Below are 452,825 nucleotides of genomic sequence, written 5' to 3'. Positions count from 1 at the left end.
CGTTCGTCTCCAGCCGATCACGGTAGTCCGTGTACGACGTGACCTGCGCGTCCGTCATCCGCTTGCGGATACGGCGGCCCAGCGAGGACCGCTTGTACCCGGTGAAGTCGAAGCCGCGGGCGTCCCGGAGGAAGCCGAGGAGTTCCTCCAGTTCCTCGTCGGTCTCCACGTCCGGCTGTCCGTCGCCCATCACTGTCGTCACTTCCCTGCTACTGCCTCTTGGTCTCGACCAGCCCGCGGATCACGGCGGGGATCTCCTCCAGAGGTAGCACGAAGTCCACTCTCCCCGTACCCACCGCCGCATCGGGCATTCCGCGGAATTCCGCCGTCGCCGGATCCTGCACGATCACGGTGCCGCCGCGCGACTTGACCGCGTCCACGCCCATCGCCCCGTCGCGCCCGGTCCCGGTGAGCACGCAGGCGATGGCGCGCGCCCTGTAGGCCCCCGCGACCGACTCGAACAGCAGGTCGGCGGAGGGCCGCACGAAGTGGACCAGCTCGCTGTCGGTGAGGGTGAGGATGCCGTCGGGGCCGACGAGCAGGTGCCGGTCGGGGGGCGCGATGTAGACCGTGCCGGGCAGGGTCTGCTCGCGGTCCTCGGCGAGTTTCACGTCGAGCGGCGTACGACGGTCCAGGACCTCGGCGATGACGGTGCGGTGGCGCGGGTCGAGGTGCTGGACGACCAGGACCGGCACCGGAAGACCCTCGTCCAGGGCGCTGAGCAGGGTGGCGAGGCCGTGGATGCCGCCGGCCGAGGAGGCCACGGCGACGACTTCGAAGCCGTCCGATTCGGGCGCGTAGGACTGCACGCGATCAGCGTAGGCCCGGCGTCACACTTCGGGTGCGGCTCTGACCACACCCGCGGCCACCGCGGCGCACAGGGCCGCGTGGTCGGCGACGGTCCGGCCGGCGTAGGCGAGGGCGAAGTCGGCGACCGCCTGGTCGAAGGTGTCGGCGCCGCCCAGGTAGGCGGCGATGGCGACCCGGTCCCCGGAGCGGGCGTGCGCGCGGGCCAGGGCGGTGCCGCACAGCCGGGCGTAACCGAGAAGGTCGGCCGGGCTCATGCCGGCGACGTCGGCGGAGCCCTTCATGTCGCGCAGCTGCCGCCAGTAGTAGGCCCGCCCCTGCGGTCCGGTCATCCACCCCAGGAAGATGTCGCTGGCGGCCTGCAACAGCCGCTGCCCCGCCACCACGCGATGCCCGGGATGCACGTACGGCCCGCTCGGCAGGTGCTCCTCCAGTACGGACTTCCGCGCCTCCTTGATCTGCAGGAACAGCGGGTCGTCCGCGTCCCTCCCGGCCAGCAGTACGACGAAGCAGCGCATGCCGACGCTGCCCACGCCGACGACCTTGCGGGCGGCGTCGACGAAGCGGTAGCGGTCCAGGAGGAGGCGGCGCTCCTCGGAGAGGGTGGAGCGGTAGTCGCTGAAGATCTTGCGCAGGGAGGCCATGTCGGAGGCGCCGGCGGGTTCCAGCAGGGGCGGGTCGTGGACGATACGCCGGCGCCCGTCGACGACCTCGGTGAGCTTGCCGACGGCCTGGAGGCTGGTGCGGCGCCGGGCTCGGGTCAGGCTGGCGGCGACCTGTCGGCGACGGCGCGCGGAACGAGCCAGCGGAAGCAGGCTCTCGGCGTCGATGCGCTCGTACCAGACGGCGAGTTCGCCGTGCCGGGCCAGCCGGCGCATGTTGTGCCGGTAGGCGGCGACGGCCTCGACGACCGAGCGCCGCACCTTCGCGTCCTCGTGCCCGTTCTCCTGTCCGGCGACGGCGACCGACGCGGCGAGCCGTTTGACGTCCCACTCGAAGGGGCCGGGGAAGGTCTCGTCGAAGTCGTTCAGATCGAACAACAGCGTCCGCTCCGGGGAGGCGTACAGCCCGAAGTTCAGCAGATGGGCGTCGCCGCACAGCTGGACGGTGAGGCCGGTGTGCGGCTGGGAGGCGAGGTCGGCGGCCATGACGGCGGCCGACCCGCGCAGGAACGCGAAGGGCGACGCGGCCATCCGCCCGTACCGGATCGGCAGCAGCTCGGGCAGCCGGTCCCGCCCCTGCCGCTCCAGCACGCCGACGGGATCGGGCCGGTCGACGGGCACGATCCAGCTGCCGTGCCCGGACCGGGGGACGCGCTTTCGGGCGGCCCTGCCTCGCTCGGCCCGGTCGCCCGGCGCGGTCATCCCGCCCACCACCACACCAGCCGCCTGCCCATCACGTCTCCCACCTCGGTCGCGCCGCCCGGGTCCCGTCGCCCTTGATTCGCAGTGAAGGCGGGGACGGGGGCGGGCGCATGCCGGGGGCGGCGATCAGGTGACAGGAAGTGACGATTCGGTGAACGCGGGGTGACCGTGCCGGGGTAGTCGTGGGGTCGTCCGCCGGGCGGGGCCGTTGTCAGTGGTGTCCGCGAGGATGGAGGGCGACAGTGGCGCGACGGGTGGAGGTCGGGATGGCCGACGGGGTTCGGTACGTCGACGTGGGCGAGCGGCGGGGACGGCTGGCGCTGCGGCAGCGGTTGGCTCCGGAGGCGCGGGCGGAGCGGCCGGAGGAGGTCGCGGCATCGCTCGTCGCGCTGCACGGCACCGATCCGGCGACGGTGTACCTGGCCGTCGGCGCCCGGCTGACGGACCCGGCCGGGACGGTCCCGGAGACCGGTCGCGCCCTGTACGAGGACCGCTCCCTGGTCCGGATGCACGGCATGCGGCACACCGTGTTCGTCTTCCCGACCGACCTCACCGCCGTCGTCCACGCCTCCACCGGCCGCGCCGTCGCCGCCCGCGAGCGGGCCAAGCTGGTCGGCGACATGGCCAGGGCCGGCGCCCCGGACGCGGCCTGGCTGAAGGAGGTCGAGGAGTCGACGCTGGCCGCGCTGGCGCTGCGCGGGCAGGCGACGGCGGCCGAACTCGCCGAGGACGAGCCGCGGTTGCGCGAGCAGTTCGCGTACGCGGCCGACAAGAGCTACGAGGGCGTGCACACGGTCTCGACCCGGCTGCTGAGGGTGCTGGGCGTGGAGGGCAAGGTCGTCCGGGGCCGCCCGCTGGGCTCATGGACGTCCAGCCAGTTCCGCTGGGCGGTCGCGCCCCCGCATCCCGAACTCGACGTGCCCGAGGCACAGGCGGCACTCCTCGGCCGCTGGCTCGCCGCCTGCGGGCCGGCCACGGAGGCCGACCTGAAGTGGTGGACGGGCTGGAAGGTGACGGACGTACGCCGGGCGCTCGCGGCGATCGAAGCGCAGGAGGTGTCACTGGACGAGGGCACGGGTTACGTCGTCCACGGCGACGCCGACCCGGTGGCCGGCCCCGCGGAGCCATGGGCGGCACTGCTCCCGGCCCTGGACCCGACGGCGATGGCCTGGCAGGCCCGGGACTGGTACCTGCCTCCGGAGCTACGCCCCCGACTCTTCGACTACAGCGGCAACGTGGGCCCCACGGTGTGGTGGAACGGCCGCGTGGTCGGCGCCTGGGCCCAGCGCCCCGACGGCGAGATCGCGTGGCACCTGCTGGACGAGGAGGGCATCGGCACAGCGGAGAGGACCGCGATCGAGGCGGAGGCGGCGCGGCTGCAGGGCTGGGTGGGAACAAGCCGGGTGACACCAAGATTCCGAACCCCGCTGGAGAAGGAACTGACAGCAGCAAAATCCAGCCCGTCCGGCGTTTGAGGACGAGGCCCGTTCAGGGCCGAAGCGGGGGTCTGGGGGCGGCAGCCCCCAGGAACGACAACGCCGGGCACCCCGCAAGCAGGGGGCACCCGGCACCATCGGCCTACCGCGTATAACGCATGAGCGCCCGCACCATGTGGCACGTCGTGTCCGACGGCGGGTGGACTCCGATGAGTTGCGCCGTGCTCCGTATCGTCTCGTTGCGGGCCTGGTTGGGCAGATAGACGCCCGAGTCGAGCAGGGCGATGGCGAGCCGCATCGCCTTGAGGCGGCGGTTGTGCGAGATGTACCACTCGCGGGGGCGCCCCGGCGGCAGCGGGCGCTTCTCCACGGGGTCGTACGGCAGATCGAGCAGCACGGGGTGCTGCGCGGTGGACTGGGTCGGCTTCGGCTTCAGTGCGGCAGCGGGCACAGGCATCCTCCTGTCGCGGTAAGGGCATCCACCAGGGCCTTCGGCAACCCCGGCGCCACCCTCGAACACTGCTTCTATTCTACCGCCCACCACTGACAAAAGGCCCTGGCCACAAGGGCTTTGAGCTGTCCCCAGGGGTACCGTGGGCCCCATGGAGATCTGGATCAACCCGGCCTGTTCCAAGTGCCGCAGCGCGATCAGCCTGCTCGACGCCGAGGGCGCCGACTACACCGTCCGCCGCTACCTGGAGGACGTACCGAGCGAGGCCGAGATCAAGGACGTACTCGACCGTCTGGGCCTCGAACCGTGGGACATCACCCGCACTCAGGAGGCCGAAGCCAAGGAACTCGGCCTCAAGGACTGGCCGCGGGACGAGACGGCGCGCGAGCGGTGGATCACCGCGCTCTCCGAGCATCCCAGGCTGATCCAGCGCCCGATCATCACCGCGGAGGACGGCACGGCGGTGGTCGGCCGTACGGAAGAGGCCGTACGGGACGCCCTGTCCCGGTAGTTGACGGTTTGTCGGGCGACGGGAGCCGGGAGCGCCGGCGCTGTTACCCTCCGCGGCCATGAGCTTCGATGATCAAGGAACCCGGCACGGCCGCCGGTGGGGCGCGGCGGTCGTGGTGCTCGCGGGAGCCGTCGCCGCGGGGGGCGTCGCGCTGTACGTCGGAAAGGGCGGCGACGGAACGGCGGTCCCGGTGCCGACGGCCACACCCAGGGCTGCCGCCGCCGCTCCCTCCGCCGCCCTCCCCTCCGACGTGCCTTCCGCCCTCCCCTCGCTGCTCGCGCGACCGGTGATCCGGCCCGAGCAGGCGTTCCCGGAGCAGCATGTGCGGCTGGAGGACGGTTCGCGGTTCGAGCGGGTGGACCTGGCGACCACCACGCAGTGCGCCCGCGGTATGTCGCAGGAGCTGGCGGCGGTGGTCCAACAGGGCGCGGGCTGCGTCCGGTTGACCGCCGCGCTGTTCACGGACGTCGACCGGCGCTCGCAGATCACGATCACCGTGGTGAGCTTCAAGCGCGCCGAGGACATGGGCCTGGTGTTCGGGATGGCCTCGACGGACCCGGTGACGTATCAGACGGTCTCTCTCGATCCGCCCCCGAGCGCCGGGCTGCCGACCGTGCCGCCGGGCTCGGCGGGCGTGTTCCGGCGGCTGGCGACCGTGCGGTCCGTGGTGTTCGCCAACGGGCAGTGGGGCGACGGGCGTGCTGTGCTGTGAGGCGGCTTCAGTTTCACTGTGACGCACGTTACTTCAGTGACTCCTGTAACCACTGAGTAACTTCGTTCGGTATCTCGTACGTAGCGGCGTACGCTCCCCTACCTCTTCAGGAGGCGCGCATGTCGCGTAGGAGAACTCTCGGGACCAAGAAGAAGATCGCGCTGCTGGTGAGCGCGGCGGCGGTGGCGGGAGGCGGTGCCTTCGTCATGGCGAGCACCGGGAACGCCGCGCAGAGTCCACGGACCCTGTCGGCCGCGGACTCGACGGTCTGCCAGGGACTCGCCACGGCCCTCGGCAACAACCAGAAGTTCATCGACGGGCAACGGGCCAATCCCGACGCCCAGTCCGCGGCCAGGATCGCCAACCGCGAGGCGGTCATCGCGCAGATCAAGGTCCAGCAGAAGGCGTCGGGTTGTGCGGTTGGGGAGTCGGCTCAGGGCTCCCAGGCCACGCAGCCCGCGCAGACCACACCGCCCGCGCAGCCCTCGAAGACGGCCTCGGCGCCCGCGGGAAACGCGGGCGGGAACGCCGGCGGTGCCGCGGCCTCCGGTCAGCAGGTGTGCAACGGCTCGACCGTCACGCTCTCCGGCGAGGGCGGGGCGCCTGCCGCCTCCAGCAACCAGTTCCCGGCGGGGACCACGCTGAAGGTGACCAACCTGGACAACAACAAGTCCACGACGGTGAAGGTCACTTCGGTCTCCGGCAGCTGCGTGCTGCTCAACAACGCCGCCTTCGAGCAGGTCCGTGAGCCCGGCAAGTTCCTCATCCGGCGCGCTCTGATCCAGAAGGTGGGGTGATGCTCAAGGGTTCAGGAACTCCGTGAGGCGGCGCCCGAGTTCGGCGGGTGCGGACTGCGGCAGCGAGTGGTGGGACACGTTGGGGACCACGACCGTCTCGGCACGCGGCAGCAGCGCATTCGCCTTCTCCGCCACCTCGTACGTGTCATGGGTCCTGCTGTTCTCGGCCAGGAGCAGCAGGACCGGCATGTCCAGGCCGCGCAGGGCGGTTGACGCCGGGCGCGGGCCGGTCACCGGCTTCGCGACGGAGGGGAAGCCGGCGGCCGCCATCTGGAGGCGCAGCCAGTCGGGGTCGAGCTCCGCTCCCCCGGTCTCCCACTCCAGGAAGGCGCGGGCCCTGCGGGGCGTGGGCCGCAGCATCAGAGGCAGGGCGTGCAGCAGGTACGCCGGCCGGAATCCGGCGAAGCACATCGCGGGGTCCAGGAGAAAGAGCCTGCGGACCCGCGCGGGTGCGTGCAGGGCGTAGTGCAGGGCGATCCAGCCGCCGTACGAGTGCCCGCCGAGGTCCGTCTCCCCGGCACCGAGGCCGTCGAGGACCGCGTCCAGCCAGCCGACCAGGTCGGCGACCGTACGGGGGCGACGGTCACCGTCCTCGGTGCCGCGGCCCGCACAGCCGGGGAGGTCGACGGCGAGGACGCGGTGCGTCCGGGCGAGGTCGGCGGCCTGGGCGTACCAGGTGGCGGAGGTCGCTCCCCCGCCGCCGGGCAGCAGGACGACCGTGGGGCCGTCGTGCGGGCCGCATACGTTGACGTACGTCGTCCCGAAGGGCGTGCGGACGGTCACCGCATTTCGCTCGGCCGGCCACTTCGCCATGACCTTGTCGTAAGCGGCCAGAAATCCGTCCATGTCGAACACGGCGCCCATCGGCCTCGCCTCCCGTATTATCTCGCCGAGCGAGATACTCGATGAACGAGATAATAGATCGGAGGGCTGCCGTGCGGAACCAGGGGCCCGAGATGGAGGTCGTCCATCTGCTGCGCGCGGTGACCGTCGAACTCGGCCTGCACAGCGCCAGGTTCGCGAGCCGCAACGGCATGCACCCGACGGACGTACGCGCCCTCATCGCCCTCATGGACGCCTCGCGCGCGGACCAGGAGATGACGGCCGGGCGGCTCGGGGCGGTGCTCGGGCTGAACTCGGCCGGGACGACCGCGCTCGTGGACCGGCTGGAGCGGGCCGGGCATGTGCGGCGGGTGCGGGGCAAGGCGGACCGGCGCAAGGTCGCGATCGAGGTGACCGAGAGCGCGGTCGAGCTCGGGTGGGACCATTTCGGGCCGCTGATCGGGCGGGCGGTGGAGCTGTTGCGTGTGTACGACGAGCGGGAGACGGCCGCCATCAGGGGGTTCCTGGAGGGGGTGCGGGAGGCGGCGAAGGAGTGCGACTGAGCCTCTCCCGCCGCAACACGGGCCCTCACACCGTGAATCTCACCACACCAACGCCAGGTAACACGGGGTTCACATTCGAGCAATCGACGGGAAATCGCCTGTTGACAGGCTCGCGGACATCCATCGCGGCGCCCCAGTGCCGCAGCGCCGCAGCACCCGCAAGTGCGTAGACACATCCCCGAAGGAAGTGGCCCGTGACCTTCAAGGCTGAGTACATCTGGATCGACGGCACCCAGCCGACGGCGAAGCTCCGCTCCAAGACGAAGATCATCGCAGGCGAGCCGGCCGGTCTCGACGCGCTGCCGATCTGGGGCTTCGACGGGTCCTCCACGAACCAGGCCGAGGGGCACTCCTCGGACCGTGTCCTCAAGCCCGTCTTCACCTGCCCGGACCCGATCCGCGGCGGCGACGACGTCCTCGTCCTGTGCGAGGTCCTCAACATCGACTTCACGCCGCACGAGTCCAACACCCGTGCCGCGCTGACCGAGGTCGCCGAGAAGTTCGCCGCGCAGGAGCCGATCTTCGGCATCGAGCAGGAGTACACCTTCTTCCAGGACGGCTACCCGCTGGGCTTCCCCAAGGGCGGCTTCCCGGCCCCCCAGGGCGGCTACTACTGCGGTGTCGGCGCCGACGAGATCTTCGGCCGCGAGATCGTCGAGGCCCACCTGGAGAACTGCCTCGCCGCCGGCCTCGCGATCTCCGGCATCAACGCCGAGGTCATGCCCGGCCAGTGGGAGTTCCAGGTCGGCCCGGTCTCCCCGCTGGAGGTCTCCGACCACCTGTGGGTCGCCCGCTGGCTGCTCTACCGCACCGCCGAGGACTTCGGCGTCGCCGCGACGCTGGACCCGAAGCCGGTGAAGGGCGACTGGAACGGCGCGGGCGCGCACACCAACTTCTCCACCAAGGCGATGCGCGAGGGCTACGACGCGATCATCACCGCCGCCGAGGCGCTGGGCGAGGGCTCGAAGCCGCTCGACCACGTCAAGAACTACGGCGCCGGCATCGACGACCGCCTGACGGGCCTGCACGAGACCGCGCCGTGGAACGAGTACTCCTACGGCGTCTCCAACCGCGGCGCCTCGGTCCGTATCCCGTGGCAGGTCGAGAAGGACGGCAAGGGCTACATCGAGGACCGCCGCCCGAACGCCAACGTCGACCCGTACGTCGTGACGCGTCTGCTCGTCGACACCTGCTGCTCCGCGCTGGAGAAGGCCGGCCAGATCTGAGCCGACCAGTGGCTTCCCTGAGGGGCGTCCGCCGTCTTGGCGGGCGCCCCTTGTGTGTTCACCGTCGTCCGAGGAGTGAGAGCGGGCTCCTCCACAGGCGGTTCATCTGCTTCAATGGGTCCATGGCCAGCTTCCGGAAGTACCTCGCTACGGGTCGCCATGACCTGGAGCCCTTCTGGCCTTCCCGTCAGCATCACGACTTCGACCGGGTGTGTTGCCGCGCGACGAACGCGCCGGCCCTCTAAAGCCGTACACCACCCGGCCTTCGGCCAGCGCGCACGACGTACGTCCCCAGACGAATCTCTCGCGCGAAAGAGCTGACCTCTCATGGCGACCACTCGTTCCCTGTCCTCCGTTCCCGTCACCTCCCCCGTCCGGCCGCGGCTGCGCGCCGTCGACCAGGACGAGGTCATCGACGTCGCGGAATTCCTGCCACCGGGCGCCACCTGGCTGCCCGCGCCCGCGCACACCCTGCCCACGCTGCCGGGGCAGCCGCCGATGGTCGGATACCTCGTCCTCATCCCGGCCGACCGCCCGCACATCGTCGACACCGCCGTGCCGGACGCCCCCGACGACTCGCTCGTCCGCATCGACGCCGTACAGCGCACCGCCGAGGTGAACGGGCGCGAACTCGACCTCACCTACCTGGAGTTCGAGCTGCTCGCCCACCTCGTCGCACACCCCAACCGGGTGCACACCCGCGACCAGTTGGTCACCACGGTGTGGGGCTACGGGCACGTGGGCGACGGCCGCACGGTCGACGTCCACATCGCCCGGCTGCGCCGCAAGCTGGGCGCGGAGCACCGGGGGGCGATCCAGACGGTGCGGCGGGTGGGCTACAAGTACACGCCGCCGACCCGGTGATCCGGCTTGTGGCGCTGATCCTCTGCTGATGGCAGAGCGCGGTTCCGTGTCCGCCCGGCAGCGGGCAGAGTCTCGGGCATGAGACTTCTGGTGCTGGGTGGTACGGAGTTCGCGGGGCGGGCCGTCGTGGAGGCGGCGCTGGGGCGCGGCTGGGACGTGACCGTCTTCAACAGGGGGCGGCAGGCACCCGTGGCCGGGGTGCGGTCACTCGTCGGCGACCGCACCGCGCCCGGCGGGCTCGACGCCCTCGCCGACGGGGAGTGGGACGCCGTGGTGGACACCTGGCGGCTGGCGCCGCGCGCGGTACGGGACGCGGCGCGGCTGCTGCGGGGTCGCGCCGGGCGGTACGTGTACGTGTCCAGCTGCTCGGTGTACGCCTGGGCACCGCCCGCCGGGTACACCGAGGACGCGGACGTCGTGGAGGGTGCGGACGCGGACGCGGAGCAGACCGACTACGCCCGCGACAAGCGCGGCGGCGAGCTCGCGGCGGTGGACGCGTTCGGGGAGGACCGTACGGTGCTGGTGCGGGCCGGGTTGATCCTCGGTCCGCATGAGAACGTCGGGCGGTTGCCCTGGTGGCTGGGGCGGATCGCCAAGGGTGGGCCTGTACTCGCGCCCGGGCCGCGGGAGTTGCCTTTGCAGTACGTCGATGTGCGGGACCTCGCGTCGTGGATTCTGGGGGCTGTCGAGCAGGGGCTGAGCGGGCCGTTCACTCTGGTGAGCGAGCAGGGACACGCGACGATGGGGGAGCTTCTCGACGCGTGTGTGGCGGTGACCGGGTCCGACGCGGAGCTGCGGTGGACCGAGCCGCGGGTGATTCTGGACGCCGGGATCGAGCCGTGGACGCAGTTGCCGGTGTGGGTGCCGCCGGGGACGGACATGCACGACGCGTTGCATTCGGCGGATGTGTCGCGGGCGGTCGGGGCGGGGCTTGTGTGCCGGCCGGTGGAGGAGACTGTCGCCGATACGTGGGATTGGCTGCGGGCCGTGGGGGGTGTGGCGCCGTTGCGTTCCGCTGTGGCCGTCAAGGGGCTGGATCCGGATGTGGAAGCGAAGGTTTTGGGCGGGTCGTGAGCAAAGTGGCGGCCGGTGGGGGCTTGTCGCGCAGTTCCCCGCGCCCCTAAAAGACAAAAGCCTTTGCAGAGCCCGGGGTGTATTCAGCACCACCCTCCCAGCGGGGGTCTGGCCCCGTGACCGTTGGCTCCTTCCTCCGCGAGACTGGCCGGCATGAACACCAACACGAAGAGCGGGTCCCTGTTGATGCGGGCCCGGGCCGTTGCTGTTGCGGCGGGGCGGGGGTTCGTGCTGGCTCTCGTCACGCTTCCCGGGGCTGTGCTGGGCTTCACCCTGACCCTCACCTCCATCTCGCTCATCCCGATCGGCATCGGGTTCGTCACCACGCCCTGGGTGCTCACCGGGGTGCGGGCGTTCGCGGACTGGCGGCGGGTGGTCGCGGCGGAGTGGTGCGGGGTGAGGATCCCGTCGGCGTACCGGCCGATACCCGAGGACGCCAAGCCCTGGACGCGGACCTACGCGATGCTCAGCGACTCGGCGACCTGGCGGGATCTGCGGTGGCTGCAGGTGGACATGACGGCGGGGTTCGTGACCGCGCTGCTGCCGGCGGTGCTGTTCTTTTATCCGCTGGAGGGGTTCGCCGTCGCGGCCGGGCTGTGGCGGCCGCTGTCCCACTGGGGCGGGTACTGGTACGGGTTCGTGCATGTCACCGACCAGACCTCGGCGTTCGGCGCCGGCGTGCTGGCCGCCGCGATCCTCGCCTTCGCCTTCCCGCTCGCCACGCGCGCGCTCGACGCCCACTTCCGGCTCACCCGGGCCGTACTGGGCGCCAGTCAGGGTGAACTCGCCGAGCGCGTACGGGTGCTGACCGAGACGCGGCGGGACGCCGTGGACACCTCCGCCGCCGAACTGCGGCGGATCGAGCGGGACTTGCACGACGGGGCGCAGGCCCGGCTGGTCGCCATGGGTATGGATCTCGGGACCATCGAGATGCTCATGGACAAGGATCCGGCCAAGGCCAAGGAGCTCATCGCGCAGGCCCGGAAGTCCTCCGTGGACGCCCTTGCCGAGCTGCGTGATCTGGTGCGGGGGATCCATCCGCCGGTGCTGGCCGAGCGCGGACTCGGGGACGCCGTACGGGCGTTGGCGCTGCGGCTGCCGGTCAGCACGGAGGTGAGCGTGGAACTCGTCGGGCGGGCGGAGGCGCCGGTCGAGTCCGCCGCCTACTTCGCCGTGAGCGAGGTCCTCACCAACGCGGTCAAGCACTCCGGCGCGGACCGCATCTGGGTCGACCTGCACCACAGCGAGGGCATGCTGCGGATCTCCGTCACCGACAACGGCAAGGGCGGTGCGGTGATCGGGGCCGGTTCGGGGCTCGCCGGGGTCGAGCGGCGACTGGGTACATTCGACGGCGTCCTGGCCGTCAGCTCTCCCGCGGGCGGTCCCACCATGGTCACCATGGAGATCCCTTGCGAGTTGTCCTAGCCGAAGACCTCTTCCTGCTGCGCGACGGGCTGGTCCGGCTCCTGGAGGCCCATGACTTCGAGATCGCGGCGGCCGTCGAGTCCGGCCCCGAGCTCGCCCGGGCGCTGGCCGAGCTGGAGCCGGACGTCGCCGTGGTCGACGTACGACTGCCTCCGACGCACACCGACGAGGGCCTGCAGTGTGCCCTGCGGGCCCGCCGGGACAGACCCGGGCTTCCGGTGCTGGTGCTCTCGCAGCACGTGGAGCAGCTGTACGCGCGTGAGCTGCTCGCGGACGGGAGCGGTGGGGTGGGGTATCTGCTGAAGGACCGGGTGTTCGACGCCGAGCAGTTCGTGGACGCCGTGCGGCGGGTCGCGGGGGGTGGTACGGCCATGGATCCGCAGGTCATCCAGCAGCTGCTGTCCCGGCGCGCCGGCGACGACCAGCCGCTCTCGCGGCTGACCCCGCGGGAGCGGGAGGTGCTGGAGCTGATGGCGCAGGGGCGGTCGAACGCGGCGATCGCCGGGCAGCTGGTGGTGACGGAACGGGCCATCGCCAAGCACACCTCCAACATCTTCACCAAACTGGACCTCGAGGTGTCGGACGATGACAATCGGCGCGTTCTGGCCGTCCTCGCCTATCTGGACCAGGGACGGTAAGCGGTTGCTGATTCTGCGTAACTTCCGCTGCTCAGGCTGCCGTTGGGGCGCAAAGGCCGAGTAAACCTCTGATTTGTTTGTGGGGCTGCTGAACACCCCTGGGACCTCCTGCGTATCCATGGGCGCCGCTTCACTCCTGTCGGGCGCCTCGATGCCCCGCCAAGCCCGCAAGGAAGTCAGAGGAGTTCCATGGGACGCAACAATCGAAAACGCCGTACGCCGCTGGCCACCAAGGCCATAGCCGCATCGGCGGCCCTAGCGCTCGGTGGGGGCGGGCTGATCTGGGCGAACTTCTACGCCTCGGCACACGAGTCCAACTCGGGGCAGAACCAGACCAAGGCCGCCGCCGCGTCGGTGGCCACGATCGCCTGCCCCGATGTGCAGCAGAAGCTGACGAACGTGCCGGCCAAGGCCCAGCAGGGCGTGGCGACGGAGCTGGCCAACCTCGACAAGCAGATCACCGAGGCCTACGCCCGGCTCGCCTCCACCCGTCAGGCGCAGGCGAACGACGCGAACTTCGTGCAGAACGCGATCGTCGGCCCCCTGAAGGAGAAGCGGGCCGCGACGCTCGACCGGATCCGCATCGACATCCAGCGAGTGGGCGGCCAGGTCGACGCATCCGGTCTCAGCGCGCTCGCCGCCTGTACGACGCAGACCTCCAACCAGACCACCGCCGGCGGCCAGAACAACAACGGTGGCCAGAACAACAACGGTGGTCAGCAGAACAACGGCGGTCAGCAGCAGGGCAACGGGCAGGCCTCGGCCGCGCCCAGCGCCAGCGCGAGCGCTCCGGCCAACGTGGGCGGACAGGCCGGCAACGGCCCGGTCGCGGCCGACTTCGTGGACATCACCAAGGTCCAGCCGAACGTCGCCGCGAAGCCGCAGAAGACCGGCAACGCCTCGACCGGCACCTTCACCACCAAGTGCGGTGTGAACGCCAACAAGAACCACAACACCGACAACGTCATCGTGGCGCCCGGTGTGACCAACGGCGCGCACCACCTGCACGACTACGTCGGCAACCAGAAGGTCGACGCGTTCGCGACCAACGACTCGCTGATCGCGGACCAGACCAGCTGCCAGAACCAGAGCGACCTGTCGGCCTACTACTGGCCGGTGGTGCGTATCCAGGACGGCACGCAGGACTTCGACCAGAACGCCGCCGGCGGCGGCACCGAGGGCAACGTCGGCAAGATCCTGACGCCGGTCCAGGCGCAGATCAAGTACGTCGGCAGCCCGACCAGCAAGGTCACCGCGATGCCGAACTTCCTGCGCATCATCACCGGTGACGCCAAGACCACGACCAACGGTCTGGCGAACGCCAACGCGCACTGGTCCTGCACCGGCTTCGAGAACAAGGTCCAGCTGACGACGCAGTACCCGATCTGCCCGCAGGGCAGCAACGTGGTCCGCACGTTCGCCTTCCAGTCCTGCTGGGACGGCCAGAACATCGACAGCGCCAACCACCGCACGCACGTGGCCTTCGCCGACGCCCAGGGCAACTGCCAGAACGGCTTCAAGGCGATCCCGCAGCTGACGATGCGCCTGGTGTACAAGATCACCCCGCCGGTCCTGCAGAACGGCCAGGTGAAGAACGCCTACGCGGTGGACGGCTTCCCGGAGCAGCTCCACAAGCCGGCCACCGACCACGACGACTTCATCGCGGTCTTCAAGAACAACCTGGCGAACACCATCGCCAACTGCATCAACACCGGCAAGCGGTGCCAGTGACGAAGACCCCCTAGGGGGAACGCGAAGAGCGGGCGGTGGGAGTCTCCCACCGCCCGCTCTTCGCGTGTCCCGCGGGGTTCAGCCGGTGTGGCTGCCGGTGTGCGCGGCGTGGTTGGTGCCGATCTCCTCCTCGCCGCCCAGCGTCTTCTGCAGCGCCTTGACGACCTTGTCCTCGCCGACGGCCACCCACTTGCGGCCCACGAGGTAGAAACCGCCGTAGTCCTTGGCGTCGTTGATCCACTCGCGCTGGCCGCGGTCGGTGGCGAAGGTGGCGAAGACGTACTTGCCGTCCGAGGTCTTGCAGATGGCCTGGCGGACCTCGTCGGAGTCGATCTGCATGTCCGGCTTGCACTTCGCCTTGGCGGCCAGGCTCTCCAGGCTGCCGGTCGCGGTGACCGGCACCTTGGCGGCGGCCTCGCTGTCTCCGGATCCACAGCCCGCCACCGCCAGAGCGGCCACGGCCCCGGCCACGGCGAGCATCGGTCGGGTCAACCTCATCTGTTCCTCCGGGTCGCTTTGCTGGCCCCTGGGGCCCGTCCCCTTGCATACGGCTGTGGGGCGCGGGGCGCTCAAATCCGGTGGGGGTCAAGGTACAGGTGTGCGAAGGTACGGTTTGTGAACAGTGACTGGGAAGACCGCGTGACCGCCGCCTGGGACAGCTTCGACGACTACCCCGAGGAGCGGGCGGGCGAGTTCCGCGCGGTGATCGACGCGCTCGTGGCCGAGTTGCCGGAGGGCAGTCCGCTGGGCCCGTTCGAGCGGGCCTGCGCCTGGGACTCGACGGGGCACTCGGACAAGGCCGCACCGCTGTACCGGGAGGCGCTGGCGCGCGGGCTGGGCGAGGTCAGTCAGTACAAGGGGCGGCGGGCCAAGATCCAGTTGTCGAGTTCGCTGCGGAACATCGGGCAGGCGGAGGAGGGCGTCAAGCTTCTGACTCCCGAACTGGACGCGCCCTCCGACGAGTTGGACGACGCGGTACGGGCCTGTCTGGCGCTGTGCCTGTCCAGCCTCGGGCGTGACCGCGAGGGCCTCTCCCTCGTCCTCGGCGCCCTGGCCCCCCATCTCCCGCGCTACCAGCGGTCCATGGCGAACTACGCGCGAGCCCTTGTCGATCCGGAGGCCTGAGTCACTCAGGTGGCGGTGACCATTCAACGATTCGCTCGTTCTGCTGAACGTGCAGTCACAGGATGTCGCCCCGCGCCCCGCACCCTCCTCCGCCGACCCGGTGGTCGACCTCGAGCAGGCCGAGGCCGCGCTCGTCGAGCACTACCCGCGGCTGGTCCGGCTCGCCTACCTGGTCCTGCCGCCGAGCCTCGGCCGCAACCGGCGCGTGGTGACCGCGCACGCCCTCGCCCAGCGCGCCCTGCCCAGAGGCCGCGCCTCGGCCCCCGCGATCCCGGCCCAGTCGACGGGCCGGGACGGCGACCCCGGGTACGCCTTCGTGCGCCTCCAGGTCCTGCGTACGGCACTGGAGGCGGGCCTCCCCCTCAAGCGCACGGCGTTCCCCAAGCGCTCCCAGTTGCCGCCGCTGCTCCCCCAGGTCTGGGGCCTGCGCCTCTTCCCGCGCTCCGGCGGCGCCGACGAACTCGCCCTGGACCAGCGCCTGTCCGCCCTGACCGGCCCGGCCCGCGCCGCCTACGTCCTGCGCGGCCTGGAGAAGCTCCCCGACGGTGACGTCCGGAACATCCTCACGGCGGCCGGCTGCGCCGACGTCGACGAGGCGCTGAGCGAGGCCGCCGAGGTGCCGGCGGCGCACTACCCGCTGCTCGACTCCCCCGAGTTCGACCCCTGCTCGCTGCAGGCGCGGCCCACCGACCTCATGCGGCGCCGCCAGCACACCAAGGCCGCGCTCGCCGCCGCCGCGGCCCTCGCCGTGTGCGGGGCGCTGCTCGGCCTGCCCGGCGACGGCTGGGCCCCCGACGGCGCCGCCGCCCCGGTGTACGCGCAGAACCCGGCCGCCGAGGCCGCCCTCGACCCGGCCAAGCTGACCAGGGTCGCGCCGACGGCGTGGGAGTCCTCGGCCCGCACCGACTTCTCCGTCTGGCCGGCCCGCGGCGACCTCACCGGCGACAAGGCCCTGCTGCGCCGCGCCCTCGCCGTCTGGGCCCGGCCCGGCGAGAGCGTCCAGGTCTCCGCGACCCCGGGCACCCCGTCCGGCGGCCCCGCGGGACCGCCGCAGCTGCTGTACGCGGGGACCGTGGACTCCGCGCGCGTGGTGATCCTCTACGACGGGCTGCGCATCGCCCGGTACGCCGAGCCGAAGGACGGCACCAAGGGCGCCGCCCTCGACTTCGCGCGGGTCGACGGCGCGGGGCGGGCCGGGGCGAGCGCGGTGGTGCTGGGGCGGGCCGACGGCAACGTCCGCTATCTGACGGCGCCCTGGGTCACCAAGGCCGCCGAGCGGGACCTGCTCAAGCCGAGTGCCGGGGCGATGGACCTCGACCTGTCCCACGGGATCACCGCGCCGCTGGCCAGCCCGGCCACCCAGACCGGCAACTGCACGTCCTGGAACGTGCTGCAGCTGACCGACGGCACGGGCACGCGCCTGCTGACCGACCTCGGCGAACTGGTCCCGGCCCTGCTCACCGACGGCCGCCCCGGCTCGACCGAGGACACCTCGGGCGCGGCCTCGCTGCGCACCTGGGCGCCGTACGCCTGCTCGCTCGCCTCGGTGCGCTCGGCCGGGGTGCGCACGGTGAACGCCTGGGCGTACGCCTCGCAGCCGCTGCCCGACGCGAGCGGTTCGGCGGACTGGGTGTGCACGCGGGCGGAGACCTGGCGGGGCGGCGGGACGCGGGTGCTGGCGCAGTTCCGCACGCCGGGCGGGACGTACGGGGCGGTGGCGGCGAAGTCGGAGAACTCGGCGGCGTGCGGAGCGAAGGACCCGAACGTGCTGGCCGGGGTGTTGTGGAAGTCGGGGGCGGGCGGCTGGTACCTGCTGGCCGCCGGGAGCCGGGGGACCTCGGCGGTGACGGCGACGGGCGGGATCACCGGTTCGGGCCGGGGGAATCTGCTGGCGGTGCGGGCGAAGCAGGGAGCCCAGGCCGAGCTGAAGGGGACGCTGAGCGACGGGCGAGTGATCAGCGGGCTTCAGTGACGAAGACTCCTTGTTGACGTCGATGTAAATAAGAGGACGCGCAGGGGTTCCCGTGGCCCCTACCCGTCAGTACATTGACGCCATGTCTAACACGCCGCCGCTCAAGGCCCGGAAGGTGTCCTTCTCCTGGGACGGCACGCCGTTGCACTGGGTGCCCGGGGACCCCTTCACCACGCACACCATCAATGTGCTGCACATGCTGCTGCCCGCCGGTGAGCGGTGGTTCGTGCACGTGTACAAGCAGGTGCTGCCGCTGATCCGGGACGAGCGGCTGCGCGCGGACGTGATCGGGTTCATCGGCCAGGAGGCGATGCACTCGCAGGCCCACGACGAGGTGCTGCCGCATCTGCGCGAGCAGGGCCTGGACCCGACGCCGTACACCGCGCAGGTCGACTGGTTCTTCGAGAAGCTGCTCGGCGACCGGACGCTGCCGCCGGGCAGGGCACGCCGGTGGTGGCTTCTGGAGCGGGTCGCGATCATCGCCGCCATCGAGCACTACACGGCCTTCCTCGGCAACTGGGTGCTGAACGCCGAGGAGTTGGACCGGCGGGGCGCCGATCCGACCATGCTGGACCTGCTGCGCTGGCACGGCGCCGAGGAGGTCGAGCACCGGTCCGTCGCCTTCGACCTGTTCATGCACGTCGACGGCAGCTACCGGCGCCGGGTGCGCACCTGGGCCACGGCGTTCACCGCGCTGGTGTTCCTGTGGCAGCGCGGGGCGCGCTTCTTCATGGAGAACGACCCGACGCTCACCGACGGAAAGGCCTCCTTCAAGCAGTTCTACGCCGGCGGCCGGCGGGGCACGCTGCCCGCGACCGGGGACATGCTCCGGTCCATCCCGCGGTATCTCAGCCGGGACTACCACCCCTCCCAGGAAGGCTGCACCGAGCAGGCCGTCGCCTATCTCGCCTCCTCCCCCGCCGCCATCGCCGCCGTCGCGGCCGTCGCGTCGGAGAAGGGAGCCGCGTGATGGCGAAGCTGCGCACCGTCGCCGTCCTCGCCGGGGCCGCGCTGCTCACCCGGCGTGCCCTGCGCCGCCGGATCCAGGCCTCGCCGCTGTGGCCGATGCCCGCTCTGGAGAACCCGACCTCCGGGCGGCCCCGGTCGCGGGCGCTGAGGCTGCTGGTGACCGCGCACGAGACGGTCGCCGAAGGTGTCGTACAACTGCGCCTGGAAGGCAGGGACTTGCCGCGCTGGGAGCCGGGGGCACATCTGGATCTGGTGCTGCCGTCAGGGGTGGTGCGGCAGTACTCGTTGTGCGGGGACCCGGCGGACACCTCGGCGTACACCGTCGCCACCCGGCTGGTCGAGGGCGGTCGGGGCGGTTCGCGCGAGGTGCACGAACAGGTGGCGGAGGGGATGGAGCTGGAGGTGCGGGGGCCGCGCAACCGGTTCCCGCTCGTCGCGGCCCGGTCGTACGTCTTCATCGCCGGGGGAATCGGGATCACGCCGATTCTCCCCATGCTGCGGGCACTTGGGGACGGAGTGGAATGGCGGCTGCTGTACTGCGGACGGTCGCGGGAGTCGATGCCGTTCCTGGAGGAGGTCGAGAAGCTCGGCGGTGACCGGGTCACGGTGGTCACCGGGAGGCCGGATCTCGACGCGCTGGACGTGCCCGGGGAAGCGGCCGTCTACTGCTGCGGGCCGGAAGGGCTCATGGCGGCCGTCGAGGAGCGGTACCCGCAAGTCCACCTCGAACGGTTCACGCCCCATGCCGCCCCCGGCGCCGCCTTCGAGGTCGAACTCCGGCGCAGCGGGCGGACGTTGACGGTCGGCGCCGACTCGACCGTGCTGGCCGCGGTGCGCACCGAGCTGCCGGACACGGCGTACTCCTGCGAGCAGGGATTCTGCGGGACCTGCCAACAGCGGGTGCTGGAGGGGGAGGTGGAGCACCGGGACGAGCTGCTGACGGACGCGGAGCGTGGCGACTCGATGCTGATCTGTGTTTCGCGGGCACGGAGTGAGAGACTCGTGTTGGACATGTGAACACCCGTGGCCGGACCGGTCCGTTCCGGGCCGGATCCGATCGGTAAGGTGTTCGCATGACTACCGGGGTACGTCGAAGAATGGGAGTCGAGGAGCGGCGGCAGCAGTTGATCGGCGTCGCCCTCGAACTGTTCAGCCAACGCTCGCCCGATGACGTGTCGATCGACGAGATAGCGTCCGCCGCGGGCATCTCGCGCCCGCTGGTGTACCACTACTTCCCCGGCAAACTCAGCCTGTACGAGGCCGCGTTGAGGCGGGCCGCGCAGGATCTGGCGGGCCGGTTCGCCGAGCCGCAGGAGGGTCCGCTCGGTGACCGGCTGCGGCGGGTGATGCGCCGCTTCTTCGACTTCGTCGACGAACACGGGCCCGGCTTCTCGGCGTTGATGCGCGGCGGCCCGGCCGTCGGCTCGTCCGCGACCAACGCCCTCATCGACTCCGTGCGGCAGGCGGCGTACGAACAGATCCTGGCGCATCTGGACATCGAGGATCCGCCCGCGCGACTGGAACTGGTCGTGCGCTCCTGGATCTCGCTCGCCGAGTCGACCGCGCTGATCTGGCTGGACGGCCGGCGCATCCCGCGCGCCGAGCTGGAGGCCCAGCTCGTGCACGACTTCGCCGCGCTGGCCGCCGTGAGCGCCGCCTACGACGAGGAGATGGGCGCGCTGCTGCGCCGCATGCTCAAGCACGAGCCGGCCGACGGCCCCTTCGCGGACCTCGTCGGCCGACTGATCGCGCTGGCGTCCTAGCGCTCGAACTTCCGGTACGACGGGTCGAGGTCGCGGACCTCGGCGGAGGCGTGCAGGACGAAGCCGTCGCCCTCGTCCTCGATGTGCTTGCGCAGCAGCTCCAGGACCGCCTCGGTCAGCACGACCTTGGTCTCGTCGCTGCGGCCGGCGAGCAGGCCGATGGTGACGTGCACGACGGCGTGCCCGAAGTCCAGGGGGTCCTCGTAGCCGAACGCGGTGAGCTCGGACGGGCGGAACAGCGTCTTGCACGCCTCCGGCTTGGCGCCCGCGATCGCGACGACCGCCTCGTGCAGGTCCCGCGCGAAGCCCTCCTGGTCGAACTGGATCGAGTTCGAGTGGTCGACGGTGATCTGCGGCATGAGCACTCCTGTTCTACGGCGGCGACAGGGCCACCCTAATTGCCCAGGTCCTTCAATTGGAGGGCCAACATCGCGATGTCGTCCTCGCGGTCGTGGCCGAAAGAGGCCAGCAGGGTGTCGCAGAGGGCATCCAGGCCGGGCAGGGCGCCCACGGCGGCCGCTCGGAGGTGTTCCATCGAGGCCGTGAGGTCGGTGCCGCGGGTCTCGATCAGGCCGTCGGTGACCATCAGGAGCCGGTCGGTGGGTTCCAGGAACAGCTCGACCGGCGGCGGGTGGGACAGACCGACGCCGAGCAGCGGGCCGGCCGCCTTGACGTACTCGGCGTCCCCCGTGTCGCGCAGGATCAGCGGCGGGATGTGGCCGGCGTTGGCGATCCGGGCGCGCCCGGTGGCCGGGTCGATGTGGACCAGGCACACGGTCGCGGTGGTCTCGGCGTGGTAGTGCACGAGCATCCGGTCGAGCCGCTCGGCGAGCACCGCCGGGTCGCTCTCCTCGACGCAGTAGGCGCGCAGCGCGTGCCGGATCTCGACCATGACGGTGGCCGCGTCGAGCGAGTGCCCGACGACGTCGCCGACCGCGACGAGGACCCCGTCGTGCACCCGGATCGCGGCGTAGAAGTCGCCGCCGATCTCGGTCTGCTGGGACGCGGGTACGTAGCGCACCGCGAGGTCGATGCCGGGCAGCTCCGGCAGCCGGTGCGGCTGGGGCAGGAAGCTGTGCTGCAGGGTGAGCGCGACATGCCGCTCGACCTGGTACATGAGCAGCGGTTCGGCGGCGAGCGCGGCGGCCTGGGCGAGCTGGGCCAGCAGGGCCTCGCCCTCGGGGTTGGCCCGGCGCAGCCCGCGCGTGGGCACGGCCAGGCACACCGGCGACCTGCCGTCCTGGGTGACCACCAGCGCGAGGCGGGCGTCGTGCTGCACTCCGGGCCGGAAGAACCCGGCCGGCCACAGCGGCGCGGGCACCGTGGTGAGCTGCAGGCCGACCTGCCCCCGGGTGAGCCGGCGCAGCAGACCGGCCACGGTCCGGTGCGCGCCCTCGTCCGGCGCGGGGAACACGCTCCGCTCCCGGCACAGGCCGCGGTAGAGCTTGTCGTCCTGGTCGAGGACGAAGACGGCGGCGGGACAGCCGAGCAGCCGCGCGGTCCCGTCGGCGGCGGCGGTGGCGAGTTCCCGCAGGGAGCGCGCCGCCTGGATGCCGACGATCGTCTCCGACAGCAGCTTCAGGCGCCGTACCAGTGCCTGGTCGTCGGCCCGCAGCCGCGCGGCACGGACCGCGGCCCGCACCGCCGCCTCGATCTCCTCGGGTTCGGCGGGCACCGTCAGATAAGCCTCGGCGCCCGAGTCCAGCCCGGAGCAGCGCCCTTCCGGGGCCAGGGCGGCCGCCGAGAAGTGCACCACCGGCAGACCGGCCGTGTGCGGCCGCTCCTTGAACCGGCGGCACAGCTCGAAACCGCTCATGTCCGGCAGATGCACGTCGATCAGGGCCACGTCCGGCATGATCCCCTTGCGCAGCCGTACGTCGAGCTCGGCAAGCGCCTCACCGCCACTGGCTACGGGCACGACCTTGTGGCCGGCCCGGCGCAACAGGGTCCCCATCGCGTACCGGCTGGCCTCCGCGTCGTCCACGACCAGCACGGTCGTGTCTGTCAGCTTGCCGTTGACGTCCATCTTCCAACCCCTGGACAACACCGGTGGGGCGGACCCTCTCGGACCCGCCCCACCAAAGTAATGCCGTTCTCAGGCAGTTCGGGAGAATACCGCCACAGTGCGCCCCGGAACGGCGAACGTGCCCGATTCCCGCTCATACGAAGAGGACTTGACGATAGAGTCCGCGCCCGCCGCCTGCACCGGATGCAGCCGGTAGCCGGTCCCGGCCAGCGCCGTCACCCGCTGTTTCTGCTCCGCGGGGGTCGCGTTGAAGACGACGACGAGGTCACCGAGCTCCATGGTGATCACACCGGGCGTCTCGTCCTTTCCGGACAGCGGGAAGGAGAGCTTCGACTGCACCTGTCCAGTGCTGTCGAGTGAGAAGGCGCTCTCGGTCGTACGAATCCTCAGCAGATCGCGGTACGCGGCCGAGGCTCCCTCGATCTGGTCGCACCCCACCTTCACCGTACTCAACAGGGGCTTGGCGTAAGGCCACTTGGCCTCGTTGTCGGCCGCCATCGGCAGCCCCTGCCCGAAGCCGTTGCCGTCGGAGCAGTTCCAGTGGACGGCGTTGAACCAGTCGCCGCTGTCGTAGGAGTTGCGGTCCAGGGACTTGGAGCGGAGCAGGTCGCTGCCGGCCTGGGAGAGGGACGGCCCCTGCGAGAGGGTGGCCGTGGCCATCGCCAGGACCTGCATCCGGGCCCGGTCGGCGGCGGACGTACCCGAGGGCAGCTTGTACGTCAGCGCGTCGAACAGGGACTCGTTGTCGTGCGCGTCGGCGTAGGCGACGGCGTCGCCGGGCGCGTCTGCGTATCCGGCCGGTTGGCCGTTGTAGTCGACCTCGGCGCCGGTGACCTCCTTGCCGTCGGTGTCGGTGAAGCGGTACTTGGCGAGGTTGCCGGTCAGGCCGACCTTGATGAGGTCCTGGTAGTGCAGCAGGCGGGCCTTCTGCTCGGCCGAAGTTCCGTTCGCGGTCGAGGAGTTGGGGTCGGTGTAGAGGCCGGAGGCGAAGCCCTGGACGCCGGGGTCGGAGTCGAAGGGGCTGCCGCCGCGCACGGCGTCGCGGGCCCGGTCGGAGAAGGTGGCGATGCCGGTGCCGGCCATGTTCTTCTGGGTGGCCTGCACGAAACGGGCGTCGTCGGCGACCTCGCCGAAGTTCCAGCCCTCGCCGTACATGATGATCTTCTTGCCGTCGACGCCGTCCTTCTTGAGGGTGAGCGCGTCGAGGGCCTTCCTGACCGCGAGGATGTTGGCCTTCGGCTGGTGGCCCATGAGGTCGAAGCGGAAGCCGTCGACCTTGTACTCCTTGGCCCAGGTGACGACCGAGTCGACGACCAGCTTGCCCATCATGGCGTTCTCGGTGGCCGTGTTGGCACAGCAGGTGCTGTTGGCGACCGAGCCGTCCGCGAGGAGCCGCTGGTAGTAGCCGGGGACGACTTGGTCGAGGACGCTGGTGTCCGCCTGGCCGGCGGCCGCCGTGTGGTTGTAGACGACGTCCATGACGACCCGGAGCCCGTCCTGGTTCAGGGACTTGACCATCTCGCGGAACTCGACGGTACGGCCCGTCCCGTCCGGGTCGGTCGCGTAGGAGCCCTCGGGGACCGTGTAGTGGTACGGGTCGTAGCCCCAGTTGTAGGCGTCCTTGGCGGCGATCTTCGCCACGCACTCCTGCTGCTTGTCGGAGTCGGCCGCGTAGGAGGCGAGATCGCAGTCGGTGGTCGCCTGGTCGGACTTCCTCTCCGGGACGGTGGCGATGTCGAACACGGGCAGCAGATGCACGTACGACGTACCGGACCTGGCCAGCTCACGCAGGTGCTTGGAGCCGTCGCTGTCCTTGTCGGTGAAGGCGAGGTAGGTGCCCCGGTCCCTGGCCGGCACGGTCTCGTCCGCGACGGAGAAGTCCCGGACGTGCAGCTCCTGGATCTGGGCGTCCCTCAGCGGTACGGCCTTCGGCTTGGCGAGGCTCGACCAGCCGCTCGGGGCAAGGGACTTGTCGTCCAGGTCGACGACCAGGCTCCGCTCCGAGTCCGTGGTGAGGGCGACCGAGTAGGGGTCGGTGACCTTGTTGGTGACGACCTTGCCGACGGTGGGCGCCCACACCTTCACCACGTACCGGTACTCCTTGCCCTTCCAGGACTTGGGACCGGTGACAGACCAGACGCCAGTGGTGTCGTCGCGCCGCATCGCCTTGAGGGAGCCGTCCAGCTCCAGCGACACGCTCTGCGCGGTCGGCGCCCAGACGGCAAGCGTGGGACGCCCGTCGCGGAACGTCGGCCCCAGTTCCGCCTTGGTCGCGCTCGTGTACACGTCGTCCAGTACGCCGGCGATCTGCACGCCGGTCGCGGCCAACACGGCGCCGTTCGCGGCGCGTTGGGACGCCACGATCTGTCCGTCGAGTGCCTCGCGCACCCGGCCGCGGTCGCGCGGGTCGACCGACCAGGCCGTGTAGTCCTTCAGATACGGGAACTTGGCCTGCTGGGCGTCGGTGAGCGTGGCCTTCGTCAGCCGCAGCCAACGCTCGTCGTCGCTCGTCAGCGTGCCGTCCTTCACGGCGATCGAGCCGTCGTGGGAGTAGAGCAGCTGGGTGGAGACGGCGGCCTCGGAGCCGTTCCAGGCGACCGTGTTCCGGTCGATCCAGACCGCCTTGGAGGTGGTCAGGTCGAGCGCGGCGGCGGAACCGGCTGGCAGCGGCAACAGGTACTTCTCCTGGCCGTTCAACAGCCAGACCTCATAGCCGTCGGCCTTGAGATCGAGCGACTGGTCGGCCGGGAGGTCCTTCTCGTCGCCCTTGTGGATGATGTAACTCAGGCTGGTGGCACCGTCGGTGAGCGGTACCTCGAAGACCGCGCCATAGGCGTCCGTCCTCACCGGCTTCAGCGGGCTCGACCAGTCCGTGGGGTTCGCGGCTCCGGTCCACACGTGCAGACCCCAGCCGTCGTAGTTCCCGTCGGCGCGGTGGTAGTGGACGACCGCCTTGGCCGTGTCCTGCGCCGGGTAGTCCGGCCGAGTCGTCTGAACCGCCTCCTTCCCCTGCTCGATCCACACCTCGCCGGTCTTGGTGACGTCGATCGAGCGGTCCGCGGAGACGTCCTTGTTGCCGTCCTTGTCGATGACGAGGAATCCGACGTTCGACGCCCCGGCCTTCAACTTGACGTAGGCGAAGGCGCCGTAGGCGTCCCGGCCGACGAACGGGTGGCTCGCGGGCCAGGTCGTCGACTCGCCGTCGGCGAGGTCGCCCCAGGCGTACAGGCCCCAGTTGTCGTAGTCGCCGTCGGTGCGCTTGTAGTGGACGATCGCGTAGTCTCGGGAGGAGGCGGTGGGGATCTCCGTGGCGGGCGGGGTGCCGGTGGTGGAGGCCGCGGTGGCGCTCGCCGTGTGTCCGGCCGTGTCGACGACAACTGCCTTGTAGCGCAGGGCGGTTCCGGCGGGTACGTCTTTGCCTATCGCCTGCGTGACCTTGTACGGGGCGTGGTCGGCGGAGCCGAGCGTCCGCCACTTGCCGTTGCCGATCTGGGCGGCGAAGACGACCCGGTTGAGCCGGCCACCGTCGACGTCGGCGGAGATGTCGACCGTGCCGGTGGCGCCCGCGTCGGGGGCCTTGAGGGTGATGGTCGGGGCGGTCCCGGGCTTGGCGAGCCTGCCCGCCGCCTTGAGGACGATCGCCGATCCGGCCGGCACCGTGACGGTGACCTTCTTGTCGGCACCGGAGGTCACGTCCGCCGAAGTCCCGTAGATTCCGCGGAACTTCATGTCCGCCGAGCCGGTCGCGAAGGTGGCCGACTTCGCCTCGCCCGCGTTGTTGAAGGCGACGACGTATTCCTGGCCGGTCTTGGCGTCCGTACGGCTGAAGGCGTAGACGCCCGATCCGTCGGCGGCATAACGCTCGGTCTGGACGCCGTCCGTGAGGGCGGGGTTGTTCCTGCGCAGCTCGCTGAGAGCACTGATCTGCTTGTAGAGCGGTGCACTCGTGTCGTACGAGTCGCTCGCGTGCGTGCGGTCGGTGCCGATCTCGTCGTCGTCGAGGTAGTCGGCGACCTTGGACGCGAACATCGTCTGGCGGGCGTCCTTGTCGCCGCCGGACCCGGTGAAGCCCTGCTCGTCGCCGTAGTAGACGACCGGGTTGCCGCGGCTGAGGAACATCACCTCGTTGGCGAGCTCGTCCTTCTTCAGCAGCTCCGCGTCCGTGGCCTTCGGGTTGTCCTGCTCCAGGAAGTACCCGATGCGGCCCATGTCGTGGTTGCCGAGGAAGGTGACCTGCTCGTACGCGTTCGCCTTGTCGGTCGTGTACTTGTAGTCGTCGCCGAACACCGACGAGAGCTTCTGCGCGCTGCCGCCCTGGGAGGCGTAGGTGCGGGCCGCGTCCTGGAAGGGGAAGTCGAGGGTGGCGTCGAGGCGGCCCTGGGTGACGTACGGCGAGGTGATGGACGTGTCGGCGGAGTAGACCTCGCCGAACATGAAGAAGTCCTTACGGCCGTGCCGGGCCGCGTAGCTGTCGAGCGCGGTCGCCCACTGTGTCCAGAACTCCATGTTCACGTGCTTCACGGTGTCGATCCGGAAGCCGTCGACGTCGAAGTCGCGCACCCACCGCTGGTAGATCCTCTCCATGCCGCTGACGACCTCGGGGCGCTCGGTCCACAGGTCGTCGAGGCCGGAGAAGTCGCCGTAGGTGGCGTTCTCGCCGGCGTAGGTGGAGTCGCCGCGGTTGTGGTACATCGTCGTGTCGTTGAGCCACGACGGGACCTTGACGTCCTTCTTCGCGGCGGGGACGGTCGGCGTCCGCGGGAAGGAGGCGGTGGAGACCGCCGGGAACTCCTTCTTCCCGTCCGCGTAGTCGGCGTCGTCGAAGGGCCGCCCGTCCTTGGTCAGATAGGGAAAGGCACCCTTCGACAGGTAGTCGTACGACTTCTCCTCGTAGTCGACGACGTCGGCCGTGTGGTTGGTGATGACGTCGAAGAAGACCTTCATGCCCTTGGCGTGCGCCTTGGAGATGAGGGTTTCCAGGTCCTTGTTGGTACCGAAGTGCGGGTCGACCTGGGTGAAGTCGGTGATCCAGTAGCCGTGGTAGCCGGCCGAGGCGTTGCTCCCCGTCCCCTGCACGGGCTGGTTCTTGAAGATCGGGGCCATCCAGATGGCGGTGGTGCCCAGGCCCTTGATGTAGTCGAGCTTCTTCGTCAGGCCCTTGAGGTCGCCGCCCTGGTAGAAGCCCTTGTCGGTGGGGTCGTAGCCGGTGCTCAGCCGTGAACCGGTGAGCCCGCCCTCGTCATTGGACGTGTCCCCGTTGGCGAAACGGTCCGGCATGACGAAGTAGAACTGCTCGCGCGTGTCGTCGTGCCGGGCGGGCGCGGCGGCGAGCTCGGTGTCCGAGGGCGGCCCGGGCGGGGCGTCCGCGTGGGCCGCGAGCGGCTGTATCAGCGCCGCGGCGAGGGCGGCCACGGCGACGGCCGCGACCCGTCTGACATGTATCACCGGTGTGAACTCCTAGCGATAGCGGCTCTCGTGGGTCCGACCCCGCGTGACCGTATCGCTGACGCAAGGATTACAGCAAGAGTTCTGAAACTCATAGCAAGAAGTTTCAACGACCGCCTTGACGTGCCTTCCTCAACACCCCCACGCTCACCCCTGGTCGAAACCCCCAACACCCTTCATCGGAGCCGCACATGACCAGACACCGACCCCCGGGTGTCTTCCGGCGCACGGCCAGTGCCGCGGCCGCCGGCGCGCTGGCCCTCGCGGGCGCGATAGCCCTGCCGGCCGCCGCAGCGCACGCGGACACCACGGCAAAAGGCGATGTCATCGCCAACCTCTGGGAATGGAACTGGGACTCCATCGCCTCCGAGTGCACCAACATCCTCGGCCCCGCCGGCTACGGCGCGGTCCAGGTCGCCCCGCCCTCCGAGTCCCTCGAACAGTCCTCGTACTACTGGTGGGACGTCTACCAGCCGTACTCGTACACCCTCAACAGCCGCTTCGGTACGGCATCGCAGTTCGCGTCGATGATCACCGCCTGCCACAACGCCGGCGTGAAGGTCTACACGGACGCGGTGATCAACCACACGGCCGCCCAGACCGGCACCGGCTACGACGGCACCACGATCACCAACAAGTACGACACCCCGGACTGGGACCCGGGCGACTACCACACCTCGGCCGACTGCCCCACCTCCGACCTCACCATCCAGGACTACTCCAACCTCACCCAGGTCCAGAACTGCGAACTGCTCGGCCTGCCCGACCTCAAGACCAGCTCGGACAACGTCCGTTCGGGCCTCGCCGCGTTCCTCAACAAGCAGATCGCGCTCGGCGTCGACGGCTTCCGCGTCGACTCGGCCAAGCACATCCCGGCCGCCGACTTGGCCGCGATCGTGGCCAAGCTGAACACGACGACGTCCGGGGCGGCGCCGTACGTCTTCGACGAGGTCTACCCCGGTTCGACCCCGCAGCCGTCCGACTACTACGGCTCCGGTGACGTCCTCGACTTCACGTACGCGAGCAAGATGAAGTCGGCGTTCGAAGGGAACGTGAGCGACCTGTCGTCGCTCGAAAGCAGCGGCATCCTGCCCGCCGCCAACTCGGTCTCCTTCGTGACCAATCACGACACCGAGCGCAACGGCCTGCACATGAGCTACAAGGACGGCGACGCCTACAAGCTCGCCAACCTCTTCGAGCTCGCCTACAAGTGGTCCACGCCGACGATCTACTCCAGCTGGCAGTGGACCCAGAGCGACCAGGCCCCGCCGAACTCGTCCGGCTTCGTCACCGACACGGACTGCTCGGGCAGCTGGAACTGCCTCGACCGCGACACCGCGGTGGTCGGCATGGTGGCCTGGCACAACGCGGCCGGCAGCGCCGCAGTCTCCGACTGGTCGACCAAGTCGTCCTCCGTCATCGGCTTCGGCCGCAGCGGCGCGGGCTTCTTCGCCGTCAACAACGGCTCGTCCTCGGCCACTTACACCTTCGCGACCGGCATGGCCGACGGCACGTACTCCAACGTCATCGACGGCGGCGCGAGCACGGTGACGGTCTCCGGCGGCAACGCGTCGATCACCATCCCCGCGAAGGACGCCGTCGCCTTCTACAACTCCTCCTACACCTGCACGGTCGGCTGCGACGACTCCGGCGGCGGCTCCACCTCCACGGTGACGGCCACCTTCAACGAGTACGCCTCCACCACGTCCGGCACCAACGTTTACGTCGTCGGCTCGATCGACGCCCTGGGCTCCTGGGACACCTCGAAGGCGATCCAGCTGTCGTCCTCGGGCTACCCGATCTGGTCGGGGGCGGTGAGCGTGCCGATCAACACGTCGTTCACGTACAAGTTCGTGAAGAAGGATTCATCCGGAAACGTCACCTGGGAGTCAAACGCCAACAGGTCGGCAACGACGACCACTTCAGCGATCAACCTGAACAATTCCTGGAACGTGGCGGACGCGAGCGCCACCGACGTCACCTTCAACGAGTACGCGACGACCGACTGGGGCACCAACGTCTACGTCGTCGGCTCCATCGCCTCCCTCGGCTCCTGGAACACCAGCGACGCGATCCCGCTGTCGTCGGAGTCGTACCCGACGTGGAGCAGGCTGGTGATCGCGCCGAAGAGCACGGCCTTCACGTACAAGTACATCAAGAAGGACAGCTCCGGGAACGTGACCTGGGAGTCCGGCACGAACCGCTCGTACACGACGGGGACCTCTTCCGGCTACTCCACCAGTGACACCTGGAATTGACTTGCTTCTCGCTCTGAAGGGCGAGGATTCTGGCCTTCCCTGACCGGTTGCTGTGCCGTTACGCGGCACGGTTTCCGGTCAGGGAATCCGTGGCTTCCTGTTTCTTCGCGCTGTGCCGGGATCGCTCCTGGTCTTACCGGCGCTCCGCAGGCTGTTGCCGCCAGTCCGGCGGCCGTTTTGATGTTGAGTGCGGCGTTGTGGTCCCGGTCGTGGACCGTGCCGCAGGCGCTGCAGATCCATTCCCGGATGCTGAGGGGTTTGGGGCCGTCCTTGGCGCCGCAGGTGGAACAAACCTGGCTGGTCGGCTCGAACCTGCCGATGGGGACCAGGGTGCGTCCATACCGTTGCGCTTTATACGTGAGCATGCTGATGAACTGTGCCCATCCGGCGTCGTGCACGGACTTGGCCAGGCGGGTGCGGGCCAGTCCCGCTACAGACAGGTCCTCCACGGCGATCCCTTGGTTCTCGGAGATCAGCCGGGTGGAGAGCTGGTGGTGGAACTCACGGCGCGCGTCGGCGACCTTGGCGTGGGCTCGGGCGACCTTCTCGCGGGCCTTGGCCCGGTTCTTGGATCCCTTCAGTTTGCGGGACAGCTCCTTGTGAGCCTTCTTCAGTTTCTTCTCCGCGCGGCGCAGGAAACGCGGGGAGTCGATCTTCGTGCCGTCGGACAGGACCGCGAAGTGCGTGAGGCCGAGGTCGATGCCGATGGCACGGTCGGTGTCGGGCATACGGGCCTGGTCGGCGGCGGGGTCGGTGTCGAGGACGAAGGAGGCGAAGAATCTGCCGGCCGCGTCCTTGATGACGGTGACGGAGGTGGGCGTGGCGGGCAGGGTGCGGGACCACTTCACCTTCACCGTGCCAATCTTCGGCAGGCTGAGGCGGCCACTGTCGGTGATGCTCCACCGGGCGTTGGCGGTGAACCGGATCGACTGCCTGTTGTCCTTGCGGGACTTGAAGCGGGGCGGGCCCAGTTTCGGGCCCTTGCGGGTGCCCTTGAGGGAGGCGAAGAAGTTGCGGTACGCCATCTCGGCGTCCCGCAGGGACTGCTGGAGGACGACTGCGGACACTTCACCGAGCCAGGCGCGCTCCGGCGTCTGTTTCGCCTCCGTGACCAGCTGCCGGGACAGCTGGCCGGCCGTCGGGAACGGCCGCCCGGCCTCACGGGCGTCCTCACGGGCCCGCACGGCGTCGTTGTACACGACGCGTGCGCACCCGAACGCCCTGGCCAGCGCGGCCTGCTGAGTGGCGTCGGGGTACAACCTGAAGGCGTACCGGAGCTGCATGACGATCACACTAGGCACATCGAACCTATGTCGTCACAGGGAACATGTGAACGATCCGTCACCGCCACGAGGGGGCCCGGCTCCGCCGGAACGACACCGCAACCCTCCGCGTCGCGGTCACAGGATTCGCTCACCCGGCCTGAGGGCCGGAGCCCTGTGAATGATTTCCGGTGGCTGAACGAGTGAACTCGTCGGTACGACTGTCGGAAGAAGGCGTCGGGGCGTGTCCCTGATGGTGGTCTTGCGGTCCGACCCCGTGACCGAAAGAGGCACCCCACCATGCGACGCATCCCCCACCGCCGACTCATCAGCGCGACGCTGTTCGTGGCGTCGCTGCTGGTTCCGATGGCAGCCGCTCCCGCCACGGCCGGGCAGGCCGTGAGCGGGGAGCGGCGTCCGCACGGCGATTGTCGGCCGGGGGGTCTCGGGCATGAGACGACCTCCCGGCTGGACCGGACCATCGCGGATGTCCGTCGGCAGGCCGGCATCCCCGGTGCCGTCGTCGGGTTGTGGATGCCCGGCAAGGGCTGCTACGTCCGCGCGAGCGGTGTCGCCGACAAGGTCAGCGGGCGGGCGATGAGCCCCGATGTCTTCCTGCGGATCGGGAGTGAGACCAAGACCTTCACCGTCACCGCGCTGCTCGAACTCGTCGACGAGCACCTCATCGGGCTGGACGACCCGATCTCCTGGTACGTCCGTGGCGTGCCGAACGGCCGTCACATCACCCTGCGGCACCTCGCCGAGATGCGCAGCGGCCTGTTCCCGTACACCGCCGACCCGGACTTCGTGCACGACCTGCTGAGCGACCCGCAGCGCTACTTCACGCCGCGGGAAGCACTGGCGTACGGCTTCAAGCACGACAACGCCTTCGCGCCGGGCACGCGGTTCCAGTACTCCAACACCAATCTCGTGCTGCTCGGGCTCGTCGTCGAGAAGGTCAGTGGGCAGCGGCTCGGTGACTTCCTCGACGAGCGGGTGCTCGGGCCGGCGCGGCTGCGGCACACGCTGCTGCCGCACGGGCCCGAGTTCCCCGAGCCGCATCCCCGCGGATACACCGACCAGACGCTCAGCGGCGAGGTCGCCGACTCCACCGACTGGAACCCCAGTTGGGCCTGGGCGGCCGGCGGGATGATCTCCGACCTGCACGACCTGCGCCGCTGGGCGGAGATCGTCGCCACCGGGAAGCTGCTCAGCCCCGAGGCCCAGGCCGAGCGGCTCAAGACGCTCCCGACCGGCATCCCCGGCACCGGCTACGGCCTCGGCATCTTCGAGACCGGCGGCTGGATCGGCCACAACGGCTCCATCCCCGGCTACGAGACCGTCACCGTCTACCTGCCCTCCCGGCGGGCCACCCTGGTCATCATGATCAACACGGACATCAGCAGCCAGGGCCAGGAGCCGTCCAGCATCCTGGCCCGCGCGATCACGGAGGTCGTCACGCCGGACAACGTCTACGACGGGGCGGCTACTGCTTCCTGATCGTGTACGTCACCAGGGAGCGTGCCGGGACCGTGGTGTTCAGCGTCCCCGAGCTCACCGCGGCGGCCGGCTGCCGGGCCGTGCCGTGCGTGCCGTCGGTGAGGTACGGGGTCGCCGTCCCGGTGGTGATGCCGGTGTTGCGCAGGCTGAAGGAGACGGGCGTGGCGGTCGTGGACGCGTTGAGCGCGACGACCGCCACCGTGCCGTCGGGGTTGCGGAAGGCGGAGAGCCTGAGGTTCGCGTCACCGGTGGTCGCCCCGATGCGAACGGCGCCCGGGCGGATGAAGCGGCTGTAGTTCGCCAGCGCCCAAAGGCGTTTCGATACGTGGTAGTTGTCGCCGTCCATCTGGATCAGGCCGCGGGTCGCGCCCGTGGAGGCGCCGTACCAGTAGACGTATCCGCTGACGTTCCCCTTCGTCAGGGCGTCGTTGACGGCGGTGGCGACGGTGAAGCCGTCGTAGCCGCTGCCGTCGTCCCAGTTCTCGTTCCAGGTGGTGCCGTTGGGCGACCACTCGGACATCCAGGTGCGCTTCGAGGTTGGCAAGGGGCTGTCGACCGCGCTGGCGTAGTTGTGGCCGGTGTGGGTGGTGACATAGCCGCGGGCGACCGGGTCGGCCTCGATCGCGCTGGTGTAGGCCTTCTGCTGGGTCCAGCCGAAGGAGTCGCAGCAGGCGAGCTTGTAGCCGTTCGCGGCCGCCACCGGGCCGAGCACCTTCGTGAACTCCGCCGCCTGTGCCGGGGTGAGCCGCATCGAGTCGTACGTGGCCGTCCAGTCGGGTTCGTTGGTGAAGCCGAGGTCGGTGACGCCGATGCCCTCCTGGCCGTAGAACTTCGCGTACTGGACGAGGAAGTCGGCGTACGCCCTGCGCCAGTCGCCGCTCGCGCAGCTCGCGCCCGCCAGGCCGCACAGGGTGCCGCCGTTGGCGTCCGTGCCGTTGGTCTTCATGTAGCCGGGGGCGGTCCAGGCGTCGGCGTAGAAGCGGTTGACCCCGTACGCCTTGGCCTGCTGGGCGAGCCAGACCTGGCCCTTGTCGTAGCCGTCCCAGGTGTACTTCGGGGTCGCGTTCGGGCCGCCGGGATCCGTCGGCTGGATGCCGGAGTCGATGCCGAGGCGCAGGATGCTGAGGCCGGCGCCGGTCGTGCGGTTGAAGAGGAGGTCGAGGATCTCGCGCTGGTGCTGGGCCGATAAGCCCTGCGAGCCGTTCATGATGGCGGCCCGTCCGAAGTGCTCGGAGATTCCGAAGCCGTCGATGGGCTGGTACACGGTGGCGCCGTCGACGGTGGCCGGGGTGGCCTCGGCCGAGGGCAGGGCCGCCGCGGTGGCGCCGGTGGCCGTGAGCAGGGCGGCCGAGGCGGTGAGCGCCCACTTCCTGACTCTGCGCTGCATGATGCTCCCTTCGGCGGGAGCGCCATGGATGGGAGCGCTCCCATACGACAAGACAGCAGGGAACGTAGGACGACACTCGACGAGCGTCAATCCCACGCGCCCCGCTGGTCGTTCAGCAGCTCGACTTGCCGGTGTAGATGGCGAGAGCGGTGTTGGAGCCGAGCGTCGCCGTGAACTGGCCACTGGAGTTCACCGTCACGCTCGTGTTGTTCTGCACGTTGCAGTACGTCCCCGCGGGCAGCGAGGTCTGGTACGTCCGGGTCAGCGAGCCCGACTCGTGGTTGATGGCGACATAGCCCTTGCTGCCGCGCCCGAAGCCGATCGCGTCGCCGCCGTTGTCCCACCAGTTGGTCACCGACTCGCCGCGCACGGCGTTGCGGAAGGCGACCATGCGAATGATCTCCGGCCAGGCGTGCTGGCACTTCCAGCCGTCCTGCCAACAGGCGGTCACGGAGCCGTTGTTGGGCGGGCCGGCGTCCGTGTCGGACCATTCGTAGCCGGAGTTGATGTCCGGGGCGCCGTACGGGTAGGCGAGCATGAAGACGTTGGCGAGGGTGTAGTTCGCCCCGTCCTTGTAGTTCAACGTGCTGCCGTTGCGCTCGGTGTCGTGGTTGTCGACGAAGACGCCTGCCACCGAGCTGCTCATGTAGCCCCAGCCCTCGCCGTAGTTCTTCAGGTAGGCGAGGTTCTCGTTGTTGAAGACGCGCTTGAGGTCGTAGGCGTAACGGAACTCCTGCACATCGCCGTTGCCCGTGTACTCGGTGGGCTGGACGGCCTCTCCGCTGCCGTAGATGACCTCCTGCTTCCAGTACACCGACGGGTTGCTCAGCCGGGACTTGATGTTGGCGAGGTCGGTGGCCGGGATGTGCTTGGCCGCGTCGATGCGGAAGCCGTCGACGCCGTAGCCGAGCAGGGAGTTCATGTAGCCGGCGATGGTGGCGCGGACGTACTCCTCGCCGGTGTCCAGGTCGGCGAGGCCGACGAGTTCGCAGTTCTGGACATTGGCGCGGTTGGTGTAGTCGCTGACCGTGGAGGTGCAGTCGTCCATGTCGTACGACGAGTACAGGCCCGGGTAGTTGTACTTCGTGTACGAAGAGCCGCCGGTGCCGGTGCCGCTGCCGGCCGACATGTGGTTGATGACGGTGTCGACGACGACCTTCACTCCCGCCGCGTGACAGGTGTTGATCATGCTCTGGAAGGCGGTCGCGTCACCGAGCCGGCCGGCGATCTTGTAGCTCACCGGCTGATACGAGGTCCACCACTGCGAGCCCTGTATGTGCTCGGCGGGCGGGCTGACCTGGACGTAGCCGTATCCGGCGGGGCCGAGGGTGTTGGTGCACTCCTTGGCGACGGAGGCGAAGTTCCACTCGAAGAGGACGGCGGTGACGTCCTTGGTGCCGGGCGGGGAGGCATGCGCCAGGGTCGGGTTCATGACAAGGGTGGCGGCCGTGAGGGCGGCGGTCGCGGCCAGGGTTCTGCGGGCCATGTGGGGGCTCCTTCACCGTTGAAGGCTCTTGCAGCAAGCTTTCTGCAAACTTGCGGTGACGGAGATGTTAAAGGCCCGCTGCCTGAAAAGGCAGCGGGCCGTGTGAAGTTGATGCAAGAACTTTCAGAGGCGGGTCTTTCAGGGGCGGGTGGTGAACCACACCGTCGTGTCCGCCGGTACCTTCGTCTCGCCGTCCGCCTCGGTGACCTCGCCGCTGGCGAGCAGGACACGGCCGTACGCCGGGGTCGTCACGGACTCGCCGCCGGTGTTCGCCACGCACACGAACTCCCCGCGCCGGAAGGCGAGGACGCCCTCGGGGGCGCGCAGCCACTCGACGGAGTCGCCCGCGCCGAGGTCGGGCTGCGCACGGCGGACGGCGAGGGCGGCCCGGTACAGCTCCAGGGTCGAGCCGGGGACGCCGGTCTGCGCCTCCACGCTCAACTCGCCCCAGCCGTCCGGCTGCGGCAGCCAGCTCCCGCCGTCGCCGAAGCCGTACGACGATCCCTCGCGCGTCCACGGGATCGGCACCCGGCAGCCGTCGCGGAAGCCGTCCTGGCCCGCGCCGCGGAAGTACGCCGGGTCCTGGCGCACCTCGTCCGGCAGGTCGACGACGTCCGGGAGGCCGAGTTCCTCGCCCTGGTAGACGTACGCGGATCCGGGCAGCGCGAGCATCAGCAGCGTCGCCGCCCTGGCCCTGCGCAGGCCGAGTTCGCGGTCGCCGGCCAGGCGGATCTGGGTGCCGAGGCCGGGCGGGTTGGCGAAGCGGGTGGTGTGGCGGGTGACGTCGTGGTTGGACAGGACCCAGGTGGCGGGGGCGCCGACCGGGCGCATGGCCTCCAGGGTGCGGTCGACGACCTTGCGCAGCTCGTCGGCGTCCCAATCGGTCGACAGGTACTGGAAGTTGAAGGCCTGGTGCAGCTCGTCCGGGCGGACGTAGTTGGCGGTGCGCTCGACGGTCGGGGTCCACGCCTCGGCGACGAAGATGCGCTCGCCGCTGTACTCGTCGAGGATCGTGCGCCACTGGCGGTAGATCTCGTGGACGCCGTCCTGGTCGAAGAACGGCATGACATCGTTGCCCAGCAGCTTGAGTTGGTCGTGCGAGCCGAGGTCGGGCAGACCGGCCGCCTTGACCAGCCCGTGCGCCACGTCGATACGGAAGCCGTCGACGCCCATGTCGAGCCAGAAGCGCAGGATCGAGCGGAACTCGTCGCCGACGGCCGGGTGTTCCCAGTTGAAGTCGGGCTGCTCGGGGGCGAAGAGGTGCAGGTACCACTCGCCGTCGGCGACACGTGTCCACGCCGGGCCGCCGAAGATCGACTCCCAGTCGTTGGGCGGGAGTTCGCCGTTCTCGCCCTTGCCGGGGCGGAAGTGGTAGCGGTCCCGGAGGGGGGAGCCGGGGCCTTCGCGCAGCGCGCGCTTGAACCACTCGTGCTGGTCGGAGGAGTGATTGGGCACGAGGTCGACGATGATCCTCAGACCCAGCTCGTGGGCGTCCCGGATCAGCGCGTCGGCGTCGAGCAGGTTGCCGAACATGGCGTCCACGGCGCGGTAGTCGGCGACGTCGTAGCCGGCGTCGGCCTGCGGGGAGGCGTAGAAGGGGCTGAGCCACACGGCGTCCACGCCGAGGTCGCGCAGGTACGGGAGTCGGGAACGTACGCCTTCCAGGTCGCCCATGCCGTCGCCGTTGCCGTCGGCGAAGCTGCGCGGATAGACCTGGTAGATCACCGCGTCCCGCCACCAGTCGCTGCGCTTGGCTTTGGCGGGGGTGGGGGTGGGGGCCTGGGCGATGGCGGTGTGCTGCTGGCTCATGGCGTCCTTGGGGCTCAGCGGAGTCATTGGGTCAGGTGTGTGTGGCGAGACGGCCGCGGTGTCGGCGGGGTCGGATGGACATCGCGGCCGTCTCGGGTTTTGGGTGCGGCGCCGTGGGGGCTGGTCGCGCAGTTCCCCGCGCCCCTGAAGGGGCGCTGCCGAAACCGGCGTTTTCAGCCCTTCGTTCCGCCTGCCGTCAGGCCGGTCACCAAGTTCTTCTGCACCAGGTAGAAGAACGCCGACACCGGTATCGCGATCAGCACCGCCGTCGCCGCCATCAGGTTGCGCTGGGCGTCGTGTTCGCTGACGAAGGTCTGCAGGCCCACCGCGAAGGTGTACTTCGTGTCGGACAGCATGAACGTCGACGCGAAGGCGACCTCGCCGAAGGCCGTGAGGAAGCTGTAGAAGGCCGCGACCGCCAGGCCCGGCTTGGCGAGCGGCAGGATCAGTCGCGCGAACGTGCCGAAGGGGGTCAGCCCGTCGACGCGTCCCGCCTCGTCGATCTCGAACGGGATCGTGTCGAAGTAGCCCTTCAGCAGCCAGGCGCAGTAGGGCACCGCGGTCGAGCAGTAGACGAGGACGAGTCCAAGGTAGCTGTCGATGAGCTGCAGGTCCGACAGGATCTGGTACATCGGCACCATGAGTACGGCCACCGGGAACATCTGGGTGACCAGTAGCACCCACATGAACTTCCGGTAGCCCGGGAAGCGCATGCGGGAGACCGCGTAGCCGGTGGTGGCGGCGATCAGGACGCCGATGACGGTCGTGCCCAGCGAGACGATCAGCGAGCTCTTCAGCCAGTCGAAGAACTCGGTGTGCTGGAGCACGAACGAGTAGTTGGAGAAGGACATCTTGGACCAGATGCCGCCCGGGTGGAGGTAGTCGTCCTTGTCCGGGCCGAGCGAGAGGTAGATCAGCCAGGCCACCGGGAAGAAGGCGATCAGGCTCGCGACGGTCAGGATGCCGTGGGAGGCGAGCCGCCCGGCGGGGCTCTGCTCGCCGCGGCGGCGCACCCGGCGCGGCGGGGCGGCGGCCGCGGAGTCCCGCTCGCCGGCCGCGGCGGAGGACTCGACAGTGGTCGTACTCATGGGAGCTCCTGCCTCAGATCGCGAGCTGCTGCTCATTGCGGTTCAGCCAGCGGCGGTAGAAGGAGGTGAAGACGATCAGGATGGCCAGCAGCAGGATGCCGTAGGCGGCCGACTGGGCGAAGTCGCGCGGCTGCTGTCCGAAGCCCAGGTAGTAGGCCCAGGTGACGAGGATCTGGGCGTCCGGGGCGGTGTTGCCGAACAGCAGGAAGATGACGGCGAACTGGTTGAAGGTCCAGATGATGCCGAGCAGTACGACCGTGGAGCTGACCGAGCGCAGCCCCGGCAGGGTGACGTACCGGAAGCGCTGCCAGGCGCTCGCGCCGTCCATCTCGGCGGCCTCGTACAGGGAGGCGTCGATGGACTGGAGGCCGCCGAGGAGCGAGACCATCATGAAGGGGACACCGCACCAGGTGTTGACCATGATGGCGGCGAACCGCTGCCAGAAGGTGCTCTCCAGCCAGTCGGGCTGGGGCAGGTGGAGCGCGTCGAGGGCGATGTTGATGATGCCGCCGTCGGCGAGCATGAACCGCCAGCCGAAGACGGTGACGAAGGTCGGCACGGCCCACGGCAGGATCAGGATCAGCCGGTAGAAGGTGCGCCCGCGCAGCTTCTGGTTGAGCAGGAGCGCGAGGCCGAGACCGATCGTGTAGTGGAGGGCGACGCAGAGGGCCGTCCAGACGATCGTCCAGATGAAGTGGGACCAGAAGCGGTCGTAGGACGTCGGGCCGAACAGGATGTCCTTGTAGTTGTCGAGCCCGATGAACTTGTAGGTGGCGTCGATGTGGTTGACGCCGATCGTGCGCGCGGTGTTGAGGCTGTTGGCGTCGGTGAGGGTGAGGTAGAGGCCGTACACCAACGGGTAGAGCACGAGGACGCCGAGGACGATCGCGACCGGCGCGATCATCGCGTACGCGTACCAGTGCTTCTGGTAGCTCTGCTTCAGCCGTTGGCCCAGCCCGGGCCGCGGCGCGCGGTCACCGTGGCGTTTGCCGGTGGCGCGGTCGATGGCGACTGTCATGTTCGACACCTTCTGGAAGTTCTACGGCACTGAGAAGTGGCTGGGCACAGGCCGGTGACCGCCGGATCCCCACCCCCCGTGATCAGGGGGGACCCGGCGGTCACTCGGTGCTCACTTGCTGAAGTCCGGCACCAGCTTGGCGATGGCGAGCTCAGCGTTGCTCAGGCCCTTGTCCAGGGACTCCTTGCCGCCGGCGATCTTCGGCAACTCGGTGTCCAGCGGGCCCCACAGGGAGCTGTACTCGGGCAGCGCGGGCCGCGGCTGGGCGGCGGACAGGACCGTCTGGAAGCCGGCGATGCCCGGGTCTGCCTTGACCTCGGCGGTGTAGGCGTCGTCACGCGTGGGGAGCGTGGAGTTCTTCAGGGCGATCTCCGTCTGCGACTTGGCGGAGGTCATGAAGTTGACGAACTTGAGGGCCGCCTTCTGGTGGGCGGAGTCCGAACCGGCGTACACCGACAGGTTGTGGCCGCCGGTCGGGGCGCCCGCCTTGCCGGTGGAGCCGGCCGGGACGGTGGCGATGCCGAGGTTGGACTTGTCCTTGAAGGCCGAGCCCTTGTAGAAGTTCGTGATCTCCCAGGGGCCCTGGATGATCGCGGCGACCTTGCCGTTGACGAAGGCGTCCTGGATGTGGGCGTAGGCGTCGGCGGTGACGTCCGCCTTGTGCAGGCCCTGCCCGGAGAAGAGGCTCTGCCAGGTGCCGTAGGCCTTCTTCGCGGCCGGCGAGTTCACGGTGATCTTCTTGGCGGTGGCGTCGACGGTGTCGGTGCCCTCGCCGTAGAGGAAGGTCTGCGCGTAGTAGGCCTGGGTGGAGCCCCAGTAGCCGTAGACCTTCTCCTTGGCGTCGATCTTCGCGGCGTCGGCCTTGAGCTCGTCCCAGGTCTTCGGGGCCTCGGTGATGCCGGCCTTCTTGAAGATCGCCTTGTTGTAGACGAGGGCGAGGGTGTCGGTGACCAGCGGGACGCCGTAGGTCTTGCCGTCGTACTGGGCCTGCGTGATCAGGCTCGACTGGAACTTGCTCTGGTCCTTGAGGGCCTCGGTGCCGTCCAGCGGCAGGAAGTAGCCCTTCTTGGCGAAGGCGGGCGTCCAGCCGACCTCGGAGCGCAGCACGTCCGGGGCGCCCTTGGAGCCGGCGGCGGTGTCGAACTTGTTCTGCGCCTGGTCGAAGGGGACGTTGACGTACTTGACCTTGATGTCCTTGTTGGCGGCCTCGAACTCCTTGACCAGGGCCTTGTACGTCGGCGCCTCATTGGTGGCGTTGGAGGTGTCCCACCACGTGATGGTGACCGGACCGTCCGACTTGCCGCTGCCGCTGTCGCTGCTCCCGCAGGCCGTCGCCGCGAGGGCGAGGGACGCCACCAGCGCGCTGGCCGCTATGCCACGCCGCATGAGTTCTCCTTGAGGGTGAAAGCCCGTGTGGTGCGGAGGCCGGCCCCGTCTGCCGTCTCCGCCGTGCCGACTGCGCCGTTGCGGCCGCCGGGCGACGAGAACGTAACAGCGATGTAAGCGGCACCGAAAGACCTTGCAGCAAAAAATTGCAAGAAGGCGCGAGAGTTACTCCGCCGTGACCTCCGCTCGACTCGTCCGCAACCGCGTATTGAAGCCGCTGAGCGGGCAGGCGCACTCTTGTGCAAGACTCTGCAAGCTCTTGCCGTACCTGGCGCCCAGCGAACACGAGGGACCGCGATGACGCAGCAACCCGCACGGAGTCGGGCGACCGCTCGTGCCCGGCGCCCGATTGGTGTGCAAAGTGACGGTCGGCCGGTACAGTCCACCCCTGTGACCACACGGCTAGCCGACATCGCTGCTCAGGCGGGGGTGAGCGAAGCGACCGTCAGCCGCGTCCTCAACGGGAAGCCGGGCGTCGCCGCCACCACTCGCCAGTCCGTGCTGGCCGCGCTGGACGTGCTCGGCTACGAGCGTCCGGTGCGGCTGCGACAGCGCAGCGAGGGGCTGGTCGGGCTGATCACCCCGGAGCTGGAGAACCCCATATTCCCGGCCCTCGCCCAGGTCATCGGCCAGGCGCTGACCAGGCAGGGCTACACCCCGGTGCTCGCCACCCAGACCCCGGGCGGCTCCACGGAGGACGAGCTCACCGAGATGCTGGTCGACCGCGGGGTCGCCGGCATCATCTACGTCTCCGGCCTGCACGCCGACACCACGGCCGACATGGAGCGTTACGAGCGCCTGCGCGCCCAGGGCGTCCCCTACGTCCTGGTGGACGGCTTCTCCCCGAAGGTCCAGGCCCCCTTCATCTCCCCCGACGACCGCGCGGCGATGACCCTGGCGGTGACGCACCTGGCCTCGCTGGGGCACACGCGGATCGGTCTCGCCCTCGGCCCGAAACGGTTCGTCCCGGTCCAGCGCAAGATCGAGGGCTTCGTCCGCGCGATGCAGGACCAGCTGGGCCTGAACGCGGAGACCATCGAGTCGGACCTGGTCCAGCACTCGCTGTACACCCTGGAGGGCGGCCAGGCGGCGGCCACCGCGCTCATCGGCCGCGACTGTACGGCGGTGGTGTGCGCGAGCGACATGATGGCGCTCGGCGCGATACGGGCGGCCCGGCAGCTCGGCCTCGAAGTCCCGCGGGACGTCTCGGTGGTGGGCTTCGACGACTCCCCGCTGATCGCCTTCACCGACCCGCCCCTCACCACCGTCCGCAAGCCGGTCCCGGCGATGGGGCAGGCGGCGGTACGCACGTTGCTGGAGGAGATCGGCGGGACACCGGCGCCCCACAGTGAGTTCGTGTTCATGCCGGAGCTGGTGGTGCGCGGTTCGACTGCTTCGGCGCCTGGGGACCGGAATCGTCCCTAGGGAGTAGGGACGGGGGTTCGTATGTTGTAGAACATGCGCGCTCAACCCGACCGAGGGATGATCGGTGGCGGAAGGCATTTCTGGCAGACTTTGTGCCTATGGGTGACTCGACCGTGACCAGTCTGGAAGACCGTGAGCAGGCGGCCGTTCCGGACCCCGTCACGGCCCCGGGCGGGCCCGGTTTCCTGCGCCGTCTGCGCACCCCGCGCCGCCCCCGCCTCTGGTTCGAGATCCTTCTGATCGCGGTGAGTTACTGGACGTACTCACTCATCCGCAACGCGGTTCCGGAGCAGCGCGGCGAGGCGCTGCGCAACGCCGACTGGATCTGGCGGATGGAGCACCATCTCGGCATCGCCGTCGAGGAGTCCGTCAACCACGCGGTGAACTCCGTGACTTGGCTGATCGTCGGCATGAACTACTACTACGCGACACTGCACTTCGTGGTGACGCTGGGTGTGCTGGTGTGGCTCTACCGCAGTCACCCCGGGCGTTACGCGGCGACGCGGCTGGTGCTCTTCGCGACCACGGGTGTGGCTCTCGTCGGTTACTACCTGTATCCGCTGGCGCCGCCGCGGCTCATGAACGGCAGCACCTTCGTCGACACGGTCACGGTCCATCAGACCTGGGGGTCGATGGCGTCCGGCGACCTCAAGCACATGTCCAACCAGTACGCGGCGATGCCGTCCATGCACATCGGGTGGTCGCTGTGGTGCGGGCTGACGATCTTCGCGCTGGCCAAGGTGCCGTGGGTGCGGGTGCTGGGGCTGATGTACCCCGCGGTGACGCTGATGGTGATCGTGTCGACCGCCAACCACTTCTGGCTGGACGCGGTGGGGGGCATGTTGTGCCTGGCGTTCGGGTTCGGGGTGGCTCGGGTTTGGTATGGGGCTTTGCCTTATGCGTTGCCAAGGACTCCTGTGGGAATGCCGCAGTTGGAAGTGGCGCGATAGGTCGTCTGGCGGCTGACGGTCAGTTGTGGCTGGTCGCGCAGTTCCCCGCGCCCCTTAGAAGCGCCGCCTCAAGTGGCCGCCTGTAACCGTCAAGGTCACCGGGGACTCCGCTACCTCGTCCGCCGGGGCTTCCACCGGGTCCAAGCCCAAGGCCGTCAGGTCAGCCCTGTACCCCACCGCGATACGGCCCGCTCTCTCGTCCTCCCCCGCCGCCCGCGCCGCATGGCTCGTGCAGCCTTCCAGCGCCTCCAGCCCCGTCAGGCCGCCCCTCCCCGACGCCGCGCCCCGCGGAGTCCGAGCCGTCGCCAGGACCGCCCTCACGTCGTAGTGGGCGATCGGCCAGTCCGAGCCCAGGGCCACCGTCGCGCCCGCGTCCCGCAGGTCCCGTAGGCGCCAGGCGTGGGCGGAGCGTTCGGTGCCCAGGCGGCGGGACCACTCGTCCGTGCCGTCGGCCCGGGTGTAGCCGGTGTGCGGTGGCTGCATCGACGCCGCCACGCCCAGTTCCGCGAACCGCGGCAGCAGCGGGTCCGGTGCCGTCTCGATGTGCTCGATCCGGTGTCGTCCCCGGGCGCCCGGGCCCAGTCCCGCCACCACGTCCAGGACGTGCCGTACCGCCGCGTCCCCGATGGCGTGCGTGGCCGTGGGGACCCCGGCCGCGTGCAGGTGCCGTACGGCAGCCGCGTACGCCTCCGGGTCCGGCCAGAACGCCTCGGTCCCCTGGCCGTGGCAGTCCGCGTGCTCCAGCCAGGCCGTGCCGCCCTCGACGGTCCCGTCCATGAAGAACTTGACCCCGGCGACCTCCCAGTGCCGTCCCCCTCGGCCCTGCGCCGCGACCAGCTCCTCCAGCCCGGCCTCGTCCACCCCGGGCATGCACCAGGGCGCGAACCGCAGCCGCACCGGCAGCACGGTCTCCCGCGCCACGGACTCGACCAGCTCACGGTCGCCCGCGTCCATCACGTGCGCCCCGGTCAGGCCGGTCGCGGCCATCGCCGAGAGCAGCTCCAGCAGGCGGGAGCGGCGGGTCGTATACGACTCCCGTGGCATGGCCTCCGTGACCAGAGCCATGGCGGCATGTTCGACGAGGTGGCCGGTGGGGCGTCCGGTCGCGTCGCAGACCACCTCCGAGCGCTGGGCGAAGGGCCGTGGCCCGTGCACCCCCGCGGCGGCGAGCGCGGGGCCGGTCGCCAGGGCCGAGTGGCCGTCGTAGAGGCGGAGGAAGGCGGGGGTGCCGGTGGGGAGTACGTCCTCCACGAGCGCGCGGTCCACGGCCCGCCCCTCGAAGGCGTTGTGATCGAGGCCGTACCCGATCACCCACCCGTCGATCCGCTCCGCCCCCGCGACGGCCGCCCGGAGTCCTTGCACATCCTGCACCCCCGACAGATCGACACCGGTCGCCATCTCCAGGCCCCACACGGGGTGGCTGTGCGCGTCGACCAGACCGGGCACGAGGTGCGCCCCTTGCAGGGTCACGACCTCGGTGCCCGACCCGCGCCAGTCCCGCACGTCGGCCTCCTCGCCGACGGCCGCGATCACGCCGTCGCGCACGGCGACGGCGGTGGCGTACGGCCGTCCGGGGTCGAGGGTGCGGACCTTGGCGCCGGTGAGGATCAGGTCGGGGGTGGGCATGAGTTACTGAACTCCCTTGTGTGGTAAGGCTTTACGGCTGTTCGGCCGGCTCTGCCGCGAAGTCGGCGTACACCTGGGGGCGCCTGCGGCGCAGCCACCACGCGAGCGCGACGCCGAGGACGAACACGGCGGGCGCGATGACGATCAGCGCGGTGTTGACGCTGTCGGACGCGCCCGTGAACAGGTCGATGTGGGTGATGACGAGCCCTATCGCCGTCGCGAGCAGCAGAGCCGCGGCGATCGGAGCGACGACCGTGCGCACCGTGCCCTCCTGGTGGCTGACCCGGCGGAAGTAGCAGGGCACCGCGATCGCGACGAGGAGCTGGAGGGTGAACAGGCCGATCATTCCCGGGGTGTTGACCCACAGGAGGAGCTGGCTGTAGGGGTCGGCGCCGGCCGCCCAGAAGGCCACGACCACGACCGCGCCGAGAACCGTCTGGGCGATGCCGGCGACGTACGGCGAGCGGTGCCGGGGGTGGACGCGGCCCATCGCCTTCGGCAGGACGCCCTCCTCGGCCAGCGCGAGCACGTAGCGGTTGATGGCGTTGTGGAAGGCGAGCAGTGAGGCGATGACGCTGGTGACGATGAAGACGTGCATCAGGTCGGCCGCCCAGGAGCCCACGTAGGTGGTGATGGCGGAGAAGAAGAGGCCGCCGGGGTCCTTGGCGGCGGCCGCGACGACTCCCGCGTTCCCGAAGGCCTGGATGACGATCCAGACGACGAAGGCGTAGAAGAGCCCGAGGAAGCCGATGGCGACATAGGTCGCGCGCGGCACCGTGCGCTCGGGGTCCCGGGCCTCCCGCCGGTAGATGACGGTCGACTCGAACCCGGTGAAGGCGGCGAAGGCGAAGGCCAGCACCACGGCCGTACCGGAGACGAGGACGTGGCCGGGGGCGAAGGAGGCGCCCGACAGGCCGTGGGCGCCGCCCTTCACCAGCACCCCGCCCGCCAGCAGGACCAGGATGCCGGTCTCGGCCGCGAGCAGCACGCCCAGCACCTTGGCGCCGAAGTCGATGGACCGGAAGCCGCCGTAGCCGATGACGAGGAGGCCGGCCAGGGAGATCGGCAGCCAGGGGACGTCGGCGCCGAACAGGGCGTGCAGGGTGTCCTTGGCCGCCGAGGCGAGGAGGCCGTAGACGCCGATCTCCATGCCGTTGTAGCCGATGAGGGCGAGGAGGGCGGCGCCGATGCCGACGGGGCGGCCCAGGCCGCGGGTGATGTAGGCGTAGAAGGCGCCGCCGCTCTTCACGTGGCGGCTCATGGTGGTGAAGCCGACGGCGAAGACGGCGAGGGTGATGCCGGCGATGAGGTAGCCGGCGGGGGCGCCGATGCCTCCCAGGAGGATCGCGAGCGGGGCGACCCCGGCCATGACGGTGAGCGGGGCGGCGGCGGACACCACGAAGAACGCGATGTCGGCCGTGCCGAGGGAGCCGGAGCGGAGGGTCGCCGTGGCGTTCGGCGTTCTCTCCTCGGGCGTGGTGACGGACATGGGGAAGCCCTTCGAGCGCGAGGGACGGGCCCGTAAACCTAAAGGCTTTCGGTTTCGGCAATGTAGCCTCCTCGTGGGCGTACGGGAAGACCGACGAAGACCTTGGGGAGACCGCAGGACCATGGGACGGCCGCGCACACCGCTTCTCGACCGCGAGCGCATCACCACGACCGCGCTGCAACTCGTCGACGAGCAGGGCGACTTCAGCGTGCCGCAGATCGCGAAGCGGCTCGGCGCGCAGACGGGCTCGGTGTATCACCATGTGGACGGCCGGGAGGGCATCGTGGAGCTGCTGCGCGAGCGCGTGGCCTCCGCGATCGACCCGAGGACGCTGGACGGGACGCCGTGGGACTCGGCGCTGGAGGCCTGGGCGCGCTCCTACCGGGCGGCCTTCGCGGCCCATCCGAAGGCGATCCCGCTGCTCATGACCTCACCCGTACGAGCACCCCGGGTGCTGGAGCAGTACGAGCGGGCGGTGGCCCTCCTGCTCGACGCGGGGTTCGCCGCGGCCGAGGTGATGCCGCTGCTGATCGCCCTGGAGAACCTGGTCCTGGGTTCGGCCCTGGACCTCACCGCGCCGGAGACGATGTGGGAGCTGACCGAGGAGACCCCGACACCGCGGCTGGCGGAGGCTCTGGCCGCGGTGGGCGAGGGCCGGGCGGACCGGGCGTTCGAGGTGGGACTGGCGGGCTTTCTCGCCCACGCGAGGAATCTGCTGACGCCGGGCGCATAGACGCCGGCTACGCGCCGTAGAACAGTGTCTCCACAACCGCCCGAGCCCGCCGGGCGGTCCTCCGGTACGCGTCCAGCATGTCCCCCACGTGCCCGTCCGCGTACCCCAAGTACCGCCCGACCGCGGCGAGTTCACGGCCCCCGGACGGGAACGTGTCGCCCGCCCGCCCGCGCACCAGCATCACGGCGTTGCGCACCCGTGTCGCGAGCACCCAGGCCTCGTCGAGGATCTCGGCGTCCTCGGCGGAGATGAGGCCGGCGGTGCGGGCCGCGGCGAGGGCCTCCCGGGTGCGTGTCGTGCGCAGTCCCGGCTCGGCCCACCCGTGCCGCAGTTGAATGAGCTGCACGGTCCACTCCACGTCCGACAGGCCGCCGGGCCCGAGCTTGGTGTGCAGCTTGGGGTCGGCGCCCCGGGGCAGCCGCTCGGACTCCATCCGGGCCTTCAGCCGCCGGATCTCCCGTACCGCGTCGTCGCCGAGCCCCTCCGCCGGGTACCGCAGCGGATCGACGAGTTCGATGAACCGCCGGCCCAGGTCCTCGTCGCCCGCGACCGGTTCGGCCCGCAGCAGGGCCTGCGACTCCCAGACCAGCGACCAGCGCCGGTAGTACGCCTCATAGGAGTTCAGCGTCCGTACGAGCGGCCCGGACTTGCCCTCGGGCCGCAGATCGGCGTCGACCAGGAGGGGTGGATCGGCGCTCGGGATCTGCAGCAGCCGCCGCATCTCGGCGACGACCTTGTTCGCGGCCTCGGAGGCGGACTGCTCCGGCACCCCGGGGCGCGGCTCGTGCACGAACAGAACGTCGGCGTCGGAGCCGTAGCCGAGTTCGTGTCCGCCGAAGCGCCCCATGCCGATGACGGCGAACCGGGTCGGCAGGGTGTCACCCCAGGTGTCGCGCACGACCGCGCGCAGGGTGCCCGCGATGGTCGCCGCGGTCAGGTCGGAGACGGCGCCGCCGACCCGGTCGACGAGGGCGCCCTGGTCGGCCTCGGCGGGCTGGGTCTCGGTGCCGTAGGAGCCGACGATGTCAGCGGCGGCGGTACGGAACAGCTCGCGCCGCCGTACGCCACGGGCCGCGGTGACCGCCTGCTCGGCGCTGTCCGCCCGGCTGACCGCGGCGAGGACCTCCTGCTCCAGCGCGGCCCGGCCCCGTGGTGCCAGCCCTTCGTCGGCGCCGAGCAGCGCCACCGCCTCGGGAGCGCGCATCAGCAGGTCGGGAGCGAGCCGCCCCGCGGACAGCACCCGCGCGAGGTTCTCGGCGGCCGCGCCCTCGTCCCTCAACAGCCGCAGATACCAAGGGGTCTTGCCCAGGGCGTCCGAGACCTTGCGGAAGTTGAGCAGGCCCGCGTCCGGGTCGGCGGAGTCGGCGAACCACCCCAACAGCACGGGCAGCAGGGTCCGTTGGATCGCGGCCTTCCGTGTCACCCCGGACGCCAGTGCCTCCAGGTGCCGCAGCGCTGCCGCGGGATCCCCGTACCCCAGCGCGACGAGCCGCTCCCGAGCCGCCTCCGGGCTCAACCGTGCCTCTCCGGGCGCGAGTTGGGCGACGGCGTCGAGCAGCGGCCGGTAGAAGAGCTTCTCGTGCAGCCGCCGTACGACGGCCGCGTGCCGGCGCCACTCGCGGTTCAGGTCGGCGACCGGGTCGGCGCGCAGCCCCAGCGACCGTCCGATGCGCCGCAGGTCGGCCTCGTCCTCGGGCACGAGGTGCGTGCGCCGCAGCCGGAACAACTGGATCCGGTGTTCCATGGACCGCAGGAACCGGTACGCCTCGTCGAGCTGGGCGGCGTCGGCGCGCCCTACGTAGCCGCCCGCGGCAAGGGCCTGGAGGGCGTCGAGGGTGGTGCCGCTGCGCAGCGAGGCGTCGTCGCGGCCGTGCACCAACTGCAGCAGCTGGACGGCGAACTCGACGTCCCGGAGGCCTCCGGGGCCGAGCTTCAGCTGCCGGTCCAGTTCGGCGACGGGAATGTTCTCGACGACCCGGCGGCGCATCTTCTGCACGTCGGGGACGAAGTTGTCCCGCTCGGCCGCCTTCCACACGAGCGGCTCCAGCGCGGTGACGTACTCCTCGCCGAGCTCGATGTCACCGGCCACCGGCCGCGCCTTGAGCAGCGCCTGGAACTCCCAGGTCTTGGCCCACCGCTGGTAGTAGGCGAGATGGCTGCTGAGGGTCCGCACGAGCGGGCCGTTGCGCCCCTCGGGGCGCAGATTGGCGTCCACGGGCCAGATGGACCCCTCGACGGTGGTCTCGGAGCAGACCCGCATCATGTGCGAGGCGAGCTTGGTGGCGGACCGCAGCGCCTTGCCCTCGTCGGCGCCGTCGACCGCCTCGCCGACGAAGATGACGTCCACGTCCGACACGTAGTTCAGCTCGTGTCCACCGCACTTGCCCATCGCGATGACGGCGAGCCGGCACAGCGCCGCGTCCTCGGGCGCCGCCGCGCGGGCGATGGCGAGCGCGGCGCGCAGGGTCGCGGTGGCGAGGTCGGCGAGCTCGGCGGCGGTCTCGGCGACGTCGGTCGTACCGCACACGTCACGCGCGGCGATGGACAGCAGGCAGCGCCGGTAGGCGACCCGCAGCGACACCGGATCGACCGCCTCGGCGAGCCCGCGCTCGAACTCCTCGACCCCCGGATGCAGATCCCGCGGCTCGTACGTGACCAGCGCCTGCCAGTCCCGCGGATGCCGCGCGAGATGATCGGCGAGCGCGGCGGAGGCCCCGAGCACACCGAGCAGCCGGTCACGCAGCGGCTTGGCCGCTATCAGCGTGTCGAGCAGCTCCCGCCGGGCGGTGGCGCCGGGCTGCGCTTCGAGCAGCCGTACGAGCCCGACCAGCGCGAGATCCGGGTCGGCCGTGGCCCCGAGCGCGTCCAGCAGCACCGGATCATTGCGTACGGCCGTCAGCTCGGGCCCGTCCAGCAGCCGCTCGGCGGCCGAGGGATCGGTGAAGCCGTGCCGCAGCAGCCGCGTGAAGGTACTGCTCCTGCGCCCCGGCGCCGTCATCCTCGCCCTCCCGTCGGATCAAGGTCGTACTGGCCCGAGCCTAACCGCACCCACTGACACAAGCGCCTGCACAGCCACGGCCGACTTAACCGATGAGCTCCGCGGTTGTCAGGGGTCTGCCCTGTCCCCCACGGTGGCGGTCACGCGTTCGTCTTCTCGGTGGCGCCCCGCGTCGTTTTCGGCTTCGGTAAGGGAGAGCCGTTCAGCCAGACGCGGTGGCGGTTCGGATGACGGACTCGTATGACGTACGACAAAGGAGTCGTTCTCATGGACATGAGCCTCGAAGTGATCCTGCTCCCCGTCTCCGACGTGGACCGGGCCAAGGAGTTCTACCGGGACAAGGTCGGCTTCCACGTGGATCTCGACGGCGAGGTGATGGAGGGGGTGCGGATCGTGCAGCTCACCCCGCCCGGCTCGGGCTGTTCGATCGCGCTGGTCGACGGCCTCCAGGTGCCGACGGGGACGCCGCAGCCGGGGACGTACCACGGGATGCAGCTGTGTGTGACGGACGCGAAGGCGGCGTACGACGAACTGACCGCGCGCGGCCTGGAGATCAGCGAGCCGCAGCAGTTCGCGCCGCAGGACGGTGCGACGTTCATGTACTTCAAGGACCCGGACGGCAACGGCTGGGCGATCCAGGAGTACCGCCGCCGGGCCACCGAACCGCTGCACAAGGTGCTGGCCGAACTGGCCGACCGGCAGGAGTAGTTGAGGTCGAAACGATTCGCCTGACTTTAGTTCATCCGCTCTTCACCCCGCGGGTTGGGTGACGTGGGGCGGGGGAATGTTGGCGTGTGCATGCTCTGTCCGCACCGCCGCCCCCGCCCTTCCCCCCTCCGGAGGTTGATGTGTCCGGCAGTTCTGCACATACGGCGTTCCGCCGCGGCCGCACGGCCGTGGCGTCCGCGCTCGCCTTCACCGCGGCGGCCGTCGGCCTGTGGACCGGCCTCGGCGGCTCCTCGTCCGCCGCGGCCGGCGTGCCCTCCCCGGACCACGTGGTCGTCGTGGTCTTCGAGAACCACGCGTACAGCCAGGTCATCGGCTCCTCCAGCGCCCCGTACATCAACTCGCTGAAGACCGGCGGCGCCAACCTCAGCCAGTCGTACGCCGAGACCCACCCGAGCCAGCCCAACTACTACGCGCTGTTCTCCGGCGCCACCCAGGGCGTCACGGACGACAGCTGTGTGACCCCCGGCTTCTCCTCGGCCGCCAACCTGGCCTCCGAGGTGATCGCCGCCGGCGGCACCTGGGCCAGCTACAACGAGACCCTGCCCAGCCAGGGCTCCACGACGTGCAGCAGCGGCAACTACGCGCGCAAGCACAACCCGTGGTTCGGCTTCAGCAACGTCCCGACCTCGACCGCGAAGACCTTCGCGCAGTTCCCGACCGACTACTCCACCCTCCCGGACGTCTCCTTCGTCGTCCCGAACCTGTGCAGCGACATGCACGACTGCTCGGTGTCGACCGGTGACACCTGGCTGAAGAACAACCTGGGCGCGTACGCCACCTGGGCCAAGACCCACAACAGCCTCCTCGTCGTCACCTTCGACGAGGACAACCGCCTCTCCGGCAACCGCATCCCGACGGTCCTGTACGGGCAGCCGGTCACCGCGGGCTCCAGCAGCTCCACCACGTACAACCACTACGACCTGCTGCGCACCCTGGAGGACTCGCAGGGCCTGACGACCCACGCCGGCAACGCGGCCTCCGCGTCCGACATCACGGGGATCTGGGCCTCCTGACATGTACGTAGCGGACAGCCGCGCAAGCACAAGCACTGCTGCGCAGGCGTCCGCGGAAGGTACCACCCGGCGAGTCTCCGCCGGGCGGTACCGCACCGCGGTCGCCCCCACGGTCCTCGCACTCGGCACGGTCAGCCTGATCACCGACGTGTCCTCCGAGATGGTGACCGCGGTCCTCCCCCTCTACCTGGTGGCCGGCCTCGGCCTGTCCCCCCTGGGCTTCGGGCTCCTGGACGGCATCTACAACGGCTTCTCGGCCCTGGTACGGCTGGCCGGCGGCCACCTCGCCGACCGCGGCGGCGGTCGCCACAAGTGGGTGGCGGGCCTGGGCTACGGCATCTCGGCGGCCTGCAAGCCACTTCTGCTGCTGGCCACCTCCCTCACCCCCATCGGCCTGATCCTGGCGGCCGACCGCACCGGCAAGGGCCTGCGCACGGCCCCCCGCGACGCGCTGATCTCGCTCTCCTCGACCCCCGAGACCCGCGGCCGGGCCTTCGGCGTACACCGCGCGATGGACACGGCGGGCGCACTGCTGGGCCCACTGGTCGCGTTCCTGATCCTGCGGGCGACGGTGGACGGCTACGACGCGGTGTTCACGGTGAGCTTCTGCGTGGCGGTGGTGGGGGTGCTGGTGCTGGTGCTGGTGCTGTTCGTGCCGGGGGCATCACCTTCGCCACGGGTGCCGGCGACCGACACCCCTTCCCGCCCCACCATCCGTGCCGCCCTCGGCCTCCTCCGCGGGCGCGACCTGCGCCGTATCACGATCTGCGCGCTGCTCCTCGGCCTGGCGACGGTGAGCGACTCCTTCGTCTACCTCCTCCTCCAGCGGCGCCTGGGCGTCCCCGACCGCTGGTTCGCACTGCTCCCGCTGGGCACGGCGGCGGCGTTCCTGCTGCTGGCGATGCCGCTCGGGCGGCTCGCGGACCGAGCGGGCCGCTGGCGGGTCTTCCTGGCGGGACACGCGGCGCTGCTCCTGGCGTACGCCCTGCTCCTCACCTCCTGGCACGGCCCCGCGCTCCCGTACGCGGTACTGCTCCTGCACGGCACCTTCTACGCGGCGACCGACGGCGTGCTGATGGCGGCGGCCTCGGACAGCGTGCCCGAGGAACTGCGCTCCTCGGGCCTGGCGGTCGTACAGACCGGACAGGCCATGGCCCGGTTCGCGTGCTCACTGGGCTTCGGCGCGGCATGGAGCATGTGGGGCGACCGTACGGCGCTGCTGGCGTCGACGGTGGCGCTGGCACTGTGCGCGACGGTGTCCCTGACGGCGCTGCGGCCCCGGGAGGCGACGGCATGACACTGCGCAACCGCATCCTGGTACTCGCCGCGGCGGTGCTCGCGCTCGCGGCGGTGGCCGTGGCCTCGATCCTGCACGCGTCGGCGCGCGCGGACCGCCGCGACCAGGCCCAGCCGGGCGGCCCGAGCGTGACCGAGGGAAGGGTCACTCTCACCTCCCCCGGCAGCATGGTCTTCCGCAACATGGCCTGGGGCCCACACCGCGACGAACTGACCACTGTCCCCGCCGCGAACCCTTCCGGCCCGCGCACGGCCTCCGGCGTCAAGTGCCTGCGCTTCTACGCCGCTTCGGGCACAGGGGTGTGCCTGCAGGCCGTGCACGGGGCGGTCTCGGACACGTACCGGGCGCTCATCCTGGACGCGGACCTGAGGACGAGGGCGAAGTACGACGTCCCGGGCATCCCGTCCCGCGCCCGCGTCTCCCCCACGGGCCACTACGCGGCCTGGACGGCCTTCGTGGGCGGGGACTCGTACGCGGGTACGAACTTCTCGACGCGCGCGGCGATCGTGGACGTCCGAACGGGCAGACTGACCCCGTCCCTGGAGGCGTACCGCGTCGTCAAGGACGGCCACGACTACCGTGCGGCGGACGTGAACTTCTGGGGCGTGACCTTCGCCTCCGACGACCGCACCTTCTACGCGACGCTGGCGACGAAGGGCAAGACCTACCTGGTCCGAGGCGACCTGCGAACCCGCACGGTCACGACCCTCCACACGAACGTCGAATGCCCGTCCCTGTCCCCCGACGGCACGCGCATCGCGTACAAGAAGCGGGTGCGGGGCCTCCCGAAGGACGCACCCTGGCACCTGTACGTCCTGGACCTGCGCACGATGCGCGAAACGGCCCTCGCGGAGTCCCGAAGCGTCGACGACCAGGCGGTCTGGAAGGACTCGCGCACCCTGGTGTACGCCCTGCCCGGCGACTACGGCGCGGACCTCTACACGGTCCCGGCGGACGGCACGGGAAGGCCGCGGCGCATCAGCACGGCGGCCGTGTCTCCCGCGTACGTCGGCGGCTGACCCTCAGTCGCCCTGCCGCTCCGTCCGCCTTCGCTCCCTGACCTCCACGACAGCCCCCACCACGACCGACAGCGAAACGGCCAGCCACGCCACCTGGCTCCAGGACTCGCCCAACCAGAAGTGCGAGACCAAAGCGGCGGCGCCGAAGCACAGCACCACCCAGACCAACCTCACCCAGCGGCGGGCCCGAAGGGCCCGCAGCCGGCCGGTCGTACCCCGTTCGTCCGACATACCCATCTCACTACCACGAAGCCGCCCCGGCGGTGAGATGGGTGGGGCGGGAAACCCGCCCCGACCTGCCCCTACAGCACCGGCAGGTTCTTCCGCAGCTCGAACGCCGTGACCTCCGAGCGGTACTCCTCCCACTCCTGGCGCTTGTTGCGCAGGAAGAAGTCGAAGACGTGCTCGCCCAGGGTCTCGGCGACCAGGTCGCTGCGCTCCATCAGGGTCAGGGCCTCGCCCAGGTTCTGGGGCAGGGGCTCGATGCCCATCGCCCGGCGCTCCGCGTCGGACAGGGCCCAGACGTCGTCCTCCGCGCCCGGCGGGAGCTCGTAGCCCTCCTCGATGCCCTTGAGGCCGGCGGCCAGGAGGGTCGCGTACGCCAGGTACGGGTTCGCGCCGGAGTCCAGGGAGCGGACCTCGACCCGGGCCGAGCCCGTCTTGCCGGGCTTGTACATCGGGACGCGGACGAGGGCCGAGCGGTTGTTGTGGCCCCAGCAGATGTAGGACGGGGCCTCGCCGCCGGCGCCCGCCGTGCGCTCCGAGCCGCCCCAGATGCGCTTGTAGGAGTTCACCCACTGGTTGGTGACCGCGGAGATCTCCGCCGCGTGGCGCAGCAGGCCCGCGATGAAGGAGCGGCCGACCTTGGAGAGCTGGTACTCCGAGCCGGACTCGTAGAAGGCGTTGCGGTCGCCCTCGAAGAGCGACAGGTGCGTGTGCATGCCGCTGCCCGGGTGCTCCGAGAACGGCTTGGGCATGAAGGTCGCCTGGACCCCCTGCTCCAGCGCCACCTGCTTCATGACCAGGCGGAACGTCATGATGTTGTCGGCCGTGGACAGCGCGTCCGCGTACCGGAGGTCGATCTCCTGCTGGCCCGGCGCGCCCTCGTGGTGGGAGAACTCGACCGAGATACCCATCGACTCCAGCATGGTGATCGCCTGGCGGCGGAAGTCCATGCCGATGTTCTGCGGGGTGTGGTCGAAGTAGCCGGAGTTGTCGGCGGGCGTCGGGCGCGTGCCGTCGAGGGGGCGGTCCTTCAGCAGGAAGAACTCGATCTCGGGGTGGGTGTAGAAGGTGAAGCCCAGGTCGGAGCCGCGGGTCAGGGCGCGCTTGAGGACGTAGCGCGGGTCGGCGAAGGACGGGGAGCCGTCCGGCATGAGGATGTCGCAGAACATCCGGGCCGTGCCGGGGGCCTCCGCGCGCCAGGGCAGGACCTGGAACGTCGACGGATCCGGCTTGGCGATCATGTCGGATTCGTATACGCGGGCGAAGCCCTCGATGGCCGAGCCGTCGAAGCCGATGCCCTCGTCGAAGGCCTGTTCCAGCTCGGCGGGGGCCACGGCGACGGACTTGAGGAAGCCCAGCACGTCCGTGAACCACAGGCGTACGAACCGGATGTCGCGCTCCTCCAAGGTCCGGAGCACGAACTCCTGCTGCTTGTCCATCTTCCGCTTCCCCATCCTTGCTGGTCAGGCCGCCTGTCTCCGGGTCCCGCAGGAGGCGGTCGGGCACCTGAGCATCACACCACAACAGCGTTTCATACGCGTTGCCGACCATGATCGGCCGACCGGCTCCGGGCTGAACGCCTCACCAACCGCGGGTGTACTGCTCACCGCCCATCTTGCCTGCTCGCACCGACATCCGTAATGGGCGGCCCGGCAGACGGACCCACGGCCCTCCATTCTGTGCGGCGGTCCTACTAGGATCAGCGGGCCCAGCAGTCCCTTTTCCCCCAAGAAGGACACCCGATGGCCTCCGGCAACAAGCCCAGCAACGCGGCGCGCAAGGCACGTATAGAAGAGATGCGGCGCGCCGAGCAGGCCCGTGAGCGGCGCAACCGGATCCTGGTGATCGCGGCGAGCACGGTCGTCGTCGCCGCCCTGGTGGTCGGCGGGGTCTTCGTGGTGAAGTCGCAGGGCGACGACAAGAAGTCGGACACCGCGAGCGACTCCAAGGGCGGCACCTCCGGGGACTCCGGGCACTTCACCACCGCCGACAAGAACGGCGTGCGGACCTGGACGGGCAAGCTGTCCCGCAACCACGTCCAGGGCACCGTGAGCTACCCGATGCACCCGCCGGTCGGCGGCAACCACAACCAGGTCTGGCTCAACTGCAACGGCAACGTCTACACCAAGGCCGTGCACGACGAGAACGCCGTGCACGCGCTGGAGCACGGCGCGGTCTGGGTGACGTACACCGACAAGGCGAAGAAGTCCGACGTGGACACGCTGGCGGCGAAGGTGAAGCAGACGCCGTACTCGCTGATGAGCCCGTACGCGAACCAGACCTCGCCGATCGAGCTGTCGGCGTGGGGGCACCAGCTCAGCGTGACGAGCGCCGACGACCCGAAGGTCGCGAAGTTCTTCGAGACGTATGTGCAGGGCGACCAGACGCCGGAGCCGGGTGCCTCGTGCACCGGCGGGACGATGTGACGTGAAGAGGCAGCACATCGGGTGGATCGCCGGGACCGCGGCGGCGGTGCTGGTCGCGGCCGGCGCGATCACGTACGCGGTCGCCGAGGACGGCGGCTCCGGCCCGGGGACACCGGCCGCGGACTCGGCGGACGCCGGGTTCGCCCGGGACATGGCGGTCCATCACCAGCAGGCCGTCGAGATGTCGTACATCGTCCGCGACCGCACGAAGAACGAGGAAGTACGGCGCCTCGCCTACGACATCGCGCAGACGCAGGCCAACCAGCGCGGCATGCTGCTGGGCTGGCTGGACCTGTGGGGGCTGCCGAAGGTGTCGGCCGATCCGCCGATGACCTGGATGGGCATGGGCGACATGGCCTCCGGCAAGGACGGCGCGCTGATGCCGGGCATGGCGACCAACACCGAGCTGAAGAAACTGGGGACGCTCAGCGGCAAGCAGGCCGAGGTCTTCTACCTCCAGCTCATGACGGACCATCACAAGGGCGGCATCCACATGGCCGAGGGCTGTGTGTCCAAGTGCACGGTCGGCGTGGAGAAGCGGCTGGCCCAGGGCATGGTCGATGCTCAGCAGTCGGAGATCGACCTGATGGCGGACATGCTCAAGGAGCGCGGCGCGAAAGCGCGCGACTGACGTCGGCAAGGGTTCCCCGGCGATCGCAATCATGCCGCAACACTCCGGGGGCCGTCGAAATCGCCCCAAAGGCGCCGCAATTGACGCCACTTGGGGTTTCCTTGGCCTTTTCATTCCCCTGGCATGAACGGTTCATCGAAAGAGTGACCCCCATCGCTTGATCCACTGCCCGCGCCTCCGCCGCGGAGCGGGTCGTCAACGCGGATCACTGCGACGACCAACCACACATGCGAAGAACCGCATCGCAGGGGGTTCTATGAGATCCAACCGCGCCAGACTGCGCGCCGTGAGCATGGCGGCAACACTGCCCATGGTCGCCGGTGCGCTGGCGCTCGGCATACCCGCGGCGCACGCCGCGGACAACCCGGGCCGGGACGCCCTCGCGGGCACCAGGCCCGCGTGGGCCACGGCCAAGGCGGACAAGGGCGACGCCTCGAACGGCGCCCAGGTCAGCCTCCGGGTCTACCTCGCCGGCCGGAACGCCAACGGCCTCGCCGCCTACGCGAAGGCCGTGTCCGACCCGAGCTCGCCGTTGTACGGCAAGTACCTGAGCGCCAAGAAGGCGCAGGCCGCCTTCGGTGCGACCAAGGCCCAGGTGGCGGCGGTCAAGTCGTGGCTGACGGCCTCCGGCCTGAAGGTCACCGGCGTCACGCAGCACTACGTCTCCGTCACCGGTGACGTGGCCGCCGCCGAGAAGGCGTTCGGCACCCAGCTGCACAACTACGCCAAGGGTTCGAAGACCTACCGGGCACCGGCGAAGGCCGCCTCCGCCCCGGACAGTCTGAACGGCGCCGTCCTGACCGTCACCGGCCTGGACAACGCTCCGCACAAGGCGACCCACGACGACCAGCTGCCGCCGCCGGAGACCGTGTTCCGCAACTCCGGGCCGTTCTCCTCGTACTACGGCTCGAACATCGCGAGCACGCTGCCCGAGGCCTACGGCTCGAAGATCCCGTACGCGATCCAGGGCTACACCGGCAAGCAGCTGCGCGCCGCCTACGGTGCGGGCAGCTACACCGGCAAGGGCGTCCGCGTCGCCATCACGGACGCCTACGCCTCGCCGTACATCGCGTTCGACGCGCAGACGTACGCGTCGAAGCACGGCGACGCCAAGTGGTCGACCGGGCAGCTGCACCAGGTGCTGCCCAAGAACTACACCAAGACCGACGAGTGCGGGGCGGCCGGCTGGTACGGCGAGGAGACCCTCGACGTCGAGGCCGTGCACGCGGTCGCGCCGGCCGCGGACGTCACGTACGTGGGCGCCGCGTCCTGCTACGACGACGACCTGCTGGACTCGCTGAGCAAGGTGGTCGACAACCACCTCGCCGACATCGTCTCCAACTCGTGGGGCGACATCGAGGCCAACCAGACGCCGGACCTCGCGGCCGCCTACGACCAGGTCTTCCAGTTCGGCGCGGTCGAGGGCATCGGCTTCTACTTCTCCTCCGGTGACAACGGCGACGAGGTCGCCAACACCGGTACGAAGCAGGTCGACACCCCCGCCAACTCGGCCTGGGTGACGGCGGTCGGCGGTACCTCGCTGGCGGTCGGCAAGGGCGACAAGTACCAGTGGGAGACCGGCTGGGGCACCGAGAAGGCCGTGCTGTCCGCGGACGGCAAGAGCTGGACCGACTTCCCCGGCGCGTTCACCTCGGGTGCGGGCGGCGGCACCAGCAAGACGGTCGCCGAGCCCTACTACCAGAAGGGTGTCGTCCCGAACGCGCTCGCCACGGCCAACAGCGCCGCCGGCAACCGCGTCGTGCCCGACATCTCGGCGGTCGCCGACCCGAACACCGGCTTCAAGGTGGGCCAGACCCAGACCCTCCCGGACGGGACCCTGGGCTACGACGAGTACCGCATCGGCGGCACCTCGCTCGCCGCTCCGGTGATCGCGGCCGTGCAGGCCCTGGCCCAGGAGGCGCGCGGCGGCAAGGCGATCGGTTTCGCCAACCCGCTGATCTACTCCAAGTACGGGTCGAAGGCGTACCACGACGTGACCGACAACCCGACGGGCTCCGGCCTGGCGGAGGCCCGCGTGGACTTCGCCAACGGCTACGACGCCACGGACGGTCTGATCACCTCGGTCCGCAGCCTCGGCAAGGACAGCTCGCTGTCCGCGGTCAAGGGCTACGACGACGTCACCGGCGTGGGCACGCCCGCGAACGGCTACGTCACCTCGTTCGGCCGCCGCTGAGTCACCGACTCACGGATTCACTGAGAACCGCCCGCGGTCTCCCTTCGGGGGCCGCGGGCGGTTCTTTGCGTGCGCGGAAGACGGGAAAGGCGCGGAAAACAAGAAAGGCAAGGAGGACTTCCACTCCTTGCCACTCTCAACCTATAGCGCACTGGGGGGCTTGCGGCAAGGCCCCCCTCGTGCCGCAGAATCGCAGGCCGAAACCCAGAACCTGGGGAAATGGGGGAATGGAGAAGTGTCTGTGCTTCTGTCGGCATTCGATCTGCCGGAACGTCTCTCCGCCAAAGCCGACCCGGCGCTGATCGCCGAGGACGAGCGGCACTTCGCGGCGATCGCGGAGTGCCTTGAGAAGACGATCGCCGAACTGACCGAGCGGCTCGACACCGCGCGCAGGGCGCCCGGCGGCACGGGGCAGGAGGCGATGGACCGGGACATCGAGGTGTACCGGCTCTCCGCCCGCCTGCGCACGCTGCGCCGCTTCGGTCTCGACCTGTGCCTCGGGCGCATGGTCGCCGCGGACGGCTCCGAGCCGGTGTACGTCGGCCGGCTCGGCCTCACGGACAGCGCGGGCCGCCGGCTGCTGATCGACTGGCGTTCCCCGGCGGCCGAGCCGTTCTTCGGCGCGACGCACGGCAATCCGATGGGCCTGGCGAGCCGCCGCCGGTACCGCTGGACGGGCGGCCGGATCGGCGACTACTGGGACGAGGTGTTCACACCGGACGCGTTCGAGGGGCACGCGGCGCTGGACGACCAGTCCGCCTTCATCGCGAGCCTCGGCGGCAACCGGTCGGGGCGGATGCGGGACGTGCTCGGCACCATCCAGGCCGACCAGGACGCGATCATCCGCGCGGGTTCGCGGGGCGCGCTCGTCGTCGACGGCGGTCCGGGCACGGGCAAGACGGTCGTCGCCCTGCACCGCTCGGCCTACCTGCTCTACTCCGACCCGCGCATCGGCCACCACCGGGGCCGCGTCCTGTTCGTCGGCCCGCACCGGCCCTACCTGAACTACGTCGCCGACGTCCTGCCCAGCCTCGGCGAGGAGGGCGTGCAGACCTGCGTGCTGCGGGACCTGGTCGCGGAAGGGGCCGGCGCGACGGTCGAGTCCGACCCGGAGGTCGCCCGCCTGAAGTCGTCCGCGGACCTGGTACGGGCGATCGAGACGGGCGTCCGCTTCTACGAGGAGGCGCCCACGAAGGGGATGACGGTCGAGACCCCCTGGGGCGACGTCCGGCTGACCCCCGCCGACTGGGCCGAGGCCTTCGACGCCGCGGAGCCCGGCACCCCGCACAACGAGGCACGCGACCAGGTCTGGGAGGAACTGCTCACGATCCTCGTCGACAAGCACGAGGAGTCGTACGACGACAACGACCGCGACGACAATGACCGCGACGACGAGGACGGCGAGGCCCCGGTCGAGCTGATCCGCAGGTCGCTCATGCAGAACAGGGAGTTGCGTACGGCCTTCAACCGGGCCTGGCCGCTGGTCGAAGCGGCCGACCTGGTCGCGGACCTGTGGTCGGTGCCCGCCTTCCTGCGGCTGTGCGCGCCCTGGCTGGCCGCCGAGGACGTCGAGCGGCTCCAGCGTGCGGACACGCGCGCGTGGACGGTTTCCGACCTGCCGCTCCTGGACGCCGCCCGGCAGCGGCTCGGCGACCCGGAGGCGTCCGCGCGCAGGCGGCGGCAGCAGGCCGAGGCGTCCGCGGAGCGCGAGTACCGGGCCCAGGTCACCGAGGACCTGCTCAGGACCGACGACGACTGGCAGCGGATGCTGATGACGATGCTCACCACCCAGGACCTGCAGAACACCCTGGCCGACACGGACGCCCCGGCCGGCCTCGAACCCGACCTGCTGGCGGGCCCGTTCGAGCACGTGGTCGTGGACGAGGCGCAGGAGCTGACCGACGCGGAGTGGCAGATGCTGCTGCTGCGCTGCCCGTCCCGGAGCTTCACGATCGTCGGGGACCGCGCCCAGGCCCGGCACGGGTTCACGGAGTCGTGGCGGGAGCGCCTGGAGCGGATCGGCCTCGACCGCGTCCGGCTCGCCTCCCTGAGCATCAACTACCGCACGCCGGAAGAGGTGATGACGGAGGCCGAGCCGGTGATCCGGGCGGCGCTCCCGGACGCCAACGTGCCGACGTCCGTACGCAGCAGCGGCATCCCGGTCGCCCACGGCTCCACCGCGGACCTGGACCCGGTCCTCGACACCTGGCTCGCCGGCCACCCCGAGGGCGTCGCCTGCGTCATCGGAGCCGACGCCTTCCAGGAGACACCCCGCGTCCGCTCGCTCACTCCGGAGCTGGCGAAGGGCCTGGAGTTCGACCTGGTCGTCCTCGTCGACCCGGAGGAGTTCGGCGAGGGGATCGAGGGGGCGGTGGACAGGTATGTGGCGATGACCCGGGCCACGCAACGCCTGGTCGTGCTGACGAGCTCGTAGACCCGCCGCACTTACGGCACGCATACCCATCGGGGGTATAGTGCGGGACATGGCAGGCCCGAGGAGAGATACGTACGGACGGCTGCTGCTGTTCGCCGTCCTGCTCCTCGGCGTCCTGACCATGCACACCCTGGGCCATCCCTCGGAACAGGGCTCGGGCTCCGTCTCGCCGGTCGGCGTGCACCTGAGCCACGAGGTCGCGGTGGCCCAGCCGCACGAATCGGTGGGTGCCGCGACCGCGATGCCGTCGATGAGCGGCATGGATCCCGCCTCGGTGTGCCTTGCGGTACTGGGCACCTTCACGCTGCTCCTGCTGCTGACGGCCGCGTACGGCGGCACCGGGCGGACCCGCCTCGTACCGCCCCGGCCCTCCCGCCTCCTCCAGGACCTGTGGCCCCATCCGCCCCCTCCCGGGCACCTCCTATCCCGTCTGTCGGTGCTGCGCATCTAGGCCTGCGCACCGGCTGCTTCCGCCTGCCCTCGACCGAGTGGGAACCTCCGCGCGCCGAGCGGTGTACCAGAAGCAGCAGATGCGTCCAGGCCATTCACCAGCACCACTCATGACGAGGTGTCAGCAAGACATGCGTACTCACACGCGCCGCTCTGTGCTCGGCGCATCCATCGCCGTCGCCGGGACGGGAATCCTGGCCGCCTGCTCGGGCTCGGGCCAATCCGGACACGACGGTTCCACGGCGGCCGTCCCCAAGGGTTACGTCGACCCGGCCGGCGAGCAGGTCGCCGCCGCCGAGAGGAAGCGCGCCGCCGCCGGCAGCGGCACCGTCCGCAAGGTCCGCCTCACCGCCGCCGAGACCGGGCTGGACCTCGGCGGTCGTACGGTCAGGTCCTGGGCGTACGGCGGCGAGCTCCCCGGCAAGGAGATCCGCGTCACCGCCGGCGACACGCTCGCCCTCACCCTGGCCAACCACCTCCCGGCCACCACGTCCCTGCACTGGCACGGCCTCGCCCTGCGCAACGACATGGACGGCGTCCCCGGCCTCACCCAGCGCGCCATCGGGCAGGGCGCCGAGTTCACGTACCGCTTCACGGTCCCGCACCCGGGCACGTACTGGTTCCATCCCCACTCCGGCGTCCAGCAGGACCGCGGACTGTACGCACCACTGATCGTCGAGGACCCCAAGGAACCCCTCGCCTACGACAAGGAGTGGGTGGTCGTGCTGGACGACTGGGTGGACGGCGTGGACGGTTCGACTCCGGACGCGGTGCTGGCGGAGTTGCGGGGAGGCATGGGCGGCGGCATGGGCGGCGGCATGGACATGGGCGACGGCTCCGGCGATTCCGACGGCTCCGACGGCTCCGGCCACGACATGTCCAACATGTCGATGAGCGGGCAGCAGTCCCCGTCGGCCTCCTCCCCCGCCGGCCCCTCCCGCATGCTGATGGGCGCCGAGAGCGAGCTGCTGGGCGGGGACGCGGGTGATGTGGCGTATCCGTACTACCTGGTCAACGGGCGTACGGCGAAGGCGCCTTCGGGTTTCCGGGCCCGCCCCGGGGACCGCATCCGGATCCGGTTGGTCAACGCGGGCGGGGACACCGCCTTCCGGGTCGCCCTCGGCGGCCACGAGATGACGGTGACCCACACCGACGGCTTCCCGGTCCGGCACGCGCGCACGGACGCGCTGCTCATCGGCATGGGCGAGCGCTACGACGTGCTGGTGACGGCCGGCGACGGCGTCTTCCCGCTGACCGCGCTGGCCGAGGGCAAGAAGGCGTCGACGATGGCCGTCCTGCGCACCGGCGGCGGCACGGCACCGGCCGCCTCCGTCCGCCCGAAGGAACTCGACGGCCGAGTCCTGACCGCGGACAAGCTCAAGGCCGACGAGTCCGTGGCTCTTCCCCGCAGGGAACCGGACCGGACGATCAGGCTCCAGCTGACCGGCGGGATGATGCACTACGACTGGGCGTTCGACAAAAAGCCGTACTCCGCCACGCAGCGACACGCCGTGCGGGCCGGTGAGCGGGTCCGGCTGGAGTTCGAGAACTCGACGACCATGTGGCACCCGCTCCACCTCCACGGCCACACCTTCGCACTGGCCAACGCGATGGACGGCCCCCGCAAGGACACGGCGGCGGTGCTGCCGAACGGCACGCTCACGGTGGACTTCGAGGCCGACAACCCGGGGCTGTGGATGGTCCACTGCCACAACGTCTACCACGCGGAGGCGGGAATGATGACCGTGCTGGGGTACCGGAACTGAGGGCGCGAAGGGGCGGGGCGTGGGGCGACCCACACCCCGCACCACCCCATCGCGTCGCTCTGACGATTAGACTCGGCAGTACCGGACCCCTTCTTGCGAGGAAGCACCGTTGAACTTCTGGTCGATCTATCAGCACGGCTTCGCACGCGTCGCCGCGTGCACGGGCCACACCGTCATCGCCGACCCGCACGCCAACGCCGAGGCGGTCCTGCGCCATGCGCGCCGGTGCGCCGAGGAGGGTGTCGCCGTCGCCGTCTTCCCGGAGATGGGGCTGTGCGGCTACTCGATCGAGGACCTGCTGCTCCAGGACGCGGTGCTCGACCAGGTCGAGGCGGCGCTCGGCGAGGTGGTGGCCGGGTCGGCGGAGCTGCTGCCGGTACTGGTCGTCGGCGCCCCGCTGCGGCACCGCAACCGGATCTACAACTGCGCGGTGATCGTGCACCGCGGCCGGATCCTCGGTGTCGTGCCGAAGTCGTACCCACCGAACTACCGCGAGTTCTACGAGCGCCGGCAGATCGCGGACGGTGCCGACGAGCGCGGCGGGTCGATCCGGGTCGGCGGCGAGTCGGTGCCGTTCGGCGTGGATCTGCTGTTCGAGGCGGAGGACGTGCCGGGGCTGGTGCTGTTCGCGGAGATCTGCGAGGACATGTGGGTGCCGGTGCCGCCCAGCGCGGAGGCGGCCCTCGCCGGAGCGACCGTCCTCGTGAACCTCTCGGGCAGTCCGATCACGGTCGGCCGGGCCGAGGACCGCAAGCTGCTGTGCCGTTCGGCGTCCTCGCGCTGTCTTGCCGCGTACGTCTACGCGGCGGCCGGTCTGGGCGAGTCGACGACCGACCTGTCCTGGGACGGACAGACCATGATCTACGAGAACGGCGTGCTGCTGGCCGAGACCGAGCGCTTCCCGCTCGGCGACGAGTACGCGGTGGCCGACGTGGACCTGGACCTGCTGCGGCAGGAGCGGGCGCGGATGGGCACGTTCGACGAGAACCGCCGTACGCACGCGGCGCGCACCGGTGACTTCCGTACCGTCGGCTTCGAGTTGGATCCGCCGCTCACCGACCTGGGCCTCAAGCGCCGGCTGGAGCGCTTCCCGTTCGTGCCGGCCGACGCCGACCGGCTCGCCCTGGACTGCTACGAGGCGTACAACATCCAGGTCGAGGGCCTGCAGCAGCGGCTCGCGGCGATCGGTGGCCCGAAGGTCGTCATCGGGGTGTCCGGCGGGCTGGACTCCACGCACGCGCTGATCGTCGCCGCGCGGGCGATGGACCGGGCGGGCCGGCCGCGCAGCGACATCCTGGCCTGGACGCTGCCCGGCTTCGCCACCAGCGAGCACACCAAGGAGAACGCGCACGCGCTGATGCGCTCGCTCGGCGTCACCGCGGCCGAGCTGGACATCACGCCGACCGCGCGGCTGATGCTGTCGGAGATGGGCCACCCGTTCGCGTCCGGCGAGCCGGTGTACGACGTCACCTTCGAGAACGTCCAGGCGGGCCTGCGCACCGACTACCTGTTCCGGCTCGCCAACCAGCGCGGCGGCATCGTGCTCGGCACCGGTGACCTCTCCGAGTTGGCGCTCGGCTGGTCCACGTACGGCGTGGGCGACCAGATGAGCCACTACAACGTCAACTCGGGCGTGCCGAAGACGCTGATCCAGCACCTGATCCGGTGGGTCATCAGCAGCGGGCAGTTCGACGAGGAGACCGGCAAGATCCTTGCCGCGATCCTCGACACCGAGATCAGTCCGGAGCTGGTGCCGGGTGAGGAGATGCAGTCGACGGAGTCGAAGATCGGCCCGTACGCGCTGCACGACTTCACGCTCTTCCATGTGCTGCGCTACGGCTTCCGGCCGTCGAAGATCGCCTTCCTGGCCTGGCACGCCTGGCACGACGAGGAAGCCGGCGCATGGCCTCCCGGCTTCCCGGAGACCAAGCGGATGGCGTACGAGCTGCCGGAGATCCGACGCTGGCTGGAGGTCTTCTGCCGCCGCTTCTTCGGATTCGCCCAGTTCAAGCGCTCGGCGATGCCGAACGGCCCGAAGGTGTCGGCCGGAGGTTCACTGTCGCCCAGGGGCGACTGGCGGGCGCCTTCGGACAGTTCGGCCCGGGCGTGGCTGCGGGACCTTGAGCGGATCGGCTGACGCGCGGAATCTAGCCCGTCCGGCGTTTGAGGACGAGGCCGTTCAGGCCGATGGGGGGTCTGGGGGCGCAGCCCCCAGGGTCGCGCGCACTCCCACCCAGCCGAACAGCCCCATCGGCCCGGGCGTCAGCGCCGTACCGTCTCCGCCCGTCGGGGCATGTGCGCCGCGACCAGGCGTTCGCGGCCGCTCCCGACAAGCCCCCGCCGCTGGTCCACCGCCCAGGCCACGGCGGCGACTCCCAGCCCCAGTACGGCCAGCAGCGCCCCCGCCACCGCGGGAGAGGTCGTACCGAAGCCCGCCGCCAGCGCCAGGCCGCCGATCCACGCGCCGCCCGCGTTCGCGAGGTTGAACGCGGCCTGGTTGGCGGAGGAGGCCAGGGACGGGGCCGAGGACGCCTTCTCCATCACCATCATCAGGAGCGGGGAGCTGGTCACGAACGCCGCGGTGCCGAGCAGCACCACCGCGAGCGCGCCGCTCCACTCCGTCCCCATCAGGACCGGGAACAGGGCCAGGACCACGGCGAGCGAGAGCAGGCCGCCGAACAGCGTGCCCCGCATCGAGCGGTCCGCGAGGCGCCCGCCCAGCAGGTTGCCTATCGTCGCGCCGACCCCGAACAGGGCGAGCAGCAGGGTGACGCTGCCCTCGGCGTATCCGGCCGCGTCCGTCAGCATCGGCGTGATGTAGCTGTACGCGGCGAAGAGGGCGCCGAAGCCCGCGACCGTCGTGCCGAGGGCCAGCCAGACCGGCACCGACCGCAGCGCCGCCAGTTCGCCGCGCAGGCCCGCCGCCGGGGCGGCGTGCGTGTGGTCGCGCGGGATCAGCAGCGCCAGCGACGCGATCGCCGCCAGGCCGATCACGCTGACGCCCAGGAACGTCGCCCGCCAGCCCAGGTGCTGCCCGGTGAGCGTGGCCGCCGGCACGCCCGCGATGTTGGCGACCGTCAGGCCCATGAACATCAGCGAGACCGAACGGGCCCTGCGCTCCGGCGCGACCATGTTGGTGGCGACGACCGCGCCCACGCCGAAGAACGCCCCGTGCGGCAGGCCGCTCAGGAAGCGGGCGGCGAGCAGGGAGTCGTAGCCCGGGGCGAACGCGGAGAGCGCGTTGCCCACGACGAACAGGGTCATCAGGCCGATCAGGACCGTGCGGCGGGACATCCGCGCGGTGAGGGCGGCGAGCAGCGGGGCGCCGATGACGACGCCGAGCGCGTACGCCGAGACCAGGTGGCCCGCGGTGGGGATGGAGACGTGCAGGTCGGTCGCGACGTCGGGCAGCAGGCCCATCATCACGAATTCGGTGGTGCCGATACCAAAAGCGCCGACGGCCAGGGCGAGCAGGGCCAGGGGCATGGAGGGGCCTGTTCCTTTCGGAGTGCAGAGTGCAGAGGTGCTTGTGTTGCGCAGTTTAAGTTCAGCTACGGAACAAAGCCTCTCAGGCCCAGTATTCCTGGAGGTTACGACGTGGTGTCGAGGTTCACACGGGCCGCCACCGGGAGGTGGTCGCTGCCGGTCGCGGGCAGCGTCCAGGAACTCACCGGCTCGATGCCCTGGACCATGATCTGGTCGATGCGGGCCATCGGGAACGAGGCCGGCCAGCTGAACCCGAAGCCGTCGCCCGCCGCGCCCTGGGTGGAGCGCATCTGGGAGGTGACGCCGTTCAGGGAGCGGTCGTTCATCGTGCCGTTCAGGTCGCCGAGCAGCACCTTGCGCTTCAGCGGCTCGTCGGCGATGGCCTCGCCCAGCGCGTCGGCGCTCTTGTCGCGCTGGCGGGCGGTGAAGCCGGCCTCCAGCTTGACGCGGACCGACGGGAGGTGGGCGACGTAGAAGGCGACCCGGCCCTCCGGCGTGGTCACCGTGGCGCGCATCGCGCGGGTCCAGCCGAGCTTGATGTCGACGGCCCTGACGTCGCTCATCGGGTACTTGCTCCACAGGCCGACCGTGCCCTGCACCGAGTGGTACTTGTACGTCGACGCCAGCGCCTTCTCGTACACCGGCACCGCCGTGGCGGTCAGCTCCTCCAGGGCCAGCACGTCGGCGCCGGAGGCGGCCACGTCGCGGGCGGTGCCGGACGGGTCGGTGTTGTCGGCGTTGACGTTGTGGGTGGCGACGGTCAGGTCGCCGCCGGTGCCGGTCTTGTCGGTGAGCAGCCCGCCGAAGAGGTTCAGCCACACGAACGACGGGATCAGCACGGCGATCAGCGCGGTGGCCGACCTGCGCACCAGCGCCAGGACGAGCAGCAGCGGGATCAGCAGCCCCAGCCAGGGCAGGAAGGTCTCGGTGAGGCTGCCCAGGTTGCCGACCCGGTTCGGGATCCGCGCGTGCAGCACCATCACCAGGGCCAGCAGCACGGCGACGGCGGCTACGACGATGCCGCGCCGCCAGATTCTGCGGTCACCCCGCCAGCCGGACAGAAAGCGGTTGAACAGGCGCCGGAACCGGTCTCCCCGGCGCTCGGGACCCGAGCCTCCGTTGTCCGTCTCCGTCACATACGCCTGCTGCGCCATACCGCGTCGCCTCACTGCCTGCCATGCATACCGTCCGTCCCCCGACACAGGGGGGTGGCGGACCATTCCCGTCGTCCGCCCGGAGGGCGGGCCCGGCGGCGTCTGGTGCGTGCGATCGCAAGGCGCCGGAGCGCCCTCGTGGCGGAGCCACGTGGGCGGTTCGGCAACGCCGCGAGCGTGCGTGCCAGACGCCGCCGGGCAGACGGGAATGGTCCGGCACCCCCTAGACCCTAGGGGATGATCGGCTCGGTTCCTGCCGTCCCACGACGGCCGTACGGGCAGTGGGACGTGGGAGGTGGGGTGGGGAGTTCCGGATGGCGGGTGGTAAGCGGGGTCTGTGACGAAACGTGCACATCCCTGCTACGCGGACGGCGAACTGACGGGGCGTAGTCCTTCGAGGAGTGTGTCGACGATCTGTTCGGACAGGCCCTCGGTCAGGTCGGCGTCCCGGCGCAGGGTGGTGCGCAGCAGCATCGGGCCCACGAACATGTCGTTGACCAGCGTCACGTCCAGGTCGGCCCGCAGTTCGCCGTTCGCCTGTCCGCGGCGCAGGATCTCCACGCCCAGCCTGCGCCGCGGTTCGATGACGTTCGTGTGGTACGCCGCCCAGATCTTCGGGCTGGTCTTCATCTGGGCGAAGACGTTGTGCAGCACCGCCGACGTCCGGGTCAGCACGCCGCGTTGGCGCAACTGCTCCAGCAGTGCCACCAGGTCGTCGCGCATGGAGGTGCCGGGCAGGACCGGGCCCGGCGGCTCGGCGGCGCACACGACGTCGACGAAGAGCTCCTCCTTGCCGCTCCAGCGGCGGTAGATGGTGGCCTTGCCGACGCCCGCGGTGCGGGCGATGCGCTCGATGGAGAGTTCGGCGAGCGGTACGCCGTCCTCCAGGAGCTTCATCACGCCCTCCACGATGGCGCGTTCCACCGCCTCGCTGCGGGGGCGCCCCCTGACCGGGCTGGGCTCCGCGGCGGTTCGGTCGTCGGCGAGGCTCACTTCGCTCCGTCCCTTCGCTCTGCTGCCGGAATTCTCCTACGGCGTCACTCGGCCGCGGCGACCAACTCCTGCTCCTGCTCGCCCCGCTGACCCGCCGACGGCTTCCCGGGCAGGAACAGGAAGGCCACGACCGCACCGACGATCGCGACGCCCGCCCCGCACAGGGCGGTGACGTGCATGGCGTGCAGGAAGGCGTCGTTGGCCGGGGCGACCAGCGCCCTGCCCTGCGGGCCGAGCTTGGCGGCGACGCCGAGCGTGGCCTCGATGGACTCGCCCGCGGTCTCGCGCAGCCCGGCCGGCACAAGGCCGAGCTTGCCCTCGATGCCGTTGCGGTAGGCCGTGGACAGGACCGAGCCCAGTACGGCGATGCCGAGCGCGCCGCCGACCTGGCGGAAGGTGTTGCTGAGCGCGGACGCGGAGCCGGCCTTCTCGCGCGGCAGGGCCTGCATGATGACCACGCTGGTCGGGGTCATGACGTGCGCCATGCCGGTGCCCATGAGGAAGAACACGACCTCCAGGACCCAGATCGGGGTATCCGCCTCGAAGCCCGCGAAGGCGGCCAGCATGCCCGCGAGCAGCACCAGGCCGACGCCGGTGGTGACCTTGTTGCCGAACCGGTCGACGAGCAGCCGGGCGCGCGGCGCGAAGATCATCTGCGCGGCGGCCAGCGGCAGCATCAGCAGACCGGACTGCAACGGCGAGTAGCCGCGCACGCTCTGGGTGTAGAAGACGGCGAAGAAGGTGACGCCCATCAGCGCGAAGAAGACCAGCGCGATGGCGGCCATGGCGGCCGAGAACACCTTGTTCTTGAAGTAGGTGACGTCGAGCGAGGGGTGGTCGCTGCGCTTCTCGAAGACGACGAACCCCGCGAGGACGACGAGACCGGCGCCGATCGTCGACAGCACCTGGACGTCCGTGAAGTCGGCGAGCTCGCCGCCCTTGATGATGCCGTACACCAGCAGGACCAGGCCGACGACGGACAGCACCACGCCGATCGGGTCGACGCGGCCGGGCTTCGGGTCGCGGGAGTCGGGCACCAGCCAGATCATCAGGGCGAGCGCGACCAGCACGATCGGCACGTTGATCAGGAAGACCGAGCCCCACCAGAAGTGGTCGAGGAGCACACCGCCGGTGATCGGGCCGATGGCGATGGCGAGGCCGACGCCGCCGGCCCAGATGCCGATGGCCTTGGGCTGCTCCTCGCGCTCGAAGACGTTCATGAGGACGGCGAGGGTGGCCGGCATGACAAAGGCGGCACCGAGGGCCATCAGCGCGCGGTAGGCGATGAGCTGGCCCGGCGAGCCGGACTCGGCGGCGAGCGCGGAGCCGATGCCGAACACGACGAGACCGCCCAGGAGCACCTTCTTGCGGCCCACCCGGTCGCCGATGAGCCCGGCGGTGAACAGCAGGCCGGCGAAGACGAGGGTGTAGGCGTTGATCGCCCACTCCAGCTCGCTCTGCGTGGCGCCCAGGCCGGTCGGGGCGGGGGTGGAGATCGTCTTGATGGCGACGTTCAGGATCGAGTTGTCGAGCACCACGATCAGCAGGCTCAGCATCAGCACGCCGAGGATCGCCCAGCGGCGCCGGTGCACCGCTTCCGGTATCCGGGGAGCGGAGAGGGGTGGAGTGGTCATGCGGTCCAGACTAGGCAATTCCGATACGAGACGGTGCCGTATCGTAAATGTTTTACCGAGCCCTTACGCAAGCTCTTGCGCGAGCCCTTACGTGACGCAGGTCCCCTTGGCTCCCGCTGGCACGAGGTGCCACCATGGGTGTGATCCGGGGACACCGTCAGGGTGCCTCGAGATGACTGAAGGAGCCGTTGCAATGACGCAGCTTTCGGCTGCCCAGACTGTGAACAGCAGCCCCTCCGACGGCAGCAAGGCGCTGTACGGGGGCAAGGGCACACGCCGTATCACCGTTCGCGACATCGCCCTCGCCAAGGAACGCGGCGAGAAGTGGCCCATGCTCACCGCCTACGACGCGATGACCGCGTCCGTCTTCGACGAGGCCGGCATCCCGGTGATCCTCGTCGGCGACTCGGCGGGCAACTGCCACCTCGGGTACGAGACGACCGTACCCGTCACCCTCGACGAGATGACCATGCTGTCGGCCGCGGTCGTGCGCGGCACCCAGCGCGCCCTGATCGTCGGCGACCTCCCCTTCGGCTCCTACCAGGAGGGCCCGGTGCAGGCGCTGCGCTCGGCGACCCGGCTGGTGAAGGAGGCCGGGGTCGGTGCCGTGAAGCTGGAGGGCGGCGAGCGCTCGCACGAGCAGATCCGGCTCCTGGTGGAGTCCGGCATCCCGGTCATGGCCCACATCGGGCTGACCCCGCAGTCCGTCAACGCCATGGGCTATCGCGTCCAGGGCCGCGGCGAGGAGGCGGCGCAGCAGCTGTTGCGGGACGCGAAGGCCGTGCAGGACGCGGGCGCGTTCGCGGTGGTCCTGGAGCTGGTGCCGGCGGAGCTGGCGGCCGAGGTGACGCGGGTGCTGCACATCCCGACGGTCGGGATCGGCGCGGGTCCGGAGACGGACGCGCAGGTGCTGGTGTGGACCGACATGCTCGGGCTGACCTCGGGCCGGGTGCCGAAGTTCGTCAAGAAGTACGCGAATCTCCGTGAGGTCATGGGGAACGCGGTGAAGGAGTTCGCGGAGGACGTCGTCGGCGGGAACTTCCCGCTGGACGAGCACTCCGTCCACTAGAGCCACAGCGGCACAGAGGCAGCCCGCCGATCTTCCCCCGTCGGCGGGCTGCTGCTTTGTCGGTGTGCTGTAGGCGCCGACATCTGTCTGTCGGTCATCTGTCGGTGGTTTGTCGGTGGCGGCTGGCACCGTCCTTTCCATGACGCGAATCGACAAGAACTCCAGCGGCGGCGGGAACGCCGTCACCGTACGGGGGATGGTCAAGCACTACGGCGAGACCAAGGCGCTGGACGGCGTCGACCTGGACGTGCGCGAGGGCACCGTGATGGGTGTGCTCGGGCCGAACGGGGCCGGCAAGACCACCCTCGTACGGATCCTGTCCACCCTGCTGAAGCCGGACTCCGGCGAGGCGACGGTCGCCGGTTACGACGTGCTGCACCAGCCCCGGCAGCTGCGCAAGGTCATCGGCCTGACCGGGCAGTACGCCTCGGTCGACGAGAAGCTGCCCGGCTGGGAGAACCTGTACATGATCGGGCGGCTGCTCGACCTGCCGCGCAAGGAGGCGCGGGCCCGGGCCGACGAGCTGCTCGAGCGGTTCTCGCTGACGGAGGCCGCCAAGCGGCCCGTGAGCACCTACTCCGGCGGTATGCGGCGCCGGCTCGACCTCGCCGCCTCGATGATCGGCCGCCCCGAGGTGCTCTTCCTCGACGAGCCGACCACCGGTCTCGACCCGCGCACCCGCAACGAGGTGTGGGACGAGGTCAAGGCCATGGTCGGCGACGGCGTGACCGTACTGCTGACCACCCAGTACATGGAGGAGGCCGAGCAGCTCGCCTCCGAGCTGACCGTCGTGGACCACGGCAAGGTCATCGCCCGGGGCGCCATCGACGAGCTGAAGGCCAAGGTCGGCGGACGCACCCTGCGCGTACGGCCCGCCGATCCGCTGCAGCTGCGGCCGCTGGCGAACGCCCTCGACGAACTCGGCATCACCGGGCTCGCCACGACGACCGTGGACGCCGAACGCGGTGCCGTGCTCGTCCCGATCCTCAGCGACGAGCAGCTGACCGCCGTGGTCGGCGCCGTCACCGCGCGCGGGATCACCATCAGCTCCATCACCACCGAACTGCCCAGCCTGGACGAGGTGTTCCTGTCCCTCACCGGCCACCGCGCCAGTGCCCCGCAGGACACCGTGCCCACCACCGACACCCGCGAGGAGGTCGCCGTATGAGCGCCGCCACCGCCACCGTCCCGGTAGCCGACGCCCGCATCTCGCTGCGCGGCCACCTGCGCCACACCGGCGCCCTGATCCGCCGCAACCTGCTCTGGATCCGCCAGGACCCTGAGTCGATGTTCGACGCCGTGCTGTTCCCGGTGATCTTCACCCTGCTGTTCGTGTACGTCTTCGGCGGCTCCATCGGGCAGTCGCTGGGCGGCGGCCAGCAGCAGTACGTGCAGTACGTCATTCCCGGGCTGCTGGCCATGATGGGCATGAACATGGCCCAGGGGGTGGGCACCGGCTTCAACACGGACTTCAACTCCGGTGTCATGGACCGCTTCCGGTCCCTGCCGATCGGGCGCGGCTCGGTGCTGTTCGCCAAGATCGTGGTGGAGGTGATGCGCATGCTCGTCGCCTGCGTGATCCTCATGATCGTGGCGGTGCTCGTGGGCTTCGACATCACCCACTGGACCGGACTGTTCGCCTCCGTGGGTCTGGCCGCCCTGTTCGGCTCGGCGCTGATGTGGGTGTTCCTCACCCTCGGCGTCGTCATGAAGAGCGCGCAGTCGGTGCAGGCGATGGGCTTCCTGGTGCTGATGCCACTGCAGTTCGGCTCGTCGATCTTCGCACCGACGAACTCGATGCCGGGCTGGTTGCAGAACTTCACCAAGTACAACCCGCTGTCCTCGCTCGCGGACGCGGCGCGCGGACTGATGGTCGGCGGTCCGGTCGCGCACGGGCTGTGGGTGACGCTCGCCTGGACGGTGGGGCTCACGGCGGTGATGGCACCGTACGCGATCCACAAGTTCCGTACGAAGAGCTGACGTTGGGCGGCCGAGCAGTCGGCGCGGGTCAGACCAGGGCGGTGGCCTCCTTCACGGAGAGGCCGCCGCCCTCCGCGTACGCGGCCTCGAACGCCTCGTCGCCGAGCGCGGCGCGGGCGTGCCGTTCGGCCCGCCGGTAGACCTCGTTCTCCATGGACGTGGCGACATGGCCCGCCGGCAGCTTCGCCCGTGCGGCCCCGAGGCAGCGGGCGCCGTCACGGGCCCGGGCGGCGCCGTCGGCCTCGGCGAGGCCGATCGCGGCCATGGCGAGGTAGAGGGGGCGCATGTGCGGGGCCATGGTCTCCGCCAGCGGGTCACTGCCCCGCTGAAGCGCCTGCCGGACCAGGTCCAGACCGAGCTCGTACTCGCCGTCGACCAGCTCCACCCAGGCCTCCGAGCCGAGGATGAACGCGTCGAAGATGACGAAGTGCGCGATCTCGAACTGCTCGCGCAGCAGCCGTAGTTGCTCGCGCGCCTCCGGTATCCGGTCGGACATCGTGAGCCGGGCCGCGAGGAACATCCGGGCCGCCGGGAGCGCCTCGGTGCCCGAGACGTCGCGGCTCTCCAGCACCTCGCGCAGCACCCGCTCGCCCCGCTCGGTCTCGCCCGCCTCCATCAGCGCGCTGCCCAGCCGGGCCTTCAGCACGGCCACCTGGGCGCGGGCGCCGAGGCGTTCGGCATGGCCGATGGCCGACTCGTAGTCGGCTGCGGCACTGCGGTAGTCGCCGATACGTTCGTGGGCCTCGCCGCGCGCGGACAGGGCCTCGGCGGTGCCCCACAGGTCGCCGATCCGCTGGTAGATCGCCAGTGACTCGTCGGCGTCGCGGGAGGCGTCGCCCGCCCAGTCGCTGCGGTTGGCGAGGAGGTTGGCGCGCATCTGGAGCACGGCGGCCAGCTCCCAGTCCATGCCGGGGGTGGACCGGCAGGTGTCGACGCAGGCGTCGAGGATGCCGGGCAGCCGGTCGACCATGCCGGAGAGCATCACGGCGTAGAACCAGAGCATGCCGGGGGTACGGCAGGTCTGCGGCAGGCCGGGTTCGTAGACCTCGGTGATCAGCCGCAGCTTCTCCTTCGCCGCCGGGGACTCCCAGGCCTCCAGCTCGGTGTCCATACAGGCGAGATGGGCGAGGTGGACACCGCGTCGGGCCTCTTCGAGGAGTTCGCCGGTGAGCGGGGGCGGGACGTCGGTGCAGCGCTGCCAGACCGGGTTCGCGCGGCGGACGGGGGCGGTGAACGGGTCGGGGCCCAGGGCCATGACCTCCACGCACCAGTTGCGGGCCTCTATCCGGGCGTCGCGCATCTGCCAGTACCAGGACAGGGAGAGGACCAGGCAGACGGCTTCCTGCTCGTCGCGCTCGGTGACCGCGAAGCGCAGGGCGGTGCGCAGGTTCTCGTACTCGCGCTCCAGCAGGGCGATGGCGGCGAGCTGTCCGGGGCCGCGCAGCAACGCGTCGGTGGTGCGGGCGAGTTCGCGGTAGTACGTCAGGTGGGCGCGCTGTGTCTCGGCGCGTCGGCCGGTCTCCGTGAGCCGCTCGCCGGCGTACTCGGCGACGGTCTCCAGGAGCCGGTAGCGCATGTCGCCGTTGTCCGAAGGGGCGGCCACGACAAGGGACTTGTCGACGAGGGAGCCGATCGCGTCGAGGGCGAAGGGGCCGCAGACCGCCTCGGCGGCGGCGAGGTCGCAGCCGCCCGCGAAGACCGACAGGCGGCACAGGACGTCCCGTTCCTCCGCGTCGAGCAGGTCCCAGGACCAGTCGACGACCGCGCGCAGGGTCTGCTGGCGGGGCAGGACCGTGCGGCTGCCGGAGGTGAGGAGACGGAAGCGGTCGTCGAGCCGGTCCGCGATCTGACGTGGCGTCAACATCCTTAGCCGGGCGGCCGCGAGCTCGATGGCGAGGGGCAGGCCGTCCAGGCGCCGGCAGATCTCGGCGCAGGCCTCGGGGTCGTCCTCGACGCGGAAGCCGGGCCGGGCGGCGGCCCCGCGGTCGGCGAGCAGCCGCAGGGCGACGGGCTCGGGCAGCGGCTCGACCGGGCGCAGCAACTCCCCCGGTACGCCGAGGGGTTCGCGGCTGGTCGCCAGCACGGTCAGTTCGGGGCAGCGCTCCAGGAGCTCCTCGACGAGGCGGGCGGCGGCGTCGACGACGTGCTCGCAGTTGTCGAGGACGATCAGCATCCGCCGCCGTCCGCAGTGCTCGGCGAGCCGGTCGACGGGGTCGTCGTGCCGCTCGCCGCCCGCGCGCATGGCCTCGGCGCCGGCGCCGTAGAGCACGGTCTCGCGGGCGCCGACCGCGGTCAGCACGGCCTCCGGTACGGCGTCCGGGTCGTCGACGGGCGCGAGCTCGGCGAGCCACACCCCGTCCCGGGCGGCGTACCGCACGGTCTCGGCGGCCTCCTGCGACAACCGCGTCTTCCCGGCCCCACCTGGCCCGAGCAACGTCACCAGCCGGGCCGCCCCGAGGTCACCCCGGATGGCATCGATGTCCGCTTCCCGCCCGACGAAGGAGGTGAGGCGGGCGCGGAGGTTGCCGGGGGTTTGGGGGGTGGGGGTGGGGTCGGGGGTGAGCGGGGTGGGGGTGGCGGACTCGGAGGGGGCCGGGGTAAAGCGGTCGGCTTGGGGGGCGGTTGGGGTAGAGGGGCTGGCTTCGGAGGCGGTCGGGGCAGGGCGGGCCGCTTCGGGGTCGGCCGGGGCAAAGGGGGAGGCTTCGGAGGCGGCTCGGGCGAGGGGGCCAGCTTCGGAGGCGGCCGGAGCTACAGGGCTGGCTTCGGAGGTGGCCGGGGCAAAGGAGGCGGCTTCGGAGGTAGTGCGGGTGGGTGTGGCGGTCCCCGGGGCCGGGGTGGGCGTTCCGGGGGCCGGTGCGGCCGGAGACCCCGCGCCGTGACCGGCTTCCCGGTGGGCGTCGCCGCGAGCCCTGGTTCCCGCCGAGCCGTAGGCATCGGCGGCACCGCGAGACCCAGATCCCGCCGAGCCGTAGGCATCGCCGCCCCGGGCCCCAGATCCCTCCGAGCCGTAGGCATCGGCGGCACCGCGAGCCCCGGACCCCGCCGGACCGTAAGCCTCACCGCCGCCGCCAGCCCCGGAACCCACCGGACCGTCACCCTCGGCGCCACCTCGAACCCCGGACCCCACCGGACCGTAAACCTCGCCGCTGCCTCGCCCTCCGGCCCCCACCGAGCCGTAGCCCTCGCCGCCGCCCCGACCGGACGTCGTACCTGACGCACCCCGCCCTGCCGCGCCCGCCGGACCCACCGCCGTGCCGCTGCCGGTGCCGCGCGCCTCTCGGTGCGCCCCGGCCCCGGCCCCTCGGTCCGCTCCGGCCCCTCCGTCGGCCCCGGCCCCTCGGTTCGTCCCGGTCCCGTGGCCCGTCCGTCCCTCCCACTCCTGCGGTCGTAGCAACTCCCCGTGCAGGGACCTCAGTTCAGGTCCGGGGTCCACGCCCAGCCGCTCCGCCAGCAGGTGTCGTACCTCCTCGTAGGCCGCCAGGGCCTCCGCCGGGCGGCCCGCGGCGCGGAGGGCGCGTAGGCGCAGGGCCTGGAGGGGTTCGTCGAGGGGGTGGGTGTCGCACAGGGCCGTCAGTTCGGGCAGGGACTGCTCGGCGTGGCCCAGGGACAGCGCGGCGGTGTGGCGGGCGCGCAGGGCGTCCAGGCGGCGGGCGTCCCAGCGGGCCGACTCGGCGGTGCGGTCGGGGAGGTCGGCGAGAGCGGGGCCGCGCCACAGGGCGAGCGCGTCGTCCAGGACACCGGCCGCCTTGCCGGGGTCGCCGTCGGCCAGCGCGCGGACACCCTCGCCGGTCAGCCGCTCGAAACGGTGCAGGTCGACGTCGTCCGGCGCGGCGGCGAGCCGGTAGCCGCCCTCCGCCGAGGCGATCGCGTCGGCGCCGAGGGCGCGCCGGAGCCGGCCGACGAGCGCCTGCAGGGCACCGGCCGCGTCGGCGGGCGGGTCACCGTCCCAGACCTCCTCGACCAGCACGCCCGTGGGCACGGCACGGCCGGCCCGCAGGGCGAGCACGGTGAGCAGGGCACGCAGCCGCGCTCCGCCGACCGGGACGGGGGTGCCGTCGGGGCGGAGCGCCTGGGCCGATCCGAGGATGCGATAGCGCACGGGGTCCATTGTCTCCGGCCGGGTCGGGGCCGGTCACGGGATTCGGCGGGCGGTGCGTCGGCAGAGGTAGAGCAGAAGTAGAACAGGTGAACGTAGAACATATGCCAAAGTCCCATGGGTCACCTTCCCTGGAACCCTTGCCCCACCGCGAGACGTTTTCCCCGTACGCCCGGTACGGTCGGGCAGTCCCACCGCGCGCACGTCCAGTCCAGGGGAGCCCGATGACCACCGCGACCACCCGCAGCAGCGACCGGCGGATCAGTCCCGTCTTCATCGGGATCCTGGCCGTCACGGCGGTCACGGGCTGGGCCACCTGGACCGGGTTTTCCGACCAGCCCGGCGTGGCCGTGTTCCTGTTCGTGACGGCGGCCTGGGTGGTGTCCCTGTGCCTGCACGAGTACGCGCACGCGCGCACCGCCCTGCACAGCGGCGACATCACGATCGGCAGCAAGGGCTATCTGACGCTCAATCCCCTGAAGTACACGCACGCCCTGCTGAGCATCGTGCTGCCGGTCGTGTTTGTGATCATGGGCGGCATCGGTCTGCCGGGCGGTGCGGTCTTCATCGAGCGGGGCCGTATCCAGGGGCGCTGGCGGCACAGCCTGATCTCGGCGGCGGGCCCGCTGACGAACGTGGTGTTCGCCCTCGTGTGCACGGCCCCATTCTGGCTGCACGCCGTGGACGGCGTACCGCCGTACTTCCGCTTCGCGCTCGCCTTCCTCGCGCTGCTCCAGGTCTCGGCGGCGATCCTGAACTTCCTGCCGGTCCCGGGCCTGGACGGCTGGGGTGTCATCGAGCCCTGGCTGTCGTACAAGGTGAAGCGGCAGGTGGAGCCGTTCGCGCCGTTCGGCCTGCTGTTCGTGTTCGTGCTGCTGTGGCAGTCGTCGATCAACCGCGAGTTCTTCGACCTGGTCGACGCGATCCTGCGCGGACTCGGCGTCAGCTACTCCGACACCTCGTACGGCTACGACCTCTACCGCTTCTGGACATAGGCCGTCGTCCGGCCCCGCTTGAAGTAGTACCAGCACATGTTCGACGACAGGCTCGCCAGCAGCACCCAGACGACCCCGAGCCAGCTGCCCTGCACGAAGGACACGACCGCCGCGGTCACCGAGAGGACACAGACGACGAGGGCGTAGACGGCTAGGCGGGGCATGAAGGTCGTTCTCCTGTCGGGGGACACCGGCTTCTCGCCACCAGTGTCCCCCATCCGCTCATACGTCGGTGACGCGCAGCCCGGCGTGTGCCTTGTAGCGGCGGTTGACGGAGATCAGGTTCGCGACCAGGGACTCCACCTGGTGGGCGTTGCGCAGCCGGCCCGCGAAGATGCCGCGCATGCCGGGGATGCGGCCGGCCAGGGCCTGCACGATCTCGACGTCGGCCCGCTCCTCCCCCAGCACCATCACGTCGGTGTCGATCTCCTCGATCTCCGGGTCCTGGAGCAGCACGGCCGACAGATGGTGGAAGGCGGCGGCGACCCGGGAGTCCGGCAGCAGCGCGGCGGCCTGCTCGGCGGCGCTGCCCTCCTCCGGCTTGAGCGCGTACGCGCCCTTCTTGTCGAAGCCGAGCGGGTTGACGCAGTCGACGACCAGCTTGCCGGCCAGTTCCTCGCGCAGGGATTCAAGGGTCTTGCCGTGCCCGTCCCACGGCACGGCGACGATCACGATGTCGCTGCGGCGCGCGGTCTCGGCGTTGTCGGCGCCCTCGACGCCGTGCCCGCACTCCTCGGCGGCGGCCTGCGCGCGCTCCGCCGCCCGCGAGCCGATGATCACCTTCTGGCCGGCCCTGGCCAGCCGGTAGGCCAGGCCCTTGCCCTGCGGCCCGGTCCCGCCGAGGACGCCGACGACGAGCCCGGACACGTCGGGCAGGTCCCACGGGTCCTTGGCGGGGGCCTTCGCGGGGGTCTGTGCAGCACTGTCGGTAGAGGTCATGGGCCGACTTTACGTGCGCCCCGGCGGCCTCGGCCGGTCAGGTGAGCCGCGTCACGGGCACGCGGCGCAGGACGATGCGCTCGTACGCGCCGAAGTCCCCCGTCTCGTAGAGGAGTCCGAGGGTCGACCTGTCGATGCGGACCAGGTCGGAGTAGGCGGCGGGCAGTCCGTCGACGGTGTGGACGGGGCGCCAGGTCCTGCCGCTGTCGGTGGAGGCGCGGATGGTCATCAGGGCGCGGGCGGAGGCGTGGGCGGGGCCGGAGAAGAGGAGGACGTCCGGGTCGCGGAGCTGGAGGACGCTGCCCTCGCAGACCGGGCCGTCGAGGCCGGCCTGGGGGCGGAAGGGGGTGTGGAGGGTCTTTCCGCCGTCTTCCGAGTGGGCGTCGGCGCGGTTGCCGGGAGCCGGGGAGTCGTTGCGGGTGTTGAAGTAGACGCGGCCGTCGGGGAGTTCGGCGGCGGTGGTCTCGTTGGCGTTGATGTAGCCGTCGGTGTTGTCGTCGACGTATCCGATGGACCAGGTCTCGCCGTGGTCGTCGCTGAGCAGGCAGTGGCCGGCGTTGTACTGGGGCTCGGTGCCGAGGTCCGTGCCGGTGGGCGGCAGCGAATGGTTGGCGGGGACGACGATCCGGCCGGTGCTCAGCTGGATGGCGTGGCCGGGTGCGGTGGCGTACCAGCGCCAGCCCGCCTTCTTCGTCTGCGCGGTGATCTCCTTGGGGCTCGACCAGGTGACTCCGTCGTCGTCGCTGTGCTGCACCCACACCCGGCGGCCGTCGGCGTCCTTCACCTTGCCGAGCCGGACCTCCGACTCGGAGGCGGAGGCGGCGTTGCGGACGTGGACCAGGAGGACGCGGCCGGTGTCGAGGACGACCGGGGCGGGGTTGCCGGCGAGGCCGGTGCCGTTGCTCGCGGCGACCTGGAGCTTGCCCCAGGTGTTGCCGCCGTCCGTGGAGCGCTTGAGCACGATGTCGATGTGCCCGTGGTCGCTGGCGCTGTTGACCCGGCCCTCGCAGAAGGCGAGCAGGGTGCCCTTGGCGGTGGCGACGATCGCGGGGATGCGGTAACTCGCGTATCCCTCGCGGCCCGCGCGGAAGGGGACGGTGGCTTCGGCCATGGGCGCGCTCCTCGCGTTCGCGGCGGCCCGGGCGTGCTGCCGGCCGGGGCGCCGGTGATCAACCTCGGTCCCAGTAAGGCGCTCCCTTCCCCAAGTCGGGCGAATTCGGGGTGAACTCCGGGTCACGAGTGGCCGATTGGTGCAGGATGCGGGGGCATGGACGCCGTACGTGTCGCGCTGCTGCGTGAAGTGCTCGCCGGGACCGAGTGGTTGGGGGCCACGCGGAGGTTCGCGGGGGCGCTGCGCGGGTCGGTGGTGTCGCACGGGGGCGGTCTGCTGCTGGTGGGGACGCCGGAGTACGAGCCGTGGCATCTCGCGGCCCATCTGGTGGACGAGGCGGCGTGGTCGGGGACGCCGGAACTGACTCCGACGCTGGTACGGCATGACGCACGCGCCTCGGATCCGGCGCACCTGGCGGTGGGGCTGGGGCGGCTGGCGGGCGCCCGGCGCGGCGAGACCCTGCTGGTCGTCTCCCCGGACGCCCCGGCGGTCCCCCTCCTCGAACGGGTCCACGACGCCCGGCGGGCCGGCGCGACGGTCCTGGCCCTGGGCCCGTCCGACGGCGAACTGACGTCGATGGCGCACGAGTCACTGACGGTCCCCGAGGGCTCGGAGCTGGACCTGGACACGGTCCAGCACCTGGTCAGCGCGGCGGCGGGCGAAAACTCCCTACCGACCCCACGAGGCCACCGCCGCCTACGGGACCGCCTGTCCCGCCTGGCAGACCAACTGACGGCCCCACCACCGACGGGCTGGTGACGGCGCAGGGCGGCCGGCGAGGTTGGTGACGGCGCAGGGCGGCTGACGGGGCTGGTGACGCCGCCGGGCGGCTGACGGGCGCGCGGACGGAAAAGCGGTTGCCCCCGGCAGCCACCCCGGCCGACCATGACCCACCGTGACCACCGACGCGTCCCACTCCACCCCCGAGCCCACCTCCGGGCCGCCCTCCGAAGCCACTCCCGGGACCGCGTCCGAGCCACCCCCCGACCGCGCCTCCGCAATCACCACCGGCCCCGCGTCCGAGCCGCCCCTCGACCGCGCCTCCCCGACCACCTCCGGCCCCGCACCCGAACCGCCCGCCGACAGCGCCTCCGCAACCACTTCCGAACCCGCGCCCGGGCCACCCGCCGACCGCACCTCCAGAGCCGCCCCGCCAGCCGCGCCCGGCGCCGGGCCCGAGAACGCCCCACAAGCCGCACCCGATCCGAGGCCCGAAGCTGCCCCACAAGCCGCGCCCGCCGCCAAGCCCGAAGCCGCCCCGACCGCCCCAATCACCCCAGCTGCCCCGCCCGCCCCAACCACCCCCACCCCGCCCTCCCGCCTCCGCGCCCTCCTCCCCGACCTCGCCCCCTGGAAGGCCTCCCGGGACTTTCGGCGGCTGTGGGTTTCCGGGAGCGTCTCGTACTTCGGTAGTTTCCTCAGCTTCGTCGCGCTGCCCGTCCAGCTGAAGGAGCTGACCGGGTCGGCCGCGGCGGTCGGGGCGGTTGGGGCCGTGGAGCTCGTGCCGCTGCTCGTATTCGGGTTGTACGGCGGTGCGCTCGCCGACGCGCTGGACAAGCGGAAGCTGATCGTGTGGACGGAGGCCGGGCAGGGCCTGCTCAGCGCCGTGCTCCTGCTCAACGCGCTGCTGCCCCGCCCCGCCGTCTGGCCGCTGTACGCCGTCGCCGCCCTCTCCTCCGCCCTGGTCTCCGTCCAGCGCCCGGCGATCGACTCGCTCTGGCCCCGGATCGTGGCCCACGAGCACATGACCGCGGCGACCTCCCTCAACTCCCTGCGCTGGACGGTCGGCGGCGTCGCGGGCCCGGCGGTGGCAGGCGTGGTCGTGGCGTACGCGGGACTCGGCTGGGCGTACGGCGCGGACCTGCTGACGTTCGTCGTGTCGGTCGTCCTCATCGTCCGCATCGCCGCCTCCCCCGCCGCCCACGAGGCCGCGAAGCCGTCGCTGAGGGCGATCGCCGAGGGCGCCCGGTACGCCTGGGGCCGCAAGGAGCTCCTCGGCACCTACGCCGTCGACCTCGCCGCGATGTTCCTGGCGATGCCGCTCGCCGTACTCCCGTTCCTCGCGGACGAGTTGGACGCGGACTGGGCGTTGGGGCTGATGTACGCGACGGTGCCGTTTGGGTCGATGCTGGTAGGGCTGACCGGCGGCTGGACCTCGCGGGTGCACCGGCACGGCCGGATGGTGGTGCTGTCGGCCGCGCTGTGGGGCCTGGCGATCGCGGCGGCCGGCGTCGTCGGCAACGTATGGCTGGTGCTGCTGTTCCTGACCGTGGCCGGCGGCTGCGACATGGTCAGCGGGATCTTCCGCGGGGCCATGTGGAACCAGACGATCCCGGACGAGCTGCGCGGGCGGCTCGCCGGGATCGAGCTGCTGTCGTACTCGGTCGGCCCGACCGTCGGCCAGGTCAGGTCGGGCGGCTTCGCCGCGTGGTGGGGGGTGCGGGCGTCCGTCTGGTCCGGCGGCCTGCTGTGCGCGGGTGCGGTCGGGCTGCTCGCGCTGTGCCTGCCGAAGCTGATGACGTACGACGTGCGCACGAACGAGCACGCGGTACGGCTGCGCGAGCGGCGCGCTTCGGCAGCCGTACCGGCGCGGGCCTGATCAGTCCTCGTCGGTGCCGCTGCCCGCCGGGGCGTCGTGCCACTTCGGGTCGTTCTCCCACTGGAGGTTGCGCTCGCGGGCCGTCGCCATCGCGTGCTCGGCCTCCTGCCGGGAGGCGTACGGGCCGAAGCGGTCCTTGGCGGGGCACTCGGGCCCCTCCTCGACCTTCTTGTGCTCCAGGCAGTAGTACCACTCGCCCGGCTTGCCGACCGTGCGCTTCTTGAACAAGGCCATGACCTGCTCCTCTCGCCTACGACATGTTCCCCCACCGCGGCTCGTTAGACTCGCTGGCATGTCTGGCCAGTCGCTGCTCGTCCCGGGGGAGCTGTCCCCCATCCGTTCCGTCCCCGGCAACATCCGGCGGCCCGAGTACGTCGGCAAGCCCGCGCCGACGCCGTACACCGGGCCGGAGGTGCAGACGCCCGAGACCGTCGAGGCGATGCGGACCGCCGGGCGGATCGCCGCGCGGGCGATGGAGGAGGCCGCGAAGCTCATCGCGCCGGGTGTCACCACCGACGAGCTGGACAAGGTCGCGCACGAGTACATGTGCGACCACGGCGCCTATCCCTCGACGCTCGGCTACCGCGGCTTCCCCAAGTCGCTGTGCACCTCCGTCAACGAGGTGATCTGCCACGGCATTCCGGACTCGACGCTGCTGCGGGACGGCGACATCGTCAACCTGGACGTGACGGCGTACATCGGCGGGGTGCACGGCGACAACAACGCGACGTACCTGGTCGGGGACGTCGACGAGGAGAGCCGGCTGCTGGTGGAGCGGACCCGGGAGTCCCTCACCCGCGCGATCAAGGCGGTCAAGCCGGGCCGGCAGATCAATGTCATCGGGCGGGTCATCGAGTCGTACGCGAAGCGGTTCGGGTACGGGGTGGTGCGGGACTTCACGGGGCACGGGATCAACTCGTCGTTCCACTCGGGCCTGATCATCCCGCACTACGACAGCCCTCACGCGACGACGGTGATGCAGCCCGGGATGACCTTCACGATCGAGCCGATGCTGACGCTGGGGACCCACGAGTACGACATGTGGGACGACGGTTGGACGGTGGTCACGAAGGACCGCAAACGCACGGCGCAGTTCGAGCACACGCTGGTGGTGACGGAGACCGGGGCGGACATTCTCACGCTGCCGTAACCGCGCGCCGCGACCCGCCCCCTGCTGGGGGCGGGTTTTCTCTTGTACGCTTTTACCGACAGACTGTCGGCAACTTTACCGACGAAGGGTCGGGAAGGCTGTTGACTTAGGTAAGCCTTACCTTAGAGGATGGGGCTCATGGACTCCTTCTCGACAGTCATCCGCACCGCCTCGCACGAGCAGCACACGGAGGCGGAGACCTCGACGTTCATGAGCGACCTGCTGGGCGGACGGCTGGGGGTGGCCGCGTACGCGCGCTACACCGAGCAACTGTGGTTCGTCTACGAGGCGTTGGAGACCGGCACCGAGCGGCTGGCCGCCGATCCGGTGGCCGGGCCCTTCATCCGGCCGGAGCTGTTCCGGCTGGCGGCGCTGGAGCGGGACCTGGCGCATCTGCGGGGTGCGGACTGGCGGGCGGGGCTGCGGGCGCTGCCGGAGACGGAGGAGTACGCGGCGAGGGTGAAGGAGTGTGCCGACGGCTGGCCCGCCGGCTACATCGCCCACCACTACACCCGCTACCTCGGCGACCTCTCCGGCGGGCAGATCATCCGCGGCAGGGCGGAGAAGACGTGGGGCTTCGCACGCAAGGGAGACGGGGTCCGCTTCTACGTCTTCGAGGAGATCGCCAACCCGGCCGCCTTCAAGCGGGGTTACCGGGAGCTGCTGGACGCGCTGCCGGCGGACGAACTGGAGAAGCAGCGGGTGGTGACGGAGTGCAAGCGGGCGTTCGCCCTGAACACGGCGGTGTTCCGGGCGCTGGGGGCGGAGTTCCCACTGTCGGCGTGAGGACCCGCGTCGGCGTCTTGGCCCGCGTCAGCGTCTTGGCCTGCGGCCGGCCTGGTCCTTCCAGGTGTCCTGGGCCGCCCGCAGCAGGGCGCCGACCCGCTCCCGCTCGGTGGCCGCGTGCTTCTCGGCCTTGGCGACCTCGGCACGGCCCGTCTCCTCGGTCCGCGCCAGCTCGGCCTTGAGCCGCGCGATCTCGGCATCGACCTCGGCGGCATCCGCGTGCCGCTCCCGCCAGAAGTCCGCGTCCTCCACCACCTGGTTGCAGATCTCGTCGTGCAGGAGATGGACGGCCGCCTCGTCGTACTCGGTGTACGGGTACCGCGCGCTGCGCCGCTTGCCCTTGGGCCCCATCACCTCGATATAGGCGTACGTCTGTCCGGTGCCGCGGGTGACCTTGAGCCCGGCCAGCGACCACTGCTCGACGGTCCTCTTCCGGGGCTCCCCGTCACCCCGGTCCTCCTCGTGCACGAACAGCAGGGCGTGCTCGTACAACTCCAGCTCCCCCAGCCACCGTCCGGGCGCGACCTTCTCGCCCGGCCCGGTCCGCAGCAGCGCTTCCTTCGCCGCCTTCCGCTCCCGGAGCCGCTGTTCGTACTTCCTGATCCCGTCCGACAGCCGCCGCTCGGCCTGCGCCACGTCGAGGTCGACGGCACGGCAGGTGTCCCGTTTCGCCGACCGCGCGGCCCTCAGTGCCTTCCGCGCCGCACGCTCCTCGGCTCCCAGGCCGACCGAGTACCGCCAATGCCCCGCGTCGCAGGGGTAGTTGAACAGCCACCCGCCCACGAAGCACACCACGACCACGCCCGCCACCCACCAAGCCACGGACCCGCCCCCCTGCACCCGTCGCCACGACGGCTTCAGTGTGGCGGCACTCCCGGCCTCCGGCCAGATGGCCCGCGCAGACCGCCCGCGGCCGGGGTCAGTGTTCCGGCTGGCGTTCCAGGACGACGCGGCCGCCTATCTCCACCCAGCCGTACGGCTGTGGTGCGGTGAGGATCTGGGAGCCCGTGCCCTGGGTGATGTTGAGGGCGCGGCCGAGGCGGTCCGTCAGCAGGAGGGCCGCGGCGCCCGTCGCCTCGTCCTCGTCGATGCCGTCGTCCCGGCCGGGGAAACCGCGCGCACGGACCCGCCCGGCCGGCTCGTCCTCCCAGGCCCAGGCGTAGATCCACTCCCCCTTGGGCGGCACGGGCAGGTCGTCCACCTCGGCCGGCGTCGCGTACTGCCGCAAGGTCCGCGGCGGCGCCCACTCCGCCCGCGCCTCGATCCAGCTGAACTCCCCGTCCTGCCGCGCCCCGACGGCACCGGCGGGCGTGACCAGCTCCTCCACGTCGAGCAGCCAGGCCGCGCCGACGCACGGGTGACCGGCGAAGGGCAGGCGCAGGGTCGGGGTGTAGATGTCGATGACACCGCGTTCGGGGTCGTCGACGAACACGGTCTCGCTGAACCCGAGCTTCGCGGCGAACGCCTGCCGCTCCGCCCGCTCGGGCATCACGGACCCCTCACGGACGACACCGAGTTCGTTGCCGTAACCGCCGTTGGGTGCGCAGAAGACGCGGAGCACGTCGTAGTCAGTCACGGGGGCATTCAAACATCGCGCGGGCGGCCAGGTCCTCCCAGGTGGCGGGGGTGCCGGGGAAGGGCCAGAGGTCCGTGTGCGTCTCCTCGTACGGCAGCCAGGACATGGCGTCGGCGTACCCCGCCTCCAGGGCGGCCCGTTGACGTGCGCGGCCGGGTGGCAGCCGGGCCAGCCGCTCCTCGTGGGACGCCGTCATGTCGTCGGCCGTCCGCCGCCACTCCGCCTCCTCCCGCACCCGCGCGAGCACCACGCACGGCGGCGGCGCGCCCTCCGCGAGCGCGGCCACCGCGCGGTCGTGGCCGTCGAGGATCAGCCAGCCGTCGAGAGCCGGCACCCACCACAGCAGCACGGGCGCGAGCGTGCCCTCGCGGGCGTGCTTGCGGTACGCCTTCACGCGCGGGGCCTCCGGCGGCGAGAGGCGGCGCAGGGGTACGACACCGTGCCAGCCGCCTCCGCAGAGGAGTTCGAGGCGGCCGTCCGGCCACTCGGTCACCAGGTCCTCGGTCCAGATGCCGGATGCGAAGGAGCCGCGCACGGTGAGCGACCAACGCCCGTCGTACAGCGGGCCTCGCGCGGTCTCCTCCAGCCAACGGGCGTACTGGTGCGGCCAGTTGCCGGGGCCGCGCATCGCGGCGGAGCGGACGGGCGGCAGTGGTGAGCGGTAGCCGTCGAGGCGGCGCAGACGGAGTTCGCGGCAGCAGTGGTCCTCGTCCGACAACCGGCCCAGCATCAGCGGCCGTTCGCCCTGCCGCAGCAGCCGCCGTCCGCCGTCGGCGGTCTCGAAGCGCAACGGAGGCGGACCGGGCCGGCCCGACACGGCCAGCACGAGCGGGCCGCCCGGCAGCGGTTCCCTGGTCACCCTGTTCACGGGCACCAGTCTCGGGGACGGGGCGACGGCAGCGGAACCGGATTTCGGCGGCGAGTGGCAGCGCCTCGGGATACCCGCTGTCGGTGATCCATCGGGGCTGTCGGTCCGGTGTCGGTGGATTGTCGGCGGGACGTCGGTGGGGGTTGACACCTTCGAGACACGGCGGCCGGAGATCATCCGGCGGCCCCGATCCCGAGGAGCCACCATGACGACCACCCCTGTCACGATCATCGGCGCCGGACTCGGCGGACTCACGCTCGCCCGCGTCCTGCACGTCCACGGCATCCCCGTCACCGTCCACGAGGCCGAGGCCTCCCCGGCGGCCCGCACGCAGGGCGGGATGCTCGACATCCACGACTACAACGGACAGCTCGCCGTCGAGGCGGCCGGGCTGATGGACGAGTTCCGGGCCATCGTCCTGGAGGGCCGCCAGGCGATGCGGGTCCTCGACACGGACGGGACCGTCCTGTTCGAGGAGGCCGACGACGGCAGCGGCGGCCGCCCCGAGGTGATGCGCGGCGCGCTGCGGGACATACTGCTGGACTCGCTGCCGGCCGGCACCGTCCGCTGGGGCCACAAGGTCACCGGCACCCGGTCGCTCGGCGACGGGCGCCACGAGGTGACGTTCGCCGACGGCACCAGCCTCGACACCGGCCTGCTGGTCGGCGCGGACGGCGCGTGGTCCCGGGTACGGCCGCTGCTCACCGACGCCGTACCCGAGTACACCGGCACGTCATGTGTCGACATCTACCTGTACGAGGCCGACACCCGGCACCCGGCCGCCGCGAAGGCGGTCGGCGGCGGATCGCTGATGGCGCCCTCGCCGGGCCAGGAGATCTTCGCGCACCGGGAGAGCGGCGACACCCTGCACGCCTACGTGATGCTCAGCAGGCCGCAGGAGTGGTTCGCCGACATCGACTTCACCGACGCCGACGCGGCGGGCGCGCGCATCGCGGCGGAGTTCGAGGGCTGGGCGCCGGAACTCACCGCGCTGATCACCGACGGCGACACCACGCCGGTACTGCGCCCCTACCACGCCCTGCCGCACGGGCTGCGGTGGGAGCGGGTGCCGGGCGTGACCCTGCTCGGCGACGCCGCCCACCTTCAGGCACCGAACGGCGAGGGCGCCAACCTGGCCATGCTCGACGGCGCGGAACTGGGCAAGGCCCTGGCGGCGCGCCCGGACGACGTCGAGGCGGCGCTCGCCGAGTACGAGGAGGGGATGTTCCGCCGCAGCGCCGAAACCGTGGTCTTCGAGGGCGCCGACATCCACCAGATCGACTCGGAGCACAACACGGCCCAGCGCCTGATCAGCCTGTTCACCGGACAGGACAAGGGCTGACCCCGCGGGCGGCCTACTCCGCCGCCCGTCGCCTCCGGACCGCGAACACCACGCCCGCGCCCGCCGCCACGGTGGCCGCCGCTGCCGCGCCCAGCATCGGCGCCGGGGTGTTCGAGCCGGTCGACGCGAGGGTGCCGGAGAGGCCGCCGGTCGTGGAGCCGGTGGCGCCGCCGGCCGTCGTACCGGACGCATCGGCGGTCGCGGAGCCGGCGGAGGTGCCCGACTCGCCGTCCCCGGAGGGGAGTTCGGCGTCGGCGCTCAGGGCGACGGACAGGTCGACCGGGTCGAGTTCGGTGCCCTCCTCGTAGTAGCCGCTGAAGGCCTTCGCGCCGGCGGCGGTCAGGATCGCGGAGACGTCGTCGACGGTGATGACGTCGTCCTTCGCGGCCAGGTCCGCCGAGCCCGCCTTGAGGTCGGCGAGGACCACGTCCCGCGACGTCTCGCCGAGGCTGGTGACGTCCGCGGTCAGTTCGCCGGTGCCGCCGTCGAGGGTCGCCCTGAGGTCGGAGAGGGTGAGGTCGAGGGCGTAAGTGCCGTTCGTCTCATGGCCCTTGAAGTTCACGGCGCCCTCGAAGGAGGCGGCGAGGGTGTCGGCGTCGGTGTCGTACGCGCCCGTGGCGCCGGTGAAGGTGAACGGCCCGTTGCCGGTGGCCTGGGTCGCCCCGTCGGACGCCGTGATCTTCCCGTTGGCGACGCTGCCCACGACGTACGTACGGAAGGACTCCTTCACGCCCCAGCCGAGTTCGCCGTCGACGATGTCGCCCGCGGTCGCGGACTCGGAGGCGGAGGGCGATGCGCTCGTGCTGGCGGAGGGCGACGGCGTCGTGCTCTGCGACGGGGACGGGGACGGGGACGGGGACGGGGATGTCGTGGCCGACGTGGAGTCGGACGGGGACGGCGACTCGGACGTCTTCGTCTTCTGTACGACGGTCAGCGGGTCGCCGGCCGCGCCCTCGTAGCTCGCGCTGCCGAAGACGTCCGCGGCCTCCTTGGTGAGCGTGGTCGCCATGTCCGTCATCGCCTGGGTGACGGTGACCTTGGCGAGCGGCACGTCGTCCGTCGTCGTGCCGTCCTTCGTCACGTCGGCAGTGATCTCGGCGTCCGCGCTGTCGAACCTGACGTCGGCCAGAGTGAGTTCGAAGCCGTGCAGCTTGGACTCGATCTTCAGGCTGCCCTTGAAGGCGAGGCCCAGGGTGTGCGCGGTGGAGTCGTAGGAGCCGGTGCCCTCGGTGAAGGTGAACGGCCCGTTGTCGGCGGCCTGCGTCGCGCCGTCGGCGGGCGTGAAGGTGCCCTGCGCGAAGCCGGTGACGTAGGTGCGGTACGACTGCTTGATGCCCCAGGTCAACTCGTAGCCGGTGAGCGGCACTTCGGCGGCGGAGGCCGTGGTGGCGAGCGCGGTGGCACCGAGGGCGGTGGCAGTCGCCACGGAGGCGGCGAGGGCGATGGCACTGCGTCGTCTGACGGGCATGGAGTTCTCCTTGAGGGCTTGAGGGTGAGTGGGCGTGAAGCACGCCAAGTAGCGGAAGGGGTACGGGTGTTCAGTCGCCGTCGGATGCCCCGGATGCCCCGGACGCCGCCGGCTCCACCTCGACACGCGTGCGGCGGGCCCGTACGAGCACGTACGCCGCGGCCGCCAGCAGTACCGAGCCGGCCGTGAGACCGACCGGGAGGGCCGGGAAGCCCCCGTCGTCGCCGGTGCTGCTCGCGACGGGCGCCGTCGACGCCCGCGTCGGTGTCGCGCTCGGCGTGGGCGTGCTGCCCAGGTCGGGCAGGGCGGGGAGTTCGGCGTCGGCGGTGAGGGCGACGGCGAGGGAGACCGGGTCCATCTCGGTGCCGGGCTGGTACATCCCGCCGAAGGCCTTCGCCCCGTCGGCGGTGAGCCGCGCGGGCGCCTCCGTGAGCTTCACCAGCCCGCCCGCCGCCTTGAGCCCCTTCGCGGCGAAGGTGACCAGCGGGACCTTCTTCTTCGTCAGGTCGGGGCCGCTGACGTCGGCGTACAGGGTGCCCTTGCCGTCCTCGACCACGGCCCGCACGGCGCTCAGTTCCAGATCGAGCCCGTGCGCACCGGTGAAGCGGACCGCGCCCTTGAACGACGCCGCCAACTCGCCGTCCTTGTACGTCCCTTGACCGCCCGGGAAGCGGAAGAGGGCGCCGCCGTCCTCGGCCCCCGCCGACAGCGTCCACTTGCCCTCGGCGATGTCCCCGGTGACGTACTCCCGGAAGGTCCTGCGCACACCCCAGTCGACGGCACCGTCCGTCAGCTCGTCGCCCGAAGTCGCCTTGTCGGCGGGCAACTTGGATGCCTTCGGCGTGCTGGACGCCTTCGGGGTGGCCGCCGCCCGTACGTCCGCTTCCAGGCTCACCGGGTCCAGTGCGGTCCCGGCGGTGTAGTAGCCGGCGAAGGACTTGGCGCCCTGGGCGGTGAGGGTGGCGGGCAGGTTGTTCAGGGTGACGGAGGTGCCGGCGCCCTTCATGGAGATGGAGCCGAGGGAGAGGGAGGCGAAGGGCACCTGTGTGGACGTCGTGACCGCCCCGGTGCCCTTCGCCTTGCTGACGACGTCCAGGTAGAGCGTCCCGGTGGACCCGGAGATGCTCACCGTCGGACGGCTGAGGGTGAGGTCGAGCTGGTAGTCCCCGGCGTCCGTCCGGTGGCCCACGAAGTGGACCCCGCCCGAGAAGCCGGCCCGGAAGGCGCCGCTGTCGCCGTCGTAGGTGCCGGCCGCCGAGTGGAAGCGGAAGGTGCTCGCACCCACCGTGGCGGCACCCCCGGTCAGGGAGTAACTCCCTTTCGCGATGGGCCCGGTGACGTAGCTCTGGAACGAGGACTTGATGCCCCAGTCGAGCCGGCCGCCCTGCACGGTACGGCTCGCCGCCTGGGCTGTGGCCATGGGGAGCAGGGCGCCCAGGACGACCGCGCACAACGCGGTGACCAGGGCTCTGAGGCGCGCGGGCATGGGGGGTCCTCCGGATACGACCGCCGGTAGCGAACGAAGGTAAGGCTAACCTAAGCTTTCCCGAGTCCATTCGGGAAGTCGACCGAGAGGAACGGACCGGACCGTGCCACGCTTGCGCACCCGACTGGCGGGAGCACTTCTGTCCGTGCTCGCCCTGACCCTGACCGCGACCGCCTGCGGAGGCCCCACCCAGGCCTCCCCGAAGAAGGCCACCACCACGGCCGCGAACCGGGTCGAGCCGCTGACGGACACCCCCCGGCCGAAGCTCCCCGTCACGGTCACCGGCGCCGACGGCGGGAAGGTGACCGTCCGGGAGGCGCGGCGCATCGTCCCGCTCTCCGGCAGCCTCAGCGAGATCGTCTTCACGCTGGGGCTCGGCGACCGGGTCGTCGCCCGCGACATCACCGCCACCTTCCAACAGGCGGCGAAACTCCCCGTCGTCACCCGCGGCCACGACGTCTCCGCCGAGAGCGTGCTCTCCCTCAAGCCCGACCTGGTGCTCGCCGAGACCACCACGGGCCCCGACGAGGCGATGGACCAGATCCGCGCCGCCGGCGTCCCGGTCCTGGTCGTCGACCCGGCGCAGGGCCTCGCCGACGTGGGCCCGCGCATCCGGACGGTCGCCGAGGCGCTCGGCGTACCGGCGGCGGGCAAGGAGCTGGCCGACCGCTCCGAGCAGCGGATCGCCGCCGTACGCAAGGCAGTTCCGCACAACAGCGAGAAGCCCCGGGTCGCCTTCCTCTACCTCCGCGGTTCCGCCTCCGTCTATCTCATCGGCGGCAAGGGTTCGGGCGCGACCTCCCTCATCGAGGCGGCCGGAGCGGTCGACGCGGGCGCCACCTCGGGCCTGAAGAAGGACTTCACCGCCATCACCAGCGAGGCCCTCGTGAAGGCGGCACCGGACGCGATCCTCGTCATGACCAAGGGACTCGAGTCCGTCGGCGGCATCGACGGCCTGGTGAAGATCCCCGGCGTCGCCCAGACCCCGGCCGGCCTGGACCGCAGGGTCGTGTCGATCGAGGACGGGGTGCTACTCAACTACGGGCCGCGCACCGACCAGGTACTGAAGTCCGTCGTGCGGCAGCTCTACGGCAAGGGGGCCGCCGAATGACCGTACTGGAGAAGACGGTTGACGAGACGTCACCTCCGGCCGTCGAGGGCAGACGCCGCGGCAGCGCCTGGCTGCTGACCGTCTTCCTCGCCGCCGCGCTGCCGGCCCTGGTCCCGGTGGCCGCCTCCCTGGGCGCCTACCCGGTCCCGGTCGGCGACGTCCTCGGCTCCGTGCTGCACCATCTCGGGCTCGGCGGGCGGGAGTTGGACCGGGTCGCCGAGTCCGTCCTCTGGAACGTCCGCTTCCCCAGGATCGTCCTCGCGCTCCTCGTCGGAGCCTCGCTGGGGTGCGCGGGCGCGCTGATGCAGGGCGTGTTCGGCAACCCGCTCGCCGAGCCGGGAGTCATCGGCGTCTCGTCCGGGGCGGCCGTCGGGGCGGTCGGCGCGATCGCGTTCGGCCTCGACTTCCTCGGCACCTGGACGGTCTCGGCGTTCGCCTTCGCGTCCGGGCTCGCCACGGTGCTCCTCGTCTACGCGATGTCCCGCTCGGGCGGCCGTACGGAGGTCGTCACGCTGATCCTGACCGGCATCGCGGTCAACGCCTTCGCGGGCGCGCTGATCGGCCTGTTCCTCTTCTTCGCGGACACGGCGGCCGTCAACCAGATCACCTTCTGGCAGCTCGGCTCCCTCTCCCAGGCGACCTGGCCGAAGGTCCTGGCGGTCCTGCCGTGCGCGGCGATCGGCCTGACGGTGGCGCCCCTGTACGCCCGCCGCCTGGACCTCCTCTCCCTGGGCGAGCGCCCGGCCCGTCACCTGGGCGTGGAGGTGGAACGCCTCCGCATCGCCCTGATCCTGGTCATCGCCCTGCTGACGGCGGCGGCGGTGAGCGTCTCGGGCATCATCGGCTTCGTCGGCCTGGTGGTCCCCCACCTGCTGCGCATGGCCGCGGGCCCCGGCCACCGCTTCCTGATCCCGGCGAGCGCGCTGCTGGGCGCGCTCGTCCTGCTGGCCGCGGACCTCACCGCCCGCACCATCGCGGCCCCGGCGGAACTCCCCCTGGGCGTCCTGACGGCACTCCTCGGCAGCCCGTTCTTCTTCTGGCTCCTCCGCAGAACCCGCCGCAGGCAAGGAGGCTGGGCATGAGCCCCTTCGGACTTCGGCTCGCATCGCCGCACACCTTTTTCCGCCGCAACGGCGCTCGACCACGACCTCGCGTCGCCCCGGCGGTGCCGAATCCGTCGCACCCCCTCGCCGAAGCCGAGGCCCTCCACATGAGCCTCGGCCCCCGGGAAGTCCTCCACGGCGTCGACGTCGCAGTCCGCCCCGGCGAGATCCTCGCCCTCGTCGGCCCCAACGGCGCCGGCAAGTCCACGCTCCTCGGCGCACTCGCCGCCGACCTCGCACCGACCCGAGGCACCGTACGTATCCACGGCCGCCCGGCCACGGAGTGGACCGCCCCCGAGCTGGCCCTCCGCCGGGCCGTCCTCCCCCAATCGGCCACCCTCGCCTTCCCCTTCACGGTCGAGGAGGTCGTCCGCATGGGCCGCGCACCCCACGCCTCCTCCCCCGCCGAGGACGACCTGGCCGTCGTACAGGCGATGTCCGCCACCGAAGTCACCCCTTTCGCCCGCCGCCCCTTCTCGGCCCTCAGCGGCGGCGAACGCGCCCGCGTCGCCCTCGCCCGGCTCCTCGCCCAGCAGGCGCCGCTCCTCCTGCTCGACGAGCCGACCGCAGCCCTGGACCTGAGGCACCAGGAACTCGTGCTGAGGCTGTGCCGGGAGAGGGCGCGTCAAGGGGACGGTGTCGTCGTCGTGTTGCACGATCTGGGGCTCGCCGCCGCGTACGCGCACCGCGTCGCGATGCTGTGCGCCGGCCGTGTCGAGGCCGAGGGCCCACCCACGGAGGTCTTCACCGAGGCCCGGCTCTCCGAGGTCTACGACCAGCCCGTGGAGGTCGTCCGGCACCCCCGCACGGACGCTCTCCTGATCACCCCGAAGCGGAACCTTTGAATTTCCTTTGACCTCCCCTTGGGATCTGTTTTAGGCCACCGTGATCGGTCCGTGCTCATACAGCGTCCATGAGAGCTGAATCACCGCATGGGCGGGTATCACCCAGGTAAGCCTTAGGTAAGTTAGGCGAGCCTCACCATCCTTGCGTGAGCCCCGACACGCGATTTTTCGCCAGCCCTTGAGCCGCTTGGAGCCCGAATGCGAGCCGCCAGACTCACCGTTGTCACCGCCGTCGCCACCGCGGCGGCCCTGACCGCCGTCACGGGCTGCACCGAGAAGAGCAAGGGCGACGGCGACGCCGCGATCAAGGTGACCGCCGCCGACGCCAAGTGCGAGACCTCGACCAAGTCGGTGCCGGCCGGCCAGGTCACCCTGAACATCGAGAACACGGGCTCCAAGGCGACCGAGGTCGAGATCCTCTTCCCGGACGACCGGATCGTCTCCGAGAAGGAGAACATCGGGTCCGGTACGAAGTACACGCTCACCGCCGAGGTGAAGGCCGGCGAGTACGAGATCGCCTGCCGGCCCGGCATGAAGGGCCACGGCGTCCGGCAGAAGCTGACCGTCACCGGCTCCGGCGCGGTCGCCAAGCGCAACCCGAAGCTGGACAAGGCCGTCGCCGAGTACCGCGAGTACGCGCAGGAGCAGGCCGACGCGACCATCCCGAAGGTCGAGACGTTCGTGAAGGCGATCAAGGCCGGCGACCTCAAGGCCGCCCAGGACGCCTACGCCCCCTCCCGGGTCGGCTGGGAGCGCACCGAGCCGATCGCCGAGTCCTTCGGCGACATCGACCCGAAGACCGACACCCGCGCCGACGGCCTGGAGAAGGGCCAGAAGTGGACCGGCTGGCACGCGCTGGAGAAGGCGCTGTGGCAGGACAAGAAGATCGGCGCCGACCAGAAGACGCTCGCCGACCAGTTGCTCACCGACCTGAAGGACTGGCAGAAGCGGGTCGGCAAGGCCGTGATCACGCCGACCTCGATGGCCAACGGCGCCAAGGAGCTGCTCGACGAGGTCGCCACCGGCAAGGTCACCGGCGAGGAGGACCGCTACTCGCACACCGACCTGTCCGACTTCAAGGCCAACGTCGAGGGCGCGCAGAAGGCGTACGAGCTGCTCAAGCCGGTCGCGCAGACCAACGACAAGGCGCTGACGACCGAGCTGGACAAGCAGTTCGCGGCGCTGGACACGACGCTCGACAAGTACCGCACGGACAAGACCTCCGACGGCTTCGTGTCGTACGACAAGGTCACCGAGGAGCAGCGCAAGGAGCTCTCGGACGCGGTGAACGCGCTCGCGGAGCCGCTGTCCAAGCTCGCCGCCGCCGTCGTGAAGTAGGGACGGACACACCATGACGGACACCCAGGAAGCCGCCACCCCCGAGGCCGCCGACTCCCAGGCGCCCTCCCGGCGTTCGCTGCTCGGCTGGGGCGGTGCCGGGCTCGCGCTCGGCGCCGCCGCGGCCGGTGGCGCGGTCGCGATGGCCCGTGTCGGCAACGACGTGGATCCGACCGCCGCCGAGACCGGGGCCGCGGTCGCCTTCCACGGCGCCAACCAGGCCGGCATCGCCACGCCGGTGCAGGACAGGCTGCACTTCGCCGCGTTCGACGTGCAGACCGACGACCGCGCCGAGTTCGTGCGGATGCTGAAGGACTGGACGGCCGCCGCGCGCCGGATGACGGCCGGGAAGGCGGTCGGGGAGGGCGCGTACGGCGGTCTCGCCGAGGCCCCGCCGGACGACACCGGTGAGGCGCTGGGCCTCAAGCCCTCGCGGCTGACGCTGACGATCGGCTTCGGGCCGTCGCTCTTCGAGAAGTTCGGTCTGAAGGACCAGCGGCCCGAGGCGCTCGTCGACCTCCCGCAGTTCCCCGGCGACGCGCTCGACAAGACCCGCACCGGCGGCGACCTGTGCATCCAGGCCTGCGCGGACGACCCGCAGGTCGCGGTGCACGCGATCCGCAACCTGGCCCGCATCGGCTTCGGCAAGGTCGTCATCCGCTGGTCGCAGCTCGGCTTCGGCAAGACCTCGTCGACCACTCCGGACGCGCAGACCCCGCGCAACCTGATGGGCTTCAAGGACGGCACCCGCAACATCGCGGGCACCGAGACGGACCGCCTGAAGAAGTTCGTGTGGGTCGGCGACGGCGACGGACCGGAGTGGATGACCGGTGGCTCGTATCTCGTGGCCCGGCGCATCCGGATGCACATCGAGACCTGGGACCGGACCTCGCTGCAGGAGCAGGAGGACATCTTCGGCCGGGACAAGGGCGAGGGCGCGCCGGTCGGCAAGGCCAAGGAGCACGACGCGCCGTTCCTGAAGGCGATGAAGCCGGACGCGCACGTGCGGCTCGCGCACCCCGACTCCAACAACGGGATCACGATCCTGCGCCGCGGCTACTCCTTCACCGACGGCACCGACGGCCTCGGCCGCCTGGAGGCGGGCCTGTTCTTCCTCGCCTACCAGCGCGACGTGCGCAAGGGGTTCATCCCGCTCCAGCGCAGCCTGTCGGCGAAGGACGCGCTCAACGAGTACATCCAGCACGTGGGTTCGGCCGTGTTCGCCGTGCCGCCGGGCGTCCGCGACAAGGACGACTGGTGGGGCAGCACGCTGTTCTCCAAGGAGGCGTGAGACGTGTTCTCCAACTACCTGATCGGTCTGCGCGAGGGCCTGGAAGCCAGCCTGGTCGTCTGCATCCTGATCGCCTACCTGGTCAAGACCGGCCGCAGGGACGCCATCCGGCCCATCTGGATCGGCATCTCCGTCGCCGTCCTGATCGCGATGGGCTTCGGCTGCGTCCTCGAATTCGGCTCCCAGGAGCTGACGTTCCAGGCGCAGGAGGCGCTCGGCGGTTCCCTGTCGGTCGTCGCGGTCGGCCTGGTGACGTGGATGGTCTTCTGGATGCGGCGCACCGCCCGGCACCTGAAGGCGGAGCTGCACGGCAAGCTGGACGCGGCCCTCGCGATGGGCACGGGCGCCCTGGTCGCCACCGCCTTCCTCGCGGTCGGCCGGGAAGGCCTGGAGACGGCCCTGTTCGTGTGGGCGTCCGTGCACGCGGCCAGCGACGGCACCCCGCGCCCGCTGGTCGGCGTCGCCCTGGGCCTCGCCACGGCGGTCTTCCTGGGCTGGCTGTTCTACCGCGGCGCCCTGAAGATCAACCTCGCGAAGTTCTTCACCTGGACCGGCGCCATGCTGGTCGTGGTCGCGGCGGGCGTGCTGGCGTACGGCTTCCACGACCTCCAGGAGGCCGACTGGATCCCCGGCCTGACGAAGCTGGCCTTCGACATCAGCGACACCATCCCGCCGGACAGCTGGTACGGGACGCTGCTGAAGGGCGTGTTCAACTTCCAGCCGGACCCGACGGTGCTTCAGGTCACGGTGTGGCTGCTGTACCTGATCCCGACGCTCGCGCTCTTCTTCGCCCCGGTAGGGTTCGCCTCCGGGAAGGGGAAGGTGAAGGCACCTGATGAGCAGGGATCGCGGCCCTCGAAGGCTCCGCAGGCTTGACCGAAGGGTACTGATAGCGGCCTCGGTGACCGCATTGTCGTTGACGGCGAGCGGTTGCGTGGTGGTGCACGGCGAGCGCGAGGTGCTCCCGGCCTCCACGCGCGCCGAGGCCGCGAAGGCGCTCCGGCAGTTCACGGCCGCGTACAACAAGGCCGACAAGGCGTACGACACCTCGCTGGACGCCGACCATGTCACCGGCGCCCTCGGTGACATCGACGCGGCGCGGCTGAAGGCCGGCCACGCCAACAGCCCGAGCGGCAATGCCTCGTACACACCGCTGAAGCTGACCGACGCGACGTTCACGATCCCGAAGAAGGCGGGCTGGCCCCGCTGGTTCGTGGCGGAGGCGAAGGGCAACAAGGGCGGTGCCAACGCGCGTTGGCTGCTGGTGTTCACCCGCAACCGTCTCGCGGAGCCCTGGCAGGTGGCGTATCTGACGCTGATCCCGGCCGGTTCGCTGCCGAAGGTGCACAAGGACAAGGACGGCTGGGCCGAGGCCGTACCGGCGAACTCCACCGAACTCGCCGTCCCGCCCGCGGACTTGAGCAAGGACTACACGACGTATCTGAGGACCGGCGAGGGGAAGCTCTTCGCCGCGGGCCCGTACACCGACCAGTGGCGGGCGGCGCGCGCGAAGTCCGCCAAGAAGCCGGGCCTGGTCACCCAGTACATCGACGAGCCGGTCGGCGGCGGTGACTACGCGCCGCTGGCGCTGCGCACGGAGGACGGCGGGGCGCTGGTGTTCTTCGCCAGCCGCCGCTACGCGAAGCAGACGGCCGCGGCGGGCGCCTCGATCCCCACGCAGAACGCCTTCGTGCAGGCGCTGACCAAGGGCGAGGTCAAGCAGTCGTTCACGATGGAGTTCATGTCGAACGGGGTGGCCCTGGTGCCGAAGCAGGGCCAGGTGTCGATGCTCGCCCGCCTTGAGGGCCTCACCTCGGCGACGGGCTCCTAGGAGACGCTCAGTGGCGCAGGGGCCAGGCCGCGCTCGCGTGGTCGGGCTCCTCGCCGGCGTACCGGGCGCAGGCGTCGGTGAGGGTCTCCAGCAGGCTCAGCGGGTCCGGCAGCGGGTGTTCGGGGCCGCGCACCCAGTGCACGCCCTGGTCCCCCGGCAGCCGGGCGGGCGGTACGAGGACGTACGACCCCCGGCAGTGCCAGCGCAGTCCGGGGTGCTCGTCCATGGTCTCGGGGTGGCAGTCCAGCTCGCAGGGCCACCACTCGTCCTCGTCCTCGGGCGTACCGCGGGTGAGGGTGAAGAACAGCAGCCGGCCGTCGTCGCTCTCGGCGACGGGCCCGACCTCGATCCCGGCCCCGAGCAGCCGCTCCAGCGCCTCGCGCCCCGCCTCCAGCGGCAGGTCCAGCACGTCGTGCACCATGCCGGTCGCGGTGATGAAGTTGGCCTGCGGCTGGTGGCGGGCCCAGCGCTCGATCTGGGCGCGGTCGGTGGTGGACTGCGTCTGCCAGGCGAACGAGACCGGGTGCCGGGCCGGGGTGGGACAGCCCACCCGGTCGCAGGAGCAGCGGTAGCCCGGAGCGGGGTGGGCGGCGGGCGCGAGCGGCAGCCCGGCACCCGCGGCGGCCAGCAGCAGGGCCTCACGACCGCCGTCGTCGGCGGCCTCCTTCGGCCGGCGTCCGCGCAGCCACTGGGAGAGTTTGCCCTGCAGGCCGGTCCGGCCGCCCAAATCCGCGCTCATCTACCCCTCGCCTCGCTGTCGTGCGGAACAGCATGCCCTATGGTCCCACCTTCCTCGGCCCCGGGGGGCCGGAGCGGGACAACAGGGGGCAGGTGGGACAGTGACAGCGCTCACCTCGGGGCGAGCCCGCCGAGCGCGTAGTCGACGAGGGTGTCCGTGTACTCGTACGAGATCGGCCCGGTGTGCTGCAGCCAGCGCTGGGCGAGCGGGGAGACGAAGAGTTCGAGCGCGATGCGCGGATCGAGCTCGGGGCGGACCTGGCCTGCTTCCTGGGCGGAGCGCAGCCGGTCGACGTAGAGCTGGAGCTGCGGTTCGAGCAGCTTGGCGACGGACTCCCGGCCGAGCTGCTCGTTGACGAGCCCCTCGGCGGCCAGGGCGCGGGACGGCACCTCGAACCTGGGGTCCTTCAACTGGTCGACGGTGACCCGCAGCACGGCCTTGAGGTCGGCGGCCAGGTCTCCGGTGTCCGGGATGGCGTACGGCTCCTGTCCCGCCTCCCGCGCCGCCTGTGCGCTGAGGTCGAGGAACGCCTCCAGGAGTACGTCCGCCTTGGACCCCCACCACCGGTAGATCGTCTGCTTGCCCACGCCGGCGCGGGCGGCGATCCCCTCGACGGTCGTCTTCGGATACCCGACCTCTCCGACGAGCGCGAGGGCGGCGTCGTAGATGGCACGCCGGGACCTCTCGCTGCGGCGGCTGGAGTCGGGGGCGGGCTTCTTGACCATGGTCCGACGGTACCGTTCGGCGTTCCGCGACCGCTTCGCCGCTACGGCTCCTGCGGGTACGGCGGCCAGGCGTCTCCCCAGGCCGCGTCGCGCGCGGCCTTGTAGAGATCGCCGTGGCGTTTGGTGACGGTGGTGCGGCGGAGCTGTTCGTCGGCCTCGCACAGGTCGAGGAGGACCTGCCCCTTGCGGATCTGCGGGCGCCGGACCACGCGGGCGGGGGCCGGCGTGACGGGCAGGCGGGTGGCGGCGACGTAGCTGAACTTCTCGTCCTCGTAAGGGAGCGAGCCGCCCTTGACCTGCCGGTGCAGGGAGGAGCGGCCGACCCGCACGGAGAAGTGGCACCAGTCCGTGCCGGGCACGATCGGGCAGGCGGCGCTGTGCGGGCAGGGCGCGGCGACGCGGAAGCCGGCGCGGATCAGCCGGTCGCGTGCCTCGATGACCCGTTGGTACCCGGCGGGTGTGCCGGCCTCCACGATCACCACGCTCTGTGCGGCGGCCGCGGCGGCGTCGACGAGGGCGGCGCGGTCGGGCTCGGTGAGTTCGTTGAGGACGTAGGAGACGGTGACGAGATCGGTGCTCTCGATGGTGAGCGCCGCTCCGATCCGAGAGCGCTGCCAACGGGCGCCGTCCAGTGCGGGGTTGGCGGAGGCGAGTTCCCTGCCGAGGGCGAGGGCGGGCTCGGCCCAGTCCAGCACGGTGACGCCGCGGGTGCCGGTCCAGGTGTCGGTGACGGCCCAGGTGGCGGCGCCGGTGCCGCCGCCGACGTCGGTGTGGCTGCCGGGCACCCACCCGGGCACGGCGTCGGCGAACGCCGCGAGCGCCGACCGCACGGCCTCGAAGGTCGCGGGCATGCGATAGGCGGCGTAGGCGACGACGTCGGCCCGGTCGCGCAGGATCGGGGCGTCGGTGGGGGTGGCGCCCCGGTAGCTGGCGATGAGCCGCTCGACGGCCGAGGCGGCCTGCTTGGGCGGGAGTCCGTCGAGGAGACCGGCGAGGGCGGAGCGGAGGGTCTCGGCCGGGGGTGCGGGGGCGTTCACCGTGGGATTCTCTCAGGTTCTGGTGAGGGGTCCGATACCTCTCACCGCTCTTGCCAGGTGCGTTGCCGCTGTGGCTCTCGGCGCGCTGTCGGCCCGCCGCCGCACCGGATGCACCGTGTTCGCCAGCAGGACGAGGAACGTGTCCGTCCCCGGGTCCAGCACCACGGACGTCCCCGTGAACCCCGTGTGCCCCGCCGCCCCCTTCCCCGCCAACTCCCCCATGAACCAGGCCTGATCCACGGCGAACCCCAGCCCGGGCGGGGTCAGCAGCAGCTCCACGAAGTCCGGGCCGAGGATCCGCGCGGGCCCGTACGAGCCCCCCGCCAGCAGCGTCCGGCAGAACACGGCCATGTCCCGCCCGGTCGAGAACAGCCCCGCGTGCCCGGCCACTCCCCCGAGCGCCCACGCGTTCTCGTCGTGCACGACCCCCCGCACCATCCCCCGGTCCGCCTTCGCCCAGGGACGGCGCTGGTCCTCCGTCGCCGCCGCCCCCGGACACGGCCCGAAGTCCGTCGACGTCATCCCCAGCGGCCTGGTGATCCCGTCGTGGATGAGCACGTCCAGCGTCCGCCCGGTGATCCGCTCCAGCACGAACTGGAGCAGCAGCATGTTCAGGTCCGAGTACGTGTACGTCCCCGGCACCCCCACCGGCACCTCCGCCCGCAGCCGCGCCATCCGCTCCGCGTCGTCGGCACAGTCGTACAGCGGGAGTTCGGGCCGCAGCCCCGAGGTGTGCGTGAGCAGCTGCCGCACGGTCACCCCGTGCCGCGCCGCCGCCCGGAAGTCCGGCAGATACGCCCCCACCAGCGCGTCGATCCCCAGTGTGCCCCGCTCGATCTGCTGCACCGCGGCGACGGAGGTGAACAGCTTGGTCAGGGAGGCCAGGTCGAAGGGCGTGCCGACCGTCATCGGCACCCGGGACTCCTCCGGCAGCTCCACCCCCGCGTCGGCCTCCGCGTCGTACGCGGAGTACCGCACGGCCCACCCCGCCGCCTCCTCGACGGCGATCACGGGCCCGCGTCCGGCGACCACGACGGTGCCCGCGGCCCAGGGCCGCTTCCCGGTGGTGAGGTCGTGGACCTCCTGGACGAGGTGGCGGAGTTCGCCGGGATCGAGCCCGGCCCGTTCCGCGGTGTCGCTGCGCAGTTTCGGTGCGCTCAGTTCTCTGCTCCCTCCGCACTCGCACGTGCGTTCCAAGGACGGCACATTCCCATGAAGCAGCCCAGTGCCACCAGTGCTGCCGCCAGTTGGACGACGGCCATCGGGACGGCGGAGTGCTCGCCGGCTGTCCCGACCAGGGGTGAGGCGACGGCGCCGATGAGGAACGAGGACGTGCCGAGCAGCGCGGAGGCGGAGCCGGCGGAGTGCTTGGTGCGCATGAGGGCGAGGGCCTGGGCGTTGGGAAGGGTGACGCCCATGGCCGACATCAGGACGAACAACGCGGCGGCGACGGGCACGAGCCCGGCCTCGCCGAAGGCACCGGTGGCCATCAGGAGGAGGGCGGTGGCGGCGGCGATGACGATCGCGAGCCCCACCCCCAGCACCTTCTCCAGGCGGACCCGCCCGACCAGCACCTTGCCGTTGAGCTGGCCGACGGCGACCAGTCCGACCGAGTTCAGTCCGAACAGCAGGCTGAAGGTCTGCGGGGAGGCGCCGTAGATCTCCTGGATCACGAAGGGCGAGGCCGATATGTAGGCGAACAGCGCGGCGAAGGCGAAGCCGCCCGCGAGCATGAACCCGGTGAAGGGCAGGTCGGCCAGCAGCCGCCGCATGGAGTGCAGCGCCTCGCCCACTCCCCCACCGTGCCGCTCGGCCGATGGCAGCGTCTCGGGCAGCTTCGCCCACACCACCCCGCCCAGCAGCAGCCCGACGACGGTCAGCACGGCGAACACGCCCCGCCAGTCCGTCACCCGCAGGATCTGCCCGCCGATCAGCGGCGCGACGATCGGGGCGACCCCGGAGATCAGCATCAGGGTGGAGAAGAAGCGGGCCATCGCCACCCCGTCGTACAGATCGCGTACGACGGCCCGGGCGATCACTATCCCGGCCGCGCCCGCGAGGCCCTGCGCCAGCCGGAAGGCGACCAGGAACTCGACGTTCGGCGCGAACGCGCACAGGGCGGTGGCGACGACGTACACCGCGAGGCCGGTGAGCAGCGGGCGGCGGCGTCCCCAGCGGTCGCTCATCGGGCCGACCACCAGTTGCCCGAGCGCCATGCCGAGCAGGCAGGCGGTGAGGGTGAGCTGGACGGTGGCGGCGGGGGCGTGCAGGGAGCGGGTGACCTCCGGCAGGGAGGGCAGGTACATGTCCATCGCCAGCGGTGGCGTGGCGGTGAGGCCGCCGAGGATCAGCGTGACGAGCAGACCGGTACCGCGGACGGCACGGCCGACCGCCGGTTCCGCTTCCGCCCCGGCCATCTGCGCCATGCGCGGTGTCGATGCCCCTTGCTCGGGCATGCGCCCCTCCCTTTCCGTTCGATACGCCGCCTATGCTCTCAGCTCGTACACAGAGCCGAGGGTCGCATGAGCGAGGGTGGGGCGGGGATGGCTGTGGACAACCACACGACTGTGGATACCGGGACGGCGACGGAGGCCGCCGCGGCCACGGCCAAGGTGCGCTGGGGCGTCCTCGCGACCGGCGGGATCGCCGCCGCCTTCACGGCGGACCTCGTGGACCTGCCCGACGCCGAGGTGGTGGCGGTGGCCTCGCGGACCGAGGCCTCGGCGAAGGCCTTCGCGGAACGCTTCGGGATCGAGCGCGCCTACGGCGACTGGGGCGCCCTGGCCGAGGACGCGGACATCGATGTCGTGTACGTCGCCACCCCGCACTCGGCGCACCGGGCGGCCGCCGGCCTGTGCCTGGAGGCGGGGCGGAACGTGCTGTGCGAGAAGGCGTTCACACTGAACGCGCGCGAGGCGGAGGAACTCGTCGCGCTGGCGCGGGGACGCGGGAGCTTCCTGATGGAAGCGATGTGGATGTACTGCAACCCGCTGATCCGGCGGCTCAAGGACCTCGTCGACGGCGGGGCGATCGGCGAAGTGCGCAGTGTGCAGGCCGACTTCGGGCTGGCCGGCCCCTTCCCGCCCAGCCACCGGCTGCGGGACCCGCAGCAGGGCGGCGGCTCGCTGCTGGACCTCGGCGTGTACCCGGTGTCGTTCGCGCAGCTGCTGCTCGGGGAGCCCGCGGAGATCTCGGCGAGAGCAGCGCTCTCGGAAGAGGGCGTCGATCTCCAGACGGGAGCACTGCTCTCCTGGGAGAGCGGTGCTCTCGCTTCGGTGCACTGCTCCATCGTCGGCGGTACGGCGACCTCGGCGTCCGTCACCGGCTCCGAGGGCCGCATCGACATCCCGTACGGATTCTTCTTCCCGGACCACTTCGTGCTGCACCGGGACGGCCGCGACCCCGAGGAGTTCGCCGCCGACCCGGCGGACGGGCCCCGCAACAGCCTGCGGCACGAGGCCCGCGAGGTGATGCGCGCCCTGCGGGCCGGCGAGACCGAGTCCCCGCTGGTCCCGCTCGACGGCACCCTCGCGGTGATGCGCACGCTGGACACGATCCGGGAGCAGATCGGAGTGCGCTACCCGGGCGAGGACGCCGCCCGGGTGGAGCGGGTCACACCGGCCTGAGCCCCGGCGCGCCCGCCTCCGTCACGAAGGACGCGGCCGTGGTGACCGGGGCGCCGGGCCTGGTGACGTACGGCACGGTCCGGAAGTCGGCCCGCGCCTGTGTGCGGTCCAGGGTGACCTTCACGTAGCCGCGGCGGCCGTCGTAGAGCTTCATGTGCGGGTTGGCGGCCGTATAGGTCGCCCAGTTCGAGGGCTTCTGGGTGCCGTCCTGGCCGCTGGCGATCGACGTGGCGACGATCTCGGTGCCGAGGGTGCGCGAGGCGGGGTCGTCGAAGTCGTCCTTGATGTCGAAGGCGTACGCGACGTGCACATCGCCGCTGAGCACCATCAGGTTGGCGATCCCGGCCGCCTTGGCGCCGTCCAGGACGCGGCGGCGCGAGGCGGGGTAGCCGTCCCAGGCGTCCATGGAGACCTGGGCGACGGGGTTGAGGTCCATCTTCCGCTGGGAGAAGCAGACCTGCTGGGCCATGAGGTTCCACAGCGCCGTCGAGGTGCGCCAGCCGTCGAGCAGCCAGGCCTCCTGCGCGGCTCCGGTGATGGTGCGCGCCGGGTCCTCGGACTCGGGGCCGGGGACGTGCTTGCCGTCGCCGTAGGCCTGGTCGGAGCGGTACTGGCGGGTGTCGAGCACGTCGAACCGGGCGAGCGTGCCCCACTGCAGGCGCCGGTAGAGCTGCATGTCCGCGCCGTTCGGCAGCTGGGCGGCGCGCAGGGGCTGGTTCTCCCAGTAGGCGCGGTAGGCGGCGGCGCGGCGCAGCAGGAACTGCTCGGGCGGGTCGCCGTTCTCGGAGACGGCGCCGGCGTAGTTGTTCTCGGTCTCGTGGTCGTCGAAGGCGACGACGAAGGGGTGCATGGCGTGCGCGGCCCGCAGGTCGGCGTCGGTCTTGTAGAGGGCGTAGCGCAGGCGGTAGTCCTCCAGGGTCGTCGTCTCGTGGCCGTAGAGCGCCGGGAGGGTGCGGTCGGTGTACTTGCGGGCGCCGCCCGCGGGGTCGACCGCGTACTCGTACATGTAGTCCCCGAGGTGGAGGACGAGGTCGACGTCCTCGGCGGCGAGGTGGCGGTGGGCGGTGAAGTAGCCGTCCTGGTAGGCCTGGCAGGAGACGGCGGCGAAGGAGAGCGCGGCGGCCGCGGTGCCGGCGGCGGGCGCGGTGCGAGTGCGGCCGGTCTCGCTGAGCCAGGTGCCGGTGCGGAAGCGGTAGTGGTAGACGCAGCCGGGTTCCAGGCCCTCGGCCTCGACGTGCACGGTGTGGTGGAACTCGGGGTGCGCGGTGGCGGTGCCCTTGGCGGCGAGCACGGCGAAGGTCTCGTCCAGGGCGAGTTCCCAGTCGACGTCGACGCGTTCGGCGGGCAGTCCGCCGTCGGGCTGGTAGGGGGCGGGCGCGAGCCGGGTCCACAGCACCACCGAGGTGGGCTGGGGATCGCCCGAGGCGACGCCGAGCGTGAAGGGGTCGCTGTCGATGCGGGCCGCGTCGAGTTCGGCGGCGGCCGCGGCGCCGGTGGCCGGCAGGTCGACGGCGAAGGCGAGCGCGGCGGCCGCGGCCGTGAGGCTCATGAAGCGGCGGCGGCCGACACGGCGCGCGGCGGCACGGAGCTGCGGTGCGTGCCCCTGCGGCCTGGCTGAGCTGATGATCATCCTGTCCTCCCGTCACATTTCAGGGAGGAGCGGGCGGCCGGGCCGGGGACGACACGCGCCTGGGGGCACGCAACACCCGGATGGTGGACGGGGTGTTCCGCATCGCGGAGTCTCACTTACGCTGCGGGCCCATGAACACCAAGAACGCGAAGATCGCCGTGGTGACCGGGGCCGGCTCCGGCATCGGACGCGCCGTCGCCGTGGAGCTGCTGGACGCGGGCTGGTCCGTGGCACTGGCCGGCCGGCGTCCCGAGACGCTCGCGGAGACGGCGGCACTGGGTCCCGACGGCGCCTGTCTCGCCGTACGCACCGACGTCTCGAAGCCGGAGGACGTCGCCGCGCTGTTCGCCGCCGCCGTGGAGCGGTTCGGGCGGGTGGACCTGCTGTTCAACAACGCGGGGACGTTCGGGCCCGGCGGGGTGCCCGTCGAGGAGCTGCCGTACGAGGCCTGGCGGCATGTGGTGGACACCAACCTCAACGGGGCGTTCCTGTGCGCGCAGGCGGCCTTCCGGCAGATGAAGGCGCAGGATCCGCGGGGCGGACGGATCATCAACAACGGTTCCATCTCGGCGCACACGCCCCGGCCGCTCTCCGTCGCCTACACCTCGACCAAGCACGCGCTGACCGGCCTCACCAAGTCGCTGTCGCTGGACGGGCGGGCGTACGGCATCGCGGTCGGGCAGATCGACATCGGCAACGCGGCCACCGACATGACCGCGCGGATGGAGACCGGGGCCTTGCAGGCCAACGGCGAGATCGCGCCGGAACCGGTGATGGACGTGGCCGATGTCGCGCGCACCGTGCGGCACATGGCCGAGCTGCCGCTGGAGGCGAACGTGCAGTTCGCGACGGTGATGGCCACGGCGATGCCCTACATCGGGCGCGGCTGACTCAACTTGCACAAGCGGAATTTGAGCATCCGGACCATTGCGGCCGGTCGCGGGCCTATGCTCAAATCTCCTCCACAAGAGCTTCACACTTGGAGTAGTGGAGTTCCGCAGTCCGTAGTACCCGCTGGCCAAACCGAGGGGGGAGGCGGCAGCCGTTCCACCGCACCGGGTGGGGGTGGATCTCGCGTGGGACCGCGAGGTACGCACCGGTGCACGGAACGGCTGCCGCGAGGGTCAATCCGCCTGCCCGGGCCGGTCCTTTCGCCGTCTGCGCAGCGCCCACGCCCCGCCCGCCAGCAGCGCGACCGTGCCGCCGGCGCCCTCCAGCAGCCGCCACGGCGAGGGATCGCCCGAGGACGCCGAACCCGGGGCGCCGGCCGCCGCGGTCGCCGCCTTCCCGGTCGGCGTCGCCTTCGCCCCGCCCTCGCTCAGCGGCTCGACCAGGGTGCCGACCGCCTTGGCCGAACTCCCCTTCCCGAAGCCCCAGTCGAGCAGCGCGGCGGTCTCCTCGTAGACGGCGTTGTAGCCGCTCTTGGGGTGCATGACCGTGACCAGCAGGGTGCGGCCGCCGCGGGTGGCCGCACCGGTGAAGGTGTTGCCGGCGTTGCTGGTGTAACCGTTCTTGACACCGATGAGTCCCTCGTACGTCTTCACACCCCACGCGCCGGTGAGCAGGCGGTCGGTGTTCTGGATCTGGAAGGTCTTCCTGCCGCCGGCCGGGAAGTCCGCGGTCCTGGTGTGGCAGTACTCGCGGAAGTCGGCGCTCTTGAGCCCGTGCCGGGCGAAGAGGGTGAGGTCGTAGGCGGAGGAGAGCTGGCCCTTGTGGTCGAAGCCGTCGGGGCTGACGACATGGGTGTCGAGGGCCTGGAGGTCCTCGGCCCTGGCCTGCATCTCGGCGACGGTCTTGGCGATCCCGCCGTTCATGTGGGACAGGACGTGCACGGCGTCGTTGCCGGAGCGCAGGAAGACGCCCTGCCACAGCTGCTCGACGGTGTAGGTGATCCCGGGCTTGATGCCGACCAGGCTGGAGCCGGAGGGTACGTCGGCGATCTCGGCGTCGACGACCTTGTGCCGCTCGGTCCGGTCGAACTTCTTCAGCACCGTGTCGGCGAACAGCATCTTCAGCGTGGAGGCGGGCGCGAGCCGCTTGTGCGCGTTGAAAGAGGCGAGGACCTCTCCACTGTCGCTGTCGGCCACGAGCCAGGCGGCGGCGGTGAGCTTCTTGGGCAGCCCTGTGCCCTGAATTCCGGCACGCGCGAGACGGGCACCGCCGATGACGGTGGTCGCGTGGGCGGGGGTCGCCGCGGCAAGCGGAATCGCGGCGGCGGCAAGGCCGAAAGCGGCACGCCGGGAGAGCGGAGAGGAACCGTGCATCCCGGGACCGTACTGCATCCTCCTGGGCGCCACTCAACAGGGGTTTCCTGGCAGCAGCCCCTCCGCAGGTTAGGAATTGCCTGTCTTACGAAAATTTGAAGTCATACCCCGCTTTCTCAGCTCTGACACATCCTTTACTCAGTGCGACTCAAAGGTTTCTCCATAGTTTGTGGCCGCGCCCACAGCGGGCGCCAAGAACCTTCGAGGAACGGGATGTTTGGCATCTATCTCAAGCGCGAACTGGGCCGCAGAAAGAAGGCGGCTCTGGTCATCGCACTGGGTCTGGCGCTCGGTATCGCGCTGGTCATCACCGTCAACTCGGTGTCGGCCGGCATGACTCAGGCTCAGGACAAGGTCCTCAAGTCGCTCTACGGTCTCGGCACCGACATGACCGTGACCAAGGCACAGTCGGCGCCCAAGGCCGGCAGCTCGCAGGGCCCGAACTTCAAGTTCGACGCCAAGTCGAGCAGCAAGACCACCCAGAGCTCGGACCGGGTGATGACCCAGGGTGGTCAGGCCCTGGCGTCCTCGCTGGTCACCAAGGTCGCGGCGCAGAAGGGCGTGGCCGAGGCAGTGGGCGCGATCACGCTGAACGTCACCAAGGTCGACGGCTCCTTCACCCAGGGCAAGGCGCAGAGCTCGACGAGCGGCAGCAGCCAGCAGCAGGGCGGCCCCGGCGGCGGCACCGGCAGCAGCAGCGGCGGCCAGCCGCAGGTCCAGGGCGGCGGCGCCAACTTCAGCGTCAACTCCTACTCGGTGGCCGGCATCGACGTCACCAACCAGGACCTCGGCCCGCTCGCCACCTCCAAGATCACCTCGGGCAAGACGTTCACGGCCTCGCAGACCGACGCGAAGGTCGCGGTGATCAGCAAGTCGTACGCCAAGTCGAAGAAGTACAAGGTCGGTTCGACCTTCAAGATCTCCGGCACCAAGTTCACCGTCATCGGCATCGCGACGCCCGACAGCAGCGAGTCCACCACCGACGTCTTCATCCCGCTGAAGCAGGCGCAGACGCTGGGCGACTCGAAGAACAAGGTCACCACGATCTACGTCAAGGCGACCGACTCCAAGCAGATCTCGACGGTCAAGAAGACCATCCAGAAGAACATCTCCGGTACGACGGTCACCACCTCCGCCGACCTGGCCTCCACCGTCTCCGGCTCCCTCTCCACCGCCTCCAACCTGGCGACCAGCGTCGGCAAGTGGCTGTCCATCGCGGTGCTGGCCGCGGCCTTCCTGGTGGCGGCGCTGCTGACCTCCTCGGCGGTGTCCCGCCGGGTGCGTGAGTTCGGCACCCTGAAGGCGCTCGGCTGGCCCAGCCGCAAGGTGACCCGGCAGGTCGTCGGCGAGTCCATGGTCAACGGCCTGATCGGCGGCGGCCTCGGTATCGCCCTGGGCCTGGCGGCCGCCTACGCGGTCACCGCGATCAGCCCGAAGCTGACCGCGCAGCTCGGCAACACCGGTGGCGGCGGTGGCATGGGCGGCGGGCCCGGCGGTGGCGGCCCCGGCCAGCAGTCGGCCTCCAGCACGATGGAGATCGCCCTCTCCGCCCCGGTCTCCCTCACCACCATCGCGCTCGCGGTGGGCCTGGCGGTCACCGGCGGCCTGATCGCCGGCGCGATGGGCGGCTGGCGCGCCTCCCGCATGCGCCCGGCCGACGCCCTGCGCAGCGTCTCGTAACCCCCCTTGTGCCGGGGCGCCGCCTCCGATTCCCCCCGGGACGCGGCGCCCCACCCCTCTTCTCCTTCTTCAGTTCTTCTTCAGCCACGGAGATCCCATGTACAGACTCACCGGCGTCACCAAGCGGTACACGCGGGGCAAGGAGACGGTCGAGGCGCTGCGCGGCATCGACCTCACCATCGAGGACGGCGACCAGCTCGTCATCCAGGGCCCCACGGGTGGCGGCAAGTCCACCCTGCTGCAGATGATCGGCGGCCTGGACCGTCCGACCGAGGGCAGCGTCGAGCTGGACGGCGTGGACCTCGCGCGCATCAGCGAGACCAAGCTGACCCGGGTGCGTGCCGAGAACATCGGCATCATCTTCCAGTCCTTCAACCTCATCCCGACGCTCACCGCCCAGGAGAACGTCGAGACGGCCCTGGTCCCGCTGGGCGTGAAGCCGGCGGAACGGCGGGAGCGGGCCGCGGAGGCACTGCGGTCCGTCGGCCTCGGCGAGCGCCTCGGACACGCGCCCGCCGAGCTCTCCGGCGGCCAGCAGCAGCGCGTCGCGATCGCCCGCGCGCTGGTCAAGAAGCCGAAGGTGCTGCTCGCCGACGAGCCCACCGGCAACCTCGACGAGGGCACCCGCGACGACATCATGGCGCTGCTGGAGGGGCTGTGGCGCGAGCACGGGCTGACCTTCATCATGGTCACCCACGACTCGTCCATCGCCCGGCGCGCGCCGCGGCTGGCGACGATCAAGGCGGGGCAGCTGACGGTGACCGAGCAGCAGCCTTCTTACGGCGGGCAGCAGCAGTACGCGCAGTACGGCAATCAGGGCGGCTACTAGTCGTTCGGCCGCGGGTGTGTGGGGGCTGGTCGCGCCCACGCGGCGGAGCCGCAAATCGATACAGCCCCGCGCCCCTTGGGTGGGGCCGGTCACCGTTGGAGGATTTGGTCGATCTCGGTCAACTGGTCGGCGGTGAGCGGCCCCTTTTCTATGGCACCGGCGTTCTGCTCCGCCTGCGCGACCGAGCGGAAGCCCGGGATCGGGATCGTGCGCGGGCTGCGGGCCCACAGCCAGGCCAGGGCGCCCTGGGCGGGTGTGCGGCCGTCGGAGGTGAGGATGTCGCGGAGGGCGTCGACCCTCGCGAGCCAGGCCGCGTCGGCGCCGGCGCCCTGCTTGAAGCCCGGCAGCCAGGCGGGCGGGGTGTTGCGGATGTCCCCGGCCTCCAGGGTCCGCCCCGCCGCCTGCTTGCCGGTGAGCAACCCCATCGCGAGCGGGCTGCGGTTGATGCTGGCGAGCCCCAACTCCTCGCACAGCGCGAACATTTCGGGCGCGTCCTGCAGCACGTTCGCCGCGTGCTGCACGGCCGCGCAGTGCTCACCTTGCGCGAACACGGCGGCCCGCGCGGGATCGTCGGTGCTCCAGGCGTACGCGCGGATCAGCCCCTCGCCCACCAACTCCTCGCAGACGTCCCGGAGTTCGGCGGCGCGCTCCGGGTCGGCGTCGGAGATGTGCAGCTGGTAGAGGTCGACGTGATCGGTGTCGAGGCGCTTCAGCGACGCGGCCAGCGCCCGGCGGACGTACCCCGGGGAGTCGTCCTTGCCGATGCTGGTGCGGGTCTCCTCGTCGAAGACGTTGCCCCACTTGGTGGCGATCACGACATCGGCGCGGCGCTTGCCGAGCGCCCGGCCGAGGACGCGTTCGCTGTGTCCGGTGCCGTAGGTGTCGGCCGTGTCGAAGAAGGTCACGCCGAGGTCGAGGGCGCGGCGCACCGCCCGTACGGACTCGTCGTCGTCGACCTTGCCCCAGCCGAGGGGCTGTCCGTCGGTGTTCTGCCACTCGCCGCCGATGGCCCAGCAGCCGAAGCCGAGAGCGCTGACCTCGATACCGCTGCGACCCAGGGTCCTGTTGGTCTCCATGCCGTAGACGCTAGGAGTTGGAGCGCACGCGAAGACAAGACCGAAGACAAGACCTTTGCCGCCGTTACGACGGTCAGGCCTGCCCGGTCTCGAAGCGGGAGATCCTGCCGTCGTCCGCGACCGTGAAGGCCCAGCGGGTGCGCATCTCGCCCCAGGTGTCGTTGCGGTAGTTGGCGACGAGGGCGCGGCCGCCCTGGGACTCGTTGGCCACGTCCAGGTGGCCGTTGGAGGAGAAGATCTCCCGGTCGATCCACTCGTCGAGGTCCCGGTCGGAGCCGTCGTCCGACATCGTCGCGTCGTCCGTGAGCAGCGACATGAACGCGTCGCGGTCATGGGCGTTGACGGCGGTGACGAACGCGCGCACGGCCGGGTCGCTGAGTTTGGCTGGCTGAATCGTCATGCCAGCAGATTCACACCGCTCCCCGGGCCCCGCCACCCGAACGGCGGCGCGAACCCGTCCCGGGGGTGTCGACGGTGCGACGGTGGATACGCGGAGGGGACTGTTCCTGTTCTTCTGTCTCTGTCTTTCGTGGGAGTCGTCGTGAGTGCTTACAACCGACATGACCTGGGTCTGCTGCTGCTCCGGCTGGGTACCGGCGGGGTGCTGGCCGCGCACGGCGCGCAGAAGCTGCTCGGCTGGTTCGGGGGGCACGGGATCGAGGGGACCGGCCAGTTCATGGAGTCCGTCGGGTACGCGCCCGGAAAGGCGAGCGCGACGACGGCGGGCCTCGCGGAGCTGGGCGGCGGCACGCTGCTGGCGCTGGGCCTGGCCACCCCGGCGGCGGGCGCCGCCGCGGCCGGCGCGATGGCGGGCGCGTCCGCGGTGCACGCGCCCAACGGCTTCTTCAACCAGGAGGGCGGCTTCGAGTACGCGGCCACCCTGGGCCTGGCCGCCGCCGGCCTCGCGGTCACCGGCCCCGGCCGGCTCTCCCTCGACCACGCGCTCGGCCATGTCCTCGACCGCGGCTGGATGGTCCCGGCGGCGCTCGGCGCGACGGCGGCGGTGACGGCGATGGTGGTCGGGGCGCGGAACCGGCGGCTGGACAAGCCGGAACTGGACGACGCGGCGGACCAGTTCGACTCGCAGGAGGCGCTGTTCGGGGAGTGAGTCCTTTTTGGCAGGCTGGGCCCATGACCGATCACCCCACCCCACCCGCGCCCTCCTCCCCCGACCTCTGGTCCTCCATCGACGCCCTGTGGACCTGGCTGGACGGCAACCGCCCGCTCGGCGGCAAGGAGGGCCTCCTGCTGCGCATGCTCAAGCTGTCCGAGGAGGTCGGCGAGGTCGCCGAGGCGGTGATCGGCGCGACCGGCCAGAACCCCCGCAAGGGCGTGACCCACACCTGGGACGACGTCCAGGCCGAGCTCTGCGACGTCGTGATCACGGCCCTGGTGGCGCTGCGTACGCTCACCCCCGACACCCGCGAGACGTTCACCCGGCACCTCCAGAGGGTCACCGAACGCTCCCTCGGCCCGTCAACCGACGTGATCTCCGGGTGACTTGAGGGCTCCCCCGGCGCCCGGAGCTGCTGAATACTGACGCCATGGTGACGACGTCGTACTGGCCGGGCGAGCCCGACGAGGAACTACAGGACGAGACCGTCGGATCCCTGCTGCGCCGGGCCGCCGCGCTGGCGCCCGGGACGGTCGCACTGGTCGAGGGCGTGCCGGACCCCGCCGAGCGCCGCCGGTGGACGTACGCCGAACTGCTCGACGAGGCCGAGCGCGCGGCCCGCGCCCTGCTGGGGCGGTTCGCGCCGGGCGAGCGCGTGGCGGTGTGGGCGAACAACATCCCGGAGTGGGTGATCCTCGAACTCGCCGCCGCCCTCGCGGACATCACGCTCGTCACGGTCAACCCGGCTCTGCGCGCGGCCGAGTTGCGGCACGTCCTCGGCCACTCCCGCGCGGCCGGTGTCTTCCTGCGCCGGGAGTACCGCGGCAACCCGATGGCCCGCACGCTGGAGGAGATCCGCGCGGACCTGCCCGCGCTGCGGACGAGCGTGCTGTTCGAGGACTGGGCCGACTTCTGCGCGGAGGGCACGGCGGCGGACCGCGCGCTGCCCGAGGTCGACCCCTCGGCGCCGGCCCAGATCCAGTACACCTCGGGCACGACCGGCGTCCCCAAGGGCGTGGTCCTGCACCATCGCGGGATCACCAACAACGCGCGGCTGGCGTACGTCCGTACCTTCGGACTGCGCCCCGGCGAGGCCCAGCTCAACCCCATGCCGCTGTTCCACACGGCAGGCTGCGTACTGGCCACGCTCGCGGCGATCACCGGCCTCGGCACACACGTCCTGCCCCCGCACTTCGAACCGGGCCTGATGCTGGAGCTGACCGAGTCCGAACGCTGCGTCGTGATCGGCGGCGTACCGACGATGCTCATCGCGATGCTCGAACACCCGGCGCTGCCCACGACGGACCTCTCCTCGCTCCGCTACATGCTCTCCGGCGGCGCGACCGTCCCGCCCGAGCTGGTACGCCGGGTCGAGGCGGCCTTCGGGGTGCCGATGGCCGTCATCTACGCCCAGACCGAGGCCTCCCCCGGCATCACCATCACCCGCCTCGACGACACCGCGGACGACCGCGCCCACACGGTCGGCAGGCCGCTGCCGCGGACCGAGGTGAAGATCGTGGACGCGGCGGGCGCGACCGTGCCGCCCGGGGTGACGGGCGAGCTGTGCACCCGCGGCTACCACGTCATGACCGGCTACCTGGACGCCCCCGACGACACCGCGGCCGCCGTCGACCCCGACGGCTGGCTGCACACGGGCGACCTCGCGTCGATGGACGAACGCGGGTACTGCCGTATCGAGGGCCGCCTGAAGGACATGATCATCCGGGGTGGCGAGAACATCTACCCGCGCGAGATCGAGCAGGTCCTGGCCACGCATCCCGGCGTCGCGGAGGCGGTCGTGGTCGGCGTGCCGGACCCGGTCTGGGGCGAGCGGGTGGCGGCCTTCGTGCGCCGCGCGCCGGGCACGACGGTGGCGGAGAAGGAGCTCTTCGACCACGTACGGGCCCACCTCGCCCCGCACAAGACGCCGCGCACGTGGGTGTTCGTCGAGGCCTTCCCGCTGACCGGCTCGGGCAAGATCCGCAAGAACGTTCTTCGCGAGGAGTACGTGGAGGGCCGGCTGCCCGGCTCGGCCGCTGACGTCTGACCGAGCCCCCCTCTCCCTCACCCGTCCGCGGGTCCTGCCCGGGGAAGAGCTCCGTCCGCCAATATTGGGCAACCCATTGACCGTCGTCGAAAAACTGCCCTACATTCGCAGCGTTTCTCGGCGTCGCCATCCCCGCAATCCCGCTCAAAGGGGTGCCCTCACGTGTCCACCGAAATCCGCACCGCACCTGATTCCACCGCCGGGCAGACGTCCGGCGGTCTGCCCGTCGGCACCCTGGTCGCCGGCTGCTTCGCGGTCTGCCTGGCCCAGATCGCCCTGGCCATGCCGGCCACGCTCAACGGCCTCTTCCAGGAGGACCTGCACCCCGTCGGCTCCCAGCTGACCTGGATCTCGGACGCGTTCCTGCTGCCCGTCTCGGTACTGGAACTGACCTTCGGCGTCCTCGGCGACCTCTTCGGCCGCAAGCGACTGCTGGTCGGCGGCGGCGCACTGCTCGTGCTCGGCGAGGCGCTGGCCGCCGCGAGCACCGGCATCCACATGCTCTGGTTCGGCCAGGCCATCGCCGGCCTCGGCGCGGCGGCGCTCTTCCCCACCTCGCTCGCGATGATCGCCGCGGGCACCCACTCGGCCCGCGACCGCGCCCGTACGATCACCATCTGGGCGGCGGCCCTGTCCAGCGGCGGTTTCGTCGCCCCGGTACTGGGCGGCATCACCGGCAACTACGGCTCCTGGCGCTGGGCGTTCATCGTCGTGACGGGCCTGGCGGCGATCAGCACGCTCCTCAGCCAGCTCTTCGCCCAGAACTCCAGTGCCCCGGAAGGCCGTTCACTCGACCTGGCCGGCCAGATCACCATCGGCATCGGCATGTTCGCCCTGCTCTACGCGGTGATCCAGGGCCCGGCGGACGGCTGGACGGCGACGCCGGTGGTGATCGCGTACGTGGTGGCGGCGGTCTTCATAGCCCTGTTCCTGGTCGCCGAACACCGGGCAGAGTCCCCGCTGTTGAGGCTGGACCTGTTCAAGAACCGGGCGTTCGCGGTGGCGTCGTTCGTGGCGGTGGTCGGCATGTTCAGCTACCTCGGCACGGCGTACGCGACGAGCATCCGCCTGGGCCCGATCCAGCACCAGAGCCCACTGCGCGGCTCGTTCGCCTTCATCCTCCTGAACTCCTGGACGCTGCTGCTGATGCCGCTGATCTCCAGGCTGCTGGAGAGGGTCAGCGCGAGGTGGGTCCTGGGCACGGGCCTGGGGCTGATGGCGGTGGGCGATTTCATCGCGGCGACCCTCCCGGTCGACGACCGGGCCCTGACCTCCCTGATCCTCCCGATCGGCCTGGTGGGCATCGGCTTCGCCCTCACGGTCTCGTCGATCACCGCAACAGCCGTGAACACTGTGGAAGTCCACTACGCGGGCATGGCCAGCGCCTCGACGAGCCTCCTCCGCGACTTCGGTTTCACGCTGGGCCCGGCGGTGATCGGCGCGATCGCGCTGAGCCACGCGGCGGACGAGTTCACGCGGAAGCTGGCGGCTTCCGACCTCTCGACACAGGTCAAGACGGCGGCGGGCCAGGTGGCGGCGGAGGGCGGCCCACTGGCGGCGAACTCGGTCCCGCCGACGTCCCCTCCCGGCGGCGCCCTCCCCATCGCCCTCGAAGCCCTCGGCAACGGCTATGCGATCGGTTACGTCGTCTGCGGCATCGCGGCCCTGGCGTGCTGCCTGCTGAGCGTGATCGCGCTGCGGGGGAAGGGGGACAGGGACGCGACGGTGGGACTGGACAAGGAGGAGGGAGCGAAGGGAGCGGCGGAAGCAGAGGAAGCAGCTGGGGCGTCGGCGTGACGAACTGTCACAAGTGATCCACACCTGTCACAGCTGATCCACAGGAGAAACCCCGGGTCGGTCAACCCTGTCTCCATGGGCGGGCGCCGGCGAGGACCGGCCCCGCACGATCCGAACTCGGGGGACTCTCCATGCAGTACGTGAACGGGATCCGCAAGGCCGCACTGGCGATCGCCGCGCTCTCGGCCGCCCTGACGGTGACGGCGTGCCAGTCGGGCAACTCACCGACGGCGGCGGACTCGCCGTCGAAGGCCGCGAGCAGCAGCGGGACGCCGTCGTCCGCGCCTTCGTCGCCGTCGGGCAAGCCGAGTTCGGAGGCGCCGTCGACTGCTGGCACGCCGACGGCGACGGCGTCCCCCATCTCCGGCTCCGGGGGCGGGGGCGCGGGCGGGACGTCGAAGACGTGCGCTCCGGAGGCTCTGACGGTCGCGGCCCACCAGGCGACGGACCGCCCTGACGGCACCGGAACCGGGGCGGCGATCATCGAGTTCACGAACAAGTCGGCCAAGCCGTGCACGCTCCAGGGCCACCCCACGCTGGTGGCCGGCGCCGGGAACGGCTCCCCCGATCACAACGCACCCCTGAAGGTGACCCCCACCGGCATGGTCACCCCGGTCACCCTGTCCCCCGGCGGCACGGCCCGCCTCAAGCTGACCTTCGTCCAGGTCCAGGGCGAGGCGGACGGCTACTGCAAGTCCGGCGCGAAGCCGTCGTCGTACCCCACGCTGGTGGTGGGCCTGCCGGGTGCGGGCGCGCATCAAGTCGCCCTGGACGACGGGGTGTTCGCGGAGTGCGACAACACGGTGACGGCTACGGCGGTTACGGCGACGAAGCTGACGTGACGCCGGCGAGCGTGCGGTGGGTGCGGACGATCATGAGCCGCGCCATGAAGGGGTGCACCCACCGCACGACGCCCCAATAGGCCTTGGAGCGCCACCCGTTGGTCTTCACAGCGCTACAAAGGGTCACGCGCTCGCTGTCGACGAGGATCGAAGCCCAGGCATCGAGCCCCGACGCACTCACCTTCATGAGCACCTCACCACCCTGCCGGCCGACGACAGGGAAGGCGTCACGCAGAATCCCGGTCCAAGCGGCGGGATCACGCGGCATCCCGGGCAGCAACTCCATGGCGTAGGCGTCCCGGTAGTCAGGCCGCTCCAGGGCCTCCTGGATGAGCCGCGCACCTTCGGGAAAGGGAACCGCCAAGACCTTGCCTTTGACCATGCCCAAGACCGTGACCATGCCCCACCTCCATACGCTACCGTACGGAAGACTGACCATACGGTAGCGTATGGTCATGGCGCAACCCAGGAAACCCAGACTCACGGCCCTCGACTGGGCGGACGCGGCCCTGGCGGCGATCAGAGAGGGCGGCGGCCTGAAGTCGGTGGCGATCGAGCCCCTGGCCACCCGCCTGGGCACGACAAAGGGCAGCTTCTACTGGCACTTCACGAACCGTGAGGCGTTGATCGAGGCGGCCCTGTCCCGCTGGGTGGAAACGAACACGGACGAGATCATCACAACGGTGGAGACGGAGCCGACCCCGGAGTCCCGCCTACGCAAACTCCTGACGCAGGTCACAAAGCCGTCGGGCACGGACCCCCTCGAACTCTCCCTACTGGCCAGCAAGGACCACCCCCAGGTGGCAACGGCCCTCCAACAGGTCACAACCCGCAGGATCACCTACATCGCCGACCTGTTCGAGAACTTGGGCTTCACAGAGACAGAGTCCCGCCAACGGGCACTCATGGCCTACAGCTTCTACTTGGGCCACGCCCAACTGACCCACGCCGTACCGTCGGCACTGCCGTCGGGGGAGGAGTTTCCGGGGTATCTGGAGGCGACGGTGGAGGCACTGCTGCGTCGCGGATAAGGGGATGCCCAACCGCTCTCCCCCGGGCCCGGTTCCCCAGGTACTCATCAGGAGATCACCAGGAGGGGACCTCTCGGCCATGCACTACCTCGCACGTCTCACCACCGCCCTGGCAGCCGTCGGCGCCCTCACCGTCGCCGCGCCGACGTCCGCGCACGCCACCGCGGTCGGGTCAACTCCCGTGCGGACCTTCGAGTACAGCGTCGGCGGGATGACGATGAAGGTACCGACGGGCTGCCTGTTCACGCACATCATCCGCGGCAGCGGACGGAAGATCACCTACCAGAACGCAGGCGTCGACTGCGCTTTCGTCGCAGCGCTCGGCAGCGGTTTCTGCAACTGGCGTATCGACTTCAGTTACGCCGACACGGACAACCGCACATACCGCACGTCGCGTGGCCGGACCCACAACGAATGCAAGATCGACCCGATGCGGAACAACTCTCCCCAGACATTGCCTCGTTATGGCAAGGCGTGCGCGCACCTGTACGTCAACGGCGTGCGCCGCGTCAGTCAGTGCCACCACATCACGAAGTGAGCCCCTCATGGTCGAACAGGAACAGCGAAACGAGTCGGATCCGACGTCGGAATCACGGCAACAGCGAGCCGGTATTGCCGCGTTCCTCACCGGCCTCCTCGCCACACTCGCGTTCTTCGCCTTCTTCCCGGGCCTGCCCCACGTCATCGACTGGGGAGCCATCCTCGTGGCCATCGCGGCGGGTGGACTTGCCCGCTGGTTCTGCCGGTCCTGGATGGCGAGGACGGCACGCGAGAAGGACAGTGCCTGAGGGCAGACGAGCTGAACCGCGGCCTAGGAAGAAGCTGGAAGCCGCCCTGCGCATGCTCCTGTACGCGCCTCGTTCTTCCCCCGTACGCCTTCTCCATGTTTGATATCTGGCGGTCGTGAACATGACGGGCGCGGTTCCGGACGTTCACTGCCGTCCCGCCCCGAGTGTTCACGTTCCCCGGACCGGTGGGGACGGCGTTGACAACGTTGTCCCTGGTCAGGCCGGGCATGCGTGTGTCGCGACGCTGGAGAGGTTCCGTGCACATCAGACCCCGCGCTTCCCTTCCCAGGACGATCCCTCCGAGACCTGCCCGCCGACCCCGTCGTCGGCCACTGCACGCGACCGCCGCCGCCCTGCTCGCCGGGGCGCTCGGCCTCGCCGCGCTCACAGGTGGGGGTACGGCCGCCGCAGCACCCGGCGCGACCACGTCCACCAGTCCCGCTGCCTCCGCCAACCCCACAGCCTCCACCGGATCTTCCGGATCATCCAGCGGCACCGACTACACCAAACTCGTCGACCCCTTCGTCTCCACCGGCGGCGACGACGGCAACGACCTGCCCGGTGCCGAGGCCCCCCACAGTCTCGCCAAGGTCAACCCGCTGACCACCCCCGGCCGCAATCACACCGGGTACGACTACGACGAGGACCACATCGCCGGGTTCACCGCGACGAACCTGGACGGGGTCGGCGGCTCGGGAGGCGGCGGGGATCTGCTCGTCGTACCGACGTCCGTGGAGTACAACAGCCGTCCCACCACGGCCAGTTACGCGCACACGTACAGCCACGACAACGAGACCGCGACGCCCGGCTACTACCAGGTCGGGCTCGGCGCACTCTCCGGAACCGGATCCGCGGTGACCCAGGACTCCGGCACCATCAACGCCGAGATGACCGCGACCACGCGCACCGCGCTGGAGCGCTACCGCTTCCCCGCCGGATCGGAGCCCCAACTCGTCCTCGACCTCGCCAACAACTTCACCAGCCGCACCCGCGCCACCCTGAAGGCGACGACGCTCGCGGACGGCACCACCTCGATCACCGGCCTCATCGCGGGGTCGTTCAACGGCGCCTCGTACAAGCTGTATTACGCCGCCACGACCAACGCCCCCGTGACCTCCCTCCAAAGCTGGGGCAACGACGGCAAGTTGAGCGACGCGACCGCCCAGGACGGCACCGACACCGGCGCGATCCTCGGGTTCGACAAGTCCGCCGGGGACGACATCGAACTCCGCGTCACGCTCTCCCCCATCAGCGCCGAACAGGCAACCACCGACCAGCACAACGAAGTCGGCAACCTCACCTTCGACCAGGCACGCGCGCGGACGACCGCGGAGTGGAACAGCACGCTGGGTGCCGTCGCCGTGAAGGCCTCCGCGGCCTCCGACCCCGACTCCACACTCGTCAAGCAGTTCTACACGCACCTGTACCGCATGTACGCCCTGCCGGTGAACGCCACCAGCACCACCGGGACATACCGCGGCGTCGACGGAGCGGTCCACAAGACCAACGGCTACACGTACTACGACGGTTGGTCCACCTGGGACGACTTCCGCAAGTACTCCGTCGAGGCGTACATCGACCCGGCCACCTACCGGGATCTGGTCCAGTCGCTCATCCTGCTCTTCGCCGACGCGCACACCTCGGGCAAGAGCCTCGGCAGCCTCACCCACTCGGTCCCGACCGTGCGGTGGGAGCGCTCGGCGGTCGTGGTCGCCGACGCGTTGTCGAAGGGGTACAAGGACTTCGACCGGCTCGACGAGGCGTACCCGGCGCTGAAGTCGTACACCGGTTACTACACGGGCGCGCAACTGCGGCAGGGGTACGTCTCGGGAGACCCCGGTACGACGGTCCAACGCGGTTACGACCAGTGGGCGTTGGCCGTCGTCGCCGACGTGCTCGGCAAGGACGCGGACGCGAAGAAGCTGCGCGCCCAGTCGACCATGGCGATCGACAAGCTGGTCAAGTCCGGTGCGTGGACCGCGGCCGACGGTACCCAGGTCGGCCTGCTCACCCCGCGCGCCACGGGCGGCGACTGGCAGAGCGCCGACTACGAGAAGTTCGAGGCGGCGGGCCTCTACCAGGGCACGCTCTGGCAGTACAACTGGTACGACGCCTACGACATGGCCGGCCTCATCCAGGCCATGGGCGGCACGAAGGCCGGCAAGGCCGCGGTCAACCACATGTTCGGCGAGGACTCCGACGCCGACGACGGCTCGACCATGCTGCACTCCAACGCGAACGAGATCGACCTGCAGGCGCCGTACCTCTTCAACTACGTCGGAGAGCCGAGCCTGACGCAGAAGTGGGTGCGCGCCATCTACACCGGCACGACCTGGAACCGGTACATCGCGACCGGCTCCACGAACGAAGTCCCCAGCTCCGGCGGCGAGTTCACCCCGCCGGTCAAGACGCAGGTCTACAAGCTCTCCCCGCACGGCTTCCTGCCGACCATGGACAACGACGCCGGCACCATGTCGACCATGTTCGTCGCCGCGGCCCTGGGCCTGTTCCCGGTGACGGCGGGCTCCAGCCAGTTCCAGATCGGCAGCCCGTTCTTCGACTCCACGACGATCACCTACGGCAACGGCAGCAAGTTCACCGTGAAGGCCGACGGGGTGTCGCCGAGCAACTACTACGTACAGAGCGCGACCCTCAACGGCTCCCGCTTCACGAACACTTGGCTCGACTACTCGCAGATCGTCGCAGGCGGCACCCTGAACTTCCGTATGGGCTCGAAGCCTTCCGACTGGGGCACCCGCACGAAGCCGGCGTACTCACTCAGCGCCGAGAATGACGATCCGTCAGAAGCCGCTCCCGGAAAGACAGTTGTCGTCGCCAAGCCGGCCACCGTCGCGACCACCGCCGACGGTACGGTCGACGGAGACGTGAAGTTCACCCTCTCCTCCGGCCCGGCGTCGTTCGCCGCGCGCAAGGGCACCAGCCTCACCGGGACCAAGGCCGCGACCGTGACCGGCCTCCCGGACGGCGTCACGGCGGACCTCCGCGTCACCGGCGCGCGCACGGCAACCCTCACCCTCACCGGCACCACGAAGATCGACGCCCGGTACGGCATAACCTTCCGCGACGCGGCCTTCGCCCACGGAGTGCCGGCCTCGACAGTGACCGGCACCGGCGTGTCCGCGACCGACCCGCTGCTCATCTCCGCGGCCGCGGTGCCCCGCAAGGCCCTCGCCGCACTGGTCGACCAGGCGTCCCTGGTCCGCGAGGGCAACTACTCGGACGGCTCCTACACCATGTTCCGGTCGGCGCTCGAACGTGCCCGTACCGTCCTCGCGGACACCGCTTCCGGCACGGCCACGCTCATGGCCGCGGCCGACGCCCTGCACTCCGCCATCGACGCGCTCACCATCGACGAGGGCGGCTACGCCGTCCTGCAGGCCGAGGACCCCGACCAGATGGAGGGCCCGAGCCTGAAGAAGGAGGCGTACTACTCGGACGGCGACCTCGGCGGCGTGACCGAGGGCGCGTGGGAACGCTTCGACAAGCTCGATTTCGGGGGCGTGGCCCCACACAGCATCTCGATCCGCTACGCCAACTCCCAGGCGACGACGGCGAGTCCGAGCAGCGTCGACATACACGCGGGCGCGGCAGACGGCCCCATGGTCGCCACCGCGTCACTCCCCGGAACGGGCGGCTGGCAGTACTACAGCACCGTCCAGGCGACCGTCACCGACCCGGCGGCCCTGCTGGCCGCGTCAAGCGCGACGTTCGTGTTCCACGCCCCGTCCGGCCAGCAGTGGGTGTCGAACTTCGACTGGTACCAGTTCTCCCCCGAGGACATCGCGTCGTCCCCCACGACCACCACCCTCGCCACACTCACCACGGCGAACACCACGACCACCGGCGACGGTTCACTCCCGCTCAAGCTCTCGAACGGCATCTTCGAGAACGTGACGAACGGCGCGTGGGCGGAGTGGAAGGACACGAACCTAGGCGACGGCGCTGACACCGTGACCGTCAGCTACGACAAGCCCCAGTCCCGCGCGGCATCGGACTCGCACATCGAGCTGCGCCTCGGCTCGAAGGACGGCGGCGAGGACGACACGAAAACCGTCAACATCCCGCTCGCGTACACGGGTTCGGGCTGGGGCACCATAGCCACCACGACTGCCCAACTGGACCCGAGTGTCTTCACGGGCGTCCAGGACGTGTACGCCGACTTCGTCTCCGGCACTCAAACCGACGCCCAGCCGTACGTGGCCAACGTCTACTCGCTGACCCTGACGCGTAACGCCGACGCCCCAGTGGCCTTCGACGCAACGGCGTTCACGTCGAACAGCGGCGGCGGCCTCAAGAGCGAGCCGGCCGGTTGGACGGACGCGGGTTCCGCCACGGACCTGGGCGGCACGTACAACGGAGCGTGGCTGAACTACGGGAACATCGACTTCGGCAAGTCCTCGAAAAACACGGTCACGATCACGTACGTCAACAACTCCGCGCGCTGCGGCACGGGTTCGACTGTCCAGCTCTACCTCGACGCCTTCGATCCAACGGCGCCCGGCACCCCGTACGCGACGATCCCCCTACCCGTCACGGGTTCCGCATGGTCATCGGGCGGCACGACGAGCCTGACCCTCCCGAAGGGAGTCACCGGCACGCACACGGTCCACCTGCGGCTGACGACGACCCCGGACTCCTCGCACCCGTACGTCGCGAACCTGGGCCGCATCACGTTCAGCCACGCCGACACACCGGCCGGCACGGACACAACGGCCCTCCGCAAGGCGATAACCCAGTACGAGGGCCTGTCGAACGACAAATCACGCTACGACACGGTCGACTTCGGGGTGTACCTGCGCGAACTGGCGGCAGCCCGCGCCCTGTTGACCGCCGACGGCGCGACGCAACTCGAACTAGACACCCAGACCCGAAGCCTCACCCTGGCCGCCACCCAACTGATCCCCCTGCCGAGACTGAGGCTTGAGGATCTGGTCACGAAGGCATCGACCCTCGTCAAGTCCCGTTACACGGAGACGACTTGGGCGGCATTCACCGACGCACTGGCCAAGGCGAAGACGACGCTCGCAGACGACACAGCGACGGACGAGACCCTCACCACCCGGTACGAGACCCTCGACCAAGCCCGTTCCGCACTCACCACGAAGCCGAAGACAGTACCCACCGCGCCCGCCGCCGTGTCGGCGATCGCGTCCGGCACGAGCGTGACGCTCGCCTGGTCCACCCCCACGGACGACGGCGGCTCCCCGGTCACCGGCTACAAGATCACCCTGACCGGCGGCCACCAGGTCGAGATCGACGCCCCGGACAGCCACGGCACGACGTTCACCCGCCTCCCGTCCGGCCGTTCCTACTCGGCGCGCGTCGAGGCGGTGAACGCGGTCGGCGCCTCACAGCCGAGCACAGCCACCCAGCCCGTGATCACCGGCGGCAGCACACCGCAGAAGCCGACCGTGACGGGCGTACTCACGGACGACAAGCAGGTCAGGGTGACGTGGCGGCCGGCGGGTGACGGCGGTTTCCCGATCATCGGCTACGAGGTGACCCTGGAGGACGGAACCACCGCACACGTCCCGGCCACGACGGACACGGCCCTGCTCACGACAACGAACAGGGCGAAGACTCATACGGCGACGGTGACGGCGGTGACCCTGGCGGGGACGTCGGCAGACGCGACGCCGACGGAGACGTCCGCTGCCGATACCGAGACCGACCCCTCGACGTACGTACCGACCCCCTTCCCGGACGACACCCTGAAGGCGACGTACACCTCCGACACCTGGCCCACGACCGACTACTTCCACAACCTGCTGAGCGGCATCGACGACCTCGGCTCCGCCACCCTGGCCCCCAACACGAAGATGCCCGCCGATACCCAACTCACCGCGGAGAACGACGAACTCGCAGTCAGCATCAACAACTCGGCGATACAGAAGCAGGTCGACCGCGCCGAGGTGGACGCGACGAACAGCTCCACCATCACGATGGCCGACGGCTTGGGCTCAAGGCTGGGCCAGATCTACCTGGACGCCCTGAACGCCGGCCAACTCCCCAAGACCAACGCCCTGTTCGGCCGCGTATCGCAGGGCCTCGACGGCGTAGACGCGGCAAAGAACAGCTACGGCTACCTACGCCCGTACGTACGACTCGGCTTCGTAGGCGACGGCGGCCAGGTCTACGAGTCCCAGGACGGCTCGTACACCAGCCTCACCACCAGCGGCTCCTACCCGAGCGGCCACACGTACGGCGGCTACGAGGCCGGCACGATCCTGGCCACCCTGCTCCCGGAACTGGCCCCGTCGATCCTCGCCCGCACCTCGGAGTACGCCGACAACCGCATAGTCCTCGGCTTCCACTACCCCCTCGACGTCATGGGCGGCCGCATCACCGGCCAGGCCACGGTGGCACACCGCTGGGCGGACCCCGCCTTCGCGAAACTGCTGACACAGGCCCACACCGAGATCGAGAACGTCCTGCTCGCCCAATGCGAGAAAGAGGGTTACGGCAACACACTCGCGACCTGCGCAGGCGCCCCCTACGGGGGCCTGAGCACGGCACAGGACATCGACGTGTACACACAACGCCTGACGTACGGCTTCTCCCAGGTCAACAAGCCGGGCCGCCCGCTGGCCACCCCCTCCGACGCGGCGGCCCTGCTGACCACGGCCTTCCCGAACCTCACCACCGCCCAACGCACCCAGATCCTGGAACAAACCGCCACGGACTCCGGCTACCCACTCGACCTCACCGCGGACGGCGAGGCGAGCTGGCAACGGATCAACCTGGCGGCGGCGATGGCAGCGAACGTCGTGGTCAACGCCGACGGGTCGGTCACGGTGACCAACTTCTCGGACGCGACGAAGGCGAGCGTCGCCGACGCGAGCGCGATCAAGGTGGGTGGCGTCGCGATCGACGGCTTCGACCCGAATATCACGACGTACGTGGTCGACTGGCCGACGAACGCGAGGATCCCGACGGTCTCGGCGGTGCCGACCGAGACCGGGGCACGGGTAAGGATCACGCCCGGCAGCTCTACGGTCACGTCGACGGACCCGGCCTTCACCACCCGCACGATCAAGGTGACCTCACCGAACGGTTCAGTCACCCGCACGTACACGGTCGGCTTCCATCGCACGAACGGTGCCGACCGAACGTCCACCGACGCCGAACTCTGGTCATCAGCGACGGCTTGGGCTGACACACGAGGAATCCGCCAGTCGCAATACACGCCCTGACCACCGGTTGCCGACACCGCCCGGCCGGATTTCCGGCCGGGCGGCCGGCGACAGAGCTGCATCACACGTTGTGCCGGGAGGAATGCAAGCGCATCAGTTGAGCAGCGTGACCGGCCATCGCGGCCTTCCAGGGTGCAGAGTCCTCCGCGGCGATCTCGCTCCACAGCCGGGCCACGGCGACTGCAAACGCACCCCGTGCCTTCGGATCGCACTCGCGCCAGGACGGAGCTCGCTGCGCCCACGAGACCGCCTCCTCAGCAGTCGCCCCGGCCTCCATGATTCGCAGGGCGAGCATGAAGGGATCGATCCACGCCGCACCCCACGTTGGCCACGCCCAGTCGATCAAGCGTGCGCGGTTACCGTGGATGAGGACGTTGTCCGGGGCGAAGTCCGTGTGCAGCAACGTGTCCCCCGCGAACAGCACCGCCTGTCCCTCGTCGGCGTACTTCCCCCACCGTTCCTCCGCTGTCTTCAAGCCGAGGTCCTTCGGTGCGGTCACCTGCTGCAGCTCGGCGAGCGCGGCCAGGACCAGCGTCAGGTCGTCGGCCTTGCTGTAATCGGCATGGCGGCCATCGACCGCCTCGTATCCAAGGAGCTCCCACCCTCCAGCCTCCACATGCCACAGAAGCCGCGGGCAAGCAGCGGGCAGGTAGGGGCTGATTGCGATCTCCCTCTTCTGGGAGGCGACCTGCGGGTTGTCGGCTGAGATGCCCTTGACGAAGACGGGACCGCTGTCGGTGTCGAGTAGAGCGGCAATGGCGCTGTTCATTCCGCCTCCGGCGGTGCGGGCGCTGGCGATACGGCCGGTCTGGGCGATGACCGCCTGGCGGGCGGCCGATGGCAGCTCATCGAAGGCGAGACGGGGCATGGACACGGAGCGCGGTTCCTCGGTTGAGCGGGTGGAAGGGCGAGGCCCCGGCCAGCGTAGACCGGGGCACCGCCATGCAGCGCGACGGTCTAGTACGGGTTGTCGTCACCGGCCGAGCAATTGCATCCGGCAGCCTGGGCGACGTCGCCATCGATGTCGCTGATAATGCGGAACTCGCCGTTGCCGATCGTGGGGACCTGAACGGGGACGGGCAGCATTCCACCCGCGTCGACGGGCGGGCGACGGCCGATGGTGACCATGACCGGTTTGGGCGTGCGCAGGGTCGTGCTGGGTGAAGTCATGATCCGTAGCCTCCGTGTTGGCAGTAGAGCGATCGGTTGTCCCCCGCCTCCTGGTAGAGCTTCGCCAGCGGCCGGCACGTCCTGCATGTAGCGGCCTGTGTGCAGCCAGAGCAGCCACCAGTGCGGAGCTGTAGGGACTCGGCGATGGCACCGAGCCTGGGAAGGCCGTCGAGGCCTTCCGTCATGAGGTTCACGCTCGGATCGCGCCCCACCTTGCAGATGGACGCGTTGCCGTGCGGATCGACGTGGAAGAAGGTGTGACCTGCATTGCAGCCCTTGAAGACGCTGCGCGGTCGCAGGTGGTCGGTGGCCTGAGCGGCGAGCGGGCCCGCGTCACCGTCGATCGTCGGCGACATGCCCGAATACACCTGGTACGGGAACCCCCATCGGCCCTCCGCGAGGCGCACCATGCCGTCCAGTTCATGCGCGTTGGAGTCGGACACGATCAGGTTGAGCCGTACAGGCAGGTCGGCCTCCCGCGCTGCATCCAGGCCGCGGGTGAACCGGCGCCACGCGCCACGATTGCGAGTCACGCCCTCATACGTTTCCTCGGTCGCGCCGTAGAGGCTCACCGTCAGCCGGTAGGGCCGGTGGCGGGTGAACAAGTCCCGGATGGCTACCTTGTGGAGCTGGGATCCGTTCGTCGACACCTGCACCATCAGGCCGAGCTCGTGTGAGTACTCGTACGCCGCAGGGAACTGTGGATCGATCAACGCCTCGCCGCCGGTGATCTGCAACCACAACACCCCGGCGTCACGCAGCAGTTCCAGCAGCCGCCGCTTGTTCTCCCACGACAGCCCAGCGAACCTCTTTTCGCCGAGGTAGCAGAAGCCGCAGTCGTAATCGCACCCTAGATTGATCTCCCACGATGCCTTCACGAAGCCGTACGGCGACGGCTCGCGAACGAGCACCACGGTGGACAAGGCGGCGCCTCGAGGCAGATGCATCCCCCACGCCTGCGAAGCGGCGAGGCGCAGCCAGGCCGGTGGTGCGTGCCCTTCAGGGGCGGTGCGTAGTTCGTCGTAACTCGATCGGTGAATCTGGATGCCCTGCGGGTGGCCGGGCCGCAGGATGAGGTGCTGCCCGAGGAACGGGCTGGCAAGCAAGCTGTGCATGGGATTCCTTCACGAGTGGTCAGACAGCGGGGAGTTGGGGAGGAGCACCCCGTTCTGGCTCCTCAGAGCTGAGCGCAGACCTGCTGATGGCACAGGGCGATCAGGGCCCGGCAGTTCAGGGCCAGATCTTCCAAGTGCACGGCAGCGGCGCGGTGGTCAAGGTCTGGTCCCTCGTTCAGCGTTCTGTGAGTGCGGACGAGTAGCCAGCGCGCGGTTTCGCGTTCGCTGGTGTCCGCCGACTGCGCTTCGAGTGTCGCTCCCAACTCACCGGCCAGGGCCGCTACATGGCCACGCAGACAGCCGGCCAGCCTGTCCACCTCGGCCCGATCCGGGACCTTGGCGGGCAGCCCGTTGGTCAGCTCCAAGGCTTCAGTCCAGGCACTGCGGCACGCGTCGAATTCGAGCGACCGGTCGTCACCCACCGTCGGCCTCCTTCTTCGCCGCCAGGCGGAAACGGCCCACGTTGACCATCTGCGCAACCGCGTCGGCCTGGCAATAGGCTTCCGGCCGGTCCGGTGGCACACACCATGAGGAGCGGGCCTGATAGCGGTTCGAGTCGATGGCCGGGTGTGGCACGCCGAGATAGCTGCCCGCATCAAGACAGGCGGTGCTCGGCGTGCTCCAGGCAGCGCATGCCCCAACCGGGACCAAGCAGTAGTACCGACCCGATTGCCTGTCCACGAAGACAGGACCGCCGTGCAGAGCGGCGGCCAAGTACTCGTCGACCCGGGCCGGGTCCTCACTCCGAGCAGCGGCGAACACGATGGCGGCGGCAACGCGAATGGCAGAAAAGCGATCGCCGCAGCGCAGGAGGGCGACCTCCATCGTCTGCCATTCGGCACCGGCCCGGACCGGATCGTCAGCAGCTTGGAGGAGCCACTCCGTCACGTCCAGCAGTTCATCGACGTGCGAGCGCACGAGCAACCCGGCTTCCGAGGCCGACTCCACAATCACCTGTGTCGCCACCGGAGGTGACACATTCGGGCCATGTGCGGTGGCAATGGGGTCCATGAGCAGCTGCCTCCCAATTAGGCTCGATCAGGGATGGCTAAGACGGTAGAAATCCGGCGCTCAAGCCTGAAGTGACTATGAGTACAGGTGAGTTGCGCCCTACGCCCGGGAACGGACACCTCATGCGGCCAAACGCACGACAAACCCTGACCGGTGGTACGGGAAAGCCGCCACGGCCCCGCTCAGGTCTGATCTCGGGGTATGTCCTGCGTGTCATCAGGGAGCAGTTGGGCCACACGCAGGAGGAAGCCGCGGAACACCTGGAGGTCTCACCGGACACGATTGCCGGATGGGAGACCGGCCGTCGCCCGCTGACGGCCGTACCGGTCGGTCAGATGCTCATGCACCGCCATCGGCTCATGCAGTTGGGCACGCCAACCGCGCTCCTTCAGGCTCTCGAGCGGGCCTTGGAGGCAGACGTCCTCCTCGCTACGGTCCTCGACGACGCCTCGGTCGAGGAAAGCCCCCTGGGCACAATGGTGATGCAGCGCGACCTCGGCGAAGTCCTGGCGTGGCCGCTCAACGGCGTACCACCACGGCCAATCCGAGACTTGCCCCCACCACCACGCGCCCGCCGCGGCCCTGCCCCCACCGGTCCCCAACTCAGCCGCCCGGAACGCACGGCGTTCTTCTCCACAATGCGGCATACGGCTGAACAAGCCCGGGGTGAAAGTCAGTTCTTACTCCGCCGCCAGGCCTTGTACCTCTCCGGCTATGACACCGAGCCCGACGCAGCGGACTGGCTCACCCACCAGCAACGCACCGAACGCCCACACGACTGGCTGACCTCGTGGCTGAACGCTCGCAGCGTCGCGGCCGTCGCCGCGCGACAAGGCGACCGCGATCGCATGAGCCACTTCATCGACAGGGTGCTCACGGACGACGAACCCGGCGAAGCCGCCAACCTGAACTACTGGGCGTACTGGGTTGGCGAGATGCGGCACACGGAACTGTCGGACGATTTCATCGCAGACCGCACACCCCGCCCCTGGCCCGGCGACAAGCTTCTCGCCCACCTCGTCCAGGGCCTGTCCCCGCAGCACGGCTATGTCGACCTCAACATCCACACTCTGTGGTCCCTGCTGCAGATCCGCCCTCATCTGCTGCGATCAGGCACAGCGGCCCACGCTCTGCATGACCGCCTCCCGGTGATGTTGGATAGTCGTGAGCTCCCGTCGCGCGGGCGACGGGAGTTGGAGAGCATCCGGTACGCAATTCGCCTCGCCGAGGCGTGAGAGGAGCCCACGGTGTCCGAGGACCTGACCGCGGTCGCCCGTTTCCTGTATGAGGCGGGGACGCTGAAGAACACCGCCCGCTCCGGATGGTGGATGGCCGGCGTGAAGCACCCCGAGTCGGTCGCGGAGCACTCGTGGCGCACGGCCCTGATCGCGACGATCATCGCGAAGCTGGAGGGCGCTGACCCGGCGAGGGCAGCGTTCCTGGCGGTGTGGCACGACTCCCAGGAGACGCGCACCGGGGACGTCAACCATCTCGGCAAGAAGTACAGCGGCGGAGAGGCTGATCCTCGCGACATCACCGCTGACCAAGTGGCGGGGATGCCGGAGCTTCTGGCCGAGGCTGTGCGAGATCTGGTCGCCGAGTACGAGGCCAAGGAGTCTGCGGAAGCGATCTGCGCACGGGATGCCGACAAGTTGGAGTGCATGATTCAGGGCATCGAATACCGGGATCAGGGCTACACCAATGCGCAGCGATGGATCGACAACAGCCAGGGCCGGCTCGTCACCAAGACGGGCCAGACGCTGGCTGAAGCGGTGTTGGATACGGGATCGTTGGATTGGCTGCGGGCGGCACTGGACGAACGCCTGGGCTGAGGTCAAGCGTGGTGGCAACTCGACCATGTTCCGTGAGCATTCCTATCCGGCCAACGAAGAATTGGAGTACCGCGGATTTGAACAGGGCTCTGGCACGGAAACGAGAGTATAGTCAACCAGGGAACTGTCCGTAGCCGATAATTGCAACGGAACTCCCTGTGACAGGTGCAACTACTCAAAGCTGATTACGTCCCAGGTGAGAAGGTTTTCAGGCTCATCGTCGAACCAGGCATACGACCCCGGAGCCAATTGCGGCAGGCACTTCTTAGCTTCACTGCTCGTGCGTGATGCGAACGCCGTGAGGAAGCGGCACTGTTCGGCCTTGAGATTCTGGCTCGTCGCCCATTCCAACAGGTCAGACTTTCGGGCATCTGTGATGGGTCCGTCGGTAGCCACGACCTCGATGAACCAGAACTCGTCCCGCTCTGGCGCGAGATCAGCAATCAAACAGTCCGGCAAAAGCGCGGCCTGGTCAACAGCGAGCCCCATTTCCTTAAGCGCCTTAGCGTCCAGAGGGTTAACTTTCTCGCCAGGTTGGGAGATGAACAAGACGCTCGGGTCTTGCAACTTGGGGGCGAAAAATTCTAGTACACCTTTGAGTATTGCACTACTCTCACCGGGATGCAGAATCCGCTGACCACCCTCAGGCAGTGAAACCGTCACGCTTTTAGTGCTTCGGTTCGGATCGCGCTGACGTGCGGCTCGACGCTTGCCAGTCGGGCTTAGATGAGTGTCTTGCCATGCAATAACCGCTGCATCAAATGTTTCGCCAGCGAGATGCGGATCGAGCAAAGCGGCAAATCCGGGCTCGAGACTGTAGCGACCTGTGGGCGACGTCTTGGCCAGGTCGGTTCGCTCAAGGACCGCGCCATGCTCGGCCATTTTCTTGATCGACTCGTCTCGCACCTGCTCACGACTATTACCGACATACCAGGATGTCCCCCGCAGAACCCCAGCCTGAGCGAAAAGCGCCTCAACCGCTTTCTCTCCCCGCCTTGCAGCGCGATAGTAAGCGCGCCGTTCCTCATCGCTGCGCCGCGCAACGATCTCATCACTCATCCACGTCACCATTGTGGGGCGAAAACGGGGGGAATCGCCAATAGCTCCCATATACATAGCGGCAAAGGCAATGGAGGCAGCAGCAAGATTCTCCGTCGATGTGACACCAGTTGTTGCTTGCGGAAGAATCTTCTTGAGCCGCTCCTGATACGCCTCGCGAGAATCAAGCAGTGCGGGCAAGATCCAGTCGTCATCGTGTTCCGTCACGAGTCAAGACCGTATCCGGCGTTGATCGCCTGCGGAAGTCGTTCCAGGGGAAGAGCAGCCCACTCCTGCAACAACTTGGGCCCTGGCAGAGGCAGTGCGGCCAGCTCGTAGGCAGAGACAGCGACGGAACCGGTGAGGCAGCGGTACAGCCTGTCCAGGGCATCAGAGTCCAGCAACGCGGTCAGAAGCCGCGGCGTGAGCAGGCTGTCTTCATGCTCACACGTGAGCACATTGACATGGTTTTCCACGGAAACCCTGCCCCCCCAACGGGTCAAGGTTTCGGTGTCGAGCGCCGCCGCAAGCAAGCGTCGAGGCTGTTCGGGCGCAGTGGTGCGCTGCACAAGGACGGCTGGACGATCCAGGACGAGCACACGGCGATCCTTGTCCCGCAGCTGTAGATACCGGAGCTTGTCACGGGCTGGATCTTCATGCAGCTCCCCTCCCTCCAGGTCTCCAGCCCACACAATCTTCACGGAGCTTTCTGAGGGTGAGGCTGACAGCTGAGGCTTATGACGATTCCAAACCAGCGGGCCGGTCGATACCGACCATCCATAGTCCTCAAGGCGTTTGGACATCCTCTGCGCCGCCTTGACCAACGGAACGTCGCCGCCGTGGCGTGGCAGCAACCACGGCCGATCGGCCTCTTGGGGTACCCGCTTCTTGCCAATTGCTGTGCGGAGGGTTTTGCCATTCATCGTCAATCGATCGCACGCGACTGTCTGAGGCGCTTTCCCCTTCCGGAACGTCACCAGAACCGTCTCCTGAAGAACACCCGTGGAGAACACACCGGCCCGGTCCGTCACATACGTGATGTTGGTGAGCGGGGCCGTTGACGCAAGATAGGACCTCAAACGCTGGAAGTAGGACCCGCCGAGCCATCCAGCTGGCACCAGCGCTGAAACCGCTCCACCTGAGGCCAAGTGCTCGACCGCCGATGCCATGAAGAGGCCGTAGCGGTTGGCGTGCCCGTAGACGACGTGCTGCCAGCGTTTCCGATCCTCCGGGGAGAGTCGCACCCTCCCGTAAGGCGGATTCAAAATCGTGACTTGCGGGATAGCTGACGGCGCATCCAGACCGTTTCCGACTTCCAGGAGCTCCGGCAGCGGCCTTCTGCGTGATGGAGGAACTTTGGCCCAGACTGGCAGCAGCTCTGATGCAAGCAACACATTACCAAGCCACACCGCAGCGGAATCTAGATCTCGTCCCCCTACAGCTGCCCCGACGGCGGCCAGCACAATTTCAGGGCGAGTGCTGCGTTGGCCATCAAGCCACGCGCGTAGCGCAGGCAACAGCAACATGCCAGCGCCGCAGGCGGGATCCCAGACCAGCCCAGTTGGTCTACCCCGCAACGACATAACGGCCTGCTCGTAGAGCTCGTGCGCGAGCGCAATGGGTGTGTAGTGACGACCGTTCGCTGTGCGGACGGCATCATCCAGGGCGACCACGTAAGCATCAGCGAGCTCCTCCGGTGACGCATCGAAGAGATCCTCGCGCGGAGGAACAGCTTCAAGACCCTCCCACCCAAGAGCGGAAGGAAAAGCAACTGCCGCGTCGATACCTAGAGTCTGCCCGTTATCGATCTTGGCGGCGTCAACGCGCCGCTCCCACCAATGGGGCACCGCCGCAAGCACAGAGAGCGCACTTCTCGACAACTCGGTGCCACCTTGAGTGGCCAGAACCGCGCGTCGCGCTCTGTTTGCCCTGATAGGCACCGCTGCCTCGGCCTTGGCCACCGAAGCCCCTTCCTTCTGCTCTATCGCCACACCCGGCCCGCAACGCGGCCCGTTCCAAAGGAGCATGTCACAGCAACGCTCCGTAATCGCAGCAGTCTCGATAATTGGCCTTCTGCGCCTCCCCAGGTTCGTGGGGACACATACCACCCGCCCGCCGCCACAAGCGAGGTCAGCGCCAACTGCCATTGGGCAGGTGTAGCCCCAGTTCACGTCTCAATCGTGTGTCGACTGACGGGGATGACGTATCCGATGCGTGCGCACAATCGCGCTAGTGCCCCTATATGCAAACGGCCACGACCGGTGAAACCCAAGGGCAGACGAGTCGGGCTGTACGCCGGGTTCTGTCCCCGAGGGGCCTCGCGGTCCCTCGGGTGACGGCCATCCATCTAGGGCCGACGTTGCCGCCGGCCTCGTGCGGTCTACCCGGGGACTCGGGCGGGCAGCCCTCGGACGTCCCCGCAGAGCGCTTTTTACGGCGCTCCTTTTGACCTTGCTCCAGGTGGGGTTTACCTAGCTGCTCAGGTCACCCTGAGCACTGGTGGTCTCTTACACCACCGTTTCACCCTTACCCGGCGCCGAAGCGCCGGGCGGTCTGTTTTCTGTGGCACTGTCCCGCGGGTCACCCCGGGTGGCCGTTAGCCACCACCCTGCCCTGTGGAGCCCGGACGTTCCTCGGGGAGTCCCCTCACGGGGATTCCACGCGGCCGTCCGCCCGGCTCGTCTGCCGTGTCGACCATGTTACCGGGCGGGCGGGGGCACGACGGACGGGTCCTGCCGTCGCCAGGACCGACCCCGCCAGGATCAGCGTGAACGCCGCCCCGATGCCCCAGGTCAGGTCCTCGCCCAGGAACAGGGCGCCCGCCGCGACCGCCACCGCCGGGTTGACGTACGTGAAGACCGTCGCCCGCGTTGGGCCTACCTCCTTGATCAGCTCCAAGAAGGCTACGAAGGCGAGGGCCGTGCAGATTGCACCCAGGGCCAGCAGGGATACGAGGACCGATGTCGACGGCATGGCGGACGGCCAGGTCATCGCCGCCGCCGGGGCGTACACCAGCGCCGCCAGTGTCAGGCACGGGACTATGAGCTGCAGTGTCGGTACGTCCTTCAGCCAGCGGGATGCGATCAGCGGTGCCGTCGCGTAGCCCAGGACCGTCAGGAACACCTCCCCCAGCGAGCGCGCGTCTCCGCCCGTCAGGTGCGGGACCGTCAGGACCGCCACGCCCGCCAGGCCCAGCGCCAGGCCCGTCACCCGCCGTGCGCTCAGGTGTTCCGTGTTGCCGAAGGCGCGGGACAGGACGACCCCGACGATCGGTACGCCCGCTATCAGCAGGCCCGCCGTCGAGCTGGACAGGTGCCTCTCCGCGTCCGTCAGCGTGAACCACGGGCCGATGATCTCGATGCACGCGAACGCCAGCATCGGCAGCCAGTGCGAGCGGATCGTGTGCAGCAGGCCACCGGCTCGTATCGCGAAGGGGAGCAGGAGCGCCGCGCCCAGCGCGCACCTTGTGAACACCACCATCGACGGGGACAGGGGCGCGTCCACCGCCACCTTGATCATCAGGTAGGGGATGCCCCAGACCACTCCCATCAGGGAGAACAGGAACCAGCCGCGTGCAGTCATGCACACACCTTCGGCCGGATCAGTGCCTGACGTCTTGAACGCTGTTGCGGTACGCCGCCGGGGTCACCCCCAGCACCCGGCGGAACCAGCGCGTCAGGTGCGCCTGGTCCGCGAAGCCGACCAGGGACGCCACCTCCGCCGGGCGCAGTCCCGTGTCCAGGAGGCGGCGGGCCCGGGTCACCCGGTACTGGGCCAGCCAGGCGTACGGCGGCAAGCCCATCGTCGTACGGAAGGCTCGGAGGAGCTGGTAGCGGGACAGGCCGAGGTCCCTCGCCAGGTCGGCCAGGGAGGGTGGGTCGAGGAGTTCGTCCGCCAGGCGGTCTCGTACGACCGTCGCGACCTGGTCGGCTCCGGGGACCAGGTCGGAGACGGAAGGTGTCGAAGGTGTCGTGGAGTGGCGGCGGGCCAGGGCCGTGAGCAGCCACGGGAGGCGGGATTCCGCCTCCAGGGGGTCGGGGCAGGTGCCCAGTTCCGTGTGGGTGCGGAGGATCGCCGCGGCCAGTTCCGGGTCGTCTATCAGGGGTTCGCGGAAGTGCGGGACGCCGCCCGCCGGCGTGATGCCCTCCGTAAGGAGTGACGGGTCCGCGTACAGGGCCCGGTACGCGTAGCCGTCGGTCGCGTTGCCGGGGCCTCCCGTGTGCACCTCGCCCGGCGCCAGTACGACTATCGAGCCCGGGCCGGTGCGGATGTGGCCGCCCCGGTAGTCGATCACCTCGGAGCCGCTCACGCACACGCCGACCGTGAACTCCTCGTGTGCGTGCGGGGCGTAGACGTGCTTGTCGAAGCGGGCGGTCAGGAGGTCCAGGGACGGTCCGCATCGGCCCAGCCGCGCCCTCGTCCACGACGCGTGCTCACCCATCCGACGCCCCCTTTCCCACCGGAGTTCTCTCCCACCGGAGTTCTCAAGGATGGAACGCCTTCAGGCCCCTTTTCCATGCCGCCGCCAGGTCCGCGTCGTTCGGAAAACGGCCGTGGATCTCCAGAATCACCATCCCGTGCGCGAACGCCCACACCGAACGGGCCAGGTCTATGTCGCCGCCACACACCCGCATCAGCGGCATCGCGGCCCGGTCCTCCAGGCCGGCGGGGAGGGCGGCGCGGGGCAGCGGGCGTTCCGTGGCCAGGCAGTAGAGGTGCGGGTGGTCGATGGCGTACGTGCGGTACGCCTCCGCCAGCGCCTCCACCGAACCCGGCGCCCGCGCCTCCGCCGCCTCCAGCGCCGCCGCCGACTCCTCCAGCATCTGCGCGATCAGCTCCACCTCCACGGCGTGCTTGTCGGGGAAGTGCTTGTAGAGGGAGGGCGCCTTGATGCCCAGGCGGTCGGCGAGCGCTCGGAGGGTGAGTGCGGCCGGTCCGGACTCCTCCAGGAGGGTCCGGGCGGCCGTCGCGATCTCGCGGGCGCGGGGGGTCAGGCGGTCGGGGACGGTTCCGTCAGCCACGCTTCCGACAGCCACGCCAACGTCAGCCGCGCTTCCGACAGCCACGCCCACGTCAGCCACACCCGCGTCAGCCGCCCTTCCGTCAGCCACGCTGGAACCCCTCCTTCGTACGCAGTCCGTAACCGAAGGCGCGATCGTACGAGATGTGGGCCAGCCAGCCGCACAGGGCCGCGAAGGCGGGGGCCCAGGCGAAGACGGGCTGGATCGCGTACGCCAGCAGCAGCGCCAGCGGGACCAGGGCCCGGTGCATTGCGTTGTAGTACGGCACCGCACGCGGCGGGAGTTGGCCCTTCGCCATCCGGGGCGCGTCGTCCAGGGCCACCAGGAAGGTCAGGTCCGGCAGGACGAAGAAGGCGAGCGCGAAGGTGCCGGCGAGCCAGCCGTGGTTCACGGCCTCCAGCACCGCGAAGGCGGACCAGAACAGAGCGTTCGCGAGCCACGCGGTGCGGCGGGCGAGAGAGAGGACCGGTCGGCGGGTGATGGTGGCCGTGCTCATGGCTGCCTCCCGCGAGTGAGTGGCTAACATCGTTAGCCTCATGCCTGCGAAGGTACGGCTAACAGCGTTAGCCGTCAAGGGGCAGGTGTCCCGCATCCCCCAGCCGCCGCTTGACCCTGCCGCGACGTCAGCCTCTGTACTGGTGCCATGCGGATCGGAGAACTCGCAGCCGCCGTCGGCGTCACCACGCGGACCGTGCGGCACTACCACCACCAGGGCCTGCTGCCGGAACCCGAGCGGCTGGCCAACGGCTACCGGGACTACACCCTGCGGCACGCCGTCGTGCTCGCGCGGATCCGGCGGCTGACCGAGCTGGGCCTCGGTCTCGCCGAGGTGCGAGACGTGCTCGCCGAGGACGCCGGCAAGGATCTCGCCGAGGTGCTCACCGAACTCGACGAGGACCTGGCCCGGCAGGAAGCGGCGATCCGGGAGCGCCGGGCACGGCTGCGGGCGTTGCTGGAGACGGACGGGCGCCTGACCGCCGAGGGGCCGGTCTCACCCGAACTCGCCTCGCTCTTCGGCGACTTGGCGCACTTGGCGCAAGTCGCCACCGACTCCCCCATGGCCGCCAAGGACCGCGAGATGCTCGCGCTCATCGACAGCATGGCGTCCGTGAAGGACCGCGAGCAGCTGACGGGCATGCTGCGTGACGCCCTCACCTCCCCCGAGGCCAAGGCGCGGGCGCTCAAGGCGTACGCGCTCCTCGACGCGCTCGCCGACGCCGACCCCGCCGACCCGCGCGTGGACGAGGCCGCCCGCGTTCTCGCCGAATGTGTCCCGCACGGCCTGCTCCCCCAGGAGACGGTCGACCACGACGACAGCTTCATGCGCGCCTTCTACGCCGACTTCGCGCCCGCCCAGGCGGAGGCCATCCGCCGGACGCTGCGGATCCTCGCCGGGGAGGGGCCATGAGGACGGCGTACCTCCTGCTTCGCCACGAACTGCGGCTACCGGCAAGCCTGTTGATGTGGACGGCCCGGCGCCCGCACGGGGTCGGGGGCAGGCGATGGTTCGGGTACGCGCGCGGGCAGGGCGCGGTGATGTTCGGGTTCGCGTTCGTGTGCGTGGTCGAGACGGTGACCATCCGGCGCGCGGTCCACGTCGACCTGCACATACCGTTGCATCAAATCGCCGCTGTACGAAGGGAGTTGCGCACGACGCACAACCAGACCCAGGGACAACTCGACGTTCCCGTGGGCTCGCAGACCACCATCACCCTCGTACAAGAGTTGCACGAGATACGGGCCCTCATGCCGGCGCGAAGCGCACCTTGACCCCCGCTCCCGGATCGGCCCGGGTGAGCCGTACCCGCAGGCGCTCCCCCAGCGGCAGGTGTTCGCCCTCGATGCGGCCGATGACCGCCGGGGACTCCAACTGGACGGTTCCGATGGCGGGTTGGCGGTCCTCGACGTCGACCACCACCGCGTCGAAGATCTCTCCGACCCGGTCCTTGAGGAGCGCCGCCTCCACGATGTCCACGCACGCCCGCTCCACCGCGCCCGCGCGGCGGGTGCCGTCGGACATCTCGTGCGGGAGGGTGTCCAGGGCGGCGAGGACCCAGTCGGGCGGGGAGGCGCCGGCGGCTGCCGCGAGGCAGATTTCGGAGGCGTAGCGGTCGGCCAGGCGGCGCAGGGGGGCCGTGCAGTGGGCGTAGGGAGCGGCTACCGCGGCGTGGGTGGTGATGGGCGGGAGGGCACCGTTCCGGAAGACGGTGTAGCCGGCGCCGCGCAGCAGCGTCGTGCACTCCTGGAGGAAGGCCGCGTGGTTGGGGCGGTGCGGGTCGAGGGAGCGGATCAGCTGGGCGTACGAGACGTGGTGCGGCCAGTCGACGTGCAGGGCGTGGGCGGTACGGCGGAGGCGGCCGACGGCGCCGTCGGGGGCCGCGGGGAGGGTGCGCAGTACGCCGGTGCCGTGGGCGAGCATGAGGTCGGCGGCCGCCATGCCGGTCAGGAGGGAGATCTGGGAGTTCCAGCCGTCGGCGGGGAGGGTGGCTCGGTAGCTCAGCTCGTACGTGTGGTCCCGCTCGACGATCTCCTGCTCGGGCACGTTGAGCGAGATCCCGCCCCGCTCCACCTCAAGCCGCTCCCGCGCCTCTCCGACCTCCTTCAGCAGCGCCAGCGGCTCCTCGGCGGTCTTCTCGTCGATCTGCTTCTGTACGTGCGCGTAGTCGAGCTTGGCCCGGCTGCGCACGAGCGCGCGGCGGACGTCGACGGCGAGGCTGCGGCCGTCGGCGTCCAGGTCGATGGTCCAGAGGGCGGCCGGGCGGGTCTCGCCGGGGAGCAGGCTGGCGGCGCCCTCGCTCAGCACCGGCGGGTGGAGGGGGACGCGCTCGTCGGGGAAGTAGAGAGTCGTCACCCGGGTGTGGGTCTCCACGTCCAGCGCTGACCCCGGTACGACGAAGGCGGCGACGTCGGCGATGGCGTACCGGACGCGGTAGCCGGTGCCCTGGCGGGAGATGCGCATCGCCTGGTCGAGGTCGGTGGAGGTCGGCGGGTCGATGGTGAAGAGAGGGATGTCCGTGGCGTCGTACGACGGGAGGACCGGGGCCTTCGCGGCACGCTCGGCCTCGGCGAGCGCATCGGCCGGGTAGCTCTCGGGGACGTCGAGTTCGGTGCGCAGGGCGGTGAGGGCGGCCCGGAGGGGGGCTTCGGGGGCGCCGGTCACTCGGATGTGGCGGCGGGGCATACGGCGAGCGTAGAACGCGGGTCGGACAGTGGCACGCCGTACGCTGTCGCAGAGCTCAACAGAAGGAGATCTTCCGTGCTGGTCCTGCTGCCGCCCTCCGAAGGCAAGGCCTCCTCCGGCCGTGGCGCCCCGCTCAAGCTGGAGTCGCTGTCGCTGCCGGGGCTGACCCCCGCCCGCGAGACCGTACTCGGCGAGCTGGTGGAACTGTGCGCCGGGGACGAGGAGAAGGCGCGCGAGGTGCTCGGGCTGAGCGAGGGGCTGCGGGGCGAGGTCGGCAAGAACACGGAGCTGCTGACGGCCGGGGCGCGGCCCGCCGGGGAGATCTACACGGGGGTGCTGTACGACGCCCTCGACCTCGCCTCCCTCGACACCGCCGCGAAGAGGCGTGCCGCGCGCTCGCTGCTGGTCTTCTCGGGGTTGTGGGGCGCGGTGCGGGTGACGGACAGGATTCCGTCGTACCGCTGCTCGATGGGTGTGAAGCTGCCCGGGCTCGGCGCGCTGGGTGCGCACTGGCGGGCGCCGATGGCGGAGGCGCTGCCCGAGGCCGCCGGGGACGGGCTCGTGCTGGATCTGCGGTCCTCCGCGTACGCGGCCGCGTGGAAGCCGAAGGGCGAGGTGGCCGGGCGGACCGCGAGCGTACGGGTGCTGCACGCGCCGACCCGCAAGGTGGTCAGCCACTTCAACAAGGCGACGAAGGGGCGGATCGTACGGAGCCTGCTGACGGCCGGGGTCGCGCCGAAGGGGCCGGCCGAGCTGGTGGAGGCGTTGCGGGATCTGGGGTATGTGGTGGAGGTGGAGCCGCCGAAGGGCGGGGGCGGGAAGGCGTGGATGCTGGACGTACTGGTGGACGAGATCCACTGACCAGATCCACTGACCAGATCCACCGACCAGATCCACTGACGAGATCCACTGACCAGCCCGGATGAGGGTTGTTGCAGCATGCGCAATGGGCTTTGCGCATGCTGCATGCCGACGGCACGATGAGGGCATGACCTCCCCCCTGGATCTCGCCCCGGTCGTCCCCGTGGTCGTGCTCGACGACGTCGCCGACGCCGTGCCGCTCGCCCGTGCGCTGGTCGCCGGGGGGCTGCCGGCGATCGAGGTGACCTTGCGGACGCCGGTCGCGCTGGAGGCGATACGGGCGATCGCGGAGGGCGTGCCTGACGCGGTGGTCGGGGCCGGGACCGTGATCACGCCGGAGCAGGTGAAGGAGTCGGTGGCGGCCGGGGCGCGCTTCCTGGTCAGCCCGGGGTGGACGGACGTACTGCTGCAGGCCATGCGGGGAGCCGGGGTGCCGTTCCTGCCGGGGGTGTCGACCGCGTCGGAGGTCGTGGCGCTGCTGGAGCGCGGGGTGCGGGAGATGAAGTTCTTCCCGGCGCAGGCGGCGGGCGGGACGGCGTATCTGAAGTCCCTGGCCGGGCCCTTGCCGCAGGCCCGCTTCTGCCCGACGGGCGGGATCGGCCTCGCGAATGCTCCCGAGTATCTGGGGCTGCCCAACGTCGGCTGTGTGGGCGGGACTTGGATGATTCCGGCCGATGCGGTGGCCGTCGGCGACTGGGGGCGGATCGAGGGGCTGGCGCGGGCGGCGGCGCGGCTCAGGCCAAGCGGATGACGACCTTGCCGAAGGCCGCGCCGGAGGCGTAGTGGCGGTAGGCGGCGTGGACCCCGTCGTACGAGAAGACGCGGTCGATGACGGGGCGGATGCCGTGCAGGGAGATCGCTCGGTTCATCTGCTCGAAGTGGCCGCGGCTGCCGACGAAGAGCCGCCGCATGGTCAGCAGGCTCGACGCGAGCGCGTCGGTGGTGATCTGCATCGTGGCCTGGTGCGGGCTGTTGGCGGCGACGAGGGCAATACGGCCGTACAGGGCGGTCGCGCGGACCGACTGCTCGATGGTGTCGGGGCCGCCCGTCTCGACGACGAGGTCCGCGCCGCGGCCGCCGGTCAGTTCGCGGACGGCTGCCGACCAGGTGGGGTTCTCGGTGTGGTTCAGTACGTGGTCGGCGCCCAGGGACTTGAGGCGTTCGGCCTTCTCGGGGCTGGACGTCGTGGCGACGACGCGTGCGCCGAGCGTCTTGGCGAACTGGACGGCGAACAAGGCCAGTGGGCCGGTGCCGAGGGTCAGGACCGTCTCGCCGGGGAGGACCGGCTCGGCGCCGGTCAGGGCGTTCCAGGCGGTGACGCCCGCGCAGGGCAGGCAGGCCGCTTCTTCCCAGGTCAGGTGGTCGGGGGCGGCTACGGCGGCGGTCTCGTCGAGGCGGACGTACTCGGCGAGCATGCCGGGCAGGGTGACGCCGGGCTGGTCGATGAGGGCGGGGCTGATCCGGCCGTCGAGCCAGCGCGGGAAGTAGGTGCTGGTGACGCGGTCGCCGGTGCGGAAGCGGGTGACCCGCTCTCCCACCGCGACCACCTCTCCGGCGCCGTCGCTGACGGGGGTCACGCCGGGGGCGGCCTTGAGGGGGTACGTGCCGTTCAGGATGAGCAGGTCGCGCTTGTTGAGGGATACGGCGTGGACGCGTACGACGATGTCGTGCGGGCCGGGGTCGGGTGGGCCGGGGGTGTCGCGGAGGGTTATGCCCTCGACCGTGCCCGGGGTCTCCAAGTGGTAGGTGCGCATGCGGTCATGCTGGTCGGGGTGGGGGCGGGGCTCAATTCCCGGCAGGGTATGGGGGAAGGCTCGGGGCCGTTGTCAGTGCCGTGACGTACAACTGGGCACATGGCCACCACCATGGAGCAACCGCCGCCCTTCGCCCGCGAGCTGCTGCGCTGGCGTACCGCGCGGCGGGTCAGTCAGTTGGAGCTTGCCTCGCGGGCGGGGACCACGCAGAGGTATGTGAGTTTCATCGAGCGGGGGCGGTCCGTGCCGGGGCGGGCGGTCGTGCTGCGGCTGGCCGAGTCGTTGGGGCTGACCTTGCGGGAGCGCAACGCGCTGTTGCTGGCGGCGGGTTATGCGCCCGCGTTCGCCGAGTCGTCGTTGGACGCGGTCGAACTGGCGCCGGTGCGGCAGGCGTTGGACGGGATCCTGGAAGGGCATCTGCCGTATCCGGCGGTGGTCGCCGGGCCGCGAGGTGAACTCGTCGCGGCGAACGGCGCGTTCGATGTGCTGGCGGAGGGGGCGGCGGCGGAGTTGCTGGAGCCGCCGGTCAACGTCCTCCGACTCGCGCTGCATCCGCGTGGGATGGCCTCACGGGTGGTGAATCTCGACGCGTGGGGCCGGCACATCATCGAGAACCTGCGGGCGCGGGCGCTGCGCAGTCCCGATCCGCTGCTGGACGGACTGGTGGAGGAACTGACTGGCTTTCTGCCGCCGTTGAGCGAGCCGGGGGAGGAGTATCTCGGGTTCGCCGTGCCGCTGCGGCTGCGGTGTGCGGAGGGTGAGTTGCGGCTGCTGACCACGCTCACGTCCTTCGCGACCGCCGTCGACGTCACGCTGGCCGAGCTGCATCTGGAGGCGTTCTTGCCCGCGGACGCGGAGACGGCGGAGATATTGCGAAAGCGGGATGCTCAGCGCAGGTGAGAGGTGTCGTTGAAGAGGCGGACGCTCGCGTTGCCGTCGGCGTAGTAGGCGACGGCGGAGAGGGAGGCCGCGGAGAGTTCCATGCGGAACAGGGACTCCGGCGGGGCGCCGAGAGCGAGTTGGACGAAGGTCTTGATCGGGGTGACGTGGGAGACGAGGAGGACGGTGCGGCCCGCGTAGGCCGCGGTCAGCTTGTCGCGGGCCGCGGCGATCCGGACCGCCGTCGCCGCGAAGCTCTCGCCGCCGCCGGAGGGTTCGGCGGTCGGGTCGGCCAGCCACCGGGTCAGGTCGTCGGGATAGCGCTCGCGGACCTCTCCGAAGGTCAGCCCCTCCCAGGCGCCGAAGTCCGTCTCACGGATGCCCTCGTCGACGCTCACGTCGAGGCCGAGGTGACGGGCGACGATGCCGGCGGTCTCGCGGGTACGGGCGAGAGGGGAGGCGACGAGGGCCTGGATGGTGCCGCGTCGGGCGAGCGCGGCCCCGGCCCGCTCGGCCTGCTCCCGGCCGACGTCGGAGAGGGACGGGTCGGTACCGCCGGATCCCGAGAACCGCTTCTGCGGTGTCAACGGCGTCTCCCCGTGCCGCAGCAGTACGAAGGTCGCCGGCGCCCCCATATCGGCTGGAGCCCACCCGGGGGACGCGACAACACCGGCGGCACGCACATCAGCATCGGCTTCGGCAGCTCCGCCGCCCAGGGGCTCCGCCGCTCCGCGACGGGAAGAAGGAGCAGCAGCAGAGTCCAGCTCAGCCGTCGAGTTCGCCGGCGACCACTGCTCTCCCCGGACCCCCGCGTCCATCGCCTCGTTGGCGAGCCGGTCCGCGTGCTTGTTCCGCTCCCGCGGAATCCACTCGTACGTCACCCGGTCCGCCGGAAACACCCGCGCCGCCTCCATCGCCAGCGGCTTCATGTCAGGGTGCTTGATCTTCCAGCGGCCCGACATCTGCTCGACGACCAGCTTGGAGTCCATGCGGACGTGGACGCGGGCGTCCGGGTCCAGGTCGAAGGCCGCGCGCAGGCCTGCCAGCAGCCCCCGGTACTCGGCGACGTTGTTCGTGGCGACGCCGATGTACTCCGCCGTCTCCACCAGCGTCTCCCCCGTCTCCGCGTCCAGCACGACGGAGCCGTAGCCCGCGGGTCCGGGATTGCCCCGTGACCCGCCGTCGGCCTCGACGATGAACTCCCGCACAGCCCAAGCCCCTTACCGACGCCCTACAGACCGGATTCGGCCGTGCGCACCAGGATGCGGCGGCAGTTCTCGCAGCGCACCACCGTGTCGGGCGCCGCCGCGCGGATCTCGTTGATGTCGGTGATGGCGAGCTCCTGGCGGCAGCCCTGGCAGGTCCGCTGGTAGAGCTTGGCCGCACCGATCCCGCCCTGCTGCTCGCGCAGCTTGTCGTACAGCTTGAGCAGGTCCGCGGGGATCGTGCCGGCGATGACCTCGCGCTCCTTGGTGACCGTCGCCACCTCCCCGTCGATCTCCTCGAACGCCGCGTCCCGGCGCGCGGTCGCGTCGTCGATCTTCGACTGGACGGAGCCGACCCGCTCGGTCAGCTCGCGCACGCGCTCCTGCACGGACTCGATGCGCTCCATGACCTCCAGGACGACGTCCTCGAGGTCGCCCTGCCGCTTGGCGAGGGAGGCGATCTCGCGCTGGAGGTTCTCCAGGTCCTTGGGAGAGGTCACCGCACCCGAGTCCAGGCGCTGCTGGTCGCGGGCCGCGCGCTGGCGCACCTGGTCCACGTCCTGCTCGGCCTTGGTCTGTTCGCGGGCGGTGTCGCTCTCCTCGGTCTGCGCGGCGACGAGGAGGTCGCGCAGCTGGGTGGCGTCCTTGGTCAGCGACTCGATCTCGGCGTGCTCGGGCAGCGACCGCCGCTTGTGGGCGAGCTGCTGCAGACGTACGTCGAGTGCCTGGACGTCGAGGAGTCGGATCTGGTCGGCGGGCGCGGCGTTCAGTTGGGGGCTCCCGGTGAGTTGGAGGAAGAAGGGGGGCGCGAAGCGCTCGTCAGAAGGGTGGTGGCGGGCGACGGGTGGGCGGACGCCGCGTGGGCGGTCCAGGGGTCGGTGACCGTCTTGGAGACATGCACGCGCAGGTCCCAGCCGTGACGGTCGGAGATCTCGTCGAGCTGGGTGGCGGCCAGCTCGCACCAGGGCCACTCGGTGGCCCAGTGCGCCGCGTCGAGCAGCGCGAGGGGGCTTCGCAGTACGGCCTCGGAGGCCGGGTGGTGACGCAGGTCCGAGGTGAGGAAGGCGTCCACGCCGGCCGCGCGGACCTGGTCGAAGAGGCTGTCGCCGGAGCCGCCGCTGACGGCGACCGAGCGGACGAGCGCCTCGGGGTCGCCGGCGACCCGGATGCCCTGCGCGGTGGCGGGCAGCCGCTCGGCGGCCCGCGCGGCGAGCTCGCGGACGGTCACCGGGTGGTCAAGCTCGCAGATACGGCCCAGGCCGCGGCGGCCTTCCGGGTCGGTCGGGTCCGGCACGAGGGGTCGTACGACTCGAAGGTCGAGGGCGCCGGCGAGCGCGTCGGAGACGCCCGGGTCGGCGGTGTCGGCGTTCGTGTGGGCGACGTGCAGCGCGATGTCGTTCTTGATGAGGGTGTGCACGACCCGGCCCTTGAAGGTGGAGGCCGCCACCGTCGTCGTACCGCGCAGGTAGAGCGGGTGGTGGGTGACCAGCAGGTCGGCGCCGAGCTTCACCGCCTCGTCGACGATCTCCCGCACGGGGTCGACGGCGAACAGGACCCGGGTGACCTCCTGGTCGGGGTCGCCCACGACCGTGCCGACCGCGTCCCAGGACTCGGCCCGCTCGGCCGGCCACAGGTTCTCCAGCGCGGCGATGACTTCAGACAGACGGGGCACGGACAAAAGGCTACCTGCACGATCTGTGCGGCTGAACCGAAGCCCGAAGCCGGGTGCAGCGACACAGGTGCCCGGGGGCCCGTCCGGCACCCCGCTCAGCACACCGGCCCCCGTTCCCTCAGGCGAATCGTTCCTGTGCCACCCCTTTGTGTGAAGGGTGTGCCTCGTGGTCCCACGCCTGTGCGTGCGAAAACTAGCTTCGTGGCCGGAGGTGACCAGACGATGACGGCCTGTGCGATCGAGCCCGAGGCTGCTCCCGAGGAGGAGTTTCCGCGGGCGGGCTGCACCATCACCGCGGACGGCGCCTATGCCGCCCGCCTCGCGCTGGACGGCGACTCGTGGTTCCCGGAGCGCTGGACGCTGGACGGCCCGGAGCCGTACGCGGTGCCGCTGCCCGGCAACCAGCCCGAGGAGCCCGGCACCGAGGTGCAGCCGATGGGGGACGGGCGGGTGCTGATCCGGCGTGTGTCGGAGGGGCGGCACGTCTTCTCGCTGCTGTATCCGACCGGCCCCGGCACCGGCGAGGTGCTGATCGGCGCGGTCGAGTGCCCGGACGAGGGCACCCGGCTGCGGCTGCTGCCACCGGCGCCGGGCGGCGAGAAGGCGTACGCGCTCGCCGTGGGCCGGCGCTCCAGCGCGGTGTGGCTGGTGGCGGGCGGGGCCTTCGGGCCTGAGCACGTCGCGGAGATCCCGGGGCGCTGCTCGGGCGGGGTGTGGCTGGACCGGGCGGGGCGGATGCTGGCCCTGGACCGGGAGGTCGGCGGGTGCACCAAGGCGGTCACGGTGGACCTGGAGCGGGCCGGGGAGGTTACGCCGCTGCTGCAGATCGCGGCCGGCAGCAACGACCGGCTGCTGCTCGCCGACCCCGACAGCGGCCTGCTCCTGATCGCCTCGGACGCGCCCTCGCCCGGCACCGAACGGCTCGGCTGGGGCGTCCTCGGCTCCACCCTGCCGGTGCGCTTCCCGGAGTGCCTGCGGGTGCCGGACTGCACGGTGACGCCGTTCGCGATCCAGCCGGGGCAGGTGCTGATGCCGGAGAGCTGCGGGGTGGCGCTGCGGGTGGACGGGCCGATGGGTAGCTGGGTCGGGCTGTGGCGGCCGGACCTGCGGCAGGTGCGCCATCTCCCGGCGCCGGAGGGGTGGTTGGCCGGTACGGGGCTGTGGACCAGGGACGGGGAGCTCCAACTGCCGTACGCCGACGCCGAGGTGACGTGCGGGGTGGCACGGGTGCGGATGCCCGCGGGGGAGGACGGGGAGACGGGGGCTGGGGCCGAGACCGAGGCGGGGAGTTCAGAACCGTCGACCCCACCCGACGAGCCGTCGACCCCACCCGACAAGCCGTCGACCACGCCCGACGAGCCGTCCGAAGCGGAGCCTCCGGAGCCCGCCGCCCCGCGTCCCGTGCCCCTGCGGGAGGCTCCTCTGGGGCCTCTTGTAACGAACTAGTGCCGGTTGGCTGTGCCGTCTGGATTCGGGGTGAGGTGTGCCGGTTAAACTCGCCCGGCTGTTTGAAAGATCATGTTGACGGGGTGAATCCTTCCGATGAGCGACGCAAGCACCATGCAGCCGCTGTCCACCGAGTCCCAGGACGACGCCGGGCACGGCCGTCACCGGGGCCAGGTCTCGGCCCAGGACGGTGACACGGCCCCTCGCGGCCGGCACCGCAAGCAGTCCGAGGACACGGAAGCGGCCGCCTGACGGCACGCACCACGAAGGGCCCGCACACCGGCCGGCGTGCGGGCCCTTCGGCTGTGTCCCTACGCCCGTTTCAGGCCCAGCACCTCCGCCGCCCCGAACGTCTCCCCGTCCGGCCGTTCGGCGTAGTGCGGAGTGAGTACGGCGTCCAGCTCGTCGTAGGTGAAGGCGTCCTGCTTGCTGTCGAACTTCGCGCGCACCCGGGGACGGTCGACCACCGCGACCATGCCGCCGTGCACCACGAGCAGCTGGCCGTTGACTCGGGCCGCGGCGGGCGAGGCCAAGTAGCCGACCAGCGGGGCCACATGCTCGGGGGACAGCGGGTCGAGGCCGTCGGTCGGCTGGTCGAAGCCCGCGAAGACGTCCTCCGTCATCCTCGTGCGGGCGCGCGGGCAGATGGCGTTCGCCGTGACGCCGTACTTGGCCAGCGCAAGGGCCGTCGACGTCGTCAGGCCGACGATTCCGCCTTTCGCCGCCGCGTAGTTGGGCTGGCCCGCCGAACCCGCCAGGAACGCCTCGGAGGAGGTGTTCACGATCCGGCCGTACACCTGCCCGCCCGCCGCCTTCGCCCGCTCGCGCCAGTGCGCCGCCGCGAAGTGGGTCGTGTTGAAGTGGCCCTTGAGGTGGACCCGGATCACCGAGTCCCACTCCCCCTCGCTCATGGAGAAGACCATCCGGTCGCGCAGGATGCCGGCGTTGTTGACCAGGATGTCCAGCCTGCCGAACTCGGTGATCGCCAACTCGACCAGCGAACGCGCCTGTTGGAAGTCGGCGACGTCCCCGGTGTGGGCGACCGCCCGCCCGCCCCCGGCGCGGATCTCGGTGGCGACCTCCTCGGCGGGCCCCGCGGAGGCCTCCCCCGAGCCGTCCCGGCCCGGTTGCCCGAAGTCGTTGACGACGACGGCCGCGCCGAGCCGGGCGAGTTCGAGCGCCTCGGCCCGGCCCAGTCCGCGACCGGCGCCGGTGACGATGGCCGACAGTCCTTCGAGTGGCAGCGACACGGACACTCCCGTCAGATCTCGATGCACGTACGGAGCGCGGTGCCCGTCCGCATCTGGTCCAGCGCCTCGTTGATGTCGGCCAGCGCCACCCGGTGCGTGATCAGGCCCTCCAGGTCGATGCGGCCCGCCCGCCACAGGGCGATGGTGCGCTCGTAGGAGCGCAGGACGTCGCCGCCGCCGTACATGGACGGCAGGATCCGCTTCTCGTCGAAGAACAGCTCGAACATGTTGAGCTGGAGGAAGTCGTCCATGGCGCCCGCGCCGACGATCACGAGGGAGCCGCCGCGCCGGGTGTTCTCGTACGCCGTGCGGGCGGTGACGGACTTGCCGACGACCTCGAAGACGTAGTCGAAGCCCTCGCCGCCGGTGACCCCCTGCTTGGCGGCGGCCAGTTCGTCGGGTGAAACGGCCCTGGTCGCACCGAACTTGAGCGCGGACTCGCGGCGCGAGGCGACCGGGTCGACGGCGACGATCTCCGCGGCGCCCTTGAGCCGCGCGCCCTGGATCGCCGAGATGCCGACGCCCCCGCAGCCGATGACGGCGACCGACGAACCGGCCTCCACGTCCGCGGTGTTGAGGGCCGCGCCCAGCCCGGTGGTCACCCCGCAGCCGATCAGCGCGGCGATGTCGAAGGGCACGTCGTCGGGTATCGGCACCGCGCAGCCCGCGTCGACGACGACCTCCTCGGCGAAGGTGCCGGTGCCCGCGAAGCCGAAGACGTCACCGGCGGGGCGGCGGAAGTTGGGGGTGCCGGCGTTCATGAAGCCGGCCAGGCACAGCTCGGTCTGGCCGCGCTTGCAGGCGGGACACTGGCCGCAGGCCGGCAGCCAGCACACGACGACCCGGTCGCCGGGCTTGACCCGCGTGACGCCCTCGCCCACCTCCAGGACCTCGCCCGCACCCTCGTGCCCCGGCACGAACGGACCCGGCTGCGGCAGCACGCCGCTCATCGCGGACAGGTCCGAGTGGCACAGTCCGGTCGCCCGCACCCGGATCCGCACCCTGCCGGGCCCGAAGCCCGTCGCCTCGACGTCGTCGAGGACCTCCAGCTTGTCCTGGCCGATCTCGTGCAGTACGGCTGCTCGCATTGGTGCGGCTCCCCTCGACTGCTCAACTGCCTACTGGATCAGGAGTGTTCGACGATCGTGTCGGCGAGCACGGGCGCGTCGTCCCGCTCGACCGCGCTCACCGCGACCCTGACGGACCCGGGTGTGCGCCACATGCGGATCCGCAGCGTCTCGCCCGGGAACACCACGCCCGCGAACCGGGTCGCGTACGACCGCACCCGGCCGACGTCCCCGCCGAGCAGCGTGTCGACGACCGCCTTGAGCGTCATGCCGTAGGTGCACAGCCCGTGCAGGATGGGCCGTTCGAAGCCCGCGAGCTTCGCGAACTCCGGGTCGGCGTGCAGGGGGTTCCAGTCGCCGGAGAGGCGGTAGAGGAGGGCCTGGTCCTCGCGGATCGGCCGCTCGACGGTCCGGTCGGGCTCACCGGAGGGCGCTTCGAGGCGGGTGGAGGGGCCGCGGTCGCCGCCCCAGCCGCCCTCGCCCCGTACGAAGATCTGCGCGTCGTTGGTCCACAACGGGCCCTCGGCGTCGGCGACTTCGGTGCGCATGACCAGGACCGCCGCCTTGCCCTTGTCGTACACGGCGGCGATCCGGCCGGTGGCGGTGGCGGTGCCCGCGACCGGGATGGGGCGGTGCAGCTCGATCGTCTGGCCGCCGTGCAGGACCTTGGCGAGGTCGACGTCGACGCCGGGCATGGACAGGCCGCTGATCACGCCGGGCGAGCCGTTGCCCGCGACGGTGGCGAAACTGGGCAGGACGTGCAGCCGGGACTCCAGGGTGTAGCGCAGCTCGTCGGGGTCGGTCGCGGGGATTCCGGCGCCGATGCCGAGGTGGTAGAGCTGGACGTCCTTGCGGTCCCAGGTGATCTCGCCGGACCGGGGTTCGGCGGCGAGGGCCTTCGCTGCGTCGATGGGCATACGGCTCCTGGTGGCTCACGTTGGCTCAAGACCTCGGCGCGGCCGTCCGCACCGTCGGCCGCGACCGAGGTCGTCACGGGGCCGATCTAGAACGCGTTCCAGTCCGGCGCCCCTTGTATAGCCCAGGGCACCGCACTTGTGAAGGCTCCTGACGCCGTGTCAGGTCTGTGGGGTGGTGACCTGTGGAGGCGGTGACATTTGTACTGCCCGAGTCCGTACATGCGCCTCTGCCGGGCGGGCGCCGGGATTCATACCGTCGTAGCCATGACACAGACGGAATGTGCCGCCGTGTCCTTCACGGGGGCGGTCAAGAACTTCGGTGCCGTACGGGCCGTCGACGGCGTGGACCTGGCGGTCGCGCCCGGCGAGACGGTGGCCCTGCTGGGCCGCAACGGCGCGGGCAAGTCCACGACGATCTCGCTGCTGCTCGGCCTGTACGAGCCCGACGAGGGCAGCGTGCGGCTGTTCGGCGGGCCGCCGGAGCGGGCGGTGCGTGCGGGGCGGGTCGGCGCGATGCTGCAAGAAGGGCGGGCGGTGCCCCGGGTGACCGTGCGGGAGCTGGTGACCTTCGTGGCCGGGCGGTATCCGGCGCCGATGCCGGTCGCGGAGGCCCTGCGGCTGGCCGGGATCGCCGAGCTGGCGGAGCGGCGGGTGGACCGGCTGTCCGGCGGGCAGACGCAGCGGGTGCGGTTCGCGGTCGCGCTCGCCGGGAACCCCTCGCTGATCGTGCTGGACGAGCCGACGGCCGCGCTGGACGTGGAGGCGCGGCACGCGTTCTGGGCGTCGATGCGGTCGTACGCGCGGCTCGGGCACACGGTCCTGTTCTCCACGCACCACCTTCAGGAGGCGGACGCGTACGCCGACCGCATCCTCGTGGTCGACCGCGGCCGGATCGTCGCCGACGGCACGGCCGAGCAGCTCAAGCGGTCGGTGGGCGGCGGCCTGGTCGCCTTCGACCTCGCGGGCCGCGGCACGGCGGGCCTGGAGCTGCTGCCCGGCGTACGTTCGCTGGAGGTACGCGGCGACCGCGCCCGCCTGCGCACGGACGACCCGGACGCGACGGTGATCGCCCTGGCCGGGCTGGGCGCGATCCGTGGCCTGGAGGTGGCACCGGCGTCCCTGGACGACGCGTTCCTGGCCCTCACGGCACCGCTGGCGGAGGCGGCCTGATGTTCGACTACCTACGGCTCGAAGTGCGTCGGACTCTCCGTGACGTCGGATTTGTCATCGGCGGGATCGCCATGCCCGTACTGATGTATCTGCTGTTCACCAACCTCGGTGCGGACGACGGGAGTTGGAAGACCGGGGCGATGGTCGGGATGGCCGGGTACGGGGCCGTCGGGTCGGCGTTGAACACCGGGGGCGGGGTCGCCGAGGACCGGGCGATCGGGTGGCTGCGGCAGTTGCGGGTGACGCCGATGACTCCGCGGCAGGTGGTGGTCGGGCGGGCGCTGACCGGGTCGGTGACCGTGCTGCCGGCGATCGTCGCGGTGCTCGCCGCGGGCGGGCTGGTCAACGGCGTGCGGCTGGCCGCCTGGCAGTGGGCGTCGATCGCGGTGCTGCTGTGGCTGGGCTCGGTGCCGTTCACGCTGCTGGGCCTCGGCAACGGCTACCGGCTCACCGGCCAGACCACCGGCGTGGCGAACATGGCCTGCAACCTGGGCCTGGCGGTGCTCGGCGGCCTGTGGTTCCCCGTCGCCCTGTTCCCGGACTGGCTGCGCGCGATCTCCGCCTGCACGCCCACCTACCGCTTCGCCCAGCTGGGCACCTCGGTGGCCGAGGGCCACGCCCCGGCGCTCGCGGCGATCGCGGTACTGACCCTCTGGCTGCTCGCCTTCGGTTCGTACGCTGTGCTGTCGTACCGCCATGGCGCGGGCCACAACTGACCGGGGGAACGGGACATGGACTGTGACATGACGTGGCGGCAGCGGCTGCTGGTCCAGCTGGAGGTCTGGCAGTCGACGCGGGCGCTGTGGAAGGAGGGGATGAAGGAGTACAAGGAGGCCCAGAAGGCGTCCCCCGGGACCGGCCGGGAACTCGAGCACCCCGGCCCGCCGGCCAACGGCTTCTCGCTCGTGCCCTGGCTGCTGATGGGCCTGGGCGCCCTCTCGAACCTCTTCCAGGGCAAGACCCCCAACCCGTGGATCGGCGGCCTGGGCCTGCTCGCCTTCAACTCCCTCTACATCTACGTGGCGTTCCGCTCCTTCGACAAGCAGAAGCGGCGCGAGACCTCCACCCGGGTCGCCCTGCTGGTGATGTTCCTGCTGACCACGGGCCTGGCCGCCGGTTACGGCGGCAACTGGCTGCTGTTCTTCCCGCTGCTCGGCCTCGCCACGGGCGCGACCCTGCGGGGGCCGTGGCTGGGCCGGGCGGGGCTGCTGCTGGCCGCCTTCGCGGGCGTGGTCTCCGCCTTCCACGACGCGTCGAACGCCACGACCATCGCCTACGGCACCTTCCTCTCGACGATGGTGACCGCCGCGATCCTGTCCCTGTCCGAGGCGGTACGGGAACTGCGCGCCGCCCGCGAGGAACTCGCCCGCCGTGCGGTGGAGCAGGAACGCCTGCGCTTCTCCCGCGACCTGCACGACCTGCTCGGCCACACCATGTCCGTCATCGTGGTGAAGTCGGAGGCCGCCCGGCGCCTCGCCCCGCGCGACCTGGACGCGGCGCTCGCCCAGATCACCGACATCGAGTCCGTCGGCCGGCAGGCCCTCACCGAGATCCGCGAGGCGGTGACCGGCTACCGCGAGGGCAGCCTCGGCACCGAACTCGACCGGGCCCGCTCGGCGCTGGACGCGGCCGGTGTCGAGCCGGTGGTGAAGCGCTCGGGCGTGCCGCTGGCCCCGCAGACCGAGGTGCTGCTCGGCTGGGTGGTGCGCGAGGCGGTCACCAATGTCGTACGGCACGCGGGCGCGACGCGTTGCGAGATCACTGTGCACGGCACCGCCGAGCAGGTCCGGCTCACGGTCGCCGACAACGGCACCGGCGAGCCGTCCCCGCAGTCCCCGTCGGATGTGGGCGGCACCGGCCTGAAGGGCCTGACCGAGCGCCTCGCGGCGGCCGGCGGCTCCCTGCGGGCCGGCCGGTCGCCGCGAGGCGGCTTCACGGTCACCGCCGAACTCCCCGTGGAGCCCGGCGGCGTGCTGGACCCCGTGGCGCTTACGGCACCCAGGGCGAGCTGACCACCCAGCTCACGTCGTCCGTCCAGGAGGTGGCGCTGTCGAAGTCGTTCGAGCCGCCGTCACTGGCTATGTAGAGGTTGAGGTTGTAGTGGCGCAGGAATCTGGTCGGGTAGTTGTACGAGGCGAACGAGGTGCCCGTGCCGCTCTTGCCGGTCGTCGGGCAGAAGGTCGCGTCGGACCTGAACAGGGCCGTCCCGTCCATCGGTTGGCGGTAGAGCTTGTAGTTGGAGTGGCGCAGGAAGTCCCCGGGGTAGTTGCGGGACTCGAAGGAGACGCAGGAGCTGCTCGCCAGGCCCCGGCGGACGATCCAGGTGGCGTCGCTCTTGTCGAGCGTTGAGCTGCTGGAGGTGATCGCGGAGACGACCGCCGCGTTGTTCTGGTGACGGATGTAGTCGCTGGTGCAGCACGCGGTGGTGGCGCGCAGCGAGATCTCCGAACCGGGGGTCAGTGAACCGGTGCTGCCGGTCGAGCCGCCGTATCCGACGGAGACGATGTTGGCCTGTACGGCGTCGTCGGCGGCGTCGGTCGGGATGCCCGAGGTCATGACGCCCTCGAAGAAGGAGCCGATGGAGCCGTTGCTGTTGTCGCCGCCGGTGCCGAGGACGATCGAGCCCTCCTGGTGCATGGGCGAGTATCCGCCACCGTTGACGGTCGGTTCACCGCCGGAATATGTCGTGGTGAGGCTGCCGGATTGCGCGTTGCCGTATTTCAGAGCGAAATGGTCCTGGCCGTTGTTCTTGAGCAACGCGGTCACGAACGGCATCGCGCCCGTGCCGGTGTTGGACGAGTTCGTGCTGTAGCCGAGATTCGACTGGAACAGGCCGTTCTCCAGGTCGGCCTGCACCCAGGGGCCGCCGCCGTAGCAGGGCGAGAACCAGCACTCGGTGCCGAAGTTGATCGCGTCCATGTGGCCGTTGCCGGTGTCGGTGTTGTTGGTCTCGGCGTTGCCGTAGTCGAAGCAGCAGCGGCCGTTGACATGGGTCCCGGAGGTGACCATGTACATCCCCTCGGCCCCGCCGTTGGTGGCCACCCCGGACGTCGAGTTGTCCCGGTAGCCCATGCCGGCCGAGATCTCCAGGCCGTAGACCTGGTGCCCGCCGACGGTCACCGGCAGCGCGTCCGCGGGCGCCCCGACATCGGCCGCGCCGGCGCCGCCCGCGCCCTCGACGGTGAGGTCGTTGTGGCGGGAGGACTGGTCGTAGATCTTGGTGATGATGCAGGTCGTGCCCGAACAGAAGGAGTCCTGGGCGGCCGCGTTGGCATAGCCGCCGGCGGCCAGCAGCCCGATGTTCGCGGTGGCGCTGTCGGAGGCGCGCTGCACCTGGTAGAGCGAGCCGTTGTACGAGGAGTAGAGCGCCCTGACGAGGCTGTGCGCGGCGACGCAGGGGGTGCCCGCGGCGGCGTAGACGTCACAGGGCAGCGAGCTCGCGGCCTGGGCCTGCGGGACCGCGGCGGCGAGCGCGAGGATCGTGACGAGCGCGGAGAGCGCCGCCAGCATCGCGGTTCTGAGCCTTGAGAACACGGTGGACCTCTTCCCTGTCCGATATCCCGGACATTGTTCGACCGAAATACCGAACCTATTTCCCGGATCGAAATACCGAACAATTGGAGAGGGGCAGCGGACAGTAATTGCAAAGGTGAACTCCCAATGCAGAGGAGATTGTTGAGCCGCGACCGAAGGCCGTCAAGACTCGCGGAACCGAAATATGTCGAGTCTTTGAATTGCACCGCCTCCCGGCGGGCGCCCTCTACCCTTGGCCCGTGGACGAGATGCCCCGGGACCATCGCCCGGCGAAGTGCGTGAGGGTCCTGCTCGCCGAGGACCAGGGAATGATGCGGGGCGCGCTCGCCCTGCTGCTCGGCATGGAGGCGGATCTGGAGGTGGTCGCGCAGGTCGCGGCCGGCGACAAGATCGTGGACGCCGCGCTGACCCACCGGCCCGACGTTGCCCTGCTGGACATCGAACTGCCGGGCATGAGCGGCCTGGAGGCGGCGGCCGAGCTGCGCGACCAGGTCCCGGACTGCCGGGTGCTGATCCTGACCACCTTCGGCCGGCCCGGCTATCTGCGCCGGGCCATGGAGGCGGGGGCCGCGGGCTTCCTCGTCAAGGACGGGCCCGTGGAGGAACTGGCCGCCTCGATCCGCCGCGTGCTCACCGGTGAGACCGTGATCGACCCCGCGCTGGCCGCCGCCGCGCTCAGCGCCGGGCCGAACCCGCTCACGGCCCGCGAGTGCGATGTGCTCAAGGCGTCCGTGGACGGTGCGACGGTCGCGGACATCGCCGGGAAGCTGCACCTGTCCGAGTCCACCGTCCGCAACTACCTCTCCTCGGCCATCGGCAAGACCGCCACCCGCAACCGGATGGAGGCGGTACGGGAGGCTCGCCGGCAGGGGTGGCTGTGACTCCCTATTTCGTCACCTCCGCGCTCGCATAGGACGTGCCCTCCGGGGCCCGGCACACGAACCAGTTCGCCGTCGTCGAGCCCGCCGCCGGGCGGAGGACCCCCGCGAGCTGGGGATAGATGTCGTAGCCCGCCGGGATCCATTGGGTCACCGTCGACGTGCCGTTCTTCCAGGTGCAGGTGACCTCCCGGGCCGTCTTGGCGACCATGCCGACCACCAGCCGCCCGGACTCGGACTCGGGTGAGTAGCGGGTCGCAATCGCCTCCATGTCCGTGCCCGCGAACGGCTCCAGCTCCTTGGCCGTGTTGAACATGATCTGGGTCCCGCGCTCCCCGTTGTACGACCGGATCACGAAGAACGAGGTCTTGCCGATCAGATCCGCCGCCTTGTGGACCTCCGCGGGCTCCACTCCGTACCTCGTCATGGCGTCGAGTTGCCGTGTCGCCTCGGCTTTGTCCTTCGGCGCTCCCCAGAACTGCACGACGAGGGACCACGGCTTGTTCTTGTACATCCCCTTGGCCAGGGACGTGACCTGAGGTTCGTACACGTGCCTCTGCTCCGGCGTCGTCCCGTGCGTCGCCACCACTGCGCCCCGCCCGCCTCCGTCCCCGCCCCCGTGCAGCAGCCCCGCCGCCGCCAGCGAACCCGTCGACCCGGCGATCACCATGGCCGTCACCGCGGTCACCGCCCAGCGGCGCGTCCTGCGCCGACGTCCGCCGCGCAGTACCGCCTCCACGGGGGCTATGCCGATCTCGACCTCGTCCGCGGCGTCCGCGAGGAGGAGGGCGATGTCCGTCTGGGTCATGTCGTGGTTCCTCTCCCGGTCCGCGCTCATCACTTCCGCCCGCCCTGCGTCGCCGTCTCCGCCAGTCCCGGTATGGCGCGGAGTTTCGCGATGCCCTTGGCCGCGTTGCTCTTCACCGCGCCGACCGAGCAGCCCATCGCCTCGGCCGCCTGGGTCTCCGTGAGGTCCTCCCAGTAGCGCAGGACCACCGCCTCCCGCTGCCGGGGCGGCAGTCCGGCCAGTGCCTTCAGCAGGACACCCCGGTCGTCGGCCTGGGCGATGCGGTCACCGGTGTCGGCGACCTCGCGGACCAGGCCCGAGTCGTCCTTCGGCGCCAGGAACTCCCGCAGCCTTCTGCGGTGCCTGCGCGCATGCGCGTTGATCATCACGCGCCGTACGTACGCCTCCGGGTCGTCCGCGGCGGCGACCTTGCGCCAGGCCACGTACACCTGCTCGAACGTCGACTGGACCAGGTCCTCCGCGGCGTGCTGCTCCCCCGTGAGGAGAAATGCCGTGCGCATCAGCCGCGGCCAGCGGCCGATGAAAAAGCTCTGGAACTCCGCGTCCCGAGCCTCCCTGCGATCCCCCATGGGCACCTCCTAGATACAAGAAGGAGTCCATGGACCGCCCGGACCGTTGCCTCACTTCGCGGAAATTCTCCCCGCGGCCGTCTCCCCCAGGTCCGCGGGCTTGCGCCCCGGCAGCCACACCAGCATCAGCACCGCCCCCGCGACCAGCACCCCTGTCCCCGTCCGGAACACCAGCGCGTACCCCTCGGTCAGCGCCCCCGGCGTCGCGCTGTCCCCGGTGCGCGCCGCCGCGATCGTCGACATCACCGCGAGCCCCAGCGAACCGCCCATCGTGCGCGAGGTGTTGACCAGCCCCGACACCAGCCCGGCCTCCCCCGGCGCCGCCCCCGACGTGGCGAGCGCGGCGAGCGGCGTCGCGGTGAGACCGGCGCCCAGCATCATCAGGATCCCGGGGAACATGATCTCGGTCAGGTAGTTCCCGGCCGGCGTCATCAGCGACTGCCAGCCGAAACCGGCCGCCGCGACGACCGTGCCGAGCGCGGCCAGCCTGCGCGCGCCGAACCGAGGTATGAAGCGCGGGGCCGCCTTGGAGCCGAGCAGCACCGCGAGCGAGCTGGGGACCAGCGCGAGACCGGCCTCCAGCGGGGTGTAGCCGAGCACGTTCTGGGCGTACAGCGTCATGAAGTACCACATGCAGAACATCGCGGAACCGCACAGGAACATCGCCACGTTCGCCGAGGACACCGCCCGCGACCGGAACAGCCCGAGCGGCATCAGCGGGGCCGCCGTACACGCCTCGACCAGCAGGAACACGGCGATCAGCGCGAGCCCGGCGAGCAGCGGCACCAGGGTCGCGGCCGCCGTCCACCCCTCCGCCTCGGTCTGCGAGATGCCGTACGCGAGGGTCCCGAGCCCGGCCGTCACCAGCACCGCGCCCGGCAGGTCCAGCCGCCGCCCGTCGCCGTTGCGGCTCTCCGCCAGCCACCGCGTCGAGCCGACCAGCACGACGGCCCCCACGGGCACGTTGATCAGCAGCACCCACCGCCAGGACAGCCCGTCCACCAGCGCCCCGCCGACCAGCCCGCCGGCCGCGCCGCCGCCCGCGCCCACCGCGGTCCAGGTCGCTATCGCCCGCGCCCGCGCGGCCCCCTCCGGGACGGCCGAGGTGAGGATCGTCAGCGTCGAGGGCGCGAGCACGGCCGCCCCGAGCCCCTGCACGGCCCGCGCGACCAGCAGTTGACCGCCCTCCTGCGCGAGTCCGCCGCCCAGCGAGGCCAGCGTGAACAGGGCGAGCCCGACCAGGAACATCCGCTTGCGCCCGTAGAGGTCCCCGGCCCGCCCGCCGAGCAGCATGAACCCGGCGAAGGCGATCGCGTACGCGTTCACCACCCACTGCAGGCCCTGCGCGCTCAGCCCCAGGTCGGTCCGCATCGACGGCAACGCCACGTTGACGACCGACACGTCCAGCACGACCAGGAACTGCCCGGCGCAGGCGAGCGCCACCACCAGCCAGGTGGGGGGCGCGGTGAGACGAGGGGTCCGGGTGACGTCAGCGGCTTCCAGCATGGATGTCATGCTCTCAACCCGCTGACGGTCCTTGCATCGGGATTTCGCCGGACGCGGTCCTACAGCGCAGGTCCTAGGCGGCCCGTACCAGCGTCACCACCGCGGCCCCGCCGAGCCCGATGTTGTGCGCGAGCCCGATCCGCGCCCCCGGCACCTGCCGCTCCCCCGCCGTACCCCTCAACTGCCACACCAGTTCGGCCACTTGGGCGATGCCCGTCGCCCCCAGCGGATGCCCCTTGGAGATCAGCCCGCCGGACGGGTTCACCACCCAGCGTCCGCCGTACGTCGTCGCCCCGGACTCCACCAGCTTCCCGGACTCCCCCTCCCCGCACATCCCGAGGGCCTCGTACGTCAGCAGCTCGTTGACCGAGAAGCAGTCGTGCAGTTCTACGACGTCCACGTCGTCGATGCCGAGTCCGGACCGCTCGTAGACCTGGCGGGCCGCCTCCCGCGACATCGGCTGCCCCACGACGTCGATGCACGAACCGGACGCGAAGGACTCCTCGGTGTCGGTCGTCATGGCCTGGGCGACGATCTCGACGAGTCCGCTGAGCCCGTGCCGCTCGGCGAACCGCCGCGACACCACCACCGCGGCCGCCGCGCCGTCCGAGGTCGGCGAGCATTGCAGCTTGGTCAACGGCCGGTGGACGGTGCGCGCGGCGAGGATGTCGTCGACCTCGTACACGTCCTGGAACTGCGCCTTCGGGTTGTGCGCCGAGTGCCGATGGTTCTTGGCGGCCACGGCTGCGAGCTGCGCCTCGGTCGTGCCGTACTTCTCCATGTGCTCGCGGGCCGCGTCGCCGAAGATCTGCGCGGTGGGCGGTGTCATCTCGAAGCCGTGCCGTGCGGCCATGATCCCGTAGTGCCGGGCGACGGGAGAGGCCGAGAAGTCGCCCCCGTCGGCCCCTCCGCCGAGCGCGCCCTTCTTCATCTTCTCGAAGCCCAGGGCCAGTACGCAGTCGGCGGAGCCACCCTCGACGAGCTGCCGGGCCAGCATCAGGGCGGTCGAGCCGGTCGCGCAGTTGTTGTTGACGTTGTAGACCGGGACACCGGTGAGACCCAGCTCATAGGCGGCGCGCTGGCCGGCGGTGGAGGGCTGGAAGCAGTAGCCGACGGGAACCTGTTCCACATCGGTGTACGCGACCCCCGCGTCCGCGAGCGCCGCGCTCCCCGCCTCCCGCGCCATGTCCCAGTACTGCCAGTCACGGGTCTCGGGCTTCTCGAAGCGGGTCATGCCGACCCCGGCGATGTAGGCCTTCATGGCGCGTGAGAGTAGAACACGTTCCACCAACTCACCAGAGCACTGACGGATGATCAGATCCCCATGAGTGGGTCAAGGATTGATTAGAAGCCCGAAGCAACGGAATAGTTGCCTGTGCATACGAGGTTTACCCGACACTTATTTCTTCTCGGAGGCCTCTCGCAATGACCCACACGACGAACGACCTGCCCGCCCGGAGAGCGAGCGGGATCGTGGTCCCGGTGCTCGCCTTCGCGGGCATCGTTGTCGCGGTGATGCAGACCCTGCTCGTCCCGGTGATCAAGGACCTGCCGCAACTGCTGGACACCGCACCCAGCAACGCCACCTGGGTCCTGACCTCGACGCTCCTCTCGGGCGCCGTGGCCACCCCGATCATGGGCCGCCTCGGCGACCTCTACGGCAAGCGGAAGATGCTGATCCTCAGCCTCGCCGTCATGGTGGCGGGCGCGCTGATCAGCGCCCTCACCAGCCAGCTGCTCACGATGATCGTCGGCCGTACGCTCCAGGGCTTCGCGATGGGCGCCATCCCGCTCGGCATCGGCCTGATGCGCGACATGCTGCCCCGCGAGAAGCTCGGCTCCGCGATGGCCCTGATGAGCTCCTCGATCGGCGTCGGCGGCGGACTCGCGCTGCCGCTCGCGGCGCTGGTCGCCCAGCACGCCGACTGGCACGCCCTCTTCTACGGCGCGGCGGGCCTCGGCGCGCTCTCGATCGTCCTGACGCTGCTCGTCGTACCGGAGTCCCCGATGCGGGCGAAGGGTTCCTTCGACGTCCTGGGCGCGCTCGGACTGTCCGCCGGCCTGGTGCTGTTCCTGCTGCCGATCACCAAGGGCAGCGACTGGGGCTGGACCTCGGGCGGCACGCTCGGCATGTTCGCCGCGTCGGCCGTCGTACTGGTCCTGTGGGGCCTGTTCGAGCTGCGCTCCCAGGCGCCGCTGGTGGACCTGCGGACCACGGCCCGGCCCGCCGTCCTCTTCACCAACCTGGCGTCGATCATGGTCGGTGTCTCGTTCTACGTCGTCTCGCTCGTCCTTCCCCAGCTGCTGCAGCTGCCGAAGGCCACCGGGTACGGCCTCGGCCAGTCGATGGTCACCGCGGGTCTGCTGGTCGCTCCGCTGGGGCTGACCATGATGGTCACGGCACCGGTGTACGCGCGCCTGTCGGCGAAGTACGGGCCGAAGGTCACGCTGATCCTCGGCATGCTGATCATCGCGATCGGGTACGGCGCCGGGCTGGGGCTGATGAGCGCGGCCTGGCAGAGCCTGGTCATCGCGGTGGTGCTGGGCGCGGGCATCGGGCTCGCGTACTCGTCGCTGCCCGCGCTGATCGTGGGGGCGGTGCCGGCGTCGGAGACGGGGGCGGCGAACGGGCTCAACACGTTGATGCGGTCCATCGGTACGTCGGTGTCCAGCGCCGTGATCGGGATGGTGCTCGCCAACACCGCGAACAACGTCGGTGGGGTCGCGATACCGACCATGCACGGGTTCCGGGTGTCGTTCCTCATCGCGACGGGTGCGGTGGCGATCGGGCTGGTGATGGCGCTGTTCCTGCCGAAGGCGAATCGGGCGCCTCAGCTGCGGGCGAGCAGCGAGGAGGAGGCCGGTATCGACAACGCCGAGGCCGTGCTGCGGGGGTTCCGTGGGCGTGTGCTGGATGCCGGGGGTGCGCCGGTGGCACGGGCCAAGGTGACGCTCATCGACCGGCGGGGGCGGCAGGCGGGGGCGACGGTGTCCGAGGACGACGGGAGTTATGAGCTCGCCGTGCCTGCGCAGGGGGCGTATGTGCTGGCGGCGAGGGCGTTCGGCCATGGGCCGCTTGCCTCCGCTGCTACGCATTCGGGGGAGGAGTTGGCTGTGGATCTGGATCTTTCGCTGCCTGGGGAGACTGTCAACGCCTAAGGGGCAGGGGGGTTCTGTTGAGTGGCGGCTGATGCTTCGTTGTGGCTGGTCGCGCAGTTCCCCGCGCCCCTGACGGGGTTGCTCGTACCCCCTGCTGAGAAGATCCGTGGGGGGGTACGACAGCATGGGCGTCGATCAGCTTCGTACGACCGGAAGGAACCCCATGGCAGCGCCCTCGCCCGCCGTCCTCGCCGCCTTCGAGAAGGCGAAGGGGTTCATGCCCCTGCATGAGGGGCTTGCGCTGTACGACGCCGCCGTCGAGGCAGGTGCGCTCGGGTTGCCGCTTCTCGAAGTCGGGACGTACTGCGGGCGGTCCGCCGTCCTGCTCGCGGACGCGGCCCGGCAGACCGGGGTCACCGCGCTCACGCTCGATCATCACCGTGGGAGTGAGGAGCAGCAGCCGGGGTGGGAGTACCACGATCCGGAGACCGTCGACCCCGAGCTCGGGGTGATGGACACGTTGCCGACCTTTCGGCGGACCCTGTACCAGGCCGGACTGGAGGAGCACGTGGTCGCGCTCGTCGGGCGGTCCCCCCAGGTCGCGGCCTTCTGGAATGCGCCCCTCGGGCTCGTCTTCATCGACGGCGGGCACACGGACGAGCACGCGAACGCCGACTACGAGGGGTGGGCACCCCATGTGGCCGAAGGCGGACTGCTGCTCATTCATGACGTGTTCCCGGATCCGAAGGACGAGTTCACGGGGCAGGCGCCGTACCGCGTCTACCTCCGGGCCCTGGAGTCCGGCGCCTTCACGGAGATCTCGGTGACCGACTCGCTGCGCGTCCTGCGGCGAACGGGAGCGGAGATCAAATAGGCGGCGTGGGGCGATCCAGAGCGACGCGGCCGGCGCGGATGAAGAGCTGAAGGCATCTCTGCGCGTCGTCGAAGCGGGCCGATATCTCCTCGTCCATCAGCGCCAGGTCCTCCTGGTTCAGCGCTCTCGACCTGGATCTCGCCTCGTGGTCCTCCGCGCAGTTCAGCAGGTCGCGGAGGCTCGTGAGGCAGGCGTTCGCCTGAGCAGCCACCTCCTCGGGCCCCTGCAACTCGACCGCGTAGGAAGTCATCAGAGCGTCTCGGTACGTTGTCCTGCCGCGCAGCCGGATCTCTTCCGCATTTCCTGCTTCGGGGGTGCCCGGCAGACAGGACCTGTGATGGTCGAGAGCCGCGATCCGGGCCAGCTGCGATTTCTCGGCGAATTCCTGATAGATCAGCTTCCTGTGTTCTCTTCGCCATCGATGCTGCTCCAGGCGAAGATCCAGTTCCTGCAGTCTTTCCTGTCTGCGGGACTGGCGTTCTTCCTGTTGCTCCAGGGCTCGCTGTTTCGCGCGTTCCGACCGGCTGGTGATGAAAGCCGTAAGGCTGCTGCCGATCAGGGTTCCGACCATTCCCATCAGAGAGAGGAGCAGTGAACCGGCCATGTCTAATGTTTTGCGCCGACGGGTGCCCGACTACTCCTCTCATCCCAACGGCCCGCACGAACCCTATGGACGCCATCGACGGCCGCTAGGGTGGCAGACGTGTCGTACGTAGGCCCTGACTTCGATCCTCCCCAGCCCCGCCGTCCCCGTCGCGGCCCCCTGACCGTGGCGGTCGCCGCGCTCGTGCCGGGGGCCCTGCTGGGGTGGCTCGTGTACGAGGCCGTGGGTGGGTCGGGGGGTGGGGGCGGCTCGGACCGGGCGACCGTGCGGACCTCGCCGGCGTCCTCCGCCATCGGCACTCCCGTCTCGTCCGTCGCTCCCACGTCCTCCTCGCCGGACGACGGCAAGGTGCCGACTCCGACACCCTCCTCCCCCGCCGCCTCCGGGCCCCTCAAGGGCAAGGTCGTCGTAATCGATCCGGGGCACAACCCCGGCAACTTCCAGCACACCGCCGAGATCAACCGCAAGGTGAACATCGGCACGAACTGGAAGGAGTGCGACACGACCGGGACCTCGACCAACGGGGGTTACACGGAGGCGCAGTTCACGCTCGACGTCTCGCACCGGCTGAAGGCGCTGCTGGAGAAGCTGGGCGCCACGGTGAAGTTGACCCGTGACACCGGTTCCCCCGCCTGGGGGCCCTGTGTCGATCAGCGGGCCCGGATCGGGAATCTCGCCCACGCCGACGCCGCGATCTCCATCCACGCGGACGGGGCCGCGGCCGGCGACCGCGGGTTCCACGTGATCCTTCCCGGGTCCGTGCACGCGGGCGCCGCCGACACCCGCGCCATCGTCGCCCCTTCCGCCGACCTCGGCGTGCGTATCGCGGGCAACTTCGTCCGGGTGACGGGCGAGCCCGCGTCCAACTACATCGGCGACGGCACCGGTCTCGTCACACGTAAGGACCTCGGCGGTCTCAATCTGTCAACGGTTCCCAAGGTGTTCATCGAGTGCGGCAACATGCGCGATAGCAAGGACGCGGCACTGCTCACCAGCGGGGCCTGGCGACAGAAGGCGGCCCAGGGGATCTCTGAAGGAATCGTGAGTTTCCTGCGCGCTTCGTGATCGGCGGGCGGATCCCTGCGGACACCCAGGTCGGGTGGACGATAGGGTCTACCGACGACGAGACGACTACGAAGGACCTGAAGTGAACATCCGCTCCCTCAACCGAGGCGACGGCGTGCTGATCGGGGCAGCGGTACTGCTGTTCATCGCGTCGTTCCTCAACTCGTACACCGTCTCCGGGTACGACATCGACGTGAACGCGTGGGACAGCCTCGGCGTGGGCCTGGGTCTCTACATGGCAGGCGTCATCGGTGCCGCCCTGATCGTCGTCAACCGCGCCCTTCCGCAGCCGCGCAAGGTCGCCGGCCTCGATCTCGGAGTCGTGGGCACGGCGTTCACGGTCCTCGTGGCATGGAGCCTGTTCTGGTACCTGGTGGACAGCGGCAAGGGCACCAGCCCGGCCGCCGGTCTCATCCTCGGCTTCATCGCCGCCCTCGTCCTGGCCGGTGCCGCCATCGCCACCCCGCTGGTCCCCGCGCTGCAGGCCGCGCTCATCCCGGCGCCCAAGCCGCAGGCCCCGCAGCCGTACGGCGGCCAGCCGCAGCCGGGTGGTTACGGCTACCCGGGTGCGCAGCAGCAGCCGTACGGCGGTCAGCCGCAGCCGGGGCAGCCCTACGGTGCCGCGCCGCAGGCCCAGGCGCCGCAGCCGGCCGGGGACTTCTCGCCGTTCTGGTTCGCCGTGCCGGTGCCGCGGCCGCTGTTCGCGGAGGACGGTTCGCCGACGCCGATCGCCGAACTGGCGCCCGGCACCTGGTATCTGGCCGTCGAGCAGCGCGGTCCGGGCCTGGTCGCCCAGACGCAGGACGGCCGCCGCGGTGTCCTCCAGGACACGTCCGGCATCCAGCGCGGCTGAGCTCCAGAAGTAGCAGCACCACGGCCTCTCGCCCTTTCGGGCGGGGGGCCGTTGTCGTACAGTCGCAGCTCGTAGCACCGGATTTGACGGACCGTCAGATACGGCACACAACGGCAGACACCTGGTGGAGGCGCCATGCGACTCGGTCTCGCCCTCGGCTACTGGGGCCGCGGCCCCTCCGCCGACCACGTACCGCTCGCGCAGGAGGCCGAGCGGCTCGGGTACGACTCCGTCTGGACGGCCGAGTCCTGGGGGTCGGACGTCTTCACTCCCCTCACCTGGATCGCGGCGCAGACCTCAAGGATCAGGCTGGGTACGGCGGTTGCGCAGATGGCGGCCCGGTCGCCGACCACCACCGCGATGCACGCCCTCACCCTCGACCACCTCTCCGGCGGGCGCGTGATGCTGGGGCTGGGGCTGTCGGGACCGCAGGTGGTGGAGGGGTGGTACGGGCGGCCGTTCCCGAAGTCGCCGCTGACCGCGACACGGGAGTACGTGGACGTCGTACGGCAGGTGCTGCGGAGGGAAGGGCCGGTCGCGCTGGACGGACGCTTCCACTCGCACCCCTACCGTGGCGAGGACGGGACCGGGCTCGGCAAGGCGCTCAAGCCGATCACGCATCCCCTCCGTTTCGACCTGCCGATCCTGCTCGGTGCGGAGGGGCCGAGGAACGTCGAGCAGACGACGCGGATCGCCGACGGGTGGCTGCCGCTGTACTGGTCGCCGAGCCGTCCGGACGCGTACGGAGCGGCAGTCGAGGCGCTTCCGCCGGGCTTCCTCGTCGCCCCGCTCGCCCGCGTCCAGGTCTGTGCCGACGTCGCCGAGGGGCTGCTGCCGGTCAAGACCATGCTCGGCTTCTACATCGGCGGCATGGGGCACGCGTCCCGCAACTTCCATGCCGACCTGATGGCGCGGATGGGCTACGAGGAGGAGGCGCGGCACATTCAGCGGCTGTTCCTGGAGGGGCGGAGGGAGGAGGCCGTGCTGGCCGTGCCGGATGCCTTCGCGGACGAGATCTCGCTGGTCGGCCCGCGCGAACGGATCGCGGAGCGGCTGGAGTTGTGGCGGAAGGGGCCGGTGACGGACCTGCTGGCACTGGCCCCCGACCGGGAGTCGCTGCGGGTGCTGGCGGAGCTGAACTCCTAGCTGCCGCCCGCCAGTTGGCCGGCCGACGGGACCTGGTTCGTCACCTCGGCGCCCGCGCTCTTTCCGGCGTCCTTGACCTTGTTGATGATGTCGTCGAAGGAGCCGGCCGCGTCGTCGGCCGAGTCGCCCTTGCGGAGTTTCGACGGGAGGTCCTTGAGGGCGTCGATGCCGGAGCTCAGGGGTGCCAGCGCCTTGGAGAGGGTCGGGTCGCCCTGGGCGTTGCGGATGGCCGCCTTGAGCCGGTTGTACGCGAACGCGCCCGCGAGCCCCGCCTTCACCAGGGCGAACTTGCGCCCCTTGGTGCCCTTCTTGAACTTGCCGGCCTTCCAGGGCTTCACGATCCACTGGTACGTCGCCCCGGCCGCGAGCCCGGCGTTCGCCACGAAGCGGGTCTTGGCGAACTTCTGGCGTTCGGCCGAGCTGGTGGGGCTGGGGGTGTCGGCGGCGGCCACGACCGCTGCGGTGTCCTGGGCGGCGTCGGTTCCGCTGTTTCCGCAGGCTGTGGCGGTCGCGAGCAGGGCGCAGCAGAGGGTGAGCGCCACGAAGAGGCGCCGTATCGGTACGGGCACGGGGTCCTCCGGGGTGTTCTCCCCGAGTCGGTGTTCCTCCGGCAGCCTGCCCCGGGCCGGCGCTGTCCGCCACTCGGGCGAACCCGTTCGGGTTTCACACAAGGGTTTCATTCCGGAAGCTGCGGCAATCCGGAAAGCATGTCTCGATATAGCAGTGGCAATCGGGCCGGCGCGGTCGTGGCGATCGTCGCCGACATCATGGCCCTCATCCTGGGCCTGTGGATTGTGATGTACCTGCTGGACGCCAACCGCGCCAATGAACTGGTGCAGTTCGTCCATGACGTGGCCAACTGGCTGGCGGGCTGGTCGCGTGACCTGTTCACCTTCGACAAGGCCTGGGCCCGCGTGGTCGCCGGCTACGGCCTCGCGGCGGTGGTCTACCTCTTCGTCGGCCACGCGATCGCGGGCCGCATGCAGCGTCACTGAGCGGACCGGTACGCCGCGAGCGTCAGCAGCAGTCCGGGTCCAGTCCGCGCGGTAGCGTCTCGCCGCCGAACACCGTGCAGGTCGCGTCGTGGCCGCCGAGGGCCGCGACCGCGAGGAGGAGGGAGCCGGCTGTCCAGGTGGTGAGTTCCTGGGGCCAGATCGTCTCGTCCTCGAAGACGTAACCCGTCCAGTACAGGCCGGACTCGGCGTCGCGCAGGTGCTGGATCGACTGGAGGATCTCCAGCGCGCGGTCGGACTCGCCCATCGCCCAGAGGGTGAGGGCGAGTTCGGCGGACTCGCCGCCGGTGACCCAGGGGTTCGGGACGACGCAGCGCACGCCGAGGCCGGGGACGACGAAGCGCTCCCAGCCCTCCTCTATACGGGACTTGGCCTCCGCGCCCGTCAACGCGCCGCCCAGCACCGGGTAGTACCAGTCCATCGAGTAGCGGTCCTTGTCGAGGAACCGCTCGGGGTGGCGCCGGATCGCGTGGCGGAGGGCCCCCACGGCCAACTCCCAGTCCGGCTGCGGCTCTTCGCGCTGCTCGGCGATGGCGAGCGCGCAGCGCAGCGCGTGGTGGATCGAGGAGGAGCCGGTGAGGAGCGCGTCGGTGGTGAGGCTTCCGTCGTCCTCGCCCTTCCAGCCGATCTGCCCGCCGGGCTGCTGGAGCCGCAGCACGTACTCGACGGCCGCGTAGACGGCCGGCCACATGCGGTCCAGGAAGGCGTCGTCGCCGGTGGAGAGGTAGTGGTGCCACACCCCCACGGCTATGTAGGCGACGAAGTTCGTCTCCCGCCCGTGGTCGGTGACGTTGGCGAACTCCCCGTCCTGGTATGCCGCGTACCAGGACCCGTCCTCGTTCTGGTGCCGCGCGAGCCACTCGTAGGCCCGCTCGGCCGCCTCGTGCTCGCCCGCCGCGTCCAGCGCCATCGCGGCCTCGGTGTGGTCCCACGGGTCGAGGTGGTGTCCCCGGAACCACGGGAGCGCCCCGTCCTCCCGCTGCACGGCGAGGATGCCGGCGACGGTCGCGGCGGCCTGCCCTGCGGTGAGGACCCCGGGCAGGACGAGGTGTTCTGTCCGGGGAGTGGTCACCGCGCGTCCGCCCCCGCCTCGGCGAGCTTCGGCAGGTGCGGCTTGGTCGCGTACGCCACGAAGCTCTTGCCGATCAGCGGGTTCAGCGCCTGCTCGGCGACCCGGGTGGCCAGGGGTTTCTTCATGATGTCCCAGACCAGCAGCTTGTGGTACGCCTTGACGGGCAGCGCCTTGTCGTTGTCGACGCCGAACGCGCACTTCAGCCACCAGTACGGCGAGTGCAGCGCGTGCGCGTGGTGCGTGCCGTACGGCTTGAGGCCCGCCTCGCGGATCTTGGCGAGCAGCTCGTCCGCCTTGTAGATGCGGATATGGCCGCCCTCGACCTCGTGGTAGGCGTCGGACAGCGCCCAGCAGACCTTCTCGGGGCCGTAGCGCGGGACGGTGATGGCGATGCGGCCGCCGGGCTTCAGCACTCGGACCATTTCCGCCAGTACGCCCTTGTCGTCCGGGATGTGCTCCATCACCTCGGAGATGATCACGACGTCGAAGGACTCGTCCGGGAAGGGGAGGGCGAGGGCGTCGCCCTCCATGGCGGTGGCGGTGGCGCCTTCGGGTGCCTCCCCGGCCTCCTTCATCGCCGCGAACCACTTCGCGACCTCGCGGATCTCCTCGCCGTTCTGGTCGAGCGCCACGACCTGGGCGCCGCGCCGGTAGCACTCGAACGCGTGCCGGCCGGCTCCGCAGCCGAGGTCCAGGACGCGGTCGCCCGGGGCGAGCGGGAACCGGGAGAAGTCGACGGTCAGCACGTGGCCCTGCTTTCGGTGTAGACACCTGCGTTGTTTTCTGAGGCCGCGGAGCGGCCGGGGAGCTTACGCGCGGAGCCGGCGATCGCCTCGCGGTACTGGGCCACCGTGCCCTCCGCTGCTCGCGCCCAGGTGAACCTCGCCAGTACCCGCTCACGGCCCGCCCGGCCGAGTCGGGCTCTCAGTTCACGGTCACCCAGCAGTCGGCTCAAGCCGGCGGCCAACGCCCCCGAATCTCCCGGCGGTACCGCGAGGCACGTCTCGCCGTCCGGGCCGGCCACCTCCGGGATCGCCCCGCCGGTCGTCGCCAGCAACGGTGTGCCCGTCGCCATCGCCTCCGCCGCCGGGAGCGAGAAGCCCTCGTAGAGCGACGGGACGCACGCGACCTCCGCCGAGCGGACCAGGTCGACCAGTTCGGCGTCCGAGATGCCCTTGACGAACTCGACGGCGCCTTCGAGGCCGTACCGCTCCATGGCCTGCGCGACGGGTCCCTCGGTGGGCCGTTTGCCGACGACGACCAGGTGGGCGTCCGGGTGTTCCGTACGTACCTTCGCCAGCGCCTCGACGAGGAAGACCAGGCCCTTGAGGGGGACGTCCGCGCTGGACGTCGTCACGATCCGGCCGGGGACGACCGGGACCGACGGGTCCGGGGAGAAGAGGTCGGTGTCGGCGCCGATGTGGACGACGTGGATACGGTCCTCGCGCACGCCCAGGTGGTCGATGATCTCGGCGCGGGAGTTGCCGGAGACCGTGAGCACGGACGGCAGCCGGCGCGCGACGCGCTTCTGCATGCGCGTGAAGGCGTACCAGCGGCGCTTGCCCCACCGCTGCCGCCAGTTCTCGGCCGCGTCCAGCTCCAACTGCCGGTCCACGGTGATGGGGTGGTGGACGGTGGTGACGAGCGGGGCGCCGACGTCGCCCAACAGCCCGTATCCGAGCGTCTGGTTGTCGTGCACGACGTCGAACTCGCCGCGCCGGGCGCGGAGATGGCGGCGGGCGCGGAGCGAGAAGGTGAGTGGCTCCGGGAAGCCGCCGGTCCACATCGTCGCGACTTCCAGCGCGTCGATCCAGTCGCGGTACTCGTCGCGCTTCGGGGTGCGGAAGGGGTCCGGCGAGCGGTAGAGGTCGAGGCTCGGCAGCTCGGTCAGGCTCAGCCGGGCCGCGTACTCCGCGCCCTCGTCGAGGACGGGATACGGCTGGCTGCCGATCACCTCGACGCGGTGGCCGAGGCGGGCCAGCTCGCGGGAGAGGTGGCGGACGTAGACACCCTGGCCGCCGCAGAACGGGTTCCCTTTATAGGTGAGGAGCGCGATGTGGAGCGGTCGCTCGCCGTCGGCGGCCGAGGCCTCCTGGGGCCCGGCCTGACTGGCCTCAGCGGTCACTCTGGGCCCCCTTCTGCGTGCACTGTCCCGCGAGATTACGCCGGGACGCTAATCTAGAACAAGTTTCAGACTTGATCGTCCAGGAGGCTCTGAATCTACCGGCAGGTAGGGGCACTGTGAGCAGTGGATCAGGTGATTCGCGCCACGGCGGACCCCTGCCGTGACCGGTCCGATCACCGGCCTTCACCGACCGTCACGGAACACGGAACGGGATCCATGCCTGTGGAAGCCAAGCCAGCCGCCACCGCGCGGACGACGTCCTCCCCGCCCCTCACGGAGCGGCAGGAGGCACGTCGTCGACGCATCCTGCACGCGAGCGCCCAGCTGGCCAGCCGGGGCGGCTTCGACGCGGTGCAGATGCGGGAGGTCGCCGAGTCCTCCCAGGTGGCGCTGGGCACGCTGTACCGCTACTTCCCGTCCAAGGTGCATCTGCTGGTCGCCACCATGCAGGACCAGCTGGAGCACATGCACGGCACGCTGCGGAAGAAGCCGCCGGGCGGCGAGACGGCCGCCGAGCGGGTCGCCGAGACCCTGATGCGGGCCTTCCGGGCGCTCCAGCGCGAGCCGCACCTGGCCGACGCGATGGTACGGGCGCTCACCTTCGCCGACCGCAGTGTCTCGCCGGAGGTCGACCAGGTCTCCCGGCAGACCACGGTGATCATCCTGGACGCGATGGGGCAGGAGGACCCGACCCCCGAGCAGCTCTCCGCGGTCCGCGTCATCGAGCACACCTGGCACTCGGCCCTGATCACCTGGCTCTCGGGGCGCGCCTCCATCGCCCAGGTGAAGATCGACATCGAGACGGTGTGCCGGCTCATCGACCTCACGGCACCGCAGGACACCGAGCCCGGGGGCAACTAGCTTTTGCGCAGGGCTCGTTGACCGAGAGTGAGGACCGTGAACGTCCCGATCACGCCCGTCGCCGCGATGACGAGCCCCGGTCGCAGCCACACGCCCAGCGTCCCGGACAGCGCGATGCCGATGCCCTGGACCGTCATCAGGCCACTGGTCTGGACGGTGAACAGGCGGCCCCGGTACGCGGGTTCGGTGGCGGCGAGGATGAGCGGGTCGAGGCCCTGGTTGCAGGCCATGCCGAGGCCGCAGAGCGCGAGCAGGACCGCCGCGACCGGGACGGTCGGCGTCAAGCAGAAGGCGGTCAGCGGGAGTTGGGAGACCAGCAGCAGCGGGGCGACCAGACGGCGGCGCCGCGCCGGTGACAGGCGGGCGACGGCGAGTTCACCGGCCACCGTGCCGACGGCGTACCCGGTGAAGAGGGCACCGGCCGCGGTGGTGGCCGCGCCGGTCTGGGCCGTGTAGGCGACGGCGAGTCCGTCGCCGACCGCCGCGAAGCCGGGGACCGCCCAGGTGAGCAGGATGAGCCTGCGCAGCGGCGGACGCGAGGCGATGTGCCGCAGCCCGTCCGTCGAGTCCCGTACGACGGCCCGCAGCGAGCGCCCGCCGTCCGGTGCGGCCGCCGGTGTCGCCGGGGTCCACAGGCCGATCAGCGCGGCCGACGCGACGAAGCTGACCGCGTCGGCGAGCAGCAGCCACCGCGGCCCCACCGCCGCCACGGCCACGCTGCCGAGCGCGAACCCCGCCACCACCGCGCTCTGGCTGATCGTCCGCAGCAGCGAGCGCCCGAGCGGGAAGGTCTCCGCGTCCAGCAGCTGGGCCAGGCTCACGGCCCGCGCGCCCTGGAAGAGCGGGGCGATGAAGCCGGTGACCAGCAGCAGCCCCAGCAGGGCGGCGACGGGGAGGCCCGGGATGAGCATGGCCGCGACGCAACCGGCGCTGAGCAGGTCGCAGCAGACCAGCACCGGCCGGGGCGGGAAGCGGTCGGCGAGCGCGGACAGGGCGGTGCCGCCGGCGGCGTACGGCAGGAAGGAGCAGACCAGGACCAGCGCGGACAGCAGCGCGGACCGGGTGCGCTCGAAGATCAGTACGGACAGGGCGACTTCGGCCGCGAGGGTGCCCGCCATGGACACCGCGTGCGCGGCGAACACCGGCCGCATGCCCGGTACGCGCAGCACCGAGCCCAGGCCGGCGGGCGGCGCCGAGGCGGCCGTACGAGCCAATGCCCCTCCCCTGCGGCAGGCTCCCGCCGGGCCCGCCCTGGTACGGGTGCGGGGCGGGCCCGGTGGAGCGTGCTGCGCTGTTTCGTCATGGTGCTCGGTTCACATACTGCTCGTTCGCGTGGTGCTCGTGGCCGCGATTTCAGTGGACGTGACGCATGGCGGCTCACCTCCTCTCAGAGCGCGATCTCCAGGCGGTGCATTCCGTGCTCGGTCACGTTGGGCCGGGGCACGGGTTCGGCGGCCAGGCGGGCCCGCGGGTGGCGGGTGCCGAGGACGCCGAAGACGGTACGGGCCACCAGGACGGCGACCTGGGCGCCGAGGCAGGCGTGCGGGCCCCGGCCGAAGGCGAGATGGCGGTTGGGCGTGCGGTCCCAGCGCAGGGTGTCGGGGGCCGCGAAGACGGCGGGGTCGCGGTTGGCCGCGCCGAGGAACATCGACACGATCTCGCCCTTGCGGACCTTCTGCTCGCCGAGCACGGTGTCGCGTACGCAGGCGCGGCTCTCCACGTGCACCGGACCGGCGTACCGGACCAGCTCGTTGACCGCCTTGTCCGTGGCGACGACGGGCCGTTGCTCCGGCGGGATCCGCAGCAGGGTGAGCAGGCCGGTGACCAGGAAGCGGCTGGCGGTCTGGAAGCCGGCCTGGAGCACGACCCGGAGTGAGTTGAGGAGCACCTCGCGGTCGACGTCCGCGGCGGGCGCCCGCTCCACGGCGCGGGAGGTGAGCCCCTCGGGAAGGTCGCTGTCGAGCAAGTCGCGGACCAGGGCGGTGAGTTCGGAGCGGGCGGCGACGCCGGGCTCATAGCACTCGGGGCGCAGGCTCGCGTCCATGCCGTCGACGATGGTGTTGGACAGCGGTACGAACCAGCCCTGTTCGGGCTCGGGCAGGCCGAGCAGCCGGGTCACGGTGCGCAGGGTGAGCGGCTCGGCGACGCGCGAGACGAAGTCGAAGATCTCGAACTCGCCTGCTGTGGCGAGGAGTTCGTCGAGGCGGGCCCGCACGGTCCGCTCCAACTCCCCCAGGTCCACGGCCTTGAAGCCCTCCAGGAGCAGGTGCCGGACGCGGGTGTGCTCGGGCGGGTCGAGGGTCTGGAGGCTGAGCAGCGAGGGCGGGGTGTCGACGCCGATCCGCCGCCAGTCCTGGCAGAAGGTCTCGGCGTCCCGCAGCGCGGTGAGCGCCTCCTCGTACCCGGTGACCAGCCACGCCTCGATGCCGGGATCCCACAGGACGGGGGCCTGCGCGTGCCACTGCCGGTAGAGGGGGTGCGGATCGAGGAGTACGTCGGGTTCGAGCAGCCGCATGACGTCCGGCGGTTCGGTCATGGTTCCCTGAGACACGCTCACATCGCTGTGGGGCTGCATCGCCCTGTCCCTCCGGCTCGGTACGCGGGGTTGAGGTGACGCTAGCGACGGGGGGAGACGGGAGAAGGGCCGACCGCGGGGGGTCGGCCCACTGCGCGATGTCGGTTCCGGCACTGCGTCAGGTCAGCCCACCGGCTGCGGCCCGCGCACAGCACCCACTGCCTCAAGGGCGTGGGAGGTACCCCCAAGCCGCAAGGCGGAGGAGGGTGTCTCGCCTTCTCGGCGGGGAAGTGGGCGAGCAGCTGCTCGTAGAGGTCGGCGGCGCGCAGTCGCTCCTCTTCCTGCCGGGCCGCCCGCGCGATGCGGCTACTCCTCGGGCGGGAACACCGGCTCCCCGCTGCCCAGCAGGGTGATCACGATCGCCTCTACCGGGCAGTTCTCGGCGGCGTCCAGGATGCGTTCGTTGGCGTCCGTCTCCGGCTCCACCGGGTGCGACTGCATGGCGGAGTCGAGGCGGAACGCGCCCTCGGCCCGGTGCGTGCACTGGGCCGAGCCGATGCAGACGGAGCGGTCGACCTCGACGTGCCAGCGGTCCCCCATGCCGCTCAGCCCTCCCAGCCGGCGGGCAGGTGGATCATCTTGTGTTCGAGGTACTCGCCGTAGCCCTCGGGCCCGAACTCCCGCCCCAGTCCGGAGTTCTTGTAGCCGCCGAAGGGGCCGAGCATGTCGAGGCTGAAGGTGTTGACCGAGTAGGTGCCGGTACGGACCTGCCCCGCGACCTCGATGCCGTGTGCCACGTCGGCCGTCCACACGCTGCCGCTGAGCCCGTAGTCCGAGTCGTTCGCGATCTTCAGCGCCTCGGACTCGTCGCCGTACGGCAGAAGGCAGATGACCGGGCCGAAGATCTCCTCGCGGGCGATGCGCATGGAGTTGTCGACATCGCCGAAGAGGGTCGGCTCGACGTACCAGCCGTGGTCCAGGCCGGGCGGCCGGCCGCCGCCGGTGAGGATCTTGGCGCCCTCCTCCTGGCCGATGCGGATGTAGTCGAGGTTGCGCTGCTGCTGGCGTTTGGCGACCAGCGGGCCGACCTGGGTCGCGGGGTCCAGCGGGTCGCCGACCACCAGCGCGCTCGCGGCCTGCGCGAAGGCGTCCGCGAACTCGTCGTAGCGGGCGCGCGGGACGAGGATGCGGGTCTGGGCCACGCACGCCTGCCCGTTGTTCATCCAGGCGGCGGGCACGACCCCGGCGACGGTGGCCGCCAGGTCCGCGTCCGGCAGCACCACCGCCGCCGACTTGCCGCCCAACTCCAGCGTCACGCGGGTGAGATTGCGCGACGCCACCTCCATCACGCGCTTGCCGGCGGCCACCGACCCGGTGAAGGAGACCTTGTCGACGCCCGGGTGCCCGACGAGGTACTCACTCACCTCGCGGTCGGCGGGCAGGATCGACAGCACGCCCTCGGGCAGCCCGGCCTCGCGGGTGATGTCGGCCAGGATGTAGGCGTCCAGCGGCGACTCCGGCGACGGCTTGAGGATCACGGTGCAGCCGGTGAGCAGCGCGGGCGCGAGCTTGGCGGCGGCGACGAACTGCGGGACGTTCCAGGGCACCACGGCCGCGACGATCCCGACCGGCTCCCGCCGCACCAGGATCTTCCCGAGCACGCCGTCGCGCCGCTCCTCGTACGTGAAGTTCCGCGCGACGGTGATCGCCGCGTCCCACACCATCATCGCGCCGAGCGCCTGCGCGAGCACGCTCCAGGAGTACGGCGACCCGTTCTCGGACGAGATCACGCGCGCGATCTCCTCGTGCCGCACCGCGATCGCGTCCTTGATCCGGGTGACGACCTCGATCCGCTCGTCGAGGGGCATCCGCGGCCAGGGCCCCTCGTCGAAGGCCCGCCGGGCGACCGAGACGGCCCGGTCGACGTCCTCCCGCGAGGCGTGCGGCACCCGCCCGATGACCTCCTCGGTATGCGGCGAGATCACCTCGATGACGTCCTCGCCCAGGGGATCGGTCAACTCCCCGCCGATGAACAGCTGTCCGTGTTCCACGAGCTCGGCCATCACCACTGCCCTCGTTTCTGACGGTGTTTCAGGAACTGATACCAGTTCTAGTTATAGTGAGCAATGGCCGTGGAGCGGAGGACAGATGGCGACGACGTTCGATCATGGTGGAGGCATACGGTCCGTTCAGGTGCCCATTCCGGACAACCCGCTCGGGTACACGCTGGTGTATGTCGTGGACACCGACCGCGGGCCCGTGCTGGTGGACACCGGGTGGGACGACCCCGCCTCCTGGTCGGTGCTCGCCGAGGGGCTGGCCGGCTGCGGGACCTCCGTCGAGGAGATCCACGGGGTCGTGATCACCCATCACCATCCCGACCACCACGGCCTGTCGGGCAAGGTGCGCGATGCCTCCGGCGCGTGGGTCGCGATGCACGCGGCGGACACGGCGATCGTGCGCCGGACGCGGGAGACGCAACCGGGGCGCTGGTTCGCGTACATGACCGACAAGCTCACCGCCGCCGGTGCGCCCGAGGAGCACATCGCGCCCCTGCGTGACGCCGCGCCCCGCACCACCCTGCCGGGCTTCTCCCCCGCCCTCCCCGACCGCGAACTCGTCCCCGGCGAGCTCCTCGACCTCCCGGGGCGGCGGCTGCGCGCGATCTGGACGCCGGGTCACACCCCCGGCCATGTCTGCCTCCACCTGGAGGAGGAACACCCCTCCCAACTCCCCGGCCACGGACGCCTGTTCTCCGGCGACCACCTGCTCCCCGAGATCACCCCGCACATCGGGCTGTACGAGGATCCCGACGACGCCACCGTCACCGACCCGCTCGGCGACTACCTCGACTCCCTGGAGCGGATCGGGCGCCTGGGCGCGGCCGAGGTGCTTCCCGCCCACCAGTACGCCTTCACCGACGGGGCCGCCCGGGTACGGGAGTTGCTCACCCACCACGAGGAACGCCTCGCCGATCTCCGCTCCCTCCTGGTCGAACCGCTCACCCCCTGGCAGCTCGCCGAGCGCATGGAGTGGAACCGGCCCTGGGACCAGATCCCGTACGGATCGAGGAACATCGCGGTGTCGGAGGCCGAGGCACATCTGCGGCGACTGGTGAAGCTGGGGCGGGCGGAGGCGGTGGCGGGGAGCGAGCCGGTGGCATACGTGGCGGTGTAAAAGCGGTCGTGGGTACGGCGGGTGTGCTGCTACCAATGACCATGGATCCCTTGGAGCGGCTGCTTGCCGAGCGTGCCTGTGAGCGTCTCGTCCTCGACTTCGTCCACCGTCTCGACCTCGGTGAACCCGCGTCCGTCGCCGGGCTGTTCACTGAGCACGGGGTGTGGGAGTGGCCGCCTCCGGGGGACGGGCGGCGGTCCGTGGGGCGGGCCGAGTTGCGGGCGTACTTCGGGGCCCGGCCGCCGGACAAGCTCTCGCGGCGCGTCATGTCCAACATCCGGGTCACCCTCACCTCGCCGGACACGGCCGAGGCGACCTCGTACTTCACGACGTACCGGGTCGAAGGCTGGACCGGCGACATGCTCCCGGCCGGCCCGCCGGTCCAAGTGGGCCACTACGAGGACGAGTTCCGGCGGGTCAACGGGCAGTGGCTACTCGCCCACCGCCGCCTGCACCTGCCCTTCGGCGGCCCAACACCTCAGGCCCCCACGAGCCCCGGCCCGTAACCGGCCCGCCTCTCACCCCCGCCATGCCCGGCGCGAAACCAGCCCACCCCCCTCAAGCCCCCGCCTCCCCCAACGCATAGTCCAGGCCCTCGTCGTACGACATCGCCGTGCCCTCGGCGTAGGCCTGTTCGTAGGTCTCGTCGCCGAGGCGGGTGCGGAGGGTGTGTTCGCGGGTGCGGCGGGCGGCGAGTTGCTGGGGGGAGTCCATCTGGGCGCGGCCGAGGAGTTCCCAGATGCGCTGGCCGACGCCCTGCACCCGGGCGGCGAAGCGGCCGTCGCCGCCCGCTGTCTCGGCCTCGGCCAGGATGTCGAGGGTGAAGGCCAGGCCGAAGGTGTTGTGCAGCAGCCGGTGCCCGGTCAGCGCGGCGCGGCAGTTGCGGCGGGCCGCGTCCGTGTCGCCGCTCATGGCGTCCATCTGGGCGACGATGGCGTCGACGAAGGATCTCGACCAGCGTTCACCGCAGCGCACACTGCTGGTGCGGGTCACCCGGGCCGCCTCGCGCGCCTTGTCGAACTCGCCCGCGTACATGTGGCTGTAGACGACTCCGAGGCTGTTCATCACGAGGGCGGAGCCCCGCCAGTCCATGCCGATCAGCAGCCGTGAGTCCGCCGCCAGGGTCTCAAGGGCCTCGGGCATCCGTCCGACGAGAGCGAGATACCCGCCGGTGAGATAGGCGGCGGCCCGGATCATCGCGGGGTCGCCGGTCGCGCGGGCCGCGTCGACGCACCGCTCCCCCCAGGCCTGCATGACTTCGAGGTCGCCCTGGTTCATCGCCACCGCCCCACGCGACCACAGCGCCAGCACCAGGTCCGGGCCCGGCTCGTGCTGCTCGGCCAGCACCCGGTCGAGGCACCACTGGGCATCCCGCGGCATCCCGCAGTTGCGCCACAGGAACCCGGCGCATCCCGCCAGTTCCAGCGCGGCGCCGCCGCCGGGCTCGGCCAGCGCGCAGTCCACCGCGGCCCGCAGGTCGGCGTGCTCGATGAGCACCCGCTCGCACCAGGCCACCTGCCGGCTCGTGTTCCAGTCGGCGCAGGCCTCGCGGGCGAAGTGCCGGTAGTGGTCGCGGTGGCGCAGCCGTACGGCCTCCTCCTCGCCCAGCTCGCGCAGCCAGTCGGCGCCGTACTCGCGGACGGTGTCCAGCAGCCGGAACCGCTCCGGGTCGGTCGGGTGGCGCAGCACGATCGACTGCCGGACCAGCCGCAGCAGCACGCCCGCGACCCGGTCGGCGGGCAGCGGGCCGCCCGCGCAGACCGAGGTGGCGGCGCCCGTGGTGAACGTACCGGCGAAGACCGACAGCCGGGCCCACAGCAGCCGTTCCAGCGGCGCGCACAGCTCGTGGCTCCAGCCGATGGTGGTGCGCAGGGTCCAGTGGCGGGGCGGTCCCTCGCCCTCCTGGTCGGCGGCGAGGATGTCGAGGCGGGAGCCGAGGTGGTCGGCGAGGAGTTCGTGGAGCTTCTCCAGGGGGTACAACGCGAGCCGGGCGGCGGCCAGTTCGATCGCCAGCGGGATGCCGTCGAGGATCCGGCAGATGTCGGCGACGCGTTCCCGGGCCGTGTCGTCCAGGGCGAGGGCGGGGTCGACGGCGGCGGCCCGCTGCACGAACAGGGCGTCGGCCTCGCTCACCGGCAGCGGCTCGACCTCCAGCATCCGCTCCCCGGGCAGCCCCAGCCGTTCCCTGCTGGTGGCGAGGATCCGCAGCCCGGGTGCGGCGGCCAGCAGGTCGGCGACGAGGGCCGCGCAGTCCGGCAGCACGTGTTCACAGGAGTCGAGGACGAGCAGCAGCCGTTTGTCGCCCGCCCAGAGACACAGCGCCTCGATCACCGACCCGGCCGTCTGGTCGGCGAGCCGCAACGCCTCCATCACGGCGAGCGGCAGTTGGCCCCCGGGCCGCAGCCAGGACAGCTCCACCACCCAGACCCCGTCGGGAAACGCCTCCCGGGCCGCCTCCGCCGCCCGCAGCGCGAGCCGCGTCTTGCCCACCCCGCCGACCCCGACCAGGGTCAGCAGCCGGGCTCCGCCACCGTCCGTCCCGAACTCCCCCGCGATCCAGGCCAGTTCGTCACGGCGGCCGATGAAGACCCGGGCGTCGGACGGCAGGTTCCCCGGTCCGCGCACATCCTTCTTCCCAGACACGCGGACCAGTGTGGAGGTTTCGCAACGACACCTGCGCGACACCGTCATAGACGACAGAAAGATCACGCCGATTGGACACTTCGCGGCACTTTCCGACGAGTTGCGCTCAAGTCCATGTCGGCATGCGACGAAGGGTGGATATTCGGACATCGTCGCAGGGTGGCAACGGAGAGTGAGGAAGGGGTGCCGTGAACCTCGTGCACACGATGCCGATCACACCGGTCCTGATCGGACCGCTGCTGGCCTGCGTCCGGCTGAGCTTCCGGCGCACGGTGGTCGTCTCCGGATGCGCGCTGGTGCTGGCCCTGGCGATCGGCGCGTGGACGGGCGCCCTCGGCTCGATCGGGTTCCGCGTCGAGTACGGCGGACTGGTGCTGGCCTGTGCCGTCGTCCCGTACACGGCCCGCCACCGCGCGGCCCTGGAGGCGGCCGGCGCCCGGGCCCGCGAGGTGGCCCGCTCCACCCAGCGCCTGATCCTGCGCCCGCTCTCCCGCGACCTGGCCGGCACCCGCATCTGCACCCGCTACCACTGCGCCGCCCCCGAGTCCGACATCGGCGGCGACCTGTACGACGTGGCGGTTACGCCGTACGGCCTGCGCGTCCTGGTCGGCGATGTCCGCGGCCACGGCCTGGAGGCGCTGCGGCTGACCGCGGCCACCATCGCCGCCTTCCGCGAACTGGCGTACACCGCACCCGATCTGCCCGCCCTCGTCACCGACCTCGACAAGCGGCTGACCCCGGAGCTGGAGGCGGAGGACTTCGTGACCGCCGTGCTCGCCGAGTTCGGGCCGGGCGAGGTACGGCTGGTCAACTGCGGGCATCCGGCGCCCCTTCGGGCCGGACGCCGCGTCGAGCTGCTCGAACCCTTCGTGCCGGTACCGCCGTTGGGACTGCGGCCCGATCCACGCCAGTACCGGGTGCGGCTACAGCCCGGCGACCGGCTGCTCCTCTACACCGACGGTCTCACCGAGGCCCGCGCCGCCGACGGCACGCCGTTCCCGCTGCTCACGGAGGCCTGCCGGGCCCTGCGCGAACCGCTCCCCGACGACGCGCTCGACTCCCTGTACGCCCGGGTCGTCGCCCACACCGGCGCCCGCCCCACCGACGACCTGGCCCTGGTCCTGTGCCAGCCGGCCGAGGTGCCGGTGCCGCTCATGTCCTCCAGTACGTCCTGATCAACTCCTCGGCGTCACCGAGGAGTTCGACCTCCCGCACACTCATGGTCGGATTGCGGGAACGCCGCCGCCGGGCCTCCGCGAGCCCCTCCTCGGTGAGCCGGGAGGGGTCGGTGAGCAGGGCGGCGAGCCCCGCGCGGGCCAGGTCGGACAGATGGGCCAACGGCCCGTCGTCGACGGCGACCTGGGCGAGGATGACGGCGGACATGCCCCAGTCGAGGGCGGGGTCCCCTTCCTCCGCGTTGCTCCAGTCGATCACCACGGGCCGCCCGCCCCCGGTGAGCATCACATTGTCCGGATGCAGGTCGAGATGCAGGACCCGCCCGCTCCCGGTGAGCCCCGGAACGCCGTGCAACTGCCGCAGCAGCCCGGCCAGCACCTCCCCGCCCTCCCGCACACCGATCGTCCCGGCCCCGAACGCCTCCAGCATGGTCACCCCGGCCACCCGCTCCATCACCAGCTCGGTCCGCGTGGAGTCGGCGAGCCGGACGCGGGGCACGGGATAGCCGTACGCGCGCACATGCTCCATGACCGCGCCCTCGGCGAGCGCATCGCCCCAGCCCTCGCGGTTGCGCCGCAGCACCCAGGTGCCGTCGATCTCGTACACGTCGCAGGTGCGGCCGGAGCCGAGCAGTTTCCCCGTGGTCCCCATGCCCTGGAAACTACCGGTCGCAAGCCCGCCCCACCGCCCCTCTCACAGCCACCCCTCAGGGTCCTGGTTACGGGCGGGTATGGTTGCGGAGTCGTCATCACACCCGTACGGGGGGAAGCCGGTGCAATTCCGGCGCTGACCCGCAACCGTGAGCCGTCCTACTCTCTGGGACCGGCGAGCCGGACTGCCCCGCGCGGAACGTGACCGGCTCAGGTGTGTCGGCAGTCCGCCGGCGCACGGCACCGTCGAGGAATACGGAGCCGAGCCGCCCGGGGTGTCCCCGTGCTGCCCGGCTCCCCACCGGGAGAGGCACCCACCGATCATGAACGTCGTCCGCCGCAGCGCCGCGGCCCTGGCCGCCACCGCAGTGATCGGCACCGCGACCCCGGCACTCGCCGCGACCCCTTCGCCCTCGCCGTCGGTGGCGATACCCGACGGGCTGTACGGCACCACCGACCCGACGTACGACGGTGTCTGGCGCCAGTCGCTGGCCCTGCTCGCGCAGCGCACGGTCGGTGTCGAGCCGGCCCGCAAGGCCACGGACTGGCTGGCGGGGCAGCAGTGCGCGAACGGTGCCTTCGCCGCCTTCCGCGACGGCGCGGACGCGCCCTGCAAGGCCGACACCAACAGCACGGGGGCCGCGGTGCAGGCGCTCGCGGAGGTCGGCGGTCACGACGCCGAGGTCGGCAAGGCGGTGCGCTGGCTGAAGTCGGTGCAGAACAAGGACGGCGGCTGGGGCTACTACGCGGGTGGCGCGAGCGACGCGAACTCGACGTCGGTGGTGATCGGCGCGCTCGCCCAGGGCGGGGTGACCGTGCCCAATCTGCGCACGGGCGGGAAGTCGCCGTACGACGCGCTGCTGAAGCTGGCGTTGCCGTGCGGCGGGAAGGACGGGGGTGCGTTCGCTTACCAGCCGGACAAGAAGGGGGAGTTGACGGCCAACGCGGACGCGACGGCCGCGGCGGCGCTGGGTCTGCGGGGCGAGACGCTGGCGGGCAGCCGTCAGGACGAGGACGACTCCGCCGCGCACTGCGAGAAGGGCGAAGAGCCGGAACGGGCCGGGACCAACGGCGCGGCCTGGCTCGCGAAGACCCTGGCGAAGGACGGCCACCTGACGACGGCCCTCCCCGGCGCCGAGCCCCAGCCGGACTACGGCAACACGGCCGACGCGGTGGTCGCCCTCGCCGCCTCGGGCCTGGGCGCCAAGGCCACGAAGCCGCTGCGCTGGCTGGAGTCCAACGCGGGCGCCTGGGCGGCGAAGGCGGGCCCGGCCGCGTACGCCCAGCTGATCTTCGCGGCTGCCGCCACGCCGGGTGGCGATGTGCACGACTTCGGCGGCGAGGACCTGGTGGCCGAGCTCAACGCGACGGGCCCGAAGCCGGAGGGGGTGGACGACGATCCGACGGCGACGGCGAGCAGCACGAAGAGCGACGAGGGCGGCCTGGGCGTCGCCTGGACGGTCGGCGGTGGCCTGCTCATCGGCGCGCTGATCGGCTTCGCGCTGATGCTCCGGGGCCGGAGGCGTCAGCAGTGATCCGCCGAGCCGCCGTGGCACTGGCCGCGCTGTTCCTGACCTTCTCGGCGGGTGCACCGGCCCATGCCACGTCCTACCGCTACTGGTCCTTCTGGACCTACGACGCCTCCCACTGGACGTACGCCACCCAGGGCCCGTCGACGATCCGCCCCACCGACGGCGAGGTCCAGGGCTTCCGCTTCGCGGTGAGCGAGGACTCGACGGAGGCGGCCAGGCCGCGGGGGCCGGTCTCCTTCGGGGCGATCTGCGCGCGAACCCCGGCGCGGGAGGACCGCAAACGGGTGGCCCTGGTGATCGACTTCGGCACAGAGCCGGACGCCCCGGCGGGCGAGACCCCACCGACCCGCCGCACGGCATGCGCCCTGGCGCCTTCGGACGCGACGACAGCGGAAGCCCTTGCGGCAGTGGCGAAACCCCTGCGCTACGACACGAACGCCCTCCTGTGCGCGATCGCGGGCTACCCGGAACGGGGCTGCGGCGAGCCGCTGACGACGGCAACGCCCGCGAGCGAGAAGGGGACGGGCCCGTCGGTGGGCCTGTGGGCGGGAGCGGCGGCCGTTGCGGTACTGGGCGCGGCAGCGGTGTGGCAGACGCGACGGCGCAGGCATGTCTGAGGTACCCACCCCCACACAACTCCACCCCGCCGCCTGGTGGCTCTGGTCCCTCTCCCTCGGCACCGCGGCCACCCGCACCACCAACCCCCTCCTCCTCACCCTCCTCATCACCACCTCCGCGTACGTCGTGGCGACCTGCCGCCCCACCACCCCCCACTCCCACCCCTACTCCGCCTTCCTCAAACTCGCCCTCACCGTCCTCCTCGTCCGCCTCCTGTTCGCCACCGCCTTCGGCTCCCCCCTCCCCGGCACCCACACCCTCCTCACCCTCCCCGAAGTCCCCCTCCCCCACTGGGCCCAGGGCATCCGCATAGGCGGCAGGATCACCGCCGAGACGCTCACCTTCGCCTTCTACGACGGCCTGAAACTGGCCACCCTCCTGATCTGCGTGGGCGCGGCGAACGCGCTCGCAAGCCCCACCCGCCTGCTCAAGTCCCTCCCCGGCGCCCTGTACGAAATGGGCGTGGCGGTGGTCGTGGCCCTCACCTTCGCCCCGAACCTCATCGCCGACGTCCGCCGCCTGCGCGCCGCCCGCCGCCTCCGGGGCCGCCCCGACAAGGGCCTGCGCGGCCTGCTCCAGGTGGGCCTCCCCGTCCTCGAAGGCGCCCTGGAACGCTCCGTCGCCCTCGCCGCGGCGATGGACGCCCGCGGTTACGGCCGTACCGCCGAGGTCCCGGCCCCCGTCCGCCGTACGACCACCGCCCTCACCCTCGGCGGCCTGCTCGGCGTCTGCGCGGGAACGTACGGCCTGCTGACCGCCGAAGGCGGCGCCTACGGCCTCCCCCTCCTCCTCGCCGGCCTCACCGCGGCCCTCACCGGCCTGCGCCTGGGCGGCCGCCGCACGCCCCGCACCCGTTACCGCCCCGACCGCTGGGACGCCCGGGCCTGTCTGGTCGCCGCCTCCGGCATGGCGGTCGCCGCCGCGCTCACCCTCGCCTCCGCCCAGGACCCCACCGCCCTCCACCCGGGCGTGATCCCCCTGGTCGCCCCCGCCCTTCCCCTCTGGCCGGCCGCGGCCGTACTCCTCGGCCTCCTCCCCGCCTTCATCGCGCCATCCCCCAAGGAGCCGTCGTGATCCGCTTCAAAGACGTCTCCGTCACCTACGCCGGAGCCACCGAACCCACCGTCAGGAACGTGGACTTCGAGGTCCCGGAGGGCGAACTCGTCCTCCTGGTGGGCCCGTCCGGCACCGGAAAGTCGACGATCCTCAACGCGGTCAGCGGCCTGGTCCCCCACTTCACCGGCGGCACCCTGCGCGGCCGGGTCACGGTCGCGGGCCGCGACACCCGCACGCACAAGCCCCGCGAACTGGCCGACGTGGTGGGCACGGTGGGCCAGGACCCGCTCTCCCACTTCGTGACGGACACGGTCGAGGACGAACTCGCCTACGGCATGGAGTCGTTGGGCCTGCCGCCCACGGTGATGCGCCGCCGCGTCGAGGAAACCCTGGACCTCCTGGGCCTGACCGACCTCCGCACCCGCCCCATCGCCACCCTCTCCGGCGGCCAACAGCAACGAGTGGCGATCGGCTCGGTCCTCACCCCCCACCCCCGCGCCCTGATCCTCGACGAACCGACATCGGCCCTGGACCCGGCGGCGGCGGAAGAAGTCCTGGCAGTCCTCCAACGCCTGGTCCACGACCTGGGCACCACCATCCTCATGGCCGAACACCGCCTGGAACGAGTCATCCAGTACGCCGACCAGGTCGCCGTCCTGCCGGCACCGGGAGCAACACCGGCGCTCGGCACGCCGGCCGAGATGATGGCCGTGTCGCCGGTGTACCCCCCGGTGGTGGACCTGGGCCGCCTGGCAGGCTGGACACCCCTACCACTGACGGTCAGAGACGCACGGCGAAGGGCAGCAAGCCTGCGCAACCAACTGACGCAGCCTGCAAGCGCCCCCAAGGGGCGCGGGGAACTGCGCGACCAGCCACACGCAACCCGCAGCCGCCAACACCCGGCACCCCCCGAGCTGGCAGGCGCCCACTCCCTCTCCGTAACCCGCGCCCGCATCCAAGCCCTCCGCAACATCACCCTCACCATCACCCCCGGCGAGACGGTCGCCCTCATGGGCCGCAACGGCGCCGGAAAGTCCACCCTCCTCAACACCCTGGTAGGCCTGACCAAACCGTCATCCGGCGAAGTACACGTAGGCGGCGCAACCCCACACCGCACCCCACCCCCCGCCCTGATCCGCCGAGTGGGCCTGGTCCCCCAGGACCCCCGCGACCTCCTCTACGCCGAAACGGTCGCCGCCGAGTGCAGGGCCGCCGACCAGGACGCCCAGGCCACCCCCGGCACCTGCCGCGCCCTCCTCTCCGACCTCCTCCCGGGCATACCGGACACCACCCACCCCCGGGACCTCTCCGAAGGCCAGCGCCTCACCCTCGCGCTCGCGGTCGTCCTGACCGCCCGCCCACCCCTGCTCCTCCTCGACGAGCCGACCCGAGGCCTGGACTACGCGGCGAAGTCCCGCCTGGCCACTCTGCTGCGCACCCTCGCCGCCGAGGGCCACGCGATCGTCCTGGCCACCCACGACGTCGAACTGGCCGCGGAGATCGCCCACCGGGTGATCCTGCTGGCCGACGGAGAGGTGATCGCGGACGGCCCGGCGGCCGATGTGGTCACGGCCTCCCCCTCCTTCGCGCCGCAGGTCAGCAAGATCCTGGCCCCCCAGAAATGGCTCACGGTGACCGAGGTGAGGGAGGCCCTGCGGTGAAGGTCGTCCACCTCGGCCCCCGCTCCGTCGCGGCCCTCGTCCTCGTCAGCGCGGTGGGCATCGCCGCCCTCGGCTGGCCCTTCCTCGCCCCGCCGACCTCCCAGGTCGGCGCGCACGCCGCCGACGCCCCCTGGTTCTTCGCCGGCCTCCTCGTCCTCCTCGTGCTCGTCCTGGCCGCGACGATCTCGGAGTCGGGCCTGGGCCCGAAGGCCGTCGCGATGCTCGGCGTCCTCGCGGCGACCGGCGCCGCCCTGCGCCCCCTCGGCGCGGGCACGGCCGGCATCGAGCCGATGTTCTTCCTCATGGTCCTCAGCGGACGCGTCCTCGGCCCCGGCTTCGGCTTCACCCTCGGCTCGCTGTCGATGTTCGCGTCTGCGCTGCTCACCGGCGGGGTGGGGCCGTGGATGCCGTTCCAGATGCTGGCGCTGGGCTGGTTCGCGATGGGCGCGGGCCTGCTGCCGGGGGCGGAGCGCCTGCGCGGCCGGGCCGAGCTCGCGCTGCTGGCCGGCTACGGGTTCCTCGCCGCGTTCGCCTACGGCACGGTCACCAACCTCGCCGGCTGGCCCTTCATGCAGGGCCAGGCCTCGAACATCGCCTTCCAGCCGGACGGCTCGGTCCCCGCCAACCTGGCCCGCTTCCTCCTCTACTGCCTGGCCACCTCGCTGGGCTGGGACCTGGGCCGGGCGCTGTGCACGGTCGTACTGACCTTCTTCCTCGGCCCGGCCGTGCTCAGGGCGCTACGCAGAGCCACCCGGCGCGCGGCGTTCGAGACCGCGGTCACATTCGAGGCCCGTTGACCGGTGAACCACCCCACATGACCCATGTCACCCACTACCTGATCTAGTAGTGCATATCGGACGCCATGTCCACGTCATAACCACGTTTGACCTGCACATAGAGATCCAGCTCACACCCGCCACACGCACCCCACATGCGACCACAACTAGTAAAAGGGGTCATTGCGGACGCGCTCCGAGCCTGTTTCTCTGGACGACGTCGCACGGCGCCGACGAGCCCTCAGGGCCGCGGCGCCGACGTATGAGCCCGAGAGGTGCCGTACGCGACTCCCTGTCCCCGAAGAAAAGGTTCTCCGTGTTCGTCTCCCGCATCGCCCGCAGCATCGCGTCCCCGAAGAAGGCCCTCACCACCGCCGCCGTGGCCGCCGCCACCGCCGGCATGGTGCTGACCGCGGCCCCCGCCCACGCCGCGACCGCCGACTCGGCCACCGAGGCCAAGGCGATCGCGCACCAGCTGATCCCGAACACGGCCCAGTACGCCGCGTTCAGCAAGATCGTGGAGCACGAGAGCGGCTGGAACGTCAGCGCCACCAACGCCTCCTCCGGCGCCTACGGCCTGGTCCAGGCCCTCCCCGGCTCGAAGATGGCCTCGGCCGGCTCGGACTGGCGCACCAACGCCAAGACCCAGATCAAGTGGGGTCTCGACTACATGAACTCCCGCTACGGCAGCCCGACCGGCGCCTGGGCCTTCTGGCAGGCGAACGGCTGGTACTGATCCGCCACCCGGCCGGACACGCCGTCGAAGAACCGAACCACCTGGGGCGCCGAGGCCACGAACGTACCGAAGTGGTCCGTGGCGCCCTGGTCCGTCACCCGCACCCTCGCACCCTCACCGGCGAGGGTGCGGGCGCATGTGCGGGCATTGCCGACGGGTACGTCGGTGTCGTTGTCGCCGGTGTAGAGCCGCACCGGCGCGGCGGGCTTCCAGTCGCAGCTGTGGTCGGCCGATCGCAGAGCGTCGAGCAGGGCGCCGGACGGATGGCTGAGCCGCTCGTAGAAGGCGGGCGTGAGCAACTGCCTCACCGTCGGCGCGAGCCCCTTCACCACGTCCTCCTCCTCGTGCGTGCCGTCGAGGAGTTCCTCGACCCGGCTCGCGTAGGGCGCCCGGAAGGCCTCGCCCGGATCGTCGTAGAAGTGATGCAGCCGGTTCTGCGCGACGAGCCAGTACGAGGAGTAGAGCACCCCGCTCGTGTCGTTGACCCGCCCGTCGAACAGGGCCGGCATCTCCTGTCCCTCCAGGTCGTACGGCCCGCTGATCGGCGCCAGCGCCTTGACCCGGAAATGCCGGTCGGCCCCCTGCGCGAGCGCCTTCCCCAGCGCCATCGCCACCTGCCCGCCCTGCGAGAACCCGGTCGCGTACAGATCCCCGGTGAGCGGCCGCCCCAGCCGCCCCGCCGCGGTCCGCGCGGCCCGCAGCATGTCGACGGAGGCCGTCACGGAGGAGGCGGTGTCCATGTACGGATGCGGCCCCGGCCCCTCCCCGAGCCCCAGATAGTCGGGAGCGGCGACGGCCCTGCCCGCCGAGGCGTTCAGATACGACGGCACCCTCCCGAAGTCCTCGCTCACGGACGGCGCGTAACTGGGCTTGACCATGGTCCCGTGCGTGTCGGAGACGAGGTCGAGCCGATGGGCTCCGCCCTCGGGGAGGGTGAGCAGCCCGGTCGCCGTCGTCGGCTTCCCGTACGGGTCGACGGTCCGGTACGCCCGTACGCCGTACCGCACCGAGTCGTTCGCGATCTCCTTCCCGGCGAGGAAGGCCTTCACCGCGCGGGCGTCGTGGTCGGCGACCGGGGTGACCAAGACCAGTTCGCCCCGGCGATCCCTCGCCGCGCCCACCAACTGGCCCCTGTTTCCTGCGATTTGCGCGTCTCATCACTCATGTCGTGGACGTTACGGACGTACTGTCCGCGTCGACATCCGAGAACCCCCCGCCCTCATGGTGCACTTGAGTGCACCCCGTCCGTCCGGCCCACCGGAGCAGCTTTCATGAGTGAGCAGACCGAAGAGATCACGCAGGAGTCCCGTGGACTGCGCCTGGTCGCCGTGTTGTTGGGGCTGACCGTGGTCAGCGGTCTGATCGACGCGGTGAGCTATCTGGGCCTGGGCCATGTCTTCACCGCGAACATGACCGGCAACGTCGTCGTCCTCGGCTTCGCGGCGGCCGGTGCCCCCGGCTTCTCGGTCCCGCACACGGCGACCTCGCTGGTCTGCTTCCTGATCGGCGCGGCGGCGGGCGGCAGAAGCTCCCGGTGGCTCGGCGAGGGCTCCCGCCGCAGGTGGGTCCGCCTGACGATCGCCACGGAGGCGGTCCTGCTCGGCGTGTGCGCCGCGGTGGCCTTCGCGGCCCCGCACGCGACGGCCACGGTCTACACCCTGATCGCCGTCACGGCCTTCGCCATGGGCCTCCGGAACGCCACGGTCCGCAAACTCGGCGTCCCCGAGCTCACGACGACGGTCCTCACCATGACCCTCACCGGCCTGGCGTCCGACTCCCGCGCGGGCGGCGGCTCGGGCCGCCGCTCACCCCGCCGCACGGCGTCGGTGGTCGCGATGGCGGTCGGCGCCTTCCTGGGCGCGTGGCTGGTGACGGACCACGGCCTGGCGATTCCGTTGCTGGTCGCGGCGGTGGGGGCGGGGGTGCTGGCGGTGGTGGCCTCCGGGCGGGAGTAGGAAGGGAGTGGGAGGGGGGACCTCGCGCCGCGCATATCGTCCGCGTATCGAAAACCGCATACGCGCGGGCAACACGGCACTGCCTTGGCTGGGCGCATGTCCTACTCCGAACCAGTACGACTGACCGTGCGGCCGATCAGCGCCGCCGAGCACCTGGCGTTCGTGCGGACGCGAGGGTCGGTCAGCTTCCTCCAGACCCCGGCCTGGGGCCGCGTGAAGACCGAGTGGCGCAGCGAGTCCCTCGGCTGGTACGACGACGGCGGCCGGCTGGTCGGGGCCGGGCTCGTCCTGCACCGCCCGGTGCCGCGGCTGGAGCGGTACACGCTGGCCTATCTCGCCCAGGGCCCGGCCATCGACTGGAGCGGCAGGCTCGACGTGTGGCTCGGCCCGCTGGCGGAACATCTCAAGGCGCGGGGCGCGTTCGCGATCCGGCTCGGGCCGCCGGTGCGCACGGACACCTGGAGCGCCGCGCGGGTCAAGGAGGGCATCGCCGACCAGGGCGTCAGACGGCTCACCGACCTGTCCGGCGGCCGGAGCGACCCGGTCGGCGCGGGCGTGACCGGCCGGTTGAGGGACGCGGGCTGGCTGCCGCGGAGTCCGGAGGACGGATTCGGGGCCGGGCAGCCGCAGTTCACGTACGAGCTCCCGCTGGCCGGCCGGACCGAGGACGACCTGCTCAGGGGCATGAACCAGCTCTGGCGCCGCAACCTCAAGAAGGCGGCCAAGGAGGGCGTCGAGGTCACCGCCGACGAGGTCACGGCCGCCGAGGATCTGAAGGCCTTCCACGACCTGTACGTCCACACGGCGGAGCGCGACCGCTTCACGCCCCGCCCGCTGCCCTACTTCGCGACCATGTTCGCGGAGCTGAGCGCCGAGGCCCCCGAGCGGATCAGGCTCTATCTGGCGCGCCACCAGGGCGAGTTGGTCGCCGCCGCCATCCTGGTCCGCGTCGGCACGCACGCCTGGTACACGTACGGCGCCTCCTCCACCGCCAGGCGCGAGGTGCGCGGCTCCAACGCCTGTCAGTGGGCGATGATCCGGGACTCGCTGGCGGCCGGCTGCGAGGTGTACGACCTGCGCGGCATCACCTCCACGCTCGACGCGGACGACCCGCACGTCGGGCTGATCCAGTTCAAGGCCGGTACCGGCGGGCAGGCGGTGCGGTACGTCGGCGAGTGGGACCTGCCGCTGCGGCCGGCGATCTACCGGGCCTTCGACCTGTTCATGCGGCGACGCGGGCGGTGAGTCCGCAGCTCATGAGCTCATGGCCGGTACGAGCGCGGCGGCGACCTCGTCCAGGCGGGCGCCGCGGGAGGCCTTGACCAGCACCACGTCGCCCGCGGTGAGGTGGCCGCGCAGCCAGTCGACGGCCGCGTCCCTGTCGGCCACCGCCAGCGCCCGCTCTCCGGCGCCGTCGGCGATCGCCCGGGCGGCCTCGCCGACCGCCACCACGACGTCGGCCCGGCAGGCGGCGTACCGCCCTATCGCGCGGTGCTCGGCCTCGGCGGCGGCGCCGAGTTCGAGCATCTCGCCGAGGACGGCGATACGGCGCCTGCCGTCGACCGCCGCCAGCGCGTCCAGGGCGGCGCGCGTGGAGTCGGGGTTGGCGTTGTAGGAGTCGTTGAGGAGGGTCGCGCCGCAGGCGAGGTCGCGCCGTTCCATGCGCCACTTCGACAGCGAGGCGGTGGCCAGTGCGGCCGCCGCCGCGTCGAGGGGTACGCCGGCTGCCAGCCCCGCTGCCACGGCCGCCGACGCGTTGAGGGCCTGGTGGGCGCCGACGAGCGGGAGCGTGACGCGGGCCGAGGCGTGGGCGGTGCGCAGGGTGAAGGAGGGGCGGCCGAGCCGGTCCAGCGCCAGGTCGAGCACCCGTACGTCGGCGTGCTCGGCCCGGCCGAAGGTCAGTACGGGGCCGTCGGTGAGCGCGCGCATCGCCGTCACCCGGGGGTCGTCGGCGTTGAGGACGGCGGTGCCGCCGGGCGCGAGCCCCCGCACCAGCTCGCCCTTGGCCCTCGCGATGGCCGCGCGTGACCCGAACTCGCCGAGGTGGGCCTGTCCGACGTTCAGGACGACGGCGATGTCGGGCGCCGCGAGGCCGGTGAGCCGGGCGATGTCGCCGACATGGCGGGCGCCCATCTCCAGGACGAGGAAGCGGGTGGCCGTGTCGGCGCGCAGCATGGTGAGGGGGACGCCGAGTTCGTTGTTGAGCGACCCGATGGTGGCGACGGTCGGCGCGGTGCTCGACAGTACGGCCGCCAGCAGGTCCTTGGTGCCGGTCTTGCCCTGGGAGCCGGTCAGTGCGGCGACGGTGAGTCCGTCGCGCAGCCGGGCGACGACGTGGGTGGCGAGCGACTGCAGCGCGCGCTGGACGTCCTCGACGACGACGGTGGGCAGTGGGGTGGGCCTGGAGCCGAGCACGGCGACCGCGCCGGCCAGGCCGGCCTGACCGGCGTAGTCGTGGCCGTCGACGTGCTCGCCGGCGAAGGCGACGAAGAGGCCGCCCGGCTCGGCCCGCCGGCCGTCCAGCACGGCGGGCGCGGTCACCGTCACGTCGGCGTCGGCCGTGCCGCCGACGATCGCGGGACCGACGATCGCGGCGATCTCGGGGAGGCCGAGCGGGATCATCAGGGCCTGCCCACCGGGGTGATGGGGAAGTCGAAATAGGTGTCCGGATAGGGCTCGTCGTCAAGTGTGTAGTGCCACCACTCGTTCTCGTACGGGCGGAAACCGGAGGTCTCCATGACCGACCGAAGGCGCCGCCGGTTTCTCGCTTCGAGCTGCGCTATTCCTTCCGCCCCATGATGCGAGACGGGATCCATCAGGTCGTGGTCACCGCCCATGAGAGCGAGTTCACCGGTGGTCAGGTGATACAGCGTCAGGTCCACCGTGCTGCCCCGGCTGTGGCCCGACCTGTCGGCGACATACCCGCTTTCGAACATCTCGGCCCGGTCGATGTTGGGATAGTGCCGCGCCTTGGTCCTGCCGTCCTCCGGCTGTTGTGACCAGCGCAGAAAGCAGTCGACGGCACTCTGCGGGCGGTATCCGTCCCACAGGAGGAGGCCGAAGCCCAGGACCGCGGCCTCCTCTCGCGCCTTCTGCAGGGCCGCGCACAACGCCCTCGTGCCGACGATCCGGTTCGCCAGGTATCCGTCCACCGGTTTGCCGGTGAAGTTGTCCCAGGTGGCGTATTTGGCGTCCCAGCGGACGCCGGGTATGAACTCGTCCAGGAAGACGAAGTCATCGTTCATCGCCGTGCCCTCGCCAACGCCAAGGACACCACCCGGTCGATCACTTCGGAGAACGGCAGCCCGGCGGCTTCCATCATGCGCGGATAACGGCTGTAGGAGGTCAGGCCGGGCAGGGTGTTCACCTCGTTGAGGACGACGTGGCCATCCGCCGTGAGAAACAGGTCCACGCGCGCCAGCCCTCCGCATCCCAGGGCGCGGTACACGTCCTTGGCCGTTTCCTGGACGAGTGCGCGCGAACGGGCCGAAATATCGGCGGGAACGATGGGCGTCGAGTTCTCGGAGCCGCTTTCGGGATCGTCCTCCTGGTGAATCTTGAAGAAGCCGTGGGACAGGGCGATCCGGTCCACCTCACCCACGGTCAGGTCGGTCCCGTTCCCCAGTACGGCGCAGCCGACCTCGTCGCCGACGACGGCTTCCTCGATCAGCACCTTGGAGTCGTACTTCCGCGCGATGTCAACCGCACCCGGCAGTTCTTCCACGGCCGACACCTTGCTGACGCCGAAGGACGATCCCGAACGGGCCGGTTTGACGAAGACGGGATACCTGAACGAGTCGCCGTCGATCTTCTCGTCCGGTGTGAGGGTCCAGAAGTTCGGCGTCGCGATTCCCTTGCTGCGGGCGACGACGTACGTGAGGGATTTGTCGAGGCAGAGGGCGGAGCTCTGCACGTCGCACCCGGCGTAGGGAATGCCGGAGAGTTCCAACAGCCCCTGCATGGCGCCGTCCTCGCCGAACCTGCCGTGCAGGACGGGCAGTACGACGTCCAGGGCGACGGTCTCGTACCGCCCCTGCTCCAGGACGAGAAGCCCGCGCACGCCGCCGCTGTCCGGCGACAGCACGACGGTACGCCCCGCACTGTCCTCCCACTGCGCTCCCGGACGCTCGCAGAGCTTCCAGGCGCCGCCCTTCGTGATCCCGACATAGAACGGTTCGTACTTGTCGAGGTCGAGGTTCCTGGCGACTTCCTGCGCGGACTTGACGGAGATGGGGTGTTCTTCGGAACGCCCCCCGAATATGATCCCGACCTTCAACTTATCCATACTGCTGTTCCCCGCTCTCGAATTTCAGACAGTTGGTGATGGAGTTCTCGACGGTGTCGCGCAGGGCGCGGTCGGTGTAGTAGGCGGTGTGCGGAGTGATGAGCACGTTCGGCATCTCCTGGAGCCGCAGCAGGTGTTCGCTGCGGATGCGCGCGCCTCTGCAGTCGGCGTAGAAGACCCCCTCTTCCCCCTCGACCACATCCAGGGCGGCACCGCCCAACCTGCCCTTTTCCAGGGCGTCCACGAGAGCCTCGGTGTCGATGAGCGGACCGCGCCCGGTATTGACGACGATGGCACCGCGCCTCATCTGCCCGATGCGCCGACGGTCGAGGAGGTGGCGTGTCTCGCGGTTGAGCGGCGTATGAAGCGTGACGATGTCGCTGAGTCGCAGCAGTTCATCGAGGGGGACGTAATCGGCGCGGGTGTTGGCCCGGTTGCTGTGGGCGAGTATTCGGCAGCCGAACCCTCGAAGCCTCCCCACAACCGCCGTCCCGATGCGCCCGGTCCCAATGACCCCAACGGTCAGATCCCGCAACTCTTTCCCGCGCACCCCGTGCAACCGGTAGTCATGAACATCCGCACGCCGAACGGTGGACTTCGCGTGCCGCACCGCCATCAGCATCATCATCAGCGTGTAGTCCGCGACGCTGTCGGGCGAGTAGCAGACGTTCTCGACGGAAATGCCGAGGCCGGCCGCGTACTCCACGTCGAGGTGGTTGTATCCGATGCTCCGCGTGGAGATGTAGGCAACGCCGGCGCGACTCAGCGCGAGGAGCGTGGAGTTCGAGATCCGCGCCTTGTGACCGACACTGACGCACCGGTTCCCGACGGCCAATCCGGCATTGGCCTCGGACACGGCGGCCTCGGTGATGACCGGCACAACACCGAATCGGGGCGCCAACTCCCGGAACAGAGCAGCCTCGTCCTGTTCACACCCATAGATCGTGATCCCGGTCCCCGAAACAGCCACGGCACGACGAACCGCCGTTCGCACGGGTTCGCTGTAGGTCATGCCCGTAGTCAAGGGGGCGCGGTGTTGCGGGCACGTATGGGGATTCGGATACGCCGACGATATGCTACTCGCCGGTAGCAACGAGGCTGCCCATTGATCGACTTATCGACGCAAGGGCGGCCCTAGTGAAGTACGTGCGTGTGGAGCCACTGCAGGATCCGTACGGGTACCACCTGGATCCACAGAATTACTTGCAGGTCCTCCCGCGGCTCTCCATCGTCCTGCCACCTGGCGCGGCGGCGTTTGCCGCCCACCCGGAGCACTACGATTTTCGAGCCGCCCGGTGCGTCAAGGATCTGGAACTGAGCAAAGCAACGCTCGTCGATGATCAAGGGGAAATCGCTCTCGAATTCTCCCTGACCCCCAACGAGTGGAAGCACGAGAGCGGTTTGCGCATTCGTTACTCGGACGTCCAGTCTTTCCGTGTGGATACCCAGGAGCCCGACGGCATGCTCCCTCGCCTGGGCGCCCTGCAGTTGGACGAAGTGCTTCCGCATCCGTCAGGCATGTCCCACGAAATTTCCTTCACGTGCGGTTCAGTTCTCGTAGTCGCCGCCGATCTCGCGGCCACGTGGGGGTAGAGGTCGGATCAGGGCAACTGGGGGCGATGAGTTTTGGCACGGTTGCTGGTCTGTATCCACGACGCGCCATCCACCGCACGCGAGGAGAGCACCATGACCGCCATCTACACCTGGGACGTCTTTTGCACGCTTGACGGCTACGGCTCCTACGGCCCCGACGGTGACTGGGGCGGCTACTGGGGGAAACAGGGTCCCCAATTCCTTGACAACCGCCTGGCCGTGGTCAGCGAGGAGCAGCGGATGGTTCTCGGGGCCAACACCTTTCGGCAGTTCGTGGAGCTGCTCGGGCCGATCCCGGACGCCGACCTCGACCCGGTGAACCTCCGGATGCGGAGCATGCCGACGACCGTCGTGTCGACGACGCTCGCGGGGCCCTTCGCATGGCCGGACATCAACGTCGTGGCCGGCGACGCCGTCGACGTCGTAGCCCGGCTCAAGGAGGAGTCCGAGGTGCCGTTGCGTTCGCACGGCAGCCTGTCGTTGAACCGGGCGCTGATGGCCGCAGGGCTCGTCGACCGCCTCCAGGTGACCGTCTTCCCCGTGATCAGCGGTCGGACCGGGACCGACCCGATCTTCGAGGGCGCGGACGACTTCGACCTCGAACTGATCGAGAGCCGGACGTTCGACGGCCGTACCCAAGAGCTCGTCTACCGGCCCGTACCGCACGGCACGGTCACGCGCGGTCGTGCAGCGTGATCCGGTAGCCGTCGGGGTCCGCGAACGTGAAGGTCCGGCCGAAGGGGCCGTCGATCGGGGCGGAGGCGATGGTGTGGCCGTCGGCGACGAGCGCGTCATGGATGGCCTGGACGTCCGTGGCGTGCAGCCAGATCGCGGCACCGATGCCCGGCTGCGCGACGGACGCGAGGTCCGTGCCGGGAATGACGTCCCGCAGCGCGAACGCGATCGGCTTGGTCTCGAAGACGACGGCGTGCGGAGGTCCGGCGGGCGAGCGGACCAGGCCCAGATAGCGCTCGTAGAACGCCTGCGACGCGTCGAGGTCGCGCACCTGGAGGGAGATGAAGTCGGGGCCGGTGGCGGGCATGGTGACGCTCCTACTGTTGCGTGTCGTTCTTGCGTGTCAGTTTTCTGACATGCGGCACGCTATGTCAGAATGCTGACATGGGTCAAGAAGGTGTCGGCGTCGACCTGGAGACGTCACTGGGCTACCTGCTCAAGGAAGCGTCGAGCGCCCTGCGCGCCGCCATGGAGGAAGTGCTGCGCCCACTCGGCATGAGCGTGACGCACTACTCCTGCCTGGAGCTGCTGGCGCAACGCCCCGGCCTGTCGAACTCCGAGCTCGCGCGCGGCGCCTTCGTGACCCGGCAGACGATGAACGTGCTGCTCCAGGCCCTGGAACGGGACGGTTACGTGACCAGGCCCGAGCAGGCCCCCGTCGGCAAGGCGCTCCCCACGCGGCTCACCCCCAGCGGCCGGCGCAGCCTGGAGAAGGCGAGCGCGGCGGTCCGGTCCGTCGAGGCCAGAATGCTGGCCGGCCTGACCGGGCCCGAGCAGGCGGAGGCGTTCCGGATCCTGCAGAGCATGGTCCGTTCCCTGCGCGGCAGTTGACCCCTGCGCGGCAGTCGACGGGGGTGCCGATCAGCCCCCCAGTTCCACCGGAATCCGATGGTCCGGCCTGCCGTCCTTCGCCAGGATCGAGTACTCCCCCGCCACGGCCCGGTACAGCCGCATCCCGCTGTCGCCTCGGACGTCGTCGAGCGTCCACGCCCGCCCCCCGTGCAGCAGCGACCGCCGGGAGAACGCCCCCATCGTCCGCCCGGCGTCCGGCCCCTCGACCTCCCCGGCGACCGCGGACACGTACACCCCCTGCCCCGTCCCGATCGCCACGGACGAGTCGAAGATCGCGATTCCCACCTCCGGCCGCACCGCGATGTTGCGCGAATGCCGGGCCTCGGGCGAGGACACCCACACGAACTCCCGGTACCCGACGTGCGCGAAGTAGACGGGAGAGCTCCACGGGCGGCCCTCCGCGTCGGCGGTCGCCAGCACCATGTAACGGTTCGTGTCGACGACGGCGCGCGCGGTCTCGGCCGGGCTCATGCGCCACTCCTGCGGTACGTCATCACGAAGTCCCGCTCCCACGGCGCCGCCGCGTCGACCTCCGCCCGCTCCCACGCCCCGCGGATGACATCGCCGCCCTCCCCCACCTCTCCGACGAACCGCTGCCGGAACGCCAGCGGCGAGAAGTCCGGCCGCTCGCGCAGCAGTTGCCAGACCCCGTCGGTGAAGGTCATCGCGTACAGGCGTACGACACCCCGTGAGTCGTAGTAGTGCTGCGTGTATCCGCCCGTCTCCGGGTCGACCGCGATGATCGCCATGCTGTCGGGGGCCGGATTCGGTGCCTCCATCCGCTGGACCAGGAAAGCCCCGTCCAGGCCCCACTCGAAGACGCAGCGGCCCTGCGGCGGCGCCTCCAGCCCCGGAAACTCGGCCTCCACCACCCACTCGCCGACCAGTACGTCCAGCCGCGCCAGCGCTTCCCGCCGTTCCGTCGTGTCCACCGCCACCGCGAACACCTCCTTCTCACCGAGGAAGACCGCGGAGGCAGGCGGAACTCATCGGCCGGGACGAATTCCGATCAATCAGCCCGCCCTGACCGGTTACGAGACCGTGCTGGAGGGCTGAGCACTCGACCGCGGATCGAGTGCCGCTCCGGGCTCCGGCGCCATCCTCCGGACGGTTCGGCCGGGGCACCTCGGCGGTCGGGGAGCGGGCCACGCGCGTCGCCGAAGCCGCGGCCCGTGGTGCCGCGGCGGCCGAGACCCGCCGCAGGCTCTCACCGGGAGTGGTGGAGGCCATCGCGGTCGCGGGCTTCGCCCGGCACTTCGTCCCGGCGGCGCACGGCGGCGCGGAGGGCGGTTTCGCCGAGCTGACAGCCGCCGTCGCCCGGGTCGGTGAGGGCGACACCTCGGCGGCCTGGTCGGCCTCGCTCTCGACGTACACCGGCCGGTACGTGGCCTCGCTCTCGGCATACGCCAGCCGGTACGCGGCCTTCCTCCCGGAGGCCGGACAGACCGAGGTCTGGGCCGACGGCCCGGACACCCTGCTGGCCGGCGCGCTGATCCCCTCGGGCAAGGGCGTGGTCGTACATCAGCGGCGTGCACTTCGCCGCCGGGGGGCGAGCATCCGGACGGCCCGGTCCAGGTGCGCTTGTTCGCCGTGCCCCGCTGGTTCCCGGTCGGGATGCGCGGCACCGGCACCGGCACCGGCACGATGGTGCTGTCCGACGTGTTCGTCCCGGCCCACCGGTCGTTCACCCGGGCCGCGGGCCGCACGAGGGCAGAAAGGGGCCGTCAATTCCCGGGTTTTCCGGGGGCGGCGAAGGCCGCGATCACCCCGACCGCGGCGAGCCCGGCCGCGACGCCGAAGGCCAGCGCGTATCCCGACGCGTAGGCGTGCCGCAGCAGCTGCGCGGTCGGCTTCGCCCCGTCCAGCAGATCCTTGACATGGGTGGTGGCCAGGGCGGCCAGTACCGCGAGCCCCAGCGCGCCGCCCAACTGCCGGGTGGCGTTCAGGAGTCCGGAGGCGAGCCCGGCCTGGTGCGGCGGTACACCCGCCACCCCGGCGATGGCGGAGGCGGCCATGGAGATGCCCTGGCCCGCGCCGAGCACGATCGTGGGGCCGAGGACGGCGGCCGCGAAGGTGGAGTTCTCGTCGAGGAAGGCGAGCCACAGCAGCCCGCCGGCCGTCAGCGTCATGCCCGCCACCAGCGTGACCCGCGCGCCCGTCCGTCGTACCAGCGCGGCGGAGAACTGTGCCGCGACCATGATCGAGACGGCCAGCGGAAGATACGCGAAGCCGGTGCGCAGGGGGCTGTAGTCGCGCACCTGGTGCAGGAAGAGGGTCAGGAAGTAGAACGTGCCGAAGAGCGCCGCGCCGCTCGTCATCGCCACCACGTTGGCGGCCGTGACGGACCGGGAGCGGAAGATGCCCAGCGGCATCAGCGGCTCGGCCGCGAACCGCCCTTCGATCAGCACGAAGACGCCGATCAGCAGCAGGCCCGCCACCAGCGGCACCAGCGTCTGGGCGGAGTCCCAGCCGTGCGGGCCGCTCTGCACGATCCCCAGGACCAGCACCAGCAGCCCCGCGGTGACCGCGACCGCGCCCGGCACGTCGAGCCGCTTGCCCGAGCCCTCGTGCCGCAGCTCGGTGATGACCCAGGCGACGCCGGCGAACAGGACGACGCCGATGGGGATGTTGATGAACAGGATCCAGCGCCAGGACAGCTGGTCGGTGAGCACACCGCCGGCCAGCGCCCCGAAGGCTCCGCCGGCGCCGGACACCGCGCCCCAGGCGCCGAACGCCTTGTGCCGCTGGTGCGGGTCGGTGAACGTGGTGCCGAGGACGGCGAGGGTGGTGGGGGCGATCACGGCGGCCGCCAGGCCCTGTACGGCGCGGGCCGTCACCAGTGTCCCGGAGTTCTGGCTGATGCCGCCGACCAGGCTGGCGAGGGTGAACAGCGCGATACCGGCCAGGAAGATCCGGCGGCGGCCGAAGAGGTCGGCGATCCGGCCGCCGAGCAGCAGGAACCCCGCGAAGGTGATCGTGTAGGCGTTGACCACCCACTGGAGGCTGCTCGCGCTGAAGCCCAGGCTGCTCTGGATGGCGGGCAGGGCGATGTTGACGACGGCGACGCTGAGCGTCACCAGGAACTGGGCCAGACAGCAGACGGTCAGGACCAGCCCGAGCCGTGGCGCGGTCTGCGGGGAGGCGGATACGGCGGCGGTGTCCGGTGCTTGGGCGGTCATCGGAGGGAAACGCTCCTTTGCAGCAGATCGGTGAACACGTCGGCGGACTGCGCGCCCGAAGTGACCCACTCCTCGGCGAAGACGAAGGACGGCACGGCCGACACCCCGAACCGGTCGGCCCGCTCCTCGTCGGCGCGCACGTCCGCCGCGTAGTCGTCGCCGTCGAGCGTGCGGCCCACGGCGTGGGCGTCGAGGCCGGCCTCCGTGGCCAGCCGGAGCAGCGTCTCCCGGTCGGCGAGGGAGGCGCCCTCCGCGGTGTACGCCCGCATCAGCCGCTCCTGGAAGGGCTCGGCGAGCCCGTGGTCGGCGGCGAGGTGCACGACCCGGTGCGCGTCGAAGGTGTTCACCGGGCGGGCCTTGTCCAGGTGGTACTCCAGCCCTTCCGCCGCGGCCATCTCGCTGACGCCGGCCAGCAGCTGGGCGGCCTGTTCCGGGGGGATGCCCTGGCGGCGCAGCATGCGCCCGGCGATGGTCTCGTCGATGTCCTTGGGGGTGGTCGGGTCGAGCTCGTAGCTGCGCCAGCGCACGCGGACCGCGTCGCGGTGCTCGAACCGGGCGAGCGCGGTCTCGAACTTCCGCTTCCCGATGTAGCACCAGGGGCAGATGACGTCCGCCCAGATCTCCACTGTGATCTCGTTCACAGGGCTAACTCTAGGTTGTCGGCTTTCTGTGAGTAAGGGCATACCTGGAGGTAAGCTCAGGGCATGGACGTAGGAGTGCAGGCCGCACGCAAGGCGCCCGACGCGGCGAGTGACGTATTCAACAGCGACTGTCCGGGTCGTACCGTGCTCGACCATGTGACCAGCCGCTGGGGGGTGCTGATCCTGGCCTCCCTGCGCGAGGGGCCGCTGCGGTTCTACGAGCTGCGGGACCGTATCGGCGGCATCAGCGAGAAGATGCTCTCCCAGAACCTGCGGGTGCTGGTCCGTGACGGCCTGGTGGCCCGCGAGGTGGAACCGGCCCTGCCGCCCAAGGTCTCCTACCGCCTCACCCCGCTGGGCGGCGGCCTCGGGGTGCCGCTACAAGGCCTCCTCGACTGGATCGCCGCGCACACCCACGACATCATGGCGGCGCAACGGGAACAGGACGCCGCTCAGGGCTGACGGACCGTCAGTTTCGGTGCCGCGTCGCGGAGTTCGCGCGTGTACGGATGCCCGGGTGCGACCAGCACCTGTCCGGCCGGCCCCTCCTCGACGAACCGTCCGGCCCGCATCACCGCCACGCGGTCGCACAACTCCCGCACCACGCCCAGGTCGTGCGAGATGAGCAGGATCGCGAGTCCCAGCGAACAGCTCCGGCGCACGCTCCAGCGTGGGCCGAGGGAGGCGTACGGACTCTGCTGCACCGGCTGCGGCCGGTCGCCGGCGAACCGGACCGACCCGGCGCTGGGCCCCTCGCAGCCGAACGGTCAGCCACCCTGCGCCCCGCACTCGAACCACACCGTCTTCCCGCCCCCGGCCCCCGCCGACGACACCCCCCACTTGTCCACCACCGCGTCCAGCAGGAGCAGCCCTCGCCCGCACTCGGCCTCCGTCCCCAACTCAGCCCTCACAGAAGGGAGTCGAGGGCTTCCGTCCGTCACCTCCACCCGCACCCCGGCCAGTTGCCGCAGCACGATCAGCACGCACCGCCGGTCCGGCACATGCCGTACGACATTGGCGACCAGTTCCGTCACGCCCAGTTCCACCGCGTCCGTCAGCTCCGACAGGCCCCACTCGTCAAGCAGCGAGCGGACGATACGGCGGATGTGGCGGGCCGAATGCGCGCCGACCGTGAGACTGAGGCGGTAGGTGGGGGGAAAGTATCGGTTCACGAGACGATCGTGACCTGGCACAACTACGCTGGGCCATAGGGTGAATACAACCCGTCGCGATGTACGCGGAGCCGAATGCACGAGGGGGCCGTACGTGACCCACATCAACACCCTCGACCCGGGCGCCTCGCCCCTCGACTACTACGGCTACGAGCTACGCCGTTACCGCGAGGCCGCGGGCCTCACCCAACGCCAGCTCGGCGACATCCTCAACTACACGGGCTCCCTCATCGGCCAGATCGAGACCGCCCGCAAGCTCCCGACCTTGGAGTTCAGCGAGCGGGCGGACGCGGCACTGGAGACGGGCGGCGCGTTGTCGCGGCTCGTCGAGCTGGTGATGCGCAGTCAACTTCCGGCCTGGTTCAGGCAGGTGGCGGAGCTGGAGGCGCGGGCGGTTGAGATCTGTACCTTTCAGACCCACATGATCCACGGTCTGCTTCAGACCGACCCGTACGTACGTGCCGTACTCGGCGTGCTCGACCAGAACAACCTCGACGACCGCACCGCCGTACGCCTGGCTCGGCAGCGCATCTTCGAGAAGGAGGAGCCGCCCGTCTTCTGGATGGTCCTGAGCGAGGCCGCCCTGTATCAGGAGGTCGGTGGGCGCGAGACCATGCGCGGCCAACTGGCCCACCTGTTGAGCTTCGAGCAGAACCCCCGCATCAACATCCAGATCCTGCCGTTCTCGGCAGGGGCACATGCCGGTCTCCAAGGCTCGTTCAACCTCTACCGCTTCGCCAGCGACCCGACCATCGTCTACACGGAGGGGTACGGGAGCGGCCATCCGACCGCCAACCCGGACACCGTCAAAGACTGCTCGCTCCGATACGATCATCTCCAGGCCGCCGCCCTCTCCCTCAAGGACTCGGCGGAGCTGATCCGGCGAGTGATGGAGGAACGCTATGGAGAACCAGGCGACTCAGTGGCGTAAGTCCAGCTACAGCGGCGACCAGGGCGGCGATTGCCTGGAGTGGCGCAAGTCCAGGCACAGCAGTGACCAGGGCGGCGAGTGCCTCGAATTCGCCGAAGCCCCCACCACCGTCTCCATCCGCGACTCCAAGAACCCCGCCGGGCCGGTGCTGTCCTTCCGGCCCGACGCCTTCCGTCAGTTCGTCTCGTGGAGCGGTGCTACAGCCGCTGGATGATCGTGCCGGTGGCCAGGCCACCCCCCGCGCACATCGTGATCAGCGCGAACTCCTTGTCCGTGCGCTCCAGTTCATGCAACGCCGTGGTGATGAGCCGCGCCCCCGTCGCCCCCACCGGATGCCCCAGCGCTATCGCACCACCGTTGACGTTGACCTTCTCCAGGTCCTGCTCGAAGACCTGCGCCCAGCTCAACACCACCGACGCGAACGCCTCGTTGATCTCGACGACGTCGATGTCCTTCAGGGACATGCCCGCCTTGCCCAGCACCGCGCGCGTCGCGTCGATCGGGCCGTCGAGGTGGAAGTGCGGGTCCGCGCCCACCAGCGCCTGTGCCACGATCCGCGCCCTCGGCTTCAGCTTCAGCGCCCGCGCCATCCGCTTGGACGCCCACATGATCGCCGACGCGCCGTCGCTGATCTGGGACGAGTTGCCCGCCGTGTGGATGGCCGTCGGCATGACGGGCTTCAGGCCCGCCAGCGCCTCCATCGACGTGTCGCGCAGGCCCTCGTCGCGGTCCACCAGGCGCCACATGCCCTGCCCGGCCCGCTGCTCGTCCTCCGTGGTCGGGACCTGGACCGCGAAGGTCTCCCGCTTGAAGCGCTCCTCGGACCAGGCGATCGCCGCCCGTTCCTGGGAGATGAGCCCGAGCGAGTCGACGTTCTCGCGGGTCAGCCCCCGATTCCGGGCTATCCGCTCCGCCGCCTCGAACTGGTTCGGCAGATCCACGTTCCACTCGTCGGGGAACGGCTTCCCGGGGCCGTGCTTGGAGCCCGACCCCAGCGGCACCCGTGACATCGCCTCGACACCGCAGCTGATGCCGACGTCGATGACACCGGCCGCGATCATGTTGGCGGCCATGTGCGAGGCCTGCTGAGAGGAGCCGCACTGGCAGTCGACCGTCGTCGCGGCGGTCTCGTACGGCAGGCCCATCGTCAGCCAGGCCGTGCGGGCGGGGTTCATGGACTGCTCGCCGGCGTGCGTCACCGTGCCGCCGACGATCTGTTCGACCGCGTCGGCGGGGATGCCGGTGCGGCCCAGTAGTTCACGGTAGGTCTCGCCCAGGAGATAGGCGGGGTGCAGGTTGGCGAGCGCTCCGCCGCGCCTGCCGATGGGGGTGCGTACGGCTTCGACGATCACGGGTTCCGCGGCCATGGGGGAGGTCCTCTCCTCGGGATACCCGCGCGGCGCGGGGGCGTCCCGGCCGACCCCGCCACGCTGAACTAGTACGTGTTCTAGTTCTGCAAGGAGTCTGCTGACTGAACGTCCATAACCGCAAGGGTCGTGCATGCAATTGGGCGCGCCGTACCCCTTGCCTCTTGTAGAACCCGTTACTACCTTCACGGCAACCCTGGTTCCTGATGGACCGTCAGAATCCGAGCCACGCACGCTGGAGTCGCCCATGTCCTGTCCAGCTCTCCCCGACGGGTTCGACTTCACCGACCCCGATCTGCTGCACGCCCGAGTGCCCCTGCCGGAGTTCGCCGAGCTGCGCCGGGCCGAACCGGTCCGCTGGATCCCCCAGGCCGCGGGCGCGGCGGGTTTCGGGGACGAGGGCTACTGGGCCGTCACCCGGCACGCGGACGTCAAGTACGTGTCCACGCACCCCGAGTTGTTCTCGTCGTACCTCAACACGGCGATCATCCGCTTCGGCGAGCACATCGAGCGCGACGCGATCGACGCGCAGCGGCTGATCCTGCTGAACATGGACCCGCCGGAGCACACCCGGGTCCGCCAGATCGTGCAGCGCGTCTTCACCCCGCGCGCGATCCGGGCGCTGGAGGAGCGGCTTCGCAGGCGCGCCCACGACATCGCCGAGTCGGCGCGCGCCCGCTCCGGCTCCTTCGACTTCGTCACCGAGGTCGCCTGCGAACTGCCCCTGCAGGCCATCGCCGAGCTCATCGGCATCCCGCAGGACGACCGGGCGAAGATCTTCGACTGGTCCAACAAGATGATCTCGTACGACGATCCGGAGTACGCGATCACCGAGGAGGTCGGCGCCGAGTCGGCCACCGAGCTGATCGCCTACGCGATGAACATGGCCGCGGACCGCAAGCAGTGCCCGGCGAAGGACATCGTGACGACGCTGGTGGCGGCGGAGGACGAAGGGAACCTGAACTCCGACGAGTTCGGCTTCTTCGTGCTGATGCTGTCGGTGGCGGGGAACGAGACCACCCGTAACGCCATCACCCACGGGATGCACGCGTTCCTGACCCACCCGGAGCAGTGGGAGCTGTACAAGCGGGAGCGCCCGGAGACCGCGGCCGAGGAGATCGTCCGCTGGGCGACCCCGGTCAACGCCTTCCAGCGCACGGCGACCCAGGACCTCGAACTCGGCGGCAAGCAGATCAAGAAGGGCGACCGCGTCGGCATCTTCTACGCCGCCGCCAACCACGACCCCGAGGTCTTCACCGACCCGGACACCTTTGACATCCTCCGCGACCCCAACCCCCACCTCGGCTTCGGCGGCGGAGGCCCGCACTACTGCCTCGGCAAGTCCCTGGCGGTCCTGGAGATCGACCTGATCTTCAACGCGATCGCGGAGGCGCTCCCGGGTCTCACCCTCGTCGGCGATCCCGACCGCCTCCGCAGCTCGTGGATCAACGGCGTCAAACACCTTCAGGTCACCACGAGTTGACGTAACCCCCCCACTGACACGGGCCGACGGCCTCCCGGCGCCGTCGGCCCGTCTCCGGGCCTCATGGGGCCACAGCCCCCTGCTCGGCCCGCGCCGCCGGGACGGACCGCGCCACCAGGTGCCGTACGACCTGCTCGGCGTCCCTGCCGACGCCCTGGATCATCGACGAGGCCAGGGAGTCCTGGAAGAGCCGCCCGACGAAGTACAGGCCGGGCCGCGCCTCCACCACCCCGCGCCGCTGGGCCGGTTCGCCGTCCGCGTCGAACGCGGCGGGCAGGTCGATCCAGGAGACGTCCGGCCTGAACCCGGTGCACCACAGCACGTTGGCCACGTCCGGCACGCTTCCGTCGGCCAGCACGGGCCGCCCGTCCCGCACCCCGGCCGTGCGCGCCACCCGCCGGACCCCGGCCGCCTTCAGGTCCCTTCCCTTCACGCGGATCAGCGGGCCGCTGTGCGCGAGGACCTTGGCGCGCGCCTTGCGGCCGACGGGCGTGCGCACGGTGAGGACGTGCCGGAAGGCGAGGAAGAGGGCGGGCGTGAGGACACGGGCCGCCCTGCGCTCGATCCGCCAGGGGATCTGGCCCGGGTGCGGCCCGGAGAGCAGGACGCGGTGGCGGGGTGCCAGGTCCATGGCGATGTCCGCGCCGGTGTTGCCCGCGCCGACGATCAGGACGGGCCCGTCGCGGAACTGGTCGGGGTTGCGGTAGTCGACCGCGTGCAACTGCACGATGTCCGGGGCGAGTTGGCCGGCGTACTCGGGCAGCTTCGGCAGCCGGTCGTACCCGGCGGCGACGATGACGTTCTCGGCCTCGTACGTCTGCGGCCCCGCCGTCTCGACGAGGTACCGGCCGCCGTCGTACGACACCCTGCGCACCGACACCCCGCTGCGCACCGGGAGTTCGGCCCAAGCGGCGTAGGCCTGGAGGTAGTCGGCGAACTCGGTGTGGGTCGGGAAGGACCAGGCGGGGCCGGGGTACGGCAGTCCGGGCAGGCTGTCGAACTTCGCCGGGCTGAACAGCCGCAGCGAGTCCCAGCGCAGGCGCCACGCGTCGCCGACGCGCTCGGCCGCGTCCAGGATCACGAACGGTCGCCCTCGGCGGGCCAGGTGGTATCCGGTCGCGAGGCCGGCCTGACCGCCGCCGACGACGACGGTCTCGATGCGCTCGGTGCTCATGACAGCTCCTGAGGTGTACGGCTGGGACGGTCCGGAGGTGTCCGGCGGTCGGCCTCGTAGATCTCCACCGCCTGCCGCAGCAGCCGCTCGGCCTCGGCGTACTCCCCGAGCAGCCGCAGCAGCACCCCGAGGTCCGCGGCACTGTCGGCGAACCGCAGCCGGGCCGCGCGCACCTGCTCGCGCAGGCTGTGGTGGGTCTGGTCGTCGGACACGGCTCGATGCTCGCGCCGGGGCGGGGGCGGGCGCATCGACAGCAATACCCAAGGGGTGCGGGCACCTGTGGGTTCTTCTACGCAGTGGTGTCCCGCTCCACCAGCCCGTGCTCATAGGCGTACGCGGCGGCCGCCGTACGCGAGGTGACATCGAGCTTGCCGAAGATGTTGCTGACGTGCCGGGCGACCGTCTTCTCGCTGAGGAACAGCTCGGTGGCGATGGCGTGGTTGGTGCGGCCCCGGGCGATGAGCCGTACGACTTCCAGCTCGCGGGGGGAGAGGGGCGACGGAGCGGAGCCCCCGGTGAGCCGACGCACGCGGGAGGCGTCGGGCCCGGCGCCCAGGCGCTCGAAGACCTCCCGGGCCGCGTCCAGCTCCAGGGCCGCCGACCCCTCGTCCCCGAGCGCCCGGCAGGCAAGGCCGACCAGCACCCCGACCCGCGCGGCCTCGTACGGCACGTCCAGCTCCCGCCACAACCGCCCGGCCTCCCGCAGCGGCGGCAAGGCGTCCTGGGCGGACCCCTCGGCCAGCCGCACGGCCCCGCGGGCCTGACCGGCCATGGCGCGCAGGGCCACGGCGCCGTGGGCGTCGGCGATCTCCTCCAGCTCCGTGGCCGCGCGGGCCGCCTCGCCGTCGCCGTCGAGGATCTCCACGGCCGCCGAGAGCAGCCGCGCCCGCCGCATCGGGTCCGGCGTCTCCGCGAGGGCCCGCCGGATCGCCGCCGTCGCCGCCTCCCGCCGGTCCCGGGCGGACCAGAGCAGCGCGAGGCCGGGCTGGGCGTCCCAGCCGTGGGCGAGGGTGTCCCGGTAGGCCTGCTCGGCCTCCGTGAACTCGCCGCGCAGGCGGTGCAGTTCGGCCAGCTGGTAGAAGGCGCCGCCCGCCGCGCCCTCGCCGTATCCGGCGGTGAGCTGGGCGCAGGCCAGGCGGGCCTCGCGGACCGCGTCCGGCCAGGCGCCGCCGAGCTGGAGGAGGGCGACGCGGTGCACCCGGCACAGTCCCCGGTAGGCGCCGGTGAAGTCGGGCTGCGCGGCGCACCAGTCGGCCAGCGCGTCGCTCCACTCCTGGGCGCGGCGGAGTTCCTGGAGGTCCTGGCAGGCGCCGATGACGACGCAGTACACCATCCCGGTGCAGCGGGCCGACAGGCCGCCCTCGGCGACGGCCACCATCGCCTCGTCCAGCTCCGAGAGGCCGGCGGCGATCTCGCCGTTGCCGACCAGGGCGAGGCCGCGCGTCATCGTCGTACCGGCCGCGAGGTCGGGGTCGACGCCGGGCTCCGGGTCGGGCAGTCGCCGTACCACGTCGAGCATCTGCGCGAACTCGCCCGCCCGGAAGTGCAGTTCGGCCTCCAGCAGCCCCAGATACGCGCACTCGGGACAGCCGGGCTCCGTCGCCGCCAGCCGCCGCGCCCGCGCCAGCCAGGCCCCCGACTGCGCGAACTCGCCGCCCCACGCGAGCGCCTTGCACAGCCAGTACGCGCTCCGCAGCGCCGGTCCGACGTCCCCCGCCTCCGCGTACGCGGTGTAGGCCCGCCGCAGCAGCCGCGCCGCGTCACCGGACCGCCCCAGCATGTCCGCGACCTCGGCGAACAGCTCCAGGTCGGCCCTCTCCAGGGCCCGCTCGGCGTCGGCGGCGGCGAACGCCTCGTAGGCGTCGGTCCAGGCCAGAGCCCGGGTGGCCTCGCGCCCCCGTACGACCCGCGCTTCCCAGTCCATGGCGCCTCCGCTCACATTTCACCGCAAGCGGGGCGACGCTGTCAGCTCGGCGCCGGTTCCTTCGCCTCCGTCGGCTTCCCGTCGGCCACCGTCGCCGTCGCGAGCCGTGCCCGCGGTCCCTGGAACACGTACGCCAGCCCGAACCCGGCACCCACGACCACCGCGCCGCCGACCGCGTCGAGCACCCAGTGGTTGCCCGTCGCCACGATCGCCGAGACCGTGAAGAACGGGTGCAGCAGGCCGAGCGCCTTCATCCACCACTTGGGCGCGATGATCGCGATGACCACTCCGCACCACAGCGACCAGCCGAAGTGCAGGGACGGCATCGCCGCGTACTGGTTGGTGAGGGCGGTGAGGGTGCCGTAGTCCGGCTTGGAGAAGTCCTGGACGCCGTGCACCGTGTCGATGATGCCGAGGCCGGGCAGGAGGCGCGGCGGGGCGAGGGGGTAGAGCCAGAAGCCGACCAGGGCGAGGAGCGTGGCGAAGCCGAGGGCCGAGCGGGCCCAGCGGTAGTCGACCGGGCGGCGCCAGTAGAGGACCGCCATCACGGACAGCGGGACCACGAAGTGGAAGGACTCGTAGTAGAAGTCGAAGAAGCCGCGGAGCCAGTCGACCTTCACCACCGCGTGGTTGACCCAGTGCTCGATGTCGATGTGCAGGAAGCGTTCGAGGTCGAGGATCTGGTGGCCGTGGTGCTCGGCCCGGGCCCGCCCCGCCTCGTTCGAGCCGCCCGTCGCCGCGAGTCTGACCTTCTGGTACGCCGCGTACGTGACGCGGATCAGGAGCAGTTCGAGCAGGAGGTTCGGGCGGGTGAGGACCCGGCGCAGGAAGGGGATCAGCGGTACGTGCTTGAGGCGGGCCGGGACCGGGGCCGCGTACTCCGTCGGGATCGGGGTCCGGTAGTACGGCGAGGTGCGGGACAGGAACGGGACGACGGTGGCCGCGGCGAGGGCGGCGAGCAGGACGACGTTGTCACGCAGGGGGTCCATCGCCGCCATGTTCGGCAGCATCATCTTCGCCGGGAGGGTCATCACCAGGACCACGGCCACCGGCCAGACGTAACGGTCGGAGGCGCGCTTGCCGACCCGGCCGACGACCGCGAGCAGGACCCACAGGAGCTGGTGCTGCCAGGTGGTGGGCGACACCGCGATCGCGGCGCAGCCGGTGATGGCGACCGCGAGGAGGAGCTGGCCGTCGCGGGCGTAGTGCACGGCGCGGCGGACGCCGAGGACGGCGACGGCCGCGCCCAGCGTGAAGAAGAGACCGATCTCCAGCGGGCCGGTCAGGCCGAGGCGCAGCAGAGCGCCGTGCAGGGACTGGTTGGCGAGGTCGTCGGCCGGCCCGCCGAGGCCGGTGCCCGCCATGTGGTGCACCCAGTAGGTGTACGAGTCGTGCGGCATCGCCGCCCAGGCGAGCGCCGTCGACGCGGCGAAGGTGACCCCGGTGGACAGCGCGGCCCGCTTGCGGCCGGTGAACCACAGCAGCGGCGCGAAGAGCAGCACGGTCGGCTGGAGGGCGGCGGCGAGGCCGATCAGCAGGCCGCTGGTGCGCTCGCCGCGCCACACGAAGCAGCCGACCAGGACGAGCAGCACCGGGATGATGCTGGTCTGGCCGAGCCAGAGGGTGTTGCGGACCGGCAGCGACAGCATGAGCAGGCTGATCGCGACCGGTGCGGCGAGCAGCGAGGTGCGCCGGCTGACGGGCTGCGGGAGCGCGCGGGCGACGACCAGGCCGAGGGCGACGACCAGCAGCAGCGTGCCGAAGGTCCAGCCCCAGCCGAGGGCCTGCTCGGCGGCCCTGGTCAGCGGTTTGAGGACGAGTCCGCCGAAGGGCGTGCCGGTGAACCGCGTGGAGTCGTAGAGCGACCCCTTCACATGCAGGACGCCGTTCGGGCCGACCCAGGTCTCCAGGTCCGTCAGCCGCTCGCCGCGGGGGGTGCTCAGGACGACGGCCACCTGCCGTACGGCGAGGACCGCGGCGACCAGCCACAGGCCCAGCCGCGCCACGCGCAGGCGTCCCCTGACCGTGCCGACGGCCGTCGCCCCGAAGGCCTTCGCCGGTCCCCCGCTGTGCTCCACGTTCGCCACGCCTCGTAGGCCTCCCGCCCCGTCGCTTTGAGCCCCCTGAGAGAGACGCAGGCTACCGCGCCTTCACCTGACGTCCGTCCTCCTTTTGTTTCGACGACGATAGTGCGCCGGAGGTTGGGCCGCCTCGGCAGGACGCGAGATGGATCACAATGGATCACATCCGAATCGCCACGCGCCGCCCGTCACGCCCCGTAACGTCGGAAGACCTGTCCATGGGACCTCGGAGGGTGCGGGATATGGCCGGTTTCCTGCGGAAATGGGTGCGGGCGCGCTTAGCGACGGTCCTGGTGGTCCTCCTGACCGTCCAACTGGGTTCCCTGATCGCACCGGCCTACGCCTGCGGCTGCGGCGCGCTGATCCCGGGCGCGGCGCAGCGGGTGAGCGTCGGCCGCGAGGAGTCCGTGGTGCGCTGGGACGGGCGCCGGGAGCAGATCGTGATGAGCCTGACGGTGGACGGCGACACCGACCGGGCCGCCTGGATCATGCCGGTCCCGCACCGGGCGACCGTGGAGCTGGCCGACCCGCAGCTGTTCACCCAGCTCAGGGCGGCCACCGCGCCGGTCCGCCGGGACCGCTACCACTTCTGGCCGCAGACCGGCGACTGGCCGCTGACGACCGGCCGCGACAGCGTCGGCGGCCCGCCGGGCGCGGGCGCCCGGCCGCCCGGCGTCGGCGTGGTCGGCCGCCAGAAGCTCGGCCCCTTCGACGTGGCCCGCCTGACCGCCACCGACCCGGCCGCCCTGAACGGCTGGCTCGGCACCAACGGCTTCACCATGCCGCCCCGCCTCACCGGCGCACTCCAGCCGTACGTGGACCACCGCTGGGAGTACGTCGCCGTCCGCCTGGCCCCCGAGACCGCCGGCACCGCCCTGAACGGCACCCTCGACCCGCTGCACCTCACCTTCGCCTCCCGGCAGCCGGTCTACCCGATGCGCCTGTCCCGGCTCGCCGCCACCCCGCAGTCCCTCGGCCTGTACGTCCTGTCCGCGCACCGCATGGAGCCGAGCTCGGCGATCGGCGGCTCCCGGCCCCGGATCACCTTCGCCGGGCGCGTCACGGCGAGGTCCGGCCCGCTGGCCGAGCTGGCCGCGGGCGCGCCGTTCCTCACCGCGATCGGCCAGGAGTTCCCGACCCCGTCGGCGATCTCCGGCGACCACGTGCTGCGCCGGGCGTCCGCCGACACCGCCTTCCGGCAGGTGATCTACGAGGACCACCTGCGCCTGGTGGCGGGCGTCCCGGCGTGGCTGCTGACGGTCGTCGGGGTGCTCGCGGGGGCCGTCACGGCCGGGGCGGTGTTCGCCGTACGACGCACCCGGCGGCCACCCGCCGCACACGCGGCGGATGTTCGTTAGCCTGGCTAGTTAGAAGCTTTAACTAGCCATCCGAAAGGCACAGGTGAATGAGCGAGTCTCAGGCTTGGGACGACGTCGACGACTACTTCACCACCCACCTCGCACCGAACGACGAGGCTCTGGAGGCGGCCCTGCGCGACAGTGCGGCGGCCGGGCTGCCGGACGTCGCCGTCACGCCGTCCCAGGGCAAGTTCCTGCACCTCCTGGCGCAGATCCAGGGCGCCCGCACCATCCTGGAGATCGGCACCCTCGGCGGCTACAGCACCATCTGGCTGGCCCGCGCCCTGCCCGCGGACGGCAGGCTGATCTCCCTGGAGTACAGCGCCAGGCACGCCGAGGTCGCCACCCGCAACATCGCGCGGGCGGGCCTCGACGCGCTCGTCCAGGTGCGGGTGGGCCCCGCCCTGGAGTCGCTGCCCAAGCTCGCCGACGAGAACCCGGCCCCCTTCGACCTGGTCTTCATCGACGCCGACAAGAGCAACAACCCGCATTACCTGGAATGGGCGCTCCGCCTGACCAGCGCGGGCAGCCTGATCGTGGTGGACAACGTCGTACGGCAGGGCCGGGTCGCCGACGCCCACAGCACCTCGCCGGACGTGCTGGGCAGCCGGGCCGCGATCGAACTGATCGGCAGCCACCCGAGGTTGACCGGCACGGCGCTGCAGACGGTGGGCAGCAAGGGCCACGACGGCTTCGCACTGGCGCGCGTGCTGGCGTAGCCCTGGCTTAGCCCGGTGCTCAGAACTCGTGGTAGAAGCCGACGTTGACGCTGCGCGGGGCGGTGCGGTCGCGGACGACGATCTCGCCGTTGCCGCCCCTGGGCAGCGCCACCGTGCCGCCGTAGGCGAGCGTCTGCGCGTACTCCCCGACGACGAGCCGGACTTCGGAGGACGGGTCGGGCTGCGAGCCGCGCAGCCAGGTCACCTGCCAGGTCCCCTCCGGGCCGCACAGGAACTCCAGATGGACCCTCGACACGAACAGCCAGTCGTCGGGCGAGACCAGACGGCACACGGACTTGTCCCGCCCCATCCGCAGCACGGCGCCCGGCTCGCTGGGCGCGTCGGCCATCTGCATGCCTGCCGTGGCCCCCTCTTCCCCGGACACGGTGGCCATGGTCAGTTCGAGCACGTGCTGCTCCTCTTGAAGTGTGCTTACACAGCCGCCGCATGATAAATCGCCCGGCCAGGTCACGTCCGGCACAATGGAGTCATGACCGAGCGAAAGCCACCGGGTGTCGCGTGGGAGTCCTGGGTCGACAAGCAGATCCGGGACGCCGAGGCGCGCGGGGAGTTCACCCAACTGTCGGGTGCGGGCAAGCCGTTGCCCGCCGGCACCGACACCACGTACGACGAACTGTGGTGGATCAAGCAGAAGATGGCCCGCGAGGGGCTGTCGGTGCTGCCGCCGACGCTGGCCCTGCGCAAGGAGGCCGAGGACGCGCTGACCGCGGCGTACGCGGCGCCCTCGGAGCGGATCGCCCGGAAGATCGTCACCGACGTGAACGTCAAGATCCGCGACATGATGTTCAAACCGCCGCCGGGTCCGCCGCTCGGGATGAAGCCGTACGACGTCGAGGAGGTCGTACGGGAGTGGCGCGAGCGGCGGTCGGCGTCGTAAGCGTCCTAGCGGGGTGGGTCAGCTGTGCAGCAGCCGCTCGGCCAGCTCACGGTAGTCCCGCAGGGCCAGGCGGAGTTGCTCGGTGTCGGGGTGTTCGGGTGCGGAGCGGTTGCCGTCCTGCCAGGAGGTGCGCAGGGCGCGCCGGCGCCGGGTGACCGCCTCGGCGAAGCGGCCGGCGATCTCCTCGACGACCTGGTCGGCCTCCCGGACGGCGTCCTGGGGCCCGTCGACGAACCCGGACACGGCGTTGCGCAGCCGCAGCTCCAGCTTGTCGCACTCGTCGTGCGGGAGGAGACGGGCAACGGGGCGGCTGCCGTCGCGGGTGGCGGAGTGGGTGCCGGTGCCGGGACCGCTGCCGGAGGTGGCGGCTTCTTCGGTCACCTCGGGTGGGGTCGGGGTGATGGTGCGGCCGGTGGAACCCTGGCCGGTGGCGGTGGGTGTGCCGGCGGTTCCGGTCCTGCCGGTGGGCCCGTCGGCCGCCTCGGGCGGTGTGGGGGCCACCGGGCGGCCGGTGCCCCTGTCGGCGGCTTCCTCGGGCGTGATGGACGCGCCGGTGCGGGCGCCTGTGCCCTTGCCGGTGGTGGTGCCGGTGGTGGTCTCGTCCTCGGTCGCCTCGGAGGGCGTCGGTGCCACCGTCCGCCCGCTCCCCTTGTCGTCGTCGCTGTGCCTGCCCGGCCCCGCGGGGCCGGTCGTCATGTCCGTCATGTCACTCAACTCCCCTTCGCGTGACGTCGGTTGAGGGCCCACGGCAGATGGCCGCGGCTCTCCTTGTGGCCGTCGGTGCGGGTGGCGGCGGGTGCCCTGGAGCCTTCGTCCTGGCCGTCGCGACCGTCGTGGCGGTTCGGGGCCGTGAGGTCCTCGAAGAGGGCGCGGGCCTCGACCATGGCCTCCCGCAGCTCCTCCGTGTCCGCCCGGTCGCCGTCCGTCCCGCTCACGCCGACGCGTGCGACGCGGTGGACGTGCCGGTAGCCGTGGACGTGGTGGGCGTGGTGAACGGAGAGCGCGGAGAGCTGCTCCTCGTACTGGCCGCCGTCCGGGAAACCGCGCGCGGCGGCGAGCTCGGCGAGCAGCCGGTCCGCGTCGGCCACGGCCTCCCGCGGCGAGTCGACGAACCGCTCCTGCGCGGCCGCCCAGCGCTGCTCGAACTCCTGACGCTGCCCGGCGTCGAGCGGGCGCCGGCGGAGCGACCCGTGCCGCTCCACCCGCTCGGCCAGTTCACGCTCGGCGGCCTTGGCGTCCCCGTCGTGCCGGGCCAGCGTCCGGTCGTACTCGGGTCCGAATCGGCGCTTGAGGTCCCGGCCGCCGCGCGGGCCCCGGGCACGCAGGGCGAAGGCGGCCGCGACGAGGGCCACGACCGCCACGATCACGATCAGAGCAATGATCATGCCTGTGGACATGGGTGCCTTCCGGTGGGTCGGCCCAACGGGCCGGTTCCCCCACCGGGTTGCCAGGCAGCCCCCGCCCAAACTGCGTCGGCGGGGGTGTGCGGGCTGTTCCAGGCACGGGAAGGGCACGGGAAGGGACGACAGATGCCACAGATGCTCGACTACGACGGTGAGGCGCGGGAGTACGACGCCTCGCGCGGCGGCGAGGCGCGGGCCGGGGCCGCGGCGGACGCCCTGGAACGGTTGCTGCCGCCGGGTCCGTGCAGGCTGCTGGACGTCGGCTGCGGCACGGGCATCGTGACCAGGAGGCTGCTCCGCCCGGACCGCACGGTACTCGGCGTCGACCGCTCCCCCGGGATGCTCGGCGTGGCCGCCCGGCGGGTGGCGGGCGGCGTGGTGTGCGGCGACGCCACGCGGCTGCCGGTCGCGACGGACAGCGTGGACGCCGTCGTACTCGTCTGGCTGCTGCACCTGCTGCCCGACCCGGCCGCGGTGCTGGCCGAGGCGGCCAGGGTGCTGCGGCCGGGCGGGCGGCTGATCACCACCGTCGACAAGGACGACGCGTACTTCGCCGAGGACAGCGATGTAGCCCGGCTCACGGCGGAACTGCGCCACCGACACGCGCCGCACGTGCCCGACCACTCCGCCCGGCTGCTCGCCCGGGCCGCCGGGCACGGCCTGGACCTCGTCGGCGAGACGGTCTTCGCCGGCACCGGCCAGGGCCGCAGCCCACGCCGATGGGGGGAGGTGATCGAGGCGGGCCGGATCCCGTGGTGCGCGGAGGCCGGCTCGGAGGAGGTGACGGGGCTGGTGCGGGGGCTCGCCGCACTGCCCGGCCCGGACACGCCCCGCCCGGATCCGCTGTATCGCCTCGTCGCGCTGGGGGCGTGACGCTCAGGCCGCGAACCTGCGTACCCCCGTCACCGACCACACCGTCGCTATGCGGCCGTCCACCACCTCGAACAGGTCGATGCCGCTCTTCTGGGTGCCGTCGGGGCGGGTCACGTGCCAGCAGGCGGCGACGCGGCCGAGCAGGGGGTCCACGGTGGGGGTGCCGTCGACGGCGTAACGGCGGCCGGGGTGAGTGGTGCGGTGGCCGGCGATCATCTCGACGATGGCGGCGGGGCCGCGGATGCCGTCGGTGCCGGAGTCCTCGGGGTTGCTGCCGAAGCGGATGCGGAAGTCGGGGGCGAGGAAGGCTTCGGGGGTGGAGTAGTCGCCGTTCCAGAGGGTGGTCCAGCGGGCCACGAGGGCGGTGCCGGTTTCCGGGGTGAGAGGGGCGACAGCAGCAGTGCTATGTGACATAGTACTGACCTTTCCTGACGAGTCCGCCCAGGTCAGGCGCCCAGGCGATCTCCCACCAGCCTCCCCTCCCCCCGCGACACCCCTATGTCGGTGATTGCCGTCACACCCCGAACTCGCCCAGCGGAACCAGGTCCGACCCGAGCGTGTCCAGCTCGGCCAGGTCCACCGACCGCTCCGGCACCCGCTCCTCCAGTGCCCGTACCGCCCGTATCCGGTCCAGCCGGAACCCGCGCGGCGCCTCCCGCAGGCGGCACCAGCCCGCCAGGTACCAGTGCTCGTCACCGCCGAGGAAGGCGATCGGCTCGACCTCGCGCGTGGTCGGCGTGCCCTCCGCGTCGGTGTACTCCAGCCGCAGCACCCGCCCGGCCGTGAGCGCCTCCCGCAGCGGCGCCGGCACGACCGGCTCCGCGGGCCGCGCCGCCCGGGCCGGCGGTACGAGGAGCTGGACCCGGCCGGTCATCTCGGCGGCGGCCGCCCGCTCCCGTTCCGGCATCACCGCGAGCACCTTCTGCAGCGCGCTGCGCGCGTCCGCCGCGAACGGCGTCCCCGCCAGCGCGTGCAGTCCGACCGCGAGCGCGGTGGCCTCGGCGGGCGTGATGGTGAGCGGCGGCAGGGTCCGCTGCCGGTCCAGGGCGTAGCCGCCGCGCCGGCCCGGCTCGGCGTACACCGGCACGCCGGACTGCTGGAGCGCCGCCAGGTCCCGCTCGATGGTGCGCACGCTCACCTCGAAGCGGGCGGCGAGCGTACGGGCGCTGCGCGGCCGGGGCGCGGCGGCACGGAGTTCCTCCACCAGGGCGTAGAGCCGATCGGTGCGGTTCATAGCGACCAGTCTGCGGAATTCCCCACCGGACGGGTCACGCATATTCGGTTGCGCGCCCCGCACGCCGTCTCCGCAGAATGACCCGATGACCAACTGGACCGTCGCCCCGGAACCCGTCGCCTCCCCCACGGCCGCCGCCCTGTGGCGGGCGTACTACACGGAGGTCAGCGACCGCTGGTACCTCCTGCACGAGGGCCGCCGGACCGACCCGGCCGAGCTGGAGCGCGAGATCACCGCCGCGCGCGGGGAGGAACTCGCCCCGCCTTCCGGCCAGTTGCTGGTCGCGCGGTACGACGGTGAGCCGGCCGGCAGCGCGGGCGTACGGCTGCTGGACGCCGACACCGCCGAGCTGACCCGGGTGTTCGTGTACGAGGAGATGCGCGGGGAGGGCGGCGCCCCGCTCCTCGTACGCGCCGCCGAGGCCGCCGCCCGCGACCTGGGCGCCCGCCGACTGGTCCTCGACACCCGCAGCGACCTGGTGGAGGCCCGCACCCTGTACGCCCGCCTCGGCTACACGGAGACCGGGCCGCACAACGACGACAAGTACGCCGAGCACTGGTTCCGCAAGGACCTGCTGGACTGATCCCCAGCCGAGGGGCTGGGTCCGGTCCTGCTCAACTCGGCCTGGCCACCGGCCCGTTGTCCTGCGGCTGCTCCTTCTCCGAGCCGCACAGCTCGTCGTTCAACCGCCGTACCAGCTGGGCGAGATCGGTGGGGCGGTCCGGGCCCCACCAGTCGCCCAGCAGTTCCGCCAGGGACTCCTCGCGGGCCAGCGCGAGACGTTCGGCGACCTCGCGTCCGGTGTCGGTCAGTACGAGGTCGAGGCCTTCGCGGACCGCGAGCCGGCGTTCCTCGACCTGCCGGGCGGCGGCGAGGATGACGTTCAGCGGGACGGCGCTGCGCTCGGCGAGGACGCCGGGTTCGACCCAGCCGTACTTCTTCATCCGCAGCAGCAGCCAACTGGCGCCCGGCAGAAGGTCGTAGCCCGCCCGCTCGGTGATCTTCCGGTAGATCTCGCGGCGGCCCTCCCGGGTGCCGAGCAGCGACAGCGCGCGGCACACCTCGTCGTAGGAGGACCGCTCGACGGGGTTGCTGGCGAGCGTCTCGGTGAGGTCGGGCGCGGTGACGGAGCCGCGCAGCCGGTCCTCCTTCAGGAACCACGCCAGTACGAAGCCGAGGAGGGCGACGGGGGCGGCGTACAGGAAGACGTCGGTGATGGACTGCGCGTACGCGTGCAGGGCGGGTGCGCGCAGGGCGGGTGGGAGTGAACCGATGCCGCGCGGGTCGGACTTGAGCGTGTCCGCCGAGAAGCCGGCCGGGAGCCGGACGCCCCGGAAGGCGTCCGCCAGCTTGTCGCCGAGGCGGCTCGCGAAGACCGTGCCGAAGATCGCCACGCCGAAGGAGGCGCCGATCGAGCGGAAGAAGGTCGCGCCGGAGGTGGCGACGCCGAGGTCCTCGTACGAGACGGCGTTCTGCACGATGAGCACCAACACCTGCATGACCAGGCCGAGTCCGAGGCCGAAGACGAAGAAGTAGGTGCTCATCTCGGCGGTGGAGCTGTGCTCGTCGAGCTGGTGCAGGAGGAGCAGGCCGAGCGCGGTGACACCGGTCCCCGCGACGGGGAACACCTTCCACCTCCCCGTCCGGCTGACGATCTGGCCGGAGGCGGTGGAGGAGATCAGCATGCCGAAGACCATCGGCAGCATGTGCACGCCGGACATGGTCGGCGAGACGCCCTGGACGACCTGGAGGAAGGTCGGCAGATAGGTCATCGCGCCGAACATCGCGAAGCCGACGATGAAGCTGATGACGGCGGAGAGCGTGAAGGTGCGGATGGTGAACAGCTTGAGCGGGAGGACGGGTTCGGCGGCCCGGCGCTCGACGAGCACGAACACGGCGGCGAGTACGACGCCCAGCACGGCGAGCCCGACGATCTGCGGCGAGCCCCAGCCCCAGGTGGTCCCGCCCAGGGACGCGACGAGGACCAGGCAGGTGGCGACGGAGGCGATGAGGAAGGTGCCGAGGTAGTCGATGACGTGCCGGGTGCTCTTGCGCGGGATGCGCAGGACCGTGGCGATCACGGCGAGCGCGACGACGCCGACGGGCAGGTTGACGTAGAAGACCCAGCGCCAGCTCAGATGCTCGGTGAACAGCCCGCCGAGCAACGGCCCGAGCACACTGGTCGCGCCGAACACGGCCCCGAACAGCCCCTGGTAGCGCCCGCGTTCACGCGGCGGGACGACGTCCCCCACGATCGCCATGGACAGCACCATCAACCCGCCGCCGCCCAGGCCCTGAAGAGCCCGGAAGGCGATCAACTCGCCCATGTTCTGGGCCATTCCGCACAGCGCCGAGCCGATGAGGAAGATCACGATGGCGATCTGGAACAGCCGCTTGCGCCCGTACTGGTCGCCGAGTTTGCCCCACAGCGGGGTCGCGGCGGTCGAGGCCAGCAGATACGCCGTCACGACCCACGACAGGTGTTCGAGGCCGCCGAGGTCGCTGACGATGGTCGGCAGCGCGGTCGACACGATCGTCTGGTCGAGGGCCGCGAGCAGCATCCCGAGCAGCAGGGCGCCGATCGAGACGAGGACGTTCTTGGGCACGTGCGGGTCCCGTGCCTCCTGCCGGTGCCCGGTCACCGCGGGCGCATCCCCTGCCATGACGCCTCCCAACTCTCGGTCTGCCTTCCATCGTGGGTGGAGTGACCGGATTTGGCCCGTCGAGTCCTGGCGAGTCCCGTTGAGTCCCGTCGAGTCCCGCGGAATCCGGTATTCCGGGGGCTTGTGGGAGACGGGGTGAAGGAGATCTGCATAATCTCTGGAGTTCGTCGGACAGGCGCCAGGGGAGCGCGGAGGGAGGGACGAACGCGTGACAGAACCGAAAGGTCACATGTGCCCGGAGTGCGGTGCGCCCAGAGCGGCCGACAACACCCCGTCGTGCGGCTGCACGGAGCGGGCGTCCGAGGCCCTGCGCGACGCGCGTGAGGCCCAGGCGGCCGCGGCGGAGGACTTCGACCCGCTGCGCATACGTCCGTATGTCGAGCTGGACGGCGCCACCCAGGAGGTCCCGGTGGCCGCCGCCGAGGCGACGATGCCGCTGCGGGCGATCACGGGATCCGCACCGCCCGAGCCCAGCACACAGGATCTACGGCTGTTCGAGCCCGGCGAGGGCAGCCACGGCAGGGCAGGGAACGACGAGCCGGGCGGCGGCCCGCGCATCCGTCGCCGCCGCACGGTGCTGCTCGGCGCGGGCGGGGCCCTGGTGGCCGTGGTCGCCGCGGCCGGCCTGGCGAGCGGCCTGTTCTCCTACGAGACGCCGGCCCGGGACACGGCACTCCCGGACGACGTACGGGCGAGCGTCCCGGACACGTCACCGAGCGAGCCGTCCGCATCACCGTCCGGGAACAGGGCGTCGGCGCCACCCCCGCCGGTCTCGCACACACCGTCGGCCACGGCCTCCGCCTCGGCATCCCCGTCGCAGTCGGCCTCACCGAGCCCGTCCACCTCGCCGACCCCCACCCAGCCCCCGCCGACGGTCACCGCCACGGGCACGGTCACGGCCACCGACAACGACCGCCAGACCGCACCCCCGGTCCTGCGCCGCGGCGACAGCGGCGACGAGGTGAGGGAACTGGAACTCCGCCTCACCCAACTCGGCCTCTACACAAGGAAGGCGAGCGGCCACTACAACGAGGGCGTGGAGGACGCGGTCACCAGATACCAGCAGGCAAGGGGAATCCAGGTGGAGGAGTACGGGGTGTACGACCTGGAGACGCGGGCGCATCTGGAGTCGGAGACGACGGAACCGTGAAAACGCCGGGACCAGTCAGCCCGTCCGGCGTTTGAGGACGAGGCCCCTTCAGGGCCGAAGCGGGGGTCTGGGGGCGGCAGCCCCCAGCACCCACCTACCGCACATACAGCCGAATCGTCCCGTCGGCGCCCGCTTCCACCCGCACCTGCGTCAGATCCCGGACCACGACATCCGGCTCATGGAAATCCGCCCGCGGCCCGACCCCCACGACCCGCATCCCCGCGGAGCGCCCCGCCGCGATGCCCGCCGCGGAGTCCTCGAACACCACGCAGTCGGCCGGATCGACCCCCAGCTCGGCGGCCCCCTTCAGGAACCCCTCGGGATCCGGCTTGCTGGCCCCGACGCACTCCGCGGTCACCCGCACCTCCGGCAGCTCCAGCCCCGCCGCGGCCATCCGGGCCGTCGACAGCGGCACATCCGCCGAGGTCACCAGCGCGTGCGGCAGCCCCCGCAGCGACGCGAGGAACTCCCCGGCCCCGGCGATCGGCACCACACCGTCCACGTCGGCCGTCTCCTCGGCCAGCATGCGCGCGTTGTCCGCGTGGTTCTGCTCCATCGGCCGGTCCGGCAGCAGCAGCGCCATCGACGCGTACCCCTGCCGCCCGTGCACGACCTTCATCACCTCGTCGGCGTCCAGTCCGTGCCGCTCGGACCAGCGCCGCCAGCAGCGCTCGACGACGGCGTCGGAGTTCACGAGGGTGCCGTCCATGTCCAGCAGGAGGGCGCGGGCGGTCAGGACGGTGGGCACGGTGGTGACCGTCATCGGCAGCTCCAAGGCGCGGAGATTCGGAACAAAGCAGAACAAAGCGGAACCAGGCGGAACCAAGCAGGGGCCAACGGCTGAGCCCCCGGCAGGGACAAGGCGGCCCCGTCCGCCGGTCAGGGAAAACGGACGGGGACCACTTTGTTTCTCCACGGTACAAAACCAGCGCGACATCCGCCACCGGCTTGAGCAACAGTTCACCGACCGTTCAGCTCAGCCGGCCAGGGCCTCCCAGAGGCTCCACACCCCGAGCCCCGTCATCAGCAGCGCCGCGACCTTGGTGATGAGCGCCAGCGGCACCCGCTTCATCAGCGCCTTCCCGCCGACGATGCCCAGCCCGGCCACCGCCCACAGCGCCAGCACCGCCCCGAGGCCGACGGAGAGCGGATCGTCGTAACGCGCGGCGAGGTTCGCCGTCATGATCTGGGTGAGGTCCCCGAACTCGGCGACCAGGATGAGCATGAAACCGGCCCCGGCGACCTTCCAGAAGGACTGGTTCTCGGGCCTGCGGATCTCCTCGTCGTCGTCGCCCTTCTTGAACAGCAGCACGGCCGCGCCGCCGAGGAAGAGGAGGCCGGTCACCGCGTGCACGATCCGCTGCGGCAGCAGGGTCAGCACGCTGCCGGCCGCGACGGCCAGCACGACATGCAGGGTGAAGGCGGCGGCGACGCCGGCGAAGACGTACGACGCCCGGTAACGGGTGCCGAGCACGAGCCCGGCGAGCGCGGTCTTGTCCGGCAGCTCGGCGAGGAAGACGACGCCGAAGACGAGCGCCGTGACGGTGATGCTGATCAAGGTTCCTCAATCGGTCGGGGCTGCCCCACCGAGAGTGCGTTCCTGTGTGCGGACACCTCGGCAGGGCAGCACACGGTCAGTGCACTGCTTGCCGAAGGTCTCGCTGGCGAGGTCCGCTGGGGACCCGCCTCCGGGCGCCGGCTCAGACGAGCTGAGCAGTATGTCGACGGTCCGGCGAAGAGCTACTCCCCTTCATGCGCCGTCCACTGTACGCGAGAGAAAGTTCGACCGTGAACCTTGTCGTGTCATGTACGCGTCACTAACTTCTTACCGAACACTCACCTCCCCGCAACACGGGCCCGCGAGCATTCCAACGCTCGCACTCCAACGCCCCCACACCCCAAGGGAGTTCGCAATGCCGAAGTTCTACGCGCGTCGACGACTCAGCATACTCGCGGCTCTTACCGGACTCATAGCTTCTGTCGGACTCTTCAACGGTCCGACCGCGTCCGCCGCGCTCCCTACCCCCGTCAGCGCCGCCACCGCCCGCACCTACCTCGCCTCGCTGACCGTGGCGACCGAGGTCCGGACCGGCTACGACCGGGACCTGTTCCCGACCTGGATCACCATCAGCGGCACCTGCAACACCCGTGAGTACATCCTCAAGCGCGACGGTTCGAACGTCGTCGTCAACTCCGCCTGCACCGCCACGAGCGGCTCCTGGTACTCGGTCTACGACGGCGCCACCTGGACCGCCGCCTCCGACGTCGACATCGACCACCTCGTCCCGCTCGCCGAGGCCTGGGACTCCGGCGCCCGCAACTGGACCACCGCCCAGCGCCAGGCCTTCGCCAACGACGTGACCCGTCCGCAGCTGCTGGCCGTCACCGACAACGTGAACCAGTCCAAGGGCGACCAGGACCCGGCCGAGTGGATGCCCCCGCTCAGCTCGTACGCCTGCACCTACGTCCGCGCCTGGGTCCAGGTGAAGTACTACTACGACCTCTCGGTCGACTCCGCGGAGAAGAGCAAGCTCAGCTCGGTCCTCAGCGGCTGCTGACCCCGGCGGACCGCCACCCCGGGGAGCCTCCGGATCCCCCCACGGTCCCGGGATCCGCGCAACCTCCACGATCTCGTGATCTCCGGAACCTCCCCGCCCACCTCCGTCGTTCCGTACCGTACGGGGCGACGGAGGAGGGGGTCGCGTGGCCGAACTGCGGCTGGGGCCAGTGCTGAGGTATGTCGACGGCTCGTCCGCGACCGTGTGGGTCGAGACGAGTCGCCCGTGCGCCGCCGAGGTGCGCTGCGCGGACGGCGGCGGCGGTGAGTCCCGCACCTTCCAGATCGCCGGCCACCACTACGCGCTGGTGCAGGTCGAGGGCCTGACCCCGGCCACGACCACCTCGTACGACGTCCTCCTCGACGGCACCCCCGTGTGGCCGCCGCCCGACTCCCGTTTCCCGGCCTCCGTCATCCGCACCCCGGGCGAGGACGACGCCGTCCGCGTCTCCTTCGGCTCCTGCCGCTGGGCCGCCCCGCCCGCCGACGAGCCCGACCCCGTCGGCCCGGACGCACTCGACTCCCTCGCCGCGCGCATCGCGGCCGACCCGGACGGCGAACGGCCGGACGTGCTGGTGCTGTTGGGCGACCAGGTGTACGCCGACGAGACCTCCGCCGCCACCCGCCGCTGGCTGGCCGCGCGCCGGGACCTGAGCGACCCGCCGGGCAGCGAGGTCGCCGACTACGAGGAGTACACCCGCCTCTACTACGAGTCCTGGCTCGACCCCGAGGTGCGCTGGCTGCTGTCCACCGTGCCGAGCTGCATGATCTTCGACGACCACGACGTCATCGACGACTGGAACACCTCCGCCGCCTGGCTCGCCGACATGCGGGCCACCCCGTGGTGGCGCGAGCGGCTGCTGAGCGGCCTGATGTCGTACTGGGTCCACCAGCACCTGGGCAACCTCTCCCCGGCCGAGCTGGCCACCGACCCGCTGTACGCGGCGGTGCGCGAACTCCCCGACGGCACCGACGAGTTGCGCGCCTTCGCCTGCAAGGCGGACGCCGACCCGGCCTCCGTGCGCTGGAGTTACCGGCGCGACTTCGGCCGCGTACGCCTGCTGATGGTGGACACCCGGGCCGCCCGCGTCCTCGACGAGGAGGCCCGGTCGATGCTCGACCCGGGCGAGGCGGAGTGGCTGCGCGAGCAGGCACTGGAGGGGCCAGGGTCGTACGACCATCTCCTCATAGGCACCTCGCTGCCCTGGCTGCTGCCCCACCTGGTGCACGACGCCGAGGCGTGGAACGCGGCCCTGTGCCGGGGCGACCGGGGCGCACGCTGGGCGCGGTTCGGGGAGGACCTGCGGCGGCGGGCGGACCTGGAGCACTGGGCGGCGTTCCCGGCCTCCTTCGCGGCGCTGGCCGCGCTGATCGCCGAGGCGGGTACGGGGGCGCGGGCGCCGGCGAGCGTGCTGGTGCTGTCGGGAGACGTGCACCACGCGTACGTGGCCGAGCCGGTCTGGCCGACCGGCGCGCCGGACGCCCGGGTGCTCCAGCTGACCTGCTCGCCCGTGCACAACGCCATCCCGCTCGCGATACGGCTCGGCTTCCGCTTCGGCTGGAGCGCGGTGGCCCGGGCGCTGGGGCGGCGGTTCGCCCGGCACGGACGCTGTGCGCCGACGGCCGTCAAGTGGCGCAAGACGGGCGGGCCTTGGTTCGGCAACCAGCTCATGACCCTGACGCTGCGCGGACGTTCGGCGCGGCTGCGGCTGGAGGAGGCGCGGGCGGGCGGCGCGCTGAAGACGGTGGAGGAGTCCACGCTGACCACCGCGTGAGGGTGAAGTGCGGTGTCTGAGACATGTGTTGTCCACCGCTACCGCCACCGCCACCGCCACCGCAGCCGGGCCTTCCCCCTGTGTGCGGGAAGGCCCTTCGCGTCCGTTCAGGAGGTGCCCGCGGTCCAGCCGAAGGGGACCGTGAAGCAGGCGACCCGCGTTCCGTGGGTGCCCGGCATGTCGTGGATCACGACCGAGGAGGCCTCGCCCTGCCGGAAGCCCCAGTCGTGGCGGGCGCTCGCCGCCCCGGCGCCGTGGTCGTCGGCGGTGAAGTCCAGCCAGACCTCGTTGGCCGCGTTGACGTGGGCCTCGTCCGTGCCCTTCTCGTGCTGGTAGTGCCCGCCCGCGGCGGCCGGGTCGGCGGCGCAGGGCTTCTGGTGCACGTGGACGCCGTACTCGTGCCCGGGCTTCAGCCCGTCGACCCGCAGCTTCACGGTCGTCGCGCCGCTCTCCTCGGTCCGCTGGCTCACCTCGATCCAGGCGGCCGCCGGGACCAGTGCCATGTCATACGTCACCGCGGCCGACGGCACGAGAGCCGACGGCGGCGCGAACCGCGCGTCCGTCCGCATCCAGTAGCCGTGGGCACCGCCGGTGCCGGCCGCCAGCACGGCCGCCGCGACGGCGCCCGCGCATATTCCTGCCACCATCTGCCCACCGTTCCTCACGTTGTGTGCTCGACTGGTCACTCCTCCTTCCGTGCTACGGGACGACGGCGGGCCCCGCCGCCCGGGAGACGGCAGCCGGGTGAACGTCCTGTGCCGATCACACGCGCCCCCCATGAAACTGCTGTCACACTCCAGGCGTACGCTGTATGGCTGTTACTGGCCGCCCCTGCCGCTCCCCCGCGACGTCGCGGCACGGTCTGGCCAACGGGGGAGTTCACGGGGAGTCGTGGTGCTGGAGAGTGTGGGGTCGCTGACGGGCAGCCCTTGGATTTACGCCATGGTGGCGCTGTCGGTGCTGCTCGACGTGTTCCTGCCGGTGCTGCCGAGCGGCGTACTGGTGATCACGGCCGCCACGGCGGCGGCCGCAGGCTCGGCGACCGGCCAGGTGCCGCACGCGGTGCCCGACATCATCGCGCTGACCCTCTGCGCGGCCTCGGCCTCGCTCCTCGGCGACCTGGTCGCCTACCGCCTGGCCTGGCGCGGTGGCGCCCGCCTGGACCGCGCGATCGCCCGCTCCCGCCGGCTGACCTCCGCGCAGGAACGTCTCGGCGCGGCCCTGGCCCGCGGCGGCGGCGCCCTGGTCATCCTCGCCCGCTTCGCCCCGGCCGGCCGCTCGGTCGTCTCCCTCGGCGCGGGCGCGGCCCACCGCCGGGCCCGCGACTTCCTGCCCTGGTCGGCGCTGGCGGGTCTGACCTGGGCGGTGTACAGCGTGGCGCTCGGCTACTACGGCGGCCAGTGGCTCGGTACGACGTGGCTGGCGACCGGGGTGTCGGTGCTGGCGCTGTTCGGGGCGGGGGCGGGGGCGGCGTATGTGATGCGCCGGCCGACGAAGGCGTCGTAGCGCTGACGCGTGTTACGCGGATGCCTTCTGGCCCCTTATCTCCAGCCCCGCGAGCAGTTCGGCCGTGGCCTCGGTGATCGCCTCCACGGCCTGGTCGAACACCTCCCGGTTGTGCGCGGCCGGCGCCCGGAAGCCGGACACCTTCCGCACGAACTGCAGGGCCGCGGCCCTGATCTCTTCCTCCGTCGCCTCTTCGGGCAACGCGGGCGGGCGAAGGGTCTTGATGCTCCGGCACATGCAACCAGTCTCCCCCAACTCCCCCGCGCCTGCGATGATCCTTTCCGAGGCGGCCACCGTCAGGGGCCGACCGACGAAGGGACAAGAGAATCATGGCGAACGACGAACTCACGGTGGCGGTCCTGGGCCCGGGCGGCATCGGCGGGCTGCTCGCGGCACTGCTGTCGCGGGCCGGTCACCGGGTGGTCTGCCTGTCCGGCAAGGAGACGGCCGACGCACTCCGCGCGGACGGGATCCGCGTCCGCAGCGGGCTGTTCGGCGACTTCACCGCCCGCGTGGAGGCGGACACCGAGCTGCGCGAGCCGGTCGACGCGTGCCTGGTCGCGGTCAAGCACACGGCCCTGGACGCCGCGCTGGAACGCGTGCCGCCGGCCACGCTGGGCGACGCCCTCCTCGTACCGTTCCTGAACGGCGTCGAACACCCCGCGACCCTGCGCGCCCGCTACCGCCCCGACCTGGTGGCCCCCGCCGTCATCCGCGTGGAGTCGACCCGGGTCGCGGCGGGGGTGATCGAGCACGGCAGCCCGTTCGCGGAGATCGACCTGACCGGGGACGGCGTGGACCGGTCCCGGCTCGACGCGCTGGCGGAGGCCCTTGGCGCCTCCGGCCCGACGACCCGTGTCCTGGACGACGAGACGTCGGCGCTCTGGGCCAAGATGTCGTTCCTGGCCCCGTTCGCGCTCCTCACTACGCGGTACGCGCTCCCCCTGGGCGACGTCCGCACCCTGCACCGCGACGAACTGACCGCGCTGGTGACGGAGACGGCCGCGGTGAGCCGCGCCTGCGGCGGCCCGTCGGACCCGACCCAGGCCCTCGCCCGCTACGACGCCTTCCCACCGCAGACCAAGTCGTCGATGCAGCGTGACGCGGAGGCGGGCCGGGCGCTCGAACTGGACGCGATCGGCGGGGCGTTGCTGCGCGCGGCGGAACGGCACGGGATGAGCGTGCCGGTGACGGCGCGAGTGGTACGGGAGTTGGCGGCCGGCATCGGATAACACCGTTGCCCCACCGGCCGGTTGACACCTCACCCACCAGGCGTCAACCGGCCGCCCACAGGTCGACCCGCCAGTCGTTGGACGTCATCCAGTGGCCTTTCGGGTACTCGAACTCGACCGGCCCGAGGAGGGTGAAACCGGCCTTGCGGCACACGGCGTTCGACGCGGGGTGGTCGACGCCCGGGAACGCGTGCAGGTACTGGTGCAGCCCCGCCTCCCGTGCCGCCCGTACGACCTCCCGCGCCGCCGCCGCGGCCAGCCCTCGCCCCTGGAACTCGGGCAGCACCCCCCACCCGGTCTCCCACACCGTCGCGTCCCGCCACTCCTTCTCCCAGAACCCGATCGACCCGACACTCTCGCCACTCTCCGCGAGCTCTATTCGGTACATCCGCCCGGGCTCCACCTCCTGATACCGCCGATGCCGCGCGGCGAGCTTCTCCTCGCTCTCCGGCCCGCCCAAGTGCTCGGTCATCTCGGGACTGTTGTTCCGCCGCAACAGCCAGAAGTCCCCTTCCGACCAGGCAACCAACCGCACCCGCTCCACACCCACACCCACGCCCGATCCGTCCATACCGCCACGGTAGAACGCGGGTCTGACAACGCGACCGCCTCCAGTGCCGTGCCGTCATGCGACCGGGACCGGAGCCTCCGGTGGCGCGGGAAGCGTCCGCCCCAGGCGGGCAAGTGGGGACAAGGCCATCAGCGCCGGCGACAGCAGCATGCACGCGGCCATCACCAGGAGGCTGACGCGCGTGCCCCATGCCTCCGCGAGGACGCCACCGAGCAGGGAGCCGAGCGGGGTCGTTCCCATGCCCACGAAGTTGATCGTCGCGGCCGCGCGGCCCTGCATGGCGTCGGGTGTGACGGTCTGGCGGACGGCCATGACGGTGACGTTCACGAGCTGACTGAAGGTCCCGAAGGCGAAGTTGACCGTGAGGAGCGCGGCCGATGTCGTCGTGGGCGAGCCGTGGAGTGCTGGTACGAGGAGGAACACGCCGTCGCCGAGTGCGGCCGCGGACACGAGTACGGTGCCGTACCCGAAGCGGCTCGGCAGGCGGGCGGCGAGCAGGGAGCCCAGGAGCGCGCCCGGCCCCGTCGCCGCGAGGGCCAGTCCGACGGCCGTGCCCGACAGATGCAGGTCCCTTGGCAGGAACAGCAGATAGACGGTCATCACGGCCGCGAAGGAGAACTGGAAGGCGGCCGACGCGAGACACACGGTACGCAGCGAGCTGTCACCGGCGACGAAACGGACGCCCTCGTGGATCTGCCGCCAGAGCCGAGGGGGACGGCGCTCGGAGGGCTGCCGTATGGATTCGGGGCGGCTGTTCCGTCGTATCGAAAGGAACGAGAACGCGAAGAACACCGCACCGGCCGCGACGGCGATCGGCCCCGAGAACGCGGACATCAGAGCGCCGCCCAGAGCGGGGCCGCCGATCTGCGCGGCCGACCGGCTGCCCTCCAGCGCGCTGTTGCCCCGTACCAGCTGATCGCGCTCCACCAGCCGCACCAAGGACGTCTGGTAGGCCACGTCGAAGAACACGGACAGCGCGCCGACGGCGAAGGCGACCACAAGCAGCGCGGGCAGACCGAGCACGCCGAGGAGCCCGGCCACGGCGGCAGCGCCGAGCGCCAGGGCCCGGCCGGCGTCGGTCACCACCATCAGCGTGCGCGTGCGCCACCGGTCCACCCACACCCCGGCGAGGAGCGACAGCAGCAGAATCGGCACCTGCCCCACCGCACGCAGGGCGCCCAACTGACCGGCGCTCGCATGCAGCGCCAGGACGGCGAACAGCGGCAGTACCACCATGCTTGCCTGTTCGCCCAGTTGGGAGACGGTCTGGCCGAACCAGAGCCGACGGAAGTCCCCGTCGCGCCACAGGCTGGAAGAGGGAGGGACCCTGCCTCTCACTCCACTGCCACCGGCCGGTTCGGGTGGTCGTCCGGGCGCCACAGCCAGCGGAGGGCGTCGGGGAGCAGGACCCCGCCGTGGTTGGGGCTGTGGCCGCCGTCGCCCAGGACGAGGCGGAAGTCGTAGCCGGCTTCCGCGAGCGCGGCGGCGACGCGCAGGTTGTTGGCGAGCCAGTTCGCCTCGGGCTCGTTCCAGCGCAGGTCGCGATGGCCTGCCTGCAGGAAGATGCGCAGCGGCTTGCGCGGGACGCGGGGGATGAGTTCGGGGTACGGGTTGCCGCCCGGCATCTGCGTGAAGCTGGACAGGTACCCGATCACCCGGCGGAACCTGTCCGGGCGCAGCCACGCCGCGGTGAAGGCGCAGTTGCCGCCGCTGCTGCCGCCGCAGATGCCCCAGCGGTCGGGGTCCTCGGAGATCGAGTAGCGCTTCGTGACCTCGGGGATGATCTCCGTCAGGAGGAAGTCGGCGTACCGGTCGTCGTAGGCGTCGTACTCGGCGTTGCGGTTCTTGGGATGCTCGGCACCCGGGAAGACCCCGGGATCGACGAACACACCGATGGTGACCGGAATGTCCCCGCGGTGGACGAGATTGTCCAGGACGATCGCGCCGCGGACGTCTCCCTCGGGATCCAGGTACCACCACCCGTCCTGGAACACCATCAGCGACGCCGGCTCCGAGGCCTCGTACCGCGCGGGTACGTGCACCCAGAACTTCCGTGAGGTTCCCGGGTAGACGGCGCTGTCGTCCCAGTCGAACTCGATCGTCTCCCCGGCGGGGACACCGGGCTGGACGGCGGAGTCGGGGCCATGGGCGTAGCGCACATGCGCCTGCTGAATGGGCAGCGGCTGGTACGGCACCTCGATCGTCACGCGCGCCAACTTAGGAGGGCCTACGAACGCCCTCAACGAGTTTTCTCGCTCGTTCGCATGAACCCCGGGAAGAAACTCGCATCCCAAATTCGAACAGGCGTACCATTGCGGCGTGGCGACGACCTACGACTTCCCGAGCGACCTCCTGGCCGGACAGGAGGAGCTGCATCAGGTCCGGGCCGAGCTGTCGGCCCTGCTCAAGCGGCTGCCCTGGTCGGTCGAGCCGCTGGACGGCTTCAGCGACACGGGCGGCTGGCGCAAGGTGGAACGCCCCGCCTCCCCCGGCTGGACACCCGACGAACAGGCCGAGGTGGAGAAACTCCGCCGCCGCGAACACGAACTCGCGGTCTTCGTCACGACCCACCGCTTCTGGTCGGAGGTCACGACCGGGGACCGGGTGAAGGCCCGGATGAGCCTGAAGCATGCCCACGAGGACGGAGACGGTCGCACTGAGTGACCGCCACCCCAGCCCGCCAAAGCAAGAGCGGCCCCCGGATTCCTCCGGAGGCCGCTCGCTCGTACTGCACACGGTGGGCGCGGACGGTTTCGAACCGCCGACATCCTGCTTGTAAGGCAGGCGCTCTACCCCTGAGCTACGCACCCGAGACGAGTCGACAGCCTACCTTGCCCGAGGCAGTGCCCCGCAAACCCGTATCCGGGGGTTATCCCCACCCCGGATCCGGGAGCGGCCCGGATCCTCGTGCGGGGCCCGGTTGCCTACGGTCGAAGAGCAGCCGGAGGAGCCTTCGCAGGCCGTTTCAGGGGGAGATCGTCATGGTTCGCTTGCCCAGTCGCACCGTCACCGCTCGTGTCGCTCTCGCCGTCGGCGGGGCCGTGGTTCTCGTCGGGGGTGTCACCGCGTGCGGGGCGTCCGCGGGGGACGACAAGGATCCCGATCACCGGACGTTCGCGCTGGAGGGGCGGACGCTCACCGTGGACTCCGACGACTCGGCGCTGGAGATCGTCGCCGCGGACGGGAACCCGGCGGGCAAGGTGGAGGTCACCCGGTGGTTCCAGGGGTCCGTGGCCATCGGGAAGGACCCCGAGGTGACCTGGTCCATGAAGGACGACCGGCTCACCCTGCGGATGAAGTGCTCCGGCGTCGTCGCCGACTGCTCCGCCAAGCACCGCATCGAGGTGCCCCGGGGAGTCCGGGTCGAGGTGGAGGACGGCGACGGGAGCGTACGCGCGCGAGGGTTCGAGGACGCGCTCAGTATTCGTACGGGCGACGGGTCCGTGCATGTCACGGACTCCAGCGGGCCGCTGACGCTGCACACCGGCGACGGCTCCGTGCACGCCGACGTCGATTCGCGGCAGGTGCGCGCCGAGACCGGCGACGGGTCCGTGCACCTCGAACTCGGTGCCGTACCCGACCTGGTCGACTCCCGCAGTCACGACGGTTCCGTCACCATCGCGCTGCCCAGGGCCACGTACCGGGTGACGACGGAGACGGGTGACGGGTCGGTGGACGTGTCCGTTCCCCGTTCCGACTCCAGTTCACACGTGGTGACGGCCCGTACGAGCGACGGAAAAGTCACAGTCGGCACCGCGAACTGACCGGCCCGTGTGTTCGTCCTCTCCGGGTGGGAGAATGAAACAACCACCGGCCAGGACGGATGACAGCACGGGAGAGGGATGTGACGGCGACACCTTCGCAGCCGTACTCGCCGTTGGTGCCGCGCGCGGAGCGCCGGGCGCGCGCAGACCGTAAAGCGCGCGCTGCACACCGCCAGGCCTTCAAGGACACCGTCACCCTCCTTGCCGCCCTCCCCCTCGTCGCCGCGTTCGCGCTGCCCGCCGCGTTCGCCGGCGGTGGCACCCGGCGCTGGTTCGGCGGGCGTGCCGAGGGGCAGCGGGCCGAGGCGCAGGCCGCGAAGGACGCCGCCGCGGCCGCGTTCTACGAGCTGGACACCGCCCAGCGTGACCTGCGGATCTCGATAGAGACGATCACGGCCGTCGACGACTCGCCCGCCGCGCGCCGGGCCGTCTCCGACTTCGAGGCGCTCGGCCGCCGTATCGACGAGGCCAGCGGTCACTACATCGAGGCCGTCGACTCCCATGACCTCGACCGCGACGACCTGGAGGCGTCGGTCGCCGCACGCGCGCGTACCGAGCTCACCCGGGCCAAGGACGAGCTCACGAACGTGAAGCGGGAGCTGGACCGCTTCGGCGACAGCCTCGGCCCGCTGCTCGGCAAGGCCGAGACCCAGCTGGCCCGGCTCGCCCCCGCGGTGGAGCGGGCCCGGCAGGGGCTGCTCGCCGCGTCGAACGCGCTGGATGCCGTACGGGAGACGAAGCTCAGGGCGGACGACCTCGCCGCCCGTCTCGCCGCTCTCGGGCCCGAGCTGACCAAGCTCAACCAGGGTGCCGGGAAGCACGGTGTGCCGCAGACCCTGGAGCGGGCCGAGCGGGTGGCGCGGGAGGCCGAGGCGATCCGGGTGGAGGCCGGGCGGCTGCCGGAGAGGGCCGCCGAGATCGACCACCGCCTGGTGTCGCTGCGTACCCGTGCGGAGGCGCTGACCACGCGGGCCGGCCAGGTCGAGCCGATCCTGAGCGAGCTGCGCCGCCGTTTCTCCGCGGCCTGCTGGCAGGACCTCCAGCACGTGCCCGACCAGGCCGTGGAGAACGTCCGCCAGGCCGAACTGAAGCTGAAGGAGGCCCAGTCGGCGCGGGACGCCCAGCGCTGGCCGGACGCGACCTCCCTGTTGTCGACGGTGCGGGCCCTGCTCAACACCACCGACGAGTCGGTGTCGGCGGCCCGCGACCGCCTGCAGCGCCTGAACGCCGTGCAGAAGGACCCCCAACAGGAGATCGACCGCACGAGGTTCGCGATCCGGGACGCCCAGCGCCTGGCGATGACGGGCCGTTCGACACCCGACCCGCGCCACGCGCGTCCCTTGGACGACTCCGTGGCGCGGCTCGACCGGGCGATCGCGTCCCTGGAGGGCCGCCACCCCGACTACTGGCACTTCCTCACGGAGACGGAAGCGGTACGGCAGACAGTGGCCGGGGTGGTCGCGCAGATCCGCGAATCGCGCGGATCGGCAACGCCCTAGCTCCGGTGGGTCCCTAGCTCCGGTAGGCGTAGTACGCCGAGTTCGGATACGAAGCGATCAGGCTCGACAGCGACCGCCGGTACGTGTCCGCGTCGTGGTACGTCAGATACGGCACCCCGCTCGAACTCCGGTAGGTCGTCATCATCGAGTGGTCCTTCGAGCCGTCCTTGTCGAAGTCCATCTGCAGCACGTCACCGATGTCCATCTGGTACGCGTTGGCCAGCGCGGTCGTCCGCTTGGTGGTCTGCGTGAACCAGGACCACTCGTTGACGCCGATCCAGGTGTCGGACTCGCCGGACGTGACGGAGTACCAGGTGTCGTAGTCCTCACGGGAGTTGGTGACCTGCTTCCAGCCACCCGCGTACAGGGACTGGCTGAGGTAGTTGGTGCAGTCACCGCCGGCGCTGTTGTAACGCCGGTACGCGGTGTTGTAGTTCTTCCAGTACTTCTCCGCGTACGTGGCCATCGCCGCGTAGTTGTACGTCGTTCCCGACCCGAGGTTCTTCGGATTGGCCGGCGCGGGATAGGTGGTCGCGGACTTCGGCGCGTCGATGACGGCGCTCGGCCGCACCGGCGCCGCCGCGGCCGTGGCGACCGGCTCGTTCACCGGCCTCGGCCCACGGTCCGTGAGCCGCTCCCGGGTCAGCTGCCAGGTACCGTCCGCCGCCGCGGTGAAGACCAGTTCGTGGTGCGCGGTGAACCCGGTGGTGGCGGGTTCGTCGCCGCGTATCTTCGCGTACGTGAGTGTGGTCGCCTCGGTGACCAGGACCGTGGCGGTACGTCCCCGCAGGCGCGTGCTGTCGACGGTCACCTTCGTGTCGCCGTCGGTGTAGGCCTCGCCGAGCGCGGCAAGCCGTGAGCGGGTGCCGTGGAGCGAAGTCACCGCGCCCGTCTCGGACTTGGCCAGGTCGGCGGCCAGCCGCACACCGCCGGTGGCCTTGACGGCGGAGGCGGTCTTCAGGCTCGGCGCGGCTCCCTCGACCAACGCGGCCGTGCGGTCGCTGAGCACGGAGTCGGCGATGCGGCCAAAGGCGTCGGTGGTGGCCGCGGTGAGGACGGGGGCCGGTGCCTGGGCCGCCGCGTGGGCCGCGGTCAGCGGAAGCAGCGCTGCGGAGAGGGACATCGCGGCGACGACCGTACAACGGCCTCTGAGCGCGGGGGACTTGCTGGATCTCACGGAGGTCTCTCCTTGGAGTGGGGGGTGGTTCATTGCACGACCGTCGACCAGTCGGGCGACTGCGCGGGGTCGAGGCTGCGCAGTTGCGCGAGGGTCTCGGGCTTCTGCACGTCCAGCCAGTCGGCCAGTTCCTTGAAGGACACGCACTTGACGCCCTTCTTCGTGCAGACGTTCTTGACGATCCGGTCGACGGCCTTCATGTAGATGCCGCCGTTCCAGTCCTCGAAGTGGTTGCCGATGAACAGCGGGGCCCGGCTGCCGTAGTACACGCGGTTGAAGCCGGCCATGTAGGAGTCGACGGTCTGCTGTTCCCACTGGGGGTAGTCGGCGGGGTTGCCGTCGGTCTCGCCGTCGGACTGGTTGTAGAGGAAGTTGAAGTCCATCGACAGGCCCTGGTACTTGCCGCCCTCGTAGGGGAGCAGTTGCAGGGGGAAGTTCCAGGCGCCGTCCTTCTTCGTCGGCCAGATCTGGAAGTCGCCGGTGGAGGAGGCGTCGTAGCGCCAGCCGTAGCTCTTCATGGCCTTGAGGAGGTTCTTCTGGCCCTCCAGGCAGGGGGCGCGGCCGCCGGTGATCTCCTTCTTGAAGTCGAAGGGCAGGGCGGGGACGTCGGTGAAGCCGGTGTTGGTCTTCCAGTTCTCGACGAGTGAGTAGAACTCGTTGATCTCCTGCTTCCAGTCGTCGACGCTCCAGTACTTGCCGCTGGTCTTGGTGTCGCAGAAGTGGCCGTTGAAGTGGGTGCCGATCTCGTTGCCGTCTTCGTAGGCCAGGCGGAGCTGCTCCAGGGTGGTGCGGATGTGTTCGTCGGTGGGGTAGTCGATCGCTGCGGCGCCGGGCTTGTGCTGCGGCGGGTCGTAGAGGGTCTTCTTGCTCTTGGGCAGGAGGTAGATGCCGGTGAGGAAGAAGGTCATGTGGGCGTCGTACTTCTTCGCCAACTCCCGGTAGTGGGAGAAGAGATGGTCGCTGCCCTCCAGTGCACCGTCCCAGGAGAAGACGACGAACTGGGGTGGCTTCTCACCGGGTTTGAGCGGCTCGGGCTTCAACTCCCCTGTCTGGGGGCCGGTGTAGGAGGTGGAGCCGTCGCCGAGGATGTGCGTCTTGCCGTCCCAGGAGGCGGAGGCCGTGGGCTTCGGTGAGGCGCTGGGGTTGCCGGAGGCGGAGGCGGCGGGTGCGGTGTTGTCCGGCCGGGTCAGGACGAGGAAGCCCGCGACGACCGAGGCGACCACGAGGAGGGCGGTCAGGGTGCGGACCTCGTGGCGGGCGGGGCGGCGGGTCGGCGCTCTGCGGCGCCGGCCGGTGGGCTGCTTCGGGCGAGGGCCAGGGCGAGGCATGCGGTGTTCGTGGGGCATGCGGTGCTCAATCTGCGAGGGGGGTGGTGGGGGGTGCGGGCGGGCCTCAGAGGTCGGTCGGGCCCATCAGGTCCCGGGGTCAGCCGAGTCCCGTCGCGCCCGACCAGACGGCGTACGGGACGCTGTCGTCGGACGTTCCTGCGAGTCCCTTGAGCGGCAGCGGCTCCAGGGATTTGGCGAGGTCCATGCGGTAGACGACAACCGCGGTCGACACGGAGTCGACGCTGCCGGCGTACCACGCGGCGGTGTCGTCGGCGGTGGTGCCGGACTTCCCGGCCGCGGTGGGGGTGGCGACGGTGGGGTGGGCGCTGTTGAGGGCGTCGGTCAGGGCCGCGGAGACCTGCTCGGCGACCCGGGCGGTGATCGCCCGCCGGGCGGTGGGGGTGGCGAGCGGGACCGTGGCGCCGTTGCGGGTGATGCGGCGCACCGAGTACGGCTCGGTGTGTTTCCCCTCGGCGGCGAAGGTGGCGTAGCCGCTGGCCATCCGGATGGCGCTGGGTGTGGAGTTGCCGAGGGAGAGCGCGGGCACCTGTGGTCCGATGCTGGATTCGAGCAGCCCGGCCGCCTCGGCGGTCGCGCTCACCTTGTCGAGGCCGGTGTCCATGCCGAGTTGCATGAACGGCGTGTTCACGGACTGCGCGAGGGCCTTGCCGAGGGCGATCCGCCCGTACGACTTGTTGCCGTCGTTGTGCGCGGTGACCACCTTGCCGCTGCGGTCCCAGTACGGTCCCTCGGGCGTGGTCACGGGCACCCCGTCGTCGCCGTCGTAGAGGGTCTGCGGGGTGACTTCGGTGGTGGGTCCGGAGCGGGTCTTGCGGACGCCGTGTTCGAGTCCGGCCGCGTAGACGAAGGGCAGGAAGGCCGAACCGGCCCGCACGGTACTGGCGTTGGACTCGTTGTAGCCCTGCGTACGGTGGTCGGGGCCGCCGTAGACGGCGAGGATCCGTCCGTCGGTGGCGACGGAGGCGGCGCCGTAGTGGGCGGTGGCGGCGAGCTTCGGGGCGTCCTTCTTCGCCTGCTTGCGGGCCTTGGCGACGGCGTCCGTCAGCGCGGTCTCCCGTTCGCGGTCGAAGGTCGTGTAGATCTGGTAGCCCCCGAGGTCGAACTGCTTGTCGGAGATGTGCGCGGCCTTCTTGGCGTACTGCTGGGCGAGTTCGACCAGGTAGTCGCTCTGCTTGCCGGTGTCGTAGGTGCGGGCCGACTTGAGCGGTTCGGGGAACTTCTTGTACGTCGCCCGCTCGGCCGCCGACAGCTTCCCTATCTTCACCATCCGGTCGAGCGTCCAGGACCAACGCTCCACGGCACGCTTGTGGTTGGCCTTGGAGAGGGTGGGGTCGTAGAGTCCCGCGCCCTTCAACAGCGAGGCCAGGAAGGCGGCCTGACTGGCGTTCAGGTGGGTGACGTCCTTGCCGTAGTAGGCCTGGGCGGCGCGCTGGATGCCGTAAGTGCCCCTGCCGAACCAGCTGGTGTTCAGATAGCCCTCGAGGATCTGGTCCTTGCTCATCCGGTTGTCGAGCTTGAGGGCGATCATCGCCTCGGTGAACTTGCGGCTGACGGTCTGGTTCTGGGTCAGGTAGACGTTCTTGACGTACTGCTGGGTGATGGTCGAGCCGCCCTCGGTGTCCCCTTCGCCGACCGTGCGCCACAGTGCACGTGTCAGTCCCTTCACCGAGATGCCGGGATCGGAGTAGAAGCTCTCGTTCTCGGCGGCGAGCACGGCCCAGCGGACGTCCTCGGGTATGTCCTTCAGCGGCATCGCCTGCCGCCGCACCCAGCCGGTACGGGCCATGGGGGTGCCGTCGGACCAGAAGTAGACGTTGTCCTGCTGGGTGGCGTAGCTGTTGAGGTTCGTCGGTATGTCGGTGGCGGCGTAGGCGCCGACGAGGAAGAGGGCCAGCAGGCCGACGGCGCCCAGGAGGCCGCCGAGCCACTGGCGCGGGGAGGGCAGCCAGCGGCGCCAGCCGGCGCGGTCGGGGCGGGGGTAGGCGGGACGTAAGCGGCGCAACGCCGGGGCGAGACGCTGCCGTAACGACTTCCAGGGGGACCGCTTGGGTGCCGCCCGTCGGCGGCGTGGGCGGCGGTGGTCAGCCGGCCGGCCACTACGCTGTGCTGTCCCGGTCACGCTCGAAAAATATCAACGATCTTCGCAGGTCCTCCACATCCGAATCCGACAGGAACGATCACATACCGATCAGTAAGGAACATGGCGGGCTTGAGACTTGGATCACACGTACGGCCGCGGGGCGCCGCTAACCTGGTCGCATGCCTCGCTATGAATACCGCTGCCGGACCTGCGGCGACACGTTCGAACTGAGCCGCCCGATGGCCGAGTCCTCCGCCCCCGCGAACTGCCCCGCCGGGCACGGAGACACGGTGAAGCTGCTGTCCACCGTGGCGGTGGGAGGTACGGCCACGGCCAGCGCACCCGCCGCGGCGCCGAAGGCCGGCGGCGGGTGCTGCGGTGGAGGGTGCTGCGGCTAGGGCCTGTCCGGCGGATCATGCCGGCGTCGCGGGGTCTGGCACGCACTCCCCCAGAGGGGGCACCCCCAGCCGCGTTGTCGTCACTCGCCGACGTCCCCCAGCCTTCGGCCGGGAGGTGCCCCCACCGCGTCGCCCGCCGCGGCAGCGGCTGATGTCCACGTCTCCTCCGCCTTGCAGCTTGGGGGTACCTCCCACGCCCTTAAGGCAGTGGGGGAGCACCAGACCCCGCTCGGCTTGGCCAGGAGGCGCCGTTTCTCATAGCCGACCTGATCCGCCGGACAGGCCCTAGCGCGTCGCCTTCAGGAACTCCCTGACGATCCGCTCCCCCGCCAGCACTCCCCGCTCCGGCAGTGCCGTGATCGCCGGGGCCGTCCACTCCGCGTCCGCCAGCTCGCCGTGGCCGGGGCGCCAGCCCCGGTCCGCCGCCAGGAGGAGGTCGGCGTCCAGGAGGGAGTCGCCGGCCGCCAGCGTGAGGTCCGCGCCCGTGCGCCGGGCCACCTCCCGCATCGCCGCGCTCTTGGTCAGCGGCTTCGGGACCGCGTAGATCTTCCGGCCCTGAAGCGACACCGTCCAGCCGCGGTTCTCCGCCCAGACCGCCAGCTCCTTGACCCACTCCTCCGGCAGCAGCTCGCGCTCCACGACCAGGTAGGCGAAGAGGTCCTCGGCGACCCGGTGCTTGCGCACCCACTCCGGGTCGGCCGTGGTCAGCAGGTGCTCGCGGACCTCGTCCAGCGGCGCGCACTCCTGCGCCAGGCGTGCCGTCACGCTCGCGTGCCAGTCCAGGTCGGACACGCCGTCCACCATCAGATGCCCGCCGTTCGCGCAGATCGCGTACTTGGGGGCCGGGCCCGGGAGGTTGATCCGCTGATACTGCTTGCGGGTCCGGGTCGTGGTCGGCACGAAGACCGCCGCGTCGCCAAGATCGGTCAGCAGCTGCGCCGCCGTCTCGGTCATGTACGACAACGGCCTGCTCTCGTGCACCTCCACGCACAGCAGCCGGGGCGCCCGCGCGTCCGGCATGGTCAGCGCGAGGGCCGCCGCGGAGTAGATCAGCGTACGGTCGAGGTCGCTCGCCACCAGCACCGGCATCAGACGTTCACCGCCCTGCCGTCGGCACCGGTCGCGCCGCGCGTGAAGCGGGGGTGGATCAACCCCACGCAGGTGTACGGCAGTTCGGCGACTTCCTCCACCGGTACGCCTCTCTGTTCGGCCAGCAGCTTCACATGGTCCAGGTCGGCGCCCGCCCCGGCCCGCGCCAGGATCTTCCACGGCACCCGGCGCAGCAGCACGCGTGTCGTCTCGCCGACACCCGGCTTGACGAGGTTCACGTCGTGGATGCCGTACTCCTCGCTGATCCGCTCGACGGCCGCCCAGCCCTCCCAGGTGGGCTCGCGGTCGCCGGACAGCAGCTCCTTGGCCTGCGCGTCGACCGCCTCGACGACCTCGGGGAAACGGGCGGCGACGGCGTCCAGGAACTCCACGGAGACATCGGCGCCGGCGAGTTCGCGGTAGAACTTCGCGCCGTGGAAGTCGTGCGGACCGACCAGGTCGGAGCGCAGGACGGTACGGGAAATCAGGCCGGACACGGTCGAGTTGAGGCAGGCCGAGGGGATCAGGAAGTCCTCGCGGGTGCCGTACGTCCGCACGCAGGAGCCCGGGTCGGCCAGTACCGCGATCTCCGGGTCGAAGCCGGCGACTCCGTCGGAGGCCTCGAACTCCCTTATCGCGTCGGCGAGTTCCCGGGTGATGGCACCCTTCCCGGTCCAGCCGTCCACGAACACGACGTCCCGCGGGTCGTGGTGGGCGGCCAGCCAGCGCAGCGCGTTGGCGTCGATACCGCGGCCGCGGACGATCGAGACGGCGTAGTGCGGCAGGTCGAGGCCGTGCCGGAACTGGGCCCAGCGGCGCATCAGGACGCCGACGGGGGTGCCGGCGCGGGCGAGGGAGACGAGGACGGGCCGCGGGGATCTTTCCGCGAGCACGAGTTCCGTGACGGCGCCGACGGCCTGCGCGAGGCGGGTGGCGGTCGTCTCCAGTGCCGCGTGGAACAACTCCTGGTACTGCTCGCTGGGTTGGTACTCCACCGGCAGCGACTCCGCGTAGTGCGCGCCGCCGCTCTGGATGGCCTCCTCCCGCTCCTCGGTCGGCGCCTCCAGGGTCACGTCCGAGAGATCCTGGAGCAGCCAGCCGACCTCTTCCGGGGCGTACGAGGAGAAAGCCGGACCGCGGAGGGGCTCGGGCAGCATGGCGGGCCTTTCGGGGACGTACGACGGGATGACCGCCAGCAGGACGTGCGGGGTGTGGGCGGCGAGCTGGGCCAACAGGCCGTCCGGGGCGTGTAGTTCGGGGGTGTCCGCGGACGAGTCGACGACGGCGACGACGGCGTCGAAGTCGGCGCCGGCGATGTTGTAGGCGTAGCGGTCTCCGGGGCCGTCGGCTGGGTTGTCGTGGGCGGGGAAGACCATGCGGCTGCGTATCGCGTAACCGGGGTCGTCGACGGCCAGGACGGGTGAGCGGGTGGTGGTGGAGTAGGTGACCTCGGCGTCGGTGATCTGCTCCAGTTCGCGGGCCAGGCGGAGGGGGGCGTACATCAGCTCTTCGAAGCCGAGGATGTGTACGCGGTGGGCTGTGGCGGGGAGTGCGGCTTCCAGGCGGGCCGCCATGGTGGGGAGGGCGGTTTCGAGGCGTATTCGGTGCGTGGGGGTGAAGCCGTGACGGCCGCCGTCGGGGAGGTTTCGGGGCCACAGGAGGTCGAGGCGGTGCGTTGCCGGGTGCGGGTGGGTGGGGGTTGGTCGCGCAGTTCCCCGCGCCCCTGGGTGGGACATCTCGTACTCGGCTACAAGGTCCTGGCCCTTTTCCAGCACTCCATCGGGCAGTCGTACGGTGCCCGAGGCCGCCGCCACCAAGTCCACCCTCGCGTTGATCTCCCGCGCGAACTCGTCGAGGCGGCCCGCGTCCGCGGCCGAGCGCATGTCCACCAGGGCTACCACCACGTATCGGTCCCGCGGATAGCGGGCGTGCAAGTCCCTGATCGTGTTCAGGATCGTGTTGCCCGTGGAGAACTCGTCGTCGACCAGCACGAGCGGCCCGTTCCCGGCCAGCAATGCCGGATCCTCCGGGAGCAGCAGGTGTGAGGTCGCGTGGGAGTGGGACTCCTCGAAGCCGCCCGCGGGGGCCACGCCCGGGACCGGGCGGCGGGTGGAGTGCAGGTACGGGGTCGGGCCCACGCCGTCCGCGACCGAGTGGCCGAGGCCCGTCGCCGTCTCCGCGTAGCCGAGGACCACCGCCCTGGCCGCCTCCTCGGTGCCCAGGAGGTCCCGGACCCTGCGGCCGAGGGCGAAGCCGTAGCCGTACACCACCGTCGGTGACTGGGGTACGTGCTTGCCGAGGACGTTGGAGACGAGCAGGTGGGCCCGCTTGGGGTTGCGGCGCAGGGCCAGGCCCAGCAGGTCGGGCAGTTTCTGGTCGCCCTCCAGCTCGACACCGAGTCGCTCGGCGACCCAACTGCCGGACCAGATCCCGTTGTTCACTGCGTTGATGATGTGTCCCAAAGTAGAGATTGTGCGGCTCAGCCCGGTATGCCCGCGGCGAGCAGGTCCACGAAACTGACGTCCTCGCGCGCCACGCCGAACACCTCGGCCCGCAGCATGGTCCGCTCGGCCCAGGCGCGGTGCGGCTTCACCTCGTTCATCTTGTTCGTGTACGCCGACCTCAGCACGCCCCCGCCGCCCCGCTCGGGCCGCAGGATGTCCGTCGCGTCGCCGAACTCCTCGTGACTGACGACCGACAGCGCGTGCACGGGCAGGACGTGGGTGGGGTGGATGCAGGTCTTGCCCAGCAGACCGTTGGCCTGGTCGAGGGAGATCTCCCGCAGCAGGCCGTCCATCGCGTGCTCGATCAGTTTCTCTCGCAGTTCGACCGCCTGCCCCTCCAGGAAGGGGCTGGTGCGAAGAAGCGGCTTGAACATGCGCTCCGGGACGCGGAAGTACTCCCAGACCGGGCCGGTCACCGTGAACCCGGAGCCGTCGGCCCGCCCCAGCATGTTCACGACGTCCGCGATCACGGAGGCGATGATCTGGACGTCGTACGCCGTCATGTCGGGGGCCCGGCGCAGGCCGTACGAGGAGCAGAAGTCGGTCACGCCCAGTCGCAGCGCGAGCACGCGGTCGCGGTACTTCTCGACGGCGCGGGCGATGCCCTCCAGTGCCTCCACGCGCGACTCCCGGTACATCAGCTCGGGTGTCTCAAGGACCGGCATCCCGAACAGCCGCCGCCCGCTCGCGGCCTCGGCGCCCGCGAGGGCCTCCAGGAAGGGGACGCCGCGCTCCTCGGTGAACTTCGGGAACACGAACCCGGACAGCAGCCGCACGGACGCGCCGAGGCGCCGTACCAGGTCGGGGATCTGCTCGGGCGTGCGCACCCGGATGAACAGCAGCGGCACGCACTCGCCCCCGCGCACGGCCAGGTCGGCGAACTGGCGGACGAGGTTCTCCTCGCCCGCCTGCACGTCCGCGTCGTCGATCGAGTCCTCCAGGCACAGCACCATCGAGACCACGCCGAGTCCCGCCTGCTTGACGATGTCGTCGGCGAGCCGCGGCCGGGTGGCCGGGCTGTAGAGCGTGGCGCCCAGGGCCGCGGAGAGCAGCCGGGCCGGGGAGTCCGCGTCGAACACGCACGGCTCCTGATGGAAGAGGCGCTGCCGCACCTCCGGGGCGATGTGCCCGAAATGACGCATAGAACTCCCCCGTGACGCAAGGTAAGCCTGTGGATTGGGTAACAGGTGGCCGGTAATAGTACGTACAAACCCATGTCAGGGGTTCCCACCGGGCATGAACTTCAGGTAACGCAGGACGTGAACAGCCGTGTCGGCTGCCGTACCCCACGTTGTCGTGACCAGGACCGAGAGGGCAGGATGACCGCATGACGCACGCGATGCTGAAGGGGTCGAACGTCCCGCTCGAAGCCACGACGGTGCGGGCCGTGCTGCGCTGGACGCCCGGGCAGGGAGTCCCGGACGTCGACGCCTCCGCGCTGCTCCTCGGCCCCGACGGTCGTGTGCGCTCCGACGAGGACTTCGTCTTCTACAACCAGCCCCGGCATCCTTCCGGGAAGATCTGGTGGCTCGGCAAGAAGCGCCTCGCCGATGGTCCCACCGACACGATCCAGACAGATCTGGCCGGCGTCGAGTCTGATGTCAGCCGGATTCTGCTGGTCGCTTCGGCGGAGGACGTCACCTTCGACCGCGTACCGGGGCTGCGCATCCTGCTGTACGACGCCCGGGTCGCGGAGGGCGAGCCGCTGATCACGTTCGACATCAAGCCGGAGACGGGCGCCGAGACGGCGCTGATCTGCGGCGAGCTGTACCGCCGCGGCGAGACGTGGAAGTTCCGCGCCCTGGGCGAGGGCTACACGGACGGCCTGAAGGGCCTGGCCACGGACTACGGCATCTCGGTGGACGAGTCGGAGACGGCAGCCGAGCCCGCCGCCCAGCCCCTCCCCCCGGAACAGCCGACCGCGCTCCCCGCCCAGCCGGCCTACGGCTACCCGCAGACCCCACCGACGACACAGCCGGCATACGGCTACCCCCAGCCGGCGACGACAGCGGCAGCAGGCGCCCAGTCCGGCTACGGATACCCCCCGCCGGTGACCACACTCCCGAACCCGGACGTCCGGCTCCCTCCCCAGGGACCTCAATTCATCCGCCCCTAAGGGGCGCGGGGAACTGCGCGACAAGCCACGAAGGACCCGCAGCCGCCACACCACAACTCCCCCCGAGCTCTCAGGCGCCTTTCTCCACCTTCGACTTGTAACCCCGCCCCCACTGAAGCCCCCACCCGTACAACCGGTCCAGCTCCGCCTGGAACCCGTACACGAACTTCACCTCGCGCCGGACGACCAGCTCGCCCTTCACGTTCTCGATCATCACCACCGCGCAGGACCGCGCCTGCGGATGCCGTTCGTCGAGGTGGATCTCGATCCGCGGGCCGTTGCTCGGGTACAGCGTCACGATCGCGTGCGTGCGGTCGAACGCCGGTGTCTGGTCGTAGATGTACACGAACACCAGCAACCGCTTGATCTCGTCCCGGTGGTCCAGGTTGACGTACATCGTCTCCCCGGACGCCGACCCGAACCGGTCGTCGCCGCTGAGCTTGACGTACGGCGGCGCGTTCACGTCCCCGAAGTAGTTCCCCAGCGGCTGTACGACACCCTTCGTGCCGTCGGCCAGCTCGTACAGGCAGGCCAGGTCGAGGTCGACGTTGACCATGCTCTGGTTGTGGCCCATGACCTCCGGCGGCTTCAGCGCCTTGAAGGGGTGCCGCAGCAGTGACTCCCGCTGCGAGCCACCTATGTCGGAAGTCCGCATCCGCCAGCTGAGGTTGACCCGCAGATGCCCGGTCGCCGCCCCCTGCTTGGTGAGCGAGACCTGGTTGTGCCGTTTGGTCAGCTCGATGGAGTTCGTGGCCGCGCTGCCGGAGTCGAAGTCGGCCGTGCGCGATCCCAGCAGACCGTCGAAGAAACCCATTCCCGCCCCCACAAGTCACCCGCGTGTCAGCTGCAAAGACCGGCGGAGCGGCCGGAGCCCGGCCGCCCCGCTCAGAGCGTTCCCTCACCCGCGGGTGCGTCACACTCCGGACGAGACCTCAGTCTTCTCGTCGGAGCCCGTCGCTTTTCCCTCGGCCGCCGCCAGCTTCTGGTTGCGGCGCACGGAGGACCAGAACGACCAGCCGATCAGGACGACACCGACGAGACCGGTGATGACCTCGTTGATCTCGTACTGGATGGTGACCATGAGGATCACGGCCAGCGCACCGATCGCGTAGTGGGCGCCGTGCTCCAGGTAGACGTAGTCGTCGAGGGTGCCCTGGCGGACCAGGTACACGGTGAGCGACCGCACGTACATCGCGCCGATACCGAGGCCGAGGGCCATCAGGACGATGTCGTTGGTGATGGCGAACGCGCCGATCACGCCGTCGAAGGAGAAGGACGCGTCCAGGACCTCCAGGTACAGGAACATGAAGAACGCGGCCTGGCCGGCCAGCACGATCGGCGCTTTCTTCTTGCCGGTGCGCTCGGCCTCTTCCTCCTCCTCGTGCTCCCGTTCCTCCTCCGCTTCGAGACGGTCCTCGAAGTAGCCGGAGAGACCACCCACGACCATGTACGTGATCAGACCCGCGATGCCGGAGATCAGCACCGTCTGCGCCTTGTCGGCATGTCCGCCGCCGTGCTGGTGGGCGTGGGTGGCGAAGGTGAAGGACGTGATCAGCAGCACGATGAGCGAGATGCAGACCGACAGCATGTCGACCTTGCCGAGCTTGGCCAGCGGGCGCTCGATCCAGCGCAGCCACTGGATGTCCCGGTCCTCGAAGATGAAGTCGAGGAAGATCATCAGCAGGAACATGCCACCGAACGCGGCGATCGCCGGATGGGCGTCGGTGACCAGCTCCTGGTAGCGGTCCTTGTTGTTCAGCGCGAGGTCGACGGCCTCGATGGGGCCCATCTTGGCGCTGATGGCGACGATGACGACCGGGAAGACCAGCCGCATGCCGAAGACGGCGATGAGGACACCGACGGTGAGGAAGATCTTCTGCCAGAAGGCGTTCATCTTCTTCAGGATTCCGGCGTTGACCACCGCGTTGTCGAACGACAGCGAGATCTCGAGGATGGAGAGGATCGCCACGATGCCGAAGGCCTCCCACCCCCCGTAGAGGACGGCCGCGGCCAGGCCGATCGCGGTAATCGCGAACGACCAGCCGAAGGTTTTCAGAAGCACTGGCTAACCCACTCCTCGGCGTACGGGTCCCCCCGTGCCGCACTCGGCTTTACGAAACGTTGACTCCGAAGTCTAGAGCGATGCCCCGCAGCCCGGACGCGTACCCCTGGCCAACCGCACGGAACTTCCATTCGCCCTGGTAGCGGTAGACCTCGCCGAAGATCATCGCGGTCTCCGTGGAGGCGTCCTCGCTGAGGTCGTAGCGGGCGAGTTCCTGGCCGTCGGCCTGGTTGACGACGCGGATGAAGGCGTTGCTCACCTGGCCGAAGGTCTGGTTGCGCTCGTCGGCCATGTGGATCGAGACCGGGAAGACGATCTTCTCGCACTGGTCCGGCACCTTGGCGAGGTCGACCAGGATCGACTCGTCGTCGCCCTCGCCCTCACCGGTGAGGTTGTCGCCGGTGTGCTCCACCGAGCCCTCCGGGCTCTTGAGCTGGTTGTAGAAGACGAAGTACTCGTCGCCCAGGACCCGGTTGCCCGCGCCGCACAGCAGGGCGCTGGCGTCGAGGTCGAACGGGGCTCCGGTGGTGGAGCGAGCGTCCCAGCCGAGCCCGACCATCACCTGAGTGAGGTTGGGTGCGGCCTTGGACAGGGAGACGTTGCCCCCCTTGGCGAGCGTGACGCCCATGATGCTGGTCCTCCCCGAGATGGTGCTTCTTTGGTTGTCGTGCGCTCCCCCGGCGGGGGCACTCCGGGGCGCCGCACACGGACGGTGCGGCGCCCTGGGGCGAGACCAGCCGGTCTCAGACGTTCACGCCGAAGTCCTGGGCGATGCCGCGCAGGCCCGAGGCGTAGCCCTGGCCGATGGCCCGGAACTTCCACTCCGCGCCGTGCCGGTACAGCTCGCCGAAGACCATGGCGGTCTCCGTCGAGGCGTCCTCGCTCAGGTCGTAGCGTGCGATCTCGGTGCCGCCGGCCTGGTTGACCACGCGGATGAACGCGTTGCGGACCTGGCCGAAGGACTGCTGGCGGTTCTCGGCGTCGTAGATCGAGACCGGGAAGACGATCTTCTCGATGTCGGCCGGGACGCCCGCGAGGTTGACCTTGATGACCTCGTCGTCGCCCTCGCCCTCACCGGTGAGGTTGTCGCCGGTGTGCTCGACCGAGCCGTCGGGGCTCTTGAGGTTGTTGAAGAAGACGAAGTTCTGGTCGTTGCTGACCTTGCCGGACGAGTCCAGCAGCAGGGCGCTGGCGTCCAGGTCGAAGTCGGTGCCGGTCGTCGTGCGGACGTCCCAGCCGAGACCGACGAGCACCGCGGTCAGGCCCGGGGCCTCCTTGGTCAGCGATACGTTGCCGCCCTTGCTGAGGCTGACTCCCACGAGTCCTCCATTGGGTTCAGGGGCGGGGAGCCCCGCCGTGCTTCTGATACCGGATCAACGATTCGATCCTAGTGACGGGTTCCCGGCCCACGCAGGCCCTGGGGGCCAACAATCACAGGGTGTCGAGGGCCTTCACGTACTCGTTCAGGTCACGGGCGTCCGGCAGCGCGTTGACGACGGTCCAGCGCACCACGCCCTCCTTGTCGATGACGAAGGTGCCGCGCACCGCGCAGCCCTTGTCCTCGGCGAAGACGCCGTAGGCGCGGGAGACCTCGCCGTGCGGCCAGAAGTCGCTGAGCAGCGGGTACTCGAGGCCCTCCTGCTCGGCGAAGACGCGCAGGGTGTGGATGGAGTCGTTGGAGACGGCGAGCACCTGGGTGTCGCGGTCGGAGAACTGCGGCAGGTTGTCGCGCACCTCGCACAGCTCGCCGGTGCACACACCGGTGAAGGCGAAGGGATAGAAGAGCAGGACCACGTTCTTGCTGCCACGGAACTCGGAGAGCTTCACGGTGGCGCCGTGGTTGTCCTTGAGCTCGAAGTCGGGGGCCTTTTCGCCGACCTGGATCGCCATCGCGGATACGTCCCTTTCGGTGGGGCTGTTCGGGTGGTGGGACCAACCCTACGCAGCGATCACCGAAGGCCGGCGGACGGGCCGGGCACACCGCCCGGCCCGTCCGGCGAGGCTACTTCTTGGACTTGGCCGCCTTGGGCGTCACCAGCCGGCTGCCGCTCCAGTCCTTGCCCACGCTGACGCTCTTGGAGGCGGACAGCCCCGCAGTCGTCGCGGCTTCGGAGATGTCGCTCGGCTCGACGTATCCGTCACGTCCGGTCTTCGGCGTGAGGAGCAGGATCGACCCGCCTTCCTCGATGTACGTGGTGGCGTCCACCAGCGCATCGGTCAGGTCACCGTCGTCGTCGCGGAACCAGAGCACCACGGCATCGGCGACGTCGTCGTAGTCCTCGTCCACCAGGTCACTGCCGATGACTTCCTCAATGGCCTCGCGGAGTTCCTGGTCTACGTCGTCGTCGTAGCCGATCTCCTGGACCACCTGCTCGGGCTGGAACCCCAGCCTCACGGCAGGGCTCGTCTCCGCGTGGTCCGCGGTCGCGCTCACGGGTTGCCTCCTGATCTTGTCTTTGGGTATGTCTCAGCCACGCGCGTGCGCGAAGCATTGGCCGTAGTCCACACGGGCGGGGCGGATCGCGCAAGTACCCGGCCGTTCAGACCGCCGAAACGGTGACGTTCCTGGCCGTGTCACCGCAACTCCAGGCACGCCGCCAGAGCCGCACGTGACCTACACCACACCTTTCTGCCCCCTTTGCGGCATTGGGAACCCGGAGGAGCTGACGTAGGTCTCGGTTACCTCTCAGTAGAGATGACGTTTGCTTCCCCGAGGTACACGATGGGGAACGGTGCAGGCATACCGAAAAGCAGCTCGAAGCAGAGTTCGTAGCAGGCTCACAGCAGCCCTCTGACAGGTAAGGAACAGCGTGGCTTCCGGATCCGATCGCAACCCGATCATCATTGGCGGCCTTCCGAGTCAGGTTCCTGACTTCGATCCCGAGGAGACCCAGGAGTGGCTCGACTCCCTTGACGCCGCCGTCGACGAGCGGGGCCGTGAGCGGGCCCGCTATCTGATGCTGCGGCTGATCGAGCGGGCCCGCGAGAAGCGTGTGGCCGTGCCCGAGATGCGCAGCACGGACTATGTGAACACGATCCCGACCAAGGCCGAGCCGTTCTTCCCGGGCAACGAGGAGATCGAGCGCAAGGTCCTGAACGCGACCCGCTGGAACGCCGCGGTGATGGTCTCCCGCGCCCAGCGCCCCGGCATCGGCGTCGGCGGCCACATCGCCACCTTCGCCTCCTCCGCGTCCCTCTACGACGTGGGCTTCAACCACTTCTTCCGGGGCAAGGACGACGGTCTCGGCGGCGACCAGGTCTTCTTCCAGGGCCACGCCTCCCCGGGCATCTACGCGCGCGCGTTCCTGCTGGACCGCCTCACCGAGGAGAACCTCGACGGCTTCCGCCAGGAGAAGTCGAAGGCCCCGCACGGACTGTCCAGCTACCCGCACCCGCGCTCGATGCCGGACTTCTGGGAGTTCCCGACCGTGTCCATGGGCCTCGGCCCGATCGGCGCGATCTACCAGGCGCGGATGAACCGCTACATGCACGCGCGCGGGATCGCCGACACGAGCAAGTCGCATGTGTGGGCGTTCCTCGGCGACGGCGAGATGGACGAGCCTGAGTCGCTCGGCCAGCTGACCATCGCCGCCCGTGAGGGCCTGGACAACCTGACCTTCGTCGTCAACTGCAACCTGCAGCGCCTGGACGGCCCGGTGCGCGGCAACGGCAAGGTCATCCAGGAGCTGGAGTCGGTCTTCCGCGGCGCCGGCTGGAACGTGATCAAGCTGATCTGGGACCGCTCCTGGGACCCGCTGCTGGCCCAGGACCGCGACGGCATCCTGGTCAACCGGATGAACACGACGCCGGACGGCCAGTACCAGACGTACGCCACCGAGTCCGGCGCGTACATCCGCGAGCACTTCTTCGGCGACGACCAGCGGCTGCGCGCGATGGTCGAGAACATGACCGACGACCAGATCCTGCACCTGGGGCGCGGCGGTCACGACCACCGGAAGATCTACGCGGCGTTCAAGGCGGCCACCGAGCACACCGGCCAGCCGACCGTCATCCTGGCCAAGACGATCAAGGGCTGGACGCTGGGCCCGAACTTCGAGGGCCGCAACGCCACGCACCAGATGAAGAAGCTGACGGTCGACGACCTCAAGGGCTTCCGCGACCGGCTGCACCTGCCGATCTCCGACAAGGAACTGGAGAGCGGGCTTCCGCCGTACTACCACCCGGGGCGGAACTCCGAGGAGATCCAGTACATGCACGACATGCGCAAGGGTCTGGGCGGTTACGTCCCGACCCGCGTCGTGCGCTCCAAGCCGCTGCCGCTGCCGGACGACAAGACGTACGCGACCGTGAAGAAGGGCTCGGGCCACCAGTCCATCGCGACGACCATGGCCTTTGTCCGGCTCCTCAAGGACCTCATGCGGGACAAGGAGATCGGCAAGCGGTTCGTGCTGATCGCGCCGGACGAGTACCGCACGTTCGGCATGGACTCCTTCTTCCCGAGCGCGAAGATCTACAACCCGCTCGGCCAGCAGTACGAGTCCGTCGACCGCGACCTGCTGCTCGCGTACAAGGAGTCGCCGACCGGGCAGATGCTGCACGACGGCATCTCCGAGGCGGGCTGCACCGCCTCCCTCATCGCGGCGGGTTCGGCGTACGCGACGCACGGCGAGCCGCTCATCCCGGTGTACGTCTTCTACTCGATGTTCGGTTTCCAGCGCACCGGCGACCAGTTCTGGCAGATGTCGGACCAGCTCGCGCGCGGTTTCGTACTGGGTGCGACCGCGGGACGTACGACCCTGACCGGTGAGGGTCTCCAGCACGCCGACGGCCACTCGCAGCTGCTTGCCTCGACCAACCCGGGCTGTGTGGCGTACGACCCGGCGTACTCGTACGAGATCGCGTACATCGTGCAGGACGGTCTGCGGCGGATGTACGGCGGCGACGCCGAGCACCCGCACGGCGAGGACGTCTTCTACTACCTGACCGTCTACAACGAGCCGATCCAGCACCCGGCGGAGCCGGCGAACGTCGACGTCGAGGGCATCGTCAAGGGCATCCACCGGCTCGCCGAGGGCACCTCGGGCTCGGTCCCGGCGCAGATCATCGCGTCCGGTGTCGCGGTGCCGTGGGCGATCGAGGCGCAGAAGATCCTCGCCGAGGACTGGAACGTCAAGGCGGACGTCTGGTCGGCGACCTCCTGGAACGAGCTGCGGCGCGACGCGGTGGCCGTGGAGGAGCACAACCTGCTGCATCCGGAGGAGGAGCAGCGGGTGCCGTACGTGACGCGGAAACTGTCGGGTGCGCAGGGCCCGTTCGTGGCGGTGTCCGACTGGATGCGGGCGGTGCCGGACCAGATCGCGCGCTGGGTGCCGGGGACGTACCAGTCGCTGGGCGCGGACGGGTTCGGGTTCGCGGACACGCGGGGTGCGGCGCGGCGGTTCTTCCACATCGACGCCCAGTCGATCGTGGTGGCCGTGCTGACCGAGCTGGCGAAGGAAGGGAAGGTGGACCGCTCGGCGCTGAAGCAGGCGATCGACCGGTACCAGCTGCTGGACGTGTCGGCCGCGGATCCTGGGGCGGCCGGCGGAGACGCGTAACCGCCGACCTTCACCCGTTCCTTACGATGCGGGCATGAAGCAACAAACGGCTCAGGGGCGTTGGGAGCAGCTCACCCAACGCCCCTTGCTGGCGCTCGCGGTGGCCTTCGCCGTCGCGTACGCCGTGCCGATCGTGGACAACTCCGCGGGTCACCGGCTGACGTACGCGTGCACGGTGGTGGAGTGGGTGGTGTGGGCGACCTTCGCCACCGACTACGTGGTGCGGGTGGGGCTGGCCCGGCGCCGCAAGGAGTTCGTCCGTACGCACTGGATGGATCTGTGCGCGGTGGTGCTGCCGATCCTCCAGCCGCTGCGGCTGCTGCGGATGGTCTCCACGCTCATACTCGTGGGCCGACGCGCCCGCATGGCCTCGCAGATCCAGCTGACGACGTATGTCGCGGGGGCCGTCGTCGGACTGCTGATGTTCGGCTCGCTGGCCGTGCTGTCGGCCGAACGCGACTCCCCGGACGGGAACATCCGCACGCTGGGTGACGCGCTGTGGTGGTCCTTCACGACGATGACCACGGTGGGATACGGCGACCACGCGCCGACCACCGGTCTGGGCCGGATGGTCGCGGTCGGGCTGATGCTCTCCGGGATCGCGCTGCTCGGTGTGATCACCGCGAACATCGCCGCCTGGTTCATCGCGCGGTTCGAGAAGGACGACGTCGAGGAGCGCCGTCAGACGGAGGCCATCGAGGCACTGACCGCGGAGGTACGGGCGCTTCGGGCCGAGGTCGCCGAGTTGCGCGAGGTGTCGGGCAGGACCTGAGTCAGAACTGCCACAGGAGCGCCGCGACGGTGTCGATCACTCCCAGGACCAGGGCGATGAGGGCCGGCACCGGGCGGGCTCCCGCCCAACGGCGTCCCATGGCCAGCCAGCCGCAGACGATCGCCACCGGGCCCAGAATGATGCCCAGTACGAAGAGGCCCGCGACCGCGCAAACGGCTCCGACGATGCCAAGGGTGGCGCGATCCTGCCCTGTCCGTGACCACGTCCGGCCACGTGACCGGGGGTGCCTGCGCGTTCCGTGTCCGAAGCCCGCCATCATCAACTCCCTGGTCCCCGGGGTGTGTTCGGGGTGCTGAGAGTGCGGGTACCCCGCGTGCGCGGCTCAATCACCGGGCTCGCGGCGCGCTGTCCCCCTCCGGCAGCGCGCCGCAGCGCCGGTCCGCCCTCTCCGGAGGGCATGACCCACTGTGACCTGCGGCGCGTGCCGGGAGCGAGCGATCTTTAGCCTCTTCACCCTGATAGGCGAAGTCCCTGAAATTCCCGGGGAATTCGAGGGCACGGAGGTGACCGGTCCGGCGGCTCAGATGTGGCCGACGCCCGCGCCCGCCTCCGCGTTGGCGCCGCGCTTGGTGAGCAGGGCGACGAAGACGGCCACCACCGCGACACCGCAGGCGACGAGGGAGGCGAGGCTCATGCCGGAGATGAAGGTGTCGTGCGCGACGTCCGTGATCTTCGCGGCGATCGCCTCCGGCGTGCCCTTGGCGACCGGCGCGACACCGACCTGGACCGCCTCGGAGGCCTGGTCCAGCTGGGCCGGGGTGAGCGCCGGCAGGCCCGCGTCCTTCCAGTTGCCCGCGAGGTCGCCGTCCACCTTGGAGGCCATGACGGCGCCCAGCACCGCCGTACCGAGGCTGCCGCCGATCTGCATCGCCGCCTGCTGGAGGCCGCCGGCGACACCGGAGAGCTCCATCGGCGCGTTGCCGACGATGACCTCGGTGGCGCCGACCATGACCGGCGCGAGGCCGAGGCCGAGCAGGGCGAACCAGAGGGACATGACCGCGCTGCCGGTGTCCGTGTCCAGCGTGGACATGCCGTACATGGCGATCGCGGTGGCCGCCATGCCGCCGGCCAGCGGGATGCGCGGGCCGAGCTTGGTGATCGCGGCGCCCGCGAGCGGGGAGCCGACGATCATCATCCCGGTGAGCGGGAGCAGATGGAGACCGGCGTCGATCGGCTTCATACCGTGCACGTTCTGCAGGTAGAACGTCACGAAGAACAGGCCGCCCATGAACGCGATGGCCATCAGGACCATCAGCACCACACCCGCGGACAGCGGGACCGAGCGGAACAGGCCGAGCGGGATCAGCGGCTCCCTGACCTTCGTCTCCCAGAAGGAGAAGAGGGCGAAGCCGAGGACCGAGGCGCCCAGGAACGCCCAGGTCTTGCCGTCGCCCCAGCCCCAGGTGGGGGCCTTGATCAGGGCCCAGACCAGGCAGAACATCGCGGCGGAGAGCAGGGCTATGCCGAGGACGTCGAAGGAGCGCGGCGCGTTCTCGGCGCGGTGGTCGAGCAGGATCAGCAGGCCCAGGAGCAGGGCGATCGCGCCGACGGGGACGTTGATGAAGAACACCGACTGCCAGTTGACGTGCTCGACGAGCACGCCGCCGAGGATCGGGCCGCCCGCGGTGGAGGCGCCGATGACCATGCCCCAGATGCCGATGGCCATGTTCAGCTTCTCGGCCGGGAAGGTGGCCCGCAGCAGGCCGAGCGCGGCCGGCATCAGCAGGGCGCCGAACAGGCCCTGCAGCACGCGGAAGGTGACGACCGCGGCGATGGAACTGGACAGCCCGATCGCGCCCGAGGCGGCGGCGAAGCCGGTCACGCCGATCAGGAAGGTCTGGCGGTGGCCGAAGCGGTCGCCGAGCTTACCCGCGGTGATCAGGGAGACCGCGAGGGCCAGGAAGTAGCCGTTGGTGATCCACTGGACGTCGGCGAAGCTCGCCTTGAGGTCCTTCTGGATGGCCGGGTTGGCGATGGCCACGATGGTGCCGTCGAGGGCCACCATCATGACGCCCACGGCGACGGTTATGAGGGTGAACCAGGGATGGCCGCGCAGCCCGGAGGACGGCGACCCGTCCGACGGGGCCTCCGGCGCCTTGCCGCCCCCCGACCCCGTCGTGTCGATGGTCTGACTAGTCATGCGATCGAGGCTAATGTCAGCCGCTGACAGTTGACAAACCAATTCATGAGGCAGTGACTGACGTCTATGGAAACGCTGCGCGAACGCAAGAAACAGCGCACCCGGGACGCCCTGCTGAGGGCCGCGGTCGAGCTGTTCACCACGCGCGGGTACGAACAGACGACCGTCGACGACATCGCCGAGGCCGTCGAGGTCTCGCAGCGCACCTTCTTCCGCCATTTCGCCGGCAAGGAGGAGGCCGCGCTCGCCCTGCAGGAGCTGGTGGTGGCGCGGTTCGTCGAGGCGGTGCGCGCGCGGCCGGCCGCGGAGGCGCCCCTGGAGGCGCTGCGGCAGGCGGTCCTGCAGGGCTGGGAGACCCTCAACGAGGTGATCGAGTCCGTCGTACCGGTGGAGACGTATCTGCGTATGTACCGGGTGGTCGAGTCGACGCCGGTGCTGCTCGCGGCTCATCTGCGGCGCGACATGGAGACCGAGGACACCCTCGCGCGCGTACTCGCCGAGCGGGAGGGCCTGGACGTGGACGCCGATCCGCGGCCGCGGCTGGCGGTGGCGGTGTTCGGCGGGGTGATGCGGGTGACCGAGCGGGCGTGGAGCACGGGCGAGGACTTCAGCCTGGAGGCGATGCGCGAGCTGACGATCTCGTACCTCGAACAGGTGGGTCCCGCACTCACGGAGAGCTGGCGGACACGCTGAGACATACTGAGGTCATCGCCACGTTTATCGAAACGTGATACGCGTCACTCGGCTCACGCGAGACCCGCTCGTTCTCCTAGTGTGTCCTCCCAGTGACTTCCTTCGACACCTCCCCGCAACTGAACGTCTGGCGCGCGCTGCTCGCTCTGGCCGTCGTCTTCGTGATGCTGGCGACCACCGGCTGGACGGCTCTGCGCACCCACCGGAGCAGCACTCCGCTGCAGGCCTCGGTCTCCTCCTGGGACCATGGCCGCCTGCACGGGCACCGGCTGCCGGACGCCGACGCGACCCCCGCGCGTCTGTCCCGTTTCTTCGCCTCGCTCACCGCTCAGGAGCGCGCCGAGCTCACCCGCCGCTACCCGCTCGCGGTCGGCAACATGAACGGCGCCCCGGTCGCCCTGCGCTACCGGGCCAACAAGCTCGCGCTCGCCGCGCAGCGCAAGGTCGAGCTCAAGCGCATGCACGATCCGCGCCTGTCGCCCTCCGGGCAGCAGGAGGCGGGCCGCCGTATGCACCGCTACGAGTCCCTGATGCACGAGGGGCGGCACATCCTCGCCTTCGACCCCGAGGGCACGGGCCGGGTCGCCGAGGTGTTCGGCAGCCTGCAGCACGCCGAGCGCGTGTCGGTGATCGTGCCCGGCGTCGACACCGACCTGCTCACCTTCCAGAAGACCAACCGCCAGTACACGGCACCGGTCGGCATGGCCAAGTCGCTGTACGCGGCCGAGAAGGCGGCGAGCCCCTCGACCCGTACGGCCGTGATCGCCTGGGCCGACTACACGGCTCCGGCCGGCCTCGGCATCGACTCGGCGACCGCGATGCGCGCGGAGGACGGGGCGGTCCGGCTGAACGCGCTGCTGCGCGCCCTTCCCGGCAAGGCGCCCGTCTCCCTCTTCTGCCACAGCTACGGCTCCGTGGTGTGCGGGGTCGCCGCGCACTCGCTGCCGGGACGGGTGGCCGACATAGCGGTGGCCGCCAGCCCCGGCATGCGGGTGTCCAAGGCCGCGAGCCTGCACACCGGCGCGCGGGTGTGGGCGATGCGGGACGCCACGGACTGGATCCAGGACGTGCCGTACATGGAGGTCGGCGGGCTCGGCCACGGCGCGGATCCGGTGTCGCGCGCCTTCGGGGCGCGGGTGCTGTCCGCGGAGGGAGCGAAGGGACACGCGGGCTATTTCGAGCCCGGCACGGCGAGTCTGCTGAACTTCGCGGACATCGGTGTTGGCGCGTACCAATCGGTCGTGTGTCAGCGCGAGGATCAGGTGTGCCGCGCGGGTTTGTCCGGCGCGGCCACGGCGGGACGCGCGTAGCGCCGCAGGAACTGCGGTCTGCGCGGGGTGGCGACGAAGGAGCGGGTCACGCATACGATGAGCCGCATGGGTGACGTACTGGCCGGATTTCATGCCGCCTGGGAGTTCGAGTCCGACTCCGTGCTCATCCGTTACGAACGAGGCCTGCGAACACCCAGGCTCTTCCAGGCACTTGGTGAGCGTCGTGTTCCGCTTGAGGCGATCTCGGGGGTGACGCTGGCCCCGGGCAAGCGCGGCACGGTCGTGCTGCGGGCCGAACTGCGCGCCGGCGCCGATCCGTTGCTGGAGGCGGCGGCGGGGCAGCTGAAGGAAGGGTGCGATCCGTACCGGCTGGTGCTGCCGGCCGAGAAGGAGACGCTGGCCGAGTACTACGCCGACGAGCTGAAGTCGCTGCTGAGCGACGGCTCGGCTCCGGCGGACGGTTTCCTGGTGAGCGCGCCCGAGGCGCCGCGGCAGTTCAAGGCGTACGACGCGAAGGCGTCCTTCGACGGGAAGACCGTGGCCTTCCGGTGGTTCTGGACGGGGGCGTCGTCGGAGAAGTGGAAGGCCGGGGACCAGAGCTTCCCGGTCGCGGAGCTGGCGGGGGTGGAGTGGCGCTCGCCGGAGTTCTTCGAGGGCCATCTGCGGCTGGTCCGGCGGAACGGGGACGCACAGCCCGCCCAGCCCGACCAGGATCCGGCCGCGGTGGTGTTCGGGCTGGGGTACGGGCCGGTGCACGAGTCGCTGCCGTTCGCGGCGGCGGTGTTGCAGGCGGTACGCAGCAGTGGGCCTGCGGCGGCGGTGTCGGCCGGTGCGCCGCGGCGCGATCCGGCCGACATCGCCGAGCGCATCCGCCACCTGGGAGAACTGCACCAGGCGGGCCTCGTCACGGACGAGGAGTTCTCCGTGAAGAAGGCGGAGCTGCTCGCGGAGCTCTGAACTACTCGCGGCCTGCCGAGGAGAACCGCATGTCGGCGTAGCGATCGCCCGCCACCTTCGATGCGATCGGCTCCAGGGCCGCCAGTTCCTCCTCCGTCAGTACGATCCTCGCCGCCGCCGTGTTCTCCTCCACCCGGGTCGGCTTGCGGGTGCCCGGGATCGGGACGACCGGGAGGCCGTGGACCGTCGCCTGCTGCTGGACCCAGGCCAGGGCGATCTGGCCCAGGGACGCGCCGTGGGCCTCGGCCACCGTGCGGATGGGGTCGAGGAGGGTCAGGTTCGCGGCCGCGTTCTCGCCGGTGAAGCGGGGCTGATGGCGGCGGAAGTCGCCGGCGCCGAGATCCGTTTCGGCGTTGGCGAAGGACCCGGTGAGGAAGCCGCGCCCGAGCGGGGAGTACGGCACCAGGGCCACGCCCAGCTCACGCGCGGCTGGCACCACCCGCGCCTCGATGTCCCGGCTGAACAGCGACCACTCCGACTGCACGGCGGCGATCGGGTGCACGCCCTGCGCGGCCCGCAGCTCGTCCGCGGTGACCTCGCTGAGCCCGAGGTGCTTGACCTTGCCCTCGCGGACCAGCTCGGCCATCACGCCGACGGTCTGCTCGATCGGCACGTTCACATCGCGCCGGTGCATGTAGTAGAGGTCGATCACGTCGACGTCGAGGCGCTTGAGGCTCCCCTCGACGGCCTGGCGGATGTACTGCGGGTCGTTGCGGATGATCCGCCGGGTCGGCTCACCGGGCGGGATCATCAGGGCGAACTTGGTCGCGATCACGACCTCGTCGCGGTGGGCCTTGAAGAACGGGGCGAGGAACCTCTCGTTCTCCCCGTCGCCGTAGGCGTCCGCCGTGTCGTACAGCGTGACGCCGAGCTCCAGGGCCCGCTCCAGGGTGGCCCGGGACTCCTTCTCGTCCGAGGGGCCGTACACGGCGAAGTTCATGCCCATGCAGCCCAGGCCCTGGACGCCTACCTCGGGGCCGGTGTCGCCGAGTCGGGCGGTCGGGATGCCGCTGTCCGTCATCGGACCTTCTCCCCCTCATAGGCGCGGGCGCGCTCGGCGTCCGCGTAGAAGCTGATCTTCCGGTCGAGCACCGCGAGGGTGTCCTGCAGCTCGGCGATCCGCGCCAGGACGTCCCGGCGGGTCGCTTCGAGCAGCTCGAACCGCTGTCCGTACGTGTGGTCTCCCTCGCGCACCAGCTCGGCATAGCGCACCATGTCGGCGACCGGCATGCCGGTCAGCCGGAGCTTGCCGACGAGGTCCAGCCAGTCCAGGTCGCGGTTGCTGTAGCGGCGCTGACCTGTGTGCGAGCGGTCCACGTGCGGCATGAGCCCGATCCGCTCGTACCAGCGGAGGGTGTGCGCGGTCAGCCCGGTGAAGGCGACGACCTCGCTGATCGTGTAGCTGTCCTGGCCTTCCGGGCGCCGGTGGGGGTGGGGCGGGGCACCGCAGGCGTCGGTCCTGGTGGGGGTGGTCTCCATCACCGTCATGCCCCCAACGCTATGGCCTTGGAGTGCACTCCAAGCAAGCGGAACCCCAAGAAATCAGCACAGCGGAAATCAACACGACATCGCGCGGTGGGGGTCGCTAGCGTGCGGGACATGAGTCTCGTACGACGTGCCGTGCCGGAGGACGCGCCCGAGGTACTGCGGCTGCGCCAGGTGATGATCGACTCGATGCCGGGGTCCGACGGTTCCACAGGATGGCACGCGGAGTCGCTGCCCGTCCTGCGGGAGCGGCTGGGCGAGGCGGACGGGGACTTCGCGGCGTTCGTGGTGGACCATCCGGAACGGCCGGGGGTGCTCGGGGCCCTGGTGGTGGGGACGGTCGACTACCGGATCGGCAAGGCGGGCAACCCGCGCGGGCTCGCCGGATACGTCTTCAGCGTCGCGACCGACCCGGAGGCGCGGCGGCGCGGGTACGCACGGGCGTGCATGGAGGAGTTGCTCATCTGGTTCCGCGAGCGCGGCGCCGGCCAGGTGATGCTCACGGCATCCGCGGAGGCCGAGCCGCTCTACGCGTCCCTCGGCTTCGCCCACAAGCCGGACCCCACGATGATTCTGAAGCTCTGAGCCGCATAGGCTCGACGGCATGTCGCTGAAGAGCCTCGCGCTGATCGAGAACTGGCCGGTTCCCACCGCCGCGGCGGGCGTGGTGCGCGCCGACGGCACGGTCCTGGGCACCCACGGCCCGGCGGACCACCGCTTCCCGCTGGCCTCGGTGACCAAGCCGCTCGCCGCGTACGCCGCGCTCGTCGCGTACGAGGAGGGGGCGATCGAACTCGACGAGCCGGCCGGCCCGCCGGGGTCGACGGTGCGCCACCTGCTGGCCCACACGTCCGGCCTGGCCTTCGACGAACACAAGGTGACGGCTCCGCCCGGCCAGCGCCGGCTGTACTCCAACGCCGGGTTCGAGCAGCTCGGCGACCACATCGCGAAGGCGACGGACATCCCCTTCGCCGAATACCTGCGGCAGGCCGTGCTGGCGCCGCTGGGCATGACGTCCACATCGCTGGAGGGCTCCCCGGCGAAGGACGGCGTCTCGACGGTGGCCGACCTGCTGCGCTTCGCGGCGGAGGTCCAGCAGCCACGCCTGCTGGACCCACGGACGGTCGCCGCCGCGATGACGGTCCAGTACCCCGGCACGAAGGGCGTGCTGCCGGGCTACGGCCACCAGAACCCCAACGACTGGGGCCTCGGCTTCGAGATCCGCGACTCCAAGTCCCCCCACTGGACGGGCGGTTCGTCCTCCCCCCGCACCTTCGGCCACTTCGGCCAGTCAGGCACGTTCCTGTGGCTCGACCCGGACACCGGACTGGCCTGCACAGCCCTCACGAACCGCGCCTTCGGGCCGTGGGCGATCGAGGCGTGGCCGACGTTCACGGACGCGGTGCTGGCCGAGATCGGCTAGACCGCGGCCATCTCCCACACCAGCACCTCCGCCGCCGTCACCCCCACCGCCTCCAGATCCTTCGCGTCCGTGATCCTCGCCGCGTCGCCCGGGCCCAACTCCCAGCCCTCCAGCCGGACTTCGCCGCGCACCACATGGACGTACACGTACGCCCCGTCCGGTACCGCCGTTCGCTCGCCCGGTGTCAGGCGGCGTACGTGGAGCATCGCTCCCGCCTCCGGGACCGCGTACGGGGTGGAGTCCGCGATGCCGTGGACTATCTCGTACGACGGGTCGCCGCCCGGCTTCAGCGGGGCCAGCCACATCTGGACGAAGGTCAAGGGGGTGTCCGCGTCGTTGCGTTCGACGTGGCGGACGCCCGCCGCGGAGCTCAGGCGCTGGACGTCGCCCGGGCGGACCGTCGTCTCGTGGCCGGCCGAGTCACGGTGCGTGAGCTCGCCCTCCACCACCCACGTCACGATCTCCGTATGGCTGTGCGGATGCTCGTCGAACCCCGCGCCCGGCGCGAGCCGCTCCTCGTTGCAGGCGATCACCGCGCCGAAGCGGAGATTGTCCGGGTCGTAGTGCGGACCGAAGGAGAAGGCGTGGTACGAGTCGATGCCTGCCGCGGGGTCGCCACCCCGGTAGCGCTCAGCGGCGCGCCGTACGTCCATCACGTACCCCACGGTAGCGGTGCCCCGGCTACGCACACTCCCGTCCGGATAAGGCAGTCTTGTCCCCGTGCCCGAACCCGAAGCCAGCAAGCGCGAAGCCGTACCGTCCGCCGCCCATCCGCACTCCGCGACCCTGAAGCGGCTGGAGAAGTCCTCGGGGTCCCTCGCCGCGCAGGCCATCGCGCGCATGGACGAGTCGCTGCCGTGGTACCGGGCCATGCCCCCGGAGAACCGTTCCTGGATCGGGCTGGTGGCCCAGGCGGGTATCGCCGCCTTCACCGAGTGGTTCCGGCACCCCGACGCCCCGCAGGCCATCTCCACGGACGTGTTCGGGACCGCGCCGCGCGAGCTGACCCGGGCCATCACGCTCCGGCAGACCGTCGAGATGGTGCGCACCACCATCGAGGTCATGGAGAGCGCCATCGACGAGGTGGCGGCACCGGGTGACGAGCGGGTGCTGCGGGAGGCGCTGCTCGTCTACGCCCGTGAGATCGCCTTCGCCACCGCACAGGTCTACGCCCAGGCCGCCGAGGCACGCGGTGCCTGGGACGCGCGGCTGGAGTCGCTGGTCGTCAACGCCGTGCTCAGCGGGGAGGCCGACGAGGGGGCCGTGAGCAGGGCGGCCGCCCTCGGGTGGAACGCGCCCGAGCATGTGTGTGTCGTGCTGGGGACGGCTCCCGACGGGGACTCCGAGCTGACGGTCGAAGCCATTCGGCGCGCTGCCCGGCACGCCAAGCTGCAGGTGCTCACCGGTGTGCTCGGGGACCGGCTCGTCGTCATCGCCGGTGGCAGCGACAATCCCATCGGCGTCGCCAAGTCGCTGATCGGGCCTTATGCCGCCGGGCCGGTGGTCGCCGGGCCCGTCGTACCGGATCTGCTCGCCGCCACCCGGTCCGCGCAGGCCGCCGCCGCCGGGCTCAAGGCCTGTTCCGCCTGGCAGGACGCCCCGCGGCCGGTTCTGGCGGACGACCTGCTTCCGGAACGTGCCATCGCCGGGGATCCGAGCGCGCGCGAGCAGTTGGTGGAGGAGATCTACAGACCGCTGGAGGAAGCCGGGTCCGCGCTTCTGGAGACGCTCTCCGTCTATCTCGAACAGGCGAGCAGTCTGGAGGGCGCGGCCCGGATGCTCTTCGTCCATCCCAACACCGTGCGCTACCGGCTTCGACGTGTGACTGACGTCACCGGCTGGTCGCCTTCCGATGTACGTTCGGCGTTCACGTTGCGGATCGCGCTGATCCTGGGGCGTCTGGCCGATGGGGATCTCCCCGCCTAGGCTTTTGTCGGGGGTCCACAAAACCCCCTCGTGTTCTTCGTCCCTGTCCCCACGGGCGGCCGTGGCCGTCCCCAAGAGAGAGTGTGAGAGTGCTCGTACTCGTCGCTCCCGGCCAGGGCGCCCAGACGCCCGGCTTCCTGACTCCCTGGCTCGACCTCCCCGGTGCCGCCGACCGCGTCGCCGCCTGGTCGGACGCCATCGGACTGGACCTCGCCCACTACGGCACGCAGGCCGACGCGGACGCGATCCGCGACACCGCGGTGGCCCAGCCGCTCCTGGTCGCGGCCGGAATCCTCTCCGCCGCGGCACTCGGTGACATTGCGCCCGGCGCCGTCGCCGGCCACTCCGTCGGTGAGATCACCGCCGCCGCCTTCGCCGGTGTCCTCGACGACACCGCCGCGCTCACCCTCGTACGCAGGCGCGGTCTGGCGATGGCCGAGGCCGCCGCGATCACCGAGACCGGCATGTCGGCGCTGCTGGGCGGCGACCCCGAGGTCTCCGTCGCGCACCTGGAGAAGCTCGGGCTCACTCCGGCGAACGTGAACGGCGCGGGCCAGATCGTCGCCGCGGGCACCCTGGAGCAGCTCGCCGCGCTGAACGAGGACAAGCCCGAGGGCGTCCGCAAGGTGGTCCCGCTGAAGGTCGCCGGCGCCTTCCACACGCACCACATGGCTCCCGCGGTCGACGCGCTGGCCGAGGCCGCCAAGGAGCTCGTGCCCGCTGACCCGAAGGTCACCTACGTCTCCAACAAGGACGGGAAGGCCGTCGCCGTCGGCGCCGAGATCGTGGAGCGCCTGGTCGGCCAGGTCGCCAACCCGGTCCGCTGGGACCTGTGCATGGAGACCTTCAAGGAACTCGGCGCGACCGCGATCGTCGAGGTCTCCCCCGGCGGCACCCTGGTCGGCCTCGCCAAGCGCGCACTGCCCGGCGTGAAGACCCTCGCGCTCAAGACCCCCGACGACCTCGACGCGGCCCGCGCGCTCATCGCCGAGCACGCAGCAGCCTGACGCCTAAGGAGCCGTACGAACATGTCGAAGATCAAGCCCAGCAAGGGCGCCCCGTACGCGCGCATCATGGGTGTCGGCGGCTACCGTCCGACCCGGGTCGTGCCGAACGAGGTGATCCTCGAGACGATCGACTCCTCCGACGAGTGGATCCGTTCGCGCTCCGGCATCGAGACCCGGCACTGGGCGTCCCCCGAGGAGACCGTGGCCGCGATGTCGATCGAGGCGTCCGGCAAGGCGATCGCCGACGCCGGCATCTCCGCCGAGCAGATCGGCGGCGTGATCGTCTCGACCGTCTCGCACTTCAAGCAGACCCCGGCCGTCGCGACCGAGATCGCCGACAAGCTGGGCACGGACAAGGCCGCCGCGTTCGACATCTCGGCGGGCTGCGCGGGCTTCGGCTACGGCCTCACGCTCGCCAAGGGCATGATCGTCGAGGGCTCCGCGGAGTACGTCCTCGTCATCGGCGTCGAGCGGCTGTCCGACCTCACCGACCTGGAGGACCGGGCCACCGCCTTCCTGTTCGGCGACGGCGCGGGCGCGGTCGTGGTCGGCCCCGCCAAGGAGCCGGCGATCGGCCCGACGGTCTGGGGTTCCGAGGGCGACAAGTCGGAGACCATCAAGCAGACCGTGCCGTGGACCGAGTACGACAGCTCCACGGGCAAGTTCCCTGCGATCACGCAGGAGGGCCAGGCGGTGTTCCGCTGGGCCGTGTTCGAGATGGCGAAGGTCGCCCAGCAGGCGCTGGACGCGGCCGGGATCACCGCGAACGACCTGGACGTCTTCATCCCCCACCAGGCCAACGAGCGGATCATCGACTCGATGGTGAAGACGCTGAAACTGCCGGAGCACGTCACGGTCGCGCGCGATGTGCGCACCACCGGCAACACCTCGGCCGCCTCGATTCCGCTCGCGATGGAGCGGCTTCTGGCGACCGGTGAGGCGAAGAGCGGCGACACCGCGCTCGTCATCGGATTCGGGGCGGGTCTCGTCTACGCCGCCACTGTCGTTACCCTCCCCTAGGCACTCCGTGCCGGACCGACCGGTCCGATGCGGGAAGCACTGCCAACCCTCTGGATAAAAACGAAGGAGCGCCACCATGGCCGCCACTCAGGAAGAGATCGTCGCCGGTCTCGCCGACATCGTGAACGAGATCGCCGGCATCCCGGTTGAGGACGTCCAGCTGGACAAGTCCTTCACCGACGACCTGGACGTCGACTCGCTGTCCATGGTCGAGGTCGTCGTCGCCGCCGAAGAGCGTTTCGACGTCAAGATCCCCGACGAGGACGTCAAGAACCTCAAGACTGTCGGCGACGCGACCGACTACATCCTCAAGCACCAGGCCTGAGTCACCCTCTAGGCCCCGGTCGCCTGGCCCCGCCACCCGGCGGTGGCGCCGCTTCATCCCCGTAATTGGAGAAAGAATTCCCGTGAGCCCGACCAATCGCACCGTGGTCGTCACCGGTATCGGCGCAACCACACCGCTGGGTGGCGACGCAGCCTCTACCTGGGAGGGTCTGATCGCCGGCAAGTCCGGTGTGAAGCCCCTGGAGCAGGAGTGGGCCGCCGAGCAGGCGGTCCGTATCGCCGCGCCGGTCGCCGTGGAGCCCACCGAGGTCATCCCGCGTCCGCAGGCCCGCCGTCTGGACCGCTCGGCGCAGTTCGCGCTGGTCGCGGCCCAGGAGGCATGGAAGGACGCCGGCTTCGAGGGCAAGGCCGGCGAGGACCACAACATCGACCCCGACCGGCTCGGCGCGGTCATCGCCTCCGGCATCGGTGGCGTGACGACGCTGCTGGACCAGTACGACGTGCTGAAGGAGAAGGGCGTCCGCCGCGTCTCCCCGCACACCGTCCCCATGCTGATGCCGAACGGCCCCTCGGCCAACGTGGGCCTGCTCGTGGGCGCCCGCGCGGGCGTGCACACGCCGGTCTCCGCGTGCGCCTCCGGCGCCGAGGCCATCGGCTACGCCATCGAGATGATCCGCACGGGCCGCGCCGACGTCGTCGTCGCCGGTGGCACCGAGGCGGCCATCCACCCGCTTCCCATCGCCGCGTTCGGCAACATGATGGCGATGTCCAAGAACAACGAGAACCCCGAGGGTGCCTCGCGTCCGTACGACACCGCCCGGGACGGCTTCGTCCTCGGCGAGGGCGCCGGCGTGATCGTCCTGGAGTCCGCGGAGCACGCCGCCAAGCGCGGTGCCCGGGTGTACGCCGAGGCGGTCGGGCAGGGCATCTCCGCCGACAGCCACGACATCGTGCAGCCGGAGCCGGAGGGGCGGGGCATCGCCGCCGCGCTGCAGCACCTGCTGGAGCGCACCGACCTGGACCCGGCGGAGATCGTGCACGTCAACGCGCACGCGACGTCGACGCCGGCCGGTGACATCGCCGAGCTGAAGGCGCTGCGCAAGGTGTTCGGCGACGACGCGGACCACATGGCGGTGTCCGCGACCAAGTCGATGACCGGTCACCTCCTCGGTGGCGCGGGCGGCATCGAGACGGTCGCGACCGTGCTCGCCCTGTACCACCGGGTGGCGCCGCCGACCATCAACGTCGAGAACCTCGACCCGGAGGCGGAGGCCAACGCCGACGTCGTCCGCGGCGAGGCCCGCAAGCTGCCCGTGGAGGGCCGCATCGCCGCGCTGAACGACTCGTTCGGCTTCGGCGGCCACAACGTGGTGCTGGCGTTCCGGACGGTCTGAGCATCGCTCGTACGCAACTGAAGGGCCCCCACCGGCTGGTGGGGGCCCTTCAGCATGTACGGGAACTTCAGACCACCTGATGCAGCCAGCGCACCGGCGCGCCCTCGCCCGCGTACCTGAACGGCTCCAACTCGTCGTCCCACGGCTTGCCGAGGAGCTTGGCGATTTCCGCCTCCAGGTCCGTCTCGTCGCGCTGGGAGCGGGTGAGCGCCGCCCTGAGCCTGTCCTCCGGGATGAGGATGTCGCCGTGGATGCCCGTCACCGCGTGGAAGATGCCGAGGTCGGGGGTGCAGCTGTAGCGCTCGCCCTCGGCCGTGGGGCAGGGCTCGGCCGTGACCTCGAAGCGGAGGAGGTGCCAGCCGCGCAGGGCGGACGCGAGTTTGGAGGCCGTACCGGCCTCGCCCTTCCAGGAGAACTCCGAGCGCCAGGTGCCGGGCGCGGCCGGCTGCCGGATCCAGTCGAGGTTGACGCGCGTGCCGAGCACTCCGGCGACGGCCCACTCGACGTGCGGGCACAGCGCGCGCGGAGCGGAGTGCACGTACAGAACTCCACGTGTCGTCACCGGGACCTCCGGGCAGAGCAGGACGATCTTGCGAACTGGCGGACGGTGTGGCCGGGCAGCCACGTTGATGGCGAGGCTACCGTGCGGCGGCGCAAGGAGTGTGACGTACCGTCGGTCCCGATGCGCCGAAACGCCCGCCATTCACCCGGCAGGACGCTTGTACGGGTGTGAACCGTTGCACGGTCCGGGGATGGTGTGTGGATCGGGAACCCTCGCGCGTTGTTATGTGGGGGGACGTCTGTGTACGTCCATGTGCGCCGACCGAGGGGATCAGCAGCGGATGCGAAAGCCTGGGGCTTTGCTCGCGAGCGTCGCGGCGGCGGCCGTGCTGGGCGGTGCCGTCGGCTGTGACGCCGTCGGCGGGAACTCCGCCGGGCCGACCGGGGCCAAGGCGCACAGGGAGAAGCCGGCGGCACCGGCGTGGGACGCGAGCCCGGCGTCGATCGCCGCCGTCGGGGACTCCATCACCCGCGGTTTCGACGCGTGCACGGTGCTGTCGGACTGCCCGGAGGTGTCCTGGGCGACCGGCAGCAGCACGAAGGTCGACTCCCTCGCCGTGCGCCTGCTGGGGAAGGCGCGGGCGGCCGAGGCCAGCTGGAACTACGCGGTGACCGGGGCGCGGATGGCCGATCTGCCCGCGCAGATGGCGCAGGCGGTGGCGAAGAAGCCGCAGTTGGTGACGGTGATGGTGGGGGCGAACGACGCCTGCCGGTCATCCACCTCGGCGATGACCTCGGTGGCCGAGTTCCGTACCGACTTCGAGGACGCGCTGGGCACCCTGCGCGAGAAGCTGCCGAAGGCGCAGGTGTACGTGGCGAGCGTGCCGAACCTGAAGCGGCTGTGGTCGCAGGGGCGGACCAATCCGCTGGGCAAGCAGGTGTGGAAGCTCGGGATCTGCCCCTCGATGCTGGCCGACGCGGACGCGCTGGACTCGGCGGCGACCCTGCGGCGGGACACCGTGCAGAAGCGGGTGGAGGCGTACAACGACGTGCTGAAGGAGGTGTGCGGCAAGGACCGGCGGTGCCGGTTCGACGGGGGCGCGGTGTACGAGTACCGGTTCGGGACGGACCAGTTGAGCCACTGGGACTGGTTCCACCCGAGCGTGAACGGTCAGGCGCGGCTCGCGGAGATCGCCTACCGCGCCGTCACGGCGAAGGAGTCGTGAGCCGGACAGGCCGGTGACCTAGAGTTCCGCTCATGAGCGAACACTTCGGCACACTTTCCGACGGCACCCAGGTGCACCGCTGGACCCTGGAGCGGGCCGGCGTACGGGTGCGGATCCTGTCGTACGGCGGCATCGTGCAGTCGGTGGAGTTCCCGGACCGCGACGGACGTACCGGGAACGTGGTGCTGGGGTTCGCCGACCTGGATTCCTATGTCGGCTGCCCGGGGCCGTACTTCGGCGCCCTGATCGGCCGGTACGCCAACCGGATCGCCGGCGGCCGGTTCCCGCTGGACGGGGTGACGTACGCCCTGGAGCCGAACAACGCGCCGAACTCCCTGCACGGCGGGGAGCGCGGCTTCGACAAGCGGGTGTGGGACGTGACGCCGGTGGCGGGCGGGGTGCGGCTGTCCCGGGTGAGCCCGCACGGGGAGGAGGGGTTCCCGGGGACGCTGGAGGTCTCGGCGACGTACACGCTCGACGACGCCGGTTCGTTGCGGATCGCGTACGAGGCGGTGACCGACGCGCCGACGATCGTGAACCTGACGAACCACTCGTACTGGAACCTCGGCGGCTCCGGCAGCGCGGGCGGCCATGAGCTGCGGCTCGACGCCTCGCGCTACACCCCGGTCGACGCGGACCTGATCCCGACCGGCGAGCTCGCGGAGGTGGCGGGGACGCGCTTCGACTTCCGGGAGGCGCGGAAGGTCGGGACGGGGTACGACCACAACTTCGTGCTGACCGGCGGGGTGACGCAGACCCCGCGCGAGGTGGCCGAGCTGTACGACCCGGCGTCCGGCCGCGTCCTGACCGTCACGACCACCGAGCCCGGCCTCCAGCTGTACACCGCCGACCACCTGCCCGCGCCCTTCGCCCCCGGCGACGGCGTGGCGCTGGAGACCCAGCACTTCCCGGACTCCCCGAACCACCCGGACTTCCCGACCACGGTGCTGCGGCCGGGCGGGGTGTTCCGCTCGGAGACGGTGTACGGCTTCACGACCCGCTAGCGGCTTCCCGGGAACGCACGAGCCCCGGCCCAGGGGTCAGGTCCCGGGCCGGGGCTGTTCGTGGGGAGGCTTGTCCCGGATCAGACGTTAATAGTCGCGGTGAGGCGGCGGTCCGTGATCGAGCGGCTGACCTGGATCTCGTACGAACCCTTCACAAACGACCAGCCGCGCGCGGCCTCGTCCCAGATCTCGAAGGCGCGCCGGGGCAGTTCGACGACGGCCTCGGCGCTCTCCCCCGGCCCGGCCGCCACGCTCGCGAACCCGGCGAGCCACCGCCGGGGCCGCCCGGCGTCGGCCTCGCCCGGCGCCAGGTACACCTGCACGACCTCCCGGCCCGCCCGCTCACCGGAGTTGCGCACGCGCACCCGGACCGTGGTGCCCTCGACCTCCGCCGACTCGTAGCTCCAGTCGGTGTAGCCGAGGCCGTGGCCGAAGGGGTACGAGGGGGTCCGGCCCTCCTTCTCCCAGGCGCGGTAGCCGATGAAGACGTCCTCGGTGTACGGGAGTTCGCCGTCGGCCGGGGTCACCTGGGTCACCGGGGCGTCGGCCAGGGAGCCCCAGGTGGTGGGCAGCCGGCCGCCCGGCTCGTGCGCGCCGGTGAGGACGTCGGCGAGGGCCGCGCCGCCCTCCTGGCCGGGGAACCAGCTGAGCAGCACGGCGGCGACCTCGTCCCGCCAGGGGAGTTCGACCGGGGAACCGGAGTTGACGACGACGACCGTGTTCGGGTTGGCGGCGGCGACCGCGCGGACCAGCTCGTCCTGGCGGCCGGGAAGGGTGAGGTCCTTGCGGTCGAAGCCCTCGGACTCGACGCGGTCGGTGGTGGCGACCACGACGACGGCCGTGTCGGCGGCGCGGGCGGCCTCGACGGCCTCGGCGATCAGCTCGTCCGGGTCGCGCTGCGGCTCCTGGTGGGCCAGGGCGAAGGCGACGACCTTGAAGGGGACCTCCTCGGGGAGCGCGTAGACGTAGGTGAGGGAGACCTCGACCGGCTCGCCCGCGGTGAGTTCGGCCTGGGCGCGGGGGACCGGGGAGCCGAAGAAGGCCTCGAAGGGGTCGCTGTCGTCGGCGGGGCGCTGGACGTCGTCGTAGTACGTGGTGCCCGCGACGGTGAGGGTGAAGTGGCCGGTGCCCTTGATGCCGAAGGTGTGCGGGCCGGTGTCGCGCGGGGTGAAGGTGCCGGTCAGCTCGACGGTGTGCAGGCGGTCGTGGGTGACGCCCTCGGGGAGGTCGCTGCCCATCCACTGGAGCTGGCCATTGGGGGCCGAGCCGGTGCCGAGGATGTTCCCGTCGGTGTCGCGGCAGACCGCCTTGAGGCTGAACCCCTTGTCGGCGACGGCGAGTTCGGTGTTCGGGTCGGCGCCGACGGCGTAGCTGAGGGTGCCTTCGGGGAGGGCGGCGGTGAGGCCGTCGAGCGGGGAGACGGTCCGGGACGGGAAGACGGTGGCGGAGCCGCCGCCGAGGACCCGGGCGTCGCGGGCGGCGGCGCCGATGAGGGCGACGGTGCCGGGCTTCAGGGGCAGGGCGCCGTTGTCGTTCTTCACGAGGACGAAGGCGCGGCGGGCGATCTCGCGGGCCAGGGCCTCGCCGTCGACGGCGGCGGGCGGTTCGGCGACGGCCGGTTCGGCGCCGTCGAGGGCGCCCACGCGGGCGGCGAGCCGCAGCACGTTGCGCACGGCCTCGTCGACGGTGGCCTCCTCGACCTCGCCGTCGCGGACGGCCCGGGCGAGGGCCTCGCCGTACACGGTCTGCGGGCCGGGCATGGCGACGTCGAGCCCGCCCTCGATGGCGCCGACCGTCGAGCGTCCGGCCATCCAGTCGGAGACGTTGTACCCGTCGAAGCCCCACTCGCCGCGCAGCACCTCGTTCACGAGGTACCGGTGCTCGGTCATCGTCGTGCCGTTGACGGTGTTGTAGGCGGTCATGACGCCCCAGGGGTGGGCGTTCTCGACGATGATCTCGAAGGGCCTCAAGTAGAGCTCGCGCAAGGCCCGTTCGCTGACCAGGTTGTTCACGGTGAAGCGGTCGGTCTCGGCGTCGTTGGCGACGAAGTGCTTGACGGTGGTGCCGACGCCGCCCTCCTGTACGCCCGTGACGTACCCGGCGCCGATGTGTCCCGTCAGGTACGGGTCCTCGCTGTAGGCCTCGAAGTGCCGTCCGCCGAGCGGTGAACGATGGAGATTGACGGTCGGCGCGAGCAGGACGTGCACGCCCTTGCGGCGGGCCTCCTGGGCGAGCAGGGTACCGGCGCGGCGGGCGAGCCCGGGGTCCCAGGTCGCGGCGAGGGCGGTCGGGGAGGGCAGGGCGATGGAGGGGTCGTCGGCGGTCCACCGGACGCCCCGGACGCCGATCGGGCCGTCGGACATGACGAGGGACTTCAGGCCGATCTCCGGCAGCTCGAGCAGCGACCACATGTCCTGACCGGCCAGCAGCCGGGTCTTCGCGTCCAGGTCCAGCTTGCCGAGGGCCGCCTCCACGGCGGCCTCGCGGGCCTGATCGGCCTGGTTTCCCGGGGTAGCCGCCATCGCGGTGCCTCCTCGTCGAGTCATGTCGTCCTGGGACCCATCGTGCACCCGTTACCTGTAACGCGGTAGGTTTCGTTATCGTGCCGTAATATTCATCGTCCTCGGATGCCGTACGGTGACGCCATGAACGCCAGGGTCAGGAGCGAGGAGCGGCGCGCGGAGATCGTGCGGGCGGCGCTGGAAGTGATCGCCGAGCGCGGTTACCGGGGCGCGAGCCTGGCCGCGGTGGCGGAGCGCGTCGGGCTCACCCAGCAGGGGCTGCTGCACTACTTCCCGACCAAGGAGGCGCTGCTGGTCGCGGTGCTGAAGGAGCGGGACCAGTGGGACGCGGTGCCGGCCACCCGGTGGCGGATCGACCTCCTGGCCTCCCTGGTCGAGTACAACGCGATGCGCCCCGGCATCATCCAGACCTTCTCGGCGCTGCTGGGCGAGAGCGTGACGGAGGGCCACCCGGCGCGCGGGTACTTCACGGACCGCTACCGCCAGGTCCGGGAGAGCATGGCCGCGGTCCTGCGCACCGAGTACGGCGACCGCCTCCCGAACGGCCTGACCCCGGAGCGCACGGCCCCCCTCCTGGTCGCGGTGATGGACGGCCTCCAGTACCAGTGGCTGCTGGACCCGGACGCGGTGGACATGCCGGGCGCGTTCCGGGACTTCCTGGCACTGCTGGGCGAGGAGGCCTGAAGTAAGTACCGGGCTACCAGGGTTCATTCGCAGTGCTCTGGCCTTCAGGCCGGGGGTGAAGCGAATCTGCCGGTGTGCCGCGGAACGTCACCGGGTACGGCCGCCACGATCTCGATCTCGATCCGGGCCTCGGGACGGAAGAGCCGGGAGGCCTCGAAGGTCATGCTCGTCGGCGGGGTGCCGGTGAGGAACTCCCTTCGTACGGCGCCGTATTCGGGGAGCTCGTCGATGTCGGTCAGGTAGGTGCGGATGTTGACGATGTCGGCGAGGGTGCCGCCGTGGGCGCGCAGCAACGCGTCCAGCCCCTCGAAGATGCCGCGGGTCTGGTCGGCCACGGTCTCGCCCTCGGCTATCTGGCCGGAGACGAACAACAGGGCGCTGCCGTCGGGGTGTTCGACCCGGGCGACCTGGGAGTAGTAGGGGGTCGCGGGCTGCGGGGCGGTGGGCGGGTTGTTCAGCGTGACCTTCATGAAGGTGACGCTAGGCGGGGCCGTGGGATGCGACAAGCGAATGTCTAGCATGGGTGCCATGCCGAAAGCGCATCAGTCGGATCGTGAACCGGAGCTGTCCACCGTGTGGTTGAGGGCGTTCCTGGAGGTCGCCCGGCACGGTTCGTTCACCGTGGCCGCACGGGGGCTCGGGTGGACGCAGTCCGCCGTGTCGCGGCAGGTCGCCGCGCTGGAGGCGGCGCTCGGTGGTGGTCCGCTCTTCGACCGGCTGCCGCGCGGGGTGCGGCTGACCGAGGCCGGACGCGTCCTCGTCCCGTACGCCGAGACCGTCACCGAGGCCCTGCACGGCGCCGGGCGCGAGCTGGCCGCGCTGCGTGAAGTCGCGGGCGGGCGACTGCGGTTCGGGGCGTTCCCCACGGCCGACGCCGCGCTCGTGCCGCACGCCCTCGCCGCCTTCCGCGCCCGCCACCCCCGCGTCCGCCTCTCCCGCGAGGAGGGCCTCACCCCGCGCCTCCTGGAGCGGCTGGCCGCGGGCCACCTCGACCTGGCGGTCGTCTCCACGACACCCGGCGCGCCCCTGGAGTCGTACGACCTCCACCACCTCCTCGACGAGTCCCTGTACGTCGCCGTCCCGGCCAGCCATCCCCTCGCCCGCTCCGGCCCCGTCCGGCTCGGCCGGCTCGCCGACGCCGACTGGATCTCCGGCAGCCCCCGCCCCGAGGGCACCCTCCTGGACGCGGCCGTGCGCCAGGGCTTCCGCCCGCGCGTCGCCCACGTCGTCGGCGAGTGGACCGCCAAGCAGGGGTACGTCGCCGCGGGCCTCGGCGTGGCCCTGGTCCCGGCGCTGGCCGCCGAGTCGGTCCGCCCGGACGTCGTCCTGCTGCCGGTGCTCGACGAGGGCGCGCCGGCGCGGGCGGTGTACGCGGCGACGGCCCGGGGACGGACGCCGGCCCCGGCGGCCGAGGCCTTCGTCGCGGCGCTGCGGGAGGCGGCCGGGAAGATCCCCGCGCAGTGACCTCTTGGTGACCTCTTGGTGGCCTCTTTTCGGCCCGGCCCCGAACCACCCCCATGGCGTAGACCACTTCCGTCACGCGATACTGCGTCCGTCCGCACCACGCTCCCCCACCTCGGCGACGGAAGGACCTGAACTGCCTTGACTTCCCCACGTGTTCGGATGGTCGTCCTCGGACTGGCACTGACGGCGGGACTCGCCTCCCCCGCACCGGCGATGGCGGCCCGGTCCGCCGCCCCCTCCCCCACCGTCGAGGAACAGCGGCTCGACAAGGCCGTACCGCAGGAGATCCTCCGCCGGTCCGGGTTCGACGACGTGGCGCCGCGCCTGGAACGGGAGTTGGGCGACGCGCACTCGTACGCGCAGGCGCGGCGGATTCTCGTGCGCGAAGGGTCGGCGCTGTGGCGGCGGGCCGTGGACCGGGCGCAGGGGCGTGGTCCGGCGGGCGGGGATCTGAGCCGGGACGACGACCGGCCGCTGTACTGGGCGCGGCTCGGGATGACGCGGGAAGTGCGCACGTGGGAGCCGGAGTTCGGGCTGAGTGACGGACAACGGGCCTCGCTGCTCGACCAGTTGGAGAGGACCTCGCGCGGGCAGACGGACGTCCGGTATCCGCACGGCAAGAAGGGGATCAAGCGGATCCTCGTCACGGGCTTCGACCCCTTCACGCTCGACCGGGACATCCGCATCTCCAACCCGTCCGGGGCCACCGCGCTCGCCCTCGACGGCACGGTGATCCGGACGGCGGAGGGACCGGCGCGCATCGAGACCGTCGTGTTCCCCGTGCGCTGGCAGGACTTCGGCGACGGGACGGTGGAGCGGACGCTGCGGCCGTATCTGAAGAAGGTGGATCTGTTCACGACCGTGAGCCAGGGGCGGGTCGGGCGGTTCGACGTGGAGCGGACCAACGGGGCCTGGCGGGGCGGGTTCCCGGACAACGACAACATCGGGCAGACCGAGACGATCCCGGTGAGCGACCCGGCCTCGCAGCCGCAGTGGACGACGACCACTCTGCCGTACAAGGAGATCGTGGCCGCGGACACGGGGCGTTTCCCGGTGTACGACCACACCGAGGTGACCGAGATACCGGCGGGCGGTACGACTGCGGTGGTGCGGCCGGACGGGCCGACCGAGGGGTCGACCGCTCGGGCCGGTGGCGGCGGGAACTACCTCTCCAACGAGATCGCCTACCGCGCGACGCTGCTGCGGGACCGTCTCGGCCTGCACGACACGCTGCCCGGCGGCCATGTGCACACACCGGTGCTGGAGTTCGGCGCCGGGAACACCACGGAGGTCACCGACCCGCAGTTCGTGCAGAACCGGGTGGACATCATCGCGCAGGTGCGGTCGATCATCACCGTGGCGGCGGACGTGACGTTCAGGAAGTGATCGCCTGGTCCTCGTCCTGGTCCTCGTCCTGGCTCTCGTCCCCGGTGATCTCCTCGCCCAGCAGTTCGCGGGCCATCAGCGTCGCGCCCGCGACCGCGCCGGGCATCAGGAACACCGCGACGAACGGCACCACGAAGGCGAGGGCCAGCGGGGTGCCGAAGCCCCAGACCAGGGTCCTGCGGGAGCGCAGGAGGGCGAGGCGGGCGCGGAGTTCGACGTCCCGGCGCTGGAGGGCGACGGCGGTGAGTTCCTCGGTGAGGAAGAACCCGGTGACGAAGAAGCCGATCACGGGGACGACCGTCTGGCCGACGAGCGGGAGGAAGCCGCAGGCGAAGAGCAGGATGCCCCAGAGCAGGGCGCGTACGAGGACGCGGAGGCTGTCGCGGGCCGAGATCCACAGCTCGCGCCAGAGCGGGAGGCCGGACTCGGGGGCGGTGCCGTCCGGGGAGACGTCGCGGTCGACCTTCTCGGAGAGGTTCTCGTAGAAGGGCTGGCCGATCAGGAGCGTCACGGCGGTGAAGGTGAGGACGGCGAGGAGGAGACCGAGGGCGAACAGCACGGCGGTGAGGAAGCCGCGGAAGAGGCCCTGCCAGGGGCCGGACCAGTCGTCGGCGAAGGGGGTGGCCCAGCCGACGAAGTCCTCGCCCCACACCGCCAGCGCGACGAGCGCGGCGACGTACAGGACGAGGGTTATCAGCCCCGGCAGCAGGCCGAACCCGTACTGCCTGCCGTGCCGGGCCACCCAGCGTTGGCCCTTCAGGAGGTACGTGAAGCCGGCCCCGAGATCGCGCATGGGGAGGACTTTACCGGGGCGGGTTCGCACGCCCTCATGCCGGGGAAACGGCGACCACGATCCCCTGCTCGCCCGCCGGGCTCACCGCCGCCGACACCCGTACCGCCGTCGCCCTCGCGAAGCGGCCCGCTCGATTGGCGGCGGCCAGCAGCAGGGGCTGGAGTTGTTCCAGGGCCGACACCACGAGTTCCTCGCCCGCGATCAGTACCGGGCGGGCCGCCTTCGCCGTCGCCGCCGCTGCCTCCGTGAGGTCGGCCAGGGGCGGGAGGGTGGCCCGGACCACGCCCGCTCCGGCCGCCGCCGCGCGTTCCGCGAGGGCCACCTGGAGCGGCATCAGGGGAGCCAGCGCGGCCGTCAACGCGTCTGCTGTGCGCCGGAGTTCGGGGGACGAGTCGCGCAGTACGTCCGCCGCCGCCCGCAGCACCGGCGTCACCGCGAGCAGCGCCCCCGCCGCCACGCCCGCCGCGGCCGGCAGCAGCGGGGACGTCGCCTCGACCAGGTCGCCCATCGCGTCCGCGAACTCCTCGACGGCCGGTTCCACCGCGTCCAGCACCGGCAGCAGGCTGTCGCCGATGGCGGTGAGGAGGGCCTGGGCGGGTTCGCTGACGGGGTGGACGGCGAGCGGGGCGCCGCTCGTGCCGAGGCGGGTCAGGGTGTCGACGATGCGGTAGAAGGCCTCCTGGGCCTGCGGCGAGGCGCTCGCCTCGGCCAGTTCCGCGGTGGTCTCGCGCAGTACGCGCAGCACCTCCGCGCCGGAACCGTCCCGCGGGTCGAAGGTGTTGATCGCGATCCTGGTGATGTTCCCGGCCGTGTCCAGGAGTTGGCCGGTGATGTCGGTCGTGTTCCGTGCCATGCGCAGCACGTCGTCCCTGGTCGGGAGCGAAGGGATCGTAGCCATGGGCTCTCCTCGCCTCGCGGGCGTCGCCGGCGGTCCGACCCCAGCATGCCCCTTTCGGGGCGCCCGGTATGCGCCATCCGGGGTATCCGTGACGCCGACTCCCGCTTGGTGAGGTTGAGTCGAACGGGTACACCCCGCCGTACCGATCCAGGACGGGCGTTGATCACAATGGCCGGGAACAGCGGTTCAGGTGAGGAGAGCGGATGACTCAGGAGATCCACGGCACCGTCGCCGACGGCTACGAGGCGGTGCGCGAGGAGTTCGCCGCGTTCGTGGCGGGGGAACTGCCCGACTACGAGGGCCAGCTGTGCGCGTACCACCACGGCCGCAGAGTCGTCGACCTGTGGGCCGGCGAGGGCGTCGGACCGGACTCCCTCTACGGTGTGTTCTCGTCGACCAAGGGCGCCGCCCATCTGGTGGTCGCGCTCCTCGTCCAGGACGGCACGCTGGAGCTGGACCGCAAAGTGACCTACTACTGGCCGGAGTTCGGGGCCGAGGGCAAGGGTCAGCTGACCCTGCGCGAGCTGATCTCGCACCGGGCGGGGGTGGTCGGGCTGGACGCGGGCTTCACCGCGGACGAACTGGCCGACGACCGCGCGATCGCCGAACGGCTCGCGGACCAGAAGCCGTTCTGGCGTCCCGGCACGGCCTACGGCTACCACGCGTTCGTCATCGGCGCGCTCACCGGCGAGGTGGTGCGGCGGGCCACCGGCCGTACGCTCCAGGAGGTGTACGAGGAGCGGGTGCGCGCACCCTACGGGCTGGACTTCTACCTGGGGCTGCCCGAAGCGCTCGAACCGCGCTTCCGGTCGGTGCGGCCGATGGCTCCGACGCCGGTGCAGCAGGCCGAGCTGGACGCGGTTCCCCGGGGGCCGCACTCGCTGGCCTCGATCGCGTTCAACGCGCATGTGGCCGAGCCGACGGAGCTGGTGAACCACCCCAACTCCCGTACCGTGCGCGCCAAGGGCCCGGCGTCGGCGGGCGGAGTGGCCGCCGCGCGTGGCCTCGCCGGGATGTACGCGGCGGCGATCAGCGAGGTGACCGGGCGCCCGCCGCTGCTGAAGCCGGACACGGTGGCCGAGGTCGGCCAGATCCACTCGACCGGGTACGACCTGGTGGCCCGGGTGCACAAGTCCTTCGGGCTGGGCTTCCAGGCGGTCGCCGACTACGTGTACCCGTTCCTGGGCGCGGGCGCCTTCGGCCACAGCGGCGCGGGCGGCTCCCAGGCCTTCGCCGACCCCCGCAGCGGGGTCGCCTACGGCTATACGCGCCGCCGTTACGCCTACCCGGGCGGGGCGGCTCCGGAGAACGACCGGTTGGTGAGGGCGGTGCACACGGCGGCGCTGGCGAGCTGACAGCCGGGGTGAGGCCGCACCCCACGTCCTAGGGTGCGGCCCCTGCCGTACGCAACGAGCCGTGTCACACCAGCGTCACGCTGATGTTCCCGCGTGTCGCCTTCGAGTACGGGCAGACCTGGTGGGCCTTCTCCAGCAGGTCCCGTGCCGTCGCGGCGTCCACGTTCGGGATCGACGCCGCGATCTCGACGATGAGGCCGAAGCCGTCGTCGTTCCTGCCGATGCCGACCTTCGCGGTGACCGTGGAGCCGGCGATGTCGGCCTTCTCCTGCCGGGCGACGACGCCCAGGGCGCCCTGGAAGCAGGCGCTGTACCCGGCGGCGAACAGCTGCTCGGGGTTGGTGCCCTCGCCGCTGCCGCCCATCTCCTTGGGCGGGTTCACGACGACGTCGAGCCGGCCGTCCTCGGTGGCGACCCGGCCGTCACGGCCGTTCTCGGCGGTGGCGACGGCGGTGTAGAGGACGTCGGTCTGCTGGATGGACATGCGGTGTCTTCCTCCTCGGCCCGCCGCGACTCGCGCCCACGATCGACGACGGTTTCGGAAAGAAGTTACCGCATGCCGGAAATCCAGTGAAGACCTGCGGAGAGTGCCGTCAGAGCTTGACGATCATCTTCCCGGTGTTGTCGCCGCGCAGGACCCCGAGGAACGCCTCCAGGTTGTTCTCGATGCCCTCGACGACGGTCTCGCGGTACTTCAGCTGCCCGGAGGCCACCCACGGGCCGACCTCGGAGACGAACTGCGGCTGGAGGTCGTAGTGGTCGCCGACCAGGAAGCCCTCGATGCGGCCGCGGGTCTGGATGAGGCGGGCGAGGTTGCGCGGGCCCGGCGCGGGCTCGGTGTTGTTGTAGACGGAGATCATTCCGCAGACCGCGATCCGGCCGCCCTCGTTCAGGGAGCCGATCGCCGCCTCCAGGTGGTCGCCGCCGACGTTGTCGAAGTACACGTCGATGCCGTCCGGCGCGGCCTCGCGCAGCAGCGCGCTCACCTTGCCGGTCTTGTAGTTGAAGGCCGCGTCGAAGCCGTACTCCTCGACGAGCAGCTTGACCTTCTCGTCGGAGCCCGCCGAGCCGATGACCCGGGAGGCGCCCTTGAGCTTGGCGATCTGGCCGACCTGGCTGCCCACGGCACCCGCGGCGCCGGACACGAACACGGAGTCGCCCTCCTTGAAGGAGGCGGTGCGCAGCAGGCCGGCGTAGGCGGTGAGGCCGGTCATGCCGAGGACGCCGAGGTACGTCGACAGGGGCGCGGCCTCGGGGTCGACCTTGACGGCCTGCTTGGCGTCGATGGTGGCGTACTCCCGCCAGCCGCCGAAGTGCAGGACGTGGTCGCCGGGCGCGATGCCCTCGGCGCCGGACTCGACGACCTCGCCGACCGCCCCGCCCTGCATGACCTTGCCGAGCTCGAAGGGGGCGACGTACGACTTGGCGGCGCTCATGCGGCCGCGCATGTACGGGTCGACGGAGAGGTACTTGTTCCGCACGAGGACCTGCCCGTCACCGGGCCGCCGGACCTCCGCCTCGACCAGAGCGAAGTCCTCGGGCTTCGGCCAGCCCTCGGGGCGGCTGAGCAGGTGCCATTCGCGGTTGATCATGAGACGTGCCTTTCCTGGCGTGGGGGAAATGTTTCAGTACCTGAAACAACCATGCTCCTGAATATTTCAGGTTGTCAAGTAAAGGGGTACTCTGGAGCCATGCCCACCTCACAGTCCAGCCCAGCGAAGACCCGCCGCCCCGACGCCCTGACCATGGAGGTCGTCGAGCTGATCGGCGACGTCGTGGCCCGGTTCTACGCGGACTACGAGGAGGCCGCGGGCGAGCACGCGCTGACCGGCGCGCAGGCGCGGCTGCTCAGTCTGCTGTCCCTCGAACCGCTTCCCATGCGCAAGCTGGCGCAGAAGCTGAAGTGCGAGCCGTCGAACGTCACGGGGATCGTGGACCGGCTGGAGTCCCGCGGCCTGGTCGAGCGCCGCCCCGACCCGGCGGACCGGCGCGTGAAGCTGGCGGCGGCGACGGGCGAGGGCCTCCGGGTCGCCCGCGAACTGCGGGACGGCCTGCGCTTCGCGCGCGAGCCGCTGGCCGGGCTCTCGGACGAGGAGCGGCTGTCTTTGCGGGATTTGCTGCGGCGGATGCTGGATTCCTGAGCCAGGCACCCCGGGAGCGAGCCCTGTGGGCTCAGCTGCACCACCACAGGAACCGGGTGCACGTGGGTGACGGGTCCGGGCTCGGGGCGGATGTCGTCGGTGCCGAGGTGGCGGTGGGCGACTGGGCCGGGGTCGTGTCCGACGGGGACGTCGTCGAGGTGCCGGGGTTGGTGCCCGTGGTGGCCGACTGGGTGTCCTTGGACGGCTTGTCCTCGTCCTTGGTGTCCTTGGACTCCGAGGACGACGGCGACGCGGAGGCTTTCGCCGACGGGGAGTTGCTCGCGTCGCCGCTCTTCTTGCCGTCGCCCGGCCTGGCCGTGCGGCCGGCCTCCGCCGAGGCCGCGCCGTCCGCCGAGTCGTCACCGGTCGCGGCCGGCTTGGAGCTGGTGAAGGGGGCGTCTACGCCCAGTTCCGCGAGGCTGAGACCGGCCGCCGCGAGCAGGGCCGCCGTACTGATCAGCAGGGTCCGGCGCCGGCGTCTTCGGTGTGCCGCGGCTTTGCGATCGCGGCGGCTGGTACCGGCGGTGGGGCTGTCGTCCGGATCGACGTCGTCGAGGTCGGCCGGGTCGTGGGTCAGGACGTCCGTGTCGGCGCCGTGCCGCTCCTGCACGCCGGCGGACCGCCCCCGGGCCTTCCGGCGCGCGGCACGGCCGGGGCCCGCCACGACGGCCGCCTGCTGAAGCTCCGGCTGCGGTTCGTGGCGCGTCTGCGCGGGCACCCGCGGGGGCGCCTGGTGGGCGCGTATCTCTTCGGCAGAGGTACCGCACCCCGGGCAGGCGAGGGCGCCGTTGAGGTGCCGTCGGCACGGGAGGCAGTAGTCCATGACGCGGGAAGAGTAAGTTCCGCACAGGGATTGTTCATAGCCACAGCTGTGAAAGTTGTGTAGGGAACTGCCCGTTCCGGCGCGGCGAGTTGAGGACTTCGCCCGAGTTCTCCCGGGCATCTTTCCCGATCGCACCGAAACCGCCGCCGAAAGCCGTGTCGAAAGCGGTGTCGAAACCGTTATGTGTTCGACCCATTGACACTCCTGCCGCCCCGTCCTTACTGTCACGCCAGCATTTCGAACGTGTGACGAAATCTCGAACAGCTGAGGGGCAATCTCCGTGCGTATCACCGGAATCAGCACACACGTGGTCGGGACGCCGTGGCGCAACCTGACGTACGTACAGGTGCACACCGACGAGGGGATCACGGGAGTCGGCGAGACCCGGATGCTGGGCCACACCGACGCGCTGATCGGCTATCTGCGGGAGGCCGAGGCCAACCACATTCTGGGCTCCGACCCGTTCGCCGTGGAAGACCTCGTGCGGCGGATGAAGTACGGCGACTACGGCCGGGCCGGCGAGATCGTGATGTCCGGCATCGCGGTGATCGAGATGGCCTGCTGGGACATCAAGGGCAAGGCCCTCGGCGTGCCGGTCTGGCAGCTGCTCGGCGGCAAGGTCACCGACAAGGTCAAGGCGTACGCCAACGGCTGGTACACCACGGAGCGGACCCCGGAGGCGTACCACAAGGCCGCGCAGGGCGTCATGGAGCGCGGGTACAAGGCGCTGAAGATCGACCCGTTCGGCACCGGGCACTTCGAGCTGGACCACGAGCAGACCCTGTACGCCGTCTCCCTCATCGAGGCCGTGCGCGACGCCATCGGGCCGGACGCCGAGCTGATGCTGGAGATGCACGGCCGCTTCTCCCCGGCCACCGCGGTCCGGCTCGCGAACGAGCTCGCGCCCTTCAAGCCCGCGTGGCTGGAGGAGCCCTGCCCGCCGGAGAACCTGAAGGCGCTGGAGAAGGTCGCCGCCAAGGTCGACATCCCGGTCGCCACCGGTGAGCGCATCCACGACCGCATCGAGTTCCGCGAGCTCTTCGAGAGCCAGGCCGTCGACATCATCCAGCCCGACGTCGGTCACATCGGCGGCATCTGGGAGACGCGCAAGCTCGCCGCGACCGCCGAGACCCACTACATGCTCGTGGCGCCGCACAACGTCGGTGGTTCCGTGCTCACCGCGGCCTCCCTCCAGGTCGGCTTCACCTCCCCCAACTTCAAGATCCTGGAGCACTTCAACGACTTCGCGGACGCGGAGATCAAGAAGGTGGTCAAGGGGGCGCCGGAGGTAGTGGACGGCTACTTCCACCTGACCGACCGGCCCGGTCTCGGTGTCGAGTTCGACGCGGACGCCGCCGCCGAGTTCCCGCAGCAGCAGGCCCGCTTCGACCTGTGGGCCGAGGGCTGGGAGCAGCGCAAGCCGAAGGGCACGAAGTGAGCTCCCAGGTCGTCATCGAGGCACCGGGCGAGCACCGGGTCACCTCGCACGAACCGCGCCGGCCGGAGGCCGGGGAGGCGCTGGTGCGCGTCCACGCGGTCGGCATCTGCGGCAGCGACCGCGAGGTGTACCAGGGCAACCGGCCCGAGGGGTACGTGCGTTACCCCCTCACCCCCGGCCACGAGTGGTCCGGGACGGTCGAGGCGGTCGGTGCCGGTGTCCCCGAGAGCCTGGTCGGCCGCAAGGTGGTCGGTGAGGGCTTCCGCAACTGCCAGGTGTGCGACCGCTGCCACGCGGGCGAGACCACGCTGTGCGGCGCGGGGTACGAGGAGACCGGGTTCACCCAGCCGGGCGCGATGGCGACCACGCTCACGCTGCCCGCGCGGCTGCTGCACGTCCTGCCGGACGACGCCGACCTGACGGCCGCCGCCCTGCTGGAGCCGGCCGCCTGCATCGCGGCCGCCGCGATCAAGGCGCATGCCCTGCCGGGCGAGCGCGTCGCGGTCGTCGGCACGGGCACGCTGGGGATGTTCGCCGTTCAGTTCCTGAAGGCGGGCTCGCCGGCCGAGCTGCTCGTGGTGGGGACCCGACCCGACCGCGCGGAGCTTTCGAAAACTTTCGGCGCCACCGACTTCCGTACCAGGGACCAGGAACTCCCCGACGACTTCGACGTCGTCATCGAGACCGCCGGGTCCGCCTCCGCCGCCCGTACCGCCGCCTCGCTGCTCCGGCGCGGCGGACGCCTGGTCCTCACGGGGATCCCGGCGCCGGGCGCCGAGGGTCTCGACCCGACGGACCTGGTGGTACGGCAGCTGGAGGTGCACACCGTCTTCGGTGCGCCGCCGGACGCCTGGGCGCACACGGTGCGGGTGTTCGGCGCCGGGCTGCTCGACCCGCTGCCGCTGGTCACCCACGAGCTGCCGCTGGACGAGTTCCCGCACGCCATCGAGCTGGTCGGATCCGGCGATCCCAAGGTGGGCAAGGTGCTGCTCCGCCCCTAAGACGTACGCCGGTACGGGGGCGACCTGACGGTCCCCGTACCGGCGTACACCCAGAGCCTTCTCATACCCAGAGCCGCGAACCTTGTCCGAAATATCGAACACGAAGGACAGCTTGTGACGACCGACGCCTCCGTTACGGCGGCCCGCCGACCCGGTGAGCAGGCGCTCGCCGCCCTCGGCCTGGGCGCGCCCGCCCTCGACCCCGCCGACGCCTCCCCGCACGCCTTCCCCGGCGGCGGCAAGTGGCGCACCGAGATCCCCTCGTGCGAGGGTCCCGAAGCGCTGGCCGTCGTCCTCAAGGAGTCCTCGCGCCTGGACGTGCCGATCCACCGGATCAGCCAGGGCAGCGGTGTGTGGATGCTCAGCGACTCCGAGATCACCGAGATGGTCGAGGCGACCGGTGAACGGGACATCGAGCTCTGCCTGTTCACCGGCCCGCGCGGCACCTGGGACATCGGCGGCTCGGTGCGCTCCGACTCGCGGGGGGCCGGACTGCGCGCACGCGGACACGACGCCGTCGCCGGGTGTGTCGAAGACGCCGTCCGCGCAACGGAGTTGGGCGTCAAGTGCCTGCTCGTCGCCGACGAGGGCGTGCTGTGGACGCTGCACCGCGCGCGGCAGACCGGGATCATCCCGGCCGACACCACGCTGAAGGTGTCGGCGCTGATCGGACCGGTCAACCCGGCCTCGTACGCGGTGTACGAGCGGCTCGGCGCCGACTCCCTCAACGTGCCCAGCGACCTGACGCTGGATCACCTCACCGAGATCCGGCGGGTCTCCGCCGCCCCCATGGACATGTACATCGAGGCCCCCGACGACCTCGGCGGCTACATCCGGATGTACGAGGTCGCCGAGCTCATCCGGCGCGGCGCACCGCTCTACCTGAAGTTCGGCCTGTCCAGGGCTCCCGGCATCTACCCGTGGGGCACCCACCTGCGGGACGTGACCCTGGACACCGCCCGGGAGCGGGTGCGGCGCGGCCGCCTCGCCCTCGACCTGCTCGCCCGGCACGGTGCGGACGGCGACATGGCGCCGCTCGGCTCCCGGTTGCCCGGAACGCTCAACCGCTTCCCCACCGAGGCCTGAACCACCTCTCAACCTCTCAACGTCGAGAAGAACAGGGACTGATCACCATGCGCACTCGCAGAAGCGCCCTCACCCTCATAGCCGGAGCCGCCTCCCTCGCCCTCACGCTGACCGCCTGTGGTCAGAGCAGTGAGGGCGGCAGCAAGGAGAGCTCGGGCAGTGCCAAGGGCGGCACCATCGGTATCGCGATGCCCACCAAGTCCTCCGAGCGCTGGATCGCCGACGGCAAGAACGTCGTCAAGGACCTTGAGGCCAAGGGCTACAAGACCAAGCTGGTCTACGGCGAGGACGACCCCGACCAGCAGGTCTCGCAGATCGAGAACCTGATCACGCAGGGTGTCAAGGGCCTGATCGTCGCGGCCATCGACAACAAGTCGCTCAACAACGTGCTCCAGCAGGCCGCGGACGCGAAGATCCCGGTGATCGCCTACGACCGCCTCATCCTCGGTACGAAGAACGTCGACTACTACGCGTCCTTCGACAACACCAAGGTCGGTGAGCTGCAGGCCAGTTACATCGTCGACAAGCTGGGCCTGAAGAACGGCAAGGGCCCCTTCAACATCGAGCTGTTCGCCGGCTCCAACGACGACAACAACACCAAGTACTTCTTCAACGGCGCGATGAGCGTGCTCCAGCCGTACATCGACAGCAAGAAGCTCGTGGTCAAGTCCGGCCAGACCAAGCTCACCCAGGTCACCACGCTGCGCTGGGACGGTGCCACCGCCCAGAAGCGCATGGAGGACATCCTGACCTCCACGTACAGCAGCGCCAAGGTGGACGCGGTGCTGTCGCCGTACGACGGCATCTCGATCGGTATCCTCGCCGCCCTGAAGTCGGACGGCTACGGCTCCTCCAGCAAGCCGCTTCCGGTCATCACCGGCCAGGACGCCGAGCTCGCCTCGGTGAAGTCGATCATCGCGGGCGAGCAGACGCAGACCGTCTACAAGGACACCCGCAAGCTCGCGGACGTGGCCGCGAACATGGTCGACGACGTGCTCAACGGCAAGAAGCCGGAGACCAACGACACCAAGACCTACGACAACGGCACCAAGGTCGTGCCCGCCTACCTGCTCCAGCCGGTGAGCGTCGACAAGACCAACTACACGAAGGAACTGGTCGACACCGGCTACTACACGGCCGCCGAGCTCAAGTAGTCGTCCCCGTCGGTGAGAAGACCGGCCATTCCTACGGATTGAAAGGGCACACCATGGCGGGACCCGTCCTGGAAATGCGCTCGATCGTCAAGACCTTTCCCGGCGTCAAAGCGCTGTCGGACGTCACGCTGACCGTCCGTCAGGGCGAGGTCCATGCCATCTGCGGCGAGAACGGCGCCGGAAAGTCCACCCTGATGAAGGTGCTCTCCGGCGTCCATCCGCACGGCACCTACGAGGGCGAGATCCTCTTCGAGGGAGAGGTCTGCTCGTTCAAGGACATCCGGGCGAGCGAGCACCACGGCATCGTGATCATCCATCAGGAGCTGGCCCTGGTGCCGTTCCTGTCGATCGCGGAGAACATCTTCCTCGGCAACGAACACGCCTCCGGCGGGTTCATCAACTGGAACGAGACGCTCAAGCACGCCACCGAGCTGCTGCGCCGGGTCGGTCTCAACGACCACCCGGAGACCCGGATCGCCGACATCGGCGTGGGCAAGCAGCAGCTGGTGGAGATCGCCAAGGCGCTGTCGAAGAAGGTGAAGCTGCTCATCCTCGACGAGCCGACCGCGGCTCTCAACGACGAGGACAGCGGCAAACTCCTGGACCTGATCCTGGAGTTGAAGAAGCAGGGCATCACCTCGATCATCATCTCCCACAAGCTCAACGAGATCCGGCGGGTCGCCGACTCGGTGACGATCCTGCGCGACGGCCGGTCCATCGAGACCCTGGACGTCAAGGCGCCGGAGACCACCGAGGACCGGATCATCTCCGGCATGGTCGGCCGCGACCTCGACCACCGCTTCCCCGACCGCACCCCGTACCAGGGCGAGGCGGACGCGGCACCCGCGCTGGAGATCCGCAACTGGACCGTGCACCACCCGATCGACCAGCAGCGCAAGGTCGTCGACGATGTGTCGATCAACGTGCGCCGCGGGGAGATCGTCGGTATCGCGGGCCTGATGGGCGCCGGCCGCACCGAGCTCGCGATGAGCGTGTTCGGGCGCACCTACGGCCGGCACGCGGGCGGCCAGGTCTTCAAGGACGGCAGGGAGATCCGTACGAAGACCGTCGCCGAGGCGGTCCAGCACGGCATCGCGTACGTCACCGAGGACCGCAAGCACTACGGCCTCAACCTCATCGACAACATCAACCGGAACATCTCGCTGACCGCCCTGGGCAAGGTCGCGAAGCGCGGTGTGGTGGACGAGCACGAGGAGCGGAAGGTCGCCGAGCGCTTCCGCAAGTCGATGAACATCAAGGCGCCGACCGTCTTCGAGACGGTGGGCCGGCTGTCCGGCGGCAACCAGCAGAAGGTCGTCCTCAGCAAGTGGATCTTCGCGGGTCCCGAGGTGCTGATCCTGGACGAGCCGACGCGCGGGATCGACGTGGGTGCCAAGTACGAGATCTACACGGTCATCGACCAGCTGGCCGCCGAGGGCAAGGCGGTCGTCTTCATCTCCTCCGAGCTGCCCGAGCTGCTCGGCATGTGCGACCGCATCTACACCATGGCCGCCGGACGGCTCACGGGCGAGGTCCCGCGGGCCGAGGCCACGCAGGAAGTGCTGATGCGCCAGATGACGAAGGACAAAGAGGTAACCCGATGAGCACCGATGTGACGGACAAGGTCCCGGCCTCGGCGCCGCCCGGCAAGAGCGGGGGGACGGCCGCCGACGGCAACCTGCTGCAGCTGATCCTGGGCGGGCTGCGCCGCAACATGCGGCAGTACGGCATGCTGATCGCGCTCGGCCTGATCGTGGTCCTGTTCCAGGTGTGGACCGGCGGCGACCTGCTGCTGCCGCGCAACGTCTCCAACCTGGTGCTGCAGAACAGCTACATCCTGATCCTCGCGATCGGCATGATGCTGGTGATCATCGCGGGGCACATCGACCTGTCGGTCGGGTCGCTGACGGCGTTCGTCGGCGCGTTCGCGGCCGTGCTGACGGTCCAGCACAGTGTGGCCTGGCCGGTCGCGCTGGTGCTGTGCCTGCTGGTGGGCGCGGTCGCGGGTGCCCTGCAGGGCTTCCTGATCGCCTATCTCGGCATACCGTCCTTCATCGTCACCCTGGCCGGCATGCTGCTCTTCCGCGGTCTGACGGAGATCTTCCTCCAGGGCCAGACCCTCGGCCCGTTCCCGAACGGCCTGCAGAAGCTCGGCAACGGGTTCCTGCCCGAGGTCGGCCCGAACACCAACTACCACAACCTGACGCTTCTCCTGGGCATCGTGCTCCTTGCCTTCGTGGTCTACCAGGAGGTCCGCGACCGCCGGCGCGAGCAGGAGTTCTCGCTCGACGTGCTGCCCAGGAACGCCTTCCTGCTCAAGCTCGTCGCCATCGCCGCCGCGATCATCGCGGTCACCATGATCCTCGCCAGCTACCAGGGCGCGCCGATCATCCTGATCGTCCTCGGTGTGCTCGTGGTCGGTTACGGCTACGTCATGCGCAACGCGGTCTTCGGCCGGCACATCTACGCGATCGGCGGCAACCTGCCGGCGGCGAAGCTGTCCGGCGTCAAGGACAAGAAGGTCACCTTCTTCGTCTTCCTGAACATGGGCGTGCTCGCGGCCCTGGCGGGTCTGGTGGTCGCCGCCCGCCTGAACGCGGCCTCGCCGAAGGCGGGTCTGAACTTCGAGCTCGAAGCCATCGCCTCGTCGTTCATCGGTGGCGCGTCCATGAGCGGCGGTGTGGGTACCGTCCTGGGTGCGATCATCGGTGGTCTCGTCCTCGGCGTGCTGAACAACGGTATGAACCTCCTCAGCGTCGGCACCGACTGGCAACAGGTCATCAAGGGCCTCGCCCTGCTGGCCGCGGTCGGGTTCGACGTGTGGAACAAGCGCAAGTCCGGTTCGTAAGTCAGCTCGGGCCCCGTCGCGAGGCGGCGGGGCCCCACCCCTTTACGGGAGCCGCAACATGGAACTGAACAGACGCACTGTCATCGCAGGAGCCGCGGCCGCGGGCATCGCCGCCACCACCCTCGGCACGGGCACGGCCCAGGCGGCCTCGGGAGGAAAGAAGCCGGTGAAGGAGCTCTTCGGCAAGCTCGCCGACGGCACGAAGGTCTACCGCTGGTCGCTGGAGAACGGCGGCACCCGGCTGAAGGTCCTCAACTGGGGCGGTGTGGTCCAGGGTCTGGAGATCCCGGACCGGCGCGGCCACTACGCCAACGTCTCCCTCGGCTTCGACAACATCGAGGACTACGTCGCCAAGACCCCGTACTTCGGCGCCCTGATCGGCCGGTACGGCAACCGCATCGCCAAGGGCCAGTTCACCCTGGACGGCAAGACGTACCAGCTGTCCGTGAACGACGGCGTCAACAGCCTGCACGGCGGCACGCAGGGCTTCGACAAGCACATCTGGGACGTCGAGCCGTTCACCAAGGGCTCCGACGTCGGTCTGGTGTTGCACTACACCAGCATCGACGGCGAGATGGGCTACCCGGGCACGCTCAAGGCGAAGGTGACGTACACCCTCACCAAGCACGGCGACTGGCGCATCGACTACGAGGCCACCACCGACAAGGCCACCGTGGTCAACCTCACCAGCCACGTCTACTGGAACCTCGCCGGCGAGGGCAGCGGCACGATCGAGGACCACGAGCTCTCGATCGCCGCCGGCCGCTACACGCCCACCGACACGGGCCTCATCCCGACCGGCGAACTGGCGAAGGTCGCCGGCACGCCCTTCGACTTCCGCAAGACCAAGACGGTCGGCCGCGACATCCGCGACGGCCACGTCCAGCAGGTGCAGGCCAAGGGCTACGACCACAACTGGGTGCTCGACAAGGGCATCACGGCCAAGCCCGAGCACGTCGCGACCCTGCGCGACCCGCGTTCCGGCCGCACCCTGAAGATCGCCACCGACCAGCCGGGGCTGCAGTTCTACTCCGGCAACTTCCTCGACGGCACGCTCACCGGAACGGGCGGCAAGACCTACCGCCAGGGTGACGCGCTGTGCCTGGAGACACAGCACTTCCCGGACTCGCCGAACCACGCGAACTTCCCGTCGACGGTGCTGCGACCGGGGCAGACGTACCGGACGACGACGGTCCACACCTTCGGCTGCTGACCCGCATCCGGCAGGAAGGCGGCCTGTGCTGTGCGCACGGGCCGCCTTTTCGTTCGCCGCGACGGTCAGTTGCCGTAGTAGGCGCCCGGGCCGTGCTTGCGGGTGTAGTGCCGGTACAGCAGATGCCGCGGGGGCGGGGCGGTGGCGGCCAGGGCCAGGGTGTGGATCGCCATGTCCGCGACGGCCTCGCAGATGATGGCGTGCTCGACCGACTTGCGGGCACCGGCGCCCCAGGTGAACGGTCCGTGGTTGGCGACCAGCACACCCGGCACCTCCCTCGCCCGCTCGTCGTCGCCGTCGAGCAGGTCGACGATGATCCGGCCGGTGTTGTACTCGTAGTCCTTCGCGCACTGCTCGGCGGTGAGGTCGGGGGTGCACGGGATCGGCCCGTTGAAGGTGTCGGCGTGCGTGGTGCCCAGCACCGGGATGTCCCTTCGGGCCTGGGCGAAGGCCACCGCGTGGGTGGAGTGGGTGTGGGTGACACCGCCGATGGACGGGAACGCCAGATAGAGGCAGCGGTGGGTCTCCGTGTCGGTGGAGGGGCGCAGACGGCCGTCGACCACGGCCCCGTCAAACAGCCGTACCGTCACCAGGTCGTCCGCCTTCAGCTCCTCGTACGGCACTCCGGACGGCTTGATGACGAACACCCCCGCCTCCCGGTCGACGCCGCTCACATTGCCCCAGGTGAGGGTGGCGAGGCCGGCCCGGGGAATGGCCAGGTTGGCCTCCAGGACCTCCTGCCGCAGGACATCGCGGACATGCACGCTCATCGTCGGTCCCTCCTCACCGGGCAAGGCGGTAGTAGGCGGAGTTCCACCGGATCTCCTTGGCGAGCTGCTCCGAGGTGGTGTCCTGGTCGATGGTGAGCAGTTCGACGTCGGCCATGGCCGCGTAGTCGGCCAGGGTCTCCGGATCGACGGCGGAACTGAGCACCGTGTGGTGCGGGGCGCCGGCCAGCAGCCAGCTCTCGGCCGACTCGGCGAGCGAGGGGCGCGGCACCCACACGGCCCGGGCGACCGGCAGTTGGGGCAGCGGCTCGCTGGCCACGACATCGACGGTGTTGGCGGTCAGCCGGAACCGGTCGCCGAGGTCGCACAGGCCGACGACCACGGCGGGGCCGGGGGCCGCGTCGAAGATCAGCCGGACGGGGTCCTCGCGGCCGCCGATGGACAGCGGGTGGATCTCGCAGCGCGGGCGGCCGGCGGCGACGGACGGGCAGACCTCCAGCATGTGCGCGCCGAGGATGCGGGGGACGCCGGGGCACAGGTGGTAGGTGTAGTCCTCCATGAAGGTGGAGCCGCCCGGCCTGCCGAGGCCCATGACCTTCATCGTGCGCAGCAGCGCGGAGGTCTTCCAGTCGCCCTCGGCGCCGAAGCCGTAGCCGTCGGCCATCAGCCGCTGGACGGCGAGTCCGGGCAGCTGGCGAAGGCCGCCCAGGTCCTCGAAGTTGGTGGTGAAGGCGGTGAAGCCGCCGTCCAGGAGGAAGGCACGCAGGGCGAGTTCGACCCGCGCCTCGTACACCAGCGAGTCGTGCCGGGGGCCGTCCGGGCGCAGGATGGGCACCATGTCGTACAACTCGCAGTAGTCGGCGGCGAGTTCGACGGCCTCCTTGTCGGGGACGCTGTCCACGACGGCGACCAGGTCGCCTACGGCGTAGGTGTTCACGGAGTAGCCGAAGCGCAGTTCCGCCTCGACCTTGTCGCCCTCGGTGACGGCGACGTCCCGCATGTTGTCGCCGAAGCGGGCCAGGCGCATGGTGCGGGCGGCCTGCCGGCCGGCGGCGGCGCGGGACCAGGCGGCGATCCGGGCGATCACCCGGGGTTCGGTGGCGTGCCCGGCGACGATCTTGCGGTGCACCCCGAGGCGGGCCTCGATATGGGCGAACTCGCGGTCGCCGTGGGCGGCCTGGTTGAGGTTCATGAAGTCCATGTCGATGCTGGACCAGGGCAGCGACAGGTTGAACTGGGTATGCAGGTGCAGCACGGGCCGGTCCAGGACGCTGAGCCCGCCGATCCACATCTTGGCCGGTGAGAAGGTGTGCATCCAGACGATCACGCCCGTGCAGGCGTCGGAGTCGTTGGCCTCCCGGCACATCCGGCGGATCGATTCGGCATCGGTCAGGACCGGCTTCCAGACGATCCGCGCGCGGATCTTCGGCGCCTCGTCGAGGATGTCGGCGATCCGGCGGGACTGCTCGGCGACCTGGCGCAGGGTGTCCTCGCCGTACAGACCCTGGCTGCCGGTGAGGAACCAGATCTCCTGGGCCGTCTCCGGAGCCGTCTCCGGGACCCGGTGTGCCTCGTTCGGTGAAACAGTCATGACGGTTCCTTTCACGGAGATCCGGCTCACGCGGAGGCTGCTTCGCGGATGCGGCGCAGGCGGTGCATGACGTCGTTGCCGCCGCGGCCGAAGTGGTCGTGCAGCAGGCGGTATTCGGCGTACAGGCGGTCGTACGCCGCGGCCCGCTCCGGGTCGGGCAGGTAGCCGGCCCGGTGGACCTTGCCCATGGCGTGGGCGGCGGCACGGATGTCGGGGTGCGCCCCGGCGGCGACGGCGGCGTGCGTCGCGGCACCCAGGGCCGGGCCCTGCGCGGAGGCGATGACGCTCAGCGGGCGGCGGGTGACGTCGGCGTAGATCTGCATCAGCAGGGCGTTCTTCGTCAGGCCGCCGGCGACGATCAGTTCCCGTACCGGTACGGCGGCGGACTCGAAGGCCTCGATGATGGTGCGGGTGCCGAAGGCGGTGGCCTCCAGCAGGGCGCGGTAGACGTCCTCGGGGCGGGTGGCGAGGGTCTGGCCGACGATGAGGCCGCTGAGGTCGTGATCGACCAGGACGGAGCGGTTGCCGCTGTGCCAGTCCAGGGCGACCAGGCCGTGCGCGCCGACCTTCTGCCGGGCGGCGAGGGCGGTCAGGTACTCGTGCGGATCCTGCCCGGCGGCCGCGGCCCGCTCGGCGTACTCGGCGGGGAAGCCGGTACGCACGCACCAGGCGAAGATGTCACCGACACCGCTCTGCCCGGCCTCGTAGCCCCACAGTCCCGGCAGGATGCCGCCGTCGACGACCCCGCACATGCCGGGCACGGCGCCGAGCCGGTCGGAACTCATGACATGACAGGTGGAGGTGCCCATGATGGCGACCATCTGACCGGGCTCGACCGCCGCCGCGGCCGGGGCGGTGACATGGGCGTCGACATTGCCGACACAGACCGGGATGCCTGCGGGCAGCCCCGTCCAGGCGGCCGCCTCGGCCGTCAACCGGCCTGCCGCCGAGCCCAGTTGACCGATCGGCTGGTCCAGCTTGTCGTCGACGAAGCCTTCGAAGTCCGGGTGCAGGGCGGCCAGATAACCGCGGGAGGGGTAAGCGCCGTCCTGGTACTGGCCCTTGTAGCCCGCGGTGCAGGCGTTGCGGACGTACGTCCCGCAGAGCCGCCAGACGATCCAGTCGGCACCCTCCAGCCAGCGCTCGGTGCGGCGGTAGGTCTCCGGGTCCTCCTCAAGGACCTGCAGCGCCTTGGCGAACTCCCACTCGGAGGAGATCTTCCCGCCATACCGTTCGAGCCAGGGCTCCTTGCGCTCGGCGGCCAGCGCGTTGATCCGGTCGGCCTGGGGCTGGGCGGCGTGGTGCTTCCACAGCTTGGGATAGGCGTGCGGACGGGCGTCGAGACCGGGCAGTTCGCACAGGGGGGTGCCGTCGGCGAGCGTCGGCAGGACCGTACAGGCCGTGAAGTCGGTGCCGATGCCGATCACCTGCCCGGGCCGCACACCGGAACGGGCGAGGGCCTCGGGGACGGCGTGACGCAGGACGTCGATCCAGTCGGCGGGCACCTGGAGGGCCCATGCGGGCGGCAGCGGTGTGCCGTCGGGCAGTTCGCGGTCGAGGACGCCGTGCGTGTACATGTGCTCCGCCGTCCCCAGCTCCGCACCGTCACGGACCCGGACCACCACGGCCCGCCCCGACAGCGTGCCGAAGTCGACTCCGACGACACAGGGATCGAGGTCGCCGCGCTCACCGTGCTCACCGTGCTCGGCGTCCATGGGCCGGCCCCCTTCCGGGTGTTCGGTATATCGACCATCGTTCGGAACAACTGCTTACAGGACCATGGTCACCGGGGCGCAGATCCGGGGGCAGGGGTCTTAGGTCCCACAGGCAGGGACGAACGGACGTCGAAGAAGGGGTTCCGGTTCCCGAAGTCACACTCCTTTCACATCCGTTGAACAGCGCCCCGCGCAACGCCGTATGTAAGGGCGGCCCGTGCTCCCCCGCGCGGGCCACCCAGACACGACGGGCCCGGAAGTCCCCGCCGGGCCCGCCCCATACGGAGGTTCCATGGCCGACAACGTCACCTCGCTGTTCCGCAGCACCGCGGCTCACAGCCCGTCGATGGCGGCGTTGACCCGGGAAGGCGGCGACGGGGCCGGCCCGATCGACTTCTGTATCCCCTGCAATCCCTACTTCCCCACCCCGGCCATGATGGACACCATGGCGGCGCGGCTGCGGGACATCGTCACGTACTACCCGAGCAGCGCCGACACCATCACCGCCGAGCTGTGCAACCTGCTCCAACTCCCGCCGCAGGCCGTGGCGATGGGCAACGGCTCGACCGAGCTCATCACCTGGATCGACCATCTGATGGTCCGCGAGTCCCTCGCCATCCCCGTCCCCACCTTCGGCCGCTGGACCGACCAGCCCATGGAGACCGGCAAGCGGGTCGACATGTTCCCGCTGCAGGAGTCCAACGGCTTCGCCCTGGACCTCGCCCAGTACGCCGAGTTCATCCGCAAGCGCGGCACCCGGGTCGCGGTGATCTGCAACCCGAACAACCCCGACGGCGGCTTCCTCCACAAGCACGCGCTCGTGCAGTTCATGGACGCGATGGCCGACCTCGACCTCGTGATCATCGACGAGTCCTTCCTGGAGTTCGCCGACGCCGAACAGGAGCCGAGCGTCGTGCAGGAGGCGATGATCCGGCCGAACGTCATCGTGCTGCGCAGCCTCGGCAAGAACTTCGGCCTGCACGGCATACGCTTCGGCTACATGGTCGCCAACCCCTCGCTGGCCGGCCGGGTCCGTTCCATGCTCCCCAAGTGGAACCTCAACGCCTTCGCCGAGTACGTGGTGTTCATGCTCAAGGAGCACGGGGCCGAGTACGCGCAGAGCCTGCTGCAGGTCCGCCGGGACCGCCTCGACATGGCCAGCCAGCTCTCCGCGCTGCCGGGCCTGACCGTGTACCCCTCGCAGGGCAACTTCCTTTTCGTGCGCCTCCCCGTGGGCGCCGAAGGCACCGTGGTCCGGGACCGGCTGCTCACCGAGCACCGCATCCTGGTCCGCGAGTGCGGCAACAAGATCGGTTCGTCCAGCCGCTTCCTGAGGCTCGTGGTGCGCCCCCAGACGGACGTGCGTCGCCTGGTGTCCGGCATGGAACAGGTGCTCTACGGGACCAGGAGGGGAGCCGCCGTGCCCGAGCTGGGCGCCGGGACCAGCTACAGCTCGGGTACGGCGGCCGTGGACCGGCTGGTGGGCGAGACGAACGGGGCGGGGATTCAGATGCCGACTCAGATGCCGATGCAGATGCCTGCGGCGCCTGAGCCGGTTCCGATGCCTGTGCCTGTGCCTGCGGCGCCTATGCCGATGCCGACGCCCATGCCTGCGCCCATGCCTGCGGCGCCGATGCCGGCTGCGATGCAGGCGCCTGTGCCGGTGCCTACGCCTATGCCTGAGCCGGTCATGCCTGTCGGGCCTACGCCGCCTGGAGTTCCGGCTCGTGGGGGGCTTACGGCGGCGCAGGTGCGGGGGACTACCGGGCCTGGGTTGGCTCCGGCGCCCGCTACCGGGTGGCCGAATGCGCAGTCTTGGCCGAGTGCGGCTGGAGCGTAGTCGGGTGCGGGTGCGTGGGGGCTGGTCGCGCAGTTCCCCGCGCCCCTAGGGAGTTGCTCTCACCGCGTGGATCAGTGACCCTCCCAGTGGCAGAGCGTCGCACCCCCTGAACTCGAAGCCTGCCTCCTCCAGCAGGCCTCGGTAGTGGTTCTCGTTCCGTTCGCGGCCTCCCACGTTGCACAGCATGTGGACGTCCCAGGCGACCGCGGGGGCAGGCGTGCCCTCTCTGTCCGGCAACAGGCGTTCCACCAGTAGGAGTTGGGCTCCTGGGCGCATCGCCTCCGCGCATCTGCGGAGGATCGTCAGGCAGCGTTCGTCGTCCCAATCGTGGAGGACTCGGGAGAGCAGGTAGACGTCTCCGCCGGGCGGAACCGCCTTCGTGAAGTCACCGGGCGAGAAAGTGCAACGGGCCGTCACGTCCGCCAAGTTGGACCGTGCCGCCTCCAACGCCCCCTCCTGCTCCAGGAGTACGCCCTCCACGTGCGCGTGAGCCCGTAGCACACGGCCCAGCAGCTCGCCGTTTCCGCCGCCGACGTCGATCACCTTGTGGACGTCGGTGAAGTCCAAAAGGTGTGGCACCGGGGCGAACATCTCCGTGCTGGCCGCCATCGCGCGGTGGAAGAGGTCGCCGAGTTCGGGGTGTTCGGCGAGGTAGGTGAAGTGGTGTCGGCCGTAGCGGTGGGCGAAGGCCTCCTCGCCGGTGCGGACCGAGTGGGTGAGGCCGGCGAAGGAGTCGTAGAACAGGCCGCCGTACAGGAGGGCCAGCGGGTGGAGGGAGAAGTCCGTTCCCGTGCGCAGGGGTTGGCCCGCCGCGGTGAGGTGGTACGTGCCGTCCGCCGAGGTCAGGAGGCCGAGGGTGGACAGGTAGCGCAGGAGGCGGCGGAGGGCGTCGGGGTGGGTGTCGGTCAGCTTGGCCAGGGTGTCGGCGTCCATGCCCGGGGTGTCGGCCAGGTGGTCGGCGATGTGCAGTTCGGCCATCGTGGCGACGGCCTGCGTGGCCCAGGCGCCGGTCATGACGCCGAGGAGGGAGACCGCCGGGTCGGGCAGGGGCGCGTGGCGGCCGGGCAGGCGGAGTTCGAAGCGCTGGTGGGTGCGGGTGCGGAAGTAGAGGACCGTCACGTTCTCGTGGGCGTTGTGGCCGCCGCCGTCCGAGACCGCGCCGCCGCGTTCCTGGAGCAGGGTGCGCAGGCCGGCCGGGACCACCGGGCCCGGTGAGGTGAGGGCGAAGGCGTGGTGGGACTCGTGGCCGGCGGCTCGTTCGTCGGCGACGACCGCCTCCAGGGGGGAGTCGGGCGGGACCGGGAGTGCGAAGACCTCCACGCTGCGGCCCTCCACCGCGACGTGCACGATGCCCACCGGGCTCTCGCCGACCACCGCGCCGTAGCGGCGGGCCAGTCGGCCGCGGACGACCACACTCGGGGTCATCTCGCCCGGTTCCAGGCCGCGTTCACGCAGTTCCTCGCACAGGCCGTCGAGGGTGGCAGGGAAGACGAGTACCGCGGTGTGGTCGAAGACGAGGTGGCGGGAGACGTCGGCCCGTTCCTCGGCGGTGAGGTCGGGGAGCAGTTCGGCCAGGACCTGGTCCGTGTCGTGGGCACGGACGTAGTCGGCCGCGCGCCGGATCCTTTGCAGGTCGGCTTCGGCCAGCAGGCATGCCTGTACGACGGGGAGGTTCATGAAGGGTTCCCGGTGGATGGTGGGACGGATGCAGGGGTGCTGGGGAGTGCTCGGGAGTGCTGGGGAGTGCTGGGATCAGATGCCGGTGTAGTTCTCGGCGAAATAGTCCTGGTGGGTGCGGGAGGTCCGCAGGCTCTCCAGGCGGGCGTACTGGAGGGCGCGGCCGTAACGGGCCTCGGCGCCGTCGTCGGCGGGCCCGTGCAGCAGGCCGCTCATCCAGTGCGAGAACTCGTGCGCCCGCCACACGCGGGGCAGGGCGTCCGCGGCGTACCGGGCGAGTCCGGTCTCGTCACCGCGGGTCAGTGCCTCGGTGAGGGCGTGCGCCAGCAACTCGGCCTGGAGTACGGCGAGATTGGCGCCCTTGGCCGCGGAGGGGCTGATGAGCCCGGCCGCGTCGCCGGCCAGCCACAGCCGCCCGGCGCCCGGGCTCTCCAGGACGTCGGAGCGCAGGTCGACGACCGCCTTCTCCAGGACCGGGCCCTGTCGGAGCGGGCCGAACTCGGCCGTGCGCATCCGGGTCGCCAGCTCGGTCCAGATCCGGTCCTCGCTCCACTCGGCGGGGTCGGTGCCGCGCGGGCACTGGAGGTAGTAGCGGGTGACGGACGCGGTGCGCGCCATGTGGCCGGCGAACCCCCGCTCGTGCAGGGCGTATCCCACGGCCGCCATGCTGGGCGGGGCCTCGGCCAGGACCGCCAGCCAGGAGACGCCGTGGTCCCAGCGGGAGGTGCGGGTCCCCTGTGCGATGAGTGCGCGGCGCGCGACGCCCCGGTGTCCGTCGCACCCGGCGACGTACCGCCCCGTCACGTCCTGGCCGCCGCGCACCCGCACCCGGCCCGCGGAGATCTCCTCGACCTCCTGCCCGAACCAGAGTTCACCGCCGCGCCGCAGATACTCGGCGACCAGGTCCCGCACCAGCTCCTGCTGCGGGTACACGGTGTGCACCTCGCCGCGCCCCAGCCGCCCGTAGTCGAGGGTGAACTCCCCCCGGTCGCCGCGGAAGAGGCAGGTCGCGTGGGTACGGCCGCGGGCCCGCAGTCCGGCGGCCAGGCCGTTGTCGGTCAGGACGCGCACGGAGTGGGCGGCCAGGAATCCGGCCCTGGCCCGCCCCTCCACCGCCGCGCGCGCACGCCGTTCGAGAATGACGCAGTCGACCCCTCGGTCCAACAGGAGATTGCCCAGAACCAGCCCCGCCGGCCCGGCCCCGACGATCACCACACCGACCTGTTCCCCCAGGTCGAACCGTTTCCCCATGCCCGCCCTCTGACGTTTCACTTTCGGTCAAGGGGTTTCATATCACCCGGATCTTCACCGGACATACACAGAACAGGGCGATTGGTCCATACGGGTGGGGGCCTAGTACGCGACCGGCCAACCCGTGCTCCAGCTCAGCAGGTTGATGCCGAGCTTGGGGGTGCCGTTGTCGTTGCCGTCGTAGTAGTGGTAGACGATCAGGTCGCCGTCGGAGTCGTTCATGACGGACTGGCCGCCAGGGCCGATCACGCTGCCGTGGGACTCCAGGACGGGTGTGCCGCCGTTGTTCGTCATCGCGACGCCGCTCTTGTCGTAGTACGGGCCGGTGACGCTCGTGGCGCGGCCGACCTTCACCTTGTACGTGGAGCTGGTGCCCTGGCAGCAGACGTCGTAGGAGGCGAAGAGGTAGTAGTAGCCGCCCCGCTTGACGATGTACGGCGCCTCGACCGCCTTGGTCCCGGTGGGGCGGGACGCGATCGAGTAGCGGGTGGTGTTGGAGGCGAGCTGCTTCCCGGTGCCCGGGTCTATCTGGATCATCTTGATGCCGGTCCACCAACTGCCGAACGACAGCCACCACTTGCCGTCGTCGTCGACGAAGAGGTTCGGGTCGATGGCGTTGTAGTCGCTGGAGGTGGTCGAGGTGTAGACGGTGCCGTAGTCGGTCCAGGAACCGGGCAGGCCGGTCGCTGAACCGGCCAGCCCGATGGCCGACTTGTTGGAGCCGAAGGTCGAGACCGCGTAGTACATCAGGTACTTGCCGCCGTGGTACGAGATGTCCGGCGCCCAGGCCTCGGTCGCGTACGAGGACCACCAGCCCGGCTTGGTGGCGAAGGCGTCGCCGCCGGCGCTGAACGCGGTGCGGTCGGTGGAGGTCCGGTAGGCCAGGCCGCCGCCCGTGGAGTAGAGCAGGTAGCGGCCGGCCGAGGTGCGGATCATCGTCGGGTCGTGGACGACGACGTCGCCGGTGACCGTGCCCGGGTTGGGGTAGGCCGAGGCCGTGCCGGGGACCAGGGCGAGCAGGACGGCGGCGGGGATCGCGAGAAGTGAAGTGCGGTTCACGTTGACGCTCCTCCAGGTGGGGGGATGCCGGATGAGGTTGTTCGATATACCGATCGCCGATCAGAGCTTCGGACGGTCGGCTTCGGACGGGACCGTAGAATCGAACAACTTGCGCGTCAACGGTCCGCGCAGCCTCAGGCGTTCGGCCTGCGCGCGGTGAACCGGAAGTGCCCCTCGCCGGGCGCCCTGATGACCGTGATGTCGGTGAACCCGGCGGCGGTGAGGCGGAGTTCGAGGGTGTCGGGGTCGACCGGCACATAGGTGTCGTCGACGTGGAAGTCGCGCAGCTCGTCGCTGGCGACGGAGTCGGCGCCCACGAACACCCCGCCGGGGCGCAGGAGTTGACGGATGCGAGCGAACAACCGGTCCTGGGCCTCGGGTGATTCGACGTGGTGCAGCATCGTGAAGCAGGTCGCCGCGGAGTAGCGGTCGGGCTCCAGGTCGACGGTGCTCGCGTCGCCGTGGACGACCGTGGCGCGGGCGCCGTCCAGTCGGGCGGCGAGTTTCCGGGCGAGCTCGGCGTCGATCTCCACCGCCGTGACATGGGAGGTCAGTTCGAGGAGGAGATCGGTGGTGAGGCCGGGGCCGGGGCCCACCTCCAGTACGTCGTCGCCGAGTTCGACCGTGTCCCGTAGCCAGGGCAGCAGCCTGGTGCGCAGTGTCTCGGCCCACTCCGGGGAGGTCAGGAAGGTCAGGTGGTACTGGTTCATGGACGTCATGTACTCAGTCGTACATACTCCGGGCCATGACCGGCTCCGCACGAACGGCCACATCCGCGCCTCCCGCGGCCAACTCCCACTGGGCGTCGATGCGTTCGACGGGAGTGGCGGCCGGGACCTTCGCCTTCGAGGGCGACGGGACGACGGCCTGGCACCGGCATGACCAGCACCAACTGGAGTACGCCTCCGAGGGGATCGTCGGCGTCGAGACCGCGACGGCACGCCACCGGCTGCCGTCCCGGCAGGCGGTGTGGATACCGGCCGGCCTGGCCCACCAGAGCTCGTTCATCGGGGCGAGGACGGTCTCGGTCTTCTTCGATCCCGCGCTGCTGCGGGACACCGGTGGCCGGGTCCGCGTCCTGCCCGTGGACCCGATCCTGCGCGCGATGCTCATCTACGCCGCGCGCTGGCCGATCGGCCGCACGGGCGGTGACGCGGTCGCCGACTCCTACTTCGAGGCGCTGTCCCACCTGGTGCGCGAACGCCTCGACGAGGAGCTCCCGTTCCACCTGCCGGCCAGCACGGACCCCCTGGTCACCGAGGTCATGCGGCACACCGACGCCCACCTCGCGACGGCCTCCCTCGACCGGGTCTGCCGGGCCGTGGCGGTCTCCGAACGCACCCTGCGCCGCCGCTTCCAGGCGGCCACCGGCATGACCTGGCGCCAGTACCTGCTGCACAGCCGCCTCCTGCACGCCATGACCCTGCTGGTCGAGCCCGGCAGCACGGTCCTGACGACCGCCCTCGCCGTGGGTTTCGACAGCGCGAGCGCCTTCAGCAGGGCCTTCCAGGCCTACACCGGGGAGACCCCGAGCGGCTTCCGCCAGGACCGGGCGTCCCGGCCGGCCCCGGCCGGCCGCTAGTGGTCGTTCTCCAGGTGGAGCTTGAGGAGGTCCACGCCGTAGTCGCCGCCGTTGGGGGTGCGGATGATGGTGTGGATGTGGTGCTGGCTGGGCGTGTGGTTCTGGGTTTCGTAGGCGATCGGGGACTGGGCGTCGTACTCGATCAGGACGACCGGGCTGTGCACGCGGTAGTAGAAGGCCGAGGAGTCCCCGGTCTCGCCGATCCAGTAGAAGTACGTGTCGTCAAGGTGGTCCTCGACCTCCGTCATCTTCACCTCGGCGTGGCCGTCGTCCATGTTGCCGACGTACACGCGCACCAGGTCGAGGAGGTTGGCGCGCTGTGCGCTGGTCCAGCCCTTGGCGGCCAGGCCCTGGTAGGCGATCTGGGCGTTGTCCTGTCCGGCGCCGGCCTTGAAGTTGTCGTTCGCCTTGGCCTCGGAGGAGACGACCTTCTTCCGCTGGGCGGAGGTCAGCGAGCGCAGAAGCGTCAGCCCGGCCTTGGTCTCCTTCCTGAAGAGGGTGATCTTCTCGCCCTTGTAGGTGGCGGAGGTGGGCTCGGAGCCCATGAAGGTGGGCGTCATGACGACCTGGTCGCCGAGGACGAAGTAGTTGATGGCGACGTGGTGACCCTCGTACTGGAAGCCCCACGGCTTGGTGGTCGACGGGGTGCCCATGAAGGTGAAGAAGTACGCGCCCTCGGTCAGGGTCGGCTTGTTCCCGCCGCTGTAGTCACCGAGGTACGCGTTGAGCTTCATGATGTTGCGGGTCTGGGTGAGCCCGTCGGCGGAGAGGGCGGCGCCGAGCAGCGCGTAGCCCAACTCCCGCTTCTTCTCGGTGATGTCGCCCATGCGGACGCCCTGGCGCTCGTACCCGTCGACGTTGCTCCACTTCAGCCACTCGTCGTCGTCCACGTCGAAGACGCAGGACTTGCGCTCCTTGCTGGAGAGCCCGTCGAGGAAGGCCTGCGCGGCCTTGACGAGCTTGTCGGTGGAGACGTCGGTGGAGTGGATCGAGTACAGGTCGTCGAGGACCTTGCCGTCGGTGGTGACGCCCTTGAAGTCGGCGTACTTCACCTCACCGGCGCCGGGTCCCATGCCACCGCCGCCACCCCCACCTGGCCCGCCGGAGGGCATACCGCTGGGGGCACCGGAGGGCATGCCGCCGGGCCCTTCGGCTGAGGCCGAACCGCTCGCCGTACCGGCGGAGTTGGAGTCGTTGGAGCAGCCGGTCATGGTCGCCATCGCGGCGACGCCGCCGGCGAGCAGCGCCTTGTTCATGAACCAGCGGCGGCTGCGTTCGGCTTCGGGGGTGCGGGGTCGGTGTCCGTGCATGGACTCCAAAATCCATGACGTACCTGAAGTGTTCCTGGGTCCTGCCTGTGAGTGCGGCGGCCGTGGAGGTGTAACGGGGCGTGACCGTCAGGGCGCACCACCTGCACCCCCTCGAAACGCCGGAGAGCGGGTCGGGCTTCGCGTCGATGCTGTCCGTGTACGCGATGACGGCGGCAGCGGCCCTGTTCCTGACCTGGCAGCACCGCAGCCGCCGCAACGCCCGGACCATCACCCCCGGCGCGGACCTCGGCCACGACGTCTGGGCGGTCGCGGGCTGGCTCATCCCGGTGGTCAACTTCTGGGTCCCCCGCGGCCTGCTCCTAGGCACGCTGCGCGCGAGCGCCCCCGCCGGCGACCGCCGCGACGAGGCGCTGGTGAACGCGTGGTGGGTGGCGTGGGCGGCACACATCGTGATCGGCGTGCTCGGTCAGTCCTCGACCTCGCTGCCACTGCTGGTGACGTCGGAGGCGCTGAACATCGCGGCCGCGGTCCTGATCCTCTGGCTGATCCAGAGGATCACATCCGTGCAGGGCCGCGCGCTCGAAGCGATACGGCACGCTCCTGCTCCGCAGGGAACCCCGACGGCCTGACCGCCGTCACCGGTCGGCCGCTCTCCTCACCAGGGCACGCCACCTGGGCAGATCGACCTCCGCCCGCACGGTCTTCCCCGGCGACTCCCGCTCCAGTACCTCCCAACGGTCGGCGAGCGCGTCCACGAGAACGAGCCCGCGGCCGTCTTCGTCGAGAGGATCCGGAGTCGGTACGGCGCCGGGTGCGGGCGGTCGCTGCTCGGCGCGGGTGTCGGTGACCTCGATGCGGACGCTGCCCGTGACGAGCGAGAGCCGCAGCTCGAAGTCCCGCCCGGGGACACGGCCGTGGGTGACGGCGTTGGCGGCGAGTTCGGCGACGATCACGGCGACGGCGTGCGCCGGGTCGCTGTCGTCCGGGATGCCCCAGGTGTGCAGCTGGTTCAGGGCGAGGTGGCGGGCGAGACGGGCACCGCGCGGGGTGGAGCTGAGGCGCTGACTGAACGTACGTACGGTAATCGGGAGTTGGGGGGTGAAGGGTGCGGTCATAGGCCCAATCTGGCGGGCCGGAAGGGCACTTCACCAGGTCCGGCGCGCGTACTCTCCGGGAGAGTACGCGGTCACGGTCTGGACAGTACATGTGACTGCCCGTGACCATGGGCGCGGGAGGTGACCGACTGTGGTCGATGGTGGTGGCGGTGAGCCGGAGTCCTCGGACAGCATGCGGACGTTCGGGGCGGTCGTCCAGGCGTTGCGGGAGTACAAGGGGCTGAGCCGGGAGGGGTTCGGGAACCTGGTGGGGCTCTCCAAACACACGGTGGCCTCAATCGAGTTGGGGCGGCGGATGCCGGATCCGGACTTCGCCGAGCGGGCGGAGCCGGTGTTGGGCAACACGGGAGCGCTACGGAAGGCTGCGCCGTGTCTGGCTCGACAGCCGGGGCTGGCGGCATGGTTTCGGCAGTGGGCGCGGCTGGAGAAACAGGCAATCACCCTGTACACGTACGAATGCCGGATGATTCCAGGGCTGTTGCAGACCAAAGCGTACGCACGCCAGTTGTTCGTCGACGAGTTGCCTCCGCTGACCGACGAGCAGATCGAGGCTCAATGGGCGGCGCGGGCCGAGCGGCAACAGCTGCTGCACGAACGGCCCAACACCGCGTACGGCTTCATCATCGAAGAGCACCTGTTCAGGCGGTGCACGGGCGGCGAAGAGGCCACGCGCGAACTCATCGACCATGTGCTGGAGATCGCGCAGCTACGGAACGTCGAGATCCAGATCATGCCGCTGGTACAGGAGTCACACGCCGGGCTGCACGGTCCCATCCGTCTTCTGGAGGCCCCCAACAACAATTGGTTCGCCTACAACGAGGGGCAGATGAGCGGGCAGCTCATCACTGACCGGAAGGTGATCAGCGGGCTCCAGAGCCGATATGCCAGGATGCGTTCGCAGGCTCTCTCCATCCAGGATTCCACGAGCCTGTTGCAGCAGATGCGAGGAGACCTATGAGCACCTCCGAACTGGCCTGGTTCAAGAGCAGCTACAGCAGCGGCTCTGGGGACGACTGCGTCGAGGTCGCCCTCTCCTGGCGCAAGTCCAGCTACAGCAGCAGCGGCGATGGCGACTGCGTAGAGGTCGCCGCCTGCCCCACCACCATCCACCTCCGCGACTCCAAGAACCCCCAGGGCCCCCAGTTCACCGTCTCCCCCGCCGCCTGGGCCGGGTTCCTCGCTCACGCGCGGCGGAGCTGACCCCGGCTCACGGTTTGTGGGTCACCCAGAGCAGTTCCGCCGGCCAGCGGTGGGCCCAGTCGGGTGGGTCGGTCTCGTTGTAGCCGTTGGGAGTTCCGCGTTCGGGGCGCGGCTCGATGAGGTCGTCGATGACCAGACCCGCGCCGCGCAGGACCCTCACCCAGTCGCCGTACGTGAGCTGATAGCTGGTCGCGCCGTCGCCTTCGGCGATGCCGTCCAGCCCGAAGTAGTCCTGCCGCAGCGTCGTCGTCACCCGGCCGGCCGCTTCGTCGTAGCAGGCCTCGAACCACGGGCTGGCGACGTTGAACACCAGGCGCCCGCCCCGCCGCAGGACGCGAGCGGCTTGCGGGACGGCCAGAGACGGCGGCGCCCAGCTGAGCCCGCCGAAGTCGCAGAACACGAGGTCGAAGCTGTCGGCGGCGAAGGGGAGTTGTTCGGCGGCGCCCTGCACCAGCGGGTAGCGGGGCACTCCCATCGCGCTGGCCGCCGCCGCGAGTTGCGCTTCGGACAGGTCGAGCCCGATCACGCCGGCGCCCTCGGCGGCGAGCGCCCTGGACCACTGGCCGGCGCCGCAGCCGAGTTCGAGGACGCGCTTGCCGGTGACGTCGCCGAGGGCGTGCAGCTGCGCGTCGGGGATGGAGTACATCCCCCACAGCCGGGGTACGGCGCCGATCCGCGGGTCGTGCTCGTGCTGGTAGGCGCCGCTGATCCGGTTCCAGAGCCGCCGGTTGGCGGGGATGCTGTCCACGCGCCGACTCCAGCACTGCCTGCCGGGGACGGTCAACACGATTGATGGTGGCATTCACAGGGGCAGACACCGCTGCCAGGGCAGGCGTCCGCCAGGAACACCCGGTCGACGATGCCTGCCGCCTGGAGCGCCGACAGGAGCCGGTGGAAGCCGCCGATCGAATCCCTGTCCTTGACGACCCCGTCCGGCCTGGTGACCCCCAGCCGCGCTTTGACCTGCGGGATCGCACAGGCGAACTCGGCCACATGCCAGGCCAGCCGCTCGTCGAGGAACCGGACGACCGCGTCCCGGTCGCCGGCGCGGGTACCGGCGATCAGAGAGGTCCGGCCGGCCTCGACCCGCTCGAAGGACCACAGCATCGCGTAGTAGGCGGCGAAATAGACGTCCGCCTGCAGCGGGTCGCTCAGGTCCGGGCTCCGGCCGCTGTTCAGCGCGCCGTAGTGCAGTCGCGCGACATAGTTGCGGACGAACGCCGCTTCCCCGGCGGTCAGTTCGTGGACGAGACTCCGCGCCGTCTCCAGCCTCGTCTGCCGCTGTTCCGACCGGTGCAGCCGGACCGCGATCGCCACCGCGACCAAGGCCAGCGCGGCCGACGAGACACTCGCCAGGGCCGACAACTCATCCGCGCCCATCCCTCACCCCCGAGTCCGGCCGCCTCTCCCCTGTCCGGAGGTATTCCCGGCATACCTGACCAACAAGAAACTTGACGGGCCGTCACTTTGCCCAACTGACAGCTCGGCAACAGGTTCCGCTCCTAGCGTGCCGTGTCCATGACAGACACTCCGGAAGCAACCCCGACCCCGCCCCAGATCGGGCGTCGTACCGTGCTCATCGCCACCGGTGTCACGGCCGCGGGGCTCGCCGTCGCCGCCGCAGCGCCCGGCAGTGCGCCCGCCGCGCTGGACACCGCCGACACCGCGCCCGTCGCCGCCGCGGCCGTGTGCACCCTCACCAAGGAGATGACCGAAGGCCCCTACTACCTCGACGGAGCACTCGTCCGCTCCGACATCACCGAGAGCAAGCCCGGTATCCCGCTCAAGCTCGCGCTCACCGTCGTGAACTCCGCCTGCGCCGTCATCCCCGACGCGCTGGTGGAGATCTGGCACTGCGACGCCCTCGGCGAGTACTCCGGCTACGTCGGCAACAACGGGCACAACGAGGCCGACGACGGCACCTTCCTGCGCGGCGGAGTACTGACGAACTCCTCCGGCGTCGCCAACATCACCACCATCTACCCCGGTTGGTACCGCGGTCGCTGCATCCACATCCACGTCAAGGTGCACACCGGCGTCACGCTGACCTCCGACGGCTCGTTCACCGGCGGTACCGAACTCCACACCGGGCAGCTCTTCTTCGACGAGTCCGTCACCACCAAGGTCGCCGCGATCTCGCCGTACTCGACGAACACGGTCACCCGCACCACGCTCTCCCAGGACTCGATCTACGACGGCGGCGGTGCCGCGTCCGGGCTCCTGACCCTTACCGCCCTGGGCAGTTCGACCTCCTCCGGCTACACCGGCAAGCTCACACTCGGCGTCTCCCAGAGCTGAATCAGAGCCGAGTCAGAGCCGAATCCCGCAGGGGTGGTCCGCGCACGCCGCGCCGCGGACCACCCCCTCACACCTGCCCGCCTCAGGAAGCCGGGCAGTCCTTCCACGCCAGGTGGTACACCGTGCTGATGTCACCGTCCGTCGAGTCCATGGTCATGAAGCTGACCTTGCCGGGATTCGCCGTACCCGCGTTCACTCTCAGCTCGGTGTTGATGTTGAAGTTGCGCTGAACTCCACAGGGCGCCCAGACCAGTTGGGCCCAGTCCGTGGAGTCCGTGGCCTGCCAGTCGTCGTTGTACGCGCCGCTGAACGGATGGGTCTTCGGCACCGTCGTGGACGAGCCCTGGAAGTAGTACGAGGCCTTCTGCGTGGCGCTCGCCCCCGGCTGGAGCGAGAGGAAGCCGCGGTAGTCGGCGCTGGCGATGGCGTAGGTGAAGCCCTGAGGGACGTGCACGATCAGGTTGAGCTGGCAGTTCTTGCGGAACGCCGTCGGGTCGGAGTTGCCGCCGGCCTGGGCGAGGTACTGGCTGTAGGTCACCGTGAAGGCCGTGTTGTCGGGCGAGACGGCGACCGCCGCCGTGCCCTGGGGGCAGCCGGAGCCGTTCACCGTCGCGACGTCGATGACGATCTTGTCGGGGGGCGGGTTGTCGAACACGGGGGACGAGGCCTGCGCGGGCAGTGCGGTGGTGAGCAGAGCGGCGACGCCGCCGCTCAGCAGGAGTCCACGGATCATGGTCTCTCCGGTTCTGTGAGTGGGGGGTGGCACACCCCGGACCCCGAGGAACCTTTGGAGAAACAGTGAGGTTCCTGTGAAGGCCGGAGGCGCTCCGCATCGTAGGGAGCCCCACAACCGGCGGTCAGGGCGAACTCAAGCCATTCACAGTCGCGCATTTCACAGGTACGCCCCCGGCTTCCCTGCCCATGATCAGACGCCGACGGGCTGCCGCTCCTCGGCGGCCCCTGCCTCCGCGGCCCTCTCCTGACGGTAGGCGCGGACCGAGTACGCAAGGGCGGCGGCCCACACCGCGTAGAGCAGGACGTACACCGGCGTGCTCAGCGCGCTCGACGCCCCGATCCAGTCGCTCTTCAGCAGCGTACGGACGTTGGTGACGATGATGATCCCGCCGACCGCCGAGCCCAGCACCCGCGGCGGCACGAGCCGCACCAGCCAGGCCGCGATCGGCGCGGCGACCAGCCCGCCGAGCAGGAACGCGAGCACCCAGCTCCACTTCAGCCCCTGCGAGCCGAGGGAGAAGAGGAACCCGAGGCTGGCGGCGACCGCGACAAGGAACTCGCTGGTGTCGATGGATCCGATGACCTTACGGGGTTCCATACGACCGCTGGCCAGCAGCGCGGGCGTACCGACGGGCCCCCAGCCGCCACCGCCCGTCGCGTCCAGGAACCCGGCGACCAGGCCCAGCGGCGCCAGGAACCGCTTCCGCAGCGGCTGGCCGAGCCGGTCCTTGGGCAGGCCGCGCAGGGTGAACCGGGACATGACGTACACGCCGAGCCCCAGCAGGATCAGCGACATCACGGGCTCGGCGACCTCGGTGGACAGCTTGCTGAGCACCGTGGCACCGAGGAAGGACCCGACCGCGCCGGGCACGCCGATCCTGGCGACGACCTTCCAGTCGACGTTCCCGAAGCGCCAGTGCGAGGCGCCGGACATCAGGGTCGTACCGATCTCCGAGAGATGCACCGTGGCCGAGGCGGCGGCCGGATTGGTGCCCATCGCGAGCAGCAGCGTGGTGGAGGTCACGCCGTAGGCCATGCCGAGGCTGCCGTCCACGAGTTGGGCACCGAGGCCCGCGAGGGCGAGCAGGATCAGCGTGCGCATGTGTGGGGTCCCGTCCGTGTCGCCGTCGTCGGCGGCGTCTTTTTCCTGGCTTTCCCACCGGAGAGGTAGGGATGAACGGGAGGCGACGTTAGGGCGTCAAGCTGAGTGCGGGCTTAGACGACGATGAGGACGGCTCACAGAAGCGGCCGCACGAGCTTCGTCAGCTCGGCCTCCGTGACCTGGCCCATCCGCGTCGCCGCCGCCTTGCCGGTCGGGTCGACGACGATCGTGAAGGGCAGGGCGCGGGTGTTCACCAGGCCGTGCGGCAGGCGCAGGAGCTGCTTGCCGGACGGGTCGTGGAGGGAGGGGTAGCCCAGGGCGTGCTGGCGTTGGAAGGCCAGGCCGTCGGTGCGGCTGCCGTCGTTGTTCAGGCCCAGGACCTGGACCCCGCGCGCTCCCCACTTCTCCTGCAGGTCCTTCAGCTGGGGCGACTCCACCCGGCAGGGCGGGCACCACGAAGCCCATGCGTTGAGTACGACGACCTTGCCCCGGTAGTCGGACAGCCGGACCGTCTTCCCCTCCAGGGAGGTCCCGGCCAGGTCCGGGACGGCGGGGCGCTTGCCCTCGGCGTAGGTCCTGCTGAGCGGGTCCCCCGGGCTGGTGTCGCCGATCGGCGTCGGGGTCGAGCAGCCGGTCAGGACGGCAACCGCGACGGCCACGGTCGCGCAAACGCCTCGGATCACCGTCGCCCCACTCCCCCGCTCAACAGCCTTGCCCCACAAGGTCATTGTCCTCGCCGCACTCCGGAGCCCGTCGGGTGGGGGCGGGTACCGGGGGCGTACCGGTCCTGTCCTAGCCTGCTGTCCGTGATCCTCCGGAGCCGACTCGCCCTCACCGCGGGCGCGGGCGTCCTCGTCGCCGGGGCCGGGCTCGCCGCCCACCTCCTCACCGGCGACGACGCCGACGCCGGTATCCGTGCCGCCAAGGGCGCGGGCGCCCCGTACTGCAAGCGCATCGCCGACGGCGCGCCCGCCTCGCTCGGCGGGCACTCGCGGCGGGACAGCAGCCTCGCCGGGGTCGCCGTGTGGGGTGACCAGGCCATCGTGCTGCGGTGCGGGGTGACACCGCCCGGCCCCACCGGCGATCCGTGCTTCGCCGTCGACGGGGTCGACTGGGTGTACGACGAGGCGCAGTCCACGGACGGCAGGAAGGTCGTGGTCACCTACGGGCGGACCCCCGCGACCCAGGTCGTCTTCGACGGGTCGACCGGCACGGACGCGGCGCTGGTCGACCTGTCCCGACTGGTCGCCCCGGTCCGCCAGACCTCCCGTTGCCTCGGGAAGGCGTCCGGCTGACCTACGGGTTCTCCCAGGCAGCCGGTTCCGCCGCCAGCTCCTTCACCGGCTCCGGCAGCGCGTCCGCCGCGATGTCCGCGATGGTGACGCCCTCCAGGATGCGGCGCACATTGGCCCGCAGCGCGATCCACAGCGGCAGCAGCGGCTGCGCCGACCCGGTGTACTCCAACCCCGTCGGCCGCTCGCCCCGTACCGACACGATGGGCCCGTCCACCGCACGGATGACGTCCGCGACGGTGATCTTCGCCGCCTCCCGCGCCAGCCGGTAGCCGCCGCCCCCGCCGCGCCGGCTGTCGACGATCCCGCCGCGCCGCAGATCGCCGAGGATCCCCTCCAGGAACTTGTGCGGGATGTCCTGCTCGGCGGCGATGGCCTCCGCCTTCACCGGTCCACCGTCCTGCCGAACGGCGAGCTCAAGAACCGCCCGTACCGCGTAATCCGCCCGTGCCGAGATCCTCATAGCACCATTGTGGCGGGTAGCCCTGTACACAATGACCTCGCACGCGCCGACCGACCGGCACGACGGGAGGCTCCCTTGGGGCTCAGCAGACGTACCTTCAGCGCCCTTGCCGGAACCACGGCGCTCGGGCTGGCGCTCGGCGGCAGCGGGGCGGCGAGCTGCGCCTATGCCGCGCCGACCGTGCCGACGGGGCCCGCGCCCGCGCCGCCGGCCGCGGACGGGAAGCGGCACACTATCGGCTTCGACCGCTACTCGCTGATCGTCGACGGCCGGCGGCTGGTGGTGTGGTCGGGCGAGATGCATCCCTTCCGGCTGCCGAGCCCCTCGCTGTGGCGGGACGTGCTCCAGAAGATGCGCGCCCACGGGTACAACGCCGTCAGCATCTACGTGTCGTGGAACTACCACTCCGCCGCACCGGGGCAATACGACTTCACCGGCGTCCGCGACCTGGACCTGTTCCTGCGGATGGCGAGCGAGACCGGGATCTACGTCATCCTGCGCCCCGGCCCCTACATCAACGCCGAGATCGACGGCGGCGGCTTCCCCGGCTGGCTGACGGCCACCGAGGGCACGGCACGGACCTCGGACCCGACCTATCTGAAGTACGTCGACGAATGGCTCGACCAGGTCAACGCCATCGCCGGCCGGCACCTGTACAGCAAGGGCGGCGGCACGATCCTGCTCTACCAGATCGAGAACGAGTACGACGCCCACGTCACCGAACCCGCCGGGCGCGACTACATGGCCCACCTGTACCGGAAGGTGCGGGCCGACGGCATCGACGTACCGCTGTTCCACAACGACAAGGGCAGGAACGGGTACTGGATCCCCGGCTCCTTCGACACCGATGGGGAACAGGGGCGTTGGCTGTACGGCTTCGACGGGTATCCCTCGCCGACGCTCACGCCGCCGGACTGGGGGCACTTCGGGGTCGGCGGGACGAAGGGCGGGGCGACCGCGAGCCCGCAAACCCCGGGCCTGGTACCGGAGTTCGGGGGCGGCTGGTTCGATCCGTGGGGCGGGGTCTGGTTCAAGGGGAAGGGGTACGCCGAGTCCCGGCGGCTGCGTGACGCCGCCTACGAACGGCGCTTCTACCTCACCAACTTCGCCAACGGCATCACCCTGCACAACGTCTACATGACCTTCGGCGGCACCTCCTGGGGCTGGCTGCCCGCGCCGGTCGTCTACACCTCGTACGACTACGGGGCCGCCATCGACGAGGGCCGGCAGGCCACGGACAAGCTCGTGCCGATGCACCAGCTCGGCCAACTGCTGTATCACGTACCCGACTTGGCGAAGCTGGACCGCGCCGAGGACGTCACGGCGGACGGCCTGAAGGTGTACCACCTGGCCAACCCGGACACCGGCGCCCAGGTCTACGTCGTGCGCAACGACGGGAAACAGACGGTCACTTCGGCCGTGCCCGGCATCGACGCGCCCGTCACCGTCCCGGCGCAGGACGCGCGACTGCTCGTCACCGGGCTCAAGTTGGGCAGGCGCGAGCTGCGGTACTCCAACGCGCAGCCCATGCTGGCGCTCAGCGCCGGGCGCCAGGAGATCGCCGTTCTCACCGGGCGTTCCGGCGAGACGACGGTGACCGCGCTGGAGTGCGCGATGCGGCCGACGGTCACGGTGGTGGAGGGGGACGCCGACTGGTCGTACGAGGACGGGCTGCTGCGGATCGAGGCCCAACTGGACGGTCTGACAAGGGTGTTGGTGTCCGGCGGCGGAGTCGGCACCCCGCTGCTGCTGCTCCTCGCGGACGACGAGACGTCCGTACGGCTGTGGCCGCGCGAGACACCGTCCGGCTCGGTGCTGGTGTACGGGCCCGCCCTGCTGCGGACCGCCGACGTGAGCGGTACGGCGGTGCGGCTCACCGGCGACACCGTGCGGGCCGCGGAGCTGGAGGTGTGGGGGCCGCGCGGGCTGCGTGAAGTGACGTGGAATGGAGGGGAATTGAAGGTACGGACGTCCGCGTCCGGGAGCCTGCGGGCCGCGCAGCCCCTGCCCGGGGTCGGTACCGTCACCCTCCCCGCGCTGCGTGGCGGGTGGCGGCGGAAGACGGAGAACCCGGAGGCCGCGCCCGACTACGACGACTCCGACTGGAAGCTCGCCGACCGGACCACCACGTACAGCACCACGCCCGTCCCCGACGGGCAGCCCGTGCTCTTCGCCGACGACTACGGCTTCCACTACGGCGACGTCTGGTACCGCGGACACTTCACCGACGCGCGCGGCGCCGAGTCCGTCTCCCTCGCCTACAGCACGGGCACCCAGGGGCTGCTGATGGCCTGGCTGGACGGGCGGCCACTGGGCACGCACCGGATGCCGGTGCCGGGCAACAGCAGTGTGCGGCAAGGGAGTTGGGCCGACACGGCGGTGTTCGACGTACCGGAGGAGCTGCGGAAGGACGGTGCGCATGTGCTGTCCGTGCTCGTCCGGCGGATGCAGCACGACCAGGACGGCAAGGCGCAGGACACGCACAAGGTGGCGCGCGGGCTGACGGCGGTCACCTTCGCGGGGGCCGCACCGCGGCTCAGCTGGCGCATCCAGGGCGAGGCGGCACCCGACCCGGTGCGCGGGCCGCAGAACAACGGCGGCCTGTACGGGGAGCGGCACGGCTGGCACCTGCCGGACCACGCCGACGGCGACTGGCCGGAGGCCGAACTGCCGCGGGCCGACCGGCAGCAGGGGGTGACCTGGTACCGGACCGGCTTCAAGCTCGCCGTCGACTCCGGCATCGACGCGTCGATCGGACTCGTCCTCGACGACGACCCGGCCCGTGCGTATCGCGTCCAGATCTTCCTGAACGGCTGGAACATGGGCCAGTACATCAACGACGTAGGCCCGCAGCACACCTTCGCGCTCCCGAACGGGATCCTCCGCACACGTGGCACCAACACACTCGCCTTGGCGGTCCTGTCCGACGGGACCACACCGGCCGGGCCGTCGGACGTGCGGCTGACGCTGCTGGGGGCGGCGGCGGGCGGGGTGACGGTGGCCGACGTATGACTTGCCTTCTCCGGCGGGCTGGTTCACGGTGGTGCCTCCGCGGACCGCTCAAGGGGGAGGGAATCCCGTGCGAAGACGGCGTTTCATCAGCGGATTAATCGGTTCCGGGGCCGGCTTGGGGCTGGCCTCGGCGAGTGCGCGCGCCAACGCGAGCGCGAAGGCGGATGTGAGCTCCGGAACGAGTGTGGGGGCGACCGGTGGCGTGCGCTCGGCCACCGCCGGGGTGCCGCATGAGTGGCAGGCCGTGACGGCCCCGGAGTGCCTGGCCGCCGCCCAGTTGCTCGGCGTGGCGGCGGCCTCCCCCGACCTCGCCTGGGCCGTCGGCGAGGAAGGCCGCAACGGCAGCACCCGCGGCTACCCGCTCGCCCTGCTGTGGGACGGCCGGGCCTGGACCCAACTCGACATCGACCGACTGGGCTTCAACGGCTACCTCCGCTCCGTCGCCGCCTCCGCCACCGGCGCCTGGACCGTCGGCGCCGACCAGTACGGCACGGCCCACCTGCTCTCCTGGGACGGCACCACCTGGCGGGAGGCCGACTTCCCCGGCCGGACCGCGAGCGGCACCTCGCTGACCGGCGTGGCCGTCGCCCCGGACGGCGACCTCTGGCTCTCCGGCCGCAACTCCGACGGCGCGGTCCTGCTGCACGGCCACGGCACGGAGCTGACCTGGCAGCCGACGCCCCCGAGCGCCCCCACCGCGGCCCCCTCGGGCGTACGCGTGACCCGGTCCGGCGAGGTCTGGGTCTACGACAGCACGCTCATCGCCCGCTGGGACGGGGAGAGTTGGACCGAACTGCCCCTCCCCGCCGGCTTCCGCCTCACCGTCACCGACCTCCTCCCGGTCGCCGCCGACGACATCTGGCTCACCGGCTACGACTTCGGAGTCGGCGGCCCACCCGGCAAGCCCCCGAGCGTCACCCTCCGCCACTGGGACGGCGACGCCTGGAACACCGTCACCGCCCCGTTCACCGTCGGCATGCTCACCTCGATCGTCGACGACGGCCAGGGCGGCCCCGACCGCATCGCCGGCTGGGACTTCTGGGACCAGACCCGCGCGCACCACCTCCGGTGGGAGGACGGCAGCTGGGTGAGCGAACGAGGTGCGACGGCCACAACTCCCGTACTCACCATGGCACTTGCCTCAGTCCCCGGCGCGGGCGGCTACTGGGCCGTCGGCACGACGTCCTCGTCCCCGTACCCGCCCGCGCAGGTGCACATCGAGCAGTGAATCCCTTGAATCCCTTGGATCCCTTGAATCCCGTCAGGCCAGCCGGATCACGTTCCACGACAGCGGTTCGAGTACGGCGGTGAGGGTGCCGTCCGCGAGCGCGGTGCCCTCGACGGCGTGCGGGGCGACCCGCTCGGGGTCGTCGAGGGTGTTCCGGGCGTCCGGATCGGCGTCGGCGAGGGCGCTGTGCTCGACGACGGACGTCAAGTCCAGCCTGTTCAGGGCGACTTCGAGCGGGAGGGACTCGGTCCGGCTGCGGTTGACCGCGAAGACGGTGACGGTGCCGTCCTCCGCGCGCACCGCGGTGGCGTGCAGCAGGTCGGCCTCGCCGTACTTCTTCGTCTCGTACGTCGGTGAGTCCACGCGGACGTCGAGGACCTGGCCGCGGCCGTACCGGGAGGCCTGGGCGAAGGGGAAGAAGGTCGTCTGGCGCCAGGCCGGGCCGCCGGGCTCGGTCATGATCGGGGCGATGACGTTGACGAGCTGGGCGAGGCAGGCGACGGTGACGCGGTCGGCGTGGCGGAGCAGCGCGATGAGGAGGGAGCCGAAGACGACGGCGTCCATCACGCTGTAGTTGTCCTCCAGGAGGCGGGGGGCCTCCGCCCAGTCGCGCGCGCTGGAGTTCTCGATCTCGTGCCACTTGGACATGTACCAGACGTTCCACTCGTCGAAGGAGAGGTTGATCCTCTTCTTCGACTTCAGCTTCGCGCCGATGTGGTCGGCGGTGGCGACCACGTTCTCGATGAAGGACTCCATGTCGACGGCGGAGGCCAGGAAGGAGTCGATGTCGCCGTTCTCGGGCTGGTAGTAGGCGTGCAGGGAGATGTGGTCGACGAGGTCGTACGTCTCCTCCAGGACCGTCGCCTCCCACGCGGCGAAGGTCGGCATGGACTGGCTGGAGGAGCCGCAGGCGACGAGTTCGACGCCCGGGTCGATCTGGCGCATCGCGCGGGCGGTCTCGGCGGCGATCCTGCCGTACTCCTCGGCGGTCTTGTGGCCGGTCTGCCAGGGGCCGTCCATCTCGTTGCCGAGGCACCACAGCTTGATGCCGAAGGGGTCCTTGTCGCCGTGCGCGACACGGAGGTCGGAGAGGGCGGTGCCGGCGGGGTGGTTGGCGTACTCCTGGAGTTCGAGGGCCTCGGCGACTCCGCGGGTGCCGAGGTTGATGGCCATCATGGGTTCGGCCTGGGGGCCGACCTTGCGGAGGAAGGCGATGTACTCCGAGAGTCCGAAGCGGTTGGTCTCCGTGGAGCGCCAGGCGAGGTCGAGGCGGCGGGGGCGGTCCTCGGCGGGGCCGACGGAGTCCTCCCACTTGTAGCCGGAGACGAAGTTGCCGCCGGGGTAGCGGATGGCGGTGACGCCGAGTTCCCGGACGAGGTCCAGTACGTCGGTGCGGATGCCGTCCTCGTCGGCGGTGGGGTGGCCGGGCTCGAAGACGCCGGTGTAGACGCAGCGGCCGAGGTGTTCGACGAAGGATCCGAAGAGGCGGGGGTTGACCGGGCCGACGGTGAATGCGGGGTCGAGCGTGAAGCGGGCGGTGTGCATGTTCGCCTTTCGAAGGGGGTGGTTCTGAAGGGTGGCGGCTGCGGGTGCGTTGGGGCTGGTCGCGCAGTTCCCCGCGCCCCTAAAGGACGACTGGCCAGCCGTTTCTTGTCCAGCTGAGCCTGTTCAGCCCCAGCTTCGGCGTGCCGTTGTCCTCGCCGTCGTAGTAGTGGTACGCCAGCCAGTCCCCGCCCTTGGCGCGGAAGACCGACTCTCCTCCCGTGCCGATGTACCTGCCGTGGCCGGCCAGGAGCAGGTCGCCGCCTCCCTCCAGCAGGGGCTTGCCCGTGCTGTCCTCGTAGGGGCCCGTCACCTTTGTCGAGCGGCCCACCCTGATCTTGTACGTGGAGTTCACTCCCGCACAACAGGCGTCGTAGGAGGCGAAGAGGTAGTAGTAGCGGCCGTGTCTGACGATGTACGGGCCCTCGACCGCGTACGGGGCGTCCGGGCGGGTGGCGAGGTGGGCGACCGTCGCGGACGGGATCGCCTTGCCGGTCCCGGGGTCCAGCTCCACCATGCGGATGCCGGTCCAGTACGAGCCGAACGCCATCCAGAGCCGGCCGTCGGCGCGGACGATCGCCGGGTCGATGGCGTTCCAGGTGTCCGTGGTCTCGGAGGTGAACGCCTTGCCGTGGTCGGTCCAGGTGCCGGGGAGTCCGGACGGGGAGGTGGCCACGCCGATCGCGGAGTGGTTGGTGCCCCAGGACGAGACGGCGTAGTAGAGCCAGTAGCGGCCGTCGCGGTAGGAGATGTCCGGCGCCCAGGGGTCGCCGGTGTCGTTGTACTCGTACCACCAACTCGGCGGTGTGGCGAAGGCGTTGCCCGCGTCGTCCCACTGGCGCAGGTCCTTCGACGTGCGGGCGCCGATGATCCCGCCGGTCGAATAGGCGACGTATCCGCCGGACTTGAGGTGGAGGACGGTCGGGTCGTGGATGATCTGCTGGCCGGTGATGGGGAGGGGGTCGGGGTAACTCGCCTCGGCCTGGGCCGCGTTGGGGAGGAATGCCAGCACGATGGCCACCAGGGCCGTAACCGCTCCGCGTACTCTCACTGGCCCGCCAATCCGGTGTGTGCGACGCCCGCCACGATCTGGCGCTGGAAGAAGACGAACACGACGATCAGCGGCAGGCCGGCCATCAGGCCGCCGGCCATGAGCTGGGCCCACTGGATGCCGTAGGAGTTCATGACCGTCGCGATGCCGTTCGGCATGGTCATCAGGTCGGGGTTGTTGGTGACCATGTACGGCCACAGGAAGTTGTTCCAGGAAGCAATGAAGGTGAAGATGCCTACCGCCGCGAGGGACGGGCGGGAAAGCGGGAGCACGATCGTGAAGAAGACCCGCCAGCGGCCCGCGCCGTCGATGAAGGCGGCCTCCTCCAGTTCGCGCGGGACGCCCTGGAAGAACTTGTAGAGGATGTAGACCATCGCGGCCGGCGCGCACTGGGGCAGGATCATGCCCCAGTACGTGTCGACCATGCCCATCTGCTGGACGGTGGTGAAGAGGGGCACGCCGAGGACGGCGGGCGAGATCATCAGGCCCGACATCACCACGCCCATCAGCGCTCCCTTGCCGCGGAACTCCGTGCGGGCGAAGCCGTATCCGGCGAGGGCCGCGACGGTCAGCACGATGGCGGTGACCAGTACCGAGACGACCAGCGAGTTGATGAACCAGTTGCCGATGTTCCCGGTCGACCACAGCGCCCGCCACGCCTGGGTCGTCCACGTCCTCGGCAGCCAGTGCGGCGGGATCTCGGCCGCCTCCGCCTCGGACTTGAGGGAGGTGAACAGGGCGGCGGCGATCGGCGCCACGAAGACGGCGGAGACTGCGACGCCGAGCAGCGTGAGGACGATCTGGCTCGGGGTCCAGGGCCTGCGGGACCGCTTGGAGACCTGTACGGCGGTGGTCATCGGGCGCTCTCCTCACGGTTGCGCAGCAGCCACATCCGCGCCAGGGCGACGACTGCGATGATCACGAAGAAGATGACGGACATCGCGGAGGCGTAGCCCACGCGGTAGCTGGTGAAGCCCTGTTCGAGGGTGTACTGCACGAACGGCCGGGTGCTGTTCTCCGGCCCGGTGCCGAAGTCGAACATCACGACGGCCTGGTCGAAGAGCTGGAGCGAGGCGAGCACCTGGAGGGCGATCACCAGGCCGGTGATGTTGCGCAGCATCGGCAGGGTGATGTGGACCATGCGGTGCCAGGCGTTCGCGCCGTCGAGCTTGGCGGCCTCGTAGAGGTGGGCGGGGATGCCCTGGAGGGCGGCGAGGTAGAGCAGGAAGCTGAAGCCGACCGTCCACCACAGGGTCTCGATGACGATGGCGAGCATGGCGTACGACTTGTCGGTCAGCCAGGGCGTCTGGATGCCGAGGGTCTCGTTGAACAGGCCGATGCCCTGGGTGAACAGCCACTGCCACATGTTGCCCGCGACCGTCGAGGGCAGGAGGAAGGGCGCGAAGAAGCACAGCCGCCACAGCCACTTCCCGCGCTCGATGTTGTGGGCGAGCATCGCGAGGAGGAAGGCCAGGACGGTGATGCAGGGGACGACGAGGAGCGTGAAGTACGCGCTGTGGCCGAGCGCGTCCCACATCATCGGGTCGTGCAGCGCCTCGCGGTAGTTGTCGAGGCCGATGAAGCGCGCGCCCTCGCCGGAGATGTTGGCGTCGGTGAAGCTGAGGTAGACGCCGCGCAGCAGCGGCCAGATCACGAACAGCACGAAGAGGAGCATGAAGGGGGCGATGAACCAACCCCCGTGCTGGAAGCCCTGCTTGCGACGGACGGTCGCGGTGGCCGTGGCGGCCCGTACGCGCGGGGATACGACGAAGGTCTCGGCATTGGTCGTCATGCGACCGCACCTCCCTGCGCGGCGGTCTTTCCGTCCATGGGGTTCTTCGAGGCGAGGAGCTTGACGAGCTGGTTCCTCATCCTCTGCGCGACGGAGGCGGGCTTGGCGGAGCCCATGGTCGAGGAGACGACCAGCGGGCCGAGGTCCTGCGCGAGGATGCCGGTGGAGCCCGCGAACCACACCTTCGGCTCGGTGGCCTGGTGGTCCATGGCGGAGACGTACTCGTTCTGCGGCTGGAGCTTCTTGTACGCGGCCGTGGACAGGGTCGGCGTGTAGGCGGGGATGTGGCCGCCGGCGGCCCACTGGAGGGCGTGCCGGACGACGTACGCGGCCAGTTCGTGCGCGGCCTCGTTGGTGGCGCCGCCGCGGCCGGACTGGTGCGGCAGGACGAAGGAGTGCGACTCGGCGTGGGTGGCCTGTCTGCCGAAGACGGGCGGCAGCGGGGTGGCGCCGTAGTCGAGCTTGGCGGCGGAGAAGACCGGCACCGACCAGTTGCCCTCCCAGGTGAAGGGGGCGCCGTTGATGAACTGCTCGCCGGTGGGCGCGCCCGGGATGACGTATCCGTCGGTGACGTGCTGCCGGAAGAACTCCAGGACCTGGGTGGCCTTGTCGGTGTCGAAGAGGACCTCGGTGCGGGCGTCGTTGAACCACTGCCCGCCGAGCTGGGTGTAGAAGGCGACGAAGAACCACCACTGGAAGTTCTGGTCGTTGGTCCACAGCCCGATGGTCTGCAGCCCCTTCTTCTGCGCCTGCTTGGCCTTCTTCAGGACGTCGAACCACTCGGTGGTCGAGGTCACCGGGATCATCCGGCCGTCGTCGCCGAGCAGACCGGCCTTCTTCAGCACGTCCTTGCGGTAGAAGCAGAGTTGTACGTGGATGTCGAGCGGGAGCGCGTAGAGCTTGCCGTCGATGACGCCGCGCTGCCACAGCGCGGGGTTGTAGTCCGACTCCCGTACCCCGTACTTGGCGAGCAGGTCGACGTCCCACGGGTCCAGCAGGCGGCCCGGCGAGAAGCCGGCGACCCGGCCCATGTGCATCACGCCGAGTTCGGGGGCGCGGTTGCCGGCCGCGGCCATGGCGAGCTTGGTGTAGAAGGGGCTGCCCCACTGGAGGGTGGAGTCCTTCACAGCGATGTCGGGGTGTTCCTTGCGGAAGGCGTCCAGCATCGCGATCATGTTCGATCCGTCGCCGCCGCTGAAGAGGTTCCAATACCGCACCCGGGTGCGGCCGGTGGCGGCGAGTGCGTCGGCGCCGGTGCCGAGCGCGGCGAAGCCGAGGCTGCCGGCGACGAGGAGCCCGCCGAGCCCGCCCAGCACATGCCTGCGATTCAGGTCAGGTCGTCCCATGCCCTGCCCTATCTGTTCGGTATACCGAATCTTGCCCGTAACTTCGAACGGGACCGTAAATAGGAAGCGCTTGCCAGTCAATGGTTCGCGCACGAGTTTTCCAGCCACGGAGGTCGTTCTCGGTTGAACGACGGCGTAGTCTCGGGCAGCCTGCTGTGCGGCGGCGGAAGGGGGAACGATGGACATCGCGGGCGCGCGGAGGAAGGCGGCCCGGGTCGCCGGGGCGCTACGGCGCTCGCGGCGCGTGTCCGGGATGCGGGAGTTGACGGGCGGGCTCGTCGCCGCCGTGCGGGCCAGACCGCGGCCGCCGGCCGACGCGCGCGAGCTGTGCCGGGCGCTGTGCGAGGAGATGAGCGTACGGCGTGGTGGGCGGGCGGTGGAGCTGCGGTTTGAGCGGTTCCCGGACGAGATCGAGGTGACCGGGCTCTGGGTGGAGTTCCAGGACTTCGACCTGGTCATCGTCGAGGAGCGGGCCGAGGCGGTGCAGCAACTGGTCATCCTGGGCCATGAGTTGTGGCATCTGCACGCCGGGCACAGCCATCATCACGTGGCGGGGGCGGCGCTGGCGGACCGGAGGGCGTGGACCGACATGGCGTTGTCGGTGGCCGCGCGCGACGGCTCGCGGGTGGCGGACGAGGCGGAGGCCGACGACTTCGGACACCGGCTCGCGGCGGCGTTCCGGCCGCTGCTGAGCGGGCGGGAGACGGAGGAGCCGCTCACTCCGCTGAGCCGGTCGCTGGGGTATCGCGGGCGCGGGGGTTCGGCGCGGTGAGCGTGGGCGTGGTGAGGGCGTGGGCGTGGGTGTGATAAGCGCGAGCGCGTCCGGCGTGGGCGCGGCGGGCGTGGGTCTCGGCCAACTCGCCTGGTCCCCCGCGGGGTTCGTCAACGAGTTCTATCCGTCCTTCTGGTGGATCCCGGCCGGGGTGCTGATCGCCGCGCTGGCGATCAAGCTGCCGACCATCGTGCGGCTGTGGAGCGACCCGCTGCTGCGGGCCGTGGGCGGCGTACTGCTCGTCGCCTGCGCGGTGTTCGTGTTCGTGGCGCCGTCGACGATCGCTCGGGTCAACCGGATCACGGGCGTGCCCAACATCTCGGCGCCCTGGGTGTATTCACTGCTGACGGCGTTCTGCGGCTCGTGCCTGCTGCTGATCATCGCCTGGCGCAACGGGCTGGCCGACCGCTCCGCCGCGACGGTACGCGCCGTACGGTGGGTGGTGGCCGGGTCCCTCGGGGTGATCGCCGCGCTGTGGGTGCTGTTCGCGCTGGCCGACGCGCCGGTGGAACGGCTGCGGGACCTCGACACGTACTACGCCAACACGCCGTACATGCGCGAGATGATCGTGCTCTATCTGGTCGCGCAGGCCGTGGCGACGGTGGTCACCTCGGCGCTGATCTGGAACTGGATGCGCACGGACGGACTGGACGCGTGGCTGCGCTGGGGGCTGAAGTTCCTCGGCATCGGGTACGCGGCCCAACTCTCCTTCTACGCCGTCAAGTTGCCGGCGGTGGTGGCCCGGTGGACCGGGCACGACCTGGACTGGCTGAGCACGGGTGTGGCACCGCCGCTGGCGTGTCTGTCGGCCATCATGATCGCGGTCGGCTTCATCCTTCCGCACGCCGGTCAGTACCTGCACGACCGCTGGCGCATCCGGCTGGCCCATCGGCGCCTGCGTCCCCTGTATCTGCTGATGCGTTCCGTCAACGGGGGTGGGGTCTCGTTCGTGCTGCGGGCCACGCCGGAGCTGCGGCTGATCCGGCGGGAGACGTTCATCCGGGATGCGCTGCTTCCGCTGGCGCGGCATGTGGACGAGGGGCGGCGGCAGGGGTTGTACGAGGCTGCGGTGTCCCTTGGGCATGAGCCGGGGAGGGCGATGGCGTTGGCCTGGGCTGTGGCCGTGCAGGACGCGGTGGCGGGGGGCGGCCTTGAGGGTGGGCCGGAGCCGGATACGACGGGCTTGTTGCGGGAGATCGGGGCGGTGTCCGATGCGTTGCGGCGGCCTGAGGAGTTGGCGGCCGTGCGGGCGGGAGTGGGCGCGTTCCGGGGTGCCGCGACCGGTAGTTGAGCGGGTGCGGGTTCGTTGTGGCTGGTCGCGCAGTTCCCCGCGCCCCCGAGGGGGCGCGGTTCCTGCCGTCTCTCAAGCTGTGAACGGGGGCTGCGGCAGGCCCTTTCCTGCTCCTGGGACTACCAGGAGGGAGCCCGCCACCGGGTGTGGGTCCGTCAGGCCCACTCTGGCTGTCGTGATGTACAGGTCGGTCAGGTCGGGGCCGCCGAAGGCGCAGGCCGTTACCAGGGGGGTGGGGAGGGTGATCTCCCTGTCCAGTTCGCCGTCCGGCGTGTAGCGGCGTACCGCGCTGCCGTCCCACAGGGCCACCCAGACGCAGCCGTCGGCGTCCACCGTGAGGCCGTCGGGGTAGCCTGCGTCGTCCTCGATCTGGGCGAAACGGCGGCGGTCGGAGATCCGGCCGTTCTCGTGGTGGAAGACGTCGATCTGGCGCGTCGGGGAGTCGATGTAGTACATCAGGCTGCCGTCGGGGCTCCAGCCCGTGCCGTTGCTGACGGCGACGTCGTCCAGGACGAGTTCGGCCGTGCCGTCGCCCGTGAAGCGGGAGAGCGTGCCGCCGCCGGGGGCCTCGTCGTAGCGCATGGTGCCGGCCCACAGGGAGCCGTCGGGGGCGACCGCGGCGTCGTTGGCGCGGCGGCCGGGCACGGGCTCGTGGTGGAGCCAGTGGAAGGTGTCGTCGGGGTCGACGAGGGCGACGCCGTCGCGGAGGTTGAGGACCAGGCCGCCGCCGGCGCGGGGCTTGGCGGCGCCGACGTGCTGGTCGGTGACCCGGAGCGTGCGCCGGCCCGAGACCGGGTCGTACGTGTACACGCGGCTGCCGAGGATGTCGATCCAGATCAGGCGGCCGGCGTCCGCGTCCCAGGTCGGCCCCTCGCCCAGGGCGGCCTCGGCGCGCACCGCCACCTCGTAGGCCGTCATGCGACGGTCCGGTGGCCGAGGCGCTCGGAGAGTTCCACGGCGCCCTTGGCGGCGAGCTGCTCCAGCTCGGCGCGGCGCTCGTCGCTCCAGCGGATCATGGGGACGGAGATGGAGAGGGCGGCGACGACCTGGCCGGTGCGGTCCCGGACGGGGGCCGCCACACAGCTGACGTCCGGGTTGGACTCCCGGCTCTCGACCGCGAGGCCGCGCAGCCGGATCTCGGCGAGGGCCTCGCGCAGGGCGGCCGGGTCGGTGATGCTGTTGGGTGTCATCGCGACCAGGTCGGCGTCGTCCGGGATCCGCGAGCTGAGCTCCGGCTCCGGAAGGGAGGCGAGCAGCATCTTGCCGACGGACGTGCAGTGGGCGGGCAGCCGACGGCCGGCGGCCGACACCATCCGTACCGCGTGGGTCGAGTCGACCTTGGCGATGTAGATGACGTCGGTGCCTTCGAGGATCGCCACGTGCACGGTCTCGTCGCAGGTCTCGGCGACGGAACGGGCGACCTGCTGCCCCTCCGCGGCGAGGTCCAGCTGCTCGGCGTAGCGGCTGCCGAGCTGGTACGGCCGTACGCCCAGCCGGTACCGTCCGGGCTGGCCCGGGACCTGGACGATGTACGACCGGGCGGCGAGCGTGGTGACCAGCTCGTGCACGGTGGTGCGCGGCAGCTGGAGCCGGCGCACTATGTCGGGGGCGGAGAGCGTCCCGTCCCCGTCGAGGAAGAGCTCGAGAATGTCGAGAGCCCGGGTCACGGCAGGTACGAGGCGTCCCACAACCGGCCCCCTCCCTTGATTATCTGGGCGTCTGTGTTCGAAATTTCAACAGACGATCGGCATGACGAACACAGGCTAGCGACAGCCAGTTTGCCCGGGCAATGGTTCTGCGCAGACCGCCTGCCGCACCCTGTGGTACTACTGTCGCTCATGTGCGACACGTCACATCATGTCGCACACCGGGGCGGCCGGGACGGGAGGGGTCCACGGCGCCCGGCGGTGATGGGGGGTCCCATGCATGAAATGACCAAGGGCTCGAACGTCTCGCTGTCGGCCCTGAGCGAGAACGCCGGTTCGGTGATCGTCGGTCTGGGCTGGGTCAGCCCCAGCGGCGAGGGTGACGCGGATGTGTCCGTCTTACTCCTGAACGGCGACGGCAAGGTGCGCAGCGACGCTGACTTCTACTTCTACAACAACCCGGTGGCGGCGGACGGCAGCGTGCAGCTGCTCGGCAAGACGCCGACGGAGGACGGCAACGAGGACCGTATCGGCTTCGACCTGACGGCGGTCCCGGCGGAGGTCGGACGGATCGTCGTCGCCGCGAGCCGGTACGAGGGGGCACGCTTCGGCGAGCTGGAGGACCTGCGGGTGACGCTGGCGGACGCGGCGGGCGAACGTCTGCTGCGGTTCGCCATCGAGGACGCGGGCGAGGTCAGCGCGATCATCTTCGGCGAGCTGTACCGCCGGGGCGAGGAGTGGAAGTTCCGGGCGGTGGGGCAGGGGTACGAGTCCGGACTCGGGGGGCTGGCCACGGACTTCGGGGTCGATGTCGATGACGAGCCGGAGGCGGAGGCGGAGGGGGGTGGCGAGCAGTCGGAGACGGCCGCGCCCGTCGAGTCGTTGCCGCAGGCGGCGCTCGAAGCCATTCCGAGTCCACGCACGCCCGAGGACGGGACCGGGAGCGGGGCCGGGGCCGAGGCCGCCGCGAAGAAGCCCGCCGCCCGGCCGCGTACGGCGAAGAAGAAGGTCACCCTGCCCAAGGCGGCCAGGAAGTCCCTGGCGGAGAACGAGTCGTGGCGGGAGTCCCGGCTCTTCCCGGTCTCGGTGCTGAAGAGCGACCGGGACCGCGAGATGCGCGCCACCTCGGTGCTGCTGTCGGTGATGGCCCAGGTGCCGGAGTTCGGCAGACGGCTCACCGCCGCGTTCGGGGCACCGGCGGGGCGGATGGAGACGTTCACCGAGGTCTCGCTGCCGCACGGTGACACACCCCGGCGTCCGGACGGGGTCGTCCGCGTCGAGCGGGCCGGGAAGCTGTGGACGGCCCTGGTCGAGACGAAGACCAACGGCAACGCCCTGAAGCCGGACCAGGTGCAGGCGTACATGGACATCGCCGCGCGCCGTGGCTACGAGGCGGTCATCACGCTGTCGAACGACGTCGCCCTGGAGGGCAGCCCGCTCGTCGACGTCAAGATCGACGGGCGGCGCAAGCACAAGGTGGCGCTGCGGCACCTCTCCTGGGCCGAAGTCGCCCACCAGGCGCAGATGTTGATCCGCCACGAGGGCGTCGGGAACGCCGCCCACGCCTGGCTGCTCCAGGAGCTGCTGCACTACCTCCAGCACGAGAACTCCGGCTGCCACGGCTTCCAGAACATGGGCTCGGCCTGGGTGCCGGTACGCAACGGCATCGACGACGAGACCCTGTGCCAGGGCGATCCGCGGGCGCTGGAGGTGGTCGAGAGCTGGGAGCGGCTCATCCGCCAGGTGTGCCTCGGACTCGGCGGCGAGCTCGGGCAGAAGGTGCTCCCGGTCCAGCGGGCCAAGCGCGGCACGGACCCCGGGGCCCGCCGCGCACTCCTCGCCGACCAGCTCTGCACCGACGGACGCCTGCGGGCGGAGCTGCGCGTCGAGGGCGCCCCGGGCCTGCTCGGCGTCACCGCCGACCTGCGCACCGGCAAGCTGCGCACGTCCGTGGAGATCCCGGCGCCCGAGCAGGGCTACCCCCTCACCTGGGCCAAGCGCCTGGTCCGCCGACTGGAGGACGCACCGGCGGACCTGCACATCGAGACCCTGGTCGAAGGCGAACCAGGCGGCCCCCGTGGCACCTTGGAACGCCTGCGCCCGGAACCGGCCGACATGCTCCCGAAGAACACCGCCACCCGCATCACCGGCTTCCGCCTCTCCCTCCTCAAGAGCATGGGCAGCGGCCGCGGCAACGCCGAGTCCGGCTTCATCCGCAGCGTGGACGACGCCGTGAACCGGTTCTATACGACGGTGGTGGTCCAGCTGGACAATGCGACTCCCCAACGTGTGATGACGAAGGAGCGCTCGTGAACGTCCTGGTGACCGGAGGCAGTGGTTTCGTCGGTTGTCATCTGGTGGGGCGGTTGCTGGAGCGCGGGTATCAGGTGCGGGCCACCGTGCGGAGCGTCTCCAACTCCGTGAAGGTGCGGCCGCTCAAGGAGCTTCAGGAACGGCATCCCGGGCAACTGGAGCTGTTCGAGGCCGACTTGTTGCGTGACGGTTCCTTCGACGACGCGATGAAAGGGTGCGAGGTCGTCTTCCACGTCGCCTCGCCCTTTCTCATGCCCGAGAAGATCAAGGACGGGCAACGGGACGTCGTCGAGCCCGCGTTGACCGGGACGCGGAACGTCGTCGGGAGTATCGAGCGGACCCCGACCGTGCGCCGGCTCGTGTTCACGTCCACCGTCGGGGCGATCTTCGGGGACTACGTCGACGTACTCGACATGGAGGGGCGGGTGTTGAGGGAGAGCTACTTCAACACCACCAGCACCGTCGAGAACAATCCGTATCACTTCGCCAAGACCGTTGCCGAGCAAGCCGCTTGGGAGGCCGAGAAGGGGCAGGACAGGTGGCGGATGGTCGCCGTCAATCCCGGGCTCGTGCTCGGGCCGTCCCTCACGCCCGCCTCCGAGTCCGGCAGTCTGTTCCTCCTCGACGAGCTCTTCAAGGGGTACTTCTTCTACGGCGCCCCCGACTTCAGCTTCACCACGGTCGATGTGCGCGACGTCGCCGACGCCCACATCGCCGCCGCCGAGAAGGACGACGCCCACGGGCGGTACATCCTCGCCGCCGAGCGGATGTCGTCCTTCTATGACATGGCCCGGATCATCCGAGGACGGTACCCGAGGAGTCTGCGGATTCCGCGAACTCGGCTTCCCCACTGGCCCGTTCGCGTTCTCGGGCCAGCCTTCGGGCTCACCCAGGACTACATCCGCAAGCACCTCGGCATCCGGTTCGAGGTCGACAACGGGCGGAGCGTGCGGGAGTTGGGGATCAACTACCGGCCGATCGAGGAGACCGTTCTCGATCATTACGAGGCTTGGCGCGCGCAGCGGTCCTAGCGCCCCGACTCCCCCAGCACCCCCCTCAACCGCTGCGCCCGCAGCACCAGTTCGAGCTCGAAGCGGCGGTCGGGGTCGTCTATCTCGTCGCCCCACAGTTCGCGGATCTGGCGCAGGCGGTAGCGGACCGTCTGGGGGTGGACGCCCAGCCGGGCGGCCACCTCCGGAGCGCCGCCGCGGGTCTCCAGCCACGCCAGTAACGTTTCCGCAAGCCGGCGCCCGTGCGTCGGGCCGCAGTGGGCGAGGGGGGCCAGACAGCGCAGGGCCAGGTCGTCGATCAGTTCCTCCGGCTGGAGCAGGACCAGCGCTTCCGTGTGTTCCGTGCAGTACAGGACGTCCCCGGCCGGCAGCAGACCCCGTTCCATCAGGTGTACGGCCGCCTCGGCCCAGCGCAGCGACTTCGCCGCGTCGGCCAGCGGGACCGGCGGGCCGATCGCGCCGGACCAGCCGGTCAGGGCGCGGTGCAGGAGCTCGGGGCGGCCGGCCGCGTCCGGTTCGGGGACGACCATGCGCGGCTGCTCGTACTCCATGTCGAGGAGGATGCCCTGGCCGACGGCCGGTGCGACCGCCTCCCGGGCCGGGCGGAGCAGGACGCCCACGGCGACCTTGCGGGGCAGCGGCCAGCCGACCCGCGCGGCCCGTTCGGTGAGCGCGTCGGCCGGGTCGCCCCGGTGGTGCTCGGCCAGCAGCAGCTCCATCAGCCGGCGCTGCAGCCTCAGCCGCTCGCCGGCCTGCCGCGCCGCCGCCTCGGCGTAACCCCGTACCGACTGGTCGACGAGGCCGTCGAGGTACTCGTAACCCGCGTCGACCAGTTCGTACATCGCCGGTGGCGGGATCTCCACGCGCTGGCCGATCTCGGCGAAACGGCGCCAGGCCAGTCGTACGCCCATGCGGTAGATCGCCTGGAGCGAGTCCAGAGAGCGGCCGTGCAGGCCCTCGCCGCGGCCGAACTCCTGGAAGACGCCCGGCGGGACCGAGGGGCGGCCCTCCGAGGTCTCCAGATGCTGGACGAAGACCTCGATGGCGCGGCGGATGCCGACCAGGGCCATCGGTTCGCCGGACTCGTCGAGGACGACCGGTAGATGCGGGTACTCGCGGCGGATCTCGCGCAGGATCTCCTCGGCGAGCGCGGGTGCCTCCGCCATCGCGATGGCGGCGAACCGGCGGACCTGGAGACGGGGGACGTCGTGCCAGGCCGAGCGGGTGGTGGTGGCGGGTGAGCGGGCCGGCCCCACCGGTCAACTCCCCTGTCCTGCTTGCTCGTACGTGATCAAGGGGGTGTTCGGCTGGTCGGGGGTCGCGTCGAGCAGCGCGACGATGCCGAGGGCGGCGCCCACGGCGAGGGCGGCCGCGGCCACCACGGTGAGCGCGGCGCTGAGCAGTCTGGACATCGCAGGGTAAGCCTCTCTGTCCGGAGGTCGTCCCACCCCGGTGTCCCACCCCTGCCCGTCCGCCCCAGTCTCGACAAGCATTGACACCCCGTCAAGAGGCGCCTACGGTTCCCGCCCACAGAGCGGCCCGAACTCCGTCATCCCTCCCCCCTGGAGTGCCCGGATGCGCCGTACAGCCTCACCCCTCTCCCTGATCCTGCTGGGACTCGGCACGTTTCTGCTGGTCCTGGCGCCGATGCTGGTCTGGTACGTGGAGCCACGGGCGGCCGTGAATCCCATCGACATCGACACCACCGCCGTCTACCAGGGCACGGGGTCCTACTTCGACACCGACGAGCTGGCGACCGTCACCGACAAGCGGATCACCGTCACCCAGCAGGTCCGCGGCAATGTCGCGGACAGCGAGAAGAGCGGGGACGCGGTGTGGGACGTGACGACGACGGTCGACACGGACAAGTCGCTGCCGGCCGCCGATCCGCACGACGCCCTGGAGTTCTTCCTCAACCGGTGGGTCACGAACCGGAAGACCAACAAGCCGGTCCACTGCTGCGAGGAGAACCCCTACTTCGAGGGCGACGCGTACCTGAAGTTCCCCTTCGACGTGCACAAACGCTCGTACCAGTGGTGGGACAACTCCCTTGGCGACGTCGTCACGCTGCACTACGCGGGCAAGCAGAAGGTCCAGGGCTACACCGGCCTCGCCTTCACCGGCACGGTCCCGCCGACGAAGATCGGCACCCGGCAGGTGCCGGGCAGCCTGGTCGACCAGCCGAAGAGCCCGCAGGTCCTGGCCGAGGAGTGGTACTCCAACCACGGCATCCGCCTGGTCGTCGACCAGCGCACCGGCCGCGTCGTCTACGCCCAGGTCGGCCCGCGCCGCACGCTGCGCGCGCCGGGGCACAAGTACGACGCGGTGCTGCTGCTGGACAGCCGGAAGCTGGCGTTCACGACCGCGACGCAGAAGGAGCAGGTGAAGCTCGCCAAGAAGGAGAGCGGACAGCTGCGCATGGTGGGAGAAACGCTGCCGATTGGTGCCGCTGTGGCCGGATTCGTACTGGCGGTGGTCGGTGGGGTTTTGGTGGTACGAGGACGCAGGCGTCCCGATTCGCCGGAAACACCCCGCTCATCCGAGGTCCAGCTCACGATGTGACATGACGTCAGTTCTAATAAAGCCGCAAATTGTCACCTCGGTGAGTAGCCGTGGCGAACGGCTGGGCGAAAACTGTCCAACCCCACCCGAGCACAAGCTGTCCACACCCCTCACCCATGAAGAGCTCAGTCCCCCCACAGCACGTCCGGAAACCAGTCACTGAGTTCCGCACCCTGAGACGAGTTGGAGCACCCATGCCCCAGCACGTGCCATCCCCGCTGCGCGCCGGTCATCCGTGGTCGCCGCAGCACCCCTCGGCGCTCCCCCCACAACCGCGCCGAATCGTTTTCCTCGCCCACCGGGATCTGGACAATCCGGCGGCCGGCGGCTCGGAGCTGCTGGTCGACCGGCTGGCCGAGGGCCTGACGGCTCTCGGCCACCAGGTGACGCTGATCTGCGGCGGACCGGCCGCGTTCCGGGACTACCGGGTCGTGTCGGCCGGCGGCGAGTTCGGCCACTATCTGCGGGCCCGTTCCGCCTTCGCCCGGCAGGTCGGGGAGACCGACCTGCTGGTCGAGGTGTGCAACGGGATGCCGTACCTCGCGCCCCTGTGGCACCGCGGCCCGACGCTGTGTCTGGTCAACCATGTCCACTCCGATCTGTGGAAGATGCGGTTCGCCGGGCCCTTGCTGCCGGCCGCGCGGATCGGGCGAAGACTCGAGCAGTGGGCGCTGACCGGTGCGCAGCACCGGAGTCTGCTGGTCGCGGTCTCGCCGTCCACGGCGCACGCCCTTCGGGAGATCGGCGTGGAACGGAGCCGTATCCGTGTCGTGCACAACGGCGTAGAGGAGCCGGGGCCGCGGGCCGACCGGTCCGTCGAGCCGCTGTTCGTGGCGGTCGGCAGACTCGTCGAGTACAAGCGGATCGATCTGCTGCTGAGACTCTGGGAGCGGGTGCGGCCGGTGACCGGCGGCCGGCTGGTGATCGTCGGGGACGGGCCCGAGCGGGAGCGGCTGGAGCAACTCGCCGGTCCTGGCGTGGAGTTCGCGGGGCATGTCTCCGAGGCGGAGAAGCACCGACTGTTGTGTGCGGCCTGGTTGCTGCTGCATCCCTCGGCGGTGGAGGGGTGGGGGCTGGTCGTGACGGAGGCCGCCACTCGGGAGACGCCGACGATTGCCTTTGATGTGCCTGGGCTTCGGGATTCCGTTGTGGATGGGGAGACCGGAGTGCTGGCGCAGGGGGAGTCGTCGTTCGCGGCCGCCTGGTGCACGCTGGCCCTGTCGGGGGCTCGGCGGGAGGCGATGGGGAAGGCTGCGCGGGATCGGGCGGCTCGTTATCGGTGGCATCGGACCGTCAGGCAGTTTCGGGCGGTGGCTGCGGAGGCGGTGAGGGGCTGGGGGTCGTGAGGCGGGTGCGGGTTCGTCGTGGCTGGTCGCGCAGTTCCCCGCGCCCCTTGGCGGCGTTGAAGGACCCCTCGTTTCGACGTTCCGTTGCTCTCTTCCGGGCCTTTCGGCATGAGCAGGATGATCCTGAGACGTGTTACGAACTCCTCGCTCGCGATGCCGCCAACCAGGTCGAGGCCTACGGCGGTCCCGTCTCCGGGCGGACCGTCGTGGACGTCGGTGGAGGTGGTGGGTACTTCACCTCGGAGTTCCGGCGTCGGGGTGCGCAGGCGTATCTCTTCGAACCGGACATCAGAGAACTCGGCGAGAAACCACCCGAAGGTGCCGTCATCGCCGACGGCTATCTGCTGCCCCTCTCCGACGGCGTCGCCGATGTCACCTTCTCCTCGAACGTTCTTGAACACGTCGCCGATCCCGAGACCTTTCTCAGTGAGCTCGCCCGGGTGACCAGGCCCGGTGGGCTGATCTACGTGTCGTTCACCAACTGGCTGTCGCCCTGGGGCGGGCACGAGTGGGCGCCCTGGCACTACTTCGGGGCCGAGCGGGCGCGGGCCCGCTACCGGCGTCGTACCGGAAGATCGGCGAAGCACACCCTCGGCGAGAACCTGTTCGCCGTGCACATCGGCACCACCCTGCGGCAGGTGCGCGCCCGGGACGACGTCACGGTCGTCTCCGCGCGCTCCCGCTACTGGCCCTTCCTCGCCGAGACCGTCGTGAAGGCGCCCGGCATAAGGGAGTTGGCCACCTGGAACCTCCTCCTCATTCTCCGGCGGTGTCCACCATGACGACCACGGTCCAGGCTCCTCCTCCGGCTGCCGTCCCCACCACCGCGGCCACCTCGGGTCCGCCGGAGGGCCCGCGGTCGCGGCGCTGGCTGGTGGGGTTCTGGGCCGTGGTGTTCGTCCTGTTCCTGGTGGTGCACCCGGGACGGCAGACCTTCGACACGAAGCTGGGCGTGACGGTCGATCCGGGGGCCTTCTTCTCGGATCTCGGGCAGTTGTGGCACGACCAGGGCGGCTTCGGCGGCATCCAGGACCAGTACGCCGGTTATCTGTGGCCGATGCTGCCGTTCTACTGGCTGGCCCATGCCCTGCAACTGCCGGTGTGGCTGGCCGAGCGGCTGTGGATGTCGCTGATCGTGTCCGTGGCGTTCTGGGGTGCCCTGCGGCTGGCCGAGCGGCTGCGGGTCGGGAGTGGCGGGTCACGGTTGCTGGCGGGGGTCGCCTATGCGCTGTGGCCCGTTTTCACGATCGTGATCGGGTCTACGTCCGCCGCCGTGCTGCCCGGGGCCTTTCTGCCGTGGGTGCTGTTGCCGCTGATCGACGAGCGGTACAGCGCCCGGGTCGCCGCGCTGCGGTCGGCGTTGATCGTGCCCTTCATGGGCGGGGTCAACGGGGCCTCGACGCTCGCCTCGCTGCTGCCGGTGGGGCTGTATCTCCTGTCCCGGCCGCCCGGGCCACGGCAGCGGAAGCTGATCTCGTGGTGGGTGCCGGGCGTGGTCGTGGCCACCGCCTGGTGGTGGATTCCACTGCTCATGCTGGGGGTCTACGGGGAGAACTTCCTGCCCTATGTGGAGTCCTCGCAGACCACCACGGCCACCATGTCCGCCACCGAGGCCCTGCGCGGCGCCGGGAACTGGGTCGCGTATCTGCACTTCGGCGAGGCCTGGCTGTCGGCCGGGTGGACGGTCGCCGCGTCCGTCGTCGTGATCGTCTGTTCGGCGCTGGCCGCGGGGCTCGGTCTCGCCGGACTCGCCAGACGGGACATGCCCGAGCGGCGCTGGCTGGTACTGACCGTCGTCTCCTGCGTGCTGGTGCTGCTCGCCGGGTACGGCGGCGCGTTCGGGGCGCCCTTCCACGGGGTCGTGCAGGACTGGCTGAACGGCGGGCTCGTCCCCTTCCGGAACATCTACAAGTTCCAGACAGGGCTCGCGCTCGCGCTGGTGCTGGGGCTCGCGCATCTGGTGGGGGTGGCCGCGGACGCGCGGGGCGCCCGGCCGGTGCGGGGGCGGCGGTTCGCTCCGCTGGTCGCGGCGGTGCTGATCCTGCCGGGGCTGATGTGGCCGTATCTGGACGGGTCGATCCTCAGTCCGGGGTCCTTCCAGGAGCTTCCCAAGTACTGGAAGACCACGGCCGGTTGGCTGGAGAAGTACTCGCCCGACTCGCGCGCCCTCGTCGTCCCGGCGACCGCGCACGGCATCTACAGCTGGGGCTCCCCCATCGACCAGCCTCTTGATGTGCTCGCCAAGTCCCGCTGGGCGCAACGGGACTTCGTGCCGTTCGGCACCCCGGGCAACCGGCGCGCGATGGACGCCGTCGAGGACGCGCTGGCCTCCGGGAGCGAAGTGCCGGGGCTGGCCGACTACTTGAGCCGGGCCGGGATCTATTACGTCGTCGTACGCAACGACCTGGACCCCGGCCAGGCCGACTCGGTGCCCACCACCACCGTGAAGCGGACGCTTGAGCAGTCCGGGTACCAGCGGGTGACCGGCTTCGGGCCGGTCATGACCGGCGGGGTCATCGCCCATGACGCGCCGCTGCAGGTGGAGGGGCTGTATCCGCGGCAGCGGGCGGTGGAGATCTACGAGCCCTCCGGCAAGGACGTCCCCCGGCCGGGGCAGGCCCGGCTGCTGCCCGTGTCCGACACCGCCGTCGTCTCCGGCGGACCCGAGTCCCTGCTGCCGCTGGCCACCGAGCTGCGCGGCCGGGCGACCGTGCTGACCGGCGACAACCATCCCGGCCTCGGCTCGCCCTCTCTCCAGGTCGTGGGTGACGGACTGCGGCGCGCGGACACGCGGTTCGGGCTCGTGACCGCCAACACCTCGTACACGTACACGAGTTCGGAGAAGAACGCGCCCGACGCCACCCAGGACGCGGGGAAGAAGCCGCACCAGATCCTGCCGACCGAGGGGCTCGGCCACCAGACCGTGGCGCAGTTGCGGGGGGCCGACTCGGTGACTGCCTCCTCGTACGGGAACTGGCTTTTCCACCTGCCCCAGTTCGACCCCGTGAACGCCTTCGACGGGAACCCACAGACCGCCTGGACCGAGGGTGCGCCCGGGTCGGCGGACGGGCAGTGGGTGCGGATCGGCTTCAGCGGCGGGTCGTACGACATGCCGTCGTCGTTCAAGGTGAGCCCGCTGCCGCAGGAGAGCGTGCGGTCGGCGGCGACGAAGGTGCGGGTGGAGACCGAGAAGGGGGAGCGGACCAGCTTCCTGCGGCCGAACGGGTCCACGCAGAGCATCAAGGCCCCTGCCGGGGCGACCAGTTGGATGAAGCTGACGATCGTCGACTCCGTCGCACAGCACGCCGGGCTGACCGGGGCCGGGTTCTCGGAGATCGACCTACCGCACGTCCAGGTCACCCGCATGCTGCGGCTCCCCACGGACGCCGACGACTCCGACGCCACCGCCACGCTGATCTCCCTGCACCGCGCCGCCGACCCCACCGGCCTCTCCGCGACCGGCACGGAGGCGGGCCTGCACCGGAGCTTCACCACGGCCACGGCGGGGACGTACGAAGTGAAGGCGAACGCCGTCCCGGTCAACGGCGAGGAGCTCGACAGGCTGCTCTACCAGGTCGCCCCCGACCAGCAGAACCGCATCGTCGCCACCGCCGACTCGACGGCGGCCCTCGGCGCGGGACTGTCGGCGCGCAACCTCACCGACGGCGATCTGACGACGGCCTGGATCGCGGGCGACCGACCGACTATCCATCTGCGCTGGAACGGCAAACAGCCCATCGGGGAAGTGGTGTTGGCCCCGGCGGGCGGGCTGTCCACCCGGGCGACCGAGGTGCAGATCACCTCTCCCGACGGCTCGACGGTCGCCGGCGTCGACGAGAACGGGGTGGTCCGCTTCGACCCGATCACCACCGACCGGCTGGACATCACGGTCAGCAAGACAGCCTCGACGACCCTCTACAACCCGGTCGCCGACGAGGACCTCCAACTGCCGGTCGGGTTCAGCGAGGCGTACATCCCGGCGCTCGACCAGTACCGCACACCGCAGCCCAGGTCCGGGCGGACGTTCTCGCTGCCGTGCGGGCAGGGCCCGGACGTGGCGGTGGACGGCGAGCTGTACCAGACCAGTGTGAAGGGGACGGTCGGGGACCTGACCGAGCGGCGCCAGGTGGATGTGACGTTCTGTCAGCAGGGGCGTAACGACAGCGAGTTGGAGCTCACCGCGGGCACGCACCGCGTCGAGGCCGGGGATGCCGGGCCGCTCACCCTGACCGGCATGACCCTGACCCGCGGCACGGTCACCGAGGCGACCCCGGTGGACCGCCAACTGACCATACGGGACTGGCTCGGTGACCGGCGCGAGGTGAGCGTCGGCTCCGGTGACGCCATGTATCTCACGACGTACGAGAACTACAACGACGGCTGGAAGGCCACCCTGAACGGCAAGGAGCTGACCTCGGTCCGGCTCGACGGCTGGCAGCAGGGCTGGCGGATCCCGGCCGGGGCGGGCGGCACGGTCAAGCTGTCGTACGAGCCCGCCACGACGTACGAGGGCGGGCTGATCGGCGGTGCGGTCGGGCTCGCGGTGCTGATCGGGCTGGTCGTGTGGCGGCGGCGGGCCGAGAACCCCGACCCGCCGCAGCCGGTGCCGCCGCTGCCCGGGCTGTGGCTCGGGACGGTCGTGCTGACGGTGGTGGGAGTGCTCATCGCCGGATGGTTCGCGCTGCTGGTGCCCGCGCTGGCGCTGCTCGCGTACCGGCGGCACGCGCTGCTCGTACCGATCGCGTTCGTCGCGCTGGCCGGGGCGGGGATCGCCGCCGCGACCGGGGCCGGGGAGCCGGTCGGCGCGGGCGAGGGGGCGTTCGGACACGCGGCCCAACTGCTCGCGCTGATCGGGCTGTTCGCGGGGGTGGTGAGTGTGCGGGAGCCGGACGAGGGGCCGGGGTCCACGGCCGTACTCCCGCCGGTGCGGGAACCGGACCAGGGGCCGCCGGGCCGGACAGCCGTACCCCCGCCGGCGCCTCAGCCGCCACCCGCTTCCTCGGAGGCGCCGACCCAACAGCTCCACAAGGGGGGCGAGAACGCATGACGGCACTCGATCACCCGGCCCGCAACGGCACCGACGGGCCCGTCCCGCCGGGGCGCATCCCCTTCCCGGTGGTGGACGAGGTGGCGCGGCACTGTCTCCAGGAGGAGGAGCCGGAGACCGTGCACATCGAGGTCCATCTGCCGGGGCGGCTGGACCGGGACCGGCTGCGGGCGGCCTTCGCGGAGGCGCTGCGCAGGCATCCGCGGGTCCTGATGCGCCAGGCGCCGGGGCGGTGGTACCGGCTGCGGTACGAGTGGGAGCTGACCGCGGAGCCGGACGTGGAGGTGGTGAGCTTTCCGGAGGCGGGGCGGTGTGCGCTGCGGGACGCGCGGACCCGGGCACTGACCACCGCGCCGCCGCTGTCGCTCTCGCCGCCGATCCGGCTGGAGGTGGTGGAAGGAGCGGGGCCGGTCGAGGGAAGCGAGGCGACGGACGCCGTCGGGGTGCCGACCCGGCCGAAGCCGGGCGGGCCGCAGCACAAGGGCACCGTCCTCTTCCTCACCATCAACCACACCGCCCTCGACGGCCCCGCCTGTCTCCGCGTCCTCGCCACCGCCGCCGAGATGTACGGCGGCCGGGACAACTCCCCCGCCGCGCCCCCGACCCGCACCACCGAACCCCAACCAGCGTCCGCGGACACCCCTTCCAACTGGTCACCCCCCGCCCGAGTGGCCCCGGGCACCCCCGAACTCTCCCCCGGCAACGGCATGCTCGTCACCGAACTCCCCCTCCCGCACCGCCCCAAGGGCGCCCCCTACACCGTCAACGACCAGCTCATGGTCGCCACGGCCCTGACGATCGCCCACTGGAACAGGGAACACGGCGCCCACCCCCGCCCCCTCCGCATCACGATGCCGGTGGACGACCGCCCCCGGGACCTCACCATGCCCATCGGCAACGGCACCCGCCTGGTGGAAGTCCCCTTCGCCCCGGCCGAGTTGACGACCACCGACATGCATCGCCTCCTCACCCGCACAGCCACGCGTACCCGAGCCCTGAAGTCCCTCCCCCGCCCCCAACTGGGCCACGGGGCCACCCTCCTCACCGCCCCCGTCACTCCCGTGGCGTGGCGAGCGGCGCTCACCCGCGGCCTGCGCCGGGCCGCCGCCCCCTGGACGTCCACGACCCTCCTCAGCAACATCGGCCGCATCCCGTACTCCCTGGACTTCGGCGAGGGGGCGGGCCGCGCGCACGCGGTGTGGTTCTCGGCGCCGGCCAGGATGCCGCGCGGCCTGACGGTCACCACGGCGTCCACGGCCGGCCGGCTGCACCTCGCCCTGCGCTGGTCGCGGTCCCTGCTCAGTCATGGCGACGGCGCCCATCTGCGCGACCTGTTCGAGCACTACTTGCACACCACGGACGTGGAGCAGCCATGACCACCGCCCCGGCCAAGCCCCGTGAACTGCGCGACTTCTACGAGAACCCCGCCGTCCCGGTCGCCTCCGGCACCCCGCGCAGCCTCCGCCAGGCCCGCATGCTGGCGGCGGCACTCCACAAGCGCCCCGCGCAGACGATCCTGGACATCGGCTGCGGCGACGGAACGGCCGCGGCCACCGCCGCGCCCCTCCTGTCCGGTCACCGCCTCGTCGGCGTCGACTGGTCCCAGGACGCCCTCCAGCGCGCCCGCGCGCATCTGACGTACACGATCCGCGGTGAACTCACCGGCGGCGGGCTGCCGTTCAGGAGTGGATGCGCGGACGCCGTGCTGTTCAGCGAGGTGATCGAGCATCTCGTCGACCCGGACGCGGCCATGGACGAGATCCGTCGCGTGCTGCGGCCCGGGGGCCATCTCATGCTGTCCACACCGAACTTGGCCGCCTGGTACAACCGCGCGCTGCTGGCCGCGGGGGTGCAGCCCGTGTTCTCCGAGGTGAGTCTGCGCGGGATCCACGGGCGGCCCGGGGCGGAGGTCGTCGGGCATCTGCGGCTCTACACCGCCCGTGCGCTACGGGAGTTCGCCGCCGCCTCGGGCTTCGAGGTCGTACGGCTGGCCGGGGCCCCCTTCCACGGCGTACCGCGTCCGCTGCGGCCGCTGGACCGGCTGCTGTGCTCCAGACCGTCCCTCGCGTCGATTCTGCTGCTGCACGCACGCAAGAAGACCTAGGGGGCGGGGACATGTGGTGGGGAGTGGCCGCGGCGCTGATGGCGAACACCCTGTACAGCCTCGGATTCGTCCTGGAGAAACGTGCCCTCACCTCGCTGCCGGAGGTGACGATCCGTCAACCCGCGCGGCTGCTGCGGCTGGTGCTCGGCAGTCCGCTGTGGATCGGCGGCTCGCTGTCCCTCGCCGCGGGCTTCGGCGCGCAGCTCGCCGTCTACCGGACGCTGCCGATCGCCGCCGCCCAGGGCATCTTCGTCTCCGGCCTGGTGCTCCTGGTGCTGCTCTCCGCGCGGCTGCTCGGCGAGGAGACGACCGGGCGGGAGCGGTACGCGCTCGGGGCGATCCTGGCGGCGCTGCTCATGGTCGTGCTCTCCCTGAAAGAGAGCGCCGACACGGTCAGCCGGAGTGCGCCCTACCAGCTGATCCTGCTGGTGTGCGTGCCCTCGCTGGCCGCCGGGGTGTGGCTGTACGGGTCCGCCGAGCGCCGCTCGCGCCACCGGCACCGCGCGCCGACCACGGGCGTGGAGTACGGGGTGGCGGTGGGCCTGCTGTACGGGGTCAGCTCGCTGGCGATCAAGGGGGTGTCGAGCTACCTCACGACCAGCGGCCTCGGCGGTGCCGTCGTCGACCTGCTCGAGTCGCCGTACCCGTATCTGCTCATGTTCACCGGGGCGTTCGGCCTCGTCATGTCGCAGGCGGCGCTGCAGCGCTGCCGGGCCTCGCTGATCGTGCCGGTGTGCACGACGGTGACCTGTCTGTACACGGCGGTGCTCGGCACGCTCTCGTTCGGCGAGGCGCTGCCGCACGACCCGCTGCGGCTCTCCCTGCGCCTCGGCGGCACCGCGCTCGCCGTCTCCGTACTGCTGACCATGCCCAAGCACGACACCGCGCCCGCGCAACCCCCCATCGGTGCCAAGGAGTTGACTCCGCCATGAACCCCGACGACCCGCTGCTGCGGATCCTGGCGTGCCCGCTCGACAAGGGCCCGCTGCACCTTCTCGCGCCGGACGGGCCGGCGGCCAGGGAGGCCCTCTACAACCCGCGCCTGCACCGCCGTTACCCGATCGTCGACGGCATCCCGCAGCTGCTGCCCTCGTCCGGGGAGCAGGTGTCGGACGACGAACACGAGGAGCTGCTGAAGCGGCTTGCCGGGGGCGGCGGGACCGGGGGCGCGACCGGCGGAGACGGCCGCGGCGGCATCGGCGACAACGGCCGCGGCGACGACCACGGCGGTGTCGGTGGCGACGGTCGCGGTCCCCAGGCGCCCGGGGTGGCCCCGTGACCGTGACACCGCCACGCACCCTCGCCGCCCGCCTGGCCCCGCTGCTGCCCACCCGGCTGGTCGCGGCCGTCGCGCGGGCCGTCTATCCGCGCTTCGAGCCGGAACTGGCCCGGCTGGGCGAACTGTGCCCGGCCGGGTGCGGGACGGCCGTGGACGTGGGCGGCTGGTACGGCCCCTGGACCCGGCGGCTGTCGCGGCGGGCCCGGCGCGTGGTGACCGTGGAGCCGGTCCCGCACCTGGCCCGGCTGCTGACCGCGGCCGCCCCGCCGAACGTCCGGGTCGTGCAGGCCGCCGCGTCGGACCGCCCGGGCATCGCCCGCCTGTGGCTGCCCGCCGACGACGCCGGCGACCGGGGCGTGTCGTCCCTGGTCCGCCGTGACATCCACGCCCACGCGCTGGAGGTCCCGTGCGTCACGCTCGACGAACTCCGCCTGCGCGAGGTCGGTTTCATCAAGATCGACGTGGACGGCAGCGAACTGGCCGTGCTGCGCGGGGCGACGGGACTACTGGCCCGCGACCGCCCGGCGCTCTTCGTGGAACTGGAGTCCCGCATCCAGCCGATCGCACCGGTCGTCACCTATCTGGCGCTGCTGGGATACGAGGGCTGGGTGCTGCCCGGCACCACCTGGGTGCCGCTGGCGAAGTTCCCGCTGGAGGCCCACCAGGAGGCGGCGGCGCACGTGGTCACCCAGGGCCTGCTCCCCCGCGTCCTCCCCTTCCGCAGCCGCCCCCGTTACGTGAACTCCGTCCTCTTCCTCCCGGACGGCCGCCGCCCCGGTGTCAGTGCCGTGGGAGACCATGGTTCGCATGCCGCCCTCCGCCAAGCGCCCCGCTAGCCCGTTCACCCCGCTCGACTTCCAGCTGGTGCTGCTGCGCCGCATGGCCGACCACAACCCGGACCTCGTGGAGGACGCCCGGCACGAACTGGGCGTCTCCATCGCCGACATGCGAGAGGCCAACAAGCGCTGGCAGGCGATGCTGCACTCACCGAGATCCCGTGCCGCCGCCTCCCGGTACCGCTCGATCCTCGGCGAGCCCGAGTCCTCCGTCCGCCGCCGCGTCGGCGACCTCGACTGCGAGGCCTGGCTCTGGCCGGTCCCCCTCTGGCCCACCCTGCGCTTCGAGGTCCTCCTCGCCCCGAACGGCGCGGTGTGGAACGAGTGGCTGGTCCGGGCCCCGGGAGCGGAGGGACCGGACCTGAAGACCCTCGACGACCTCACGCCCTGGTCCTGCACGGTCGACGAGGCGGCCCGCGCCTTCGCCCCGGCGCGCCCGCTGGAGGGGACCGCGCCGACGCGGTGGGGGCTGGCGTTCACGGCGCCGGACGGGGAGGGGGTGGCCAGGCAGGTGGCGGCGGAGTTCACCTGGGGGCTGCTGCAGCGGGTCGCGGTGACGGAGTGACGCGGTGACGGGGTGAGCCGCCGTCAGCGCGGGACGGCGGCCAGGATCGCGTCCCGCACCGCCGCGACCGACGCCGGGTGCAGGAACAGGAAGAGATTCGGCTCGACGAGCTCCAGCTCCATCACCAGCGGCTCCCCGTCCTCCCCGTCCACCAGGTCCACGCGCGCGTACAGCAGCTCGGGCGCATCCGGTACGGCGGCCAACGCGGCCTCGGCGACGGCGAGTTCGGCCGGTGTCGGGGTCCACGGCTCCAGGTCCGGGTGGGCGACCTTGTCGGCGTCGTAGGCGGCACCGGGGGCGAGGACGGCCCGCTTGCGGCTGGCGTGCAGCAGCCGCCCGCCGAAGAACTGCAGCGCCCGCTCACCGGCGACGTCGATGCCGCGCATGTACGGCTGCACCATCGCGGTGAACCCCTCCTCGTGCATGCGCGCGAGATGCCGTACGGCCGAGTCCCGCTCCCCGGGCGCGTACCGGGCCGCGTACCGCGCGCCCGCCCCCGAGGTCGGCTTGATCACGTACTCGTGCGCGTCGGGCAGCTCGACGGCGTCCCCCGGCGCGAGATACCGGGTCGGCACGACCGGCACCCCCGCCTCCGCCAGCTCCCCCAGATACCTCTTGTCGGTGTTCCACCGCACGACCTCGGCCGGATTCGCGAGCCGCGTCACCTTCCCGCACCGCTCGGCCCACGCCACGAACTCGGCCGCCCGCCAGCTGTAGTCCCAGGTCGAACGAAGGACGACGAGGTCGTACGCCCCCCAGTCCACCGCGCGGTCGTCCCAGCTCACGGCATCCGCCTCGGCCCCGTCCGCACGCAGCGCGGCCACGAGCACGGGCAGGTCACGGTCGCGGTTGGGCTCCGGGCCGGGGTCGTAGGTGACGAGGGCGATGCGGGACAAGGGGGACTCCGTTCTCGTCAAGGGACGTCCCGCAGGCTAACCGGACCACACGCAACCACGGCAACCCATTTGACCTTCACCTTCGGGGAAGCCCCAGCATCGCAACGAGGAACGAAACGAGGTCGTCGAAGCCATGGAGTCGCAGATGCCGCAGATGCTGACGATCGGCGCCTTCGCCAAGGCGTGCCGGCTGTCCCCGAAAGCCCTGCGCCTCTACGACGAGCTGGACCTGCTGCGCCCCGCCCGCGTCGACCCCGGCACCGGTTACCGCTACTACACGCCCGCCCAGCTGGAACGGGCCCGTCTGGTGGCCTGGCTGCGCCGGCTCGGCATGCCGCTGGCCCGCATTCGCGAGGTGTGCGCGCTGGCACCGGCGGACGCGGCCGTCGAGATCCGCGCGTACTGGGCGGGGGTCGAGGCGGAGACGGCGGTACGGCGGGATCTCGCCGAGTTCCTGGTCACCCACCTGTCGGCAGCACCCCGAAGGGACACGACGATGCTGGAACTGCGCTACCACGCCCACTCGGACCGCGGCCGGGTCCGCCCCGCCAACCAGGACACGGCCTACGCGGGCAGCCGACTGCTCGCGGTGGCGGACGGCTTCGGCCCGGCGGGCGCGCCGGCGAGCAGCGCGGCGGTGGAGGCGCTGCGCTTCCTGGACACGGAGGAGGTACCGCCGGGTGACGTCCTGAACGTCCTGGAGGACGCGGTCCGGGGCGCGACGGAGGCGGTACGCGACGCGGCTTCAGGCGCCACCGACGAGAACGGCACGACCCTCACCGCCCTCCTCTGGACCGGCTCCCGCCTGGCCCTGGTCCACATAGGCGATTCCCGGGCCTACCTCCTGCGCGACGGCGCCCTGTTCCGCATCACGCACGACCACACGGTGGTCCAGGGCCTGATCGACGAAGGCCGCCTGACCCCCGAGGAGGCGGCCTCCCACCCCCAACGCTCCCTCCTCCTCAAAGCCCTGGGCACGACCACCCCGGACCTCCGTCTCCAGGACGTGGCCGCGGGCGACCGCTACCTCCTGTGCTCGGACGGCCTCCCGACGACCCTCCCCGACGCCCGGATCCGCACGATCCTCACCACCGCCCCGACCCCGGCCGAAGCAACCCGCGCCCTCATCGCCGAGGCGAACGAGACGGGCGGCCCGGACAACGTGAGCTGTGTGGTGGCGGACGTGGTGGCGGACGTGGTGGAGGGGGTGTGAGGAGCATGGCCGACGACGACGTTCGTCTGACGGAGCAGATCGCCTACTACCGGGCCCACGCCGCCGCGTACGACCGTGCCTACACCGAACGCGAGGACCTGCGGCGGCTGCCGGCCACGGTCGGCGACCTCCCGATCAGGGGAGACGTGCTGGAACTGGCCTGCGGAACAGGACAGTGGACCGGGGCGCTCGCCGCGCGGGCGCGCTCGGTCACCGCCGTCGACGTGGCCACCGAGACGCTGGACATCGCGCGGGTCCGGGTCTCGTCCCCCCACGTGCGGTTCGTCCGGGCCGACGTGTTCGCATGGCAGCCGTCGCGCCGCTACGACACCGTGTTCTTCGCGTTCTGGCTGTCCCACGTCCCTCCGTCCCGGCTGGCCGCCTTCTGGCACACCGTTGCGATGGCGCTCAGCCCTGGTGGCAAGGCGGTCTTCGTCGACGACGGCCCCGCCGAAGCCGCACACGAGACGTTTCTCGCACGGCAGCCCGTCCCCACGGTGGTACGCCGGACCGACGACGGCTGCAGCTACGGCGTGGTGAAGCTCTTCCACTCACCCGCCCGCCTCACCCGAGATCTCACCTCGATGGGCTGGTCGGCCGATGTCCGACCCCTGGGCGAAAGTTTCATCCGAGGCGTCGCGGAGCCCCCCGGCAACAGCTGACGACGAGCACCAGGGAATCCCGTCTGCCCCCATTGGTCGTACGAGCCCTGGCCGCAGCCCGCACCCACGGCTTCGCCCATTCCTGCCGCCCCGAGCAGGGCCGGCTTCTGCAGGTCCTGGCGGGCGGGGCGAAGAGTGCCATCGCCGAGACGGGGACGGGCTGTGGCGTCGGGCTCGCGTGGCTGGCGACGGGGGCGCGGGCGGGTGTGCGGCTCGTCAGCGTCGAGCGGGAGCCTGTACGGGCCCGGGTCGCCGCCGAGGTCGAGGTCATGGTCGGGGACTGGTGGCGGATCGCCGAGCGGGCACCGTACGACCTGGTCGTCCTGGACGGCGGGGGCGTGGGCAAGATCCCCGAGGACGAGCCCGCCGATCCGGCCCGGCTGCTCACCCCCGGCGGTCGGGTGGTGATCGACGACTTCACGCCGGCCGCCGAGGACCCGCCCCGGCACGACGGCAGGCCGGATCTCCCCCGGCTGCACTGGCTGCGGCACCCCGCCCTGCGCACGATCGAGATCCCGCTCGCCGAGGATCTCGCCACGCTCGTGGGCACCCGGCGGTGGCCGGAGTGACCGGGATCAAGCTGCGGTGGTGACTGATTTCGGTGGTGCTGGTGTAGGAACGGGGTGTTGGTCCCGATGACAAGGAGTGCGCCGCGTGTCCTCTCTCTTTCCGGCTCTGGAGAGCCCGAGTGAGCAGCTCGCCCTGCGGTTCGGCGAGCGGTCACTGACGTACCGGGAGCTCGCGGCGGCCTCCGGCGCCCTCGGGGAGCGGCTGCGCGGCGCGGGGCGGGTCGCCGTCTGGGCCACTCCCGCGCTGGAGACCGCCGTCGCCGTCGTCGCCACCCTGCGGGCCGGCGTGGCCGCCGTGCCCCTCAACCCCAAGTCCGGTGAGAAGGAGCTCGGGCACATCCTGTCCGACAGCGCGCCCGCAGTGGTCCTGGCCGCGGCCGGGGATGAACTTCCCTCGCCGGTACGAGACTTGCCGCGCATCGACGTCGATGTCGATGCCGATGTCGACGCCGGTGACAGCGGTAGCGGCAGCGGGAGCGGTCTCGCCCCCTCCGCCGTCGGCGACGAGGACCCCGCCCTCGTCGTCTACACCTCCGGCACCACCGGCCCGCCCAAGGGCGCCGTCATCCCGCGCCGGGCCATCGCCACCACCCTCGACGCGCTCGCCGACGCCTGGCAGTGGACCGGCGACGACGTACTCGTGCACGGGCTGCCGTTGTTCCATGTGCACGGGCTGGTGCTCGGCATCCTCGGCCCGCTCCGCCGCGGCGGCTCCGTCCGGCACCTCGGCCGCTTCACCACCGACGGCGTCGCACGCGAGCTGAACGACGGCGCGACCATGCTGTTCGGCGTGCCGACGATGTACCACCGGATCGCCCAAGCCCTCCCCGAGGAGCCCGAGTTGGCCAAGGCGCTCGGCCGCGCCCGGCTGCTCGTCTCCGGGTCCGCCGCCCTCCCCGTCCACGACCACGAACGCATCGCCGCCGCCACCGGCCGCCGCGTCATCGAGCGGTACGGCATGACGGAGACGCTGATGAACACCAGCGTCCGGGCCGACGGCGAGGCCCGCCCCGGCACGGTGGGCGTGCCCCTGCCGGGCGTGGAACTGCGGCTCGTCGAGGAGGACGGGTCGCCCATCACCTCGTACGACTCCGAGACCGTCGGCGAGATCCAGGTGCGCGGCCCGAACCTCTTCACCGGCTACCTCAACCGCCCCGACGCGACGGCGGCGGCGTTCACCGCCGACGGCTGGTTCCGCACCGGCGACATGGCGGTGCGCGAGTCCGACGGTTACGTCCGGATCGTCGGCCGCAAGGCCACCGACCTGATCAAGAGCGGGGGTTACAAGATCGGGGCCGGTGAGATCGAGAACGCGCTGCTGGAGCATCCGGGGGTGCGGGAGGCCGCCGTGACCGGCGAGCCGGACGCCGACCTGGGCGAGCGGATCGTGGCCTGGGTGGTGCCGGAGGATCCACAGTCCCCGCCCGGGGTGGAGGAGTTGGCCGATCATGTCGCCCGTCGTCTCGCCCCGCACAAGCGGCCCCGTGTCGTCCACCACCTCCCCGCCCTTCCCCGCAACGACATGGGGAAGATCATGAAGCGGGCCCTGCACAGTGACTGACCGCCTCTCCGCCCGCGCATTCCTCACCCTCGTCACCGACGACTCCACCTTCACCGAACTCCCGTACCCGGCAAGGCTCGCCAAGCCCGACGGCCCCCTCGCCTGGCAGGGTTACGACGCTTCGCGCGCCCGCGCCGCGGAACGCACCGGCGAGTCGGAGTCCGTGGTCTGCGGCACGGCGACCGTGACGGGCACGCCCGCCGTCCTGATCGCCTTCGAGTTCGGCTTCCTCGGCGGCTCGCTCGGCGAACGCACCGGCGACCGCCTGGAGGCCGCGTACACCTACGCCCGCGAACACCGCCTCCCCGTCGTCCCGTTGGTCGCGACCGGCGGCAGCCGCATGCAGGAGGGCATGCTCGCCCTCACCCAACTCCAGCGCGTGGCCCACCAGTCGGCGCTGACGAGGGAGACCGGGCTGCCCCAGATCGCCGTCCTCCGTGATCCCACGACCGGCGGCGGCTGGGCCACCCTGGGCGCGGGCGCCGACGTGATCCTCGCCCTCCCGGACGCCCAGGTCGGCTTCGCCGGCTCCCGCGTCCGCCCACCGGACGCGGACCCGACGGCGTACACGGCTCAGGCGCAGCTGGCGGCGGGGGCGGTCGACGCGGTCGTACAGCCGGAGGAGCTGCGAGAGACGCTGGGGAGGTGGCTGGGGCTCCTCACCTCGCCGGCACAGGAGGTACCTCTTCCGGCCTCCCTGGGGACCGCCACCGGTCTCCCCGCCACCGGCTGGGCCGCCATCCACCGCGCCCGCTCTCCCGAACGCCCCCGCGCCCAGGCCTACTTGGACGCCTACTTCACCGACCGGGTCCGGATCAGCGGTGACCGCTGCGGTGGCACCGACCCCGGCATGCTCTGCGGCTTCGGTGCTCGTGACGGCCGTACCGTCGCCTACGCCGCCCAGACCGGTACCGCCACCCGCCCCGCCGGATACCGCACCGCGGCCCGGCTGATCCGGCTCGCGGGGCGGCTCGGCGTTCCCGTGCTGACGCTGGTGGACACTCCCGGTGCCGCCAATGACGCGGAGGCGGAGCGGCAGGGGGCCGGTGCGGCGATCGCGGACGTCTTCGCGGCGGTGGCCGCCGCCCGCACCCCGGTCACCACGCTCGTCATCGGCGAGGGCGGCTCGGGCGGCGCGCTCGCGCTGGCCGCGCCCGGCAACACCTGGGCCACGCCGGACAGTTACTTCTCGGTGATCGCGCCGGAGTCGGCGGCCGCCATCCTCAAACGCCCGCCGACTCAGGTCGAGGCGACCGCCGACCAACTGCGGCTGCGTCCGCAGGACTTGCTGGAGCTGGGTGTGATCAGGGGCATCGTCTGACGCCCGGTGCGGGAGAGGGGAGACCGGCGCCGCCCCGTTCCGGAGAGGCGACGCCGGCCGCTTCGTATCCCCCTTGCCCCTCCCCCTACTTCACCCCGACCGCACGGATGATCTCCTGCGACACCGAACCACCCCGGTCGTCGCTCGCCGAGGCCCGCAGGGAGATGTGGGCGGCGTCGCGGGGCACGGTCAGCGTGCCGTGGCCTCCGGTGAGCCGCACCGTCCGCCACGACTTCCCGTCGTCGTACGACACCTGCAGCCGCGCCTCCCCGATGGTGCCGGTGTCCGGCGCGCCCTTCACGTACTCCGCGCCGAGACCGACGGGTACCCGCGCTCCGCCCCGCACATTCCCCGCGAGGTCGGTGTCGACGTCGAAGGCGAGGTTGATCAGGGGCAGGAAGGTCCAGCGGTCGTCCGGCGTGGCCGCCGACCGGAAGGTCCACTCGGCGTGGCCCTCGGTGGACAGCTTCCAGCGGTCGGCGTCGAGGGCGGTGTCGGTGACCACCTTGTAGGTGTGCCGGTCGGCGGGCGCGTCCCAGGCGTAGGCGCCGGAGCCGGTGCGGCGGTCGACCAGCTCGCCGTCCAGGTACACCTCCGTGGTCTGGGTCATGCCGCTCTCCGTGCTCCACACGTCCCCAAACCCGGTGTGGTCGGGCCCCGAGTCGCCCCAGCCGGGGGTGTTGAACTGCAGCTGGTTCCCGGACCGTTGCTGCCCCCAGCCGAGCCCGGTCCCGAGCCACGGATGCCAGACCGGCCGGAACCAGTCCAGCTCGCGGTGCGAGCCACCGGCGTACCGCACGAGCCCGCTGCGCTCCTCCAGCGCCCCGTTCCCGACGGTCACCGACTCGTGCCACAACTGCCCCGGCCCGGTGGACACATAGTCGGTCCGCTCGGCCGGGTAGGCGATGCGTTCGGCGAACCCGAGCCCGACGGGGAAGGTGTCGGTGATCGAGTACCGGAACTCCCCTCCGTCCGTCACCGGCTTCACGGCGTGGAACTTCGTGTCCAGGACGGCGAGTTGGCGTTCGGTCGGCGCATAGGTGAGGTCCCTGCGCGGGATCGCCCCTCGGTGGCCCTCCGAAAGGTCGTACATGTAGGGCGTGTTGAGCGTGCCGGTCATCTCGACGGTCCTGGCCGCCCGCAGCCGTGCCGCGTCGGCGGTGTTCACCGTGGCGATCTGCAGCGGCCGGTCGCTGTTGTCGTCGTCGCCCCACCAGGCGTTGAGCCGCCCGGCCGCGTCGTCGGTCACGAACAGCGCCCTGGCCCCGGCGTCCTGCGCGGCCTGCGCGAGCGCGACGGGATCGGCTCCGTCGGCGAGGTGCGCGAGCACCGCCTTGCCCGCGACGCCGCTGAAGGGCCCGTCCCCCACGTCCACGAGCGGCAGCCGGCTCCTGCCCTCGATCAGCGTGCCGCCGGGCTGGACGACCGCCTCGCCGACGCCCTTCACCTCCAGCAGTGGCTTGCCGAGCCGCCACACGGTCCGGTACTCGAAGGTCCCCTGCGTGACCTTGTCCGTCGGTGCGGCGAACACGCTGTCGTACTTCACCGGTACCTGCACGGCCCCGAAGAGGTCGGTGCCGCCGGCGTTCCGGTCGTACTCCATGAGCAGCTGCCGTGTCTCGGTCCGCCGCCCCACCCGCGCCGTGATCTCCCTCAACTGCCGCCCGTCGAGGGTGACTTCGCGGTCCCGGTCGAGTGAGATCTCCGGCGCGGCGAGGAAGCCGAGGCCGAGCGAGTCGGCGCCGTGGCTGCCGCGCACGTCGAGGAAGGAGGTGAGGCTGTACGTCCCCGGCTGCAACCTCAGCTTCAGCGTGCCGGAGTCACCAACGTAGGCCGGGTACGCGTCCGAACCGGCCGCCAGCTTCTGCACCACCAGGTCGGCCGGGGTCGCGGCCCCGTCCCGGTCCTTGACGTGCACGGTGAGCGTGTACCGCTCCTCCTCCTTGACCAGCCCGAACACGGTGTGGGCAACGGGAGTTCCGGTCTGGTCGCTGGCCACGATCTGCCCGCTGGTGTTGCCGATGGCGGCCTTGGAGCCGTCTCCCGTGACGGTCGTGGACGCGCTGCCGTGCGCGGGCACGGTGAGGGAGGAGTCGGCGAGGGTGGCGACCCCGTCCGGGGCACCCTGCACGGCGAGGCTCAACTCGATGTCCGTATCGGATGTGTTGGTGTAGGTGACGGTCTTGGTCACCGGCTCGTTCTTGTCATACGGCCAGCTGTAGAACCCGAGGTCGGCGCTGCCGGTTGCCGTGACGCTCGCGCCGACGGCATCCGGGACGCTGACCCGCCCGGCACCCAACTGATAGGCGGAGGCGTCGAGTTGCCGGGAGCTCGACATCAGCGCGTCCTTCAGCTGCGCGCCGGTCCAGTCGGGGTGTTCCTGGGCGAGCAGGGCGGCCACCCCGGCGACATGGGGTGTCGCCATGGACGTACCGCTCATGGATGTGTAGTAGCCACTGCCGTCGGTGAGTTGGGAACGGGCGGCGAGGATGTCGACGCCCGGGGCGGAGATGTCGGGCTTCAGGGCGTTGTCGCCGTAACGCGGTCCGGCGCTGGTGAAGTAGGCGGCCTGGTCGCTCGCGTCGACGGCGCCGACGGTGAGCGCGGAGTCGGCGGCGCCGGGTGAGCCGATGGAGGAGGGGGCGCCGGTGTTGCCGGCGGCGACGACGAAGAGGGCCCCGGTCTCCTTGGACAGGGTGTCGACGGCCTGGGCCATCGGATCGGTGCCGTCGCTGGGCTCGGTCGACCCCAGGCTCATCGACACGACCTTGGCGTGCACGTCCCGCGCGGCCCACTCCATCCCGGCGATGATCTGCGACTCGCTGCCCGAGCCCTGGTCGCTGAGCACTTTCCCGACGGCGAGATCGGCATCCGGAGCGACACCCTTCTCCTTGCCGCCGGAGGCGGCACCGCTGCCCCCGACGGTCGAAGTGACGTGCGTGCCGTGCCCGTTGCGGTCGGCGACGTCCTCACCGTCGATGAAACTCCGGGTGACGGAGACGCGTTGAGCGAGATCGGGATGACCGGTGTCGACGCCCGTGTCCAGTACGGCGACGGTCACCCCCTTCCCCGTCAGCCCCGAGTCCCAGGCGGCCTGGGTCCCGATCTGCGCGTTGCTCTCGGCCATGTCGGCCCGGACCCGCCCGTCGAGCCACACCTTCCGCACGCCTGCCTGCCGGGTGAACCCCGTCCAGAAGTCCCGCCCCTTGTCGGCGTCCACGGCGGCCCCGCGCACGCTCTCCAGCGTCCGTGTCCGCTCGGTGTCGCGCGGGGTGGCGACCCGGGCGCCCTTGTCATAGGTGACGATCAGCGGCAGCGCGCCGGTCCTGCCGTCGTCCAGTCCCTGCCGTATCAACTCACTGACGTCGAACAGCCGTTGATCGAGCGCACCGGCCCGCAGATAGGGCAGTGCCTCGTCCGGTACGACGCTGATCTCGCCGTCGTCCGTCCGCGTCCGCACGGCGCCGGTGGCACCTCGGGGCCGCGCCACGGTGACGGTCCTCCTGCCGCCGCCGAGGTCGGTGACGGTGACCTTGTCGCCGGTGACGAGGGTGACGGTGCGGGTGGCCGCGGCGGTGCGCACGGGGGTCGGGGTGTGCACGAGGGTGGGGGTGCCGTCCCGTGCGTCCGCCCGCGCCGTGGGCAGCAGCGCCAGCACGAGCCCCGCCGACAGGAGGATCGCCCCGCGTCCGACTGGTCCTCTGCTCATGCACACCTCTCTCCGTCGAGTGCTGCGAAGAGTGTCGAGGGGGTGGTGGGGTGGGAGGAGTCGGGTGGGGTGGCGGGTTGGTGCAGTGGCGGGTTTCCGCCAGCCGGGGTGGGGGCGATGGTGGGGTGTGGAAACCGGGACAACTCCGAACGCCGTCCGGAAGAATGGGGGTGCTCGGTGAGCGCGGCGGACGGGGGCGTCATGGCAGAAGGCCTGATTGAGTTCAGAGACCAGGACGGTCGCGTTATCACGGTCGAGGCGGCCGACGACGACTCCGGCTCGCGGCTCGTCGCCCGTGACGACGGCACGGCACAGGCGACCCGCACCTTCGAGGGCGCCCTGGAGGGAGTGCGCGCGGCGGCCGAGTCGGCGCTGCGGGTCTTCAGGGAAGGTGCGTTGAGGCCCGACGGCGTGGAGATCGAGTTCGGCGTCAAGCTCAGCGCGGAGGCGGGTGCGCTCATCGCCAAGAGCACGGTCGAGGGGCATCTGGTCGTCAAGCTCTCCTATGCGCCCGGACGGTCCTCGGACCCCTCAGAGGCGGCCCAGGTCTCATGACGACCGCCTCCTGGCACGTCCGGATCAGTTACGGCGGACAGACATTGGGCGCCGGCTTCCTGGTCACCGATCGGCACGTGCTGACCTGCGCCCATGTCGTGGCCCGCGCGGATGCCGACGCTTTCCGGGTGACGTTCGCCCACGGCCCGACGGACGTCCACGGCGACGGCCGCGACGGGATACCCGCCCGGGTGGTGCGGCACGGCGGCTGGTCGGGACGGGCCACCGACCCCGGCGACCTCGCCGTCCTGGAGCTCGACCGGCCCGTGTCCGTCGAGCCGGCCCGGTTCGCGGCGCCCTCCGCCGCCTACGGCGAGCCGCCGCGCAGACTGTACGTGTACGGGTTCCCGAAGCGCTACGACGAGGGCACTCTCGCCGAATACCGGGCCACGGCCGACCAGTTGATCGCAGGCGAGTGGGTGCAGCTGGAGGCGTGGACTCCGCACGGCCAACCCCTGGCGCCCGGGTTCAGCGGTGCGGCGGTGACTCTCGCGGACAGCGGACTGGTGGTGGGCATGGTCTCCGCCGCGGCACACAGCCCGGAGATCCGCAATGGCCGGATGCTGCCCGCCCAGGTCATGGCCCGCTACTGGCCGCCCCTGGGCGAACTGATCCCGACGCCTGGACACACCCGGCGGGAGAAGCAACAGCTGCGGGAGTTCGTGGCGGCCATGTCCCGGGAGGAGGAGCTGGAGTGCCGTCCCGAGGGGCTCTATCGCGATGCCGTCGGCGCCCTGGGGCCGCCGCTCCCGGCGAAGGGCTTCCGTGACCTGTGGGACGCGGCCTGGTATCTCCTCTCCGAGGTGCCGGACAGCACGGCCGCAGCCCGGTTCGCCGCCCGGCTCGCCGACTTCGTCGAGGACGCCCGACTCAGGGGTGCGCTGCGGTCCTGGCCCGGGAGGCCGCGGCCCGGGACGCGTGGCCCGGTCGCCGGTGCCTCTCCTTGGTCCCCGATCCTCGTGGAGATCGCGCCGAGCGGCTCGGGCGACGACCGCTTCCTCGTGGAGGTGTCCGTGTACGCCGGCGGCAACCGGCGCCTGGTGGGGTCGCGCACCCTGCCCGTCGACGGCGTGCAGGGATACGCCCAGGAGTGCGTCGACGAGGCCTACCGGGATCTCACCGAGGACGACCGCGAACTGATCGCCTTCGCGCTGCCGCGCCGCAGGCTCAACACGGACGTTGCGCACTGGCGGCGCAGTGCCACCGACGAGAGCCCGCTGGGCTCCTTCGCACCGGTCGTCGTACTGGACCTGGAGCGGCGGCGCAGTGGCGCTCTGCAGCACAAGCTCGCGCAGAAGTGGCGGCTCCTCGACGACCGGCCCGTGGCACGCATGCACCGCATCGGCTGCGGCTCGGTGGGGCAGGACCCGGTGCGGCTGACCGTGGGGCTGCGGCATGGAGCCGACATGGTGGGCTTCGGCATCCCGCCCCGCGCGGACGGCGCGCGCAAACTGTTCGAGGCAAGTCTGAACGCGGCCGTGCCGGTGCTGCTGTGGCCGCGATCCGCATGTCGCGGCGGGCCCGACCACCAGGACTGCCCGGGGGCGCGGTTCCTGGACCGGCTCGCCGAGCAGCTTGCCGAGCTGCCGCCAAGTGAACTGCCTTCCCGGATACACGAGTTGCGCATGCAGTCGTATCTTCCCGACGCTCCCCAGGCACGCTGGGCCGACGATCTGGCGCTGCTGTGGGAGGACCCCAGATGTCTGCCCGAACCCACCGGCTACCAGCACTCGCCCGTCCGCTGAGCAGACGGCGGACGGCACGGCGAGACCGAGCAGAGCAGGAGAACCGGAAGCCATGTCCCTGTGGCCCGTGTACACCGGCGGGAACGAGCCGCACGACGGCATCGACGACCTGCCCGCGCCGCCACCCTGGCGTGCCTTCGACGGTGGCCCGGTGCTGGACACCCCCGCCGAGGAGGACGACACCTCGGCCACGTCAGCGGACCGCAGGCACCGCGCCCGCACCTACCAGGCGACGGACGACGCAGTCCAGCTCGTCAACTCCGCGCTGTACCTGCGCCGCCCGCTGCTCGTGACCGGGCCGCCGGGCAGCGGCAAGTCGAGCCTGGCCTACGCGGTGGCCCGGGAGCTGCGCCTCGGCCCGGTACTGCGCTGGAACGTCACCAGCCGTACCACGCTCCACGACGGCCTCTACCAGTACGACCCGCTGTCGCGTCTGTACGCGGCCGGGCGTGCCGCCGCGCAGAGTGCCCCGGCGGACGGCGGCCTCCAGGACCATCTACGCCTGGGGCCGCTGGGCACGGCCCTGCTGCCGTACGCCCGCCCGCGCGCCCTGCTCATCGACGAGATCGACAAGAGCGACCTGGACCTGCCCAACGACCTCCTCAACGTGCTGGAAGAGGGGCAGTTCGAGATCCCCGAGCTGGTTCGCACGGCCCGTCACGCTCCCACGGCGGAGGTGATGGTCGACGGCACGGACGAGCGGGTGGCGGTGGCGCGGGGCCGGGTCCGCTGCCGGGCGTTCCCGTTCGTGGTGCTGACGAGCAACGGCGAGCGAGAGTTCCCGCCCGCTTTCCTGCGCCGCTGTGTGCGCCTGGAACTCCACCAGCCGCGCGACAGCCTCCTGGAGAACATCGTCCGGGCCCACCTGGGCGAGCCCGACGCGTACGCCCGCGAGCTGATCGACCGCTTCACCGAGCGCGGCCGGAGCGGCGAACTCGCCACTGATCAGCTGCTGAACGCCATCTACCTGACGGGCGCGGCGGGCATCGAAGCCTCGTCTCGGGACGCACTGGCGGAAAAGGTGATGCCGTTCCTGAGCGGGAACCAGGACGAGCCGGATGCCTTCTGACCCGAGAGAAATCGGTGGCTCCCGGGGTGACCCGACGGGGGTGGCTCGACTCGCCGGCCTGATCGCGCGAGTCAGCGGCGGCGGGCAGCCCACGTCGGTTGAGCTGGCCGAGGTGCTGTGGCTGGCCCGCCATGTCGTGGGCCCGGACGGCATTCGCCCCGCGCGTCCGTCTCCATGCCTGGACCCCGGTGTGGCCGGCCCCCCGGAGCCACTGGCTCCTTCACCGGCCCCGTCCCCTCCTCCGCCTCCCCCTGCCGCCCCCGCGGCCCGGTCTTCGGACCACTCCGACGGGCGTGTTCCTCTGCGCCTCCCCGCCACTGCCTCCGGCAACGACCAGGACCCGACCGGTGCCGCCCTTCTCGCTCCGGCGCCGCTGATGCTGCCCCACCCGCTCGCCCTGCAGCGCACCCTGCGCCCTCTCAAACGGCGGGTTCCCGCCCCAGTCGGCCAGGAGCTGGACGAAGAGGCGACCGCCCACCGCATCGCCCGGCTCGGAGCGGCACCCCAGTGGTGGCTACCGGTCCTACGCCCCGCCACCGAACGCTGGCTCACCCTGCACCTCGTCCACGACTGCGGTCCCACCATGCCCGTGTGGCGCCCCCTGGTCCGCGAGCTGAACACGGCCCTGGCCCAGGCGGGCGTCTTCCGCACCGTGGAACTGCACCGCCTGGCCCCCGACGGCACCGTTCACCGGGCCGGCTCGCCGGAACCGCACAGCGACGGCCGTACGGTGACGTTGCTGGTCAGCGACTGCATGGGCCCGCAGTGGCGGGAGGGCCCGGCGGGCTCCCGCTGGTACCGCACCCTGCGGCGCTGGGCCACGCGGATGCCGGTCGCGGTACTCCAGCCGCTCCCGGAGCGCCTGTGGCGGACCACCGCCCTGCCCACTGGCACCGCCCGCATCGCCGCTCCGTCACCGGCGGCGCCCAACTCGGCGTACACCGTGGACTCGTACGCCATGGACGACCTGGCCGCGCCGGTCCTGCCCCTTCCGGTGCTGGAGCCCTCCCCCGCCTGGCTCACCAACTGGGCGGAGCTGGTGTCGAACAGGGTAAAGGCCCAACTCACCGGTTCGGTGGGCCTGCTGGCCCCCTCTCCGCCACCTGCCCCGCTGGACGACGACGGGCTGGGCGACGTGGAACGCCTCTCGGCCGAGGAGCTGGTCCTGCGTTTCCGCTCCCTCGCCTCCCCCCAGGCCTTCCGGCTGGCGGGCCATCTCGCCGTCGGGCGGCCCGAGTTGCCGGTGATGCGCCTGGTTCAGGCGGCCATCGAGGTGAATCCACGGCCGCAGCACCTGGCCGAGGTCATCCTCAGCGGCTTCCTCAGGTCCACCGACGGTCCACCGGGCGCGTACGCGTTCCGCCCCGGTGTGCGCGAGGTGCTGCTGCGCACTCTCCCGCACACCGCTCGCTCCCGGACGACCGAACTCGTGGCCCGCGCAGGCGCTTTGATCGACGCCCGGGCCGGTGTCGCCCCCGGCGAGATCCCGGTGGTCGCTCCCGGGGAGGAGGGCGTTTCGGGGTCCGGGGAGCCGATCGCCCAGGTGCTGGAGGAGAGCGTGACCCGGCTCGGGGGGACGGTGTCGTACCGCGGCCGGGTGGTCGCGGGGCGGTACCGGCTGTTGGAGCGGCTCGGCTACAGCACCCGGATCTGGCGGGCCGAGGACACCCGCTCCGGCGGGCCGGTGGCCGTACACCTGCACCCAGAGGACCCGTCCCCGCACCAGGGCTTCCTGGAGGAGGCGGAAACCCTGGCCGGACTGGCCGGTCATCCGAACCTGCCGCGTGTCCTGGACTTCGGCGTGGACGGTGAAACGCCCTACCTGGTCGTGGACTTCACGCCAGGGATCACTGTCACGGAGCTGATCGAGGGCAGCGGCCCCAAGCTGCCGCACCCGCTCCTGGGTATCCTGGCCCGGCAGACCGCGGCAGGGCTGGCGGCCCTGCACGGGGCCGGGCTGGTGCGCGGCCGGGCAGGGGCGAACGGGCTGCTGATCCGGCCGGACGGCACGGTCGTACTCAGCCGGATCGCGTTGGGCGAGGAAGCGCGCCGACACTCGGTGAACACCGACATCCTCGTGCTGGGGACCTTCCTGAAGGACTCGCTGTGGGACGAGCACCGGCAGGTACTTCACGAGTATCTGTCGCTCACCGACGAGGTGCTGCCCGCCATGGCATCCCACGAGGCCGCGACCCAACGATGGGCCATGAACCGGCTGTTGTCGCAGGACTACGAGTGGCTGCTCCACCCGTCCCTGCCCGGCTACAGCGTGCTGGGCCCGCTACGACTGCCGTCCCGGCCGGTGTCGTCGCCTCCCGGACCGCTCGCCCAGGCCCTAGCCTGCATGCTGCTCCTGCACCCGGGCCGCCGGCTGCCCCATGCCGACATCGCGGCCGGCCTGCGGATCGATCCGCTGCCTCCGGCCGACCTCACCGAAGCGCTCCGCGCGCCGGCTCGGGAACTGGCGAACGCCCTCGGTCCGGGCACGCTGGCCGAACTCCCTGACGGTTACGCGTTGTTCACGGGCCCTGGCACCGTCGACCTGTTCCAGTGCGAGGAACTCCTGGCGCAGGCACAGGCACTCCGCGAGAGCGGGGAGCTCCAGGAAGCCCGTGTCCGAGTCGTGCAAGCCCTGAGCCTCTGGTACGGCGACCCCCTGGATGGGATCCCGGGCCCCGCCGCGGAAGCCGCGCGCTCCCGCATACTCGACCTCCGTCTGACTCTGTACGCCCTCCGCGCCGACCTCGGTCTGCAACTGGACGACGTCGCACAGACCAGATCCGACCTCCAAGCCATCCTCCAGGAGCACCCCGGACACGAGGAACTGCAGCAGCTCCACCTCCGGGCGGTACGGGCCATGGTCCCCGAGACGGCCGCCGAGTCGGAGCCGTACGGGCCGGTGATCGTCATCGAGGCGAACGACCTGAGCGACGGGCGGGCGCGCGAGGCCATCGGTGACGGGGCCTCCCAACTGCTGTCCGGCAAAGGCATCTTCCCGGACCAGTACGAGATGACCGCCCGGCCCGACGGATACCTCGTGCGCACGGATCCCGGGACCGACCTGCTACCGGTGCTGGCCGAGGCGCGCAGCCACTTCTTCGGCATCCTCGCAGACCTCGGCACCTCGAACCCGCCCCGGTTGCAGGTGACGTTCTGGCACACCGCGGAGACCGCCGCGCCCGGCCTGAGAACCGTCCTGGAGCGTGTGCCGGACTCCGCGGACCTGGTGGTCGCCGTCTCCCCCCGGTTGTACGAGGAGTACGTGAACCGCCCCGGCGGCCCGGACGACTCCTTCGTGCCCCTGCTCGACCAACCCGACGGCCCACCCGTCTGCTGGTACCAGCAGCTGCGTTTCCCCACCCCTGATCCTGGAACCCGCGACCTGGTCCGCGGCCCCTTCCTCGCCCACCCCGGCCGGCTTCCCGTCCCCGACCCCGAGCCCGGCCGCACCGCCGTCGTCCTCTCCTCCCCCGGTGCGCCACTCACGCTCTTCAACCCGAACGACCCGGTCGGCAAGCGGCCTTCGCAAGGGGTGGGGTACTACGAGGTCGACCTCACGCCCCACCGCAGCAGCTCCGAGGTCGCGCTCCCCAGCTCGGGCAGAGGAGCGTTCCCCGCAACGGTCGAACTGACCTGGCAGGTGAGCGACCCGATCGCCTTCATACGCGGTGACCGGACCCACCTGGCGACCCTCCTCCTCGACCACTTCCTGGACAAGGCCCGCCGCATCACCCGCCGCTACTCCCTCCAGCGCGCGGGTGCCGCCCAGCAGGCGTTGCGCCAAGGGTTCGGCAGATCTCCGGTGCCGGGGCTGTCGGTGACGTATTCGGTACGGCTGACGCCGGAAGAGCCGTCGGCGGCGGATCCGTTCGCCGGTTTCGTGTTCCAGTCACCACGCACGCTGCTGGACGAGGCGAACACCGTGCTTCTCGGCTTCGACGGCCCGTTGACCAGCTTGTTCTCCCAGGCTTCCGCATACACGGCGGTGCTCGACCTGGTGTCCGTCGTCGCAGACCACGTCGGCCGCCGGGTGCTGGACTCGTACGATCACCCGCTGGACGTGCTGCGGGCCTTCGCCGGCACCGATGTCGCCCAGGCTGTGCGGACACGCCTCGACCAGCTCGAACTGGACGCCGCAAACAGTGCCACCCAGACGTCCTACGCCCCCACCCTCGTCGTCGCCCTGAAGACCTCAGGCCGTGAGGTTCAGGTGGTCACGGACGTGTCGGAAAAGGCCGTGCGGCGCTGTCTGAGCCGCCTCTCCCTGATTGTCTCGGTGGACGGCGTGCACGGCCGCCGCGACGAGCTGGACCGGCTGATGCCGGATCCGGACTGTCTGCGGCGTGCGCTGCGGGCGTCGGCCATGCGGGATCCGCGGGGCGTGATGATCGGAACCTCCGTCGCGGAGCGGGACGCAGCGCTCGAACTCGGGATTCCGTTCATCGGCTACGCGCCCTCGCTTGCCGACAAGGACCGTCTCCGGGCCGCTGGTTGCGACGTGACAGTCCGTTCGCTCATGGAGCTGGCCGACGCGGCGAACACTATCCGGCCCTGGCCAGGACGGAACTAACACGTTCCTTATAACAGACATAAGCCTCAAAACCCCCCATTCAGCGGCACCCCACCCGGCCCCCTCCAAGCGGCGCCCCCTCCCCCACCCCCGCACGATTCCAGTGAGGCCCGCCACCCGTGGGCCCCACGGAATCGAGGCCGGCCGCCCCGGCGGCCCCCACGGTCTGCGCTCTCGGGAGGACCCTGCCATGACCGCCAGTCTGGAGCAGTTGCGCCGCTGCCATTTCGCCGTCGACCTGGGGGCCGCCCGGACCCGCGTCTATGTGAAGGGCGCCGGACTCGTCGTCGACCAGCCCTCCGTCGCCGCCGTGAACACCCGTACCGGCGCCCTCATCGCCGTCGGCGAGTTCGCGGAGAAGATGACGGGACGTACTCCCGACTACATCCGGGTCATGCGGCCCGTCTCCGGCGGCACCGTCGTCGACATCGAGATGGCCCAGCGGATGCTCCGGCACCTGCTCGGCGACAAGATCCGGCGGACCCTGCGGCGCAAGCCGCGGCTGCGTGCCGCCGCCTGCACCCCGCACGACGCCGACCCGCTCGCCCAGCGCGCCGCCATCGAGACGCTGGTGGGGCTCGGCGCCCGGCGCGTGGAGCTGGTCGACACGCTCATCGCCGCCGCCGTGGGGTGCGGGCTGCCCGTGGAGCGGCCCGAGGCCACCATGATCATGGTGTGCGGGGCCGCCGCCACCCAGGTCGCCGTGCTGTCGCTCGGCTCCATCGTCACCGCCGAGCGGATCCCCGTGGGCGGCGAGGCCGTCGACCACGCGATCGTCCAACACCTGCGCCACGAGCACGAGTTGATGCTGCCGAGTCAGTCCGTACGGCCCCTCCAGCTCGCCCTCTCCGGCAACGGGCTCACCCCGCAGGGGCCCGCCTCGACCGAGATCCACGGACGGGACGTCGCCACCGGCCTCGCCCGTTCCGTACAGGTCGACACAGCCGCCGTACGGGACGCCATCGAGACCCCGCTGACCGCCGTGCTCGACGGGATCGGGCGCGTGCTGCGCAACTGCCCGCCCGACCTGGTCGCCGACCTCGCCGACCGCGGCATCATGATGGTCGGGGGCTCGGCCCTGCTTCCCGGCCTCGACCAGATGCTGCGCGCCGCAACCGGCATGCCCGTCCACATCGCCGAGCGGCCGGACGTGTGCGCCGTGCAGGGCCTCGGCTACATGCTGGAGGGCAGGATCGAGCCGCTGGTGCTCGACCCGCTGGCCACCTGAACACTCGTAGCGCCGCGGTATGTCCGACCCCCTCCCGCCCCTCCTCGAAGCCGTCCTCGCCGTCGGCACCGACCTTGAACTGCGCACCACCCTCCAGCACATCGTGGACAGCGCCGCCGAGCTCACCGGCGCTCGGTACGCGGCCCTCGGCACCCGGGACCCGGGCCAGGACGGGCTGTTGGAGATCCGCACCGCCTCGGCCGCGCCGCGGACCCCGGACGTCCTCGGCGTGCCGATCCGGGTGCAGGACGAGGAGTTCGGCGACCTCTACCTCGCGGGCAAGGACGACGGCTCCCCCTTCACCGCCGAGGACGAACAACTGTTGCACGTCCTCGCCGTGCAGGCCGGCATCGCGATCGGCAACGCCCGGCTGTACGAGGCGGCCCGGCAGCGCGAGCGCTGGATCGAGGGGGCCGCCGCCGTCACCACCGCGCTGCTCACCGGCGAGCGGGCCGCCGACGCGCTGATGACGGTCGCCGAGCGCGCCCGCGTCCTCGCCGACGCCGCCGCGGGCGTCATCCTCCAGCGCACCGCCGAGGGCGGCATGGAGATCGTGACGGCCTCGACGTACGAGGACCCGGGCGACATCGTGGGGACCACCATCCAGCCCGGCAGTCCCGTGCTCGTCCAACTGCTGGGCGGCGAGCCCGTGTTCATCGACGACTCGGCGACCGACCCGAGGATGACGACTCATGTACGGCACCGGTTCGGGCCCAGCATGATGCTGCCGTTGCAGGCCGAGGGCCGGCTCATCGGCACCCTCGCGCTCCCCCGCCGGCGCGGTGACCGCCCGTACACGCCGGTCGAACGGCTGCTGGCCACCCAGTTCGCCTCCCAGGCCGCGCTCGCCCTGGTCCTCGCCGACGCCCAGCACAGCCGCGAGCGCCTCGCCGTCCTCGAGGACCGCGACCGCATCGCCCGCGACCTGCACGACCTCGTCGTCCAACGGCTGTTCGCCACCGGGATGATGCTGGAGTCCACCCAGCGCCGCGGCGCCGGCACCGACGTCCACGACACCCTCGGCAAGGCCGTCGACGAACTCCAGTCGACCATCCAGGAAGTGCGTACGACGATCTTCGCCCTGCAACAGCCACCGGCCGAGGCCCCAACGACCCTCCGCGGCAAGGTACTTCGGGAGACGGCCGCCGCTGCGGCCCTCCTCGGCCTCAAACCGTCCACCCACTTCACCGGCGCGGTCGACAGCCGCGTCCCGGACCGGACGGCCGCCCAGCTCCTCACCGCCCTGCGCCGCGCCCTCACCACCACCTGCCGCCGCCCGAGCGTCTCCCGCGTCGAGGTCACGGTCGACGCGACGGCGAGCCTGCCGGACGGGCGGGAGGGCGTACGGTTGACCGTGCACGACGACGGGGTGACGGAGGACGGGAGCACGGGGACGACCGTGACCTGGCAGGCGCCCCTGTGATCCGCGCCGGCCCCGGGCAGCGTCTAGGTTGAGGAGAACCGACGACGAAGGGACGTACCCGTGCCGCGTACGGACGTGCCCCGCCCGGCCGAACCCACCCGGATCGGCGTCACCGGCCACCGCGTGCTGCCCGCCGCCGTGCTTCCGCCCGTGCGCGAGGGCATGCGCAAGCTGCTGAGCGGCGCCGGCATGGAGGCGCTGACCAGCCTCGCCGCCGGGGCCGACCAGCTGTTCGCGGACATCGCGCTGGACGAGGGGGTGCCGGTCACGGCCGTGATCCCCGGCATGGACCATGAGGCCCATCTGGGCGACGAGTCGGACCGGGCGTCGTACCGCAGACTCCTGGGCGCCTGCCGGCGGCGCGTCGACCTGCCCGCCGAGCCGACCCACGAGGAGGCGTACTACGCGGCCGGGCAGTGGATCGTCGATCACGCCGACCGGCTGGTGGCCGTGTGGGACGGGCGCCCGGCGCGGGGGCACGGGGGCACCGGTGACGTGGTGGCGTACGCCCGGCGTACGGGGGTGCCGGTCACGGTGCTGTGGCAGCCGGGGGTGCGGCGGACGTGAGGTGAGGTGAGGTTCAGTCTTGTGACGGCTCGTCAACTGCCGAACCTGGCAAGCCAGTCCGTGTGCTGCGGTGACACCAGCCGCTCCGCCTCCGCCACCGCCTCGGCCCAGCCCTCCTCCGTGACCGTCGTGCTCATCGCGATCCGCAGGGTGTCCAGGTCCTGTTCCACGAGGGAGTGCGCGTACGTCAGCGGCCGGTGCCGGCGTACCTCCTGCCACGCCACACCGGCCGCCGCGGCCGCGCTGAGCAGGCCGGTGAGATCCCAGCCGATCACACCGGCCGCGCGTAACACCGCGGCGACGAGGGCGAAGAGGGTGAGGGCGGCGGTGACCGCCGACCAGTTCGCCGACGCGCGGTGCGCCTGGGCCGCCCTGTTGCGGTACCAGATGAACTGCTCCAGGACGCGGTCGCGCAGATAGATGTCGCGTCGCGCCTCGAAGGGCTTGGCCCGGACGCGGCGCATGGCGGGGGTTATCTGTCCGGCGCCGCGGGTCGCGGAGCCGCCCCGGGAGTCCTCCCAGCCGACTTTCCGCAACTCCCGCAGCCGCTCCTCCAGGCGTTCCGCGAAGAGCGCGTCGGGGTCCCGTACGCCGGTGCGGAACGGGCCGCCGTGCACCATGTACTGCCAGGCCAGCGACTTCAGCAGCTCGGCGGCGGCGCGGTGGGCCTGCCAGTGGGCGCGGGCGCGGCGGCGGGAGGTGTGGAGGCCGAGGGCGATCGCGAGACCGTAGAGCGCGGCGGCGAAGGCGGAGGCCACGCGGCTGTGCAGGCGCTCGGCGAGGGTCGCCGCGCCGGTGGCGGCGAGCAGCACGGTCAGCTGCGTACGCACCACACGGAAGGACTCCGTCTGGCTCGCCATGGCACGCCGGTCGCTCGTCCGGTACAGCGGCGGCAGATCGGCTTCGTTCAGGGTGGTACTGGGCCCGGGAGTCCCCCGCATTGCACACCTCACCCAGGTAGCGGACGATATTCGAAAAGAAGTCAATAGTTCGAGTCGATAGTGGCGTCTCGACAGTGACAGGAAAGCCCGAAGTGCGAAGTGACATTCGTCCGCGCAACCGTTACGCTCCGCGCGCAGGAGAAAGTCTCGAACGAGAAGTGGGGCAGCTGACCGTGAACCTCTCCGTGACGCCGATGAAACGTCGTAGCGTCACCCCCCAGTCGGCACACGGGCAGCATGTGCCCCTCTGGGCCATCGACCCGTCCGGAATCGCCGCCACGCGTTCGACCGCACGCGTGACCGACATTCCCGGGAAGCGCCCCACCCGGCCGATCACCTTCGACTCCGCGATCTGACAAATCCACGCACACCACCCCTGATGGGCCGTCAACCCCTTGATCGACAAGGGAGTTGACGGCCCATCGGCCTGGCCGGAGGCCCTAGAGTGTGGTAAGTGACGGATTCCTCCATCCAGCAAGTGGTCCTCAAAATTCACAGCAGATGCGATCTCGCCTGCGACCACTGCTATGTGTACGAGCACGCGGACCAGAGCTGGCGTGCGCGCCCCGTGCGCATTTCGGAGGAAACCGTCGAACTGGTCGCCCGGCGGCTCGCCGACTATGCGCACAGCAGAGGCCTGGATTCCGTTTCCGTGATTCTGCACGGCGGAGAGCCGCTTCTGGTGGGCCCCGCGCAGCTGCGCCGCATCTGCGCCGAACTGACCCGGACACTTTCCCCGGTCACCACCCTTGACCTGCGCATTCACACCAACGGCGTGACGCTGAACGCGGCTCATCTGGAGGTCTTCAGGGAATTCGGCGTCAAGGTGAGCATCTCCCTGGACGGCGACCAGGCCGCGAACGACCGGCATCGCCTCGACCGTCGGGGCCGCAGCAGTCACGAGCGGGTGCTGCGGGCGATCGGGTTACTGCGCAGACCCGAGAACCGCCACCTGTGGAGCGGCCTGCTCTGCACGGTGGACGTGGCCAATGACCCGGTCGCGGTGCACGACGCCCTCACGGCCCTCGATCCGCCCCGGATCGACTATCTGCTGCCACATTCCACCTGGGAGCACCCACCGCCGTCCGGGCCCTCCTCCTCGCCGACGCCGTACGCCGACTGGCTGCTGGCCGTCTTCGACCGCTGGGAGCGGCAGGGGCGGCGGGTCCCGGTGCGGACCTTCGACTCGGTACTCAGCACGCTCCGTGGCGGCCCCAGCCTGACCGAGGCGATGGGGCTGGCGCCGAGCGATCTCGCGGTCGTCGAGACCGACGGCAGCTTCGAGCAGGCGGACTCGCTGAAGACGGCCTTCGCCGGGGCGCCGGCCACCGGTTACCACGTCCGCGACCACGGTTTCGCGGAGTTCGCCGAGCATCCGGGCGTACGGGCCCGGCAGTCGGGCGTGCTGGGGGTGAGCGAGACCTGCCGGAGCTGTCCGGTGCTGGAGTCGTGCGGCGGTGGTCTGTACGCGCACCGGTACAGCCCCGAGCGGGGCTTCGACAATCCCTCGGTGTTCTGTCGCGATCTGCGTGCGCTGGTCGAGGGCGTCGCCGAGCGGGTCACCGACCACTCGCTGTCGGCCGCGGTGTGCGGTCCCGTCCAGTTGCGGTTCGCCCAGGTGGAGCTGGACCGGCTGCTGCTCGCCCGGGTGCACGCGGAACTGGCCGGGGATCCGGCGGCAGACCTGGCGTGGCGGCTCCTTGGGCGGCTGGACGCCGAGCCGGCCGCGCAGAGCCGGCTGAACGCGCTGCTCACCCATCCGTATCTGCGGACCTCGCTGCTGAGCTCGTTGCGCGGCCCCGTCGACACCCCGCGGTTCCTCTCGGTGGCCGCGGCCGCGGCGGTCCACGCCGGAGCGGAGGTGAGCCTGGCATGGGAGCAGCCGGGGCGGCGGCTGTACCTGCCGACGCTGGGGACGCTGTCGCTGTCGAAGCCGGGGCGGGTCGAGGTCGAGGTCGGGGCCGACGGCTTCCGGGTGTGGGACGGCACCGGGCGGGTGTCGCTGCCGTCGGCCCGGCCCGCCGAGTGGCGGCCGCTGGCGACCGTGGCCGTCGAGGGCGGGCCCGAACTGCTCGTCGACGACGCGGACCCGTACCGGGAGTGCTTCCCGGCGGAGGCCACCCCACCGTTGGAGCCCGCCGACCTCGCCCTGTTCCGCAAGCGTCTGCTGCGCACCGCCGAACTGCTGGAGGAACGCTTTCCCGCCTGGCGCGACGGGCCGTACGCGGGCACGGTCACCACGATCACCCCGCTGGTGGCGGGCGCGGGGGTGCGGCCGGGTGCCGACCACGGTCTGGGCGCGCTCGGGGTGGCCGTCGACGTGGAGCCCGAGGAGCTGGTGCTCGCGCTGCCGGGGCTCGCGCGCCGCGCCCGGCTCACGGCGCTGCGGCAGACCGCCGACCTGAACGCGCCGGGCAGCGCGGCCGGGCTGTTCCTGGACCGCGTCGGCGAACTCCTCGGCGCCGGCGACCACGAGGCCGCCGCCCGTGCCCTCACCGCGCTCACCCTGCGCCCGGAGCACGAACTCACCGCGACCGGCGCCGTGTTGGCGGCGCAGATGTGGAACGAGTGGGCGCAGGGCCGTGGTTGAGGACGAGCTCGGGAGGCTGCTGCGCGCGATGGGCGTCCGGCCCGGCGGTGTCCTCATGGTGCACGCCTCCCTCGGCGGGAGTGGCGCGCATCCGCGGCGCGTCCTGGGCGTCCTGCTGGATGTGCTCGGGCCCGAGGGGACGCTGGTGGTGCCCGCGTTCACCCCGGAGAACTCCGACACCTCGCGGGCGCACAAGGCCCTCACGGCAGGGATGAGCGAGCAGGAGGTGCGTGCCTTCCGGGCCGCGATGCCGCCCTTCGATCCGGAGTTCACACCCTGCCCGACGATGGGCGCGCTCGCCGAGGCCGTACGGACCGCTCCCGGCGCCGTGCGCAGCGCCCATCCGCAGACCTCGTTCGCCGGACTCGGGCCGCTGGCCAAGGAGTTGACGGCTGATCACCATCCGCACTGCCACCTCGGCGAGCTCTCGCCGCTCGCCCGGCTGTACGCCGAGGACGCCCAAGTCCTGTTGCTACGCGTGGGGTTCGAGGTGTGCAGTGCCTTCCATCTCGCCGAGTACCGGCTGCCTCCGCCGCTGCCCCGGCGCACCTACCGGTGCGTGGTCGACGAGCCGGGCGGCTGGGTGTCGTACGAGGATCTGGCGCTGGATGACGGTGACTTCGCGGTGATCGGGGCGCGGCTGCCGCGGGGGTTGCTGGTGGAGCGGGAGTGGGGAGGCCGGGCGGCCGTTCTCTTCCGTATGCGTGCCGCCGTCGACGACGCCGTGGGCCAGATGGCCCGATATCGCCTTGGAATGGCGTGAAACAAACGAACGGGACGGGGTGGAGATCGGGCACATTGTTGGTTCCGGTCAGGTGACTTCGGGGCGGGGCTCGTCTACGGGCAGGGGGGCGTGTGGACATACCTGAACGGGAGTGGGGCAGCACGTCCGACGACCAGCCCTACTTCTTTCTCAGTTACGCCCACACACCGCCCTGGGGCCCCGGCGGCGGCGACCCCGACCACTGGGTGCACGTGCTGTTCCGGGACCTGTGCACCCACATCATGGCCATCACCGACCTGCCCGCCGGCTCCCATCCCGGCTTCATGGACCGGGAGATGCGGCCCGGGGACGGCTGGCCGCAGAAGCTGAGCGAGAACCTGGCCAACTGCCGGGTGTTCGTGCCGCTGTTCTCCTCGCGGTACTTCACCAGCGAGATGTGCGGCCGGGAGCTGTTCGCGTTCAACGAGCGGATCCGGCAGGCCAAGGACGGCGGCGCGCCGGAGGCCCTCGCCATCGTGCCCGCGCTGTGGACGCGCGTCGACTACGCCCGGCTGCCCGACTCGGTGCGCCACATCCACCTCAACGAGTCGACGTTCCCCGACCGTTACGCCACCGACGGGATCTACGGGCTGATCAAGCTCAACCGGCTGCGCGACGAGTACGAGGAGACCGTGCTGCGGCTCGCCGAGCGGATCGTGCGGGTGGCCCACGAGACGGCGCTGCCGACCGGCCGGCCACGCGACTACGAGAGCACGCCGAGCGCGTTCCGGCCGCGCGGGGCAGGACCACGCCAGATCCGCCTCACGGTCGCCGCGCCGACCCGGGACAGCATCCCGGGGCACCGGGACCCCGGCCCGTACGGCGAGGACGCCCGGGACTGGAACCCGTACCACAACGAGACCCCGCGCGCGCTGGCCGCGATCGCCGGGGACGTGATCCGCTCGCTGGACTACCGCGTCACCGTCGCCTCCCTCGACGACGAGGACACCGGCGACGAGCCGCCGCCCGGCGAGGAGCCCGGCGAGGAGCGCCAGGAGCCGCGGTCCAACGGGCCGGGCATCCTGCTCGTCGACCGCTGGGTGCTCACCGACGAGGAACGGCGGCGCAGGCTCAAGGCGTTCGACTCCGGTGCCCGCCCCTGGGTGGGCGCCGTCGTCCCCTGGAACCGGGCCGATGCCCAGTGCCACGGCGACGAGGGGCGCCGGCTCACCGAGGAGCTGGAGCGCACCCTCCCGCTGCTGCTGGACCGCGGGCGGCGCGCCGACGCGCGGTCCGCGGTCAACGGCGTACCCACGCTGAAGTCGTTCACCGAAGTCCTCCCCGGCGTCGTGGCGAGCACGACCCGGAAGTACCTCAAGCACGCCGCGGCCCATCCGCCGCCGGGTCCGACCGTCCCCAGGCCCCGTCTCGTGGGCCCCAGCCAGCCGCCGTACCAGGAAGGCGGAACCGACCGCGGAGGAGACGCATGACGGCCGCACAGGACGGACGCATCATCACCTTCTACTCGTACAAGGGCGGCACCGGGCGGACCATGGCCCTGGCCAACACGGCGTGGATCCTGGCCGCCAACGGCAAGCGCGTCCTGGCCGTCGACTGGGACCTGGAGGCGCCCGGCCTGCACCGCTTCTTCCACCCGTTCCTGGAGCCGAACGCGCTCGCGGCCACCTTCGGGGTCATCAACATCATCCAGGAGTACTCGGGCGAGGCCACCACGGACGATCCCGGCCGCCCCGACGACTGGCACTTCGAGTACGCGCGCGTGCAGCCGCACGCGGTGTCGATCCGGCCCGACCGCTTCGACCTGTCCTTCCCCGACGGCGGCTGCCTCGACTTCCTCTCCGCGGGCCTGCAGAACCCCGCCTACTCGGGCACGGTGTCCTCCTTCGACTGGGACAACTTCTACGAGCGCCTCGGCGGCGGCATCTTCCTGGACGCGCTGCGGTCGAACATGAAGGAGACGTACGACTACGTCCTGATCGACAGCCGCACCGGGCTGTCGGACAACGCGGCCATCTGCACCATGCAGATGCCGGACGTGCTGGTCGACTGCTTCACGCTCAGCGACCAGGCGCTGGACGGCGCCGCGGCGGTGGCCCGCAACGTCGAGGAGGGCTACCGGGGGCGCCCGATCCGGGTGTTGCCGGTGCCGATGCGCATCGACGAGGGCGAGAAGGAGAAGGTCGACGCGGGCCGGGCGCTGGCCCGGGCCAGGTTCGACGGGCTGCCCAAGGCGCCCGACGGACGGGAGCTGGACCCGGAGGAGGTCGCCAACTACTGGGGCAGCGTGGAGATCCCGTACCGCCCGTACTACGCGTACGAGGAGACCCTCGCCACGGTCGGCGACGAGAGCGGCATCGCCAACTCGCTGCTGTCCTCCTTCGAGCGGCTGACCGCGGTCATCTCCGACGGCGAGGTCACCTCCCTGCCGCCGATCCCGGAGCCCGAACGGCTGCGCTGCCGCGACGCGTTCCTCAGGCGGCGGCCCACGGTCGGCGCGGCGAGTGTCGTGGTGGTGCACGCGGCGGAGAACCGGATCTGGGCCGACTGGATCGAGTCGCTCCTCAAACGCGCCGGCTGCCAGGTCACCCTGCACGACATCTCCACCGGCCCGCCGGAGCGCCCCGACGGCATCACCCGTACCGCGATCCTGCTGTCCAACCCCTTCCTGACCTCCCGGTACTCCGACGCCGTCTGGCGCACCCTGACCGAGAGCGGACTGGGCCTCGGGCACGGTACGACGGTGCCGCTGCGGGTCGAGGAGGTCCGGCTGCCGGAGTCGTATCTCGACCACAACCCCGTGGACCTGCACCGGCTGGACGAGGAGCAGTGCGTGAACGCCCTGCTGCGCGCGCTGGAGCTGTCCGCGCTGCCGCCGGACGCCCGCCCCAAGTCGCCGCGCTTCCCCGGCAACCGGCCCAAGACCTCGAACGTGCCGCTGCGCAACACGACCTTCACCGGCCGCAACCTGATCCTCAACCAGATCCGGGACCAGCTCGGCGACGGCAGCGCGGCCGAGGTGCGGCCGCAGGCGCTGTTCGGGCTCGGCGGGGTGGGCAAGACCCAGGTCGCGCTGGAGTACGTGCACCGCTTCCAGGCCGACTACGACCTGGTGTGGTGGACCTCGGCAGAGCACACCGACACCGTGATCGCCTCGCTGGCCGAGCTGGCCGTCCGGATCGGCGCCACGGACGACGACGAGGAGGACATGGTGCAGGCCGGCCAGGAGGCCGTGCGCAGGCTCTCGCGCGGCGAGCCGACCTCGCGCTGGCTGCTGGTCTTCGACAACGCCGACGACCCCGACGACCTCCTGCCCCACCTGCCCAAGCGCGGCGGCGGGCATGTCCTGATCACCTCCCGCAACCAGGCCTGGGCGACCCGGCAGAAGACGGCCCAGCCCATCGACGTCTTCCAGCGGGAGGAGAGCGTCGAGCACCTCACCCGGCGCGCGAAGGGGCTGGCGCCCGAGGAGGCCGACCAGGTGGCGCACGCCCTGGGCGACCTGCCGCTGGCCGTGGAGCAGGCGGCGGCCTGGCTGGCCGAGACCGCCACCCCGGTCGAGGAGTACCTGCGGCAGCTGGAGGAGCAGACCACCAGCGTCCTCGACCTCAACCAGCCCGTCGACTACCCGATGACGGTCGCCGCGACCTGGAACGTGTCCATCGCCCGGCTGCGGGAACGTTCCCCCGCCGCGGCCCGCCTCCTCGAACTGTGCGCCTTCCTCGCCCCCGAGCCGATCTCCAACACCCTCCTCTACAGCAGGGCGATGATCGACGCCCTCAAACCCGAGGACCCGGCGCTGCAGGAGAGCCTGCTGCTCGGCATGATCATCCGGGAGATCGGCCGGTTCGCGCTGGCCAAGGTCGACCAGGGCAGCATCCAGGTGCACCGGCTGGTCCAGGCCGTCATGCGCTCCCAGCTGTCCGAGGCCGAGCAGCGGCGCACCCGGCACCTCGTGCACACCGTGCTCGCCGGGCTGCGTCCCGACGGCGACGAACCCATCGACGACCCGAAGTCCTGGCCGCGCTTCGACGTCATCTGGCCGCACCTGACCGCCTCCGACGCCCGCAACTGCACCGAGCCGGAGACCCGCCGGCTGCTCATCGACCGGGTCCGCTACCTGTGGAAGCGCGGCGACTTCCCCGGCGCCCAGAACCGCGCCGAGGACCTCCTCGCACACTGGCTGCCGATCCTCGGCGAGGACGACGTGCAGTACCTCTACCTGCGCAGCCAGTTCGCCAACGTCCTGCGCTCCCAAGGGCGTTACGTCGAGGCCAGCGAGGTCGACCGGGATCTGCTGCGGCGCCAGCGCAGGGTGCTCAGCACCGCGCACCCGCACACCTACGTCACCATGTCCCAGCTCTCCGCGGACCTCGCGGCGCTCGGCGAGTACCGGGAGGCGGTGGACCTCGCCAGCGAGGCGCACGAGGGCTTCAGCCAGATGTTCCACGAGTCGCATCCGCGCACCCTCAGCGCCGCCAACAACCTGGCGCTCGCCCTGCGCATGGTCGGCCGCTACAGCGAGGCCCGCGAGATCGACCAGGACACCCTCGACCGGCGCACCCAGATCCTCGGCCCCGAGCACCCCTACACCCTGGCCTCGATGGAACGGCTCGGCCGCGACCTGAGGGAGGTCGGCCGGTACGCGGAGTCGGTCTCCCAGCTCTCCCAGGCGTACGAGGCCCACAAGCGGATCATGCGCAAGAAGTTCCCCGGCACGCTGCGCTGCGCCAAGTCGCTGGCCGTGTCGCTGCGCCGCAACGGGCAGTTCGAGGACGCCCGCAGGCTGACCACGGCGACCCGCAAGCAGTACCGGGAGCAGTATCCGAGGGACCAGTACCCGAAGCCGCCGCCGGACGCGCTGGCCTGCGACCTCAACCTGGCCGCCGACCTGTTCGCCGCGGACGACCGGCAGGCCGCCCGGGACACCGCCCTGGAGGTGCTCGCCGAGTACATGCAGGTGCCGGGCGAGGCGCACCCGTACACCCAGACCGCGCTGAACAACCTCGGCATCTTCCACTGGGGCTGCGGTGAACTCGACGAGGCGGAGGACGTGTTCCGCAAGGTGCTGCCGCGGATGACGGAGGTGCTCGGCGAGCAGCATCCGCACACCCTGTTCGCCACGGTGAACTACGCCAACGTGCTCGTCTCCCTCGGCCGGCCCGACCAGGCGGGCCAGTTGGAGGAGCGGGCGGTCGCCGCGCTGCGCCGGGCGCTCGGCCCGCACCACCCCGAGACGCTGGCCGCGGCCGCCAACCTGGCGCTCACGCTGCGGGAGTTGGGGCGTGAGGAGGAGTCGCGGCGGCTGCACGAGGAGGCGCTCACCGAGTTGCGGCTGCTGCTGGGCGAGGACAACGGCATCACCCGGCTCGCCCGTCAGGACCGGCGGATCTACCGGGATCTGGAGCCGCTGGCGGTGTGAGCGCGCGGCTGGCGGAACTCTCGTCGGCCAGCAGCCAGTTGAGGATGTTGGGCAGCACGCGCAGGGCCGCGAAGTGGGCCGCCGTCGGATCGACCACGGCGGTGGCCCCGGGGATGCGGTCGGCGAGCCAGACGGCGTGCGAGACCGGCGAGAACGCGTCCTGGCTGCCGTGCCACAGCAGCACCGGCACCCGGATCTCCGCCGGGTCGAAGCCCCAGGCCCCGGTCACCGCGAACACGTCGTCGATCCAGCCGTACGCCGAGGTCCGCAGCGCCTCGTGGTAGTTGCGCAGCAGCATCGAGCGGACCGTGTTGTCGTTGACGATCAGCCGGTCGTCGGCGGTGAGGTCGCCGCGCAGCTCCCGCAGCAGCCGTGCGGGGTCCTCGCGGATGGCGTTCGAGCGCGGGATCAGCCGGGCCGCGAACCGCTCCGGGTCGGTGGACGCCGTACGGAACTCGTTGACGTTCGAGGGCGCCATGCCGGCGAACCAGTCGAGGCCCTCCGCGTCCCGCGGGGCGAGGCCCACCAGGGCGGCGGCCCGGGTCACCCGGTCCGGCAGCCGGGCGGCGACGGCCAGCGCGTGCGGGGCGCCGCCGGAGCGGCCGGCCACCGCGAACCGGTCCAGGCCCAGGGCGTCGGCGAGGCGGGCCACGTCCTGGACGACGTCGACGACGCTGCGGCCGGGCTTGCGGTCGGAGCCGCCGTAGCCGGGGCGGTCGTAGCTGATGAGCCGGGTGCCGCGCAGGTGGAGGAACATCGAGCGGGGCCTGGGGCCGACTCGGCTGCCGGGCATGCCGTGCAGGAGGAACACGGGGCGGCCGCGCGGGTCTCCCGAGACCTCGACCCGTAACCGTCGCCCGTCCGCCGTCCGCACATGGTCAGGCACCGTCGCGCTCCCCCCTGCCGAAGCCCATGGACCGGCACCACGCTTCCCCGAGACCTGCCCGCGCCGCACGGAGGCGAAACGACGGCCCGGGGCCGCGCGGATCAGTGGCCGGATCCGATGTCGGCCTGCAACTCCTTCGCCGAACTCCCGGCCGCCCCGGTGTCCTTCCGGTCCGCCGCCTCCCGCGCCTTCCTCAAGTCGGCGGCGAGAGCAGCCGACTTGGGCGTGTCCCCCCGCCGCCCGATCAGCTCCAGACAGGTCACGTCACCCGCCACCGCCCCCGCGTCGCCCGCCCTCGCGTCGATCTCCAACTGCCGTGCCCACAGGGCGAGTCGGGCCAGGTCGACGGAGGTGACGGGCTCGTACCGCAGCCGCAGGTCCGTCGTGTTCTGCTCGGTGCGCAGGGCCGCCGCCCGGTCGGCCGGGGACTTCTGCCAGGTGTTGAGGTCGCGGGTCATCTGCCGCCGCAGCAGCGGGGGTACGGCGTCGGCGGCGCGGTAGGTGTCCCAGGCGGCCCGGGCCGCGCGGACCCTGGCCGGTGTCGGGGTCGCGTGGGCCGTGCGGACCGCCTCGGTCAGGGCGGTCAGCCCCGGCGGCACCGGTGCGTGCTTCGCGTCCGTCGGGACGGCCAGCGAGACCGCCTCCAGGTCGCCGGCCGGTGAGCCGGTGGAGAACTCGCCGTAGCCGGGGGCGAAGACCTTGTCCTCGGTCGTGCCGTCCAGGTGGAGTTCGTGGACGGTCATCGCGTCCGTGATCCTCCCGTACGGCCCGTCGACGGTCTGCCCGACGCCACGCACGGTGACCTGCTCGAAGACGACTCCGGGGAGGTTCTCGGTGCGGTAGACGTCGCCCTTGTGCGGGTGCGCGGGCATGATCATCGCGCCGGGGGCGCCGTCGCGGCCCGCCTGCCAGGTGCCCTCGGTGTCGGCGACGACGCCGTTGTCGTAATTGAAGACGCTTTCGCCGAGGTACCAGACGGAGCCGTCGTCGGCCTGGGCGTACCAGTCGTCGGCGACCTCCTCGACACGGCCCGCCGAGAAAGCGACGTACTGGGAGGTCAGGGCGTGGATGGTGCGGTCGCCCCAGGGGATGGTCCTGGTGCCGGGGAGGAGAGTGACCTCGGTGCGGAAGGGTTTGCCGGACTCCTGGCCGCCGTAGACGGTCTGGGTGACCCGGGCCGTGGGGTGGAGGGGGTTGGTGATGCGGGTGGGGTGGGTGAAGCGGGGGGCCGCGAGGTCGACGCGGGCGCTGTCGGGGGCGAGGGGCAGGCAGGAGGCCGCCGTACGGCCCGTCGTCTCGTCGACCGCGTGCACGCAGTCGCCTCGGTGCGCCTGGTTCCCGGAGCAGGCGCCGGCCAGCAGGACGGCGGCGGCGAGAACGGGCCGGATGGTCTTGTTCCTCATGCCCGTCAGCGTCTCGCCGTACCGCTGAACAGAGGCTGAACACAGCTGACGGAGCGTTCAGTTCCGCGCGTGCCGCCGCGTCTCACTCCCCCGACGGCAGCGTCACCACGAACCGCGCGCCGTCCTCCACCGACGCCTTCCCGCCGTGCGCCGCCGCCACCTCCGCCACGATCGCGAGGCCCAGCCCCGCGCCGCCCGCCTCTCGCGTGCGGGACTCGTCGAGGCGTACGAAGCGTTCGAAGACCCGGCGGCGGTCGGCGGCCGGGATGCCCGGGCCGTCGTCCTCGACCGCCAGGCGTACGAAGCTCTCCCCCGCGCCGGTCAGCGTGAAGGCCACGCGCGCGCGTGCGTAACGGGCCGCGTTCTCGCCGAGGTTGCGCACCAGGCGCCGTAGCGCGTCCTCGTCGCCCGTCACGCGGGCCGCGCCCACTCCCGTGGTGTCGATGCGCAGGCCGGTCGAGGCGCGCAGCCGCCGGGCCTCCGCCAGGACGAGGTCGTCGAGGTCGACCGGGCGGCGGGCGGCCGGTGGCGCTCCCTCGTCGGCGCGGGCGAGCAGCAGCAGGTCGTCGACGAGGCGTTGCATGCGTACGGCCTCCTCGTGCACCGTCGCCGCCAGGGTGCCGGCGTCGGCGCGCGCGGGGTGGGCGAGGGCGACCTCGGTGTGCTGGCGGACGGCGGCCAGGGGTGAGCGCAGTTCGTGGGAGGCGTCGGAGACGAAGCGGCGCCGGGCGGCCTCGGCGCGGGCCACCCGGCGCAGGGCACGGCCCACGGCGGCCCAGGTCGCGCCGGCCGCGAGGAGCAGCAGCGCGGGCGAGCCGATGAGCAGCAGCCGGGTGACGGTCCCGGTGGCCTCGGCGACTCCGGCGGGCGTACGGCCGTCGAGGACGACCAGGTCACGGTCGCCGTCCCGGGCGCCGACGGCGACGACGAGGAAGCGGTCCTCGTCGAGCGGGGTCTTCACGGAGGCGTCGCGGCCGGGTTCCAGGCGGGCGAGCGCGGGCTGCCCCCGGACGTTGCCGCTGGCGGCGACGACCCTCCCCGCCGCGTCCACGACCTGGAGGAACTCCTCGTCCGGGTCGGTGACGGTCGGCGCGGGCACCCCGCGCCCGGCCTCGATGACCCGGGCCACCTCCCGCGCCCGCCCCCGTGCCGCGTCCCGCACATCACCGGAGAGCTCGGCCCGCAGCCCCTGCACCAGCAACGTACCCCCGATGACCAGCGCGGACGCCACCGCCAGTACGGCGATGACCGTGGCCCGCACCCGGACCGCCCGCAGCCTGCGCCGGTGCCGTTCACCGGCGGTGGCCGCTCTCCCGCTCTCACCCGTCATCCCGCACCAGCCGGTACCCGTGCCCCCGCACCGTCAGCAGCGACCGGCGCCCGAAGGGCCGGTCGACCTTGTTGCGCAGGCGGCGGACGTACACCTCGACGATGTTCGGATCGCCCTCGAAGTCGTCGCCCCAGACGTGGTCGAGGATGGTCCGCTTGGACACCGCCTCCCCGGCCCGGCGCAGCAGGAACTCCAGGACCGCCAGCTCGCGCGCGGTGACCTCGACGGCCCGGCCGGCCCGGGTGACCGTGCGGGCCGCGGGGTCCAGGCACAGGTCGCCGACGGTGAGGACGGCGGGGCGTTCGCGCGCCTCGCGGCGGAGCAGGGCGCGCAGGCGGGCGAGCAGGACGGCGTACGAGACCGGTTTGGTGAGGTAGTCGTCGGCGCCGGTGTCGAGGCCCTCGATCTCGTCCCACTCGCCCTCCTTGGCGGTGAGCATGAGGATCGGCGTCCAGTCGCCGCCGGCCCGCAGCGCCCGGCAGACCCGGTAGCCGTTGAGGCGGGGCAGCATGATGTCGAGGACGATCGCGTCGTAGGCGTTCTCGCGGGCCAGCCACAGCCCGTCCACCCCGTCGGGCGCCACGTCGACGGCGAAGCCCTCGGCCTCGAGCCCGTCCTTCAGCCCGGCCGCGAACCGCTCCTCGTCCTCGACGACCAGCACCCGCATGTCCTCACGCTACGGCAGCCCGGGGCCCCTTCTCAGGGCGAGCGGCGGCCGGGGGCCCGTTCGGTGTCGGCCATTCCGCGAGCGGCCGGGTATACCCGGCGCCCGTGCGGGCAGGCGAACCGACAGCGCCGCCCGGCCCCCGCGGAGCCGGTTCCAGGACTCTTCGCGCGGCACGGCGGCGGGACTCGATGTCGTGGCGACTACCGGGGAGCAACGAGGCGCAGACATGATCTCAGCGGTACACACTCCACTCACGGGACGGCTGAACACCCTGGTCATCAGCGGCCGTGTGGAGGCCGGCCGGGCCGTGCTCGTGCCGCGCGGGGAGCTGGTGCAGGGGTGCGCGGACACCCTGGCGCGGACGCTGGACGACCTGCCGGCCGACACCGGCCAAGTCGACCTGGACATGGCCCAGGTCGTCTTCATGGACACGGCGGGCCTGCAGTTCCTGGACCTGCTCGACGCCTACGGCCACTGGCGCAGCATCCCGGTGCGGGCCACGCGCTGGAGCGGGCAGCCGCGCCGGATCCTGGAGCTGGCCGGCCTGGACACCGCCGACCCGCTGGACCGCACGGCCCGCCCGGCCGACCCGGACACCGAATCGCCGGAGGCCGAATCGCCGGACACCGAGGCGCCGGCCGTCTCCGCGGTCGCCATGGAGCGCGCGGAACAGCTGCGGCTGCTGCGCACCGAGGTCGAGCAGCTGCGCCGGGCGATCGCCTCGCGGCCGGTCATCGACCAGGCCCGCGGCATCCTGATGGCCACGCACGCGTGCAGCTCCGACGAGGCCTGGAACATCCTGCGGCAGGCCTCCCAGCTCTCCAACACCAAGCTGCACACCGTCGCCGCGGCGGTCACGACCGGCGTCGGTGGCGACGGCCCTCCACCCCCGCAGGAGGTACGCCGGGCCCTGCGCACGGCGGCGTCACGCACCCTGCGCTGAGTCTCCCGGGCGGCACCGCTACGGCGTACCGCGCCGATACGGCGGTCTCGCGCCGCCCGCCGGGAACCTCGTCATGGCGTCAGTACGGCAGCAGCCGGCCGGACGGGGTCCGGCGGTCGATCGTCGTGTCGCGGGGCGTGCTGGGTCGACGCTGGACGCGGATACGGGTCTGACGGTTCATGACGCCCTCCTCGGGTCGGTGTGTCCCTCTGGCTGACGTGAACCAGCCTCGTACGCGCGCCGTTTCGGCACATCGTGCCCACGGAGGCCCCTGCCATGCCTCCCCGGCAGGATCCGATGCATTCCGGCTACTCCCGGGGGAGGACGGTGACCCCAAGATCCCCCCGACTTCGTACGGGTAAACGATCGTTTTTGGCCGAGAAACAGTCGGCGGGCGGGGCCGGTCCGGACATATGCTGCCTGCGCGCGACTCCGCACAACACCACAGCTGCCCGCCGCCCTGGCCCGCCCGGAGAGGGACCCGCCCGATGACCACCAAGGCGATGAAGTCCCTGCTCGCCGCGCTGGCCGCGGAGGCGTCGAAGTCGATCCGGCGGCCGGCCGAACCGCGGGCCGTGATGGCGGAGTTCTGCCGGGCGATGAGCGTGCGCGCGGGCCGCCCCGTCCAGTTGGTGTTCCGGGCCTTCCCGCCGGACCTGCCGGTGTCGGGACTGCGCCTCGACTTCGCCGACCGGTCGGTCGTCGTGGTCGAGGAGAACACCGTCCCCGAGGCCCAACTGGTCATCCTGGGCCACGAATTGTGGCACGAGGAGCAGGGCTCCTGCGACGGCCACGCGCTCACCACCGCCGCCCGCGCGCACGCCCCCGGCCAGACACCCGAGATGCTGCGCCGGGCCGCGGAGCAGATCCTCGCCACCCCCGAGGTACCCCGCGAGGCCTGCCTGGCCGTCGCGGCCCGGTCCGCCTCCGCCGACGAGCACGAGGCCGACGCGGAGACCTTCGGGCTGCTCTTCGGGCGCGAGGTGCGCACCTGGATGACCGGCCGTTACGCCCAGGGCCCGGTCACGCCGGCCACCGTCGAGGGCCGTATCGACCTGTCGATCGGCAACCGCGGCGGACGCCTGCTGCGATGATCCCGCACATCCCCTACTGGATACCCACCGCCCTGCTCGCCACCGCGCTCGTCGCCAAGCTGCCGACCCTCGCCCGCGCCTGGCGCGACCCCGACGTGCGCGCGACCACCGTGCTGCTGGCCTCCGCCACCGCCGTGCTGGTCGTCATCACCCCGGCCAACATCGAGCGCCTCAACCGGCTCACCGGCGTGCCCAACATCGCCTCGCCGTGGGCGTACTCGTTCCTGACCGCGTTCTGCGCGACCGGCCTGACGATGATCATCCGCTGGCGCGAGGAGCCCTCCGAGCGGCGCGCCCGCCGGATGCGCCGGATCTACTGGGCGTACGCCGGTGTCGTGGCCGCCCTGTGGGGGACGTTCCTGCTGGCGGACACGCCGGAGCCGCGGATCTACGACCTGGACACGTACTACGCCGGTACGCCATGGATGCGCGAGCACATCCTGCTGTACCTCACCGCGCACATGGTGTCGTGCCTGGTCGCCGCCTGTCTGCTGTGGAAGTGGTTCCCGCAGATCGGCAACCGCTGGCTGAAGGCGGGCGTCGTCCTCCAACAGCTCGGCTACGCCTCGGGATTGCTCTTCGACGCGGCGAAGCTGACCGCGATCGGCGCCCGCTGGTCGGGTACCGACTGGGACGTCCTCAGCACCCGGGCGGCCCCGCCCTTCGCGCTCCTGGAGGCGATCCTGGTCGCGCTCGGTTTCCTGGTACCGCAGGTCGGGCCGTTTCTGCAGCGGTGGGTACGAGATCAGCGCGAGCACCGGCGGCTACGCCCGCTGTGGCGGGCGGTACGCGTCCTCGGAGCGTCCGCGGCCCCGGCCCGCCTGGGCTTCTGGGCCCCGCTGGACCTACGCCTGATGCAGCGCCGCCAGCACATCCACGACGCGCTGCGCCTGCTGGGCCCGTACTTCGACGCCGGCCTGTACGACAAGGCGTACGAGGCCGCACTGTCCGCGCACGGCGCGGCGGGCGCGAACGCGGCGGCCGGTGCCGTCGTGGTCCGGGCCGCGCTCGACGCCCGTCGTGCGGGCGCCCCGCACCCCGCCGGGGCCCCGGGCGCGCGCATCGGGGCCCTGGTGACCGGTGACATCGAGGCCGTGTCCCGGGCCCTCGGTCATCCCCGCATCGTCGACACCCTCCGCCGGCGGGTGACCAGCACAGAAAGCCCGATCCCACATGCCTGAGCCTCTCCCCGCCCGCAGACCGGCCGCCGTCGTCATCGGCGCCAGCGTCACCGGCCTGCTCACCGCAGCCGCGCTGACCGAGTTCGCCGACGTCACGGTCGTCGAGCGCGACCTGCTCCCCGAGGGGCCCGAGCCGCGCCGGGGCGTCCCGCAGGCCCGGCACGCGCACCTGGTGTGGAGCGGCGGGGTGCGCGCCTTCGACGAGCTGCTGCCGGGCCTGGTCGCGGAGATCGTCGCGCGGGGTGCCCGACTGGCCCACATCATGGGCGACATGGTCTCCCGGGCCCCCAACGAGATCTGGTTCCGCCGCTTCACCTCCACCCACCACCGCAACCTGGTCTGCACCCGCGACCTGCTCGACGCGGCGATACGGGCCCGGGTCCTGGCCGACGACCGGATAACGCTCCGTCAGGACACCACCGCGGAAGCCCTGTTGGGCGACGCCACCCGGGTCACCGGCGTCCGCGTCCGCAGCGGCTCCGGCTCCGGCTCCGGCTCCGGCTCCGGCTCCGAGGAACTCGACCTCCTGGCCGACCTGGTGGTGGACGCCTCCGGCCGCGGCTCGCACGCCCCGCGCTGGCTCACCGGCCTCGGCCTGCCCGAGGTCACCGAGCGCGAGGTGAACGCCGGCGTCGCCTACGCCACCCGCCTCTACCGGGCCCCCGGCACCGCCGCCGAACGGGACTTCCCGCTCGTCAACGTCCAGGCGAACCCGGCGAACACCCCCGGACGCGGCGGCATCATCGTGCCCGTCGAGGGCGACCGCTGGATCGTCACCCTCTCCGGCACCCGCGGCGGCGAACCCACCGCCGACGCCGACGCGTTCGCCGACTTCGCGCTCTCCCTCGGCGACCCGGTGATCGGCGAACTGATCAAGTGCGCCGAGCCGCTGGGCGAGGTGGCCACCACCCGCTCCACCGCCAACCGCCGCCGCTACTACGAGAAACTCCCCCGGTGGCCCGACGGCTTCGCCGTCCTCGGCGACGCGGTGGCCGGCTACAACCCGGTCTACGGCCACGGCATCACCGTCGCCGCCCAGTCCGCCCTCGCCCTGCGCAAGGTCCTGCGCGCGACCGACCTCACGGCCCCCGGCACCGCCCGCCGCATCCAGCGCGCCACCGCCCGCCCGGTCGCCGCCGCCTGGGACCTCGCCGTCGGCCAGGACGCCTTCTACCCCGGCGCCACCGACAGCCCGCCCACCGCAGTGGAACGTTTCCTCGCCCGCTTCGTCGACCGCGCGGTCGCCACCGGTGCCCGCAACCCGCGCGCTCTCGGCGCCCTGCTGGACGTGATGAGCCTGGAGAAGCCCGCGCTCCGCCTCTTCTCGCCGGACATGCTGATCCCGATGCTGTTCGGCCCGAAGCGACCCCACCTCGACGCCCCTCCGCTGACGGACGAGGAGCGCGCGGCGGCCGGCTGAAACCGACGTCCGTCCCGAGGGACGCGTGGGCAGAGGGCGCCCTCGCGAACGGCGGGCTTCACGGAGTCGGTCCGGGCCCGTAAGGGGCACACTGGAGGCGACCAGGAGGAGCCATGCGCATTCCCCTACGCCTCCCCCGGCGTCCCGCTCCGGCCGGCCCGTCCCGCCCGGCGCAGGTGCTGGCGCTGGTCGCCGTCCTGGACGAGGCGGTGGCCGCGCAGACACCGGCCGACCGGGCGGTGGCCGCCTGCGGCGAACCGGGGCCGGTCTCCCGGCAGACGGCGCGCGCGTGCGGCCTGCAGAGCATCGCCCTGCACCGGCTGCGCACCCGGCTGCAGGACCTGCGGATCACCGACCCCGAGCTGGCCCGGGCCCAGGACCGGGCGGCCCGGCTGCTGGCGTACGACCTGTGGATGCTGCGCGAGTCGCTGAACCTGGCCTTCACGGTCCATCACGACCCGCGCACCGAGGCGGCCCGGCTGCGGCTGAACGGCCTGGGCCGCCACGCCGACGACCTGCGCCGCCTGCGCGACGGCCTGCGCGCCCAGGTGGGCTGACGGCCGGACTCGGCCGGGCCCGGTCCGGCCGGGCCGGGTTCAGCTGAGGCCGAGTGAGGACAGCGCGGTCGTCCAGTCCGACGCCATGGCGCCGCGCGCGTCGGAGAGGCTCACCGTGCCGTTGCAGACGGCCTTCTTCAGCTTGTTCTCGACGGAGTCCTTGCTGGTGGCGGTCTCGTCGCCGTAGCGCGGCTCCGGCCACAGGTTCTGCTCGCTCTTGGGCGCGCCGCCGAGTTCGAGCGGGACGAGGTGGTCCTCCTCGTAGTCGGAGGTGCTGGTGTCGTCGTAGCCGTACTCGGCGATCTGCTCGACCTTCAGGGCGTTGGTGTACGACGTCGACGGGCGGACGGTGGCGGTCCAGCCCGAGACGCATATCGTCGAGCCGATGGTGCTCTGGGTGACGTCGGGGTTGTAGGCGCCGGGCTGGCAGGTCGGGTCGGGCAGCGGCAGATAGGCCTGCGAGCAGCTCTGCGCGTGCGCGGCCGGGCCGGTGGTGAGGACGAGACCGGCGACGCCGAGCGCCAGGGACGTGGTGGTGGCGGTGAGACGACGGGTGGGACGCATGGGGGACTCCCGCGATCGGCCCGGGGCTCCGGGCGGTCGTGGGCATGACAGCACCGCGAGTGTCTATGCGGGTAGAACCATTGGGTGAATACTCGACGACCTCGCCGAACCCTTACCGAGCCATGGCATGCGATTGGCCAACGCCGGGCGGGCTCTTGGGCGTTGGGAAACCGTTTGGACACCTCCGCCGCTCCCGGACGCTGTTGATCGATCCGGCACCGGCGCATAGTTTCCGGGGCATGACGAACGTACGGATCGGTGTCATGTACGACCGCGCCTGGGCCCCCGAGGGACTGCCCGAGTTCGCGCGGCAGGCCGAGGCGCTCGGCGCGGACGACGTGTGGGTGGTCGAGGATCTCGGGTGGGCCGGCGGTGTGTCGGCGGCCGCCGTGGCGCTGGGCGCGACGCGGCGCGTCCGCGTGGGCATCGGCATCGCCCCCGCCCCACTGCGCAGCCCTGCCCTGCTGGCGATGGAACTGGCCACGCTGGCAAGGGTGTTCCCGGGCCGCCTGGTGGCCGGCATCGGGCACGGCGTGCCGGAGTGGATGGCCCAGGTGGGCGCCGCGCCACGCTCCCCGCTGGCCCTCCTGGAGGAGACGATCACGTCCGTACGAGCGCTGCTGCGGGGTGAGCGCGTGGAGCTGGCGGGCCGCGAAGTCCGCCTGGACGACGTCGGGTTGGTGCATCCGCCGGCCGAGGTCCCGCCGGTGGTCGCGGGCGTCGTACGCCCCCGTTCCCTCGAACTCTCCGGCCGGGCCGCGGACGGCACGGTGATCGCCGAGGGGCACGGTCCGGACGACCTGGAGAACGCCCACGCGCTGATCGCCAAGGGCGGCGCCGGCCCCGACCACACCCTCACCGTCTTCGCCTTCGCCTGCGTCGGCGACGACCCCGACGAGGTGACCCGCGCCCTGCACCCGCACACCGAGGGCCACGCCGCCTGGCTCGGGCGCCCGCAGGACGAGGTCTTCACGGTCGCGGGCCCGGCCGCCCAAGCCGCGCAGAAGGTAGGGGAGTTGGCGGAGGCCGGCGCGGACACGGTGGTCCTGCGGTTCGCGGGCGAACAGCCGTTGCGGCAGCTGGAGGCGGTGCTGGCGCGCCGGTGACGGACGCGACCCGCTCGGCCGTGTCCCGGATGGCCCGGACGGCCCGCCGTGCCGTGACGCTCGGTCGGGGTCAGGGGGATTCCAGCGGGGTGGTCTCCAGCAGTCCGGCGGCCACCCGGCGGGCCGGCGCCCGCGTCTGCTCCGCGACGCGCCGGAAGGTCTCCGCCGGCCGGGCCGGCCAGTCGGGTGGCAGGTGGCGCGCGGGCAGCCGGGGATCCGTGCGGATGGTGCCCAACCAGTCGGCGACCAGGCGCAGATGGATGGCGAGCGGGTCGCCGGTGGCCTCGCCGACGTGGGTGGTCCAGCATCTGCCGAAGGCGGCGTAGCGGGCGGCGATGGTCTCCAGGCCCCAGGTGTCGGATCATCATGTCGATGTCGGTGGCGGCGTCGGCGTGCGCGTGGAAGATCGTGACGTGGGCGGCGATGCCGAGTTCGGCGACGGTCCCGGAGATGTCGCCCTCGCCCGGGGCGATCCACAGCCCGCTGTAGAGGGGGCCGAAGCCGGACCAGATGAGCCGGGAGCGCAGGTCGTGGCGCCGGCGCTGCCAGGCCTCGGGGAGCGAGAAGCCGAGCAGGGTCCAGGTGCCGTCCCAGTCATTGCCACCGGCACAGCAGGCCGCGGCCCACCGTGCGGGTGAGGGTGGAGCGGACGGCCTGCTCCCCCACTCCGACGCGACCGAGGGGCGTCACGCGGGAACGCTCCACGAGCCTCCGCTCGTCCGGCACTTCACGTTGCGGACTCCTCGCCGGGGGGCATGACACCGCGAAGGTAGGCGTGTACATTGCGGCCGTCAAGAAGGTGCACAACCTCTAGATCGACGGTCGTCACGGCCCAGGCCCGCCGCCCCGGACGCCGGACCCACCTCGACCCCGGGCGCGGCCGACCCCTCAACTCACCTGACTCGGCGCGCACTTGTGCACAGCGAATCGTCCCCGGTCACCTTTCCGTCAGGAGGAGCCCCATGCGACGGCGCATTCTCGGGCTTGCGACAGCAGTGGTCACCGCCGCCGGTGCGGCAGCATGCGGATCCTCGCCCGCGGACACGAGCGGTGCCTCAGCCTCGGGCAGCGGCAGGACCACCCAGGTGAAGGTGGGCATCGTCCCGATCGTCGACGTGGCGCCGCTGTATCTGGGCCGGAAGAAGGGCTTCTTCGCCGACCGCGGCATCGAACTGAAGACGGAGAGCGCCCAGGGCGGCGCCGCGATCGTCCCCGGCGTGGTCAGCGGCCAGTTCCAGTTCGGGTTCAGCAACACCACCTCGCTGATGATCGCCCAGACCAAGGGAATTCAGGTGACGTCGGTGGCCAACGGCGACGCCACGACGGGCAACACCACGACCGACGTCAGCGGCGTGGCGGTGAAGAAGGACAGCCCGATCAAGTCCGCGAAGGACCTCGCGGGCCGGACGGTGGCCGTCAACACGCTGCAGAACATCGGCGACACCACCGTGCGCGAGGCCGTACGGAAGGACGGCGGCGATCCCTCGAAGATCAAGTTCGTCGAGCTGGCCTTCGACCAGATGCCGGCCGCGGTCAGCAGCGGCCAGGTGGACGCGGCCTGGATGGCCGAGCCCGCGCTGACGATCGCCAAGGCCCAGGGCGACCGGGTCGTCACCTCGCCGTTCGCCGAGACCGACCCGAAGCTCACCCTGACCGCCTACTTCACCTCCACCCGACTCACCAAGTCCGACCCGGAGTTGGTGAAGAACTTCGCCGCGGCGATGACCGAGTCGCTCAAGTACGCCGACGCCCACCCGGACGAGGCACGTCAGGCCGTCACCACGTACACCAAGATCGACGCGACGGTGCTCAAGGACCTGACGCTGCCGTCCTGGCCGACCGAGTACGACATGGCCTCCCTGGAGAAGCTGGCCCGACTCGGGGAGCAGGACGGCATCTTCGGCGACAAGAAGCCCGACCTCAAGACACTGTTCCGGTGACCCCCGCTGCTGAAGGCCACTCCTCCCTGAAGGTCACTTCTTCGTGACGGACGCCACCCAGGCGATGAAGTTGGTCGTCGGGTCGCCGGTGCGCTCGGCCTGCGTGTGCGCCTTGGCCCAGACGGTGGCGAAGTCGACGTCACGGATGCCGTAGTTCAGCAGGGCCAACTGGAGGTTGATCTCGGTGGTGTTGGCGGTGTCGCCCTGCATGATGCCGGTGCGGATGCGCCAGTGGCGTGCCACCTGCGACCGCCGGTAGCCGGCGAAGGCGGGCGAGAGGTAGTACAGCGGGTTGTACGCGTCGGCCCGCCAGGCCATGTCCTTGCCGACGCTGTCCTTCTTCGCGAAGTCGCTGTCGTACGCCGCGTATCCGTAGTCGGAGTTCCAGTCGGAGTACGTGGCGTACTTCGTCTCGTTCGCCTTGATGACATCGCGGGAGAGCGGCACGAAGTGCGACGGGGAGTTCAGCGCCATCGCGAAGACGCTGTTCTCGCCCTGCCCGCGGGAGTACCCGTCGAACGCGCCGACCGGCTTGTTCGCGTTCTTCTGGCTGTCGACGAAGCCTTCGAGGCCGGACACCGTGGCGGTGTTGGTCGCGGAGTCGTAGGTGACCCAGGTGCTGTTGGTGTTGAGGTAGGCGATGTAGTCCTCGACCGTCTCGTACGTGGTCGAGGTCCCCGTCTGGCCCGATCCGGGCGGGCCGCCCTGCGTCGTGATGGTGTACGGGAAGGTGTTGTCGGCGAGGAAGTTGTTGAGCGAGGTGGTGATCACCCCGATCAGGTGGTCGTAGTAGCTGCCGGCCAGGTAGGTGCCGCTGCTGGACTCGGTCAGCTCCAGGCGCCTGCCGTGCTCGTCGCGCAGCCCCAGCCGGTTGAGGTACTTGGGCCAGGCCTTCGCGAGGTCCGCCGAGTAGGCGCTGGTCCAGGTGCCGGACGCGCGCGTGCCCGTCGAGGCGAACTGGCCCATGTTCCACTCGTAGGACAGGTTGGCCTCCTGCAGGTTGGTGATCGGGCACCAGGCCATCACGCCGGCGACGGCGTCGCTGAGGGGCCGGCCGTTCGCGTCCTCCATCGCCGCGCCGAGCGAGCGCAGGTAGGGGAAGTACAGGGGGCTGTCACCGGACGAACCTCCCACGCTGGCCTGGGCGCCGCCGCCGCTCATGCCGAACAGGACGATGTCGTCCGTGGAGCCGGGCAGGACACTCTTGTTGTACCGCAGGAAGCGGATCGCGGCCTTGAGGTCGGTCACCGCCCAGGGCGCCGCGTCGTTGCGGGTGCTGGTAGAGCTGTCCTTGCCGCGCATGCCCGGCCACACGTAGATGTGCCCGGCCGCCAGGTACTGCGACACGCTGCTGTAGCTGTAGGACGTGGCCGGCTTCTGCGCGGCGTAGCCGGGGGTGTTGACCGGGATCACGATCGGCGCCGTGCGCCCCGAGTAGGCGCCGACGGTGCCCTTCGGGTTCGGCTTCGCGGTGTACGTGGTGCCGTCGCTGTTCGCGGTGGCGGTCAGGTAGGCGCCCGGCACGTAGATCGACAGGTTCTCGTAGTCCGTCGCGGCCGGGTTGGTGACGTACACCTTCCCGAGTTGGTAGTACACGTCGTTGGCCGAGTCGTACGACCAGGCGGTCGGGTCGAGTTCCAGCGAGTACGCCGAGGACGTGCCCGACGAGCCGGACGACGATGCCGTGCCGGCGAAAGCCGTTCCCGACGCGCTCTCGGCGATACCGAACGCGGCCACGGCCGCGGCGCTCCGGATGACCGTCCTGCGGTTGATGTCCACTCCTGGACCTCCCTGTGTCGGGCTGTGCGGGCTCTGTCGAGTCCCAGACTGTAGAGAAGGAGGCCCAAGATTGTTGACAATTTCGATGATAATTATGTTAGAAGAGTCGCTCCGTGTGATCTGCCTCAGGAACCCGGCCCCCGGCCCAGCTCCGTCTCGATGAAGTGACGCAGATGCCGTCGCGCGTCCTCCACCGTCAACGGCGGTGTCTGGCGCAGGCGTTGCAGGGCCAGGCCGTCGGCCAGGGCGGCGAAGCGGACGGTGAAGCCGTCCAGGTCCGCGGAGGTGAGGTCGCCTTCGGCGATGGCGCGTTCGGCGAGGGTTCGGATCTGCCGGTGCCAGCTCTCGTAGCGGCGGTCCTGGCCGCGGGCGAACGCCGGGTCGGGGTGGTGCTCGCCGACGTTCCAGTACTCGAACCACATCCGCCAGTGCCGGTCGGTGTCCTCGGTGAACAGCGCGTCGACCAGGAGCCGCAGCCCCTCCGCCCCGCTGGTCGCACGGTCCGCGGCCTCGCTCAGCCCCGTGTAGTACCGCTCGATCTGCAGCACCATCGCCTCGGAGAGGATCTCCTGCACGCTGCCGAAGTGGTAGGTGACCGTGCCGACGGACACCCCGGCCGCGGCGGCGACGTCCCGCACCCCGACCGAGGCGTAGCCCCGCTCCGCGATCAGCGGGACCGCCGCCTCGACGATGAGCCTGCGGCGCACCTCGGTGGGCTGCCGGGTGCGGTCGGCGGCGGCTACGGCACGGCGCGGGCTCTTCTCGGCCTTCTTCTCCGCCTTCATCCCGACGTCCTCGGGGTGGTGCGGTGCCATGCGCGCTTGGCCACTGCCTCTCCGTTCGCCCGTGCTTCGAGGTGACTGTCCATGACGAACTCCGTGGCCGTGGCCCGCAGTTCCGTCCGTGCGACGATCTCCGCGTCCCATTCGTCCCCGTCCTCACCGCGGGTGAGCCGGATCGTCCACTCGGAGACGGCCGAGGCCGAAAGCGGGTCGTCGCTGCGGATACGGTACGTCTCCCGGGCGTTCTCCTCGTATCGCAGGCCGTCGGGGTAGGTGCGGGAGCCGCCGTAGCGCGGGTCGACCTCCAGGGTCCACTCCCCCGCCGCCACGTCATGGGTGACCAGGCGTTCCGGGCGCGGCCCGGATGCGACGTCGTACGTGACCGGGAGCGGGGGCGCCTGCTCCGGCTCCTCGAAGCGGACCGGCGGCTCCTCGCCGTCCGACCGGACCGGCAGCAGGAGGGCGCTGTCGGCCGGCAACAGGGTCAGCTCGCCACGCTCGCCGTGCGGCCACACCCACGGCCAGTACGTGTCCGATACGGCGACCCGGATACGGTGGCCGGGCGGGAAGGCGTATCCGGTCGCGTTCAGCTCGAACTCGACGTCCTCGTACATGCCCGGCGTCCACTCCACCGCCTTGTCCCGTCCGTGCCGGGCGAGCAGGTTGAGCACGCCCCGGGTGACGAGGGTCGACGAGCCGTCGGGGGCCACGTCGCACACGCGGGCGATCACATGGGCGCGCGGAGTGGCGCTGTCCAGACGGAGCCGGACGCGCGGACGGCCGAGGATCTCGACGCGTTCGGTCAGCGGCGCCGAGTCCAGGCAGACCGAACGGCCGTCCTCCTCCCGCTGGTCGGGCGCCAGATCGCTCGCGTTGCCGAACGGGAAGAAACGGCCCGCGTCGATGCCGGTGTGGTGAGGGGAGCGGACGGGGACGGGCGGGGTGCCGTCCACGCCCAGCGGGCGCTCCTGCCAAGTGACCCGCGGCGAAGGCCACTCCGTGTCGCCGACCCACCGGCCGGGCATCACGTCGTACGAAGTCGCGGGCGGGACAGGGTCGTTGACCCAGGCGCGCAGGAGCGGTTCGCGCATCGCGCCCGTGTCCTCGCCCTTGAGCCAGTGGTCCCACCAGCGCAGGGTCTCCTGGAGGAAGCCGATCGCCGGGCCGGGCGGCAGTCCGCGGTCCGGGTACTGGTGGGACCAGGGCCCGACCAACCCCCGGACCCGGTCGGCCGGAAGGTGCTCCACCAGCCGCAACACCGTGTCGCGGTACGGGTCGTTCCAGCCGCCCACCGCCAACACCGCGGCCCGCACCGCGCCGTAGTCCTCGCACACGCTCCCGTGCCGCCAGTACTCGTCCCGCTGCTGGTGGGCGAGCCAGGTGTGGATGAACGGGTCGAGGGCGTCGAGGCGTTCGCGCCACATCGGCAGCCAGCGGTCGGCGCCGACGTTCGCCGGGTCCGGCGGGCGGGCGGCGAAAGCGAGCATGGTGCCGGCCCAGGCGAGCATGTCGATGCCGAGGACCGCGCCGCCCATGTAGTGGACGTCGTTGTCGTAGCGGTCGTCCGTGGAGCAGACGGTGACGATCGCCTTGAGCGGTTCGGGCGCCAGAGCCGCGATCTGCAGGGAGTTGAAGCCGCCCCAGGAGATGCCGAACATGCCGACCTCGCCCGTGCACCAGGGCTGCCGGGCAAGCCAGTTGACGACGTCGACGCCGTCCGCCAGCTCCTGTTCGTCGTACTCGTCGCCGGGTGTGCCCTCGCTGTCGCCGTGGCCGCGGATGTCGACGCGGACGGAGGCGTAGCCGTGGCCCGCGTACCAGGGGTGGCGCTGGGCGTCGCGCGGGGCGGTCCAGTCGCTCTTGCGGTACGGGAGGTATTCGAGGAGCGCGGGCACCGGGTCGGCCTCCGCGTCGGCCGGGCGCCAGATACGGGCGTGCAGCCGGACCCTGCCGTCGCGGGTGGGGATCCAGACGTCCTCGCGCACGACCTGGCGCTCGAACCGCTCGCGGTACTTCACGAAACTCCTTCGGGGACAGAGGTGCTGGCCGGGCGCCAGCGGCGGACGCGGTGGCCGTCGCCGTGATCGGCCCATACGTCGTCGGGCTCGGCCGCGTCGAGCCACTCCGGCGCAGCCTCGACGAACGGCTCGGCGTCGGGGTCGGGTTCGAGGGCCGCGGCCATCAGCTCCCGGGTGTAGGGGTGGGCCGGGTCGGCGAAGACGGCCTCGGTCGGGCCCTCCTCGACGACCACGCCCTGGCGCAGGACCAGCACGCGGTCGGCGATGCCCCGTACGACGGCCAGGTCGTGGCTGATGAACAGGCAGGCCAACTGCCGTTCCCGGCGCAGGTCGTCGAGCAGGCGCAGCACCTCGGCCTGGACCGAGACGTCCAGCGCGGTGGTGATCTCGTCGGCGATCAGTACGTCCGGCTCGCCCGCCAACGCTCGCGCGATGCCGATGCGTTGGCGCTGGCCGCCGGAGAGCTGGGCGGGCAGCCGGTCGGCGAGTGCCGGGTCCAGACGCACGTCCCGGATGAGGTCGAGGGCACGGGTGGCGGCCTGCCGCCGGTCGGGGGCGGTACCGAAGAAGCGGAGGGGGCGGCGGATCGCGTCGCCGACCGTGCGGCGCGGGTTGAGGGAGGTGTCGGCGTTCTGGAACACCAGCTGGACCAACCGCCGTAGTGCGGTGGGGCGCCCGCGGGCGGGCTTGGCCAGGTCGCCGGAGCCGTGGCTCATCGTGCCGCCCGAGGGGGCGCGCAGACCGGCGAGGGACCAGGCGAGGGTGGACTTGCCGCTGCCCGACTCCCCGACGAGGGCGACGATCTCGCCGCGCCGGACGTCGAAGGAGACACCGTGCACGGCACGGGCCGTCCCGTAGTCGATGGTGACGTCCGTCGCCGACACCGCGACCGGGGCGTCCGCGTCCACCACCGCCTTCGCCCGCACCTCCCGTTCACCGTTCTCCCCGACAAGGGCGAGCCCGTCGTCGGTCAAGCGCGGCACACTCGCCAACAGGCGCTTGGTGTAGGCGTGTTGGGCACCGGCGAAGAGTGTGCGGGTGGGCGCCGACTCCACGACCCAGCCCGACCGCAGCACGCTCACCTCGTCGGCCATCCGCGCGACCACCCCGAGGTCGTGGCTCACCAGCACGGCGGCCAGGCCGAGTTCGTCGCGCAGGGCGGTGACGAGGTCGAGGATGCCGCGCTGGGTGACGACGTCGAGGCCGGTCGTGGGCTCGTCGAGGACGAGGACCTTGGGGCGGGCCGCGAGGGCCATGGCGATGGCGACGCGCTGCTGCTGGCCGCCGGAGAGTTCGTGCGGGTAGCGGCGCGCGAGGTCGGCGGGGCGGGGCAGCCGTACCTGTTCGAGGAGGTCGAGGACCGGGACCTCGCCGCCTGCCTCGGCGATCTGCCGTCCGACGCGCATGGACGGGGTGAGCGCGTGCCCGGCGTTCTGGCCGACCATCGCCACGGTCCCGCCGCGAAGCCGCCGCAACTCCGGTACGGACAGGGCGAACACGTCCTTGCCGTCCACCCGCACGCTCCCGCCGTCCAGGCGCGAGCCGTGCCGCAGATGGCCGAGCAGGGTGGCCGCGACGGTCGACTTGCCGCTGCCGGACTCGCCGACGAGGGCCAGCGTGCGCCCCTCGGCGACCTCGAAGGACACGTCGTGCACGACGGGCACGTCACGGCCGCCCGAACGGTAGGAAACACAGAGGGAGTTGACGGAGACGATCGGGGCCATCAGGAGCCCTCCCTGATCCGGTCCACGCCCCACGCCTTGGACAGGCCGTCGGCCGCGAGGTTGAGCCCGACCACGAGCGTGGCCAGGGCGATGATCGGCGCGAGGCTCGCCATCGGGACGACGGTGATGGCGGTGCGGTTCTCGGCGACCATGAGCCCCCAGTCGGGGGTCGGCGGGTCGGCGCCGAAGCCGAGGAAGGACAGCGAGGAGATCAGCAGCACGACCCAGGAGGCCCGCATGGCGAATTCCACGCACACCACGTCGGCGATGTTGGGCAGCACCTCCCGCCACAGGATCGACCAGGTGCGCTCGCCGCGTGCGCGGGCCGCGGTCACGTAGTCGGCGGGTACGACGGCCAGCGCCGCGCCCCGCACCACCCGTACGACCTGGGGCACGAACACCACGGCGACGGCGATCACGATGACCGCCGGGCCGGTGCCGAGCGCGGTCACGACGACGAGCAGCGCGAGGATGGCCGGCACCGACAGCACCGCGTCGAGGATCCGGCCCAGCACGTCGTCGAACCAGCCGCCGCGCAGCGCCGCCGCACAGCCGATGACCGTGCCGATGGCGAGGGCGATGACGGTGGCGACGACGGAGACGCCGAGCGCGTAACGGCCGCCGTACAGCACCCGGGTGAGGACGTCCCGGCCGTACTGGTCGGTGCCGGCCCAGTGCGACCAGCTCGATCCGAGGAGGGCGTGGGAGGGGTCGTTGGCGATGGGGTCGTAGGAGGTGAGCAGGGGGGCGAGGAGGGCGATCAGCGTGTGGACGCCCACAATTGCCAGGCCGACGAGGGCCGTTCGGGAGGAGCGCAGGGTGCGCCAGGCGCGTGCGGTGGTGCGGGCCTGGGGTACTGCCGGTGGGGCGGTGTCGAGGGTGGTCATCAAGTCCTCCCGCGCGTACGGAGCTTGGGGTTGAGGGCCATGGCGCCGAGGTCGGCGGCGAGGTTGCAGACGACGTACACGACGGCGCTGATCAGGGCGACGGCCTGCACGACCGGCAGGTCCCGGTTCTGCACGGAGGTGAGCATCAGCTTGCCGATGCCGGGGTAGTTGAAGACGTTCTCGACGACGGCGACACCGCCCACCAGCCAGGCCACGTTGAGGGCGATGACGTGCAGGGTGGGCAGCAGGGCGCTCGGCAGGGCGTGCCGGGTGACCACCCGCCAGGTGGACAGGCCCTTGAGCCGGGCCGTGGTGACGTACTCACTCGCCATGACATCGATGACCGACGTGCGGGCCATGCGCACGATGTAGGCGGCCATCACGATGGCGAGCGCGAGCGCGGGAAGCCATACGGCGGGCAGGAGTTGGCCGACGCTCGCGTCGGGGCCGTACAGGACGACCGCCGGGAACCACGGCAGCGCGACCGAGAAGCACAGCACCAGGACGGTGGCGACCACGAACTCCGGGACGCTCATGCCGACCAGGCTGGCGGTGGAGATCACGTGGTCGGCCCAGCGGTCGCGGTACAGCCCGGCGAGGATGCCCAGCACGAGGGACCCGGTCACCGCGAAGACGATGGTGACGACGGCGATGAGGGCCGAGTTGCCCAGGTACTGGGCGACCTCGCTGCCCACCGGCTTGCCGGAGACCAGCGACGTACCGAAGTCGCCGTGCACAGCGCCCTTGATCCAGTCGAAGTAGCGCTCCCAGGCAGGCTGGTCGAGTCCGAGTTGCTTGCGCAGGGCGGCGACCGCGTCGGGGGTGGCGTCCTTGCCGAGGATCTGGGTGGCGACGTCGCCGGGCAAGGCCTGCAGGGCGAGGAAGACCAGGACGGAGGAGAGGAGCAGCGTGCCGATGGCGGCAGCCAGTCGGCGGGCGACGAACACGAGCATGCTCAGGCTCCCTTCAGGCCGATGCCGAGGTAGTCGAACTCGAAGCCGTGCTCGGCGTATCCGCGCACCTTGCGGGAGATCCCCACGAGCCGGTCGGCGAACATCGGGGTCATCGCCCCGCCCTTCTCGATCACCATCGTCTGGGCCTGGCCGTAGAGTTCGCGGCGCGAGGCGTCGTCGGTCTCGGCGCGGGCGCGGTCCAGGAGCGTGTCGAAGGCCTTGTCGGACCAGGCGGTCTCGTTGTACGAGGAGCCGCTGCGGAAGATCTGCGTGAAGAGCTGGTCGACGGGCCGGCCCGTGTACCAGTAGGTCGCCATCAGCGGCTTCTTCATCCAGATCTGCGTGTAGTACGAGTCCGCGGCGGCCGTCTTGACCCGGATGCGGATGCCGGCCCGCTTGGCGGACTCCTGGTAGGCGAGGGCCATCGGCGTGAGCAGGGGGTCGTAGGCGGAGGTGTAGAGGTCGATCGCCAGACCCTCCTGACCGGCCTGCTTGAGCAGGTGCTTCGCCTGCTCCGGGTCGTGCTTCGGGTGCGCGGCGATGTGCAGCGGGTCGTCGGGCGGGACCGGGTTGTCCCAGCCCGCGGTACCGGCGCCCTGGAGCGCGACCTTCACCACGTGCTCGGGGTCGTAGGCGAGCTTCATCGCCTGGCGTACGCGTACGTCGGTGAAGGGCTTGTCGGTGGTGAGCATCGGGAGGACGTACCACTGGGCGTTCTTCACGCGGGCGACGGTCGCGCGGTCGGAGGCGGCGACCACCCGGGCCGTCGCGAAGTCGAGGTTGGTCTGCGAGAGCAGGTCGACCTGGCCGGCCAGGAGGGCATTGGCGCGGGCCGACATGTCGGCGACCGAGTAAAAGGAGATCGCGTCGAGGACGGGCCGCCCGGCCCAGTGGTCGGCGTAGGCGGTGACGCGGCCGGGGCCTGCGGGTGCGAAGGACTCCAGCTTGAAGGGGCCGGTGCCGATGCCGGTGCGGCCGACGGACTTCGCGCTGCCGTCCGGGACGACGTAGCAGTTGTAGTGCGTGAGCAGGCTGGGGAACTCGGCGTTCGGGGACTTCAGCGGGACGACGAGGGTGTGCGCGTCGGGGGTGCGCAGGGTCTTCGCGTCGATGAGCGGGGCAAGGACGGCGGCCTGCGGGGACGCGGTCGCCTTGTCGATGATGTGGCGCAGGGTGTAGGCGGCGTCGGCCGAGGTGAAGGCCCGGCCGTCGTGGAAGGTGACGCCCTTGCGGAGCCGGAAGGTCCAGGTGGTGGCCTTGGCGTCGGACTCCCAGGACTCGGCGAGGTCCGGGGCGAGTTCGCCGTCGCTGCCGACCCGGACCAGGCGGTTGTAGAGGGCGCCGAGGTATTCGTACGCCGACAGGGAGCTTGCCGGGTCGAGGGTCTCGGCGTCCGAGGCGGGCGGCCGGGCGATGCGGAGGGTGCCGCCGCGGTCCGGGGTGCCCCCCGGCGCCGCGGCCGGCAACACCGTGCCGGCGTCCGCGCCCGAGCATCCGGACAGCAGCCAGGACGCACCGAGGCAGGCGGCGCCCGCGGCGCCGGCGGTGAGGAACGACCGCCGTCCTGGGTGGTGGGTGTCGGGCATGGGCCGACCGTCCTTCTCGCTATTCGTTCAGTGGAACGATTGAGTGGAGTGCGTGAACGATAGCCAGCGGACGGTTTCCCGCCAACCCTCGGGCGCGGAGAATTAACCGGCGAAACGGACCCGTAACCGGCGGGGCGGGGCCACGGGCCGCGGTGGCGGCAGTGGCGGTGACTGCTGTTGTGGCCGCGGTGGCAGCCGCCCGGCTGGCTATCCTTTCCGCCATGACCAGCACCGGAAGGCCCCGTGACACCTCGGTGCAGTCGGTGGGCCGCGCCGTCTCGATCCTCCAGTCGCTGTCCCGGCGCGGGCCGTCCGGAGTGACCGAACTCGCCGAGGCGCTGGGTCTGCACAAGGCGACGGTCTTCCGGCTCCTGGCCACCCTGGAGTCGCGCGGTCTGGTCGAGCAGGACGCCGAGCGCGGGCGCTACCGCCTCGGCTTCGGCATGGTCGAGCTGGCCGCGGGCGCCGGACGGCAGAGCGACCTGTCCCTGCTCAGCCGCCCGGTCTGCCGGGAGCTGGCCGCCGAGGTGGGCGAGACGGTGAACCTCGCGATCCACGACGGCCTCGAAGTGATCACCATCGACCAGGAGATGGGCGGCGCGACCATCTCCAGCGTCGACTGGGTCGGCAAGCGCAGCCCCCTGCACGCCACCGCGGCCGGCAAGCTCTTCCTCGCGCACATGCCCGAGGAGCAGGCCGACGAGGTGCTGGGGCGCGGGCTCTTGCGGTACACCCCGCACACGATCACCGAACCGGCGCTGCTGAAGGCCGAGTTGCGGACGGTACGCGAACGCGGGTACGCCACCACCTCGCAGGAGCACGAGATCGGGCTGGCCGCGATCGCCGCACCGGTGCGCTCGCCGGACGGCCAGGTCGTGGCCGCCGTCACCGTCTCGGGCCCGACGTTCCGCGTCAACGAGCACACCGTGCCGGCGCTGGCCGAACGGGTGCGGGAGGCGGGCGCGCGGATCTCGTGGCGCCGGGGGCACCACAAGAACGGCTGACCGCGGACCGGGACCGGCGGCCGCGGTCGGCTCTTGACGGCCGCGGGTTTGCGACTCCACCATTTGTCTCGCATCGCGCATCTGTTTCGCAATGCGATACAGCCGTTACGGCCATGCAGCCACCCCTGCCCTGACGTGGCCGTCGGCACCCCACCTCCCGAGGAGCGGTCATGCCCGCCCAGAGCCTCGATCCCCTGCTCCAGCCCTTCCGCCTCAAACACCTCACCCTGCGCAACAGGGTGGTCAGCACCTCCCACGAACCCGCCTTCGGCGAGGACGGCCTGCCCAAGGACCGTTACCGCGCCTACCACGTCGAGAAGGCGCGCGGCGGTGTCGGCCTGACCATGATCGGCGGCTCCGCCGTGGTCTCGCCGGACAGCCCGCCCGCCTTCGGCAACCTGCTGCTGTACCGGGACGACATCGTGCCGTGGCTGCGCCGGCTCACCGACGAGGTGCACGAGGCCGGGGCCGCGGTGATGTGCCAGGTCACCCATCTCGGCCGCCGTACCAGCAACTACACCGGCGACTGGCTGCCGGTGCTCTCCGCCTCACCGCTGCGCGAGCCCGCGCACCGGGCGTTCCCCAAGGCCGCCGAGGCATGGGACCTCGACCGGATCACCGCCGACTACGTCTCGGCCGCGCTGCGCTGCCGCGAAGGCGGCCTGGACGGCATCGAGTTGGAGGCGTACGGCCACTTCCTCGACAGCTTCCTCTCCCCCACCACCAACCACCGCGACGACGAGTTCGGCGGCGGCCTGGAGCACCGCATGGCGTTCCCGCGCCGGGTGGTCCGGGCGGTGCGGGAGGCGGTCGGCCCGGACTTCGTGGTCGGGATCCGGCTGATGCTGGACGAGGTCCGGCCCGGCGGGCTGACCTTCGACGACGCGCTGGTGGCCGCCGAGCGTTTCACCGAGGACGGCATCGACTTCGTCAGCACCATCCGCGGCTCCATCGAGAGCGACGCGTCGCTGGTACGTGCCATCCCGCCGATCGGCACTCCGCTGGGACCGTTCCTGGAGTTCACCGGCGAGGTCCGGCGCCGGCTGCGGGTGCCGGTGATGCACGCGGCCCGCATCGCGGATCCCGCCACCGCGCGGTACGCCCTGCGCGAGGGACTGCTCGACCTGGTCGGCATGACCCGCGCCCAGATCGCCGACCCGCATCTGGTCGCCAAGGTCGCCGCGGGCCAGGAGGACCGTATCCGCCCTTGCGTGGGCGCGAGTTACTGCCTCGACGCGATCTACGACTCGGGCGACACGAAATGCGTCCACAACCCGTCGACCGGACGGGAGCTCCACCTGCCCCACACCATCCCGGCCACAACGGGCCGCCAAAGGAAGGCAGTTGTCGTCGGCGCCGGTCCGGCAGGGCTGGAGGCCGCCCGCGTCCTAGGCGAACGCGGCCATGACGTGGTGCTGTTCGAGGCGGGTGACCTGCCCGGCGGCCAGATCCGGCTCGCGGCCTCCAACCCCCGCCGCCGCGACCTGCTCGGCATCGTCGACTGGCGGGTCGCCGAGTGCAAGCACCACGGCGTCGACCTGCGCCTCGGCACCTACGCCGAGGCCGCCGACGTACTCGCCGAACACCCCGACCTGATCGTCGTCGCCACCGGCGGCATGCCCAACTGCACCTTCCTGGAGGCGGGCGAGGACCTGGTCGCCGACACCTGGGACGTACTGACCGGCTCACTGCGCCCGAAGGGCGAGGTGCTGATCTACGACGACCATGGCGGCTACCCCGCCCTCGATGCCGTCGAGGTGCTCGCCCCGTCCGGCGCCCGCCTGCACTACGTGACACCGGAACGCACCCTCGCCCCCGACGTCGGCAGCATGAACTCCCCCGCCTACCTACGGGTCTTCGCGGAACACGACGTCACGACCACCCTCGCCCGCCGCCTGCGCGCCGTGCGCCGCGCCCCGGACGGCCGCCTGACCGCAACCCTGAGCAGCGACTACACCGACGCCGACACCGAACTCACCGTCGACCACGTGATCGTGGAACACGGAACCCTCCCGGCGGACGAGCTGTACCGCGAACTCCTGTCCGGATCAAGCAACTTGGGCGAGGTGGACCACCGCGCGCTGCTCGCCCACCGACCGCAGACGGTGGTCCGCGACGACACCGGCCGCTACCAGCTGTTCCGCATCGGCGACGCGGTCGCGAGCCGCAACATCCACGCCGCCGTCTACGACGCGCTGCGGCTGTGCCTGCCGGTCTGAGACCCTCTGGAGAAACGAAGTTGACCACTTTCGCCGCCCCCGCCACCGGCACGGCCGACCTGGTGGCCCGCCGCGCCCCCGGCCTGAGCCTCGAAGCCCCCTTCTACACCGGGCAGGAGTTCTTCGACCTCGACATCGAGGCGGTCTTCGCCCGGAGCTGGCTGTTCGTCGCCGCCGAGGCCGAACTCCCCGAGCCCGGCGACTACGTGACCGTGACCCTCGGCCCGTACTCGGTGATCCTCCTCCGCGACGACGAGGAGGAGGTACGGGCCTTCCACAACGTGTGCCGCCACCGAGGCGCCCGCATCCTCGACGAGCAGCGCGGCTCGGTCGGCAACATCGTCTGCGGTTACCACCGTTGGACGTACGGCGTGGACGGCCGGCTGCTGCACGCGGAGTCGCTGCCGCCCGACTTCGACCGGTCCTGCTTCGGCCTACGCGCCGTGCACACCCGCACGGTCGCCGGCCTGGTCTTCATCTGCCTCGCGGCGCAGCCCCCCGCCGACTTCGACGAGGTGGCCGCCCGCATCGAGCCGTACATCGCGCCGCACGGCCTGCGCCGGGCCAAGGTGGCCACGCAGATCGACCTCGTGGAGAACGGCAACTGGAAACTCACCATGGAGAACAACCGGGAGTGCTACCACTGCGGCGGCCACCCGGAGCTCCAGTGCTCCCTCTTCCCCGTCTACGGCTACGCGGAGCAGGACGTGCCGCCGGTACTGCGCCCGGCGTACGACCGCTACCTCCAGGCCGACGCCGAGTCCCGGACGACGTACGAGTCGCTGGGCCTGCCGTACGCCGCGATCGAGGAACTGGACACCCGCGCCACGGGTTTCCGCATCCAGCGTGAACCGCTGGACGGCGCGGGCGAGTCGTTCACCGAGGACGGCACGGCGGCCTGCGGCAAGCTCCTGTCCGACTTCACCACGCCCCGTCTGGGCCGTCTGTCCCTGCACATGCAGCCCAACGCCTGGTTCCACTTCCTCTCCGACCACGCGATCACCTTCTCGGTGATCCCGCTCGCCCCGGACCGCACCCTGGTCCGCACGACTTGGCTGGTGCACGCCGACGCGGTCGAGGGCGTCGACTACGACCTCGATGCCCTGACCCGGGTGTGGACGGCCACCAACGACCAGGACGCGCTCCTCGTCGCCCGCGCCCAGCAGGGCATCTCCAGCCCCGCGTATCTCCCGGGGCCGTACAACCCCACCGAGTACCAGGTCGAGGCATTCGTCAACTGGTACGTGACCCGACTGAAGGCGCACCTCGCACGATGACCGAAATCCCGATGGACTGGGCGGAAGGGGACTGGACGGAAGGGGACTACGGCGGACTGCTGGTCTGCAAGCAGGTCCACGTCCTCACCCCCGATGTCAGGACCTTCGTCCTCCAGTCCCCGCAGCCCCGGCTCTTCCGCCACGACCCCGGCCAGTTCCTCACCCTCGGCGTCGACATCGACGGCCGCTCGGTCGAGCGCTGCTACACCGTCTCCTCGCCGCCCACCCGCCCCCACTCCCTAACCGTCACCGTGAAGCGGGTGCCGGGCGGCCTGGTCTCCAACTGGCTCCACGACCACCTACTCCCCGGCCGCACGGTACGGGCGCGGGGCCCGCTCGGGGACTTCTCCTTCACCCGGCACCCCGCGCCGAAGTACCTCTTCCTGTCCGGCGGCAGCGGCGCGACGCCGATGATGGCCATGACCAGGACCCTGTACGACCTCGCGGACCCGGCCGACGTGGTGTTCGTGCACAGCGCCCGCACCCCCGACGACATCCTCTTCCGCCGCGAACTCGACCTCATCGCCGCCACCGCGCCCACCATCCGGGTGGTGCACGTCTGCGAGGAGGACGGCCCCACCGAACCCTGGGGCGGCCACCGCGGCCGGCTGACCCTCGACATGCTCCGGCAGATCGCCCCCGACTTCCCCCAACGGGAGATCTTCACCTGCGGCCCGGCCGGCTACCTGGCGGCGGTGCGCGACCTGCTCGCGACGGCCGGGTTCCCCATGGACCGCCACCACGAGGAGAGCTTCACCTTCGAACGACCCCAGGCCGACGACCCCCCGGCCGACCCGACGGACACCGCCGAAGACCGATCGCACCCTGCCGAAGTCCCGTCGTACACCGTCGAGTTCACCCGCAGCCGGCGCACCCTCACCTGCGACGCGGACACCTCCCTCCTCGCGGCGGCCTCCCGGGCGGGCCTGAGCCTCCCGGCGTCCTGCGCCCAGGGAATGTGCGGTACCTGCAAGACGACCCTGCTGTCCGGGTCCGTCGACATGCGGCACAACGGGGGCATCCGGCCTCGTGAGATCGCCCAGAACAAGATCCTGCTGTGCTGCGCGAAGCCACGGGAGGATCTCGTGGTCGACGCCTGACGACGCCGCTCAGGAGATCAGACGTCCGCACGCGCGGCGCAGCAGTGCCGCAAGGAGTGCCGCCTCCTCGCCACCGAGGGCGGTCACGATGCTCTGCTGTTCGTGTTCCACCGCTGTCGTCCAGCGACTCAGAGCCTCGGTGCCGCGCTCGGTCACGAACACCAGCACGCGCCGCCGGTCCTCGTCGTCCACCCGGCGCAGGACGAGGTTGAGGGACACCATGCGGTCGACCACCTTGGTGAGGGAGGGTGGCGACAACAGGGCGAACTCGGCGATCTCGGTCATCGCGTGTCCGGCGCCGTCAGCGAGGAACGACAGCACACGCCATTCCTCCAGCGTCGCACCCTCCGCTTTCAGCGCCTCGCCGAGTCTCGTCACCACGCCCCGCTCCAGGAGCGTGAGCATCCGTGCGAAGTCGAGGTCCGACACGGCCGTCGCCGGAGTCGTCGTCATCACCCTGCCAAAAAGTCGTCGGTGTCGTTACGTCGCGGCGCCCCGGTCGCCGACGTGGCGACGTGCATGCCGGGCCGGTTCGCCAGAGAGCTTCGCAAGAGAACGGCTCCACGATACAGTCGCTTCCTTACGACCGTGAAATATTCTCGTAGCAAGCAATCCCTACTGTGAGCACCTATGATCGAGAAGGCGTCTGTCCGGCTCGGCTCTCCGGCAGCCTCGGCCCGTGACACTCTGGACGTCGCCCTCGTGATCCCGCTGCAGGGACCGGCCGGCATCTTCGGACCGTCCTGCGAGTGCTGCGCCCAACTCGCGGCCGAGGAGGTCAACGCCGAGTCCGGAGTGCTGGGCAGGGAGCTGCGGCTGGTGCTCGTCGACGGTGGGGCGCCGCCGGAACAGGTGGCGACCGAGATCGACGCGCTGATCTCCGGCGGCGTCGTCGACGCGGTGGCCGGCTGGCACATCTCCGCCGTCCGCGAGGTCGTCGCCCCGCGCATCGACGGCCGGGTGCCGTACGTCTACACCGCGCTGTACGAAGGCGGCGAGCGGTCCCCGGGGGTGTTCCTCACCGGTGAGACCCCGGCCCGCCAACTCCGGCCCGCGCTGCGCTGGTTCGCCGCCGAACTCGGCATCCGGCGGTGGACGATCGTCGGCGACGACTACGTCTGGCCCCGTTCCTCCGCGCGCGCCGCCCACCGCTATCTGCGCGAACTCGGCGGAGAGGTCTGTGACGAGATGTACGTGCCGCTCGGCACCACGGACTTCGGCGAGGTGCTGGCCCGGGTGGCGGCCAGTGACTGCGATGCCGTCCTCATGCTGCTGATCGGTGACGACGCCGTGCTGTTCAACCGCGCGTTCACCGCCGCCGGCCTCGACCGCGACCGCATCCGGTTCAGCTCACTGATCGAGGAGAACGTGCTGCTGGCGACCGGGCCGGAGAACACCCGGGGCCTGATGACCTCGGCCGGCTACTTCGAGGATCTGCCCACCAGGTCCGGCCTGGACTTCGCCGCCGCCTACGGCCGCCGCTTCGGGCTGCGGGCTCCCGTGCTCAACAGCCTCGGCGAGTCCTGCTACGAGGGCGTACGCCTGCTCACCGAACTACTGCGCCGGGCGGGCGCCGTGGATGTGACCCGCATCCAGGCGACGGCCGAGGGACTCGAGTACGAGAGCCCGCGCGGCACGGTCCAGGTGCGTGACCGCCATCTGAAGCAGCGGGTCTTCCTCGCCGCGGCCGACGGGCTGCAGTGGGACGTGCTCCAGCAGCTGCCGTAGCCGGCTCCCCCTGGCCCGTCGTGTGACGGGCGTTCTTTTACACGCGCGTAACGCGGCACCGTCTTGCCAGAAAGCTTCAGCAGAAAATACTTTTTTTTCGAAGCTTTTGGAGGTCGTTCATGGCGACATACCCGTACCGCTGCGCGAGCTGTGGCCCCTTCGACGTGACCCGTCCGATCGGCCACGCCCTGTCCGAAGTGCCGTGCGAGACGTGCGGAAAGAAGGCCCGCCGGGTCTTCACCGCCCCGATGCTCACGCGCACCCCCGCTCCGCTGACCCGGGCCCTGCACGCCCAGGAGGCCAGCGCCCACGAACCCCGCGTCGTATCCGAGGTGCCCCCCGCCCGCCGGGGTCCCGCACCGGCCCCGGACCCGCGACACGCCCGTCTGCCCAGGCCCTGATCCCCCTGACCCTCTCCCCACCCCCGATCCCCCGAGTTGTGGAGGCAGCCCATGCCCGAAGTCGTCTTCAGTGTCGACCAGGCCATGTCCATGCGAGACCAGAAAGTGCCCGGCCACAACCGCTGGCACCCCGACATCCCGCCCGCCGTCACCGTGAAGCCGGGCACGGAGTTCCGCGTCGAGTGCCGGGACTGGACCGACAACCAGATCGGCAACAACGACTCGGCCAACGACGTCCGAGACGTCGACCTCACCCACGCGCACATGCTCAGCGGGCCGATCGCCGTGGAAGGCGCCGAGCCCGGCGACCTGCTCGTCGTCGACATCCTCGACCTGGGCCCCGTACCGCAGTCGGTCGGCGAGGGATCGGGCCAGGGCTGGGGCTACACCGGCGTCTTCGCCCGCGACAACGGCGGCGGCTTCCTCACCGACCGCTTCCCCGACTCGTACAAGGCCGTCTGGGACTTCCACGGTCAGCAGGCCACCTCCCGCCACCTCCCCGGCGTCAGATACACCGGCATCACCCACCCCGGCCTCTTCGGCACCGCGCCCTCCGCCGAGCTGCTGGCCCGCTGGAACGCCCGCGAACAGGCCCTCATCGACACCGATCCGCACCGCGTGCCCGCGCTGGCCCTGCCCCCGCTCGCGGACAACGCCCTGTGCGGCACGGCGACCGGCGAGAGGGCCGCCCGCATCGCCGCCGAGGGCGCGCGCACCGTCCCGGCCCGCGAGAACGGCGGCAACCACGACATCAAGAACTTCACCCGCGGCTCACGGGTCTTCTACCCCGTCCTCGTCCCCGGCGCCCTGCTCTCCGGCGGTGACCTGCACTTCAGCCAGGGCGACGGGGAGATCACCTTCTGCGGCGCCATCGAGATGGGCGGTTTCATCGATCTGCACGTCGACCTGATCAAGGGAGGGATGGAGAAGTACGGAGTGACGACGAACCCGATCTTCATGCCCGGCAACGTCGCGCCCCAGTACAGCGAGTTCATCTCGTTCGTCGGCATCTCCGTCGACCACGACACGGACACCAACCACTACCTGGACGCGACGATGGCCTACCGCAACGCCTGCCTCAACGCCGTCGACTACCTCACGACCTTCGGCTACAGCGGCGAACAGGCCTACCTCCTGCTCGGTTCCGCCCCGATCGAGGGACGCATCAGCGGCGTCGTGGACATCCCCAACGCGTGCTGCACCCTCTACCTCCCGACCGCGATCTTCGACTTCGACATCCGGCCGACGGCCGAAGGCCCGCGGAAGGCCGACCGCGGCCAGTGCGCGGTCACCTCCTGACTCCCCCACACCCCCGGAACACCCCGAAAAGGGCCACGGCGGCCAGAACGTCCCGAAAGGCACCACCATGACAGATCATCTCACCTTCCGGCTGGGCGACTTCACCACACAGCACGGCGCCACCCTGCGCGGAGCGCACCTCGCCTACACGACGTACGGCGAGCTCAACGCCGACAAGTCCAACGCCATCGTCTACCCCACCTGGTACTCCGGGCGGCACTGGGACAACGAGTGGCTCATCGGCTCCGGCATGGCGCTCGACCCGGAGCGGTACTTCATCATCGTCCCGAACATGCTCGGCAACGGCCTGTCCACCTCACCGAGCAACACTCCGCCGCCGTACGACCGCGCCCGCTTCCCGCACATCACCGTGTACGACCAGATCGTCGCCCAACACCGCCTGGTCACCGAGGAGTTCGGCATTGAGCGGATCGCACTCGTGACCGGCTGGTCGATGGGTGCCGGACAGACCTACCAGTGGGCCGTCAGCCACCCCGAGATGGTCGAGCGGATCGCACCCTTCTGCGGGTCCCCGCGCACCAGCATCCACAACAAGGTGTTCCTGGAGGGCGTCAAGGCCGCGCTCACCGCCGACGCGGTCTACAACGGGGGCTGGTACGGCGAGAAGTGGCCGACCACCGGACTGCGCGCGCTCGCCCGGGTGTACGCGGGATGGGGCTTCTCGCAGGCGTTCTACTGGGAGAAGGAGTACGAGAAACTCGGCTACACCTCCCTGGAGGACTTTCTCGTCGGCTTCTGGGAGGGCTTCTTCCTCGACGGCCGCGACCCCAACAACCTGCTCTCCATGCTCTGGACCTGGCAGAACGGCGACGTCGGCCGCACTCCCGGATTCAACGGGGACACGGAGGCGGCGCTGGGCTCCATCCGCGCGACCACCCTCGACATGCCCGCCGAGAAGGACCTGTACTTCCCGCCGGAGGACGAGGCCTGGGCCGTCAGCCACATCCCGGGCGCCGAACTCCGCGTGATCCCCGGTATCTGGGGGCACTTCGCCGGACACGGCAGCAACCCGGCAGACACCGAATTCATCGACACCGGCCTGAAGGAACTGCTGGCCAAGCCGGGCGGACTGGCCTCTTCATGAGAATCCGACTGCCGCACGAGGTGAGCGCCTCGATCGTCGCCTTCGCCACCGTCTTCCTGCTGATGAGCCCGCTCAACATGCCGACATGGGCGATCTTCGTCACCTGGGCCGGAACATTCCTCCAGGGCGGTCCCAGCCGCTCCAACGCCATCGCCATGGTCACCGCCACCACCACCGGGGCCGGGTTCGGGGTGGTCGCCGTCCTGCTCGACCGGGAGACCGGCACGATGTTCGGCACCGGTTCCCTCGCCCGTACGCTGGCACTGGCCGTGGTGGTCTTCGCCGTCAACGGCACACTGCTGGCCACCGGCCGGCTGAAGCCCTTCGCCCTCGTCCCGGGCATGTTCTTCGGCTTCGCCTCGCTCTTCGCCACGTACTTCGGCGGCTTCGGCTACGACGGCGGCAACCTGGGCGCCGCCTTCGTCAGCGCCGCCGCGATGTGCGCCCTCGGCCCGCTCTGCGCCACCCTGGGCATCCGGCTGATGTTCGCCCCGCCCGCCGCACCGGCGCCCGAGGTACGCGAAAGGGGTGAGGTGACACCTTCCGCCGGCGAAACCCTCGCCTGACAAGTCAAAATGAACGTTTCCGCAGGTGCAGACCTGCGCAGGTGGGGCGGGTGGGACTCGAACCCACGGCCGACGGATTATGAGTCCGCTGCTCTAACCGGCTGAGCTACCGCCCCATAGCGGCGTGTCGCGTACATGTGTGCGCGCCGTCTGCCGCAGCATAGCCGCTCATACGATCTCCTGCTTCGTATGGTCGACTTCGCATGCCCTTGAGGACTCCGCTGTGACCTGCACGGTTCCCCTCGGACAGGGTCGGACATGAAAAAGGACCCCCTCGGGGTCCTCGTTCAGCATGCTCCCCCGACTGGACTCGAACCAGTAACCTGCCGGTTAACAGCCGGCTGCTCTGCCAATTGAGCTACGGAGGACCGAGCTCCCCCGACTGGACTCGAACCAGTAACCTGCCGGTTAACAGCCGGCTGCTCTGCCAATTGAGCTACGGAGGAATGCCTCGTTGCATCGAACGTACCTACCTGGGTATTCGCCAGGGGGCGGGCGCTCGCTGCGACACATACATTAGCGCAAGCAGGGGGGTGCTCCGCCAATCGGTTCCCCCCGGCGTCGGCCTACACGAGGGAAGGGTGGCCTCCATGCGCTACAAGCTCACGTTCGTCGTCGGACTGGCCCTGGGTTACGTCCTGGGCACCAAGGCCGGACGCGAACGCTACGAGCAGCTGAAGAAGTCCGCACGCCAGGTCGCCCAGAACCCGGCGGTGCGCAATACCGCGGAGTCGGCCGCCCAGCAGGGCCGTCAGTTCGCCGGCAAGGCGTACCACGCGGTGAGCGACAAGGTCGGCGACCGGGTCCCGGAGTCCGTTGCCCAGCGGGTGCGGTCCCTGCGCGACCGGAGCGTGAACGGCGCAGGCGAGGACGACTGGGGCACGAGCAACACCTAGCCGCGCGGAACCACTCGCACCGCCACCGCGCTACGCCCATAGAATTTTCGCCATGGGGATAGTCGCCGGGCTGGACAGTGCGCCCGATTTCACTCGCATCGTCGTCTGTGACGCGGACACAGGGGCCGTGCTCAGGCAGGGGTACGCCCCCCACCCGGTGGAGTCGCCGGACGGCGGCCGTCCCTCGGACGTCGATCCACAGGCCTGGCTGCTGTCCCTCGGCGAGGCGGCCGGCGGCGGTCTGCTGGAGGGCGTCCAGGCCATCGGCGTGTCGGCGCAGCAGAACGCCGTGGTGCCGCTGGACGCCCAGGGCGGCACCGTGCGCCCGGCGATGGTCGGCGGCGACAGGCGCACGCAGGTCGCCGCCGCCGATCTGATCGACGCCCTCGGCGGGCGGGAGGCCTGGGCGCAGGCCGTGGGATGCGTGCCGCAGGCCGCCCAGCCCGTGACCAAGCTGCGTTGGCTCGCGAAGAACGAGCCCGACGCCGCCCTGCGCGCCGCGATCCTCATGCAGGCCCACGACTGGCTGGTGTGGCAGTTGCTCGGGCGGCCCGTGAGAAGGACCACTGATCGCGGTGGCGCCTCGGGGACCGGATACTGGTCCGCCGCCACCGGCGCCTACCGTTCCGACCTCGTGGAGCTGGCGCTTGGTCACCAGGCAATGCTGCCGGAGGTGATCGGGCCCTCCGAGGCCGCCGGTACGACCCCGGAGGGGCTGCTGATCTCCGCCGGGACCGGCGAGACCATGGCCGCCGCCTTCGGGCTCGGGATCGGGCTGGGCGACGCCGTGGTGTCGCTCGGGGCCTCCGGGTCCGTGATGGCCGTCCACCCCGAGGCCCTCGTCGACAGCTCGGGGATGATCACGTCCCTCGCCGACGCGACCGGCATGCACCTTCCCGTCGTAACGACTCTCAACGCCGTACGGACCCTGCGCGGGACCGCCGAGCTGCTCGGGCTGGCCGATCTGGAGAGTCTGTCGGACCTGGCGATGAAGTCGACGCCGGGGGCGCACGGGCTGGTGATGCTGCCCTATCTGGAGGGTGAGCGGACGCCGAATCTGCCGCACACCGCCGGGACGCTGGCCGGGCTGCGGCGGGAGTCGATGAAGGCGGAGCACCTGGCGCGGGCCGCGTTCGAGGGCATGCTGTGCGGGCTCGGGGACGCGCTGGACGTGCTGCGCGGCCGGGGTGTCGACGTGCGGCGGATCTTCCTGCTGGGGGCGGCCGCCGAGCTGCCCGCCGTACAGGCCGCGGCGCCCGCGCTGTTCGGGGCGCAGGTCGTCGTACCGCAGCCCGCGGACTACGCGGCGATCGGTGCCGCGCGGCAGGCCGCCTGGGCGCTGGGAGTGTCGCAGGGCACGCTCGACCCGCGCACCCCGCCGGCCTGGCAGGGCGCGGCGGCGCAGGTGCTGGAGCCCGGCGAGGAGTTGGCGGTGGGGCAGGCGGTGCGGCAGCAGTACGTGTCGGTGCGGGAGCAGACGCATCCGGGCGCGTTCCGCCCGTAAGACTGCAAAGCGCACTGCTGTCGGCTTAATCGGTTGAGGTAACGCGGGTGGAGTGTCGGACGATAGGAGCCTGGGGCATCAAGCCCGCCCCGCCGCCGACACTCCGAGAGACGTAGCGTGCTCATACGACTTCTGCGGACCTATCTCAGGCCCTACAAGAAACCCATCGCCCTGCTGGTGCTGCTGCAGTTCCTGCAGACCTGCGCCACCCTCTACCTGCCCACGCTGAACGCGCACATCATCGACGAAGGTGTCGTCAAGGGCGACACCGGCTACATCCTCTCCTTCGGCGCCCTGATGATCGGCATCTCGCTGGCCCAGGTCGTGTGCAACATCGGGGCCGTCTACTACGGCGCCCGGACCGCGGCGGCGCTCGGCCGGGACGTGCGGGCGGCCGTCTTCGACCGGGTGCAGTCGTTCTCGTCGCGCGAGGTGGGCCACTTCGGCGCGCCCTCGCTGATCACCCGGACCACCAACGACGTCCAGCAGGTACAGATGCTGGCCCTGATGACGTTCACGCTGATGGTGTCGGCGCCCATCATGTGCGTCGGCGGCATCGTGCTGGCCCTCGGCCTGGACGTGCCCCTGTCGGCCGTGCTGGTGGCCGTGGTGCCGACGCTGGGCATCTGCGTGACCTTGATCGTACGGCGGCTGCGGCCGCTGTTCCGCTCCATGCAGACGCGCCTGGACACGGTGAACCGGGTGCTGCGCGAGCAGATCTCCGGCAACCGTGTGATCAGGGCCTTCGTGCGGGACGAGTACGAGCAGGGCCGGTTCGGGAAGGCCAACGCCGACCTCACCGAGATGTCGCTGAAGACCGGCAACCTGCTGGCACTGATGTTCCCGGTGGTCATGACGACCGTGAACCTTTCGTCCATCGCGGTGGTGTGGTTCGGTGCGCACCGGATCGACAGCGGCGGGATGCAGATCGGCGATCTGACGGCCTTCCTCGCCTACCTCATGCAGATCGTGATGTCCGTGATGATGGCCACCTTCATGTTCATGATGGTGCCGCGCGCGGAGGTCTGCGCCGAGCGCATCGAGGAGGTGCTCGACACCGAGTCCAGTGTCGTGCCGCCGAGCGCGCCGGTCACCGAGCTGCGCCGGCACGGGCATCTGGAGATCCGGGGCGCCGGGTTCCGCTATCCCGGTGCCGAGGAGCCGGTGCTCAAGGCCATCGACCTGGTCGCCCGGCCCGGCGAGGTGACCGCGGTGATCGGCTCGACCGGCAGCGGCAAGTCGACGCTGCTCGGGCTGGTCCCGCGGCTGTTCGACGCGACCGACGGCGAAGTGCTCGTCGACGGCACGGACGTGTCGACCCTTGAGCCGAGGCTGCTGGCGAAGACGGTCGGGCTCGTACCGCAGAAGCCGTACCTCTTCGCGGGGACCGTCGCGACCAATCTGCGGTACGGCAATCCGGACGCCACGGACGAGGAGCTGTGGCACGCGCTGGAGGTCGCGCAGGCCAAGGAGTTCGTGAGCAGGCTCGAAGGCGGGCTGAACGCCCCCATCGCACAGGGCGGGACGAACGTCTCCGGAGGTCAGCGGCAGCGGCTCGCGATCGCCCGGACACTCGTGCAGCGTCCGGAGATCTACCTCTTCGACGACTCCTTCTCCGCGCTCGACTACGCGACGGACGCGGCGCTGCGGGCCGCGCTCGCGCAGGAGACGGCCGAGGCGACCGTGGTGATCGTCGCCCAGCGGGTGGCGACCATCCGGGACGCCGACCGGATCGTCGTACTCGACGAGGGGCGGGTGGTCGGCACCGGCCGGCACCACGAGCTGATGGCGGAGAACGAGACCTACCGGGAGATCGTGCTCTCCCAGCTGACGGAAGCGGAGGCTGCCTGATGGCCGGGCCGATGGCGCGGATGATGGGCCAGGGCGGCGGCCCCGACAGCCGTTCGATGGACTTCAAGGTGTCGGGCAAGCGCCTGATCGGCCAGTTCAAGCCGGAGCGGCTGACGATCTACACGCTGCTGTTCTGCGTGGTCGTCAGCGTCGGCCTGAACGTGATCGGGCCGAAGATCCTCGGCAAGGCCACCGACCTGGTCTTCGCCGGGATCATCGGGCGGCAGATGCCGGCCGGCGCGACGAAGGAAGAGGTCCTCGACTCCATGCGGGAGCGGGGGCAGGGCAGCGTCGCCGACATGCTGCGCTCCACCGACTTCACGCCGGGCAAGGGCATCGACTTCGACGCGGTGGGGCGCGTACTGCTGCTGGCGCTCTGTACGTTCCTGGTCGCCGGTCTGCTGATGGCGGTGGCGACCCGGCTGGTCAACCGGGCGGTCAACCGCACGATGTACCGCCTGCGCGAGGACGTGCAGGCGAAGCTGTCGCGGCTCCCCCTCTCCTACTTCGACAAGCGGCAGCGCGGTGAGGTCCTCTCCCGCGCCACCAACGACATCGACAACATCGGCCAGACGCTCCAGCAGTCGATGGGCCAGCTCATCAACTCGGTGCTGACCATCATCGGTGTGCTCGCGGTGATGTTCTGGGTGTCGTGGCTGCTGGCGCTGGTGGCGCTGGTGACCGTGCCGCTGTCGTTCGTGGTCGCCACCCGGATCGGCAAGCGCTCGCAGCCGCACTTCGTGCAGCAGTGGCGCTCCACCGGCAAGCTGAACGCCCACATCGAGGAGATGTACACCGGGCACACCCTGGTGAAGGTGTTCGGGCGGCAGGACGAGTCGGCGAAGCAGTTCGCCGAGCAGAACGAGGCGCTGTACGAGGCCGGGTTCAAGGCGCAGTTCAACAGCGGTGTCATGCAGCCGCTGATGATGTTCGTGTCGAACCTCAACTATGTGCTGGTGGCGGTGGTCGGCGGCCTGCGGGTCGCGTCCGGCGCGCTGTCCATCGGTGACGTGCAGGCCTTCATCCAGTACTCGCGGCAGTTCTCGATGCCGCTGACGCAGGTCGCCTCGATGGCGAACCTGGTGCAGTCGGGCGTCGCCTCGGCCGAGCGGATCTTCGAACTCCTGGACGCGGAGGAGCAGGAGGCGGACCCGCTGCCGGGCGCGAAGCCCGAGGAACTGCGCGGCCTGGTGGAGCTGGAGAACATCTCCTTCAGCTACGACCCCGAAAAGCCGCTCATCGAGAACCTCTCGCTGAAGGCCGAACCGGGCCACACGGTCGCGATCGTCGGCCCGACGGGAGCGGGAAAGACCACCCTGGTCAATCTCCTCATGCGGTTCTACGACGTCTCCGGCGGGCGCATCACCCTCGACGGCGTCGACATCGCCACCATGTCCCGGGACGAACTGCGCGCCCAGATCGGCATGGTGCTGCAGGACACCTGGCTGTTCGGCGGCACGATCGCGGAGAACATCGCGTACGGCGCCTCCCGCGAGGTCACCCGCGGGGAGATCGAGGAGGCGGCGCGGGCGGCCCACGCCGACCGCTTCGTCCGTACGCTGCCCGACGGGTACGACACCGTGATCGACGACGAGGGCACGGGCGTCAGCGCCGGTGAGAAGCAGCTGATCACCATCGCGCGGGCGTTCCTGTCCGACCCGGTGATCCTGGTGCTCGACGAGGCGACGTCCTCGGTCGACACCCGCACCGAGGTGTTGATCCAGAAGGCGATGGCCAAACTCGCCCACGGGCGCACGTCGTTCGTGATCGCGCACCGGCTGTCGACCATCCGGGACGCGGACACGATCCTCGTGATGGAGAACGGCTCGATCGTCGAACAGGGCGCGCACGCCGATCTGTTGGCGGCGGACGGGGCGTACGCGCGGCTGTACAAGGCGCAGTTCGCGCAGGCGGTCGCGGAGGTCGACTAGGCAGTGGGGCCGCCTTCGGGCGGCCCCTTTCTGGTCTCTAGTCCAGGTAACCCCTCAACTGGTCCGCGAACGCGTGGTCCCGCAGCTTGTTGAGCGTCTTCGACTCGATCTGCCGTATCCGCTCCCGCGTCACCCCGAAGATCCGCCCGATCTCCTCCAGCGTGCGCGGACGCCCGTCGACCAGGCCGTACCGCAGCTGGACGACCTTGCGTTCGCGTTCGCCGAGGGTGGAGAGCACCGCTTCCAGGTGCTCGCGCAGCAGCAGGAACGCCGCCGACTCCACGGGTGACGTCGCGTCGCCGTCCTCGATGAGGTCGCCCAGCGCCACGTCGTCCTCCTCGCCCACCGGGGCGTGCAGAGAGACCGGCTCCTGCGCCAGCCGCAGCACCTCGCTGACCCGCTCGGGCGGCAGTTCGAGGTGGGCGGCCACCTCCTCCGGCGTCGGCTCGTAGCCGCGCTCCTGCAGCATCCGGCGCTGCACGCGCACGACCCGGTTGATCAGCTCGACGACGTGGACCGGGACGCGGATGGTCCGGGCCTGGTCGGCGAGGGCCCGGGACATGGCCTGGCGGATCCACCAGGTGGCGTACGTGGAGAACTTGTAGCCGCGGGCGTAGTCGAACTTCTCGACCGCCCTGATCAGGCCCAGGTTTCCCTCCTGGACCAGGTCGAGCATGGTCAGCCCGCGGCCGACGTACCGCTTCGCCACGGAGACCACGAGCCGCAGGTTCGCCTCGATGAGGCGGCGCTTGGCCATCCGGCCCATGACGACGAGCCGGTCCAGGTCGAGGGCGAGCTGGCTGTCCAGGTCGGGTGCGGTGCTGAGCCGCTCCTCGGCGAACAGGCCGGCCTCGACGCGGCGCGCGAGCTCGACCTCCTCGGCCGCGGTGAGCAGGGGGATCCGGCCGATCTCACGCAGGTACTGGCGGAACAGGTCGGAGGACGGCCCGCTGGTGTCGGCGGCGCGGGCCCGCTCCACGATCGGCGTCTCCACCGGTTCCGGGTCCGCCTCCAGCGCCTCGGCGGGCGGTTCGGCCGGCTCGGGCGGGCCCTCGGATTCCACCGGGTCCGCCTCGGGGTGGTGCACGACACGGGTCTGCGGCGGGACCGCGACGAGGACGTCGGTCTCGGCGTCCTGCTCCGTGCCGTCGGTACTGATGTCGGTCTGGGTCAGGGTCTGGGTCTGCACGGGGGCGACCTCCAGGATGATCGCTGCTGAGGGGAGCGGCAGCGCTGCTTTGGGGGCGGAGTCGGCGGCCACGCCGCTGTCCGTCCCGTACGCGATGAGCGGAACCGCGGGGGTGTGGGACCCGTGTGGGACGGATCGGCCGCGCTCCGAGGACTCAGGCACCGGAACCCAGTGTGGAGTACGACACATCGTCGCCACGAGGGGCGTGCGGTGACTTTTTGCAATCGGGCCGTGACCGCGCGGTTACCGTGCCGTACGGCTGCGCTCAGAGAGCAGCGGCACCGTGCTCCCGCAGTGCCTGGTCGTACTGCTGCAACACCCACAACTCGTTCTGTACGGCGGCCAGCTGGGCGGGGTCGCCGCCGGCGGAGAGGCGGGTCAGCTGGGACTGGATGTCGCGGATCCGGCGCTCCACGGCGCGGCGGCGGACGGTCACCAGCTGGTCGCCGGCGTAGTGCTCGTCGACCGTGCGGCGCATGATCGCCTCGACGGCCAGCTCGGTGACCATGGCGCGGACCGAGTCGTCCGGGGCGGCCTCGCGGACCCGGACGAGATAGTCCTGCGAGTCCTGCAGGCCGTACTCGGCGCCGCCCGCCTCGATGATCGCCAGGCGTACGGCGGCGTAGGGCGCGGCGGTGAACTCGTCGACGCCGTACGCGTCGAAGGCCGGGGAGACCAACTCCGGGCGCTGGAGGGCGAGTTTGAGCAGCTCGCGCTCGGTGGCGTAGACCGGGTTGCGGAGGTTGAGGGCGGGGCCGGACGGTCCGGAGGGGCGGGGCGCGGCGTCGTAGCGCTGCGGGCCGCGGCCGGTGGGGGCCGGGCCCTTGCCGCCGCGGTCGCGGGCCCAACGGGCCAGCTGGGCAACGCGCTTGACGACGAACTGGGTGTCGAGGATGCCGAGCATGCCGGCGAGCTGGACGGCGACCTCGTGCTGGGCGCCGCTGTTCTTGATGCGGGCGACGATGGGGGCGGCCTCGTCGAGGGCGGCGGCGCGGCCCGCGGGGGTGTCGAGGTCGTAGCGGACGACGATCTGGCGCAGCGCGAACTCGAAGAGCGGGGTGCGGGGTTCGACGAGGTCGGCCACCGCCTCGTCGCCCTTCGCGAGGCGGAGTTCGCAGGGGTCCATGCCGTCGGGGGCGATCGCGATGTACGTTTCGGCGGCGAACTTCTGGTCGTCCTCGAAGGCACGCAGGGCCGCCTTCTGGCCGGCCGCGTCGCCGTCGAAGGTGAAGATGACGCGCGCGCTGCCGTTGTCCATCAGCAGGCGGCGCAGGATCTTGATGTGCTCGCCGCCGAAGGCCGTGCCGCAGGTCGCGATCGCGGTCGTCACGCCGGCGAGGTGGCAGGCCATGACATCGGTGTAGCCCTCGACCACGACCGCGCGGCTGACCTTGGCGATGTCCTTCTTCGCGAGGTCGATGCCGTACAGGACCTGGGACTTCTTGTAGATCGGGGTCTCGGGCGTGTTGAGGTACTTCGGGCCGTTGTCCGCCTCGTACAGCTTGCGGGCGCCGAAGCCGACGACCTCGCCGCCGATGTCGCGGATCGGCCACATCAGGCGGCCGCGGAAGCGGTCGATGGGGCCCCGGCGGCCGTCCTGGGAGAGGCCGGAGAGGATGAGCTCCTTGTCGGTGAAGCCCTTGCCACGCAGGAAGCGGGTGAGGTGGTCCCAGCCCTGGGGGCTGTAGCCGACGGAGAAGTGCTGGGCGGCGGCCTGGTCGAAGCCGCGCTCGGCGAGGAACTGGCGGCCGGCGTCGGCCTCCGGGCTCACCGCGAGCTGCTCCATGTACCACTCGGCGGCGATCTTGTGCGCCTCGACCAGGCGGATCCGCTCGCCGCGCTGGTGGGCGGGGTTGTAGCCGCCCTCCTCGTACCGCAGGGTGATGCCGGCCTGGCCGGCGAGCCGCTCGACCGCCTCGGAGAAGGTGAGGTGGTCGACCTTCATCACGAACGTGATGGTGTCGCCGCCCTCCTGGCAGCCGAAGCAGTGGAAGAGTCCCTTGCTCGGGCTGACCTGGAAGGACGGCGACTTCTCGTCGTGGAACGGACACAGGCCCTTGAGGTTGCCACCGCCCGCGTTGCGCAGCTGGAGGTACTCGGACACCACGGCGTCGATCGGGACCGCGTCCCGTACCGCCTTCACGTCCTCGTCGTTGATCCGTCCTGCCACGCGTGAATTCTACGGTGGTGCACTGACACCTACGGGACGAGGCTTACGAGCGGAACGTGCGGGTCCGCCAACGCCTCCGTGTTCACCCGTGCCTTCGACCTGATCAGCTTCTGGATGGGTTCCGTGACATCCCACACGTTCACGTTCATCCCCGCCAGCACCCGGCCGTCCTTCACCCAGAACGCGATGAACTCACGCTTTCCGGCGTCCCCGCGAATCACCACTTCGTCGTACGACCCCGGGGGCGCCCAGCCGCTGTACTCCATCCCCAAGTCGTACTGGTCGGAGAAGAAGTAGGGCACGCGGTCGTAGGTGACGTCCCGGCCGAGCATCGCGCGGGCCGCCGCCGGGCCGCCGTTGAGCGCGTTGGCCCAGTGCTCGACGCGCAGCCGGGTGTCGAACAGGGGGTGCGGGAAGGAGACGACGTCACCGGCCGCGTAGATGTCCGGGTCGGAGGTGCGCAGCCGCTCGTCGACCACGACGCCGCCGCCGTACGCCCGCTCGGCGATCTCCAGGCCCGCCGCCTCCGCGAGCCCGATGCGCGGGGCCGCGCCGATCGCCGCGAGGACGTCGTGCGCGGGGTGCTCCTCGCCGTCGTCGGTACGGGCGGCCAGCACCATGCCGTCCTGGCCGACGATCTCCGTCAGCTTCGCGCCGAAGTGGAAGCGGACGCCGTGCTCGCGGTGCAGCTCGGCGAAGAGGCCGCCGAGCTCGGGGCCGAGGACCGCGTGCAGCGGGGTCTGCAGGGGCTCGACGACGGTGACCTCGGCGCCGTACTCGCGGGCCGCGGCCGCCACCTCCAGGCCGATCCAGCCGGCGCCGGCGATCACGATGTGCCCGTTGTCCCGGCCGAGGGCCGCGAGGACGCCCTTGAGGCGCTCGGCGTGGGCCAGCCGGCGCAGATGGTGCACGCCCGCGAGGTCGGTGCCCGGGATGTCGAGGCGGCGCGGCTCGGCGCCGGTCGCCAGCAGCAGCTTGTCGTAGCGCACGAGCGTGCCGTCCTCGCCGAAGCGGACCGTCTTCGCCTCACGGTCGATGGCGTCGACGGTCTCGCCGAGATGCAGCTCGATGTCGTTGCGCGCGTACCAGGCGGGCTCGTGGACGAAGACGCTCTCGCGCTCCTCCTTGCCCAGCAGGTAGCCCTTGGAGAGGGGCGGGCGCTCGTACGGGTGGTCGCGTTCGTCGCAGATCAGTATCACGCGGCCGCTGAAGCCCTCCGCTCGGAGCGTCTCGGCCGCCTTCGCGCCGGCGAGACCTCCTCCGACGATGACGAATGTCTGATCCGCGTCGACCACTTCATGCCTCCTACGGGGTGTCTGAGGGATGTCTCCTCAGAAAACACAGCGGGGCCGCCACATGCGAGCGTCCCGCACGGAGCGTGATGGGGGAAGAGGGAGTGGCCCGATCAGGCCACGGAGGGTCACATTCGGGCGCGTTTTCCGTCACCCGCGCTCCTTCAGTCTCACGTGTGCCCCGTCAGACGCGCGTGAAGCGAGCGTGCGGACGCGTCGGTCAGCGAGGCGATCTGGTCGACGATCACCCGCTTGCGGGAACGGTCGTCCCCGGCCTGGTCGAACAGCGCGCGGAACTGGGGGTCGAGTCCGTCGGGTGCACGCGCGGTGAGCGCCCGCGCCAGTTCGGCCACCACGACGCGCTGGTCAGCCCGCAGCCGCTCCTGCTCGGCGCGCTGCATCACGTACCGGTCGGCGACGGCCTTGAGGACGGCGCACTCCAGCCGGGTCTCGTGCGGTACGACGAGTTCGGCGTCGTATCTGGTGAGGCGCCCGGTGCCGTACCTCGCGCGCGTGGCGGACTCGGCGGCGAGGCAGAAGCGGCCGATGAGCTGGCTGGTGGCGTCCTTGAGGCGGGCCTGGGCGACGGCCGTCCCGTCGTAGCCGTGCGGCCACCATTCCTGGTCCTGGAGCCGGTCCAGGGCGGCGGCGAGCTCGGCCGGGTCGGTCTCCGCGGGGACGTAACGGCCCAGGGCGACCGCGAAGACCTCCTGGCGTTCCGGTTCCGCGTGCAGGCAGTTGGGGTCGATGTGGCCCGCGTGCAGGCCGTCCTCCACGTCGTGCACGGAGTACGCGACGTCGTCGGACCAGTCCATGACCTGGGCCTCGAAGGTGGTGCGGGTGCCGGGGGCGTCCTTGCGGACCCAGTCGAAGACGGGGCGGTCGTCCTCGTAGACGCCGAACTTGCCGGACGCCGGGTCGGTGGGGTGGGCGCCTCTCGGCCAGGGGTACTTGGTGGCGGCGTCGAGGGCTGCGCGGGTGAGGTTGAGGCCGACGGAGCCCTCCGGGGTGAACCGTTTGGGTTCGATGCGGGTGAGGAGCCTGAGGGACTGGGCGTTGCCCTCGAAGCCGCCGCAGTCGTGGGCGAACTCGTTCAGGGCCTGTTCGCCGTTGTGGCCGAACGGGGGGTGGCCGAGGTCGTGGGAGAGGCAGGCGGCTTCCACGAGGTCGGGGTCGCAGCCGAGGGCTGCGCCGAGCTCCCGGCCTACCTGGGCGCATTCGAGGGAGTGCGTGAGGCGGGTGCGGGGGGTGGCGTCCCAGGCCTGGTTGCGGGTGCCGGGGGTCACCACCTGGGTCTTGCCGGCGAGCCTTCTGAGGGCCGCGGAGTGCAGTACTCGGGCGCGGTCGCGTTGGAAGGCGGTGCGGCCGGGGCGTTTGTCGGGTTCTGGGGCCCAGCGTTCTGTTGACTGCGCGTCGTACGGCATGTCTCGACAGTACGGGCATGGACTGACAATCCGCCTAAAGGGCGGGTGGGTTCTGTCAGATGGCGAGTGCGGGCTGTTCGTGGCTGGTCGCGCAGTTCCCCGCGCCCCTTGGGCGCGTCAACATCGCCGGAGTCGAAAGCGCTTGGTCATAACGGTGGAGGAGCAGGCTTGCCATCGCCGGGTGTGTGCCCAATGGGGCCGATGCGATCCAGGGGGCCTTCTCCGCGCACTCCGTTGCGAAGCGGCCCGGGGCCGTGAAGTAGGAGGCCACTGCCACTCGGTGGAAGCCGCGGGCCTGCAAGGAGTCGATCGCGTTCTGGACCGTCGGAGCCGCCGTCGTGGCGTAGGCCGGGACCACGGGGACGCCGAGGCGCTCCGCCAGCAGCTCCGCCGTCCGATTGGTGTCGACCTTGGACTCGGGGTCCCGGGAACCCGCCGCCGCCAGGACCACCGCGCTCCCCCGCCGCGTCTTCTCGTCCATCCTCGTGCGCCAGCCCGCCTCCACCAGGCGAGCCTGGAGGGCGTCCACCAGGAGGGGGTGGGGGCCCAGCGCGCCGGCCACGCGTGCGCGTGTCCGGGAGGCGGCCGCCATTTCGGGGATGTCGCGCTTGATGTGGTAGCCGCGGCTGAGGAGGAGGGGGACCAGGACCGTCTCCCGGGTGCCGAGGGACTCCAGGGTGTCCGGGAGGAGGGGCTCGTTCAGTTCTATGTGGCCCAGGTGGACCGGGAGGCCGGGGCGCTGGTCGCGGACCCGGTCGAGGAGCTTGCGGACGGTGCGCAGGGCGCGCGGGTCGCGGCTGCCGTGGGCCACGACGACCAGGGCGGGCGGGCCGGGGCGGCGCCTGCCGTTCAGGGAGATCAGGCTGAGCTGGCTGGCCAGCTGGCTGCCGATCTGGCTCATGAGGTGCGCCGTACTGTCCGTCATGCACCGATGGTCTCGGCGCCAGGTTGCCACCCCGTTGCATGAGAATGACGAGGGTTTTCCGGCGGTTCACGGTGGGGGGCGAGGGGTTTGTGAGGTGGCGTGACCTGCGGTTTCGTCGTACGGAGTGAACCTGGTCACGTATCGTACGGCGAACCGGATCAGCCGACAGGACGTCTCTGACTGTCGAACGAGGGCCCTGCGGAGGGCCGAACAGGGGGACCGTCCGATGCGCCGACCCAGGCTGCGCAGACCGCGTCTGCCACGCACGCGTGCCGGGCAGCGGCGGCTCGTGCAGGCCGTGATGGCCGTGTGCGTGCTCGCGCTGCTTCCGGCCACCTGGCTGTACGTCGTCACGGGCGACCGGTTGCGCACGACCGCGGACGTGCCGCGCACCGAGGTCGCCGTCGTCTTCGGCGCGGGCCTGTGGGACGGCGAGCCCTCGCCGTATCTCGCGAACCGGCTGAACGCCGCGGCCGAGCTGTACCACGCGGGGCGGATCAAGGTCGTCCTCGTGACCGGGGACAACAGCCGCAAGGACTACGACGAGCCCGATGCCATGCGCGCCTATCTGACCAGGCACGGGGTGCCGGACTCGCGGATCGTCAGCGACTACGCCGGGTTCGACACCTGGGACTCGTGCGTGCGCGCCAAGAAGATCTTCGGGGTCGACCGGGCCGTCCTGATCAGCCAGGGCTTCCACATCCGGCGCGCGGTCGCGCTGTGCCAGGCGGCGGGGGTCACGTCGTACGGCGTCGGGGTCGACGCCAAGCACGACGTGACCTGGTACTACGGCGGTACCCGGGAGATCTTCGCGGCCGGCAAGGCGGCGCTGGACGTGGTGTTTCACCCGGACCCCCGGTTCCTCGGGCCGAAGGAACCGGGGGTGACCAGGGCGCTGGCTAGCGCCCGGTGAAGCGGGGCGCGCGTTTCTCCAGGAACGCGGTCATGCCCTCCTTCTGGTCGTGGGTCGCGAACAGGGCGTGGAAGACGCGGCGTTCGTAGCGGATGCCGTCGCGCAGGCCGGTCTCCAGGGCGCGGTCGACGCACTCGCGGGCGGCGCGGACCGCGGTGCGGCCGTACGCGGCGATGGTGGCGGCGGCTTCGAGGGCCTCGGGCAGGACGCGGTCGTCCGGTACGACCCGGGAGACCAGGCCGCAGGACTCGGCCTCCTTCGCGTCCATCGTGCGGCCGGTGAGGACCAGGTCCATCGCCTTGGCCCGGCCGGCCAGGCGGGTCAGGCGCTGGGTGCCGCCGATGCCGGGGATCACGCCGAGCTTGATCTCGGGCTGCCCGAAGACCGCGGACTCCCCCGCGATCACCAGATCGCACATCATCGCCAGCTCACAACCGCCGCCCAGGGCTGGGCCGTTGACGGCGGCGATCTTCGGGGTACGGAGGTCCGCGAAGGTCTCCCAGGCCGCGAAGCAGTCCTCCGCCGCCATGTCGACGGCCGTTCTCGGCGCCATCTCCCTGATGTCGGCGCCCGCCGCGAAGACCTTCTCCGAGCCGGTGACGACGAAGCAGCCGACCTCGGGTGCTGTGTCCAACTCGCCCAGGACTTCGAGGAGTTCGGCCAGCAGTTCGCCGTTGAGCGCGTTCAGGACGTGCGGGCGGTGCAGCCGGACGGTCACCACGCGGCCGTCGCGTTCGATCTTGAGGTTGTTCATCTTCTCCTCCGGTGCGTGGAGTTACGAGTGCGTGGAGTCACGAGTCCCAGATCGCGCCGTACGCCGGAATCCCCCGCCGCTCCAGGCCGTGCACCACCTGCCAGGTCAGCTTCTTGTTGGAGATGCAGATCACCGCCTCGGCCCCGAACTCGCGGTAGGCCCGGTACGCGAGGCGCACCATGTCGGGCTTGCCGTGCCGGGAGGTGTCCCAGACCAGGGCGTCCGGCTGGACGGCGAGGATCTCGTCGACCAGGGCGTCGCCGTAGGTGGTGCGGGGATCGCGGGTCGCCCAGACCAGGTGGGAGGGGACCTCGGCGGCGAGGAGGTGGGGCAGGCAGGGGCCGATGCCGCTGCCGGTGGCGACGTAGACCACCTTCTTGAACAGCGTCTCGATGTTGGCGACGCCGGCCGTGGTGATGCCCTTGACCCACACCTTCGGCGGGAGGTCGTCGATGAAGGCGCCGGTCCAGTCGCCGGCCCGGGAGATGGTGAGGCGGAAGCCGGGCTCGCCGGGGGCGGGGACGTTGGCGAAGGAGTGCCACTCCTTCAGCGGGCTGCGGCTGATCGCGGTCGAGGAGCCCGCGAAGGGGGTCTCGCCGTGGTCGAAGCGGGCCAGCACCACGTGCGGGGAGGGGCGTTCGAGACGGACGTCGACCTTGCGCAGCCGTAGCCAGGGCAGGGCCACGCTGAAGGTGAGCACGGCCAGGACGGCGATGGAGACCGGGCCCGCGCCGGACAGCAGCGTGTGCGCCCAGAAGAGGGCGACGGCCGTCCAGCCGCCGTAGCGGTGGATCTTCTCGAAGTGGTCGTGGTGGCGGGAGCGGAAGGGGGGCAGGGCGGTGGCGATGATGAGGGCCAGGAGCGCCGTGAGGGTCCAGCCCACGGCCGCCAGGCGGCTGTTGGGGGTGCTGATCGTCAGCGCCAGGAACCAGGCCGCTCCCGCGAGCGCGCCGCCGACGTGCAGTCCGCCGAAGTGGTAGACCTTGCCGAGCGTCCAGCGGAGCTTCAGCGGCCAGCTCGTCGGGGGCCAAGTGGCCAGCCGGAAGAGGAGGTTGACGACGTACTGCTGCCGGACCAGGACGGCGAGGGCGAGGTCGGCGAGGGAGGCGTGCGCGAGGGTCTGTGCGGACGGCCGCCAACTGACGTACAGGAACGCCAGGTTGACCGCGATCACCAGAGCCGCCAGGCGGTTGTGGTGCATCAGCCGGGGGTGCTTGAGGAGGCGTCTCGGTGCCGAGGTGAGCGGTGGGAGGTCGAGCGTCTGCCGGGTGGGGGCCGTGGTCATCGGGCCACCCCCGTGCGCTGCTCCGCCAGTCTCAGCAGCGCCTGTTTGTCGATCTTGCCGCGGTCGGTCTCCGGGAGGACGGCGAGGGGCAGGACCTCGGTCGGCACGCAGTAGTAGGGCAGGGCCTCGGCCACCGCCCGGCGGACCGCGTCCGGGTCGACGTCGGCCGGGCAGACGAAGGAGACCAGGCTGCGGTCGTCGCGCTTCAGGGTGACCGCGCGGGCGCAGCCCTCGACCGACACCAACACCGAGGAGACGGAGTCGAGTTCGACCCGGAAGCCGCGGACCTTGACCTGGTCGTCGGTGCGGCCCAGGTGCTCCAGCTCACCGTCGGCGGTCCAGCGGCCGAGGTCGCGGGTGCGGAACATGCGGTGGCCGGGGCCGAGGAAGGGGTCGGGGGCGTAACGCTCGGCGTTCAGGCGGTCGTCGGCGAGGTAGCCGGCCGACACGCAGTCGCCGCCCGCCCACATCTCGCCGGTCTCGCCGATGGGCAGCGGGCGCAGGTCGGCGTCGAGGACGTACACCGTGTTGTTGGGGGTGGGGCGGCCGATGGTGAGGAGCGGGGCCGTCGGGTCGTGGCGGCGCATCGTGTTGACGATGGTCGTCTCGGTGGGGCCGCAGCAGTTGTAGAAGGCGGCTCGTTGCGCCCAGCTGTCGGCGAGGGGGCGGGGGCAGGGTTCGCCGGCCACGGCGACCGTGCGGACGCGGGGGCAGGCCGCGGGGTCGATGCCGGACAGGACGGTCGGGGTCGCGACGATGACGTCCGCGGTGCGGGCCGTCGCCGTGATGTCCTTGCCGCGGACGACGAGGGTGCCGCCGTGGCTGAGGCAGCCGAGGATCTCCCAGGCCGCCATGTCGAAGGCGATGTTGAGGAGTTGGGGCACCCGGTCGCCGGGGCGGATGCCGAGGTCGCCGGGGGCGGTGAGGAGGATGTTGGCGACGTTGCGGTGGGTGACCTTCACGCCGTTGGGGCGGCCGGTGGTGCCCGAGGTGAACAGGACGTAGCAGCCGTCGTCGGGGGTGAGGGCCGGGCGTGGGCCGGGGGTGCGCGGGAGGGGCTCGGCGTCGAGGGCGATCAGGGTGTGGCCGGGCGGCAGCGGGACGCGGGGCGTGTGGTCGGCGAGGGTGAGGATCACCCGGGTGCGGGCGGTGCGGATCACATGGGCGAGCTGGGACGGGGGCGCGAGGCCGATGTCCTGGGGGACGTAGGCGGCGCCCGCCTTCAGGATGCCGAGCAGGCCGACCAGCATCGGGATCGAGCGGCGGACGAAGAGGCCGACGTGGTCGCCGGGGCGTACGCCCTCGCGGACCAGGCGGGCGGCGAGCGCGTCGGCGTACCGGTCGAGTTCGCCGTAGGTGATCGTCGCGCCCTGGTGCTCGGCGGCCACCGAGTGCGGGGCGGCCGCCGCGTGCCGCTCGAAGGCGTGGTGGACCAGCGGATCCGGGACGGGGACGGCGGGACCACGGCCGTACCGCAGGAAAAGCTGCTGGTCGCGGGGGGTTAAGTGGTGCAGGGGCATGGTGGGGAGACCTCCTGGCTGTTTCGAGCTGTCGAGATGCGCTGTGTGCCGGTCCGGGATGAGCGGCGGGCATGCCCGGTGTGTCGAACGCCGTGCGGAGTCATGCGGCAGCCAGGGTGCGGCCTCTGCTCTTCAACTCTCAACAACGCGTGCTCGGCCATTCACGCTACGGAATGAGCCACCTGTGGCGTCTTTCACATCACAGGCAACTCCCCCACCGGCCGGCACCGACTCATGGGTGGTCAGCCGTGCGCCTCACCGGCGCCCCGGCCCCGCGGGGAGGCCGCCGTGTCGCCCGCGTAACAAGGGGCCGCGCCGCGCGTAACACGCCCGAAGCACGCTGAACGGCATGCAGAACACCGCGACGCCCACCCACTGCCCCTACTGCGCCCTGCAGTGCGGGATGAACCTGACGCCCGTGCCCGGCGGCACGGTCGAGGTGAGCGAGCGCGCCGACTTCCCCGTGAACCGGGGTGCGCTGTGCGGCAAGGGCCGTACCGCGCCGGCCGTGCTCTCGTCCCGGGTGCGCCTGACCTCCCCGTTGGTGCGCTCCGAGGGCACGCTCGTGCCCGCCACCTGGGACGAGGCACTGGACCGTGTCGCCGAGGGGCTCCGTCGTACACGGGCCGAGCACGGGCCCGACGCGGTCGGGGTGTTCGGCGGGGGCGGGCTGACCAACGAAAAGGCCTACACGCTCGGCAAGTTCGCGCGCGTGGTGCTGGGCACCTCGCAGATCGACTACAACGGGCGCTTCTGCATGTCCTCGGCCGCGGCCGCCGGCACGAAGGCCTTCGGTCTCGACCGGGGCCTGCCGTTCCCGCTGGAGGACATCCCGAGGACCGGCTGCGTGATCCTGGTGGGCTCCAACCTCGCGGAGACCATGCCGCCCTCGCTCAGGTTCTTCAACGAGCTGAAGGAGAACGGCGGCACCCTCATCGTCGTCGACCCGCGCCGGACGAAGACCGCCGAGCAGGCCGACCTGCACCTGGCCCCGCGGCCCGGCACGGACCTCGCGCTCGCGCTGGGTCTGCTGCACCTGGTCGTCGCCGAGGGGCGGGTCGACGAGGAGTACGTCGCCGGGCGCACGGTCGGCTGGGAGGACGCGCGGGCGGCCGCGATGGCGCACTGGCCGGAGTACGTGGAGCGGATCACCGGCGTGTCCGTACCCCAACTCCGGGAAGCGGTACGGCTGTTCTGCGAGCCGGAGAACGCGATGGTGCTGACCGCGCGCGGGCCCGAGCAGCAGTCCAAGGGCACGGACACGGTGGGCGCATGGATCAACCTGTGCCTGGCGACCGGGCGGGCGGGCCGGCCGCTCAGCGGTTACGGCTGTCTGACCGGGCAGGGCAACGGGCAGGGCGGGCGCGAACACGGGCAGAAGGCCGACCAGTTGCCGGGGTACCGGAAGCTGGACGATCCGGCGGCGCGGCGGCATGTGGCCGAGGTGTGGGGAGTGGATCCGGACAGTCTGCCGGGGCCGGGGCGCAGTGCGTACGAGCTACTCGACGCCCTTGGCGGGGACGTCAGGGCGCTGTTGCTGATGGGGTCCAATCCGGTGGTGTCGGCGCCGGGGGCGGGGCATGTGGAGGAGCGCTTCAAGGCGCTCGACTTCCTTGTGGTATGTGACATAGTACTGTCCGAAACCGCAGGTCACGCCGATGTCGTCCTCCCCGTGACCCAGTGGGCCGAGGAATCCGGCACCACCACCAACCTCGAAGGCCGGGTCCTGCTGCGCCGCCGCGCGATCACGCCTCCCGACGGTGTGCGCAGCGATCTGGAGGTCATGCACGAGCTGGCCGACCGGCTCGGTGTGGAGAAGGGCTTCCCGACCGATCCCGAGGAGGTCTTCGAGGAACTGCGCCGGGCGAGCGCGGGCGGGATCGCCGACTACTCCGGGATCACCTATCGCAGGCTGGCGGAGGAGGACGGGGTGTTCTGGCCCTGCCCCCAGGACGCCGCCGGCGACGGCCACCCCGGCACCCCGCGCCTCTTCCTCGACCGCTTCGCCACCCCGGACGGCCGGGCCCGCTTCGTGCCCGTCTCGCACCGGGCGATCGCCGAGGAGCCCGACGCCGAGTACCCGGTGCTGCTCACCACCGGCCGGGTCGTCGCCCAGTACCAGTCCGGCGCCCAGACCCGCCGCGTCGACGAGCTGAACGCCGCCGCGCCGGGACCCTTCGTGGAGCTGCACCCCCGCCTCGCGGCGCGGCTCGGGGCGGCGGAGGGCGACCCGGTCGCCGTGGTCTCCCGGCGCGGGCGTGCCGTCGCCCCCGCCCGCATCACCACCGCCATCCGCCCCGACACCGTCTTCATGCCCTTCCACTGGCCGGGCGAGGGCCGCGCCAACACCCTCACCAACCCGGCGCTGGACCCGACCTCGCGGATGCCGGAGTTCAAGGCGTGCGCGGTGCGGCTCGAAGCTGTCAAGTCCTAGGTGATCTACGGGGGTTCAGGCCATACGCTGGCTCCACTATGGCTGAGGACGACTACGGCTTCCGCTGGGGCCACTCCGCGCTCATCGCCGACTTCGACTTCGGTGCGGCGGGCGGGCGGCTGCGGCTGGCCCGTCCGGGCGATCCCAAGCCGCCGCCGACGGAACTGCCCCTGGCCGACCTGACGTTGACCGGCGCGGGACCGGGCTGGTCGGGCACGCGTTTCGGGGGTACGGCGCTCGGGCCGCGGCTCAGGTATCGCGGCCACCGTGCCACGTACGGGGACGGCTGGCATCACCTGGCCGTCCGACTCCAGGCACCTGAGCAGCGGTTGACGGTCGTCGTGGAGTACTCCTCCCCCGACGGCGTGCCCGTCCTGCGCTCCCGTCTGCGCGTCCACCAGGACGGCGACGGGCCGGTGACCGTCCGCGCGGCCGGCAGTCTGCTGCTCGGCGGGCTGCCCTCGCCCGATGTGCTGGACGTGCGCCGGGCGCGCAACGACTGGCTCGCGGAGTGCCGTTGGTACGCCGAGCCGCTGCGGGAGTCGGTTCCCGACATCGGCCGGGACGTCCACGAGCACGACTCGGGGGCGAGGCTGCGGTCGACGAGCCGCGGAAGCTGGCCCACGGACGGCCACTTGGCCATGGGCGCGCTCACCGACCGTACGGACGGGCGCAGTTGGCTGTGGCAGATCGAGTCGTCGGCGGGCTGGGCGTGGGACGCGGGCGAGGTGGCGGGGCACACGTACCTCGCGCTGGGCGGGCCGACCGCGGACGACCACGGCGTACGGGCCGTGCTGGAGCCCGGTGTCCGGCCCTTCGCCACGGAGTACGCCGCGCTGGCTCTCGGCGACGACTTCGACGACGCCCTCGCCGCCATGACGGCGTACCGCCGCCGTGTCCGCCGCCCGCACCCCGACCACGAGCAGTTGCCCGTCGTCTTCAACGACTACATGAACACGCTGATGGGCGACCCCACCACCGCCAGGCTGCTGCCGCTGATCGACGCGGCGGCGGCCGCCGGTGCCGAGTACTTCTGTGTGGACGCCGGCTGGTACGACGACACGGCGGACGGCGGCTGGTGGGACGGTGTCGGCGCCTGGGAGCCGTCCGCGGGGCGCTTTCCCGGCGGGATCGGCGAGGTGCTGGGGCGGATCCGGGAGCGCGGGATGGTGCCGGGGCTGTGGCTGGAGCCGGAGGTGGTCGGCGTGCGCAGCCCGGTCGCCGAGCAGCTGCCGCCGGACGCCTTCCTGCGGCACGCGGACGGCACCCGGGTCACCGAACAGGGCCGCCACCAGCTGGACTTGACCCACCCGGCGGCCCGCGCCCACCTCGACGAGACGGTGGACCGGATCGTCGGCGAGTGGGGCGTGGGCTATCTGAAGCTGGACTACAACATCACCACTTCCGCACCGGGCCTCCTCGATCACACCCGGGCCTGGCGGGCCTGGCTCACCTCCGTCCTCGACCGCCACCCCGGCCTGGTGATCGAGAACTGTGCGTCGGGCGGCATGCGGATGGACGGGGCGTCGACCTCCGTCACCCAGCTGCAGTCGACCTCCGACCAGCAGGATCCGGTGCGGTACCCGCCGATCGCGGCGGCGGCGCCGACGGCAGTGCCGCCGGAGCAGGGGGCGGTGTGGGCGTATCCCCAGCCGGAGTTCACGGACGCGGAGATCGACTTCACGGTGGGTACGGCGCTGCTGGGGCGCGTCCATCTCTCCGGGCACCTGGACCGGATGACGGAGCGTCAGCTCGGGCTGGTGCGGGCCGCGTTGGAGACGTACAAGAAGATCCGTGCCGACCTGCCGGGCGCTGTGCCCTTCTGGCCGCTGGGGCTGCCCGGCTGGACGGACGAGTGGATCGCGCTGGGGCTGCGGGTGCCGGTCGGAGGTGCGACGTACGTGTCGGTGTGGCGGCGCGGCGGGGAGGGCGAAATCTCGTTTCCTCTCCGGCACTTGGCGGAACCGGACGGCGTGCGGGCGGAGGTGCTGCACCCGGCGGCCGGGGTGCCGGGCGCGCGCGTGGAGTGGGACGAGGGGGCCGGCGCGCTGCGGGTGCGGCTTCCGGAGGCGCCGGCGATGGTGGTGGTGCGGATCGGGTAGGGGCGCGGTCAGCGTCGGACCAGCCAGTCGCCGCTGTCGATCGGGCGGCCGTGGGTGCGCAGGCGGGCGGCGACGGGGGCGGCGGCGATGTAAACCCAGGCCCGGACGGGGCGTCCGTCTGACTCGCGGGTGACCTCGCGCTCCACCCGCTCGTACAGGTTGCGCGGGTCGCCCGGCGCGTAGTCCTCCAGCCGGTCGAGGGCGGCGAGCAGCTCCTCGTACCGCTCCGGCAGCGCGGTGACGAGGTCGCCGAACACCAGGCCGTCCCTCTCCTCCACCGCCCACGGGTAGCCGGGGCCGTCGTAGAGGACGCAACCGCTCAGCCGGCCCGGTTCCTCGGAGCGGGTGCGGCCGCGCAGGAAGAGGTCGTGGTTGACCTCGCCGGGGCGGAGGGTGCCGTAGACGAAGAAGGGCAGCTGGGGACTCACAAAAACGATTCTCTCTCTTCACATACTTCCGCGTACGCCCTATGGACCTCGACATGTCATGGCCCCTTAAATCTTGGTCAACACCAACGCCGTCCCCACGCGCCCGTTGGCGCCTTCCCTAGGAGATCGATGAGCCGGATACGGATCGACGTCCGAGGTTCCCGTCGTCTCGCCGCCGCCGGCGTGGCCGCGACCACCGCCACCCTGCTGGCCACCGCCCTCACCCCCGCCGCCCAGGCGGCCGACCGACCGACCAGAAGCAACGCAGTCGCGAACGCGGCCGAGGCCCTGCTCTCGCACGCCGCGTCCCTCGGACTGACCTCCGCGGAGGGCACGTCGGTCCGCGACGTGATCGTCGACCAGGACGGCACACAGCACGTCCGCTACGACCGGACGTACCGTCAACTCCCGGTGCTGGGCGGTGACTTCGTGGTCCACCTGGCCCCGAACGGCACGTACCGCGGCGCGAACCGGGCGACGAGGGGCGAGATATCCCTCGCCTCGGTCACCCCCTCCGTATCGGCCCCGAAGGCCGCCGACCTCGCCGCGAACGCCCTGCGCGCGGTGAACCTCGGGGAGACGCTGAAGAAGCTCACGGCCAAGCCCCAGCTGGTCGTCGACGCCCTGCACGGGGCGCCGAAGCTGGCCTGGAAGACGCAGGCCGCGGCGCAGGACTCGCTGGGCAACCCGGTCGCCCGCACCGTCATCACGGACGCCCGCACCGGCGCGCAGATCGACGCCTGGGACGACATCGAGACGGCGTCCGGCGACGGCAAGTCCCTCTACAGCGGCACGGTTCCGCTGGAGACGACGCTCTCGGGGTCGACGTACCAGCTGAAGGACCCGACGCGCGGGAACACGTACACCGGTGACGCGGCGAACAAGACCGACCTGTGCTTCCTGACCAGCATCTGCATCAGCCGCGCACCCTCGACGGTGTTCACGGACACCGACAACCACTGGGGCACGGGGGCGACTTCGGACCGTGCGTCGGCCGCCGTGGACGCCCAGTACGGCACCGACGTCACCTGGGACTTCTACAAGAACACCTTCGGCCGCAACGGCATCGCGGGTGACGGAAAGGGCTCGTACAACCGCGTCCACTACGGGAACGCGTACAACAACGCGTTCTGGGACGACAGTTGCTTCTGCATGACGTACGGCGACGGTGACGGGACGACCTTCGGGCCTCTGGTGTCGCTGGACGTGGCCGGGCACGAGATGACCCACGGTGTCACCTCGAAGACGGCGGCCCTGACCTACTCCGGCGAGTCCGGCGGCCTCAACGAAGCCACCTCCGACATCCTCGGCACCCTGGTGGAGTGGTACGCGAACAACTCCTCCGACCCCGGGGACTACCTGATCGGCGAGAAGATCGTGAAGTCCGGCTTCGGCCGGGACGCCCTGCGCTACATGGACAAGCCGTCCAAGGACGGCAACTCCGCGGACTACTGGAGCAGTTCGGTCGGCAACCTCGACGTCCACTACTCCTCCGGCGTCGCCAACCACTTCGCGTACCTCCTCGCGGAGGGCAGCGGAGCCAAGACCATCAACGGCGTCAGCTACAACTCCCCCACGTACAACGGCTCCACGGTCACCGGCATCGGCCGGGCGAAGCTGGGCGCCATCTGGTACCGCGCCCTCACGGTCTACATGACGTCCTCGACGAACTACGCGGGGGCCCGCACGGCCACCCTGAACGCGGCGAAGGATCTGTACGGGGCCGGCAGCACCGAGTACAACGCGGTGGCGGCGGCCTGGAGCGCGGTCAACGTGAACTGACGTACCAGGACCGGGCCTTGAGGGGAGTGGGTCACTTCCGCTGCTGGAAGATCCACTCCCTGACGCCCTCGATCGTGTAGGCGATCGCCCAGCTCGAGTTGTGCTCCATGGTTCCGTACTTCTTCTTCGACTCCGCGGTCAGGGTGGTGCCCTTCTCGAACGTCACATAGTTCACCGAGGTGCCCTTCGCGCTGATCGCGTCGACGGCCTTGGTGAACTGCGCGGCCGTGGACTTGCCGTTCCAGGTCGCCCGGCTCACCTTCGTACCGGCCTTCTCGATCACCGACATGATCGCGTCCTCGCCGGGATACGCCTTGCTGTCGCCCTGCGAGACGGTGACGAAGAGGTTCTTCTTCGCGAGCGGGGCGGCCTGGGAGGACGGCCACTGACCGGCGACGACCCACGAAGCCCCGAACAGGTCGGGGTACTTGATGTTCAGGCCGAGCGTCATCATCGCGCCCATGGACTGACCCGTCGAGTACACCCGGTCGGCGTCGATGCTGTACTTGCCCGTCAGCTCCTGCACCAGGTGGGCCGTGGTGTCGAAGTACGCCGTCGGCTTGTAGTCGTCGCCGACGACCACCTCCGGGTACTGGGGCGCGAGGACGAACGCCGGCCGCTCGGCCTGGTCCTCCGGGCTCGCCCAGACCACCGCGCCGAGCCCCTGCACGAGCGTCGCCGTCGTGACGGTGCTGACCACGCTCGCGTCGTGCATGAACAGCACGAGGGGGTACTTCTTGCTCTCGTCGTAGTCCTTGGGGATGAACAGGTTGTACGGCAGCGTCTTGCCGGTCTTCGGGTCCTTGTACGAGAACTGCTTGAAGTCGTCGACGATCAGGTTGACCTGCTTGCCGGTGGCGAGCTCGGTGCTGCCGCCCGGGTAGGTCGAGCCGTCCGTGGTCGTGACGCTGCCCGTACTGGTGACGGTGCCCTTCGCCTTCTCGGCGCCCTTGGCCGTGCCCTTCTCACCCACCTTCGGGCCACCGCCGGCGGGGGCGCTGCCCGACGCGGAAGCGGAGGCGGAACCGGAGGCCTTCCCTGTCCCCGACCCGCCGCCGCTGTCGTTGCCCCACAGCAGCGCGCCGCTGTCGTCCGGCGAGAGCTCGACGATGACGTACTTGCCGTCGCGGCCCGTGTCGGCGAGGGACGCGCTGGTGTTGGCGTAGACCTTGGTGACGGTCCGGCCGTCGACCTTGAAGGACGACTTCGACAGCTTCGACGTGTCGACGGCCGAGTCGTACTCAAGGGCCACGGCGATGAACTTCTGGCCGTCGCCGTAGACCTGGGTGATCGCGGTGGCGCTCTTGACGTGGTCGCCCCCGGAACCGGAGCCGGAGCCGGAATCGTCGGAGCCGGAACTGCAGGCGGTCGCACCCGCCGCCACCGCCACGGTCGCCCCCATGACCTGTGCGAGAAATGCCCGCCGCGTACTCATTGTTCAACGCCTTTCGGAAAAGTTCGGAACTTCGGTGCCGGAATTCATCAGACCGTACAGCCCCATTTCGGCAGACTCAAATTCACCCCAGCAATGCACTGCTGAGAATTCCCTGTCATTTGATGGAATTATTCACAGGGAATTCAGATCCGCCCGTGAAGGCGCAGCTGAATTCGTGAAGACGGCGTCGGGAATGTCACAACGGATGCATCCGCCGGCCGGCGACGGCACAGGGACGATCGGGTCACCCGTTCACACGTGCGCCGTGCGCCCTTCGGGTTCTCTTGCCCGGCAGGCCGCCGTACGCCAGTGACCTGCTGAAACTCCCCCCGACCGGGCCCCGGGGCCACCGTCCTGACACCCATTCAGCACATTTCTGACACATCCTCAGGAAGCGCGGTCGGCGCCGCGGGACTTTGCTCGGAAGGGCAGGGGACACCGAGAACGCTCGGAGGAGCATCGATGCGACGTACCGCCCGGCTGCTGACCGGTACCGCGCTCGCCGTCGCAGCCGCGGGGTTCGTCGCCGCGCCCGCCTACGCCGACGACCCCGGTGGGCTGGAGGTGTTCCCGTCCTCCGCCGTGCCGGGCGGCCAGGTCACGGTGAACACCGCGGCGTGCGGCGACGGCGGTACGGCGGCGGGCGACGCCAGCGCGGTCGGCGCGGGCTCGTTCACGCTGGCGCCCAGCACGCACGAGGGCGACGCGATCGGGGAGTTCCGGGTGCCGCCGAGCGCGCAGCCGGGGACGTACGAGATCGTCGCGAAGTGCGCCGAGGGCGACAAGGAGGTCTCCGGCGACCTGGTGGTGACGCTGACCGCCGAGCGCGGACAGGTCCCCCGCGGAAGTGTGAAGACGGGGGTCGGCGGCGTGATGGGCCCCGACCCCGTGCAGACCGCGGCCGGCGTGGCGGCTCTCGCCGTCGCCGCCGCGGGCGGTACCTGGCTCCTGCATCGCCGGGCGAGAGGCGACGGGATCTGACGGACACCCTCCGCTGTCCGTCCGCCGGTACCGCAAGTCCCTCCCCCTCCGGGCCCGACGCCCCTCGCGGCCCGGAGGGGGACCGGGTCCACCAGGCAGGAGGCTCGTGTGCGCAGATTCAGCAATACCGCCATAGGGGCCGTCACCGTGGCCGCCCTGTGCACCGGCGCGTGGCTGCTGGGCAGCGGCGCCGACACGCACGCGCCACCGCAGCCGACGGCGGCGCAGGCCCGCTCGGGCCACACCGACGCCCGCTCCGCGCCCGCGCTGCCACCCTCCCCGCCGGAGCGCATCCGCATCCCGTCGGTCCACGTGAACGCCCCCCTCATGGGCCTCCGCCTCACCCCGGCGGGCAGCCTCGACGTCCCACCCGCCGAGAAAGGGAATCTCGCGGGCTGGTACGAGGCCGGCACGACCCCGGGCGAACGCGGCACCGCGATCGTCGCCGGACACGTCGACAACGCCGACGGCCCCGCCGTCTTCTACGACCTCGGCGCCCTCAGGAAGGGCACCGGCATCGAGGTCGACCGGCGCGACGGAAGCGTGGCCCTGTTCACGGTGGACGCGGTCGAGGTGTACGACGCGAAGCACTTCCCGGACGAGAAGGTGTACGGCGCGGTGAGCCGACCCGAGCTACGGGTGATCACCTGCGGCGGCGGCTACTCGCGCTCGACCGGCTATCAGGGGAACGTGGTCGTCTTCGCGCATCTGACGGGGAGCCGCTGAGGTCCTTCACGCCCGCGAACCTCAGAAGTCCCCCAAATACATGGACGGCACACGCACCCCGTCCCTAGGGTCGCGATCATGCCCGACATATCGCTGGCCATGGTCGCCGTCCTCTGCGTCGCGGCCCTCGCGGCAGGCTGGATCGACGCGGTGGTCGGCGGCGGAGGGCTCCTGCTCCTGCCGGTCCTCCTCCTCGGCCTGCCCTCCACCACCCCGGCCGCGTACGCGCTCGGCACCAACAAGGCGGTCGCCATCGTCGGCACGTCGGGCGCCGCGGTGACGTATGCCCGCAAAACGACGATCGACGTACGTCTGGCCGTCCGCATCGGCCTCGCGGCGCTCGCGGGCTCCTCGGCCGGCGCCTTCTTCGCGGCCGGTATGAGCACGGACGTGCTCAAGCCCGTGATCATGGTGGTCCTGCTCGCGGTCGCCGCCTTCGTGATCCTGCGCCCGGCCTTCGGCACGGCCCCCTCGCCGGGCCCCGCGACCCGCCGCCGGATCCTCGCCGCGATCGGCCTCGCGGGCATCGGGATCGGTTTCTACGACGGTTTCATCGGCCCCGGCACCGGTACGTTCCTGGTCCTGGCCCTCACCGCGGTCCTCCACCTCGACCTGGTCACCGCCTCCGCCACCGCGAAGATCGTCAACTGCTGCACCAACGCCGGCGCCCTGGCCACCTTCGCCTGGCAGGGCACGGTGCTGTGGCAACTGGCGGCGCTGATGGCCGTGTTCAACCTCGCCGGCGGCACCCTCGGCGCCCACACCGCGCTCAAGAAGGGCAGCGGCTTCGTCCGGGTCGTACTGCTGACGGTGGTGTTCGCGCTGGTGGCGAATCTGGCGTACGAGCAGTGGGTCGCCTGAAGAGGAGCGGGGCTCGCGTGAAAACGAGTGGGGCGCTTCCGCCGGTTCCCCTACCGTGACCCGCGTGGCGACTCAGGTGATCGTGCTCAACGGTGGCTCCAGCTCCGGCAAGTCGGGGATCGTGCGGTGTCTGCAGGCGGTCCTGCCGGACCCGTGGCTGGCCTTCGGCATCGACGGGCTGGTCGACGCGCTGCCCGCGGACATGCGGGCCGAGCTGGTCTCACCGGACGGCGGGGTGCACGTGGGCGCGGAGTTCGGGCGGCTGGAGGCGGCCTGGCGCCGGGGAGTCGCGGCGACGGCACGCGCGGGCGCCCGCATCATCGTCGACGACGTCTTCCTCGGCGGCGCGAGCTCCCAGGACCGCTGGCGGGAACCGCTGTCCGCCCTGGACGTCCTGTGGGTCGGCGTCCACTGCGACGCCACGGTGGCGGCGGGCCGCGAGATCGTCCGCGGCGACCGCCCGCGCGGCATGGCGGAGAAGCAGGCGCACCGGGTCCACCAGGGTGTGCGCTACGACGTGGAGGTCGACACCACCCACACGGAGGCCCTCGACTGCGCGCGGACGATCGCGGCGGCTGCTGTCGGGAACACCTCGCTGATCTAGAACCAGTGCTGCTAGAACCAGTGCAGGCAGTGCGGGGCGCGGGCGGTGCGGAAGAGGGCGTCGGCGAGGGCGGGCGCGTCCGGGTGGTGGGCGCGGATGTGGCCCGCGCGGACGAGGGTGCTCGGGGTGGTGCCGCCGAGGTAGATCGAGCCGAGGTCGCCGACGTCGAGGGAGAGGTCGGGAGCGCGGTCCGTGGGGACGCACTCGGCCTTGTTGTCGCGGACGGTGAGCAGGTGACGGCCCTGTTCGCCGAGGAACGGGTCGGTGACGTCGAGGACGAGCTCGCCGTCGGTGAACCAGCCGCGGGCGGTCAGTGCGCGCGGGACGTCCAGGAGCCGTACCCAGAGCCAGTCGGTGGCATCGGTGACCTGGCCGGCGCGGAAGTCCGTGAGCTGCCAGCGCAGCGGGTGGTCGGGCGGGCAGTGCTTGAACACGACCTGGCTGACGAGGTCGTGCCCGAGGACGAACCGGGCCAGGGCGGTCGAGGCCGAGTCGTCGGTGGCGATGGTCTCGTCGACCGTCAGGGTGTTGGACGCGTCGAGCGAGTAGCTGGCGTATCCGTCCGGGACGCCGGCGGAGTCGCGGTGGAGGGCGACGTAACGCTGGGCCGGGGCGATCGGGGGCTGGCCCGCGCCCCGCTCCCACCAGCGGTGAGGCCGGGACAGCGCGCCGGGCTGGGCGCGGCGGTAGCGGTCGTAGACCTCTTCCAGGATGTCGGCGCAGTCGGAGCGCCGCAGCACCTCGACGGAACCGCTGTCCGGGACAGCGGCAGCCCGCGGCGCGGCGAGCGCGGCCCGGTGGCGGGGCACCGTCAGCCGGGACGTGTAGGTCGCCGGGCCGTAGCCGAACCGGCGGTAGATCACCGCCTCCGAGGCCAGCAGCACGGAGAGGAACTCGCCGCGTTCCCGCAGCTCGCTCAGCTGATGCCGCATCAGCGCGGTGAGCACGCCCTGGCGTCGGTGCGAGGGGACGACGCCGACGGCGGTGACTCCGGGGGCCGGGGCGAGGATCTCGCCGGGCAGGGTGAGTTCGAAGGAGTACGCGGCCGCGGTGCCGACGGGCCGCCCGTCCGCCGTCACGGCGAGCAGCGCGCGGTCCATTTCCAGGGCCGCCCACCAGACCCCGCCGCCGCCCTCGGCCGGGGTCTCCGGGAAACGCCCGAAGGCGGCGTGCATCGTGTCGACGAAGACGTCGTGATCCTGGTCGGTCGTAGGCCGGATCTCCATCGCTGCGGTTGCCTCCCCGTCGACACCGGCACCACGACCTGCGGCGCCTCGGCACAGTGCAACGTCACGCCGAGTCCGGGTCAAGCGAATTAAGGCCCGGAAACCGACCCGAGGCCGCCGTTCTCCAGGTACCGCAGCACCGCCAGCACCCGCCGGTTCCCCGTGTCCGACGGGGGCAGGTCGAGCTTAGTGAAGATGTTGGCCACGTGTTTTTCGACGGCGCGTTCGGAGACCGTGAACGCCGTGGCGATCGCGTGGTTGGTGCGGCCCTCCGCCATCAGGGACAGGACCTCGCGTTCGCGCGGTGTGAGGGTGTCGAGGGCGTTGGTGCGGCGGCTCGCGCCGAAGAGCTGGGCGACCACCTCGGGGTCCAGAGCGGTGCCGCCGGCCGCGACGCGTTCCAGCGCGCCGACGAACTCGCCGATGTCCGCGACCCGTTCCTTGAGGAGATACCCGAACCCGGCCGGGTCGGCGAGGAGTCGGGCCGCGTGGACGGTCTCGACGTACTGGGAGAAGAGCAGGATCCCGGTGCCGGGGTGCTCGGCGCGCAGGCGCAGGGCGGCTCGTACGCCCTCGTCGGTCTGCGTGGGCGGCAGGCGGATGTCGACGACCGCGACGTCGGGGGCGTGCTCGGCGACGGACGCGATCAGGGTCTCCGCGTCGCCCACCGCGGCCGCCACCTCGACGTCGCGCAGCTGGAGGAGTTGGGCCAGTCCGTCGCGCAGGAGGGGGGAGTCCTCGGCGATGACGACGCGCATACGGCTCCCGGTCACTGGTCAGGTGAGGACTGGTCAAGTGAGGACTGGTCACATGGGGACTTCGACAGTCACCACCGTAGGCCCTCCCGGCGGGCTCTCGCAGGTGAGCGTCCCGTCCACCGTGCGGACCCGGGCCAGCAGGCCCGTCAGCCCGGACCCGGCGCCGATCACCGCGCCGCCCCGGCCGTCGTCGCTCACGCGCAGCCGCAGGCAGCCGTCGCCGGCGGTGACCTCGACGGCCACCGCGTCCGCGCCGCTGTGCTTCGCCGCGTTGGCCAGCAGTTCCGCCGCGCAGAAGTACGCGATCGACTCGACCGCGGGGCTGGGGCGGGCGGCGATGTCCGTGGTGAGTTCGACCGGGAGGGCGCTGTCGGCCGCGAGTGTGGCGAGGGCCGCCGGGAGGCCTTCGTCGAGTACGGGTGGGTGGATGCCCTTGACCAGGTGGCGGAGGTCGGTGATGGCCTGGGTGGCGTTGTGCTGGGCGGTGTCGACGACGGCGAGGAGGCGGTCGGGGGTGGCGCCGGTGTTGACGAGTTCGCGGATCATGGTGAGGTGCATGGCCAGGCCGACCAGTCGGGCCTGGGTGCCGTCGTGGAGGTCGCGTTCGATGCGGCGCAGGGTCGCGGCGGCGTCGTCGACGGCCTGGGCGCGGGTCTCCTCCAGGGTGCGGATGCGGCGGTCGGCTGGGCTCGGGCCGAGCAGCGCGGTCAGCAGGGCGCGGTGGGGTGTGAGCGCGAGTCGGAGCAGGCGCGGGGCGACGGTGAGCAGCAGGAGTCCGAGTGTGAACGGGATCAACCAACGCGGCCAGCTGTCGACCTGGTAGCCGAAGAACTCCAGCGACACGTGCGTCACGGTGCCGTCGGGGTGGTGAACCGTGTTGTAGTTCAGGCGCTTCAGCACGGGGTGGAGTGTGAGCAGGACGCCGTAGACGTATCCGATGACGACGGCGGCGTACAGGAAAATCGCTGTGAACGGAGCCAACACGGCCGACGCCACCGCCCGCCACCCGACCCGCTCCCCCAGCACAGCCCGCCGCCACCCCAGCACCCGGCTCCCACTCACCCCGCTCCCCCGCACTCCACTTCCTCGCGCCGCGCTCCCGCTCACCCCGCTCCCGCGCGGCGGCACCGGCTCCTCGATCCGCACCCCGAGCAGCCGCCGGGCCAGCCCCCGCTGCACCGCCCCCAGCGCCAGCGCCCCGCGCACCGTCCCGGCCAGCAGCCACGGCCCCAGCGCGGTCACCGACAGCAGCCCGCCCGCCACCAGCCCGGCCAGCGTGAGGAAGCAGCCGACGAGCGCGAGCGGCAGGGCGAGCACCCCGTACAGCAGCGCGGCCAGGGCGCGCCGACCGAAGGTGGCGACGGCGAGGGAGCGGAGACGGTTCACGGAGATCAACCTAGGACCGCCCGCCGCGCCCGAGGAACGCCCACGCCATCCGCAGCTGTGCCTCGGCGAAGGCACGCACGAGCCACGGCAAGAGCAGCAGGTTCACGCCGGCTCACCCCTGGACCCGCCCGCCGCGCCCCTGCGCCTGACCGCCCCTCCCCAGGAACCGGCGCGCCACCCGCAGCTGCACCGCCGCCAGGCCGCGCCCCACCCACGGCATGAGCAGCAGGAAGCCGAGCCCGCCGAGGATCGCGTGGAAGGCCCAGGCCCCGGCGAAGGTGGGGCCGCCCCAGGCGTGGGAGTAGTCGGAGCCGGCGCGCAGGGGCCAGCCGAGGTTCATGGGGACGATGGCCCAGCCGTAGAGGGTGACGGCGAGGGTCAGGAGGTTCACGGGCAGGGAGAGGAGCGCGTGGACCAGCCCGGCGCGCGGGCCGTCGGCCGGTACGGCGGCCTCCGCGGCGGACGCCTCCGAATCCCGCACCCCCGCAGCCGACGGCCCCGGTCCCTGCCCCCGCGCCGCCACGCCCGCCCGCACGCCCTCCCCCGCACCCAGCCACCGCCGTATCAGCCCCCTCTGCCACCGCCCCGTCGGTGCCCCCACGAGCGCCAGTGGGACGCACACCACACTCACTGGAAAGGCGATCACCGCGTATGCGAAACGGCGCCACGTACCCGCGGTGAACGGCTCTCGTACGACCCGCCAGACCCATACCGCCGCCGTGTCCCGGACCGGGACCTCGCGGACTGCGTCCATGGTGCTTCCCCCTTGCTCTGAGCTGGTGAAACCCGATGGAACAAGCCTCCCGGCACCCGAGGTCGTAGACGATGGTGCCTGCACGGAACCCGGGGGTTCGGTCAACCCCACCCCCGCCCGGCCGGGCGGACCTCACACCACGTCCCCCGCGGGCCCGCCGAACCCTCACACCTTCGGCGCGCTTCCGAAGAGGGCAGCGTTCCTCGCGGGAAACAGAGGTGATGCTGCCGGGTAACACCGGCACCGCACGCTCCTAGACATGACCTCGAATACGCGTGTGGTGGTGATCGGCGCCGGCCTCGCGGGCGTCCGTCTCGCCCGGCGGCTCGGTGAGCTCGGCACGCCCGTGACGCTCGTCGGCGAGGAGGAGCACCGCCCGTACAACAGGGTGCTCCTCGCCGAGGTGCTGGCCGGGCGCTACAGCCCCGACGTCATCGCGCTGCCCGCGCCCGCGGAGCTCACCCGCGGCCGGGTCACGGGCATCGACCGCGAGGTGCGAGCCGTACACCTCGCGGACGGCTCGAAGATCGCATACGACACACTGGTCCTGGCGACCGGCTCGAACCCCGTACTCCCGCCGCTGCGCGGCCTGTTCACGCCGAACCACGTACTGCCCGAGGGTGTGCACGCGTTCCGGACCATGGACGACTGCCTGGGCCTGTCGAAGGCCGTACGGCCCGGTGTGAAGGCGGTCGTCATCGGCGGCGGGCTCCTCGGGGTCTCCGCGGCCCGCGCGCTGGCCCGGCGCGGCGCCCAGGTCGTCCTCGCCCAGCAGGGCGAGCGGCTCATGGAGCGCCAGCTCGACCCGAACGCGTCGAAGCTGGTCGAGCGGCACCTGAAGGACCTCGGTGTCGAGGTCCACACCGAGTGCCGGGTGCGCGACGTGCGCTGTGTCGGCGGGGCGGTCCGCTCGGTCGAGATGCACGACGGGTACGCCCTCGACGCCGACCTCGTGGTCCTGGCCTGCGGGGTCCACCCGAGGGTGGGGCTCGCGCAGGTCGCGGGGCTCGACGTGCGCAAGGGGATCGTCGTCGACGACCGACTGCGCACCTCCGACCCGCACATCAGGGCGATCGGCGACTGCGCGCAGCACGACGGCCAGGTGTACGGCCTCGCCACTCCGGCGCTCGAACAGGCCGAGACGCTCGCCGAGTTGATCGCCGGGAACGCCAACGCCCGCTACACCGGCACCCGTTCGCTGACCCGGCTGACGCTCGCCGGGCACGACGCCCCCCTGGGAAGTTTCGACCTCGCCGCGTTCGGCGAGACCGAGCCGCGCCCCGGCGACGACGTCGTACAGCTCGCGGACGCCACCCGCGGCACCTACCGCAAGGTCGTCGTCCGCGACGACCGCCTGGTCGGCGGGGTCCTCGTCGGCGAACTCGGCACCGTCGGCGCGCTCGCCCGCGCCTGGGAGGGAGCAGAGCCGCTCCCCGACGACGGCCCCCTGCTCCACCTGCTCACCAACGATGGAGGCTCCTGATGACCGCCACCCCGGAGGCCACGGAGGCCACCCCCACGATCGTGCTCGTCGGCCACGGCATGGTCGGCCAGCGCTTCCTGGAGGCACTCGCCGCGCGCGGCCTGACCGCGACGCACCGCGTGGTCGTGCTGTGCGAGGAGCCGCGCCCCGCGTACGACCGCGTGGCGCTCACCTCGTACTTCTCGGGCAGGACGCCCGAGGAACTCTCCATGACCGACATGGAGTTCATCAACGACCACGGCATCGAGCTGTACGTCGGCGACCCGGCCGAGACGGTCGACCGCGCGGCGCGGACGGTAACCGCCAAGTCCGGCAAGGTCTTCGCGTACGACACCCTCGTCCTCGCGACCGGCTCGTACCCCTTCGTGCCGCCGGTCCCGAACAAGGACGCCGAGGGCTGCTTCGTCTACCGGACCATCGAGGACCTGCTCGCCATCGAGGAGTACGCGAAGACGAAGGCGACGACCGGTGCGGTGGTCGGCGGCGGTCTGCTGGGACTTGAGGCGGCCGGTGCGCTGAAGGGCCTCGGACTCACCTCGCACATCGTGGAGTTCGCGCCGCGCCTGATGCCCGTGCAGGTCGACGAGGGCGGCGGCGCCGCGCTCCTGCGCACCATCGAGGAGATGGGCCTGACCGTTCACACGGGCGTCGGCACACAGGAGATCGTCGTCGACGAGGCCGGTGCCGTCACCGGCATGAAGCTGTCCGACGGTTCCGAACTCGCCACCGACCTGGTGGTGTTCAGCGCCGGTGTACGGCCGAGGGACCAGCTGGCCCGCGACTGCGGTCTGACCGTCGGCGAGCGCGGCGGCATCACGGTCGACGAGCAGTGCCGTACGGTCGCCGACCCGCACGTCTTCGCGATCGGCGAGTGCGCGCTGGCGGCGGACGGCCGGGTGTACGGCCTGGTGGCGCCGGGCTATGAGCAGGCCGAGACGGCCGCCGCGACCATCGCCCAGGACGAATCCGCCTTCACCGGCGCGGACTTGTCCACCAAGCTGAAGCTGCTCGGCGTCGACGTCGCCTCCTTCGGTGACGCGCACGGCGCGACCGAGGACTGCCTGGACGTCGTCTACTCCGACTCCCGTGCGGGCCTGTACAAGAAGCTGGTCATCGGCCGCGACGGCACGCTGCTCGGCGGCATCCTGGTCGGCGACGCGGAGGCGTACGGCACGCTGAAGGCGTTCACCGGTTCCGTCCCGCCGGTCTCCCCCGAGTCCCTCGTGCTGCCGGCGGGCGCCGGGGAGTCGGTGCAGCTGGGCCCGACCGCGCTGCCGGACGACGCGATCATCTGCTCGTGCAACAACGTCCGCAAGGGCACGATCCGCGGCGCGGTCACCGAGCACAACTGCACCACCGTGCCCGAGGTCAAGAAGTGCACCAAGGCCGGTACGACGTGCGGCAGTTGCGTCAAGGTGCTCGGCCAGCTGGTCACCGCCGAGCTGGAGGCGTCCGGCGTCGAGGTCGACAAGGGCCTGTGCGGCTGCTTCGCGCAGACCCGCGAGGAGCTGTACGAGATCGTCCTCGCCCTGCGCATCAACACCTACCAGGACCTGCTGGACCGTTACGGCCGCGACGGCGCCCGGGGCGGTGACGGCTGCGAGGTCTGCAAGCCGGCGGTCGCCTCGATCATCGCCTCTCTCGCCCCGACCATCGGCGCGAGCGGCTACGTCCTGGACGGCGAGCAGGCGGCCCTCCAGGACAGCAACGACCACTTCCTCGCCAACCTGCAGAAGAACGGTTCGTACTCGGTCGTCCCGCGCATCCCCGGCGGTGAGATCACCCCCGAGGGCCTGATCACGATCGGCGAGATCGCCCGCGACTTCGGCCTCTACACGAAGATCACGGGCGGCCAGCGGATCGACATGTTCGGCGCGCGCGTCGAACAACTCCCGCTGATCTGGATGCGGTTGGTGGACGCCGGCTTCGAGTCCGGGCACGCGTACGGCAAGGCGCTGCGCACGGTGAAGTCCTGCGTGGGCTCGACCTGGTGCCGTTACGGCGTCCAGGACTCGGTCCGCATGGCGATCGACCTGGAGCTGCGCTACCGCGGCCTGCGCTCGCCGCACAAGCTCAAGTCGGCGGTGTCGGGCTGCGCCCGCGAGTGCGCGGAGGCCCAGTCGAAGGACTTCGGCGTCATCGCGACGACCAACGGCTGGAACCTGTACGTCGGCGGCAACGGCGGCGCGACCCCACGCCACGCGGACCTGCTGGCCCAGGACCTGTCCGACGCCGAACTGATCCGCCTGATCGACCGTTTCCTGATGTTCTACATCCGCACGGCGGACCGCCTGGAGCGGACGTCCACCTGGCTGGAGCGCATCCCCGGCGGCCTGGACCACATCCGGGACGTGGTGGTGGAGGACTCCTTGGGCATCTGCGAGGAACTGGAGTCCCTGATGGCGGCACACGTCGCGAACTATGCCGACGAGTGGGCGACCACCATCAACAACCCCGACAAGCTCGCCCGGTTCGTGTCCTTCGTGAACGCCCCGGACACCCCCGACCCGGTCGTCGGCTTCGTGCCCGAGCGCGACCAGGTGAAGCCCGACCTGCCGCTGCTGTCCATCGGCATGCGCCCCGCTGAAGACCTCCTGGAAGGAAGCGCCCAGCGATGACCCTGGCACCCGAGACGACGGATCTGAAGGTCCAACTCCAGCTGGCGGACGGCTGGTTCACGGTCTGCGACCTGAGCGCCCTGCTCCCGGGCCGCGGTGTCGCGGCCCTGCTCCCGGACGGCCGCCAGGTCGCCCTCTTCCGCGACCGCGCCGGCGAGCTGTACGCCATCGACAACCGCGACCCCTTCGGCGGCGCGGCAGTCCTCTCCCGCGGCCTGACCGGCACCCACCGGGGCCGCCCGTTCGTGGCCTCGCCGCTGCTGAAGCAGCGGTTCGACCTGCGGACCGGGGAGTGCCTGGACGACGAGTCGGTGCGGGTGGCTACGTATGGGGTGCGGGCGCGGTAGTCCGTCCCCTTCTAGAACTTGACGCCCGTGATCGATTCGAGCTTCACCTTGGCAAGGTCGATCACGGAGTCGTCGCCCCCGGTGGTCCCCATCTGGCGGGAGCCGTCCGGCCAGACCATGGCCAACTCGCAGCCGAGGCCTGCCATGATCTCCAGGCGCGCTCGCAGGATCTGCGCGGGGTCGTCGTTCTGGGTGCCGAGGGCGGGCCATTTGGGGAGAGTGATCTCCAGGGCGTCCAGTTCGCTCTTGCTGTATCTGCCGGACTTCTTGTAGGCCGCGAACTCGCCCTCCGTGAGCGCGGCGAACTCGCCCAGAAAGGCCTTGGGGGGTGATGGGGACGCGGGTTGCAGCCGCTCCCGGAGATACCACTTCGCGTAGTAGTGGTACTGCGGCTTGGTGACGTCGTCGTCCTTGAAACGCTCCGATACGTCCGACAGCAGCCGATGCCCCACGGTCGAGGGAAGCTCGGCCGAGTTGACGGCGACCACGCAGTCGTGCAGAAAGCTCGCGACCGCGGACGTCTCCAGCGCGGGGCCGAACAGGGCGCCCGTGACCGGGGCGACGCACCAGTACGGCTCGTTGAAGACGTCGAAGGCGTAGATCGTGTCCTTGTGCCGCTTGGCAACGCCGAGCAGCGGTTTCAGCGTGCCCTCGATGAAGGTCTTGCGGTACACGGGATTCGTCGCGATCGCCGCGCGGCCCTGCGAGTAGTTGCTGTTCGTCGGCACGTCGGTCCCGAAAACCGGAGCGCTCTTCAGAAACGCGCTGTCGGAGCGCACCTGGTCGAGGAACTTGAAGTCGATGAGCACCGGAATGATCTTCATCTCCGCCTCGGCGAAGATCCGCAGCATGGCGTCGAAGTCGTCCAGGTGTGCCGGATGCACCTGGTCGGGCGGCTTGAACTCCCAGTGCAGCCGCCCGGGATACTTGCCGACGGGCGGCCCGAAGACCTGCGTCGCCGTCCCGTCGTAATAGTTCCCGTCCCCGATCAGCCACATCCGTACGACGCTGATCCCCGCGGCCTTCAGGTCGGCGAGGTTCTTGGCGATCTGCAGCTGCTTGCCGTCGGCGGTCATGCGTCGGCGCCACAGCTGACCGTCCTTGCCGCTCGGCCCGATGGTGATGTACTGATTCCCCGGCCACGGATAGTTGAAGCCGACCAGCACCGGCCCGCCCCCTAACCCATCACCGGCAAGCTGGTGTTGACCTGGATGTCCGTACCGTGCGACGCCGTGTACTCGTACCACTCCGCGACCAGGGACGCGGGCGCCCAGCTGGTGATGTCCGCGTCGTCGCCGTCCCCGCCGGGCTGGCCGTTGGCGCCGAGGGAGGACACCTCGTAGTCGTAGCGCAGTCCGGGCGAGCGGTAGACGTACGGCTTGTTCCACGGGTCGACCAGGGGTACCTGGCCCAGTGGCGCCAGCACGGCCAGCCCCTGCGCGGTGGTGGGGTAGGCGCCGTGCGTGTCGTGGTACTTGTCGAGCAGGCCGATGATCTTCTGGATGTCCGTCCAGGCGCGCCGCTGCGCGGGCGAGAGGAGCGGGCGGTAACCGGTCTCGGGGTTCGCGGGCGGGATGCCGGGATAGTTGACCTGGTCGTACGCGCGGATCTCCTGACCGATCGTCAGATAGGGGTGTCCGGGCGGGAGTACGTCGCCGAAGTTGCCGCGGTCGATGAATGCGGCGAAGGCGTCCTCGTAGCCGGGCCTGATCGTCACCACGACCCGCGCGCTGCCCGCCCGCAGGAACTGCTGGCGGATGGGGTCGGGATGGCGGATCGTGCGGACGAACTCCCAGGCCTGCGGGTGGTCCCAGAAGTACGGGTAGTGGAAGTACAGCAGGTTCTCCCACTCGATGGCCTCCTGGAGGAACTTGACCATCTCCTGGTAGCGGAACATCGTGGCCCAGCCGGTGGCGTCGAGGCCCGGTTCGCTGCCCGTGAAGGCGACGCCCCCGGTCGCGGTGCCGAAGAGGAGGCGCACGTCCTCCGGCATGAAGTCGAACTTGGGGCCCAGCAGCCAGCGCAGCAGCCCCTTCATGACCTCCTCCCGCTCCTCCTGACGCAGCGTCAGGGTGTCCACGTCCCCCAACTGCGCGCGGATCTCCTCCCGTTGCACCACCAGCGCCTGGATCCGCTCGGAGAAGCGGTCCCGGGCGGCGTCCCTGAGCGCCTGCCAGACCGCGAAGCGCCAGGCGGCCATCGTCTCGTCGGTGGGGACCATCCGGATGTCGAACTGCACGTCGGCGACATCGACGTCCTGCAGCATGTACGAGATAACCTGGCGCCCGGTGCGGCCGGCCAGGAACTCCGGCAGTTCCACGTGGTGGTACTCGGCGGGGCTGTTGGCGCCCGGCCACACCGGGGGTTCGAGCCCGATGACGACGAACGTCCGCCCGTGCCCCTTGGTCACCCCCAGCAGCCCGTCGACGTAGACCTTGTCGATGCGGTACCCGTCGGGGACGTCGACCTCGACCTGATACAGCCGCCAACCTTCGTCGTCGTCATCGGTCGGCAGCCCCGACACCGGCCCGCCGATGGTCTTCTTCTCCTCCACGAGCGGTGGCGGCGGTACCGAGGCGGCGTAGAACTCGGCCTTGTCCTGGAAGTTCTCGCGGGTGATGTCCCGGGCCTTCAGGTCGAAGACGAACTGCTGGGCGATCTGCGTGTCCAGATCCTGCAGTTGCGCGAAGACCGCCCGCAGCGTGGCCCCGGGCTCCGGGATCGCCAGGTCGTACGTCAGCCGCAGCCCGTACTGGAGCAGCCTCACCCGCCACTTGCGCATCATCGAGTAGTAGTCGATGCGCATGGCCTGCTGGGTGTTGTTGACGAGGGTGCGGGTCGTGGTCTCCTGCTGGCCGGTCTCGGTGGTGCTCTGGATGGTGACCTTGCGCTCCTTGCGCACCCGGGCCGAGGCCTTGGCGGTCACCTCGGAGGCATGGGTGCGGCTGTCCTTGACCGACTGTTCCGTCTCCAGCGAGGTGGAGAACTTCGTGCTGGTCGCGAAGGTGACCATGCCGTACGAGCCCGACAGCGAGGCGTCCAGGCCCAGTTGCTGGTTCCGCTTCGACTGGGAGGAGGTCGCCTCGGCCAGTTCGGACTTCTCCGTCACGCCCTTCTCGCTGTAGTTCTCCAGCGAGTCGGTGACGATGGTCGAGAACTCGTCGTCGGTGACGGACCACTCCTTGTGCACCACGCTGGTCTGCTCACCGGGCGCGAGGGGGATCGTCGCCAGCAGCTCACCGCGTTCGATCCCGGCCGGGGCCATCTCGATCCGCTCCAGGTGCAGCATGCCGATGGGCGCCACCTTCACGGCGCCCTCGAAGGCCCCCAGGGCCGCCGCCGCGGACGCCACCAGGGTCTGCCGCACGGCGTGCGCCCGCGGATCCTCCGCGACCTCCGCCGCCGTGGGCCGCTCCAACTCCTGTGTCCGGTGCGCCAGTACGGCCCGCCCCACGGCCGCCAGCTGGTCGAGGTCCAGGTCCGCCACCTCGGCGGCACCCGGCGCGAGCAGCCCGGCCGGCAGCGGCTCGAACCGCCGGGCCGCCTCCCAGGCCTCCCCCGGCGCCACCACGTCCCGCTGCGTCTCCAGTACGGCGTCCACCTCGCCGGACCGCAGCCGCAACGCGTGCAGCAGCGCCGCCTTCTCGTGCGCCCGGCTGAGCAGGCTCTGGCTCTCCTCCGGCAGATCCACCGACGAATGCGTCGCCTTGTTGAGACTGCGTGTCGAGTTCTCGAGAACCGTCACGTGATGCTCCCCCGTTCCCCGTTGTCTGCCCGGCTGGTCCGACCGAACAGATGTGACCAGGGTGGCGGTTGTGAGCGCCGCCGTGTATCGCTCGTTCGAGCGACAAGCATTCGGCCACGAAGGCCCCGGGGAGACCCCTCGGAGTGCAGCGAGTCGGAGTGCAGCGAGAATTTCTTGACTGATCGTTCTAGATGAATCTAGGCTGCCGTACGTGGCCAGGACCAAGGAGTTCGATCCCGACGCCGCGCTGCAGGCAGCCCTGGAGCTGTTCTGGCGGCGCGGCTACGAGGCGACGTCGATGTCCGACCTGGTGGAGCACCTCGGCATCGGGCGGGCCAGCATCTACGCGACCTTCGGCAACAAGCACGAGCTGTATCTGAAGGCCCTGGAGCGCTACGACCGGGCGGGGCTGCCGCCGATGGTGCGGGAGCTGTCCCAGCCGGGACCCGCGCTGCCGGCCGTGCGGGCGGTCGTACGCCGCTACGCCGCCGAGGCCACCGACGAGCGACTGCGCCTGCACGGCTGCCTGGTGACCAACACGGCGGCCGAGCTCGGCCCGCACGACCCGGCCGCCA

Annotated in this window: 400 protein-coding genes, 4 tRNA genes, 1 other RNA gene, 5 pseudogenes and 1 riboswitch (2 of these 411 only partly in view); of the genes and pseudogenes, 213 read left to right on the top strand and 197 right to left on the bottom strand. The window is 70.9% G+C overall.

All coding sequences use genetic code 11. The features are described 5' to 3' along the window. The 3 genes in view from MQP27_RS03760 to MQP27_RS03750 are tightly spaced (at most 21 nt apart) and all read right to left on the bottom strand, a layout consistent with a single transcriptional unit that may run on beyond the window. On the bottom strand, positions 1-190 hold the beginning of the coding sequence (locus MQP27_RS03760; RefSeq protein ID WP_278195681.1) for a CheR family methyltransferase. It extends 1,694 nt beyond the left edge of the window; the window shows 190 of its 1,884 coding nt (coding positions 1-190); the start codon lies at positions 188-190; its stop codon lies off the left edge, out of view. Positions 191-209: 19 nt separating this feature from the next. Then, positions 210-809: a chemotaxis protein CheB gene (locus tag MQP27_RS03755; RefSeq protein ID WP_242760790.1), complete on the bottom strand. Its 600-nt coding sequence runs from the start codon at positions 807-809 to the stop codon at positions 210-212. 21 nt (positions 810-830) lie between these two features. Further along, positions 831-2,171, bottom strand: coding sequence for a DUF2252 domain-containing protein (locus tag MQP27_RS03750; protein WP_242760789.1), 1,341 nt, complete (start codon positions 2,169-2,171; stop codon positions 831-833). 266 nt (positions 2,172-2,437) lie between these two features. Here MQP27_RS03750 and MQP27_RS03745 point away from each other — a divergent pair, with 266 nt between their 5' ends. Continuing rightward, positions 2,438-3,646, top strand: a complete 1,209-nt coding sequence (locus MQP27_RS03745; RefSeq protein WP_242760788.1) for a winged helix DNA-binding domain-containing protein — start codon at positions 2,438-2,440, stop codon at positions 3,644-3,646. 103 nt (positions 3,647-3,749) lie between these two features. Here MQP27_RS03745 and MQP27_RS03740 read toward each other — a convergent pair whose 3' ends face one another. Continuing rightward, a complete protein-coding gene (locus MQP27_RS03740; RefSeq protein ID WP_242760787.1) occupies positions 3,750-4,058 on the bottom strand; it encodes a hypothetical protein in 309 nt (102 codons plus the stop codon). A gap of 151 nt (positions 4,059-4,209) precedes the next feature. On the opposite strand from MQP27_RS03740, the gene MQP27_RS03735 reads away from it, so the two are divergent. The 3 genes from MQP27_RS03735 (at position 4,210) to MQP27_RS03725 (ending at position 6,078) form a co-directional block, all read left to right on the top strand. Beyond that, positions 4,210-4,569, top strand: a complete 360-nt coding sequence (locus MQP27_RS03735) for an arsenate reductase family protein (protein ID WP_242760786.1) — start codon at positions 4,210-4,212, stop codon at positions 4,567-4,569. A gap of 58 nt (positions 4,570-4,627) precedes the next feature. Next, positions 4,628-5,281: a hypothetical protein gene (locus MQP27_RS03730; protein WP_242760785.1), complete on the top strand. Its 654-nt coding sequence runs from the start codon at positions 4,628-4,630 to the stop codon at positions 5,279-5,281. Positions 5,282-5,400: 119 nt separating this feature from the next. After that, positions 5,401-6,078: an SCO2207 family protein gene (locus MQP27_RS03725; RefSeq protein ID WP_242760784.1), complete on the top strand. Its 678-nt coding sequence runs from the start codon at positions 5,401-5,403 to the stop codon at positions 6,076-6,078. Between the two features lie 3 nt (positions 6,079-6,081). On the opposite strand, the gene MQP27_RS03720 is transcribed toward MQP27_RS03725, so the two are convergent. Continuing rightward, positions 6,082-6,942: an alpha/beta fold hydrolase gene (locus MQP27_RS03720; RefSeq protein ID WP_242760783.1), complete on the bottom strand. Its 861-nt coding sequence runs from the start codon at positions 6,940-6,942 to the stop codon at positions 6,082-6,084. A 92-nt stretch (positions 6,943-7,034) separates the two neighbouring features. Here MQP27_RS03720 and MQP27_RS03715 point away from each other — a divergent pair, with 92 nt between their 5' ends. The 7 genes from MQP27_RS03715 (at position 7,035) to MQP27_RS03685 (ending at position 14,421) form a co-directional block, all read left to right on the top strand. Beyond that, a complete protein-coding gene (locus tag MQP27_RS03715; RefSeq protein ID WP_278195680.1) occupies positions 7,035-7,463 on the top strand; it encodes a MarR family winged helix-turn-helix transcriptional regulator in 429 nt (142 codons plus the stop codon). 194 nt (positions 7,464-7,657) lie between these two features. Next, positions 7,658-8,689, top strand: a complete 1,032-nt coding sequence (gene glnII, locus MQP27_RS03710; RefSeq protein WP_242760781.1) for a glutamine synthetase — start codon at positions 7,658-7,660, stop codon at positions 8,687-8,689. Between the two features lie 327 nt (positions 8,690-9,016). Continuing rightward, positions 9,017-9,553 carry a winged helix-turn-helix domain-containing protein gene (locus MQP27_RS03705; protein WP_242760780.1) on the top strand — a complete coding sequence of 179 codons (537 nt, stop codon included), beginning with the start codon at positions 9,017-9,019 and terminating at the stop codon, positions 9,551-9,553. Between the two features lie 78 nt (positions 9,554-9,631). Further along, on the top strand, positions 9,632-10,627 hold the full coding sequence (locus MQP27_RS03700; protein WP_242760779.1) for an NAD-dependent epimerase/dehydratase family protein: 996 nt from the start codon (positions 9,632-9,634) through the stop codon (positions 10,625-10,627). Positions 10,628-10,780: 153 nt separating this feature from the next. Beyond that, on the top strand, positions 10,781-12,052 hold the full coding sequence (locus MQP27_RS03695; protein ID WP_242760778.1) for a sensor histidine kinase: 1,272 nt from the start codon (positions 10,781-10,783) through the stop codon (positions 12,050-12,052). Continuing rightward, positions 12,037-12,690: a LuxR C-terminal-related transcriptional regulator gene (locus MQP27_RS03690; protein WP_242760777.1), complete on the top strand. Its 654-nt coding sequence runs from the start codon at positions 12,037-12,039 to the stop codon at positions 12,688-12,690. The genes MQP27_RS03695 and MQP27_RS03690 overlap by 16 nt, the downstream gene beginning before the upstream one ends. Before the next feature lie 189 nt (positions 12,691-12,879). Then, the gene (locus MQP27_RS03685; RefSeq protein WP_242760776.1) at positions 12,880-14,421 is read left to right on the top strand and encodes a DUF1996 domain-containing protein; all 1,542 of its coding nucleotides are present in this window, start codon (positions 12,880-12,882) and stop codon (positions 14,419-14,421) included. A gap of 78 nt (positions 14,422-14,499) precedes the next feature. On the opposite strand, the gene MQP27_RS03680 is transcribed toward MQP27_RS03685, so the two are convergent. After that, the gene (locus tag MQP27_RS03680; protein WP_242760775.1) at positions 14,500-14,919 is read right to left on the bottom strand and encodes a hypothetical protein; all 420 of its coding nucleotides are present in this window, start codon (positions 14,917-14,919) and stop codon (positions 14,500-14,502) included. A 117-nt stretch (positions 14,920-15,036) separates the two neighbouring features. On the opposite strand from MQP27_RS03680, the gene MQP27_RS03675 reads away from it, so the two are divergent. From MQP27_RS03675 to MQP27_RS03655, 5 genes are all read left to right on the top strand, one after another. Beyond that, positions 15,037-15,546, top strand: a complete 510-nt coding sequence (locus MQP27_RS03675; RefSeq protein WP_242760774.1) for a tetratricopeptide repeat protein — start codon at positions 15,037-15,039, stop codon at positions 15,544-15,546. A 49-nt stretch (positions 15,547-15,595) separates the two neighbouring features. After that, complete coding sequence (locus tag MQP27_RS03670) at positions 15,596-17,518, top strand: hypothetical protein (protein ID WP_242760773.1); 1,923 nt, start codon at positions 15,596-15,598, stop codon at positions 17,516-17,518. Positions 17,519-17,600: 82 nt separating this feature from the next. Continuing rightward, positions 17,601-18,488: a metal-dependent hydrolase gene (locus MQP27_RS03665; protein ID WP_242760772.1), complete on the top strand. Its 888-nt coding sequence runs from the start codon at positions 17,601-17,603 to the stop codon at positions 18,486-18,488. Beyond that, entirely contained in the window at positions 18,488-19,504 is a 1,017-nt protein-coding gene (locus tag MQP27_RS03660; RefSeq protein WP_242760771.1) for a PDR/VanB family oxidoreductase, read from the top strand. Before MQP27_RS03665 ends, MQP27_RS03660 begins: the two co-directional genes overlap by 1 nt. Before the next feature lie 56 nt (positions 19,505-19,560). Beyond that, entirely contained in the window at positions 19,561-20,250 is a 690-nt protein-coding gene (locus MQP27_RS03655; RefSeq protein ID WP_242760770.1) for a TetR/AcrR family transcriptional regulator, read from the top strand. Here MQP27_RS03655 and MQP27_RS03650 read toward each other — a convergent pair. The 3 genes from MQP27_RS03650 to pulA all read right to left on the bottom strand — a co-directional run bounded on the left by MQP27_RS03650 (position 20,247) and on the right by pulA (position 27,721). Further along, on the bottom strand, positions 20,247-20,609 hold the full coding sequence (locus MQP27_RS03650; RefSeq protein ID WP_242760769.1) for a 5-carboxymethyl-2-hydroxymuconate Delta-isomerase: 363 nt from the start codon (positions 20,607-20,609) through the stop codon (positions 20,247-20,249). The genes MQP27_RS03655 and MQP27_RS03650 overlap by 4 nt on opposite strands. Positions 20,610-20,644: 35 nt before the next feature. Next, the gene (locus MQP27_RS03645) at positions 20,645-22,276 is read right to left on the bottom strand and encodes a fused response regulator/phosphatase (RefSeq protein WP_242760768.1); all 1,632 of its coding nucleotides are present in this window, start codon (positions 22,274-22,276) and stop codon (positions 20,645-20,647) included. Between the two features lie 69 nt (positions 22,277-22,345). Beyond that, positions 22,346-27,721, bottom strand: coding sequence for a pullulanase-type alpha-1,6-glucosidase (gene pulA / locus MQP27_RS03640; RefSeq protein ID WP_242760767.1), 5,376 nt, complete (start codon positions 27,719-27,721; stop codon positions 22,346-22,348). Positions 27,722-27,912: 191 nt separating this feature from the next. Between pulA and MQP27_RS03635 the strand changes: the two genes are divergently transcribed. Next, entirely contained in the window at positions 27,913-29,979 is a 2,067-nt protein-coding gene (locus tag MQP27_RS03635; RefSeq protein WP_242760766.1) for a carbohydrate-binding module family 20 domain-containing protein, read from the top strand. Here MQP27_RS03635 and MQP27_RS03630 read toward each other — a convergent pair. Beyond that, positions 29,952-31,262, bottom strand: coding sequence for an RNA-guided endonuclease InsQ/TnpB family protein (locus tag MQP27_RS03630; protein WP_242760765.1), 1,311 nt, complete (start codon positions 31,260-31,262; stop codon positions 29,952-29,954). The two genes, MQP27_RS03635 and MQP27_RS03630, sit on opposite strands and share 28 nt — an antisense overlap. 279 nt (positions 31,263-31,541) lie before the next feature. On the opposite strand from MQP27_RS03630, the gene MQP27_RS03625 reads away from it, so the two are divergent. After that, a complete protein-coding gene (locus MQP27_RS03625) occupies positions 31,542-32,741 on the top strand; it encodes a serine hydrolase domain-containing protein (RefSeq protein WP_242760764.1) in 1,200 nt (399 codons plus the stop codon). On the opposite strand, the gene MQP27_RS03620 is transcribed toward MQP27_RS03625, so the two are convergent. The 6 genes from MQP27_RS03620 to MQP27_RS03595 form a co-directional block, all read right to left on the bottom strand. Further along, entirely contained in the window at positions 32,728-34,128 is a 1,401-nt protein-coding gene (locus MQP27_RS03620) for a glycoside hydrolase family 30 protein (protein WP_242760763.1), read from the bottom strand. The two genes, MQP27_RS03625 and MQP27_RS03620, sit on opposite strands and share 14 nt — an antisense overlap. Before the next feature lie 112 nt (positions 34,129-34,240). Beyond that, positions 34,241-35,614, bottom strand: coding sequence for an alpha-amylase (locus MQP27_RS03615; protein WP_242760762.1), 1,374 nt, complete (start codon positions 35,612-35,614; stop codon positions 34,241-34,243). Positions 35,615-35,752: 138 nt separating this feature from the next. Continuing rightward, positions 35,753-37,423: a glycoside hydrolase family 13 protein gene (locus tag MQP27_RS03610; protein ID WP_242761391.1), complete on the bottom strand. Its 1,671-nt coding sequence runs from the start codon at positions 37,421-37,423 to the stop codon at positions 35,753-35,755. A 173-nt stretch (positions 37,424-37,596) separates the two neighbouring features. Continuing rightward, positions 37,597-38,511, bottom strand: coding sequence for a sugar ABC transporter permease (locus MQP27_RS03605; RefSeq protein ID WP_242760761.1), 915 nt, complete (start codon positions 38,509-38,511; stop codon positions 37,597-37,599). A gap of 13 nt (positions 38,512-38,524) precedes the next feature. Next, on the bottom strand, positions 38,525-39,529 hold the full coding sequence (locus MQP27_RS03600) for a carbohydrate ABC transporter permease (RefSeq protein WP_242760760.1): 1,005 nt from the start codon (positions 39,527-39,529) through the stop codon (positions 38,525-38,527). Positions 39,530-39,640: 111 nt separating this feature from the next. Further along, a complete protein-coding gene (locus MQP27_RS03595) occupies positions 39,641-40,915 on the bottom strand; it encodes an extracellular solute-binding protein (protein WP_242760759.1) in 1,275 nt (424 codons plus the stop codon). A gap of 390 nt (positions 40,916-41,305) precedes the next feature. Between MQP27_RS03595 and MQP27_RS03590 the strand changes: the two genes are divergently transcribed. Both MQP27_RS03590 and MQP27_RS03585 read left to right on the top strand, forming a co-directional pair. After that, positions 41,306-42,340 carry a LacI family DNA-binding transcriptional regulator gene (locus tag MQP27_RS03590; protein WP_308289907.1) on the top strand — a complete coding sequence of 345 codons (1,035 nt, stop codon included), beginning with the start codon at positions 41,306-41,308 and terminating at the stop codon, positions 42,338-42,340. Between the two features lie 98 nt (positions 42,341-42,438). After that, positions 42,439-43,290, top strand: coding sequence for a phosphatase PAP2 family protein (locus MQP27_RS03585; protein ID WP_242760757.1), 852 nt, complete (start codon positions 42,439-42,441; stop codon positions 43,288-43,290). A 54-nt stretch (positions 43,291-43,344) separates the two neighbouring features. Here MQP27_RS03585 and MQP27_RS03580 read toward each other — a convergent pair whose 3' ends face one another. Together MQP27_RS03580 and MQP27_RS03575 are read right to left on the bottom strand one after the other, a co-directional pair. After that, positions 43,345-44,916: an amidohydrolase gene (locus tag MQP27_RS03580; protein ID WP_242760756.1), complete on the bottom strand. Its 1,572-nt coding sequence runs from the start codon at positions 44,914-44,916 to the stop codon at positions 43,345-43,347. Between the two features lie 31 nt (positions 44,917-44,947). Next, positions 44,948-46,405, bottom strand: coding sequence for an APC family permease (locus MQP27_RS03575; RefSeq protein ID WP_242760755.1), 1,458 nt, complete (start codon positions 46,403-46,405; stop codon positions 44,948-44,950). Between the two features lie 121 nt (positions 46,406-46,526). Between MQP27_RS03575 and MQP27_RS03570 the strand changes: the two genes are divergently transcribed. Next, entirely contained in the window at positions 46,527-47,138 is a 612-nt protein-coding gene (locus tag MQP27_RS03570) for a TetR/AcrR family transcriptional regulator C-terminal domain-containing protein (protein WP_242760754.1), read from the top strand. 7 nt (positions 47,139-47,145) lie between these two features. Here MQP27_RS03570 and MQP27_RS03565 read toward each other — a convergent pair whose 3' ends face one another. Then, a complete protein-coding gene (locus tag MQP27_RS03565; RefSeq protein WP_242760753.1) occupies positions 47,146-50,136 on the bottom strand; it encodes a bifunctional [glutamine synthetase] adenylyltransferase/[glutamine synthetase]-adenylyl-L-tyrosine phosphorylase in 2,991 nt (996 codons plus the stop codon). A 129-nt stretch (positions 50,137-50,265) separates the two neighbouring features. Here MQP27_RS03565 and MQP27_RS03560 point away from each other — a divergent pair. From MQP27_RS03560 to MQP27_RS03540, 5 genes and pseudogenes are all read left to right on the top strand, one after another. Continuing rightward, positions 50,266-50,367, top strand: a pseudogene (locus tag MQP27_RS03560) (pyridoxamine 5'-phosphate oxidase family protein); the annotation flags it as partial. Between the two features lie 36 nt (positions 50,368-50,403). After that, on the top strand, positions 50,404-50,844 hold the full coding sequence (locus MQP27_RS03555) for a VOC family protein (RefSeq protein ID WP_242760752.1): 441 nt from the start codon (positions 50,404-50,406) through the stop codon (positions 50,842-50,844). 140 nt (positions 50,845-50,984) lie between these two features. Continuing rightward, positions 50,985-51,878 (top strand): alkaline phosphatase family protein, encoded by an 894-nt coding sequence (locus MQP27_RS03550; RefSeq protein ID WP_242760751.1) that lies wholly within the window; start codon positions 50,985-50,987, stop codon positions 51,876-51,878. A gap of 1 nt (position 51,879) precedes the next feature. Continuing rightward, positions 51,880-53,175 carry an MFS transporter gene (locus tag MQP27_RS03545; RefSeq protein ID WP_242760750.1) on the top strand — a complete coding sequence of 432 codons (1,296 nt, stop codon included), beginning with the start codon at positions 51,880-51,882 and terminating at the stop codon, positions 53,173-53,175. Continuing rightward, on the top strand, positions 53,172-54,194 hold the full coding sequence (locus tag MQP27_RS03540) for a TolB family protein (protein ID WP_242760749.1): 1,023 nt from the start codon (positions 53,172-53,174) through the stop codon (positions 54,192-54,194). Before MQP27_RS03545 ends, MQP27_RS03540 begins: the two co-directional genes overlap by 4 nt. A 3-nt stretch (positions 54,195-54,197) precedes the next feature. Here MQP27_RS03540 and MQP27_RS03535 read toward each other — a convergent pair whose 3' ends face one another. Next, a complete protein-coding gene (locus tag MQP27_RS03535) occupies positions 54,198-54,425 on the bottom strand; it encodes a DUF4231 domain-containing protein (protein WP_242760748.1) in 228 nt (75 codons plus the stop codon). 71 nt (positions 54,426-54,496) lie between these two features. Further along, positions 54,497-55,858, bottom strand: coding sequence for a gamma-glutamylpolyamine synthetase GlnA2 (gene glnA2 / locus MQP27_RS03530; RefSeq protein ID WP_242760747.1), 1,362 nt, complete (start codon positions 55,856-55,858; stop codon positions 54,497-54,499). Positions 55,859-56,161: 303 nt separating this feature from the next. Between glnA2 and MQP27_RS03525 the strand changes: the two genes are divergently transcribed. The 7 genes from MQP27_RS03525 (at position 56,162) to MQP27_RS03495 (ending at position 66,457) form a co-directional block, all read left to right on the top strand. Beyond that, positions 56,162-56,845, top strand: a complete 684-nt coding sequence (locus MQP27_RS03525; protein ID WP_242760746.1) for a thioredoxin-like domain-containing protein — start codon at positions 56,162-56,164, stop codon at positions 56,843-56,845. Position 56,846: 1 nt separating this feature from the next. After that, positions 56,847-57,476 carry a DUF305 domain-containing protein gene (locus tag MQP27_RS03520; RefSeq protein ID WP_242760745.1) on the top strand — a complete coding sequence of 210 codons (630 nt, stop codon included), beginning with the start codon at positions 56,847-56,849 and terminating at the stop codon, positions 57,474-57,476. Between the two features lie 256 nt (positions 57,477-57,732). Beyond that, a complete protein-coding gene (locus tag MQP27_RS03515; RefSeq protein WP_242760744.1) occupies positions 57,733-59,670 on the top strand; it encodes a S53 family peptidase in 1,938 nt (645 codons plus the stop codon). A 235-nt stretch (positions 59,671-59,905) separates the two neighbouring features. Further along, a complete protein-coding gene (helR, locus tag MQP27_RS03510; RefSeq protein ID WP_242760743.1) occupies positions 59,906-62,104 on the top strand; it encodes an RNA polymerase recycling motor ATPase HelR in 2,199 nt (732 codons plus the stop codon). A 49-nt stretch (positions 62,105-62,153) separates the two neighbouring features. Next, positions 62,154-62,555 (top strand): DUF6153 family protein, encoded by a 402-nt coding sequence (locus MQP27_RS03505; RefSeq protein ID WP_242760742.1) that lies wholly within the window; start codon positions 62,154-62,156, stop codon positions 62,553-62,555. Positions 62,556-62,685: 130 nt separating this feature from the next. Further along, on the top strand, positions 62,686-64,320 hold the full coding sequence (locus MQP27_RS03500; protein ID WP_242760741.1) for a multicopper oxidase family protein: 1,635 nt from the start codon (positions 62,686-62,688) through the stop codon (positions 64,318-64,320). Between the two features lie 109 nt (positions 64,321-64,429). After that, the gene (locus tag MQP27_RS03495; protein ID WP_242760740.1) at positions 64,430-66,457 is read left to right on the top strand and encodes an NAD(+) synthase; all 2,028 of its coding nucleotides are present in this window, start codon (positions 64,430-64,432) and stop codon (positions 66,455-66,457) included. A 125-nt stretch (positions 66,458-66,582) separates the two neighbouring features. On the opposite strand, the gene MQP27_RS03490 is transcribed toward MQP27_RS03495, so the two are convergent. The 4 genes from MQP27_RS03490 to MQP27_RS03475 all read right to left on the bottom strand — a co-directional run bounded on the left by MQP27_RS03490 (position 66,583) and on the right by MQP27_RS03475 (position 71,587). Then, complete coding sequence (locus MQP27_RS03490) at positions 66,583-67,806, bottom strand: MFS transporter (RefSeq protein ID WP_242760739.1); 1,224 nt, start codon at positions 67,804-67,806, stop codon at positions 66,583-66,585. A 104-nt stretch (positions 67,807-67,910) separates the two neighbouring features. Continuing rightward, positions 67,911-68,960, bottom strand: coding sequence for an endonuclease/exonuclease/phosphatase family protein (locus MQP27_RS03485; RefSeq protein ID WP_242760738.1), 1,050 nt, complete (start codon positions 68,958-68,960; stop codon positions 67,911-67,913). A gap of 360 nt (positions 68,961-69,320) precedes the next feature. Further along, complete coding sequence (locus MQP27_RS03480) at positions 69,321-69,953, bottom strand: TetR/AcrR family transcriptional regulator (protein WP_242760737.1); 633 nt, start codon at positions 69,951-69,953, stop codon at positions 69,321-69,323. 44 nt (positions 69,954-69,997) lie between these two features. Beyond that, the gene (locus tag MQP27_RS03475; RefSeq protein ID WP_242760736.1) at positions 69,998-71,587 is read right to left on the bottom strand and encodes an MFS transporter; all 1,590 of its coding nucleotides are present in this window, start codon (positions 71,585-71,587) and stop codon (positions 69,998-70,000) included. 193 nt (positions 71,588-71,780) lie between these two features. On the opposite strand from MQP27_RS03475, the gene panB reads away from it, so the two are divergent. The 3 genes from panB (at position 71,781) to MQP27_RS03460 (ending at position 74,636) form a co-directional block, all read left to right on the top strand. After that, positions 71,781-72,656, top strand: a complete 876-nt coding sequence (gene panB, locus MQP27_RS03470) for a 3-methyl-2-oxobutanoate hydroxymethyltransferase (protein ID WP_242760735.1) — start codon at positions 71,781-71,783, stop codon at positions 72,654-72,656. Positions 72,657-72,795: 139 nt separating this feature from the next. After that, the gene (locus tag MQP27_RS03465) at positions 72,796-73,824 is read left to right on the top strand and encodes an ATP-binding cassette domain-containing protein (RefSeq protein ID WP_242760734.1); all 1,029 of its coding nucleotides are present in this window, start codon (positions 72,796-72,798) and stop codon (positions 73,822-73,824) included. Then, positions 73,821-74,636 carry an ABC transporter permease gene (locus MQP27_RS03460; RefSeq protein ID WP_242760733.1) on the top strand — a complete coding sequence of 272 codons (816 nt, stop codon included), beginning with the start codon at positions 73,821-73,823 and terminating at the stop codon, positions 74,634-74,636. The genes MQP27_RS03465 and MQP27_RS03460 overlap by 4 nt, the downstream gene beginning before the upstream one ends. 28 nt (positions 74,637-74,664) lie before the next feature. Here the strand turns inward: MQP27_RS03460 and MQP27_RS03455 are convergent, their stop codons facing one another. Then, positions 74,665-78,744, bottom strand: a complete 4,080-nt coding sequence (locus tag MQP27_RS03455) for an AfsR/SARP family transcriptional regulator (RefSeq protein WP_242760732.1) — start codon at positions 78,742-78,744, stop codon at positions 74,665-74,667. Positions 78,745-78,956: 212 nt separating this feature from the next. On the opposite strand from MQP27_RS03455, the gene MQP27_RS03450 reads away from it, so the two are divergent. After that, complete coding sequence (locus MQP27_RS03450) at positions 78,957-79,727, top strand: site-2 protease family protein (protein WP_242760731.1); 771 nt, start codon at positions 78,957-78,959, stop codon at positions 79,725-79,727. Here the strand turns inward: MQP27_RS03450 and MQP27_RS03445 are convergent. The 3 genes from MQP27_RS03445 to MQP27_RS03435 are packed head-to-tail and all read right to left on the bottom strand — an operon-like array spanning position 79,709 to position 81,777. Then, positions 79,709-79,891 carry a hypothetical protein gene (locus MQP27_RS03445; protein WP_242760730.1) on the bottom strand — a complete coding sequence of 61 codons (183 nt, stop codon included), beginning with the start codon at positions 79,889-79,891 and terminating at the stop codon, positions 79,709-79,711. The two genes, MQP27_RS03450 and MQP27_RS03445, sit on opposite strands and share 19 nt — an antisense overlap. 58 nt (positions 79,892-79,949) lie before the next feature. Then, positions 79,950-80,666 (bottom strand): NADPH-dependent F420 reductase, encoded by a 717-nt coding sequence (npdG, locus tag MQP27_RS03440; protein ID WP_242760729.1) that lies wholly within the window; start codon positions 80,664-80,666, stop codon positions 79,950-79,952. Between the two features lie 37 nt (positions 80,667-80,703). After that, positions 80,704-81,777 carry a sialidase family protein gene (locus MQP27_RS03435; protein WP_242760728.1) on the bottom strand — a complete coding sequence of 358 codons (1,074 nt, stop codon included), beginning with the start codon at positions 81,775-81,777 and terminating at the stop codon, positions 80,704-80,706. A gap of 156 nt (positions 81,778-81,933) precedes the next feature. On the opposite strand from MQP27_RS03435, the gene MQP27_RS03430 reads away from it, so the two are divergent. Continuing rightward, the gene (locus tag MQP27_RS03430) at positions 81,934-82,536 is read left to right on the top strand and encodes a hypothetical protein (RefSeq protein ID WP_242760727.1); all 603 of its coding nucleotides are present in this window, start codon (positions 81,934-81,936) and stop codon (positions 82,534-82,536) included. Positions 82,537-83,047: 511 nt separating this feature from the next. Beyond that, on the top strand, positions 83,048-84,376 hold the full coding sequence (locus MQP27_RS03425) for an MFS transporter (RefSeq protein ID WP_242761389.1): 1,329 nt from the start codon (positions 83,048-83,050) through the stop codon (positions 84,374-84,376). Here the strand turns inward: MQP27_RS03425 and MQP27_RS03420 are convergent, their stop codons facing one another. After that, positions 84,377-84,610: a hypothetical protein gene (locus MQP27_RS03420; RefSeq protein ID WP_242760726.1), complete on the bottom strand. Its 234-nt coding sequence runs from the start codon at positions 84,608-84,610 to the stop codon at positions 84,377-84,379. A gap of 58 nt (positions 84,611-84,668) precedes the next feature. Between MQP27_RS03420 and map the strand changes: the two genes are divergently transcribed. Both map and MQP27_RS03410 read left to right on the top strand, forming a co-directional pair. After that, positions 84,669-85,526 carry a type I methionyl aminopeptidase gene (map, locus tag MQP27_RS03415; RefSeq protein WP_242760725.1) on the top strand — a complete coding sequence of 286 codons (858 nt, stop codon included), beginning with the start codon at positions 84,669-84,671 and terminating at the stop codon, positions 85,524-85,526. Between the two features lie 138 nt (positions 85,527-85,664). Beyond that, on the top strand, positions 85,665-86,312 hold the full coding sequence (locus MQP27_RS03410) for a biliverdin-producing heme oxygenase (RefSeq protein ID WP_242760724.1): 648 nt from the start codon (positions 85,665-85,667) through the stop codon (positions 86,310-86,312). Positions 86,313-86,339: 27 nt separating this feature from the next. Here the strand turns inward: MQP27_RS03410 and MQP27_RS03405 are convergent, their stop codons facing one another. The 3 genes from MQP27_RS03405 to MQP27_RS03395 all read right to left on the bottom strand — a co-directional run bounded on the left by MQP27_RS03405 (position 86,340) and on the right by MQP27_RS03395 (position 88,756). Next, positions 86,340-87,134 carry a hypothetical protein gene (locus MQP27_RS03405; protein ID WP_242760723.1) on the bottom strand — a complete coding sequence of 265 codons (795 nt, stop codon included), beginning with the start codon at positions 87,132-87,134 and terminating at the stop codon, positions 86,340-86,342. Positions 87,135-87,231: 97 nt separating this feature from the next. Then, positions 87,232-87,888 carry a PhzF family phenazine biosynthesis protein gene (locus tag MQP27_RS03400; RefSeq protein ID WP_242760722.1) on the bottom strand — a complete coding sequence of 219 codons (657 nt, stop codon included), beginning with the start codon at positions 87,886-87,888 and terminating at the stop codon, positions 87,232-87,234. Further along, positions 87,881-88,756, bottom strand: coding sequence for a hypothetical protein (locus MQP27_RS03395; protein WP_242760721.1), 876 nt, complete (start codon positions 88,754-88,756; stop codon positions 87,881-87,883). Before MQP27_RS03395 ends, MQP27_RS03400 begins: the two co-directional genes overlap by 8 nt. Positions 88,757-88,961: 205 nt before the next feature. Between MQP27_RS03395 and MQP27_RS03390 the strand changes: the two genes are divergently transcribed. Next, complete coding sequence (locus MQP27_RS03390) at positions 88,962-90,098, top strand: FAD-dependent oxidoreductase (protein ID WP_242760720.1); 1,137 nt, start codon at positions 88,962-88,964, stop codon at positions 90,096-90,098. Positions 90,099-90,111: 13 nt separating this feature from the next. Here the strand turns inward: MQP27_RS03390 and MQP27_RS03385 are convergent, their stop codons facing one another. Together MQP27_RS03385 and MQP27_RS03380 are read right to left on the bottom strand one after the other, a co-directional pair. Continuing rightward, entirely contained in the window at positions 90,112-91,566 is a 1,455-nt protein-coding gene (locus MQP27_RS03385; protein ID WP_242760719.1) for an HtaA domain-containing protein, read from the bottom strand. Between the two features lie 70 nt (positions 91,567-91,636). Beyond that, entirely contained in the window at positions 91,637-93,052 is a 1,416-nt protein-coding gene (locus tag MQP27_RS03380) for an HtaA domain-containing protein (RefSeq protein ID WP_242760718.1), read from the bottom strand. 112 nt (positions 93,053-93,164) lie between these two features. Between MQP27_RS03380 and MQP27_RS03375 the strand changes: the two genes are divergently transcribed. The 7 genes from MQP27_RS03375 (at position 93,165) to MQP27_RS03345 (ending at position 100,571) form a co-directional block, all read left to right on the top strand. Next, the gene (locus tag MQP27_RS03375) at positions 93,165-94,163 is read left to right on the top strand and encodes a heme/hemin ABC transporter substrate-binding protein (RefSeq protein WP_242760717.1); all 999 of its coding nucleotides are present in this window, start codon (positions 93,165-93,167) and stop codon (positions 94,161-94,163) included. Next, positions 94,160-95,245: a FecCD family ABC transporter permease gene (locus MQP27_RS03370; protein ID WP_242760716.1), complete on the top strand. Its 1,086-nt coding sequence runs from the start codon at positions 94,160-94,162 to the stop codon at positions 95,243-95,245. The genes MQP27_RS03375 and MQP27_RS03370 overlap by 4 nt, the downstream gene beginning before the upstream one ends. Continuing rightward, positions 95,242-96,111: a heme ABC transporter ATP-binding protein gene (locus tag MQP27_RS03365; RefSeq protein ID WP_372511127.1), complete on the top strand. Its 870-nt coding sequence runs from the start codon at positions 95,242-95,244 to the stop codon at positions 96,109-96,111. The genes MQP27_RS03370 and MQP27_RS03365 overlap by 4 nt, the downstream gene beginning before the upstream one ends. A 198-nt stretch (positions 96,112-96,309) precedes the next feature. Further along, positions 96,310-97,449, top strand: coding sequence for an iron uptake system protein EfeO (gene efeO / locus MQP27_RS03360; protein WP_242760714.1), 1,140 nt, complete (start codon positions 96,310-96,312; stop codon positions 97,447-97,449). A 13-nt stretch (positions 97,450-97,462) separates the two neighbouring features. Then, entirely contained in the window at positions 97,463-98,740 is a 1,278-nt protein-coding gene (gene efeB / locus MQP27_RS03355) for an iron uptake transporter deferrochelatase/peroxidase subunit (RefSeq protein ID WP_242760713.1), read from the top strand. Between the two features lie 3 nt (positions 98,741-98,743). Further along, positions 98,744-99,616 carry an iron uptake transporter permease EfeU gene (efeU, locus tag MQP27_RS03350; RefSeq protein ID WP_242760712.1) on the top strand — a complete coding sequence of 291 codons (873 nt, stop codon included), beginning with the start codon at positions 98,744-98,746 and terminating at the stop codon, positions 99,614-99,616. After that, positions 99,576-100,571, top strand: coding sequence for an SCO2278 family lipoprotein (locus MQP27_RS03345; RefSeq protein ID WP_242760711.1), 996 nt, complete (start codon positions 99,576-99,578; stop codon positions 100,569-100,571). The genes efeU and MQP27_RS03345 overlap by 41 nt, the downstream gene beginning before the upstream one ends. 7 nt (positions 100,572-100,578) lie before the next feature. Here MQP27_RS03345 and MQP27_RS03340 read toward each other — a convergent pair whose 3' ends face one another. From MQP27_RS03340 to MQP27_RS03320, 5 genes are all read right to left on the bottom strand, one after another. Continuing rightward, positions 100,579-101,310 carry a bifunctional DNA primase/polymerase gene (locus MQP27_RS03340; RefSeq protein ID WP_242760710.1) on the bottom strand — a complete coding sequence of 244 codons (732 nt, stop codon included), beginning with the start codon at positions 101,308-101,310 and terminating at the stop codon, positions 100,579-100,581. A 110-nt stretch (positions 101,311-101,420) separates the two neighbouring features. Then, the gene (locus MQP27_RS03335; RefSeq protein ID WP_242760706.1) at positions 101,421-102,035 is read right to left on the bottom strand and encodes a TetR/AcrR family transcriptional regulator; all 615 of its coding nucleotides are present in this window, start codon (positions 102,033-102,035) and stop codon (positions 101,421-101,423) included. A 41-nt stretch (positions 102,036-102,076) separates the two neighbouring features. Then, positions 102,077-103,072 (bottom strand): small ribosomal subunit Rsm22 family protein, encoded by a 996-nt coding sequence (locus MQP27_RS03330; protein WP_242760704.1) that lies wholly within the window; start codon positions 103,070-103,072, stop codon positions 102,077-102,079. Between the two features lie 12 nt (positions 103,073-103,084). After that, complete coding sequence (locus tag MQP27_RS03325) at positions 103,085-104,278, bottom strand: serine hydrolase domain-containing protein (RefSeq protein WP_242760702.1); 1,194 nt, start codon at positions 104,276-104,278, stop codon at positions 103,085-103,087. Continuing rightward, positions 104,230-105,528 carry a multidrug effflux MFS transporter gene (locus MQP27_RS03320; protein WP_242760700.1) on the bottom strand — a complete coding sequence of 433 codons (1,299 nt, stop codon included), beginning with the start codon at positions 105,526-105,528 and terminating at the stop codon, positions 104,230-104,232. Before MQP27_RS03320 ends, MQP27_RS03325 begins: the two co-directional genes overlap by 49 nt. 87 nt (positions 105,529-105,615) lie before the next feature. Between MQP27_RS03320 and MQP27_RS03315 the strand changes: the two genes are divergently transcribed. Further along, positions 105,616-106,698: a Gfo/Idh/MocA family protein gene (locus MQP27_RS03315; RefSeq protein WP_242760698.1), complete on the top strand. Its 1,083-nt coding sequence runs from the start codon at positions 105,616-105,618 to the stop codon at positions 106,696-106,698. On the opposite strand, the gene MQP27_RS03310 is transcribed toward MQP27_RS03315, so the two are convergent. Further along, positions 106,685-108,328 carry an alkaline phosphatase D family protein gene (locus MQP27_RS03310; protein WP_242760696.1) on the bottom strand — a complete coding sequence of 548 codons (1,644 nt, stop codon included), beginning with the start codon at positions 108,326-108,328 and terminating at the stop codon, positions 106,685-106,687. The genes MQP27_RS03315 and MQP27_RS03310 overlap by 14 nt on opposite strands. Positions 108,329-108,459: 131 nt before the next feature. On the opposite strand from MQP27_RS03310, the gene MQP27_RS03305 reads away from it, so the two are divergent. Further along, on the top strand, positions 108,460-109,218 hold the full coding sequence (locus MQP27_RS03305) for an SDR family oxidoreductase (protein ID WP_242760682.1): 759 nt from the start codon (positions 108,460-108,462) through the stop codon (positions 109,216-109,218). Between the two features lie 234 nt (positions 109,219-109,452). Here the strand turns inward: MQP27_RS03305 and MQP27_RS03300 are convergent, their stop codons facing one another. Then, positions 109,453-110,592, bottom strand: a complete 1,140-nt coding sequence (locus MQP27_RS03300; protein WP_242760680.1) for a D-alanyl-D-alanine carboxypeptidase family protein — start codon at positions 110,590-110,592, stop codon at positions 109,453-109,455. 213 nt (positions 110,593-110,805) lie between these two features. Here MQP27_RS03300 and MQP27_RS03295 point away from each other — a divergent pair, with 213 nt between their 5' ends. Both MQP27_RS03295 and MQP27_RS03290 read left to right on the top strand, forming a co-directional pair. Beyond that, positions 110,806-112,272: an ABC transporter permease gene (locus MQP27_RS03295; RefSeq protein WP_242760673.1), complete on the top strand. Its 1,467-nt coding sequence runs from the start codon at positions 110,806-110,808 to the stop codon at positions 112,270-112,272. Positions 112,273-112,369: 97 nt separating this feature from the next. After that, positions 112,370-113,101 (top strand): ABC transporter ATP-binding protein, encoded by a 732-nt coding sequence (locus tag MQP27_RS03290; protein ID WP_242760671.1) that lies wholly within the window; start codon positions 112,370-112,372, stop codon positions 113,099-113,101. Positions 113,102-113,190: 89 nt separating this feature from the next. Here the strand turns inward: MQP27_RS03290 and MQP27_RS03285 are convergent, their stop codons facing one another. Further along, entirely contained in the window at positions 113,191-114,177 is a 987-nt protein-coding gene (locus tag MQP27_RS03285; RefSeq protein WP_242760669.1) for an aldo/keto reductase, read from the bottom strand. Positions 114,178-114,250: 73 nt separating this feature from the next. Next, positions 114,251-114,577 carry a nuclear transport factor 2-like protein gene (locus tag MQP27_RS03280; RefSeq protein ID WP_242760667.1) on the bottom strand — a complete coding sequence of 109 codons (327 nt, stop codon included), beginning with the start codon at positions 114,575-114,577 and terminating at the stop codon, positions 114,251-114,253. Between the two features lie 141 nt (positions 114,578-114,718). Between MQP27_RS03280 and MQP27_RS03275 the strand changes: the two genes are divergently transcribed. The 5 genes from MQP27_RS03275 (at position 114,719) to MQP27_RS03255 (ending at position 119,977) form a co-directional block, all read left to right on the top strand. Continuing rightward, positions 114,719-115,285 (top strand): DoxX family membrane protein, encoded by a 567-nt coding sequence (locus MQP27_RS03275; protein WP_242760665.1) that lies wholly within the window; start codon positions 114,719-114,721, stop codon positions 115,283-115,285. Between the two features lie 23 nt (positions 115,286-115,308). Then, positions 115,309-115,677: a MazG-like family protein gene (locus tag MQP27_RS03270; protein ID WP_242760663.1), complete on the top strand. Its 369-nt coding sequence runs from the start codon at positions 115,309-115,311 to the stop codon at positions 115,675-115,677. Positions 115,678-115,721: 44 nt separating this feature from the next. Then, a complete protein-coding gene (locus MQP27_RS03265; protein WP_242760661.1) occupies positions 115,722-117,338 on the top strand; it encodes an AMP-binding protein in 1,617 nt (538 codons plus the stop codon). A 162-nt stretch (positions 117,339-117,500) separates the two neighbouring features. After that, positions 117,501-119,135: an MFS transporter gene (locus MQP27_RS03260; RefSeq protein WP_242760656.1), complete on the top strand. Its 1,635-nt coding sequence runs from the start codon at positions 117,501-117,503 to the stop codon at positions 119,133-119,135. 131 nt (positions 119,136-119,266) lie between these two features. Next, positions 119,267-119,977 carry a DUF4232 domain-containing protein gene (locus tag MQP27_RS03255; protein WP_242760654.1) on the top strand — a complete coding sequence of 237 codons (711 nt, stop codon included), beginning with the start codon at positions 119,267-119,269 and terminating at the stop codon, positions 119,975-119,977. Here MQP27_RS03255 and MQP27_RS03250 read toward each other — a convergent pair. After that, positions 119,955-120,377 (bottom strand): DUF2867 domain-containing protein, encoded by a 423-nt coding sequence (locus MQP27_RS03250; RefSeq protein WP_242760653.1) that lies wholly within the window; start codon positions 120,375-120,377, stop codon positions 119,955-119,957. The two genes, MQP27_RS03255 and MQP27_RS03250, sit on opposite strands and share 23 nt — an antisense overlap. A gap of 55 nt (positions 120,378-120,432) precedes the next feature. On the opposite strand from MQP27_RS03250, the gene MQP27_RS03245 reads away from it, so the two are divergent. From MQP27_RS03245 to MQP27_RS03230, 4 genes are all read left to right on the top strand, one after another. Further along, positions 120,433-121,008 (top strand): TetR/AcrR family transcriptional regulator, encoded by a 576-nt coding sequence (locus tag MQP27_RS03245; RefSeq protein WP_242760652.1) that lies wholly within the window; start codon positions 120,433-120,435, stop codon positions 121,006-121,008. Between the two features lie 79 nt (positions 121,009-121,087). Further along, a complete protein-coding gene (locus MQP27_RS03240) occupies positions 121,088-121,546 on the top strand; it encodes a hypothetical protein (protein WP_242760651.1) in 459 nt (152 codons plus the stop codon). A gap of 7 nt (positions 121,547-121,553) precedes the next feature. After that, positions 121,554-121,796: a hypothetical protein gene (locus MQP27_RS03235; RefSeq protein ID WP_242760650.1), complete on the top strand. Its 243-nt coding sequence runs from the start codon at positions 121,554-121,556 to the stop codon at positions 121,794-121,796. Between the two features lie 263 nt (positions 121,797-122,059). Further along, positions 122,060-129,010 (top strand): glycoside hydrolase domain-containing protein, encoded by a 6,951-nt coding sequence (locus MQP27_RS03230; protein ID WP_372511130.1) that lies wholly within the window; start codon positions 122,060-122,062, stop codon positions 129,008-129,010. Positions 129,011-129,071: 61 nt separating this feature from the next. Here the strand turns inward: MQP27_RS03230 and MQP27_RS03225 are convergent, their stop codons facing one another. From MQP27_RS03225 to MQP27_RS03205, 5 genes are all read right to left on the bottom strand, one after another. After that, positions 129,072-129,878, bottom strand: coding sequence for a phosphotransferase (locus MQP27_RS03225; protein ID WP_242761387.1), 807 nt, complete (start codon positions 129,876-129,878; stop codon positions 129,072-129,074). A gap of 89 nt (positions 129,879-129,967) precedes the next feature. Then, positions 129,968-130,180, bottom strand: coding sequence for a hypothetical protein (locus MQP27_RS03220; RefSeq protein ID WP_242760648.1), 213 nt, complete (start codon positions 130,178-130,180; stop codon positions 129,968-129,970). Beyond that, positions 130,177-131,295: a radical SAM protein gene (locus MQP27_RS03215; protein WP_242760647.1), complete on the bottom strand. Its 1,119-nt coding sequence runs from the start codon at positions 131,293-131,295 to the stop codon at positions 130,177-130,179. Before MQP27_RS03215 ends, MQP27_RS03220 begins: the two co-directional genes overlap by 4 nt. A gap of 62 nt (positions 131,296-131,357) precedes the next feature. After that, on the bottom strand, positions 131,358-131,717 hold the full coding sequence (locus MQP27_RS03210) for a DUF6415 family natural product biosynthesis protein (protein ID WP_242760646.1): 360 nt from the start codon (positions 131,715-131,717) through the stop codon (positions 131,358-131,360). Then, complete coding sequence (locus tag MQP27_RS03205; protein ID WP_242760645.1) at positions 131,710-132,306, bottom strand: hypothetical protein; 597 nt, start codon at positions 132,304-132,306, stop codon at positions 131,710-131,712. Before MQP27_RS03205 ends, MQP27_RS03210 begins: the two co-directional genes overlap by 8 nt. 122 nt (positions 132,307-132,428) lie before the next feature. Between MQP27_RS03205 and MQP27_RS03200 the strand changes: the two genes are divergently transcribed. Then, on the top strand, positions 132,429-133,541 hold the full coding sequence (locus MQP27_RS03200) for a helix-turn-helix domain-containing protein (protein ID WP_242760644.1): 1,113 nt from the start codon (positions 132,429-132,431) through the stop codon (positions 133,539-133,541). Between the two features lie 12 nt (positions 133,542-133,553). Further along, positions 133,554-134,138 carry an HD domain-containing protein gene (locus MQP27_RS03195; RefSeq protein ID WP_242760643.1) on the top strand — a complete coding sequence of 195 codons (585 nt, stop codon included), beginning with the start codon at positions 133,554-133,556 and terminating at the stop codon, positions 134,136-134,138. Between the two features lie 171 nt (positions 134,139-134,309). On the opposite strand, the gene MQP27_RS03190 is transcribed toward MQP27_RS03195, so the two are convergent. The 7 genes and pseudogenes from MQP27_RS03190 to MQP27_RS03160 all read right to left on the bottom strand — a co-directional run bounded on the left by MQP27_RS03190 (position 134,310) and on the right by MQP27_RS03160 (position 140,693). Then, positions 134,310-135,404, bottom strand: a complete 1,095-nt coding sequence (locus MQP27_RS03190) for a BsuBI/PstI family type II restriction endonuclease (protein WP_242760642.1) — start codon at positions 135,402-135,404, stop codon at positions 134,310-134,312. Then, positions 135,401-137,137: an Eco57I restriction-modification methylase domain-containing protein gene (locus tag MQP27_RS03185; RefSeq protein ID WP_242760641.1), complete on the bottom strand. Its 1,737-nt coding sequence runs from the start codon at positions 137,135-137,137 to the stop codon at positions 135,401-135,403. Before MQP27_RS03185 ends, MQP27_RS03190 begins: the two co-directional genes overlap by 4 nt. A gap of 314 nt (positions 137,138-137,451) precedes the next feature. Next, an RNA gene (gene rnpB, locus MQP27_RS03180) (RNase P RNA component class A) lies at positions 137,452-137,857 on the bottom strand. A gap of 118 nt (positions 137,858-137,975) precedes the next feature. Continuing rightward, positions 137,976-138,695 (bottom strand): annotated as a pseudogene (locus MQP27_RS51580) (DMT family transporter); the annotation flags it as partial. An 82-nt stretch (positions 138,696-138,777) separates the two neighbouring features. After that, positions 138,778-139,617: a helix-turn-helix transcriptional regulator gene (locus tag MQP27_RS03170; RefSeq protein WP_242760639.1), complete on the bottom strand. Its 840-nt coding sequence runs from the start codon at positions 139,615-139,617 to the stop codon at positions 138,778-138,780. Positions 139,618-139,660: 43 nt separating this feature from the next. Then, the gene (locus MQP27_RS03165) at positions 139,661-140,197 is read right to left on the bottom strand and encodes a TetR/AcrR family transcriptional regulator (protein WP_242760638.1); all 537 of its coding nucleotides are present in this window, start codon (positions 140,195-140,197) and stop codon (positions 139,661-139,663) included. An 82-nt stretch (positions 140,198-140,279) separates the two neighbouring features. After that, a complete protein-coding gene (locus tag MQP27_RS03160) occupies positions 140,280-140,693 on the bottom strand; it encodes a DUF4260 family protein (RefSeq protein ID WP_242760637.1) in 414 nt (137 codons plus the stop codon). A gap of 147 nt (positions 140,694-140,840) precedes the next feature. Between MQP27_RS03160 and MQP27_RS03155 the strand changes: the two genes are divergently transcribed. Together MQP27_RS03155 and MQP27_RS03150 are read left to right on the top strand one after the other, a co-directional pair. Further along, positions 140,841-141,605, top strand: a complete 765-nt coding sequence (locus tag MQP27_RS03155) for a MerR family transcriptional regulator (protein WP_242760636.1) — start codon at positions 140,841-140,843, stop codon at positions 141,603-141,605. Then, positions 141,602-141,913 (top strand): annotated as a pseudogene (locus MQP27_RS03150) (hypothetical protein); the annotation flags it as partial. The gene MQP27_RS03155 and the pseudogene MQP27_RS03150, both read left to right, overlap by 4 nt. Positions 141,914-141,941: 28 nt before the next feature. Here the strand turns inward: MQP27_RS03150 and MQP27_RS03145 are convergent. Then, complete coding sequence (locus tag MQP27_RS03145; RefSeq protein ID WP_242760634.1) at positions 141,942-143,378, bottom strand: RNB domain-containing ribonuclease; 1,437 nt, start codon at positions 143,376-143,378, stop codon at positions 141,942-141,944. Positions 143,379-143,453: 75 nt separating this feature from the next. On the opposite strand from MQP27_RS03145, the gene yaaA reads away from it, so the two are divergent. Continuing rightward, a complete protein-coding gene (yaaA, locus tag MQP27_RS03140) occupies positions 143,454-144,239 on the top strand; it encodes a peroxide stress protein YaaA (protein WP_242760633.1) in 786 nt (261 codons plus the stop codon). A gap of 127 nt (positions 144,240-144,366) precedes the next feature. After that, complete coding sequence (gene eda, locus MQP27_RS03135; RefSeq protein ID WP_242760632.1) at positions 144,367-144,990, top strand: bifunctional 4-hydroxy-2-oxoglutarate aldolase/2-dehydro-3-deoxy-phosphogluconate aldolase; 624 nt, start codon at positions 144,367-144,369, stop codon at positions 144,988-144,990. Here eda and MQP27_RS03130 read toward each other — a convergent pair. Continuing rightward, the gene (locus MQP27_RS03130) at positions 144,974-145,993 is read right to left on the bottom strand and encodes a zinc-dependent alcohol dehydrogenase family protein (RefSeq protein ID WP_242760631.1); all 1,020 of its coding nucleotides are present in this window, start codon (positions 145,991-145,993) and stop codon (positions 144,974-144,976) included. The two genes, eda and MQP27_RS03130, sit on opposite strands and share 17 nt — an antisense overlap. A gap of 99 nt (positions 145,994-146,092) precedes the next feature. Between MQP27_RS03130 and MQP27_RS03125 the strand changes: the two genes are divergently transcribed. Next, on the top strand, positions 146,093-146,893 hold the full coding sequence (locus MQP27_RS03125; RefSeq protein ID WP_242760630.1) for a helix-turn-helix domain-containing protein: 801 nt from the start codon (positions 146,093-146,095) through the stop codon (positions 146,891-146,893). Here the strand turns inward: MQP27_RS03125 and MQP27_RS03120 are convergent. The 3 genes from MQP27_RS03120 to MQP27_RS03110 are packed head-to-tail and all read right to left on the bottom strand — an operon-like array spanning position 146,881 to position 149,749. After that, the gene (locus MQP27_RS03120; RefSeq protein ID WP_242760629.1) at positions 146,881-148,080 is read right to left on the bottom strand and encodes a bifunctional RNase H/acid phosphatase; all 1,200 of its coding nucleotides are present in this window, start codon (positions 148,078-148,080) and stop codon (positions 146,881-146,883) included. The two genes, MQP27_RS03125 and MQP27_RS03120, sit on opposite strands and share 13 nt — an antisense overlap. Before the next feature lie 23 nt (positions 148,081-148,103). After that, entirely contained in the window at positions 148,104-148,847 is a 744-nt protein-coding gene (locus tag MQP27_RS03115; protein ID WP_242761385.1) for a zinc ribbon domain-containing protein, read from the bottom strand. Then, on the bottom strand, positions 148,844-149,749 hold the full coding sequence (locus MQP27_RS03110; protein WP_242760628.1) for a Nif3-like dinuclear metal center hexameric protein: 906 nt from the start codon (positions 149,747-149,749) through the stop codon (positions 148,844-148,846). The genes MQP27_RS03115 and MQP27_RS03110 overlap by 4 nt, the downstream gene beginning before the upstream one ends. 222 nt (positions 149,750-149,971) lie before the next feature. Here MQP27_RS03110 and MQP27_RS03105 point away from each other — a divergent pair, with 222 nt between their 5' ends. Beyond that, positions 149,972-151,195: a hypothetical protein gene (locus MQP27_RS03105; RefSeq protein WP_242760627.1), complete on the top strand. Its 1,224-nt coding sequence runs from the start codon at positions 149,972-149,974 to the stop codon at positions 151,193-151,195. Positions 151,196-151,291: 96 nt separating this feature from the next. Continuing rightward, on the top strand, positions 151,292-151,447 hold the full coding sequence (locus tag MQP27_RS03100) for a hypothetical protein (protein ID WP_242760626.1): 156 nt from the start codon (positions 151,292-151,294) through the stop codon (positions 151,445-151,447). 59 nt (positions 151,448-151,506) lie between these two features. Here MQP27_RS03100 and MQP27_RS03095 read toward each other — a convergent pair whose 3' ends face one another. Genes MQP27_RS03095 through chsH3 form a run of 3 tightly spaced genes read right to left on the bottom strand, consistent with a single transcriptional unit; the run spans position 151,507 to position 154,429 of the window. Next, a complete protein-coding gene (locus MQP27_RS03095; protein WP_242760625.1) occupies positions 151,507-152,445 on the bottom strand; it encodes a 3-oxoacyl-ACP reductase in 939 nt (312 codons plus the stop codon). 11 nt (positions 152,446-152,456) lie between these two features. Continuing rightward, positions 152,457-153,533 carry a Zn-dependent alcohol dehydrogenase gene (locus tag MQP27_RS03090; protein WP_242760624.1) on the bottom strand — a complete coding sequence of 359 codons (1,077 nt, stop codon included), beginning with the start codon at positions 153,531-153,533 and terminating at the stop codon, positions 152,457-152,459. A gap of 38 nt (positions 153,534-153,571) precedes the next feature. Continuing rightward, positions 153,572-154,429 (bottom strand): enoyl-CoA hydratase ChsH3, encoded by an 858-nt coding sequence (gene chsH3, locus MQP27_RS03085; protein WP_242760623.1) that lies wholly within the window; start codon positions 154,427-154,429, stop codon positions 153,572-153,574. Between the two features lie 264 nt (positions 154,430-154,693). Between chsH3 and MQP27_RS03080 the strand changes: the two genes are divergently transcribed. The 3 genes from MQP27_RS03080 to MQP27_RS03070 are packed head-to-tail and all read left to right on the top strand — an operon-like array spanning position 154,694 to position 157,611. After that, the gene (locus MQP27_RS03080; RefSeq protein ID WP_242760622.1) at positions 154,694-155,599 is read left to right on the top strand and encodes an ABC transporter ATP-binding protein; all 906 of its coding nucleotides are present in this window, start codon (positions 154,694-154,696) and stop codon (positions 155,597-155,599) included. Further along, positions 155,599-156,315 (top strand): ABC transporter permease, encoded by a 717-nt coding sequence (locus MQP27_RS03075; RefSeq protein ID WP_242760621.1) that lies wholly within the window; start codon positions 155,599-155,601, stop codon positions 156,313-156,315. The genes MQP27_RS03080 and MQP27_RS03075 overlap by 1 nt, the downstream gene beginning before the upstream one ends. Positions 156,316-156,342: 27 nt before the next feature. Then, positions 156,343-157,611: a sensor histidine kinase gene (locus tag MQP27_RS03070; RefSeq protein ID WP_242760620.1), complete on the top strand. Its 1,269-nt coding sequence runs from the start codon at positions 156,343-156,345 to the stop codon at positions 157,609-157,611. Here MQP27_RS03070 and MQP27_RS03065 read toward each other — a convergent pair. Beyond that, a complete protein-coding gene (locus tag MQP27_RS03065; protein WP_242761376.1) occupies positions 157,589-159,109 on the bottom strand; it encodes an alpha-L-arabinofuranosidase B in 1,521 nt (506 codons plus the stop codon). The two genes, MQP27_RS03070 and MQP27_RS03065, sit on opposite strands and share 23 nt — an antisense overlap. A gap of 272 nt (positions 159,110-159,381) precedes the next feature. On the opposite strand from MQP27_RS03065, the gene MQP27_RS03060 reads away from it, so the two are divergent. Next, positions 159,382-160,014 (top strand): response regulator transcription factor, encoded by a 633-nt coding sequence (locus MQP27_RS03060; RefSeq protein ID WP_242761374.1) that lies wholly within the window; start codon positions 159,382-159,384, stop codon positions 160,012-160,014. A 4-nt stretch (positions 160,015-160,018) separates the two neighbouring features. On the opposite strand, the gene MQP27_RS03055 is transcribed toward MQP27_RS03060, so the two are convergent. From MQP27_RS03055 to MQP27_RS03040, 4 genes are all read right to left on the bottom strand, one after another. Next, positions 160,019-160,819 carry a hypothetical protein gene (locus MQP27_RS03055; protein ID WP_242760619.1) on the bottom strand — a complete coding sequence of 267 codons (801 nt, stop codon included), beginning with the start codon at positions 160,817-160,819 and terminating at the stop codon, positions 160,019-160,021. Positions 160,820-160,848: 29 nt separating this feature from the next. Next, positions 160,849-161,388, bottom strand: a complete 540-nt coding sequence (locus MQP27_RS03050) for a SigE family RNA polymerase sigma factor (RefSeq protein ID WP_242760618.1) — start codon at positions 161,386-161,388, stop codon at positions 160,849-160,851. A 51-nt stretch (positions 161,389-161,439) separates the two neighbouring features. Further along, complete coding sequence (locus MQP27_RS03045) at positions 161,440-162,903, bottom strand: MFS transporter (RefSeq protein WP_372511126.1); 1,464 nt, start codon at positions 162,901-162,903, stop codon at positions 161,440-161,442. Between the two features lie 64 nt (positions 162,904-162,967). After that, on the bottom strand, positions 162,968-164,155 hold the full coding sequence (locus MQP27_RS03040; RefSeq protein WP_242760616.1) for a lipid-transfer protein: 1,188 nt from the start codon (positions 164,153-164,155) through the stop codon (positions 162,968-162,970). Between the two features lie 164 nt (positions 164,156-164,319). Between MQP27_RS03040 and MQP27_RS03035 the strand changes: the two genes are divergently transcribed. Together MQP27_RS03035 and MQP27_RS03030 are read left to right on the top strand one after the other, a co-directional pair. Further along, positions 164,320-166,053, top strand: a complete 1,734-nt coding sequence (locus MQP27_RS03035) for an MFS transporter (protein WP_242760615.1) — start codon at positions 164,320-164,322, stop codon at positions 166,051-166,053. Positions 166,054-166,216: 163 nt separating this feature from the next. After that, entirely contained in the window at positions 166,217-166,867 is a 651-nt protein-coding gene (locus tag MQP27_RS03030) for a class I SAM-dependent methyltransferase (RefSeq protein WP_242760614.1), read from the top strand. Here the strand turns inward: MQP27_RS03030 and MQP27_RS03025 are convergent. Next, positions 166,860-167,471, bottom strand: coding sequence for a hypothetical protein (locus MQP27_RS03025; RefSeq protein ID WP_242760613.1), 612 nt, complete (start codon positions 167,469-167,471; stop codon positions 166,860-166,862). The two genes, MQP27_RS03030 and MQP27_RS03025, sit on opposite strands and share 8 nt — an antisense overlap. Before the next feature lie 99 nt (positions 167,472-167,570). On the opposite strand from MQP27_RS03025, the gene MQP27_RS03020 reads away from it, so the two are divergent. The 3 genes from MQP27_RS03020 (at position 167,571) to MQP27_RS03010 (ending at position 170,535) form a co-directional block, all read left to right on the top strand. Next, positions 167,571-168,536 (top strand): N-acetylmuramoyl-L-alanine amidase, encoded by a 966-nt coding sequence (locus MQP27_RS03020; protein ID WP_242760612.1) that lies wholly within the window; start codon positions 167,571-167,573, stop codon positions 168,534-168,536. 82 nt (positions 168,537-168,618) lie between these two features. Further along, positions 168,619-169,389, top strand: a complete 771-nt coding sequence (locus tag MQP27_RS03015; protein WP_242760611.1) for a DUF5336 domain-containing protein — start codon at positions 168,619-168,621, stop codon at positions 169,387-169,389. 135 nt (positions 169,390-169,524) lie between these two features. Next, the gene (locus MQP27_RS03010) at positions 169,525-170,535 is read left to right on the top strand and encodes an LLM class F420-dependent oxidoreductase (protein WP_242760610.1); all 1,011 of its coding nucleotides are present in this window, start codon (positions 169,525-169,527) and stop codon (positions 170,533-170,535) included. On the opposite strand, the gene MQP27_RS03005 is transcribed toward MQP27_RS03010, so the two are convergent. After that, a complete protein-coding gene (locus MQP27_RS03005) occupies positions 170,532-171,104 on the bottom strand; it encodes a hypothetical protein (RefSeq protein ID WP_242760609.1) in 573 nt (190 codons plus the stop codon). The genes MQP27_RS03010 and MQP27_RS03005 overlap by 4 nt on opposite strands. Positions 171,105-171,242: 138 nt before the next feature. Here MQP27_RS03005 and MQP27_RS03000 point away from each other — a divergent pair, with 138 nt between their 5' ends. Continuing rightward, positions 171,243-171,530, top strand: a complete 288-nt coding sequence (locus tag MQP27_RS03000) for a hypothetical protein (RefSeq protein WP_242760608.1) — start codon at positions 171,243-171,245, stop codon at positions 171,528-171,530. Positions 171,531-171,552: 22 nt separating this feature from the next. On the opposite strand, the gene MQP27_RS02995 is transcribed toward MQP27_RS03000, so the two are convergent. From MQP27_RS02995 to MQP27_RS02985, 3 genes are read right to left on the bottom strand one after another with little or no spacing between them, the layout of a single operon-like run. Further along, positions 171,553-172,620 carry a prenyltransferase/squalene oxidase repeat-containing protein gene (locus MQP27_RS02995; RefSeq protein ID WP_242760607.1) on the bottom strand — a complete coding sequence of 356 codons (1,068 nt, stop codon included), beginning with the start codon at positions 172,618-172,620 and terminating at the stop codon, positions 171,553-171,555. Continuing rightward, entirely contained in the window at positions 172,617-173,366 is a 750-nt protein-coding gene (locus tag MQP27_RS02990) for a class I SAM-dependent methyltransferase (RefSeq protein WP_242760606.1), read from the bottom strand. The genes MQP27_RS02995 and MQP27_RS02990 overlap by 4 nt, the downstream gene beginning before the upstream one ends. Next, entirely contained in the window at positions 173,360-174,745 is a 1,386-nt protein-coding gene (locus MQP27_RS02985) for a glycosyltransferase family 4 protein (protein WP_242760605.1), read from the bottom strand. The genes MQP27_RS02990 and MQP27_RS02985 overlap by 7 nt, the downstream gene beginning before the upstream one ends. 216 nt (positions 174,746-174,961) lie before the next feature. Between MQP27_RS02985 and MQP27_RS02980 the strand changes: the two genes are divergently transcribed. Continuing rightward, a complete protein-coding gene (locus MQP27_RS02980; protein WP_242760604.1) occupies positions 174,962-175,606 on the top strand; it encodes a TetR family transcriptional regulator in 645 nt (214 codons plus the stop codon). On the opposite strand, the gene MQP27_RS02975 is transcribed toward MQP27_RS02980, so the two are convergent. The 4 genes from MQP27_RS02975 to MQP27_RS02960 form a co-directional block, all read right to left on the bottom strand. Continuing rightward, positions 175,603-176,820: an MFS transporter gene (locus MQP27_RS02975; RefSeq protein ID WP_242760603.1), complete on the bottom strand. Its 1,218-nt coding sequence runs from the start codon at positions 176,818-176,820 to the stop codon at positions 175,603-175,605. The genes MQP27_RS02980 and MQP27_RS02975 overlap by 4 nt on opposite strands. A gap of 173 nt (positions 176,821-176,993) precedes the next feature. After that, the gene (locus tag MQP27_RS02970; RefSeq protein WP_242760602.1) at positions 176,994-178,142 is read right to left on the bottom strand and encodes a cytochrome P450; all 1,149 of its coding nucleotides are present in this window, start codon (positions 178,140-178,142) and stop codon (positions 176,994-176,996) included. Positions 178,143-178,487: 345 nt separating this feature from the next. Next, positions 178,488-178,721 (bottom strand): ferredoxin, encoded by a 234-nt coding sequence (locus MQP27_RS02965; protein WP_242760601.1) that lies wholly within the window; start codon positions 178,719-178,721, stop codon positions 178,488-178,490. A gap of 5 nt (positions 178,722-178,726) precedes the next feature. Continuing rightward, entirely contained in the window at positions 178,727-180,184 is a 1,458-nt protein-coding gene (locus MQP27_RS02960; protein ID WP_242760600.1) for an aldehyde dehydrogenase, read from the bottom strand. 85 nt (positions 180,185-180,269) lie between these two features. Between MQP27_RS02960 and MQP27_RS02955 the strand changes: the two genes are divergently transcribed. Both MQP27_RS02955 and MQP27_RS02950 read left to right on the top strand, forming a co-directional pair. Next, positions 180,270-181,298 carry a Strvi_7410 family MBL fold metallo-hydrolase gene (locus MQP27_RS02955; RefSeq protein WP_242760599.1) on the top strand — a complete coding sequence of 343 codons (1,029 nt, stop codon included), beginning with the start codon at positions 180,270-180,272 and terminating at the stop codon, positions 181,296-181,298. Between the two features lie 41 nt (positions 181,299-181,339). After that, positions 181,340-181,804 (top strand): nuclear transport factor 2 family protein, encoded by a 465-nt coding sequence (locus MQP27_RS02950; protein WP_242761372.1) that lies wholly within the window; start codon positions 181,340-181,342, stop codon positions 181,802-181,804. Positions 181,805-181,856: 52 nt separating this feature from the next. Here MQP27_RS02950 and MQP27_RS02945 read toward each other — a convergent pair whose 3' ends face one another. After that, positions 181,857-183,941, bottom strand: coding sequence for an ATP-binding protein (locus MQP27_RS02945; protein ID WP_242760598.1), 2,085 nt, complete (start codon positions 183,939-183,941; stop codon positions 181,857-181,859). Between the two features lie 188 nt (positions 183,942-184,129). Between MQP27_RS02945 and MQP27_RS02940 the strand changes: the two genes are divergently transcribed. After that, a complete protein-coding gene (locus MQP27_RS02940) occupies positions 184,130-185,116 on the top strand; it encodes a PP2C family protein-serine/threonine phosphatase (protein WP_242760597.1) in 987 nt (328 codons plus the stop codon). On the opposite strand, the gene MQP27_RS02935 is transcribed toward MQP27_RS02940, so the two are convergent. Next, positions 185,094-185,768 carry a phosphotransferase gene (locus MQP27_RS02935; RefSeq protein WP_242760596.1) on the bottom strand — a complete coding sequence of 225 codons (675 nt, stop codon included), beginning with the start codon at positions 185,766-185,768 and terminating at the stop codon, positions 185,094-185,096. The genes MQP27_RS02940 and MQP27_RS02935 overlap by 23 nt on opposite strands. A gap of 57 nt (positions 185,769-185,825) precedes the next feature. Continuing rightward, a riboswitch (cobalamin riboswitch) is annotated at positions 185,826-185,976 on the top strand. Positions 185,977-186,090: 114 nt separating this feature from the next. Here MQP27_RS02935 and MQP27_RS02930 point away from each other — a divergent pair. The 6 genes from MQP27_RS02930 to MQP27_RS02900 all read left to right on the top strand — a co-directional run bounded on the left by MQP27_RS02930 (position 186,091) and on the right by MQP27_RS02900 (position 192,146). Next, positions 186,091-187,302, top strand: a complete 1,212-nt coding sequence (locus MQP27_RS02930; RefSeq protein ID WP_242760595.1) for an SCO2321 family membrane protein — start codon at positions 186,091-186,093, stop codon at positions 187,300-187,302. After that, positions 187,299-187,916, top strand: a complete 618-nt coding sequence (locus tag MQP27_RS02925; RefSeq protein ID WP_372511125.1) for an SCO2322 family protein — start codon at positions 187,299-187,301, stop codon at positions 187,914-187,916. The genes MQP27_RS02930 and MQP27_RS02925 overlap by 4 nt, the downstream gene beginning before the upstream one ends. Next, entirely contained in the window at positions 187,909-188,991 is a 1,083-nt protein-coding gene (locus MQP27_RS02915; protein ID WP_242760594.1) for a CbiQ family ECF transporter T component, read from the top strand. The genes MQP27_RS02925 and MQP27_RS02915 overlap by 8 nt, the downstream gene beginning before the upstream one ends. After that, positions 188,988-190,634 (top strand): ABC transporter ATP-binding protein, encoded by a 1,647-nt coding sequence (locus MQP27_RS02910; RefSeq protein WP_242760593.1) that lies wholly within the window; start codon positions 188,988-188,990, stop codon positions 190,632-190,634. Before MQP27_RS02915 ends, MQP27_RS02910 begins: the two co-directional genes overlap by 4 nt. Beyond that, positions 190,595-191,431 carry an ECF transporter S component gene (locus tag MQP27_RS02905; RefSeq protein ID WP_242760592.1) on the top strand — a complete coding sequence of 279 codons (837 nt, stop codon included), beginning with the start codon at positions 190,595-190,597 and terminating at the stop codon, positions 191,429-191,431. Before MQP27_RS02910 ends, MQP27_RS02905 begins: the two co-directional genes overlap by 40 nt. 295 nt (positions 191,432-191,726) lie before the next feature. Then, complete coding sequence (locus tag MQP27_RS02900; RefSeq protein WP_242761370.1) at positions 191,727-192,146, top strand: aggregation-promoting factor C-terminal-like domain-containing protein; 420 nt, start codon at positions 191,727-191,729, stop codon at positions 192,144-192,146. On the opposite strand, the gene MQP27_RS02895 is transcribed toward MQP27_RS02900, so the two are convergent. Further along, positions 192,092-193,267, bottom strand: coding sequence for an alpha/beta hydrolase family protein (locus MQP27_RS02895; protein ID WP_242760591.1), 1,176 nt, complete (start codon positions 193,265-193,267; stop codon positions 192,092-192,094). The genes MQP27_RS02900 and MQP27_RS02895 overlap by 55 nt on opposite strands. 150 nt (positions 193,268-193,417) lie before the next feature. Between MQP27_RS02895 and MQP27_RS02890 the strand changes: the two genes are divergently transcribed. Beyond that, positions 193,418-194,101, top strand: a complete 684-nt coding sequence (locus MQP27_RS02890; protein WP_242760590.1) for a YoaK family protein — start codon at positions 193,418-193,420, stop codon at positions 194,099-194,101. A gap of 96 nt (positions 194,102-194,197) precedes the next feature. Further along, positions 194,198-195,346, top strand: a complete 1,149-nt coding sequence (locus MQP27_RS02885) for a lipid II:glycine glycyltransferase FemX (RefSeq protein WP_242760589.1) — start codon at positions 194,198-194,200, stop codon at positions 195,344-195,346. A 9-nt stretch (positions 195,347-195,355) separates the two neighbouring features. On the opposite strand, the gene MQP27_RS02880 is transcribed toward MQP27_RS02885, so the two are convergent. From MQP27_RS02880 to MQP27_RS02865, 4 genes are read right to left on the bottom strand one after another with little or no spacing between them, the layout of a single operon-like run. Next, positions 195,356-196,723, bottom strand: a complete 1,368-nt coding sequence (locus MQP27_RS02880) for a UDP-N-acetylmuramoyl-tripeptide--D-alanyl-D-alanine ligase (protein WP_242760588.1) — start codon at positions 196,721-196,723, stop codon at positions 195,356-195,358. Further along, positions 196,723-197,346 (bottom strand): D-Ala-D-Ala dipeptidase VanX, encoded by a 624-nt coding sequence (gene vanX / locus MQP27_RS02875; protein ID WP_242760587.1) that lies wholly within the window; start codon positions 197,344-197,346, stop codon positions 196,723-196,725. The genes MQP27_RS02880 and vanX overlap by 1 nt, the downstream gene beginning before the upstream one ends. Next, entirely contained in the window at positions 197,343-198,386 is a 1,044-nt protein-coding gene (gene vanA / locus MQP27_RS02870) for a D-alanine--(R)-lactate ligase (protein WP_242760586.1), read from the bottom strand. Before vanA ends, vanX begins: the two co-directional genes overlap by 4 nt. After that, positions 198,379-199,398, bottom strand: coding sequence for a D-isomer specific 2-hydroxyacid dehydrogenase family protein (locus MQP27_RS02865; protein WP_242760585.1), 1,020 nt, complete (start codon positions 199,396-199,398; stop codon positions 198,379-198,381). Before MQP27_RS02865 ends, vanA begins: the two co-directional genes overlap by 8 nt. Before the next feature lie 125 nt (positions 199,399-199,523). Here MQP27_RS02865 and MQP27_RS02860 point away from each other — a divergent pair, with 125 nt between their 5' ends. Together MQP27_RS02860 and MQP27_RS02855 are read left to right on the top strand one after the other, a co-directional pair. Further along, a complete protein-coding gene (locus MQP27_RS02860) occupies positions 199,524-199,979 on the top strand; it encodes a hypothetical protein (RefSeq protein ID WP_242760584.1) in 456 nt (151 codons plus the stop codon). A gap of 93 nt (positions 199,980-200,072) precedes the next feature. Further along, entirely contained in the window at positions 200,073-200,675 is a 603-nt protein-coding gene (locus MQP27_RS02855) for a dihydrofolate reductase family protein (protein ID WP_242760583.1), read from the top strand. On the opposite strand, the gene MQP27_RS02850 is transcribed toward MQP27_RS02855, so the two are convergent. After that, positions 200,653-201,021 carry a VOC family protein gene (locus tag MQP27_RS02850; RefSeq protein WP_242760582.1) on the bottom strand — a complete coding sequence of 123 codons (369 nt, stop codon included), beginning with the start codon at positions 201,019-201,021 and terminating at the stop codon, positions 200,653-200,655. The two genes, MQP27_RS02855 and MQP27_RS02850, sit on opposite strands and share 23 nt — an antisense overlap. A 77-nt stretch (positions 201,022-201,098) precedes the next feature. Here MQP27_RS02850 and MQP27_RS02845 point away from each other — a divergent pair, with 77 nt between their 5' ends. Next, positions 201,099-201,545, top strand: coding sequence for a MarR family winged helix-turn-helix transcriptional regulator (locus MQP27_RS02845; RefSeq protein ID WP_242760581.1), 447 nt, complete (start codon positions 201,099-201,101; stop codon positions 201,543-201,545). A 30-nt stretch (positions 201,546-201,575) separates the two neighbouring features. Here MQP27_RS02845 and MQP27_RS02840 read toward each other — a convergent pair whose 3' ends face one another. The 4 genes from MQP27_RS02840 to MQP27_RS02825 form a co-directional block, all read right to left on the bottom strand. Beyond that, on the bottom strand, positions 201,576-202,037 hold the full coding sequence (locus tag MQP27_RS02840) for a pyridoxamine 5'-phosphate oxidase family protein (protein ID WP_242760580.1): 462 nt from the start codon (positions 202,035-202,037) through the stop codon (positions 201,576-201,578). After that, positions 202,034-202,504, bottom strand: a complete 471-nt coding sequence (locus tag MQP27_RS02835) for a hypothetical protein (protein ID WP_242760579.1) — start codon at positions 202,502-202,504, stop codon at positions 202,034-202,036. The genes MQP27_RS02840 and MQP27_RS02835 overlap by 4 nt, the downstream gene beginning before the upstream one ends. Positions 202,505-203,290: 786 nt before the next feature. After that, complete coding sequence (locus MQP27_RS02830; protein WP_242760578.1) at positions 203,291-204,745, bottom strand: MFS transporter; 1,455 nt, start codon at positions 204,743-204,745, stop codon at positions 203,291-203,293. Then, on the bottom strand, positions 204,742-205,386 hold the full coding sequence (locus tag MQP27_RS02825) for a DsbA family oxidoreductase (RefSeq protein WP_242760577.1): 645 nt from the start codon (positions 205,384-205,386) through the stop codon (positions 204,742-204,744). Before MQP27_RS02825 ends, MQP27_RS02830 begins: the two co-directional genes overlap by 4 nt. A 63-nt stretch (positions 205,387-205,449) precedes the next feature. On the opposite strand from MQP27_RS02825, the gene MQP27_RS02820 reads away from it, so the two are divergent. Continuing rightward, positions 205,450-205,848, top strand: a complete 399-nt coding sequence (locus MQP27_RS02820; protein ID WP_242760576.1) for a winged helix-turn-helix transcriptional regulator — start codon at positions 205,450-205,452, stop codon at positions 205,846-205,848. On the opposite strand, the gene MQP27_RS02815 is transcribed toward MQP27_RS02820, so the two are convergent. After that, positions 205,839-206,090: a hypothetical protein gene (locus tag MQP27_RS02815; RefSeq protein ID WP_308289904.1), complete on the bottom strand. Its 252-nt coding sequence runs from the start codon at positions 206,088-206,090 to the stop codon at positions 205,839-205,841. The two genes, MQP27_RS02820 and MQP27_RS02815, sit on opposite strands and share 10 nt — an antisense overlap. A gap of 63 nt (positions 206,091-206,153) precedes the next feature. After that, positions 206,154-206,558: an ATP-binding protein gene (locus tag MQP27_RS02810; RefSeq protein ID WP_242760575.1), complete on the bottom strand. Its 405-nt coding sequence runs from the start codon at positions 206,556-206,558 to the stop codon at positions 206,154-206,156. A 94-nt stretch (positions 206,559-206,652) separates the two neighbouring features. Between MQP27_RS02810 and MQP27_RS02800 the strand changes: the two genes are divergently transcribed. Continuing rightward, positions 206,653-207,489: a helix-turn-helix domain-containing protein gene (locus MQP27_RS02800; RefSeq protein ID WP_308289903.1), complete on the top strand. Its 837-nt coding sequence runs from the start codon at positions 206,653-206,655 to the stop codon at positions 207,487-207,489. After that, entirely contained in the window at positions 207,461-207,703 is a 243-nt protein-coding gene (locus tag MQP27_RS02795) for a DUF397 domain-containing protein (RefSeq protein WP_242760574.1), read from the top strand. The genes MQP27_RS02800 and MQP27_RS02795 overlap by 29 nt, the downstream gene beginning before the upstream one ends. Here MQP27_RS02795 and MQP27_RS02790 read toward each other — a convergent pair. Next, positions 207,687-208,856: a steroid 3-ketoacyl-CoA thiolase gene (locus MQP27_RS02790; protein ID WP_242760573.1), complete on the bottom strand. Its 1,170-nt coding sequence runs from the start codon at positions 208,854-208,856 to the stop codon at positions 207,687-207,689. The genes MQP27_RS02795 and MQP27_RS02790 overlap by 17 nt on opposite strands. A 247-nt stretch (positions 208,857-209,103) precedes the next feature. Between MQP27_RS02790 and MQP27_RS02785 the strand changes: the two genes are divergently transcribed. Continuing rightward, complete coding sequence (locus tag MQP27_RS02785; RefSeq protein ID WP_242760572.1) at positions 209,104-210,339, top strand: cytochrome P450; 1,236 nt, start codon at positions 209,104-209,106, stop codon at positions 210,337-210,339. Positions 210,340-210,400: 61 nt separating this feature from the next. On the opposite strand, the gene MQP27_RS02780 is transcribed toward MQP27_RS02785, so the two are convergent. From MQP27_RS02780 to MQP27_RS02765, 4 genes are all read right to left on the bottom strand, one after another. Further along, a complete protein-coding gene (locus MQP27_RS02780; RefSeq protein ID WP_242760571.1) occupies positions 210,401-211,513 on the bottom strand; it encodes a flavin-containing monooxygenase in 1,113 nt (370 codons plus the stop codon). Further along, complete coding sequence (locus MQP27_RS02775; RefSeq protein ID WP_242760570.1) at positions 211,510-211,725, bottom strand: tetratricopeptide repeat protein; 216 nt, start codon at positions 211,723-211,725, stop codon at positions 211,510-211,512. Before MQP27_RS02775 ends, MQP27_RS02780 begins: the two co-directional genes overlap by 4 nt. Before the next feature lie 77 nt (positions 211,726-211,802). Beyond that, entirely contained in the window at positions 211,803-213,437 is a 1,635-nt protein-coding gene (locus MQP27_RS50825) for a helix-turn-helix transcriptional regulator (protein WP_278195554.1), read from the bottom strand. A 41-nt stretch (positions 213,438-213,478) separates the two neighbouring features. Next, on the bottom strand, positions 213,479-215,524 hold the full coding sequence (locus MQP27_RS02765; RefSeq protein WP_242760569.1) for a bifunctional glycosyltransferase 87/phosphatase PAP2 family protein: 2,046 nt from the start codon (positions 215,522-215,524) through the stop codon (positions 213,479-213,481). A gap of 236 nt (positions 215,525-215,760) precedes the next feature. Between MQP27_RS02765 and MQP27_RS02760 the strand changes: the two genes are divergently transcribed. Continuing rightward, a complete protein-coding gene (locus MQP27_RS02760; RefSeq protein ID WP_242760568.1) occupies positions 215,761-216,876 on the top strand; it encodes a DUF2330 domain-containing protein in 1,116 nt (371 codons plus the stop codon). 47 nt (positions 216,877-216,923) lie between these two features. Then, positions 216,924-217,595: an O-methyltransferase gene (locus MQP27_RS02755; RefSeq protein ID WP_242760567.1), complete on the top strand. Its 672-nt coding sequence runs from the start codon at positions 216,924-216,926 to the stop codon at positions 217,593-217,595. Between the two features lie 19 nt (positions 217,596-217,614). Here the strand turns inward: MQP27_RS02755 and MQP27_RS02750 are convergent, their stop codons facing one another. Next, a complete protein-coding gene (locus MQP27_RS02750; protein ID WP_242760566.1) occupies positions 217,615-218,004 on the bottom strand; it encodes a hypothetical protein in 390 nt (129 codons plus the stop codon). Between the two features lie 81 nt (positions 218,005-218,085). On the opposite strand from MQP27_RS02750, the gene MQP27_RS02745 reads away from it, so the two are divergent. Further along, positions 218,086-218,493, top strand: coding sequence for a DnaJ family domain-containing protein (locus MQP27_RS02745; protein WP_242760564.1), 408 nt, complete (start codon positions 218,086-218,088; stop codon positions 218,491-218,493). An 18-nt stretch (positions 218,494-218,511) separates the two neighbouring features. Here MQP27_RS02745 and MQP27_RS02740 read toward each other — a convergent pair whose 3' ends face one another. Both MQP27_RS02740 and MQP27_RS02735 read right to left on the bottom strand, forming a co-directional pair. Further along, a complete protein-coding gene (locus MQP27_RS02740) occupies positions 218,512-219,198 on the bottom strand; it encodes a hypothetical protein (protein ID WP_242760562.1) in 687 nt (228 codons plus the stop codon). A gap of 5 nt (positions 219,199-219,203) precedes the next feature. Continuing rightward, complete coding sequence (locus MQP27_RS02735) at positions 219,204-219,890, bottom strand: hypothetical protein (protein WP_242760561.1); 687 nt, start codon at positions 219,888-219,890, stop codon at positions 219,204-219,206. A 141-nt stretch (positions 219,891-220,031) separates the two neighbouring features. On the opposite strand from MQP27_RS02735, the gene MQP27_RS02730 reads away from it, so the two are divergent. Then, a complete protein-coding gene (locus tag MQP27_RS02730; protein ID WP_242761366.1) occupies positions 220,032-220,769 on the top strand; it encodes a class I SAM-dependent methyltransferase in 738 nt (245 codons plus the stop codon). 3 nt (positions 220,770-220,772) lie between these two features. On the opposite strand, the gene MQP27_RS02725 is transcribed toward MQP27_RS02730, so the two are convergent. Beyond that, complete coding sequence (locus tag MQP27_RS02725; protein ID WP_242760560.1) at positions 220,773-221,183, bottom strand: nuclear transport factor 2 family protein; 411 nt, start codon at positions 221,181-221,183, stop codon at positions 220,773-220,775. A 100-nt stretch (positions 221,184-221,283) separates the two neighbouring features. After that, a complete protein-coding gene (locus MQP27_RS02720; protein WP_242760559.1) occupies positions 221,284-222,003 on the bottom strand; it encodes a helix-turn-helix transcriptional regulator in 720 nt (239 codons plus the stop codon). 85 nt (positions 222,004-222,088) lie between these two features. Between MQP27_RS02720 and MQP27_RS02715 the strand changes: the two genes are divergently transcribed. Next, positions 222,089-222,586, top strand: a complete 498-nt coding sequence (locus MQP27_RS02715; protein ID WP_242760558.1) for a GNAT family N-acetyltransferase — start codon at positions 222,089-222,091, stop codon at positions 222,584-222,586. Positions 222,587-222,617: 31 nt separating this feature from the next. Here MQP27_RS02715 and MQP27_RS02710 read toward each other — a convergent pair whose 3' ends face one another. After that, entirely contained in the window at positions 222,618-224,666 is a 2,049-nt protein-coding gene (locus tag MQP27_RS02710; RefSeq protein WP_242760555.1) for an MFS transporter, read from the bottom strand. A gap of 208 nt (positions 224,667-224,874) precedes the next feature. On the opposite strand from MQP27_RS02710, the gene MQP27_RS02705 reads away from it, so the two are divergent. Next, the gene (locus MQP27_RS02705; protein WP_242760553.1) at positions 224,875-225,816 is read left to right on the top strand and encodes a peptidoglycan-binding domain-containing protein; all 942 of its coding nucleotides are present in this window, start codon (positions 224,875-224,877) and stop codon (positions 225,814-225,816) included. A gap of 94 nt (positions 225,817-225,910) precedes the next feature. Here the strand turns inward: MQP27_RS02705 and MQP27_RS02700 are convergent, their stop codons facing one another. Together MQP27_RS02700 and MQP27_RS02695 are read right to left on the bottom strand one after the other, a co-directional pair. Beyond that, positions 225,911-226,579 (bottom strand): HAD family hydrolase, encoded by a 669-nt coding sequence (locus tag MQP27_RS02700; protein ID WP_242760546.1) that lies wholly within the window; start codon positions 226,577-226,579, stop codon positions 225,911-225,913. A 213-nt stretch (positions 226,580-226,792) separates the two neighbouring features. Next, positions 226,793-227,374, bottom strand: a complete 582-nt coding sequence (locus MQP27_RS02695; RefSeq protein ID WP_242760544.1) for a TMEM165/GDT1 family protein — start codon at positions 227,372-227,374, stop codon at positions 226,793-226,795. A 355-nt stretch (positions 227,375-227,729) separates the two neighbouring features. On the opposite strand from MQP27_RS02695, the gene MQP27_RS02690 reads away from it, so the two are divergent. After that, on the top strand, positions 227,730-228,374 hold the full coding sequence (locus MQP27_RS02690) for an HNH endonuclease family protein (RefSeq protein WP_242760542.1): 645 nt from the start codon (positions 227,730-227,732) through the stop codon (positions 228,372-228,374). Positions 228,375-228,519: 145 nt separating this feature from the next. Next, a complete protein-coding gene (locus tag MQP27_RS02685) occupies positions 228,520-230,148 on the top strand; it encodes an alkaline phosphatase D family protein (protein WP_242760540.1) in 1,629 nt (542 codons plus the stop codon). 107 nt (positions 230,149-230,255) lie between these two features. On the opposite strand, the gene MQP27_RS02680 is transcribed toward MQP27_RS02685, so the two are convergent. Then, complete coding sequence (locus MQP27_RS02680) at positions 230,256-230,795, bottom strand: superoxide dismutase family protein (protein ID WP_242760538.1); 540 nt, start codon at positions 230,793-230,795, stop codon at positions 230,256-230,258. 247 nt (positions 230,796-231,042) lie between these two features. Here MQP27_RS02680 and MQP27_RS02675 point away from each other — a divergent pair, with 247 nt between their 5' ends. Further along, positions 231,043-231,654, top strand: coding sequence for a DedA family protein (locus tag MQP27_RS02675; protein WP_242760536.1), 612 nt, complete (start codon positions 231,043-231,045; stop codon positions 231,652-231,654). Between the two features lie 12 nt (positions 231,655-231,666). Here the strand turns inward: MQP27_RS02675 and MQP27_RS02670 are convergent, their stop codons facing one another. Beyond that, entirely contained in the window at positions 231,667-231,891 is a 225-nt protein-coding gene (locus MQP27_RS02670; RefSeq protein WP_242760534.1) for a DUF2277 domain-containing protein, read from the bottom strand. A gap of 92 nt (positions 231,892-231,983) precedes the next feature. Here MQP27_RS02670 and MQP27_RS02665 point away from each other — a divergent pair, with 92 nt between their 5' ends. Continuing rightward, positions 231,984-232,886 carry a ketopantoate reductase family protein gene (locus MQP27_RS02665; RefSeq protein WP_242760532.1) on the top strand — a complete coding sequence of 301 codons (903 nt, stop codon included), beginning with the start codon at positions 231,984-231,986 and terminating at the stop codon, positions 232,884-232,886. A gap of 43 nt (positions 232,887-232,929) precedes the next feature. On the opposite strand, the gene MQP27_RS02660 is transcribed toward MQP27_RS02665, so the two are convergent. The 3 genes from MQP27_RS02660 to MQP27_RS02650 are packed head-to-tail and all read right to left on the bottom strand — an operon-like array spanning position 232,930 to position 235,664. Further along, a complete protein-coding gene (locus MQP27_RS02660) occupies positions 232,930-233,457 on the bottom strand; it encodes a GNAT family N-acetyltransferase (RefSeq protein WP_242760530.1) in 528 nt (175 codons plus the stop codon). A 54-nt stretch (positions 233,458-233,511) separates the two neighbouring features. Further along, a complete protein-coding gene (locus MQP27_RS02655; protein WP_242761364.1) occupies positions 233,512-234,765 on the bottom strand; it encodes an MFS transporter in 1,254 nt (417 codons plus the stop codon). 26 nt (positions 234,766-234,791) lie between these two features. Next, positions 234,792-235,664: an alpha/beta hydrolase gene (locus MQP27_RS02650; protein ID WP_242760529.1), complete on the bottom strand. Its 873-nt coding sequence runs from the start codon at positions 235,662-235,664 to the stop codon at positions 234,792-234,794. A 112-nt stretch (positions 235,665-235,776) separates the two neighbouring features. On the opposite strand from MQP27_RS02650, the gene MQP27_RS02645 reads away from it, so the two are divergent. Next, complete coding sequence (locus MQP27_RS02645; protein WP_242760527.1) at positions 235,777-236,121, top strand: DUF8825 domain-containing protein; 345 nt, start codon at positions 235,777-235,779, stop codon at positions 236,119-236,121. Between the two features lie 74 nt (positions 236,122-236,195). Here the strand turns inward: MQP27_RS02645 and MQP27_RS02640 are convergent. Beyond that, a tRNA-Val gene (locus MQP27_RS02640) sits at positions 236,196-236,267 on the bottom strand. Positions 236,268-236,438: 171 nt separating this feature from the next. Here MQP27_RS02640 and MQP27_RS02635 point away from each other — a divergent pair. Together MQP27_RS02635 and MQP27_RS02630 are read left to right on the top strand one after the other, a co-directional pair. Beyond that, entirely contained in the window at positions 236,439-237,221 is a 783-nt protein-coding gene (locus MQP27_RS02635) for a DUF4097 family beta strand repeat-containing protein (RefSeq protein WP_242760525.1), read from the top strand. Between the two features lie 80 nt (positions 237,222-237,301). Then, positions 237,302-238,720 carry a hypothetical protein gene (locus MQP27_RS02630; RefSeq protein ID WP_242760523.1) on the top strand — a complete coding sequence of 473 codons (1,419 nt, stop codon included), beginning with the start codon at positions 237,302-237,304 and terminating at the stop codon, positions 238,718-238,720. Positions 238,721-238,733: 13 nt separating this feature from the next. Here the strand turns inward: MQP27_RS02630 and MQP27_RS02625 are convergent, their stop codons facing one another. From MQP27_RS02625 to MQP27_RS02615, 3 genes are all read right to left on the bottom strand, one after another. Further along, positions 238,734-239,843 carry an amidase domain-containing protein gene (locus MQP27_RS02625; protein WP_242761362.1) on the bottom strand — a complete coding sequence of 370 codons (1,110 nt, stop codon included), beginning with the start codon at positions 239,841-239,843 and terminating at the stop codon, positions 238,734-238,736. Between the two features lie 83 nt (positions 239,844-239,926). Further along, the gene (locus MQP27_RS02620) at positions 239,927-241,225 is read right to left on the bottom strand and encodes a polysaccharide deacetylase family protein (RefSeq protein WP_242760522.1); all 1,299 of its coding nucleotides are present in this window, start codon (positions 241,223-241,225) and stop codon (positions 239,927-239,929) included. Between the two features lie 97 nt (positions 241,226-241,322). After that, entirely contained in the window at positions 241,323-243,248 is a 1,926-nt protein-coding gene (locus tag MQP27_RS02615; RefSeq protein WP_242760514.1) for a transglycosylase domain-containing protein, read from the bottom strand. 257 nt (positions 243,249-243,505) lie between these two features. Here MQP27_RS02615 and MQP27_RS02610 point away from each other — a divergent pair, with 257 nt between their 5' ends. After that, positions 243,506-243,724, top strand: coding sequence for an FmdB family zinc ribbon protein (locus MQP27_RS02610; protein WP_242760512.1), 219 nt, complete (start codon positions 243,506-243,508; stop codon positions 243,722-243,724). Positions 243,725-244,009: 285 nt separating this feature from the next. Here the strand turns inward: MQP27_RS02610 and MQP27_RS02605 are convergent, their stop codons facing one another. Genes MQP27_RS02605 through MQP27_RS02595 form a run of 3 tightly spaced genes read right to left on the bottom strand, consistent with a single transcriptional unit; the run spans position 244,010 to position 248,459 of the window. Further along, on the bottom strand, positions 244,010-244,813 hold the full coding sequence (locus MQP27_RS02605; protein ID WP_242760498.1) for an HAD family hydrolase: 804 nt from the start codon (positions 244,811-244,813) through the stop codon (positions 244,010-244,012). Beyond that, positions 244,813-247,266 carry a phosphoribosyltransferase gene (locus MQP27_RS02600; RefSeq protein ID WP_242761360.1) on the bottom strand — a complete coding sequence of 818 codons (2,454 nt, stop codon included), beginning with the start codon at positions 247,264-247,266 and terminating at the stop codon, positions 244,813-244,815. Before MQP27_RS02600 ends, MQP27_RS02605 begins: the two co-directional genes overlap by 1 nt. Before the next feature lie 26 nt (positions 247,267-247,292). Continuing rightward, complete coding sequence (locus tag MQP27_RS02595; protein WP_242760496.1) at positions 247,293-248,459, bottom strand: HpcH/HpaI aldolase/citrate lyase family protein; 1,167 nt, start codon at positions 248,457-248,459, stop codon at positions 247,293-247,295. 185 nt (positions 248,460-248,644) lie between these two features. On the opposite strand from MQP27_RS02595, the gene MQP27_RS02590 reads away from it, so the two are divergent. Then, positions 248,645-249,433: a TerD family protein gene (locus tag MQP27_RS02590; RefSeq protein WP_242760493.1), complete on the top strand. Its 789-nt coding sequence runs from the start codon at positions 248,645-248,647 to the stop codon at positions 249,431-249,433. A 70-nt stretch (positions 249,434-249,503) separates the two neighbouring features. On the opposite strand, the gene MQP27_RS02585 is transcribed toward MQP27_RS02590, so the two are convergent. The 6 genes from MQP27_RS02585 to MQP27_RS02560 form a co-directional block, all read right to left on the bottom strand. Then, complete coding sequence (locus MQP27_RS02585) at positions 249,504-250,247, bottom strand: TerD family protein (RefSeq protein WP_242760491.1); 744 nt, start codon at positions 250,245-250,247, stop codon at positions 249,504-249,506. 99 nt (positions 250,248-250,346) lie between these two features. Continuing rightward, positions 250,347-251,495: a DUF475 domain-containing protein gene (locus MQP27_RS02580; RefSeq protein WP_242760484.1), complete on the bottom strand. Its 1,149-nt coding sequence runs from the start codon at positions 251,493-251,495 to the stop codon at positions 250,347-250,349. Between the two features lie 49 nt (positions 251,496-251,544). Then, complete coding sequence (locus tag MQP27_RS02575) at positions 251,545-252,123, bottom strand: TerD family protein (RefSeq protein WP_242760482.1); 579 nt, start codon at positions 252,121-252,123, stop codon at positions 251,545-251,547. A 115-nt stretch (positions 252,124-252,238) separates the two neighbouring features. Further along, positions 252,239-252,814, bottom strand: coding sequence for a TerD family protein (locus MQP27_RS02570; RefSeq protein WP_242760480.1), 576 nt, complete (start codon positions 252,812-252,814; stop codon positions 252,239-252,241). A 112-nt stretch (positions 252,815-252,926) separates the two neighbouring features. Beyond that, positions 252,927-253,385 carry a peroxiredoxin gene (locus MQP27_RS02565; protein WP_242760478.1) on the bottom strand — a complete coding sequence of 153 codons (459 nt, stop codon included), beginning with the start codon at positions 253,383-253,385 and terminating at the stop codon, positions 252,927-252,929. Positions 253,386-253,497: 112 nt separating this feature from the next. Beyond that, the gene (locus MQP27_RS02560; protein ID WP_133041255.1) at positions 253,498-253,929 is read right to left on the bottom strand and encodes a DUF3052 domain-containing protein; all 432 of its coding nucleotides are present in this window, start codon (positions 253,927-253,929) and stop codon (positions 253,498-253,500) included. A gap of 376 nt (positions 253,930-254,305) precedes the next feature. Here MQP27_RS02560 and aceE point away from each other — a divergent pair, with 376 nt between their 5' ends. Beyond that, positions 254,306-257,053 carry a pyruvate dehydrogenase (acetyl-transferring), homodimeric type gene (gene aceE, locus MQP27_RS02555; RefSeq protein WP_242760477.1) on the top strand — a complete coding sequence of 916 codons (2,748 nt, stop codon included), beginning with the start codon at positions 254,306-254,308 and terminating at the stop codon, positions 257,051-257,053. A 34-nt stretch (positions 257,054-257,087) separates the two neighbouring features. Then, entirely contained in the window at positions 257,088-257,825 is a 738-nt protein-coding gene (locus tag MQP27_RS02550) for a potassium channel family protein (RefSeq protein ID WP_242760468.1), read from the top strand. Position 257,826: 1 nt separating this feature from the next. Here MQP27_RS02550 and MQP27_RS02545 read toward each other — a convergent pair whose 3' ends face one another. Together MQP27_RS02545 and MQP27_RS02540 are read right to left on the bottom strand one after the other, a co-directional pair. Then, positions 257,827-258,105, bottom strand: coding sequence for a small hydrophobic protein (locus tag MQP27_RS02545; RefSeq protein ID WP_242760466.1), 279 nt, complete (start codon positions 258,103-258,105; stop codon positions 257,827-257,829). Between the two features lie 261 nt (positions 258,106-258,366). Next, complete coding sequence (locus tag MQP27_RS02540; protein ID WP_242760464.1) at positions 258,367-259,986, bottom strand: MFS transporter; 1,620 nt, start codon at positions 259,984-259,986, stop codon at positions 258,367-258,369. Between the two features lie 66 nt (positions 259,987-260,052). On the opposite strand from MQP27_RS02540, the gene MQP27_RS02535 reads away from it, so the two are divergent. The 3 genes from MQP27_RS02535 to MQP27_RS02525 all read left to right on the top strand — a co-directional run bounded on the left by MQP27_RS02535 (position 260,053) and on the right by MQP27_RS02525 (position 262,907). Continuing rightward, positions 260,053-260,679: a TetR/AcrR family transcriptional regulator gene (locus MQP27_RS02535; RefSeq protein ID WP_242760450.1), complete on the top strand. Its 627-nt coding sequence runs from the start codon at positions 260,053-260,055 to the stop codon at positions 260,677-260,679. A 92-nt stretch (positions 260,680-260,771) separates the two neighbouring features. Then, positions 260,772-261,989 (top strand): alpha/beta hydrolase, encoded by a 1,218-nt coding sequence (locus MQP27_RS02530; RefSeq protein ID WP_242760448.1) that lies wholly within the window; start codon positions 260,772-260,774, stop codon positions 261,987-261,989. Positions 261,990-262,046: 57 nt separating this feature from the next. After that, positions 262,047-262,907 (top strand): DUF4429 domain-containing protein, encoded by an 861-nt coding sequence (locus tag MQP27_RS02525; protein ID WP_242760446.1) that lies wholly within the window; start codon positions 262,047-262,049, stop codon positions 262,905-262,907. Between the two features lies 1 nt (position 262,908). Here the strand turns inward: MQP27_RS02525 and MQP27_RS02520 are convergent, their stop codons facing one another. Then, positions 262,909-263,928, bottom strand: a complete 1,020-nt coding sequence (locus MQP27_RS02520; RefSeq protein WP_242760444.1) for an aldo/keto reductase — start codon at positions 263,926-263,928, stop codon at positions 262,909-262,911. Then, a complete protein-coding gene (locus MQP27_RS02515; RefSeq protein ID WP_242760442.1) occupies positions 263,925-264,395 on the bottom strand; it encodes a MerR family transcriptional regulator in 471 nt (156 codons plus the stop codon). Before MQP27_RS02515 ends, MQP27_RS02520 begins: the two co-directional genes overlap by 4 nt. A gap of 111 nt (positions 264,396-264,506) precedes the next feature. Between MQP27_RS02515 and MQP27_RS02510 the strand changes: the two genes are divergently transcribed. After that, entirely contained in the window at positions 264,507-264,977 is a 471-nt protein-coding gene (locus tag MQP27_RS02510; RefSeq protein WP_242760440.1) for a GNAT family N-acetyltransferase, read from the top strand. 19 nt (positions 264,978-264,996) lie between these two features. Beyond that, positions 264,997-265,815 carry a serine hydrolase domain-containing protein gene (locus MQP27_RS02505; protein WP_242760438.1) on the top strand — a complete coding sequence of 273 codons (819 nt, stop codon included), beginning with the start codon at positions 264,997-264,999 and terminating at the stop codon, positions 265,813-265,815. Here the strand turns inward: MQP27_RS02505 and MQP27_RS02500 are convergent. Further along, positions 265,812-266,468, bottom strand: coding sequence for a pirin family protein (locus MQP27_RS02500; protein WP_242761358.1), 657 nt, complete (start codon positions 266,466-266,468; stop codon positions 265,812-265,814). The two genes, MQP27_RS02505 and MQP27_RS02500, sit on opposite strands and share 4 nt — an antisense overlap. Before the next feature lie 67 nt (positions 266,469-266,535). Here MQP27_RS02500 and MQP27_RS02495 point away from each other — a divergent pair, with 67 nt between their 5' ends. The 5 genes from MQP27_RS02495 to fabF all read left to right on the top strand — a co-directional run bounded on the left by MQP27_RS02495 (position 266,536) and on the right by fabF (position 271,447). Continuing rightward, positions 266,536-267,741 (top strand): PucR family transcriptional regulator, encoded by a 1,206-nt coding sequence (locus MQP27_RS02495; RefSeq protein WP_242760436.1) that lies wholly within the window; start codon positions 266,536-266,538, stop codon positions 267,739-267,741. 89 nt (positions 267,742-267,830) lie between these two features. Further along, entirely contained in the window at positions 267,831-268,748 is a 918-nt protein-coding gene (locus MQP27_RS02490) for an ACP S-malonyltransferase (RefSeq protein ID WP_242760434.1), read from the top strand. Between the two features lie 21 nt (positions 268,749-268,769). After that, positions 268,770-269,768, top strand: a complete 999-nt coding sequence (locus MQP27_RS02485) for a ketoacyl-ACP synthase III (RefSeq protein ID WP_242760432.1) — start codon at positions 268,770-268,772, stop codon at positions 269,766-269,768. 76 nt (positions 269,769-269,844) lie between these two features. Continuing rightward, a complete protein-coding gene (locus MQP27_RS02480; RefSeq protein ID WP_015660680.1) occupies positions 269,845-270,093 on the top strand; it encodes an acyl carrier protein in 249 nt (82 codons plus the stop codon). A gap of 82 nt (positions 270,094-270,175) precedes the next feature. Further along, positions 270,176-271,447, top strand: coding sequence for a beta-ketoacyl-ACP synthase II (gene fabF, locus MQP27_RS02475; RefSeq protein WP_242760430.1), 1,272 nt, complete (start codon positions 270,176-270,178; stop codon positions 271,445-271,447). A 67-nt stretch (positions 271,448-271,514) separates the two neighbouring features. On the opposite strand, the gene MQP27_RS02470 is transcribed toward fabF, so the two are convergent. Next, a complete protein-coding gene (locus MQP27_RS02470; protein WP_242760406.1) occupies positions 271,515-272,009 on the bottom strand; it encodes a DUF3145 domain-containing protein in 495 nt (164 codons plus the stop codon). A 280-nt stretch (positions 272,010-272,289) separates the two neighbouring features. Between MQP27_RS02470 and MQP27_RS02465 the strand changes: the two genes are divergently transcribed. Together MQP27_RS02465 and MQP27_RS02460 are read left to right on the top strand one after the other, a co-directional pair. Further along, positions 272,290-273,174, top strand: a complete 885-nt coding sequence (locus MQP27_RS02465; protein WP_242760398.1) for an SGNH/GDSL hydrolase family protein — start codon at positions 272,290-272,292, stop codon at positions 273,172-273,174. A 32-nt stretch (positions 273,175-273,206) separates the two neighbouring features. Then, complete coding sequence (locus tag MQP27_RS02460; RefSeq protein WP_242760396.1) at positions 273,207-274,178, top strand: aldose epimerase family protein; 972 nt, start codon at positions 273,207-273,209, stop codon at positions 274,176-274,178. Between the two features lie 80 nt (positions 274,179-274,258). Here MQP27_RS02460 and MQP27_RS02455 read toward each other — a convergent pair whose 3' ends face one another. Then, positions 274,259-276,700 (bottom strand): beta-glucosidase family protein, encoded by a 2,442-nt coding sequence (locus MQP27_RS02455; protein ID WP_242760394.1) that lies wholly within the window; start codon positions 276,698-276,700, stop codon positions 274,259-274,261. Positions 276,701-276,805: 105 nt separating this feature from the next. Between MQP27_RS02455 and MQP27_RS02450 the strand changes: the two genes are divergently transcribed. Continuing rightward, the gene (locus MQP27_RS02450; protein WP_242760386.1) at positions 276,806-277,384 is read left to right on the top strand and encodes a TetR/AcrR family transcriptional regulator; all 579 of its coding nucleotides are present in this window, start codon (positions 276,806-276,808) and stop codon (positions 277,382-277,384) included. Positions 277,385-277,428: 44 nt separating this feature from the next. Here the strand turns inward: MQP27_RS02450 and MQP27_RS02445 are convergent, their stop codons facing one another. Further along, on the bottom strand, positions 277,429-277,854 hold the full coding sequence (locus MQP27_RS02445) for a RidA family protein (protein ID WP_242760384.1): 426 nt from the start codon (positions 277,852-277,854) through the stop codon (positions 277,429-277,431). Positions 277,855-277,903: 49 nt separating this feature from the next. Here MQP27_RS02445 and MQP27_RS02440 point away from each other — a divergent pair, with 49 nt between their 5' ends. Both MQP27_RS02440 and MQP27_RS02435 read left to right on the top strand, forming a co-directional pair. Beyond that, positions 277,904-278,848: a LysR family transcriptional regulator gene (locus tag MQP27_RS02440; RefSeq protein WP_372511124.1), complete on the top strand. Its 945-nt coding sequence runs from the start codon at positions 277,904-277,906 to the stop codon at positions 278,846-278,848. 138 nt (positions 278,849-278,986) lie between these two features. After that, positions 278,987-280,234 (top strand): pyroglutamyl-peptidase I, encoded by a 1,248-nt coding sequence (locus MQP27_RS02435; protein ID WP_242760373.1) that lies wholly within the window; start codon positions 278,987-278,989, stop codon positions 280,232-280,234. Here MQP27_RS02435 and MQP27_RS02430 read toward each other — a convergent pair. Continuing rightward, entirely contained in the window at positions 280,224-281,027 is an 804-nt protein-coding gene (locus tag MQP27_RS02430) for an EI24 domain-containing protein (RefSeq protein ID WP_242760371.1), read from the bottom strand. The two genes, MQP27_RS02435 and MQP27_RS02430, sit on opposite strands and share 11 nt — an antisense overlap. 34 nt (positions 281,028-281,061) lie before the next feature. Then, a complete protein-coding gene (locus MQP27_RS02425; protein WP_242760369.1) occupies positions 281,062-281,925 on the bottom strand; it encodes a hypothetical protein in 864 nt (287 codons plus the stop codon). Positions 281,926-282,128: 203 nt separating this feature from the next. On the opposite strand from MQP27_RS02425, the gene MQP27_RS02420 reads away from it, so the two are divergent. Further along, a complete protein-coding gene (locus MQP27_RS02420; RefSeq protein ID WP_242760367.1) occupies positions 282,129-283,280 on the top strand; it encodes a serine hydrolase domain-containing protein in 1,152 nt (383 codons plus the stop codon). Between the two features lie 64 nt (positions 283,281-283,344). Here the strand turns inward: MQP27_RS02420 and MQP27_RS02415 are convergent, their stop codons facing one another. Continuing rightward, positions 283,345-283,764: an organic hydroperoxide resistance protein gene (locus MQP27_RS02415; protein WP_242760364.1), complete on the bottom strand. Its 420-nt coding sequence runs from the start codon at positions 283,762-283,764 to the stop codon at positions 283,345-283,347. Positions 283,765-283,873: 109 nt separating this feature from the next. Beyond that, positions 283,874-284,872, bottom strand: coding sequence for an NADP-dependent oxidoreductase (locus MQP27_RS02410; protein ID WP_242760356.1), 999 nt, complete (start codon positions 284,870-284,872; stop codon positions 283,874-283,876). 99 nt (positions 284,873-284,971) lie between these two features. Between MQP27_RS02410 and MQP27_RS02405 the strand changes: the two genes are divergently transcribed. Then, entirely contained in the window at positions 284,972-285,421 is a 450-nt protein-coding gene (locus MQP27_RS02405; RefSeq protein WP_242760354.1) for a MarR family winged helix-turn-helix transcriptional regulator, read from the top strand. A 31-nt stretch (positions 285,422-285,452) separates the two neighbouring features. Here MQP27_RS02405 and MQP27_RS02400 read toward each other — a convergent pair whose 3' ends face one another. Next, positions 285,453-286,244: an SCO2400 family protein gene (locus MQP27_RS02400; protein ID WP_242760344.1), complete on the bottom strand. Its 792-nt coding sequence runs from the start codon at positions 286,242-286,244 to the stop codon at positions 285,453-285,455. A 280-nt stretch (positions 286,245-286,524) separates the two neighbouring features. Here MQP27_RS02400 and MQP27_RS02395 point away from each other — a divergent pair, with 280 nt between their 5' ends. The 7 genes from MQP27_RS02395 to MQP27_RS02365 all read left to right on the top strand — a co-directional run bounded on the left by MQP27_RS02395 (position 286,525) and on the right by MQP27_RS02365 (position 294,984). Next, positions 286,525-287,682 (top strand): mandelate racemase/muconate lactonizing enzyme family protein, encoded by a 1,158-nt coding sequence (locus MQP27_RS02395; RefSeq protein WP_242760342.1) that lies wholly within the window; start codon positions 286,525-286,527, stop codon positions 287,680-287,682. Continuing rightward, positions 287,679-288,683 (top strand): zinc-dependent alcohol dehydrogenase, encoded by a 1,005-nt coding sequence (locus tag MQP27_RS02390; RefSeq protein ID WP_242760340.1) that lies wholly within the window; start codon positions 287,679-287,681, stop codon positions 288,681-288,683. The genes MQP27_RS02395 and MQP27_RS02390 overlap by 4 nt, the downstream gene beginning before the upstream one ends. Positions 288,684-288,797: 114 nt before the next feature. Continuing rightward, complete coding sequence (locus MQP27_RS02385; protein WP_242760332.1) at positions 288,798-289,769, top strand: hypothetical protein; 972 nt, start codon at positions 288,798-288,800, stop codon at positions 289,767-289,769. 47 nt (positions 289,770-289,816) lie between these two features. Further along, positions 289,817-290,923: a multiple monosaccharide ABC transporter substrate-binding protein gene (chvE, locus tag MQP27_RS02380; RefSeq protein WP_242760330.1), complete on the top strand. Its 1,107-nt coding sequence runs from the start codon at positions 289,817-289,819 to the stop codon at positions 290,921-290,923. A 53-nt stretch (positions 290,924-290,976) separates the two neighbouring features. Beyond that, entirely contained in the window at positions 290,977-292,527 is a 1,551-nt protein-coding gene (gene mmsA, locus MQP27_RS02375; RefSeq protein WP_242760308.1) for a multiple monosaccharide ABC transporter ATP-binding protein, read from the top strand. Next, the gene (mmsB, locus tag MQP27_RS02370; protein WP_242760306.1) at positions 292,524-293,771 is read left to right on the top strand and encodes a multiple monosaccharide ABC transporter permease; all 1,248 of its coding nucleotides are present in this window, start codon (positions 292,524-292,526) and stop codon (positions 293,769-293,771) included. The genes mmsA and mmsB overlap by 4 nt, the downstream gene beginning before the upstream one ends. Positions 293,772-293,829: 58 nt before the next feature. Beyond that, complete coding sequence (locus MQP27_RS02365) at positions 293,830-294,984, top strand: aldose epimerase family protein (RefSeq protein WP_242760304.1); 1,155 nt, start codon at positions 293,830-293,832, stop codon at positions 294,982-294,984. Positions 294,985-295,049: 65 nt separating this feature from the next. Here the strand turns inward: MQP27_RS02365 and araD are convergent, their stop codons facing one another. The 3 genes from araD to araB are packed head-to-tail and all read right to left on the bottom strand — an operon-like array spanning position 295,050 to position 299,018. Continuing rightward, positions 295,050-295,754 (bottom strand): L-ribulose-5-phosphate 4-epimerase AraD, encoded by a 705-nt coding sequence (gene araD / locus MQP27_RS02360; protein WP_242760302.1) that lies wholly within the window; start codon positions 295,752-295,754, stop codon positions 295,050-295,052. A gap of 13 nt (positions 295,755-295,767) precedes the next feature. Next, the gene (araA, locus tag MQP27_RS02355) at positions 295,768-297,303 is read right to left on the bottom strand and encodes an L-arabinose isomerase (RefSeq protein WP_242760300.1); all 1,536 of its coding nucleotides are present in this window, start codon (positions 297,301-297,303) and stop codon (positions 295,768-295,770) included. A 26-nt stretch (positions 297,304-297,329) separates the two neighbouring features. Beyond that, a complete protein-coding gene (araB, locus tag MQP27_RS02350) occupies positions 297,330-299,018 on the bottom strand; it encodes a ribulokinase (protein ID WP_242760292.1) in 1,689 nt (562 codons plus the stop codon). Between the two features lie 292 nt (positions 299,019-299,310). On the opposite strand from araB, the gene MQP27_RS02345 reads away from it, so the two are divergent. Then, positions 299,311-300,858, top strand: coding sequence for a pyridoxal phosphate-dependent aminotransferase (locus MQP27_RS02345; RefSeq protein ID WP_242760284.1), 1,548 nt, complete (start codon positions 299,311-299,313; stop codon positions 300,856-300,858). Positions 300,859-300,903: 45 nt separating this feature from the next. On the opposite strand, the gene MQP27_RS02340 is transcribed toward MQP27_RS02345, so the two are convergent. The 4 genes from MQP27_RS02340 to MQP27_RS02325 all read right to left on the bottom strand — a co-directional run bounded on the left by MQP27_RS02340 (position 300,904) and on the right by MQP27_RS02325 (position 305,564). Continuing rightward, on the bottom strand, positions 300,904-302,535 hold the full coding sequence (locus MQP27_RS02340) for a methyltransferase (protein ID WP_242760282.1): 1,632 nt from the start codon (positions 302,533-302,535) through the stop codon (positions 300,904-300,906). A gap of 75 nt (positions 302,536-302,610) precedes the next feature. Next, positions 302,611-303,786, bottom strand: a complete 1,176-nt coding sequence (locus MQP27_RS02335) for a 4-hydroxybenzoate 3-monooxygenase (RefSeq protein WP_242760280.1) — start codon at positions 303,784-303,786, stop codon at positions 302,611-302,613. 102 nt (positions 303,787-303,888) lie between these two features. Then, positions 303,889-304,845: an arabinan endo-1,5-alpha-L-arabinosidase gene (locus MQP27_RS02330; protein WP_242760278.1), complete on the bottom strand. Its 957-nt coding sequence runs from the start codon at positions 304,843-304,845 to the stop codon at positions 303,889-303,891. A gap of 134 nt (positions 304,846-304,979) precedes the next feature. Further along, positions 304,980-305,564: a class I SAM-dependent methyltransferase gene (locus tag MQP27_RS02325; protein ID WP_242760276.1), complete on the bottom strand. Its 585-nt coding sequence runs from the start codon at positions 305,562-305,564 to the stop codon at positions 304,980-304,982. Positions 305,565-305,590: 26 nt separating this feature from the next. On the opposite strand from MQP27_RS02325, the gene MQP27_RS02320 reads away from it, so the two are divergent. Further along, on the top strand, positions 305,591-306,427 hold the full coding sequence (locus MQP27_RS02320) for a helix-turn-helix transcriptional regulator (protein WP_242760274.1): 837 nt from the start codon (positions 305,591-305,593) through the stop codon (positions 306,425-306,427). On the opposite strand, the gene MQP27_RS02315 is transcribed toward MQP27_RS02320, so the two are convergent. Next, complete coding sequence (locus tag MQP27_RS02315; RefSeq protein WP_242760265.1) at positions 306,424-307,737, bottom strand: DUF3500 domain-containing protein; 1,314 nt, start codon at positions 307,735-307,737, stop codon at positions 306,424-306,426. The two genes, MQP27_RS02320 and MQP27_RS02315, sit on opposite strands and share 4 nt — an antisense overlap. Positions 307,738-307,817: 80 nt before the next feature. Here MQP27_RS02315 and MQP27_RS02310 point away from each other — a divergent pair, with 80 nt between their 5' ends. Next, positions 307,818-308,327 (top strand): DUF4328 domain-containing protein, encoded by a 510-nt coding sequence (locus MQP27_RS02310; RefSeq protein ID WP_242760263.1) that lies wholly within the window; start codon positions 307,818-307,820, stop codon positions 308,325-308,327. A 6-nt stretch (positions 308,328-308,333) separates the two neighbouring features. Here MQP27_RS02310 and MQP27_RS02305 read toward each other — a convergent pair whose 3' ends face one another. Continuing rightward, a complete protein-coding gene (locus tag MQP27_RS02305) occupies positions 308,334-308,813 on the bottom strand; it encodes an ATP-binding protein (protein WP_242760261.1) in 480 nt (159 codons plus the stop codon). 172 nt (positions 308,814-308,985) lie between these two features. On the opposite strand from MQP27_RS02305, the gene MQP27_RS02300 reads away from it, so the two are divergent. Both MQP27_RS02300 and MQP27_RS02295 read left to right on the top strand, forming a co-directional pair. Further along, positions 308,986-309,771 (top strand): helix-turn-helix domain-containing protein, encoded by a 786-nt coding sequence (locus MQP27_RS02300; protein ID WP_278195638.1) that lies wholly within the window; start codon positions 308,986-308,988, stop codon positions 309,769-309,771. Then, entirely contained in the window at positions 309,768-310,013 is a 246-nt protein-coding gene (locus tag MQP27_RS02295; RefSeq protein WP_242760257.1) for a DUF397 domain-containing protein, read from the top strand. Before MQP27_RS02300 ends, MQP27_RS02295 begins: the two co-directional genes overlap by 4 nt. A 7-nt stretch (positions 310,014-310,020) precedes the next feature. Here the strand turns inward: MQP27_RS02295 and MQP27_RS02290 are convergent, their stop codons facing one another. Further along, positions 310,021-310,761 (bottom strand): class I SAM-dependent methyltransferase, encoded by a 741-nt coding sequence (locus tag MQP27_RS02290; protein ID WP_242760254.1) that lies wholly within the window; start codon positions 310,759-310,761, stop codon positions 310,021-310,023. A gap of 32 nt (positions 310,762-310,793) precedes the next feature. Further along, on the bottom strand, positions 310,794-311,393 hold the full coding sequence (locus MQP27_RS02285; RefSeq protein ID WP_242760252.1) for a hypothetical protein: 600 nt from the start codon (positions 311,391-311,393) through the stop codon (positions 310,794-310,796). 138 nt (positions 311,394-311,531) lie between these two features. Between MQP27_RS02285 and MQP27_RS02280 the strand changes: the two genes are divergently transcribed. Continuing rightward, positions 311,532-312,311: an intradiol ring-cleavage dioxygenase gene (locus MQP27_RS02280; protein ID WP_242760250.1), complete on the top strand. Its 780-nt coding sequence runs from the start codon at positions 311,532-311,534 to the stop codon at positions 312,309-312,311. A gap of 82 nt (positions 312,312-312,393) precedes the next feature. Here the strand turns inward: MQP27_RS02280 and MQP27_RS02275 are convergent, their stop codons facing one another. From MQP27_RS02275 to MQP27_RS02265, 3 genes are all read right to left on the bottom strand, one after another. Then, a complete protein-coding gene (locus MQP27_RS02275; protein ID WP_242760248.1) occupies positions 312,394-313,044 on the bottom strand; it encodes a DUF4360 domain-containing protein in 651 nt (216 codons plus the stop codon). 192 nt (positions 313,045-313,236) lie between these two features. Then, positions 313,237-314,148 (bottom strand): sulfite exporter TauE/SafE family protein, encoded by a 912-nt coding sequence (locus MQP27_RS02270; RefSeq protein WP_242760246.1) that lies wholly within the window; start codon positions 314,146-314,148, stop codon positions 313,237-313,239. Positions 314,149-314,282: 134 nt separating this feature from the next. Beyond that, positions 314,283-314,831 carry a TlpA family protein disulfide reductase gene (locus tag MQP27_RS02265; RefSeq protein WP_242760244.1) on the bottom strand — a complete coding sequence of 183 codons (549 nt, stop codon included), beginning with the start codon at positions 314,829-314,831 and terminating at the stop codon, positions 314,283-314,285. 123 nt (positions 314,832-314,954) lie between these two features. Between MQP27_RS02265 and MQP27_RS51340 the strand changes: the two genes are divergently transcribed. Next, positions 314,955-315,443, top strand: a complete 489-nt coding sequence (locus MQP27_RS51340) for a DUF3515 family protein (protein WP_242760241.1) — start codon at positions 314,955-314,957, stop codon at positions 315,441-315,443. A gap of 1 nt (position 315,444) precedes the next feature. Here the strand turns inward: MQP27_RS51340 and MQP27_RS02255 are convergent, their stop codons facing one another. After that, on the bottom strand, positions 315,445-315,903 hold the full coding sequence (locus tag MQP27_RS02255; RefSeq protein ID WP_242760239.1) for an RrF2 family transcriptional regulator: 459 nt from the start codon (positions 315,901-315,903) through the stop codon (positions 315,445-315,447). Between the two features lie 75 nt (positions 315,904-315,978). Here MQP27_RS02255 and MQP27_RS02250 point away from each other — a divergent pair, with 75 nt between their 5' ends. After that, entirely contained in the window at positions 315,979-318,915 is a 2,937-nt protein-coding gene (locus MQP27_RS02250) for a glycoside hydrolase family 35 protein (RefSeq protein ID WP_242760224.1), read from the top strand. A gap of 166 nt (positions 318,916-319,081) precedes the next feature. Further along, positions 319,082-320,143 (top strand): hypothetical protein, encoded by a 1,062-nt coding sequence (locus MQP27_RS02245; RefSeq protein ID WP_242760222.1) that lies wholly within the window; start codon positions 319,082-319,084, stop codon positions 320,141-320,143. Between the two features lie 33 nt (positions 320,144-320,176). Here MQP27_RS02245 and arfA read toward each other — a convergent pair whose 3' ends face one another. The 5 genes from arfA to MQP27_RS02220 all read right to left on the bottom strand — a co-directional run bounded on the left by arfA (position 320,177) and on the right by MQP27_RS02220 (position 325,874). Then, a complete protein-coding gene (gene arfA / locus MQP27_RS02240; protein ID WP_242760220.1) occupies positions 320,177-321,688 on the bottom strand; it encodes an arabinosylfuranosidase ArfA in 1,512 nt (503 codons plus the stop codon). A gap of 79 nt (positions 321,689-321,767) precedes the next feature. Continuing rightward, complete coding sequence (locus tag MQP27_RS02235; protein WP_372511123.1) at positions 321,768-322,736, bottom strand: arabinan endo-1,5-alpha-L-arabinosidase; 969 nt, start codon at positions 322,734-322,736, stop codon at positions 321,768-321,770. Beyond that, the gene (locus tag MQP27_RS02230) at positions 322,733-323,593 is read right to left on the bottom strand and encodes a carbohydrate ABC transporter permease (RefSeq protein WP_242760211.1); all 861 of its coding nucleotides are present in this window, start codon (positions 323,591-323,593) and stop codon (positions 322,733-322,735) included. The genes MQP27_RS02235 and MQP27_RS02230 overlap by 4 nt, the downstream gene beginning before the upstream one ends. After that, a complete protein-coding gene (locus tag MQP27_RS02225; RefSeq protein ID WP_242760203.1) occupies positions 323,590-324,528 on the bottom strand; it encodes a carbohydrate ABC transporter permease in 939 nt (312 codons plus the stop codon). The genes MQP27_RS02230 and MQP27_RS02225 overlap by 4 nt, the downstream gene beginning before the upstream one ends. Further along, the gene (locus MQP27_RS02220; RefSeq protein WP_242760201.1) at positions 324,525-325,874 is read right to left on the bottom strand and encodes an extracellular solute-binding protein; all 1,350 of its coding nucleotides are present in this window, start codon (positions 325,872-325,874) and stop codon (positions 324,525-324,527) included. The genes MQP27_RS02225 and MQP27_RS02220 overlap by 4 nt, the downstream gene beginning before the upstream one ends. Positions 325,875-326,052: 178 nt before the next feature. Between MQP27_RS02220 and MQP27_RS02215 the strand changes: the two genes are divergently transcribed. Both MQP27_RS02215 and MQP27_RS02210 read left to right on the top strand, forming a co-directional pair. Next, positions 326,053-326,646 carry a toxin-antitoxin system, toxin component family protein gene (locus MQP27_RS02215; RefSeq protein WP_242760199.1) on the top strand — a complete coding sequence of 198 codons (594 nt, stop codon included), beginning with the start codon at positions 326,053-326,055 and terminating at the stop codon, positions 326,644-326,646. 70 nt (positions 326,647-326,716) lie between these two features. After that, on the top strand, positions 326,717-327,937 hold the full coding sequence (locus MQP27_RS02210) for a DUF6545 domain-containing protein (RefSeq protein ID WP_242761356.1): 1,221 nt from the start codon (positions 326,717-326,719) through the stop codon (positions 327,935-327,937). A gap of 72 nt (positions 327,938-328,009) precedes the next feature. Here the strand turns inward: MQP27_RS02210 and MQP27_RS02205 are convergent, their stop codons facing one another. Together MQP27_RS02205 and MQP27_RS02200 are read right to left on the bottom strand one after the other, a co-directional pair. After that, positions 328,010-328,855, bottom strand: a complete 846-nt coding sequence (locus MQP27_RS02205) for an SMP-30/gluconolactonase/LRE family protein (RefSeq protein ID WP_242760197.1) — start codon at positions 328,853-328,855, stop codon at positions 328,010-328,012. Beyond that, positions 328,852-329,625: an IclR family transcriptional regulator gene (locus MQP27_RS02200; protein WP_242760195.1), complete on the bottom strand. Its 774-nt coding sequence runs from the start codon at positions 329,623-329,625 to the stop codon at positions 328,852-328,854. The genes MQP27_RS02205 and MQP27_RS02200 overlap by 4 nt, the downstream gene beginning before the upstream one ends. A 234-nt stretch (positions 329,626-329,859) precedes the next feature. Between MQP27_RS02200 and MQP27_RS02195 the strand changes: the two genes are divergently transcribed. Together MQP27_RS02195 and MQP27_RS02190 are read left to right on the top strand one after the other, a co-directional pair. Then, positions 329,860-331,896, top strand: coding sequence for a TerD family protein (locus tag MQP27_RS02195; RefSeq protein ID WP_242760193.1), 2,037 nt, complete (start codon positions 329,860-329,862; stop codon positions 331,894-331,896). After that, positions 331,893-332,927, top strand: a complete 1,035-nt coding sequence (locus MQP27_RS02190) for an NAD-dependent epimerase/dehydratase family protein (RefSeq protein WP_242760191.1) — start codon at positions 331,893-331,895, stop codon at positions 332,925-332,927. The genes MQP27_RS02195 and MQP27_RS02190 overlap by 4 nt, the downstream gene beginning before the upstream one ends. Here the strand turns inward: MQP27_RS02190 and MQP27_RS02185 are convergent. After that, positions 332,924-334,162 carry a PucR family transcriptional regulator gene (locus tag MQP27_RS02185; protein WP_242760189.1) on the bottom strand — a complete coding sequence of 413 codons (1,239 nt, stop codon included), beginning with the start codon at positions 334,160-334,162 and terminating at the stop codon, positions 332,924-332,926. The genes MQP27_RS02190 and MQP27_RS02185 overlap by 4 nt on opposite strands. A gap of 3 nt (positions 334,163-334,165) precedes the next feature. Further along, positions 334,166-334,318 carry a hypothetical protein gene (locus MQP27_RS02180; protein WP_242760187.1) on the bottom strand — a complete coding sequence of 51 codons (153 nt, stop codon included), beginning with the start codon at positions 334,316-334,318 and terminating at the stop codon, positions 334,166-334,168. 163 nt (positions 334,319-334,481) lie between these two features. On the opposite strand from MQP27_RS02180, the gene pgfA reads away from it, so the two are divergent. The 10 genes and pseudogenes from pgfA to MQP27_RS02130 all read left to right on the top strand — a co-directional run bounded on the left by pgfA (position 334,482) and on the right by MQP27_RS02130 (position 346,645). Beyond that, the gene (gene pgfA / locus MQP27_RS02175; RefSeq protein ID WP_242760185.1) at positions 334,482-335,468 is read left to right on the top strand and encodes a cell envelope lipid trafficking protein PgfA; all 987 of its coding nucleotides are present in this window, start codon (positions 334,482-334,484) and stop codon (positions 335,466-335,468) included. 194 nt (positions 335,469-335,662) lie between these two features. Continuing rightward, complete coding sequence (locus MQP27_RS02170) at positions 335,663-336,814, top strand: glycosyltransferase family 4 protein (protein WP_242760183.1); 1,152 nt, start codon at positions 335,663-335,665, stop codon at positions 336,812-336,814. A 56-nt stretch (positions 336,815-336,870) separates the two neighbouring features. Then, positions 336,871-337,596 (top strand): class I SAM-dependent methyltransferase, encoded by a 726-nt coding sequence (locus MQP27_RS02165; RefSeq protein WP_242760181.1) that lies wholly within the window; start codon positions 336,871-336,873, stop codon positions 337,594-337,596. Next, a complete protein-coding gene (locus MQP27_RS02160) occupies positions 337,593-341,861 on the top strand; it encodes a DUF3367 domain-containing protein (protein WP_242760178.1) in 4,269 nt (1,422 codons plus the stop codon). The genes MQP27_RS02165 and MQP27_RS02160 overlap by 4 nt, the downstream gene beginning before the upstream one ends. Then, positions 341,858-343,237: a condensation protein gene (locus MQP27_RS02155; protein WP_242760176.1), complete on the top strand. Its 1,380-nt coding sequence runs from the start codon at positions 341,858-341,860 to the stop codon at positions 343,235-343,237. Before MQP27_RS02160 ends, MQP27_RS02155 begins: the two co-directional genes overlap by 4 nt. Next, a complete protein-coding gene (locus MQP27_RS02150) occupies positions 343,234-343,965 on the top strand; it encodes a class I SAM-dependent methyltransferase (protein ID WP_242760174.1) in 732 nt (243 codons plus the stop codon). Before MQP27_RS02155 ends, MQP27_RS02150 begins: the two co-directional genes overlap by 4 nt. Before the next feature lie 23 nt (positions 343,966-343,988). Then, on the top strand, positions 343,989-344,897 hold the full coding sequence (locus MQP27_RS02145; protein ID WP_242761341.1) for a hypothetical protein: 909 nt from the start codon (positions 343,989-343,991) through the stop codon (positions 344,895-344,897). Further along, positions 344,894-345,112: pseudogene (locus tag MQP27_RS02140) on the top strand (Trm112 family protein); the annotation flags it as partial. The gene MQP27_RS02145 and the pseudogene MQP27_RS02140, both read left to right, overlap by 4 nt. A gap of 134 nt (positions 345,113-345,246) precedes the next feature. Then, complete coding sequence (locus MQP27_RS02135; protein ID WP_242761339.1) at positions 345,247-346,080, top strand: FkbM family methyltransferase; 834 nt, start codon at positions 345,247-345,249, stop codon at positions 346,078-346,080. Further along, positions 346,043-346,645: a hypothetical protein gene (locus tag MQP27_RS02130; RefSeq protein WP_242760172.1), complete on the top strand. Its 603-nt coding sequence runs from the start codon at positions 346,043-346,045 to the stop codon at positions 346,643-346,645. Before MQP27_RS02135 ends, MQP27_RS02130 begins: the two co-directional genes overlap by 38 nt. Positions 346,646-346,668: 23 nt before the next feature. On the opposite strand, the gene MQP27_RS02125 is transcribed toward MQP27_RS02130, so the two are convergent. Next, positions 346,669-347,541: an ATP-grasp domain-containing protein gene (locus MQP27_RS02125; protein ID WP_242760170.1), complete on the bottom strand. Its 873-nt coding sequence runs from the start codon at positions 347,539-347,541 to the stop codon at positions 346,669-346,671. A gap of 145 nt (positions 347,542-347,686) precedes the next feature. Between MQP27_RS02125 and MQP27_RS02120 the strand changes: the two genes are divergently transcribed. The 5 genes from MQP27_RS02120 to MQP27_RS02100 all read left to right on the top strand — a co-directional run bounded on the left by MQP27_RS02120 (position 347,687) and on the right by MQP27_RS02100 (position 352,867). Next, positions 347,687-348,754, top strand: a complete 1,068-nt coding sequence (locus MQP27_RS02120; RefSeq protein ID WP_242760168.1) for a MerR family transcriptional regulator — start codon at positions 347,687-347,689, stop codon at positions 348,752-348,754. 5 nt (positions 348,755-348,759) lie between these two features. Continuing rightward, positions 348,760-349,416: a class I SAM-dependent methyltransferase gene (locus tag MQP27_RS02115; protein ID WP_242760157.1), complete on the top strand. Its 657-nt coding sequence runs from the start codon at positions 348,760-348,762 to the stop codon at positions 349,414-349,416. 23 nt (positions 349,417-349,439) lie between these two features. Next, positions 349,440-349,985, top strand: a complete 546-nt coding sequence (locus tag MQP27_RS02110) for an O-methyltransferase (protein WP_242761337.1) — start codon at positions 349,440-349,442, stop codon at positions 349,983-349,985. An 85-nt stretch (positions 349,986-350,070) separates the two neighbouring features. Next, positions 350,071-351,546 carry an acyl-CoA synthetase gene (locus MQP27_RS02105; protein WP_242760155.1) on the top strand — a complete coding sequence of 492 codons (1,476 nt, stop codon included), beginning with the start codon at positions 350,071-350,073 and terminating at the stop codon, positions 351,544-351,546. Further along, entirely contained in the window at positions 351,539-352,867 is a 1,329-nt protein-coding gene (locus MQP27_RS02100) for a carboxyl transferase domain-containing protein (protein WP_242760153.1), read from the top strand. The genes MQP27_RS02105 and MQP27_RS02100 overlap by 8 nt, the downstream gene beginning before the upstream one ends. Positions 352,868-352,952: 85 nt before the next feature. On the opposite strand, the gene MQP27_RS02095 is transcribed toward MQP27_RS02100, so the two are convergent. Further along, the gene (locus MQP27_RS02095) at positions 352,953-356,576 is read right to left on the bottom strand and encodes a S8 family serine peptidase (protein ID WP_242760151.1); all 3,624 of its coding nucleotides are present in this window, start codon (positions 356,574-356,576) and stop codon (positions 352,953-352,955) included. A 201-nt stretch (positions 356,577-356,777) separates the two neighbouring features. Here MQP27_RS02095 and MQP27_RS02090 point away from each other — a divergent pair, with 201 nt between their 5' ends. From MQP27_RS02090 to MQP27_RS02060, 7 genes are all read left to right on the top strand, one after another. Beyond that, on the top strand, positions 356,778-357,131 hold the full coding sequence (locus tag MQP27_RS02090) for a CU044_2847 family protein (RefSeq protein ID WP_242760136.1): 354 nt from the start codon (positions 356,778-356,780) through the stop codon (positions 357,129-357,131). Further along, positions 357,128-358,876 carry a VMAP-C domain-containing protein gene (locus MQP27_RS02085; RefSeq protein WP_242760134.1) on the top strand — a complete coding sequence of 583 codons (1,749 nt, stop codon included), beginning with the start codon at positions 357,128-357,130 and terminating at the stop codon, positions 358,874-358,876. The genes MQP27_RS02090 and MQP27_RS02085 overlap by 4 nt, the downstream gene beginning before the upstream one ends. 52 nt (positions 358,877-358,928) lie before the next feature. Continuing rightward, positions 358,929-359,945, top strand: a complete 1,017-nt coding sequence (locus tag MQP27_RS02080; RefSeq protein ID WP_242760132.1) for an AAA family ATPase — start codon at positions 358,929-358,931, stop codon at positions 359,943-359,945. After that, entirely contained in the window at positions 359,935-364,515 is a 4,581-nt protein-coding gene (locus MQP27_RS02075; RefSeq protein ID WP_278195547.1) for an SAV_2336 N-terminal domain-related protein, read from the top strand. The genes MQP27_RS02080 and MQP27_RS02075 overlap by 11 nt, the downstream gene beginning before the upstream one ends. A gap of 190 nt (positions 364,516-364,705) precedes the next feature. Next, positions 364,706-365,743, top strand: a complete 1,038-nt coding sequence (locus MQP27_RS02070) for a rod shape-determining protein (RefSeq protein WP_242760122.1) — start codon at positions 364,706-364,708, stop codon at positions 365,741-365,743. Positions 365,744-365,762: 19 nt separating this feature from the next. Next, entirely contained in the window at positions 365,763-367,166 is a 1,404-nt protein-coding gene (locus MQP27_RS02065) for a GAF domain-containing protein (protein ID WP_242760120.1), read from the top strand. 60 nt (positions 367,167-367,226) lie between these two features. Continuing rightward, complete coding sequence (locus MQP27_RS02060) at positions 367,227-367,733, top strand: hypothetical protein (protein WP_242760112.1); 507 nt, start codon at positions 367,227-367,229, stop codon at positions 367,731-367,733. Positions 367,734-367,765: 32 nt separating this feature from the next. Here the strand turns inward: MQP27_RS02060 and MQP27_RS02055 are convergent, their stop codons facing one another. Beyond that, positions 367,766-368,674: a DUF4231 domain-containing protein gene (locus MQP27_RS02055; protein ID WP_242760110.1), complete on the bottom strand. Its 909-nt coding sequence runs from the start codon at positions 368,672-368,674 to the stop codon at positions 367,766-367,768. 194 nt (positions 368,675-368,868) lie between these two features. Between MQP27_RS02055 and MQP27_RS02050 the strand changes: the two genes are divergently transcribed. The 5 genes from MQP27_RS02050 (at position 368,869) to fxsT (ending at position 377,407) form a co-directional block, all read left to right on the top strand. Then, a complete protein-coding gene (locus MQP27_RS02050; RefSeq protein ID WP_242760108.1) occupies positions 368,869-369,030 on the top strand; it encodes a hypothetical protein in 162 nt (53 codons plus the stop codon). A gap of 98 nt (positions 369,031-369,128) precedes the next feature. Further along, positions 369,129-371,264 carry a radical SAM/SPASM protein FxsBH, inactivated beta-hydroxylase extension form gene (gene fxsBH / locus MQP27_RS02045; protein ID WP_242760100.1) on the top strand — a complete coding sequence of 712 codons (2,136 nt, stop codon included), beginning with the start codon at positions 369,129-369,131 and terminating at the stop codon, positions 371,262-371,264. Positions 371,265-371,319: 55 nt separating this feature from the next. Beyond that, complete coding sequence (locus MQP27_RS02040; RefSeq protein ID WP_242761335.1) at positions 371,320-372,027, top strand: AAC(3) family N-acetyltransferase; 708 nt, start codon at positions 371,320-371,322, stop codon at positions 372,025-372,027. A 92-nt stretch (positions 372,028-372,119) separates the two neighbouring features. Continuing rightward, positions 372,120-373,457, top strand: a complete 1,338-nt coding sequence (locus MQP27_RS51335; RefSeq protein WP_242760091.1) for a TIR-like protein FxsC — start codon at positions 372,120-372,122, stop codon at positions 373,455-373,457. Continuing rightward, positions 373,454-377,407 carry an FxSxx-COOH system tetratricopeptide repeat protein gene (gene fxsT / locus MQP27_RS02030; RefSeq protein WP_242760082.1) on the top strand — a complete coding sequence of 1,318 codons (3,954 nt, stop codon included), beginning with the start codon at positions 373,454-373,456 and terminating at the stop codon, positions 377,405-377,407. Before MQP27_RS51335 ends, fxsT begins: the two co-directional genes overlap by 4 nt. Here fxsT and MQP27_RS02025 read toward each other — a convergent pair. The 4 genes from MQP27_RS02025 to MQP27_RS02010 form a co-directional block, all read right to left on the bottom strand. After that, positions 377,346-378,293, bottom strand: a complete 948-nt coding sequence (locus MQP27_RS02025) for an alpha/beta fold hydrolase (protein ID WP_242760073.1) — start codon at positions 378,291-378,293, stop codon at positions 377,346-377,348. The two genes, fxsT and MQP27_RS02025, sit on opposite strands and share 62 nt — an antisense overlap. Before the next feature lie 101 nt (positions 378,294-378,394). Further along, on the bottom strand, positions 378,395-379,696 hold the full coding sequence (locus tag MQP27_RS02020; protein ID WP_242760071.1) for a hypothetical protein: 1,302 nt from the start codon (positions 379,694-379,696) through the stop codon (positions 378,395-378,397). An 82-nt stretch (positions 379,697-379,778) separates the two neighbouring features. Beyond that, positions 379,779-381,026, bottom strand: a complete 1,248-nt coding sequence (locus tag MQP27_RS02015) for a sensor histidine kinase (RefSeq protein WP_242760069.1) — start codon at positions 381,024-381,026, stop codon at positions 379,779-379,781. Next, the gene (locus MQP27_RS02010; RefSeq protein WP_242760066.1) at positions 381,016-381,693 is read right to left on the bottom strand and encodes a response regulator transcription factor; all 678 of its coding nucleotides are present in this window, start codon (positions 381,691-381,693) and stop codon (positions 381,016-381,018) included. Before MQP27_RS02010 ends, MQP27_RS02015 begins: the two co-directional genes overlap by 11 nt. Positions 381,694-381,919: 226 nt before the next feature. On the opposite strand from MQP27_RS02010, the gene MQP27_RS02005 reads away from it, so the two are divergent. The 5 genes from MQP27_RS02005 to MQP27_RS01985 all read left to right on the top strand — a co-directional run bounded on the left by MQP27_RS02005 (position 381,920) and on the right by MQP27_RS01985 (position 386,888). Next, positions 381,920-382,636: an ANTAR domain-containing protein gene (locus MQP27_RS02005; RefSeq protein ID WP_242760045.1), complete on the top strand. Its 717-nt coding sequence runs from the start codon at positions 381,920-381,922 to the stop codon at positions 382,634-382,636. A 488-nt stretch (positions 382,637-383,124) separates the two neighbouring features. Next, the gene (locus MQP27_RS02000; protein ID WP_242760043.1) at positions 383,125-383,730 is read left to right on the top strand and encodes a toxin; all 606 of its coding nucleotides are present in this window, start codon (positions 383,125-383,127) and stop codon (positions 383,728-383,730) included. Continuing rightward, on the top strand, positions 383,727-384,911 hold the full coding sequence (locus tag MQP27_RS01995) for an MAB_1171c family putative transporter (RefSeq protein WP_242760041.1): 1,185 nt from the start codon (positions 383,727-383,729) through the stop codon (positions 384,909-384,911). The genes MQP27_RS02000 and MQP27_RS01995 overlap by 4 nt, the downstream gene beginning before the upstream one ends. Further along, positions 384,904-386,331 (top strand): NAD(P)/FAD-dependent oxidoreductase, encoded by a 1,428-nt coding sequence (locus tag MQP27_RS01990; protein WP_242760039.1) that lies wholly within the window; start codon positions 384,904-384,906, stop codon positions 386,329-386,331. The genes MQP27_RS01995 and MQP27_RS01990 overlap by 8 nt, the downstream gene beginning before the upstream one ends. Positions 386,332-386,444: 113 nt before the next feature. Beyond that, on the top strand, positions 386,445-386,888 hold the full coding sequence (locus tag MQP27_RS01985) for a hypothetical protein (RefSeq protein WP_242760037.1): 444 nt from the start codon (positions 386,445-386,447) through the stop codon (positions 386,886-386,888). 39 nt (positions 386,889-386,927) lie between these two features. On the opposite strand, the gene MQP27_RS01980 is transcribed toward MQP27_RS01985, so the two are convergent. Continuing rightward, entirely contained in the window at positions 386,928-387,452 is a 525-nt protein-coding gene (locus tag MQP27_RS01980) for a hypothetical protein (RefSeq protein WP_242760029.1), read from the bottom strand. A 239-nt stretch (positions 387,453-387,691) separates the two neighbouring features. On the opposite strand from MQP27_RS01980, the gene MQP27_RS01975 reads away from it, so the two are divergent. Further along, entirely contained in the window at positions 387,692-388,558 is an 867-nt protein-coding gene (locus MQP27_RS01975) for an LLM class flavin-dependent oxidoreductase (protein WP_242760027.1), read from the top strand. A gap of 70 nt (positions 388,559-388,628) precedes the next feature. Here the strand turns inward: MQP27_RS01975 and MQP27_RS01970 are convergent. Continuing rightward, positions 388,629-389,284, bottom strand: a pseudogene (locus MQP27_RS01970) (PaaX family transcriptional regulator). Between the two features lie 236 nt (positions 389,285-389,520). Between MQP27_RS01970 and MQP27_RS01965 the strand changes: the two are divergent. Further along, positions 389,521-390,498 (top strand): ABC transporter substrate-binding protein, encoded by a 978-nt coding sequence (locus tag MQP27_RS01965; RefSeq protein ID WP_242760025.1) that lies wholly within the window; start codon positions 389,521-389,523, stop codon positions 390,496-390,498. Positions 390,499-390,531: 33 nt separating this feature from the next. Here the strand turns inward: MQP27_RS01965 and MQP27_RS01960 are convergent, their stop codons facing one another. From MQP27_RS01960 to MQP27_RS01930, 7 genes are all read right to left on the bottom strand, one after another. Further along, entirely contained in the window at positions 390,532-392,277 is a 1,746-nt protein-coding gene (locus MQP27_RS01960; RefSeq protein ID WP_242760022.1) for an esterase, read from the bottom strand. A gap of 125 nt (positions 392,278-392,402) precedes the next feature. Then, complete coding sequence (locus tag MQP27_RS01955) at positions 392,403-393,092, bottom strand: TetR/AcrR family transcriptional regulator (RefSeq protein WP_242760020.1); 690 nt, start codon at positions 393,090-393,092, stop codon at positions 392,403-392,405. Then, a complete protein-coding gene (locus tag MQP27_RS01950) occupies positions 393,059-395,077 on the bottom strand; it encodes a CocE/NonD family hydrolase (RefSeq protein ID WP_242760018.1) in 2,019 nt (672 codons plus the stop codon). The genes MQP27_RS01955 and MQP27_RS01950 overlap by 34 nt, the downstream gene beginning before the upstream one ends. Then, on the bottom strand, positions 395,074-396,801 hold the full coding sequence (locus MQP27_RS01945; protein ID WP_242760009.1) for a dipeptide ABC transporter ATP-binding protein: 1,728 nt from the start codon (positions 396,799-396,801) through the stop codon (positions 395,074-395,076). The genes MQP27_RS01950 and MQP27_RS01945 overlap by 4 nt, the downstream gene beginning before the upstream one ends. Continuing rightward, positions 396,801-397,688, bottom strand: a complete 888-nt coding sequence (locus MQP27_RS01940; RefSeq protein WP_242760007.1) for an ABC transporter permease — start codon at positions 397,686-397,688, stop codon at positions 396,801-396,803. The genes MQP27_RS01945 and MQP27_RS01940 overlap by 1 nt, the downstream gene beginning before the upstream one ends. Further along, positions 397,688-398,641 (bottom strand): ABC transporter permease, encoded by a 954-nt coding sequence (locus tag MQP27_RS01935; protein ID WP_242760004.1) that lies wholly within the window; start codon positions 398,639-398,641, stop codon positions 397,688-397,690. The genes MQP27_RS01940 and MQP27_RS01935 overlap by 1 nt, the downstream gene beginning before the upstream one ends. Before the next feature lie 2 nt (positions 398,642-398,643). Then, a complete protein-coding gene (locus MQP27_RS01930) occupies positions 398,644-400,227 on the bottom strand; it encodes an ABC transporter substrate-binding protein (RefSeq protein WP_242760002.1) in 1,584 nt (527 codons plus the stop codon). A gap of 221 nt (positions 400,228-400,448) precedes the next feature. Here MQP27_RS01930 and MQP27_RS01925 point away from each other — a divergent pair, with 221 nt between their 5' ends. From MQP27_RS01925 to MQP27_RS01910, 4 genes are all read left to right on the top strand, one after another. Next, positions 400,449-401,231, top strand: a complete 783-nt coding sequence (locus MQP27_RS01925) for an IclR family transcriptional regulator (RefSeq protein WP_242760000.1) — start codon at positions 400,449-400,451, stop codon at positions 401,229-401,231. Between the two features lie 170 nt (positions 401,232-401,401). Continuing rightward, positions 401,402-403,450, top strand: coding sequence for an NADH:flavin oxidoreductase (locus MQP27_RS01920; protein WP_242759998.1), 2,049 nt, complete (start codon positions 401,402-401,404; stop codon positions 403,448-403,450). A 20-nt stretch (positions 403,451-403,470) separates the two neighbouring features. Continuing rightward, positions 403,471-404,727 (top strand): aromatic ring-hydroxylating oxygenase subunit alpha, encoded by a 1,257-nt coding sequence (locus tag MQP27_RS01915; RefSeq protein ID WP_242759996.1) that lies wholly within the window; start codon positions 403,471-403,473, stop codon positions 404,725-404,727. After that, positions 404,724-405,827 (top strand): FAD-binding oxidoreductase, encoded by a 1,104-nt coding sequence (locus MQP27_RS01910; protein ID WP_242759988.1) that lies wholly within the window; start codon positions 404,724-404,726, stop codon positions 405,825-405,827. Before MQP27_RS01915 ends, MQP27_RS01910 begins: the two co-directional genes overlap by 4 nt. A gap of 9 nt (positions 405,828-405,836) precedes the next feature. Here the strand turns inward: MQP27_RS01910 and MQP27_RS01905 are convergent, their stop codons facing one another. Beyond that, complete coding sequence (locus tag MQP27_RS01905; protein WP_242759986.1) at positions 405,837-406,280, bottom strand: MarR family winged helix-turn-helix transcriptional regulator; 444 nt, start codon at positions 406,278-406,280, stop codon at positions 405,837-405,839. Between the two features lie 177 nt (positions 406,281-406,457). Here MQP27_RS01905 and MQP27_RS01900 point away from each other — a divergent pair, with 177 nt between their 5' ends. The 5 genes from MQP27_RS01900 (at position 406,458) to MQP27_RS01880 (ending at position 410,926) form a co-directional block, all read left to right on the top strand. After that, a complete protein-coding gene (locus tag MQP27_RS01900; RefSeq protein ID WP_242759975.1) occupies positions 406,458-407,555 on the top strand; it encodes a substrate-binding domain-containing protein in 1,098 nt (365 codons plus the stop codon). Between the two features lie 119 nt (positions 407,556-407,674). Further along, positions 407,675-407,956, top strand: coding sequence for an FmdB family zinc ribbon protein (locus MQP27_RS01895; RefSeq protein ID WP_242759973.1), 282 nt, complete (start codon positions 407,675-407,677; stop codon positions 407,954-407,956). Between the two features lie 51 nt (positions 407,957-408,007). Continuing rightward, the gene (gene fmdA / locus MQP27_RS01890) at positions 408,008-409,255 is read left to right on the top strand and encodes a formamidase (protein WP_242759964.1); all 1,248 of its coding nucleotides are present in this window, start codon (positions 408,008-408,010) and stop codon (positions 409,253-409,255) included. A 67-nt stretch (positions 409,256-409,322) separates the two neighbouring features. Beyond that, positions 409,323-410,360 (top strand): alpha/beta fold hydrolase, encoded by a 1,038-nt coding sequence (locus MQP27_RS01885; RefSeq protein ID WP_242759950.1) that lies wholly within the window; start codon positions 409,323-409,325, stop codon positions 410,358-410,360. Next, positions 410,357-410,926 carry a DUF1097 domain-containing protein gene (locus MQP27_RS01880; RefSeq protein ID WP_242759948.1) on the top strand — a complete coding sequence of 190 codons (570 nt, stop codon included), beginning with the start codon at positions 410,357-410,359 and terminating at the stop codon, positions 410,924-410,926. The genes MQP27_RS01885 and MQP27_RS01880 overlap by 4 nt, the downstream gene beginning before the upstream one ends. Before the next feature lie 42 nt (positions 410,927-410,968). Here the strand turns inward: MQP27_RS01880 and MQP27_RS01875 are convergent. The 3 genes from MQP27_RS01875 to MQP27_RS01865 all read right to left on the bottom strand — a co-directional run bounded on the left by MQP27_RS01875 (position 410,969) and on the right by MQP27_RS01865 (position 411,372). Continuing rightward, a tRNA-Ile gene (locus MQP27_RS01875) sits at positions 410,969-411,042 on the bottom strand. Positions 411,043-411,221: 179 nt separating this feature from the next. Continuing rightward, positions 411,222-411,294, bottom strand: a tRNA-Asn gene (locus tag MQP27_RS01870). Between the two features lie 5 nt (positions 411,295-411,299). Beyond that, positions 411,300-411,372, bottom strand: a tRNA-Asn gene (locus MQP27_RS01865). A 144-nt stretch (positions 411,373-411,516) separates the two neighbouring features. Here MQP27_RS01865 and MQP27_RS01860 point away from each other — a divergent pair. The 4 genes from MQP27_RS01860 (at position 411,517) to MQP27_RS01845 (ending at position 417,108) form a co-directional block, all read left to right on the top strand. After that, positions 411,517-411,822, top strand: a complete 306-nt coding sequence (locus MQP27_RS01860) for a YtxH domain-containing protein (RefSeq protein ID WP_242759946.1) — start codon at positions 411,517-411,519, stop codon at positions 411,820-411,822. A 52-nt stretch (positions 411,823-411,874) separates the two neighbouring features. Continuing rightward, positions 411,875-413,326 carry an FGGY family carbohydrate kinase gene (locus tag MQP27_RS01855; RefSeq protein WP_242759943.1) on the top strand — a complete coding sequence of 484 codons (1,452 nt, stop codon included), beginning with the start codon at positions 411,875-411,877 and terminating at the stop codon, positions 413,324-413,326. A gap of 117 nt (positions 413,327-413,443) precedes the next feature. Next, a complete protein-coding gene (locus MQP27_RS01850) occupies positions 413,444-415,177 on the top strand; it encodes an ABC transporter ATP-binding protein (RefSeq protein WP_242759934.1) in 1,734 nt (577 codons plus the stop codon). After that, a complete protein-coding gene (locus tag MQP27_RS01845; RefSeq protein ID WP_242759932.1) occupies positions 415,177-417,108 on the top strand; it encodes an ABC transporter ATP-binding protein in 1,932 nt (643 codons plus the stop codon). Before MQP27_RS01850 ends, MQP27_RS01845 begins: the two co-directional genes overlap by 1 nt. 37 nt (positions 417,109-417,145) lie before the next feature. On the opposite strand, the gene MQP27_RS01840 is transcribed toward MQP27_RS01845, so the two are convergent. From MQP27_RS01840 to MQP27_RS01820, 5 genes are all read right to left on the bottom strand, one after another. Continuing rightward, positions 417,146-418,459 (bottom strand): RNA polymerase sigma factor, encoded by a 1,314-nt coding sequence (locus MQP27_RS01840; RefSeq protein ID WP_242759931.1) that lies wholly within the window; start codon positions 418,457-418,459, stop codon positions 417,146-417,148. A gap of 103 nt (positions 418,460-418,562) precedes the next feature. Then, positions 418,563-420,467: a DNA primase gene (gene dnaG / locus MQP27_RS01835; RefSeq protein WP_242759921.1), complete on the bottom strand. Its 1,905-nt coding sequence runs from the start codon at positions 420,465-420,467 to the stop codon at positions 418,563-418,565. Between the two features lie 29 nt (positions 420,468-420,496). Beyond that, positions 420,497-421,762 (bottom strand): NAD(P)/FAD-dependent oxidoreductase, encoded by a 1,266-nt coding sequence (locus MQP27_RS01830; RefSeq protein WP_242759896.1) that lies wholly within the window; start codon positions 421,760-421,762, stop codon positions 420,497-420,499. A 167-nt stretch (positions 421,763-421,929) separates the two neighbouring features. Then, positions 421,930-423,183, bottom strand: a complete 1,254-nt coding sequence (locus tag MQP27_RS01825; RefSeq protein WP_242759894.1) for a deoxyguanosinetriphosphate triphosphohydrolase — start codon at positions 423,181-423,183, stop codon at positions 421,930-421,932. A gap of 55 nt (positions 423,184-423,238) precedes the next feature. After that, the gene (locus tag MQP27_RS01820; protein ID WP_242759892.1) at positions 423,239-424,108 is read right to left on the bottom strand and encodes a sirohydrochlorin chelatase; all 870 of its coding nucleotides are present in this window, start codon (positions 424,106-424,108) and stop codon (positions 423,239-423,241) included. A gap of 226 nt (positions 424,109-424,334) precedes the next feature. Here MQP27_RS01820 and MQP27_RS01815 point away from each other — a divergent pair, with 226 nt between their 5' ends. Then, the gene (locus MQP27_RS01815; protein ID WP_242759890.1) at positions 424,335-425,021 is read left to right on the top strand and encodes a SanA/YdcF family protein; all 687 of its coding nucleotides are present in this window, start codon (positions 424,335-424,337) and stop codon (positions 425,019-425,021) included. On the opposite strand, the gene MQP27_RS01810 is transcribed toward MQP27_RS01815, so the two are convergent. The 3 genes from MQP27_RS01810 to MQP27_RS01800 are packed head-to-tail and all read right to left on the bottom strand — an operon-like array spanning position 425,008 to position 428,580. Beyond that, the gene (locus tag MQP27_RS01810) at positions 425,008-425,775 is read right to left on the bottom strand and encodes an enoyl-CoA hydratase-related protein (RefSeq protein WP_242759888.1); all 768 of its coding nucleotides are present in this window, start codon (positions 425,773-425,775) and stop codon (positions 425,008-425,010) included. The two genes, MQP27_RS01815 and MQP27_RS01810, sit on opposite strands and share 14 nt — an antisense overlap. A 37-nt stretch (positions 425,776-425,812) precedes the next feature. Continuing rightward, complete coding sequence (locus MQP27_RS01805) at positions 425,813-427,060, bottom strand: FNR domain-containing protein (RefSeq protein WP_242759882.1); 1,248 nt, start codon at positions 427,058-427,060, stop codon at positions 425,813-425,815. Then, entirely contained in the window at positions 427,057-428,580 is a 1,524-nt protein-coding gene (locus MQP27_RS01800) for an amino acid adenylation domain-containing protein (protein WP_242759881.1), read from the bottom strand. The genes MQP27_RS01805 and MQP27_RS01800 overlap by 4 nt, the downstream gene beginning before the upstream one ends. Positions 428,581-428,929: 349 nt before the next feature. On the opposite strand from MQP27_RS01800, the gene MQP27_RS01795 reads away from it, so the two are divergent. Together MQP27_RS01795 and MQP27_RS01790 are read left to right on the top strand one after the other, a co-directional pair. After that, positions 428,930-431,014, top strand: a complete 2,085-nt coding sequence (locus MQP27_RS01795; RefSeq protein ID WP_242759879.1) for a molybdopterin oxidoreductase family protein — start codon at positions 428,930-428,932, stop codon at positions 431,012-431,014. Between the two features lie 38 nt (positions 431,015-431,052). Further along, entirely contained in the window at positions 431,053-433,116 is a 2,064-nt protein-coding gene (locus tag MQP27_RS01790) for a glycoside hydrolase family 36 protein (protein ID WP_242759874.1), read from the top strand. An 8-nt stretch (positions 433,117-433,124) separates the two neighbouring features. Here MQP27_RS01790 and MQP27_RS01785 read toward each other — a convergent pair whose 3' ends face one another. Beyond that, on the bottom strand, positions 433,125-433,544 hold the full coding sequence (locus tag MQP27_RS01785) for a gamma-glutamylcyclotransferase family protein (RefSeq protein WP_242759871.1): 420 nt from the start codon (positions 433,542-433,544) through the stop codon (positions 433,125-433,127). A gap of 129 nt (positions 433,545-433,673) precedes the next feature. Between MQP27_RS01785 and MQP27_RS01780 the strand changes: the two genes are divergently transcribed. Beyond that, positions 433,674-435,326: a M4 family metallopeptidase gene (locus MQP27_RS01780; protein ID WP_242759867.1), complete on the top strand. Its 1,653-nt coding sequence runs from the start codon at positions 433,674-433,676 to the stop codon at positions 435,324-435,326. A gap of 31 nt (positions 435,327-435,357) precedes the next feature. On the opposite strand, the gene MQP27_RS01775 is transcribed toward MQP27_RS01780, so the two are convergent. Next, positions 435,358-436,761 (bottom strand): alpha/beta hydrolase-fold protein, encoded by a 1,404-nt coding sequence (locus tag MQP27_RS01775; RefSeq protein ID WP_242759864.1) that lies wholly within the window; start codon positions 436,759-436,761, stop codon positions 435,358-435,360. A gap of 462 nt (positions 436,762-437,223) precedes the next feature. Between MQP27_RS01775 and MQP27_RS01770 the strand changes: the two genes are divergently transcribed. From MQP27_RS01770 to cpt, 4 genes are all read left to right on the top strand, one after another. After that, positions 437,224-437,742 (top strand): hypothetical protein, encoded by a 519-nt coding sequence (locus MQP27_RS01770; RefSeq protein WP_242759862.1) that lies wholly within the window; start codon positions 437,224-437,226, stop codon positions 437,740-437,742. A gap of 108 nt (positions 437,743-437,850) precedes the next feature. After that, positions 437,851-438,468, top strand: coding sequence for a class F sortase (locus MQP27_RS01765; RefSeq protein ID WP_242759860.1), 618 nt, complete (start codon positions 437,851-437,853; stop codon positions 438,466-438,468). A gap of 78 nt (positions 438,469-438,546) precedes the next feature. Beyond that, complete coding sequence (locus tag MQP27_RS01760) at positions 438,547-439,329, top strand: sulfite exporter TauE/SafE family protein (protein ID WP_242759858.1); 783 nt, start codon at positions 438,547-438,549, stop codon at positions 439,327-439,329. Between the two features lie 64 nt (positions 439,330-439,393). Beyond that, on the top strand, positions 439,394-439,933 hold the full coding sequence (gene cpt, locus MQP27_RS01755; RefSeq protein WP_242759856.1) for a chloramphenicol phosphotransferase CPT: 540 nt from the start codon (positions 439,394-439,396) through the stop codon (positions 439,931-439,933). An 11-nt stretch (positions 439,934-439,944) separates the two neighbouring features. Here the strand turns inward: cpt and MQP27_RS01750 are convergent, their stop codons facing one another. The 4 genes from MQP27_RS01750 to MQP27_RS01735 all read right to left on the bottom strand — a co-directional run bounded on the left by MQP27_RS01750 (position 439,945) and on the right by MQP27_RS01735 (position 444,057). Continuing rightward, positions 439,945-441,159, bottom strand: a complete 1,215-nt coding sequence (locus MQP27_RS01750) for a GNAT family N-acetyltransferase (protein ID WP_242759854.1) — start codon at positions 441,157-441,159, stop codon at positions 439,945-439,947. 89 nt (positions 441,160-441,248) lie between these two features. Further along, positions 441,249-441,917 carry a response regulator transcription factor gene (locus MQP27_RS01745; RefSeq protein ID WP_242759845.1) on the bottom strand — a complete coding sequence of 223 codons (669 nt, stop codon included), beginning with the start codon at positions 441,915-441,917 and terminating at the stop codon, positions 441,249-441,251. A 48-nt stretch (positions 441,918-441,965) separates the two neighbouring features. After that, a complete protein-coding gene (locus MQP27_RS01740; protein WP_242759834.1) occupies positions 441,966-443,303 on the bottom strand; it encodes a sensor histidine kinase in 1,338 nt (445 codons plus the stop codon). A 112-nt stretch (positions 443,304-443,415) separates the two neighbouring features. After that, positions 443,416-444,057 carry a hypothetical protein gene (locus MQP27_RS01735; protein WP_242759832.1) on the bottom strand — a complete coding sequence of 214 codons (642 nt, stop codon included), beginning with the start codon at positions 444,055-444,057 and terminating at the stop codon, positions 443,416-443,418. A gap of 259 nt (positions 444,058-444,316) precedes the next feature. Between MQP27_RS01735 and MQP27_RS01730 the strand changes: the two genes are divergently transcribed. Genes MQP27_RS01730 through nirD form a run of 3 tightly spaced genes read left to right on the top strand, consistent with a single transcriptional unit; the run spans position 444,317 to position 448,505 of the window. Continuing rightward, positions 444,317-445,540: an NAD(P)/FAD-dependent oxidoreductase gene (locus tag MQP27_RS01730; RefSeq protein WP_242759820.1), complete on the top strand. Its 1,224-nt coding sequence runs from the start codon at positions 444,317-444,319 to the stop codon at positions 445,538-445,540. Further along, positions 445,540-448,158: a nitrite reductase large subunit NirB gene (gene nirB, locus MQP27_RS01725; protein ID WP_242759818.1), complete on the top strand. Its 2,619-nt coding sequence runs from the start codon at positions 445,540-445,542 to the stop codon at positions 448,156-448,158. The genes MQP27_RS01730 and nirB overlap by 1 nt, the downstream gene beginning before the upstream one ends. Further along, positions 448,155-448,505, top strand: a complete 351-nt coding sequence (gene nirD / locus MQP27_RS01720) for a nitrite reductase small subunit NirD (RefSeq protein WP_242759816.1) — start codon at positions 448,155-448,157, stop codon at positions 448,503-448,505. The genes nirB and nirD overlap by 4 nt, the downstream gene beginning before the upstream one ends. 11 nt (positions 448,506-448,516) lie before the next feature. Here the strand turns inward: nirD and MQP27_RS01715 are convergent, their stop codons facing one another. Together MQP27_RS01715 and MQP27_RS51330 are read right to left on the bottom strand one after the other, a co-directional pair. Next, positions 448,517-449,671, bottom strand: a complete 1,155-nt coding sequence (locus tag MQP27_RS01715) for a hypothetical protein (RefSeq protein ID WP_242759808.1) — start codon at positions 449,669-449,671, stop codon at positions 448,517-448,519. 11 nt (positions 449,672-449,682) lie between these two features. Continuing rightward, positions 449,683-452,250, bottom strand: a complete 2,568-nt coding sequence (locus MQP27_RS51330) for a type II secretion system protein GspG (protein WP_242759806.1) — start codon at positions 452,248-452,250, stop codon at positions 449,683-449,685. Positions 452,251-452,461: 211 nt separating this feature from the next. On the opposite strand from MQP27_RS51330, the gene MQP27_RS01705 reads away from it, so the two are divergent. Beyond that, positions 452,462-452,825 carry the 5' portion of a TetR/AcrR family transcriptional regulator gene (locus tag MQP27_RS01705; RefSeq protein WP_242759804.1) on the top strand. 221 nt of this gene lie beyond the right edge of the window, so the window shows 364 of its 585 coding nt (coding positions 1-364); the start codon lies at positions 452,462-452,464; its stop codon lies beyond the right edge, outside the window.

The organism is Streptomyces cylindrosporus, from assembly GCF_022698165.1.
GTDB lineage: Bacteria > Actinomycetota > Actinomycetes > Streptomycetales > Streptomycetaceae > Streptomyces > Streptomyces cylindrosporus.
Note: the sequence above shows the minus strand (reverse complement) of the source record. Positions and strands in the feature narration are given on the sequence as shown.

Bases quoted from the DNA above. Each gene is read 5' to 3' on its own strand.
- MQP27_RS03025 (WP_242760613.1), bottom strand. From the start codon at position 167,471: ATGGCCGGTTCACTGCTCCTCTCTCTGATGGGAATGGTCGGAACCCTG.
- MQP27_RS02525 (WP_242760446.1), top strand. From the start codon at position 262,047: ATGAGCCGCATGGGTGACGTACTGGCCGGATTTCATGCCGCCTGGGAG.
- MQP27_RS03075 (WP_242760621.1), top strand. From the start codon at position 155,599: ATGTTCGACTACCTACGGCTCGAAGTGCGTCGGACTCTCCGTGACGTC.
- MQP27_RS03220 (WP_242760648.1), bottom strand. From the start codon at position 130,180: ATGACTTCACCCAGCACGACCCTGCGCACGCCCAAACCGGTCATGGTC.
- MQP27_RS03100 (WP_242760626.1), top strand. From the start codon at position 151,292: ATGAGCGACGCAAGCACCATGCAGCCGCTGTCCACCGAGTCCCAGGAC.
- MQP27_RS01760 (WP_242759858.1), top strand. From the start codon at position 438,547: ATGCCCGACATATCGCTGGCCATGGTCGCCGTCCTCTGCGTCGCGGCC.
- MQP27_RS03610 (WP_242761391.1), bottom strand. From the start codon at position 37,423: ATGAGCCAGCAGCACACCGCCATCGCCCAGGCCCCCACCCCCACCCCC.
- MQP27_RS03490 (WP_242760739.1), bottom strand. From the start codon at position 67,806: ATGCCCCTGGCCCTGCTCGCCCTGGCCGTCGGCGCTTTTGGTATCGGC.
- MQP27_RS03715 (WP_278195680.1), top strand. From the start codon at position 7,035: ATGGAGGTCGTCCATCTGCTGCGCGCGGTGACCGTCGAACTCGGCCTG.
- MQP27_RS02315 (WP_242760265.1), bottom strand. From the start codon at position 307,737: ATGCACGGACACCGACCCCGCACCCCCGAAGCCGAACGCAGCCGCCGC.
- MQP27_RS03035 (WP_242760615.1), top strand. From the start codon at position 164,320: ATGACCCACACGACGAACGACCTGCCCGCCCGGAGAGCGAGCGGGATC.
- MQP27_RS02160 (WP_242760178.1), top strand. From the start codon at position 337,593: ATGACGACCACGGTCCAGGCTCCTCCTCCGGCTGCCGTCCCCACCACC.
- efeO (WP_242760714.1), top strand. From the start codon at position 96,310: ATGCGAGCCGCCAGACTCACCGTTGTCACCGCCGTCGCCACCGCGGCG.
- MQP27_RS03045 (WP_372511126.1), bottom strand. From the start codon at position 162,903: ATGACATCCATGCTGGAAGCCGCTGACGTCACCCGGACCCCTCGTCTC.
- MQP27_RS03735 (WP_242760786.1), top strand. From the start codon at position 4,210: ATGGAGATCTGGATCAACCCGGCCTGTTCCAAGTGCCGCAGCGCGATC.
- MQP27_RS03030 (WP_242760614.1), top strand. From the start codon at position 166,217: ATGGCAGCGCCCTCGCCCGCCGTCCTCGCCGCCTTCGAGAAGGCGAAG.
- MQP27_RS01855 (WP_242759943.1), top strand. From the start codon at position 411,875: ATGGGGATAGTCGCCGGGCTGGACAGTGCGCCCGATTTCACTCGCATC.
- MQP27_RS03105 (WP_242760627.1), top strand. From the start codon at position 149,972: ATGACGGCCTGTGCGATCGAGCCCGAGGCTGCTCCCGAGGAGGAGTTT.
- MQP27_RS02545 (WP_242760466.1), bottom strand. From the start codon at position 258,105: ATGATGGCGGGCTTCGGACACGGAACGCGCAGGCACCCCCGGTCACGT.
- MQP27_RS03410 (WP_242760724.1), top strand. From the start codon at position 85,665: ATGGACTCCTTCTCGACAGTCATCCGCACCGCCTCGCACGAGCAGCAC.
- MQP27_RS01805 (WP_242759882.1), bottom strand. From the start codon at position 427,060: ATGACCACGGCCCCCACCCGGCAGACGCTCGACCTCCCACCGCTCACC.
- MQP27_RS03200 (WP_242760644.1), top strand. From the start codon at position 132,429: ATGCGGCCAAACGCACGACAAACCCTGACCGGTGGTACGGGAAAGCCG.
- MQP27_RS02680 (WP_242760538.1), bottom strand. From the start codon at position 230,795: ATGGTGGCAGGAATATGCGCGGGCGCCGTCGCGGCGGCCGTGCTGGCG.
- MQP27_RS02335 (WP_242760280.1), bottom strand. From the start codon at position 303,786: ATGGGGAAACGGTTCGACCTGGGGGAACAGGTCGGTGTGGTGATCGTC.
- MQP27_RS01810 (WP_242759888.1), bottom strand. From the start codon at position 425,775: ATGAACAACCTCAAGATCGAACGCGACGGCCGCGTGGTGACCGTCCGG.
- MQP27_RS02070 (WP_242760122.1), top strand. From the start codon at position 364,706: ATGACCGCCAGTCTGGAGCAGTTGCGCCGCTGCCATTTCGCCGTCGAC.
- chsH3 (WP_242760623.1), bottom strand. From the start codon at position 154,429: ATGCCCATCGACGCAGCGAAGGCCCTCGCCGCCGAACCCCGGTCCGGC.
- chvE (WP_242760330.1), top strand. From the start codon at position 289,817: ATGCGCACTCGCAGAAGCGCCCTCACCCTCATAGCCGGAGCCGCCTCC.
- MQP27_RS02550 (WP_242760468.1), top strand. From the start codon at position 257,088: ATGAAGCAACAAACGGCTCAGGGGCGTTGGGAGCAGCTCACCCAACGC.
- MQP27_RS02760 (WP_242760568.1), top strand. From the start codon at position 215,761: ATGGCCGGTTTCCTGCGGAAATGGGTGCGGGCGCGCTTAGCGACGGTC.
- MQP27_RS01815 (WP_242759890.1), top strand. From the start codon at position 424,335: ATGCGCCGACCCAGGCTGCGCAGACCGCGTCTGCCACGCACGCGTGCC.
- MQP27_RS02010 (WP_242760066.1), bottom strand. From the start codon at position 381,693: ATGCGGGTGCTGGTCGTCGAGGACGAGGAGCGGTTCGCGGCCGGGCTG.
- MQP27_RS01905 (WP_242759986.1), bottom strand. From the start codon at position 406,280: ATGACGACGACTCCGGCGACGGCCGTGTCGGACCTCGACTTCGCACGG.
- MQP27_RS02020 (WP_242760071.1), bottom strand. From the start codon at position 379,696: ATGAGGAACAAGACCATCCGGCCCGTTCTCGCCGCCGCCGTCCTGCTG.
- MQP27_RS03535 (WP_242760748.1), bottom strand. From the start codon at position 54,425: ATGTCGGACGAACGGGGTACGACCGGCCGGCTGCGGGCCCTTCGGGCC.
- MQP27_RS02085 (WP_242760134.1), top strand. From the start codon at position 357,128: ATGACGACCGCCTCCTGGCACGTCCGGATCAGTTACGGCGGACAGACA.
- MQP27_RS03485 (WP_242760738.1), bottom strand. From the start codon at position 68,960: ATGGCGCAGCAGGCGTATGTGACGGAGACGGACAACGGAGGCTCGGGT.
- MQP27_RS02285 (WP_242760252.1), bottom strand. From the start codon at position 311,393: ATGGGCGCGGATGAGTTGTCGGCCCTGGCGAGTGTCTCGTCGGCCGCG.
- MQP27_RS03390 (WP_242760720.1), top strand. From the start codon at position 88,962: ATGACGACCACCCCTGTCACGATCATCGGCGCCGGACTCGGCGGACTC.
- MQP27_RS03370 (WP_242760716.1), top strand. From the start codon at position 94,160: ATGACCGTACTGGAGAAGACGGTTGACGAGACGTCACCTCCGGCCGTC.
- MQP27_RS02325 (WP_242760276.1), bottom strand. From the start codon at position 305,564: ATGACGTCCATGAACCAGTACCACCTGACCTTCCTGACCTCCCCGGAG.
- MQP27_RS02970 (WP_242760602.1), bottom strand. From the start codon at position 178,142: ATGACCGAACCGCCGGACGTCATGCGGCTGCTCGAACCCGACGTACTC.
- MQP27_RS03010 (WP_242760610.1), top strand. From the start codon at position 169,525: ATGCGACTCGGTCTCGCCCTCGGCTACTGGGGCCGCGGCCCCTCCGCC.
- MQP27_RS02215 (WP_242760199.1), top strand. From the start codon at position 326,053: ATGGACATCGCGGGCGCGCGGAGGAAGGCGGCCCGGGTCGCCGGGGCG.
- MQP27_RS03605 (WP_242760761.1), bottom strand. From the start codon at position 38,511: ATGAGTACGACCACTGTCGAGTCCTCCGCCGCGGCCGGCGAGCGGGAC.
- MQP27_RS03130 (WP_242760631.1), bottom strand. From the start codon at position 145,993: ATGCGCACCTACCACTTGGAGACCCCGGGCACGGTCGAGGGCATAACC.
- MQP27_RS03090 (WP_242760624.1), bottom strand. From the start codon at position 153,533: ATGCGAGCAGCCGTACTGCACGAGATCGGCCAGGACAAGCTGGAGGTC.
- MQP27_RS02505 (WP_242760438.1), top strand. From the start codon at position 264,997: ATGTCGCTGAAGAGCCTCGCGCTGATCGAGAACTGGCCGGTTCCCACC.
- MQP27_RS01745 (WP_242759845.1), bottom strand. From the start codon at position 441,917: ATGCGCGTCGTCATCGCCGAGGACTCCCCCCTCCTGCGCGACGGACTG.
- MQP27_RS02625 (WP_242761362.1), bottom strand. From the start codon at position 239,843: ATGTCCCTCTCCGCAGCGCTGCTTCCGCTGACCGCGGCCCACGCGGCG.
- MQP27_RS01975 (WP_242760027.1), top strand. From the start codon at position 387,692: ATGACGAACGTACGGATCGGTGTCATGTACGACCGCGCCTGGGCCCCC.
- MQP27_RS01735 (WP_242759832.1), bottom strand. From the start codon at position 444,057: ATGGACGCAGTCCGCGAGGTCCCGGTCCGGGACACGGCGGCGGTATGG.
- MQP27_RS03235 (WP_242760650.1), top strand. From the start codon at position 121,554: ATGGTCGAACAGGAACAGCGAAACGAGTCGGATCCGACGTCGGAATCA.
- MQP27_RS03225 (WP_242761387.1), bottom strand. From the start codon at position 129,878: ATGCCCCGTCTCGCCTTCGATGAGCTGCCATCGGCCGCCCGCCAGGCG.
- MQP27_RS03460 (WP_242760733.1), top strand. From the start codon at position 73,821: ATGAGCGCCGCCACCGCCACCGTCCCGGTAGCCGACGCCCGCATCTCG.
- MQP27_RS03615 (WP_242760762.1), bottom strand. From the start codon at position 35,614: ATGGCCCGCAGAACCCTGGCCGCGACCGCCGCCCTCACGGCCGCCACC.
- MQP27_RS01985 (WP_242760037.1), top strand. From the start codon at position 386,445: ATGCGCATTCCCCTACGCCTCCCCCGGCGTCCCGCTCCGGCCGGCCCG.
- MQP27_RS02845 (WP_242760581.1), top strand. From the start codon at position 201,099: ATGGGTCAAGAAGGTGTCGGCGTCGACCTGGAGACGTCACTGGGCTAC.
- MQP27_RS02365 (WP_242760304.1), top strand. From the start codon at position 293,830: ATGGAACTGAACAGACGCACTGTCATCGCAGGAGCCGCGGCCGCGGGC.
- MQP27_RS02485 (WP_242760432.1), top strand. From the start codon at position 268,770: ATGTCGAAGATCAAGCCCAGCAAGGGCGCCCCGTACGCGCGCATCATG.
- MQP27_RS02255 (WP_242760239.1), bottom strand. From the start codon at position 315,903: ATGAGGATCTCGGCACGGGCGGATTACGCGGTACGGGCGGTTCTTGAG.
- MQP27_RS02780 (WP_242760571.1), bottom strand. From the start codon at position 211,513: ATGAGCACCGAGCGCATCGAGACCGTCGTCGTCGGCGGCGGTCAGGCC.
- MQP27_RS02400 (WP_242760344.1), bottom strand. From the start codon at position 286,244: ATGGACTACTGCCTCCCGTGCCGACGGCACCTCAACGGCGCCCTCGCC.
- MQP27_RS03240 (WP_242760651.1), top strand. From the start codon at position 121,088: ATGCACTACCTCGCACGTCTCACCACCGCCCTGGCAGCCGTCGGCGCC.
- MQP27_RS02715 (WP_242760558.1), top strand. From the start codon at position 222,089: ATGACCAACTGGACCGTCGCCCCGGAACCCGTCGCCTCCCCCACGGCC.
- MQP27_RS03625 (WP_242760764.1), top strand. From the start codon at position 31,542: ATGCGACGCATCCCCCACCGCCGACTCATCAGCGCGACGCTGTTCGTG.
- MQP27_RS02180 (WP_242760187.1), bottom strand. From the start codon at position 334,318: ATGTCCAGACTGCTCAGCGCCGCGCTCACCGTGGTGGCCGCGGCCGCC.
- MQP27_RS03645 (WP_242760768.1), bottom strand. From the start codon at position 22,276: ATGGACGTCAACGGCAAGCTGACAGACACGACCGTGCTGGTCGTGGAC.
- MQP27_RS03515 (WP_242760744.1), top strand. From the start codon at position 57,733: ATGAGATCCAACCGCGCCAGACTGCGCGCCGTGAGCATGGCGGCAACA.
- mmsA (WP_242760308.1), top strand. From the start codon at position 290,977: ATGGCGGGACCCGTCCTGGAAATGCGCTCGATCGTCAAGACCTTTCCC.
- MQP27_RS03750 (WP_242760789.1), bottom strand. From the start codon at position 2,171: ATGACCGCGCCGGGCGACCGGGCCGAGCGAGGCAGGGCCGCCCGAAAG.
- MQP27_RS01900 (WP_242759975.1), top strand. From the start codon at position 406,458: ATGATCGAGAAGGCGTCTGTCCGGCTCGGCTCTCCGGCAGCCTCGGCC.
- MQP27_RS02130 (WP_242760172.1), top strand. From the start codon at position 346,043: ATGGTTCGCATGCCGCCCTCCGCCAAGCGCCCCGCTAGCCCGTTCACC.
- MQP27_RS02040 (WP_242761335.1), top strand. From the start codon at position 371,320: ATGGTGCACGCCTCCCTCGGCGGGAGTGGCGCGCATCCGCGGCGCGTC.
- MQP27_RS02730 (WP_242761366.1), top strand. From the start codon at position 220,032: ATGCTCGACTACGACGGTGAGGCGCGGGAGTACGACGCCTCGCGCGGC.
- MQP27_RS01780 (WP_242759867.1), top strand. From the start codon at position 433,674: ATGAGCCGGATACGGATCGACGTCCGAGGTTCCCGTCGTCTCGCCGCC.
- nirD (WP_242759816.1), top strand. From the start codon at position 448,155: ATGACCCTGGCACCCGAGACGACGGATCTGAAGGTCCAACTCCAGCTG.
- MQP27_RS01945 (WP_242760009.1), bottom strand. From the start codon at position 396,801: ATGGCCCCGATCGTCTCCGTCAACTCCCTCTGTGTTTCCTACCGTTCG.
- MQP27_RS03245 (WP_242760652.1), top strand. From the start codon at position 120,433: ATGGCGCAACCCAGGAAACCCAGACTCACGGCCCTCGACTGGGCGGAC.
- MQP27_RS01940 (WP_242760007.1), bottom strand. From the start codon at position 397,688: ATGACCACCCTCGACACCGCCCCACCGGCAGTACCCCAGGCCCGCACC.
- eda (WP_242760632.1), top strand. From the start codon at position 144,367: ATGACCTCCCCCCTGGATCTCGCCCCGGTCGTCCCCGTGGTCGTGCTC.
- MQP27_RS02280 (WP_242760250.1), top strand. From the start codon at position 311,532: ATGACAGACACTCCGGAAGCAACCCCGACCCCGCCCCAGATCGGGCGT.
- MQP27_RS03680 (WP_242760775.1), bottom strand. From the start codon at position 14,919: ATGAGGTTGACCCGACCGATGCTCGCCGTGGCCGGGGCCGTGGCCGCT.
- MQP27_RS02865 (WP_242760585.1), bottom strand. From the start codon at position 199,398: ATGACCTACAGCGAACCCGTGCGAACGGCGGTTCGTCGTGCCGTGGCT.
- MQP27_RS03555 (WP_242760752.1), top strand. From the start codon at position 50,404: ATGGACATGAGCCTCGAAGTGATCCTGCTCCCCGTCTCCGACGTGGAC.
- MQP27_RS02885 (WP_242760589.1), top strand. From the start codon at position 194,198: ATGTCCTACTCCGAACCAGTACGACTGACCGTGCGGCCGATCAGCGCC.
- npdG (WP_242760729.1), bottom strand. From the start codon at position 80,666: ATGACCTCTACCGACAGTGCTGCACAGACCCCCGCGAAGGCCCCCGCC.
- MQP27_RS01990 (WP_242760039.1), top strand. From the start codon at position 384,904: ATGCCTGAGCCTCTCCCCGCCCGCAGACCGGCCGCCGTCGTCATCGGC.
- MQP27_RS01885 (WP_242759950.1), top strand. From the start codon at position 409,323: ATGACAGATCATCTCACCTTCCGGCTGGGCGACTTCACCACACAGCAC.
- MQP27_RS02595 (WP_242760496.1), bottom strand. From the start codon at position 248,459: ATGCGTCATTTCGGGCACATCGCCCCGGAGGTGCGGCAGCGCCTCTTC.
- MQP27_RS02915 (WP_242760594.1), top strand. From the start codon at position 187,909: ATGTCTGAGGTACCCACCCCCACACAACTCCACCCCGCCGCCTGGTGG.
- MQP27_RS01965 (WP_242760025.1), top strand. From the start codon at position 389,521: ATGCGACGGCGCATTCTCGGGCTTGCGACAGCAGTGGTCACCGCCGCC.
- MQP27_RS01860 (WP_242759946.1), top strand. From the start codon at position 411,517: ATGCGCTACAAGCTCACGTTCGTCGTCGGACTGGCCCTGGGTTACGTC.
- map (WP_242760725.1), top strand. From the start codon at position 84,669: ATGTCTGGCCAGTCGCTGCTCGTCCCGGGGGAGCTGTCCCCCATCCGT.
- MQP27_RS03060 (WP_242761374.1), top strand. From the start codon at position 159,382: ATGCCCCGGGACCATCGCCCGGCGAAGTGCGTGAGGGTCCTGCTCGCC.
- MQP27_RS02090 (WP_242760136.1), top strand. From the start codon at position 356,778: ATGGCAGAAGGCCTGATTGAGTTCAGAGACCAGGACGGTCGCGTTATC.
- MQP27_RS03080 (WP_242760622.1), top strand. From the start codon at position 154,694: ATGACACAGACGGAATGTGCCGCCGTGTCCTTCACGGGGGCGGTCAAG.
- MQP27_RS03695 (WP_242760778.1), top strand. From the start codon at position 10,781: ATGAACACCAACACGAAGAGCGGGTCCCTGTTGATGCGGGCCCGGGCC.
- MQP27_RS03525 (WP_242760746.1), top strand. From the start codon at position 56,162: ATGGCCTCCGGCAACAAGCCCAGCAACGCGGCGCGCAAGGCACGTATA.
- efeB (WP_242760713.1), top strand. From the start codon at position 97,463: ATGACGGACACCCAGGAAGCCGCCACCCCCGAGGCCGCCGACTCCCAG.
- MQP27_RS03580 (WP_242760756.1), bottom strand. From the start codon at position 44,916: ATGCCCACCCCCGACCTGATCCTCACCGGCGCCAAGGTCCGCACCCTC.
- MQP27_RS02300 (WP_278195638.1), top strand. From the start codon at position 308,986: ATGCGGACGTTCGGGGCGGTCGTCCAGGCGTTGCGGGAGTACAAGGGG.
- MQP27_RS02500 (WP_242761358.1), bottom strand. From the start codon at position 266,468: ATGGACGTACGGCGCGCCGCTGAGCGCTACCGGGGTGGCGACCCCGCG.
- MQP27_RS02120 (WP_242760168.1), top strand. From the start codon at position 347,687: ATGCCGCAGATGCTGACGATCGGCGCCTTCGCCAAGGCGTGCCGGCTG.
- MQP27_RS02510 (WP_242760440.1), top strand. From the start codon at position 264,507: ATGAGTCTCGTACGACGTGCCGTGCCGGAGGACGCGCCCGAGGTACTG.
- MQP27_RS02095 (WP_242760151.1), bottom strand. From the start codon at position 356,576: ATGAGCAGAGGACCAGTCGGACGCGGGGCGATCCTCCTGTCGGCGGGG.
- MQP27_RS02605 (WP_242760498.1), bottom strand. From the start codon at position 244,813: ATGCCGGTGCTGGTGGCGAGCGACCTCGACCGTACGCTGATCTACTCC.
- MQP27_RS03570 (WP_242760754.1), top strand. From the start codon at position 46,527: ATGGGACGGCCGCGCACACCGCTTCTCGACCGCGAGCGCATCACCACG.
- araD (WP_242760302.1), bottom strand. From the start codon at position 295,754: ATGAGCGTGCATGTCCGCGATGTCCTGCGGCAGGAGGTCCTGGAGGCC.
- MQP27_RS03125 (WP_242760630.1), top strand. From the start codon at position 146,093: ATGGCCACCACCATGGAGCAACCGCCGCCCTTCGCCCGCGAGCTGCTG.
- MQP27_RS02150 (WP_242760174.1), top strand. From the start codon at position 343,234: ATGACCACCGCCCCGGCCAAGCCCCGTGAACTGCGCGACTTCTACGAG.
- MQP27_RS02880 (WP_242760588.1), bottom strand. From the start codon at position 196,723: ATGATCCCGCTCGGCCTCCCCGAGATCGCCGCGATCGTCGGTCCCGCG.
- MQP27_RS02785 (WP_242760572.1), top strand. From the start codon at position 209,104: ATGTCCTGTCCAGCTCTCCCCGACGGGTTCGACTTCACCGACCCCGAT.
- MQP27_RS02275 (WP_242760248.1), bottom strand. From the start codon at position 313,044: ATGATCCGTGGACTCCTGCTGAGCGGCGGCGTCGCCGCTCTGCTCACC.
- MQP27_RS03300 (WP_242760680.1), bottom strand. From the start codon at position 110,592: ATGCACGGTTCCTCTCCGCTCTCCCGGCGTGCCGCTTTCGGCCTTGCC.
- MQP27_RS02575 (WP_242760482.1), bottom strand. From the start codon at position 252,123: ATGGGCGTCACGCTCGCCAAGGGGGGCAACGTCTCCCTGTCCAAGGCC.
- MQP27_RS02345 (WP_242760284.1), top strand. From the start codon at position 299,311: ATGGCCGACAACGTCACCTCGCTGTTCCGCAGCACCGCGGCTCACAGC.
- MQP27_RS01845 (WP_242759932.1), top strand. From the start codon at position 415,177: ATGGCCGGGCCGATGGCGCGGATGATGGGCCAGGGCGGCGGCCCCGAC.
- MQP27_RS01795 (WP_242759879.1), top strand. From the start codon at position 428,930: ATGCAGAACACCGCGACGCCCACCCACTGCCCCTACTGCGCCCTGCAG.
- MQP27_RS01910 (WP_242759988.1), top strand. From the start codon at position 404,724: ATGACCGAAATCCCGATGGACTGGGCGGAAGGGGACTGGACGGAAGGG.
- fmdA (WP_242759964.1), top strand. From the start codon at position 408,008: ATGCCCGAAGTCGTCTTCAGTGTCGACCAGGCCATGTCCATGCGAGAC.
- MQP27_RS02855 (WP_242760583.1), top strand. From the start codon at position 200,073: ATGACCGCCATCTACACCTGGGACGTCTTTTGCACGCTTGACGGCTAC.
- MQP27_RS03665 (WP_242760772.1), top strand. From the start codon at position 17,601: ATGTCTAACACGCCGCCGCTCAAGGCCCGGAAGGTGTCCTTCTCCTGG.
- MQP27_RS02850 (WP_242760582.1), bottom strand. From the start codon at position 201,021: ATGCCCGCCACCGGCCCCGACTTCATCTCCCTCCAGGTGCGCGACCTC.
- MQP27_RS01895 (WP_242759973.1), top strand. From the start codon at position 407,675: ATGGCGACATACCCGTACCGCTGCGCGAGCTGTGGCCCCTTCGACGTG.
- MQP27_RS02565 (WP_242760478.1), bottom strand. From the start codon at position 253,385: ATGGCGATCCAGGTCGGCGAAAAGGCCCCCGACTTCGAGCTCAAGGAC.
- MQP27_RS01880 (WP_242759948.1), top strand. From the start codon at position 410,357: ATGAGAATCCGACTGCCGCACGAGGTGAGCGCCTCGATCGTCGCCTTC.
- fxsT (WP_242760082.1), top strand. From the start codon at position 373,454: ATGACGGCCGCACAGGACGGACGCATCATCACCTTCTACTCGTACAAG.
- MQP27_RS02890 (WP_242760590.1), top strand. From the start codon at position 193,418: ATGAGTGAGCAGACCGAAGAGATCACGCAGGAGTCCCGTGGACTGCGC.
- pgfA (WP_242760185.1), top strand. From the start codon at position 334,482: ATGCGCCGTACAGCCTCACCCCTCTCCCTGATCCTGCTGGGACTCGGC.
- MQP27_RS02065 (WP_242760120.1), top strand. From the start codon at position 365,763: ATGTCCGACCCCCTCCCGCCCCTCCTCGAAGCCGTCCTCGCCGTCGGC.
- MQP27_RS03465 (WP_242760734.1), top strand. From the start codon at position 72,796: ATGACGCGAATCGACAAGAACTCCAGCGGCGGCGGGAACGCCGTCACC.
- MQP27_RS02005 (WP_242760045.1), top strand. From the start codon at position 381,920: ATGATCTCAGCGGTACACACTCCACTCACGGGACGGCTGAACACCCTG.
- MQP27_RS02460 (WP_242760396.1), top strand. From the start codon at position 273,207: ATGAGCGAACACTTCGGCACACTTTCCGACGGCACCCAGGTGCACCGC.
- MQP27_RS03345 (WP_242760711.1), top strand. From the start codon at position 99,576: ATGAGCAGGGATCGCGGCCCTCGAAGGCTCCGCAGGCTTGACCGAAGG.
- MQP27_RS03475 (WP_242760736.1), bottom strand. From the start codon at position 71,587: ATGACCACTCCACCCCTCTCCGCTCCCCGGATACCGGAAGCGGTGCAC.
- MQP27_RS03320 (WP_242760700.1), bottom strand. From the start codon at position 105,528: ATGCCCGAGCAAGGGGCATCGACACCGCGCATGGCGCAGATGGCCGGG.
- MQP27_RS03685 (WP_242760776.1), top strand. From the start codon at position 12,880: ATGGGACGCAACAATCGAAAACGCCGTACGCCGCTGGCCACCAAGGCC.
- MQP27_RS02205 (WP_242760197.1), bottom strand. From the start codon at position 328,855: ATGACGGCCTACGAGGTGGCGGTGCGCGCCGAGGCCGCCCTGGGCGAG.
- MQP27_RS02670 (WP_242760534.1), bottom strand. From the start codon at position 231,891: ATGTGCCGGAGCATCAAGACCCTTCGCCCGCCCGCGTTGCCCGAAGAG.
- MQP27_RS03205 (WP_242760645.1), bottom strand. From the start codon at position 132,306: ATGGACCCCATTGCCACCGCACATGGCCCGAATGTGTCACCTCCGGTG.
- MQP27_RS02075 (WP_278195547.1), top strand. From the start codon at position 359,935: ATGCCTTCTGACCCGAGAGAAATCGGTGGCTCCCGGGGTGACCCGACG.
- MQP27_RS03340 (WP_242760710.1), bottom strand. From the start codon at position 101,310: ATGAGCGCGGATTTGGGCGGCCGGACCGGCCTGCAGGGCAAACTCTCC.
- MQP27_RS02795 (WP_242760574.1), top strand. From the start codon at position 207,461: ATGGAGAACCAGGCGACTCAGTGGCGTAAGTCCAGCTACAGCGGCGAC.
- MQP27_RS03290 (WP_242760671.1), top strand. From the start codon at position 112,370: ATGTACAGACTCACCGGCGTCACCAAGCGGTACACGCGGGGCAAGGAG.
- MQP27_RS02515 (WP_242760442.1), bottom strand. From the start codon at position 264,395: ATGACGGTGATGGAGACCACCCCCACCAGGACCGACGCCTGCGGTGCC.
- MQP27_RS02195 (WP_242760193.1), top strand. From the start codon at position 329,860: ATGCATGAAATGACCAAGGGCTCGAACGTCTCGCTGTCGGCCCTGAGC.
- glnA2 (WP_242760747.1), bottom strand. From the start codon at position 55,858: ATGGACAAGCAGCAGGAGTTCGTGCTCCGGACCTTGGAGGAGCGCGAC.
- MQP27_RS03660 (WP_242760771.1), top strand. From the start codon at position 18,488: ATGGCGAAGCTGCGCACCGTCGCCGTCCTCGCCGGGGCCGCGCTGCTC.
- MQP27_RS02535 (WP_242760450.1), top strand. From the start codon at position 260,053: ATGGAAACGCTGCGCGAACGCAAGAAACAGCGCACCCGGGACGCCCTG.
- MQP27_RS02440 (WP_372511124.1), top strand. From the start codon at position 277,904: ATGGGTGCCATGCCGAAAGCGCATCAGTCGGATCGTGAACCGGAGCTG.
- MQP27_RS03430 (WP_242760727.1), top strand. From the start codon at position 81,934: ATGGACGCCGTACGTGTCGCGCTGCTGCGTGAAGTGCTCGCCGGGACC.
- MQP27_RS03725 (WP_242760784.1), top strand. From the start codon at position 5,401: ATGTCGCGTAGGAGAACTCTCGGGACCAAGAAGAAGATCGCGCTGCTG.
- MQP27_RS03310 (WP_242760696.1), bottom strand. From the start codon at position 108,328: ATGATCATCAGCTCAGCCAGGCCGCAGGGGCACGCACCGCAGCTCCGT.
- MQP27_RS01800 (WP_242759881.1), bottom strand. From the start codon at position 428,580: ATGCCCCTGCACCACTTAACCCCCCGCGACCAGCAGCTTTTCCTGCGG.
- MQP27_RS02720 (WP_242760559.1), bottom strand. From the start codon at position 222,003: ATGAACCGCACCGATCGGCTCTACGCCCTGGTGGAGGAACTCCGTGCC.
- nirB (WP_242759818.1), top strand. From the start codon at position 445,540: ATGACCGCCACCCCGGAGGCCACGGAGGCCACCCCCACGATCGTGCTC.
- MQP27_RS03280 (WP_242760667.1), bottom strand. From the start codon at position 114,577: ATGACGATTCAGCCAGCCAAACTCAGCGACCCGGCCGTGCGCGCGTTC.
- MQP27_RS02590 (WP_242760493.1), top strand. From the start codon at position 248,645: ATGACGCACGCGATGCTGAAGGGGTCGAACGTCCCGCTCGAAGCCACG.
- MQP27_RS03335 (WP_242760706.1), bottom strand. From the start codon at position 102,035: ATGGTCAAGAAGCCCGCCCCCGACTCCAGCCGCCGCAGCGAGAGGTCC.
- MQP27_RS02480 (WP_015660680.1), top strand. From the start codon at position 269,845: ATGGCCGCCACTCAGGAAGAGATCGTCGCCGGTCTCGCCGACATCGTG.
- MQP27_RS02320 (WP_242760274.1), top strand. From the start codon at position 305,591: ATGACCGGCTCCGCACGAACGGCCACATCCGCGCCTCCCGCGGCCAAC.
- MQP27_RS03070 (WP_242760620.1), top strand. From the start codon at position 156,343: ATGACGTGGCGGCAGCGGCTGCTGGTCCAGCTGGAGGTCTGGCAGTCG.
- MQP27_RS03380 (WP_242760718.1), bottom strand. From the start codon at position 93,052: ATGCCCGCGCGCCTCAGAGCCCTGGTCACCGCGTTGTGCGCGGTCGTC.
- MQP27_RS03050 (WP_242760618.1), bottom strand. From the start codon at position 161,388: ATGGGGGATCGCAGGGAGGCTCGGGACGCGGAGTTCCAGAGCTTTTTC.
- MQP27_RS03730 (WP_242760785.1), top strand. From the start codon at position 4,628: ATGAGCTTCGATGATCAAGGAACCCGGCACGGCCGCCGGTGGGGCGCG.
- MQP27_RS02055 (WP_242760110.1), bottom strand. From the start codon at position 368,674: ATGCGGGGGACTCCCGGGCCCAGTACCACCCTGAACGAAGCCGATCTG.
- MQP27_RS03145 (WP_242760634.1), bottom strand. From the start codon at position 143,378: ATGCCCCGCCGCCACATCCGAGTGACCGGCGCCCCCGAAGCCCCCCTC.
- araA (WP_242760300.1), bottom strand. From the start codon at position 297,303: ATGACTGTTTCACCGAACGAGGCACACCGGGTCCCGGAGACGGCTCCG.
- MQP27_RS02905 (WP_242760592.1), top strand. From the start codon at position 190,595: ATGGCTCACGGTGACCGAGGTGAGGGAGGCCCTGCGGTGAAGGTCGTC.
- MQP27_RS03435 (WP_242760728.1), bottom strand. From the start codon at position 81,777: ATGGCCGAAGCCACCGTCCCCTTCCGCGCGGGCCGCGAGGGATACGCG.
- MQP27_RS03540 (WP_242760749.1), top strand. From the start codon at position 53,172: ATGACACTGCGCAACCGCATCCTGGTACTCGCCGCGGCGGTGCTCGCG.
- MQP27_RS03585 (WP_242760757.1), top strand. From the start codon at position 42,439: ATGGGTGACTCGACCGTGACCAGTCTGGAAGACCGTGAGCAGGCGGCC.
- MQP27_RS02445 (WP_242760384.1), bottom strand. From the start codon at position 277,854: ATGAAGGTCACGCTGAACAACCCGCCCACCGCCCCGCAGCCCGCGACC.
- MQP27_RS02635 (WP_242760525.1), top strand. From the start codon at position 236,439: ATGGTTCGCTTGCCCAGTCGCACCGTCACCGCTCGTGTCGCTCTCGCC.
- MQP27_RS03630 (WP_242760765.1), bottom strand. From the start codon at position 31,262: ATGCAGCTCCGGTACGCCTTCAGGTTGTACCCCGACGCCACTCAGCAG.
- MQP27_RS01750 (WP_242759854.1), bottom strand. From the start codon at position 441,159: ATGGAGATCCGGCCTACGACCGACCAGGATCACGACGTCTTCGTCGAC.
- MQP27_RS02585 (WP_242760491.1), bottom strand. From the start codon at position 250,247: ATGGGTTTCTTCGACGGTCTGCTGGGATCGCGCACGGCCGACTTCGAC.
- MQP27_RS02710 (WP_242760555.1), bottom strand. From the start codon at position 224,666: ATGGCAGGGGATGCGCCCGCGGTGACCGGGCACCGGCAGGAGGCACGG.
- MQP27_RS02965 (WP_242760601.1), bottom strand. From the start codon at position 178,721: ATGGGGGACCGCTGGCACGTCGAGGTCGACCGCTCCGTCTGCATCGGC.
- MQP27_RS03305 (WP_242760682.1), top strand. From the start codon at position 108,460: ATGAACACCAAGAACGCGAAGATCGCCGTGGTGACCGGGGCCGGCTCC.
- MQP27_RS03065 (WP_242761376.1), bottom strand. From the start codon at position 159,109: ATGCTGGCGGCGCTCTCCGCGCTCGTCACGATCCTCGCGCTCGCCGCC.
- MQP27_RS03250 (WP_242760653.1), bottom strand. From the start codon at position 120,377: ATGGTCACGGTCTTGGGCATGGTCAAAGGCAAGGTCTTGGCGGTTCCC.
- vanX (WP_242760587.1), bottom strand. From the start codon at position 197,346: ATGAACGATGACTTCGTCTTCCTGGACGAGTTCATACCCGGCGTCCGC.
- MQP27_RS03705 (WP_242760780.1), top strand. From the start codon at position 9,017: ATGGCGACCACTCGTTCCCTGTCCTCCGTTCCCGTCACCTCCCCCGTC.
- MQP27_RS02415 (WP_242760364.1), bottom strand. From the start codon at position 283,764: ATGTCCATCCAGCAGACCGACGTCCTCTACACCGCCGTCGCCACCGCC.
- MQP27_RS02155 (WP_242760176.1), top strand. From the start codon at position 341,858: ATGACGGCACTCGATCACCCGGCCCGCAACGGCACCGACGGGCCCGTC.
- MQP27_RS02745 (WP_242760564.1), top strand. From the start codon at position 218,086: ATGACCGAGCGAAAGCCACCGGGTGTCGCGTGGGAGTCCTGGGTCGAC.
- MQP27_RS02980 (WP_242760604.1), top strand. From the start codon at position 174,962: ATGCCTGTGGAAGCCAAGCCAGCCGCCACCGCGCGGACGACGTCCTCC.
- MQP27_RS02665 (WP_242760532.1), top strand. From the start codon at position 231,984: ATGGCGAACGACGAACTCACGGTGGCGGTCCTGGGCCCGGGCGGCATC.
- MQP27_RS02540 (WP_242760464.1), bottom strand. From the start codon at position 259,986: ATGACTAGTCAGACCATCGACACGACGGGGTCGGGGGGCGGCAAGGCG.
- MQP27_RS02420 (WP_242760367.1), top strand. From the start codon at position 282,129: ATGACTCAGGAGATCCACGGCACCGTCGCCGACGGCTACGAGGCGGTG.
- MQP27_RS02340 (WP_242760282.1), bottom strand. From the start codon at position 302,535: ATGAACCTCCCCGTCGTACAGGCATGCCTGCTGGCCGAAGCCGACCTG.
- MQP27_RS02425 (WP_242760369.1), bottom strand. From the start codon at position 281,925: ATGGCTACGATCCCTTCGCTCCCGACCAGGGACGACGTGCTGCGCATG.
- MQP27_RS02450 (WP_242760386.1), top strand. From the start codon at position 276,806: ATGCCGTACGGTGACGCCATGAACGCCAGGGTCAGGAGCGAGGAGCGG.
- MQP27_RS02295 (WP_242760257.1), top strand. From the start codon at position 309,768: ATGAGCACCTCCGAACTGGCCTGGTTCAAGAGCAGCTACAGCAGCGGC.
- MQP27_RS03215 (WP_242760647.1), bottom strand. From the start codon at position 131,295: ATGCACAGCTTGCTTGCCAGCCCGTTCCTCGGGCAGCACCTCATCCTG.
- MQP27_RS02820 (WP_242760576.1), top strand. From the start codon at position 205,450: ATGGACGTAGGAGTGCAGGCCGCACGCAAGGCGCCCGACGCGGCGAGT.
- MQP27_RS02955 (WP_242760599.1), top strand. From the start codon at position 180,270: ATGGCGACGACGTTCGATCATGGTGGAGGCATACGGTCCGTTCAGGTG.
- MQP27_RS03170 (WP_242760639.1), bottom strand. From the start codon at position 139,617: ATGGGTGAGCACGCGTCGTGGACGAGGGCGCGGCTGGGCCGATGCGGA.
- MQP27_RS02520 (WP_242760444.1), bottom strand. From the start codon at position 263,928: ATGACGGACAGCGGCATCCCGACCGCCCGACTCGGCGACACCGGCCCC.
- MQP27_RS03595 (WP_242760759.1), bottom strand. From the start codon at position 40,915: ATGCGGCGTGGCATAGCGGCCAGCGCGCTGGTGGCGTCCCTCGCCCTC.
- vanA (WP_242760586.1), bottom strand. From the start codon at position 198,386: ATGGATAAGTTGAAGGTCGGGATCATATTCGGGGGGCGTTCCGAAGAA.
- MQP27_RS02220 (WP_242760201.1), bottom strand. From the start codon at position 325,874: ATGGGACGACCTGACCTGAATCGCAGGCATGTGCTGGGCGGGCTCGGC.
- MQP27_RS03365 (WP_372511127.1), top strand. From the start codon at position 95,242: ATGAGCCCCTTCGGACTTCGGCTCGCATCGCCGCACACCTTTTTCCGC.
- MQP27_RS03265 (WP_242760661.1), top strand. From the start codon at position 115,722: ATGGTGACGACGTCGTACTGGCCGGGCGAGCCCGACGAGGAACTACAG.
- MQP27_RS03055 (WP_242760619.1), bottom strand. From the start codon at position 160,819: ATGACCCAGACGGACATCGCCCTCCTCCTCGCGGACGCCGCGGACGAG.
- MQP27_RS03565 (WP_242760753.1), bottom strand. From the start codon at position 50,136: ATGACGGCGCCGGGGCGCAGGAGCAGTACCTTCACGCGGCTGCTGCGG.
- araB (WP_242760292.1), bottom strand. From the start codon at position 299,018: ATGGACGCCGAGCACGGTGAGCACGGTGAGCGCGGCGACCTCGATCCC.
- MQP27_RS02015 (WP_242760069.1), bottom strand. From the start codon at position 381,026: ATGACGGGTGAGAGCGGGAGAGCGGCCACCGCCGGTGAACGGCACCGG.
- MQP27_RS03385 (WP_242760719.1), bottom strand. From the start codon at position 91,566: ATGCCCGTCAGACGACGCAGTGCCATCGCCCTCGCCGCCTCCGTGGCG.
- MQP27_RS02455 (WP_242760394.1), bottom strand. From the start codon at position 276,700: ATGGCGGCTACCCCGGGAAACCAGGCCGATCAGGCCCGCGAGGCCGCC.
- MQP27_RS03635 (WP_242760766.1), top strand. From the start codon at position 27,913: ATGACCAGACACCGACCCCCGGGTGTCTTCCGGCGCACGGCCAGTGCC.
- MQP27_RS03155 (WP_242760636.1), top strand. From the start codon at position 140,841: ATGCGGATCGGAGAACTCGCAGCCGCCGTCGGCGTCACCACGCGGACC.
- MQP27_RS03450 (WP_242760731.1), top strand. From the start codon at position 78,957: ATGACCACCGCGACCACCCGCAGCAGCGACCGGCGGATCAGTCCCGTC.
- MQP27_RS01980 (WP_242760029.1), bottom strand. From the start codon at position 387,452: ATGCGTCCCACCCGTCGTCTCACCGCCACCACCACGTCCCTGGCGCTC.
- MQP27_RS02690 (WP_242760542.1), top strand. From the start codon at position 227,730: ATGCCGAAGTTCTACGCGCGTCGACGACTCAGCATACTCGCGGCTCTT.
- MQP27_RS02755 (WP_242760567.1), top strand. From the start codon at position 216,924: ATGAGCGAGTCTCAGGCTTGGGACGACGTCGACGACTACTTCACCACC.
- MQP27_RS01775 (WP_242759864.1), bottom strand. From the start codon at position 436,761: ATGAGTACGCGGCGGGCATTTCTCGCACAGGTCATGGGGGCGACCGTG.
- MQP27_RS01790 (WP_242759874.1), top strand. From the start codon at position 431,053: ATGGCTGAGGACGACTACGGCTTCCGCTGGGGCCACTCCGCGCTCATC.
- MQP27_RS03575 (WP_242760755.1), bottom strand. From the start codon at position 46,405: ATGTCCGTCACCACGCCCGAGGAGAGAACGCCGAACGCCACGGCGACC.
- MQP27_RS03000 (WP_242760608.1), top strand. From the start codon at position 171,243: ATGTCTCGATATAGCAGTGGCAATCGGGCCGGCGCGGTCGTGGCGATC.
- MQP27_RS02960 (WP_242760600.1), bottom strand. From the start codon at position 180,184: ATGGCCGAGCTCGTGGAACACGGACAGCTGTTCATCGGCGGGGAGTTG.
- MQP27_RS02230 (WP_242760211.1), bottom strand. From the start codon at position 323,593: ATGACCACCGCCGTACAGGTCTCCAAGCGGTCCCGCAGGCCCTGGACC.
- MQP27_RS02790 (WP_242760573.1), bottom strand. From the start codon at position 208,856: ATGGCCGCGGAACCCGTGATCGTCGAAGCCGTACGCACCCCCATCGGC.
- MQP27_RS03745 (WP_242760788.1), top strand. From the start codon at position 2,438: ATGGCCGACGGGGTTCGGTACGTCGACGTGGGCGAGCGGCGGGGACGG.
- MQP27_RS03505 (WP_242760742.1), top strand. From the start codon at position 62,154: ATGGCAGGCCCGAGGAGAGATACGTACGGACGGCTGCTGCTGTTCGCC.
- MQP27_RS02405 (WP_242760354.1), top strand. From the start codon at position 284,972: ATGCCCACCTCACAGTCCAGCCCAGCGAAGACCCGCCGCCCCGACGCC.
- MQP27_RS02465 (WP_242760398.1), top strand. From the start codon at position 272,290: ATGCGAAAGCCTGGGGCTTTGCTCGCGAGCGTCGCGGCGGCGGCCGTG.
- MQP27_RS02830 (WP_242760578.1), bottom strand. From the start codon at position 204,745: ATGACCGCCCAAGCACCGGACACCGCCGCCGTATCCGCCTCCCCGCAG.
- MQP27_RS01770 (WP_242759862.1), top strand. From the start codon at position 437,224: ATGCGACGTACCGCCCGGCTGCTGACCGGTACCGCGCTCGCCGTCGCA.
- MQP27_RS02935 (WP_242760596.1), bottom strand. From the start codon at position 185,768: ATGGGGACCACGGGGAAACTGCTCGGCTCCGGCCGCACCTGCGACGTG.
- MQP27_RS02740 (WP_242760562.1), bottom strand. From the start codon at position 219,198: ATGACGGACATGACGACCGGCCCCGCGGGGCCGGGCAGGCACAGCGAC.
- MQP27_RS03285 (WP_242760669.1), bottom strand. From the start codon at position 114,177: ATGGAGACCAACAGGACCCTGGGTCGCAGCGGTATCGAGGTCAGCGCT.
- MQP27_RS02700 (WP_242760546.1), bottom strand. From the start codon at position 226,579: ATGACGGTCACCACCGTGCCCACCGTCCTGACCGCCCGCGCCCTCCTG.
- MQP27_RS02660 (WP_242760530.1), bottom strand. From the start codon at position 233,457: ATGGACGGATCGGGCGTGGGTGTGGGTGTGGAGCGGGTGCGGTTGGTT.
- MQP27_RS01920 (WP_242759998.1), top strand. From the start codon at position 401,402: ATGCCCGCCCAGAGCCTCGATCCCCTGCTCCAGCCCTTCCGCCTCAAA.
- MQP27_RS01955 (WP_242760020.1), bottom strand. From the start codon at position 393,092: ATGGCACCGCACCACCCCGAGGACGTCGGGATGAAGGCGGAGAAGAAG.
- MQP27_RS02620 (WP_242760522.1), bottom strand. From the start codon at position 241,225: ATGCCTCGCCCTGGCCCTCGCCCGAAGCAGCCCACCGGCCGGCGCCGC.
- MQP27_RS03270 (WP_242760663.1), top strand. From the start codon at position 115,309: ATGACCGATCACCCCACCCCACCCGCGCCCTCCTCCCCCGACCTCTGG.
- MQP27_RS03650 (WP_242760769.1), bottom strand. From the start codon at position 20,609: ATGCCGCAGATCACCGTCGACCACTCGAACTCGATCCAGTTCGACCAG.
- MQP27_RS02950 (WP_242761372.1), top strand. From the start codon at position 181,340: ATGGATCCCTTGGAGCGGCTGCTTGCCGAGCGTGCCTGTGAGCGTCTC.
- MQP27_RS03420 (WP_242760726.1), bottom strand. From the start codon at position 84,610: ATGGCCTTGTTCAAGAAGCGCACGGTCGGCAAGCCGGGCGAGTGGTAC.
- MQP27_RS02080 (WP_242760132.1), top strand. From the start codon at position 358,929: ATGTCCCTGTGGCCCGTGTACACCGGCGGGAACGAGCCGCACGACGGC.
- MQP27_RS03720 (WP_242760783.1), bottom strand. From the start codon at position 6,942: ATGGGCGCCGTGTTCGACATGGACGGATTTCTGGCCGCTTACGACAAG.
- MQP27_RS02840 (WP_242760580.1), bottom strand. From the start codon at position 202,037: ATGAGCCCGGCCGAGACCGCGCGCGCCGTCGTCGACACGAACCGTTAC.
- MQP27_RS03040 (WP_242760616.1), bottom strand. From the start codon at position 164,155: ATGAAGGCCTACATCGCCGGGGTCGGCATGACCCGCTTCGAGAAGCCC.
- MQP27_RS03620 (WP_242760763.1), bottom strand. From the start codon at position 34,128: ATGCAGCGCAGAGTCAGGAAGTGGGCGCTCACCGCCTCGGCCGCCCTG.
- MQP27_RS01930 (WP_242760002.1), bottom strand. From the start codon at position 400,227: ATGCCCGACACCCACCACCCAGGACGGCGGTCGTTCCTCACCGCCGGC.
- MQP27_RS03315 (WP_242760698.1), top strand. From the start codon at position 105,616: ATGGCTGTGGACAACCACACGACTGTGGATACCGGGACGGCGACGGAG.
- MQP27_RS03700 (WP_242760779.1), top strand. From the start codon at position 9,632: ATGAGACTTCTGGTGCTGGGTGGTACGGAGTTCGCGGGGCGGGCCGTC.
- MQP27_RS02225 (WP_242760203.1), bottom strand. From the start codon at position 324,528: ATGACGACCAATGCCGAGACCTTCGTCGTATCCCCGCGCGTACGGGCC.
- MQP27_RS03500 (WP_242760741.1), top strand. From the start codon at position 62,686: ATGCGTACTCACACGCGCCGCTCTGTGCTCGGCGCATCCATCGCCGTC.
- MQP27_RS01935 (WP_242760004.1), bottom strand. From the start codon at position 398,641: ATGCTCGTGTTCGTCGCCCGCCGACTGGCTGCCGCCATCGGCACGCTG.
- MQP27_RS02410 (WP_242760356.1), bottom strand. From the start codon at position 284,872: ATGATCAACCGCGAATGGCACCTGCTCAGCCGCCCCGAGGGCTGGCCG.
- MQP27_RS02050 (WP_242760108.1), top strand. From the start codon at position 368,869: ATGAAACGTCGTAGCGTCACCCCCCAGTCGGCACACGGGCAGCATGTG.
- MQP27_RS02610 (WP_242760512.1), top strand. From the start codon at position 243,506: ATGCCTCGCTATGAATACCGCTGCCGGACCTGCGGCGACACGTTCGAA.
- MQP27_RS50825 (WP_278195554.1), bottom strand. From the start codon at position 213,437: ATGGACTGGGAAGCGCGGGTCGTACGGGGGCGCGAGGCCACCCGGGCT.
- MQP27_RS02725 (WP_242760560.1), bottom strand. From the start codon at position 221,183: ATGTCACATAGCACTGCTGCTGTCGCCCCTCTCACCCCGGAAACCGGC.
- MQP27_RS03295 (WP_242760673.1), top strand. From the start codon at position 110,806: ATGTTTGGCATCTATCTCAAGCGCGAACTGGGCCGCAGAAAGAAGGCG.
- MQP27_RS03160 (WP_242760637.1), bottom strand. From the start codon at position 140,693: ATGAGCACGGCCACCATCACCCGCCGACCGGTCCTCTCTCTCGCCCGC.
- MQP27_RS01730 (WP_242759820.1), top strand. From the start codon at position 444,317: ATGACCTCGAATACGCGTGTGGTGGTGATCGGCGCCGGCCTCGCGGGC.
- MQP27_RS01925 (WP_242760000.1), top strand. From the start codon at position 400,449: ATGACCAGCACCGGAAGGCCCCGTGACACCTCGGTGCAGTCGGTGGGC.
- MQP27_RS03600 (WP_242760760.1), bottom strand. From the start codon at position 39,529: ATGACAGTCGCCATCGACCGCGCCACCGGCAAACGCCACGGTGACCGC.
- MQP27_RS03655 (WP_242760770.1), top strand. From the start codon at position 19,561: ATGACTACCGGGGTACGTCGAAGAATGGGAGTCGAGGAGCGGCGGCAG.
- MQP27_RS02115 (WP_242760157.1), top strand. From the start codon at position 348,760: ATGGCCGACGACGACGTTCGTCTGACGGAGCAGATCGCCTACTACCGG.
- panB (WP_242760735.1), top strand. From the start codon at position 71,781: ATGACGCAGCTTTCGGCTGCCCAGACTGTGAACAGCAGCCCCTCCGAC.
- MQP27_RS01995 (WP_242760041.1), top strand. From the start codon at position 383,727: ATGATCCCGCACATCCCCTACTGGATACCCACCGCCCTGCTCGCCACC.
- MQP27_RS03455 (WP_242760732.1), bottom strand. From the start codon at position 78,744: ATGGACCCCGTGCGCTATCGCATCCTCGGATCGGCCCAGGCGCTCCGC.
- MQP27_RS03545 (WP_242760750.1), top strand. From the start codon at position 51,880: ATGTACGTAGCGGACAGCCGCGCAAGCACAAGCACTGCTGCGCAGGCG.
- MQP27_RS01825 (WP_242759894.1), bottom strand. From the start codon at position 423,183: ATGCCGTACGACGCGCAGTCAACAGAACGCTGGGCCCCAGAACCCGAC.
- MQP27_RS03445 (WP_242760730.1), bottom strand. From the start codon at position 79,891: ATGCCCCGCCTAGCCGTCTACGCCCTCGTCGTCTGTGTCCTCTCGGTG.
- MQP27_RS02170 (WP_242760183.1), top strand. From the start codon at position 335,663: ATGCCCCAGCACGTGCCATCCCCGCTGCGCGCCGGTCATCCGTGGTCG.
- MQP27_RS02305 (WP_242760261.1), bottom strand. From the start codon at position 308,813: ATGACCGCACCCTTCACCCCCCAACTCCCGATTACCGTACGTACGTTC.
- mmsB (WP_242760306.1), top strand. From the start codon at position 292,524: ATGAGCACCGATGTGACGGACAAGGTCCCGGCCTCGGCGCCGCCCGGC.
- MQP27_RS01820 (WP_242759892.1), bottom strand. From the start codon at position 424,108: ATGACGGACAGTACGGCGCACCTCATGAGCCAGATCGGCAGCCAGCTG.
- arfA (WP_242760220.1), bottom strand. From the start codon at position 321,688: ATGCACACCGCCCGCTTCACGCTCGACCCCGCATTCACCGTCGGCCCG.
- MQP27_RS03255 (WP_242760654.1), top strand. From the start codon at position 119,267: ATGCAGTACGTGAACGGGATCCGCAAGGCCGCACTGGCGATCGCCGCG.
- MQP27_RS02430 (WP_242760371.1), bottom strand. From the start codon at position 281,027: ATGCGCGATCTCGGGGCCGGCTTCACGTACCTCCTGAAGGGCCAACGC.
- MQP27_RS02270 (WP_242760246.1), bottom strand. From the start codon at position 314,148: ATGCGCACGCTGATCCTGCTCGCCCTCGCGGGCCTCGGTGCCCAACTC.
- MQP27_RS02000 (WP_242760043.1), top strand. From the start codon at position 383,125: ATGACCACCAAGGCGATGAAGTCCCTGCTCGCCGCGCTGGCCGCGGAG.
- MQP27_RS02735 (WP_242760561.1), bottom strand. From the start codon at position 219,890: ATGTCCACAGGCATGATCATTGCTCTGATCGTGATCGTGGCGGTCGTG.
- MQP27_RS02930 (WP_242760595.1), top strand. From the start codon at position 186,091: ATGAACGTCGTCCGCCGCAGCGCCGCGGCCCTGGCCGCCACCGCAGTG.